General features: G+C 72.4%; 393 protein-coding genes, 3 tRNA genes, 9 pseudogenes, 2 CRISPR repeat arrays and 2 riboswitches (1 of these 409 cut by a window edge). Of the genes and pseudogenes, 204 read left to right on the top strand and 201 right to left on the bottom strand.

Features of this window, described 5'->3' with window-relative positions; translation table 11 throughout:
* Both ACFYOU_RS03345 and ACFYOU_RS03340 read right to left on the bottom strand, forming a co-directional pair.
* A protein-coding gene (locus ACFYOU_RS03345; protein WP_391303167.1) for an MFS transporter crosses the window boundary here: on the bottom strand, nt 1–753 show its 5' portion. It extends 618 nt beyond the left edge of the window; only the first 753 of its 1371 coding nucleotides appear in the window; it begins with the start codon at nt 751–753; its stop codon lies off the left edge, out of view.
* A 765-nt stretch (nt 754–1518) separates the two neighbouring features.
* On the bottom strand, nt 1519–3033 hold the full coding sequence (locus ACFYOU_RS03340; RefSeq protein WP_391303773.1) for a potassium/proton antiporter: 1515 nt from the start codon (nt 3031–3033) through the stop codon (nt 1519–1521).
* Between the two features lie 199 nt (nt 3034–3232).
* On the opposite strand from ACFYOU_RS03340, the gene ACFYOU_RS03335 reads away from it, so the two are divergent.
* The gene (locus ACFYOU_RS03335) at nt 3233–6025 is read left to right on the top strand and encodes a penicillin acylase family protein (protein WP_391303165.1); all 2793 of its coding nucleotides are present in this window, start codon (nt 3233–3235) and stop codon (nt 6023–6025) included.
* Nucleotides 6026–6132: 107 nt separating this feature from the next.
* On the opposite strand, the gene ACFYOU_RS03330 is transcribed toward ACFYOU_RS03335, so the two are convergent.
* Entirely contained in the window at nt 6133–6372 is a 240-nt protein-coding gene (locus ACFYOU_RS03330; RefSeq protein ID WP_385493908.1) for a hypothetical protein, read from the bottom strand.
* Nucleotides 6373–6556: 184 nt separating this feature from the next.
* A complete protein-coding gene (locus tag ACFYOU_RS03325) occupies nt 6557–7204 on the bottom strand; it encodes a 5-formyltetrahydrofolate cyclo-ligase (RefSeq protein WP_391303772.1) in 648 nt (215 codons plus the stop codon).
* A gap of 94 nt (nt 7205–7298) precedes the next feature.
* Between ACFYOU_RS03325 and galU the strand changes: the two genes are divergently transcribed.
* The 7 genes from galU to ACFYOU_RS03290 all read left to right on the top strand — a co-directional run bounded on the left by galU (nt 7299) and on the right by ACFYOU_RS03290 (nt 13402).
* Nucleotides 7299–8201 (top strand): UTP--glucose-1-phosphate uridylyltransferase GalU, encoded by a 903-nt coding sequence (gene galU, locus ACFYOU_RS03320; protein ID WP_389762168.1) that lies wholly within the window; start codon nt 7299–7301, stop codon nt 8199–8201.
* Between the two features lie 4 nt (nt 8202–8205).
* Nucleotides 8206–9558, top strand: coding sequence for a gephyrin-like molybdotransferase Glp (gene glp, locus ACFYOU_RS03315; protein ID WP_391303162.1), 1353 nt, complete (start codon nt 8206–8208; stop codon nt 9556–9558).
* Between the two features lie 119 nt (nt 9559–9677).
* Entirely contained in the window at nt 9678–10190 is a 513-nt protein-coding gene (gene moaC, locus ACFYOU_RS03310) for a cyclic pyranopterin monophosphate synthase MoaC (protein WP_391303160.1), read from the top strand.
* Nucleotides 10187–10816 (top strand): molybdenum cofactor synthesis domain-containing protein, encoded by a 630-nt coding sequence (locus tag ACFYOU_RS03305; protein ID WP_391303158.1) that lies wholly within the window; start codon nt 10187–10189, stop codon nt 10814–10816. The genes moaC and ACFYOU_RS03305 overlap by 4 nt, the downstream gene beginning before the upstream one ends.
* Nucleotides 10813–11493, top strand: a complete 681-nt coding sequence (locus tag ACFYOU_RS03300; protein WP_391303771.1) for a GNAT family N-acetyltransferase — start codon at nt 10813–10815, stop codon at nt 11491–11493. Before ACFYOU_RS03305 ends, ACFYOU_RS03300 begins: the two co-directional genes overlap by 4 nt.
* A gap of 183 nt (nt 11494–11676) precedes the next feature.
* The gene (gene glpR, locus ACFYOU_RS03295; RefSeq protein ID WP_391303156.1) at nt 11677–13164 is read left to right on the top strand and encodes a gephyrin-like molybdotransferase receptor GlpR; all 1488 of its coding nucleotides are present in this window, start codon (nt 11677–11679) and stop codon (nt 13162–13164) included.
* Between the two features lie 164 nt (nt 13165–13328).
* Nucleotides 13329–13402: transfer RNA gene (locus tag ACFYOU_RS03290), tRNA-Ala, on the top strand.
* Between the two features lie 235 nt (nt 13403–13637).
* Here ACFYOU_RS03290 and ACFYOU_RS03285 read toward each other — a convergent pair.
* Together ACFYOU_RS03285 and ACFYOU_RS03280 are read right to left on the bottom strand one after the other, a co-directional pair.
* Nucleotides 13638–15455, bottom strand: coding sequence for a hypothetical protein (locus ACFYOU_RS03285; RefSeq protein WP_391303154.1), 1818 nt, complete (start codon nt 15453–15455; stop codon nt 13638–13640).
* Nucleotides 15452–16378 (bottom strand): hypothetical protein, encoded by a 927-nt coding sequence (locus ACFYOU_RS03280; RefSeq protein WP_385496070.1) that lies wholly within the window; start codon nt 16376–16378, stop codon nt 15452–15454. The genes ACFYOU_RS03285 and ACFYOU_RS03280 overlap by 4 nt, the downstream gene beginning before the upstream one ends.
* A 75-nt stretch (nt 16379–16453) precedes the next feature.
* Between ACFYOU_RS03280 and ACFYOU_RS03275 the strand changes: the two genes are divergently transcribed.
* Nucleotides 16454–16765, top strand: coding sequence for a helix-turn-helix domain-containing protein (locus tag ACFYOU_RS03275; protein ID WP_391303152.1), 312 nt, complete (start codon nt 16454–16456; stop codon nt 16763–16765).
* A 213-nt stretch (nt 16766–16978) separates the two neighbouring features.
* Here the strand turns inward: ACFYOU_RS03275 and ACFYOU_RS03270 are convergent, their stop codons facing one another.
* Entirely contained in the window at nt 16979–17536 is a 558-nt protein-coding gene (locus ACFYOU_RS03270; RefSeq protein ID WP_385496072.1) for a hypothetical protein, read from the bottom strand.
* Between the two features lie 120 nt (nt 17537–17656).
* Between ACFYOU_RS03270 and ACFYOU_RS03265 the strand changes: the two genes are divergently transcribed.
* Entirely contained in the window at nt 17657–17788 is a 132-nt protein-coding gene (locus ACFYOU_RS03265; RefSeq protein WP_391303150.1) for a hypothetical protein, read from the top strand.
* A gap of 13 nt (nt 17789–17801) precedes the next feature.
* On the opposite strand, the gene ACFYOU_RS03260 is transcribed toward ACFYOU_RS03265, so the two are convergent.
* From ACFYOU_RS03260 to ACFYOU_RS03250, 3 genes are all read right to left on the bottom strand, one after another.
* Entirely contained in the window at nt 17802–18290 is a 489-nt protein-coding gene (locus ACFYOU_RS03260) for a DUF4265 domain-containing protein (RefSeq protein ID WP_385496074.1), read from the bottom strand.
* Between the two features lie 197 nt (nt 18291–18487).
* Complete coding sequence (locus ACFYOU_RS03255) at nt 18488–19321, bottom strand: methyltransferase domain-containing protein (RefSeq protein WP_391303147.1); 834 nt, start codon at nt 19319–19321, stop codon at nt 18488–18490.
* 174 nt (nt 19322–19495) lie between these two features.
* Nucleotides 19496–20287, bottom strand: coding sequence for an MBL fold metallo-hydrolase (locus tag ACFYOU_RS03250; protein WP_391303145.1), 792 nt, complete (start codon nt 20285–20287; stop codon nt 19496–19498).
* 87 nt (nt 20288–20374) lie between these two features.
* On the opposite strand from ACFYOU_RS03250, the gene ACFYOU_RS03245 reads away from it, so the two are divergent.
* Nucleotides 20375–20974, top strand: a complete 600-nt coding sequence (locus tag ACFYOU_RS03245; RefSeq protein WP_391303143.1) for an ABATE domain-containing protein — start codon at nt 20375–20377, stop codon at nt 20972–20974.
* A 97-nt stretch (nt 20975–21071) separates the two neighbouring features.
* Nucleotides 21072–21158, top strand: a riboswitch (ZMP/ZTP riboswitch).
* A gap of 58 nt (nt 21159–21216) precedes the next feature.
* The gene (locus tag ACFYOU_RS03240; RefSeq protein WP_391303141.1) at nt 21217–22047 is read left to right on the top strand and encodes a tetrahydrofolate dehydrogenase/cyclohydrolase catalytic domain-containing protein; all 831 of its coding nucleotides are present in this window, start codon (nt 21217–21219) and stop codon (nt 22045–22047) included.
* Between the two features lie 21 nt (nt 22048–22068).
* Here the strand turns inward: ACFYOU_RS03240 and ACFYOU_RS03235 are convergent, their stop codons facing one another.
* Nucleotides 22069–22578, bottom strand: coding sequence for a GNAT family N-acetyltransferase (locus tag ACFYOU_RS03235; protein WP_391303140.1), 510 nt, complete (start codon nt 22576–22578; stop codon nt 22069–22071).
* Nucleotides 22579–22664: 86 nt separating this feature from the next.
* Here ACFYOU_RS03235 and ACFYOU_RS03230 point away from each other — a divergent pair, with 86 nt between their 5' ends.
* Entirely contained in the window at nt 22665–23468 is an 804-nt protein-coding gene (locus ACFYOU_RS03230) for an exodeoxyribonuclease III (protein WP_389762149.1), read from the top strand.
* Here the strand turns inward: ACFYOU_RS03230 and ACFYOU_RS03225 are convergent.
* Complete coding sequence (locus tag ACFYOU_RS03225) at nt 23456–24994, bottom strand: NAD(P)-binding domain-containing protein (protein ID WP_391303137.1); 1539 nt, start codon at nt 24992–24994, stop codon at nt 23456–23458. The two genes, ACFYOU_RS03230 and ACFYOU_RS03225, sit on opposite strands and share 13 nt — an antisense overlap.
* A 158-nt stretch (nt 24995–25152) precedes the next feature.
* Nucleotides 25153–28443: a S41 family peptidase gene (locus tag ACFYOU_RS03220; RefSeq protein WP_391303770.1), complete on the bottom strand. Its 3291-nt coding sequence runs from the start codon at nt 28441–28443 to the stop codon at nt 25153–25155.
* A gap of 324 nt (nt 28444–28767) precedes the next feature.
* Between ACFYOU_RS03220 and ACFYOU_RS03215 the strand changes: the two genes are divergently transcribed.
* From ACFYOU_RS03215 to ACFYOU_RS03205, 3 genes are all read left to right on the top strand, one after another.
* Complete coding sequence (locus ACFYOU_RS03215; protein ID WP_389762143.1) at nt 28768–29358, top strand: TetR/AcrR family transcriptional regulator; 591 nt, start codon at nt 28768–28770, stop codon at nt 29356–29358.
* A gap of 192 nt (nt 29359–29550) precedes the next feature.
* Nucleotides 29551–31800: an MMPL family transporter gene (locus ACFYOU_RS03210; protein ID WP_391303135.1), complete on the top strand. Its 2250-nt coding sequence runs from the start codon at nt 29551–29553 to the stop codon at nt 31798–31800.
* Nucleotides 31801–32108: 308 nt separating this feature from the next.
* The gene (locus ACFYOU_RS03205) at nt 32109–32696 is read left to right on the top strand and encodes a hypothetical protein (protein WP_391303133.1); all 588 of its coding nucleotides are present in this window, start codon (nt 32109–32111) and stop codon (nt 32694–32696) included.
* A gap of 33 nt (nt 32697–32729) precedes the next feature.
* Here the strand turns inward: ACFYOU_RS03205 and ACFYOU_RS03200 are convergent, their stop codons facing one another.
* Entirely contained in the window at nt 32730–33107 is a 378-nt protein-coding gene (locus ACFYOU_RS03200) for an SsgA family sporulation/cell division regulator (protein ID WP_389762136.1), read from the bottom strand.
* A gap of 227 nt (nt 33108–33334) precedes the next feature.
* Between ACFYOU_RS03200 and ACFYOU_RS03195 the strand changes: the two genes are divergently transcribed.
* The 5 genes from ACFYOU_RS03195 to ACFYOU_RS03175 all read left to right on the top strand — a co-directional run bounded on the left by ACFYOU_RS03195 (nt 33335) and on the right by ACFYOU_RS03175 (nt 38287).
* Entirely contained in the window at nt 33335–34474 is a 1140-nt protein-coding gene (locus tag ACFYOU_RS03195; RefSeq protein WP_391303131.1) for an energy-coupling factor ABC transporter permease, read from the top strand.
* A 14-nt stretch (nt 34475–34488) separates the two neighbouring features.
* Nucleotides 34489–35337, top strand: a complete 849-nt coding sequence (gene cbiQ, locus ACFYOU_RS03190) for a cobalt ECF transporter T component CbiQ (RefSeq protein ID WP_391303769.1) — start codon at nt 34489–34491, stop codon at nt 35335–35337.
* Nucleotides 35334–36155 (top strand): ATP-binding cassette domain-containing protein, encoded by an 822-nt coding sequence (locus ACFYOU_RS03185; RefSeq protein ID WP_391303129.1) that lies wholly within the window; start codon nt 35334–35336, stop codon nt 36153–36155. Before cbiQ ends, ACFYOU_RS03185 begins: the two co-directional genes overlap by 4 nt.
* A gap of 49 nt (nt 36156–36204) precedes the next feature.
* Nucleotides 36205–37413 (top strand): serine hydrolase, encoded by a 1209-nt coding sequence (locus tag ACFYOU_RS03180; protein ID WP_391303127.1) that lies wholly within the window; start codon nt 36205–36207, stop codon nt 37411–37413.
* Nucleotides 37414–37495: 82 nt separating this feature from the next.
* Nucleotides 37496–38287, top strand: coding sequence for an SDR family NAD(P)-dependent oxidoreductase (locus tag ACFYOU_RS03175; RefSeq protein ID WP_389762128.1), 792 nt, complete (start codon nt 37496–37498; stop codon nt 38285–38287).
* A 137-nt stretch (nt 38288–38424) separates the two neighbouring features.
* Here ACFYOU_RS03175 and ACFYOU_RS03170 read toward each other — a convergent pair whose 3' ends face one another.
* The 18 genes and pseudogenes from ACFYOU_RS03170 to rsmI form a co-directional block, all read right to left on the bottom strand.
* Nucleotides 38425–39432, bottom strand: coding sequence for a transcriptional regulator (locus ACFYOU_RS03170; protein WP_391303124.1), 1008 nt, complete (start codon nt 39430–39432; stop codon nt 38425–38427).
* 32 nt (nt 39433–39464) lie between these two features.
* Nucleotides 39465–40793, bottom strand: coding sequence for a tetratricopeptide repeat protein (locus tag ACFYOU_RS03165; protein ID WP_391303122.1), 1329 nt, complete (start codon nt 40791–40793; stop codon nt 39465–39467).
* Nucleotides 40794–40936: 143 nt separating this feature from the next.
* A complete protein-coding gene (locus ACFYOU_RS03160; protein ID WP_391303120.1) occupies nt 40937–41131 on the bottom strand; it encodes a hypothetical protein in 195 nt (64 codons plus the stop codon).
* A 190-nt stretch (nt 41132–41321) separates the two neighbouring features.
* Entirely contained in the window at nt 41322–41633 is a 312-nt protein-coding gene (locus ACFYOU_RS03155) for a hypothetical protein (RefSeq protein ID WP_391303118.1), read from the bottom strand.
* Nucleotides 41634–41968: 335 nt separating this feature from the next.
* The gene (locus ACFYOU_RS03150; protein WP_391303116.1) at nt 41969–43216 is read right to left on the bottom strand and encodes a helix-turn-helix domain-containing protein; all 1248 of its coding nucleotides are present in this window, start codon (nt 43214–43216) and stop codon (nt 41969–41971) included.
* Nucleotides 43217–43226: 10 nt separating this feature from the next.
* Complete coding sequence (locus tag ACFYOU_RS03145; protein WP_391303114.1) at nt 43227–44504, bottom strand: helix-turn-helix domain-containing protein; 1278 nt, start codon at nt 44502–44504, stop codon at nt 43227–43229.
* Nucleotides 44505–44594: 90 nt separating this feature from the next.
* Complete coding sequence (locus ACFYOU_RS03140; RefSeq protein ID WP_389762122.1) at nt 44595–45434, bottom strand: EamA family transporter; 840 nt, start codon at nt 45432–45434, stop codon at nt 44595–44597.
* The gene (locus ACFYOU_RS03135; protein WP_391303112.1) at nt 45431–45928 is read right to left on the bottom strand and encodes a YbaK/EbsC family protein; all 498 of its coding nucleotides are present in this window, start codon (nt 45926–45928) and stop codon (nt 45431–45433) included. The genes ACFYOU_RS03140 and ACFYOU_RS03135 overlap by 4 nt, the downstream gene beginning before the upstream one ends.
* Nucleotides 45929–46004: 76 nt before the next feature.
* Nucleotides 46005–47732: a penicillin-binding transpeptidase domain-containing protein gene (locus ACFYOU_RS03130; RefSeq protein WP_391303110.1), complete on the bottom strand. Its 1728-nt coding sequence runs from the start codon at nt 47730–47732 to the stop codon at nt 46005–46007.
* A 207-nt stretch (nt 47733–47939) separates the two neighbouring features.
* Nucleotides 47940–49559, bottom strand: coding sequence for a penicillin-binding transpeptidase domain-containing protein (locus ACFYOU_RS03125; protein ID WP_391303108.1), 1620 nt, complete (start codon nt 49557–49559; stop codon nt 47940–47942).
* 153 nt (nt 49560–49712) lie between these two features.
* Complete coding sequence (locus ACFYOU_RS03120; protein ID WP_391303106.1) at nt 49713–51080, bottom strand: acyltransferase family protein; 1368 nt, start codon at nt 51078–51080, stop codon at nt 49713–49715.
* A 53-nt stretch (nt 51081–51133) separates the two neighbouring features.
* A pseudogene (locus ACFYOU_RS03115) lies at nt 51134–51427 on the bottom strand (GNAT family N-acetyltransferase); the annotation flags it as partial.
* A 524-nt stretch (nt 51428–51951) separates the two neighbouring features.
* Entirely contained in the window at nt 51952–52260 is a 309-nt protein-coding gene (locus tag ACFYOU_RS03110; protein WP_391303104.1) for a hypothetical protein, read from the bottom strand.
* A gap of 28 nt (nt 52261–52288) precedes the next feature.
* Nucleotides 52289–53215 carry a 4-(cytidine 5'-diphospho)-2-C-methyl-D-erythritol kinase gene (locus ACFYOU_RS03105; RefSeq protein ID WP_391303102.1) on the bottom strand — a complete coding sequence of 309 codons (927 nt, stop codon included), beginning with the start codon at nt 53213–53215 and terminating at the stop codon, nt 52289–52291.
* Entirely contained in the window at nt 53212–54102 is an 891-nt protein-coding gene (rsmA, locus tag ACFYOU_RS03100; RefSeq protein WP_391303100.1) for a 16S rRNA (adenine(1518)-N(6)/adenine(1519)-N(6))-dimethyltransferase RsmA, read from the bottom strand. The genes ACFYOU_RS03105 and rsmA overlap by 4 nt, the downstream gene beginning before the upstream one ends.
* A 66-nt stretch (nt 54103–54168) precedes the next feature.
* Nucleotides 54169–55086, bottom strand: a complete 918-nt coding sequence (locus ACFYOU_RS03095; RefSeq protein ID WP_391303098.1) for a TatD family hydrolase — start codon at nt 55084–55086, stop codon at nt 54169–54171.
* Nucleotides 55087–55178: 92 nt separating this feature from the next.
* Nucleotides 55179–55601, bottom strand: a complete 423-nt coding sequence (locus ACFYOU_RS03090; RefSeq protein ID WP_391303097.1) for a hypothetical protein — start codon at nt 55599–55601, stop codon at nt 55179–55181.
* Nucleotides 55602–55825: 224 nt separating this feature from the next.
* Nucleotides 55826–56674, bottom strand: a complete 849-nt coding sequence (rsmI, locus tag ACFYOU_RS03085; RefSeq protein ID WP_389762202.1) for a 16S rRNA (cytidine(1402)-2'-O)-methyltransferase — start codon at nt 56672–56674, stop codon at nt 55826–55828.
* Between the two features lie 145 nt (nt 56675–56819).
* Between rsmI and ACFYOU_RS03080 the strand changes: the two genes are divergently transcribed.
* Nucleotides 56820–58562: a phospholipid carrier-dependent glycosyltransferase gene (locus ACFYOU_RS03080; protein ID WP_391303095.1), complete on the top strand. Its 1743-nt coding sequence runs from the start codon at nt 56820–56822 to the stop codon at nt 58560–58562.
* A 70-nt stretch (nt 58563–58632) separates the two neighbouring features.
* Here the strand turns inward: ACFYOU_RS03080 and ACFYOU_RS03075 are convergent.
* A pseudogene (locus ACFYOU_RS03075) lies at nt 58633–59295 on the bottom strand (nucleotidyl transferase AbiEii/AbiGii toxin family protein).
* Nucleotides 59292–59660, bottom strand: coding sequence for a hypothetical protein (locus ACFYOU_RS03070; RefSeq protein WP_391303093.1), 369 nt, complete (start codon nt 59658–59660; stop codon nt 59292–59294). The pseudogene ACFYOU_RS03075 and the gene ACFYOU_RS03070 overlap by 4 nt, the downstream one beginning before the upstream one ends.
* 174 nt (nt 59661–59834) lie before the next feature.
* Here ACFYOU_RS03070 and ACFYOU_RS03065 point away from each other — a divergent pair, with 174 nt between their 5' ends.
* The 8 genes from ACFYOU_RS03065 to ACFYOU_RS03030 all read left to right on the top strand — a co-directional run bounded on the left by ACFYOU_RS03065 (nt 59835) and on the right by ACFYOU_RS03030 (nt 72136).
* Nucleotides 59835–61664, top strand: coding sequence for an ABC-F family ATP-binding cassette domain-containing protein (locus tag ACFYOU_RS03065; protein WP_389762096.1), 1830 nt, complete (start codon nt 59835–59837; stop codon nt 61662–61664).
* A gap of 260 nt (nt 61665–61924) precedes the next feature.
* Nucleotides 61925–63838 (top strand): PQQ-binding-like beta-propeller repeat protein, encoded by a 1914-nt coding sequence (locus ACFYOU_RS03060; RefSeq protein ID WP_391303090.1) that lies wholly within the window; start codon nt 61925–61927, stop codon nt 63836–63838.
* Nucleotides 63839–63945: 107 nt separating this feature from the next.
* Nucleotides 63946–65982 (top strand): PQQ-binding-like beta-propeller repeat protein, encoded by a 2037-nt coding sequence (locus ACFYOU_RS03055; protein WP_391303088.1) that lies wholly within the window; start codon nt 63946–63948, stop codon nt 65980–65982.
* 390 nt (nt 65983–66372) lie between these two features.
* A complete protein-coding gene (locus ACFYOU_RS03050; protein WP_389762089.1) occupies nt 66373–67071 on the top strand; it encodes a LuxR C-terminal-related transcriptional regulator in 699 nt (232 codons plus the stop codon).
* 475 nt (nt 67072–67546) lie between these two features.
* Nucleotides 67547–68614 carry a galactose-1-phosphate uridylyltransferase gene (gene galT, locus ACFYOU_RS03045; protein ID WP_391303086.1) on the top strand — a complete coding sequence of 356 codons (1068 nt, stop codon included), beginning with the start codon at nt 67547–67549 and terminating at the stop codon, nt 68612–68614.
* Nucleotides 68614–69663, top strand: a complete 1050-nt coding sequence (galE, locus tag ACFYOU_RS03040) for a UDP-glucose 4-epimerase GalE (RefSeq protein ID WP_391303084.1) — start codon at nt 68614–68616, stop codon at nt 69661–69663. Before galT ends, galE begins: the two co-directional genes overlap by 1 nt.
* Before the next feature lie 80 nt (nt 69664–69743).
* Complete coding sequence (gene galK / locus ACFYOU_RS03035) at nt 69744–70985, top strand: galactokinase (RefSeq protein WP_391303082.1); 1242 nt, start codon at nt 69744–69746, stop codon at nt 70983–70985.
* A 392-nt stretch (nt 70986–71377) separates the two neighbouring features.
* Nucleotides 71378–72136 (top strand): LuxR C-terminal-related transcriptional regulator, encoded by a 759-nt coding sequence (locus ACFYOU_RS03030; protein WP_389762081.1) that lies wholly within the window; start codon nt 71378–71380, stop codon nt 72134–72136.
* A 50-nt stretch (nt 72137–72186) separates the two neighbouring features.
* Here the strand turns inward: ACFYOU_RS03030 and ACFYOU_RS03025 are convergent, their stop codons facing one another.
* The gene (locus ACFYOU_RS03025; protein WP_385486633.1) at nt 72187–72684 is read right to left on the bottom strand and encodes a MarR family winged helix-turn-helix transcriptional regulator; all 498 of its coding nucleotides are present in this window, start codon (nt 72682–72684) and stop codon (nt 72187–72189) included.
* A gap of 96 nt (nt 72685–72780) precedes the next feature.
* Here ACFYOU_RS03025 and ACFYOU_RS03020 point away from each other — a divergent pair, with 96 nt between their 5' ends.
* The gene (locus ACFYOU_RS03020; RefSeq protein ID WP_391303079.1) at nt 72781–73599 is read left to right on the top strand and encodes a trans-aconitate 2-methyltransferase; all 819 of its coding nucleotides are present in this window, start codon (nt 72781–72783) and stop codon (nt 73597–73599) included.
* A 375-nt stretch (nt 73600–73974) separates the two neighbouring features.
* On the opposite strand, the gene ACFYOU_RS03015 is transcribed toward ACFYOU_RS03020, so the two are convergent.
* Nucleotides 73975–74646, bottom strand: a complete 672-nt coding sequence (locus tag ACFYOU_RS03015; protein ID WP_385486629.1) for a TetR family transcriptional regulator — start codon at nt 74644–74646, stop codon at nt 73975–73977.
* The gene (locus ACFYOU_RS03010) at nt 74643–75632 is read right to left on the bottom strand and encodes an acyl-CoA desaturase (RefSeq protein ID WP_389762076.1); all 990 of its coding nucleotides are present in this window, start codon (nt 75630–75632) and stop codon (nt 74643–74645) included. Before ACFYOU_RS03010 ends, ACFYOU_RS03015 begins: the two co-directional genes overlap by 4 nt.
* A 279-nt stretch (nt 75633–75911) precedes the next feature.
* On the opposite strand from ACFYOU_RS03010, the gene ppc reads away from it, so the two are divergent.
* Nucleotides 75912–78644 (top strand): phosphoenolpyruvate carboxylase, encoded by a 2733-nt coding sequence (gene ppc / locus ACFYOU_RS03005; protein ID WP_391303076.1) that lies wholly within the window; start codon nt 75912–75914, stop codon nt 78642–78644.
* Between the two features lie 12 nt (nt 78645–78656).
* Here ppc and ACFYOU_RS03000 read toward each other — a convergent pair whose 3' ends face one another.
* The 6 genes from ACFYOU_RS03000 to ACFYOU_RS02975 all read right to left on the bottom strand — a co-directional run bounded on the left by ACFYOU_RS03000 (nt 78657) and on the right by ACFYOU_RS02975 (nt 83613).
* A complete protein-coding gene (locus ACFYOU_RS03000) occupies nt 78657–79163 on the bottom strand; it encodes a hypothetical protein (RefSeq protein WP_385756168.1) in 507 nt (168 codons plus the stop codon).
* A 120-nt stretch (nt 79164–79283) separates the two neighbouring features.
* Nucleotides 79284–79880, bottom strand: coding sequence for an aminoacyl-tRNA hydrolase (pth, locus tag ACFYOU_RS02995; RefSeq protein WP_391303073.1), 597 nt, complete (start codon nt 79878–79880; stop codon nt 79284–79286).
* Nucleotides 79881–79997: 117 nt separating this feature from the next.
* Nucleotides 79998–80582 carry a 50S ribosomal protein L25/general stress protein Ctc gene (locus ACFYOU_RS02990; protein ID WP_389762070.1) on the bottom strand — a complete coding sequence of 195 codons (585 nt, stop codon included), beginning with the start codon at nt 80580–80582 and terminating at the stop codon, nt 79998–80000.
* 283 nt (nt 80583–80865) lie between these two features.
* The gene (locus ACFYOU_RS02985; protein ID WP_386998958.1) at nt 80866–81840 is read right to left on the bottom strand and encodes a ribose-phosphate diphosphokinase; all 975 of its coding nucleotides are present in this window, start codon (nt 81838–81840) and stop codon (nt 80866–80868) included.
* Between the two features lie 139 nt (nt 81841–81979).
* Nucleotides 81980–83428: a bifunctional UDP-N-acetylglucosamine diphosphorylase/glucosamine-1-phosphate N-acetyltransferase GlmU gene (gene glmU, locus ACFYOU_RS02980; RefSeq protein ID WP_391303070.1), complete on the bottom strand. Its 1449-nt coding sequence runs from the start codon at nt 83426–83428 to the stop codon at nt 81980–81982.
* 110 nt (nt 83429–83538) lie between these two features.
* Nucleotides 83539–83613 (bottom strand) — tRNA-Gln (locus tag ACFYOU_RS02975).
* Nucleotides 83614–83783: 170 nt separating this feature from the next.
* Here ACFYOU_RS02975 and ACFYOU_RS02970 point away from each other — a divergent pair.
* Nucleotides 83784–85133 (top strand): histidine kinase, encoded by a 1350-nt coding sequence (locus tag ACFYOU_RS02970; RefSeq protein ID WP_391303068.1) that lies wholly within the window; start codon nt 83784–83786, stop codon nt 85131–85133.
* A gap of 39 nt (nt 85134–85172) precedes the next feature.
* Here ACFYOU_RS02970 and ACFYOU_RS02965 read toward each other — a convergent pair whose 3' ends face one another.
* Both ACFYOU_RS02965 and ACFYOU_RS02960 read right to left on the bottom strand, forming a co-directional pair.
* Nucleotides 85173–85712 carry an SUKH-3 domain-containing protein gene (locus ACFYOU_RS02965; RefSeq protein ID WP_391303066.1) on the bottom strand — a complete coding sequence of 180 codons (540 nt, stop codon included), beginning with the start codon at nt 85710–85712 and terminating at the stop codon, nt 85173–85175.
* Nucleotides 85713–85832: 120 nt separating this feature from the next.
* Nucleotides 85833–86378 carry a YwqJ-related putative deaminase gene (locus tag ACFYOU_RS02960; RefSeq protein WP_389762062.1) on the bottom strand — a complete coding sequence of 182 codons (546 nt, stop codon included), beginning with the start codon at nt 86376–86378 and terminating at the stop codon, nt 85833–85835.
* A gap of 297 nt (nt 86379–86675) precedes the next feature.
* Here ACFYOU_RS02960 and ACFYOU_RS02955 point away from each other — a divergent pair, with 297 nt between their 5' ends.
* The 6 genes from ACFYOU_RS02955 (at nt 86676) to mfd (ending at nt 99907) form a co-directional block, all read left to right on the top strand.
* Entirely contained in the window at nt 86676–87683 is a 1008-nt protein-coding gene (locus ACFYOU_RS02955) for an SMI1/KNR4 family protein (protein WP_389762060.1), read from the top strand.
* Nucleotides 87684–87690: 7 nt separating this feature from the next.
* Complete coding sequence (locus ACFYOU_RS02950; RefSeq protein WP_391303063.1) at nt 87691–90300, top strand: SUKH-4 family immunity protein; 2610 nt, start codon at nt 87691–87693, stop codon at nt 90298–90300.
* 685 nt (nt 90301–90985) lie between these two features.
* Nucleotides 90986–91876 carry a cellulose-binding protein gene (locus ACFYOU_RS02945; RefSeq protein ID WP_391303061.1) on the top strand — a complete coding sequence of 297 codons (891 nt, stop codon included), beginning with the start codon at nt 90986–90988 and terminating at the stop codon, nt 91874–91876.
* Between the two features lie 646 nt (nt 91877–92522).
* Nucleotides 92523–93311, top strand: a complete 789-nt coding sequence (locus ACFYOU_RS02940) for an ATP-binding cassette domain-containing protein (protein ID WP_391303058.1) — start codon at nt 92523–92525, stop codon at nt 93309–93311.
* Entirely contained in the window at nt 93308–95884 is a 2577-nt protein-coding gene (locus ACFYOU_RS02935) for an FtsX-like permease family protein (RefSeq protein WP_391303057.1), read from the top strand. The genes ACFYOU_RS02940 and ACFYOU_RS02935 overlap by 4 nt, the downstream gene beginning before the upstream one ends.
* A gap of 459 nt (nt 95885–96343) precedes the next feature.
* Entirely contained in the window at nt 96344–99907 is a 3564-nt protein-coding gene (mfd, locus tag ACFYOU_RS02930; protein WP_391303055.1) for a transcription-repair coupling factor, read from the top strand.
* Between the two features lie 136 nt (nt 99908–100043).
* On the opposite strand, the gene ACFYOU_RS02925 is transcribed toward mfd, so the two are convergent.
* The 5 genes from ACFYOU_RS02925 to ACFYOU_RS02905 all read right to left on the bottom strand — a co-directional run bounded on the left by ACFYOU_RS02925 (nt 100044) and on the right by ACFYOU_RS02905 (nt 105055).
* Nucleotides 100044–101123: an ATP-binding protein gene (locus ACFYOU_RS02925; protein WP_391303053.1), complete on the bottom strand. Its 1080-nt coding sequence runs from the start codon at nt 101121–101123 to the stop codon at nt 100044–100046.
* On the bottom strand, nt 101116–101832 hold the full coding sequence (locus ACFYOU_RS02920; RefSeq protein WP_391303050.1) for a response regulator: 717 nt from the start codon (nt 101830–101832) through the stop codon (nt 101116–101118). The genes ACFYOU_RS02925 and ACFYOU_RS02920 overlap by 8 nt, the downstream gene beginning before the upstream one ends.
* Nucleotides 101833–101850: 18 nt before the next feature.
* A complete protein-coding gene (locus tag ACFYOU_RS02915; protein WP_391303048.1) occupies nt 101851–102597 on the bottom strand; it encodes a VanZ family protein in 747 nt (248 codons plus the stop codon).
* Between the two features lies 1 nt (nt 102598).
* Nucleotides 102599–103858 (bottom strand): serine hydrolase, encoded by a 1260-nt coding sequence (locus ACFYOU_RS02910; protein ID WP_391303046.1) that lies wholly within the window; start codon nt 103856–103858, stop codon nt 102599–102601.
* A gap of 696 nt (nt 103859–104554) precedes the next feature.
* Complete coding sequence (locus ACFYOU_RS02905) at nt 104555–105055, bottom strand: hypothetical protein (protein WP_391303044.1); 501 nt, start codon at nt 105053–105055, stop codon at nt 104555–104557.
* A 195-nt stretch (nt 105056–105250) separates the two neighbouring features.
* Between ACFYOU_RS02905 and ACFYOU_RS02900 the strand changes: the two genes are divergently transcribed.
* The 12 genes from ACFYOU_RS02900 (at nt 105251) to ACFYOU_RS02845 (ending at nt 119566) form a co-directional block, all read left to right on the top strand.
* Entirely contained in the window at nt 105251–107452 is a 2202-nt protein-coding gene (locus tag ACFYOU_RS02900) for an N-6 DNA methylase (protein ID WP_391303042.1), read from the top strand.
* Nucleotides 107453–107624: 172 nt separating this feature from the next.
* Nucleotides 107625–108446, top strand: coding sequence for a hypothetical protein (locus ACFYOU_RS02895; protein WP_391303040.1), 822 nt, complete (start codon nt 107625–107627; stop codon nt 108444–108446).
* Nucleotides 108443–110005: a protein kinase gene (locus ACFYOU_RS02890; RefSeq protein ID WP_391303038.1), complete on the top strand. Its 1563-nt coding sequence runs from the start codon at nt 108443–108445 to the stop codon at nt 110003–110005. Before ACFYOU_RS02895 ends, ACFYOU_RS02890 begins: the two co-directional genes overlap by 4 nt.
* 195 nt (nt 110006–110200) lie before the next feature.
* Nucleotides 110201–110875 (top strand): SurA N-terminal domain-containing protein, encoded by a 675-nt coding sequence (locus ACFYOU_RS02885; RefSeq protein ID WP_391303036.1) that lies wholly within the window; start codon nt 110201–110203, stop codon nt 110873–110875.
* A gap of 63 nt (nt 110876–110938) precedes the next feature.
* Nucleotides 110939–111979, top strand: a complete 1041-nt coding sequence (locus tag ACFYOU_RS02880; protein WP_391303034.1) for a nucleoside triphosphate pyrophosphohydrolase — start codon at nt 110939–110941, stop codon at nt 111977–111979.
* Nucleotides 111980–111984: 5 nt separating this feature from the next.
* On the top strand, nt 111985–113301 hold the full coding sequence (locus ACFYOU_RS02875; RefSeq protein ID WP_391303032.1) for a cytochrome P450: 1317 nt from the start codon (nt 111985–111987) through the stop codon (nt 113299–113301).
* Between the two features lie 186 nt (nt 113302–113487).
* A complete protein-coding gene (locus ACFYOU_RS02870; protein ID WP_391303030.1) occupies nt 113488–114573 on the top strand; it encodes a transglycosylase family protein in 1086 nt (361 codons plus the stop codon).
* A 174-nt stretch (nt 114574–114747) separates the two neighbouring features.
* A riboswitch (cyclic di-AMP (ydaO/yuaA leader) is annotated at nt 114748–114939 on the top strand.
* Nucleotides 114940–114943: 4 nt separating this feature from the next.
* Entirely contained in the window at nt 114944–115696 is a 753-nt protein-coding gene (locus ACFYOU_RS02865) for a transglycosylase family protein (protein ID WP_391303029.1), read from the top strand.
* Nucleotides 115697–116092: 396 nt separating this feature from the next.
* Nucleotides 116093–117373 carry a phosphopyruvate hydratase gene (gene eno, locus ACFYOU_RS02860; protein ID WP_391303027.1) on the top strand — a complete coding sequence of 427 codons (1281 nt, stop codon included), beginning with the start codon at nt 116093–116095 and terminating at the stop codon, nt 117371–117373.
* A gap of 138 nt (nt 117374–117511) precedes the next feature.
* Entirely contained in the window at nt 117512–117997 is a 486-nt protein-coding gene (locus ACFYOU_RS02855; RefSeq protein WP_391303025.1) for a septum formation initiator family protein, read from the top strand.
* A gap of 70 nt (nt 117998–118067) precedes the next feature.
* A complete protein-coding gene (locus ACFYOU_RS02850; protein WP_389762026.1) occupies nt 118068–118628 on the top strand; it encodes a DUF501 domain-containing protein in 561 nt (186 codons plus the stop codon).
* Entirely contained in the window at nt 118625–119566 is a 942-nt protein-coding gene (locus ACFYOU_RS02845; protein ID WP_391303023.1) for an exopolyphosphatase, read from the top strand. The genes ACFYOU_RS02850 and ACFYOU_RS02845 overlap by 4 nt, the downstream gene beginning before the upstream one ends.
* A gap of 78 nt (nt 119567–119644) precedes the next feature.
* Here the strand turns inward: ACFYOU_RS02845 and ACFYOU_RS02840 are convergent, their stop codons facing one another.
* The gene (locus ACFYOU_RS02840; protein ID WP_391303021.1) at nt 119645–120088 is read right to left on the bottom strand and encodes an ATP-binding protein; all 444 of its coding nucleotides are present in this window, start codon (nt 120086–120088) and stop codon (nt 119645–119647) included.
* A gap of 195 nt (nt 120089–120283) precedes the next feature.
* Between ACFYOU_RS02840 and ACFYOU_RS02835 the strand changes: the two genes are divergently transcribed.
* Together ACFYOU_RS02835 and ACFYOU_RS02830 are read left to right on the top strand one after the other, a co-directional pair.
* A complete protein-coding gene (locus ACFYOU_RS02835; protein ID WP_391303768.1) occupies nt 120284–121588 on the top strand; it encodes a transcriptional regulator in 1305 nt (434 codons plus the stop codon).
* An 89-nt stretch (nt 121589–121677) separates the two neighbouring features.
* A complete protein-coding gene (locus ACFYOU_RS02830) occupies nt 121678–122394 on the top strand; it encodes a UTRA domain-containing protein (RefSeq protein ID WP_391303019.1) in 717 nt (238 codons plus the stop codon).
* A gap of 164 nt (nt 122395–122558) precedes the next feature.
* Here ACFYOU_RS02830 and ACFYOU_RS02825 read toward each other — a convergent pair whose 3' ends face one another.
* Nucleotides 122559–123206, bottom strand: a complete 648-nt coding sequence (locus ACFYOU_RS02825; protein WP_391303018.1) for a TetR family transcriptional regulator — start codon at nt 123204–123206, stop codon at nt 122559–122561.
* 97 nt (nt 123207–123303) lie between these two features.
* Here ACFYOU_RS02825 and ACFYOU_RS02820 point away from each other — a divergent pair, with 97 nt between their 5' ends.
* Both ACFYOU_RS02820 and ACFYOU_RS02815 read left to right on the top strand, forming a co-directional pair.
* The gene (locus tag ACFYOU_RS02820) at nt 123304–124575 is read left to right on the top strand and encodes an MFS transporter (RefSeq protein ID WP_391303015.1); all 1272 of its coding nucleotides are present in this window, start codon (nt 123304–123306) and stop codon (nt 124573–124575) included.
* A gap of 10 nt (nt 124576–124585) precedes the next feature.
* Nucleotides 124586–126298 carry a family 20 glycosylhydrolase gene (locus tag ACFYOU_RS02815; RefSeq protein WP_391303013.1) on the top strand — a complete coding sequence of 571 codons (1713 nt, stop codon included), beginning with the start codon at nt 124586–124588 and terminating at the stop codon, nt 126296–126298.
* A gap of 70 nt (nt 126299–126368) precedes the next feature.
* On the opposite strand, the gene ACFYOU_RS02810 is transcribed toward ACFYOU_RS02815, so the two are convergent.
* Both ACFYOU_RS02810 and ACFYOU_RS02805 read right to left on the bottom strand, forming a co-directional pair.
* Nucleotides 126369–127301 (bottom strand): hexose kinase, encoded by a 933-nt coding sequence (locus tag ACFYOU_RS02810; RefSeq protein WP_391303011.1) that lies wholly within the window; start codon nt 127299–127301, stop codon nt 126369–126371.
* Nucleotides 127298–128278, bottom strand: coding sequence for an ROK family protein (locus tag ACFYOU_RS02805; protein WP_391303009.1), 981 nt, complete (start codon nt 128276–128278; stop codon nt 127298–127300). The genes ACFYOU_RS02810 and ACFYOU_RS02805 overlap by 4 nt, the downstream gene beginning before the upstream one ends.
* Before the next feature lie 750 nt (nt 128279–129028).
* Here ACFYOU_RS02805 and ACFYOU_RS02800 point away from each other — a divergent pair.
* The gene (locus tag ACFYOU_RS02800; RefSeq protein ID WP_391303007.1) at nt 129029–130411 is read left to right on the top strand and encodes an FAD-dependent oxidoreductase; all 1383 of its coding nucleotides are present in this window, start codon (nt 129029–129031) and stop codon (nt 130409–130411) included.
* A 359-nt stretch (nt 130412–130770) separates the two neighbouring features.
* Entirely contained in the window at nt 130771–132144 is a 1374-nt protein-coding gene (locus tag ACFYOU_RS02795) for a class I SAM-dependent methyltransferase (protein WP_391303005.1), read from the top strand.
* A 111-nt stretch (nt 132145–132255) separates the two neighbouring features.
* Here the strand turns inward: ACFYOU_RS02795 and ACFYOU_RS02790 are convergent, their stop codons facing one another.
* Nucleotides 132256–134784 (bottom strand): FtsX-like permease family protein, encoded by a 2529-nt coding sequence (locus ACFYOU_RS02790; RefSeq protein ID WP_391303003.1) that lies wholly within the window; start codon nt 134782–134784, stop codon nt 132256–132258.
* An 87-nt stretch (nt 134785–134871) separates the two neighbouring features.
* Nucleotides 134872–135642: an ABC transporter ATP-binding protein gene (locus ACFYOU_RS02785; RefSeq protein WP_385486556.1), complete on the bottom strand. Its 771-nt coding sequence runs from the start codon at nt 135640–135642 to the stop codon at nt 134872–134874.
* 337 nt (nt 135643–135979) lie between these two features.
* Here ACFYOU_RS02785 and ACFYOU_RS02780 point away from each other — a divergent pair, with 337 nt between their 5' ends.
* Complete coding sequence (locus ACFYOU_RS02780; RefSeq protein WP_385486554.1) at nt 135980–136333, top strand: DUF5713 family protein; 354 nt, start codon at nt 135980–135982, stop codon at nt 136331–136333.
* Nucleotides 136334–136770: 437 nt separating this feature from the next.
* Nucleotides 136771–136854: transfer RNA gene (locus ACFYOU_RS02775), tRNA-Leu, on the top strand.
* A 433-nt stretch (nt 136855–137287) separates the two neighbouring features.
* Here the strand turns inward: ACFYOU_RS02775 and ACFYOU_RS02770 are convergent.
* Entirely contained in the window at nt 137288–138487 is a 1200-nt protein-coding gene (locus tag ACFYOU_RS02770) for a glycosyltransferase family 39 protein (RefSeq protein WP_391303000.1), read from the bottom strand.
* A 464-nt stretch (nt 138488–138951) separates the two neighbouring features.
* Between ACFYOU_RS02770 and ACFYOU_RS02765 the strand changes: the two genes are divergently transcribed.
* Nucleotides 138952–139854, top strand: coding sequence for a Bax inhibitor-1/YccA family protein (locus ACFYOU_RS02765; protein ID WP_391302998.1), 903 nt, complete (start codon nt 138952–138954; stop codon nt 139852–139854).
* Nucleotides 139855–140314: 460 nt separating this feature from the next.
* Entirely contained in the window at nt 140315–140626 is a 312-nt protein-coding gene (locus ACFYOU_RS02760; RefSeq protein WP_391302995.1) for a hypothetical protein, read from the top strand.
* 34 nt (nt 140627–140660) lie between these two features.
* Here ACFYOU_RS02760 and ACFYOU_RS02755 read toward each other — a convergent pair whose 3' ends face one another.
* From ACFYOU_RS02755 to ACFYOU_RS02740, 4 genes are all read right to left on the bottom strand, one after another.
* The gene (locus ACFYOU_RS02755; RefSeq protein ID WP_391302993.1) at nt 140661–141545 is read right to left on the bottom strand and encodes a hypothetical protein; all 885 of its coding nucleotides are present in this window, start codon (nt 141543–141545) and stop codon (nt 140661–140663) included.
* A 255-nt stretch (nt 141546–141800) separates the two neighbouring features.
* Complete coding sequence (locus ACFYOU_RS02750; protein WP_391302991.1) at nt 141801–143021, bottom strand: acetyl-CoA C-acetyltransferase; 1221 nt, start codon at nt 143019–143021, stop codon at nt 141801–141803.
* A gap of 186 nt (nt 143022–143207) precedes the next feature.
* Entirely contained in the window at nt 143208–143594 is a 387-nt protein-coding gene (locus ACFYOU_RS02745) for a VOC family protein (protein WP_391302989.1), read from the bottom strand.
* A 90-nt stretch (nt 143595–143684) separates the two neighbouring features.
* Nucleotides 143685–144341: a WHG domain-containing protein gene (locus tag ACFYOU_RS02740; protein ID WP_391302987.1), complete on the bottom strand. Its 657-nt coding sequence runs from the start codon at nt 144339–144341 to the stop codon at nt 143685–143687.
* 218 nt (nt 144342–144559) lie between these two features.
* Here ACFYOU_RS02740 and ACFYOU_RS02735 point away from each other — a divergent pair, with 218 nt between their 5' ends.
* Nucleotides 144560–145201, top strand: a complete 642-nt coding sequence (locus ACFYOU_RS02735) for an SRPBCC family protein (RefSeq protein ID WP_391302985.1) — start codon at nt 144560–144562, stop codon at nt 145199–145201.
* A gap of 460 nt (nt 145202–145661) precedes the next feature.
* Here ACFYOU_RS02735 and ACFYOU_RS02730 read toward each other — a convergent pair whose 3' ends face one another.
* A complete protein-coding gene (locus ACFYOU_RS02730; protein ID WP_391302983.1) occupies nt 145662–146690 on the bottom strand; it encodes a GDSL-type esterase/lipase family protein in 1029 nt (342 codons plus the stop codon).
* Nucleotides 146691–146931: 241 nt separating this feature from the next.
* Between ACFYOU_RS02730 and ACFYOU_RS02725 the strand changes: the two genes are divergently transcribed.
* Complete coding sequence (locus tag ACFYOU_RS02725) at nt 146932–148317, top strand: cystathionine beta-synthase (RefSeq protein ID WP_391302981.1); 1386 nt, start codon at nt 146932–146934, stop codon at nt 148315–148317.
* 42 nt (nt 148318–148359) lie between these two features.
* Here ACFYOU_RS02725 and ACFYOU_RS02720 read toward each other — a convergent pair whose 3' ends face one another.
* Together ACFYOU_RS02720 and ACFYOU_RS02715 are read right to left on the bottom strand one after the other, a co-directional pair.
* The gene (locus tag ACFYOU_RS02720; protein ID WP_391302979.1) at nt 148360–149199 is read right to left on the bottom strand and encodes a patatin-like phospholipase family protein; all 840 of its coding nucleotides are present in this window, start codon (nt 149197–149199) and stop codon (nt 148360–148362) included.
* A 188-nt stretch (nt 149200–149387) separates the two neighbouring features.
* Nucleotides 149388–150452, bottom strand: coding sequence for a hypothetical protein (locus tag ACFYOU_RS02715; RefSeq protein WP_391302977.1), 1065 nt, complete (start codon nt 150450–150452; stop codon nt 149388–149390).
* 293 nt (nt 150453–150745) lie between these two features.
* Here ACFYOU_RS02715 and ACFYOU_RS02710 point away from each other — a divergent pair, with 293 nt between their 5' ends.
* Both ACFYOU_RS02710 and ACFYOU_RS02705 read left to right on the top strand, forming a co-directional pair.
* Nucleotides 150746–155983 (top strand): hypothetical protein, encoded by a 5238-nt coding sequence (locus ACFYOU_RS02710; protein WP_391302975.1) that lies wholly within the window; start codon nt 150746–150748, stop codon nt 155981–155983.
* Nucleotides 155980–159159 (top strand): hypothetical protein, encoded by a 3180-nt coding sequence (locus ACFYOU_RS02705; protein WP_391302973.1) that lies wholly within the window; start codon nt 155980–155982, stop codon nt 159157–159159. Before ACFYOU_RS02710 ends, ACFYOU_RS02705 begins: the two co-directional genes overlap by 4 nt.
* Nucleotides 159160–159239: 80 nt before the next feature.
* On the opposite strand, the gene ACFYOU_RS02700 is transcribed toward ACFYOU_RS02705, so the two are convergent.
* Nucleotides 159240–160433: a helix-turn-helix domain-containing protein gene (locus ACFYOU_RS02700; protein WP_391302971.1), complete on the bottom strand. Its 1194-nt coding sequence runs from the start codon at nt 160431–160433 to the stop codon at nt 159240–159242.
* Between the two features lie 124 nt (nt 160434–160557).
* On the opposite strand from ACFYOU_RS02700, the gene ACFYOU_RS02695 reads away from it, so the two are divergent.
* Genes ACFYOU_RS02695 through ACFYOU_RS02685 form a run of 3 tightly spaced genes read left to right on the top strand, consistent with a single transcriptional unit; the run spans nt 160558 to nt 161544 of the window.
* Nucleotides 160558–160929, top strand: a complete 372-nt coding sequence (locus ACFYOU_RS02695) for a hypothetical protein (protein WP_391302969.1) — start codon at nt 160558–160560, stop codon at nt 160927–160929.
* Nucleotides 160911–161141: a hypothetical protein gene (locus ACFYOU_RS02690; RefSeq protein WP_391302967.1), complete on the top strand. Its 231-nt coding sequence runs from the start codon at nt 160911–160913 to the stop codon at nt 161139–161141. Before ACFYOU_RS02695 ends, ACFYOU_RS02690 begins: the two co-directional genes overlap by 19 nt.
* On the top strand, nt 161134–161544 hold the full coding sequence (locus ACFYOU_RS02685; RefSeq protein WP_391302965.1) for a hypothetical protein: 411 nt from the start codon (nt 161134–161136) through the stop codon (nt 161542–161544). The genes ACFYOU_RS02690 and ACFYOU_RS02685 overlap by 8 nt, the downstream gene beginning before the upstream one ends.
* 373 nt (nt 161545–161917) lie before the next feature.
* Here ACFYOU_RS02685 and ACFYOU_RS02680 read toward each other — a convergent pair whose 3' ends face one another.
* The gene (locus tag ACFYOU_RS02680) at nt 161918–162352 is read right to left on the bottom strand and encodes a hypothetical protein (RefSeq protein ID WP_389761981.1); all 435 of its coding nucleotides are present in this window, start codon (nt 162350–162352) and stop codon (nt 161918–161920) included.
* 265 nt (nt 162353–162617) lie between these two features.
* Nucleotides 162618–162851, bottom strand: coding sequence for a helix-turn-helix domain-containing protein (locus ACFYOU_RS02675; RefSeq protein WP_385486516.1), 234 nt, complete (start codon nt 162849–162851; stop codon nt 162618–162620).
* 269 nt (nt 162852–163120) lie between these two features.
* Between ACFYOU_RS02675 and ACFYOU_RS02670 the strand changes: the two genes are divergently transcribed.
* Nucleotides 163121–163957: a MurR/RpiR family transcriptional regulator gene (locus ACFYOU_RS02670; RefSeq protein ID WP_391302962.1), complete on the top strand. Its 837-nt coding sequence runs from the start codon at nt 163121–163123 to the stop codon at nt 163955–163957.
* A 282-nt stretch (nt 163958–164239) separates the two neighbouring features.
* Nucleotides 164240–164797 carry a hypothetical protein gene (locus ACFYOU_RS02665; protein WP_389762198.1) on the top strand — a complete coding sequence of 186 codons (558 nt, stop codon included), beginning with the start codon at nt 164240–164242 and terminating at the stop codon, nt 164795–164797.
* Nucleotides 164798–164846: 49 nt separating this feature from the next.
* On the opposite strand, the gene ACFYOU_RS02660 is transcribed toward ACFYOU_RS02665, so the two are convergent.
* The 3 genes from ACFYOU_RS02660 to ACFYOU_RS02650 form a co-directional block, all read right to left on the bottom strand.
* The gene (locus tag ACFYOU_RS02660; protein WP_385486512.1) at nt 164847–165221 is read right to left on the bottom strand and encodes a hypothetical protein; all 375 of its coding nucleotides are present in this window, start codon (nt 165219–165221) and stop codon (nt 164847–164849) included.
* Nucleotides 165222–165291: 70 nt separating this feature from the next.
* On the bottom strand, nt 165292–165810 hold the full coding sequence (locus tag ACFYOU_RS02655; RefSeq protein ID WP_391302959.1) for a roadblock/LC7 domain-containing protein: 519 nt from the start codon (nt 165808–165810) through the stop codon (nt 165292–165294).
* Between the two features lie 148 nt (nt 165811–165958).
* Nucleotides 165959–166375, bottom strand: a complete 417-nt coding sequence (locus ACFYOU_RS02650; protein WP_389761975.1) for a hypothetical protein — start codon at nt 166373–166375, stop codon at nt 165959–165961.
* 513 nt (nt 166376–166888) lie between these two features.
* Between ACFYOU_RS02650 and ACFYOU_RS02645 the strand changes: the two genes are divergently transcribed.
* Nucleotides 166889–168001 carry a carboxylesterase family protein gene (locus ACFYOU_RS02645; protein ID WP_391302957.1) on the top strand — a complete coding sequence of 371 codons (1113 nt, stop codon included), beginning with the start codon at nt 166889–166891 and terminating at the stop codon, nt 167999–168001.
* Between the two features lie 65 nt (nt 168002–168066).
* On the opposite strand, the gene ACFYOU_RS02640 is transcribed toward ACFYOU_RS02645, so the two are convergent.
* A complete protein-coding gene (locus ACFYOU_RS02640; RefSeq protein ID WP_391302955.1) occupies nt 168067–169506 on the bottom strand; it encodes a diaminopimelate decarboxylase in 1440 nt (479 codons plus the stop codon).
* 156 nt (nt 169507–169662) lie between these two features.
* On the opposite strand from ACFYOU_RS02640, the gene hutU reads away from it, so the two are divergent.
* The 3 genes from hutU to ACFYOU_RS02625 are packed head-to-tail and all read left to right on the top strand — an operon-like array spanning nt 169663 to nt 173905.
* Entirely contained in the window at nt 169663–171330 is a 1668-nt protein-coding gene (hutU, locus tag ACFYOU_RS02635) for a urocanate hydratase (RefSeq protein ID WP_391302953.1), read from the top strand.
* Nucleotides 171327–172547 (top strand): allantoate amidohydrolase, encoded by a 1221-nt coding sequence (locus ACFYOU_RS02630; protein ID WP_391302951.1) that lies wholly within the window; start codon nt 171327–171329, stop codon nt 172545–172547. The genes hutU and ACFYOU_RS02630 overlap by 4 nt, the downstream gene beginning before the upstream one ends.
* Complete coding sequence (locus ACFYOU_RS02625; protein ID WP_391302949.1) at nt 172544–173905, top strand: formimidoylglutamate deiminase; 1362 nt, start codon at nt 172544–172546, stop codon at nt 173903–173905. Before ACFYOU_RS02630 ends, ACFYOU_RS02625 begins: the two co-directional genes overlap by 4 nt.
* A gap of 622 nt (nt 173906–174527) precedes the next feature.
* On the opposite strand, the gene ACFYOU_RS02620 is transcribed toward ACFYOU_RS02625, so the two are convergent.
* Nucleotides 174528–175091, bottom strand: coding sequence for a dihydrofolate reductase family protein (locus ACFYOU_RS02620; protein ID WP_391302947.1), 564 nt, complete (start codon nt 175089–175091; stop codon nt 174528–174530).
* 519 nt (nt 175092–175610) lie between these two features.
* Here ACFYOU_RS02620 and ACFYOU_RS02615 point away from each other — a divergent pair.
* From ACFYOU_RS02615 to ACFYOU_RS02590, 6 genes are all read left to right on the top strand, one after another.
* Entirely contained in the window at nt 175611–175790 is a 180-nt protein-coding gene (locus ACFYOU_RS02615) for a hypothetical protein (RefSeq protein ID WP_391302945.1), read from the top strand.
* 157 nt (nt 175791–175947) lie between these two features.
* Nucleotides 175948–177819 (top strand): ATP-binding protein, encoded by a 1872-nt coding sequence (locus ACFYOU_RS02610; protein ID WP_391302943.1) that lies wholly within the window; start codon nt 175948–175950, stop codon nt 177817–177819.
* Between the two features lie 125 nt (nt 177820–177944).
* On the top strand, nt 177945–178154 hold the full coding sequence (locus ACFYOU_RS02605) for a hypothetical protein (protein WP_391302941.1): 210 nt from the start codon (nt 177945–177947) through the stop codon (nt 178152–178154).
* Nucleotides 178138–178662 carry a DUF6879 family protein gene (locus ACFYOU_RS02600; protein WP_391302939.1) on the top strand — a complete coding sequence of 175 codons (525 nt, stop codon included), beginning with the start codon at nt 178138–178140 and terminating at the stop codon, nt 178660–178662. The genes ACFYOU_RS02605 and ACFYOU_RS02600 overlap by 17 nt, the downstream gene beginning before the upstream one ends.
* Complete coding sequence (locus tag ACFYOU_RS02595; RefSeq protein WP_391302936.1) at nt 178652–179608, top strand: Scr1 family TA system antitoxin-like transcriptional regulator; 957 nt, start codon at nt 178652–178654, stop codon at nt 179606–179608. The genes ACFYOU_RS02600 and ACFYOU_RS02595 overlap by 11 nt, the downstream gene beginning before the upstream one ends.
* The gene (locus tag ACFYOU_RS02590) at nt 179605–179844 is read left to right on the top strand and encodes a hypothetical protein (protein ID WP_391302934.1); all 240 of its coding nucleotides are present in this window, start codon (nt 179605–179607) and stop codon (nt 179842–179844) included. The genes ACFYOU_RS02595 and ACFYOU_RS02590 overlap by 4 nt, the downstream gene beginning before the upstream one ends.
* An 83-nt stretch (nt 179845–179927) precedes the next feature.
* Here ACFYOU_RS02590 and ACFYOU_RS02585 read toward each other — a convergent pair whose 3' ends face one another.
* On the bottom strand, nt 179928–181109 hold the full coding sequence (locus tag ACFYOU_RS02585; protein ID WP_389761951.1) for an acyl-CoA dehydrogenase family protein: 1182 nt from the start codon (nt 181107–181109) through the stop codon (nt 179928–179930).
* Nucleotides 181110–181342: 233 nt separating this feature from the next.
* On the opposite strand from ACFYOU_RS02585, the gene ACFYOU_RS02580 reads away from it, so the two are divergent.
* Entirely contained in the window at nt 181343–182689 is a 1347-nt protein-coding gene (locus tag ACFYOU_RS02580) for a nucleotide sugar dehydrogenase (RefSeq protein ID WP_391302932.1), read from the top strand.
* Nucleotides 182690–182714: 25 nt separating this feature from the next.
* On the opposite strand, the gene ACFYOU_RS02575 is transcribed toward ACFYOU_RS02580, so the two are convergent.
* From ACFYOU_RS02575 to ACFYOU_RS02555, 5 genes are all read right to left on the bottom strand, one after another.
* Complete coding sequence (locus tag ACFYOU_RS02575; protein ID WP_391302930.1) at nt 182715–183377, bottom strand: DUF7019 family protein; 663 nt, start codon at nt 183375–183377, stop codon at nt 182715–182717.
* On the bottom strand, nt 183374–184393 hold the full coding sequence (locus ACFYOU_RS02570) for a hypothetical protein (RefSeq protein WP_391302928.1): 1020 nt from the start codon (nt 184391–184393) through the stop codon (nt 183374–183376). The genes ACFYOU_RS02575 and ACFYOU_RS02570 overlap by 4 nt, the downstream gene beginning before the upstream one ends.
* Nucleotides 184394–184501: 108 nt before the next feature.
* On the bottom strand, nt 184502–185728 hold the full coding sequence (locus ACFYOU_RS02565; RefSeq protein ID WP_391302926.1) for a membrane dipeptidase: 1227 nt from the start codon (nt 185726–185728) through the stop codon (nt 184502–184504).
* Nucleotides 185725–186300 carry a 5-(carboxyamino)imidazole ribonucleotide mutase gene (gene purE / locus ACFYOU_RS02560; RefSeq protein ID WP_389761942.1) on the bottom strand — a complete coding sequence of 192 codons (576 nt, stop codon included), beginning with the start codon at nt 186298–186300 and terminating at the stop codon, nt 185725–185727. The genes ACFYOU_RS02565 and purE overlap by 4 nt, the downstream gene beginning before the upstream one ends.
* Entirely contained in the window at nt 186297–187454 is a 1158-nt protein-coding gene (locus tag ACFYOU_RS02555; protein ID WP_389761940.1) for a 5-(carboxyamino)imidazole ribonucleotide synthase, read from the bottom strand. The genes purE and ACFYOU_RS02555 overlap by 4 nt, the downstream gene beginning before the upstream one ends.
* Before the next feature lie 122 nt (nt 187455–187576).
* On the opposite strand from ACFYOU_RS02555, the gene ACFYOU_RS02550 reads away from it, so the two are divergent.
* Nucleotides 187577–188158: a GtrA family protein gene (locus ACFYOU_RS02550; RefSeq protein WP_389761938.1), complete on the top strand. Its 582-nt coding sequence runs from the start codon at nt 187577–187579 to the stop codon at nt 188156–188158.
* Nucleotide 188159: 1 nt separating this feature from the next.
* On the opposite strand, the gene ACFYOU_RS02545 is transcribed toward ACFYOU_RS02550, so the two are convergent.
* The gene (locus ACFYOU_RS02545; protein ID WP_389761936.1) at nt 188160–189431 is read right to left on the bottom strand and encodes an ATP-binding protein; all 1272 of its coding nucleotides are present in this window, start codon (nt 189429–189431) and stop codon (nt 188160–188162) included.
* Nucleotides 189432–189906: 475 nt separating this feature from the next.
* A complete protein-coding gene (locus ACFYOU_RS02540) occupies nt 189907–190584 on the bottom strand; it encodes a response regulator transcription factor (protein ID WP_385486476.1) in 678 nt (225 codons plus the stop codon).
* A 505-nt stretch (nt 190585–191089) separates the two neighbouring features.
* Here ACFYOU_RS02540 and ACFYOU_RS02535 point away from each other — a divergent pair.
* Nucleotides 191090–192577 (top strand): oligopeptide:H+ symporter, encoded by a 1488-nt coding sequence (locus ACFYOU_RS02535; protein ID WP_389761933.1) that lies wholly within the window; start codon nt 191090–191092, stop codon nt 192575–192577.
* A gap of 103 nt (nt 192578–192680) precedes the next feature.
* Here ACFYOU_RS02535 and ACFYOU_RS02530 read toward each other — a convergent pair whose 3' ends face one another.
* On the bottom strand, nt 192681–193214 hold the full coding sequence (locus tag ACFYOU_RS02530; RefSeq protein ID WP_389761931.1) for an ATP-binding protein: 534 nt from the start codon (nt 193212–193214) through the stop codon (nt 192681–192683).
* 288 nt (nt 193215–193502) lie between these two features.
* Complete coding sequence (locus tag ACFYOU_RS02525) at nt 193503–193871, bottom strand: STAS domain-containing protein (RefSeq protein ID WP_385486470.1); 369 nt, start codon at nt 193869–193871, stop codon at nt 193503–193505.
* Nucleotides 193872–194143: 272 nt separating this feature from the next.
* Between ACFYOU_RS02525 and ACFYOU_RS02520 the strand changes: the two genes are divergently transcribed.
* On the top strand, nt 194144–195118 hold the full coding sequence (locus ACFYOU_RS02520; protein WP_391302922.1) for a SigB/SigF/SigG family RNA polymerase sigma factor: 975 nt from the start codon (nt 194144–194146) through the stop codon (nt 195116–195118).
* 141 nt (nt 195119–195259) lie between these two features.
* On the opposite strand, the gene hutI is transcribed toward ACFYOU_RS02520, so the two are convergent.
* From hutI to ACFYOU_RS02505, 3 genes are all read right to left on the bottom strand, one after another.
* Nucleotides 195260–196432, bottom strand: coding sequence for an imidazolonepropionase (gene hutI, locus ACFYOU_RS02515; RefSeq protein WP_391302920.1), 1173 nt, complete (start codon nt 196430–196432; stop codon nt 195260–195262).
* A gap of 87 nt (nt 196433–196519) precedes the next feature.
* Nucleotides 196520–197278: an isocitrate lyase/phosphoenolpyruvate mutase family protein gene (locus tag ACFYOU_RS02510; RefSeq protein ID WP_391302917.1), complete on the bottom strand. Its 759-nt coding sequence runs from the start codon at nt 197276–197278 to the stop codon at nt 196520–196522.
* A gap of 1 nt (nt 197279) precedes the next feature.
* The gene (locus tag ACFYOU_RS02505) at nt 197280–197804 is read right to left on the bottom strand and encodes a carboxymuconolactone decarboxylase family protein (RefSeq protein ID WP_391302915.1); all 525 of its coding nucleotides are present in this window, start codon (nt 197802–197804) and stop codon (nt 197280–197282) included.
* Nucleotides 197805–197958: 154 nt separating this feature from the next.
* Here ACFYOU_RS02505 and ACFYOU_RS02500 point away from each other — a divergent pair, with 154 nt between their 5' ends.
* Complete coding sequence (locus tag ACFYOU_RS02500; protein WP_391302913.1) at nt 197959–199377, top strand: aminotransferase class I/II-fold pyridoxal phosphate-dependent enzyme; 1419 nt, start codon at nt 197959–197961, stop codon at nt 199375–199377.
* Between the two features lie 471 nt (nt 199378–199848).
* Here ACFYOU_RS02500 and rocD read toward each other — a convergent pair whose 3' ends face one another.
* Entirely contained in the window at nt 199849–201084 is a 1236-nt protein-coding gene (gene rocD / locus ACFYOU_RS02495) for an ornithine--oxo-acid transaminase (RefSeq protein WP_389761919.1), read from the bottom strand.
* A 277-nt stretch (nt 201085–201361) separates the two neighbouring features.
* On the opposite strand from rocD, the gene glyA reads away from it, so the two are divergent.
* Complete coding sequence (gene glyA, locus ACFYOU_RS02490; protein WP_389761918.1) at nt 201362–202636, top strand: serine hydroxymethyltransferase; 1275 nt, start codon at nt 201362–201364, stop codon at nt 202634–202636.
* A gap of 125 nt (nt 202637–202761) precedes the next feature.
* Here the strand turns inward: glyA and ACFYOU_RS02485 are convergent, their stop codons facing one another.
* The 3 genes and pseudogenes from ACFYOU_RS02485 to ACFYOU_RS02475 all read right to left on the bottom strand — a co-directional run.
* Nucleotides 202762–203544, bottom strand: a complete 783-nt coding sequence (locus ACFYOU_RS02485) for a hypothetical protein (RefSeq protein ID WP_391302912.1) — start codon at nt 203542–203544, stop codon at nt 202762–202764.
* Nucleotides 203545–203651: 107 nt separating this feature from the next.
* Nucleotides 203652–204548: a hypothetical protein gene (locus ACFYOU_RS02480; RefSeq protein ID WP_391302910.1), complete on the bottom strand. Its 897-nt coding sequence runs from the start codon at nt 204546–204548 to the stop codon at nt 203652–203654.
* Nucleotides 204549–204705: 157 nt separating this feature from the next.
* A pseudogene (locus tag ACFYOU_RS02475) lies at nt 204706–205269 on the bottom strand (RNA polymerase sigma factor); the annotation flags it as partial.
* A 247-nt stretch (nt 205270–205516) separates the two neighbouring features.
* Here ACFYOU_RS02475 and trpS point away from each other — a divergent pair.
* Together trpS and ACFYOU_RS02465 are read left to right on the top strand one after the other, a co-directional pair.
* A complete protein-coding gene (gene trpS, locus ACFYOU_RS02470; RefSeq protein ID WP_391302908.1) occupies nt 205517–206530 on the top strand; it encodes a tryptophan--tRNA ligase in 1014 nt (337 codons plus the stop codon).
* A 110-nt stretch (nt 206531–206640) separates the two neighbouring features.
* Complete coding sequence (locus ACFYOU_RS02465) at nt 206641–207222, top strand: 2'-5' RNA ligase family protein (RefSeq protein ID WP_391302906.1); 582 nt, start codon at nt 206641–206643, stop codon at nt 207220–207222.
* Nucleotides 207223–207281: 59 nt separating this feature from the next.
* Here the strand turns inward: ACFYOU_RS02465 and ACFYOU_RS02460 are convergent, their stop codons facing one another.
* Nucleotides 207282–208043: an SDR family NAD(P)-dependent oxidoreductase gene (locus ACFYOU_RS02460; RefSeq protein WP_389761907.1), complete on the bottom strand. Its 762-nt coding sequence runs from the start codon at nt 208041–208043 to the stop codon at nt 207282–207284.
* Between the two features lie 479 nt (nt 208044–208522).
* Between ACFYOU_RS02460 and ACFYOU_RS02455 the strand changes: the two are divergent.
* Together ACFYOU_RS02455 and ACFYOU_RS02450 are read left to right on the top strand one after the other, a co-directional pair.
* Nucleotides 208523–209011 (top strand): annotated as a pseudogene (locus ACFYOU_RS02455) (phosphatase PAP2 family protein); the annotation flags it as partial.
* An 802-nt stretch (nt 209012–209813) separates the two neighbouring features.
* The gene (locus tag ACFYOU_RS02450) at nt 209814–210368 is read left to right on the top strand and encodes an AAA family ATPase (RefSeq protein WP_389762194.1); all 555 of its coding nucleotides are present in this window, start codon (nt 209814–209816) and stop codon (nt 210366–210368) included.
* On the opposite strand, the gene ACFYOU_RS02445 is transcribed toward ACFYOU_RS02450, so the two are convergent.
* Nucleotides 210365–211240 carry a hypothetical protein gene (locus ACFYOU_RS02445; protein WP_391302903.1) on the bottom strand — a complete coding sequence of 292 codons (876 nt, stop codon included), beginning with the start codon at nt 211238–211240 and terminating at the stop codon, nt 210365–210367. The two genes, ACFYOU_RS02450 and ACFYOU_RS02445, sit on opposite strands and share 4 nt — an antisense overlap.
* A 516-nt stretch (nt 211241–211756) precedes the next feature.
* Here ACFYOU_RS02445 and ACFYOU_RS02440 point away from each other — a divergent pair.
* Complete coding sequence (locus ACFYOU_RS02440; protein ID WP_391302901.1) at nt 211757–212701, top strand: YhjD/YihY/BrkB family envelope integrity protein; 945 nt, start codon at nt 211757–211759, stop codon at nt 212699–212701.
* A 17-nt stretch (nt 212702–212718) separates the two neighbouring features.
* On the opposite strand, the gene ACFYOU_RS02435 is transcribed toward ACFYOU_RS02440, so the two are convergent.
* The gene (locus ACFYOU_RS02435; RefSeq protein WP_391302899.1) at nt 212719–213999 is read right to left on the bottom strand and encodes a D-alanyl-D-alanine carboxypeptidase family protein; all 1281 of its coding nucleotides are present in this window, start codon (nt 213997–213999) and stop codon (nt 212719–212721) included.
* Between the two features lie 169 nt (nt 214000–214168).
* On the opposite strand from ACFYOU_RS02435, the gene ACFYOU_RS02430 reads away from it, so the two are divergent.
* Nucleotides 214169–214411, top strand: a complete 243-nt coding sequence (locus ACFYOU_RS02430) for an SCO4848 family membrane protein (RefSeq protein WP_385486440.1) — start codon at nt 214169–214171, stop codon at nt 214409–214411.
* A gap of 201 nt (nt 214412–214612) precedes the next feature.
* Here ACFYOU_RS02430 and ACFYOU_RS02425 read toward each other — a convergent pair whose 3' ends face one another.
* On the bottom strand, nt 214613–214825 hold the full coding sequence (locus ACFYOU_RS02425; protein ID WP_391302897.1) for a hypothetical protein: 213 nt from the start codon (nt 214823–214825) through the stop codon (nt 214613–214615).
* Here ACFYOU_RS02425 and ACFYOU_RS02420 point away from each other — a divergent pair.
* The gene (locus ACFYOU_RS02420) at nt 214824–215438 is read left to right on the top strand and encodes a hypothetical protein (RefSeq protein ID WP_391302895.1); all 615 of its coding nucleotides are present in this window, start codon (nt 214824–214826) and stop codon (nt 215436–215438) included. The genes ACFYOU_RS02425 and ACFYOU_RS02420 overlap by 2 nt on opposite strands.
* Nucleotides 215439–215472: 34 nt before the next feature.
* Nucleotides 215473–215754, top strand: a complete 282-nt coding sequence (locus ACFYOU_RS02415; RefSeq protein WP_389761898.1) for a peptidylprolyl isomerase — start codon at nt 215473–215475, stop codon at nt 215752–215754.
* Between the two features lie 68 nt (nt 215755–215822).
* Here the strand turns inward: ACFYOU_RS02415 and ACFYOU_RS02410 are convergent, their stop codons facing one another.
* Nucleotides 215823–216455, bottom strand: a complete 633-nt coding sequence (locus ACFYOU_RS02410) for a hypothetical protein (protein ID WP_391302892.1) — start codon at nt 216453–216455, stop codon at nt 215823–215825.
* Nucleotides 216456–216585: 130 nt separating this feature from the next.
* Nucleotides 216586–217563 carry an NmrA family NAD(P)-binding protein gene (locus ACFYOU_RS02405; RefSeq protein WP_391302890.1) on the bottom strand — a complete coding sequence of 326 codons (978 nt, stop codon included), beginning with the start codon at nt 217561–217563 and terminating at the stop codon, nt 216586–216588.
* Between the two features lie 107 nt (nt 217564–217670).
* Between ACFYOU_RS02405 and ACFYOU_RS02400 the strand changes: the two genes are divergently transcribed.
* The 3 genes from ACFYOU_RS02400 (at nt 217671) to ACFYOU_RS02390 (ending at nt 220779) form a co-directional block, all read left to right on the top strand.
* Nucleotides 217671–218444, top strand: a complete 774-nt coding sequence (locus ACFYOU_RS02400) for a TetR family transcriptional regulator (RefSeq protein ID WP_391302888.1) — start codon at nt 217671–217673, stop codon at nt 218442–218444.
* 118 nt (nt 218445–218562) lie between these two features.
* Nucleotides 218563–219930, top strand: a complete 1368-nt coding sequence (locus ACFYOU_RS02395) for a metallophosphoesterase (RefSeq protein ID WP_391302886.1) — start codon at nt 218563–218565, stop codon at nt 219928–219930.
* 240 nt (nt 219931–220170) lie between these two features.
* Complete coding sequence (locus tag ACFYOU_RS02390) at nt 220171–220779, top strand: ATP-binding protein (RefSeq protein WP_391302884.1); 609 nt, start codon at nt 220171–220173, stop codon at nt 220777–220779.
* Here ACFYOU_RS02390 and ACFYOU_RS02385 read toward each other — a convergent pair.
* Both ACFYOU_RS02385 and ACFYOU_RS02380 read right to left on the bottom strand, forming a co-directional pair.
* Nucleotides 220671–222245, bottom strand: coding sequence for an ATP-binding protein (locus ACFYOU_RS02385; protein WP_391302882.1), 1575 nt, complete (start codon nt 222243–222245; stop codon nt 220671–220673). The genes ACFYOU_RS02390 and ACFYOU_RS02385 overlap by 109 nt on opposite strands.
* Before the next feature lie 10 nt (nt 222246–222255).
* Complete coding sequence (locus ACFYOU_RS02380; RefSeq protein WP_391302879.1) at nt 222256–222969, bottom strand: winged helix-turn-helix domain-containing protein; 714 nt, start codon at nt 222967–222969, stop codon at nt 222256–222258.
* A gap of 296 nt (nt 222970–223265) precedes the next feature.
* Between ACFYOU_RS02380 and ACFYOU_RS02375 the strand changes: the two genes are divergently transcribed.
* Nucleotides 223266–225707 carry an MMPL family transporter gene (locus ACFYOU_RS02375; protein ID WP_391303767.1) on the top strand — a complete coding sequence of 814 codons (2442 nt, stop codon included), beginning with the start codon at nt 223266–223268 and terminating at the stop codon, nt 225705–225707.
* A gap of 79 nt (nt 225708–225786) precedes the next feature.
* On the opposite strand, the gene ACFYOU_RS02370 is transcribed toward ACFYOU_RS02375, so the two are convergent.
* From ACFYOU_RS02370 to ACFYOU_RS02350, 5 genes are all read right to left on the bottom strand, one after another.
* Nucleotides 225787–226461 (bottom strand): TetR family transcriptional regulator, encoded by a 675-nt coding sequence (locus ACFYOU_RS02370; protein WP_391303766.1) that lies wholly within the window; start codon nt 226459–226461, stop codon nt 225787–225789.
* A 179-nt stretch (nt 226462–226640) separates the two neighbouring features.
* On the bottom strand, nt 226641–227258 hold the full coding sequence (locus ACFYOU_RS02365) for a DCC1-like thiol-disulfide oxidoreductase family protein (protein WP_391303765.1): 618 nt from the start codon (nt 227256–227258) through the stop codon (nt 226641–226643).
* 101 nt (nt 227259–227359) lie between these two features.
* Nucleotides 227360–227797 carry a hypothetical protein gene (locus ACFYOU_RS02360; protein WP_389761880.1) on the bottom strand — a complete coding sequence of 146 codons (438 nt, stop codon included), beginning with the start codon at nt 227795–227797 and terminating at the stop codon, nt 227360–227362.
* 290 nt (nt 227798–228087) lie between these two features.
* Nucleotides 228088–229539 carry an FG-GAP-like repeat-containing protein gene (locus ACFYOU_RS02355; protein WP_391302877.1) on the bottom strand — a complete coding sequence of 484 codons (1452 nt, stop codon included), beginning with the start codon at nt 229537–229539 and terminating at the stop codon, nt 228088–228090.
* Between the two features lie 159 nt (nt 229540–229698).
* The gene (locus ACFYOU_RS02350) at nt 229699–231021 is read right to left on the bottom strand and encodes a lipase (protein WP_391302875.1); all 1323 of its coding nucleotides are present in this window, start codon (nt 231019–231021) and stop codon (nt 229699–229701) included.
* A 301-nt stretch (nt 231022–231322) separates the two neighbouring features.
* Between ACFYOU_RS02350 and ACFYOU_RS02345 the strand changes: the two genes are divergently transcribed.
* Complete coding sequence (locus ACFYOU_RS02345) at nt 231323–231880, top strand: hypothetical protein (protein ID WP_391302873.1); 558 nt, start codon at nt 231323–231325, stop codon at nt 231878–231880.
* 123 nt (nt 231881–232003) lie between these two features.
* Here ACFYOU_RS02345 and ACFYOU_RS02340 read toward each other — a convergent pair whose 3' ends face one another.
* The 5 genes from ACFYOU_RS02340 to ACFYOU_RS02320 form a co-directional block, all read right to left on the bottom strand.
* Nucleotides 232004–232762: a succinate dehydrogenase iron-sulfur subunit gene (locus ACFYOU_RS02340; RefSeq protein ID WP_389761867.1), complete on the bottom strand. Its 759-nt coding sequence runs from the start codon at nt 232760–232762 to the stop codon at nt 232004–232006.
* Nucleotides 232762–234516 carry a succinate dehydrogenase flavoprotein subunit gene (gene sdhA / locus ACFYOU_RS02335; protein WP_389761865.1) on the bottom strand — a complete coding sequence of 585 codons (1755 nt, stop codon included), beginning with the start codon at nt 234514–234516 and terminating at the stop codon, nt 232762–232764. Before sdhA ends, ACFYOU_RS02340 begins: the two co-directional genes overlap by 1 nt.
* Before the next feature lie 22 nt (nt 234517–234538).
* A complete protein-coding gene (locus tag ACFYOU_RS02330) occupies nt 234539–235030 on the bottom strand; it encodes a succinate dehydrogenase hydrophobic membrane anchor subunit (RefSeq protein WP_391302871.1) in 492 nt (163 codons plus the stop codon).
* A 5-nt stretch (nt 235031–235035) separates the two neighbouring features.
* Entirely contained in the window at nt 235036–235416 is a 381-nt protein-coding gene (sdhC, locus tag ACFYOU_RS02325) for a succinate dehydrogenase, cytochrome b556 subunit (protein ID WP_351249482.1), read from the bottom strand.
* 329 nt (nt 235417–235745) lie between these two features.
* Entirely contained in the window at nt 235746–236219 is a 474-nt protein-coding gene (locus ACFYOU_RS02320; protein WP_389761863.1) for a 2-oxo-4-hydroxy-4-carboxy-5-ureidoimidazoline decarboxylase, read from the bottom strand.
* Nucleotides 236220–237458: 1239 nt separating this feature from the next.
* Here ACFYOU_RS02320 and ACFYOU_RS02315 point away from each other — a divergent pair.
* The 5 genes from ACFYOU_RS02315 (at nt 237459) to ACFYOU_RS02295 (ending at nt 243554) form a co-directional block, all read left to right on the top strand.
* On the top strand, nt 237459–239087 hold the full coding sequence (locus ACFYOU_RS02315) for a family 20 glycosylhydrolase (protein WP_391302868.1): 1629 nt from the start codon (nt 237459–237461) through the stop codon (nt 239085–239087).
* A 447-nt stretch (nt 239088–239534) separates the two neighbouring features.
* Entirely contained in the window at nt 239535–240041 is a 507-nt protein-coding gene (locus tag ACFYOU_RS02310) for a hypothetical protein (protein WP_391302866.1), read from the top strand.
* 80 nt (nt 240042–240121) lie between these two features.
* Nucleotides 240122–240826, top strand: a complete 705-nt coding sequence (locus ACFYOU_RS02305; protein WP_391302864.1) for a hypothetical protein — start codon at nt 240122–240124, stop codon at nt 240824–240826.
* A 575-nt stretch (nt 240827–241401) separates the two neighbouring features.
* Complete coding sequence (locus ACFYOU_RS02300) at nt 241402–242079, top strand: RNA polymerase sigma factor (RefSeq protein WP_389761857.1); 678 nt, start codon at nt 241402–241404, stop codon at nt 242077–242079.
* Complete coding sequence (locus ACFYOU_RS02295) at nt 242079–243554, top strand: hypothetical protein (protein WP_391302862.1); 1476 nt, start codon at nt 242079–242081, stop codon at nt 243552–243554. The genes ACFYOU_RS02300 and ACFYOU_RS02295 overlap by 1 nt, the downstream gene beginning before the upstream one ends.
* A gap of 329 nt (nt 243555–243883) precedes the next feature.
* On the opposite strand, the gene ACFYOU_RS02290 is transcribed toward ACFYOU_RS02295, so the two are convergent.
* Nucleotides 243884–244858, bottom strand: a complete 975-nt coding sequence (locus tag ACFYOU_RS02290) for a L,D-transpeptidase family protein (RefSeq protein ID WP_391302859.1) — start codon at nt 244856–244858, stop codon at nt 243884–243886.
* Between the two features lie 160 nt (nt 244859–245018).
* Here ACFYOU_RS02290 and ACFYOU_RS02285 point away from each other — a divergent pair, with 160 nt between their 5' ends.
* Nucleotides 245019–246602, top strand: a complete 1584-nt coding sequence (locus tag ACFYOU_RS02285) for a methylmalonyl-CoA mutase family protein (RefSeq protein WP_391302857.1) — start codon at nt 245019–245021, stop codon at nt 246600–246602.
* 49 nt (nt 246603–246651) lie between these two features.
* Here ACFYOU_RS02285 and ACFYOU_RS02280 read toward each other — a convergent pair whose 3' ends face one another.
* Complete coding sequence (locus tag ACFYOU_RS02280) at nt 246652–249831, bottom strand: COR domain-containing protein (protein WP_391302855.1); 3180 nt, start codon at nt 249829–249831, stop codon at nt 246652–246654.
* Nucleotides 249832–250085: 254 nt separating this feature from the next.
* Between ACFYOU_RS02280 and leuE the strand changes: the two genes are divergently transcribed.
* Entirely contained in the window at nt 250086–250745 is a 660-nt protein-coding gene (leuE, locus tag ACFYOU_RS02275; RefSeq protein WP_391302853.1) for a leucine efflux protein LeuE, read from the top strand.
* 4 nt (nt 250746–250749) lie between these two features.
* Here leuE and ACFYOU_RS02270 read toward each other — a convergent pair whose 3' ends face one another.
* From ACFYOU_RS02270 to ACFYOU_RS02260, 3 genes are all read right to left on the bottom strand, one after another.
* On the bottom strand, nt 250750–251208 hold the full coding sequence (locus ACFYOU_RS02270) for a MarR family winged helix-turn-helix transcriptional regulator (RefSeq protein ID WP_391302851.1): 459 nt from the start codon (nt 251206–251208) through the stop codon (nt 250750–250752).
* Nucleotides 251209–251406: 198 nt separating this feature from the next.
* Nucleotides 251407–252744: a polysialyltransferase family glycosyltransferase gene (locus ACFYOU_RS02265; RefSeq protein ID WP_389761844.1), complete on the bottom strand. Its 1338-nt coding sequence runs from the start codon at nt 252742–252744 to the stop codon at nt 251407–251409.
* The gene (locus ACFYOU_RS02260) at nt 252741–253718 is read right to left on the bottom strand and encodes a glycosyltransferase (RefSeq protein WP_391302849.1); all 978 of its coding nucleotides are present in this window, start codon (nt 253716–253718) and stop codon (nt 252741–252743) included. Before ACFYOU_RS02260 ends, ACFYOU_RS02265 begins: the two co-directional genes overlap by 4 nt.
* 198 nt (nt 253719–253916) lie before the next feature.
* Here ACFYOU_RS02260 and ACFYOU_RS02255 point away from each other — a divergent pair, with 198 nt between their 5' ends.
* The 11 genes from ACFYOU_RS02255 to ACFYOU_RS02205 all read left to right on the top strand — a co-directional run bounded on the left by ACFYOU_RS02255 (nt 253917) and on the right by ACFYOU_RS02205 (nt 267262).
* Nucleotides 253917–255224, top strand: coding sequence for a DUF6716 putative glycosyltransferase (locus ACFYOU_RS02255; protein WP_391302847.1), 1308 nt, complete (start codon nt 253917–253919; stop codon nt 255222–255224).
* A gap of 388 nt (nt 255225–255612) precedes the next feature.
* Complete coding sequence (locus ACFYOU_RS02250) at nt 255613–256866, top strand: cytidylyltransferase domain-containing protein (RefSeq protein ID WP_391302845.1); 1254 nt, start codon at nt 255613–255615, stop codon at nt 256864–256866.
* A 12-nt stretch (nt 256867–256878) separates the two neighbouring features.
* Nucleotides 256879–257823, top strand: coding sequence for an N-acetylneuraminate synthase family protein (locus ACFYOU_RS02245; RefSeq protein ID WP_391302843.1), 945 nt, complete (start codon nt 256879–256881; stop codon nt 257821–257823).
* A gap of 41 nt (nt 257824–257864) precedes the next feature.
* A complete protein-coding gene (locus ACFYOU_RS02240) occupies nt 257865–258977 on the top strand; it encodes a hypothetical protein (RefSeq protein WP_391302841.1) in 1113 nt (370 codons plus the stop codon).
* Between the two features lie 136 nt (nt 258978–259113).
* Nucleotides 259114–260361, top strand: a complete 1248-nt coding sequence (locus tag ACFYOU_RS02235; protein ID WP_391302839.1) for an amidohydrolase — start codon at nt 259114–259116, stop codon at nt 260359–260361.
* A gap of 662 nt (nt 260362–261023) precedes the next feature.
* Nucleotides 261024–262085: a BMP family protein gene (locus ACFYOU_RS02230; protein WP_389761830.1), complete on the top strand. Its 1062-nt coding sequence runs from the start codon at nt 261024–261026 to the stop codon at nt 262083–262085.
* A 235-nt stretch (nt 262086–262320) separates the two neighbouring features.
* Nucleotides 262321–263946 carry an ATP-binding cassette domain-containing protein gene (locus tag ACFYOU_RS02225; RefSeq protein WP_391303764.1) on the top strand — a complete coding sequence of 542 codons (1626 nt, stop codon included), beginning with the start codon at nt 262321–262323 and terminating at the stop codon, nt 263944–263946.
* Entirely contained in the window at nt 263943–265073 is a 1131-nt protein-coding gene (locus tag ACFYOU_RS02220) for an ABC transporter permease (protein WP_391302837.1), read from the top strand. The genes ACFYOU_RS02225 and ACFYOU_RS02220 overlap by 4 nt, the downstream gene beginning before the upstream one ends.
* Nucleotides 265070–266359, top strand: coding sequence for an ABC transporter permease (locus tag ACFYOU_RS02215; RefSeq protein ID WP_387011227.1), 1290 nt, complete (start codon nt 265070–265072; stop codon nt 266357–266359). Before ACFYOU_RS02220 ends, ACFYOU_RS02215 begins: the two co-directional genes overlap by 4 nt.
* Nucleotides 266356–266778 carry a cytidine deaminase gene (locus ACFYOU_RS02210; protein WP_391302834.1) on the top strand — a complete coding sequence of 141 codons (423 nt, stop codon included), beginning with the start codon at nt 266356–266358 and terminating at the stop codon, nt 266776–266778. Before ACFYOU_RS02215 ends, ACFYOU_RS02210 begins: the two co-directional genes overlap by 4 nt.
* Before the next feature lie 91 nt (nt 266779–266869).
* Complete coding sequence (locus tag ACFYOU_RS02205; protein WP_391302833.1) at nt 266870–267262, top strand: Rid family hydrolase; 393 nt, start codon at nt 266870–266872, stop codon at nt 267260–267262.
* Nucleotides 267263–267326: 64 nt separating this feature from the next.
* Here ACFYOU_RS02205 and ACFYOU_RS02200 read toward each other — a convergent pair whose 3' ends face one another.
* The gene (locus ACFYOU_RS02200) at nt 267327–267782 is read right to left on the bottom strand and encodes a winged helix-turn-helix transcriptional regulator (RefSeq protein ID WP_389762182.1); all 456 of its coding nucleotides are present in this window, start codon (nt 267780–267782) and stop codon (nt 267327–267329) included.
* 102 nt (nt 267783–267884) lie between these two features.
* Between ACFYOU_RS02200 and ACFYOU_RS02195 the strand changes: the two genes are divergently transcribed.
* The gene (locus ACFYOU_RS02195; RefSeq protein WP_391302830.1) at nt 267885–269171 is read left to right on the top strand and encodes an MFS transporter; all 1287 of its coding nucleotides are present in this window, start codon (nt 267885–267887) and stop codon (nt 269169–269171) included.
* A 153-nt stretch (nt 269172–269324) separates the two neighbouring features.
* The gene (locus tag ACFYOU_RS02190) at nt 269325–270602 is read left to right on the top strand and encodes a thymidine phosphorylase (protein WP_389761821.1); all 1278 of its coding nucleotides are present in this window, start codon (nt 269325–269327) and stop codon (nt 270600–270602) included.
* A 41-nt stretch (nt 270603–270643) separates the two neighbouring features.
* Here the strand turns inward: ACFYOU_RS02190 and ACFYOU_RS02185 are convergent, their stop codons facing one another.
* Together ACFYOU_RS02185 and ACFYOU_RS02180 are read right to left on the bottom strand one after the other, a co-directional pair.
* Nucleotides 270644–271291 (bottom strand): methyltransferase domain-containing protein, encoded by a 648-nt coding sequence (locus ACFYOU_RS02185; RefSeq protein WP_391302828.1) that lies wholly within the window; start codon nt 271289–271291, stop codon nt 270644–270646.
* Between the two features lie 75 nt (nt 271292–271366).
* Entirely contained in the window at nt 271367–272236 is an 870-nt protein-coding gene (locus ACFYOU_RS02180) for an NAD(P)H-binding protein (RefSeq protein ID WP_391302825.1), read from the bottom strand.
* A 139-nt stretch (nt 272237–272375) separates the two neighbouring features.
* Here ACFYOU_RS02180 and ACFYOU_RS02175 point away from each other — a divergent pair, with 139 nt between their 5' ends.
* Entirely contained in the window at nt 272376–273362 is a 987-nt protein-coding gene (locus tag ACFYOU_RS02175) for a cupin domain-containing protein (RefSeq protein WP_391302824.1), read from the top strand.
* Between the two features lie 434 nt (nt 273363–273796).
* Here the strand turns inward: ACFYOU_RS02175 and ACFYOU_RS02170 are convergent, their stop codons facing one another.
* Nucleotides 273797–274387 carry a lytic polysaccharide monooxygenase gene (locus tag ACFYOU_RS02170; protein WP_389761814.1) on the bottom strand — a complete coding sequence of 197 codons (591 nt, stop codon included), beginning with the start codon at nt 274385–274387 and terminating at the stop codon, nt 273797–273799.
* A 358-nt stretch (nt 274388–274745) separates the two neighbouring features.
* The gene (locus ACFYOU_RS02165) at nt 274746–275702 is read right to left on the bottom strand and encodes a LysR family transcriptional regulator (protein WP_389761812.1); all 957 of its coding nucleotides are present in this window, start codon (nt 275700–275702) and stop codon (nt 274746–274748) included.
* A 62-nt stretch (nt 275703–275764) separates the two neighbouring features.
* Between ACFYOU_RS02165 and ACFYOU_RS02160 the strand changes: the two genes are divergently transcribed.
* Both ACFYOU_RS02160 and ACFYOU_RS02155 read left to right on the top strand, forming a co-directional pair.
* On the top strand, nt 275765–277204 hold the full coding sequence (locus ACFYOU_RS02160; protein ID WP_391302821.1) for an MFS transporter: 1440 nt from the start codon (nt 275765–275767) through the stop codon (nt 277202–277204).
* A 202-nt stretch (nt 277205–277406) separates the two neighbouring features.
* Nucleotides 277407–278387, top strand: coding sequence for an RNA polymerase subunit sigma-70 (locus tag ACFYOU_RS02155; RefSeq protein WP_391302819.1), 981 nt, complete (start codon nt 277407–277409; stop codon nt 278385–278387).
* Here the strand turns inward: ACFYOU_RS02155 and ACFYOU_RS02150 are convergent.
* From ACFYOU_RS02150 to ACFYOU_RS02140, 3 genes are all read right to left on the bottom strand, one after another.
* Nucleotides 278298–278651 (bottom strand): STAS domain-containing protein, encoded by a 354-nt coding sequence (locus ACFYOU_RS02150; protein ID WP_391302817.1) that lies wholly within the window; start codon nt 278649–278651, stop codon nt 278298–278300. The two genes, ACFYOU_RS02155 and ACFYOU_RS02150, sit on opposite strands and share 90 nt — an antisense overlap.
* A 62-nt stretch (nt 278652–278713) precedes the next feature.
* Nucleotides 278714–279307: a hypothetical protein gene (locus tag ACFYOU_RS02145; protein ID WP_391302815.1), complete on the bottom strand. Its 594-nt coding sequence runs from the start codon at nt 279305–279307 to the stop codon at nt 278714–278716.
* 118 nt (nt 279308–279425) lie between these two features.
* Complete coding sequence (locus ACFYOU_RS02140; RefSeq protein WP_391302813.1) at nt 279426–280175, bottom strand: alpha/beta hydrolase; 750 nt, start codon at nt 280173–280175, stop codon at nt 279426–279428.
* 113 nt (nt 280176–280288) lie between these two features.
* On the opposite strand from ACFYOU_RS02140, the gene ACFYOU_RS02135 reads away from it, so the two are divergent.
* Together ACFYOU_RS02135 and ACFYOU_RS02130 are read left to right on the top strand one after the other, a co-directional pair.
* A complete protein-coding gene (locus ACFYOU_RS02135; RefSeq protein WP_389761800.1) occupies nt 280289–281452 on the top strand; it encodes an adenosine deaminase in 1164 nt (387 codons plus the stop codon).
* A 160-nt stretch (nt 281453–281612) separates the two neighbouring features.
* Nucleotides 281613–281972 (top strand): ATP-binding protein, encoded by a 360-nt coding sequence (locus tag ACFYOU_RS02130; protein WP_387011177.1) that lies wholly within the window; start codon nt 281613–281615, stop codon nt 281970–281972.
* Between the two features lie 67 nt (nt 281973–282039).
* Here ACFYOU_RS02130 and ACFYOU_RS02125 read toward each other — a convergent pair whose 3' ends face one another.
* The 5 genes from ACFYOU_RS02125 to afsQ1 all read right to left on the bottom strand — a co-directional run bounded on the left by ACFYOU_RS02125 (nt 282040) and on the right by afsQ1 (nt 286536).
* Nucleotides 282040–282246, bottom strand: coding sequence for a PspC domain-containing protein (locus ACFYOU_RS02125; RefSeq protein WP_387001327.1), 207 nt, complete (start codon nt 282244–282246; stop codon nt 282040–282042).
* An 80-nt stretch (nt 282247–282326) separates the two neighbouring features.
* The gene (locus tag ACFYOU_RS02120) at nt 282327–282905 is read right to left on the bottom strand and encodes a VanZ family protein (RefSeq protein ID WP_389762180.1); all 579 of its coding nucleotides are present in this window, start codon (nt 282903–282905) and stop codon (nt 282327–282329) included.
* 573 nt (nt 282906–283478) lie between these two features.
* Complete coding sequence (locus tag ACFYOU_RS02115; RefSeq protein WP_391302810.1) at nt 283479–284099, bottom strand: hypothetical protein; 621 nt, start codon at nt 284097–284099, stop codon at nt 283479–283481.
* Nucleotides 284096–285862: an ATP-binding protein gene (locus tag ACFYOU_RS02110; RefSeq protein ID WP_391302808.1), complete on the bottom strand. Its 1767-nt coding sequence runs from the start codon at nt 285860–285862 to the stop codon at nt 284096–284098. Before ACFYOU_RS02110 ends, ACFYOU_RS02115 begins: the two co-directional genes overlap by 4 nt.
* Nucleotides 285859–286536 (bottom strand): two-component system response regulator AfsQ1, encoded by a 678-nt coding sequence (gene afsQ1 / locus ACFYOU_RS02105; RefSeq protein ID WP_385486319.1) that lies wholly within the window; start codon nt 286534–286536, stop codon nt 285859–285861. The genes ACFYOU_RS02110 and afsQ1 overlap by 4 nt, the downstream gene beginning before the upstream one ends.
* Before the next feature lie 181 nt (nt 286537–286717).
* On the opposite strand from afsQ1, the gene ACFYOU_RS02100 reads away from it, so the two are divergent.
* Nucleotides 286718–287467, top strand: a complete 750-nt coding sequence (locus tag ACFYOU_RS02100) for a SigE family RNA polymerase sigma factor (RefSeq protein WP_389761793.1) — start codon at nt 286718–286720, stop codon at nt 287465–287467.
* A 327-nt stretch (nt 287468–287794) separates the two neighbouring features.
* Here ACFYOU_RS02100 and ACFYOU_RS02095 read toward each other — a convergent pair whose 3' ends face one another.
* The gene (locus ACFYOU_RS02095; RefSeq protein ID WP_391302805.1) at nt 287795–288433 is read right to left on the bottom strand and encodes a uridine kinase; all 639 of its coding nucleotides are present in this window, start codon (nt 288431–288433) and stop codon (nt 287795–287797) included.
* 126 nt (nt 288434–288559) lie between these two features.
* Here ACFYOU_RS02095 and ACFYOU_RS02090 point away from each other — a divergent pair, with 126 nt between their 5' ends.
* Nucleotides 288560–288964, top strand: coding sequence for a hypothetical protein (locus tag ACFYOU_RS02090; RefSeq protein ID WP_391302803.1), 405 nt, complete (start codon nt 288560–288562; stop codon nt 288962–288964).
* Nucleotides 288965–289265: 301 nt separating this feature from the next.
* Here ACFYOU_RS02090 and ACFYOU_RS02085 read toward each other — a convergent pair whose 3' ends face one another.
* The 6 genes from ACFYOU_RS02085 to ACFYOU_RS02060 form a co-directional block, all read right to left on the bottom strand.
* On the bottom strand, nt 289266–290156 hold the full coding sequence (locus tag ACFYOU_RS02085) for an aldehyde dehydrogenase family protein (RefSeq protein ID WP_391302801.1): 891 nt from the start codon (nt 290154–290156) through the stop codon (nt 289266–289268).
* The gene (locus ACFYOU_RS02080) at nt 290149–291585 is read right to left on the bottom strand and encodes an aldehyde dehydrogenase family protein (RefSeq protein WP_391302799.1); all 1437 of its coding nucleotides are present in this window, start codon (nt 291583–291585) and stop codon (nt 290149–290151) included. The genes ACFYOU_RS02085 and ACFYOU_RS02080 overlap by 8 nt, the downstream gene beginning before the upstream one ends.
* Before the next feature lie 5 nt (nt 291586–291590).
* Nucleotides 291591–292604, bottom strand: coding sequence for a deoxyribose-phosphate aldolase (gene deoC / locus ACFYOU_RS02075; protein WP_391303763.1), 1014 nt, complete (start codon nt 292602–292604; stop codon nt 291591–291593).
* A gap of 132 nt (nt 292605–292736) precedes the next feature.
* Complete coding sequence (locus tag ACFYOU_RS02070; RefSeq protein ID WP_391303762.1) at nt 292737–293375, bottom strand: beta-glucanase; 639 nt, start codon at nt 293373–293375, stop codon at nt 292737–292739.
* 254 nt (nt 293376–293629) lie between these two features.
* Nucleotides 293630–294280, bottom strand: a complete 651-nt coding sequence (locus tag ACFYOU_RS02065) for a PH domain-containing protein (RefSeq protein WP_389761784.1) — start codon at nt 294278–294280, stop codon at nt 293630–293632.
* Between the two features lie 69 nt (nt 294281–294349).
* Nucleotides 294350–294844 (bottom strand): hypothetical protein, encoded by a 495-nt coding sequence (locus ACFYOU_RS02060; RefSeq protein ID WP_391302796.1) that lies wholly within the window; start codon nt 294842–294844, stop codon nt 294350–294352.
* Between the two features lie 177 nt (nt 294845–295021).
* Between ACFYOU_RS02060 and ACFYOU_RS02055 the strand changes: the two genes are divergently transcribed.
* Nucleotides 295022–295912: an NAD(P)-binding domain-containing protein gene (locus ACFYOU_RS02055; protein WP_391302794.1), complete on the top strand. Its 891-nt coding sequence runs from the start codon at nt 295022–295024 to the stop codon at nt 295910–295912.
* A 52-nt stretch (nt 295913–295964) separates the two neighbouring features.
* Here the strand turns inward: ACFYOU_RS02055 and ACFYOU_RS02050 are convergent, their stop codons facing one another.
* From ACFYOU_RS02050 to ACFYOU_RS02040, 3 genes are all read right to left on the bottom strand, one after another.
* Nucleotides 295965–297626: a phospho-sugar mutase gene (locus ACFYOU_RS02050; RefSeq protein WP_391302792.1), complete on the bottom strand. Its 1662-nt coding sequence runs from the start codon at nt 297624–297626 to the stop codon at nt 295965–295967.
* Nucleotides 297627–297668: 42 nt separating this feature from the next.
* Nucleotides 297669–298493, bottom strand: coding sequence for a purine-nucleoside phosphorylase (locus ACFYOU_RS02045; RefSeq protein ID WP_385486299.1), 825 nt, complete (start codon nt 298491–298493; stop codon nt 297669–297671).
* A gap of 355 nt (nt 298494–298848) precedes the next feature.
* On the bottom strand, nt 298849–299286 hold the full coding sequence (locus tag ACFYOU_RS02040) for a gamma-glutamylcyclotransferase (protein WP_351240199.1): 438 nt from the start codon (nt 299284–299286) through the stop codon (nt 298849–298851).
* A 118-nt stretch (nt 299287–299404) separates the two neighbouring features.
* Between ACFYOU_RS02040 and ACFYOU_RS02035 the strand changes: the two genes are divergently transcribed.
* Both ACFYOU_RS02035 and ACFYOU_RS02030 read left to right on the top strand, forming a co-directional pair.
* Nucleotides 299405–300853, top strand: coding sequence for an NAD(P)H-quinone dehydrogenase (locus ACFYOU_RS02035; RefSeq protein ID WP_385486297.1), 1449 nt, complete (start codon nt 299405–299407; stop codon nt 300851–300853).
* A gap of 149 nt (nt 300854–301002) precedes the next feature.
* A complete protein-coding gene (locus tag ACFYOU_RS02030; protein ID WP_389761776.1) occupies nt 301003–301959 on the top strand; it encodes a DeoR/GlpR family DNA-binding transcription regulator in 957 nt (318 codons plus the stop codon).
* A 59-nt stretch (nt 301960–302018) separates the two neighbouring features.
* Here ACFYOU_RS02030 and ACFYOU_RS02025 read toward each other — a convergent pair whose 3' ends face one another.
* Together ACFYOU_RS02025 and ACFYOU_RS02020 are read right to left on the bottom strand one after the other, a co-directional pair.
* Nucleotides 302019–302564, bottom strand: a complete 546-nt coding sequence (locus ACFYOU_RS02025; protein ID WP_391303761.1) for a TetR family transcriptional regulator — start codon at nt 302562–302564, stop codon at nt 302019–302021.
* Nucleotides 302565–302787: 223 nt separating this feature from the next.
* The gene (locus tag ACFYOU_RS02020) at nt 302788–304542 is read right to left on the bottom strand and encodes a biotin carboxylase N-terminal domain-containing protein (RefSeq protein ID WP_391302788.1); all 1755 of its coding nucleotides are present in this window, start codon (nt 304540–304542) and stop codon (nt 302788–302790) included.
* Between the two features lie 520 nt (nt 304543–305062).
* Here ACFYOU_RS02020 and ACFYOU_RS02015 point away from each other — a divergent pair.
* Nucleotides 305063–305870 (top strand): annotated as a pseudogene (locus ACFYOU_RS02015) (nucleotidyltransferase).
* A 26-nt stretch (nt 305871–305896) separates the two neighbouring features.
* On the opposite strand, the gene ACFYOU_RS02010 reads toward ACFYOU_RS02015, so the two are convergent.
* The 4 genes from ACFYOU_RS02010 to ACFYOU_RS01995 all read right to left on the bottom strand — a co-directional run bounded on the left by ACFYOU_RS02010 (nt 305897) and on the right by ACFYOU_RS01995 (nt 308674).
* Nucleotides 305897–306517 (bottom strand): Maf family nucleotide pyrophosphatase, encoded by a 621-nt coding sequence (locus ACFYOU_RS02010; RefSeq protein ID WP_391302786.1) that lies wholly within the window; start codon nt 306515–306517, stop codon nt 305897–305899.
* Between the two features lie 63 nt (nt 306518–306580).
* The gene (mmpB, locus tag ACFYOU_RS02005) at nt 306581–306709 is read right to left on the bottom strand and encodes a morphogenic membrane protein MmpB (protein WP_385486289.1); all 129 of its coding nucleotides are present in this window, start codon (nt 306707–306709) and stop codon (nt 306581–306583) included.
* A gap of 81 nt (nt 306710–306790) precedes the next feature.
* Nucleotides 306791–307000, bottom strand: a complete 210-nt coding sequence (locus ACFYOU_RS02000) for an acyl-CoA carboxylase epsilon subunit (protein WP_387001365.1) — start codon at nt 306998–307000, stop codon at nt 306791–306793.
* 39 nt (nt 307001–307039) lie between these two features.
* The gene (locus tag ACFYOU_RS01995) at nt 307040–308674 is read right to left on the bottom strand and encodes a carboxyl transferase domain-containing protein (RefSeq protein WP_391302783.1); all 1635 of its coding nucleotides are present in this window, start codon (nt 308672–308674) and stop codon (nt 307040–307042) included.
* A 165-nt stretch (nt 308675–308839) separates the two neighbouring features.
* Between ACFYOU_RS01995 and ACFYOU_RS01990 the strand changes: the two genes are divergently transcribed.
* The 4 genes from ACFYOU_RS01990 (at nt 308840) to ACFYOU_RS01975 (ending at nt 313321) form a co-directional block, all read left to right on the top strand.
* The gene (locus tag ACFYOU_RS01990) at nt 308840–309733 is read left to right on the top strand and encodes a biotin--[acetyl-CoA-carboxylase] ligase (protein ID WP_391302781.1); all 894 of its coding nucleotides are present in this window, start codon (nt 308840–308842) and stop codon (nt 309731–309733) included.
* A 153-nt stretch (nt 309734–309886) separates the two neighbouring features.
* Nucleotides 309887–311104: an adenylate/guanylate cyclase domain-containing protein gene (locus ACFYOU_RS01985; protein WP_389761759.1), complete on the top strand. Its 1218-nt coding sequence runs from the start codon at nt 309887–309889 to the stop codon at nt 311102–311104.
* Nucleotides 311105–311279: 175 nt separating this feature from the next.
* Nucleotides 311280–312080, top strand: a complete 801-nt coding sequence (locus tag ACFYOU_RS01980) for an enoyl-CoA hydratase-related protein (RefSeq protein WP_391302779.1) — start codon at nt 311280–311282, stop codon at nt 312078–312080.
* Between the two features lie 77 nt (nt 312081–312157).
* Nucleotides 312158–313321, top strand: a complete 1164-nt coding sequence (locus tag ACFYOU_RS01975) for a diguanylate cyclase domain-containing protein (protein ID WP_389761755.1) — start codon at nt 312158–312160, stop codon at nt 313319–313321.
* 37 nt (nt 313322–313358) lie between these two features.
* On the opposite strand, the gene ACFYOU_RS01970 is transcribed toward ACFYOU_RS01975, so the two are convergent.
* A complete protein-coding gene (locus tag ACFYOU_RS01970) occupies nt 313359–314129 on the bottom strand; it encodes a methyltransferase domain-containing protein (protein WP_391302776.1) in 771 nt (256 codons plus the stop codon).
* 1183 nt (nt 314130–315312) lie between these two features.
* On the opposite strand from ACFYOU_RS01970, the gene hutH reads away from it, so the two are divergent.
* A complete protein-coding gene (gene hutH / locus ACFYOU_RS01965) occupies nt 315313–316851 on the top strand; it encodes a histidine ammonia-lyase (protein ID WP_391303760.1) in 1539 nt (512 codons plus the stop codon).
* Nucleotides 316852–316878: 27 nt separating this feature from the next.
* On the opposite strand, the gene ACFYOU_RS01960 is transcribed toward hutH, so the two are convergent.
* Nucleotides 316879–317550, bottom strand: coding sequence for an MBL fold metallo-hydrolase (locus tag ACFYOU_RS01960; RefSeq protein ID WP_391302774.1), 672 nt, complete (start codon nt 317548–317550; stop codon nt 316879–316881).
* 125 nt (nt 317551–317675) lie between these two features.
* Nucleotides 317676–318005: a hypothetical protein gene (locus tag ACFYOU_RS01955; protein WP_391302772.1), complete on the bottom strand. Its 330-nt coding sequence runs from the start codon at nt 318003–318005 to the stop codon at nt 317676–317678.
* Nucleotides 318006–318115: 110 nt separating this feature from the next.
* Between ACFYOU_RS01955 and ACFYOU_RS01950 the strand changes: the two genes are divergently transcribed.
* The 4 genes from ACFYOU_RS01950 (at nt 318116) to ACFYOU_RS01935 (ending at nt 321962) form a co-directional block, all read left to right on the top strand.
* Nucleotides 318116–318469, top strand: coding sequence for a hypothetical protein (locus tag ACFYOU_RS01950; protein ID WP_389761750.1), 354 nt, complete (start codon nt 318116–318118; stop codon nt 318467–318469).
* Between the two features lie 300 nt (nt 318470–318769).
* Nucleotides 318770–320032 carry an Ig-like domain-containing protein gene (locus ACFYOU_RS01945; RefSeq protein WP_391302770.1) on the top strand — a complete coding sequence of 421 codons (1263 nt, stop codon included), beginning with the start codon at nt 318770–318772 and terminating at the stop codon, nt 320030–320032.
* 376 nt (nt 320033–320408) lie between these two features.
* The gene (locus ACFYOU_RS01940) at nt 320409–321449 is read left to right on the top strand and encodes an NAD(P)-dependent alcohol dehydrogenase (RefSeq protein ID WP_389761746.1); all 1041 of its coding nucleotides are present in this window, start codon (nt 320409–320411) and stop codon (nt 321447–321449) included.
* A 150-nt stretch (nt 321450–321599) separates the two neighbouring features.
* On the top strand, nt 321600–321962 hold the full coding sequence (locus ACFYOU_RS01935) for a DUF1330 domain-containing protein (RefSeq protein WP_391302767.1): 363 nt from the start codon (nt 321600–321602) through the stop codon (nt 321960–321962).
* Nucleotides 321963–321967: 5 nt separating this feature from the next.
* Here ACFYOU_RS01935 and ACFYOU_RS01930 read toward each other — a convergent pair whose 3' ends face one another.
* On the bottom strand, nt 321968–322861 hold the full coding sequence (locus ACFYOU_RS01930) for a helix-turn-helix domain-containing protein (RefSeq protein ID WP_391302766.1): 894 nt from the start codon (nt 322859–322861) through the stop codon (nt 321968–321970).
* Nucleotides 322862–322938: 77 nt separating this feature from the next.
* On the opposite strand from ACFYOU_RS01930, the gene ACFYOU_RS01925 reads away from it, so the two are divergent.
* Nucleotides 322939–323403: a hypothetical protein gene (locus ACFYOU_RS01925; RefSeq protein WP_391302764.1), complete on the top strand. Its 465-nt coding sequence runs from the start codon at nt 322939–322941 to the stop codon at nt 323401–323403.
* Nucleotides 323404–323430: 27 nt separating this feature from the next.
* Here the strand turns inward: ACFYOU_RS01925 and ACFYOU_RS01920 are convergent, their stop codons facing one another.
* The 3 genes from ACFYOU_RS01920 to ACFYOU_RS01910 form a co-directional block, all read right to left on the bottom strand.
* A complete protein-coding gene (locus ACFYOU_RS01920; RefSeq protein ID WP_391302762.1) occupies nt 323431–323724 on the bottom strand; it encodes a hypothetical protein in 294 nt (97 codons plus the stop codon).
* 158 nt (nt 323725–323882) lie between these two features.
* Nucleotides 323883–324551 (bottom strand): peptide-methionine (S)-S-oxide reductase MsrA, encoded by a 669-nt coding sequence (gene msrA / locus ACFYOU_RS01915; protein ID WP_391302760.1) that lies wholly within the window; start codon nt 324549–324551, stop codon nt 323883–323885.
* Nucleotides 324552–325022: 471 nt separating this feature from the next.
* Nucleotides 325023–326150 carry a hypothetical protein gene (locus tag ACFYOU_RS01910; RefSeq protein WP_391302758.1) on the bottom strand — a complete coding sequence of 376 codons (1128 nt, stop codon included), beginning with the start codon at nt 326148–326150 and terminating at the stop codon, nt 325023–325025.
* A 103-nt stretch (nt 326151–326253) separates the two neighbouring features.
* Here ACFYOU_RS01910 and ACFYOU_RS01905 point away from each other — a divergent pair, with 103 nt between their 5' ends.
* The gene (locus ACFYOU_RS01905) at nt 326254–327408 is read left to right on the top strand and encodes a cystathionine gamma-synthase (RefSeq protein WP_387001401.1); all 1155 of its coding nucleotides are present in this window, start codon (nt 326254–326256) and stop codon (nt 327406–327408) included.
* 14 nt (nt 327409–327422) lie between these two features.
* Here the strand turns inward: ACFYOU_RS01905 and ACFYOU_RS01900 are convergent, their stop codons facing one another.
* The 3 genes from ACFYOU_RS01900 to ACFYOU_RS01890 all read right to left on the bottom strand — a co-directional run bounded on the left by ACFYOU_RS01900 (nt 327423) and on the right by ACFYOU_RS01890 (nt 328990).
* The gene (locus tag ACFYOU_RS01900) at nt 327423–327674 is read right to left on the bottom strand and encodes a hypothetical protein (RefSeq protein WP_391302755.1); all 252 of its coding nucleotides are present in this window, start codon (nt 327672–327674) and stop codon (nt 327423–327425) included.
* 16 nt (nt 327675–327690) lie between these two features.
* Nucleotides 327691–328206, bottom strand: a complete 516-nt coding sequence (locus tag ACFYOU_RS01895) for a sigma factor-like helix-turn-helix DNA-binding protein (RefSeq protein WP_391302753.1) — start codon at nt 328204–328206, stop codon at nt 327691–327693.
* A gap of 280 nt (nt 328207–328486) precedes the next feature.
* A complete protein-coding gene (locus ACFYOU_RS01890; protein WP_391303759.1) occupies nt 328487–328990 on the bottom strand; it encodes a MarR family transcriptional regulator in 504 nt (167 codons plus the stop codon).
* A 151-nt stretch (nt 328991–329141) separates the two neighbouring features.
* Between ACFYOU_RS01890 and ilvA the strand changes: the two genes are divergently transcribed.
* Nucleotides 329142–330383 carry a threonine ammonia-lyase gene (gene ilvA / locus ACFYOU_RS01885; RefSeq protein WP_391302751.1) on the top strand — a complete coding sequence of 414 codons (1242 nt, stop codon included), beginning with the start codon at nt 329142–329144 and terminating at the stop codon, nt 330381–330383.
* 79 nt (nt 330384–330462) lie between these two features.
* Here the strand turns inward: ilvA and ACFYOU_RS01880 are convergent, their stop codons facing one another.
* A complete protein-coding gene (locus tag ACFYOU_RS01880) occupies nt 330463–330873 on the bottom strand; it encodes a VOC family protein (protein ID WP_391302749.1) in 411 nt (136 codons plus the stop codon).
* Nucleotides 330874–331053: 180 nt separating this feature from the next.
* Between ACFYOU_RS01880 and ACFYOU_RS01875 the strand changes: the two genes are divergently transcribed.
* The 3 genes from ACFYOU_RS01875 (at nt 331054) to ACFYOU_RS01865 (ending at nt 333744) form a co-directional block, all read left to right on the top strand.
* Entirely contained in the window at nt 331054–331518 is a 465-nt protein-coding gene (locus ACFYOU_RS01875) for a DUF1801 domain-containing protein (protein WP_391302747.1), read from the top strand.
* A gap of 409 nt (nt 331519–331927) precedes the next feature.
* The gene (locus ACFYOU_RS01870; protein ID WP_391302745.1) at nt 331928–332896 is read left to right on the top strand and encodes an ATP-binding cassette domain-containing protein; all 969 of its coding nucleotides are present in this window, start codon (nt 331928–331930) and stop codon (nt 332894–332896) included.
* Nucleotides 332893–333744 carry an ABC transporter permease gene (locus ACFYOU_RS01865; protein WP_387001414.1) on the top strand — a complete coding sequence of 284 codons (852 nt, stop codon included), beginning with the start codon at nt 332893–332895 and terminating at the stop codon, nt 333742–333744. The genes ACFYOU_RS01870 and ACFYOU_RS01865 overlap by 4 nt, the downstream gene beginning before the upstream one ends.
* A 543-nt stretch (nt 333745–334287) precedes the next feature.
* Here the strand turns inward: ACFYOU_RS01865 and greA are convergent.
* Both greA and ACFYOU_RS01855 read right to left on the bottom strand, forming a co-directional pair.
* The gene (greA, locus tag ACFYOU_RS01860; protein ID WP_385486233.1) at nt 334288–334785 is read right to left on the bottom strand and encodes a transcription elongation factor GreA; all 498 of its coding nucleotides are present in this window, start codon (nt 334783–334785) and stop codon (nt 334288–334290) included.
* Nucleotides 334786–335057: 272 nt separating this feature from the next.
* On the bottom strand, nt 335058–335462 hold the full coding sequence (locus tag ACFYOU_RS01855; RefSeq protein ID WP_385486231.1) for a DUF4307 domain-containing protein: 405 nt from the start codon (nt 335460–335462) through the stop codon (nt 335058–335060).
* 124 nt (nt 335463–335586) lie between these two features.
* Between ACFYOU_RS01855 and mca the strand changes: the two genes are divergently transcribed.
* Together mca and ACFYOU_RS01845 are read left to right on the top strand one after the other, a co-directional pair.
* On the top strand, nt 335587–336468 hold the full coding sequence (gene mca, locus ACFYOU_RS01850; RefSeq protein WP_389761719.1) for a mycothiol conjugate amidase Mca: 882 nt from the start codon (nt 335587–335589) through the stop codon (nt 336466–336468).
* A complete protein-coding gene (locus tag ACFYOU_RS01845; protein WP_385486227.1) occupies nt 336461–336706 on the top strand; it encodes a hypothetical protein in 246 nt (81 codons plus the stop codon). The genes mca and ACFYOU_RS01845 overlap by 8 nt, the downstream gene beginning before the upstream one ends.
* A gap of 108 nt (nt 336707–336814) precedes the next feature.
* Here the strand turns inward: ACFYOU_RS01845 and ACFYOU_RS01840 are convergent, their stop codons facing one another.
* The 5 genes from ACFYOU_RS01840 to ACFYOU_RS01820 form a co-directional block, all read right to left on the bottom strand.
* On the bottom strand, nt 336815–337882 hold the full coding sequence (locus ACFYOU_RS01840; protein WP_391302741.1) for a protein kinase family protein: 1068 nt from the start codon (nt 337880–337882) through the stop codon (nt 336815–336817).
* Nucleotides 337869–340157, bottom strand: coding sequence for a CDP-glycerol glycerophosphotransferase family protein (locus ACFYOU_RS01835; RefSeq protein ID WP_391302739.1), 2289 nt, complete (start codon nt 340155–340157; stop codon nt 337869–337871). Before ACFYOU_RS01835 ends, ACFYOU_RS01840 begins: the two co-directional genes overlap by 14 nt.
* Before the next feature lie 319 nt (nt 340158–340476).
* A complete protein-coding gene (locus ACFYOU_RS01830; RefSeq protein WP_389761713.1) occupies nt 340477–340893 on the bottom strand; it encodes a VOC family protein in 417 nt (138 codons plus the stop codon).
* A 5-nt stretch (nt 340894–340898) separates the two neighbouring features.
* Entirely contained in the window at nt 340899–341318 is a 420-nt protein-coding gene (locus ACFYOU_RS01825) for a helix-turn-helix transcriptional regulator (protein ID WP_389761711.1), read from the bottom strand.
* A gap of 157 nt (nt 341319–341475) precedes the next feature.
* Nucleotides 341476–342873: a hypothetical protein gene (locus ACFYOU_RS01820; protein WP_391302737.1), complete on the bottom strand. Its 1398-nt coding sequence runs from the start codon at nt 342871–342873 to the stop codon at nt 341476–341478.
* A gap of 774 nt (nt 342874–343647) precedes the next feature.
* Between ACFYOU_RS01820 and ACFYOU_RS01815 the strand changes: the two genes are divergently transcribed.
* Nucleotides 343648–344724, top strand: coding sequence for a hypothetical protein (locus ACFYOU_RS01815; RefSeq protein ID WP_391302735.1), 1077 nt, complete (start codon nt 343648–343650; stop codon nt 344722–344724).
* Nucleotides 344725–344871: 147 nt separating this feature from the next.
* On the opposite strand, the gene ACFYOU_RS01810 is transcribed toward ACFYOU_RS01815, so the two are convergent.
* On the bottom strand, nt 344872–346050 hold the full coding sequence (locus ACFYOU_RS01810) for an acyl-CoA dehydrogenase (protein ID WP_391302733.1): 1179 nt from the start codon (nt 346048–346050) through the stop codon (nt 344872–344874).
* Nucleotides 346051–346159: 109 nt separating this feature from the next.
* Between ACFYOU_RS01810 and ACFYOU_RS01805 the strand changes: the two genes are divergently transcribed.
* The 8 genes and pseudogenes from ACFYOU_RS01805 to ACFYOU_RS01770 all read left to right on the top strand — a co-directional run bounded on the left by ACFYOU_RS01805 (nt 346160) and on the right by ACFYOU_RS01770 (nt 357031).
* Complete coding sequence (locus tag ACFYOU_RS01805) at nt 346160–346360, top strand: hypothetical protein (protein ID WP_391302731.1); 201 nt, start codon at nt 346160–346162, stop codon at nt 346358–346360.
* Between the two features lie 188 nt (nt 346361–346548).
* Nucleotides 346549–347172, top strand: coding sequence for a TetR/AcrR family transcriptional regulator C-terminal domain-containing protein (locus ACFYOU_RS01800; protein WP_391302729.1), 624 nt, complete (start codon nt 346549–346551; stop codon nt 347170–347172).
* 161 nt (nt 347173–347333) lie between these two features.
* A complete protein-coding gene (locus ACFYOU_RS01795; protein WP_391302727.1) occupies nt 347334–348302 on the top strand; it encodes an NAD(P)H-dependent oxidoreductase in 969 nt (322 codons plus the stop codon).
* Nucleotides 348303–348604: 302 nt separating this feature from the next.
* On the top strand, nt 348605–350722 hold the full coding sequence (locus tag ACFYOU_RS01790; protein ID WP_391302725.1) for a DUF255 domain-containing protein: 2118 nt from the start codon (nt 348605–348607) through the stop codon (nt 350720–350722).
* A gap of 238 nt (nt 350723–350960) precedes the next feature.
* Entirely contained in the window at nt 350961–352238 is a 1278-nt protein-coding gene (locus ACFYOU_RS01785; RefSeq protein ID WP_391302723.1) for a glycosyltransferase, read from the top strand.
* Nucleotides 352235–353926, top strand: a complete 1692-nt coding sequence (locus ACFYOU_RS01780; protein ID WP_391302721.1) for a phospholipid carrier-dependent glycosyltransferase — start codon at nt 352235–352237, stop codon at nt 353924–353926. Before ACFYOU_RS01785 ends, ACFYOU_RS01780 begins: the two co-directional genes overlap by 4 nt.
* 71 nt (nt 353927–353997) lie before the next feature.
* A pseudogene (locus ACFYOU_RS01775) lies at nt 353998–354486 on the top strand (GtrA family protein); the annotation flags it as partial.
* 97 nt (nt 354487–354583) lie between these two features.
* Nucleotides 354584–357031, top strand: coding sequence for a galactose oxidase-like domain-containing protein (locus tag ACFYOU_RS01770; protein ID WP_391303758.1), 2448 nt, complete (start codon nt 354584–354586; stop codon nt 357029–357031).
* 70 nt (nt 357032–357101) lie between these two features.
* On the opposite strand, the gene ACFYOU_RS01765 is transcribed toward ACFYOU_RS01770, so the two are convergent.
* Genes ACFYOU_RS01765 through ACFYOU_RS01755 form a run of 3 tightly spaced genes read right to left on the bottom strand, consistent with a single transcriptional unit; the run spans nt 357102 to nt 358957 of the window.
* Entirely contained in the window at nt 357102–357842 is a 741-nt protein-coding gene (locus ACFYOU_RS01765) for a Mut7-C RNAse domain-containing protein (RefSeq protein ID WP_391302719.1), read from the bottom strand.
* 34 nt (nt 357843–357876) lie between these two features.
* On the bottom strand, nt 357877–358098 hold the full coding sequence (locus ACFYOU_RS01760) for a DUF397 domain-containing protein (RefSeq protein WP_391302717.1): 222 nt from the start codon (nt 358096–358098) through the stop codon (nt 357877–357879).
* 7 nt (nt 358099–358105) lie between these two features.
* Nucleotides 358106–358957, bottom strand: a complete 852-nt coding sequence (locus ACFYOU_RS01755; RefSeq protein WP_391302714.1) for a Scr1 family TA system antitoxin-like transcriptional regulator — start codon at nt 358955–358957, stop codon at nt 358106–358108.
* A 210-nt stretch (nt 358958–359167) separates the two neighbouring features.
* On the opposite strand from ACFYOU_RS01755, the pseudogene ACFYOU_RS01750 reads away from it, so the two are divergent.
* The 9 genes and pseudogenes from ACFYOU_RS01750 to cas2 all read left to right on the top strand — a co-directional run.
* Nucleotides 359168–359521 (top strand): annotated as a pseudogene (locus tag ACFYOU_RS01750) (ATP-binding protein); the annotation flags it as partial.
* 82 nt (nt 359522–359603) lie between these two features.
* Nucleotides 359604–360423: direct repeats of the CRISPR family, unit length 29 nt; unit sequence GTTGCGAGCCCTCCAGGGCTGATGACGAC.
* Nucleotides 360424–360796: 373 nt separating this feature from the next.
* Nucleotides 360797–361486 carry a CRISPR-associated endoribonuclease Cas6 gene (cas6, locus tag ACFYOU_RS01745; protein WP_391302712.1) on the top strand — a complete coding sequence of 230 codons (690 nt, stop codon included), beginning with the start codon at nt 360797–360799 and terminating at the stop codon, nt 361484–361486.
* A complete protein-coding gene (locus ACFYOU_RS01740; RefSeq protein ID WP_391302710.1) occupies nt 361483–362955 on the top strand; it encodes a hypothetical protein in 1473 nt (490 codons plus the stop codon). The genes cas6 and ACFYOU_RS01740 overlap by 4 nt, the downstream gene beginning before the upstream one ends.
* The gene (gene cas7i / locus ACFYOU_RS01735; RefSeq protein WP_391302708.1) at nt 362955–364013 is read left to right on the top strand and encodes a type I-B CRISPR-associated protein Cas7/Cst2/DevR; all 1059 of its coding nucleotides are present in this window, start codon (nt 362955–362957) and stop codon (nt 364011–364013) included. Before ACFYOU_RS01740 ends, cas7i begins: the two co-directional genes overlap by 1 nt.
* Nucleotides 364010–364693: a CRISPR-associated protein Cas5 gene (gene cas5, locus ACFYOU_RS01730; RefSeq protein ID WP_391302706.1), complete on the top strand. Its 684-nt coding sequence runs from the start codon at nt 364010–364012 to the stop codon at nt 364691–364693. Before cas7i ends, cas5 begins: the two co-directional genes overlap by 4 nt.
* A complete protein-coding gene (gene cas3, locus ACFYOU_RS01725; RefSeq protein ID WP_391302704.1) occupies nt 364690–367107 on the top strand; it encodes a CRISPR-associated helicase Cas3' in 2418 nt (805 codons plus the stop codon). The genes cas5 and cas3 overlap by 4 nt, the downstream gene beginning before the upstream one ends.
* Nucleotides 367104–367613, top strand: coding sequence for a Dna2/Cas4 domain-containing protein (locus ACFYOU_RS01720; protein WP_391302702.1), 510 nt, complete (start codon nt 367104–367106; stop codon nt 367611–367613). Before cas3 ends, ACFYOU_RS01720 begins: the two co-directional genes overlap by 4 nt.
* Nucleotides 367613–368377, top strand: coding sequence for a CRISPR-associated endonuclease Cas1 (gene cas1 / locus ACFYOU_RS01715; protein WP_391302700.1), 765 nt, complete (start codon nt 367613–367615; stop codon nt 368375–368377). Before ACFYOU_RS01720 ends, cas1 begins: the two co-directional genes overlap by 1 nt.
* 42 nt (nt 368378–368419) lie before the next feature.
* Complete coding sequence (cas2, locus tag ACFYOU_RS01710) at nt 368420–368629, top strand: CRISPR-associated endonuclease Cas2 (RefSeq protein WP_387001614.1); 210 nt, start codon at nt 368420–368422, stop codon at nt 368627–368629.
* A gap of 146 nt (nt 368630–368775) precedes the next feature.
* Nucleotides 368776–369329: direct repeats of the CRISPR family, unit length 25 nt; unit sequence TCATCAGCCCTGGAGGGTTGGAAAC.
* A gap of 125 nt (nt 369330–369454) precedes the next feature.
* On the opposite strand, the gene ACFYOU_RS01705 is transcribed toward cas2, so the two are convergent.
* The 4 genes from ACFYOU_RS01705 to ACFYOU_RS01690 form a co-directional block, all read right to left on the bottom strand.
* Nucleotides 369455–370678 carry an MFS transporter gene (locus ACFYOU_RS01705; RefSeq protein ID WP_391302697.1) on the bottom strand — a complete coding sequence of 408 codons (1224 nt, stop codon included), beginning with the start codon at nt 370676–370678 and terminating at the stop codon, nt 369455–369457.
* 85 nt (nt 370679–370763) lie between these two features.
* Nucleotides 370764–371426 carry a TetR family transcriptional regulator gene (locus ACFYOU_RS01700; RefSeq protein WP_391302695.1) on the bottom strand — a complete coding sequence of 221 codons (663 nt, stop codon included), beginning with the start codon at nt 371424–371426 and terminating at the stop codon, nt 370764–370766.
* 4 nt (nt 371427–371430) lie between these two features.
* Nucleotides 371431–372999: a DHA2 family efflux MFS transporter permease subunit gene (locus tag ACFYOU_RS01695; protein WP_391302693.1), complete on the bottom strand. Its 1569-nt coding sequence runs from the start codon at nt 372997–372999 to the stop codon at nt 371431–371433.
* A gap of 150 nt (nt 373000–373149) precedes the next feature.
* Complete coding sequence (locus tag ACFYOU_RS01690) at nt 373150–373842, bottom strand: hemolysin III family protein (protein WP_391302691.1); 693 nt, start codon at nt 373840–373842, stop codon at nt 373150–373152.
* A 500-nt stretch (nt 373843–374342) separates the two neighbouring features.
* Here ACFYOU_RS01690 and ACFYOU_RS01685 point away from each other — a divergent pair, with 500 nt between their 5' ends.
* Nucleotides 374343–376196: a phosphoenolpyruvate carboxykinase (GTP) gene (locus tag ACFYOU_RS01685; RefSeq protein ID WP_391302690.1), complete on the top strand. Its 1854-nt coding sequence runs from the start codon at nt 374343–374345 to the stop codon at nt 376194–376196.
* Between the two features lie 380 nt (nt 376197–376576).
* Here ACFYOU_RS01685 and ACFYOU_RS01680 read toward each other — a convergent pair.
* The 4 genes and pseudogenes from ACFYOU_RS01680 to ACFYOU_RS01665 all read right to left on the bottom strand — a co-directional run.
* Nucleotides 376577–376987 (bottom strand): annotated as a pseudogene (locus ACFYOU_RS01680) (hypothetical protein); the annotation flags it as partial.
* Between the two features lie 162 nt (nt 376988–377149).
* Nucleotides 377150–377914, bottom strand: coding sequence for a L,D-transpeptidase family protein (locus tag ACFYOU_RS01675; protein WP_391302688.1), 765 nt, complete (start codon nt 377912–377914; stop codon nt 377150–377152).
* 152 nt (nt 377915–378066) lie between these two features.
* Entirely contained in the window at nt 378067–382899 is a 4833-nt protein-coding gene (locus ACFYOU_RS01670; RefSeq protein ID WP_391302686.1) for a SpaA isopeptide-forming pilin-related protein, read from the bottom strand.
* Nucleotides 382900–382992: 93 nt separating this feature from the next.
* Nucleotides 382993–384204 carry a pyridoxal phosphate-dependent aminotransferase gene (locus tag ACFYOU_RS01665; protein ID WP_389770541.1) on the bottom strand — a complete coding sequence of 404 codons (1212 nt, stop codon included), beginning with the start codon at nt 384202–384204 and terminating at the stop codon, nt 382993–382995.
* 239 nt (nt 384205–384443) lie between these two features.
* Here ACFYOU_RS01665 and ACFYOU_RS01660 point away from each other — a divergent pair, with 239 nt between their 5' ends.
* The 3 genes from ACFYOU_RS01660 to ACFYOU_RS01650 are packed head-to-tail and all read left to right on the top strand — an operon-like array spanning nt 384444 to nt 386865.
* Complete coding sequence (locus ACFYOU_RS01660; protein WP_391302683.1) at nt 384444–385235, top strand: histidine phosphatase family protein; 792 nt, start codon at nt 384444–384446, stop codon at nt 385233–385235.
* A complete protein-coding gene (locus ACFYOU_RS01655; RefSeq protein WP_391302681.1) occupies nt 385232–385525 on the top strand; it encodes a hypothetical protein in 294 nt (97 codons plus the stop codon). The genes ACFYOU_RS01660 and ACFYOU_RS01655 overlap by 4 nt, the downstream gene beginning before the upstream one ends.
* A complete protein-coding gene (locus ACFYOU_RS01650) occupies nt 385522–386865 on the top strand; it encodes a zeta toxin family protein (protein ID WP_391302679.1) in 1344 nt (447 codons plus the stop codon). The genes ACFYOU_RS01655 and ACFYOU_RS01650 overlap by 4 nt, the downstream gene beginning before the upstream one ends.
* Nucleotides 386866–386925: 60 nt before the next feature.
* Here ACFYOU_RS01650 and ACFYOU_RS01645 read toward each other — a convergent pair whose 3' ends face one another.
* Complete coding sequence (locus tag ACFYOU_RS01645) at nt 386926–387600, bottom strand: peptidase inhibitor family I36 protein (protein WP_391302677.1); 675 nt, start codon at nt 387598–387600, stop codon at nt 386926–386928.
* A gap of 333 nt (nt 387601–387933) precedes the next feature.
* On the opposite strand from ACFYOU_RS01645, the gene ACFYOU_RS01640 reads away from it, so the two are divergent.
* The gene (locus tag ACFYOU_RS01640; RefSeq protein WP_391302675.1) at nt 387934–388581 is read left to right on the top strand and encodes an alpha-ketoglutarate-dependent dioxygenase AlkB; all 648 of its coding nucleotides are present in this window, start codon (nt 387934–387936) and stop codon (nt 388579–388581) included.
* A 39-nt stretch (nt 388582–388620) separates the two neighbouring features.
* Here the strand turns inward: ACFYOU_RS01640 and ACFYOU_RS01635 are convergent, their stop codons facing one another.
* Nucleotides 388621–388884 (bottom strand): hypothetical protein, encoded by a 264-nt coding sequence (locus ACFYOU_RS01635; RefSeq protein WP_389770555.1) that lies wholly within the window; start codon nt 388882–388884, stop codon nt 388621–388623.
* 535 nt (nt 388885–389419) lie between these two features.
* On the bottom strand, nt 389420–390136 hold the full coding sequence (locus tag ACFYOU_RS01630; protein ID WP_391302672.1) for a DUF1524 domain-containing protein: 717 nt from the start codon (nt 390134–390136) through the stop codon (nt 389420–389422).
* Between the two features lie 301 nt (nt 390137–390437).
* On the opposite strand from ACFYOU_RS01630, the gene ACFYOU_RS01625 reads away from it, so the two are divergent.
* Nucleotides 390438–391634 (top strand): esterase/lipase family protein, encoded by a 1197-nt coding sequence (locus ACFYOU_RS01625; protein WP_391302669.1) that lies wholly within the window; start codon nt 390438–390440, stop codon nt 391632–391634.
* A gap of 50 nt (nt 391635–391684) precedes the next feature.
* Here the strand turns inward: ACFYOU_RS01625 and ACFYOU_RS01620 are convergent, their stop codons facing one another.
* The 4 genes from ACFYOU_RS01620 to ACFYOU_RS01605 all read right to left on the bottom strand — a co-directional run bounded on the left by ACFYOU_RS01620 (nt 391685) and on the right by ACFYOU_RS01605 (nt 396762).
* The gene (locus ACFYOU_RS01620; protein WP_391302667.1) at nt 391685–392488 is read right to left on the bottom strand and encodes an alpha/beta fold hydrolase; all 804 of its coding nucleotides are present in this window, start codon (nt 392486–392488) and stop codon (nt 391685–391687) included.
* Between the two features lie 96 nt (nt 392489–392584).
* Nucleotides 392585–395692, bottom strand: a complete 3108-nt coding sequence (locus ACFYOU_RS01615) for a TerD family protein (protein ID WP_391302665.1) — start codon at nt 395690–395692, stop codon at nt 392585–392587.
* A 15-nt stretch (nt 395693–395707) separates the two neighbouring features.
* The gene (locus tag ACFYOU_RS01610; protein ID WP_391302663.1) at nt 395708–395950 is read right to left on the bottom strand and encodes a DUF397 domain-containing protein; all 243 of its coding nucleotides are present in this window, start codon (nt 395948–395950) and stop codon (nt 395708–395710) included.
* Nucleotides 395947–396762, bottom strand: a complete 816-nt coding sequence (locus tag ACFYOU_RS01605) for a Scr1 family TA system antitoxin-like transcriptional regulator (protein WP_391302661.1) — start codon at nt 396760–396762, stop codon at nt 395947–395949. The genes ACFYOU_RS01610 and ACFYOU_RS01605 overlap by 4 nt, the downstream gene beginning before the upstream one ends.
* Nucleotides 396763–396857: 95 nt before the next feature.
* Here ACFYOU_RS01605 and ACFYOU_RS01600 point away from each other — a divergent pair, with 95 nt between their 5' ends.
* Nucleotides 396858–397313 carry an ATP-binding protein gene (locus ACFYOU_RS01600; RefSeq protein WP_391302659.1) on the top strand — a complete coding sequence of 152 codons (456 nt, stop codon included), beginning with the start codon at nt 396858–396860 and terminating at the stop codon, nt 397311–397313.
* 7 nt (nt 397314–397320) lie between these two features.
* On the opposite strand, the gene ACFYOU_RS01595 is transcribed toward ACFYOU_RS01600, so the two are convergent.
* From ACFYOU_RS01595 to ACFYOU_RS01585, 3 genes are all read right to left on the bottom strand, one after another.
* Nucleotides 397321–397680 (bottom strand): hypothetical protein, encoded by a 360-nt coding sequence (locus ACFYOU_RS01595; RefSeq protein ID WP_391302657.1) that lies wholly within the window; start codon nt 397678–397680, stop codon nt 397321–397323.
* A gap of 97 nt (nt 397681–397777) precedes the next feature.
* On the bottom strand, nt 397778–399415 hold the full coding sequence (locus tag ACFYOU_RS01590) for an amidohydrolase family protein (RefSeq protein WP_391302655.1): 1638 nt from the start codon (nt 399413–399415) through the stop codon (nt 397778–397780).
* A gap of 76 nt (nt 399416–399491) precedes the next feature.
* Nucleotides 399492–400796, bottom strand: a complete 1305-nt coding sequence (locus ACFYOU_RS01585) for an alanine racemase (RefSeq protein WP_391302653.1) — start codon at nt 400794–400796, stop codon at nt 399492–399494.
* Between the two features lie 216 nt (nt 400797–401012).
* On the opposite strand from ACFYOU_RS01585, the gene ACFYOU_RS01580 reads away from it, so the two are divergent.
* The 9 genes from ACFYOU_RS01580 (at nt 401013) to ACFYOU_RS01540 (ending at nt 410269) form a co-directional block, all read left to right on the top strand.
* Entirely contained in the window at nt 401013–402149 is a 1137-nt protein-coding gene (locus tag ACFYOU_RS01580) for a PfkB family carbohydrate kinase (protein WP_391302650.1), read from the top strand.
* Nucleotides 402146–402985: an IclR family transcriptional regulator gene (locus ACFYOU_RS01575; RefSeq protein WP_385486141.1), complete on the top strand. Its 840-nt coding sequence runs from the start codon at nt 402146–402148 to the stop codon at nt 402983–402985. Before ACFYOU_RS01580 ends, ACFYOU_RS01575 begins: the two co-directional genes overlap by 4 nt.
* Nucleotides 402982–403392 carry a Rid family hydrolase gene (locus tag ACFYOU_RS01570; protein WP_391302647.1) on the top strand — a complete coding sequence of 137 codons (411 nt, stop codon included), beginning with the start codon at nt 402982–402984 and terminating at the stop codon, nt 403390–403392. The genes ACFYOU_RS01575 and ACFYOU_RS01570 overlap by 4 nt, the downstream gene beginning before the upstream one ends.
* Before the next feature lie 404 nt (nt 403393–403796).
* The gene (locus ACFYOU_RS01565; protein ID WP_387011069.1) at nt 403797–405305 is read left to right on the top strand and encodes a GntP family permease; all 1509 of its coding nucleotides are present in this window, start codon (nt 403797–403799) and stop codon (nt 405303–405305) included.
* A 98-nt stretch (nt 405306–405403) separates the two neighbouring features.
* The gene (locus tag ACFYOU_RS01560) at nt 405404–406090 is read left to right on the top strand and encodes a hypothetical protein (protein ID WP_391302645.1); all 687 of its coding nucleotides are present in this window, start codon (nt 405404–405406) and stop codon (nt 406088–406090) included.
* Between the two features lie 147 nt (nt 406091–406237).
* Nucleotides 406238–406999: a Clp protease N-terminal domain-containing protein gene (locus ACFYOU_RS01555; RefSeq protein ID WP_391302643.1), complete on the top strand. Its 762-nt coding sequence runs from the start codon at nt 406238–406240 to the stop codon at nt 406997–406999.
* Nucleotides 407000–407461: 462 nt separating this feature from the next.
* The gene (locus ACFYOU_RS01550) at nt 407462–407866 is read left to right on the top strand and encodes a hypothetical protein (protein WP_391302641.1); all 405 of its coding nucleotides are present in this window, start codon (nt 407462–407464) and stop codon (nt 407864–407866) included.
* Nucleotides 407867–407920: 54 nt separating this feature from the next.
* Nucleotides 407921–408874: a hypothetical protein gene (locus tag ACFYOU_RS01545; RefSeq protein WP_391302639.1), complete on the top strand. Its 954-nt coding sequence runs from the start codon at nt 407921–407923 to the stop codon at nt 408872–408874.
* Nucleotides 408875–408949: 75 nt separating this feature from the next.
* On the top strand, nt 408950–410269 hold the full coding sequence (locus tag ACFYOU_RS01540) for an Nramp family divalent metal transporter (RefSeq protein WP_391302637.1): 1320 nt from the start codon (nt 408950–408952) through the stop codon (nt 410267–410269).
* A gap of 67 nt (nt 410270–410336) precedes the next feature.
* Here ACFYOU_RS01540 and ACFYOU_RS01535 read toward each other — a convergent pair whose 3' ends face one another.
* Nucleotides 410337–411659, bottom strand: a complete 1323-nt coding sequence (locus tag ACFYOU_RS01535; protein WP_391302635.1) for a hypothetical protein — start codon at nt 411657–411659, stop codon at nt 410337–410339.
* A 214-nt stretch (nt 411660–411873) separates the two neighbouring features.
* Nucleotides 411874–413613: a glycosyl hydrolase family 18 protein gene (locus ACFYOU_RS01530; protein ID WP_391302633.1), complete on the bottom strand. Its 1740-nt coding sequence runs from the start codon at nt 413611–413613 to the stop codon at nt 411874–411876.
* Between the two features lie 580 nt (nt 413614–414193).
* On the opposite strand from ACFYOU_RS01530, the gene ACFYOU_RS01525 reads away from it, so the two are divergent.
* The 14 genes and pseudogenes from ACFYOU_RS01525 to ACFYOU_RS01460 form a co-directional block, all read left to right on the top strand.
* A complete protein-coding gene (locus ACFYOU_RS01525) occupies nt 414194–415228 on the top strand; it encodes a hypothetical protein (RefSeq protein WP_391302631.1) in 1035 nt (344 codons plus the stop codon).
* 76 nt (nt 415229–415304) lie between these two features.
* Complete coding sequence (gene cpaB, locus ACFYOU_RS01520; protein ID WP_387009900.1) at nt 415305–416009, top strand: Flp pilus assembly protein CpaB; 705 nt, start codon at nt 415305–415307, stop codon at nt 416007–416009.
* Between the two features lie 10 nt (nt 416010–416019).
* Entirely contained in the window at nt 416020–417654 is a 1635-nt protein-coding gene (locus ACFYOU_RS01515) for an AAA family ATPase (protein WP_391302629.1), read from the top strand.
* Nucleotides 417655–418487: 833 nt separating this feature from the next.
* Nucleotides 418488–418913, top strand: coding sequence for a TadE/TadG family type IV pilus assembly protein (locus tag ACFYOU_RS01510; protein WP_389764982.1), 426 nt, complete (start codon nt 418488–418490; stop codon nt 418911–418913).
* A 76-nt stretch (nt 418914–418989) separates the two neighbouring features.
* Nucleotides 418990–420336 carry an ATPase, T2SS/T4P/T4SS family gene (locus tag ACFYOU_RS01505; protein WP_391302626.1) on the top strand — a complete coding sequence of 449 codons (1347 nt, stop codon included), beginning with the start codon at nt 418990–418992 and terminating at the stop codon, nt 420334–420336.
* A gap of 22 nt (nt 420337–420358) precedes the next feature.
* Nucleotides 420359–421297 (top strand): type II secretion system F family protein, encoded by a 939-nt coding sequence (locus ACFYOU_RS01500; protein ID WP_391302624.1) that lies wholly within the window; start codon nt 420359–420361, stop codon nt 421295–421297.
* A 19-nt stretch (nt 421298–421316) separates the two neighbouring features.
* Nucleotides 421317–422207, top strand: a complete 891-nt coding sequence (locus ACFYOU_RS01495; RefSeq protein WP_385755432.1) for a DUF5936 domain-containing protein — start codon at nt 421317–421319, stop codon at nt 422205–422207.
* A complete protein-coding gene (locus ACFYOU_RS01490) occupies nt 422207–423688 on the top strand; it encodes a histidine kinase (RefSeq protein WP_391302622.1) in 1482 nt (493 codons plus the stop codon). Before ACFYOU_RS01495 ends, ACFYOU_RS01490 begins: the two co-directional genes overlap by 1 nt.
* Entirely contained in the window at nt 423678–424469 is a 792-nt protein-coding gene (locus ACFYOU_RS01485; protein ID WP_391302620.1) for a response regulator, read from the top strand. The genes ACFYOU_RS01490 and ACFYOU_RS01485 overlap by 11 nt, the downstream gene beginning before the upstream one ends.
* A 105-nt stretch (nt 424470–424574) precedes the next feature.
* On the top strand, nt 424575–424778 hold the full coding sequence (locus ACFYOU_RS01480; protein ID WP_391302617.1) for a hypothetical protein: 204 nt from the start codon (nt 424575–424577) through the stop codon (nt 424776–424778).
* Entirely contained in the window at nt 424775–425383 is a 609-nt protein-coding gene (locus ACFYOU_RS01475) for a pilus assembly protein TadG-related protein (RefSeq protein WP_391302615.1), read from the top strand. Before ACFYOU_RS01480 ends, ACFYOU_RS01475 begins: the two co-directional genes overlap by 4 nt.
* A 315-nt stretch (nt 425384–425698) precedes the next feature.
* The gene (locus ACFYOU_RS01470) at nt 425699–426004 is read left to right on the top strand and encodes a hypothetical protein (protein ID WP_391302613.1); all 306 of its coding nucleotides are present in this window, start codon (nt 425699–425701) and stop codon (nt 426002–426004) included.
* A gap of 3 nt (nt 426005–426007) precedes the next feature.
* Nucleotides 426008–426745, top strand: coding sequence for an OmpA family protein (locus ACFYOU_RS01465; protein WP_391302611.1), 738 nt, complete (start codon nt 426008–426010; stop codon nt 426743–426745).
* Between the two features lie 115 nt (nt 426746–426860).
* Nucleotides 426861–427172: pseudogene (locus ACFYOU_RS01460) on the top strand (winged helix-turn-helix transcriptional regulator); the annotation flags it as partial.
* A gap of 1026 nt (nt 427173–428198) precedes the next feature.
* Here the strand turns inward: ACFYOU_RS01460 and mgrA are convergent.
* A complete protein-coding gene (gene mgrA, locus ACFYOU_RS01455; protein ID WP_391302609.1) occupies nt 428199–429236 on the bottom strand; it encodes an L-glyceraldehyde 3-phosphate reductase in 1038 nt (345 codons plus the stop codon).
* A 111-nt stretch (nt 429237–429347) separates the two neighbouring features.
* On the opposite strand from mgrA, the gene ACFYOU_RS01450 reads away from it, so the two are divergent.
* The 4 genes from ACFYOU_RS01450 to ACFYOU_RS01435 all read left to right on the top strand — a co-directional run bounded on the left by ACFYOU_RS01450 (nt 429348) and on the right by ACFYOU_RS01435 (nt 434682).
* Complete coding sequence (locus ACFYOU_RS01450; protein ID WP_385486104.1) at nt 429348–430109, top strand: isoprenyl transferase; 762 nt, start codon at nt 429348–429350, stop codon at nt 430107–430109.
* A 359-nt stretch (nt 430110–430468) separates the two neighbouring features.
* The gene (locus tag ACFYOU_RS01445) at nt 430469–431791 is read left to right on the top strand and encodes a PhoH family protein (protein WP_391302606.1); all 1323 of its coding nucleotides are present in this window, start codon (nt 430469–430471) and stop codon (nt 431789–431791) included.
* A 439-nt stretch (nt 431792–432230) separates the two neighbouring features.
* Nucleotides 432231–433007 (top strand): transglycosylase SLT domain-containing protein, encoded by a 777-nt coding sequence (locus tag ACFYOU_RS01440; RefSeq protein WP_389765004.1) that lies wholly within the window; start codon nt 432231–432233, stop codon nt 433005–433007.
* 199 nt (nt 433008–433206) lie between these two features.
* The gene (locus tag ACFYOU_RS01435) at nt 433207–434682 is read left to right on the top strand and encodes an AI-2E family transporter (RefSeq protein ID WP_391302604.1); all 1476 of its coding nucleotides are present in this window, start codon (nt 433207–433209) and stop codon (nt 434680–434682) included.
* A 155-nt stretch (nt 434683–434837) separates the two neighbouring features.
* On the opposite strand, the gene ACFYOU_RS01430 is transcribed toward ACFYOU_RS01435, so the two are convergent.
* Together ACFYOU_RS01430 and ACFYOU_RS01425 are read right to left on the bottom strand one after the other, a co-directional pair.
* On the bottom strand, nt 434838–435371 hold the full coding sequence (locus ACFYOU_RS01430) for a carboxymuconolactone decarboxylase family protein (protein ID WP_391302602.1): 534 nt from the start codon (nt 435369–435371) through the stop codon (nt 434838–434840).
* Nucleotides 435372–435373: 2 nt separating this feature from the next.
* Nucleotides 435374–435928 (bottom strand): peroxiredoxin, encoded by a 555-nt coding sequence (locus ACFYOU_RS01425; RefSeq protein WP_389765007.1) that lies wholly within the window; start codon nt 435926–435928, stop codon nt 435374–435376.
* Nucleotides 435929–436176: 248 nt separating this feature from the next.
* Between ACFYOU_RS01425 and ACFYOU_RS01420 the strand changes: the two genes are divergently transcribed.
* Nucleotides 436177–437157, top strand: a complete 981-nt coding sequence (locus tag ACFYOU_RS01420) for a hydrogen peroxide-inducible genes activator (RefSeq protein WP_389765009.1) — start codon at nt 436177–436179, stop codon at nt 437155–437157.
* Between the two features lie 79 nt (nt 437158–437236).
* Here ACFYOU_RS01420 and ACFYOU_RS01415 read toward each other — a convergent pair whose 3' ends face one another.
* The 5 genes from ACFYOU_RS01415 to ACFYOU_RS01395 all read right to left on the bottom strand — a co-directional run bounded on the left by ACFYOU_RS01415 (nt 437237) and on the right by ACFYOU_RS01395 (nt 442280).
* Complete coding sequence (locus ACFYOU_RS01415; protein WP_391302599.1) at nt 437237–439624, bottom strand: FtsX-like permease family protein; 2388 nt, start codon at nt 439622–439624, stop codon at nt 437237–437239.
* Nucleotides 439621–440307 (bottom strand): ABC transporter ATP-binding protein, encoded by a 687-nt coding sequence (locus tag ACFYOU_RS01410; protein WP_389765012.1) that lies wholly within the window; start codon nt 440305–440307, stop codon nt 439621–439623. Before ACFYOU_RS01410 ends, ACFYOU_RS01415 begins: the two co-directional genes overlap by 4 nt.
* Nucleotides 440304–440828, bottom strand: coding sequence for a PadR family transcriptional regulator (locus ACFYOU_RS01405; protein ID WP_387009930.1), 525 nt, complete (start codon nt 440826–440828; stop codon nt 440304–440306). Before ACFYOU_RS01405 ends, ACFYOU_RS01410 begins: the two co-directional genes overlap by 4 nt.
* A gap of 121 nt (nt 440829–440949) precedes the next feature.
* Nucleotides 440950–441297 carry a hypothetical protein gene (locus ACFYOU_RS01400; protein ID WP_391302596.1) on the bottom strand — a complete coding sequence of 116 codons (348 nt, stop codon included), beginning with the start codon at nt 441295–441297 and terminating at the stop codon, nt 440950–440952.
* Complete coding sequence (locus tag ACFYOU_RS01395; RefSeq protein ID WP_391302594.1) at nt 441294–442280, bottom strand: SPFH domain-containing protein; 987 nt, start codon at nt 442278–442280, stop codon at nt 441294–441296. The genes ACFYOU_RS01400 and ACFYOU_RS01395 overlap by 4 nt, the downstream gene beginning before the upstream one ends.
* A gap of 296 nt (nt 442281–442576) precedes the next feature.
* Between ACFYOU_RS01395 and ACFYOU_RS01390 the strand changes: the two genes are divergently transcribed.
* Nucleotides 442577–444925 carry a transglycosylase domain-containing protein gene (locus ACFYOU_RS01390; protein ID WP_391302592.1) on the top strand — a complete coding sequence of 783 codons (2349 nt, stop codon included), beginning with the start codon at nt 442577–442579 and terminating at the stop codon, nt 444923–444925.
* Between the two features lie 72 nt (nt 444926–444997).
* Here ACFYOU_RS01390 and ACFYOU_RS01385 read toward each other — a convergent pair whose 3' ends face one another.
* From ACFYOU_RS01385 to ACFYOU_RS01360, 6 genes are all read right to left on the bottom strand, one after another.
* Complete coding sequence (locus ACFYOU_RS01385) at nt 444998–446479, bottom strand: catalase (RefSeq protein WP_391302590.1); 1482 nt, start codon at nt 446477–446479, stop codon at nt 444998–445000.
* A gap of 163 nt (nt 446480–446642) precedes the next feature.
* The gene (locus ACFYOU_RS01380; RefSeq protein WP_391302588.1) at nt 446643–448829 is read right to left on the bottom strand and encodes a SpoIIE family protein phosphatase; all 2187 of its coding nucleotides are present in this window, start codon (nt 448827–448829) and stop codon (nt 446643–446645) included.
* An 89-nt stretch (nt 448830–448918) separates the two neighbouring features.
* Nucleotides 448919–449632 (bottom strand): class I SAM-dependent DNA methyltransferase, encoded by a 714-nt coding sequence (locus tag ACFYOU_RS01375; protein ID WP_389765021.1) that lies wholly within the window; start codon nt 449630–449632, stop codon nt 448919–448921.
* Between the two features lie 93 nt (nt 449633–449725).
* A complete protein-coding gene (locus tag ACFYOU_RS01370) occupies nt 449726–450394 on the bottom strand; it encodes a DUF402 domain-containing protein (protein WP_391302586.1) in 669 nt (222 codons plus the stop codon).
* 131 nt (nt 450395–450525) lie between these two features.
* A complete protein-coding gene (locus ACFYOU_RS01365; RefSeq protein ID WP_391302584.1) occupies nt 450526–451950 on the bottom strand; it encodes an aspartate ammonia-lyase in 1425 nt (474 codons plus the stop codon).
* A gap of 169 nt (nt 451951–452119) precedes the next feature.
* Nucleotides 452120–453787: a FumA C-terminus/TtdB family hydratase beta subunit gene (locus ACFYOU_RS01360; RefSeq protein WP_391302582.1), complete on the bottom strand. Its 1668-nt coding sequence runs from the start codon at nt 453785–453787 to the stop codon at nt 452120–452122.
* 176 nt (nt 453788–453963) lie between these two features.
* Here ACFYOU_RS01360 and ACFYOU_RS01355 point away from each other — a divergent pair, with 176 nt between their 5' ends.
* Nucleotides 453964–454662, top strand: a complete 699-nt coding sequence (locus ACFYOU_RS01355; protein ID WP_389765029.1) for a DUF1707 domain-containing protein — start codon at nt 453964–453966, stop codon at nt 454660–454662.
* A 178-nt stretch (nt 454663–454840) separates the two neighbouring features.
* On the top strand, nt 454841–455218 hold the full coding sequence (locus ACFYOU_RS01350) for a WhiB family transcriptional regulator (protein ID WP_387009949.1): 378 nt from the start codon (nt 454841–454843) through the stop codon (nt 455216–455218).
* Nucleotides 455219–455356: 138 nt separating this feature from the next.
* Here ACFYOU_RS01350 and glpX read toward each other — a convergent pair whose 3' ends face one another.
* Complete coding sequence (glpX, locus tag ACFYOU_RS01345; protein ID WP_389765031.1) at nt 455357–456391, bottom strand: class II fructose-bisphosphatase; 1035 nt, start codon at nt 456389–456391, stop codon at nt 455357–455359.
* A gap of 212 nt (nt 456392–456603) precedes the next feature.
* On the opposite strand from glpX, the gene ACFYOU_RS01340 reads away from it, so the two are divergent.
* Complete coding sequence (locus ACFYOU_RS01340; protein WP_391302578.1) at nt 456604–457140, top strand: DUF4245 family protein; 537 nt, start codon at nt 456604–456606, stop codon at nt 457138–457140.
* 101 nt (nt 457141–457241) lie between these two features.
* Here ACFYOU_RS01340 and ACFYOU_RS01335 read toward each other — a convergent pair whose 3' ends face one another.
* From ACFYOU_RS01335 to xseA, 3 genes are all read right to left on the bottom strand, one after another.
* Nucleotides 457242–457832 (bottom strand): malonic semialdehyde reductase, encoded by a 591-nt coding sequence (locus tag ACFYOU_RS01335; RefSeq protein ID WP_389765034.1) that lies wholly within the window; start codon nt 457830–457832, stop codon nt 457242–457244.
* A 318-nt stretch (nt 457833–458150) separates the two neighbouring features.
* Complete coding sequence (locus ACFYOU_RS01330; RefSeq protein ID WP_389765036.1) at nt 458151–458372, bottom strand: exodeoxyribonuclease VII small subunit; 222 nt, start codon at nt 458370–458372, stop codon at nt 458151–458153.
* The gene (gene xseA, locus ACFYOU_RS01325) at nt 458369–459601 is read right to left on the bottom strand and encodes an exodeoxyribonuclease VII large subunit (protein WP_391302576.1); all 1233 of its coding nucleotides are present in this window, start codon (nt 459599–459601) and stop codon (nt 458369–458371) included. Before xseA ends, ACFYOU_RS01330 begins: the two co-directional genes overlap by 4 nt.
* Nucleotides 459602–459809: the final 208 nt, after the last annotated feature.

Below are 459809 nucleotides of genomic sequence, written 5' to 3'. Positions count from 1 at the left end.
TGAGTGTTCCACGCGCGCGGGGGCACCGTTCGCGCCCCGGACGCCCGCAGCCGTGCCCGTGCCTCTACCCGTGTCCGCACCGGTGTCTGCCAGCGCGTGCGCACCTGCGTCCGCGCCGCCGCGCCGTCGCGCCGGTACGGGCTCCGTGGCCTTCTGTGCGGCGAAGAGCAGACCGCCGACCAGGGTGAGGCCCGCCTCGGTGAGCAGTCCCGCGGCCGGGTGCACCGAGGTGCACAGCGCGGTCGCGAACAGCGGACCCAGGACGAAGGTCAGCTCGTCGGTGACGGACTCGAAGGCCGCCGCGGTCGTCACGAGCGGTGAACCGTTCAGGGTCACGCCCCAGCGGGCGCGCACCATGGGGCCCACCTGCGGTACCGAGGCACCGGTCGGCACGGCCGCCACGAACAGGGCCCACAGCGGGGCGTCGGCGAGGGCGAGGGCCGTCAGGCCGACGACGGAGGCCGTGTGCAGCAGCACGCCGGGGACCAGGACCGCGCGCTGTCCGAAGCGGTCGGCGTACTTGCCGGCCAGTGGCCCGAACACCGCCATGGAGACGCCGGTGACCGCGGACACCGCGCCCGCGATGCCGTAGGAGTCCGTCGTGTGCTCGACCAGCAGCACGATCGAGATGATCAGCATGGCGAACGGAAGACGAGCGGCGAACCCGGGAAGCAGGAACGTCCAGGCGCCGGGTGTGCGCAGAAGCTGCCCGTAGCCGGGGCGGGCGGGCTTCGAGGTGACCGTGGGTGCCACGGCCCGTGCCTTTCTGCCGCCTGGTGACAGTGCCGCCGCGCGGGGCTGTCGAGAGCTGTCCTCTTGCGCTGAACTGCGGTAGATACCGGGCCGCCCACAGCGAAGGGGCATCGCGACGGCCGGCCGCCATACGGTCGCGCCAGCTCTGCATCAGGCAGAGTTGGTTCGATCAGAAGTGTTCGAGCATCGTACAGCGGGAAGCGGAGACGGGCAGGCGAACGCGGATGAGGCACGTATCACCCGGGCGCGCCGGCCCGGTGGAGGCGCGCCGGCGCGTTCCTGCCGGGCTGAGCGCACGGTCGCGCGCCGGTACGCCTCCACGGGACCACTGGTACGCCGGTACGCCGGTACGCCCAGCGCGCAGTAGGGCCCCCGCGCGCGATAGATGAGGCACCCGCGCCCACCGTGCCCCGCCGTGACGAACCCGGCCCCGCCCCGTCGGGCACGGCCGGCCACTGGCCACCGCTCCACGGCCCGCCCCGAGCCCGGGGCGGGCACCCGGCGGTGCACCCGGCCGACCCCGGTCCCGAGCGGAACCTCGTGGCGGCACACTCCCGTGGCGGCAGAGGCCCCCGCAAACGCCCACTCGCCCCACTCACCCCGAGTGCCCCGACGGCCCCGAGCGCTGACCGCTGGCCGAGCGCGGGCACCCCCGAGCCGCTCGCCCCCGAGCCGAGGGCACCAAGCCGCGGCCCCCCGAGCCGAGGGCACCCCCAAGCCGCGAGCGCCCCCAAGTCGCGAGCGCCCCCAACCGAGGGCGCCGCGTCAGCGTCCCGTCCCCAGCCAGCTGGCCAACTTGCCGCCCCGGCCCACCGCCCGCAACCGAGCCTCCGCCGAGTCCCGAACCGGATCGGTCGCGACGACGAGGAGGTCGTCGCCGCGCCGCAGCACCGTCGACGGCAGCGGCACGAAGGACTTGCCGTCCCGGACGACGAGGGTCACGGCGGACCCCGCGGGCAGCCGCAGCTCGTCCACCTCGACCCCGTGCATGCGCGACCCCTTGAGAATCCTCAGGGACAGCAGATGGCCCCGGAGCTGTTCCAGGGGCGCGGATTCGATGCCGAGGTCGGCGGCTTCGGAGTCCTCGCCCAGCCGGAGTTTTCGCGCCAGCCAGGGCAGGGTGGGCCCTTGGATGAGGGTGTAGACGACCACCAGCACGAACACGATGTTGAAGATCCGGCGGCTGTCCTCCACTCCGTTCACCATGGGGATGGTGGCCAGGATGATGGGGACGGCGCCGCGCAGGCCGGCCCAGGACATCAGGGCCTTCTCCTGCCAGGGCATGCGGAACGGCAGCAGGCTGAGGACCACCTCCAGCGGGCGGGCCACGGCCGTCAGGACGAGTCCGATGACGATGGCGGGCAGGATGTCGTCGGCGAGGTCGTGCGGGGTGACCAGCAGGCCGAGCAGGACGAACATGCCGATCTGCGCGATCCAGCCGAGCCCCTCCGCGAAGCCCCGGGTCGCGGGTGCGTGCGGCAGTTTGGCGTTGCCGAGGACCATGGCCGCGAGGTAGACGGCGAGGAAGCCGCTGCCGTGGGCGAGGGCGCCCGCCGCGTAGGCGGTGACGGCGATGGCCATGACGGCGATGGGGTAGAGGCCGGACGCGGGCAGTGCCACGTGCCGCAGGGCGTAGGCGCCGAGGACGCCGACGGCGATGCCGATGGCCGCGCCGATGGCGAGTTCCAGGGTGATCTTGCCGAGGAGGACGTACCAGCTCTCGATGGGGCCGGCGGTCGAGAAGGCGACGACGAGGATCACCACGGGGGCGTCGTTGAAGCCGGACTCGGCTTCGAGGACACCGTTCACCCGGGAGGGCAGGGGCACCTTGCGGAGCACGGAGAACACGGCCGCCGCGTCGGTGGAGGACACCACCGCGCCGATGATCAGTGCCTGTCGCCACTCCAGTCCGACCAGGTAGTGCGCTGCCGTGGCGGTGATGCCGACGCTCACGGCCACACCGACCGTGGAGAGCACCGCCGCGGCTGGCAAGGCGGGTTTGATCTCCTTCCACTTCGTGCCCAGGCCGCCTTCGGCGAGGATCACGACCAGGGCCGCGTACCCGATGACCTGGGTCAACTCGGCGTTGTTGAAGCTGACGTTGCCGATGCCGTCCTGGCCGATGGCGACGCCGATGCCCAGGTAGACGAGCAGGCTCGGCAGCCCGCTGCGTGAGGAGATCCGGACCGCAGCCACCGCGATCAGCAGGACCAGTGAGCAGACGAGCAGGAGCTGGTTGAGGTGGTGAACGGTCAGTGGCCGAATCCTTTCTGCGCACAGTCTCGGTACTTCGTTACCTTACCTAATCGTTAACGCTTCCTTGACGCCCTCGTATGTTCGTATGGTCGGGGTTCCTGACTCCGCGTCCGGTGTGGTCACGCCCTGCGCCTATGGTTGCTCCAGTGTTTCCGTGTACGGCTGCCGAGACCGCGCCGCCCGATTGACCCCCTGCCGCTCGCGAAGGACAGCAAGGACAGCGATGCCCGCCAACACCACCGCCTCCTCCGGCCAGCAGGCCGACAGGTCCGTCAGGAAGAAGGGCCGGAAAGGCCGTTTGTTCGTCATCGTGCTGGTGCTGGCCATCGTGGCCGGGGTGGGCTACGGGGCCTACTGGAGCGTCAGCACGGTGCGTGCCTCCTTCCCGCAGACCAAGGGCTCCATCAAGCTCGCCGGACTCGCCGGGCCCGTCGACGTCAAGCGTGACGGCAACGGCATCCCCCAGGTCTACGCGTCCTCCGACGAGGACCTGTTCATGGCCCAGGGTTACGTACAGGCGCAGGACCGCTTCTGGGAGATGGACGTCCGGCGTCACACGACGTCCGGTCGGCTCTCCGAGATGTTCGGCAAGAGCCAGATCGAGACGGACGAGTTCCTGCGCACCCTCGGATGGCACCGGGTCGCGCAGGAGGAGTACGACTCCAAGCTCTCGCCCGAGACCAAGAAGTACCTCCAGGCGTACGCGAAGGGCGTCAACGCCTACCTCGCCGGCAAGGACGGCAAGGACATCTCGGTGGAGTACGCCGCCCTCGGCTTCACCAACGACTACGCGCCGCAGCCCTGGACGCCCGTCGACTCGGTGGCCTGGTTGAAGGCCATGGCCTGGGACCTGCGCGGCAACATGCAGGACGAGATCGACCGTTCCCTGATGACCAGCCGGCTCGGCCCGTCGCAGATCAAGGACCTGTACCCCGGCTACCCGTACGACCGGAACAAGCCGATCGTGCAGGAGGGCGCGTACGACGCCGCGAGCAAGACGTACGAGCCGAAGGGCACCGGCCAGCAGGGCCAGACAGGCCAGCAGGGGCAGACCGGTCAGCAGGGCGTGGGGACCGGGTCGGGGACCGGATCGGGCGCGGCCGGCGGTGCGCAGGCCGCCACCGACGGCCTCCAGAGCCAGCTCGCGGGCCTGTCCGAGGTCCTCGACGGCATCCCCGCGGTGTTCGGCCCCAACGGCAACGGCATCGGCTCCAACTCGTGGGTCATCGCCGGCAAGCACACCATCACGGGCAAGCCGCTGCTCGCGAACGACCCGCACCTGTCGCCGCAGCTGCCCTCGGTCTGGTACCAGATGGGCCTGCACTGCCGGGACGTCTCCGAGAACTGCTCGTACGACGTGTCCGGGTTCACCATCGCGGGCATGCCGGGCGTGGTCATCGGCCACAACCGGGACATCTCCTGGGGCCTGACCAACCTGGGCGCCGACGTCACCGACCTGTACCTGGAGAAGTTCACCGGGGACGGCTACCAGTACGACGGCAAGGTGGTGCCCTTCAAGACGCGCAAGGAGACCATCCGGGTCGCCGGGGGCGAGTCGAAGCCGATCACCATCCGGGAGACCGAGAACGGCCCCCTGCTCTCCGACCGCAGCGACGAGCTCGGCACGGTCGGCAAGAAGGCCGCCGTCGACAGCTCGGCGCCCGACCGCGGTGACGGCTACGGCGTCTCGCTGCGCTGGACCGCCCTCACCCCCGGCAAGTCCATGGACGCGCTCTTCGCCATCAACCGCGCGAAGAACTGGAACGAGTTCCGCAAGGGCGCCGCCGACTTCGAGGTGCCCTCGCAGAACCTCGTCTACGCGGACACCGAGAACAACATCGGGTACCAGGCCCCCGGCCGGATCCCGCTGCGCGCCGAGGGCCACGACGGGTCGCTGCCCGCGCCCGGCTGGGACCCCGACTACCGCTGGACCGGATACATCGACCAGGACGCGCTGCCGTACGAGTACAACCCGGAGCGGGGGTACATCGTCACCGCGAACCAGGCGGTCGTCGACCCCGACACGTACCCCCACGCGCTGACCGCCGACTGGGGCTACGGCGCGCGCAGCCAGCGCATCACCGACCTCATCGAGTCGAAGACCAAGGCCGGTGGAAAGATCTCCACCGAGGACATGCGGCAGATGCAGACCGACAACAGCAGCGAGATCGCCAAGCTGCTGACGCCGATGCTGCTGAAGATCGACGTGTCCGACAAGCACGTGCGCGAGGCGCAGAAGCTGCTGGAGGGCTGGAACTACACCCAGTCGCCCGACTCCGCGGCGGCGGCCTACTTCAACGCCGTGTGGCGCAACGTCCTCAAGCTCGCCTTCGGCCACAAGCTGCCGAAGGAACTGCGGGTCAAGGGCGAGTGCCTGTACGTGGAGCCCGCCGAGAACACCGGTCCCGCCGACGAGGACGTCCGGGTGCAGGAGTGCGGCGAGCGGGACGGGGACTCGGCGCAGCCGGACGGCGGCGACCGCTGGTTCGAGATCGTCCGGGGGCTCGTCAAGGACGAGGACAACGGTTGGTGGAAGACCCCGTCCGACAAGGAGATCGACACCCGGGACGAGCTGTTCGCGCAGGCCCTGGAGGACGCGCGCTGGGAGCTGACCGCCGAGCTCGGCAAGGACATCGACAGCTGGAGCTGGGGCCGGTTGCACCAGCTCACGCTGGAGAACCAGACGCTGGGCACCGAGGGTCCCGGCTTCCTGAAGTTCGCCCTCAACCGGGGTCCCTGGAACCTCGGCGGCGGCGAGGCCGCGGTCAACGCCACCGGTTGGAACGCGGCGGGCGGCTACGACGTGATCTGGGTGCCGTCGATGCGCATGGTGGTCAACCTGGACGACCTCGACAAGTCCAAGTGGATCAACCTGACCGGTGCCTCGGGCCACGCCTACAACGCCCACTACACCGATCAGACGGACAAGTGGGCCAGGGGCGAGCTGCTCGACTGGGCGTTCTCCGAGAAGGCCGTGGAGGAGACCACCGCGGACACGTTGTCGCTGCGGCCCTGAGACGGCCGGCGGACGGGTGACCGTCCGAGCACAGGGAAGTGGCCCTGCACCGTCGGGTGCAGGGCCACTTGGCGTCCGCCGGGGAAGGGGGACCGGCGGCACGGGCATCAGCGGGCGAGGGAGCCGTCGGTGCAGTTCTGGACGATGCTGCTCGGGTCCGCGACGGTGGGCAACCCGCAGGTCCTGAGCACTTCCAGCCCCGTCTGCGCGGCGCCCGCGACGCCCTCCGAGGTGACGGGGCCGGCACTGACCGGGCTCTCGGCCGCCACGGCCGTGTGCGCGCCGGGCAGCAGGGCCCCGACGGCGAGGACGGCGGCGGTGGACAGGGTACGGAACGTCTTCGTCATGCCCAGTCAACAGTCCGTGACCGGTCGGGGGCACGCGCTCTCATCCGTCCGGGCGTGGCGGGTGGACCGGCGCGTCCCGCCCCCGCTCCGTCCGCGCGGGTCCGGAACCGCAGGCCCCGCCGCCGCACGACCTCCGCACGGCCGTCGCGCGGCCTCCCGAGGCGTCAACCGTGCTCCCGGAAACTCACCCTCGCCGGTGGCCCGGGGCTTCGGCGCGGCCCGGGAAGCGGCGGACCCCCGAGGGGGTGACCACCGCGTGCACCGGCCGGTCGTGCGCTTCGACGGGCACCCGTGCGACCACCTCGGTGTCGTACAGCAGCACGACCAGCCACGGATCGGCTCCGGCGCGCTCCAGCCGGGCGAGGACCCGGTCGTACGAGCCGCCGCCGCGGCCGAGGCGCATGCCGCGGTCGTCGACCGCGAGGCCGGGGAGCAGCACCGCGTCGGCCTCCAGGACCGCCTCGGGTCCGAGACGGGGGCCACCGGGTTCCCGCAGGGTCATGCGGGAGGTGCGGGGGACCTCGACGAGCGAGTCCGGGCCCTCGTAGCGCCCCCAGTCGAGGTCGTTGTCGTCCAGGAGCACCGGCAGCAGGACGCGCACCCCCCGCGCGCGGAGGTCGTCGAGGAGGGGGAGGGTGCCCGGTTCGTCACCGACGGAGACGTAGGCGGCCACCGTGCGTGCCCGGGACAGCTCCGTGAGGTCCCGTGCGCGCGCGGCCAGAACCAGCGACGTCCCCTCGACGTCATGTTGAGGCAACCCGCTCCTCATACTGAGGATCCGTCGTCGCAAACTGCGCTTGTCAGGCTCGGCCCCGCCCTCGGTCACGCTCATGATCGTCGTGCTCGCCTTTCCATGTCCTGTCATATGCGGATCACTTATGTAGAGCTACAGAATCCCTACAATGCCACCGGTTAGGGTGACCTCCATGACTGAGTCGAACTCCAGGATCACCAAGGCCGTCATCCCCGCCGCCGGCCTCGGCACCCGCTTCCTGCCCGCCACCAAGGCCACTCCCAAGGAGATGCTGCCGGTCGTGGACAAACCGGCCATCCAGTACGTGGTCGAAGAAGCGGTGTCCGCCGGGTTGGACGACGTCCTGATGATCACCGGACGCAACAAGCGTCCCCTGGAGGACCACTTCGACCGCAACTACGAGCTGGAGGAAGCCCTCACCAAGAAGGGCGACCGGGCCCGGCTCGCGAAGGTCCAGGAGTCGAGCGACCTGGCCACCATGCACTACGTCCGCCAGGGCGACCCCCGGGGCCTCGGCCATGCCGTCCTCTGCGCGGCCCCCCACGTCGGTGACGAGCCCTTCGCGGTCCTGCTCGGCGACGACCTCATCGACCCCCGTGACCCGCTGCTCGCGCGCATGGTCGACATCCAGGAACGGCACGGCGGCAGCGTCGTCGCGCTCATGGAGGTCGCCCCCGAGCAGGTGCACCTCTACGGCTGTGCGGCCGTCGAGGCCACCGCCGAGCCGGACGTCGTCAAGGTGACCGGCCTGGTCGAGAAGCCCGACCCCGCGGAGGCGCCCAGCAACTTCGCCGTCATCGGCCGCTACGTACTGGACCCGCACGTCTTCGAGATACTCCGCGGCACCGAGCCCGGCCGCGGCGGCGAGATCCAGCTCACCGACGCCCTCCAGCAGCTCGCGCTGGACGAGAAGGTCGGCGGCCCGGTGCACGGCGTCGTCTTCACCGGCCGCCGCTATGACACCGGCGACCGCGGCGACTACCTGCGTGCCATTGTCAGACTCGCGTGCGAACGTGAGGACCTGGGCCCGGAGTTCCGGACCTGGCTGCGCGGTTACGTCACCGAGGAGATGTAGCGACTTGAGCGGAACGAACACCGGCACCACCGACCAGGACCGGGTCTGGACGGTGGCGGAACACCTGGAGGACGTCCTCCGGACCGTCCGCCCCCTGGAGCCCATCGAACTCCAGCTCCTCGACGCCCAGGGCTGCGTCCTCGTCGACGACGTCGTGGTGCCGGTGTCGCTCCCGCCCTTCGACAACAGCTCCATGGACGGGTACGCCGTCCGCACCGCCGACGTCGCGGGCGCCAGCGAGGAGTACCCGGCGGTCCTCACCGTCGTCGGGGACGTCGCCGCCGGACGGGGCGGACGACTCGCGGTGGGTCCCGGACAGGCCGCCCGCATCATGACCGGCGCCCCGCTGCCCCCCGGCGCCGAGGCCGTGGTCCCCGTGGAGTGGACCGACGGCGGGCTCGGCGGTGGCCCCGTCACCGGCATGCGGGCCCACAGCGCCGCTCCCGAAGGGGCGTCCGGCCAGGTGCGCGTGCACCGGACGGCATCCGCCGGGGCGCACGTCCGCGCGCAGGGCAGCGACGTGCGCGCCGGTGATCTGGCGCTGACCGCCGGCACGGTGCTCGACGCCCCCCAGATCGCCCTGCTCGCCGCGATCGGACGCGGCACCGTGCGGGTGCGCCCGCGGCCCCGCGTGGTGGTCCTCTCCACCGGCAGCGAACTCGTGCCCCCCGGCGAACCGCTGGGCGAAGGGCAGATCTTCGACTCCAACAGCTACGCCCTGACCGCCGCGGCCCGCGCGGCGGGCGCCCTCGCCTACCGGGTCGGCGCCGTCGCCGACGACGCCGAGACGCTGCGCGCCACCATCGAGGACCAACTGATCCGCGCGGACCTCGTCGTCACCTCGGGCGGGGTCAGCGTCGGCGCCTACGACGTCGTCAAGGAAGCCCTGTCCTCGGTGCGCGACGAGGACGTCGCCGGCGGCGGGGTCGACTTCCGGGTGCTGGCCATGCAGCCCGGCAAACCGCAGGGCTTCGGTTCCATCGGCCCCGACCACACGCCCCTGCTGGCGCTGCCCGGCAACCCGGTGTCCTCGTACGTGTCCTTCGAACTGTTCGTCCGGCCCGCCATCCGCACCCTGATGGGCCTGTCCGACGTGCACCGGCCCACCGCCCGCGCGGTGCTGCGCGCCGACAAGACGCTGACCTCGCCCGCCGGCCGCACCCAGTACCTGCGCGGCCGCCATGACGTCGACACGGGCGAGGTGACGCCCGTCGGCGGGGCCGGATCGCACCTGGTCGCCGCCCTGGCGCAGGCCGACGCCCTGATCGTGGTCCCGCGCGAGGTGACCTCGGTGGAGCCGGGCGAGGACGTCGACGTCGTGCTGCTCGGCCGGTCCGCCGCACCCGGATCTGCGTAACGGCCGCGCCCCGGGTGGGTCCTGGCCCGGAACACGCGTCCCGCGCGCGGTACGGTAGCCCGCACACAGGCTCCGCGCGCCGCACCGTGAGCGGGCCCGGACCGGGAGCGTCACAGCACATGACCGCGCATTCCCGGGGGGACACCCCCGGTACCTCCGCACAGCGCCGCCTCACGCACATCGACGAGGCCGGCGCGGCCCGCATGGTCGACGTCTCCGCCAAGGAGGTCACCACGCGCACCGCCCGCGCCAGCGGCCGGGTCCTGGTGAACGACCGGGTCGTCGCCCTGCTGCGCGGGGAGGGCGTGCCCAAGGGCGACGCGCTCGCCACCGCCCGCATCGCCGGCATCATGGGCGCCAAACGGACCCCGGAGCTGATCCCCCTGTGCCATCCGCTGGCGCTGTCCGGGGTGAAGGTGGACCTGTCCGTCTCCGACGACGCCGTGGAGATCACCGCCACCGTGCGGACCACCGACCGCACGGGCGTCGAGATGGAGGCGCTCACCGCGGTCACGGTCGCCGCCCTCACGGTCGTGGACATGGTGAAGGCGGTCGACCAGGGCGCCGTCATCACGGAGGTCCGCGTCGAGGACAAGACCGGCGGAGCGTCGGGTGACTGGAGCCGGGCGTGAACGCGGGCGCACACCGGGGTGACGGCAGCGCGGACGGTACGCGCGCGCCTTACCGGGCGCTGGTGGTGACGGCGTCCGGACGCGCAGCGGCGGGGGTGTACGACGACCGCGGCGGTCCGCTGATCGTGGCGGCGCTCAGAGCGGCCGGGTTCACCGTCGACGACCCGCGCGTGGTCCCGGACGGCGACCCGGTCGAGGCCGCGCTCCGGGAGGGCGTGGCCGCCCGCTACGACGTGATCCTCACCACCGGCGGTACGGGCGTCTCACCGACCGACCGCACCCCCGAGGCGACCGCCCGGGTCATCGACTACCCGGTGCCGGGCATCCCGGAGGCCATCCGCGCGTTCGGCCGCCGCACGGTGCCCGCCGCCGCGCTGTCCCGGGGCGTCGCGGGCGTCGCGGACCGCACCCTCATCGTCAACCTGCCGGGGTCCACGGGCGGAGTGCGCGACGGACTCGCCGTACTGGAGCCCCTGTTGACGCACGCCGTCGACCAGTTGCGCGGCGGCGACCACCCCCTGCCGTCCACCGAGGACGGCGCGCCCGCCCGCGACGCACCGGGGCAGCCCGGTGCGACGGGCGAGGAGCCCGCGCCGGACGCCGGACCGATCGGGAGCCCACGCTGAACAGCTCCGCATGGCCCGTCCAGCTGGAGGACGGCGAGGTCGTCCTCCGCCCCATAAAACTGCGTGACCAGCGCGCGTGGCGTGAGGTCAACCGGCGCAACCGGGACTGGCTGCGCCCCTGGGAGGCGACGATCCCGCCGCCCACCCCGAGCGGGCCGATCACCCACCGGCCCACGTACCGACAGATGGTGCGCCATCTGCGGGCCGAGGCCAACGCGGGACGGATGCTGCCCTTCGTCATCGAGTACCAGGGGCGGCTGGTGGGGCAGCTCACCGTCGCGGGCATCACCTGGGGCTCGATGTGCTCGGGCCACGTCGGCTACTGGGTCGACGAGGGCGTGGCGGGCCGGGGGGTCATGCCGACGGCGCTGGCGCTCGCCGTCGACCACGGCTTCCGCACGGTGGGACTGCACCGCATCGAGGTCTGCATCCGTCCGGAGAACGCCCCCAGCCGCCGGGTCGTGGAGAAGCTCGGGTTCCGCGGTGAGGGACTCCGGCCGCGGTTCCTCCACATCGACGGTGCGTGGCGGGACCACCTGGTGTTCGCGCTCACCGCGGAGGAGGTGCCGGAAGGGCTGCTGTACCGGTGGCACCAGCGCGCCCGTGCGCTGCGCGGGACGTCAGGGGAGCACTCGTCGTCCGCCCCGCCCGAGCCGCCGGACTCCCCGAAGAATTGAATGCATGTTCGATATCGGTCGCGAAATTGTCATCCGAAGGCGCCAAGCGGGGCAATCGTGACCCCTGTTACCGAGCCGCTGATCGCATCAGTCGCAAAAAAAGTTCGGAATATGAGCTAGATCGTGCGACACACCGCCCCAATTGGCGGATGGCCCCGCGCAAAGACCTCTACGGTGTGAGACGTGAGCAGCAGCGGCCTCATCTACGCAGTCATCGTCGGGGCCTGGGCCGCCTACTTGGTGCCGATGTGGCTCCGTAGGCAAGACGAGCTGAACGAGGCCCGTCCGACGGAACGCTTCAGTACCGCCATCCGGCTCCTGTCCGGGCGGGCGGGCATGGAGCGCCGTTACGCCAAGGACCTGCGGGCGCGTTCGACCGAGGAGGACGAGCCGGTCGCCGGTCCCGGTCCGGCCCCGGACGGCGTCACCGACTCGGTGGACGTCCGGGCCTTCGCCATGCCTCCGGCGCCCTCGCGCCAGGAGGTGGAGGCTGCGCTGGCCCGCCAGGAAGCGGCCCGTGCGGAAGCGGCCCGCGAGGAAGCGGCCCGGCACGAGGCGGCCCGGCAGGAGGCCGTGCGCAAGGAGGCGGCCCGCCAGGAGGCCGCCCGCAAGGAAGCCGAGGTCGCCCGCCAGGAGGCGGAGCGCGATGACGCGGCACGGCTGGAGGCGGCCCGCCAGGAAGCGGTGCGTCAGGAAGCCGTCCGCCAGGACAAGGCGCGCCCCGCTCGGGCCGTGCGCCGCGGCGAGGTCCGTGCCGAGGTACGCGGGAGCGACGGCGGCAGCGGCCGCGAGAACCGCGAGAGCACGGAGCGCGGGAAGCGCAAGGCGCGTGAGGGAGCCCCCGCGCGCCCGCGCGCCACGGCCGAGGCCACCGCACGCGCCCGGCGCACGAAGGTGCTCGCGCGCCGCCGCCGCACCACGGTGGTGCTCTTCCTCGCCTTCACCGCGGGGGCGGTCGTCGCCGCCGTCGGCGGCCTGGCCTTCCTCTGGGCGCCCGCGCTGCCCGCCGTGCTGCTCAGTGGGTACATCGCCTATCTGCGCCGACAGGAACGTCACCGGTTCGCTTACGTCATGGACCGGCGAAGTGCCGAGCTGGCCGCCCAGCGCCTGCGGGAGCGCCAGCCGCGCCGCCCCCAGTCGGAGAGCGCCGCCGCCTCCGACCGGTCGGACCGCGCGGACCGTTCGGAGGGCGAACCGGTGGAGCCGGCGACCGACCCCGAGCTGTCGGCGCTGGCCGCCGACCGGCGGGCGCTGGTCGAGCAGACCGACCACGCCGAGTGGGTCGACCAGCAGCGCGAACGTCATCGGAGTCCCGGGCAGGGGGGCAGCTGGGACCCGGTCCCGGTGCCGCTGCCCACCTATGTGACCGCGCCGGTCGCCCCGCGCGCCACGGGTGGCGTGGACCTCGGCGCACCGGACGCGTGGAGCTCCGCCCGCTCCAGCGCCGCCGAACCGACGGGGCGCCGCACGGACCCGGGCGCGTCCCCGACCGCGGCGGGCTCCGTCGACGCCGGGGGCGACGGGGCTGCGGACGGTGCCGGCTTCGAGGACGGCGACGAACGGTGCGACGCGCGCCGGGCCGCATCGGCGCGCCGCTCCCGTGAGCGGGGGCGCACACCGCTCTTCGACCAGTACGAGGAGAAGGAACGGCCCCGCGCGGCCAACGAGTGACCGTCTCGCCGGGGGCTTCCGTGTCCCCGTGCGGCCGGGGGGTGTTCGGGCTCCCGTCCCGTGCCCGGTGATCGGCCCGGGGCGGCCGGTTGATCAGCGCAGACCGGTCCGGGAGCGGATTTCCGAGCACCGTTGCGGGGGTGCTAGAGTTTCACCCGTTGCAAGGGCCTGTGGCGCAGTCCGGTAGCGCACCTCGTTCGCATCGAGGGGGTCAGGGGTTCGAATCCCCTCAGGTCCACAGCAAGGCCGTTCTTGAGTTAGCTCTGGAGCGGTAACGAGATCCCGTCCGATCGTTGAGATCGGGCGGGGTTTCGTCGTTTCCGGGGCTCGTTCGATGGCTGTTCGGGGTGGTGGCTGGCGACATGTTGGGCGTGGGGGCGGTTCGGTCCGGGGCTTGTTGCTGTGCGGGCATGGCTGAGGGCCCCGGGGGGCCGGGGCTGGTGGTGGCGCTGTGTGGTTGTCCAGCGTGGTGGTCAGTGGGTTGGTGGTGGGTGCCGTCCGGCGTTGTGCCTGGGCTGGGATTCGCATGCTGGCGAGAGCGGGCCGTAGCCGGGCTCGTCGTCGATGTCGGTGAGGTGCTCACCGGTGCTTCTGAACAGCCAGCTTTCCAAGATGTCCAGGTTCCCGATGCTGATCATGATGGCGATCAGGAGTGTCTGGGCGACCTGTCCGGGGGCTCGCCGGTGTTTCGGGCTGCCGATGTCCATCTCGGCGCTTTTCAGGCGCCCGTTGATGCCCTCGTTGTGAGAGCGGATCGGTTTGTAGGTGCGGTCCCATACGGAGCTCAGGTAGCGGCTGTCCTGACGGAACTTGGCGGTCTTCAGGTCGCCGCCGGCGTCGGCGGGGACGCTGATGGCCGATGCGCCGCAAACGGAGGGAAGCTCCTCCTTCGTCTTGGGGGCGAGCCATTCGTTCTCGGGCAGCTGGATGGTGGGCCGGGCGGCGGGGTGGCTGGCACGGGTACGTGTGTCGCCCAGTTTGATCACGGCCTGGGGCGGCCCCGGGGTGCGCGGGCTGTGGGGGCGGAGGCGGTCCCGCCGTGGGCAGTTCACCGACGGGGAGGGGCCAGCCGCCGGGCATTGGAGGCGGATCGTGCCGCGGGCGTCGGCGTTCTGTTTGAGCTTGAGGAAGTACGGCTCACGTTGCGCGATGGCTTGGTTGAGTTCGTCGCTGCGCAGGCGTACGGCTTTGTCGTTTGCGCGGTGGGTCGCGTTGGCGAGGGCGGCGGGGATGTGGGGGCAGGCGAGGGATCCGTCGACGAGTACGGCTCCCTGCCAGCTTCCCTGGACTCCGCGGTCCTCGGCCTTGTAGTCCAGGGCGAGGCGGTAGCCGAGCCGGCGGGCGGGGATCTGGAAGTTGGCGGGTGCGCATCCGGTGTAGGCGCGGTCGGCCGCGCAGGTGCCGGTCGGCAGCCCGAGCTCGGTGAGGTGCCGCAGCAGGGTGATCGCGTTGGGTCCGGTGCGGACGGTGGGGGTGTCGAGTACCAGCCCAAGACACAGTTGCGGGTACTCCACCAGCCCTTGAGTCTTGCCCGCTGGCCCGGGAGGTCGGGTGTGGGCGGCGACCAGGAGTGTGGCGCTGTAGCCGAAGATGCCTTTGTCGGATCCGCCGCTGAAGTGCCAGCCTGCGGTGATCTCGACCGAGGCGGAATCGGAGTGCTCACTGTCCGGTTTGGCCATCACGGGGATAGCCGTGGCGTCGACGCCGACGTCACCGCGCCAGGCCCGCAGGTGGCCGCGCTCCTGTGCCAGTTGCACGGTGGTCAGGACGAGGTCGTTCGCCAGACGCTGGAGCCGGTCCGCGGCCGTGCGGCCGGCCTTGTCCTTCCAGGCTGCGGCGTGGGCGTTGGCGTCCGCCTGGGGCAGGCGGCGGCGCCGGTCGCAGCGTGCCGGGTCGAGGGCGCTGGTGATCCGGTCCAGCCCCCGGTAGAGGCGGCGGCTGGCCGCGATGCCTTCGCGGGCCGTTGCCGGTGCCTGTTCGGGGATGCCCAACCAGGCGCGGGCCGTGGGACGCAGACCGAAGTGCAGGACCCGCCAGGCGTCGGCGATCGTCGCCCGGCCGGTGTAGTAGACGGCGAGCATCAGACCGGCCAGCACTGTCCGAGGCCGGATTCCGGATGGCCCGGGCCGCCCGGCCAGGATGTCCTCCAACTGGCCGGGCAGGCCGGACCGGTCCAGCACGGCCAGCAGCTGGCCGACCTTCGAATCGGGGATCTCGGTCAGCCGTCCGGGGCGGACGCGGGGCCGCAGCGCCCGCGCCGCCAGCTGGTCGCTTTCGGGCCGCGCCCTCACCGGCGGCGTCCCCGCAGAAGCCGGACGACCTCCTTCTCGGGCAACGGCGGAACCCATTGGTGATAAGGCGCCAGCCCGGCGGGAGAGGCCATCCCGGCCGCGGACGCGACGATCACCGGGCTGATGCCCTCGGCCAGCCGTCCGACGATCCATGTCGACCGCAGCCTGCGGGCCGACAGCGGCGGCAGTCCGGCGTGGGGCCGATGCCGAACGGGCCACGAGGAGACAAGGTTCTTGGCCGCGGCGACCTTGCGGCTCGGCCGGTAGAGGAACCCGGACCCTGCTGCCTCGGCGAGGTCGGCGAGCACGGATTCCCATTCGGTGTGGCAGGCCACCAGCCGTCCGAGCAGGGTCCGGTCGAGCACCGCGACCCCGGTGGACGTGACGCGGACGTGATGGCCGCGGATGCGTACGACCTCGCCGGGCGCAAGACCGCACCCGGCGCCGAGCACCATGAGCGCCAGCCCGTCCAGCCGTGCCCGGCCGGGCAGGTGCCCGGCCCAGTCCCGCAGACGGGCCACCTCCCCGTGTTCGTAAGGCGGTTGGGGTGCGCGGGGCGAGGACAGCCGAACGGGGGGAGCCTCCCCGCGCTGTACCCACACCAGCGCCTCCCGCACCCGCCGCAGCCATGTCCGGTAGGTCAGCACCGTCGAGTTCTCCACCGTGGTGCAGCCGGACAGTACGAACGCGTCGATCGTCTCCGTCCGCAGCCAGGTGCCGGGATCGTGCGGGAGCCCCGACTGGTCGGCCCAGACAGCGAGCCGGCCGACGACATGCAGCAGGTGATTGGCCTCGTAGCAGGTGGCAGGTGCCGCCGCTGTCACGGTCGACCGGACCAAGTCGGCGACCGTGGCCCACTGCTGCTGTGGCAGCCGGGGACGGTACTCGCGGATCTTGCGGGAAACCTCGGGACTGAGCGTCACAGACCAATCCCACCGGCTGGACAAGCAGCCAGTGAAGGGATCGAAGCCGATCTTCACGGAAAGGAGTGCATCGACATGGTCGGAGGTTTGGCCCGCAGCAGACCGCCGCGCGAGCTTGCCCGTGATCCGGAATCCTGGCCCCATGCCGTCATCGACGACCCGGCCGCCGATGTCATCCAGGCCATCGCCCGGACCCTCACCGAGGCCCTGAAGAGCCAGGCCAAGAGTCTGCGGCGAGTCGCAGACGGATCGGGAGTCAACCGGCAGGCCATTGCTGATCTGATCGCGGGGCGCTGTTGGCCCGACATCGCCACCGTCGCCCGCTTGGAGGACTTCCTCGCCGTCCCGCTCTACCCACCCCGGAGTAAAAGGTGTCAACTGCATTGAAATCGGCCTCTCCGTTCCCGGCTCAGGACGTCCGGGAACGATGAAATAGGCCACGCACCCCCGAGGCGAGCTGAATTCCTCTAGCCTCGGGGGAAGTGCGTGAGCCACTACCAAGGGGTCCGCGTCACAGGTTCCGAAGAGGGTCCAAGCTCAACGGAACACGTCCCCTTCTCCCCGTAACGGGAGGAGGGGACATCCATGAAAGGGGAGTCGCTAGGCCGCCCCCTTCGCGTTGCCACTGCGAGCGGCAGCGATCTTGAAAACCCCCGGTTCGGGTTCAACGGCCCGGCCGTGCCTGACATGCCGCTTGCACGTTTTTCGGGTCGTCTCGATCGCAGCCGCACCCACCTTGCCGGAGATGGGCCTCCCGATAGCCTCCGTGATCTCCTTCGCCCGCAGTGGGCGCCCCGCAGTCGCCAGCACCTGCAACACCTGCCGCCCCAACTGACGATTCCGCGGCGCAGCCGCGGCTCGCTCCTGATCAGGGGCAGCCCCCGTCTCAGAGCGCTCATCCTCGGCCGACCGCGCCGCGCTCACGCCCTCAGCCTCAGGCTGGTCGGCACGAGGATCAGCGGTCTGTGTGTCGACCGTGATCTCGTCCAGCGCGGACGCCAAGTGGTCCCGACTGGCCACAGCCTTGGCTAACTCAGACTCAACCGCGGCCAGTTCCTTCTCCAGCTCGGCCCGCTGCTGACGCAGACGTGCGGCCTTGTCAGAGTAGAAGCCCACGGCTGTGCGCAACCCCTCAACCGCAGCCGTCTCACCGGACACCAACAGCCCCTCCTCGAACCGACCGCACAATGCCAGACATCGTAGGGAATGCCAGCCACGCCAGGCAGCCAAACCACCAACCTTGTCTGGTGGTTGATGCCAGTCTCCTCTCCCGCCCTCATGCCCCACAGCAGCGACCCGGACATCCAGTTCGAGGCCGTCGGCGCCGCCATGTCCGTCCTGTGGAACTGCAGCGAACAGCTCGACGCCAAAGTCCGTGAGAATCCAACACCGCCTCAGCGGCGCGAGTAACCACTGGGAACGTTCATCCCGAGGCAGTGGACTTCCAGGCAGCAGTGACACACCCTTCCTCCCAGTGCCACCACCCCTTGGCCTCTCCGTGCTCCAAGAGCTTCCGTATCCGAGGCAGGTCCGCAGCCGGGGGAACGTCGAGAGCGACCATCCGAAACTGCTCGATCCCCTCGCCGGTCGTGCCCAGTCGATGGAACGTCTCCAGCACGGTCCCCCGGGCGACGGCCGAGCCACCGTCCCTCAGGACGATCAGACGGATGGCGCAGTTCTCCGACGCCCGCACCGTCTCACCAGCCCAGCGCACCCCGTCCTCGTCGACCTCGACCCGGATGATGTCGCCACTGGCAACCCCCCGCACGAACCAGGGCGTGTTGTCCACACGCACGGTCCCGCCGCCGAGATCCACCGCCCACAGGCTCTCCACACTCGCCGGCGGCCAGCCGGCCTCGTCCACCTCCAGCCGGAAATGGACCTTCACATGGTCGTCCCTGATGTCCGTCACGGCATCATCATCCACAGCTGCGGCCAGGGTGGGGAACGATCACTCCACGAGCGGGAAAAGATCTTCAAACCCCGGCTTCGACGCTGGTCAGCGGCGCTCGTGAACAGCCCACAGCAAACGTCACGGGATCCCGTCCGATCGTTCAGATCGGACGGGATCTCGTCGTTTCCGGGACTCGGTCGATGGCCGTTGCGGGCCTAGGGGCGTCGGGCGGTGACGAGGTAGTAGTCGAGGAGCCGTCGTTCGTAGGCCCTCAGGAAGTTCCGGGGCCAGGCGTCCGGTGCGTAGTGGCGGGCCAACCATGCGTCCCAGCCCGCCCAGACCTGTGGACCCATCGACTCGACCCGCACCGCTGAGAGGCCGCGGGCGGTGAGCGCGTCCGCCAGCGCGGTCACCGGGCGGGCGATGTCCAGGCCGTTCGCGAAGGTCTCCAGCAACTGCGCGAGGTCCTCGCCCCGGCCCGGCGCGTCGCCCCCGGCGAAGAAGCTGGCGACGGCGACCCGCCCGCCCGGGCGCAGCACGCGCGCCGTCTCAACCGCGAAGGCCTCCAGGTCCGGGAAGTGTTGCACGGCCTCCACGCTGACGACCGCATCGAACTCGGCGTCTGCGAAGGGCATGCGCTCCGCCGCGCCCTGGACGAATCGCAGCCGTTCCGGCGCCTCCTTCAGCAGGCCCGCGTGCACCTCTCGGGCCCGTTTCAGTTGGGCGGGGTGGATGTCCATGCCGGTGACCTCGGCAAGGCGGCGTTCGGACAGGGCGAGCGCGCAGCCCATTCCGAGCCCGCTGCCCACTTCGAGGAGCCGTAGCTGCTGGAGTGGCCCCGCGGCGTCCAGGACTCGGCGATAGAGGTCCTGCTGGCTGCGGATGCGATCCGCCTCGCTGAGCGGGGCGTCCACGTCGATGTCACGCCAGTGCCCGAAGTTGATGAACCCGCCGGCGAAGATCGGTTCCCCGCTCAAGTCTGCGGGCCCGTACGTCTCTCGTACCGCGGGCCGCATGACGGGGAAGGATTCCTGGGCATCGAATGCCACGTGGTGACACCTCCGGGAAGGATGCGCTCACAACCGTACCGACGTGCCCAGTCTGGCACTGTTCGTGCTTTCGCCCGGGGCCCATCGACCCGATGCGGATGGAGACTCCGCGTCGGCGCTCGACGTCCGCTTCCTGCACGGTTCACCAGGAGGTGACCCGCTGCTCGCGGGCCGTCAGTCCCGGGTGCCCAGGTCCAGGCGGTCGATCAGTCCGGCCTCGGTGAACGCGGCGACCAACTCGTCGCGGCCCTCGGTGAAGTGCGCCCAACTGTCGTAGTGGACGGGGACCACCCGGCGCGCGCCGAGGATGGTGGCGGCCTCGGCGGCCCGCGCGCTGTCGAGGACGATCGGTGCGCCGCCGAAGAGGATGGGGAAGCGGGGGGCGCCGGCGAACAGGACGGCGGTGTCCACCGGGCCGAAGCGTTCGGCGATCTGACGGACCGGTTCGAGTGAGGCGTTGTCACCGCTGACGTAGAGCGTGGGCAGGCCCTCCCCGGTGAGCACGAAACCGACGACCTGGCCGGTGAGCGGTTCGATGTCCTCGCGGGCGCCGGGACCGTGGAGGGCGGGTACGCCCGTGACGGTGACCGTGCCGCCGCCGTCGGGGCGGTCGAGTTCGACCGACTCCCAGTCGGCCAGCCCCGTGGCCCGCTCGCCCAGGCGCTCCCCGCCGCCGGGGGTGGTGAGGGTGAGCGGGACGTCGGCGAGGAGTGCGCGGCCGGAGGTGTCGAGGTTGTCGGGGTGCTCGTCGTGGGAGAGCAGGACCACGTCGACGGGGCCGAGGTCGGCCGGTGCGGCGGAGGAGGGTGCCGTCTTGGTGAGCCGGCCGCCCGGTATGGGGTAGTCGCCGGGGGCGTCGAAGGTCGGATCGGTCAGGAAGCGCAGTCCGCCGTAGGAGAAGAGGGCGGTCGGGCCGCCGAAGACGCGGACGGGGATCTGCTCGGGGGACGTGCCAGTACGGGCCATGGCGAAACCTCACGGATGAGTAGCGGCTGTTCCGTGATGGACAGTAGTGATGTCTCACGGAAGAACGCAAGCTGTACCATGAGGTTCATGAGTGAGGCCCCGACCGTCGAGCCCGTGCTGCCACCCGCTCCCGGGGCGGAGGGCCATCTCGCCCTCGACTTCGTCAACAGCGCCGTCGCGCTGCCCGGCGGGCACTTCGTCGACTTCCTCGGCACCCCGGCGGGCACCAACCAGTGGCTCGCCGAACGCGGCCTCGCTCCGGTCGACGCCGGGGTGCAGGAGATGTGCGCCACGCAACTGCGCTCGCTGCGCGAGAACGTCAGGGCCCTGTTCTCCGCCCGGGTGATCGGGGTGCCCGCCCTGCCCGCGGCCCTGTCCGCCGTCAACGACGCGTTGAGCCGGGCCCCCACGGCCGCGCTGTTGCACTGGGACGAGAAGAACGGCCCCTACCGCGCGGTGCCGTGCCCCACCAACGAGGTGCTCGACCGTGCGCTGGCGACCCTGGCGGCCAACGCGGCCGACCTCCTCACCGGGCCCGACGCCGAACGTCTCACCGCCTGCGGCTCCACCCCCTGCAACCGCTACCTGCTGTCCCACGGTCGCCGCCAGTGGTGCTCCACCCGGTGCGGTGACCGCGCCCGCGCCGCCCGCGCCTACGCCCGTCGGGCCCGACCGAAGTCGGACTGAAGCGGGGGTCCGTACCCGGGGCCGATGGCGGTCGGGGCTGTGGGGGGGGAGTGGTGTACGCCACTGCGTGGGGGGGTGGGGGTGTCCACTACTGTGCCTAGTGGGCCGTGACTGGCGCTTGGGTGGGGCACCACCGGGGAGCGGCCTGACGACAGCGTCGATGCCGTGCGCCTGGGCAAGTGGTCCACCACGCCTGGGAGGCGACTGTGTCCCCTACGTCCCCGACACCGACAGCGCGACTCATGGACGGCACCGGCCTCGCCCGACGCCTCGTCGAGGAGACCGCCGCCCGAGCCGCCGCACTCACCCGCCGCACCGGAACCGTCCCGTGCCTGGCGACCGTACTGGTGGGCGACGACCCCGCCTCGGTCACGTACGTACGGATGAAGCAGAACCGCAGTGCCAAGGCCGGGGTGCTGTCCCGGCACGTCGGGCTGCCCGCCGACACCAGCACCGCGGAACTCGTCGACACGCTCACCGCGTTGTCCCACGACCCGAACGTGCACGGCATCCTGCTCCAGCACCCCGCCGGGCGGCACATCGACGAGCGGGCGGCGTTCGAGGCCATCGCTCCGGAGAAGGACGTCGACGGGGTGACGATGCACTCCTTCGCCGCGATGGGCTTCGGGCTGCCCGGCTTCGCGTCGTGCACCCCCGGCGGCATCATGCGGCTGCTCGCCGCGTACGAGGTCGAACTGGCCGGCAAACACGCGGTCGTGGTGGGGCGCAGTGCGATCCTGGGCAAGCCGGTGGGCATGTTGCTGCTCGGTCAGGACGCCACGGTGACGTACTGCCACTCCCGTACCGCGAACCTGTCCGCGCACGTCCGGGAGGCGGACGTCGTGGTGGCGGCCGTGGGGGTGCCCGAGTTGATCCGGGGTGCGGACGTCAAGCCGGGCGCGGTGGTGATCGACGCCGGGTACAACCCGGGCAACGTCGGTGACGTGGAGTTCGAGGCCGCCCGCATCCGGGCCGGTCTGATCACGCCCGTTCCCGGCGGGGTCGGGCCGATGACCATCGCGGTGCTGCTGGCCCAGACCGTGGACGCCGCGGAACGCCAGAGCGCCGGGTGACCGTACCGGTCGTGGTGCGCCTCAGACGGGGTCGCCGGCTCGGCCCCGTGCCGGGACCAGGGGCTTGGCGTAGCAGCGGCTGAGTTCGCTGTGGCGGTAGTGGCCGAACTTGGTGCAGGGCGCGTAGCCGCTGGACTCGTACAGGGTGATGGCCTCGGGCTGCTCGGTGCCGGTTTCGAGGACCATGCGGGTGCGGCCCGCCGCGCTGGCGTCGGCCTCCAGTGCGGCGAGGAGGCGGCGGGCCAGTCCGCGGCCCCGGGCCTCGGGGGTGACGTACATCCGCTTGATCTCGGCGTCGCCGTCCCCGTACCCCAAGGGGTTGGTGTCCTGGCGGCGCCAGCCGCCGGTGGCGAGGGGGGTGCCGTTCTCGTCGTACGCGATGAGGTAGAGGCCGTGCGGCGGTTCGAACATGGCGGGGTCCAGGGGGGTGGCGTCGCCTTCGTCGCCGTAGCGTTCGGCGTACTCGCGCTGGACGCGGTCGTTCAGCTTCACGGCGTCGGCGTGAGCGAACGAGACCTGACGTATATGCATGCGGATCATCGTACTTCTATGCGGTCGGTGGGAGGGGGTGCGGCGGTGGGCGCGGGCCCCGTTCAGTGTGCCGGTAATCTGCCGGAATGCTCAGTGTGACCTCTGTCAATGTGAACGGACTGCGGGCCGCTGCGAAGAAGGGCTTCGTGGAGTGGCTCGCGCAGACGGCCGCCGATGTGGTGTGCCTCCAGGAGGTCCGGGCCGAGCCGGAGCAGTTGCCGGCGGCGGTGCGTGCGCCCGAGGGGTGGCACGTGGTGCACGCGCCGGCCGCCGCCAAGGGCCGGGCGGGTGTGTCGTTGCTCACCCGTCGGGAGCCGGACGCGGTGCGGATCGGTTTCGGGACGGCGGAGTTCGAGGACAGCGGACGGTACGCGGAGGTCGACCTGCCGGGCGTCACCGTCGCCAGCCTCTATCTGCCGTCCGGTGAGGTCGGCACCGAGCGCCAGGCGGAGAAGGACCGGTTCACGGCGGCCTTCCTGCCGTACCTGGTGGACCTGCGGGCGCGGGCGGCGGCCGACGGGCGCGAGGTGCTGGTGTGCGGGGACTGGAACATCGCGCACCGTGCGGCGGACCTCAAGAACTGGCGGAGCAACGCCAAGAACTCCGGTTTCCTGCCCGAGGAGCGGGCCTGGCTGGACCGGGTGCTGGACCCCGCGGACGGCGGTTACGTGGACGTGGTCCGTGCCCTGCACCCGGACGTGGCGGGCCCGTACTCGTGGTGGTCCTACCGGGGCCGGGCCTTCGACAACGACAGCGGGTGGCGCATCGACTACCAGATGGCCACGGCCGGCCTCGCCGGTCGGGCGCTCAAGGCGACCGTGGAACGGGCCGCCAGCCATGAGCTGCGCTGGTCGGACCACGCCCCGGTCACCGTCGTCTACGGGAGCTGAGCCGCGGCACGGGGTGCTCCCGCGGGGCCGGTCGCGCGGGGCCGGGCCGGGCGGAGCACCTCGTACTCGCTGAGGTCGACGCGGCGGGTGGCGGCGCGGAACGCGGAGGTGGTGCCGGGCCAGACGGTGGTGTTGCGGCCCTGTGCGTCGAGGTACCAGCTGCGGCAGCCGCCGGTGTTCCAGACGGTGCGCGCGAGCCGCCGTTGCAGGGTGGCGTTCCAGGCGTCGACGGCGTCCGCGCGGGGGGTGAGCGCGACCCGGCCGCCGAGGGTGTGCAGTCGGCGCAGGAAGTCGGCCAGGTAGTTCAGTTGGGACTCGATGATGAGGATCATCGAGGAGTTCCCGAGGCCGGTGTTGGGGCCGATGAGGGTGAGCCAGTTGGGGAACCCGGTGGCGGTGGTGCCGCGCAGGGCGCGCATGCCGTCCTGCCAGGACCGGGCGAGGGTCCGGCCGCCGAGGCCGACGACCCGGTCGGCGATGGGGAGGTCCGTGACCCGGAAGCCGGTGCCGAAGACGAGGGTGTCGGCTTCGGTGGCGGTGCCGTCGGCGGCGATCAGGGTGGAGCCGCGGACTTCGGCGAGGGCGCCGGTGACGTGGACGTTGGGGCGGGCGAGCGCCGGGTAGTAGGCGTTCGACAGCAGGATGCGTTTGCAGCCGATGCGGTAGTCGGGGGTCAGTCGGGCGCGTAGGGCGGGGTCGGTGACGGCGCGGGCCAGGTGGCGCCGTGCGCTCCGTTCGGCAAGGGCGAGTTCGCTGGGCCACCGGGTGAAGGCGTGCGTCTGGAGTTCGCGCACCCCCCACAGGGCGCTCCGGCGCAGTCGCAGGGTGAACGGCAGCCGTCGGTGCAGTCGGCGTTCGGCTTCGCCGATCTCCCGGTCGGCGCGGGGCAACACCCAGGGCGGGGTGCGTTGGAAGAGGGTGAGCCGGGCCACCTGCGGTTGGATCTCGGGGACGAACTGGACGGCGGAGGCGCCGGTGCCGACCACGGCGACGCGTGCGCCGCGCAGGTCGTGCCCGTGGTTCCAGCGGGCGGAGTGGAACACCTCGCCGGGGAAGGTGTCGAGGCCGGGGACCTGCGGGACCTGCGGGTCGGACAGGGGGCCGGTGGCGGAGACGACGAGGTCCGCGGTGAGGGTGCCGCCGGTGGTCTCCAGGCGCCAGTGCAGACGGTCCTCGTCCCAGCGGGCGCGGGTCACCTCGTGGCGCAGCCTCAGGTGGGGGCGGAGCCGGAAGGTGTCGGTGACGTGTTCCAGGTAGCGGCGGATGTCCTCGTGGCCGGAGAAGCTGCGCGGCCAGTCGGGGTGCGGGGCGAAGGAGAAGGAGTACAGGTGGGAGGGGACGTCGCAGGCGCTGCCGGGGTAGGTGTTGTCGCGCCAGGTGCCGCCGACGGCGTCCGCGCGTTCCAGGACCACGAAGTCGGTGACGCCCTCGCGGCGCAGCCGGACGGCCGCGCCGAGTCCGCTGAACCCGCTGCCGATCACGGCGACCCGGACGTGCGGGGGCGGTTGTGGGCGGTGCTCGGTCATCCTGGTGCCTCCGTGAGCCTGCTCCGCGTCCGCGCGGGCGGCGGTCCGGTGACGGTGCGCCCCCATCATCGCGGGCGGGGCGGTGCGCGGGCCAGGTGACTCCGCTCACGAACGGGCGCTGTTCACGCTGTTCACGCCGGTTGCGCCGTTCGCGTCGTTCAGACCGGTCGCGGGGGCAGGGGCGGGCGGGAGTGGTCGGGGACGGCCGAGAGGTCGGGGGGTGCGGCGGCCGGGTGCCCGGCGAGCAGGTCCAGGGCGAGGGCCACCGCGTCGTCGAGGACCGCGTACCGTCCTTCGGCCCAGTCCAGGGGGGTGCGCAGGGTCGCCAGGTCGGGTTCGACGCCGTGGTTCTCCACGGACCACCCGTACGCGTCGAACCAGGCGGCGTTCATCGGGACGGTGATCACGGTGCCGTCGCCCAGCTGGTGACGGCCCGTCATGCCGACGACCCCGCCCCAGGTGCGTTGGCCGACCACCGGTCCGAGGCCCAGCAGTTTGAACGCGGCGGTGATCATGTCGCCGTCCGAGGAGGTGGCTTCGTCGGCGAGGGCGACGACGGGTCCGCGGGGTGCGTTGGAGGCGTACGAGACGGGTTGGGCGTTACGGGTGAGGTCCCAGCCCAGGATGGTGCGGGTCAGCTTCTCGACGACGAGTTCGCTGATGTGGCCGCCCGCGTTGCCCCGGACGTCCACGATGAGCGCGGGGCGGGACACCTCCATCCGCAGGTCGCGGTTGAACTGGGCCCAGCCGGAGCCGCCGAGGTCGGGGATGTGGAGGTAGCCGCACTTGCCGCCGCTCAGGTGCCGGACGACCTCGCGCCGTTTGGCCACCCAGTGCTGGTAGCGCAGCGGTCGGTCGTCGACGAGCGGGACCACGGCGATCCGGCGGGCCGGTCCCTCGCCGCCGGCCGGTCGGAACGTCAGCTCGACGGTCGTGCCGCCGGCGGCGTCGAGCAGCGGGAACGGGCCGGCGACCGGGTCGACCGGGCGTCCGTCGACATGGGTGAGGACGGCGCCCTCGCGCAGTCCGGTGCCGGCGAGCGGGGAGCGGGCCTTGGAGTCGGACGAGTCGCCGGGCAGGATGCGTTCGACGAGCCAGCCCTCGTCGCGGCGGACCAGGTCCGCGCCGAGCAGTCCTTGGGGGCGCTGGTAGTGCGGGGGGCCCTCGTTGCGTCGGGCGGGCGTCACGTAGGCGTGCGAGGTGCCGAGTTCGCCGAGGACTTCGCGCAGCAGGTCGGCGAACTCGTCGGGGGTGGCGACCGCGTCGACCAGGGGCCGGTACTGGTCGAGGACGGCCGGCCAGTCGATGCCGCTCATGTCCGGGTCCCAGTAGTAGGCGCTGGTGATCCGCCCGGCCTCCTGGTACGCCTGTCGCCATTCGGCGGGCGGGTCGACGTCGTGCAGGATGCGCCGCAGGTCGATCCAGACGGTGGAGTCGCCGTCGCCGGGTTCCGCGGCGGGCTGGGCGCGCAGTTCGTCCTCGTCCATGACGACCAGTCGGGTGCCGTCGCCGCTGACGGCGAACCAGTCGAGGTGGGCGACGAGTTCGGTCCGTTTCGCCTTGGTGATGTCGAAGTGTTCGAGGGTGGGGCGGCCGGAGGTGTCGGCGGGGTTGGCGAAGGTCTCGCCGAGCGCCCCGGAGATCGGCCAGCGCAGCCAGACCAGTCCGCCGCCGGCGACCGGGCACAGCGCGGAGTACTTGGAGGCGGGGGCGGGGAAGGGGGTGACCCGGTTCTCCAGCCCCTCGGCCTCGACGGTGACCGCGCCGCCGCCGTCGACCGGTTCGCCCTCCTCGGCCGGGTCCAGGCCGCCGGCCGCGGGCCGTCCGTCGGGCAGCAGGGCGAAGGGCGAGGGGGTCGCGGAGGACAGCGGCACGAGGTAGGGGCGGCAGCCGAGGGGGAACGACAGATCGCCGGTGTGGACGTCGTAGACCGGGTCGAACCCGCGCCAGGACAGGAAGGCGAGGTAGCGGCCGTCGCTGGTGAAGACGGGGTTCTCGTCCTCGAAGCGGCCCTGGGTGACGTCGATGACGGACCCCGCTCCGGGCCCCGTCACCCGGGCCAGCTTGATCGATCTGAGGCTGCGCCCGATGCCGGGGTGCGACCAGGTGAGCCAGGCGCCGTCCGGGGAGAACGCGAGGTCGGTGACCGGGCCGTTCAGCGAGCGGATCAGCTCCGTCACCCCGCCCTCCGGCTCCGCCGCGTCCTCGCCGGTGTCGAGCAGGAGCAGCCGTCCGTCGTGCGCGGCGATCGCGAGCCGGTCGCCCTCCGGGTCGGGCACGAGTTCCTGGACGTGGCCGAGCGCCCCGACGGCCAGTCGCCGGGGGGCGCGCTCCTCGGAGGCGCGCGGCAGGTACGCGATCTCGACGGCGTCGGCGCCCCCGGCGTCGGTGACGTAGGCGACGCGTCCGCCGCCGGAGCCGAGCAGGACCGGTAGGCGCACCCGGACGCCCGGGGTGTCGGCGATGGTGCGGGCGGGGCCGTCGCGGTGGGTGAGCCAGTAGAGGCTGCCGCGCACCACGACCGCGCTGGCCCGGCCGGTCTCGTCCACCGACAGGCCGTCCACGTGGCGGGCGGCCGGTACCTGGTGGGTGCGGCGGCCGGCGCGCGGGCCGCCGAGCCGGACGTCGAGCCGGCGGGGCGTCGCGTCCGGGGAGAGGTCGTCGACGAGCCACAGGGCGCCCGCGCACTGGTAGACGACGCGGTCGCCGTCGCTCGCGGCGTTGCGGGCGTAGAACGCGTCGTGGTCGGTGTGGCGCCGCAGGTCGGTGCCGTCGGGCCGGCACGAGTAGAGGTTGCCGATGCCTTCGTGGTCGGAGAGGAAGGCGATCCGGCCGGCGACGATCATCGGGGACTCCAGATGTCCGCCGAGCCCTTCGAGGAGGCGTTCGCCGTGCAGCCACAGCCGTCCGGTCGCCCCGCCCCGGTACCGCTTCCAGGAGGCCGGTTCGTGCGGGGGCTTCCCGGTGAGCAGCAGGGTCCTCGGTTCGCCGTCGAGGGGGGCGAGCGCGAGGTCACTGACCGGGCCCCAGGGCAGCCGTCCGCCCGGTGATCCGTCGGTGGGCAGCCGGTACGCCCAGCCGAAGTAGCTGAAGGGTTGGCCGTGGGAGGCCACCGCGAGGACGTCGCACTCCCCGGTCCCGTCCCCGGCGTTCGCCTCGGGGGGCGCCCATCCGCAGACCCGGGTGTCGGGCGCGCCCCAGTAGGTGAGGCGTCGGGCGGGGCCGCCCGCGACGGGGACGAGGTGGACCTCCGGGTCGAGGCTGCGCCAGGTGGTGTACGCGATCTGGGTGCCGTCCGGGGAGAAGCGGGGGTGGCCGGCCCGGGTGCGGTCGACGGTGAGCCGCCAGGCCCGGTCCGCGGGCCGGTCGTCGCGGGGCAGCGGGGACAGCCAGAGGTCGTCCTCGGCGACGAAGGTGAGCAGGTCGCCGTGGAGGTGGGGGAAGCGCAGGTAGGCGGGCGGGGCGGCGGTCGCCGCGGCGGAGGGGACGGGACGCGGTGGCTGGCCTGTGGGGTCGGTCACCCCTCCATGGTTTTCCCGGGTCACGGCACCGGCAACTCGGTGCGGTGCGGTGGGCCGTGGCGTGCCGTGCCGTGCTGTGGCGCAGGACACGTACGAAACCGTTTAGTTTCGCTAGCGGGGTCCGGTAGTCTGAAGCGCGTACGAAACGGTTTCGTACCGATCAGGCGGCCGTCGTTCCGGTTACCCACCAGTGGGTACCACCGAGGACGGTGGCCACGAGACCGCCGCGCGGTCAGGAGGGGGACGAGGATCATGGCCGAAGTGACGATGACGCGCCGCAGCCGGATCACCCCCGAACGCGAGGCGGAACTGTACGACGCCGTGCTCGACCTGCTGCGTGAGGTCGGGTACGACGGGTTGACGATGGACGCCGTGGCGGCGCGCACCCGATCCAGCAAGGCCACCCTCTACCGCCAGTGGGGGAGCAAGGCCCGACTGATCGTCGAGGCGTTGCGTCGACGGCAGAACACCCATGTCGGCGAGGTCGACACCGGCTCGCTGCGCGGCGACTTCCACGCCATGGTGCAGCGTGCCGACGACTGCGAGATGGAGGAGGACTCGGCGCTGATCCGTGGCCTGGCCATGGCCGTGCACGCCGACCCCGACCTCCTCCAGGTCTTCCGGGAACGCATCATCGAACCGGAACTCGCCGAGCTGGACGTCGTGTTGAACCGAGCCGTCGAGCGCGGCGAGGTCAGTGCGGACAACCCCGCCCTGGGGTACGTCATGCACATGATGCTGGGCGCTTTCGTCACCCGCACCCTGATCGACGAGTCACCCCCCACGCAGAACTATCTCCTCGACTACATCGACGCCGTGATCATCCCCGCTCTCGGCCTCTGAACACCCCTGGCCGCGGCCCGGGTCCCGTGCGGTCCCGGTCACGTCCACAGCACCTCCACCTCCCCACGCACCACTGGGCTCCGTCCCGCTCCGTCGGGCTGTGCCCCGCTCCACCTGACGCGACCGCTCACGTCGTCGGGCTGGTGATCCCTGCCCTGTAAGCAACACGACCTGACCGGGAGTACCACTGTCGTGGCCACGTTCCTGTACAAAGTAGGCCGGTTCGCCTTTCGGCGCCGGCACTTCGTCGCCCTCCTCTGGGTGGCGCTGCTGACCCTCGCGGGGGTCGGCGCGGCCACCGCACCGGCCCCCGGGGCCGGCTCCTTCTCCATACCCGGCACGGAGGCGCAGCGCGCCTTCGACCTGCTGGACGAGCGGTTCCCGGGTTTCGCCGCTGACGGCGCGACCGCCCGGGTCGTCTTCAAGGCCCCCGAGGGCGAGAAGATGACCGACAGCGAGCACAAGGCGGTCGTCCAGGAGACCGTCAAGGAACTCGGCGCGGACAAGCAGGTGGCGAGCGCCACCGACCCGTTCGCGACCAAGTCCTTGAGCGAGAACGGCGAGATCGCGTACGCGCAGGTCTCGTACAAGGTCAACAGCATGGAGCTCAAGGACGACTCCAGGGACGCGCTGGAGAAGGCCACCGAGGACGCCCGGGTCGGCGGACTGACCGTCGAGGTCGGCGGTGACGCCCTCCAGGTCATGCCGAGCACCGGCACCGCCGAGATCATCGGCATCGGCGTCGCCGCGGTCGTCCTGGTGATCACCCTCGGCTCGCTCGTCGCGGCCGGGCTCCCGCTGCTGACCGCCCTCATCGGCGTCGGCATCGGCGTCTCCTCCATCGCCGCCCTCGCGAAGGCGCTGGACCTCGGCACCACCACGTCCACCCTGGCGATGATGATCGGCCTCGCCGTCGGCATCGACTACGCCCTGTTCATCGTCTCCCGCTACCGCGCGGAACTGGACGAGGGACGCGAGCGCGAGGACGCGGCCGGACGCGCGGTCGGCACCGCCGGGTCCGCGGTGGTCTTCGCCGGCCTCACCGTGGTGATCGCCCTGGTCGGCCTGGCCGTCGTCAACATCCCGGTGCTCACCAAGATGGGTGTGGCCGCCGCCGGGACCGTCGCCATCGCCGTGTTCATCGCCCTCACCATGATCCCCGCCCTGCTCGGCTACGCCGGTCGGAAGATCCGCCCGGCCAGCGCCAAGGGCCGGCTGCGCGGCGGCAAGAAAGCCAAGGGCGCCGCGGACGTCCCGGCCCCGGTCGCCGACGCGGAGAAGGTCAACCTGGGCACCAAGTGGGCCCGGTTCGTCATCCGGCGCCCGATCATGGTGCTGCTCATCGGTGTGCTCGGCCTCGGTGCCGCGGCGCTGCCCGCCGGCTCGCTGGCGCTCGGACTGCCGGACGACGGCGTGCAGCCGACCGACACCACCCAGCGCAAGGCGTACGACCTGCTGTCGGACGGCTTCGGCCCCGGCTTCAACGGTCCGCTGCTGATCGTCACCGATGTGAGTGGCGTCGACGACGCGAAGGGCGTCGTCGAGGACGTCCGCACGACCATCGAGGGCGTCGACGGGGTCGTCAACGTCTCCCCGGCCACCTTCAACAAGGCCGGCGACAGCGCGATGATCACGGTCGTCCCGAACTCCAAGCCGAGCAGCACCGAGACCGAGGACATCGTCCACGCCATCCGTGACGCGGGCGCCGGCCTGGAGTCGAAGCACGACGCCGATGTCTTCGTCTCCGGTGCCACGGCGATGAACATCGACTTCTCGGAGAAGCTCAACGACGCGCTGGTGCCGTACCTGGCACTCGTCGTCGGCCTCGCCTTCCTGCTGCTGATCATCGTCTTCCGGTCGCTGCTCGTGCCGCTGAAGGCCGCCCTCGGGTTCCTGCTCTCGGTGCTCGCCGCGCTCGGCGCCGTCGTCGCCGTCTTCCAGTGGGGCTGGCTCGGCGGGCTGTTCGGGGTCGAGGAGACCGGCCCGATCATGTCGATGATGCCGATCTTCATGGTGGGCGTGGTCTTCGGTCTGGCCATGGACTACGAGGTGTTCCTCGTGACCCGGATGCGCGAGGCGTACGTGCACGGGGAGCGGCCCGGCCAGGCCATCGTGACCGGCTTCCGGCACGGGGCGCGGGTCGTGACCGCCGCCGCGGTGATCATGATCGCGGTGTTCGCCGGATTCATCGGGGCGAGCGACCAGATGATCAAGATGATCGGGTTCGGTCTCGCGATCGCCGTCTTCTTCGACGCGTTCGTGGTCCGGATGGCGATCGTCCCGGCCGTGCTCGCCCTGCTGGGCGACAAGGCGTGGTGGCTGCCGAAGTGGCTCGACCGCGCCCTGCCCAACGTGGACGTGGAGGGCGAGGGCCTCAAGGACCTCGACGCCGTCGACCGCGGTGACCGCGGGGACGACGACCGGGAGTTGGCCCGGGTCTGATCCTGATCCACCGGTGCGGGGCCCCGGGCGGCGCGAACGCGGCGCTGCCCGGGGCCCCGTCCGTGCGTCCGGTGCGCCTTCCCGGTGCGCTCTGCGCGAGGGCCGCTGCGCTCTGCACGAGGCGTGGACGGTCGGGACCTTTGGCCTAGTGCCTTCCGACCGGGCGGTGTCCGCCCGTGGACGGTGGGCCCGGTCGGCACCGTCCCGATAGCCTCTTCCGTGCCACCTGCTCCCCGGTCGGTGCCCGCCCCTTGGGGAGCCGGTGGCGCGCACACGTACGGGGACGGGCGCGGCCACGGGAGGCCCTGATGAACGTCGCCGAACCGGTGTCCGCGCTCTTTCCCGGCGCGTCCGGGCGGATCGTCACCGCACTGGCCCGCCACCGCCGGGCGGGCGGCGCACACCTGACCCTCGCCGAACTGGCCCGCTCCTCGTCCGTCGTCGCCTCCCAACTGGAAGCGGTGCTGTTCCGGCTGGGACTGCTGGGGCTGCTGGAGCCGCGGGCCCGGGGCGAGGACATCCGGATCGCCACCGGGCACCTGGTGTGGGAGGCGCTGGACGGACTCCTCGACCTCGGCCCCGCGCTGCGCGAACGGGTGCGCGCCCGGGCCCTGCGGGACCTCGATCCCGCGCCCCGGTACCTCGGGATCAGCGGTGCGGTGGCCGACGGTACGGCCACCGGGCCCTCCGACACCCTGCATCTGACGGTGACGGCCCCGGCATCCGTGCCGGACGGGTGGGTCGGCGACCTGGAGGAACTGGTCCGAGGACTCGCGTCCGACCTCGGCAACATCGTGACGTACGACGTGACCCATGACGTACCGCATGACGGGCCGGACGGACCAGACGCCGAGCGGGCACCGGGAACGGTCACCGTGCTCGACGCCGAGCGCTAGCCGGGCGGGAGCGAAAGGGGCGGGCGGCGCGGCTCAGCCCAGTCGTCGGACGCGGGCCGCGGCCACCGCGGCGTAGGTCCGGCCCAGGAAGCGGATCAGCGCCTGCGAGTCGAACTGCACCAGGGACACTCCCGTGGCCGAGTGCAGTTCCACGACCGCCTGGGCGCGACCGCACGGCCAGATGCTGACCGGGCCGTTGGCCACCGGGGCGGTCAGTCCGCGTTCCAGCAGGTCCCGGGTGAAGACCCAGTCGTCGGGGGCGGTCCCTCCGACGACGCTCGCCGGGAGGGTCATGTGCACGGCTCCGGGGTCGTTCTCGGGGTCGTAGGACAGGAACACGGGCACGGCGGAACGTTCCCCCGCGGAGTCCGTGACGACATGGGCCCGGGCGCGCTCCTTGACGGCGGTCATCGGACGACTCCTCACGCTCGCTGCTCTGCGCCCCCAATGTCGCATATCTTCATGTATGTGCACCAGGGGTGATCGAGGCGGGGTCCGGGCCGCGGTCCCGGCTCCGGTGTCGGGGCGGCACGGCAGGCGCTCTTGCGGCGCCTGGGCAACAGCGCCATCATCGGACGGCTCACCGGGCCCCCCGTCCCGTTGCAGTGCCGCGCACTCCCCGACGCCGGAGGCCGCTCATGCACGTGCCCGATGGATTCCTCGACGCACCCGTCTCGGTCGCCGCCGGCGTGTTCGCCGCGGGGGCCGTGGCCGTCGGCCTGCGGGGCGCCCGCCGCGAACTGGACGCGCCCCCGGGCGCCGGCGCCCCCGGCGCGTCCACCGGGGGCGAACGGCTGGCGCCGCTCGCCGGACTCGTCGCCGCCTTCGTGTTCGCCGCCCAGATGCTGAACTTCCCCGTCGCCGCCGGGACCAGCGGCCATCTGATGGGCGGCGCCCTCACCGCGATCCTCGTCGGCCCCTGGACCGGGGTCCTGTGCCTGTCGGTCGTGCTGCTGCTCCAGGGCGTCCTGTTCGCCGACGGCGGGCTCACCGCGCTCGGCGTCAACATCACCGTGATGGGCGTGGTCACCGTCGTCACCGGGTACGTCGTCTTCCGCGCCCTGGTGGCGGTGCTGCCCCGGGGCCGCCGCGCCGTCACCGCGTCCGCGTTCGTCGCCGCCTTCCTCTCCGTACCGGCCGCCGCCCTCGCCTTCACCGGGCTGTACGCGGTCGGCGGCACCACGGACGTACCGCTCGGCAAGGTCGCCACCGCCATGATCGGCGTCCATCTGTTCATCGGGCTCGGCGAGGCGGCCATCACCGCACTGACCGTCGGTGCGGTGCTCGCCGTCCGACCCGATCTGGTGCACGGGGCGCGGAGCGCCGTCCGGCCGCTGAAGCTCCGGGTCGACGGTCGACTCGTCGACGCACCCGTACCCATTGCGCTCACGACTCCCCGGACCTCCCGCCGGCGGCTGTGGGCGGGCGGCCTCGCCGTCAGCCTGCTGCTCGCCGGGGTGCTCAGCTTCTACGCCTCCGGGGCGCCGGACGGTCTGGAGAAGGTCGCCGCGGACCAGGGCATCGACGCGGAGGAGCGCGACCACGCCACCGCGGACTCCCCGCTCGCCGACTACGGCGTCGGCGACCTCGGCGACACCTGGCTGTCCGTCGGGCTCGCCGGGGTCATCGGGGTCGCCGTCACCGTCGCCGCCGGAACCGGGATCTTCTGGGCGGTGCGCCGGCGCGGCGGCCCGGACCCGGGCGCGGCGGACCCGTCCGGCCCCGGGGTGACCGGCGAGGCCCCCGGCCCGGGGACGACCGGCGTGCCGGAGCGGTGACGGGCATGACGGGCATGGGGACGGGTACGGGGGCCGGCCCGGGCGCGGGGCACGTGCGGGGGCTGTACCTGCCCGGGACGTCGCCGCTCCACGCCCTGCCGGCGCACACCAAGATCGCGTCGCTGCTCTGCTTCGTGCTGGTCGTCGTCTCGACGCCCCGGACCGCCGTCTGGGCGTTCCTGGGCTACGGGGTGCTGCTCGCCGCCGTCGCCCGACTGGCCCGGGTGCCGGCCGGGACGCTGCTGCGGCGGCTGCTGATCGAGGTGCCCTTCCTCGCCTTCGCGCTGCTGCTGCCCTTCGTGGCCGAGGGCGACCGGGTGCCGGTCCTCGGTCTCGCGCTCAGCGTCGACGGGCTGTGGGGTGCGTGGAACGTGCTGGCCAAGGGCACGCTCGGGGTCGCCGCATCCGTCCTGCTCGCCGCGACCACGCCCCTGCGGGAGCTGCTGTCCGGCCTGGAACGGCTGCGGCTGCCGGGGCCGCTGGTCCAGATCGCGACGTTCATGGTCCGGTACGTGGACGTCATCGCCGACGAACTGCGACGGATGCGGATCGCCCAGCTGTCCCGGGGGTTCGAGGGCAACCGGCTCCGGCACTGGGGGGTCCTGGCGCACACGGCCGGGGCCCTGTTCATCCGCGCCTACGAACGGGGGGAACGGGTGCACCTGGCGATGCTCAGCCGCGGGTACACCGGCGCGTTGCCGGCCGCCCGGGAGGTGGCCGCGGCGCGTCGGGACCGGGGGCGCGGGGGTCGGGTAGGCGGCGGGGGCTGGGCGCAGGGCGGCGGGGTGCGCGGTGATTGGGTGCGTGCCCTCGCGCTGCCCGCCGCCGCGGTGGTCCTGGGCCTGCTGGCGCGGGTCCGATGACCCCGGACCCGGACCCCGTGTCCGGCACCCCCGCCGCGCCGCCGCCCTCGCTGGACGTACGGGGGCTGGCCCACGCCTACCCGGACGGGCACCAAGCCCTGTACGGGGTGGACCTGCGGGTCGAACGGGGCGAACGGGTCGCCCTGCTCGGACCCAACGGTGCCGGGAAGACCACCCTGGTCCTGCACCTGAACGGGGTGCTCACCGCGGGCGCGGGCAGCGTGCGGGCCGCCGGCCTCACCATCGGCCCCCGCACCGTCCGGGAGGTGCGCCGCAGGGTCGGCATCGTCTTCCAGGACCCCGACGACCAGCTGTTCATGCCCACCGTGCGCGAAGACGTGGCGTTCGGCCCCGCCAACGCCGGGCTGCGCGGCGCGGAACTCGCCGACCGGGTCGCCGAGGCCCTGGACCTCGTCGGCATGGGCGCCCACGCGGACCGCGCCCCGCACCACCTCTCCCTCGGGCAGCGGCGCCGGGTCTGCGTGGCGACGGTCCTGGCCACCCGCCCCGAGGTCCTCGTCCTGGACGAACCCTCCTCCCACCTCGACCCGGCCTCCCGCCGCGAACTCGCCGACGTCCTGCGCGCCCTGGACCTCACCGTCCTGATGGTCACCCACGACCTCCCGTACGCCCTGGAACTCTGCCCCCGCTCGGTGGTCCTCAGCGAGGGCGTCATCGTTGCCGACGGCCCCACCGGCACCGTGCTGGCGGACCCGGAACTGCTGCGCCGCCACCGTCTGGAGCTGCCCTTTGGCTTCGACCCCCGGGCGGTGCCGCCGCCCGTCACCGGGCCGGGGCCGCACCGGGAATCGTCCTGACCCGGTGGGCGTTACACGCGGTGCCACCGAGTACGGGGGGAACAGCACCATGGCCGCCGAAGCGGACACACAGATAGCCGGCACGCACATCCACGGCACGGTCGCCGAGGGCTTCGAGGGCGTCCGGGACGCCTTCGAACGCAACTTCACCGAGCGCGCCGAACACGGCGCGGCGCTCGTCGTGCACCGCGACGGCCAGCAGGTCGTCAACCTGTGGGCGGGCGCCCGCGACCTGGACGGCGGCCCCGACGGCGCGCCCTGGGCCCGAGACACCGCGCAGATCGTGCGCTCCGCGACGAAGGGCGTGGCCGCCGCGGCCCTGTTGCTGCTCCACCAGCGCGGTGCGCTCGACCTGGACGCCCCCGTCGCCGCGTACTGGCCCGCGTACAAGGCCGAGGGCAAGGACGGCACCTCGGTCCGGCACGTCCTCGCGCACCGCGCCGGCATTCCCGCGCTGGACCGGCCGCTGACCCCCGCCGAGGCCGCCGACCCGGAACTGACCGCCGCCGCGGTGGCCGCGCAGCGCCCGTTCTGGACGCCCGGCACCGACCACGGCTACCACGCCCACACGTACGGCTGGCTGGCCGCCGAACTCGTCCGCCGGGTCACCGGGGTGCCGTTCGGCCCGTGGGTGGACGAACACATCGCCCGGCCCCTCGGACTCGACCTCTGGGTCGGACTGCCGCCCGGCGAGGTCCACCGGGTCGGCCGGGTGGGTGCCAGCGAGGCGCCCGCCACCGCGTCCGACGGGCCCCGGCTGCGGCCCCGGCGCAGCGTCTCCGCCGCGTACGCCGACCCCGGGTCGCTCACCCGGCGCACCTTCGGGGCGATCACCCCGGTGCCCGACGAGAACGACCCCGCGTACCGGGCGGCCGTGCTGCCCGCCTCGAACGGGATCATGACGGCCCGGGCGCTGTCCCGCTTCTACGCGGCGCTGATCGGACCGGTCGACGGCGGGCCGCGGCTGTTCACCCCCGAAACGGTGGACCTCGCCCGGACCGAGGCGTCCGCGGGGGCCGACCGGGTCCTCGTCATCAACACCCGGTTCGGCGCCGGGTACATGCTGCACGGACCCGCGTCCCCGCTGCTCGGCGCGGGATCGTTCGGGCACCCCGGACGGGGCGGTCCGCTGGGGTTCGCCGACCCGGACAGCGGCATCGCCTTCGGCTACGTGACCAACGGACTGCGCAAGTCGGTCACCTCCGACCCCCGCGCCCAGGCGCTGGTCCGCGCGGTGCGGACGGCCGTCGCCGACTGAACCGCGGCGGACACCGGGGTCCGACCGGAAGGTGCTCGCAGGGGACTCGATCCAGAGCGATCTTGGCGGGTAGGTTCCGTTCATGACAGCTTCTGCACGGAGGTTCGAGGGACACGGGGTCATGGTCACCGGCGCGGGCCGGGGGATCGGTGCGGCGACGGCCCGCCGGTTCGCTGCGGAGGGGGCGCGCGTCCTCGTCACGGACGTGGACGCGGACTCCGCCGAGCGGCTCGCGGCCGAACTGCGGGACACCGGTGCCGTCGCCGAGGGCATGCGGTGCGACGTGAGCCAACGCGCCGATGCGGAGGCGGCCGTCGAGCGGGCGGTCGGGTCGTTCGGTTCGCTGGACGTCCTGGTCAACAACGCGTTCGCCGCGGCGGACGAGCCCGGGCGGATCGAGGAACTCTCCGACGAGGAGTGGGCGCTCGGCCTGGACGTCACGCTCACCGGGGCGTTCCGATGCGCCCGGGCCGCGATGGCCGCGCTGGAGGCGTCCGGACGCGGGGCGATCGTCAACGTCGGCTCCGTGAACGGCATCCAGGACTTCGGCGGCCACGCTTACAGTGCGGCCAAGGCCGGGCTCATCTCGCTGACCAGGACCCTTGCGGGGCACGGGGCGGGGCGCGGGGTGCGGGCCAACCTCGTCGCCCCGGGGACGGTGCGGACGCCCGCCTGGTCGGAACGGGGGGACGACGTCGACCGGTTCCGCCGGCTGTACCCGCTGGGGCGGGTGGGGGAGCCCGCGGACGTCGCGGCGGCGGTGGCGTTCCTCGCGTCCGCGGACGCGGGGTGGATCACCGGCGTGACGTTGCCGGTGGACGGCGGCATCCTCGCGGTCAACATGGCGTTCCAACGGGTCGCACCCCACGGGTAGCGCGGGTGCGCGGGGTGCGCGGGGCCGGGGTTCGCTGGGGTCCGTGGTCTGCCGCGGGTGCGTGGGGGGTGCCCGCGCAGTTCCCCGCGCCCCTTCGGTGCGCTGTGGTGCGGGTTCGCGGTTCGGCGGGGTGGGCCTCAACGCGCCCTGATGGTGTGGCGGGCCCTTTCGGAGGTTTCGCGGGCAGCGCGGTGTGCGAGATGGGGACGGAGAAGACGGTGGATCTCTGCCGCGTGCCGTTCGGCGCGACCGGATCGGACCGCGTGGTATCCGTCGAGAACGGCGCCCCAGGTCGTGCAGGCTTCCTCAAGGTGACCCATCTCCAGTTGCCGCTGCGCGAGGAGAGCGTTGAATCGTAGGGCGGACCTGGGGGTGTCGCTCTCGTCCCGCAGACGGAAATGGAGATTCAGCGAGTCCACGCTGCCCTTGACGTCACCCGAGTGATAACGCACTTGTGAGGTGGCGTAGGCCAAGGTGGAGTAACTGAATCCCCCGAACCCCCCTGCACCGCTGTCCGCAATGTCCAGGGACTTCTCGGTTTCCCGGATGCCGTTCAGCGCCGTCCGCTTCTCGCCCGCGACGGCAGCGGCGTATCCCCGCTGTGCGGCGAAGAACGCCCGCATGCGGGGACCCGTCGCGGGGGCTGCTGCTGCGGCGTCTGCCAGCCGGACGGCGTCCGGGCCGTGACCCAGGTCGGCGGCTTGGACGGACATGCCCCGCAGGACATGGCAGTACGTCAGGTGGTCACCGCCCTCTCGGGCGAGTTCGAGCCCCTTCACGTAGTACCGCTGTGCCAAGCCGTGCAGTGCCTCGTCCTCCGCCATCCATCCCGTCAGGTAGCAGAGGAAGGCGGCTGCGGACAGCATCGCGCGGTGGGGTGCGTCGGGAGAGCGCGTGTGCAGTCCGGGGGCAACAGTGTTGACGAGGAACTGAGCTGCCAGTGGCCGGGTGTGCCGTCCACCGAACTCCTCGAAGACCTTCCACAGGCGGTCGGTCATCCTGGTGACGAGCTCGACGTCCGTCATTCCGATGCGCTGTGCGTCACCTGATCGGATGGCTTCGGTCCGGCCCACCGAATCCTGCCACTCGGGAATCTGGACAGCGATGCTGAAGAGGGAAGCCTCAAGGAAGGTGCGACGCTCCATGTCCTGCCTGCCTCAAATCGATCGAGCTCTCCTCAGGCGACAGCCCGGGAAACCGCTCGGGACCTCTCCACGATCTCCTTCGCCCTTCCGTTGGCGGCGTAGCGCCGGAGAAGGCGAGGAATGCTCTCCACGTGCTTGTCGACGCGCCCCGAGTGAACCCGGGGGTATGCATCCAGGACATTCCGCCAGGTGACACAAGCCGCTTCCAAGTTCCCTGATTCCAGCTGCCGTTCGGCGATGAGTGACTGGAAACGCAACCCGGAGACCTGTGTTTCGGACGTGCCCCTCAGTCGGAAGTGGAGCATGAGGGATTCGACGCTACCCGTGACGTCTCCCAGAGCGTGTCTGACCTGTGCGGTGTGGTACGCCAGGGTGGCAGGTCCGTATCCGCCGAAGGGGCCTGGTCCGCTCTCCGCGATGTTCAGGGACTTCTCCGTCGCCATGATGCTTCGCAGAGCGGCTTCGCGATCACCTGCGACCGCGAAGGAATGGGCCTGCTGCCCCAGCATGAAGGCCCGTAGCCGTGGCCCCGCGTTCGGGGAGGTGGCGGCAGCGGCGTCGGCCAGACGCACGGCGACGGACCCGTGCCCCAGGTCGGCGGCTTGGACGCTCATCCCACGGAGGACGTGGCAGTACGTCATGTGGTCCGTACTGGCACCCGCTAGCTCCAGAGCTTTGACGTAGTAGTCCTGCGCGAGTCCGTGGAGCCCTTCGTCCACGGCCATCCAACCGGTGAGGTAGGAGAGGAACGAGGCCGCCGACATCATGGCCTTGCGGGCCGCTTCCGTAGCGTCGGCGCGCAGATAGGGCGCGACGGTGTTGGCGAGGAACAGCGCGGCCAGTGGTCGGGAGTGCTGGCCGCCGAACTGGCTGTAGATTCCGGCGAACCGGTCCGTCATCTTGGTGACCATGTCCACCTCGGGCATGCCCATGCGCGGGGCCGCCCCCGACCGGGCGGACTCCATTCTCCCCACGACGTCCTCCCAGCCGGGAACCGCCAGGGCGACCGAGAACAGGCTGACCCCGAGGAACGCCCGCCGACCGGGAATCGTGTGGGTCACGCCTAGTTCCACGAGCGCGTCCACGGTGCCCTGCTCGAAGGGGTCGGTGGCCGGGAACCCCGCCGTGGCAGGGGTGATCGGGCGCCGCAGCTTGCGGGCGAGTGCTTCGAGGACGAGCGGCCTGGTCGACTCCCTGGGAAGGTGCCCCCTCAGCCACTGGTGCACGGAAGGGGGCCGGAAGTTCGTCGGGGTGCCCCGCTCGGTTCCCATCCGGTTCACCGCTTGCGAGAACTGCCGCAGAGTCCAACCCGCCTCGTGGTGCAGGAGCGTGAGACGTTCGTTCGGTTCACGGATCGCCACGGAGCCGTCAACTCCTCGTATAGCAAGCCTTAATGACTTGAACGTCGAGCGTGGACCCCACCGTACCGCCGTGAGCCCCGGGGATGTTGCGTGGAGTAGTGCGCCAGTCGCAAGGGGTTGCGGAGCCCCGCCCGGCGACCGCGCTACCGGCCGTGTCGCACGGGACCCGTGCGACACGACGGGCAGCGGCAGGACGGCCACGCCAGCGGCTGGGCCATCAGGGCCGGATGACTGGTGATCGTCACCGCGAGGTGCCGCTCACCGACCCGTTCACCGTCCGATCCCAGCTGGTACGTGGAGAGCCGCATCTTCGCGTACGTCGGCCTCGGAGAGGTCACCGGACAGCACCTCCCCGGGTGCACGGGCACGGGCATGCGCGGTCGCGGCCGAGGATCCGCACCCGCATGCGCAGGCCGTCCACGCGGATCCGGGTCACCCCGTGGCAGCCGTGCGCGTACCAGGGGTGGCCCAGGATCCGGGCCAATACGCACGCCGCGCACGGGACCGCCCGGACCGTGTCCGTCTCGCTCACCCGTCGACCGGTTCGACGGGTCGGTGCAGGCGGCCCCCGCGGCTGTGCGCCACCCGAAGCGTCTCGTCCAGCGACTCCACCAACCGCGTCGCCACGAACCGCAACTCCCGCTCGTTCGCCTTCGGATCGCCCAGCAACGCCCGTGCATGGCCGAGCAACTGGACGGCCATGTCGAGCTGTGTGGCCTCCATCCGGTCCGCGACCCTCGACAGGTACCCGTTGCCGCTGTCGGTCGCGAGGTAACACGGCTTCCCGTCCGGCGTCGACCACGGCAACAACCGCACCGCAGCTCCTCCCTCCCCGCTCACCGGCGCACCTCCACACCGGCCGCGTGGCCGGCAGAACCGTAGCGACGGTGCCCGGACGGCGGCAGTAACCACCACAACACGCACTCGAAAACCCGACCGATACACTTCGGCACGTCAACAGCTCCTCAGGCTGATGGCCACGCCCCCGGACGGTTCGCCCCGTCGCGGGGGTCTCTTGTGACAGCGAGTGCAACGACCCTAGAGAGCTCTGAGGCGGGGATCACGAGCGCACGGTGGTACTTCTCGCAGCTCTGCGGAACGCGCCTGCACGCCAGGCAGCAGGCGCATCCGCTGCGCCGTCCCGTGGGAGCGGCATCTACCGCGGAACGCGGTAATTACGCGTCGGCCGTCATCAGGTTGCTCAGGCGGCGCATGTCCCTGGTGAGCTTCCGCTTGCGCCCTTGGACGACGGTCCGCACCACGTCCTGGGCGGGCCGCTGGTGCCTCAACCAATCCGCGTTGCTGAACTCGATGCTGACCAGTCGATCCACGGCGCTGTCGTGATCCCCCACCATCACGTAGGCGGACGCGGTGGTCAGGCGATGGCGGTTCCACTCGTTGTCGGTTTCAGGCACGCCGGCGGCCCGCATGGAGAAGTCCGAGAGCGGCGCCTTGCTCGTGGACTCCTCGATGACCCGGTAGGGATCCCCGCCGTCCCTGATCAGCTCGTCTTCCAGGTCCTTCATCGCTACGACGGTCGCGTCGAACCTGCCGTAGCGCGTGATCTCGCCGGATTGACCCCCCAGCGCGGACGCGGCGGACGCTGCCATGCGTCGGACCGCCGCAGCCTCCTTCGCCCGGTTGTTCCGGACCGCGGCCGCAGCGGCATGCAGCGCCAGCCAGCCCCAGGAACTCAGCCGTGCGGGCGTCGCCTGGGAGATGCGAGGTTCGATGCGGTCCGCGGTCTCGATCGCCAGGCGTTCGGCGTCGTCGAAACGGCCCTGCCGCGTCATGAGCCAGGACATGATGCCGATGGCGGTGGCTGCCGTGTCCGTGTCGTCCACTGCGCGTGCGTCGCGAATCGCACCGGACAGCGCATGGTAGGCGAGGTCGAATTGCCGCACGGCGGTCAAGTACCGTCCGGTCAAGAGCAATGCTTCCGATCGGATCGACAAGGCCGTTGTGAACTCGGGCCCGTTGTCGAAGTGGGTCACCGCCGAGGCCGCATCCCTGACGACTTGCGGGAGATGAGCGGCCACCGGGTCGAATCTGAGTGCATCGTAGGACGACGATCCCCCACGAACGACTTGCCGCAGCGACGCCAAGTCTGGGGTTTCCGCCGCCTCTGGCCTCAGGCCGTCCGCCAGGCCAACGGGTGGTGTGAGCGCATTCCGCAACTCGACCAGCCCGACTGGTGAAGGCTCCCGACTGCCAAGGGCCTCAGGTGTACTCGATGCCATCAACGCCGAGGTCTTCAGGTGCAGGGCCCGTGCGAGCTTGTGGAGCGTCTCGATGCGCACGCTCCCACCCTGCTCCAACTTGGCGACCGTGGAGGGTGCCAAGCCGGCGGCGTGTGCCAACGTCTCCTGGGTCAGCCCAGCGGCCAAGCGCTTGTCGCGGACGTTGTCACCGAGTGCGCTCATGCTTCCCGCCTTACACGTGTGGTGGACGGTTCCCCACCACGGTACGCCTGCCGCGTTTCGCCACGGGGATGGTCGGAGAAGTGTCCGTGCCGACCCATGCGGCGAGCGAGGCGAGACCCTGTGGTGCTCGGCGTTGTCGGCGTACCAGGACGGCGATGGTCTCCCGCATCAGCGGGTGGTACCTGGCCTGCTGCGGAGCCACCTCGCGTGCGCGGTGGAGAGCCACTTCGGCAGACTCGGCTTTGCCCATCTGTGCGTAGGCCCGGGCCATTTCGATGTGGTAGCGACCGATGCGCATCTTGGGGTGGTCAGCAGGGAAGCGCAGTCGGCGGGCGGATTTCATCGCCTCCCCGAGGTTCCCCAACTCGACGGCCGTCGCGACGTCGAAGTGCGCCACGTTCGTCACGCCGAAGGACGTCCAGTAGACGCGGGGAACGTCCCGGCCGATCTGCTTGGCCGCCTGGCGAGCCAGCTCCAGTTGGCCGCTGACCGCGTCCTCGTTCTTCGCCTGAGCTGCCGCGATGGCGCCTGCCAGGTGCAGGGTTCCCGACACCGCCAACGCCGGGACGGATTCCGTCTCGTCGTGCTGGTCGATCAATTGGTGGCCGCGTTCCAGCACCTTCAGCGCCAGTTGGTTGTTCCCTCGCCGTAGCAACATGCTGCTGCGTTTGCTCAGGCGGAGGGCGAGCAGCAAGGGGTCTTGCGCTTGTTCCGCCATCCAGCCCATGCGCTCCAGCGCGATCGTCGCGAGGTGGTGGTAGCCCAGTCGGTAGGCGAACTCGTAGGCCACCCAGTAGGCCCAGCTCAGGGAGGACTCGGCGCTTCTGCGCTCCGCTCCGTGCGGGAGGAGGGCCACGGCGGTCGTCAACTCGCCGAGGAGGCCGGGAAGGCGGGTTCCGACGCCTTTGTACTCCGTCGCGCAGGCGCCGGCGCACAGCTCCTTGACGTCGGCCGCGATCTCGCCAACGGGTCGGGGACGGATCTCCGGATCCGGTCCGAGGTCGTACAGGTCCAGCGCATCGGAGAGCGGCGAGATCATGCGGTCGAGCTGGTCCTGCTGGAGTTCGGAGACGTACGGCTGGCCGTTGAGGATCGCTACGTCTACCTCAAGAGCCCGTGCCACGGCGGCAACGACGGCTGGCGTTGCCGGGGTGAGCCCGGCCTCCACCTTGGCGATCGTGCCCCGGGAGACGAAGGCGCGCTGCGCCAGGCCCGTCTGTGTGAGGTGGCGCAGCTTCCGGTAGTCGGCGATCCGTGCGCCGATGTGACCGTCGGTGGGGTGAGACATGCTGACTCCGTTCTGCCACGGTCACTCAGAACGGTACTCCCGTCGAAACGGTGACGGCGTCCGTCCCGACGGGGCGTGCGGCGCCCCCGCTCACGTCAGCATCAACCCGATGCCCACCGTCAGCAGCGCCGCCGCGACCACCCGTACCGCGCCGAACCGTTCCTTGAAGAGCACCGCGCCGATCGCCGCCCCGACGAGGATGCTGGACTCCCGCAGCGCGGCGACGGGGGCGAGGGCGGCCCGGGTCTGCGCCCACAGCACCAGGGCGTACGCGGCGACGGACAGCGCAGCGCCCAGGAGGCCGATCCACAGGCTGGGCCGCAGCCGCTCGGCGAAGCCGCCCCGCCAGCGCCACAGGGCGTACAGCGGGACGGCGAACCCTTCCAGGATCATCAGCCAGGCCAGGTACCCGGGGGTCGTACCGGACGCCCGGACGCCGAGTCCGTCCACGACGGTGTACGAGGCGATGGACACGCCGGTGGCGAGCGCGGCGAGGATCGCGGGCCAGTCCGGGCGGCTGCCGCGCAGCCCCCACAGGGCCACCCCGGACAGTCCCGCGCAGGCGACCGCGATGCCGGCGCCCTGCCAGGCGTCCGGGTACTCGTCGGCGAACACCGCCGCCAGCACCGTCACCACCAGGGGTGCGCTGCCCCGGGCGATCGGGTACGCCTGCCCGAAGTCGCCGAGTTGGAACGACCGCATCAACAGGACGTAGTACGCGACGTGGAGGACCGCCGACACCGCCAGGTACGGCCAGGCTCCGGCGGCGGGCAGCGGGACGAAGGGGGCGAGGGCGAGGCCGATCAGGGCCCCGCCGCCGGATATCACGGTGAAGCCGACGAGCTTGTCGGTGATGCGGTGCGCGATGGCGTTCCAGGACGCGTGGGTGACCGCGGCGAGCAGGACGGCCGCCGCGACCAGGGGGGTCACCGGGACTGTTCGCGCACGTCCACCACGGTGGCCCCCGCGTGTTTCACCAGCGCACCGGGGTCCAGCGGGAACACCGCGTACGGGGTGCCCGCCGCCGCCCACACCGTGTCGTGGTCGAGCAGTGCGCGGTCGGCGAGGACCCGGGTGCGGGTGCGGTGCCCGAACGGGGGGACCCCGCCGATCGCGTACCCGGTGGTCTCGCGCACCAGGTCGGCGCGGGCCCGGGTGACCGCGTCGGCGCCCAACTCGGTGCGCACCCGCTCCACGTCGACCCGGGACGCCCCGTCGACCAGCACCAGGACGGGAACCCCGTCGGCGACGAAGACCAGCGACTTGCAGATCTGCGACAGGGCGCAGCCGATCGCCGCGGCCGCCTCCTGTGCGCTGGGCGTCGCCTCCGGGAAGCGGCGGACCTCCGGCGCGAGGTGGGACAGCCCCAGCTCGTCGATCGCCTCGATGAACCGGGGGTGCGCCAGGGGCGGTTGGGTAGTCATAGCGACTCACCGTAGCAATCCGTGTACGCCGCAGACGATGGGCACCGCGCCCCGGGCGCCCCGGCGGGTCGGTGGCTCAGCCCGTGGACTTGAGCAGCTTCGCCACCAGGGGACCCGCCGAGGAGCCGCCCCGGCCGCCCTCCTGGACGACGGCCGCCCCCGCCACGTCACCGCGCCAGGCGGTGAACCAGCCGTTCGGCTTCTTCTGGCCGTCGACCTCGGCCGAGCCCGTCTTCGCCCCCACGTCCGAGCCGAGTCCGGCCATCGGCTTCGCCGCGGACCCGGACGTCGCGGTGTACCGCAGCAGTTCCCGCAACTGGCGCTGGGCGTCGCCGTCGAGCTTGCGGGGCGCCGACGCCAGCTTGCGGTCGTCCACCTCGGGCGACACCAGGTAGGGCTGCTCGAAGGTGCCCGTCTTCGCGGTGGCCACCACGCTCGCCATGTTCAACGGGTTGGCCCGCACCCCGCCCTGCCCGATGAGCGAGGCGGCCTTGGACGCGTCCTGCTGCACGGGCACCGCCCCGTCGAAGGTGGGCACCCCGATCGTCCAGTCGTTGCGGCCGAGTCCGAAGACGTCCCGGGCGTGCCGGGTGAGGTCGTCGTCCTTCAGCTTCTTGGACTGGGTGATGAAGGCGGTGTTGCACGAGGCGGCGAAGCTCGCGCGGAACGTGCCCTTCTTGATCTGGAACTTCTCCAGGTTCTGGAACTTCCAGCCGCCGTAGGACGCGTACTTGGGGCACGGGTGCTTCTTGTCCATGCCCGCGAGGTCCTTCTCCAGCAGCAGCGCCGCGGAGACGATCTTCATGGTGGAGCCGGGGGCCAGCGAACCCTGGAACGCGGTGTTGAAGCCCTCCGGACGGGAGTTGGCGACCGCGAGTATCTCGCCGGTGCTCGGCTTGAGCAGCACCACCGACGCCTGCTTGCGCTTGGCGGTCTCCCGCTCGGCGGCGGCCTGCACCGTGGCGTCGATGGTGGTGCGCAGGGTCCCCGGGGTGCCCTCCGTCAGGGTCAACAGGGTCTTGTCGGGGGCCTGGTCGGCCTTCTTGCGCCCGGTCCCGGCGTCCGTGCGCTGCGCGCCGTCCTGCTTCGCCCCGGCGCGGACCACCCGGAGTTCCACGCCCCCCTTGCCGCCGGCCTTCTTCCCGTAGCGCTCGCGCAGTGCGTCCAGGACGCCCCCCAGCGACGGGTGGTCCTTGACGGTGAGTTCCCGGCCGGAGCGGTCGACGGCCTTGATCGGCGGGGTGCCCGACTCCCCGGTCACCAACCGGTCGCCGGGGTGCAGGTCCGGGTGCACCACGGACGGCTTCCAGTCGACGAGCGGCTTGCCGTCGGAGGCGCGGCGCACCACGGTCAGCGCGGACGCGTACTCCAGGGGCTTGCTCTGCCCCGCGTGGGTGACGGTCGCCTTGACCGCGAACGGGAAGCGGGCGTCCGCGCGGGCGGCGGGCGTCTCGGTGCCGGGTGTCTGCGCGGGGGTGTCGGGCGTCAGGGTCACGGCACTGACCTTGGCGTCCTTGGTGAAACCGGTCAGGGCGGCCCGGGCGGCCGGCACGTCGTCGGTGAGGGCCGCCGCCTCCGCGGTCCGGCCGCCGCGCCAGGCCGCGAGGAACGCGTCGCCCACCCGGGACACCTCGGCCGCGGTCGGCGGCCCGGTGGGTATCTTCGGCTTCGCCGCGGCCCCGTCCCCGTCGCCGCCGGACAGCGCCCAGGCCCCCAGGCCCGCCCCGCCCACGACCACCACGAGCACCCCGCCCAGCAGGGCCGGCCGCGTCTTCGGGCGCTCGGCGCGCCTTCTCTTGCCCACACGTCCTCCGTTGTTCCCCCGCGGTGCCCGCGAACCCGCAGGGTCCCGCGGCCGTTCCGGCCTCAGCCTAGAACGCTCCGGGGGCGTGCCCGCACGCACACCCCACAGGTGAGGAGACCTGCGACGCCCGTACGGTTCCGGTTCGTGGCGTTTGCGTCGGGCCGATCGCCGGGCGGCGTCCGTCCGCGGTCGGGGCCGCCCGGGGCCTCAACTCCCGTTGCGCAGGACGTCCGCCACGATCGGTCCGGCCGAGTCGCTGCCGCGGCCGCCCTGTTGGGCCACGGCAGCGGCGGCCACGTCCCCCCGGTACCCGACGAACCAACTGTTCGCCGTCGCCTGTCGGTCCACCTCGGCGGAGCCGGTCTTCGCGCCGATGTCCCCGCTGAGCCCGCGCATCGCCCCGGCTCCGCTGCCCACCCGCGCGGTCGCCGCCATCATCTGCCGCAACTGGGCGACGGTGTCCGGCGCGAGCCCCTCGGCCCTCGCGAACTCCCGGTCGTCCAGGGACTTCGCGACGAGGTACGGCTGACGGAACGAGCCGGTCATCGCCGTCGCGGTCACCGAGGCCATCGTCAGCGGGCTCATCTGCACGCGTCCCTGCCCGATGGCGTTGGCCGCCCGCTCGGGGCCGGTGGAGACGGGCACCCGACCGTCGAAGGACGCGATGCCCGTCCGCCAGTCGTCACGGCCCAGACCGAACTTGTCCTCGGCGGTGCGGGTCAGCGACTCGTCGGTCACCGGCTCCTCGTCGATGAGCTTGATGAACGCGGTGTTGCACGAGCGCTGGAAGCTGTTGGTGAAGTCGGCGGAGGTGTTCGGCGCGAGACCCGTGATGTTCTTGAACGTCTGGCTCTGCCACACCGCGGTGTCGGGGCAGGGGGCGGCGCCGTCCGCCGTCACCACGCCGCTCTCGATCAGCATGGCGGCCGTCACGATCTTCATCGTGGACCCGGGCGCCAATTCGCCCTGGAACGCGGCGTTGAACTCGTCGCGGCGGTGGTTGGCCACGGCCAGCACCTCGCCCGTGCTGGGGCGCACCGCCACCACCGACGACTCGGGGTAGCGGAGCACCGCCTTCTCGGCCGCCGCCTGGGCCCGGGCGCTGAGGGTCGTCGGCAGTTTGCCCGGCTGGCCCTCGGAGAGGGTGACGAGCGGGGTGTCCGGTACGTCCCCGGCGTGCCGCACGGCCAGCTCCACCCCGGGCGTGCCGCCCGCCCGCTCCCCGTAGACGCCCCGCAGTTGGGTGAGGACCGGCGCCAGCGAGGGGTACTTCTTGCTGTCCAGCACCTTTCCGTCCCGGTCGACGGCCTGCACCGAGGGGGTGGACGCCTTGCCGGTGACCAGGGCGTCGTCCTTCTCCTTCAGCTTCGGGTGCACCACCGACGGCTTCCAGTCGACGAGGGGCCGTCCGGTGGTCACGCCGCGGACGACGGTCAGCGAGGACTCGTAGGCGACCGGTTCGCTCAGACCCTCGTGGGTGACGGTGGCCCGCACCGAGTACGGAACGGTGGCACCGCGCGCCGCCTCGGGCGTGATCTCCACGTCGGTGAGGCCGGCCGCGTCCTTGTAGCCGATGAACACCGGCCGGGCCTCGGCCGCGTTGTTGGTGGCCTGGGCCGCGGCGTTGGTGTCGCCCTTCTCCCAGGCGGCGAAGAACGCCTCCGTCGCCGTGCGGACCTCCGCGGCCGAGGGGGGGCCGGACTTCTTCGGCTCCGCATCGGAACCGAAGCCCAGTTCGTCGACGAGTACGTAGCCACCGTAGGCCGCGCCGCCGACCATGGCGGCGAACACCCCGCCGATGATCGCCGCCTTCGCTCCGTTGCGCATGCCGTCCTCTCCCTGGGTCGCCCGCTCTTGGAGCAGTGTGCAAACCGTGCTTCGGCCCTGTCGTGGCCCAGAGTAAAGGGCGCACGTGCACGGTGTGACAGAAGAGGCGCGGCGAGGGGCGACGCGGCGTTCGGGGGGCGCGCGCGAGGTCGCTCACCCCGGTCCGCTCCGGGCGCCGGACGTTCGCCGGAAGGGGGAGCCCGCCCGCTCCACCAACAGCCAGCCCGCGACGGCCAGGGCGACCGCCGTGGGCGCCGTCACCCGCACGGCGACCAGCACGGCGCCGTGCCCCTCCAGGAGGTCGGCGAAGCCCACCATCGACAGCCCGAGGACACCGAACAGGGCCAACGTCACCCCCGTCGCCGCGACCGCCCCGGCACCCCGTCCGCCGCCCACCGGCCCACCCGGAGCGGGACGTTCGAAGCGGCTGAACACCGCCACCAGCAGCACCGTCAGGGCGAGCGCCGCGCCCAGCCGCAGCGGCACCTGCGCCCACCAGACGCCGGACGCCGGTTCCGGCAGCGGCACGTCCCACGCGAACAGCACCCCGTACACGCCGAGCATCGCCGTCAGGTGCCACAGGAACGCGGTCATCGAGAACCCGCCGGCCACCACCACGCCCCGCCAGACCCGTGGCCGGGCCAGCAGCCGGGCCGCGGGGGACCGCAGCGACTCCACCGCGCCGACCAGCCACAGCCCGTGGCACAACAGGGCCAGGGTCGGCGGGGCCATGTTGGAGATCCGCTCGCCGGGCATCCCCACCATCGACAACGGGTACGGGCCGAGCGCCACCGACACCGCCGCGCCGAGCAGTCCCGCCCCCGCGAGCAGCGGCGGGCGGCGCAGCGCCCCGTCGGCGCGCAGGAAACCGAGTTGGTGGACGGCCAGCCAGACGAACGCGAAGTTCAGGAACTCCACGTACGGCACGCCCAGCGCCAGTCGCGCCACGTCCACCAGGGCCGCCGCACCGGCCAGCGCGAGGAACGCGCCCCAGCCCCAGCGCTCGTGGGCCCGCAGCAGCGGGGGAGTGAGGGCGGCCATGGCGAGGTAGATCCCGACGAACCACAGGGGCTGGGTCACCAGCCGCAGGGCGGCGTCCAGCCGGGCGTCGTCCGCGCCCGCGAGCGCGAGGCCGAGCGCCACCGCGCCCCAGACCAGCACGAACACCATGGTGGGGCGCAGCAGTCGACGCAGCCGCGCCCGCAGGAATCCGGCGTACGGGGGCGTGCCCGGGTGCCGGCGCACCAGCGAGCGGTACGACAGGGCGTGCGCGAAGCCGCCCACGAAGAAGAACACCGGCATCACCTGGAACACCCAGGTGAGGATCTGGGCGCGGGGGACCTCGGCGAGGAGGTTCCCGACCCGGGCCGCTCCGTCGGCGTCGACCGTGACGGCGGCCATCAGCCAGTGCCCGAGGACCACGACGCCCAGCGAGGCGACGCGCAGCAGGTCCATGTAACGGTCCCGGTGCGCCGGGGTCGCACCGGCCAGTCGTTCCGCTTCTCGAAGACGCGTTCCCATGTCCGTACGCTCGCTCGCCCCGGACCCCGAACGACAGGGTGCGGGTACTCAGTTCACTCCTGAGTACCCGCCAGGGGCCGGCCGTACCGCAGCTTGTCGAGGACGGCGCCACCGTCGTGGTCCTGGGTGGTGGTCCCGTCGAAGCGCCAGCCCGCCGCCTCGTAGAAACGGCGGGCCCGGGTGTTGTCGGCGAGGACCCACAGCGTGGCGTCCGTGTACGCGGCGCGGTGCATCGCGGTCACGGTCGCTGCGAGCAGGTTCCGGCCGATGCCGGTGCCCCACACGTCGGGGTGTGCGTACAGGGTGTTGATCTCGGCGCAGTGCGGGGCGTGTTCGGCGGGGCCGAAGCCCGCGAAGGCGCGCCCGCGCCCCTGTCGGTACGTTCATCTCGGGGTGCGCTGCTCTGCGGGGTGCGTCCCGCTTTTGCGCAGTTCCCCGCGCCCCTATCCGGGTACGTCCACCTGGGGGTGCGCTGTCCTGCGGGGGTGCGTCCCGCTTTTGCGCAGTTCCCCGCGCCCCTTGATCGGGGCGCTCCTCGACGCCGTCGTCCGCCCCACGGGAAACACCCGCCCCAGACACCAGCCACCGCACCCGCACCCGCACAGGACACCGCACCCGCGCAGGACAGCGCACTCGCAGTGGAGCGCACCGAAGGGGCGCGGGGAACGGCGCGGGCAACCACGACGCACCCGCAGTGGACGACCGGCCCGAGCAGCGGACAGCGCACCCGCGCAGGACAGCGCACCCGCAGTGGAGCGCACCGAAGGGGCGCGGGGAACGGCGCGGGCAACCACGACGCGCCCGCGCAGGGCAGCGCAGCCGCAGGGGAACGTACCGAAGGGGTCGCGGGGAACTGCGCGGGCGGTACGACTCAGCGCAAATCGCCCATCACCCAGGCCACCAGCCGAGGACGATCCGCGGACCCGTCACACGGCACGACGACCGACACGTCGACGACCTGGACCGTGGCGACGTCTTCCAACTGGCCGGCCAGCCGGGAAACGTCACCGGAGAAGTCGCCGGGCTCCCCGACCCGCGCAGGCCGGTCGGACGCGCTCGGCGGATCGGAGTCGCCGCAGCCGACGTGGGGGAGCGGCTGGCCGAGGTACCAACCGCCGACGAACACGGCGTACAGGACGGCGGTGGCGCCTAAGCGCCGCGGGGTTATCCAAGTGGGCATCCCGGGAGTATCCCAGGGGCCCGAAGGGCTAGCGAGGGAGGACCGTCGCCCCGTCCGCGGGGGAACCGGTGACCCGAACCGCGCGGCACAGCCCACTCGCCCGGAGCGCCGCAGCCACCGCACCCCCCGCGTCCTCGTCCGCGACGAGGAACGCCGTCGTGGGACCGGACCCGGACACGATCCCGGCGAGCGCCCCCGCCCCGCGGCCCACCGCGAGGGTCCGCGCCAGCGACGGGAACAGGGACAGCGCCGCGGGCTGGAGGTCATTGGTCAACGCCCCGGCGAGGGCCACCGCGTCGCCCTGCCACAGCGCGTCCAGCAACTCGGGCGCGGCCTGCGGCACGGGCACCTCCGTCCCCGCGGTGAGCCGGTCGAACTCGCGGTACACCGCGGGCGTCGACAGCCCGCCCTCGGCCGCCGCGAACACCCAGTGGAAGGTCCCGCCGACCTCCAGGGGCCGCAGCCGCTCCCCGCGCCCCGTGCCGAGCGCCGCCCCGCCGACCAGGCTGAACGGCACGTCACTGCCGAGTTCCGCGCAGAGCGCCAGCAGCTCGTCCCGGCTCGCCCCGGTGCCCCACAGCGCGTCGCAGGCGACCAGCGCGCCCGCCGCGTCGGCGCTGCCGCCGGCCATGCCGCCGGCCACCGGGATGTCCTTGTCGATGTGGATGTGGACGCCGACCTCGGGGCCGCGCCCGTACCGCGCGGCGAGGAGCTGAGCCGCCCGGGCCGCCAGGTTGGAGCGGTCCAGCGGCACCTCGCCGGCGTCCGGCCCGGAGCAGGTGATCCTCAGGCCGTCGGCGGGCGTGACGGTGACCTCGTCGTACAGGCCGACGGCGAGGAAGACGTTGGCGAGGTCGTGGAACCCGTCGGGTCGGGCCGCGCCCACCGCGAGCTGGACGTTCACCTTGGCGGGAACCCGCACGGTCACCGCCGTGCGCGTGCTGTCCACGGTCATCGGGCCGGGTCCTCCTCCGTGGCGACGGGTACGGCGTTCTCGGCGATCCGGGCGAACTCCTCGACGCTCAGCGACTCGCCCCGCGCCTGCGGGGAGACCCCGGCGGCCACCAGCGCCGCCTCGGCCGCCGCCGCGGACCCGGCCCAGCCGGCGAGCGCCGCCCGCAGGGTCTTGCGGCGCTGCGCGAACGCCGCGTCCACCACCCGGAAGACCTCCTGCCGGCTGGCGGTCGTGGCCAGCGGTTCGGTGCGCCGGACCAGGGAGACCAGTCCGCTGTCGACGTTGGGCGCGGGCCAGAACACGGTGCGGCCGATCGACCCGGCCCGCTTGACCTCCGCGTACCAGTTGGCCTTCACGGACGGCACCCCGTACACCTTCGACCCGGGCCCGGCGGCCAGTCGGTCGGCGACCTCGGCCTGCACCATCACCAGGGTCCGTTCGATGCTGGGGAACGTCTCCAGCATGTGCAGCAGCACCGGCACGGCGACGTTGTAGGGCAGGTTCGCGACCAGTGCGGTCGGCGGGGGGCCGGGGAGCTCGGTGACCCGCATGGCGTCCTGGTGGACGAGGGAGAAGCGGTCCGCCCGCTGCGGCAGCCGGGCCGCGACGGTCGCCGGCAGCGCCCCCGCCAGCGTGTCGTCGATCTCGACGGCCGTGACGTGCTCGGCGACCTCCAGCAGCGCGAGGGTGAGGGAGCCGAGTCCCGGCCCCACCTCGACCACCCGGTCCTCGGGGCGCACCTCGGCCGTGCGGACGATGCGGCGCACGGTGTTGGCGTCGATGACGAAGTTCTGGCCGCGCTGCTTGGTCGGCTTCACGCCGAGCGCCGTCGCCAGCTCACGGATGTCGGCGGGGCCCAGGAGCGGGTCGGGGTCGGTGCTGCTCACCGGTCAAGGGTACGGTCCCCGGGCCGGCGACCCCGACCACACGCACCGTTGCCGCCCCGGGCGCGGTCAGTACCCGAAGGCGCGGGCCGTGTTCGCGGCGACGGCCGTCGCCAGGGCGTCCTCGGTCATCCCCTTCACCTCGGCCATCGCCCGCAGCGTGACGGGGATCAGGTACGGGGCGCCCGGGCGTCCCCGGTACGGGGCCGGGGTGAGGAACGGCGCGTCGGTCTCCACCAGCACCAGTTCCGGCGGGGCCACTGCGAGGGCGTCCCGCAGCGGCTGCGCGTTCTTGAAGGTGACGTTGCCGGCGAAGGACAGGTAGTAACCGTGCCGGGCGCACACCTCGGCCATCTCCGCGTCGCCGGAGAAGCAGTGGAAGACGGTGCGCTCGGGGGCGCCCTCCTCCTTCAGTACGCGCAGCACGTCCTCGTGGGCGTCCCGGTCGTGGATCACCAGGGCCTTGCCGTGCCGTTTGGCGATCTCGATGTGCGCGCGGAACGAGCGTTCCTGTGCGGCCCGCCCCTCGGGGCCGGTGCGGAAGTGGTCGAGCCCCGTCTCGCCGACCCCCTTGACCTGGGGGAGCGCCGCCAGCTCGTCGATCGTGGCGAGCGCCGCGTCCAGGGCGCCGTCGCCGCCGGCCGGGCGGGCGTCCTGCCGGGACCAGCCGTCGGGGTCGCCGAGCACGATGCGGGGGGCCTCGTTCGGGTGCAGGGCCACCGTCGCGTGCACGGAGGGGTGGGCCGCCGCCGTCTCGGCCGCCCACCGGGACCCCGCCAGGTCGCAGCCCACCTGCACGACCGTGGTCACGCCCACGGAGGCCGCCTTCGCCAGCGACTCGGCGACCGAGTCCGTCTGCATGTCGAGGTGGGTGTGCGAGTCGGCGACCGGGACGGACAGCGGCGCGGGCAGCGGCGGCGCCTCCTGGTCGGCACGGTCACGGCTGGCGCGGCGGGCGCCGTCGGCGGACTTCGAGGTCGAGGACATGACTCGATCCTACGAACCCCGTCGGCCCCACCCGGAACGCCGGAAACACCGGGAGGACCGGGAACGTCCGGCGGGGCCGGCGGTCCGCGGCCTCAGCCGGCGTCCCGACGGTGGAACGGGTGCAGGAGGTGGGAGAAGCGCCAGTGGTGGTGCGGCCGGTGCGCGGCGTCGGCCTCCGGGGCCCCCTCGGCCTCCGGGCCGTCCTCGTGCTTGCGCCGGTGGACGATCGGCTGCGGGTGGCGCAGCAGGTCCTGCACGGACGACACCTGTCCGGCCCGCATGATGCGGACCAGGTGCGCCCCGCAGTTCAGGCAGGTCGGGCGGCTCAGCGGCGACGGCACCCGCTGTCCGTCCGCCAGGTAGGTCACGTACGCGTGGCCCGCCGCGTCGATGTGGTGCTCGATCTCGTACGACTGTTCCCAGCCGTGCCCGCACCGCATGCAGGCGAAGGCGTACGACTCGTGGACGACGGTGGCCGCCGCACGGGGGTGACCGGTCCCTGCGATCTCACTCATGCCAGCTCCTCTTGTCCTGCGGACAAGCGCCGTCGAGCGCGGGATGCTGCCCCGACGGCGTGGGGGGACGGGTACGTCCTCCTCACCCCAGTGGACGCCTCGGCCGGCCCGGACGCATCAGGGCTGTCGAGTGTTGGCGCCGATTTGGTCTGCTCCTGCCCCGAGGGGCCGGTGAGCGGGCCCGGCTTTGCCTTCCACGGTAGTCCTTTGCCCGGGCTTGGCGCTCACCGAGGCGCGTTCTTTGCCGCCACCACGGCGTCGAACACCTCGCGCTTGGGCACGCCGGCGTCGGCGGCGACCGCGGCGATGGCCTCCTTGCGCCGTTCGCCCGCTTCCTCCCGGTCCCGGACCCGGCGCACCAGTTCCTCGGGGCTCAGGTCCGCGGGGCCCGGCTCCGGGGCGCCCTCGACCACGACGGTGATCTCGCCGCGCACCCCGTCGGCCGCCCAGGTCGCCAGCTCGGCCAGCGGCCCGCGCTTGATCTCCTCGTACGTCTTGGTCAGCTCGCGGCAGACCGCGGCGCGCCGCTCGGCCCCGAAGACCTCCGCCATCGCGGCGAGCGTGTCGGCGAGCCGGTGCGGGGACTCGAAGTACACGAGGGTGCGCCGCTCCCGCTCGACCTCCCGCAACCGGGCCAGCCGCTCGCCCTGCTTGCGCGGCGGGAACCCCTCGAAGCAGAACCGGTCCACCGGCAGCCCCGACAGGGCCAGCGCCGTCAGCACCGCGGAGGGGCCCGGTACGGCGGTGACCCGGATGCCGTGCTCCACGGCCGCGGCGACCAGCCGGTACCCCGGGTCGGACACCGAGGGCATGCCCGCGTCGGTCACCAGCAGCACCCGCGCCCCGCCCACCAGGGCCTGGACGAGTTCCTTCGTCCGGGCGCTCTCGTTGCCCTCGAAGTACGACACGACGCGCGCCGTCACCTGGACGTCGAGGCCCTGGGCGAGCCGCCGCAGCCGGCGGGTGTCCTCGGCGGCCACCAGGTCCGCCGCCGACAGCTCCGCGGCCAGTCGCGGCGGGGCGTCCGCGAGGTCCCCGATCGGAGTTCCGGCCAGTACGAGAGTCCCACCCACATCAGTCACCCTTCCAGTCTCCCAGCACTCCCGGCTCCCCGGCCCCGGCCCGTACCGGCGCCCCGGCGCCCCCGTCGGGGAACGCGCCCCCCGACGGACGGGTGCGGGGGCGGCGGCGTACGGAGCCGTTCCCTACGATGGCGCGGTGACGAGTACCGCGTCCTCGACGGACACCCGGCAGGACCAGCCCGCCGCACCGCACCCCCCGGCCTGGCGGCACCGCCTGCGCCGCTTCGGTCACAATCCGCGCCCCCGGGGCGACCTCCGCGGCCAGCTGGTGCCCCCGTACGCCGAGCCCGGCCCCCGGCTGTGGACGGTGCTCAGGGTGCCCGTCCGGGCGGTGGGTCCACTGTTGCGCTGGTCGTCCTGGCTGGGTCCGCTGGTGGTGGCCGTCGTCGCCGGTCTGCTCCGGTTCTGGCAGCTGGGCAGCCCGAAGGACGTGATATTCGACGAGACGTACTACGCCAAGGACGCCTGGGCGATCATCCACCGCGGGTTCGAGCTGAACTGGCCGGCGAAGAACATCAACGAACAGGTGCTCGAACAGGGCTCCTCGATCACCCTGCCCGAGGGCGCCGCGTACGTCGTGCACCCGCCGCTCGGCAAGTACCTCATCGGCGTCGGCGAATGGATGTTCGGGTTCGACCCGTACGGCTGGCGGTTCATGACCGCGGTGCTCGGCACCCTCTCCGTGTTCATGCTGTGCCGCATCGGACGCCGACTGCTGCGCTCCACGTTCCTCGGTTGCCTGGCCGGTGCGCTGATGGCCGTCGACGGCCTGCACTTCGTGATGAGCCGCACCGCGCTGCTCGACCTCATCATCATGTTCTTCGCCCTGGCCGCGTTCGGCTGCCTGCTGATCGACCGGGACCGCACCCGGGCCCGGTTGGCCGCCGCGCTGCCGCTCGGCGAGGACGGACTGCCCCGGCCCGACGCCCGGATCGCGGACACCCTGCGGCTCGGCTGGCGCCCCTGGCGGATCGCCGCCGGGGTCAGCCTGGGCCTCGCCGCGGCGACCAAGTGGAACGGCCTCTACTTCCTCGCCGCGTTCGCCCTGATGTCGGTGCTGTGGGACGTCGGCGCGCGCCGGGTCGCGGGCGCCGAACGGGCCTGGCTGTCGGTGCTGAAGCGGGACGTCTGCCCCGCCTTCCTCGCCACCGTGCCCGTCGCGCTCGTCACCTACCTCAGCACCTGGATCGGGTGGATCATGTCCCCCGACAACGGCCGGGGCGGCTACTTCCGCGACTGGGCGATCACCCGGGGCCAGGACACCGCATGGGGCTGGGTGCCGGACTGGGCGCGCAGCCTGTGGCACTACGAGGCCGAGGTCCTCGCCTTCCACAAGGCCCTCGACTCGCCGCACCGCTACGAGTCGAACCCGTGGAGCTGGATCGTCACCGGGCGCCCCGTCTCGTACTACTACGAGCCGTCCGCGCCCGGTGTCGACGGCTGCCCCGTCGACACCGTCGACAAGTGCGCCAACGAGGTGCTCGCCCTGGGCACCCCCATGCTGTGGTGGACGGCCTGCTTCGCGCTGCTGTACGTGCTGTGGCGGTGGCTGCTGCGCCGCGACTGGCGGGCCGGCGCGATCCTGTGCGGGGTCGCGGCCGGGTACCTGCCCTGGTTCCTGTACCAGGAGCGGACGATCTTCTACTTCTACGCGGTCGTCTTCGTGCCGTTCCTGTGCCTCGCGGTGGCGATGCTGGTCGGCGCGCTGCTCGGCCCCAAGGGGTCGACGGAACTGCGCCGCACGGCGGGCGCGGCGGGCGCGGGCGTCATCGTCCTGCTCATCGCGTGGAACTTCATCTACTTCTGGCCCATCTACACCGGCCAGCCCATCTCCATCGACTCCTGGCGCGCCCGCATGTGGCTCGACACCTGGATCTAGCCACCGGTCAGGACATCCGGGCGACCGGCGGCGTGCAACCGTCGGCCCGCCCGGGCGGATGGGTCCGTGATCAGAGGTCTTCTTCCCGGTGGAGGCGGCCAGCGAGGTCGGTCGCCCAGGCCAGTGCCCAGGCACGGAGAGCAGCGGTCCGGTCGGGCGTGAGGCCGTAGGCGGTGAACTCCTCGTCCTCGTACCAGTCGGTCCCGGTGAGACGGTCGCGCAGGTCGTGGAGGTCGAAGGCGATGCGGGCATGGCGGCGGCCGAGGGTTTCGAGATCGGCCGTGGTGCGGTGGCGTGAGGCCGCGTGGACGTCGATGAGGTCGCGGACGGCACCCCGGTCGGCCAGTGCGCGGACCTTCGTGCCGATCACGTCGTCCAGAGACAGGACGGGACCGATCGCGGTCTAGGTCGGGGGCGCCCAGAAGGCTTCCTTGAGGATGTCGACCTCGCACTCCTCGCCGGTGACCGGGTCACCAGCGATGAGGCGACCGGAGAGCGGGTCCGCTCCGATGAGGCGCACGGACCAGCCCCGGCGGGTGAGCCCCTCGACGACGGTGTGCGTGATGTCGGCCATGGGGGCGGGGTTCTCGGTGGCGACGTCGAGATCCTGGCTGAGGCGTTCGACCAAGCCGTGGGCCTGCACCGCGTATCCGCCGGTCACCACCAGCGGGTAGGGGCTGCCGATGGCGAGCACGTCGGCGAGGAGCCGACGGTGGAGGGGGCTGAGGTTCACGCGGAGGCCGCGGCGGTGCCGGGGGTGAGGTCGGTGAAGGCGGATTCCCACACGTCGCGGACCGTACGGCTGATCAGCGTGCGCAGCACCGGCCACTGGCTGAGCAGGAGGTCGCGGTTGAGGAAGCGCACGAGGTCGTCGTGCTGGCCTTCGGCGAGGACGGCGCGGTAGAGGCTCATGCAGGACCGGGGGCGGTCGAGGTCGAACGAGCGCAGCCCTGACCAGACGACGTGGAGCGGCAGGTCGACGGGGCCGTTCGCGGGGCCGGTGAGCTCGTCCAGGCAGGTGGGAAGCCGTCCGGCGTAGCGGGCGCGCAGCACCTCGGCGGCGGGCGGCAACTGCGGGGGAGGGGAAGCCTGGGCCATGCTCCCAATTATGGCCCGTCCCGGTGACACTGCACGGCAGTGAGGCGGACCCGTCGTGACGGCCCGGGGCGGTGGCGCCGGCCGGGGGCGGGGCGGGGTCCCGGCGCCCCGGGAGGGGGAGGTGGGCGGGCCGACTAGGCTGGAGGGCCGGTCCATCCCCGCGGCAGGAGCCCCATGGCAGTCAACCTCGTCAGTGTCGAGTCCGTCGGCAAGGTGTACGGCACCCGTGCCCTGCTCGACGGGGTGTCGCTCGGCGTCAGCGAGGGCGACCGGATCGGCGTCGTCGGCCGCAACGGGGACGGCAAGACGACCCTCGTGCGGATGCTCGCCAAGCTGGAGGAGGCCGACACCGGCCGGGTCACCCACAGCGGCGGGCTGAGCCTGGGCGTGCTCACCCAGCACGACTCCCTCGACCCGACCGCCACCGTCCGGCACGAGGTCATCGGCGACCTCGCCGACCACCAGTGGGCCGGCAACGCCAAGATCCGCGACGTGCTGACCGGGCTCTTCGGCGGGCTGGACCTGCCCGGCTTCCCGCAGGGCCTGGACACCGTCATCGCGCCGCTCTCCGGCGGTGAACGCCGCCGGGTGGCGCTCGCCAAGCTGCTCATCGAGGAGCAGGACCTGATCGTCCTCGACGAGCCGACCAACCACCTCGACGTCGAGGGCATCGCCTGGCTCGCGGCCCATCTGCGGGCCCGCCGCTCCGCGCTGGTGTGCGTCACCCACGACCGGTGGTTCCTGGACCAGGTGTGCACCCGGATGTGGGACGTGCAACGGGGCAAGGTCCACGAGTACGAGGGCGGCTACTCCGACTACGTGTTCGCCCGCGCCGAGCGGGAGCGCATCGCCGCCACGGAGGAGGTCAAGCGGCAGAACCTCGTCCGCAAGGAGCTCGCCTGGCTGCGCCGGGGCGCCCCGGCCCGCACCTCCAAGCCCCGGTTCCGCGTCGAGGCGGCCAATGAGCTGATCAAGGACGTGCCGCCGCCCCGGGACACCTCCGAGCTGATGAAGTTCGCCAGCTCCCGGCTGGGCAAGACCGTCTTCGAGTTGGAGGACGTCACCGTCCAGGCCGGGCCCAAGACCCTGCTCCAGCACATCACCTGGCAGCTCGGCCCCGGCGACCGGTTCGCCCTCGTCGGCGTCAACGGCGCCGGCAAGACCTCGCTGCTGCGGGCCCTCGCCGAGGCGTCCCGCACCCAGGGCGAGGCCCAGCCGGCCGCCGGGCGGATCACCGTCGGCAAGACGGTGCGCCTCGCGTACCTCTCGCAGGAGGTCTCCGAACTCGCCCCGACGCTGCGGGTCCTGGAGGCCGTCCAGCAGGTGCGGGAGCGGGTCGACCTCGGCAAGGGCCGGGAGATGACCGCGGGCCAGCTCTGCGAGACCTTCGGCTTCGGCAAGGAGAAGCAGTGGACGCCGGTCGGGGACCTCTCCGGCGGCGAGCGGCGACGGCTCCAACTGCTGCGGCTGCTGATGGACGAGCCGAACGTCCTCTTCCTCGACGAGCCCACCAACGACCTGGACATCGAGACGCTGACCCAGCTGGAGGACCTGCTCGACGGCTGGCCCGGCTCGATGGTCGTGATCTCGCACGACCGGTTCTTCGTGGAGCGGACCACCGACCGGGTGTACGCACTGCTCGGCGACCGTGCGCTGCGGATGTTGCCCCGCGGCATCGACGAGTACCTGGAGCGGCGCGAGCGGATGGCGTCGTCCGCCGCCCAGTCGACGTCCGCCCCGGCCGCCGCCGCACCCGCCGCCGCGGCGCCGAAGGGGCGTTCGTCCGCCGAGACGAGGGCGGCGCAGAAGGAACTCCAGCGGATCGAGCGGCAGATCGACCGGATCTCCGGCAAGGAAACCGGGCTGCACGAGCGGATCGCGGAGCACGCCACCGACTTCGAGAAGGTCGCCACGCTCGACGCCGAACTGCGCGCGCTGGTCGCGGAGCGCGAGGACCTCGAAGCACGGTGGCTGGAGCTCGCCGACGAGGCCGAACCGGCGTGATCGCGCCATGGCGGCCGGGCCCTCCGGTCGCCGTCCCGCTCACCGCGCGGCCGTTGCGGTCCTCTGGATGCACGGGCTGCGCAGGGGGCGTGAAGGGGGCGTAACAGGGGGATCACAGGGCCGTCCGCCCTTGGGCACAGGACCTGTACACGCCGGGAGCGCCGGGTGGCGTGGTGATAGAAAGGGCCCCCGAGACCAGAACGCGTACGCGCGTTCACGTACCGCCAGGCGCGCAGCAAATCAGTGAAGGGGGAGCGCTGATGAGTCAGCCGCCCGACGACCGCATGCCCACCGAGGGTGCGGCACCGAACGATTCCGGCCAGCCCGCGTCGCCGCCGTCCCCGGCGGGCCCGCCCACCTCGCCGGCACCCGGGTACGGCTACCCGCAGGCCCCGCCGCCCGGTGCGGCCGCACCCCAGCCGGGCCCGTACCCGCAGCCCGGTCCGTACGGCGGGTCGTCCGCTCCTTACGGTCAGCAGCCCGGACCCTACGGCGGGCCGTCCGGTCCGTACGGCCAGCAGCCCGGTGCGCAGCCGGGGCCCTACGGGCAGCCGGGCCCGTACGGTCAGCAGCCCGGTCCGTACGGTCAACCGTCGGGGCCCTACGCCCAGCAGCCGGGGCCCTACGGACAACCGACGCACCCCCAGGGGCCGTACGGGCAGCAGCCGCCCACGGTCTCCTACCCGGCGGCGCCGCAGCCCCCGGCGCCGGGGAAGCGCAACCCGTTCCGCGGCAGGACCGGCATCGTCGTCGCCGGGGCGGTCGCCCTGGTCGTCGTGGCCGGTGGCGCCGTCATCGCCCTCAACGGCGGTGACGACCAGAAGGACGACCCCGTCAAGAAGGACCCCGTCGCGGGCCCCAGCACCGCGCCGAAGCCGAGCGCCTCGGCCTCCGTCGACCAGGGCGACGGCAGCGGCAACGGCGGCGACGGGGCCGGCGGCAGCGTGGGCGTCGAGGAGCTGAACGCCGACCGCAAGGACGGCGACTCCCGGGTGCTCTGGTACCGACCCGCCCCGAAGGTGCCCGGCTCCGGCGCGGACGCCCCGGGCATGTGGGTGCTCGGGGACCTCGTCGCCAAGGCCGCGTACAAGCAGGTCGTCGGCTACGACGCGGACGACGGCGCGTCCCGGTGGACGGTGGACCTGCCGTTCAAGGTCTGTTCGGTCACCAAGGAGGCGAGCGGCGACGGCAAGGTCGTCGTCGCCCACATGAGCGGCGTCAGCGACCGCGCCAAGTGCAACCAGCTCCAGCAGATCGACCTGAAGACCGGGGCGAAGGGCTGGACGAAGAAGGTCTCCGACGGCGACCTGTTCGACAGCGCCCTCACCTCCTCGCTCCACCTGGTCGGCGACACCCTGGTGGTCGGCCGGCAGTCGTCCGGTGTGGGGTACGACGTGGACAGCGGCAAGCAGCGGTTCACCGTGGAGAAGTACGGCACCGACTGCTACCCGGCCGCGTTCACCGGCGGCAGCAAGCTGCTCTCCGTGGCCTCCTGCGATCCGGGCGGCGACGACGAGCACGACGAGCTGCGGCAACTCGACCCGGCCACCGGCAAGGCGCAGTGGACGAAGCGGTTCCCCAAGGGCTGGCGGATCTCCCGGGTGTTCTCCCTGGACCCGGTGGTGCTCTACCTGTCCAACGACGCCAAGAAGCAGTGGAACGTCACCGCGCTCAAGAACGGTTCGGGCACGGTGCGTTCCCAGGTCTCCCTGAACGAGGCCCCCGAGCCGGACTGCGGCTGGGCCAGCCTGGACCGTGCGTTGCAGAGCTGCACCGGGGTCGCCGCGGACGCCAACACGCTCTACCTGCCGAGCAAGGTGAAGAACGGCACGAACGAACTCATCGCCGTCAACCTGAACACCGGCAAGGAGAAGTGGCGCGCCAAGTCCACCGGCGCCGGACGGTCCCTGCTCCCGCTGCGCGTCGAGGGCGGCTCGGTCCTCTCGTACGAGAAGCCGACCTACGAGGCGGGCGGCGTCGTCACCGCGACCCCGGTGGGCGGCGGCACCCCGAAGAAGCTGCTCCAGAACCCCGCGGGCGCCGCGGCCCTGGAGCGCACCTTCTACGCGAAGGCGATCGCGTACCAGGACGGTCGCTTCTACATCTCCACCACCATGCTGACGAACACGAAGAGCAATGCGGAGCAGAAGCTGATGATGGCCTTCGGGCCCTGACCGCCGGCCGACCGGCTCGCCGGCCGGCCCGTGGGTCTGCAGTCCGTACTCCGTAGTCCCGTACTCCCCGCAGTTCCGTACTCCGAGTCTCCCGAGGTAGACACGTCATGAGCCACCCGCCCCAGCCGACCGACCCGCCCGGCGGGCAGCCCGGGGACGCGCCCGGGGCCCCGCAGCCCGCGGAGCCGGGCGGCTCCCCCATGAGCTTCGGCAAGCCCCAGGATCCGCCCCCCGGCGGGTTCGGCGCCCCGCAACCGCCGCCCCCGGCCGGTGGTTTCGGTGCTCCGCAGCCGCCCCCCGCCGGTGGTTTCGGTGCTCCGCAGGAGCCGCCGCCGGGCGGCTACGGCGCCCCGCAGTCCCCGCCGCCGGGCGGCGGTTACGGTGCCCCGCCCGCCGGCGGCTACGGCTACCCCACGGCACAGCCCGGGCAGCCGGGTCAGCCGGGTCAGCCGCCGCAGGGTGCGGCGGGGTACGGGCACCCGGGGGGCCCGGGGCAGTCCGGCTACGGCTACCCGGGCCAGCAGCCGTACGGGCAGCCCGGTCAGCAGCCGTACGGGCAGCCGGGCCAACAGGGCTACGGCCAGCAGCCGTACGGTCAGTACGCGGCGCCCACGGTGCCCGTGGCCCAGCAGTCCGGTGCCCCGGCCCGCCGCACCGGGCTGCGCAACCCGGTGACGCTGATCATCGGCGCGGCGGCCTTGGTGATCGCCCTGATCGTCGGCGGTGGCGTCCTGTACGCCGGGCAGCAGGACGACGACAAGAACACCTCCGCCGGCAAGGACGAGAAGGGCGGCGCCGGCTCCGAGAAGGGCACCGGCGACAAGGGCGGTTCCGACGGCGGCGGCGCGGCGGGCGGCGGCCCGGCCGTCGCGGGTGGCGAGCCCCGGGAGAAGGCGCCCTCCAACACCAAGGCCAAGCCCCTGTTCCAGGTGGCCGCACCGGTGGTCAAGGACGACAGCACCATCCCGGTCGCCGGTTCCTGGCTCACCGACAAGGTGTACGCGAAGTCGGGCGTCGGCGAGGTCGTCGGCTACGACCCGACCAGCGGCGAGGAGCGGTGGACGGTGAAGCTGACCGGCCCGGTCTGCGCGGCCGGCCGCCACGTCACCGCGGACAACCGGACGGCGCTGGTCGCCCAGCCGTCGATGCCCACCAAGGACAAGCCGTACCAGGGCTGCACCCAGGTGTCGGTGCTCGACCTGGACACCGGCAAGCTGCTGTGGACGAAGACCGCGAAGTCCGCCGACCGGACCGTCTCCTTCGACGAGGTCACCATCGGCGCCGGTACGGTCGCCGCGGGCGGTTCGGCGGGCGGCGCCGCCTGGAGCGCCGCCGACGGCGCCGCCCTGTGGGCCCCCAAGCTGGGCGAGCCCTGCTACGACGCCGGGTACGCGGGCGGGGAGAACCTCGTCGCGGTCCGCCGCTGCGGTGACCTCGACAGCCGGCGCCTGGAGATCCAGAAGCTGGACCCGAAGACCGGCAAGCCGCTGTCCACGTACAAGATGGCGACCGGTGTCGACTACGCGAGCGTGGTGTCCACCAAGCCGCTCGTGGTCGCCGCGGACATCGGCGACTCGGCCGGGGACGGCAGCTCGATCTCCGACTTCTTCGCCATCGACGAGGAGACCGGCAAGCTGCGCTCGAAGTTCACCGCCGAGGGCGAGAAGTACGCGGCCCGCTGCGACGCGACCCGGGTGGAGCAGTGCAAGCTGCTCGCCGTCGGCAACGACCGGCTCTACCTGCCCACCGAGGAGCACGACGGCTCCGAGGAGTTCACCGACACCAACGAGATCGTCGCCTTCGACCTCGCCACCGGCAAGCTGTCCGGCGCCCGGGCCGACGCGGGCGACGGCTGGGTCCTGAGCCCGATCCGCATGGACGGCAGCAACCTCATCGCCTACAAGCGGCCCCCGTTCGACAAGGGCGGTCAGGTGGTCAGCCTGAACGGGTCCACGCTCAAGGAGACCGTCCTGATGGAGAACCCGTCGACGGAGTCCTCCCGGGAGCCCGAGCGGTCCTTCATGCCGGACTACTCCGAGTACCTCTTCGGCAGCGGGCGCTTCTTCATGAGCGCGGTCTACGCGTCGAAGCCCTACAGCAAGGACGAGGACAAGTTCCTGGCCGTGGCCTTCGGCACCAACTGACCCCGCGTCACGGGGCCGACGCCCCCTGAACGGCGCGCCTCCGCCCCCGTCTTCCCCGGTCCACCTCGGGGCAGACGGGGGCGGAGGCGCGTTCAGGGGGGCGCACGGAGGCGCGCGCCCGCGCTCGGGCACGGGCGTGCATTCGGGGCGTTCCGGGCCTGGGGGGGCGGCCCGTCCCCGCCGTCGTGGGGGGTGCGCGGCGCGGTGGGGGCCCGAAACCCAGGGGTGGGTGTCGCGAGGCGTGCCCAAGGTATTACCGTCGGCTTCTCATCCGTTACGGCAGCGATCCGTCGAACAAGCGTGTAGCTTCCGGATGACGAGGGCAGGGGGTCCGGATCTGTGGGGGACCGGGCGGGGAAAGTGGGGGGTGACACTGTGGGTGTGCGGCTCATGGTCGTCGATGATCACAGGCTGCTCGCCGAGGCGTTGGCCTCGGCGCTCAAGCTGCGCGGGCACCGCGTGCTGGCCGCGGCGGCGCCCGCGGCGGGCGCGGCGGAGTTGGTGATCTCACGGGCACCGGAAGTGTGCCTGTTGGGCACCGCCGCCCCGGCGGAACCGGGCGTGTTCGATCCCGTGGTGCGGATCAAACGGGACCGCCCCCAGGTGGCGGTGGTCGTCCTGGGGCCCGTTCCGTCGCCCCGGGGGATCGCCGCGGCCTTCGCCGCGGGGGCGTCCGGCTACGTGCGCCACGACGAACGGATCGAGGGCGTGGAGCGGGCCATCATGAAGGCCCGCGCGGGGGAGTCCGCGGTGGCCCCGCAACTCCTCCAGGGCGCGTTCAGCGAGTTGTTGAACCCGGCGGCCCAACCCGACGACGAGGGGCAGCGGCTGCTCCAGATGCTGACGCCCCGCGAGGTGGAGGTGTTGGTGCGGGTCGCCGACGGTGAGGACACCCGGTTGATCGCCGCGGGCATGGGCATCGCGCCCTCCACGGCGCGCACCCATGTGCAGCGGGTGCTGATGAAGTTGGGCGTGGGGTCGCGGTTGGAGGCGGCGGCGCTGGCGGCGCGCACCGGGTTGTTGGACCGGGCGGGGCCGTTGGTGCCTTCGTCGGGGGCGACGCTTCATCCGGGTTCCTCCGGGGGCTGAGTTCCGGTTCTGCTTCAGCGCGCTTCGTCGGTGTTTGCGGCGGGGCGCGCTCCCGTGTGTGCGCAGTTCCGTGCGCCGGGGTGCGCGGGGCGGTTCCTCCCCGGGGCCCTCGGGTGGGGCCTTCCGGCGGTGCGGTGGTCCCTCTGCGGGTGCGTGGGGGGTGCTCGCGCCGTTCCTCGCGCCCCTTGGGTGCGTCCACCTCTGGCTGCGCTGTCCTGCTCGGTGCGCTGTCGTTCTGCGCAGTTCCCCGCGCCCCTGTCGGGGCCGCTCTGGCCGTTCCTCGCGCTCCTTTGGGTCTTGCTGTGCTCGGGCCTGATCGTTGCGGTGGGGGTTTTGATCGGGGGTGGATGTTGTTTGATTCTGATGAGGTGAATTCCGTACATGCCTTGACCGAGGTCGTCGGCTCGTGATTTGTTGTGTTCGATTCTGTTGGATCTTTGGAGGTCGGTAGGGACCGCCGACGAGGAGCGCCGCAGTGAAGAAGACGTCGACCCGACTGGCCGACGGCCGGGAGCTCATCTACTACGACAGCCGCGACGACACGCTCCGCACGGCCGCCGACCCCCGGCCGCTCGCGCCCGTCACGACCACGTCCGAGGTCCGCCACGACCTACTCCTCGGTGACGACGTCGCCATCGCCTCGCACCGTCAGGGCCGCACCCACCTCCCGCCCGCGGACGAGTGCCCGCTGTGCCCCTCCACCGGCGCCCGGCCCACCGAGATCCCCGACACCTCGTACGACGTCGTCGTCTTCGAGAACCGGTTCCCCTCCCTGGCGGGGGACTCCGGCCGGTGCGAGGTCGTCTGCTTCACCCCCGACCACGGGGCGTCCTTCGCCGACCTCACCGACGAACGGGTCGCCCTCGTCCTCGACGCCTGGATCGACCGGACCGCGGAACTGTCCCACCTGCCCTTCGTGGAGCAGGTGTTCTGCTTCGAGAACCGGGGCGCCGAGATCGGCGTCACCCTCGGCCACCCGCACGGCCAGATCTACGCGTACCCCTTCACCACCCCCCGTACCGCCCGGATGCTGCGCTCCACCGCCCGGCACCGTGCGGCCACCGGGCGCAACCTCTTCGACGAGGTGCTGGCCCGCGAACTCGCCGACGGCAGCCGGATCGTGCTGGAGACCGGGGCGTGGGTCGCCTTCGTGCCCTACGCCGCGCACTGGCCCTACGAGGTGCACCTCTACCCCAAGCGCCGGGTCCCCGACCTGCTCGGCCTGGACGACACCGCCCGTGCCGAGTTCCCCGGCGTCTACCTCGACCTGTTGCGCCGCTTCGACCGGCTCTTCGGCCCCGAGGCGCCGCCGACCCCGTACATCGCGGCCTGGCACCAGGCGCCGTTCACCACGCCCGCGGCGGGCGGGGCGGGCGAGCTGGCCGACCGGGACGAGTTCGCCCTGCACCTGGAGCTCTTCACCGTTCGCCGTACCTCCGGCAAGCTGAAGTTCCTCGCTGGTTCGGAATCCGGCATGAGCGTGTTCATCAACGATGTGCCGCCGGAGGACGCGGCACGACGACTGCGGGAGGCAGCACCCTGATGAGCACCCGACCCACCCGGCACACCCCGACCACGCAGGACACACAGGCCACGCACGACAGGCCGCCGGTCAGCGGTCGTTACCTCGTCACCGGCGGCGCCGGGTACATCGGCAGTGCCGTCGCCGCGCTGCTGCTGGCCGCCGGCCACCGGGTGACCGTCCTGGACGACCTGTCCACCGGCTTCGAGGACGCGGTGCCGCCCGGGGCCGCGTTCGTCCGGGGCCGTGTGCAGGACGCCGCCCGCTGGCTGGACGGCTCCTACGACGGCGTCCTGCACTTCGCCGCGTCCTCGCAGGTCGCCGAGTCCGTCGCCCGGCCCGAAAAGTACTGGCAGAACAACGTCGGCGGCACCATGGCGCTGCTCACCGCGATGCGGGACGCCGGCGTGCGCCGCCTCGTCTTCTCGTCGACCGCCGCCACCTACGGCGAACCCGTGCGGACCCCGATCACCGAGACCGACCCGACCGTCCCCACCAGCCCCTACGGTGCGTCCAAGCTGGCCGTGGACCACATGATCGGCGGTGAGGCGGCGGCCCACGGGCTGGCCGCGGTGTCCCTGCGCTACTTCAACGTCGCGGGCGCCCACCGCGCGCCCGACGGCACCCTGTACGGCGAGCGGCACGAGCCCGAGTCGCACCTGATCCCCCTGGTGCTGCGGGTCGCGGCGGGCGAACGGGACACCGTCCACGTGCACGGCGACGACTACCCGACGCCCGACGGCACCTGCGTGCGCGACTACCTCCACGTCAGCGACCTCGCCGAAGCCCATCTGCTGGCGCTCGGCGCCGCGGCCCCCGGCGAGCACCTGATCTGCAACCTCGGCAACGGCAACGGCTTCTCCGTCCGCGAGGTCGTCGCCACGGTCCGCGCGGTCACCGGGCACCCGGTGCCCGAGACGCCCGGGCCCCGCCGCCCCGGCGACCCCGCCGTCCTGGTCGCCTCGGCCGCCACCGCCCGGGACCGGCTCGGCTGGCGCCCCGGCCGGCCGGACCTCGCGGACATCGTGGCCGACGCCTGGGCGTTCGCCCGCCGGGCCGCCGTGCGCTGAGCCCGCCCCGCCGCCCCGTGACCGCCAGCCCGACCGGCCCCGCCGCCCCGCGGACCGTCCACCACGCCGAGGGACCCGCCATGACGCCCACCGACCCCACCGCCCCGGACGCCGCCCCCGCCCCGGGGTCCGGCACCGACCCGTCCACCGCTCCCGGAGCCGTCGCGCGGGCCTTCGAAGAGCTGTACGGGAGCGCCCCCGAAGGGGTGTGGGCGGCGCCCGGCCGGGTCAACCTCATCGGTGAGTACACGGACTTCAACGAGGGCTCCGTGATGCCGCTGGCCCTGCCGCACACCGTGGTCGCGGCCGTGTCCCGCCGCACCGACGGGGTGCTGCGGCTGCACTCGGCGAACGCGCCGGACCCCGCCGCGGCCCCGGTGGAACTGCGCACCGCCGAACTGGCGCCCCGCTCCGGCGGGGGCTGGGCCGCCTACCCGGCCGGGGTCCTGTGGGCGCTCGCCCGGGCCGGGCACCGAGCGGTCCTCGACGGCGCCGACGTGCACCTCGCCTCCACCGTGCCGACCGGCGCCGGGCTCTCCTCGTCCGCCGCCCTGGAGGTGGCCACCGCGATCGCCCTGGACGAGCTGTACGCCCTCGGGCTCGACCGTCCCGGGCTCGCGCGCCTCGCCCAGCACGCCGAGAACGCGTACGTCGGCGTGCCCTGCGGCGTCATGGACCAGATGGCGTCCGCGTGCTGCGTGCCCGGGCACGTCCTGCACCTCGACTGCCGGGACCTGAGCACCCGACAGGTCCCCTTCGACCTGGCCGCGCACGGGCTGCGGCTGCTGGTGGTGGACACCCGGGTGCAACACGCCCTGGGCGACGGGGCGTACGCCGAGCGGCGCGCGGGGTGCGAACAGGGCGCGCGGGAGTTGGGCGTCTCCCATCTGCGCGACGTCCCGTACGACACGCTCCCGGACGCGCTCGCGCGCCTCGGTGACGAGCGCGTGCGCCGTTACGTGCGGCACGTGGTCACCGACGAGCAGCGGGTCGCGCAGGTCACCGCCCTGCTCGGCACGGGCACCCCCGAGGCGCTGCGGGCGATCGGCCCCGTCCTCACGGCGGGCCACCACTCGCTCCGCGACGACCTGCGGGTCTCCTGTCCCGAACTCGACCTGGTGGTGGCCGCCGCGAACGCGGCGGGGGCGCACGGGGCGCGGATGACCGGCGGCGGCTTCGGCGGTTCCGCGCTCGTCCTCGTCGAGGGAGCTGCCGCACCCGCGGTGGGGGACGCGGTGCGGGCCGCCTTCGACCGCGCCGGCCACCGGGCGCCCCGGGTCTTCGACGCGACCGCCTCGTCCGGAGCGCGCCGAATCGGCTGAACCCCGCGCACCGGCAACGACGTCGGACCCGACACCGACACCGACACCGTCTCCGATCTGCGGGCGGTGTCGGTTCACGCGGTGGATGACCCCCGCACTTTGTCGACTTCTGTCTCAATACGAAGCATCAGACCCGCCTCGAACTGCGAGGTCAAACAGTTCCCCAAATAGGCTTCCGCTTCTGCCGGGCGGCCTTACTCTGATGGGCAGCGCCGGTGGGGGCCGGCGTCGATCAGGGGGCGAGACAGTCGGGTACGACGCCCGAAGTGGGGGTAGCAGTCCAGGCACGGCGACGGTCGTGCGGCTGCGGCGACTCGTACCCGGACCGATCCGGGTCCGGGTTCCACTCGGGGCGCCGCACCCGCTCAGGTCGTCCCCCAAAGGGGGTTTCTGTGGTTCGTATTCGCGCGCTGGTCGTTGACGACCATCGTATTTTCGCCGAGTCGCTGGCGGCGGCGCTCGCCGCCGAGCCCGATGTCGAGGTGTCGGCGGCCGGCAGTGGTCCCGCGGCCCTGCGTTGTCTGGACCGCGCGGCGGCCGACGGGCGCAGATTCGACGTGTTGCTCGTCGACGCCGACCTCGGCGCGGCGGCGGTGGGCGTCCTGCCCGGGGCGCGGCCGACCGTGGCCGTCGCCGGTGGGACCGACCCGGTGCCCACCGTGGACGGGATCTCGCTGGTCGCCGCGGTGCGGCAGGCGCAGCCCGGGGTCCGCACGGTGGTGCTCGCCGAGAAGGACGATCCGCGCCGTGCGGCGCAGGCCCTCCAGGCGGGTGCAAGTGGCTGGGTCGCCAAGGACTGTTCGCTGTCGCGGTTGCTGAACGTGATCCGGGGGGTGCTGCGGGACGAGACCCATCTGCCGCCGGCACTGCTCACGGGGGTGCTGCGAGAGCTGACCGCGGCCCGCAAGCACCGCACGGAGAGCGAGCGGCTGGTCGAGTCGCTGACCCCGCGCGAGCGCGAGGTGCTGCGCTGCATGGTCGCGGGCCTCGGCCGCAAGGCGGTCGCGGAGCGGCTGTTCCTCTCCCCGCACACCGTGCGCACCCATATGCAGAACGTGCTCGGGAAGCTCGGCGTGCACAGCACGCTGGCGGCGGTGGCGCTCGCCCGGCGGGCCGGGGTGGGCCCCGTGGACCTCGAAGCGGCCTCCTAGGCCGGTACGGCCGGTGCCGGTCGGACGGCGACCGCGGGCCCCGTGCGGGGTCAACCGGGGATGTTGTCGAACGGGGCGGTGAGCTGTCTCAGCAGTGCGGCCAGCTCGCCGCGCTGGGCGCGGGACAGCTCCGAGAGGATCGCCCGTTCCTGGTCGAGCAGACCCGCCAGGGCCTGGTCGGCGCGGTCCCGCCCCTCGGGCGTGAGCCGTACGAGGACGCCCCGCCGGTCATTGGGGTCGGGGAGCCGTTCCACCAGGCCCTTCTTGGTGAGCCGGTCGATCCGGTTCGTCATGGTGCCCGAGGTGACCAGGGTCTGGGTGAGCAGTTGGCCCGGGGACAGCTGGTAGGGGGAGCCGGCCCGGCGCAGTGACGTCAACACGTCGAACTCCCAGGGCTCCAGCTGGTGTTCGGCGAAGGCCAGTCTGCGTGCGCGGTCGAGGTGTCTGGCCAGCCGGCTCACCCGGCTGAGCACCTCCAGGGGCTCCACGTCGAGATCGGGGCGCTCCCGGCGCCACGCTGCGACCAGCCGATCGACCTCGTCCTCCATGGCGATCAGTGTAATAGGTCTGTCGACGTGAAGTCTCTTGATGTCAAGATAGGTTTGCGAGTGGTGGACGGTCCACCGCTCCGCGAGGAGGACGCCGTGCCCGTCGTACCCGTCTGGGACCCGCACCAGTACCTGCGCCACGCGGACCACCGCGGCCGGGCCTTCGTCGACCTCCTCGCCCGGGTGCCCGAGCCGCCCGGCGGGCCGGCCCCGCGCATCGCGGACCTGGGGTGCGGGCCCGGCAACGTCACCACCCTGCTCGCCGAGCGCTGGCCCGCCGCGCGGATCACCGGGTACGACAACTCCCCGGACATGCTGGAACGGGCCCGGAAGCTCGCCGGCCCCACCTCCGGCGGCGGCCGGCTCGACTTCGCGCACGCCGACGCCGCCCACTGGGCGCCCGACCCGGCCGAGCCGTACGACCTGCTCATCAGCAACGCCCTGCTCCAGTGGGTGCCCGGGCACACCGACCGCTTCGCCGACTGGATCGCGGGCCTCGCGCCCGGCGGCACCTTCGCCTTCCAGGTGCCCGGCAACTTCGACGCGCCCAGCCACGCCCTGCTGCGGGAACTCACCGGCTCCCCGCGCTGGCGACAGCGGCTCGACGGGGTGCTGCGGCACGGGGACGCGGTGCGCGAGCCCGCCCAGTACCTCGCCGCGCTGGCCGCCCTCGGCTGCGAGGTGGACGCCTGGGAGACCACGTACCTGCACGTGCTGGGCGGGGACGACGCGGTGCTCGACTGGATCACAGGCACCACGCTGCGGCCCGTGCTCGCCGCGTTCGACGGCGACCCCGAGGAACGGGACGCCTTCCTGGACGAGTACCGGATCGCCCTGCGGCGCGCCTACCCGGCCGCGGCGCACGGCACGGTGCTCCCCTTCCGCCGCATCTTCGTAGTAGCCCGCCGCGGCTGACCCCCGCCGGGACAGCGCCCCCGAGCCGGACAGCGCACCCGAGGCCGGACGCACCAGCTCAGGGGCGCGGGGAACTGCGCAGATTCACCCACGCACCCGCACGGGCCAACGCACGCGCAGCGGATCGCACCCGATCAGGGGCGCGGGGAATGGCGCAAACCCCCAGCGCACCCTGCAGAACAGCGCACGCGAGGCCGGACGCACCAGCTCAGGGGCGCGGGGAACTGCGCAGATTCACCCACGCACCCGCACGGGCCACCGCACGCGCAGCGGATCGCACCTGATCAGGGGCGCGGGGAACGGCGCAAACCCCCAGCGCACCCGCACAGGACAACGCACCCGCACAGGACAGCACACCCCGAGCCGACCGCACGGTCACGTGTGCCGGTGCCCCATCAACCGCGGCTTGGGCTCCAACCCGTGGAGCCCGTGCCACGCGAGGTTCACGAGATGCGCAGCCACCTCCGCCTTCTTCGGACGGCGCACGTCCAACCACCACTGACCGGTCAGGGCGACCATCCCCACCAGCGCCTGCGCGTACAGCGGCGCCAGCTTCGGGTCGAAGCCCCGGCTCTTGAACTCGCGCCCCAGGATGTCCTCGACCTGCGTCGCGATGTCCGAGATCAAGGAGGCGAACGACCCCGTGGACTGGGCGACGGGCGAGTCCCGCACCAGGATGCGGAAGCCGTCGGTGTACTCCTCGATGTAGTCGAGGAGGGCGAACGCGGCCTGTTCGAGCAGCTCCCGCGGATGCCCGGCGGTCAGCGAGCCGGTCACGCCGTCCAACAGCCGGCGCATCTCCCGGTCCACCACCACCGCGTACAGGCCCTCCTTGCCCCCGAAGTGTTCGTACACCACCGGCTTGGACACCCCCGCCTTCGCGGCGATCTCCTCCACCGAGGTGCCCTCGAAACCCTTGGCCGCGAAGAGGGTGCGGCCGATCTCCAGCAGTTGCTGGCGGCGCTCCGCGCCGGTCATCCGGGTGCGGCGGGTGCGCCGCGGCTTCTCGCTGGAGGTGCTGGAGTCGGTCGCCACGCCGTCCATCATGCCGGTTCGGCGGCTTCCTGCTTGCGCCGGGAGTCGATCCGCTCCTGTGACGGCCAGCGCACGTCGTACGCCCAGCCCAGCTTCTCGAACCAGCGGATCAGCCGGGCCGAGGAGTCGACCTGCCCGCGCATCACCCCGTGCCGCGCCGACGTCGGGTCCGCGTGGTGCAGGTTGTGCCAGGACTCGCCGCAGGACAGCACGGCCAGCCACCACACGTTGCCCGAGCGGTCCCGGGACCGGAACGGGCGCTTGCCGACCGCGTGGCAGATGGAGTTGATCGACCAGGTCACGTGGTGCAGCAGGCCCACCCGGACCAGGGAACCCCAGAAGAACCCGGTGAACGCGCCCCACCACGACATGGTCACCAGCCCGCCGATCAGCGCCGGCAGCGTCAGCGAGAGCAGCGTCCAGTACACGAACTGGCGCGAGATGAGACGGATCGCCGGGTCCTTCACCAGGTCCGGGGCGTACTTCTCCTGCGAGGTCTGCTCCTCGTCGAACATCCAGCCGATGTGCGCCCACCACAGGCCCTTGAGGAGCGCCGGCACCGTCTCCCCGTACCGCCACGGCGAGTGCGGGTCGCCCTCCGCGTCGGAGAACTTGTGGTGCTTGCGGTGGTCGGCGACCCACCGCACCAGCGGCCCCTCCACCGCGAGCGAGCCCGCGACGGCCAGCGCGATCCGCAGCGGACGCTTCGCCTTGAAGGAGCCGTGGGTGAAGTAGCGGTGGAAGCCGATCGTGATGCCGTGACAGCCGAGGTAGTAGAAGAAGACGAGCAGCCCCAGGTCCAGCCAGCTCACCCCCCACCCCCAGGCCAGGGGGACGGCGGCGGCGATCGCGAGGAAGGGCACGGCGATGAACAGCACCAGCGTGATCTGCTCGATCGACCCCTTCTGCTCGCCCCCTAGGGTCGCGGACGGAATCGCCTGGTCGGACCCTTCTGACGCCGAGGAGGCGTCGTCGAGCACGTCGGAGCGGGTGGTCATGGGGAGTTCCCTGGGGGGTCGGGGGCATGGGGAGGGGGACGCGTGCGGCCACGGTCCCTACGGTTCCGTAACCTACGGCGACGTAAGTATGGCAGTGCGCCCCCCTCCGGCAAGAGGCCCTTGGCCGCGCGTCCGCTCGGACACCTATCCTGGGGAGCGGCCGGACAGCGTCGTCCGCTCTGTGTTCGTCCCGGGCCCCGAGCGGTGCCAGCCGCCCTCACCACGGACAACCCCGGGTTCCCCTCCAGAAGCGCCTCAACACTGCAAGGAGCCGCACCTGTGAGCAGTGCCGACGACCGGACCACCACCACCAGCCCCGAGCTGCGGGCCGACATCCGCCGACTGGGTGACCTCCTCGGCGAGACCCTGGTCCGCCAGGAGGGTCCCGAACTCCTCGACCTCGTCGAACGCGTCCGCCGCCTCACCCGTGAGGACGGGGAGGCCGCCGCCGAACTCCTCGGCGGTACGGAACTGGAGACCGCCGCCAAGCTGGTGCGCGCCTTCTCCACCTACTTCCACCTCGCGAACGTCACCGAGCAGGTGCACCGCGGGCGCGAACTGCGGGCCAAGCGCGCCGCCGAGGGCGGACTCCTCGCGCGCACCGCCGACCGCCTCAAGGACGCCGACCCCGAGCACCTGCGGGAGACGGTGGCGAACCTCAACGTCCGCCCCGTCTTCACCGCCCACCCGACCGAGGCGGCCCGGCGCAGCGTCCTCAACAAGCTCCGCCGCATCGCCGCCCTGCTGGAGACCCCCGTCGTCGAGGCCGACCGGCGCCGCTACGACACCCGCCTCGCCGAGAACATCGACCTCGTCTGGCAGACAGACGAACTGCGGGTGGTGCGCCCTGAGCCCGCCGACGAGGCCCGCAACGCGATCTACTACCTGGACGAGCTGCACGCCGGAGCCGTCGGCGACGTCCTCGAAGACCTCACCGCCGAACTCGAACGCGTGGGCGTGAAGGTCCCCGAGGGCTCCCGCCCGCTCACCTTCGGCACCTGGATCGGCGGCGACCGCGACGGCAACCCCAACGTCACCCCCCAGGTGACCTGGGACGTCCTGATCCTCCAGCACGAGCACGGCATCAACGACGCCCTGGAACTCGTCGACGAGCTGCGCGGCTTCCTCTCCAACTCCATCCGCTACACCGGGGCCACCGAGGAACTGCTCACCTCCCTCCAGGCCGACCTGGAACGCCTCCCCGAGATCAGCCCCCGGTACAAGCGGCTGAACGCCGAGGAGCCCTACCGCCTCAAGGCCACCTGCATCCGGCAGAAGCTGGAGAACACCAAGACGCGCCTGGCCAGCGGCACCCCGCACGAGTCCGGCCGCGACTACCTGGGCACCGCGGAACTGCTGCGCGACCTCACCCTCGTCCAGACCTCGCTGCGCGAGCACCGGGGCGCGCTGATCGCGGACGGCCGGATGAACCGCACCATCCGCACCCTCGCCGCCTTCGGCCTGCAACTCGCCACCATGGACGTCCGGGAACACGCGGACGCCCACCACCACGCCCTCGGTCAGCTCTTCGACCGGCTCGGCGAGGAGTCCTGGCGCTACACCGACATGCCCCGCGAGAACCGCACCAAGCTGCTCGCCAAGGAGCTGCGCTCGCGCCGTCCGCTCGCCCCGACCCCGGCCCCCCTGGACGCCGCCGGGCTCAAGACCCTCGGCGTCTTCGGCACCATCAAGCGCGCCCTGGAGGTCTTCGGACCCGAGGTCATCGAGTCGTACATCATCTCCATGTGCCAGGGCGCCGACGACGTGTTCGCCGCGACCGTGCTGGCCCGGGACGCCGGACTGATCGACCTGCACGCCGGCTGGGCCAAGATCGGCATCGTTCCGCTGCTGGAGACCACCGACGAGCTGCGCGCCGCCGACGTCATCCTCGACGGCATGCTCGCCGACCCCTCCTACCGGCGGCTGGTCGCCCTGCGCGGCGACGTCCAGGAGGTCATGCTCGGCTACTCCGACTCGTCCAAGTTCGGAGGCATCACCACCAGCCAGTGGGAGATCCACCGCGCCCAGCGCCGACTGCGGGACGTCGCCCACCGCTACGGGGTCCGGCTGCGCCTGTTCCACGGCCGCGGCGGCACCGTCGGCCGTGGCGGCGGCCCCTCGCACGACGCGATCCTCTCGCAGCCCTGGGGCACCCTGGAAGGCGAGATCAAGGTCACCGAGCAGGGCGAGGTCATCTCCGACAAGTACCTCGTGCCGTCCCTGGCCCGGGAGAACCTGGAGCTGACGGTCGCCGCGACCCTCCAGGCGTCGGCCCTGCACACCGCGCCCCGCCAGTCCGTCGAGGCCCTCGCCCGCTGGGACGCGGCCATGGACGTCGTCTCCGACGCCGCCCACGGTGCCTACCGCGAACTGGTCGAGGACCCCGACCTGCCCGCCTACTTCTTCGCCTCCACCCCGGTCGACCAGCTCGCCGACCTGCACCTGGGTTCCCGGCCCTCCCGCCGGCCCGACTCCGGCGCCGGACTCGACGGCCTGCGCGCCATCCCGTGGGTGTTCGGCTGGACCCAGTCCCGCCAGATCGTCCCCGGCTGGTTCGGGGTCGGCTCCGGGCTCAAGGCGCTGCGCGAGGCCGGGCTCGACGGCGTCCTCGACGAGATGCACGAGCACTGGCACTTCTTCCGCAACTTCGTGTCCAACGTCGAGATGACCCTCGCCAAGACCGATCTGCGGATCGCCCGCCACTACGTCGACACGCTGGTGCCCGAGGAGCTCAAGCACGTCTTCGCAGCCATCGAGGCCGAGCACGCGCTCACCTGCCGCGAGGTCATGCGGATCACCGGCGGGGAACGCCTGCTCGACACCCACCCGGTGCTCCAGCAGACCTTCGCCATCCGCGACGCCTACCTGGACCCGATCTCCTACCTCCAGGTGTCGCTGCTCGCCCGCCAGCGGGCCGCTGCCGCCCGGGGCGAGGAGCCCGACCCGTTGCTCGCCCGGGCGCTGCTGCTCACCGTCAACGGGGTCGCCGCCGGTCTGCGCAACACCGGCTGACCCGCGGGGGACCTAGACCGTCACGACGGCCGCCGTCAGCAACGCCAGCGCGGCGGCGGCCGTCGCCCACGCCGTCCGGGGCATCCGCACGCCCCCGGCGATGATCACCGCGGCCAGCAGCAGGGCACCGCCGAGCGGCACCCACGCCCGCAACAGCCCCGCCCGCCCGGTGCGCACCACCTGGTCGGTGTCCGGCTTCACCACGACGGGTATCCGGTCGCCCGGGTCCGCGCCCACCGACTGGTCGAGCACCACCCGCCCGCGCGCCTGCGAACCCGTGGACCCCGGCGCGTAGGCGCCCACGCACTCCTCGGCGTCGCACCCCTCGACCGTCATCGTGCCGCGTTCGCGCCCCTTGGCCAGCATCACGTGCTGCGCCGTGCCCCAGGACGCCCACACCCCGGCGATCAGCAGCAGCAGTGCCACCACGCCCATCAGGGTCCGGCCCGCCCAGGACACCGCGATCCGGCCGGCAGGACGGGAGTGAGCTCTGTGACCCGAGTGGGCGCGCGTCGCCATGGCCCGGATCCTTGGCCATCGCCGACGCCCGGTCAACCGCCCCCCGTGACTTGCCCCGAGATGTACACCCCCCTGTGACCCGCTGCACCCCGGGCGGTCCGCCCGCACGGGCGCCAGGGCCTAGGTGTTGTGCGTGCTCTGCGCCCGCTCCAGGCCGTCCGCGACGAGGCACTCCACCGCGTCGGCGGCCCGGTCGACGAAGTAGTCCAGCTCCTTGCGCTCCGTGGACGAGAAGTCCTTCAGCACGAAGTCGGCGACCTGCATCCGGCCCGGCGGCCGGCCGATGCCGAACCGCACGCGGTGGTAGTCGGGCCCCATCGCCTTCGTCATCGACTTCAGCCCGTTGTGCCCGTTGTCCCCGCCGCCCAGCTTCAGCCGCAGCGTCCCGTAGTCGATGTCCAGCTCGTCGTGGACCGCCACGATGCGCTCGGTGGGCACCTTGTAGAAGTCGCGCAGCGCCGTCACCGGGCCGCCCGACAGGTTCATGTACGACAGGGGCTTGGCGAGCACCACCCGACGGCTCGCCGGCCCGGGCGGACCCGTGCGCCCCTCCAGCACCTGCGCCTGCCCCTTGGTGGCCCGCTTGAACGTCCCGCGCATCCGCGCGGCGAGCAGGTCCACCACCATGAAGCCCACGTTGTGCCGGTTCATGGCGTACCCCGGCCCGGGGTTGCCCAGACCCACCACCAGCCAGGGCGCGTTGACGTCGTCCGTCATCGGTTTCGTGCCTCCTGAAGTCCCCCACGGCCACAGCCGTCGCCCGGACGGGGCGACGGCTGTGGGAAACGGCGATGTTGCGGTGGAGCGGACGTCCCGGTGACCGGGACGCACGGCTCACGCCTCGGCGGTCTCGCCCTCGGCGGCGGCGGGGGCCTCCTCGGCCTGCGCGGCCAGCACCTGGATGACGACGGCGTCGTCCTCGACACCGAGGGACACGCCGGACGGCAGCACGACGTCCTTGGCGAGCACCGAGGCACCGGCCTCCAGGCCGGCCACGGAGACGGTCACCGACTCGGGGATGTGGGTGGCCTCGGCCTCGACGGGCAGCGAGTTGAGCACGTGCTCCAGCAGGAAGTTGCCCGGCGCCAGCTCACCCTCGGTCAGGACGGGGATGTCGACGCTGACCTTCTCGCCGCGCTTCACGAGGAGCAGGTCGACGTGGTCCAGGGAGCCCCGGACGGCGTCGCGCTGGACGGCCTTCGGGATCGCGAGCTCGGTGTGGCCGTCGAGGTCCAGGGAGATCAGGACGTTCGGGGTGCGCAGCGCGAGCAGCAGCTCGTGGCCCGGCAGCGTCAGGTGGACGGGGTCCGTGCCGTGCCCGTAGAGGACGCCGGGGACCTGGTCGGCGCGGCGGATGCGGCGCGCGGCGCCCTTGCCGAACTCGGTACGGGACTGGGCGGTGAGCTTGACCTCGGACATGTGCACTCCTCGTAGATGGGGAATCGATGATGGCCGTCACCCGGCCGTACGACTGGCCTGCTACGAAGAGCGCGTCGATAACGGACCGCCGCACCCAAGAAGTGCGGCCTCCCTCGCCGAGCAACTCGACCAGCTTACTCGGCGGGCAGGCCGCACTCCAAAAGGATCATCCGGTGGCCACCCGGGACCCGTGAACCCAGGACCCGCGCTCACGGGACCGCGCCCACGGGGCCGGGCGGCGCACCGCAGGACCCGCGACGGCTCCCGGGGTCCTGCGCGCGCCCTACTGCTCGTCGAACAGGCTGGTGACCGAGCCGTCCTCGAACACCTCGCGCACCGCCCGGGCGATCGTCGGCGCGATGGACAGGACGGTGATCTTGTCCAGCTCCAGCTCGTTCGGGGTGGGCAGGGTGTTCGTCAGCACGAACTCGCTCACCTTCGAGTTCTTGAGCCGGTCGGCCGCCGGGCCGGACAGCACGCCGTGCGTGGCGGTGACGATGACGTCCTCGGCACCGTGCGCGTACAGGGCGTCCGCCGCGGCGCAGATGGTGCCGCCCGTGTCGATCATGTCGTCCACCAGGACGCAGACGCGGCCCTTCACGTCACCGACGACCTCGTGCACGGTGACCTGGTTGGCCACGTCCTTGTCGCGGCGCTTGTGCACGATCGCCAGCGGTGCGCCCAGCCGGTCGCACCAGCGGTCGGCGACCCGGACCCGGCCGGCGTCCGGCGAGACGACCGTGAGCTTCGAGCGGTCGACCTTGGCGCCCACGTAGTCCGCGAGGATCGGCAGCGCGAACAGGTGGTCCACCGGGCCGTCGAAGAAGCCCTGGATCTGGTCGGTGTGCAGGTCCACCGCGAGGATGCGGTCGGCGCCCGCGGTCTTCATCAGGTCGGCCACCAGACGCGCCGAGATCGGCTCGCGACCGCGGTGCTTCTTGTCCTGGCGGGCGTACCCGTAGAACGGCACGATCACGGTGATGCTCCGCGCCGACGCCCGCTTCAGGGCGTCGATCATGATGAGCTGCTCCATGATCCACTTGTTGATCGGCGCGGTGTGGCTCTGGATCAGATAACAGTCCGCGCCGCGCGCCGACTCCTGGTAACGGACGTAGATCTCACCATTGGCGAAATCGAACGCCTTGGTCGGCACGATGCCGACTCCCAGCTGGTGGGCGACCTCCTCGGCCAACTCGGGGTGGGCGCGGCCGGAGAAGAGCATCAGTTTCTTCTCGCCGGTCGTCTTGATCCCGGTCACAGCACAGTCTCCTCGACGTGTTCGCAGCTGCTGCACCCGTCCGCGTTCCGCACCGACGAGTCAGCCGAATCAAATGCCCCAGTCCAGCGGAATGAGTGCACCTATCACGGTACGCGCTATCGGACGCACCCGAATCCGGTCAGCTTTCGCCAGTGGCCTCCCCGGCCGCCGACTCGGCGGCCTTCGCCGCCGCGCTCCCCGGACGCTTGCGGGCCACCCAACCCTCGATGTTCCGTTGCTGGCCCCGGGCCACCGCCAGCGAACCCGCCGGAACGTCCTTGGTGATCACGGACCCGGCGGCGGTGTACGCGCCGTCCCCGATCGTGACGGGCGCCACAAGCATGTTGTCCGCGCCGGTGCGGCAGTGCGAGCCCACCGTGGTGTGGTGCTTGTCCTGGCCGTCGTAGTTCACGAACACGCTCGCGGCGCCGATGTTCGTGAAGTCGCCGATCGTCGCGTCCCCCACGTACGACAGGTGCGGCACCTTGGTGCCCTCGCCGATCGAGGCGTTCTTCATCTCCACGAACGACCCCGCCTTGGAGGCCGGACCGAGCCGCGTGCCGGGCCGCAGGTACGTGAACGGGCCCACCGACGCCCCCGCGCCCACCTCGGCCGAGTCGGCCACCGTGTTGTCGACCCGGGCGCCCGCGCCGACCACCGTGTCCCGCAGCCGGGTGTGGGGGCCCACCTCGGCGCCCTCGCCGATCCGCGTCGCACCGAGCAACTGCGTACCCGGCCACACCACGGCGTCCCGCTCGAAGGACACCGACACGTCGACCCAGGTCGAGTCCGGGTCCATCACCGTGACGCCGTCCAGCATCGCCCGCTCCACCAGCCGCGCGTTCAGCGTCCGCCGCGCCTCGGCCAGCTGCACCCGGTTGTTGATCCCGGCGATCTCCCGGTGGTCCGCCGCGACCGAGGCGCCCACCCGGTGCCCGGCCTCGCGCAGGATGCCCAGCACGTCGGTCAGGTACTCCTCGCCCTGGCTGTTGTCCGTGCGCACCCGACCCAGGGCGTCCGCCAGCAGCACCCCGTCGAAGGCGAACACCCCCGAGTTGATCTCCCGGACCGCGCGCTGCGCCGCGGAGGCGTCCTTGTGCTCCACGATCGCCGTCACCGCGCCCGACGCCGGGTCCCGGACGATCCGTCCGTACCCCGTGGCGTCCGGCACCTCGGCCGTCAGCACGGTCACCGCGTTGCCGTCCGCGGCGTGCGTGCGCGCCAGCTCCTCCAGCGTCGCGCCGGTGAGCAGCGGAGTGTCCCCGCAGACCACGATCACGGTGCCGGTGAGGGTGCCGCCCCACTCCGCGAGGCCCGTGCGGACCGCGTGCCCGGTGCCGTTCTGCTCGTGCTGCACGGCGGTGCGGGTCTGCGGGTCGATCGCCGCCAGGTGCTCCGTGACCTGTTCGCGGGCGTGCCCCACGACCACCACGAGCCGCTCCGGCTCCAGTTCGCGGGCGGCGGCCAGCACGTGGCCCACCAGGGAACGGCCGCAGATCTCGTGCAGGACCTTGGGTGTGGCCGATTTCATACGGGTGCCCTCACCCGCTGCGAGAACGACGACGGCGGCCGGGCGAATGGCGCTCACGGTATGCCCTTCGGCTTTCGGTGCTTGGTGCTGACATCCGCAGGATACCGGGGCGTACGGGGCCGGAAATGGGCGCGGGCCCCGACCTGGTGGCAGGGGCCCGAACGCCGTGGCTCCGCCGGCTGGATTCGAACCAGCACTACAAGGCTTCAAAGGCCTGCGGGCTACCGTTACCCCACGGCGGATCACTGCCCCGAACCTTACCCGAGTCGACCGTGCCCGCCGTCAAGTTCCCGGTCGAACACCGGCCGTCCGACGGCGGGGTGGCCCGGCACCGCCGGCGGGGCGCGCGGGCCGTGCGCCCACCCGTCGAAACTCCCCGGGCGGCGTGCGCCCACCCCCGTACGCTGGGGGCATGACCACGACGGGGGAAGTCCACCGCGCGGCCTTGACCGGGCCGTGGTGGTGGGCACGGCGGCGCAGTGCCGTACTGGACGTCACATTGGCCGTGGTGTCGGCCGTGGAGTGCGCACGACAGGGCATCACCTTCGCGCGGGACGTCGGCCTGCCCTTCGCGGTGGGCCTGGTGTTCGGCCTGCTCGCCGGCGCGACCCTAGTGGTGCGGCGGCGGTGGCCCGTCGCAGTGGTGCTCGTCGCCATCGCGGTCACCCCCGCGGAGATGGGCTTCCTGCTCAGCGTGGTGGGCCTCTACTCGCTGGCCGCCTCGGAGTGCCCGCGCCGGATCACCGCGGGCCTCGCCGGGATGTCCCTGGTCGCCGTGCTGATCGTCTCGTACGTGCGCACCGACCAGCAGGCGGACGCCGGGGTGGTGCCCGGCGAGGGGTGGGTCGTCACGTTCATCGCCCTGACGATGTCCCTCGGGCTGACCGCCCCGCCGGTGCTGCTCGGCCTGTACGTCGGGGCGCGGCGCCGGCTGATGGAGAGCCTGCGGGAACGGGCCGACTCGCTGGAGCGGGAGTTGCAGTTGCTCGCGGAGCGCGCGGAGGAGCGCGCGGAGTGGGCGCGCAGCGAGGAGCGCACCCGGATCGCCCGCGAGATGCACGACGTGGTGGCGCACCGGGTCTCGCTGATGGTGGTGCACGCGGCGGCGCTCCAGGCGGTGGCCCGCAAGGACCCCGAGAAGGCGGTGCGCAACGCCGCCCTGGTGGGCGACATGGGGCGGCAGGCGCTGAGCGAGCTGCGGGAGATGTTGGGGGTGCTGCGGACCGGCGACGGCTTGTCCGCGCCCGCCGCGGGCAACGAGCGCCGGGGCCGCGCGGAGCCGGTGCCGCTGGCCGCGGTGGGGGCCGCCGCCGCGGCGGCCGCCTCGCGGGCCGCCGGACCCGCCCCGGTGGGGGAGGGCCCCTGTCTGGCGGACCTGGACGAGTTGGTGGGCCAGTCGCGGGTGGCGGGCGTGGCGGTCGTGCTGTCCGTGGAGGGGGAACTGCGGGCGTACGCGGCCGAGGTGGAGCAGACGGCGTTCCGGGTGGTGCAGGAGGCGCTGACCAACGTCCACAAGCACGCGGCGGGCGCGAAGACGTACGTGCGCCTGGCGCACCGGTTGTCCGAGATCGCGATGCAGGTGGAGAACGAGGCGCCGCCGCCGGTCGCCGAGGGCGGCGCCGGTGCGCGGCTGCCCAGCGGGGGCAACGGGCTGGTGGGCATGCGGGAGCGGGTCGGCGCCCTGGGCGGCGTGTTCGTGTCGGGGCCCACCGACGCCGGCGGGTTCCGGGTGTCCGCGGTGATCCCCTGCGGCGCGGCCTGACCGGGGCCCCCGCCGCTCGGCCCCCGCACCACGGGCCCGTTACGACGCCGGTGCGGTGGTGAGGCGGGGCGGCAGGGCGCCGGTGACCAGCGTGATGAGCGCGCTGTCCAGATCGGGCCCCAAGTACCAGTCGCCGGTGTGGTCGAGCCCGTAGACGCGGCCTTCGGCGTCGATGGCGAGCAGCGCCTGGTGGTCGCCCGGGGCGGGGGAGCCCGCGACGATCTCCTCGCCGAGGGGGCTGACTTCGGTGCCGAGCGCACGGCCCAGGTCGGCGAGGGTGCGGGCGAGGTGCAGACCGTGCAGCGGGTCGAGGCGTACGGCGGTCGGCGCGACCGGCCGACCCGGCCCGGGAGGCATCGGCCCGGGGGCGAGGTGCAGGCCGCCGAACTCGGCCCACGCCTCGACGGCCGCGGGGAAGACGGCGTGTTCGTGTCCGCCGGGCGAGGTGTGGGCGCGCAGGGTGTCGGCCCAGTACTCGGCCTGCTTTATGTCCCAGCGGCCGGGCTCCCAGCCCGCTGCGCGCAGCGCGGCGTCGACGGGGACGGGGAAGCGGGTGGTGGAGCTGCGGTCGGGCTGCATCTGCTCTCGTTCGTGGGGGTGCGGGGCGGGTGCTACGCGTACTACGGCCGGCTCGGTGCTACGGGTCTACGGGTGGTGCGGGTGGGCGTCGGGCGGTCGACCTGCGGCTGCTCGGGGCGGTCATCGGGGGCCGATGACGCGGACGCCGAAGTGGCTGGCCAGGGCGGTGCAGGCCCGGCACGGGTGGGAGAAGGTGCCGTGCAGCGGGTCGTCGTCCTCGCGGATGCGGCGGGTGGTGAGCTTGGCGTGCCGCAGCGCCTTGCGGGCCTCGCCGTTCGTCATCGGCTTGCGACGGGCGCGCTTGGAGCGCTCGCCGTCCGCGGTGGTGAGGTGCCGGGAGATGAGGAGCGTCTCCGCGCAGCGCCCGGTGTAGCGGTCGCGGCGGTCGCTGGTGAGGGTGTCCAGGAAGTCCTGGACGAGGGGGTGCAGCGCGGGGGGCCGGTCGCCGCGGGCCGCCGTGCCCGTGAGGGTGGCGCCGTGCACGGAGAGCGCCGCCGCGACGGTCGGGAGGATGCCGTCACGACGGTGGGCGAGGACCGGGGCGTCCAGGGTGCGCTCGGTGCTCCAGCCCACCCGGGGGTCACCGGTCGCGGTGGCGGACCTCGTCGGCCCGGCGGGCCGCGCGGACCCCGTCCGCGGTGCCGGTTGTGCCTGTGGTGTTCTCATCGGGTGCGTGTTCCCTCCCCGCGGGAGGGTGCCTGGCTGGTCGTCGCCACCCCGCGTGCGGTGTATCAGCCTGCCAAATTCCGGCGCCGCTGTGGAAGCTGCGGCGTTGCGGGGCAGGCCGTCTCGCGTGTCGCTCGTCGTACGGTCACGTCGGTGTGACAGCAGGTCACCGAATCGGTGGCCCGATGACCGCCGTTGCGGTTCGGCATAGGCTGTCGCCGACTCACGTTCCGTCCGCATCGATGACGTACATGATCACGCATCGATCGATCCCAGCGCCGCAGGGGGGCTACCGCCATGACGACAGGTCGGCTCGGGCAGCAGGCCGCGCCGCCGAACGCGGCGTACGCCGGGCAGGTCGTGCACTTCCCGGACCCGGTCCGGGCCGCACGCCACCCCCGGGGGGTGCGGGTGGACGAGCACGGCCACCCGGACTTCGCACCGTACGCCCGGGCCGCCGCCGAGATCGCCGAGCCACCGGCCGGCTTCGGCGTGGACGAGCTGCGGTTGACGGACTACGTCTCGGCGAACGCGGTGCTCGCGGCGGAACGCCACGCGCTGTGGGAGTCGGGGTCCCCGGTGGCGACCCCGCACGGCTGGACCTGGCACCACGTGCCGGGCACCCGGCGGCTGGAGTTGGTCCCCGTCGAGGTGAAGGCGCTGTTGCGGCACCACGGCGGACTGACGACCACCCCGGTGGACCAGGACAAGCGCGGTACGCGCCCGCTCCAGGAGACCCGCCCGGTGCACTTCGGCCTGCCCCGCGGCGCGGTGGCGGTCACGGAGGCGCAGGTCCAGTCGGTGGAGGAGGAACTCGGCTACCGACTGCCCGGCGCCTACCGTTCGTTCCTGAAGGCGGCGGGCGGCTGCGCCCCCGTGGGGGCGGCGCTGGACGCGGAACTGGGCCTGCTGGTGGACCAGCCGTTCTTCACGGTGCGCGACGAGGCCGCGATCAACGACCTCGTCTACATGAACAAGTGCCTGCGCGACCACCTGACCAAGGACTACCTCGGCATCGGGTTCGTCCAGGGCGGTCTGTTGGCGGTCAAGGTGCGCGGCGAGCTGCCCGGTTCGGTGTGGTTCTGCGCCCATGACGACGCCCGGGACCGGGACGGCTTCCCGGTGGAGGAGCGGATGCGGACGTTGCTGCTGCCGTGCGGCGACGACTTCGACGTGTTCCTGTCGCGGCTCGCGGGCGGTCCGCCGGAGTTGGAGACGGTGGCGAACCTGATGGTCGACGGTGGGTTCGCGCGGTCGGTGCCGGTCGGCGGCGCCGAGTCGAACGCGCAGGTCGCGGGGGAGTGAGTACTCGATGGTGACGTTCGCACAGGCGCAGGAGCGCGGCGAGGAGTGGGTCAACGGCGACGTCCCCGCGTACCAGCACCGGGAGGTGCGGGTGCGTGAGTTCGGGCTCGGCTTCGTGGTGTGGGCGGAGGACCGCCCGGAGGGCCCGCGGTCGGACGGCGGCGCACAGCGGCTGGTCATCGCCCGGGACGGCGGTGAGGCGACGCTGTGGCCGGGGCTGCCGGTGGGCGAGGTGATCCGCCGGTACGAGGAGGAGTACGGGGCGGTGCAGGGCCCGGCGGAGGACGCCGTACCGGCGGCGCCGGAGCGGATCGACCTGCACCAGACGTCGTTCCTGCTGAGCCCTCCGGAGTGGTTGCAGGAGGCGGCGGACAAGTTGGGCATCCCGGATCAGCGTCGGGACGCCGAGCAGCGCCGTGACGGCGGGGGCGCCGGGGATGTCGGTGCGGCCGGTGCCGGTGCCGGTGCGGGTGCTCCGGGTGCCGTCTCCGCTTCGGGCGGGGCCGGGGTGCCCGGGGACGCCTTCCCCGGGGCGGCGGTTGCGCCGGCGCCGACCATGGCCGGCCCTCCCGGGTTGGCGCGGACGGTGGCCGGTCCCGGCGGGGCCGCCGACGGCCCGGTCGAGGGTCGCGGCGACGGTCGGGTCCCGGACGCCGTGCCGGTGCCCGGCGGTGGCGCGGCGTCCGGAGAGACCCCGTGGGCCGGGACCGACACCTCGGGCGGCGCGGACGAGGCGGGCTCCGTGCCGCTGCCGGACACGGTGTTCGCGGCGCCCGTCGTCCCGGAGAACGTTCCGCCGGCGGTGGCGCCGGACGCCCCCACCGCGCTGATTCCCGGGGGCAGCCAGTTGCCGCCGACCGCGCTGGCGCAGGCGCTGCCCCCGTCGGCGGGTCAGCCAGGTGTTCCGGCGGGCCCGGCGGTGCCGCCTTCGGCGCCCGCGCCCGGGGCGACCCCGCCGCCCGGTGCTCCGCAGGGCGCGCCGTACGGCGCGTCGCCGCAGGGTGCCCCGTACGGCACGCCGGCCCAGGGCTTTCCGGCCGGTGCGGCTGGTACCGGTGGTGCGACTGGTCCCGGTGGGCCGGCTGGATCCGGCGGTGCCGCGGGGCAGGGAGGCGCGGGCGGCTCGTTGCCGCCGGGCGCCCAGGACATCGCGGACGCGGCGACGAGCAAGGCCCAGCGACCGCCCCGCAAGTCCCGGGGCGGCGCCGTGCCCCCGCCTCCGCCGCCGCCGGGCGTGCCGGGCGTCCCCGGGGGGTCCGGGTCGCGTCCGGGACCGCCCCCGCCGCCTTCGGGCCCGGGAGCTCCCGGTACGCCGGCCGGGGGTTACGTCCCCACCCAGCTGATGCCGTCGGTCCCCCCGGAGCAGCCGGGCGGTCCCGGCACCCCGCCGGGCGGTACCCCGGGCGCACCCCAGTCCCCGGCTCCGCCCGGTCCGCCGGGCGGTCCCGGTGGTGGGGTGCACCACGCGGCGACGATGCTCGCGGGTCCGGCGGTGCAGGGCCCGCCGGGTCCTGGCGCGCCCCCGCCGCCCGGTGCGCCCGGTGCGCCCGGTGCTCCTGGGGCGCACGGCGTTCCCGGTGTTCCCGGTGGTCCGCCGGCCGGTGCGGCTCCCGCCTACGGGTACCCGTCCGCCCCCGTGGGACAGCCGATGGTGGGCCCCGGGTACCAGGCGGTGCTGCGGTACCGGGCGGCCGACGGTTCGGAGCAGCAGCTGATCCGGCGGTCCGCGCCGGGCACCCCCCACCCGGAGTGGCAGATCCTGCACGAACTGCGGGCGTTGAACGTGCCCCCGCAACAGGTGCTGGAACTGCACACCGAGTTGGAGTCGTGCGAACTGCCGGGCGCGTACTGCGCCCGCATGATCCGGGAGAGTTGGCCGCAGGCCCGCATCACGAGCATCGCCCCGTACGGCACGGACCACGCGTCACGCCAGCAGGGCATGCGACAGCTGTTGGAGCACCAGGGCGAGTTGCACCAGGTCGCGGACGGGCCGGCCCGTCCCGCACCGGTGCGGGCTCCGCTGCCGCCGCCGCAGCCGGTGCCGCCCGCCCCGCCGGAGGCGGTCGCCCAGGAGTTGGCGGCGGCGTTCGGGCCGGGGGTCTTCCGGTTCGACCAGCACGCGGTGTCCCGGCAGGGCGTGCCCGAGGCGGTCGCGGTGACGCTCATGTGGGCGGGGCTGCCGATCGAGGTGGGTCCGTTCTTCTGGGCGCAGGCCCAGCCGGGGCGCCCGGTGCCGACGTTGGCGGAGCTGGCGCAGGAGCGCGGGGTCCAGCCCGCTCCGGACGCGGGCTCGTACCTGGTGGTGGGCAGCGACTTCGGCAAGGCGATCTGCGTCCAGTACGGCACCGCGAACATCGTCGCCGTGCCGGTCGAGGCGGGCCCGGGCGGCACGGTGGTGGCACCGCAGTTCGTCAACTCGGGGCTGCCGGAGTTCGTACGGTGCCTGGCGCTGCTCGGTCGGATGTGGCGGTTGCGGTACGGGCTCAACCAGGAGCAGGCGGCGCGCTGGACGGTCGACTTCCAGGCCCAGTTGGTGGCGCTCGACCCGGCGGCGCTGGGTTCGCCGGAGGGCTGGTGGTCCGTGCTGCTGGAACAGATGTGGGACGGCCTGCTGTAGGCCCGGCCAAGGCGCTCGACCTGGACCAGGTCGAGCGCCTTTCGCCTGCCCCGTCCCGCCCGGTGCGCTGTCCCGTGCGGGTGCGCTGCCATTTCGCGCAGTTCCCCGCGCCCCTATCGGGTGCGTCCACCTGCGGGTGCGTGGTGGTTGCTCGCGCAGTTCCCCGCGCCCCTAACGGGGCGTCCCTCCAGGCGTGCGCTGTCCCGAGCGCAAGCGCCCCATCCAGGGGCGCGGGGAACTGCGCGAAATCCACCGCGCACCGCACGGGACAGCGCACCGGCAGGTGAACGCACGGGATCAGGGGCGCGGGGAACTGCGCGAAGCCACAGCGCACGCGCGCAGGACCCCGTACCGGATGGTGCACGCACCCGATAGAGGGGCGCGGGGAACTGCGCGAAACCACCACGTACCGAGCGGAGCCGCGCACGCGCAGCGGGACGCACCGAGGGGGCGCGGGGAACGGCGCGAGCAACCACAGCGCACCCGCCCACCCACACGGACCAGAGTGGCATGGGCGTGCTGCGTGGGTATGGGAAGGGAAGACCCCGATTCCGACTTTCAGCGGCTTTGGGAGCATCCTTGAGCGAGCGGACGGACGGAGTACGGGGTGGAATCCGTTCCCGGAGGGATCGGGACGGGCCCGGCTCCCCCGTGGGTCCCGGTCGCGCGAGGAGAGGAAACACAGGTGAGCAGTGCAGCAGCGGCGTCGCCCCACGGCTTCGGAACGCAACGCGGCCGTGGCTACCGCCCGGAACAGGTGGACCGACGGATCACGGAACTGTCCCGGCTGCGCGACGACGCATGGGAGCGGGCCGCCCGACTGACCGTCCTGGCGAAGGAGATGGACGCGGAGGCGGCGTCGCTGAGGGAGAAGGCGGCGACCCTCGCCCCGCAGACGTACGAGTCGCTGGGGGAGCGCGCGGTGCTCATCCTGACCTCGGCCGAGGCGGAGGCCGCCGCGGTCCTGGAGGCCGTCCTGGAGGAGGCCGCGCGGACGCTCGCCGAAGGGGAGGAAGCCGGGCGGCTGCTCCGGGCGGCAGCCGAACAGGACGCGCGCGCGGTGCGCGACGCGGCGACCGCCCGGGCGGAGGAACGGGTCGCGGCCGGTCAGACGGAGGCGGGCGCCCTCCGCACGTCGGCGCAGGAGGACGTGAAGGAGTGGCGCGCCCAGGCGGAGCGGGTGCTCGACGACACCCGGCAGCGGACCGCGACCGTCCTCGCCGAGCAGGAGCGGGACCTCGCGGACCGGGGCCGGACGGCCGACCGGTCCCTCGCCGAGCGGGAGAGCGAGGCCGACGCGGCGCGCGACGAACTCCTGGCCCGCGCCGAGGCCCGGCTCGCGGAGACGGAACGCGCCCATGCGGACACGGAGGAGGCCGCGCGGCGCGGCCAGCAGGACGCGGAGGCCGAGGCGGCACGGGTGCTCGCGGAGGCGGAGGCCCGCGAGGAGCGGATCGCCCGGGAGACGGAACGGGTGCTGCGGGAGCACGGGGAGCGGTGGGACGAGGTACGGGCCCACATGGCGCACGTGCGCAGCAGCCTGGCCGCGCTGACGGGCGCGGTGCCCGAGGAGTAGGCCCCGGACGCGGGGCCCTGGTGAGCCGCGGTACGGCGTCCCGGCCGAGGCCGTCGTCCTCGACGGCCTCGGCCCGGGGACGGTCGGGTGCGGCCGGTGCGGGGTGCCCGGAAAGCGTGTCGGCGGGGGCGCAGGACGGTCTTCGTCCGGCGCGGGCTTGACCTTCACGTGGTGAGAGGGAGCAGTCTGGGCTGCGAGCAACGGAGTACTCGACCCTGAGAGTTCTCCCTCCGCGGGCGGAGAACCCCTAGGGGTACCTCGGTAGGAGGGTGTGGTTCGGCTTCGTACCACCGGAGGACGTGGCGGCCCGCTCGCGTCCTTAGATTGGTCCTACACGGCGGGGGGAGCGCCGGGACCGACGGGTCCGGTGGCCCCCCTGCGGTGGACCGCAGGGCCGGGGGTGGGGTTTTCCCCAGGGAAAGACTGCGCTCTGCACCAGGGCGCCGCACCCCCTCCGCGTTCGACACTGGTTGGCATCAGGACACCACCGCACCACCGCACTACTCCGCACCACCGCACCACGCCGGACCACCGCACCGGATCACCGCACCGCCGGATCGCCCGCCGACCGGGCCCGCCGCTGCTCGACCCATCGACTGCTGGTGGAAGCCTGCGCGCTTCCATTGACCGACATAGGAGACATACCGTGACAACGGCTGTGACCACCCCCAAGCACGGGGGTACGGGAGGGCGTACGGCCGTAGCCGCCCGGGCGCGGCAGGTCGTGAAGGCGTACGGCTCGGGGGAGACCCGGGTCGTCGCGCTGGACCGCGTCGACGTCGACATAGCGCGCGGGCAGTTCACCGCGATCATGGGCCCCTCGGGCTCCGGCAAGTCCACGCTGATGCACTGCCTCGCCGGGCTGGACACGGTGACGGAGGGGCACATCTACCTGGACGAGACCGAGATCACGGGCCTCAAGGACAAGAAGCTGACCCAACTGCGCCGGGACCGGATCGGCTTCATCTTCCAGGCGTTCAACCTGCTGCCGACACTGAACGCGTTGGAAAACATCACCCTGCCGATGGACATAGCCGGCCGCAAGCCGGACCGCGCCTGGCTGAACCGCGTGGTCGAGACGGTCGGCCTCGCCGGGCGGCTCAAGCACCGGCCGACCCAGCTCTCCGGCGGTCAGCAGCAGCGGGTCGCCGTGGCGCGGGCCCTCGCCGCCCGCCCCGAGATCATCTTCGGTGACGAGCCCACCGGCAACCTCGACTCCCGTGCGGGCGCGGAGGTCCTCGGCTTCCTGCGCCGCTCGGTGGACGAGCTGGGCCAGACCATCGTGATGGTCACCCACGACCCGGTGGCCGCCTCCTACTCGGACCGCGTGCTGTACCTCGCGGACGGCCGCATCGTCGACGAGATGCTCCAGCCCACCGCCGACGCCGTCCTCGACCGCATGAAGGACTTCGACGCCCGGGGGCGCACGTCATGACGGTCATGAAGACGTCCCTGCGCAACTTCCTGGCCCACAAGGGAAGAATGGCGCTGTCGGCGGTGGCGGTACTGCTGTCCGTCGCGTTCGTCTGCGGCACCCTGGTGTTCACGGACACCATGAACACCACGTTCGACAAGCTGTTCGGCGCGACGTCCTCCGATGTCACGGTCAGCGCCAAGAGCGCCGCACTCGCCGGCGAGGCCACCCCCACCGGACGCCCCGAGACGGTGCCCGCCTCCGCGGTGTCCAAGGTGGCGAAGGTCGAGGGCGTCAAGTACGCCGAGGGTTCCATCGCCTCCACCGGTGTCACGGTCGTCAACGCGGAGAACGAGAACATCGGGTCGACGAGCGGAGCCCCGACCTTCGCGGGCAACTGGACCCGCAACGACCTGCGTTCCATGGAGATCACGTCGGGGAACGCCCCGCGCGGCCCCACCGACGTCATGGTCGACGCCGACACCGCCGAGAAGCACGACCTGAAGCTCGGTGACGAACTGCGGACGATCACGGCCAAGGGCGACTTCACGGCCAAGATATCCGGCATCGCCTCCTTCAAGGTCACCAACCCGGGCGCGGCCATCGTCTACTTCGACACCAAGACCGCGCAGCAGCAACTGCTCGACAGCACCGCCGCGTTCACCCAGATCAACGTGACCGCCGCCGACGGGGTCAGCGACACGACCCTCAAGGGCAACATCGCCGAGGCGGTCGGCTCCGGCACCTACAAGCTCCAGACCCAGGAGGAGGCCGCCGATGCCGGACGCGACGAGGTCGGCTCCTTCCTCGACGTCATGAAGTACGCCATGCTCGGCTTCGCCGGGATCGCGCTGCTCGTCGGCATCTTCCTCATCGTCAACACCTTCTCCATGCTGGTGGCCCAGCGCACCCGCGAGATCGGCCTGATGCGGGCCATCGGTTCCTCGCGCAAGCAGATCAACCGGTCCGTGCTGGTCGAGGCGATCCTGCTCGGCGTGGTCGGTTCCCTGCTCGGGGTCGGCGCCGGAGTCGGCCTCGCGGTCGGCCTGATGGAACTCATGGGTTCCATGGGCATGGAGCTCTCCACGGAGGACCTCACCGTCAAGGCGACGACCCCCATCGTCGGCCTGGTCCTCGGCGTCGTCGTCACGGTCCTCGCGGCGTACCTCCCGGCGCGTCGGGCGGGCAAGGTCTCCCCGATGGCCGCCCTGCGGGACGCGGGCACCCCCGCCGACGGCAAGGCCGGGCTGGTCCGCGGCATCATCGGCCTCACCCTCACCGGTGCCGGCGGCGCCGCGCTCTTCGCGACGGCCAACGCCGACAAGGCGAGCGAGGGCTCGATGTACCTCGGTCTCGGCGTGGTCCTCACCCTGATCGGCTTCATCGTGATCGGCCCGCTCCTCGCGGGCGCGGTGGTCCGGGCGCTCAGCGTCGTCGTCCTGCGCGCCTTCGGGCCGGTCGGTCGGATGGCCGAGCGGAACGCCCTGCGTAACCCGCGCCGCACCGGCGCCACCGGCGCGGCCCTCATGATCGGCCTCGCCCTGGTGGCGTGCCTGTCGGTAGTCGGCTCCTCCTTGGTCGCCTCGGCCACCGACGAGCTGGACAAGTCGGTCGGCGCGGACTTCATCGTCCAGTCCGACTCGGGGCAAGGCATCGTCGGCGACGCCGAGAAGGCGATGCGCGCCAACCAGGACCTCGACCACGTGAGCCGCTACAAGCTCGTCGACGCCAAGATCACCACGCCGGACGGCAAGACCGAGTCCTCCGACCTGTCCGCCGCCGACCCGACCTACGCACAGGACCTGCGTCGCGAGGTGACCGCGGGCGACCTCTCCGCCGCCTACGGCAAGGACGCGATGTCGGTGGGCAGCGACTACGCCGAAGACCACGGGGTGAAGGTCGGCGACACGCTCACCGTGGCGTTCAAGGGCGGCGAGACGGCCAAGCTGAAGGTGGCCGCGATCACCGCCGGCGACGCCACGATCGACGCCGACTCCCGCTACGTCAACATCACCACCGTCGAGCAGTACCTCCCCGCGGACCGCATGCCGCAGAGCATGATGCTCTTCGGCAAGGCCAAGGACGGCAAGGCCGACGCGGCGTACGCCTCGCTCAAGGACGGCCTGAAGGAGTACCCGCAGTACGTCGTCCGGGACCAGACCGACTACAAGGAAGAGCTGGAGAACCAGGTCGGTCAGCTCCTGAACATCGTGTACGGGCTGCTGGCCCTGGCGATCATCGTGGCCGTGCTCGGTGTGGTGAACACGCTGGCGCTGTCCGTGGTGGAGCGCACCCGGGAGATCGGCCTGATGCGGGCGATCGGCATGTCCCGCCGCCAGCTGCGCCGGATGATCCGCCTGGAGTCCGTGGTCATCGCCCTGTTCGGTGCGCTGCTCGGCCTCGGACTGGGGATGGGCTGGGGCACCACCGCGCAGAAGCTCCTGGCGCTGGAGGGGCTCGGGATCCTGGAGATCCCGTGGCCCACGATCCTCACGGTGTTCGTCGGCTCGGCCTTCGTCGGACTCTTCGCCGCGTTGGTCCCGGCGTTCCGTGCGGGACGCATGAACGTCCTCACGGCGATCGCGACGGACTAGGCCGTGTTCTAGGTCGGGTTCGCCCCGCACCCCGCGCCTTCCCACGGCGCGGGGTGCTCCCCGTTCCCCGGCGAGTACGGGTGCGCTGTGGTTGCTCGCGCAGTTCCCCGCGCCCCCTATCGGGGCGCTTCCCAGGGAGCCCGGCTCGCCGCACGGGACCCCCTACCACCAGGTGGACGCACCCGATAAGGGGCGCGGGGAACTGCGCAAACCCACAGCGCACCCGCCCAGAACCCCGCACCGGCAGGTGGACGCACCCGATAAGGGGCGCGGGGAACTGCGCAAAAGCAACAGCGCACCCGCACGAGCCAGCGCACCGAACCGGCAACGCCCCCGCACGGGGCACCACACGGAAACGAAACCCCACCCCCCACGCCGGACGGCGTACGCTGAGAAAACCCCGGTCCCCCAAGAACCGGGGCATTCGTGTTGCCCAACCACCGGGACGGAAACCCCTTCATGAGCCTGCACGGCCTGCTGGACGCCGTAGCCGAGGACCCGGCCCTCACCGAAGCCGTGACCGCCGCCCGCGACGCCCGCCGACCCCACGTCGACCTCGTGGGCCCACCAGCGGCCCGCCCCTTCGTGGTGGCCGCCCTCGCCCGGCAGGCGGACCGCCCGATCCTCGCCGTGACGGCCACCGGCCGCGAAGCCGAGGACCTGGCCGCAGCACTCCGTTCCCTGCTCCCGGCCGACGGCATCGTGGAGTACCCGTCCTGGGAGACCCTGCCCCACGAACGGCTGTCGCCCCGCTCGGACACCATGGGCCGCCGTCTCGCCGTGCTGCGCCGGTTGACGCACCCCCGCCCCGACGACCCCGAGACGGGCCCCGTCTCGGTCGTGGTCGCCCCGATCCGCTCGGTGCTCCAGCCGCAGGTGAAGGGCCTCGGCGAGCTGGAACCCGTGGCCCTGCGCACCGGCCAGCAGGCCGACCTGGGCGCGACGGTCGAGGCACTGGCCGCCGCCGCGTACGCACGGGTGGAGCTGGTGGAGAAGCGCGGCGAGTTCGCCGTGCGCGGCGGCATCCTGGACGTGTTCCCGCCGACGGAGGAACACCCGCTGCGGGTGGAGTTCTGGGGCGACGACGTCGAGGAGATCCGGTACTTCAAGGTCGCCGACCAGCGCTCCCTGGAGGTCGCGGAGCACGGCCTGTGGGCGCCCCCGTGCCGTGAGCTGCTGCTCACCGCGACCGTGCGCGCCCGGGCCGCGGCCCTCGCCGAGGCCCACCCCGAGCTGGGCGAACTCCTCGGCAAGCTCGCCGAGGGCATCGCCGTGGAGGGCATGGAGTCGCTGGCTCCGGTGCTGGTCGACGACATGGAACTGCTGCTGGACGTGCTGCCCGCGGGCAGCATGGCCGTGGTGTGCGACCCGGAGCGGGTGCGCACCCGCGCGGCGGACCTGGTGGCCACCTCGCAGGAGTTCCTCCAAGCGTCCTGGGCGGCGACCGCGGGCGGCGGCGAGGCCCCGATCGACGTCGGCGCGGCCTCCCTGAGGTCCATCGCGGAGGTCCGGGAGCGGGCCCGCGAGCTGGGCGTGATGTGGTGGTCGGTGTCCCCGTTCGCCGCCGACGAGAGCGCGTTCCCGGCGGAGGCGGACACCCTGAAGCTGGGGATGCACGCCCCGGAGACGTACCGGGGCGACACCGCGCGGGCCCTCGCCGACACCAAGGGCTGGCTGGCGGACGGCTGGCGCACGGTGTTCGTCACCGAGGGGCACGGTCCGGCGGCCCGTACCGTCGAGGTCCTGGGCGGCGAGGGCATCCCGGCCCGCCTCACCAGCCTCGACGGCACCGCCAAAAAGGGCACCGGCGGCCAGCTCGGCCCGGCCCTGGTGCACGTGGCCTGCGGATCGATCGAGTACGGCTTCGTCGACCCGCACCTCAAGCTGGCCGTCCTCACCGAGACGGACCTGTCGGGGCAGCGCACGGCGGCCAAGGACGGGCAGCGGATGCCGGCCCGCCGCCGCAAGACCATCGACCCGCTGACCCTGGAGACGGGCGACTACATCGTCCACGAGCAGCACGGCGTGGGCCGCTACATCGAGATGGTGCAGCGCACGGTGCAGGGCGCCACCCGCGAGTACCTGGTGGTGGAGTACGCACCCGCCAAGCGCGGTCAGCCCGGGGACCGGCTGTACATCCCGACCGACCAACTGGAACAGATCACCAAGTACGTCGGCGGGGAGGCGCCCACCCTGCACCGGCTCGGCGGCGCCGACTGGACGAAGACGAAGGCCCGCGCCAAGAAGGCCGTCAAGGAGATCGCCGCCGACCTGATCAAGCTGTACAGCGCCCGGATGGCGGCGCCCGGCCACGCCTTCGGCCCGGACACCCCCTGGCAGCGGGAGCTGGAGGACGCGTTCCCCTACGCGGAGACCCCCGACCAGCTGACCACGATCGCCGAGGTCAAGGAGGACATGGAGAAGACGGTCCCGATGGACCGGCTGATCTGCGGTGACGTCGGCTACGGCAAGACGGAGATCGCGGTGCGCGCCGCGTTCAAGGCGGTGCAGGACGGCAAGCAGGTGGCCGTGCTGGTGCCGACGACGCTGCTGGTGCAGCAGCACTTCGGCACGTTCAGCGAGCGGTACGGGCAGTTCCCGGTGAAGGTGCGCGCGCTGAGCCGGTTCCAGACGGACACGGAGTCGAAGGCCACCCTGGAGGGCCTGCGCGACGGTTCGGTCGACATCGTGATCGGTACGCACCGACTGTTCGCGGCGGAGACCAAGTTCAAGGACCTGGGCCTGGTCATCGTGGACGAGGAACAGCGGTTCGGCGTCGAGCACAAGGAGCAGCTGAAGAAGCTGCGGGCCAACGTGGACGTGTTGACGATGTCGGCGACGCCGATCCCGAGGACGCTGGAGATGGCGGTGACCGGCATCCGGGAGATGTCGACGATCACCACCCCGCCGGAGGAGCGGCACCCGGTGCTCACCTTCGTCGGCCCGTACGAGGAGCGGCAGATCGGTGCGGCGATCCGTCGTGAACTGCTGCGCGAGGGCCAGGTCTTCTACATCCACAACCGGGTCGAATCCATCGACCGGGCGGCGTCGCGGCTGCGGGCGATCGTCCCGGAGGCGCGGATCGCGACGGCGCACGGCCAGATGTCGGAGCAGTCGTTGGAGCAGGTCGTCGTCGACTTCTGGGAGAAGAAGTACGACGTGCTGGTGTCCACGACGATCGTGGAGTCCGGCATCGACATCTCCAACGCGAACACGTTGATCGTGGAGCGCGGTGACAACTTCGGACTGTCGCAGCTGCACCAGTTGCGCGGCCGGGTCGGTCGGGGGCGCGAGCGCGGGTACGCGTACTTCCTGTACCCGCCGGAGAAGCCGCTCACGGAGACGGCGCACGAGCGGTTGGCGACGATCGCCCAGCACACCGAGATGGGCGCGGGCATGTACGTCGCGATGAAGGACCTGGAGATCCGCGGTGCGGGCAACCTCCTGGGCGGCGAGCAGTCGGGCCATATCGCGGGCGTCGGTTTCGACCTGTACGTCCGGATGGTCGGCGAGGCCGTGGCGGACTACCGGGCGTCCCTGGAGGGAGGGGTGGAGGAGGAGCCGCCGCTGGAGGTGAAGATCGAACTTCCGGTCGACGCGCACGTTCCGCACGACTACGCGCCCGGTGAGCGGCTGCGGCTCCAGGCGTACCGGTCGATCGCCTCGGCGAACACGGAGGAGGACATCGCGGCGGTCCGCGAGGAGCTCACCGACCGCTACGGCAAGCTGCCCGAGCCGGTGGAGAACCTGCTGCTGGTGGCCGGGCTGCGGATGCTGGCCCGGGCGTGCGGGGTCGGCGAGGCGGTGCTCCAGGGCACGAACATCCGGTTCGCGCCGGTGGAGTTGCGGGAGTCGCAGGAGCTGCGGCTGAAGCGGCTGTACCCCGGTTCGGTGATCAAGACGGCGACCCGGCAGGTGCTCGTGCCCCGTCCGAAGACGGCGAAGGTCGGCGGCAAGCCGTTGACGGGTCGTCAGCTGCTGGCGTGGACGGGCGAGTTCCTGACCACGATCCTCGGCTCGTAACGGACGCGGCCGAACGGGGGAGGGCGCAGTACCGTACGCGAGCGGTGCGGGTGGTGGTGGCGGTTCCCGGCGGCGGGGCCGTCGGGGCCGGGTGCTGGTGGCGCCGGCCCGAACGGGCCCGCTCGGGGAACGCTGCCTACGGCGGGCCGGGAAGCCGGACCGTGACGAGCAGACCGCCGGCGGGGCCGGGGACGAGGTCGAGGGTCCCTTCGTGGGCACGGACGATGCTGTGCACGATGGCGAGGCCGAGGCCGACGCCGGCGTGTTCGTCGGTGCGTACGCGTTCCGTTCCGCGCCGGAAGGGTTCGATGAGGGTCGGTACCAGTTCCGGTGGGAGTCGGGGACCCGTGTTCTCGACGCGCAGCACGCTCGTGTCGCCGTGCGCCTCGGTGTGGATCGTTACGGTGCCGTCGGCGGGGAGGTTGTGGACGACGGCGTTCTGGACGAGGTTCGTCGCCGTCCGCAACAGGAGCTCCGCGGAGCCGCTGGTCCGAGCCGGTCCGCCGGTGACATCCAGTGTGATCCGGCGCTGTTCGGCGAGGGGAAGCAGCGTTTCGGCGGCTTCTTCGGCGATGAGGGACAGATCGACGCCCTCGCGGGTGACGTTTCCGCGGTCGCCGCGGCTGAGCAGCAGGAGGGCCTCGGTGAGGTCGGTCGCCCGCCGGTTGACTGCGTGCAGACGTTCGATGAGGTCGTCCCGTTCCCGCGTCGGATCCTTGCGGGCGACGTCGAGGAGCGTCCGCGAGATCGCCAGCGGGGTGCGCAGTTCGTGGGAGGCGTTCGCGGCGAATCGTTGCTGCTCGGCGACGTGGGATGCGAGCTGTTCGAACATCGAGTCGAACGCGTCGGAGAGTTCACGGAACTCGTCCTGGCGGCCCTTCATGCCGATCCGGTGGGACAGCGATCCGCTCTCGGCCGTCCGGACCGCATCCGTGATCTGGCTGAGTGGTGCGAGCATCCGGCCGGCGAGGAACCATCCCCCGACCAGCCCCAACACGAGCAGGAAGACCATCGCCGCGGCTGCGGCGGGGCCGAAGACCTGCAGGAGGACGTAGCGGTTGGGCGCGACCCCGAGAAGACCCACGTCGCCGTCCGGCACGTAGCGCAGCAGGAACCCCCACACCACGGCCAGCAGGAGGCCGCCGGCGAGCAGAACGAATCCGGCGTAGCTGAGGGTGAGTTTCAGTCGGGTGCTGAGCCCCGGGGGCCTAGGCATGCGGACTGCCGGGGGCAGCGATGTCCCGCTCCGGGGCCACGGTCTTCCTACCGGTGTCGATCCGGTAGCCGACGCCGGGCACCGTGGCGATGATCCAGGGTTCGCCGAGCCGTTTGCGCAGCGCCGAGACGGTGATGCGCACGGCGTTGGTGAAGGGATTGGCGTACTCGTCCCAGGCCCGTTCCAGTAACTCCTCGGCCCTGACGACCCCGCCCTCGGCAGAGACGAGGACTTCCAGCACCGCGAACTGCTTGCGGGTGAGCGCGACGTAGCGTTCGTCGCGGAAGACCTCCCGCCGGAACGGGTCGAGCCGTAGGCCCGCGATCTCGCGCACCGGAGGCCGGGCGTACCCGCGTCTGCGGTCGAGCGCCCTCAGCCGTAGGACGAGCTCCCGCAGCTCGAACGGTTTGGTGAGGTAGTCGTCGGCGCCGAGCTCGAAACCGGACGCCTTGTCGTCGATCCGGTCGGCAGCGGTGAGCATGAGGATCGGGATACCGCTGCCGGAAGCGACGATGCGCCGGGCGACCTCGTCGCCGGAGGGACCGGGGACGTCACGGTCGAGGACCGCGATGTCGTACGAGTTGAGGCCGAGCAGTTCCAGGGCGGCGTTGCCGTCGCCGGCGATGTCGGCGGCGATCGCCTCCAGCCGCAGACCGTCCCGGACCGCCTCGGCCAGGTAGGGCTCGTCCTCCACGATCAGTACGCGCATCCGTGAAGCCTAGGGTCGTCACGGAACCGGCGCCGACGGGCGCCCACCGGACACGCCCCGCACCCTGTCGGCGCCCGGCGCGGGACGAGGCCGGTCCGACGGCGCCTCCGCCGCGGTGCGCCACCAGCGGCGCGACGCCAGCCCGAACAGCACGGCGCCGGCGGCGTTGACCAGGACGTCGTCCACCGACGACACCCTGTCCAGCCGCAGGACGTACTGTGCCGTCTCGACCAGGACCGAGCAGCTCGCCCCGAGCACCAGGATCCGCTGCACGGACGCCAGCGCCGCGAACCGCATCGGAGCGAAGAACCCCAGCGCCGCGAGGACCAGCAGGTTGCCGCCGATCCCGACCGGCCCCATCGTGACCAGGTCCCGCAACGGGATCGGACTCACCCGGCCGGGGACGACGCCGGCCCCCGGGCCCGGTTGCAGGGTCAGCCACACCATCGGCACCGTCCCGTAGACCATGCCCACCTCGGCCAGTGCCGTCCGCCGCGCCGACGCGACACCGCCGGCGCGCCGCAGGCTCGCCCGGGCCCACACCACCAGAGCGGCGGGCGGCAGCCCGACCAGCATCATGAGCAGCACACCGTTGAACGTGTCGAAGCAGCCGTGCCACCGCCCGGCCGTGCAGGCCGGAGCGGCCATCACGAGCGGTCGCCACACGGCGAACAGCACGCCCGACAGACCGAGCACCGCCAGGCCGGCAAGCACGATCCGGCGGAGCGGTGCTGACGGGGACGGGCCGTGGTTCGTGTTCCGCACCTCAGCCGCCCGCCCCGCCGGAGGGCGCAGTGCCGGTGATGGCCTGCGTCTGCCGATTGAGGATGTCCACCAGGCTGTCGGTGTCGCGGTTGATGAGGGTGACGGCGACCCAGCCGGTGTACGGGTAGATGCTCCAGTTGGCGCCGACACCGGGGTTTCCCCCGGCACGCTGGTACTTCCACTGGCCGTTGACGATGTTGATCGCGAGCCCGTACGCACCGAACGACGTCGGCCCGTGGGGGATCTTGGCCCCGAAGAGCACGTCGGCCCAGGGCCGGTCCAGCACCGTGCCGTCGGTCAGCGCCTGCGCGAAGCGGACCAGGTCCGGCGCGGTGGCGAAGCCGCCGTCCCCGGGGGCGTCGATGAAGGCGCGGCCCGGGTTCTTGCCGAGCAGGTGCGGGCGCGGGCTGCCCCGGTCCAGGTTGCGGAGCGCGTCCACCACGCTGGTGTCGGCCAGTTCCATGTACGGGTGCGCGAGGTGCGGGTCGGTGAGCCACTGCGGCCTGGTGGAGAAGGCCGAGCCGGTCATGCCGCAGCGCCTGAAGACGTTCTGCTGGACGTAGTCCCAGTACGTCGTGCCGGCCACGGCCTCCACGATCAGCGCGGGAACGGTGGCCTCCGCCTCCGCGTGGGCGGTGTTGGGAGTGCCTGGGACTCCCACGAGTGTCGCCTGCCGGGCCCGCTGCGCGTAGTACGCGTGCACCTCGTCCCGGCTCTGGAAGACGCGTTGCACGTCCTCATCCGGGGAATCCAGCCGGGAGGTGCCGGACAGCAGGTGGTGGATGGTCACCTGCTCGGCGACGTCCTTGGCGAAGCCGGTCAGATGGGCGCCCACCGGGTCCGACAGCCGCAGCTTGCCCTGCTGCGCCAGTTGTAAGACGGCCACCGCGTTGAACGGCTTGCCCGCCGAACTGAGGCTGAACGCGGTGTCCTCGCGGTTGGGGATCCCCGTCTCCTCGTCGGCCGTGCCGTAGCTGCGGGACAGGACCGTGCGGCCCCGGTGCGACAGCAGCACCACGCCGGAGAACTTGCCCTCGGCGGCCAGCTGCGCCACGTATCGGTCGAAGGCTCCGCCGGGCAGGGTGTCCTGCGGGATCCGGTCGTTCTCGGACGGGGCGGTGGGGGCCGCGTGGGCGTGGCCGGTCCCGGCGCCCACCAGTGGAACGCCCGCCGCCACGCCGGCGGCAGCCAGTCCGCCCCATCTGAACAGCCGTCGGCGGTCGAACGGATCCGGCGTTGACGGTGATGCGCTGTGGTCCATGCCTCCACTGAAGACGCAAGGTCGTTGCGTGGGCGTATGCGCTTTTCGATACGTCCGCGATATGCGGTTCCTCTCCGCCGCGATCCGGGCGTCCACCTTCCGGTGCGGGGTCCTGTGCAGGTGCGCTGCTGTTTCGCGCAGTTCCCCGCGCCCCTATCGGGTGCGTCCACCTGCGGTGCGCTGTCCCGTGCGGGTGCGCTGCTGTTTCGCGCAGCTCCCCGCGCCCCTGATCCACTGCCCCCGGCCCCCGGCCCCCGGCCTCCCGGCGGCACGGAAAGCCGAACTCCCAGGAAAGCGCCCCCCCTCAGGGGCGCGGGGAACTGCGCAAAACAACCACGCACCGCACAGGACAGCGCACGACAACCGGACGCACCCGATAGGGGCGCGGGGAACTGCGCAAAGCCACAGCGCACCCGCACGGAACCGCACACCGCCAGGTGAACGCACCCGATCAGGGGCGCGGGGAACTGCGCGAAAGCCACAGCGCACCCGCACGGGCCATCGCACGGGGCCCACACACCACGTCCCAGGTCGGCTCATCGGAAGAGGAGTGCCGCCGCCGACCCGCACCCGGGACCCCCGGCGCCCAGAAGTCCCGCGCGAAGCGGTACGGACGACCCGGGAGCGGTACCGGTCGCCCGCCGCGCGGGGATGCGGATCCGACGGCGGCGCACGGGCGCCGGGCGGAGAGGCGGATCAGAAGTTGCCGTTCCCGAGCAGTTCCCCGTCGGTGTCGTAGATGGTGACGAGACCAGCACCGTTGTCGGTCTTCTTCCAGTCCGCGAAGGCGGAAGCCAGCAGCTTCGCGGGACCGGTTCCCTTGCCCATGATGCCGCCGGTGTAGTCGGTGTAGACGTCGGCCGTGCTGAGCAGGTCGTTCACCTCGTCGGCGCCCTGCACCTTGGTGACGTGGGAGACCGCGTCCTTCTCCTTCGGCGTGCCGTTCTTGTTCACGAACGCCTTGAACCGGTCGGCCTGTGAACCCTTGGCCGCGCTCTTGTCGGCGTCCTTCTTCTTGTCGTCGCCCTTCGCGGCGCCCCGGTCGTCCTTGCCGGAGCCCCCGCTGGACGAGGAGGACGAGGAGTTGGACTTGTCCTTCTTGGTGCCCGAGTCGTCGTCCTCGGGGGTGCAGCCGATCGCGCCGAGCGCGGTGATGCTGACGACAGCGCCGATCGCGAGCGCCTTCCTGATGCCCATGAAGGGTCCCCTCCCACAAGTGAAGGCCCCCGAACCCGAGGTGCCGTTCGTTCGATGGGTCAATAGAAGCAAAGCTTGTGAACCACGTCAACACGTGAACTGGGAGTTGATTAATTCACGGCGTGAATAGGTCGGTTGCGGTTGGCTGGGTATGCTCGATGTCACATGAGTACGGGGACGAGGGAGGTTGAGCGGGTGCACGACAACGCCACGGAGGTGACTGCCGCCGGGATCGCGCGGCTCGCGGGGGTCGGTCGGGCCGCCGTCAGTAACTGGCGCCGTCGTCATTCCGACTTCCCCCGACCGGTGGGGGGCACGGAGACCAGCCCTTCCTTCGCGCTCACCGACGTCGAGGAGTGGCTCCGCCGCCAGGGCAAGCTCGCCGAGGTCCCCCTGCGCGAACGGGTGTGGCAGCAGCTCGCCGGCCATCCGGCGGGTCCCGTCACCGCACTCGTCCAAGCGGGCTGCACCCTGCTCCTGCTCCGGGACCGCCCCACCGAATGGCTGGAACTGGCCGCCGTCTCCGATCAGCGGATGGCGGAACTCCTGCCCGACGCACTGGCGAAGGTGGTCGCCGCCCGTCTGGGCGTCCGCCCCACGGACCCCGCTGCGCGCCCGGGCTCCGGTTCACAGCCGGGCGCCACCGCGAGCGCACGGCCCGCCCTGACCGTCCCCACCCCCGCCGAACTGGCGCCGTCCGTGCCGCTGCTGCGGGGCGTCGTCGACCTCGCCGCCGAACGCGGGGCCCGCCAGACCTTCGAGTTCCTCCTCGGACGGCACCTCGACGCCAACCCCCGGCAGTACACCCTCACCCCCACGGGCCCCGCCGAACTGATGGCGGAGATCGCCGGACAGGCCCGTACCGTCCTCGATCCCGCCTCCGGCACCGGCACCCTGCTGCGCGCCGTGCGCGCGCCCGCCGTCGTGTACGCCCAGGACGCCGCCCCCGACCTCGCCGCGCTCACCGCCCTGCGGCTCGCCCTGCACGACGCCGCCGAGGTGCAGGCCCGGGCCGGCGACACCCTGCGGGCCGACGCCTTCCCCGGCCTCAAGGTGGACGCGGTCCTGTGTCACCCGCCGTTCAACGAACGCAACTGGGGCCACGACGAACTCGCCTACGACCCGCGCTGGGAGTACGGCTTCCCGGCCCGCACCGAGTCCGAACTCGCCTGGGTGCAGCACGCCGTCGCCCATCTGCGCGACGGCGGCACCGCGGTCCTGCTGATGCCGCCCGCCGCCGCCTCCCGCCGCTCCGGCCGCCGCATCCGCGCCGACCTGCTGCGCCGGGGCGCCCTGCGCGCCGTCATCGCGCTGCCCGCCGGTTCCGCGCCCCCGTACAACATCCCCCTGCACCTGTGGGTCCTGCGCCGGCCCGTCCCGGGGCAGCCCCCCGCGCAGCCCGAGGTGCTGCTGGTGGACGCGACCTCGGACACCCCCGACGGCCGCGCGCGCCCCGGTTGGCAGACGGTGCGGGAGGCCGTCCTCGACGCCTGGCGCCCCTACGAGCGCACCGGCACCGCCGAGGAACGCCCGGGCCTCAGCCGCGGGGTGCCCGTCATCGAACTCCTCGACGACGACGTGGACCTCGCGCCCGCCCGCCATCTGCCGCCCCCGGCCGCGGGCGGCGGCACCGCCGAACTCACCACGGTCCGCGATCGCCTCGGTGACACGCTCCGACTGACCGCGGACCTCACCCCGCCGCCGCCCCCCGCCGAGGCCGCCCCGCGGTCCCCGTGGCCGCTGACCACGATCGGTGAACTCGCCCGCGCCGGTGCGGTGGTCCTGCGCAGTGCGACCGTCCACGCCGTGCCGGCCGGCGCCGCGTCCGACGTGCCCGCACCGGGCGCCCGCACCCCCGTCCTCACCGACCACGACGTGCTCGCCGGCTCCGGGCCCTCCGGGGAACTCCCGGAAGCCGAACTCCCCGAGGACGCCGTGGTGACCGAACCCGGTGACGTGGTGGTGCCCGTCCTCGGCGGCGGCGCGGTGGCCCGGGTCGTCGCCGAGGACGGCGCGGGCGCCGTCCTCGGCCGCAACCTCACCCTGCTGCGGCCCGACCCCGCCGCGCTCGACCCCTGGTTCCTCGCCGGGTTCCTGCGCGGCACCGCCAACAACCGGCAGGCGAGCAGCTACGCCTCCACCGCCACCCGGCTGGACGTGCGCCGGATGCAGGTGCCGCGCATCCCGCTGGACCAGCAACGGCGGTACGGCGACCGGTTCCGCACGCTCGCCGCGTTCGAGGACGCGCTGCGGTTGGCCGGGGTGCTCGGCGAACGACTGGTGCGGGGCATGCACGACGGCCTCACCGACGGCACGCTCGCCCCCGACCCCGTACCCGACCCCGTACCGGCGGACGGCGACCGGGTGGACGGAGACCGCCCGGACCGGGCGTCCTGATAGCGCCGCCCCGCGGACGATTCCGGCAAGTCGCCTGAAAACGCCCGGAGTCCGGCGGGGCGGGCCGTGGTTCCCCCGCATCGGTCGGCCCGTTGCCGGATTCGGCCTATACGCTCGAAACCCGCACCGTCCGCAGGTCCACCGCAGGCGACCCCGGCCCGACAGGAGAGTCATGCACGGCCACGGCCACGGCCCCGGCTTCGCGCCGCAGTCGCCCCAGCCGCCCCAGCGGCCCGGCAAGGGAACCCTGCTCACCCTCCGGGTGGTCTTCGTGGTCCTGTGCATCGGCAGCCTCGGCATGCTGACCTGGGCCGCCCTGCTGCGGGCCGCGGTCCTGACCCGCAAGCAACGCGACTGGACGGTCTTCTTCGGCTCGCTCGCGCTCCTCATCGCAGCGTTCGCGCTGATCGGCACGGACAACACGGAGGGCCTACAGACCTGGCGCGGCAACGCCGGTGTCGCCGTGATGCTGGTGCTGGCCCTCGTCGGCGCCGCGTACTTCCTCTACGTCGACATCCGCCACTTCGAGGGCCCGCCCCGGTACGGCCCCGGCCCGTATCCGGTCCCCGGGGGCGGTGCGCTGCACCCGACCGTCCCGTCGGCCTCCCCGACCCCCGGCTACGGCTACCCGCCCCCGGCAGCCCCCCGGCCGGCCCCGGCGAACCCGCTCCCGAACTGGGGCGCGCACTCCGCCCAGCACCCGACGCAGCCGGCCCACCCCGTGGCCCCCCGGACCCCCGCCGCCGGCTACCCGGCGCCCGCGCCGCCCGTCGTCCCCACCCCGGGAGCGGCCCCGCACCACCACCCCACCCCGCCCCCGCAGCACCGCACCGCCCCGGCCCGCATCGACCAGGTCCGCGCCGAACTCGACGAACTGAGCGACTTCCTGCGCAAGGGGAACCACGACCCCGCCCCCGTCCGCCCCCCGGACGCCCCGGACACCCCCGACGAACGCGACCGAACCGACCGACGCAACGGGGGGAACCCCTGGTGACCGGACGTGTCGTGGCCGACCGCTACGCACTCTCCACGCTCATCGGACAGGGCGGCATGGGCCAGGTCTGGACGGCCTACGACCAGCGCCTCGACCGGCGGGTCGCCGTCAAGCTGCTGCGCCCCGACAAGGTCACCGGCCCCGGCAGCCCCGAGACCGAGGAACTGCGCCGCCGCTTCGTGCGCGAGTGCCGGGTCACCGCCCAGGTCGACCACCCGGGCCTGGTCACCGTGCACGACGCGGGCAGCGAGGACGGCGACCTCTACCTCGTCATGCAGTACGTCGACGGGGCGGACCTCGCCGACCACCTCGCCGAACACGACCCCTACCCGTGGCAGTGGTCGGTGGCCGTCGCCGCCCAACTGTGCGCGGTGCTCTCCGCCGTGCACGCCGTGCCGATCGTCCACCGCGACCTCAAGCCCCGCAACGTGATGGTCCGCCAGGACGGCACCGTCACCGTCCTCGACCTCGGCGTCGCCTCCGTGATGGACACCGACACCACCCGCCTCACCCACACCGGCTCGCCCATCGGCAGCCCCGCCTACATGGCCCCCGAACAGGCCATGGGCGGCGCCGTCGGCCCGTACACCGACCTGTACGCGCTCGGCGTGCTCCTGCACGAACTCCTCAGCGGGAACGTTCCCTTCGTCGGGGCCACCGCGCTCGGCGTCCTCCACCGCCACCTGTACGAACCGCCGCTGCCCGTGCGGCGCAGCCGCCCCGAGGTCCCCGAAGCGCTGGAGGCCCTGGTGCTCCGGCTGCTCGCCAAGGACCCCCAGCACCGCCCTGCCAGCGCCCAGGAGGTGTACGAACACCTGCTCCCGCTGCTGCCCTCGCGCGGCGCACCGACCGGCGGCCCCCTCGACCCCACCCGCCCCTTCCTGCGCCCGCACGCCCCCTGGCCCGACCGGGCGGTGATCCCCGCGCCGCGCCCCCAGGCCCCCGCCCCGCCCGCCGCCACGGCCACCACGACCACCGGGCGGCCCGACGTGGCCACGGCCGTCGACGAGGTCAAGCAACTGCTCGGCGAGGGGCGCATCACCCAGGCCGTCGACGTCCTCGGCGCGATCCTGCCCACCGCCGCCGCCCAGCACGGCGAACGCTCACCCGTGGTGCGGACCCTGCGCAAGCAGTACGCGGCCACCCTCATGGACGACGGCCAGTACCGGCGCGCCCTGCCCGAACTGCGCCGCCTCGCCGACGAGCGCACCGCCGAGACCAGCCCCGCGGACCCGCAGGCCCTGCGCTTCCGCTACGACGCCGCCCACTGCCTCGAACAACTCGGGGAACCCGCCGCCGCGCTCGCCGAGTACCGGGCGCTGCTCCCGCACTACGAGAACCCGTACGCGGGCAACGCGCACACCGCGGGCGACCCCGACCTGCCGTTCGAGATCCGCCGCCGGATCGGGCACCTGCTGCTCGCCCTCGGCGACCGGACCGCCGCCCACGACACGCTGCTGCGGCTGCTGCACGACGTGCGGGCCCACCACGGACCCGCCCACCCCCTGCCGGTGGAGGTCCAGCGCACGCTCCAGTGGCTGGGCCAGGTCGGGAGCTGACGCCGGGCGGACGTCCCGGGGCCGGGGGTGACACGCGTACCCCGGCCGCAGCCGGATCGTTGGTGCATCGGGGCCGCCGCCACTTCGGCGGAATCAGGTCTGCCGAACCAGTGGCCGAACCACCGGCCACTGCCTACCATCGATCACCGCACGACTTTGTGCACCGAAGCACAATCTCGCCGCCGGGAGGCTCCTTTGCACCGCCGCCGTCGCATCGCAGTCACTCTCTCCACCGCCGCCCTGCTCGCGGCGACCCCCCTGCTCACCGCCTGCGGCAACGACGCGCGGCCGGGCGCGGCGGCCGTCGTCGGCGAACAGCGGATCACCGTCGAGCAGCTGGAGAGCCGGGTCAACGCGGTGCGCGCCGCCCAGCGCGCGGCGATCAAGGACGACGAGGGCTACGAACGCGCCCTGTCCGGCAGCGGGCAACTGGCCCGGGCCACCCTGCACACCATGGTCCTCGACCGGGTCCTCGACCGTGCCGTCACCAACGCCGGGGTCGAGGTGTCCCGCAAGGACGTGCAGCAGCTCCGCAAGGGGCTCGCCCGGCAGGCGGGCGGCGAGCAGGGCCTGCGGGTGGCCTGGCTCCAGCAGTACAACGTGCCCCCGAGCCAGCTCGACGCGAGCCTGCGCACGGAGATCGGTGCGCAGAAGCTGTCCGAGCGGCTGGGCGCCGACATGAACACCGAAGCGGGCCAGAAGGCGTTCTGGAAGGCGCTCTCCGAGGCGTCCGACGAGTTGGACGTCCGTCTCAACCCCCGGTACGGGAAGTGGGCGGTCGCCGAGAACGGTCGGGTCGGCCGGGTGGACGGGTCCACCCCGTGGGTGCGTACGGTCACCCAGCCCAGCCCGGCGGCCACCGTCACCTGATCCGCACCCCGCGGGCGGGGGCCCCTTCCGGCACCCCGCCCCGGGGTGGGCTAGGTTCGTCGGGTGAGTGAGAACAACGTGACCGGCACCGGGTCCGCGGGCCGGATCGTCCTGGTCACCACCAGCCACCGAGTCGCCCCCGGCCTGCTGTCCTGGACCGCCTGGCACACCCTGCGCACCGCGGACCGGGTGCTGTGCGCCGACCCGGACCACCCCCAGCTCCCCTATCTGCGGGAGGCCGGGGTCGAGGTCGAGATCGCCACCCCCGACGCCCGGGAACTGGTCGGCGGAGCGGCGGGCCGCACGGTGGTCGTCCTCGCCCAGGGCGAGGGGGAGTCGCCGCTCACCGACGGCCTGGCCCGGCTCGCCGGCTCCGGTCGCACCACCATGCCGGACCTGGAACTGCTGCCGGCCTCCTACGACCTGCCGGGCGCCCGACTCCTCGACCTCGTCCAGGTCATGGACCGCATCCGCCTCGACTGCCCCTGGTCCTCGCAGCGGACCCACCGGGACCTCGCCAAGTACGGCATCGAGGAGGCGTACGAACTCGTCGAGGCCATCGAGGACGGCGACCGGGACGAACTGCGCGAAGAGCTCGGGGACGTCCTCCTCCAGGTGGTGTTCCACGCCCGCATCGCCGAGGAGGACGAGTCCGCCCCGTTCTCCGTCGACGACGTGGCGGCCGGGATCGTCGCCAAGCTGGTCCACCGCCACCCCCACGTCTTCGGGGACGCCACCGCGACGACCCCCGAGGACGTCCGCGAGCTGTGGTTGCGCACCAAGGCGGAGGAGAAGCGCCGCGATTCGGTCACCGACGGCGTGCCGCTGGGGCAGCCGGGCCTCGCGCTCGCCGCCAAGCTCGCCTCCCGGGTCCGCTCCCGCGGTCTGGACGTGCCGCTGCCCACCGGCGACGACCTCGGCTACGCCCTGTTGGCGATGGCCGTGCGCGCCGAGGCGGAGGGCACCGACCCGGAGGCCGCGTTGCGCGCCGCCGCCCGCGCCTACCGGGACGCGATCCGCGTCGCAGAGCACGCCGAGCAGGGCCGGGGCACCGAGCACGCAGTGGACGCCGAGCAGGGCCGGGGCACCGGCGCGGACGGCTGAGCGCGGTGTCCGTGCCCAGTCACCCGGCCGGGGCGCGGGACGAGCCGGCGCCGCCCCTGTTCACCTGGGAGTTCGCCGCCGACCCGTACCCGGCGTACGCCTGGCTGCGGGAGCACGCCCCGGTGCACCGCACCCGGTTGCCGAGCGGCGTCGAAGCCTGGCTCGTGACCCGCTACGCCGACGCCCGGCAAGCGCTCGCCGACGCCCGGCTCAGCAAGAACCCGGCGCACCACGAGGAGCCGGAACACGCCAAGGGCAAGACGGGCATCCCGGGCGAACGCAAGGCCGAGCTGATGACGCATCTGCTCAACATCGACCCGCCGGACCACACCCGGCTGCGGCGGCTGGTCTCCAAGGCGTTCACCCCGCGCCGGGTGGCCGCCTTCGCGCCCCGGGTGCAGGAGCTGACGGACCGCCTCATCGACGGTTTCGCCGAGCGCGGCGAAGCGGACCTCATCCACGAGTTCGCCTTCCCGCTGCCCATCTACGCCATCTGTGACCTGCTGGGCGTGCCCGCCGAGGACCAGGACGACTTCCGGGACTGGGCGGGCATGATGATCCGCCACGGCGGCGGGCCCCGGGGCGGTGTCGCCCGCTCGGTGAAGAAGATGCGCGGCTATCTGGTGGAGCTGATCCACCGCAAGCGCGAGACCCTCGGCGCGGCGGGCGACGACGACCTGATCTCGGGTCTGATCCGCGCCTCGGACCACGGCGAGCACCTCACCGAGGGCGAAGCGGCCGCGATGGCGTTCATCCTGCTGTTCGCCGGGTTCGAGACCACCGTGAACCTCATCGGCAACGGCACCTTCGCCCTGCTCACCCACCCCGAGCAGCGGGCGCTGCTCCAGCGGTCGCTGGCCGAGGAGGGGGAGGGCTCCCCGCTGCTGGACACGGCGGTCGAGGAACTGTTGCGGTTCGACGGCCCGGTGGAGATGGCCACCTGGCGGTTCGCCACCGAACCGCTGCGTCTCGGCGGCCGGGACATCGAGCGGGGGGACCCGGTGCTGGTGGTGCTCGCCGCGGCGGACCGCGACCCGGCCCGCTTCGACCGGCCCGACACCCTGGACCTGACCCGGCGGGACAATCCGCACCTCGGATACGGCCACGGGATCCACTACTGCCTCGGCGCGCCACTGGCCCGGTTGGAGGGTCGCGCCGCGCTGGTCACCCTGCTGCGCAGGCTGCCTGACCTGCAACTCGCCGCTGCTCCGGAGGAATTGCGGTGGCGCGGCGGCCTCATCATGCGGGGCCTGCGGACGTTGCCCGTGCGGTTCGCTCCGGCCGCCGTGACCAGCAGTGGTGACGTCAGATCAGTTCCGTGATGCCTGCGTGATCTGCGCTGCATTGACTTGTGACAGGCGTTCGACTCCGGCTACCTTCACGACGAATCGGCCGCCCCCAGCCGCCGTGTTCGGTCCTGCTGTCGTACGAAAGGCCACCGCATGCTCTCCGGGAACGGTCGTCATCGACGCCCCCGACAGGCCCCCCCTCTGGTCGTTGCGGCCGGGGTGACCAGCTCCGCGATCGTCCTTCCGCTGCTCGGTGCGAGCGGTGCGACCGCGGCGGAGGCAGCGACCTGGGACCGGCTCGCGGAGTGCGAGAGCGGCGGCGCGTGGAGCGCGAACGACGCCAACGGCTTCTACGGCGGTCTCCAGCTCACCCAGGAGGCGTGGGAGAAGCACGGCGGGCTCACCTACGCGGTCAGTCCCGACCAGGCCAGCCGGTCCCAGCAGATCACCGTGGGCGAGCGCATCCTGGCCGCGCAGGGACCCGCCGCCTGGCCGGGGTGCGGCGAAGCCGTGGGTCTCGTCAAGGGCGGCCCGGCGGCGGCCGTGGACCCGGGCGTTCCGTCCAAGTCGGACAAGGGGAACAAGGGCAGCGCGGTCATCGACACCGCCCCGGGCGGGGTGGCCGCCGGCAAGTCGGACGGGTCCCGTTCCACCGCGGACCGGCCCGCGTCCCAGACCCCCCGACCGGCGGAGACGACGGAACCCGGTTCCTCGACCTCGCCGAGCGCTTCGGAGGACGCCTCCGGTTCCGCCGCTCCCTCCGACGGCGCCACTTCCCCCGGCGCCACGGGTTCTTCGGGACCCTCGGACTCCGCCGACCCCTCGGACCCGTCGAGTTCCTCCCCGTCGTCCGAGGCGTCCCCGGGGGAGTCCTCGTCGAGCGGCGACCCGGGAGACGGGACGCCCGGCAAGGGCACCGGCAGCGAGTCGGCCGAGCCCGGCTCGTCGTCCCCCTCGCCCGGCGCCTCCGACGCGGCCACGGACGCCTCGGCGACGACCGGGGCGAAGGAGGGTTCGGGCCGTCACCGCGGCGCCCCGGCGGCCGAGGAGGCCGCCGCCTCCCGGGAGGGCGACAGTGCGGCGGAGCACGCTTCGCGCAGCAGTGCATCCCGTGACGAACTGGACAAGTCGTACACGGTGCAGTCCGGTGACAACCTGTCGGCGATCGCCGACTCCCAGGGCGTCGAGGGGGGTTGGTCGACCCTCTACGACAGCAACAAGGGCACCGTCGGAACCGACCCCGACCTCATCCTCCCTGGCCAGAGCCTTGACCTGGCGCCCGAAGCGCCCGAAAAGAAGCAGTAGTTCGCTCGTTAATGTCCGTTTTGAGGTGTGGGGCGGAAGTGAGACATGGGTCTCATCGACCCGGCTGAGCTTTGAGTTTCGGCCCGCCCCATGCCTACGGTCAGGGCCGTTCGCCAATGCGGGCACCGACCTCCGTCACGCCGAATCCTGCCGACGGAAGTTCGGGAAAAGTCGACGCGTGAAGCGCCGTGGGCAGGAGCGGGGGACCCAAGGTAAGCGCCGGACGGGGTCGTTCGGGGAGTCGAATGAGACTCCCCGGGAGACGACCGGACGGCTAGGGGTGGAGCCGCGCGCTGGACGCGCGGCCGGGCACTCACTCGGCCCGAACCCGACAGCTCACCTCGTATGGCGTCGGTGAGGGGATGTCTTCATGCTGCTTTCCGGCAAGGGCAAGCACCGCAAGCCCAGCAAGGCCACTCGTATCGTCACCCTCGCGGGGGTCACCGGAGCGGCCGTCGCCGCCCCGCTGCTGACGGCGACCAGTGCGTCCGCCGCCACCGCCGCCGAGTGGGACCGCGTCGCCCAGTGCGAGTCGGGCGGCAACTGGTCCATCAACACCGGCAACGGTTACTACGGCGGCGTCCAGTTCTCCGCCTCCACCTGGGCCGCCTTCGGTGGGACCAAGTACGCGCCCACTGCCAACCTGGCCACCAAGGCCCAGCAGATCGAGATAGCCGAGAAGGTCCTCGCCGGCCAGGGCAAGGGTGCCTGGCCGAGCTGTGGCGTCGGCCTCTCCAGCACCCCCTACGGTGGCGGCGCCGCCGAGCAGCCCAAGCCGCAGACCCAGCAGCCGCAGCAGAGCGCCCCGGTGCAGCAGGCCCAGCCGAAGCAGCAGCAGCCGCAGCAGACCGAGCAGCGCGCCTCCCGCGCCGAGGACCGCGCCCCGGCCGCCCCGGCGCAGCCCGCCAAGCCGGCCGCGCCGACCAAGACGGTCGAGACCCCGACCGGCAAGAAGGTCGCGAAGGGCGACGGCGAGTACAAGGTCGTCAGCGGCGACTCGCTCAGTGCCATCGCCGAGGCCGAGGGCGTCAAGGGCGGCTGGCAGAAGCTGTACGAGCTGAACGACGACATCGTCGACGACGCCGACTTCATCTACCCGGGCCAGCAGCTCCACCTCTCCTGACCCCCGCTGAACCGGTGGTCACCGCAGGGCCCCACGGGCCCCACGGGACCACTCCCGGCTCCGGCCCGCCCCGGTCGTGAGCCGCACCCCCCGGTCCCGGGCCGTGCCCCGGCCCGGCCGGGAACCCGTCCCCTCGGGTCAGTCCGCCCCGGTGTGCCGCCCCCGTGCACCGGGGCGGCGGTGCGTTCCCGGCCGGCCGGGGACGCGTTGCGCCCCGAACGCGTCGGAGCTCAGGTGTGGGACCCCGAGCACATTTGTTTGCCGACGGAACAATTTGGTTTCCGTTTGTCCACGAGCCGGGCGGCCGGGTGGCCGAAGTCCCGGGGGCCGTTAGGCTCAGGGGCGGCGGGGCCACCGGCCCCGCATCACTGCGTCACATCCCAGAAGGAGATGCTCGTGCCGTCCATCGACGTCGTCGTAGCCCGGGAAATCCTGGACTCCCGAGGCAATCCCACGGTCGAGGTCGAGGTGGGCCTCGATGACGGCAGCACCGGCCGTGCCGCCGTACCGTCCGGCGCCTCCACGGGCGCCTTCGAGGCCCTGGAGCTGCGTGACGGTGACGCCAACCGCTACGGCGGCAAGGGCGTCGAGAAGGCCGTCCTCGCGGTCATCGAGCAGATCGGCCCGGAGCTCGTCGGTTACGACGCCACCGAGCAGCGCCTGATCGACCAGGCCATGTTCGACCTGGACGCCACCCCGGACAAGTCCTCGCTCGGCGCCAACGCCATCCTCGGCGTCTCGCTCGCCGTGGCGCACGCCGCCTCCGAGGCCAGCGACCTGCCGCTGTTCCGCTACCTGGGCGGCCCCAACGCGCACCTCCTGCCGGTGCCGATGATGAACATCCTGAACGGCGGCTCGCACGCCGACTCCAACGTGGACATCCAGGAGTTCATGATCGCGCCGATCGGCGCCGAGTCCTTCTCCGAGGCCCTGCGCTGGGGCACCGAGGTCTACCACACCCTCAAGAAGGTCCTGAAGTCGAAGGGCCTCGCCACCGGCCTCGGCGACGAGGGCGGCTTCGCCCCGAACCTCGGCTCCAACCGCGAGGCCCTGGACCTGATCCTCGAAGCGATCAAGGAAGCCGGTTACGTCCCCGGCCAGCAGGTCGCCCTGGCGCTCGACGTCGCCGCCTCCGAGTTCTACAAGGACGGCGTCTACCTCTTCGAGGGCAAGGAGCGCACCGCCGCCGAGATGACGGACTACTACGCCGAGCTCGTCGACGCGTACCCCCTCGTCTCCATCGAGGACCCGCTGTTCGAGGACGACTGGGCGGGCTGGAACGGCATCACCGCGCGCCTCGGCGACAAGGTGCAGCTGGTCGGCGACGACCTGTTCGTCACCAACCCGGAGCGCCTGGCCCGCGGCATCGAGGAGAACTCCGCGAACGCCCTGCTCGTCAAGGTCAACCAGATCGGTTCGCTGACCGAGACCCTGGACGCCGTGGAGCTGGCCCAGCGCAGCGGCTTCAAGTGCATGATGAGCCACCGTTCCGGCGAGACCGAGGACGTCACCATCGCCGACCTCGCCGTCGCCACCAACTGCGGCCAGATCAAGACCGGCGCCCCGGCCCGCTCCGAGCGCGTCGCCAAGTACAACCAGCTCCTGCGCATCGAGGAGATCCTCGACGACGCCGCCGTCTACGCCGGCCGCAGCGCCTTCCCGCGGTTCAAGGGCTGATCGCACGACACGCACGACCACCCCGTCCGGCCCCCGACCCGGAGGCCGGCCGCGGTGGCTGCGGGACGTCCCCGCACCCGGTCCCGTACCGTGTGCGGGGACGTACGCACATCACGGGAGTGACGGGGAGGCCGAGAGATGGCCGTCAAGGACCGGGACCGGTTCTCGACCGCGACCAGGTTGCGGGTGCTCGGCGAGCAGACCGCCGCCCGCGTCTACCGCTCCCAGACCCGCCGCCAGGCCCGCCGCTCCCGCCTCACCGGCCGGGCCGCCCTGCTGACCCTGGTCCTGTGCTCGCTGATCGTCGCGCTGGCCTTCCCGATACGGCAGTACGTCTCGCAGCGCGCCGACATCGCCGACCAGCTCCGCGAACAGGAAGAGGCCCGGGCCCGGGTCGAACAGCTCCGGGACGACAAGGCCCGCTGGCAGGACGACGCCTACGCCGAGCAGCGCATAAGGGAGCGGCTGCACTACGTGATGCCCGGCGAGATCGGCTACACGGTGGTCGACCCGCGCACGGACGAGGAGCACCGGGCCGACCGGGGTTCCGCCGACCGCGCCTGGTACACCACCCTCTGGGGCGCGCTCGACCGGGCCGACGGGGCCCCCGCCCCGTCCCCCTGACCCCACCCGACGCCCCATGCCCCGGGAACCCCCGGGGGAGCGCCCGATACGGAAAGACACAGCCCCAGGCATGCACACCCCTCCGCCGACCACCCCGCGCACCGAGCCGACCGACCTCGACGTCGCCGCCTTCAAGGAGCAGCTCGGACGGCCCCCGCGCGGTCTGCGCGCCATCGCGCACCGCTGCCCCTGCGGCCTGCCGGACGTCGTGGAGACGGCACCGAGGCTGCCCGACGGCACGCCCTTCCCGACGCTCTACTACCTGACGTGCCCGCGCGCCAACTCGGCGATCGGCACGCTGGAGGCCAGCGGCGTGATGAAGGAGATGACGGAGCGCCTGGCCACCGACCCGGAGCTGGCCGCCGCCTACCGGGCCGCGCACGAGGACTACGTCCGGCGCCGCGACGAGATCGAGGAGCTGACGGGTTTCCCCAGCGCGGGCGGGATGCCCGACCGGGTGAAGTGCCTGCACGTCCTGGTCGCCCACTCGCTGGCGGCCGGCCCCGGAGTGAACCCGCTGGGTGACGAGGCCATCGAGATGCTGCCCGAGTGGTGGCGCAAGGGCCCCTGCGTGACGCCCGTGACGGACACCGCCGCGGCGCCCGCGCCGGTCGCCGGGGGCCAGCGGTGACCCGGGTGGCCGCGATCGACTGCGGCACCAACTCGATCCGGCTGCTGGTCGCCGACGTGGACCCGGTGACGGGCACGCTGGTCGACCTCGACCGCCGGATGACGATCGTCCGCCTCGGCCAGGGCGTGGACCGCACCGGTCGCCTCGCCCCCGAGGCACTGGAGCGGACCTTCGCCGCGTGCCGCGAGTACGCTGCGGTGATCAAGGAGCACGGCGCCGAGCGGCTGCGCTTCGTGGCGACCTCGGCGAGCCGCGACGCGGAGAACCGCGACGCGTTCGTCCGCGGCGTCGTGGACATCCTGGGCGTCGAGCCGGAGGTGATCACCGGCGACCAGGAGGCGGAGTTCTCGTTCACCGGCGCCACCCGTGAGCTGTCCGGCCGCACCGACCTGGCGAAGCCGTACCTCGTGGTCGACATCGGCGGCGGCTCCACGGAGTTCGTCGTCGGCGAGGAGCACGTACGGGCCGCCCGCTCGGTGGACGTCGGCTGCGTCCGGATGACGGAACGTCACCTCGTCCAGGACGGCACCGTCACCGACCCGCCGACCGCGGCGCAGGTGGCGGCGGTCCGCGCGGACGTCGAAGCCGCGCTCGACCTCGCGGAGCAGACGGTTCCGCTGCGCGGGGCCCGCACCCTGGTCGGTCTCGCCGGTTCGGTCACGACGGTCGCCGCCATCGCCCTGGACCTACCGGAGTACGACTCCGCCGCGATCCACCACGCCCGCGTCCCGTACGCACGGGTCCGGGAGATCACCGAGCGCCTGCTGACGTCCACGCACGCCGAGCGCGCGGCGATACCGGTGCTGCATCCCGGGCGCGTCGACGTGATCGGCGCCGGTGCGCTGGTGTTGCTCGCGCTCATGGAGCGCATCGGCGCGGACGAGGTCGTCGTCAGCGAACACGACATCCTGGACGGCATCGCGTTCTCCCTCGCGTAGCCGCCCGACCCGGCTCGTAGGACCCGCCCTGTTCCCGACCCCGGCACCGCGTGTGCCGGGGTCTTCGTGTGCGCGGGGTCAGGTGGCCTTCACCTCCGCCCACACGGACTTTCCCCCGGCGAGGTCCGTCACCCCCCACCGCCCCGGGCACAGGGCGTCCAGGATGACGAGACCACGTCCGCGGGTGCGGTGCGCGGACGCGGTGCGCAGGCGCGGACGCCGGCGCACTGGGTCGTGGACCTCCACCCGGGTGCGGATGTCGTCGGCGTCCACGACGACGCGCAGGAAGTCATCGGGCCCGGTCCCGTAGCGGACGGAGTTCGTGACCAGCTCACAGGTCACCAGGACGACCGTCTCGACGTGGTCGTCGGACGCGTCGGGCGCGTGATGCCGCACGTGGTCCCGTACGAACTCGCGGGCTGCTCTGGCCGACGCGGGCTCGCCGGCCAGTAGGAGAACGGGCGGTGGCCCGCCGGTCGGGGTGCAGCGGACGGGTACGGGGCTTCGTTCTCGATCGGTCATGTGTCCGTCCCTCACGGGTGGGCCGGCCCAGCCCGGGCCGGTGGCTTCCTGCGAGTAGGCAACACCCGTGGTGTGACGAGGGGTACCGTCGTGGAGGGTGTCGAAGCGTGTCGCTTCCGCTACCCGTCGTCACGGAAGGGGCTGAGGGTGAAGGCGCCGAACGACAGGCTCACGCACTGGTTCGACCGGTCGGGGATGAGCCGCGGCGAGTTGGCGCGCCGCGTGAAAGCCAAGGCGGTCCGGGTGAATCAGCCCCACATCTCGCCGGACGCGACGCGTGTTCGGTGTTGGCTTCAAGGGGAAACCCCGCGTGCTCCGATCCCCGCCCTCCTCGCTGACGTGCTCTCGGAGCACTTCGGATTCCGGGTCACGACGTACGATCTCGGGCTGGGCGACGGGGGAGGCGCCGATGCCGCGCTCGTGTACAACTCCTCCTACGCGGCTACGGTGGAAGCCGTCGCGGATCTGGGGAGAGCTGACGTGGACCGTCGAAAGTTCCTTGCAGCCACGCCGTTTGCAGCCGTCGCGGGGGTCGCTCCCCCGCGGGACTGGCTGTTGAGCACACTGGATCAGGAGCCCGAACAGAGGTCGCGGGTACGCCTTGAGGACGTCACCGCGGTGCGGAACATGTTCACGACCTTCCAGCGCATGGACATCTTCCAGGGGGGCGGAGCCGGGCGACTGGCCTTGGCCGACTACCTGAACGCCCGGGTGTTCCCCTTGCTGCGCCGTGCCCACAGCGAAGCCGTACGGCGGCCCCTGTGCGAAGCCGCGGCGGAGCAGACGTACCTGCTGGGGTGGATGGCGTACGACAACGGCGAACACAGCATCGCGCAGCGCTACTTGATCCAGGCCCTGCGCCTCGCGGAGGAGTCACGCGATCCGGCGCTCGGCGCCCACGTACTCGCGGGGATGGCGGACCAGATGACGTTGCTCGGCAATCCGGCCGAGGGGCGCCGGCTCGCACAGGCGGGGCGACAGGGCCTGGCGAAGGCCACGTCACCAGCGTGTCTGGCGGACCTGTGGTGCCTTGAGGCACGTGCCCTCGCGTTGCTGGGGGAGAAGCCAGCGGCAGCGCACGCCGTGGCGGAGTCGGAACGGGCGTACGCGGCGGTCGATCTCGCTGCCGAGCCCGAATGGGCCGCGTTCATCGACCCGGCGTACCTCCACGGCGAACACGCCAACACCTTTCGGGACCTGGGCGACGCGGAGTCGGCCGAGGAACACGCACGCCGATCGATCCAGGACGCCCACGTGCAGAAGCGCGCCCGGCGCGGGGCGATGTCACACGCCGCGCTCGCCGTGTCACACCTCCAGCGACGTGACCTGGAGGCGGCGTACACGGCGGGTGTACGGACGCTGAAGCTGACCGGGCAGGTGAAGTCCTCGCGGGCCGTCGAGGCGGTGCAGGATCTCCGTCGGCGCATGCGGCCCTTTGGCGGGCACCGACTGGTCGCGGACTTCGACGAGCGGGCTCGTGCGGTGATGGGCGCGGCGTAACGGCGACGTCGGATGTCTGATCTCGATGGGCGGCGAGCGTATCCGCGGGGTGCGGATCGATGCGGTACACGTGGCGAGGGGAGAGAGGCATGGCCCAGGTGGGATACGAGGGAATTGCGGCCTACTACCGTCAACAGATTCAGGACGGGGTCCTCGAACCGGGCGCCACGATGCCGTCGTTGCGGCAGGTGTGCGAGCAGTTCGGAGTGGCGAACACGACGGCCAACCGCGCGTACCGCGTGCTCAAGACGGAGGGGCTGACGCTCCCCAAGGCCGGCGTGGGCACGGTCGTCGCGGGGCCGATCAGCAACAACATCGCGGCCCGGGTGCGCCTGTACGAGTCCACGGGCAAGGCGTTGGGGGACGGCGAGACCTCCCGGATCGTCGAGGTCGGGACGGTGGGCGCGGACGAACTGGTCGCTCCGCGTCTCGATGTCGCCCCGGGCACCCCGGTCCATGTGCGTCGACGGATCGTCAGCCGCGAGAACGCCCCGGTGCACATCAGCAGTTCGTACTACCCCGCCCACGTGGTGGCCGTCACGCCCGAACTGGCGGAGCCCGTCTCCACCGGTGGGTCAAGGGAACTCGCGTCGGAGCGGCTCGGGGTGGCGCAGGACCGCGTGCTGGAAGAGGTGACGTCGAGGCTGCCCACCGCCGCGGAGAAGGACGCCCTGGGGCTGACCGCCAGCGTCGTCGTGACCCAGGTGGTGAGGACGGTGTACCTGGCCGACGGCCGTGTGGTGGAGGTGGCCGTCAAGGTCTCCGGCGGTGCCACGATCCTGCGGTGGGTCACTCCACTGCGTTAGGTCCGGCCGGCCCGACCGGTTTCGACGCGTCGTCGGTCGCGCCGAGAGCGCCGCACGGAGTGCGACGTGACCAGCGGGGAAACGGCCCGACCTGCCCTCCCGACCCCGACCCCGGCACGTGCGTGTGCCGGGGTCTTCGTGTGCGCGGGGGCGGGGCGCCGGCGTCACCCCGCGGGGGCGTCCCCCTCGGCCCCGGCCTCGGCCCCGGCCCCGGCCTCGGTTGTGGGCGGGGCCGTCGGCGGGTGGGTCCGGGCGTAGGGGGCGAACAGGTCGCGCAGGACGTCGCGGACGCCCAGCCAGTCGGTGTCGAGGTCCGTGCGGCCGGGGTCGCTGAGCACGCGCAGCCGTAGTCCGTCGATGACCAGGCGCAGGACGCGGAGCAACTCGTCGGCGTGGTGGTAGTCGCGTTCGACGAGCGGTCGCAGGCCCTCCAGGGTCCGGTCGTTGCGCTGGGCGAAGTAGTCGTGGGCCGGGTGGCCGGGGTCGAGCGCCTCGGCTTCCAGGACGGTGAAGGGGCGCGCTTCGGCGGAGCGGGCGGCGTAGTACGCGGTGATGTCGTCGATGGCGCCGAGGGCGCTCTCGTACGCGTGGGCCCGGAACTCGGCGATGTCGGCGTCGTCGCGCCGTGCGAGCAGGGCGTTCAGCAGGCTCGGCAGGTCGGCGAAGTAGTGCATGAGCCCGGGTGCCGACATGTCGCAGCGGCGCGCCAGCTCGCGCAGCGTGAGATGCCGGTACCCCTCCTCCGCGATGACCGCCTGTGCCGTGTCGAGGATGGCCGCGCGTCGGGCCTCGGGTGTCATACGCCTGGTCACGGCGACGTTTCCTCCTGTTACGCGGGGGATTGCCCGTACGTGGTAGTGCCTGTACCGTCCCCGCTATCTTACAGGTGATAGATAGAGAGGGTCTTCCATGTCTATCCAGCCTGCCGTCGATGCGGCGGCACCCGAATCCGGCTCCACGGCGCAGCCGCGGCTGTCGCCCCGGGTGAAACGTGTCTTCGGTTTCATCGCGCCGGTCAACTTCTCGATCTACCTGGTGTCGGGTGCCGTGCCCGCGGTGCTGCTGCCGCTCCAGGTGCAGGGCATCGACGAGTCGGGCAAGGCGGGGAACCTGGCGATCGTGCTGGGCGTGGGCGCCGTCGCTTCGATGGTCGTGAGTCCGCTCGTCGGCCTCTTGTCCGACCGCACCCGCAGCCGGTTCGGCCGCCGCGCCCCGTGGTTGTTCTGGGGTGCGCTCTCGACCGCCCTGTCGCTGGTGGGCATGGGATTCGCCGACGGTCTCGTCCAGTTGCTCATCGCGTGGGCGATCGTGCAGATCGCCTTCAACTGCCTGGTCTGTCCGTTGGTGGCCCTGCTGCCCGATCGGGTTCCCGAGCCGGTGCGGGGCTCGTTCGCCACCCTGTCGGGCATCGGGCTGATGTGCGGCGCCCTGGGCGGTCAGATCGTGGGCGCCTCGTTCGCCGAGGACGTCCGGCTGGGGTACCTGCTCCTCCCGATCGGCATGCTCGCGATGGTCATGCTGTTCCTGGTGTGCTGTCCGGACACCCCGTCCCGTGACCGGGAACGCGAACCGTTCTCCCTCACGACCTTCCTGAAGAGCTTCTGGGTGAGCCCGCGTCAGCACCCCGACTTCTTCTGGGGCTTCCTGAGCCGACTGGCCCTCTTCACGGGGTACTTCCTCGTCACCGGCTACCAGCTCTACATCCTTCAGGACCACATCGGTCTCGGCGACGACGCGGTCGGCAAGGTGGCGCTGCTCGGCAGCATCAGCCTCGCCGCGATCCTCGTCTCCACCGGTGTCTCGGGTCCGCTCTCCGACCGCCTCGGCCGACGCAAGGTCTTCGTCACCGTCTCGGCGGCGGTGATGGGCGTGGCGATGCTGGTGCCGCTGGTGCTGCCCACCCTCACCGGGATGATCGTCTACACCGTCGTCAGCGGTCTCGGGTTCGGTGTCTACCAAGCCGTGGACGCGGCGTTGATGTCCCAGGTCCTGCCGTCCGCGGACACCTTCGCCAAGGACCTCGGCGTGCTGAACATCGCCGTGGCCCTCCCGCAGACCGTCGGCCCGCTCCTCGGCGGTGCCCTCGCCGTCGGTTTCGGCTACTCCGCGCTGTTCCCCGTCGGGCTCGTCCTCTCGGTCATCGGCGCCCTCGCGATCCTTCCCATCAAGTCCGTCCGTTGAGGAGTTCCCCATGTCGATCCACGCCGTTCCCGCCGTTCCCGCCGTTCCCGTCATACCCGCGGTCCGCCACGTCGACGTCGACACCGGTGCCCCCGCCCCCGGCGACACCGTACGGATCCACTCCGGTACACCGGTGGTCGTCCTCGCGCACGAACTGCTCGGCGCGGCGCACCGCTTCGTCGCCGACGTCCAGCGTGACGCGGACGTCGCCCTGGCCGGGGTGAGGCAGCAGCCCGGGCACCCGACGGACATCGCCGTCACCCTCTTCCTCGGGGACGAGGGACTGGCGGACCTGCCGCGCGCCGCCGGGGTCCGTGCCGACGGGACGGACGGCGACGAACGCCACGGGGTGCAGATCACCGCGGCCGGAGTGCGGGTGTGGGGGACGACCCCGGAGGCAGTGCACCGCGGGCTGACCACGGTGCGTCAGCTCATCACGGCCGCCGCCTCGGACGGCACCGCCGTACTGGAACGGGTCAGGGTCCTCGACGCCCCCCGGTTCGCCTGGCGCGGACTGTCCCTCGACGTGGCCCGCACGTTCCACGACGTCGACACGGTGCGCCGCGTGGTCGACATGCTCTCCCTCTACAAGCTGAACGTGCTGCACCTGCACCTCACCGACGACCAGGGCTGGCGGGTCGAGGTCCCCGGTTGGCCGCTGCTCACGGAGATCGGCGGTGCGGGGGCGACGGGCGACCGGCCCGGTGGCCACTACACGCGGGCCGACGTCACCGCCCTGGTGCGGTACGCCGCGGAACGGTTCGTCACCTTGGTGCCGGAGGTGGACATGCCGGGGCACGCATCGGCGGTCTTCCACGCGTACCCCGAGCTGGCGCCCGTCGTCACGGACGGGGGCCGGGCAGCGGCGGGCGTGTCGATCGGCAACCTCGACCCGGACCACGGACCCACCCTGCGCTTCGTCGACGAGGTGGTCGCGGCGGTCGCGGCCCAGTTCTCGACCAGCGCGTTCGTCCACATCGGCGGTGACGAGACCTTCGGCATGCCGGACGAGGCGCATGCGCGGTTCGTCGACCACGCGATGGCGGCGGTCAAACGGCACGGTCGGCGCGTGGTGGGCTGGCAGGAGATCGCGCGCGCCGGGGTCGGCCCGGACGACCTCGTCCAGTACTGGATCGAGCCGGAGTCCGTACGGGGCCACCTGGCGGACGGGACGCTCGCGTCTCCCGAGGGGCCCCTCGCGGGAGGGGTGCCGGCCGATCTGCTGCCCCTGATCACACAGGCGTTGACCACCGCCCTGGACGACGTACCCCGGGCCGTCTCGAAGGGCGCCCCGATCCTGGCCTCGCCCTCCACCCGGCTCTATCTGGACCGCCCGCACGGCGAGCCCTCCACGGACGTCGCACAGGACCTGTTGCGCGGTCGGGTCGGCCTCCAGTACTACCCGGCGGTCACCTTGCGGGAGTTCGTCGAATGGGACCCGGTCGACGAGACTCCGCAGGTCGACGACGACGCGGGACTCGCCGGGGTGGAGGCGGCCGTGTGGTGCGAGACGGTCGAGGACCGCGACGAGTTGGAGTTCCTGCTGCTGCCCCGTCTCGCCGGCGTCGGTGAGAAGGCGTGGGCCGCGTCCGGGGCCACCACCTGGGACGACTACGCGGACCGCTTGGCGGCGCAGCCCGTGGCCTGGGAGCGACGGGGCTGGGTGTGGTTCCGTTCGTCCCTGGTCGCGTGGCGGACGTTCCGCGACGTTCCGGGCGCGTAGTTCCCGGCCGGTGACGGCGGTCCCCCGGGTACCGCCGTCACCGTGAAGGCCCGCGGCGGCGGGCCTCCGGTCAGGAGCCGGTGGCGGCCCCGAGGTCCTCCACGGGGACCGTGCGACGGAACCGTTCGTAGAGGGCGGCGTCGAAGTCGCCCGCCAGCGGGCAGGGAACGGCGGCCGCCGAGAGGGCCACCGCCTCGCGCAGGACGGCCGGCCACGGCTCACCGGCGAGGAGTCCGGCGGCGATCGCCGCCACGCAGGCGTCCCCGGCTCCGGTGGGGTTGCCCGCCAACTTCCGCGGGGGAGCGGCCCGCCAACTCCCCTCGGGGGTGACGGCGTGGAGACCGTCGGGGCCGAGCGATGCCACCACGCACCGGGGACCGAGGCTGCGCAGGCTCGCGGCCGCGGCCCGGGGGTCGGTCTCTCCGGTGACCTCGGCGATCTCCGCGGCATTGGGCTTGACGACGGTCGGGCGCGCCGCCAGGGCCGCGAGGAGCGGGCCTCCGCTGGTGTCCAGGATCGTTGCGGCGCCCGCCGCGTCGGACAGGCGGACGAGTCGTCCGTAAGCGTCTGCGGGCAGCCCGGGCGGGAGGCTCCCGGAGAGGACGACCACCCGGGCGTCGCGGACGAGCCGGGTGAACCGTGCGGTGAAGTGCTCCCAGGTCTCCGCGTCGACGGTGGGGCCGCTCTGGTTGAAGACGGTGGCGTCGCCGTCCTCCGCGGAGACCACGGTCACCGTGCGACGCGAGTCCCCCGGCATGGGCACGAGTTCGTCGGGCAGCCGCGCCGCGCGGAGGTCGTCCCGGATCGCCCGGCCGGTCGGGCCGCCCACGAGGCCGGTCACGACGGCGGGGACGCCCAGCCCGGACAGGACGCGGGCGACGTTGACCCCCTTGCCCCCCGCGCGGGCGAACGACGTGTCGACGCGGTGCGAGCTGTTGGGGACCAGGGCGGCGACGTTGTACGTGACGTCGAGGGCGGCGTTGAGCGTGACCGTGAGGATCATGACGCCACGCTCGACGGGGTCTCCTCGGGCTGCCGGGCCGCTACCCCGCCGTCCTTCGCGTCCCAGGCGGCGAGGCCGGCGCCCAGGCACCCCGCCATGTCGCCGAGCGCGGCGAGCACCAGTTCGGGTCGCCGCTGGAAGGTCAGCCGTCGGGCGACGGCGGAGCGCAGCGGGTCGAGCAGCAACCCGCCGGCCTCGGCGAGGCCGCCACCGATCACGACGACCTGGGGGGCGAACAGCGTCGTGACCGTCGCCAGCGCCGCGGCGAGCGCGTCGACGGCCCGGTCCCACACCACCCGGGCGTCGGGGTCGTCGCGTTCCAGCAGTGCCGCCACCGCGGCGGCGCCCTCGACCCGGCGCCCGGAGCGGGCGCCGTACGCCGCGGCGACCGCAGCGGCCGAGGAGATCGTCTCCAGGCACCCCCGGGCGCCGCACCCGCAGGGCTCCCCTCCGGGCTCGGCCAGGACGTGGCCGAGTTCCCCCAGGTAGCCACCGGCGCTCAGCGGCCGGCCGTCGCAGATGACGGCCGCGGCGATCCCGGTCCCGACGGGCACGAACCAGGCGTCCCGTGCGCCCCGGGCCGCACCGAGACGGCATTCGGCGACTCCGCCGGCCCGCACGTCGTGCCCCAGGGCCACCGGGAGGCCCAGGGCTCCTTCGAGCAGGTCCCCGAGCGGCAGGTCGCGCCAGCCGAGGTTGGCCGAGTAGACGGCGGTCCGGCTCCCCTCGTCGACGATGCCGGGGACCACCACCCCGGCGCCGCGCGGGGTGGTCCCGTGCTCGGTGGCACGGGCCTCCAGGGTCCGCAGCACGGCGGTGATCTCGGCGACCACCGCATCCCGGCCCGAGGCGCGGGGGGTGGCCCGGCGGACGGTGTCCAGCACGTGCAGGTCGCGGTCGAGCAGGGCTCCCTTCATGCTCGTCCCGCCGACGTCCAGGGCGATGACGCAGTCGTGCCGGTCGGTCCCGTCAGGCATGGCTACCCCCGGTCGTGGTGCGGGACGGCGCTGTGGTGGGCATACGGGAGCGCTCCTTAGTGAGGGCCGGCCATGCATCCGGGCGCAATGAATGCGCGAAGTTGCACGATAACCGTCACTTACAAGCAGCTTCAAGCAAAATGGGGAGTATTGTGTGACGAATGAGCAGCGAACGGCTCCCCTGCTCGCCCCTCCGGCCCCCCTGCCCGCACCTCCGGCTCCCCCGCCCGCGCCTCCGACGCCGCGGTTCGCGCAGGCCGGCGGATCGCCGGTCGGGATCACCGGTCGGGATCACCGGTCGGGATCGCCGGGCGGGGTCGGCGTTCGGGGTCGGCGTTCGGGGTCGCGGCGAGCCTCCGAGGGGCTGTGAACGCGCCGTCCCGAAGTGTTCCGGCCACCCTCTGCGGGAAAGTTCGTGAAGTTCTTCACAAGGAAAAAACCCCTGGCGGGCGCCCTGGAGGCCCCCAAGACCCCTGCTTATGGGTCCAAGGTCCCGAGTCGGGCGACTGTGGGGTGTTCCCGGCGTGTGGCACGGGTCCGGATCAAGGGGGCCGCGGTACCGGGTCGAGGGGTCGATAGTGCAGCTCAGGCGGTATTGACAGGGGTGACCCAACGTACCGAGGGGGCGCAGGGTTCCCCCCTGCGCGCATGACCTCCGTCACGCGGGTCGGGCACTATAGCAGAGGGAGTAGTGATCCTTGTGAAGGGGCGCACTAAGTACCCCTCCGTGGCGGGTGGATACTCGATGCCATGAGCACCACGGAGCGTCCCAGGATCCTCGTAGTAGGCGGTGGGTACGTAGGTCTGTACGCGGCGAGCCGCATCCTCAAGAAGATGCGGTACGGAGAGGCGACGGTCACGGTCGTCGACCCGCGCTCGTACATGACGTACCAGCCCTTCCTCCCCGAAACCGCCGCCGGCAGCATCTCCCCGCGGCACGTCGTCGTCCCGCTGCGACGCGTGCTCCCCAAGGCGGAGGTCCTCACCGGCCGGGTCACCACCATCGACCAGGACCGCAAGGTCGCCACCGTGGCGCCGCTCGTCGGTGACGCGTACGAGCTGCCCTTCGACTACCTGGTGATCGCCCTCGGTGCCGTCTCCCGGACGTTCCCGATCCCGGGTCTCGCCGAGCAGGGCATCGGGATGAAGGGCGTCGAGGAGGCCATCGGCCTGCGCAACCACATCCTGGAGCAGCTCGACAAGGCCGACTCCACGACCGACGAGGAGGTCCGCCGCAAGGCGCTCACCTTCGTCTTCGTCGGCGGCGGATTCGCCGGTGCGGAGACCATCGGCGAGGTCGAGGACATGGCCCGGGACGCGGCCAAGTACTACACCAGCGTCTCCCGCGAGGACATGCGGTTCATCCTCGTCGACGCCGCCGACAAGATCCTGCCCGAGGTGGGACCCAAGCTCGGCAAGTACGGCAAGGAGCACCTTGAGGGTCGCGGGGTGGAGATCTACCTCAGCACCTCGATGGAGTCCTGCGTCGACGGCCACGTGGTGTTGAAGAACGGCCTTGAGGTCGAGTCCAACACCATCGTGTGGACCGCCGGCGTGAAGCCCAACCCCGCGCTCGCCCACTACGGTCTGCCGCTCGGCCCGCGCGGCCACGTGGACACCCAGACCACGCTCCAGGTGCAGGGCAGCGACTACATCTGGTCCGCCGGCGACAACGCGCAGGTGCCCGACGTCGCCGCGCGCAAGGCCGGGAACCCGAACGCCTGGTGCCCGCCCAACGCCCAGCACGCGCTGCGCCAGGCCAAGCTCCTCGGCGACAACGTCATCTCCGGCATGCGGGGCTTCCCGCAGAAGGAGTACAGCCACGCCAACAAGGGCGCGGTCGCGGGCCTCGGCCTGCACAAGGGCGTGGCCATGATCGTCATGGGCAAGTTCAAGATCAAGCTGCGCGGCCGGCTCGCCTGGTACATGCACCGTGGCTACCACGGCATGGCCATGCCGACCTGGAACCGCAAGATCCGGGTCTTCGCCGACTGGACCCTCGCCATGTTCCTCAAGCGCGAGGTTGTCTCGCTCGGTGCGATCGAGACGCCGCGCGAGGAGTTCTACGAGGCCGCGAAGCCGACTCCGCCGCCCGTGGCGAAGAAGGAGGAGCAGGAGAAGCTCAGCGCCTGACCCGCTGGTCGCCCCTCGCTCGTGTACGCCTGTGGGGCCGTCCGCCATCCGTGGTGCGGACGGCCCCACAGTCGTACCCGGCCCCTGCCCACGGCCGTATCCGTCCCGGCAACCGCCCTCGGCCCCGTAACCGCACCCGGTCCGCGGCCGTCCCGGCACCGGTGGACGTCCTCGGCCCGCGGACCCGTGTCGGTGCCCGTGGGGCCGCTCCGCGGGGCCCCGTCGAACGGATTCCGCCACCCGGAGGGCGCTGGCGAAAAACCGACCCGCACGGCCCCGCGACGGGACTGTACGGCCCCCGACCCGGTGTTTACGTGGTGATGGACCATCACCAGGCCCCGCCACGTAAGGACATCGCGATGCAGCCCGCCGCCCGTCAGCTCCAGAACCTCGCGCAACGCCTGCTGGGAGCCCCGTTCCCGCTCCGCATCCGCGCCTGGGACGGCTCGGAGTCCGGCCCGCCGGCCACGGCGACCGACCAGGACGCCACCCCCGCCCCCACCCTGGTGATCCGTCACCGCAAGGCCCTGCGCCGACTGTTGTGGAAGCCGGGGGAGCTGGGACTCGCCCGGGCCTGGGTCGCCGGGGACATCGATGTCGAGGGCGACCTGTACGAGGCCCTGGACCGGCTGTCCGGCGTCCTGTGGGACCGCGACGAACGGGCGCCCGGCCTGCTGGACGCGCTGCGCGACCCGTCCGTCCGCGCGGCGGCCCGCGCCTTCGCCGTCCTGGCCCGCCCGCTCCCGCCCCCGCCGCCCCCGCACGAGGAGCGCCACCGCTCCGGCCGGCTCCACCTGCACACCCGCCGCAGCGACGAACAGGCCATCAGCCACCACTACGACGTCGGCAACGACTTCTACGAGCTGGTCCTCGGCCCGGCGATGGTCTACTCGTGCGCGTACTGGGACGCCCCGGCCCCGGGGCGCGCCCGCACGCTGGAGGACGCCCAGCGCGACAAGCTCGAACTGGTCGCGCGCAAGCTCGACCTGCGCCCCGGCACCCGACTCCTGGACGTGGGCTGCGGCTGGGGCTCCATGGCGCTGCACGCGGCGCGCGAGCACGGGGCCACGGTCGTCGGCATCACCCTGTCGCAGGAGCAGGCCGCGTACGCCCGCAAGCGGGTCGCGGAGGAGGGGCTGGCCGACCGGGTGGAGATCCGCGTCCAGGACTACCGGGACGTCCGGGACGGGCCGTTCGACGCGATCTCGTCCATCGGGATGGCGGAACACGTCGGCGCGGACCTGTACCTGGAGTACGCACGCGACCTGTACGCCCTGCTGCGGCCCGGCGGGCGGCTGCTGAACCACCAGATCGCCCGCCGTCCGCAGCGCGACGAGACGACGTACCGGGTGGACGAGTTCATCGACGCCTACGTCTTCCCGGACGGCGAGCTGGCGCCGGTGGGCACCACGGTGAGCGCCCTGGAACGGGCCGGCTTCGAGGTCCGGGACCTGGAGTCGATCCGCGAGCACTACGCCCTCACCCTGCGCCGCTGGGTGGCCAATCTGGAGTCCGGCTGGGAGCGGGCCCTGCGGCTGGTCTCCCCGGGGCGGGCCCGGGTGTGGCGGCTGTACATGGCCGCGTCCGCGCTGTCCTTCGAGCGCAACCGGATCGGCGTCAACCAGATCCTCGCGGTGCGCACCCCCCAGTCCGGTGCGTCCGGTCTGCCGCTGCGCATCCGCACCTGGACGGAGCGCTCGGCCGGTGGGGAGTTCGCCCCCGCCGTGCCCTGAATCCGGTCTCCGTACGCCCGGGGCACGGGCGTACGGGAAGGCCCCGGTACCGGGAATCCGGTACCGGGGCCCTGGAACAGCCGCCGCGGGAGGGGGGTGCCCCGGGGCGGGCTATTCCGTCTTGATGGCCGTCAGCATGTTCAGCCGGGCGGCGCTGCGCGCGGGCCACATCGCGGCCAGCACGCCGACCAGCGCGGCCAGGGCCAGGAAGAGGACGATCCGTCCGCCCGGGAGGACCAGCTCGTAGTCCGGGATGCTGCCCTTGATCGTCTCGCCGATGGCCCAGCCGAGGAACGAGCCGAGGGCGATGCCGACGGTGGCGCCGAAGAGCGAGATCACGATCGCCTCCAGCCGGATCATCCGCTTCACGCGCCGCCGGTCGAGGCCGATGGCCCGCAGCATGCCGATCTCCTGCTGACGCTCGAACACCGACATGGCCAGGGTGTTGATGACGCCGAGGACCGCGATGATCAGGGCCATGCCCAGCAGCCCGTACATGATGTTCAGCATCATGTTGATCATGCCGCCGATCTCGTCGCGGAACTCCTTCTGGTCCTGGACCTTCATGCCCGGGTTGTTGCCGAGGGCGTCCACCAGGGCCTTCTCGTTGGCCTCGGTGGTGCCGCCCTGCATCGAGACCCAGATCTCCTGGATGGCGGACTGCGTCAGGTACGGGGTGGCCAGTTCGCGGGGCAGGAGGTAGGGCGAGACGAAGTCGTTGTCCTCGAAGACCGCGGCGATCGTGAGCCGCTGCGTGTCCTTCTTGCCGTTGCCCTCGAAGGTGACGGGGATCGTGTCGCCGGCCTTCCAGCCCTGCTTCTCCGCGGTCTTCTCGGCGACGGCGATCTGCCCCTGGCCGAGCCCGTCGAACGAACCGTTCACGACCGGCAGGTGGTAGACCTCGTCGACCCCGTCCGCGGTCACCGCGGAGGCGTGGCGCTCCTTGCCCTCGACCCGCACCTGGATCGCCTCCTGGGGCGACAGGGCCTCGATGCCCTCGGCCTTCTCCAGCAGTGCGAGCGAGGAGTCGTCCAACGGGTGTCCGCTGGACATGGAGATCCGGAAGTCACCGCGCACCTGGTCGGTGGTGGTGCGGTCGATCGCCTGGCCGATCGAGGCGCCGATCACGGTCAGTCCGGTGACCAGGGTCAGACCGATGGCGAGCGCGGAGGCGGTGGCGCCGGTGCGGCGCGGGTTGCGGACGGCGTTCTGCGCGGCGAGCTTCCCGGAGACCCCGAAGGCCCTGGTCAGCAGCGGGCGGAACACCGCGATCACCGGGCGGGCGAGCTGCGGGATCAGGATGATGAAGCCGATGAGCGTCAGGAAGGCGCCCACCGCGATGAGCATGCGACCGGTGCTGCCCTGGGCCGCGCCCGCGGTGATCGCGAGGGCGCCCGCACCGGCGAGGACGGCGCCGATGACGTTCCGCACCAGCAGGGACTTGCCGGAGGCGACCGCGTGGACGCTGCTCATCGCGGCGACCGGCGGGATCTTCGCGGCGCGGCGGGCGGGCAGCCAGGCGGCGAGCACGGTGACCGCGATGCCGACGCCCAGCGCGGACAGCACCGCGGCGGCGGAGACGACCAGCGGACCGTCCGGGATCTTCATGTCCAGGGCGTTCAGGGTGGAGCGCAGCCCGGTGGCGAGCCCGAGGCCCACGCCGAAGCCGATGAGCGAGGCGATCGTGCCGACGAACAGGGCTTCCATGATGACGGAGCGCTTGACCTGCGGCCGGGAGGCGCCGACGGCGCGCATCAGGGCCAGTTCACGGGTGCGCTGGGCGACCAGCATGGTGAAGGTGTTGGCGATCAGGAAGATGCCCACGAACAGCGCGATGCCGGCGAAGGCCAGCAGCATCGTGTTCATGTTCTTCATCGAGTCCTTGATCATCTTGGCTTCGTCGGCCGCCGCCTTCTCGGCGGTCTTCGCCTTGGAGCCCTCGGGCAGCAGCGGCTTGACCTCGTCGAGGATCTGCTGCGCCGAGGCGCCGGACTTCGCGGCGACGGTGAAGCCCTCGAAGTGGCCGGGGCGCAGGTACTGCTCCTGAGCGACGGAGGTGTCGAACAGGACGAGGCTGCCGCCCGCGCTCACCTGACCGTCGTCGGTGGTGAAGATGCCGGCGAGGTCGTACTCCTGGACCGTTCCGGTCGTCGCGACCCGCACGGTGTCCCCGACCGCGTAGCCGCCCTTGTCGGCGGTGGCCTTGTCGAGGGCGATCTGTCCGTCCTGCACGGGACCCTCGCCCCGGACGAAGTCGAACGCCGCGTCCTTGCCGCTCTCGTCGGGGGCGAAGTTGCGTCCGGTGTTGGACCAGCCGACGCCGAGCAGCTTGCCGTCCTCGTCGGCGACCCCGGCGAAGCCGGAGACCCGGCCGGTGACCTCGTCGACCCCGTCCACGCCCTGCACCTTGGTGAGGGTGCCCGCGGGGATGCCGAGCCGCTGGCCGTCCTTCTCCGGGCCCTCGACGACCACGGCGATGTCGTCGTAGCTCTTGGCGGACTGGCTGCTGAAGGCTTTGCCGAGGGTGTCGGTGAAGACCAGGGTGCCGGAGACGAACGCGACGCCGAGCGTGACGGCGAGCACGGTCATCAGCAGCCTGGCCTTGTGCGCGAGCACGTTGCGCAAGGCGGTACGGAACATGAGTGAAGTCCTGGTGTGAGGGCCGCGGGATACGGCGGTACGACGGGCGGCCGGGCTGCGGGGTGGTGCGACGGGGAGCCCGGTGGGTCAGCTGACGCGGCCCTTGGCGTCGAACGCCTTCATCCGGTCGAGCACGGCATCGGCCGTGGGGGCGTGGATCTCGTCGACGATCCGTCCGTCGGCGAGGAAGATCACCCGGTCCGCGTAGGAGGCGGCGACGGCGTCATGGGTGACCATGACGACGGTCTGACCCAGCTCGCGCACCGAGTTGCGCAGGAAGCCGAGGACCTCGGCGCCGGAGCGCGAGTCGAGGTTGCCGGTCGGCTCGTCACCGAAGATGATCTCCGGCCGGGAGGCCAGGGCGCGGGCCACGGCCACGCGCTGCTGCTGACCGCCGGAGAGCTGGGTGGGACGGTGCCCGAGGCGGGCCCGCAGACCGATCATGTCGATGACCGCGTTCACCCACTGCTGGTCCGGCTTGCGGCCGGCGATGTCCATCGGGAGCGTGATGTTCTCCAGGGCGGTCAGGGTCGGCAGCAGGTTGAACGCCTGGAAGATGAAGCCGATCTTGTCCCGGCGGAGCTGGGTGAGCTGCTTGTCCTTGAGCGTGCTCAGCTCGGTCTCGCCTATCCGGACGGAGCCGCTGCTGAAGCTGTCGAGCCCGGCGACGCAGTGCATCAGCGTCGACTTCCCGGAACCGGAGGGGCCCATGATCGCCGTGAACTGGCCCTGGTGGAAGTCGACGGTGACGTGGTCGAGCGCGACCACCTTGGTCTCGTCCTGGCCGTAGACCTTGCTCAGGTTCGTGGCGCGGGCGGCCACACCCGTGGCGCGGTCTGCGATGGAGGTGGTGGTCACGGAGGGCACTCCCTGTCGGTTCGGGGCGGGACGTCTTCCATCCTGTCCGCCGATCCGGGCCGTGGAGTCAGCCGCTGTTCCGGTTCCGGGGACAACCCTTGGTCGCACCGGACCGCCCCGAGTCATACCTGGGGATGACCCCCGTCTGCGACCGGGACCCCGCCCCGGGGCGGGGTCCCCGGCATCGGCACCGGTCGGGCGGGGCGACTGTCAGTGGCCCGGTGCACAGTGGTGCCGTGCCGGGCAGCCCCGGCGGTGCGTTCCCCGGGTCGTCCGGCGCGTCCGCGCGGCCCCACCCGGTGCCCGTGCCCACCACCGAGCAGACAGGGGGACCGCCGTGCCGGTCACCAACGAGAAGGTCGCCGCACTGGTCGCCGATTCCGCGCTGCTGGGCGGGATGTACACCGACGAGTACTTCCCCGACCACCTGGTCGACCGGGGCGTCGCCGTCCTGCTGCGGCTGTGCGAGCGGATCGAGTCCGAAGGCCCCGCGGACCTGACCGCGTTGTACGCCCTCACCGCCGTCGCGACGGAGGAGTTCAACGACCTGGAGTCGGTGTTCGAGGCGGAGGGCAGCGAACTGGAGACCGTCGCGCGCGAGGAGATCTGCGAAGCGTTCTTCCTCGTGGCCGGGTGCTACGGCTTCGTGGACGCCGATCCGGAGCGGTTGGTCGAGGCGCGCGAGTGGTGACGGCTCCGGCGCGTTGACGGGGGACGGAGCGAGACGGTCACCGGCGCGCTCCTCCGCGCACTGACGGCGGTCGCCGCGCGCCGGTGTGCGACGGTGCGCGGGGGCGTGCGGCAGCGTGCGGCGGCTTGGTGAAGGCGGTGCGCACAACCCGTGTGGGTGGTGTGCGCAGGGGTTGGGTTGACGTTTCGCTGCGAGCGATGGCCGAAACCCACGCGAACGACTGAACGACCCCCTACACCGACGGTGAATTCCCGTCATTTCACGCTCGGCATGGGAGCCGACGGATGAGGGCAATCTTTGGGTGCGGACGGGAGGGCCCCGGTGTCTGATGCTCCCTCAGACCTCAATAAAATCAGACAACATCGGGCTTCGGTTCGGCTGTTCGGGCTACCCGTCCGGCTAGGCTCGGACCCCTGGTCACGGAGCCATGGCCCTGAGCCCGGATGGTGGAATGCAGACACGGCGAGCTTAAACCTCGCTGCCCCGCGCGGGGCGTACCGGTTCAAGTCCGGTTCCGGGCACCGATCTTCACACGATCGCCCCACCAGCCGAAGCGGGCTGGTGGGCACGACTCCTTCACGGGGCGGGGGAACGCCGCGGCGACACGTCGACGCTTCTCCCGCTGCACGACTCGTACAGAGCGGACAAAAGCCGTGAGGGGGATCGTCCGGATCGCCGCACGCGGGCCGCTCCACCGCGGCCGGGCCCGACCTACCCGTTCGCGAGGTCTTCACCGTGGACGTGGGCCCGGCGACCGCTCCGCCGGCAGTCGTGCCCGGGGAGCACGACCCGCAGGGCGAACTCCCCGCAAAGGCCCACCACTTCACCCCCGACGGACGGCGCCGCGGACCATCAGCCCCAAGGCGAAGCGCTCCACTCTCTTCGGCTTCTTCGGCGTCTTAGGCGACGGGGATCAGCCTGGGCGCGGCATCGGTCCGTTCCCCCGGTGACGACTCACGGGGGGCCGGGGCCGAGCAGGGTGAAGGCGCCGTACGCACCGGAGGCGAGTGCCGCCGCACCCATGACCGCCCCCGCCAGGGCCCCGCGCCGCATCCCCGCCAGGGCCACCGCCGCCGGGAGCAGCAGGGGGAAGGCCGGCATCATCAGCCGCGGCCTGGAGCCGAAGTACCCGGACCCGATCAGTGAGATCACCACGACCGCGGTGCCGTAGACGACGACCGGGAGGGGTTGTCGCTGGCGCAGGCACAGCCACCCCACCCAGAAGAGCAGACCGAAGGCCGCGCACAGTCCGAGACCGGCGAGGACGTTGCGGCCGAACTGCTCCACCACGAACGAGGCGAGCGCCACGCCCCCGTCGATCCGGTTGTTCCACCCCGCCTGCACGTCGAAGTACGCGAACGGCCGGCCCTCGTGCACCGCCACGAAGACGATGTACGCCAGCCAGCCCAGCGGGGCCAGACAGACCCCGGCGATCATCCGTGCGTGCCCGCGCAACGCCCCGCCCGCGCGGTACGCGCTCACCAGCCGCCACAGTGCCGTGACCCCGATCGCCGCGATCAGCGCCGCCGCGGTCGGCCGGGTGAGCCCGGCGGCCGCGCACAGCAGCCCGGCCGTGATCCAGCGGTCGGTCAGGACGGCGTACAGCGCCCAGGCCGCGAGCGCCGTGAACAGCGTCTCGGTGTACGCCATCGACTGCACGAACGCGGTCGGGTACGCCCCCCACAGGGCGGCCAGCAGGACGCCCGCCCGAGGCCCGTACGCCCGTGCGCCGACCGCGTAGATGCCCCAGGCGGCCACCAGCGAGGCGAGCCACGACACCAGGAGGCCGGCGCCCGCGACGTCCAGCGGGAGCACGGCGGACAGGCCCCGTTCCAGGGCGGGCAGCAGCGGGAAGAACGCCAGGTCGGAGTGGACCGAGCCGTCCGCGAGCCGGACCTCGTACCCGTAGCCGTTCTGGGCGATCCGCTGGTACCAGACGGCGTCCCAACGGCCGCTCAGCCGGTGCAGCCCGTCCCCGTCCGTGGCGGCCGAGACCACCGCGAGGAGTGCGAGGCCGGTCAGCCGCACCGCAGCGTAGGCCAGCAGCGCGGGTGCGGCCCGCCGCAGGGTCGGCCGCGGCGGGTGGAGACCGGGACCGGGCGCCGCCGTCGCCGGTGCGGGCAGGGTGAGGGAGGCGGCCTTGGCGTCGGACATGGGGGCGATTCTCCCGGACCCGAAAGCGGGGCACTCCGGCGGAGTCATTTCCGCCGGCCCGGAAATCCGGGGGAATTCACTCCGGCCAAACGGGAATGATCAGTGGACGGTGCCCGACGCCCCGGACGGGGGAGTCCGGTGGCGGGTGGGCACCCGGTCGGTGAGAGTGGCGTCGAACGGCCGCGGTCGCCCGGGACGGCGCACGGGTGCCGCGGGGCCACAGGTGTGACGAACGCGACCCCTCGGCGCGCCGACGGGACCGGGGACGCGGGTGCGGAACGGGGCCGCGCGGGAAACTGAAGAAGGAACGGTAAGCACAGGTGAGCGTGCGGGAACACACGGCTACGGCCGGGCGTTCTTCCGTAACGGAAGGGGAAAGATCCTCCCTAGGCACTAGGGGAGATGCTTTGCCCGCACATTACTCTTGAGGCCAAGGCCGCGCAGCGCGGCCATGGAGGAGTGAAATGAGGAGCAGTAACCCGGTCTTCTCGCGTCGGGGGTTCAGCCGCGACAACGGCTACGCGGGGTTCAACGCCGCGCCGCAGGCCGGGGGACCCGCCGTCCAGACCCAGGGCAACCCGTACGCGCAGGGCGCCCCCGCGCCCACCAACCCGTACGCCCAGAACCCTTACGCCCAGCCGGACGGCCTCCAGGGCACCGGCACGCCGGCCCCGGCCGGCACCGGACGCATGACGATGGACGACGTCATCATGCGCACGGGGACGACCCTCGGCATTCTCATCGTCACGGCCGCACTGGCCTGGGCGCTGCTGCCCGTGGACGACGCGAACATCGCGCGGTCCATCGGGGTCGCCGTCGTCGCGGGTCTCGCCGCGATGGTGCTGGGCCTCGTCCAGTCCTTCAAGCGCAAGGCGTCGCCCGCGCTGATCGTGACGTACGCGGCCCTGGAAGGCGTCTTCCTCGGCGTCATCTCCAGCATCGTGGACAACCGCATCGCGAGCGGTGCGGCGATGCAGGCCGTGATCGGCACGATGGCGGTCTTCGCCGCGGTGCTCGTCGCCTACAAGGCCGGCTGGATCCGCGTCAACCGTCGCTTCTACGGCTTCGTGATGGCGGCGGCGCTCGGCTTCATGCTGCTGATGGCCGTGAACCTGCTGTTCGCGGTGTTCGGCGGCGGTGACGGCCTCGGCTTCCGCAGCGGCACGCTCGGCATCATCATGGGCATCGTCGGTGTCCTGCTCGGTGCGGCGTTCCTGGCCATCGACTTCAAGCAGGTCGAGGACGGCATCGCGTACGGTGCGCCCCGCGAGGAGGCGTGGCTGGCCGCGTTCGGCATGACGCTGACGCTCGTGTGGATCTACATGGAGTTCCTGCGGCTGATCGCGATCCTCCAGAGCAGCGACTAGTCAGTTCCGGCAACGGCCCCGCGAACCCCTCCGGTTCGCGGGGCCGTTCCGCTTTCCCCCGGGCCCCTGTGCGGGTGCGCTGGGCTGTTGCGCAGTTCCCCGCGCCCCTGGATCTCGGGCGCTCCTCGCCGTTGTCGCGCGGGAAGCGGCCCCGATAAGGGGCGCGGGGAACTGCGCGAAACACCAGCGCACCCGAGCAGAACAGCGAACGCACCCGAAGGGGGCGCGGGGAACTGCGCGGGCAACCACAGCGCACCCGCACGGGACAACGCACCCGAGCCGGAGCGGCCCCGACAGGGGCGCGGGGAACTGCGCAAAGCCACAGCGCACCCCGCACGGGACAACGCACCCGAGCAGGACGGCGCAGCCAGAGGTGGACGTACCGAAGGGGACGCGGGGAACTGCGCGGACGCCCCCCTACGCACCCGCGGTGAACGACCGACCCGCTAGGGTCGTCCCCGTGCTTGATACGACGCCACTGACCGCCGCCGTGGACCGCTTCGCCGACCACCTGAGAGCGGCCCCGCAGAGCCGCCTCCAGCGGGGCGCAGCGGCCGAGGCCCTGGCCCTGGCCAGGGAACTCTCGGTACGGGCGCAGCACATCGAGGCCCCCGGCACGGAGCCCCGGGAGATGCCCGACGCGGGCATGTTCGCGGTCGCCGACCAGATCACCGTGGCGGGCCGGGACCTGGCGGTGGCGCTCAGCGAGCCCGCTCAGCTCGCGGAGGCGATCGCCTTGGTCGAGGAAGCGCAGAAGCGCGCCGGCGTCTGACCCGTCAGGCCCCGGGACGGCCGGACCGCGTGAGTCAGAGCGAGGCGATGACGCGGTCCGCGAGTATGTACACGGTTTCCGTGCCGCAGGAGAAGGTCAGCGCGTACGCCCCCGACAGCCCGGAGCCCCCGAGCAGCACGGGCGGCTCGCCGGACCGCAACGCGGAGGCGAGCCGTTCGGCGGTCTCGCGGTGGCCGGGGGTCATGCAGAGCGTGGTGCCGTCCTCGAAGACGTAGACGTCCAGGGTGCCGAGCGGGCCGGGCCGCACATCGGCGAGGGCGGCGCCGGTCGCCGCGAGTTCCTCCAGGCACAGCACCGTGCGCTCGTGGTCCCCGGTCGGCGTGAACGGTCCGGAGTGCGTGGCCTGGGCGGGGACGAAGTCCGGGTGCGAGGGGTGGCGGCGGCGGGCGGCGGCGAGTTCGGGGGAGTCGCCGGGGTGGCCCTCGACCGTGTCGGGACCGGTGAGCGTCGCGGTCTCCGTGTGACCTTCCGCAGCATCGGCGCCGGGAGGACCGTCCGACCCGTCGACGCCGTCCGGTGCGTCGAGGTCGGCGGATTCCACGAGGCCCACGAAGTCGGCGTGCCGGGGCAGGTACAGATCGTCATCGGTGAGACCGAGCAGTGAGGGGGCGTCGGCGGCGTCCCGGGCCTCCTGCGCGGCCCAGAAGGCGCGCGCCTCGGCCAGTTCGCGCTCCCGCTCCTGGGCGAGGGCGGCGACGACCGCCGCGCGTATCTCCTCGGTGTCGGCGGACCGGGCCGCGGGCACCAGCGCACGGGCGTCGGGAGCCGGGTGTCGGGCGAGTTCGGTACGCAGGGCGGTGATCTGGCGGCGCAGTCCGAGCACGACGTGCAGGGCGGCGGCGCCCACGGCCGTGGCGGCGGCCGTGGTGACCAGCAGAACGATGGGCAAGGCGCTCACGAAGTACTCCCGGTGTCAGTCGACCCCCGACTTCCTACCTCAGCTTGAAGTGCGGACCCCTGGCCTGTCAGTGCATTACGTCACGAATTGGACAGGTTTCTGAAGTGGGGGTTTGCCTCAGGATCAAGTGTGAGCTGCGCAAACGCATCTCCCCCAGGAGATACATCACATCCTGGGGGAGATTGGGTCACGATTCGCCGTGCACGCCCGGGGCGCACTCCGCGGGCCGGGGCGCCCGGTCGGCCGAGCTGCCCGTCAGCTGAGCCGCTCGATCACCATCGCCATGCCCTGGCCCCCGCCCACGCACATCGTCTCCAGCCCGAACTGCTGGTCGTGGAACTGGAGGCTGTTGATCAGCGTCCCGGTGATCCGGGCCCCGGTCATCCCGAACGGGTGCCCCACGGCGATGGCGCCGCCGTTCACGTTGAGTCGGTCGAGGTCCACGCCGAGTTCCCGGTACGAGGGGATCACCTGCGCCGCGAACGCCTCGTTGATCTCGACCAGGTCGATGTCCCCGATGCCCAGTCCCGCACGGGCCAGGGCCTGCTGCGACGCCTCGACCGGGCCGAGGCCCATGATCTCGGGGGAGAGCGCGGACAGTCCGGTGGAGACGATCCGGGCGAGCGGGGTGAGCCCGAGGTCCCGGGCCTTGGTGTCGCTCATGATGACCAGGGCGGCGGCGCCGTCGTTGAGCGGACAGCAGTTCCCGGCGGTGACCAGGCCGTCGGGGCGGAACACCGGCTTCAGGCCCTCGACGCCCTCCAGGGTGACCCCGGCGCGCGGGCCGTCGTCCTGGCTGACGACGGTGCCGTCCGGGGTGGTGACCGGGGTGATCTCGCGTTCCCAGAAGCCGTTGGCGAGGGCCTGCTCGGCGAGGTTCTGGGACCTGACCCCGAACTCGTCCATCTCCCGTCGGGTGATGCCCTTCCAGCGGGCGAGGTTCTCGGCGGTCTGCCCCATCGCGATGTACGCGTCGGGCAGCGCCCCGTCCTCGCGCGGGTCGTGCCAGCCGGCGCCCGTCGACTCCGCGACCGCCGCGGTGCGGGCCTCCGCCTCGGCGAAGAGCGGGTTGTGCGTGTCGGGCAGGCTGTCGGAGTTGCCCCGGGTGAAGCGGGACACCATTTCGACGCCGGCCGAGACGAAGACGTCGCCCTCGCCCGCCTTGATCGCGTGCAGCGCCATCCGGCTGGTCTGGAGGGACGAGGAGCAGTACCGCGTGATCGTGCAGCCCGGCAGGTGGTCCAGGCCCATCTGCACGGCAACGATCCGGCCGAGGTTGTTGCCCTGTTCGCCGCCGGGCAGGCCGCAGCCCAGCATCAGGTCGTCGATCTCCCGCGGGTCGAGTCCGGGGACCTTGGCGAGGGCGGCGCCGATGATCGTGGCGGTCAGGTCGTCGGGGCGCAGGTCCTTCAGTGAACCCTTGAACGCGCGGCCGATCGGGGACCGTGCGGTGGAGACGATCACGGCTTCGGGCATCGGGGTTCTCCTTGCCGGGGGGCTCGGGTATCGGTGTTCGGCGTCCGTGAGGGTGCGTGCCCGTGAAGTTACCGCTACGTAGCGCGTGGGTCACGGGGATGGTCATGTGACCCGGACCGCAATTTCCAAGCGCTTGCTCAGCGTACTCTCCGGCCCCGGGCGCCGACCGTCTCCCCGGTCGGCCCGCTACCCGCCCTGCATGATCTGGATCAGGTTCCCGCAGGTGTCGTCCAGGACCGCGATGGTCACCGGGCCCGCCTCCAGCGGCTCCTGGGTGAAGCGCACCCCCAGCGCGCGCAGCCGGTCGAACTCCGCACGGACGTCGTCCACGGCGAAGGCGGTGGCCGGGATGCCGTCCCTGACCAGCGCCTCCTTGTACGGCTTCACCGCGGGATGGCCGTCGGGCTCCAGCAGCAGTTGGGTGCCGTCGGGGTCTTCCGGCGAGACCACGGTCAACCACCGGTCGGCGCCCACCGGGACCTCGACCTTCTTCACGAAGCCCAGTACGTCCGTGTAGAAGCGCAGGGCCTTGTCCTGGTCGTCGACGAAGACGCTGGACAGATGGATCCTCATGGCTGCCCTCCGATGCCCCGGGCCCGGGCCGGACCCGCGGATTCCAGTATGGGGAGCCGCCCGTCGATCGCGCACCGGGGCGGCCCCGGATCAGGCGGTACGGGGGGCCAGCAGTTCGTCCAGTTCGGCGGCGAAGAGCAGGGCGGGGTCGAAGTCCATGCCGGCGAAGTGGCCGGCCACCTCCAGCGACAGGAGGCCGTGCACCCGGGTCCAGACGATCAGGGCCCGGTGCAGTGCGGCGGGCGGTGCCGGATGGTCGCCGGCCCAGTCCCGGTGCGCCGCCACATGGGCGTCGAACGGTGTCGCGGGGCCGTCCTGCACGAGTGCCGCGCACGCGTCGAGCAGGGTCGCCATGATCTCGGAGGAGATGCCGGTGATGTCCTCGGGCGCGTGGTAGCCGGGGACCGGGGTGCCGTAGACGAGCAGGTACCGCTGGGGGTCCTGGAGGGCCCAGTCGCGCAGGACGTGCACCAGCGAGGCGAGGTCGGCGCCGTCGTCGGAGGCCGCGCGCAGGGTCCCGGCGAGACTCCGGTACGCCTCGCGCACGAGTTCGGTGATCAGGTCGTCGCGGCTGGCGAAGTAGCGGTAGAGCGCGGGTCCGCTCATGCCCATCCGTTTCGCGATGGCGTTGAGCGAGAGCGCAGACGCCCCCGCCGTCGCGATCTGCTCCCGGGCGTGTTCCTTGATCTCCGCGCGCACCTGGGCGCGGTAGCGCTCCCGTGGTGTCGTCGCGTCCTGCTCCGGCATGGCCCGCGCTCCCTCCCTCGCCCGTGAGGCTATAGCTCTGAAGTTTAGTTAGAAGGTATCACGAAAGCCGTTGACCTCCCGGGTCGCATGCAGTTATAACTTCTCACTAGAGCGAGATGGCGTCATCTTCGTTCGGTGTGCGGTGCGGTGACGCGCCCACCCGACGGCGACGGCGCGCTCGCCGAGCGGTCCACTCACCCGTCGACAAGGGGAACCCCGTGCCCGGCACCCGCCACACCCGCACCCGCGTCCGTACCGCCCTGTTCGCCGCCCCGCTGCTCGCCGGCCTCCTCGGCACCGCGACCACCGTCCCGGCCGCCGCGACCACCGCCTCCGGGCCCGGTGCGTCCCTCACCTGCCGCGGGGAGGGCGTCGACCCCGACGCACGCGTCCGCCACCGCACCGAAACGGTGATCCACGCGCCGCTGCGGACCGTCTGGAAGCTCCAGACGGACGTGGAGCGCTGGCCGTCCTGGCAGCCCCACCTCACCGGTGTGGACCGCCTCGACGACGGCCCCTTCCGGACGGGCTCGGCGTTCCGGTGGACGGTGCCGGTGCCGCCCAACCCCGTCACCCCCGCCACCGAGTTGGACATCACCTCGACCGTCGAGCAGGTGCGCCGCCACGCGTGCATCCGCTGGACCGGTCCCGCGGTCGGCGAGGGGGTGCGCATCGACGGTGTGCACGTGTGGACGTTCACCGTGGTCAAGGGCGGCGTCCGGGTGCGTACCGAGGAGACCCACGCCGGGCCCCAGGTCGATGCGGATGTTCCCGTCGCGACGGGAATCCTGAGTCAGGGGCTTGAGGCGTGGCTGCGCGACCTCAAGGCCGCTGCTGAGGCTCCCGCCCGGCGCCACTGACCCCGTCGGGTACGTCCACCTGCGGTGCGCTGCTGCTTTTGCGCAGTTCCCCGCGCCCCTGATGGGGTGCGTTTGCCTTCCGGTGTGTGGTTCTGTGCGGGTGCGCTGTTGGTCTGCGCAGTTCCCCGCGCCCCTGTCGGGGCCGCTCCTGCTCGGGTGCGCTGGCCCGTGCGGGTACGGACAGCCGGACTCCCGGACGAAGCGCCCCATTCAGGGGCGCGGGGAACTGCGCAAAACAACAGCGCACCCGCACAGCACCCCGAACCGGCAGGTGGACGAACCCGATGAGGGGCGCGGGGAACTGCGCAAAAGCACCAGCGCACCCGCGCAGAACCCTGAACCGGCAGGTGGACGAACCCGATGAGGGGCGCGGGGAACTGCGCAGAACGACAGCGCACCCGTGCAGGGCCCCGTACCGGGAGATGGACGCACCGAGGGGGCGCGGGGAACTGCCGGCGGGCTACGCGGTGCGCGTGGCGCCGCCCTCGTGGACGTCCGGCCCAGGACTGTGGATACGCCGGCGCCGCCTACGCTTGAGCAGGGCCCAGGGCCCCCGGGGCCCCGTCTGCGGCGCGGCCGTCACCTCCGTACCGCCCTCCTGCGCAGCCCGCGCCGCCGCCCGCGCCACCGGCAGGAACCCCTCGTCGCGGGAGGCGTCGGGCCGCTCCTCCTCGGGCCACACGCCGAGCGCCGCGCACACCGTCGGCAGCACGGCCATCGCGGCGGTGGCGTACCCCTCGGCCGAGGGGTGGAAGTTGTCCGGCCCGAACAGTTCCCGGGGGTTCGCCGCGAACTCCGGTCCCAGCAGGTCACCGAGGGACACCGTCCGCCCGCCCTGCTCCACCGCCCCGATGGTCTGCGCGGCGGCGAGCTGCCGGGAGGTCCGCCGGGCGAGCCAGCTGAGCGGTTGGTACACCGGTTCGATGGTCCCCAGATCGGGACAGGTGCCGACGACCACCTCCGCCCCGGCGGTCCGCAACCTGCGCACCGCCGTGGACAGCCAGCGCACCGACTGCGTCGGCGGGATGCGGTGCGTGACGTCGTTCGCCCCGATCATGATCACGCAGACGTCCGGCATCCGCTGCGGCTCCGCCAGGACCAGGCCCACCTGGCGGTCCAGGTCGTCGGAGCGGGCGCCGGGCAGGGCGACCGTACGCAGTTCGACCGGCCGGTCCGCCACCGCCGCGAGCCCCGAGGCGATCAGCGCCCCCGGAACCTCCCGCGCCCGGTGGACCCCCACGCCCGCCGCCGTGGAGTCGCCGAGCATCACCAGCCGCAACGGCTCCCCGCCGCCCGCGAGCCCCGTCCCGTAGCGGCCGTCGGCGCGCGGCGGCGCGGCGCCGTCCCCGCCGTGGTTGCCGACCCGCCGCTTCGCCAACTGCACCTCGGCCAGGACCACCCCGAGCGTCGCCACGCCCAGCAGACCGATCCCGCCACCGCCGTACGCGGCACCCGCGGCGATCCGCCGTGCCACTCTCGCCCTCGACATGCGTCGCAGCCACCTCCTTCGAGCCGTACACCCACTCCTTGCCCCGCCGGGGCGGTGGGCCAATCGCGAGCGACGGGTGAACGGTCCGGGGCCGAACGGCTGCGAACACCCGGCCGAAGCCGTCGGGGCGCGTGCGCGGGGCGGGGCGGACGGGTCAGGACGGTCGACGGCCCCCGGGCACCGGTGCGGGGCCGTAGGGTGAGGGGCAAATCCTGTCCTTCTTCGCAGCCCGGAGACAACGGTGCACTTCCACGACTCGATGATCAGCCTCGTCGGCAACACCCCGCTGGTGCGGCTCAACCACGTCACCGACGGCATCCGGGCGACGGTGCTGGCGAAGGTCGAGTACTTCAACCCCGGCGGTTCCGTGAAGGACCGCATCGCCGTACGCATGATCGAGGCCGCCGAGCAGAGCGGCGCGCTCCAGCCGGGCGGCACCATCGTCGAGCCGACCAGCGGCAACACGGGCGTGGGCCTGGCGATCGTGGCCCAGCAGAAGGGCTACAAGTGCATCTTCGTCTGCCCCGACAAGGTGTCCACGGACAAGATCAACGTGCTGCGCGCGTACGGGGCCGAGGTCGTCGTCTGCCCGACCGCCGTGGACCCGGAGCACCCCGACTCCTACTACAACGTGTCCGACCGGTTGGTCCGTGAGACCCCCGGCGCCTGGAAGCCCGACCAGTACAGCAACCCGCAGAACCCGCTGTCGCACTACCACTCCACCGGTCCCGAGCTGTGGGAGCAGACCGAGGGGAAGATCACGCACTTCGTCGCGGGCGTCGGCACCGGCGGCACCATCTCCGGGACGGGCCGCTACCTGAAGGACGCCAGCGACGGCGCGGTCAAGGTCATCGGCGCGGACCCGGAGGGATCGGTGTACTCGGGCGGCTCCGGACGGCCCTACCTGGTCGAGGGCGTGGGCGAGGACTTCTGGCCGACCGCGTACGACCGGACCGTCGCCGACGAGATCGTGCCCGTGTCCGACAAGGACTCCTTCCAGATGACGCGCCGGCTCGCCAAGGAGGAGGGCCTGCTCGTGGGCGGCTCCTGCGGCATGGCGGTCGTCGCGGCGCTGCGGGTCGCCGAACGGCTCGGCCCGGACGACGTGGTCGTGGTGCTGCTGCCGGACAGCGGCCGGGGCTACCTCTCGAAGATCTTCAACGACGAGTGGATGGCGGACTACGGCTTCCTGGAGGACAGCGGCAACTCGGCCCTGGTCGGGGACGTGCTGCGGGACAAGGAGGGCGCGATGCCCTCGCTGGTGCACATGCACCCCGACGAGACGGTCGGCCAGGCCATCGAGGTGCTGCGCGAGTACGGGGTCTCGCAGATGCCGATCGTGAAGCCGGGCGCGGGGCACCCCGACGTGATGGCCGCGGAGGTCGTCGGTTCCGTGGTCGAACGCGAGCTGCTAGACGCGCTGTTCACCCAGCGGGCCTCGCTCGCCGACGCGCTGGAGAAGCACATGTCGGCGCCGCTGCCGCAGGTCGGTTCCGGGGAGCCGGTGGCCGACCTGATGTCCGTCCTCGGGGCGGCGGACGCGGCGATCGTCCTGGTCGAGGGCAAGCCCACGGGGGTGGTGAGCCGTCAGGACCTGCTCTCCTTCCTGGCGAAGGCGGCGGGTTAGCCGTCTGCGGGGCGATGCCGGACCCGGTGCGCCTCGCCGCAGTCACCCCTGCCAGACGTCGGCCACGGCAGGGGCCGACGCACGGGCCTGGGCGTGGCCCGCACGGGCGGCGGCCGACCGGCGGGTGTCGTCCACCAGGTTGCGGCCCATCACCCGGCGCGCGGCGCGGTCCGGGGACAGCAGGATGACCCGTGCTCCGTCGTCGGACAGCTCCGCGGCCTGCTGCGGGGCGCTCGGATGCGGCCCGACCGCGCGGGGAACCGGCGCGAGCGCCAGTACCCGGCGGAACCCGCGTGCGAGCTGGAGGTTGGCGGTCGAACGGCTGCCGCCGTCCATCCAGCGCCGGCCCGCCACGGTGACCGGCGGCCATACGACGGGTACGGCGCAGCTCGCGGCGACCGCTTCGAGGAGCGTGGCGGGGGAGTGCGCGTCGAACACCCCGGTCCGTCCGCTCCCTGCGTCGACCGCGGCGATGCGCAACTCCCGCTCGGGCCAGTCGCGCACCCCGCCCAGGAGTGCGCCGACCGTGTCGAAGACGTCCGACTCCGGGCCGGTCCGGGCGCGCAGTGCCGTCCGGGCGAGGCGTTCGACGGACCGCTGGGGATCGCGGGAGCCGAGCGCCGCCCAGAGGAAGCGCGCCGTCTGGCGAGCCGTCACCGGTAGGCGGACCGCGTCCGCTCCGGAGAGTTGGCGCTCGTAGAGTTCGGCGGCCGGGACGCCGGACCGGAGCCGGGAGCCGAAGACGGCACCGGCGGAGGTGCCGATCACGACGTCGGCGCTGCCGAGGTCGATCCCTGCCCCGGCGAGTCCGGCGAGCGCCCCGGTCAACCAGGCTCCCCCCACCGGTCCGCCGCCGCCGAGCACGAGTGCGGTGCCGCGCATGCCTCCCCCTTCCCCTGGACGACCGGGGACGTCGCCCCCCGCGACAAGCGAAGTGGGGGATACTCCCCGTTTATGTGGCCGACGATAGCACTCGTACCGGGGACGCGGGTCGGGGGCCGCAGCGGTCGGCGAACGGGCAGGAACCGCCCGCGACATGCGGTACCCACGTTCGCGGCTCGACGCGGCTGCTAGGCGAGGAAGGCGTCGATGGTGTTCTCGATCAACCGGGCGACGGCGGTCAGCTCGGTGGGCGAGCCGTCGCGCAGGTCCTGGTAGACCACGATGAAGTCGGCGCCGTGCGCCTGCTCGTGGACGATGATCCCCTCCGACAGCACGAACTGTCCCGTCTTCAACTTCCCCTCGCCCACCTTGGTGTGCGAGACGGTGACGTTGGAGGTGGCGGGGTCCCAGATGGGCGGTGTGGTGGCGTTGAACCAGCCGTTGTTCGCGTTGAGCGCCAGCAGGCCCAGCATCTGCGGGCTGAAGCCGCCGACGCCGGTGAGGATCTCCTCCGTCAGCAGGGCGTAGAGGTTGGCCATGTCGGAGGTGGTGGTGGCCTGCGCACTGGTGACGTCGTTCGTCACGGGGATCACGACGTCGGTCCAGCTGCTGAAGTCCCCGGCGTTCCAGATGCCGTTGAGCGGGAACGCCGTTCCGGCGCCCTCCCGGAAGAGGCCGCCGGCGGCGAGGGCGCCGTTGGTGTAGCCGAAGCGGAGGGCGTGGATGCAGGCGATGGCGGCGCCGAGCGCGTGCGCGTCCCGGAGCATGGTGTCGAGGTTCTGGGCGAAGGCGTCGGTGAAGGAGGGGGTGTGCACCCCGGTCGTCGGGTCCTTCTGGGTCTGGAAGAGGTTCTCGTAGTCGGGGAGGACGTGGTCCCGCTCGACCGTGTTGGAGATCAGGGGGACCGCGCTGAAGATGGCGTCGTTGAAGGTGTCCCGGGCGCCCTGGAAGTACTCGTCCGTCGTCACGTCACCCAGCTGGAACCCCAGGTTCACCATGTTCCTGAGCAGTTCGAAGGCGGCGTACATGATCGGCACCTTCAGCAGGCTGGCCGAGTAGTCCTCCTCCGTCTCGAACTGTCCGGAGGTCTCGTAGGAGCCGGCGCCCTGGCGGACGTGGGCGATGGTGATCGGCATCAGCCGCACGACGTCCTGGTCGGCGCCGCTCAACTGGTCCATCGCCGTGCTGAAGGCGCCGTCCATCGTGGCGTCCGGCGACAGGATGGTGGGATAGGGATCGGGGAACGGCTGCACGGCTCTCCCTCGTCTTCCTGCCCCCTGGTCGGGTGAACCACCGCGGCACCTTCCATGCTCCGCCCCCCTCACCACCCCTGCAAACGGGCGGCCGGCGGCCGATCCGCTGCGCGCGACCGGACGGGCCGCCGGTCGTGGCCCGCGCGGAACACGGGGCCGCGTGGCAGCATCGGTCGGGACCGGGGCCGTACGCCCGGTCCGCCCGCGTGCCCCGGCCGCCCCGGAGCCCGGGGGACTGCGGACCACGGCGCGGGCCCACCGGTGCACGGCTCAAGAAGGCGCGGGAACCTCCCATGGCCGGTCCCACCCTCCGTACCCTCCTCGACACCCGGCACGCCACGGACCGGATCCTGGTGCCCCCGGCCGTGGACGAGGTGCTGACCTCCCTGGCCTCCACCACCCCCGATCCGGGCCCCGGCGTCGCCCGGCTGACCCTCACCGCGGTGGCGAGCCGCGAACTGACCCTCCTCGGGTTCGCGGGCCTCTCCCTCGACCCGGGGCTCGGCCCGATCGCCGCCGACGTGACCGTGGACGGTCCGGCCGGGGCGCCGGCCGGGTTCCGGATCGACCTCGCCCCGCCGAACGGCGTCGCCCTGCCCGCGGAACTCGTCCCCGCCCGGGTGCGGGTCGACGGCGACCGCACCACCCTGGTCGCCGATCCGGCCGGCGGGCGGGTACGGCTCACGGGCGCGTTCGTGGTCCGGGTCGAGGGCCGGGCGGACGGGGTCGCGGCCCTGCGGATCGTGGCGCCCGGCAGCCCGGACGCGGTCGTCACCCTGACCGCCGAGCCCACCGCCCTGCTCATCGGGGACACCGGCTTCGGTCTGGAACTGCCCGCCGGGCTGGTGGTCGACGACTCCACGACCGCGGCACCGCCCCCGGCGCCGTCCGCGCCCGGACCACAGCCCCCTTCCGCGGACCCGTCCTGGCGGGGGGTGGCGCTGCGCGGGGCCCGCCTCCACCTGCCCGGGACCACCCCGCTGCTCGGCGGCGCCCCCCTCGACGTCTCCTTCGACCTGGGCAACCCCGTGGGGCTGTACGGCCGGGCCGCGGTCGACCTGCCCGCCACCGGCTCCCGCCCGGCGGTGCGGGTGACCACCGAGTGGGACGATCCGGCGGCCGGGTCCCTCGTCGACTCCCTGCCGACGCTGATCGAGGCCGTCGTGGACCTGCCCGTACGCGGCAAGACCGTCGCCGCCGGAGGCGACACCGTACGGATCCTCGGCGGCGACCCCCTGCGGATCACCGGGCGGTTCGCCCGCGACCCCCGCACCTCCCCGCCCCGGATGACCTTCGACCTCGCCGCCACGGCCGACGGCGAGGAGGGGTTGATCGGGGTCACGACCGACGGGAACGCGGGCGCCGCGAAGACGTTCGTCACGGCGGCGGCCCTCGCCGTCGCCTTCATGGCGGACGCCACCCCCGTGGGCGACGGCCGCGGATCGACCCTCGACGCCCTCCTGCTCGCCGTGGGCGCGCTCGGCTCCACCCTCACCCACTCGGGTGAGCTGGTCGTCCACGGCATCGAGATCGAAGGGGCCCTCGCGGGAGCCGCCGACGCCGGACGGGCCCTGCGGCTGACGGTGGACTACAGCGTCGACGTCGCCACCGAGCCGATCGGCATCGACGGCGTCCTCGGCATCGCCATCGACCCGCAGGGCCCGATGCGGGTCCGCTACCGGGGCGTGGGACTGGAGATCGCCGCCACCGGCCCGCTCCTCGACCGCTTCCACCTCTCCTACGACCGGGCGGACTTCGCGGTGGAGGACCCCGGGACGTGGCGGATCACCGGCCCCGACTCCCTCTTCGACGTCGTCGGCACCCGCTCCGGGCACGGCTCGGTCTGGTTCGAGGTCGATCTGCGGTTCGTCCTCGACCTCGGGCCGGTGAAGGTGTCCGGGGCGACCCTGCGGGCCACGTCGGACGGCGGCACGTTCGCGGTGACCCTGCGCGGCCTCGACGCCCGGGTCGACCTGCCGGGACTGTTGTCGGGCAGCGGCACGTCCGGCCTGAACGAACACGGCGTCGACGTCGCGCTCGCCGCCAGCCTCGTCCCGCTCCAGGTAGGCGCCCTCGCCTTCGCCTCCTACGAGGCGGCCGACGGCTTCCAGAAGGTCCTGCTCGGCGTCGCCGTCGACCTGCCGGGCCCGATCCCACTGGCCAACACGGGCCTGGGGATCTACGGCCTGCTCGGCGCCTTCGGCATCAACGCCGACATCGAGCGGCCCGCGGCCACCCCCGGCACCGACCCGGTCGAGGCGTTGCTCGCCTGGCAGCCGTGGGAGAAGAACGCCTTCCCCGCCCGGCGCGGTTCGACCGCGTTCGGGTTCGGCGCGGTGCTCGGCACCGTACCCGACCTGGGGTACGCCTTCAGCAGCAAGGCCGTCATCGCGCTGACCGTGCCCGATGTGGCCCTGCGCGCCGCGCTGGAGGGCGCCGTCCTCGCCGAGCGCCTCACCTTCGCGCAGCTCCGGACCGATGCGCCCGCCGCCCCCGGCATCCGGCTGCGGGGCGCGCTCGCGGCCGACGCCGGCGGGCTGACCATCGGGCTGCGGGGCTCGTACGAGATCCCCGAACTGCTCGACGTCGAGGTGCCGTTCGGTGCCTACTTCCCCACCAGCGGCAACGGCTGGTACGTCCACCTGGGCTCGGACGGGGTCGCGGGACGGGGCCCGGGGCCCGTGCAGGCCAAGGTCCTCAAGAACCTGCTCGACCTGGGCGCCTCCGCCTATCTGATGGTCCACGGCGACGGCATCCCCGACCTGGCCGGCCTCGGCAAGGACCTCGACGGGTTCGCCTTCGGCTTCGGCCTCGACTGGCACACCACCAGCGGCTTCAGCGTCATCCGCCTCGACCTGTCCGCGTCCGCCGCCGTGGGGCTCGGCAGCCACCCGCTGATGCTGATCGGCCACGGCGGGCTGAGCGGCGCGCTCCACCTGGGCCCGGTGTCCCTCGGCGTCCGCGCCGACGTCGACCTCCAGGTGGGCCCCACCGACGCCGACCGCTGGGCGCACTTCAAGGTCTGCGGGGAGGTGGACCTGTTCTTCTTCAGCATCGGCGGCTGCGTCGAACTGTCGGTCGGCAAGCTCAGCGACACCGTCCCCGACCCCGGGGTACGGCCGCTGGACCGGGTCACCCTGACGGACCGCACGTACACCCACACGGTCGAGGCGTCGACCGACCCGGCGAAGGCGCCGACCGTCTGGCCGGACTGCCTGCCCGTGCTGTCGTTCACCACGGGGCCGGCGAACGCGCTGACCGGCGGCCCGTTCCTGGGCGCGCTCGGCGGTACGGCCCCCGGGGGCTGGAACGGCACCACCGGAGGGGACGGCGGCTACGGCAGCCACGACCTGCGGTACGCCTTCGGCCTGTCCCGGCTGGAGCTGATCGAGGTCAGCGGGGCCGGGGCCGGGACGCCGGTGCCCGGCCCCCTCCTGGCCGCCTGGCAGTTCCCCCGGCACGGCTCCACGACCGGTACGACGGCGCTGCCCGGGGCCCGCGAACTGGCCCTGCTGTCCTGGAAGCCCTACCACTGGATGCAGACGCTGCCCGACGGCGGCGCGGCGCTGCCGCACGACCCGATCCCCGGGTTCGCCGACCGCTGCCACCTGGAGTGGGAGGCGTCCGCGAGCTGGGCGCCGGGCGCGCGGGCCGACCGGCACGGCTGGGGCGAGCCGTGGCGCCTGACGACGGAGCCCGCCGGCCTGCTCCGGTTCGCCTCCGTCTTCGCGGTCACCGTCACGGCGCAGTTCGGCCGGCTCCCCCTGGACGAGTTCACCGTCCACGACCAGGACCTGCCGCTCAGCTTCGATCTCGGCGGCCCGATCGGGTACGGCGCGCCCGTCCCGGCCGCCGACCGCGCCTTCGACGGCGGTCTCGCGTTGCCCCGGGTCACGGCGGCGGGGTACACCGGGCCCGGCGGGCCGTTCGAGCAGGTGCTGAACGAACAGCGGATCGTGGTCGACCTCCTCATCGACGAGGACCGGGGGCTGCACAACCCCCTCGTCGCCCTGGTCGCCGACCCCGCCGTCGACGGGCCGGTCACCGACCGCCTCACCGTCATCGGGCACACCCCCGACGGAACCGCCGTGGAATGGACCGCTCCGGCGACAGAGTGGACCGGTGACGGCCGCCAGACGCTGACCTACGGGGCGGGCCGGGAGTGGAGCCGGGTCCAGGTGGCGTACGACCCGCGGCTCCGTATCGACCTCCTCGGCGTGTACGGGCTCACCCCGACGGCGTCCGACGACGCGTTCACCGCCGGGTACGCCGCCGCTTCCGCGTCCGACGGGCTCGAAGCCCTGGCCGCCGCGCCGCTCGGCGCCCAACAGAACCTCCTCAAGCCGGGCACGCTCTACCAGCTCGTCGTCGGGCAGACCGCGAGCGGCGACCGCCCCGGCGGCGCCCACGCCGACTTCCCCGAGACCACCACCGCGTACTACTTCCGTACGACGCCCAAGCCGACCGGCGGGCCGGGCGCCGCGCAGGCGGCCCGGCTGCTCGCCCGCCGCCTCGTCCTCCAGGACCGCGACACCTTCGACCCCGCCTACCTGGAGCGCTACCTCCTCGGTTACACCCCGCTCGACAAGGCCGCGGCCTGGTTCCGCGCCGATCCGGTCGCCGTGCACTTCGCCGTCGAGTACATCGGGCAGTTCGCCCTGCTGTACGGGCGGGACGTCCGGCTGCGGTACCGGCGCACCGACCCCCCGCCCGAGCAGCCGCGCCCCTGGAAGGTGCTGACCATCGCCGAAGCGGGCGGCCCGCTCGCCGCCGTCCACCGCACCGGGGCCGTCGAACGCCGGATCATCACGGGCGGCGAGGCGCTCCCGGCGGTGACGCGCTGCCCGCTGCCGCCGATCGGCGCGAGCATCGTCGGCACCACGCCGCCGCTGGAGCCCTCCGCGACGTACGAACTGGCCGTCACCTTCCCGCTGCCGAACCTGCCGGAGAGCGGCAACCAACTCCCCGGGGTCGTCTTCACCACCTCCCGGTGGTCGACGCCCCGCGAACTCCTCGCCGAACTCGGGTTCGCCGACGTGGCGGGCGCCCCGTCCGGGGACGTACGGGTCGTGTCCGGTCACGGCCTCGCCCCCGGAGAGGTCCTCGCCGACGGCGCGGTCGACCAGGCGCTGGACGAATTGGGGCTGCTCCGCTGGCCGCTGCCGGACCGGGCGCGCACCAGCGCGCTGTGGAGCCGGGAGACCACCACCGGGCCGTGGCTGCTGACGGGCGTCCTGGTCGAGGCGGCCGAACCCGTCAGCCGGCCGGCGACCACGACCCTGGCGGGGGACGTGACCCGGCTCGCCCTCGGGGAGCTCACCACGTCCGGAGGCGCCTTCCCCGTCGTACGCCGCACCACGTCCGGCACCCGCCACCTCTACCTGTCGACCGTGCCGTTCGCGCCCACGGACGCGCTGGTGCTGCACGGATCCGAGCAGTCCGTCTCCCTCGGCGGCCCGCCGCCCGCACCCGTGCCGTTCGCCCTGCGGTGCGCGGTCGGGGCCGCCCCACGCTTCGCGGAGGACCTGTGACGACCGGCTTCGCCCACCCCCTGCTCCTGCGTGCCGCGGCGATCGACGGGCGGAAGGACCCGTGGATCGCCGAAGCCCTCCACCTACGGGTGCGCTGCCACCCCGAACTCGGCTTCCCCCTGCACCCGTTCGCGGTCTGGCGGGCCGGCCGGGGCGAGCTGGTCGACCTCGACGTCATCTGGATCACCCCGGACGGAAAGCAGGTGGAGCCGCCGTTCAACCCCGAGGACCACGGCGGCCGGGTCGACGGAACGGTGGTCGCCGGGGGCGGGAAGACCACCCCCCGGTGGTGCTGGCTGGAGGTCGACGCCGATCCGTACGACGCCACGTTCCGCGTCGAGGTCCTCGACCGCCTGTCGCTGCCGACCGGCGCACCGCGCGTCCTGGGGGCGCGCGGTGAGCCCCCGTACTCCTTCGGCGGCAGCGACCTGGCACGGATCCGGGTCCACGGCAACGGCACGCTCGGCCCGAACGGCCAGCCGGCCGTCCGGGGCATCCACCAGGACTCCTTCGCCTTCGAAACGGTCGAAGGGCCGCCGCTGACCTCCTTCGGACTGCCGCGATCCGCCCCCGAATCCTGGTACGCGCAGACCTCCGACCCCCTCGGAGAGGCGAAGCGGCGACTGGTCGACGGGGCGGACCAGCGGCTCGGGCCCCCCGACCTGCCCGAGGGCCCGTACGACGACCCCGACAACCGGCTCGACCCGGACGGCGAGGCCGCCCGCGTCCTGGACCTGTTCGCGCCGTACGTCGACGAGTGGATCGACACCGCGTACGGGAACGGGGGCGCCCCGCCGCTGCTCGCCACCCGCCCCTGCGGCGAGGTGCAGCAACCCGGCGGCGCCCTCAGCAGCGCCGACCTCGGCGCCGTCGACCTGCTCAACGCCCTGGCGGGCGACCCGGCCATCGCCCGCTACCTCGGACTCGCCACCGCGCTCCCGCCCACCCCGACCAACCCGGAGGACGGGCCGAACGTCTACCTCCTCGCCGCCCAGTGGGCGGTGCGGCCCGGGCACCTCGTCGGACACGACCGCCCCCGCCCGCTGAGCACCTGGCTCACCGGACAGGCGCCCGGGCTCACCGGCGTACTCGACGGGCTGTTCCCCGACACCCTGCGCTGCAAGAACGACATCGCCGCCTACAACGCGACCCTGCCACCGGAGGAGCCCGGTTGGACCCCCGTCACCCTGGCGACCCTCGCGGTCACCGCCGGACAGGCCCCGCCCGATCCGCCGCCACCCCCCGTGTGCGCACTGCGGGAACCCGGCCGTTGGAACCCCGGGGCCACCACCTGGACCCAGCGGATCACCCTCACCGGGCGGGCGGCCGAGGGACCGCTGGCCGCCGCGCGCCTCACCCCGGCGCCGGGGGAGTCCCTGCACCGGCCCGCCCCGGACGGCCGCGCCACCACCCTCCTCGCACCGTGGTCGTCGGCGACGGACCAGGTCGTGACGCCCACGGGCACGGTCCCCGTCGTCCGGGAGAGCACCGTCACCGACCCGCAGGCCCCCGACGACCCCTACGGCGCCGGCTGGCGGGTCCGGCTGGCGGACCAGTGGGGGCGGTGGGGCGACCCCACGGACGTCTCGGGCCCCCGCCCCGACCGCCCGGCACCCCCACCGCCCGTCCTGGAGGGCTGGTTCATCGAGGACGCCACCGCCCCGGGACCGGACGGACCGCGGTCCCCCGGCGTCCTGCGCCTCACGGTCACGCTCCCGGCACCCGAACACCTCGCCCCCGGCGCCCGTCCACTCGCCTCGTTCACCCTGAACTGCGCCGACGTCGACTCCTGGACCCCTTCCGGTGGGGGAACCACCGTCACCGGCCGGGCGATCACCCTGCCCGCGGCCGGGGTGGCCACCGGGAGCCCGGTCCTCGTCGACGCGGTCGTACGCCCCTTCGGCCCGGGCGACACGGCGACGGTGACCGTCACGGCCACGTCGACCGACGACGAGGGCCGCGCCTCACGGCCGGCCCTCGCCCCCGGCGGTGAGCCGATCGGCCCCGGTGTGCTGCGGCGGGAGATCCACGACCCGCGCGCGCTCGCGCCGGTACCGACCGGACCCCGGCTGCTGTGGTGCGGCCGCCCCGACAGCACGGGCCGCGCCGAACTGGCCCTGACCTGGCCCTCGCCGCCCGGCCCCGCGGCGTACCGGGTCTACCTCGCCCAGGAACGCCGGCTCGCCGCCGCCCTCGGCCTCCCCCCGGACGCCCCCACCACCCTGCGCGCGGTACGGGCCCGGCGGCTGTGGGCACACGAGCGCCAGCACCCGCTGGCCGGGAAGGACGCCTTCAGCCTCCTCACCGAGAAACCGGTGACGGCGGGCGGCTCCCGCGCCGAGTTCCGGATCCAACTCCCGGGCGCGACCGGCGGGGTGCAGTTCGTCCGCGTCGTCCCGCTGACCTCCGGGGGGATCGAGACCCCCTTCGACCGGTGCGGGCTCGTCCCCGTCGCCGTACCCACGACGGACCGGCCGCCCGCGCCGCTGCTGCGGGCCCGGCCGGCCGGGAACGGGACGGCGGAACTGACCGTCGAGGCCCCCGGCCTTCCCACCGCCTTCCCGGCGGGTGCGGCGCCGCGCTACCGGCTGCGCCGCACCCGGGGCACGACCACCGACCCCCTCTTCCTCCCCGTGGTGGCCGAGGGCGACCTGGTGTACGCCGGGGGCCGCTGGACCGCCACGCACACCGACGGCACCACCACCCCACTGCCCGCGTTCGTCCGCCACACCTGGACCGCCGAGATCCGCCTGCCCGACGAGCCGGACCTGGACCCCGCGGCCGCCCCGGTCCCCTCGGACGTGACCCCGCTGTGGCCCACCGCCACCGGCCCCGACCCGCTGCCGTGGAGCGCCCCGTCCGTCCCCGCCTCGACCACCCCGGTCCCGCCGTCACCCCCCGCCGCCCCGACCTCGGTCACCGCCGTCCGCAACCCCGACGGCTCGGCCACCCTCACCGTCCCCCTCCCCCCGCTGGCCCACGCCCTGGCCCCCGCCCCGTACACGGCCGCGGTCTTCCGCCAGTCCGCCACCACCCCCACGGTCGCCCTCACCCCGGCGCCCGTCACCACCACCCCCTTCACCCTCACCGACCCCACCCCCGGCACCCACTACCGCATCGCCCTGATCGACCCCCTGGGCCGCATGGGCCCCCCGTCCCCACCCGTCCCCACCTGACGGTCCCCCACGCCCGCGTTGACCGCCCACCGCTACGCCGACCGCGGTGGCGCGCCTTCCCCTGCTCCCGCCTTCCTAGTTCACGTGGTGAGGCCGGTTCGCCCGGCCATCTCCATCAGCTTCGGGCGAGCCCTCTGATGGAGGACGAAGAGCACCCGAATGACCTCGCGGACCATGGGATGCACGCCGGCCATCTGAGGCGCTGCCAGGAACGCCTTGTCGAGGGCTTCCTCCGTACCCGCGTAGTCCTTCACGTCGAGCCGAGCCCGAGCCATGTCGATGTACATGCGGCCCAGGCGGTTCGGAGTCAGTGTGGTGGGAGGTCGCTCCAGCAACGGACCGGCCATCTCGGCCGCTTTGTGCGGATTCCCCAATTCGACGTGGGCGGCCAGTTCGTACAGGGCCGTGTTTTCCTGGCCGAAGGTCAGGTTGTGCCGCAGCACGTCGTGCGGAATTCCTTCGGCGTACAACCTGGCCTTGGACAGGTGATCCGCGGTGGCTCGTTCGTCCTTCTCCCGCGAAGCCAGGACGACTCCCCTGAGGTGCAGGGAGCCGAGGCAGACCGCTCGGGTCGGTGAGCTGCTCCCGGACGCCCTCTCGTACTGGATGACGGCCCTCTCCACGATGGCCAGGCCGTCGTCGTATTGTCCGGCCGACTGGTAGGTACCGGCCTCGTTCCAGGCCGCGGCGACCTCGGCGTCCGGGTTCCACGTCTGGCGGGCGGCCCAAGCCTGGCGGGACACGATCATGTCGGCGAGGTCCGGCTGCGCCAACCGGTGGGCAGCGGCGTAGGCGCAGCCGTAGACGTCGACCACCTGCGTCCAGGCGCCCGCTTCTCCCGAGGCGGAGGACAGCGCCGTCGCGGTGACCTGGCCCAACAACGTCGGGAGCATCCCCAGGAGTTCCAGGTAGTTCGTATCCGCCCGCAGTCGCATGGCCTTCGCCACGTCCGCCGCCAGCTGCCCCGGAGCGGGCACGTCCTCCCGCGGAAGCGTGTACCTCCGCACGGTGCTCCGGAGGTCGTTGAGGAGGTCGGCCTGCTCCGACGGGCCGAGGAACGGTTGTCCGTAGATGCGTTGCGTGGGGACGCGCATGGCCCTGGCCAAGGCGGCGACGACGGGAGGCGTCACCGGCCGCGTGCCGACCTCGATCTTGCTGAGATAGGACACGGAGATTCCAGCCGTCCGAGCCAGTTTGGCCTGTGCGAGGCCACGTGCCTTGCGCAGGACGGCGATGTTCTCGCCGGGTGCGGGGGTGCTCTCCATGTACTCCATGTTCCCCGTTCCTCCGTAGGCGATCCGTCAGATTGATTGCCTTCGCGCTGCGTTGTGCTTCGTTTGTGTGAACTGATCTTGGGCTGCCGCAGTTGACTGTTTGCTGACGGCGAGAGGAGATGTGATGGCAAACGAAGTCGAATGTAACGCGGCCAGCAAGGAAATCGAGCCCATCGATGTGGCGGGGGTTTCTGAGATCACGGACAAGGCCATGGGGTTACCACTCGCCACCTCGACACGGGACGCCGTCCTGGCCCACGCGGTGACCCTCTCCCGTCATCTGGAGCGGCTGGTGCGCGAAGAACTGGGGGCCGATGCGGACACCGCTGCGCGGGATCTGATCCGGAAGGCATACGTCCTCTTGGCTTCAGGACCTCCGGAAGAGGAGACGCCGTGCTTCAGCGCCTACTCGTACACGAAGGAAGCAGCGAGCGTCACCCGGAGCCTCCTCCGGATCCGGGCGGAACGGAACGCCCGATGGGGCGTGTACCGGTGAGGGCGGTCGACGTGCGGGCCGGGACCGTCGGCGAGGACGTCCTGACCGTGCACGCCCTGGAAGTGCGGCAGGAGGACGACCGGGCACCGCACGCCCGGCCCCTGTGCGACGCCGGGCAGGACGGCGAAGAGACCTGCGAGTGGTTGCGCCGCGTCAACTGCGAGGCGTGCCTACGGGCGATCACCGCACCGGAGGGCCCGCGCCGTGCGTAAGTGCACCGTCGTCGCCGAAGTGCCGCACCGCGAGGTCCTCTTCGCGATCCTCGCCGCCCACCGTCGCGTCACCAGCGCCGACCTGGCGCGCGTTCCGAACGGGCTGCGCTGCGAACTGGTCCTTGCGCACGAGGGGGAGCACGCCGACCACGTCTGGGACTGGGACCACCGGCCGTCGCACGCGCTGTGGGCGCGCTGGACGGCGGACGAGACGCCCCGGCTGGAGTCGGTGCCCTGGTGCGAGGCGGCGCACCCCTCGGCGGACGAGGCGTGCACGTTGTACGGGGACCATGGCGGCGCGCACGCGTGGGAGCTGAGCGACCCGGAGTACGACGCGTTCGTCCGTCGGCTCTGCGCGCAGGCCCCCGAGTGGGAGGTGCTGCTCCGGGCGCGGCCGGGGTGACGGGGTGGGCCCGGTCACGGTGCCGGACCGGGAAGTCGACGGGACGGACGGCCGCCGGCGGGCGGGGTTCGCGGAATCGGTACGTGCACGACATGTTCGCGCAGCACGCGGTTAACAGCGGACCGGCACAGTGGTGGACGTCGGAGGGGCGGGCGCGGCTCCCCGCCCCACCCGGCAGCGAGCGGCGACCTCGGTCACTCCGGAGCGGCTCCCGGACTGGCCGGACGCCATGGACACGCGGACCGTCGCCCTGAACCGGCCCGTGTCCCCGCGGGGACCGTCGTCGTCCCGCCCCGGGGTCACCCGGGGGTGCGACGGTTCCCGCGCACCGCTGCCCCCGCCGCGGCCCGTGCCCCCACGGCGGCCGGCGCCCTCACTTCTGCCAGTCCGAAGCGCGCTCCTCGTCGTTGCGCCTGCGTGACCAGAGCGAACGCAGCGACCACGGGCGGGCGGAGTGCACGGCGTTGACCCCCACGATGCCCAGCCAGCTGACGACCAGGCCGAGCTTGCCGCCCTGGACGGCGCCGATGGCCGAGAGCGGGATCGCCAGGATCAGGCTGATCATGGCGAAGCCGAAGCGGTCGCCCCAGTTGTCGGGGGAGCGGGAGGGGTTGGTGCCCCGGGCGACGACCATCTGCTGTTCGGCGAGTTGCCGCCGGACCCGTCGGTCCACGGCGGTGTCGACGCGCTGTTCGATCTTTTCCAGGAACGAGTCCACGAAGGCGGACTCGTACTCCTCGCCCAGGTCCCTGCGGGCCTGGAGGGTGGCGTCGAGTTCCTTCTTGAAATCGGCATCGCGGGCTTCCATGGGGCCACCCTAGGAAACGGGTCCGGGGCTGCACACTGGGGACAGCCCCCCCTTTTCCCTTGTGGTTCGCCTCCGGCGAGGTCCGCGGCCGGCGCCCGATCCCCCGGCGCTCGATCCCCCGGCGCCCCATCCCCCGGGGCCGGACCGGGGCGTGGACCGGGGCGTGGACTGGGCCGTACCCCCTCGGCCCACTCCGACTGCGGCGCACCGGGCGCCCCGTGCCTTCAGCTGGGCCGTGTTCCCCCACGGTCCAGTCGTCGTGGTCCTACACGGCCACCTCGTGCGTGTCCGCACCTGCGTAGACGCCCAGTTCCTGGGCGCGGGCCCCCAGGGCCACCCTGCCGTTCACCTCCCAGCGTTTCATCAGGTCGTGCACCCTGCGCTGGACCGTGCGGTGCCCCACACACAGACGGCGGGCCACTGCCGCGTCGTCCAGTCCTTCGTGCAGCAGGCGCAGGATGCGGATCTCCGTTTCGGTTGCTTCCGGTATGACAGTCATGTGGTGCTCCCCGTACATGGCGATCGATGGTCAGCGATCCGCATCCACTGTAGGAAGCCCGCATGCCTCTCGGCAGGCCCATAATTTCCACCAAAGGTAAGTAAAGGGGCGGTCTAGCTGGCGCAATTGCGCCAAGTCGCTTTCGGCGGTGCACGGGGTGGGGCTCGGCTGCGTCCTGGGTGCATACCGTCATGCAGAGTCCGGTGATCCTGAATAGATTGGGGCGGGAAGGGGCGCCGAGGGAGCGTCGCGGAAGGGGGACGAGGATCATGGGCGAAGGCGCGGCGGAACGACTACGGCAACTGTTCGAGGGGCACCGGCTGACCCCCACCCAGCGGCGGATCGCGCACTGCATGGTCCGTCGGGCGGACGAGGTCCCGTTCCTGTCCAGTGTGGAGTTGGCCGAACGCGCCGGGGTCAGCCAACCCTCGGTCACCCGGTTCGCGGTCGCCCTCGGCTTCGACGGCTACCCCGCCCTGCGCCGGCACCTGCGCGAGGTGACCCCCTCGAACGGCCCGGCGGAGCACGTCGAGCGCACCGCCTACCAACAGGCGGTGGACGCCGAGATCGCCAACCTGCGCCACCTCGCCGGACTGCTCGCCGACCCGGCCCCCGTCCGGGACGCCGGGGCGCTGCTCGCCGCGTCCCGCCCGCTACCGGTCCTCGGGCTGCGGGCGGCCTCCGCCCAGGCGCGCGGCTTCGCCTACTTCGCGGCGAAGGTGCACCCCGACGTCCGGCTGCTCGACGAGGGCGGGTCCCTGCTCGCCGACCGCATCGACCGTGCCGCGCGGGCCGGGGCCACCGCCCTGCTCTGCTTCGCGCTGCCCCGCCACCCCCGGGAGACCGTCGAGGCCCTGGAGTACGCGCGCCACGCGGGGCTGCGCGTGGTCACCGTCGCGGACAGCGCCTTCGCGCCCGTCGCCGCGGCCTCGGACCTCCTGCTACCGGCACCCGTCGGCACCGGGCTGGCCTTCGACACGGCGTGCGCGCCGATGCTGCTCGGTCGGGTGCTGCTGGAGGCGATGTGCGACGCCCTGCCCGACGCGCAGGCCCGACTGGAGGACTTCGACGCCGGGGCGGCGGCCCGCGGGCTGTTCGTCGAGTGAACCGCGCCGGCCGGTGACGGGAAACCGCCGCGCGTCTTCATGACGTCCTCAGAAACCGCCGGTAACCTGCCTGCCCGCTGTGCGGTGGGAACGCCACCACGCGTTGCGGGGAACGGCACCACGAGTTGCGCGGAACAGGAGGCGGTCGTGTCGCGCGGAGGAAGTGGACGCAGCACGGGCAGGGGCGGTCGGCACGCGCGGACCGGCGGGCGGTCCGGTACGCAGGACGGCGGGGGCACCCGGGCCAAGCAGCACGACCGCGGCGGCCAGGGGAACCAGGTCCTGGCACGGGTCGCCGTCGTGGTGCGCGCGGGCGCCGCACCCCTGTGGTGGACGGGGCTCCTGGCCGCCGGGGTCGGCCTCCTCGTGCCGGGCCTGACGGGGCGCCGCATCGGCGTCCTCGCGGGCGCCGCCCTGTTCCTGATCGCCGCGGCGGCCGTGGGGTGGACGGGCTTTCGCCGGTACGCGGAGCTGGCCGGTTCCGCGACCCGCGCCGCCCGGCACGACCTGCTCCAGGACCGGGCGGTCACCCTGCGGGCCTGGCGGCGGGGCCACCTCTGGTGGCTCGGCGCCGCGCTGCTGCTCGCCGTGGGCTCCTCGTTCGTGCTGCCCTCCGCCGTGGGCATGCTGCTCGCCGGCGCGGGCGTCGGGCTGTGGTGGAAGGCCGACCGGATCGGTCGTCGGGAGAGCGCCGACGGCGTGCTGCTGTGGGTCCGCACCGACCGCTTGAACGCCCGGGGCGGACGGCCCGCGGGCGCCACCGTGCCGGAGTACCGCACCACGGGGCAGGGCGCGGGCGACGCCGCCCCCGGTGGGGCGCGCCGCCGCGCCCACGCCTGAGCCGTTCCGGGCACCTGAGCCGTTCCGGCGCCCTTCGTGGCCTTCGGGGTCAGACCTCCAACTCGGCCTCGATACGGCGCAGTTGGTGGCGGGCCATCGCCAGGTTGGCGCGGCCCTTGTCCAGGGCGAGGTACAGGAACAGCCCGGTGTGGCCGCGGCCCCTGATGAGTCGGATCAGGTGGTACTGGGTGCCCAGCGAGATCAGGATGTCCTCGATCTCGTCCTGGAGGCCCAGGAGTTCCATGGTCCGCAGTTTGGAGCGGACCACGTCGGTGTTCCCGGCGGCGGCGACCGCGAGGTCGAAGTCCTTGCCGCCGCCTATCGTCCCCAGGGCCATTCCGCTGGTGTAGTCGACGAGGGCCGCGCCGATGACCCCCTCGATCGAGGTCGTCGCGTCCTTCAGTGCGTTCTCGGTGGTGCTCATGTCCGGTGCTCCTCGTTGGCTGGCTGGCTGTTGGCTGGCTGCGCGGGTACGTGGTGTCTCGGGTGGCGGTTCAGAAGCCGTTCGGTCGACGCGGGGGGCCCACCGGGCGGGGCGGTAGGGGTGGTCGGTGGGCCGTCTGCGTCGGGGGCCCGGGTGCCGCGTGCACCGCCGGGGGTCCGCTCGGTCCGGGTCCGGGTCCGGGTGCGGTGGGCGGTCGGGTTGCCGCCGCGACGAGTTCGCCGATCCGCGCACTGCACCGGCGGCCCTCCAGATGGAGGCGGCCCACGTTCACCCGGGCCTCGGCGAGCAGCGTGAGCACGGCGGACGGGCCCGCCGCGTAGGTGGCTGTGTAACCGTCGGCGCCCCGCACCAACAGTTCGCGGAAGGGGCCCCGGCCGGTCGCCTCGGTCAGTCGGCTGCCCACGCCGAGGGCCGCGGCGGTGAGGGCGGCGACCCCGTCGGCCTCCACCCCCTCGGCGTCCTGGGCGAGGACGAGCCCGTCGGCGCTGGCGGCGAGCGCTCCGGTGATCTGGGGGACCCGGGCGCGCAGGCGCACCAGTTCGTCGAGCACGTCGGTTTCGACGGCCATCAACTGTCTCCTCTCGGCGCGCTGTCGGAGCGCGAAGAGCTTCATGAGGCCGGGCGGCGGCGCGTCTTCGGGACGGTGGTGGTGGCTGGCGCGGGGGCGGTCGGGCCGTGGCGGGCGCGGACGCCGGCCCGGGCGCCGGTGCGGGCGCTCACTCCAGGACCAGCCGTCGTACGAGGTCGCGCAGTCTGAGGCGGGCCATCGCCAGATTGCCGGTGTCCCGGTCGAGCCACAGGTACAGGAAGGCCCGGGCGTCGGACGTCGGCTCCGCGAAGTGCATCAGGTGGTAGGCGGACCCCGTGCTGACCAGCAGGTCTTCCACGACGGGAGGCCGTACGGGTGCGGGCAGGTCACCGAGCGGGGCGCGGTGACCCGGGGGTGCGAAGACGGTGTACTCGGCGGCGGCGCGGGCCATCTCCGCGGTCTCCGCGGCCGTCGCCTCGTGGTCGCCGTTCGCGGACTCCCCGATGGAGCCGAGGGCGAGTCCGCTGGTCCAGTCGACCAGGGCCGCTCCCCGGGCACCGGGCAGGGTCATCGCCTCCAGCAGGCACGCATCGATTCCGGGCACGCCGGTTCCCTCCCCTTGGCCGCCTGGGCGCGGTGGCGTGAGTCCCGGGACGCGTGAGGCGCCCCGGTCTGGGGGAGGTTACGCAACGCACATCTGTTTGGGGGGCCTCTGGTATTTTCCTCTGGAACATGCGCGAGAACGATCAGATTTGATCGTGGAAGAAGGCATTCCGGTCACATTTTGAACGAACTGCTCGCGAACTTGCCATGGAGGCGTCTGTCCACGGGGCCTCGGGTTCGGGCCGGGCCTCGCTCGCCAGAAGTCGCGGCGACCCCCGGTAAGTCGACGTCCTGCGGTGGGCAGCATCTGCGCGTAGGACGCGCCTTTCACTCAACTCGCCTGAGAATCACGGTTGTTGCCGCTATAGGGTGGGTGCACTGCCCATGGACGAGCCGTTCTCGGGCCTGAGGTGTCGACTCACGCCCGCGCGACGGGCGGTGCCCCCGGCGCTCGGCGGCTCGACGGCCGTCGATCTGGAGGAGAACCGTGAACGGCAGCCTCAGGAGAATCCTCGTGGCGACGACCCTCTGCGGACTGGCCGTGGCGGCCGGTCCGCCTGGCGCCGTGGCCGCGCCCGGGGCGGACGCGGCCGTGCCGGCCCCGACCGCCACAACGGCCCCGGCGGCGGACTGTCCCGCTCAGCCGTGGGTCGGAGGGTTCCGCCTCGCCACCTCGGTGGCACCCGACGACACCCGCACGAGCACGGTGCTCCATCCCGAAGTTGCCGGTCCGAAGATGCAGTGCGGGGCCGAGGAGACCACCCTCCGCAAGGACGTCACCTACGCGACCGTCCCGGGCGCCGGCGGGCAGCCGCGCGAACTGAAACTCGACGTCCTGGCACCGACGACGGGCGGTCCCCGTCCGCTCGTCGTGTTCCTGCCCGGCGGCGGGTTCGTCACGGCGAACAAGTCCAGTTCCCTCGGGCGACGCACGCACCTCGCCGAACAGGGCTACGTGGTGGTGTCGATCGAGTACCGCACGACCCGGGACGAGGCGACCTACGTCGACGGCGTGGCGGACGCCAAGGCCGCGATCAGGTTCCTGCGGGCGCACGCCGCCGCGTACGGCATCAACCCGAGCGAGGTCGCCGTCTTCGGCGAGTCCGCGGGCGGGTACCTGGCGTCGATGGTCGGTGTGACCGGCGGCGTGCGGAAGTTCGACGCGGGCGCGCACCTGGACCAGAGCAGCCGGGTCCGGGCGGTCGTCAACTGGTACGGGCCGTCCGACCTGGCGAAGCTCGCCGCCGACTTCGATCCCGTGACCCGTGCGACCCATGAGGACTCCACCGACAGCGCCGCGGTGAAGTACGTCCTGGGCCCGAACGACCCGACCCGGCTCCAGGACGCGCCGGCCGCCGTCGCCGCGGCCGACCCCGCCACCTACGCGGGGCCCGGCGACGCCGCGTTCGTGCTCTTCCACGGGACCGACGACCGGGTCATCTCGCCGAGCCAGACCGTGCTGCTCCACCACGCCCTGGCGGCGAGGGGGGTACCGACCGCGAGGTTCGCGGTCAAGGACGCCGGCCACGGTCCCGTCGTGCCCGAGGGGAACGCCTCCGGCCGGATGTGGGACACCCAACGCGTGATGCGCCACGTCACGGGCTTCCTCCGGTGGCAGCTGCACTGACGCGGCCCGCGCACAGCGGCGGGGCGCGGCGGCTGGGCGGGGGCGTACTGGCCGGGGGGACCGCCTCAGAACAGCAGGCCCTCCCCGTACGCCCCGCCCGACTCGGCCACCACCTCGCTGATCGTCTGCGCCGCCCGCACCCGGGCGAAGCGCACCCGTGCCCCGGCCCCCTCGATGAGGAATCCGTGCACCGCCGGCCGGGGCAGCGAGTTGTACGCGTAGGGGTGGGCGAAGGCGTAGCCGCCGGTGTCGAGCGCGGCGACGTGGTCGCCCGGCGCGAGCAGCGGCAGCGCGCGCCCCCGGGCGAGGAGGTCACCCGCGAAGCACGCCGGACCCGCCACGTCCTGGACCTCGACCGATCCGGTCGACGGCAGCCCCTGCGCGTCGTACGCGGCGATCCGCAACGGCCACTGCTCCGGGGCGTAGACGGTGCGCGCCGCGATCTGCGCCCCCGCGTGGGTGACCGCGATCCGGCGCCCGCCCGCCGACTTGGTGTACTCGACCCGGGTGAGCACCAGCCCGTGCTTGGCCACCAGCGCCCGTCCGAACTCGGTCACCAGCCCGTACCGTCCGTCGAACAGTCCCGGCACCCGGTCGGCCAACAGCCCTGCGTACGCGTCGAACCCGGGGCCCCGCTCGTCGGAGGTGAAGTCGACGGGCAGTCCGCCGCCGATGTCCACGGTGTCCACCTGCGGTCGGCCCGCCCGCGCATTGACCTCTTCGGCGAGTGCGTACGTCTGGGCGACGCCTTCGGCCATCAGTTCCAGGGGCACCCCCTGCGAACCGGTGTGGACGTGCAACCGGGTGAGCCAGGGGCGGTCCAGGAAGGCGCGCACCACCCAGTCGCGCGCCCCCGGATCGCGGAGCGCCACACCGAACTTGGCGGTCGCGGTCGCGGTGGACAGGGCGTCGATCGAGCCCGCGCCGACCTGCGGGTTCACCCGTAGCCCGAGGGGTGGCAGACCGCGGGTGCCGTGCCCGCCGACCCGGTCGACCAGCTCGTCCAGTCGGGCGAGTTCCTGTCGGCCGTCGGCGTTCACGGCGATGCCGAGGGTCAGCGCCTCGCGCAGTTCGGCGGGCGTCTTGGCGGGGGAGTCGAGGACGGTGTGCGCCGCGGCCGTTCCGGCGACCCGGGCGAGGGCGAGTTCGCCGGGGCTCGCGACCTCCGCGCCGACGCCCTCGTCCCGCAGCAGCCGCACCACCGCGACCAGCGGGCACGCCTTGACCGCGAAGGTGTGGAGCACCCGGGTGCCCGGGGCGGCGACCCGGTCGAACGCGGTGTGCAGCGCACGGGCGCCGGCGCGGATGCCCGTCACGTCCAGCAGGGCCACGAGCGGGTCCCCGGGGCCCACGAGCCCCTGGGCGACCGCGGCCCGTACGGCGGCGTTCCGTCGTGCGACGGCGGCCGGGCCGTGGGGGGCGGGACCGGGGGTAGCCGGGTCGTGGGCGGCGGGGCTGCGGGTGTCGGAGGGGGCCGGGCGCGGGTCCGATGGGCGTTCCGTCATGGGACCCAGCGAACCACCGCAACGGCGGCCCGGCCCCGCACGGCACCCTATTGACTAGCTCTATTCATGAGATCAGGATGTGAATGGAATTCGCCATGGGCAGCCGCACCCCGGCCCGCGACACCCGGCACGGCACCCCGTTCGAGGAGGCAGACCATGTCAGGACCCCGCCCCGTACGAGCAGCGCGCGGTACGGAGCTGAGCGCCCGGGGGTGGCAGCAGGAGGCCGCGCTGCGGATGCTCCAGAACAACCTCGACCCTGAGGTGGCCGAACACCCCGACCGGCTCGTCGTCTACGGTGGCACCGGCAAGGCCGCCCGCGACTGGGCCTCCTACGACGCCATGGTCCGCACCCTGCGCACCCTGAAGCAGGACGAGACGATGCTCGTCCAGTCGGGCCGCCCGGTCGGGGTGATGACCACCCACGAGTGGGCGCCCCGGGTGCTCATCGCCAACTCCCACCTGGTCGGCGACTGGGCCAACTGGGACGAGTTCCGCCGCCTCGAAGCCCTCGGGCTCACCATGTACGGGCAGATGACGGCCGGTTCCTGGATCTACATCGGCACCCAGGGCATCCTCCAGGGCACCTACGAGACCTTCGCCGCGGTCGCCGCCAAGCGGTTCGGCGGCACCCTCGCCGGGACGATCACCCTCACCGCGGGGCTCGGCGGCATGGGCGGTGCCCAACCCCTCGCCGTGACCATGAACGACGGGGTGGCGATCTGCATCGACTGCGACCCGCGGGCCATCGAGCGCCGGATCGCCCACCGCTACCTCGACGTGCGGGCGGACTCCCCCGCGCACGCCCTGCGGCTGGCCGTCGAGGCCCGCGACGCCCGCCGCCCGCTCTCCATCGGCCTCCTCGGCAACGCCGCGGACCTCCTGCCGCAGCTGCTCGCCGAGGGCGCGCCGATCGACGTCGTCACCGACCAGACCTCCGCCCACGACCCGCTCGCCTACCTCCCGGTCGGCGTGGACTTCGCGGACATGGCGACCTTCGCGGCCGAGCGGCCCGCCGAGTTCACCGCCCGGGCCCGGGAGTCCATGGCCCGGCACGTGGCAGCCATGGTCGGCTTCCTGGACGCCGGCGCCGAGGTCTTCGACTACGGGAACAGCATCCGCGGCGAGGCCCAACTCCACGGTTACGAGCGCGCGTTCGACTTCCCCGGCTTCGTGCCCGCCTACATCCGGCCGCTGTTCTGCGAGGGGCGCGGCCCCTTCCGCTGGGCGGCCCTGTCCGGCGACCCGAAGGACATCGCCGCCACCGACCGCGCGGTCCTCGACCTGTTCCCGGAGAACGAGTCGCTGCGCCGCTGGATCACCCTCGCCCAGGACCGGGTCCACTACCAGGGCCTGCCCGCCCGGATCTGCTGGCTCGGCCACGGCGAACGGGACCGGGCCGGGGAACGCTTCAACGACATGGTCGCCAGCGGTGAACTGTCCGCGCCCGTCGTCATCGGCCGGGACCACCTGGACTGCGGATCGGTCGCCTCCCCCTACCGGGAGACCGAGGCCATGCGCGACGGCTCCGACGCCATCGCCGACTGGCCGCTGCTGAACGCCATGGTCAACGTGGCCTCGGGCGCCTCCTGGGTCTCCCTCCACCACGGCGGCGGGGTGGGCATGGGCCGCTCGATCCACGCCGGACAGGTCACCGTCGCGGACGGCACCCCGCTCGCCGGCGAGAAGATCCGCCGGGTGCTCACCAACGACCCCGGGATGGGCGTGATCCGCCACGTCGACGCCGGCTACGAGGAGGCCGAACGGGTCGCCGCGGCGCAGGACGTGCGCATCCCCATGCGGGAGGGGCGGGCGGACGCATGAACTTCCACCGGATGTGGGGCGAGCTCGCCCCGCTCGGCCGGGACCGCCGCACCGGCGGCTACCGCCGCTTCGCCTGGACGGGCGCCGACGCCGAGTGCCGTGCCTGGTTCCGCGAGCAGGCCGGACGGCGCGGCCTGACCCAGGAGACCGACCGCAACGGCAACCAGTGGGCGTGGCTCGGCGATCCGACCCGGGGCGACGCCGTGGTGACCGGCTCGCACCTCGACTCGGTCCCCGACGGCGGCGCCTTCGACGGCCCCCTCGGCATCGTGTCCGCCTTCGCCGCACTGGACGAACTCCGGGGCAGGGGAGTCGAGTTCCGTCGACCCCTCGCGATCGTCAACTTCGGGGACGAGGAGGGCGCCCGCTTCGGTCTCGCCTGCGTCGGCTCCCGGCTCGCCGCCGGCCGGCTCACCCGGGCGGAGGCGTTCGCGCTCACCGACGCGGACGGCACCACCCTGCCCGCGGCGATGGAGGCCGCCGGGTACGACCCCGAGACCATCGGCCCCGACCCCGAGCGGCTGGCCCGCATCGGCGCCTTCGTGGAACTCCACGTCGAACAGGGGCGGGCGCTCGACCTGACCGGCGACCCGGTGGGCGTGGCCTCCGCGATCTGGCCGCACGGCCGCTGGCGCTTCGACTTCCGGGGCGAGGCCAACCACGCCGGCACCACCCGGATCGAGGACCGTCGCGACCCGATGCTCCCGTACGCGGAGACCGTGCTCGCGGCCCGCCGGGCGGCCCGGCTCGCGGGCGCGGTCGCCACCTTCGGCAAGGTCGCCGTCGCCCCCAACGGCGTCAACGCGGTGCCGTCCCTCGTCCAGGGCTGGCTGGACTCGCGCGCCACCGACCAGCCCACCCTCGACCGGGTCGTCACCGAGATCGAGCGGGCCGCCCACGAGCACGCCGGACGGCACGGCGTCGACCTCGCCGTGGTCCGCGAATCGTTCACCCCCGTGGTGGAGTTCGCGCACGCCCTCCGCGACGAACTGGGCCGGCTGCTCACCCGCGGCGGCGGCCGCCCGCCGGTCCCCGTCCTCGGCACGGGCGCGGGACACGACGCCGGAATCCTCTCCGGGAGCGTCCCGACCGCGATGCTGTTCGTGCGCAACCCCACCGGCGTCTCCCACTCCCCGGCCGAACGGGCGACCGAGGACGACTGCCTGGCGGGGGTGGCCGCGCTCACCGACGTACTGGAAGGACTCGCATGCCGATGACGGCGGACCTGGGCGGCGGCGTGCCGCGCACGTACTGGCTGGAGTACGCCTGGCTGGAGAAGTCCGCCGAACCGGGCGTCCTGCTGCGGACCGGCCCGGACGGCCGCATCCACACGGTCCGCACCGGGGTCGCCGCCCCGCCCCCCGGCGCCGAAGTCCTGCGGGGCCTGACGCTGCCCGGCCTCGCCAACGCCCACTCGCACGCCTTCCACCGGGCGCTGCGCGGCACCGTCCAGGCCGGGGCGGGCACCTTCTGGACCTGGCGGGAGGTCATGTACTCGGTGGCCGACCGGCTGGACCCGGACACCTACCTGGCGCTGGCCCGCGCGGTGTACGCGGAGATGGCCCTCGCCGGGATCACCGTCGTCGGGGAGTTCCACTACCTCCACCACGCCCCGGGCGGCACCCGCTACGGCGACCCCAACGCGATGGGCGAGGCCCTGATCGAGGCGGCGGCCGACGCCGGCGTCCGCATCACCCTGCTGGACACCGCGTACCTCTCCGCCGGCTTCGGCGAACCCCCCACCCACCACCAGCTCCGCTTCTCGGACGGTTCCACCGGGGCGTGGGCCGAACGCGTCGACGCCCTGCGCGAGTCACCGCACACCCGCATCGGCGCGGCGATCCACTCGGTCCGGGCCGTGCCCGTCGACCAGTTCCCCGCCGTCACGCAGTGGGCCGCCGAACGCGGGGCGCCCCTGCACGTGCACGTCTCGGAACAGCCCGCGGAGAACGAGGGCTGTCTGCGCGCGTACGGCTGCACGCCCGTCCGGCTGCTCGCCGACCATGGGGTCCTCGGCCCCCGCACCACCGGCGTCCACCACACCCACCTCACCCCCGAGGACATCGAGCTGATCGGCGCGCGGTCGACCGGCACCTGCATGTGCCCGACCACCGAACGCGACCTCGCCGACGGCATCGGCCCCGCCCGCGACCTCCAGAAGGCCGGCTCGCCGCTCTGCCTCGGCTCCGACAGCCATGCCGTGATCGACCTGCTGGAGGAGACCCGGGCGCTCGAACTGAACGAACGGCTCCGCACCCGCATCCGGGGCCACTGGACCACCGCCGCACTGCTGCGGGCCGCATCGCCCGACGGGTACGCGGCCCTCGGCTGGCCCGACGGCGGCACGCTCGCGCCGGGCGCCCTCGCCGACTTCACCACCGTCGCCCTCGACAGCGTCCGCACCGCGGGCCCGCCGCCCCGGCTGGTGGCCGAGGCGGTCGTCTTCGCCGGCACGGCCGCGGACGTGCGCCACACGGTGGTCGCCGGGCGGCACGTGGTCCGCGACGGCGTCCACACCCTCGTCCCCGAGCCGGCGCGTGCCCTGCGCGAGGCGATCGCGGCACTGAAGGAGTAGGGCCACCCCTTTCGGTGCGCTGCGGCTTCGCGCAGTTCCCCGCGCCCCTGTCGGGGCGTTCCGCCGGGCGTGCGCTGGTCCCGTGCGGGTGCATCGTGGCTGCTCGCGCAGTTCCCCGCGCCCCCTGTCGGGCGCGATCCGGTGGGCGTCCGGTGTTCCCAGCGGGCGGGCGGATCCGCTCCGGCGAGACGCGCCCCCAATAGGGGCGCGGGGAACTGCGCAAATCAACCGCGCACCCGCACAGGGACAGCGCACGCCCACCGGAACGCACCCGATGGGGGCGCGGGGAACTGCGCAAGACCACCGCGCACCCGCACAGGGACAGCCCACGCCCACCGGAACGCCCCCGATAGGGGCGCGGGGAACTGCGCAAGACCACCGCGCACCCGCACAGGGACAGCCCACGCCCACCAGATCGCACCCGACAGGGGCGCGGGGAACTGCGCGAACCACCAGCGCACCCGCACAGAACAACGCACGCCCACCGGATCGCACCCGATAGGGGCGCGGGGAACTGCGCGAAACAACCGCGCACCCGCACAGAACAACGCACCACCAGGTGGACGTACCCGAAGGGGCGCGGGGAACTGCGCGGGGCACCCCCCACGCACCCGCCACCCGCTCAGGACCGCTTCGGCTCCAACCGCAGCACGGTGATGCCGCAGGCGAACGGCCGGGCGTCGACGAGCCGGAAGTTCCGGTACGCCCCCGGCCCCCCGAAGACCGGCATCCCGCCGCCGAGCGCGACCGGGTTGACGAACACGTGCAGCTCGTCGATCAGCTGCCGCTCGATCAGCTCGGCCACCAGGGTGCCGCCCCCGTAGACGATGAGGTCCCCGCCGGGCTGCTCCTTGAGCCGGGTGACGGTCTCCGTCAGGTCGCCGCCCTCGACCACCGTGTTCTCCCACGGCGATGCGGTCAGGGTGCGGGAGATCACGACCTTGTGCGCCCGGTTGATCTGGTCGACGGCCTCCTTGGGCTCGTCCTCGGGCCCGGCCGCCCAGTGCGGGATGAAGCCCTCGGCGAGCTTGCGGCCCAGCACGATGGTGTCGACCCGCTCGGCCAGCCCGGTCGTGTACGCGCTGATGTCCTCGCCTTCGGGGTACGTCAGCCAGTCCATCTCCCCGTTCGGGCCGGACATGTAACCGTCGACGCTCATCTGCACCTGGAGCTTGAACGTGCGCATGGTGGGTTCCTCTCGGTCTCGCCGTCCTGATCTGCCCTCAGCGTGCCGGTAACCGCTTACGGATCACTTACGGTCGCCTTCCGCCGTACGCGACGGGCGTACGTACGCGACGGGTGCGCCGTGCGTGACGGGGCGCGGCGCCGGTGTCCGACGGCGGGTGCCGCCTACCGCTTCGGCGTCAGCAAGGGGTCCGTCACCCGGCGTATATGCCGCGCATCGAGGGCAACGCCCCACGGGTGCAGCGGGCCCGCGGCGCGAATCCGACTGCGTCCCCGCTGATCGTTTATGCCCGGTTGTCCAAGGGGCGCTCCGAGAATGCGCCGAACACCGTAGGCGCTACGGAAAAGGTATGGACCAGTCGGTCGGTCGACTCCGTGGAAAAGTGTTCCCACTTGCACGGGAACACCCCGTTCCCGGCCGGGAACACCTTTTCCCCGGGCGACACTGAGATGACCGCAAGACGGCTCCGGTGCTCCCGTTCGTCCGGGGGCGGAGCACCCCGTGTCCAGGAGGGTTCACGTGAATCGATCTCTGCTGACCCCGCGCTCGGCGTTGGTTCTGCTGTTGGGTGTTCTCGTCGGTGTGGGAGCAGGGATACTTGCCGTCCATTCCCGCGGCGGCGACCACGCACAGCCGGTCATGGTAGGGGTGGCAGCATTCGCCGCAGCCGTGGCGTTCTTCAACTCCATCATCGATTAGGCGCACTTCCCGGAGTCAATGATCAAAATGCGGGAACAGGCACGACCCGTCCGCGCAGCACCGCGGAACGACACAGTCGAGCAACACACGACATCGAACTGCGCGCGCGTCCGGGTCCTTCGACGAACGTCCCGGGGAGGTCGGGGAGGAGACGGTGGTGACGGAAGACGCTGATCATGAGGAACCGTGCTTCGACGAGGTGGAGGGGCGCCAGTCGCTGTCGTCGAAGCTGAGTCCGCAAGCACGGGACCTGGCGTTGGCCCTGCGCCGTCTGATGAAGGGATCGGGTCAGTCGCAACGGCAGTTCGTGGCCTATCACGACATCAGCACCGCCGCGGTCTCCCGCTATCTGAGCGGCGAACGCATTCCGCGCAAGGACTTCCTCGACTGGTTGCTCAAGTCGGCCTGCAAGGCCCGCGGCGTGGAGGTCAGCGCGCAGGCGCGGAGCAGGCTGTACCAACTGCACCTCGATGCGTTGCAGACGGAGAACCCGGCCCGGTACCAGGAGCAGTTGGCCATGGACCGACTGGAGGACGCCGTCATGCACGAGGGGGAGCTGGAACTCGAACGCGGGGAACTGCGGACGGCCGTCGCGGGGGAGCGCCGGGAACTGCGGGAACTCGCCTCTCAGCTCCGTGAGGTCGAGGCGGCGCAGCAGCGGGAACGGGGCCTGTTACGGGTGGACCTGGAACGGCACCGGGCGCGCAAGGAGGAACTGGAGGGGGCCTGCACCCGCCTGCGGGACAAGGTCACCCATCTGGAGAAGCGGCTGCGCGAGGCCGAGCAGGAACGGGACGGCGTACGGGTGCGCTGCAAGTTGCTGGAAGCGGAACTGGCCGTCGCCCAGGAGGCGGCCGAGCGGGAGGAACGGCAACGGCAGGAGCAGCAGGAGCAACGGCGTCAGGCCGAGGCCGCCGCACGGGCCGGGCGCCACCGGGAGGACCTGGAGAGCGCCGAGCGGGAGGCCCGGCTGGTGCGTCAGGCAGCCGCCCGCCAGGCCGCGGCCCAGCTGGAGGAGGCCCGGGCCCGGGCGAACGACCTGGTGCAGGAGGCGACGCTACGGGCCACGAAGGTCCGCCCCACGGTGCTCAAACGATCCACCGCGTTACGGCAACTGCGCGAAGCCGCCGAGGAGATGGCCGAGCAGCGGCTGCCCGAACTGGCCGAGAAGCTCTCCCGGGCCGAAACCGACGACGTGGACGGCTTCGTGCGTTCCGTCGGCATCCACAGCCGGGACGACGTCGGGCAGGCGGCCCGGGCGCTGGACTCGGTGCACCGCGCGTCCGTGCAGATGGCCGTCGACCAGGCCGTCCTGCGCCGGAACCTCAACACGATGCTCGCCAACCTCTCACGGCGCTGCCTGGACCTGGTCCGGCGCCAGCTCACGTTGATCTCCGCGCTGGAGTCCCGCGAGGCCGACCCCCGCCAACTCGCCGCGCTGTTCCAACTGGACCACCTCGCGACCCGCATGCGCCGCAACGGGGAGAACCTGCTGGTCCTCGCGGGTGAGGAGCCCGGCCGCTACTGGAACCGTCCGGCGCCGCTGGTCGACGTGTTGCGCGCCGCGGCCTCCGAGGTGGAACAGTACGAGCGGATCGCGATGTGGTTGGTGCCGGACACCGAGGTCGCCGCGCGCGTCGTCAACGACCTGGTGCACCTGCTCGCCGAACTCCTGGAGAACGCCACGTCGTTCTCCTCGCCGCAGACCCGGGCCAAGGTCACCGGGCACGCCCTGTCGGACGGTCGGGTGCTTATCGAGATCGACGACACCGGCATCGGTCTCTCCCCGGAAGCACTGGACGCGATCAACGAACGCCTGGCCGCCCCGCCGACCGTGGACGTCTCGGTCTCCCGCCGCATGGGCCTGTTCGTGGTCGGCCGGCTGTCCCAGCGGCACGGCATCCGCGTCCAGTTGCGCCCCTCGGTCTCCGGCGGCACCACGGCCCTGGTGATGCTCCCCGCGGGCGTCACCCGGCCCCGCGGCGGCGGTTCGACGAGTCGAACCGACCCTCCCCCGCCGGAAGCGTGAATCGGGCCCCAAGATCATCTACCCGACAACGCGCATATCGGCGACGCGCCATGGACCGGCCGTCCGAGATGGGCCTACCGTCCTCGTGGCAGCAGGGCAACGCCCTGCGTTCGAGGAGGGAAACCATGGCGCGTGAGGAACTGATCCGCCTTACCGGCAACACGGCCGGTCCCACCTGTGACGACGATGATTGCCCGAACGTCTACCGGACCAGGAGGGGGTCGTTCGTCGTCCAGGGCGACGCGTCCGACGCGTTCACCCCGCCTGCCGGGGAAGGGTTGGTCGAGATCCCCGAACACGTCCTGAGGGAGGCCGTCCGTGCTCTTGGATGGTGAGGACTGGCGTCGCTTCTTCGACGCCTTCGAGCGCGAAGCGTGGCGGTTCGAGGCGCAGCCCACGTACACCATGCCCAACGAGCAGAAGAACGTGGCCCGCTTCCTGCGAGGTGAGGACAAGCCTGCCGACCACAACGCCCGCTGGCACGAACGGGTGCGCGGATACGTCGAATCCGGCAAGCGCATCGGCCGGGTCCGCATCGTGAAGCAGCCGCTCACCGACTACCAGCGGTACCAGTTCGCCTGGGGGATCCCCGGGAACATCGCAGCCGGTGAAGACATCCGTATCCTGGATGTGACACACAGCGATTTCAGCTTGCCGATCTCCGGGCAGGATTGGTGGATGTTCGATGACGTCCGCATCGCACACCTGAACTTCCGCCCGGACGGGACCCCGATCAACCGTGAATCATACGAAGGCGATGTTGGGGCCTACCGGGCGTGGCAGCGCACGGCCCTGGAGCACGCAGTCCGTTTCGAGGAGTACGTGAAGGGTCTTGACGCTTGACCCCGGCCAGCTGGGTCGGTCAAAAGGAGACCTGGCAGAAACACTCCGCAGCATGCGCGAGCGGGCCGGCCGCACCCAGGTCTGGCTCGCTCGCCGCTGCCATTTTTCGCAGACCAAGCTCAGCAACATCGAGACCGGACGGGCCACGCCCGGACTCGTCGATGTCGAACTGATCCTCAGAGCCCTTGAGGCGCCTCCTGAGCTCGTCATGGAGACGACCGCCCTCGCGCGCCTCGCCCATACGGAGTGGCAGGGGAAGCGGGCGTCCTGGCGTAGGGGTCCGGAGAAGCGGCAAGCGGAGCTGGCCGGCCTCGAAGGCGAGGCGACGGTGCTTCGTTACTTCCTGCCCGCGATGGTGACCGGACTCCTGGCCACGCCCGACTACATCAAGGCCAGCCTCAGTCACTCCCCGGTGGACACCACCAAGACGGTCGCCAGGAAGCTGGACCGGCAAGCGGTCCTCTACGACACGACGAAGCGGTTCACGTTCCTCCTGACGGAACAAGCCGTGCGATGGGCCGTGGTTCCGCGCATGGCGATGGCCGTCCAGATGGACCACCTCGCCTCGATCTCCCACCTGCCTCAGGTGCGTATCGGGATCGTCCCCACCGGCACGGTCGTCAGCCGTGGACCGTTGAACACCTTCACCGTTGTGCGAGCACCTGGGGCGGTTCGTGCACCACTGGCCGGAGCGTCCCGATGCCGAGCGGCACGACGAGCACGCGCTCACCCGTACGGTGGCCGTCATCGAGCAGGCGGGGCACACCGTGGACGGCGAGCTGTGGACGGGACCGACCAGGCTCCTGGTCCCGGTGGCGGCGAACTGCTCCCACACGCCCAAGCCCGGTGGCTGTGGTCCGATCAATCCGGGCAAGTGCGCCTCGCACTGACCGGGCGGCGGCGGTGGCCGTGCTGGCCGCAGACGGAGGGAAAGAAGGAAGCGTGAACGCTGAACAGGCCCGACAGGTCGACACGGTGTTGCGGCGGTTGGGAATCGCCGGAGTGGTCGCACCACGGGACCCGGAGAACACGGCAGGGGACTGGAGCGTGTACGACACGGCCGATCCCGCGACGCGCCGGGAGGTGGCCGCTGACGCGTTGGCCTCCGTGGCCGCCGTGTTCCCGGAGGGTCCGCGTCCGGGGCCGACACGAGGATTCGTCGTGCCACCCACGGACGGGTGACCGCCTGCTGGTGAACCGGCGAGGGCGCGCCCCTGCCGCGAACGGCAGGGGCGTCATCGTGCGGGTCTGACCTCCGTAGCCCCTTACGGAAGGTTGCGGGCCATGACGATGCGCTGGATCTGGTTGGTGCCCTCGTAGATTTGGGTGATCTTCGCGTCCCGCATCATCCGCTCCAGCGGGTAGTCACGGGTGTAGCCGTAACCGCCGAGGAGCTGCACCGCGTCCGTGGTGATCTCCATCGCCGCGTCGGAGGCGTAGCACTTGGCCGCCGCGCCGAAGAAGGTCAGTTCGTTCTCGGTGCCGCCGAGGGCGACCCGCTCCGACTTGGCCGCCGCCGCGTAGGTGAGTTGGCGGGCGGCCTCCAGCTTCATCGCCATGTCCGCCAACATGAACTGGACGCCCTGGAAGTCACCGACCGGCTTGCCGAACTGCTTGCGCTCGCGGACGTAGTCCTTCGCGTAGTCCAGGGCGCCCTGGGCGATGCCGAGGGCCTGCGCGGCGATGGTGATGCGCGTGTGGTCCAGGGTCTTCATCGCGGTGGCGAAGCCGGTGCCCTCCGCGCCGATCAGACGGTCGGCGGGGATGCGGACGTTGTCGAGGTACACCTCGCGGGTGGGGGAGCCCTTGATGCCGAGCTTCCTCTCGGGGGCGCCGAAGGAGACGCCCTCGTCGGACTTCTCCACCACGAACGCCGAGATGCCGCGGGTCCGCTGCTCGGGGTCCGTGACCGCCATCACCGTGTAGTACTCGGACACGCCCGCGTTGGTGATCCAGCGCTTCACCCCGTTCAACACCCAGGAGTCGCCGTCCCGGACCGCCCGGGTCTTCATGCCGGCCGCGTCCGAACCGGCGTCCGGCTCGGACAGGCAGTACGAGAACATCGCGTCGCCCTTGGCCAGGGGGCCGAGGTACTTCCGCTTGAGCTCCTCGGAGCCGGCCAGGATCACCGGCAGCGAGCCGAGCTTGTTGACGGCCGGGATCAGGGAGGACGACGCGCAGGCGCGGGCGACCTCCTCGATGACGATCACCGTCGCGAGGGCGTCCGCCCCGGCGCCGCCGTATGCCTCCGGTACGTGGACCGCGTGCAGATCGGAGGCGACGAGCGCGTCCAGCGCCTCCTGGGGGAAACGGGCCTCCTCGTCCACCGCGGCGGCGAAGGGGGTGATCTTGGCCGCCGCGAGCGCGCGGACCGTCTCGCGGAGCATGTCGTGCTCTTCGGACGGCCGGTACAGGTCGAATGCCGGGTTGTCTGCCGAGCCAGCCACGGTTCACGCTCCCAGTCTGCTAACTACCGTTAAGTAACTCGTCGAGTAACCCGAATTCTAGGGGCCCGGGGGTGGGGGGACCAGGTGACCTCGGCGACACGTCGTCCCGGCGGTCCGCCGCGTGACCTCGACGCGGACGACGGCCCCGTCCGTCGCCCCACTATGCTCGGCCGGGCGTGACCGGCACCCCGGATCGCCGCAGACCACGACCTTCGCTACGTACCGGAGCACTCATGGCCCCCCTCAAGATCACCGTGATCGGCACCGGGTACCTCGGTGCCACCCATGCCGCCGCCATGGCGGAGCTGGGCTTCGAGGTCCTGGGTCTCGACGTCGTCCCCGAGAAGATCGCCCTCCTCGGCGAGGGACGCGTACCGATGTACGAGCCGGGTCTGGAGGAGCTGCTGCGCAAGCACGTCGCCGGCATCGAGGGGTCCACCGGGCGGCTGCGGTTCACCATGGACTGGGCGGAGGTCGCCGCCTTCGGCGACGTGCACTTCGTCTGCGTCAACACCCCGCAGAAGCACGGCGAGTACGCCTGCGACATGTCGTACGTCGACTCCGCCTTCGCCTCGCTCGCCCGACACCTGGAACGGCCCTGCCTGGTGGTCGGCAAGTCGACCGTTCCGGTGGGCAGCGCGGACCGGCTCGCCGCCCTGCTCGCCGAACTGGCGCCCGCCGGGGACGGCGCCGAACTGGCCTGGAACCCGGAGTTCCTGCGCGAGGGGTTCGCCGTCGGGGACACCCTGCACCCGGACCGGATCGTCGCCGGGGTGCGCAGCGCGTCCGCCGAGAAGCTGCTGCGCGAGGTGTACGCCGTCCCCATCGGGGAGGGGGCGCCCTTCGTCGTGACGGACTTCCCCACCGCCGAGTTGGTGAAGACCGCCGCGAACTCGTTCCTCGCGACGAAGATCTCCTTCATCAACGCGATGGCGGAGGTCTGCGAGGCCGCCGGCGGGGACGTCGTCAAGCTCGCCGAGGCCATCGGCTACGACGAGCGGATCGGCAACAAGTTCCTGCGGGCCGGGATCGGGTTCGGCGGCGGCTGCCTGCCCAAGGACATCCGGGCGTTCATGGCGCGCGCCGGCGAGCTGGGCGCCGACCAGGCGTTGACGTTCCTGCGCGAGATCGACTCCATCAACATGCGGCGGCGCGGCCAGATGGTGGAGATGGCCCGCGAAGCGCTGGGCGGCGGGTCGTTCCTCGGGCGCCGGGTGGCGGTGCTGGGCGCCACGTTCAAGCCCGACTCGGACGACGTACGGGACTCGCCGGCGTTGAACGTCGCCGGGCAGATCCACCTCCAGGGCGGTCAGGTGACCGTGTACGACCCGAAGGGCATGGACAACGCGCGGCGGCTGTTCCCGACGCTCGGCTACGCGCAGACCGCGGTGGACGCGGTGCGCGGGGCGGACGTGGTGCTGCACCTCACGGAGTGGCGGGAGTTCCGCGAGTTGGACCCTGCGGTGCTGGGGGCGGTCGCCCGGGAGCGGGTGGTGCTGGACGGGCGCAATGCGTTGGACCCTGCGGTGTGGCGTTCTGCGGGGTGGGTGTTCCGGGCGATGGGGCGCCCCACGGCGTAAGCCCTCGGGCTGCGGCCTTGCGGGGTCAGGTTTGTTCTATGTGCAGGGGGGTGCCGATCACCAGGCGTTGGATTCCTGGGATGCCGGCACGTCTGATCTGCTGCCGTTGCGCTTCGACCACGGCCACGGTGACCGCGATGCCCCGCACGGTGGGCAACGGGATCTTGTTCTGACCGTTGGTCCGCATGATCGCCTGCCACGCGTACGAGGACGCCCCGCCGAGGTCCGCGCCGACGCGGGCGGAGTCGCCTTCCGCCTTCTCCGTGATGGCCCGGAGCGGATCGACACTGGGGCTGAGCGCGCTGGGCGAGCTGAACGCTCCGGTGGCGTGACGGGCCGCACCCACGAGTACGAGGGCGGCCCCGCCGACGTGACCGGCCACCCAGAACCCCCGCTCCTCCACCAGCCGCGCGGCAGGCGTGTCGAAGAGGAAGAAGGGCGGCAGCTGCGCCTCCTCGGTGCTCAGGCATTCGAAGTCCAACGGGGCCGTGTCCTGCACGATCCGCTTCTCCACCCGGCGCACCTCGCTCACCAGGCCCGGGCCGGCGTTGGTGAAGCGGAGTTCGGCTTCGGCGACGGGGGTCTTGAACTTCAGGGCGAGTCCACGGAAGGAATCCAGGACGCTCTTGTCGTACTGCTCGGTAAGGAGTTCCAGCTTGGAGCGGGACACGTACCAGAAGAAACTCACGTCCGCGTCCTCTCCAGTGCGACGTACTCCTGCCTCGACCCGGCCGCGTCTTGCAGGACGAGGGGGTACTGCTCCAGTGCTGCGCGGTCGGGGGGATCGGTCCGTTCGAACTCCGAGCGGTCGGCGCGGAGGTCGAGGGGCTGGCGGGAGAGGCCGTCGAGGAGGGCCAGCAGGGTCTCCGCGTGATGGGGCCCCAGCCAGGTCGAGGGCGATTCGATCCAGTCCACCGGTTGGTAGAGCCGGTACAGCGCGAGCACGTAGACGAGGTCGTGCACGGTGATGTTCATCCGGAAGAACGGACACGACAGCGAGGCCTTGACATCGTCCGGGGTGAACGTGCCGGCCAGGACCCCGTACATGATCCGCAGGACTGCGGATTCGTCCAGTTGCGGCCCGACGGGCAACCCGTCCGTCGGGCGAAGCGCGAGCAACGACCGCACACGGGGCGGGAGTTCGCTGAGGTCGAGGGCGTCCGCGAGTGCGGGATTGCGGGGCAGCAGCGCTCCCCAGCGGTGGAGCCACCCGGTCTCGCTGAGGTGCCCGCTGCCCAGGAAGTGGCAGTCCGCCGCGAGCAGGTGCTGGACCCTCTCCCAGAACAGCGTCGTCCTCGTCAGGGCGGCGGGAACGTCCAGGACCCTTTCGAAGGAGAGGGCCCCTTTCCTCTGGTGGGTGTTGCTGGCCGGGAGGAGGTAGCGGTCCTCTCGCACTCCGTAGAGCTGAACGGTGGAGAAGGCCACCCGCTGCCCGTCCACGCTGATTTCGAGGTCGTCGTAGAGGTCGTTCGCCACGGCGGACCCGCGGGCGTTGGGGTGCTCGATCAAGGCGTTCACCGGCGGCAGCAGGGGGGTGTCCCGCTCCCACAGCGCGTCTTCCGCGGCCGGTAATCGCATGACGTAGGAGCGCCGCGTCGGAGCGTGCCGACAGAGGAAGACCTCGGCGTCGGCCCCGGAACCGAGGTGCTGCCCGATGCCGAACCACGCGAAGTCCCGGCCGACGTAGTCATCCGCAGTGATCATGGAAAACTCGCAAGGGGCGGGTGGGCGGGGGCGTTTCCCAGCGTTGCAGCGCAGGGGGGAAACGGCAAGGGAGTGCCCCCGCTCCGTACGCGCACCTGGTCCGAACGTCTACGGGCCGTCCAGGTCCTGGAGGGTCGCGGTCGACGGGGCCCGCCGCACCGCCAGGTCCCGCCCGACCGCCTCGCCGTCCGCCAGGACCCGCACGGAGTTGGACCACGTCAGCTTCGCGAGGTCCCCCCGGGACCACCCCCGCAGCCGCAGCTCCGCGATCAGGTTCGGATAGCCGGACACGTCGGAGAGGCCGTCCGGCGTGAACGCCGTGCCGTCGTAGTCGCCGCCGATGCCGAGGTGGTCGACGCCCGCGACCTCCCGCATGTGGTCGAGGTGGTCCGCGACGTCCGCGACCCGCGCCACGGGCCGGGGCCGCTCCGCCTCGAACGCGCGGTGCGCCCGCATCGCCTCCGGGGAGGTGTCCAGGTGGTGGAAGCCGTGCGCCCGCAGGTTCTCGTCGGCGGCGGCCGTCCACGCGACGGCGGCCGGGAGGACGAACTTCGGCACGAAGGTCACCATCGCCACGCCCCCGTTCGCGGGCAGCCGCTCCAGGACGTCGTCGGGGACGTTGCGGGGGTGGTCGCAGACGGCCCGCGCCGAGGAGTGGGAGAAGATCACCGGCGCGACGCTGGTGTCGAGCGCGTCGCGCATGGTCGTCGCCGCCACGTGCGAGAGGTCCACCAGCATCCCCAGGCGGTTCATCTCGCGGACCACCTCCCGCCCGAACTCCGTGAGGCCGCCCGCCGCGGGAACGTCCGTGGCCGAGTCGGCCCAGGGCACGTTGTCGTTGTGGGTGAGCGTCAGGTACCGCACGCCCAGCGCGTACAGGGCCCGCAGGGTGGCGAGCGAACTGTTGATGGAGTGGCCGCCCTCCGCCCCCATGAGGGAGGCGATCCGCCCCTCGCGGCGGGCCCGCTCCAGATCGGCCGCGGTGCTCGCCGGAGCCAGGTCCGCCGGGTGACGGTCCATCAGTTGGCGTACGCAGTCGATCTGTTCGAGCGTGGCGCTGACCGCGGAGTCGCCGGTGAGGTCGGTGCGGACGTACACGGACCAGTACTGGGCGCCGACCCCGCCGGCTCGCAGCCGGGCGAGGTCGGTGTGCAGATGGGCGCTCTGGTCGGCGGCGAGGTCCCGCGCGGCGAACTCGTAGCGGACCTGCTCGCGCAGCGCCCACGGCAGGTCGTTGTGACCGTCCACCACGGGGAAGTCCGCCAGCAGGGCCCGGGCCTCCTCCAGCGCCCGGGCCCGGTCCTCCGCGCCGCCGGTGGGGCGCGGGGCGGTCACTTGTTGCCCGCGAAGCCGAAGCCGCCGGTGGCCCCGCCCTCGACCTTGGCCCGCAGCCGCTTGCCCTTCTCGGTGGCCTGGTCGTTCAGCTGCTGCTGGAACTCCCGCATGCGGGCGAGGAGTTCCTCGTCGTGCGCGGCGAGGGTGCGGGCCGCGAGCAGCCCGGCGTTGCGGGCGCCCCCGACGGACACCGTCGCGACGGGCACCCCGGCGGGCATCTGGACGATGGAGAGCAGGCTGTCCATGCCGTCCAGGTACTTCAGCGGAACGGGCACGCCGATGACCGGCAGCGGGGTCACGGAGGCCAGCATGCCCGGCAGGTGGGCGGCGCCGCCCGCACCGGCGATGATCGCCTTCAGTCCGCGGTCCGCCGCCTGCTCGCCGTACGCGATCATCTCGTGGGGCATCCGGTGCGCGGAGACCACACCGACCTCGTAGGGGATCTCGAACTCGTCGAGGGCCTGGGCGGCGGCCTCCATGACGGGCCAGTCCGAGTCGGAGCCCATCACGATGCCCACGAGCGGGGCGGTGGACGGGCGGCTGAGCGTGGCGGCGGGCGACGACGGGGTCATTCGGTGATCGTTCCTCTGAGGTAGCCGGCTGCGTGACGGGCGCGTTCCAGTACGTCGGCCAGCTCGTCGCCGTAGGTGTTGACGTGACCGACCTTGCGGCCGGGCTTCACGTCCTTGCCGTACATGTGGATCTTCAGGCCCGGGTCGCGGGCCATGCAGTGCAGGTACGCGGAGTACATGTCCGGGTAGTCGCCGCCGAGGACGTTGCACATGACCGTCCAGGGCGCGCGCGGGCGCGGGTCGCCGAGCGGGAGGTCGAGCACGGCGCGGACGTGGTTCGCGAACTGGGAGGTGATCGCGCCGTCCTGGGTCCAGTGCCCGGAGTTGTGGGGCCGCATCGCCAGTTCGTTGACGAGGACCCGGCCGTCGGCGGTCTCGAACAGCTCCACCGCGAGGTGCCCGACCACCTCCAGCTCCTTGGCGATCCGCAGCGCCATCTCCTCGGCGTGCAGGGCGAGCTCGGGCTCCAGATCGGGCGCGGGGGCGATGACCGTGTCACAGACCCCGTCGACCTGCCGGGACTCCACCACCGGGTAGGCGACGGCCTGGCCGTGCGGGGAGCGCACCACGTTCGCGGCCAGCTCCCGGACGAAGTCGACCTTCTCCTCGGCCAGCACCGGCACCCCGGCACGGAACGGCTCCGCGGCCTCCTCGGCGCTGCGGACCACCCACACGCCCTTGCCGTCGTAGCCGCCGCGCACCGTCTTCAGCACCACGGGGAAGCCGTCGGGGGAGTCCGCCGTGGCGCCCTGCGCGGCGAAGGCCACCACGTCCGCGGGGTCCGCGACGATGCGGTGCCGGGGGCAGGGCACGCCGATCTCGGTGAGCCGGGCGCGCATGACCCCCTTGTCCTGCGCGTGCACCAGCGCGTCCGGGCCGGGGCGCACGGGGATGCCGTCCGCCTCCAGGGCCCGTAGGTGCTCGGTGGGCACGTGCTCGTGGTCGAAGGTGATCACGTCACAACCGCGTGCGAAGTCCCGCAGGGTGTCCAGGTCGCGGTAGTCGCCGATGACGACGTCGCCGACGACTTGGGCCGCGGAATCCTGCGGGGTGTCGCTGAGGAGCTTGAACCTGATGCCGAGCGGGATGCCTGCTTCGTGGGTCATGCGCGCGAGCTGGCCCCCGCCGACCATGCCGACTACCGGGAATGTCACGCCCCCAGGGTATCCGCGTGGCCGAAACGGATGCCCACGGGCGGGTCGGAAGGGAGCTGGTTAGCATGGTGGGGTTGACGAATGCGACTGCGCGACCGACTGAGCGGGGACTGGGCGGCACCATGACCAACGGTGGTACGGGGGCCCCGGCGCGGTCGGAGGGTTCGTTGTGGCGACGCGTGGAACGCCTGCGGCGCGAGTTGTTGAAGTTCGGCGCGGTCGGCGGCGCCGGCATCGTCGTCAACCTGCTCGTCTTCAACCTGGTGCGTGCGGTGTCCGACCTGCCCGTGGTGCGCGCCGGCATCATCGCGACGATCGTCGCCATCGCCTTCAACTACCTGGGGTTCCGGTACTTCACCTACCGTGACCGCGACAAGAGCGGGCGCACCCGGGAGATGAGCCTGTTCCTGCTGTTCAGCGCGATCGGGCTGGTCATCGAGAACGGCGTGCTCTACGCGGCGACCTACGGCTTCGGCTGGGACACCCCGTTGCAGAGCAACTTCTTCAAGTTCTTCGGCATCGGCGTCGCGACCCTGTTCCGCTTCTGGTCGTACCGCACCTGGGTGTTCCGCGCCCTGCCGACGGCTTCCGCGGTCACCGCGGCGGAACGTTTCCTTGAGGAGCAGCCGGTGCCGGACCCCCGAGCGGCGGGCGGCGTCCGCGGCGCCGGCGCGACCCCGCTGTCCGGCCAGCGGACGCGGTAGCTCATCTGACCTGCTTGTCGCCGCCCCGCGACGGCCGGGCGACCTGGCTCCGGGACAGGAACAGCCCGAACACCGGCGGCCTGAGCTGGAGCATCTCCAGACGTCCGCCGTCCGCCTCGGCGAGGTCGCGGGCGACCGCGAGGCCGATCCCGGTGGAGTTGTGGCCGCTGATCGTCCGCTCGAAGATGCGCGAGCCGAGGTGCGCCGGGACGCCCGGGCCCTCGTCCGTCACCTCGATGACCGCCTGGTTGCCGGTGACCCTGGTCCGCAGGGCCACCGTGCCCCCGCCGTGCACCAGGGAGTTCTCGATCAGCGCGGCGAGCACCTGGGCGACCGCGCCGGGGGTGCCCACCGCCCGCAGGTGCCGCTTGCCGGAGCTGACGACCGCCCGGCCCTCGCTCCGGTACGCGGGACGCCACTCGGCGAGCTGCTGGGTGATCACCTCGTCCAGCTCGAAGGAGACGGCGGAGCCCGTACGGGGGTCGCGGGAGTTGGTGAGCAGGCGCTCCACCACATCGGTGAGGCGTTCCACCTGGGCCAGGGCGATGGACGCCTCGTCACGGGCCGTGGTCAGGTCGTCGGTGACGGTGATCTCCTCCAACCGCATCGACAACGCGGTCAGCGGGGTCCGTAGCTGGTGGGAGGCGTCGGCCGCGAGACGGCGCTCGGCGGTCAGCATCCGGGCGATGCGTTCCGCGCTGGAGTCCAGCACGTCGGCGACCCGGTCCAGCTCGGGGACGCCGTAGCGGCGGTGCCGGGGGCGCGGGTCGCCCGAGCCCAGGCGCTCGGCGGTCTCCGCGAGGTCCGTGAACGGGGAGGTCAGACGGTTGGCCTGGCGCACGGCGAGCAGGACGGCGGCGACGATCGCGAGCAGGGCGACCCCGGCGATGATCACCAGGGTGCGGCCCACCTCGCGGGTCACCGCGGAGCGGGACTCCTTGACGGTGACCGTCTCGCCCTGTTCCCCGTGGGCGGTCTCGGTGATCACGTCGCCCGTGGGGGGCTCGCCGATCTCCACGATGCCCTGCTCCGGGATGTCGATGCGGGCGTAGCGGCCGGAGCCGACCTGGGCGCTGAGGGCGGCGCTGGTGATGCGTTGGTCGCCGAGGAGGCGGCTGTCCACGATGCTCGCGAGCTGGATCGCTTCGGCTCGGACGCGTTCCTGGGCGCTGTCGCTGATCGTTCGGGTCTCCACGATGACCAGGGAGACTCCGAATACGGCGATGACCACGAGGACGACCGCGAGGGTGGAGTGGATCAGCCTTCTGCGCATGCTCGTAACGTAGTGGTTGCCCCTTCCCGTACGTCCACCTGCGGTGCACTGTCCCGTGCGGGTGCGCGGTTGTTCTGCGCAGTTCCCCGCGCCCCTATCGAGGTGCGTTCACCTGGCGGTGCGCTGTCGGGCTCGGGTGCGTTCCGCTGCACGCGCGTTGTCCGGCTCGGGTACGCCGTGGTTTCGCGCAGTTCCCCGCGCCCCTGAAGGGGCACGGTTTGCGCGGAGGTCCGCCTTCCCCTGCGGCCACAGGGCAACGCACCCGAGGCTGAACGGGCCCAACAGCGCACCCGCACAGGACAGCGCACCCGAGGCTGAACGGGCCCGATAGGGGCGCGGGGAACTGCGCAAGACCACCGCGCACCCGCACGGGACAGCGCACCGCAGGTGGACGCACCTGGATCAGGGGCGCGGGGAACTGCGCGAAACGACAGCGCACGGCAGGTGGTCGTAAGGGCCCCGCCGCGGGTAGCGGTCAGTTCTTTTCGAAGCGGAACCCGACCCCCCGAACCGTCGCGATGTACCGCGGATTCGCCGCGTCATCGCCCAGCTTCTTGCGCAGCCAAGAGATGTGCATGTCCAACGTCTTCGTGGAGGACCACCACGTCGTGTCCCAGACCTCCCGCATCAACTGGTCCCGGGTGACGACCCGCCCCGCGTCCCGCACCAGCACCCGCAGCAGGTCGAACTCCTTCGCCGTGAGCTGGAGCTCCTCCTCCCCCATCCACGCCCGGTGCGACTCGACGTCGATCCGCACCCCGTGCGTGGACGGCGGCTGCTGGGGCTCGGCGGCGCCCCGCCGCAGCAGCGCCCGGACCCGGGCCAGCAACTCGGCGAGCCGGAACGGCTTGGTGACGTAGTCGTCCGCGCCCGCGTCGAGCCCGACCACGGTGTCCACCTCGTCGGCCCGCGCGGTCAGGATCAGGATCGGCACCGTGTGCCCCTCCGCCCGCAGCCGTCGGGCGACTTCCAGTCCGTCCATCCCGGGGAGCCCCAGGTCCAGGACGACCAGGTCGACGCTGCCCTGCATGCCGGCTTCCAGCGCGGTGGGTCCGTCCTCACGCACTTCGACCTCGTAACCCTCCCGGCGCAGGGCGCGGGCCAGCGGCTCCGAGATGGACGCGTCGTCCTCGGCGAGCAGTACACGGGTCATGACCCGATGGTAGTCCGGTGGGGGGCCGCCCAGGGAGACGCCGGGAGTCGGGGACGGCCCGGGATTTCGGCCCTGCGGGTGTGGGGTGGCACTCTGGCTCGGACCTTTGAATGCGTGTCGATAGGGCATGCGTCCCTGTGTTCCATCTCTCAGGTGTGGGCATAGGCTTCCGAATTCCCGCAAGTCGTGTCGTATGGTGTGAGAACGCCTGTAGCACGTACCGAGGACCCCGTGGCCGCTATGGCGCGCCCGGGGTCCTTCGTCGTGCGGGCCGACCGCCCGTCGGCCTCGAAAGGAATGACCTGTGGCCGGGCCCCGGTGCGAGAGCGCGCGCGGGGCGTGGCTCCCGGTGTCTCCCGCCCTTCGTTCCCGCCGGCCCGTCCGGACGCCGGAACGGATCCCCCCTTGGGCGTAAGGGTGGGCGGTGCGGCGCCGGTGCCGGCCAGCCCCCCACCGGGCGCGCTCCCGTTCCACGCCGCGCGTCCCGAACACCAAGGATCGACCCATGGCGTCCAGCCTGACGAAGGAATCACCCGGCATCCCCGGTGAGAAGACCTTCTTCGGCCACCCCCGTGGCCTGGCCACCCTGTTCATGACCGAGATGTGGGAGCGCTTCAGCTTCTACGGCATGAGGGCCCTGCTCCCGCTGTACCTGGTCGCACCCGGAGGTCTGAACCTCAGTGCGACCACCGCGACCGCGATCTACTCGATCTACCTGGCGATGGTGTACCTCCTCGCCATGCCCGGCGGCTGGTTCGGTGACCGCGTCTGGGGTCCCCGCAAGACCGTCGCCGTCGCCGCCTCGGTGATCATGGCCGGGCACATCACCCTGGCGCTGCCGGGCCAGGCCCCGTTCTTCGCCGGGCTGGCGCTCGTCGCGATCGGTTCCGGGCTGCTGAAGGCCAACATCTCCACGATGGTCGGCCATCTGTACGACGGCCCGGAAGACCCCCGTCGGGACGGCGGCTTCACGGTCTTCTACATGGGCATCAACCTGGGTGCCTTCGCCGCTCCGCTGATCATCGGCACCATCGGCGAGAGCGTGAACTGGCACCTCGGCTTCGCGCTCGCCGCGCTGGGCATGGCCATCGGCCTGATCCAGTTCCTGCTGGGCACCCGTCACCTGAGCGCGCGCTCCAGCGTGGTGCCGACGCCGCTGACGGACGTCGAGCGCCGGTCGACCCTGCGCAAGGGTCTGATCTTCCTCGCGATCGCCGTCGTCTTCTACGGCGTCGTGGGCGGTGCGGGCCTGTACACCCTGAACTGGGCGCTGGTCCCGATCACCCTCGCCGGTCTGATCATCCCGATCGTGGTCCTCACCCGGATCAAGCGGGACAAGGACCTGTCCGCGACCGAGCAGTCCCGGATGACCGGATTCATCTGGTTCTTCGCGGCCGCCGCGGTGTTCTGGATGATCTACGACCAGGGCGGCTCGACGCTGGCGCTGTTCGCGAGCGAGTCCACCAACACCACGGTCCTCGGCTTCGACTTCCCCGTCTCCTGGTTCCAGTCGATCAACCCGGTGCTGGTGATGGCGCTGGCCCCGGTCCTCGCCTGGTTGTGGCTGGCGTTGAACCGGATGGGCAAGGAGCCCAGTACGGTCGTCAAGTTCTCGTCGGCACTGCTCCTGGTCGGCGCGTCGTTCCTGGTCTTCCTGATCCCGCTGACCATGTCGGGGGACGGGACGAAGGTCGCCGTGTGGTGGATGGTCGCCATCTACTTCGCGCAGACGCTGGGCGAGCTGTGCCTGTCCCCGGTCGGCCTGTCGGTCACCACGAAGATGGCGCCGGAGAAGTACGGCTCCCAGATGATGGGCGTCTGGTTCCTCGCGGTGACCGCGGGCGACTGCACCACCGGCCTGCTGTCGATCGCCGGGGTCGACCTCAACAAGTCCGGGATCGTCGCCCTGGAGGCGACGCTCGCGATCCTCGCCGGCGTGGGCTTCTTCCTGTACCGCAGGCAGGTCAAGACCTTGCTGGGCGGCGTGCGGTAGGGCGCGCGGCGCACGACGTTCCTCCGGGGGCGTGACCGGGACCCATCGGGTCGCGGTCACGCCCCCGGAGGCGTTCTCGGAGGCGTTCTCGGGCGGCGGCGGGTCAGCCAGGTGCGCCGAGTTCCGCCCACACGGTCTTGCCGGAGACGCCGGGGGTGCGGACCACGCCCCAGTCCAGGCAGAGCCGTTGGACGATGAACATGCCGTGTCCGCCGGGCCGTCCGGCGCGGTGCGGGGTGCGCGGCGCGGGTGCCCCGCTGCCCCGGTCGACCACCTCGACCCGCAGCACCTTGCCCCGGTGACAGATCGTCATCTCTTCGGGCCCCCCGGCGTGCAGGCACGCGTTGGTGACCAACTCCGAGACGACGAGGAGCACGTCCTCGGCGGCGGCCCGCCGGTCGGCGCCCGAGGCGGGGAGCCACCCCCAGTCGTAGAGGGCCTGTCGGGCGAAGTCCCGGGCCAGCGGTACGACCCCGGGGGCGTCGCGCAGGGCGACCCGGCGCAGACCGGGGGCGCCCGCGTCCGAGGTGCTCGGTGCGGGCGCGCCGGAGGGCGCCGGGGCCGGGGCGGTACCGGACACGGAGTTCCGTGGCTCCGGGCCGCGGTCGCCCGGCGGACGGGGCCGGGTGGTGCTCATCAGCGCTTCACCTCACCGATTCACCGGTTCACCAGTTGCAGCATGTGCCAAGTTCCCAAGTTCCCACATGATCCGGCCGGGTGGCGGGCCTACCGTACGATCCCGCCCCGTCTGCGCGTGTGGCGTCCGGGGCCGAGTGGTCTCCTGCCCGGCGTATCCGTGAGAACACCCACTTTTCCCGCCCACATGGTCATGCCGGGTGTGACTCCGGCAACTTCACGTGGGAAGTGCCCGGAGCGGGGGTGGGGGAGGGGGGCACGGGACCGGGGTCGACGCAGACCCGTGCGGTCATTCGCGCAGTGCGTCGTCCACGGTCGCGTGCACCGTGAACACGGCATCGGCTCCGGTGATCTCGAACACCCTCGCCACCACGGGCAGCATGCCGGCGAGGTGCACTCCGCCGCCGGCGGCCTCGGCCCTGAGCCGGGCGCCGAGGAGGACGTTCAGCCCCGTCGAGTCGCAGAACTCCAGGCGGGAGCAGTCCACGACGAGGCGGGTGACGCCCTCGTCGACGAAGGCGTCGAGGGGTTCCTGGAGCAGTTCGGCGGTGTGGTGGTCAAGCTCACCCGCCGGGGTCACGACTGCGCTCGATCCGTGCGTGTGCACGTCCACCAGAAGGCGGTTCGTATGCGCGCTGCCGACCGTCCCGCGGTCCATGCCGTCTCTCTCTTTCGGGCCCTCCGTGCTGCGTGCGGGCCCTTGGGGATGGGGGTGGGTGTGAGGGGGTGACGCCCTTGCACAGTACGCCCTACGCGACGCACGGAACACCCGAACAACCGCAACAAAAGGGACATTTGCGAATCTAAGAAAACTTGCAAGTGATTCAACAAAGCGGGTAGGGCTAGTAGAGACCGCACTCGAAACGGCCGGCACGGAGGCAAGCCAGACCGCAGGATCGCACGGCCCCGGCAGCCTCATGCCCGGACACGATGGAGGACGACATGTCACCCCGGCTCGACGTATCGCAGCCCCTCGAAGCGGCGTCGGCATCCCGTCCCGCAGTTCCCGACGACACCGCAACACCCGATGGACCCCCCGTCGACACGCGGCAGGCGCCCGTCGCCGTCGCCGACCGGCCCACCGACGTGCGGCCCGACACCCTGGCGGACCTCCCGCCGATCCCCCCGTTCGACGAGGTCGCCCCGTCCGACGCACGGGCGCTGTCGAAGACCTTGTTCGCCCGGCTGGAGACCCTCGAAGAGGGCACCCACGAACACGCCTACGTCCGCAACACCCTGGTCGAGCTGAACCTCGCCCTGGTGAAGTTCGCCGCCTCGCGCTTCCGCACCCGCAGCGAGCCGATGGAGGACATCGTCCAGGTCGGCACGATCGGTCTGATCAAGGCGATCGACCGCTTCGAGCTGAGCCGCGGAGTGGAGTTCCCCACCTTCGCGATGCCGACCATCGTCGGCGAGATCAAGCGTTTCTTCCGGGACACCAGCTGGTCGGTCCGGGTGCCGCGCCGGCTCCAGGAGCTCCGGCTCGACCTCGCCAAGGCCGGCGACGAACTGGCGCAGCGCCTCGACCGCGCACCCACCGTCGCCGAACTCGCGGCGCACCTGGAGCTGTCCCGCGACGAGGTCGTCGAGGGCATGGCCGCGGCCAACGCCTACACGGCCAGCTCGCTGGACGCCCAGCCCGAGGAGGACGACTCGGAGAGCGCGCTCACCGACCGGATCGGCTACGAGGACCACGGACTCGAAGGCATCGAGTACATCGAGTCCCTGAAGCCGCTGATCGCCGGGCTCCCGCAGCGCGACCGGCAGATCCTCTCGCTGAGGTTCGTGGCGAACATGACCCAGTCGGAGATCGGTGAGGAACTGGGCATCTCCCAGATGCACGTCTCCCGACTGCTCTCCCGGACCCTGGGCCGCCTGCGCAAGGGGCTCACCGTCGAGGGGTAGGCCACGGCGGGGCCGGACCACGGGCCGTCGGCAGGACGGTCGTCGTCGCCCGAGCGGTGCCGTCCGGCGGGCAGCGGAGTGCGCCGCTGTCCGCCGGACGGCACCGCCCGCGCCGCTTCCCGGCCCGGGCCCGTGCCGTGTTCAGACCTCCCGGGTGCCGCGCCGCCACACCCGGGAGACCAGCGGCACCCCCGGCCGGTACGCCAGATGGACGTGGCTGGGCGCGTCGAGGAGCAGCAGATCCGCGTACGCCCCCGGCGCGATCCGTCCCACGTCCTCGCGCCGTAGCGCCCGCGCGCCCCCCGCGGTCGCCGCCCACACCGCCTCGTTTGGGGTCAGGCCCATGTCCCGCACGGCGAGGGCGATGCAGAACGGCACGGACGAGGTGAACGAGGAGCCGGGGTTGCAGTCCGTGGACAGCGCCACGGTGACCCCCGCGTCCCACAGCCGCCGGGCGTCCGGCCACTCGGCGCGGGTGGAGAACTCCGCGCCCGGCAGCAGCGTCGCCACCGTGTCGCCCGCCGCGAGCGCGGCCACGTCCGCCTCGCTGAGGTACGTGCAGTGGTCCGCGCTGGCCGCGCCGGCTTCCACCGCGAGCTGCACCCCGGGCCCGTGGCCGAGCTGGTTGGCGTGCACCCGGGGAACGAGCCCCCGGGCGGCGCCGGCCGTCAGTACGGCCCGGGCCTGGTCCGCGTCGAAGGCGCCCCGTTCGCAGAACACGTCCACCCAACGGGCGTGCGGGGCGCAGGCGTCCAGCATCGGACCGGTGACCAACGCGACGTAGGCCGCCGGGTCGTCCGCGTACTCGGGCGCCACGACATGGGCGCCGAGGTAGGTGACCTCGTCGGTGTGGCGGGCGGCGATCCGCAGGGCCCGCTCCTCGTCGGCGACGGTCAGCCCGTACCCGGACTTGGTCTCGAAGGTCGTCGTCCCCTGCCGCAGCGCCTCGCCCAGGTACCGGACGAGGTTGGCCTCCAACTCCGCGTCGGTGGCGGCCCGGGTCGCCGCGACCGTGGTGCGGATGCCGCCGGCGGCGTACGGGCGGCCCGACATCCGGGCGGCGAACTCCTCGGTGCGGTCCCCGGCGAACACCAGGTGGGAGTGGGAGTCCACGAACCCGGGGAGGCCGGCCCGGCCCTGCGCGTCGTACACCTCGTCGGCGTCCGGCGCCCGGTCGGCGGGACCCACCCAGGCGATCCGCTCGCCCTCGATCACGACGGCGGCGTCCCGGAGCAGCCCCAGCGGGGACCCGTCGCCCGCGCCGGGGTCGTTGGTGACGAGGGAGCCGATACGGGTGATGAGGGTGGTACTCATGGGGTCCTCTCCGGGCAGCAGCGGATCAGGGGCACCTCCAGACTCCCACGCCCCGCGCGCCGCAGCCCGACCCCAACCCCTCCCCGGTCAGCGCAGCTGCGTCGCCAGGTCGCCCAGCGCGGCGGTCGCCCGGTGCAGCAGCCCCGGACCGAAGGTGATCCGGGTGGCGCCGAGTCCGCCCAGCTCCCGCAGCGACCCCCGCAGGGCGTGAGCGGGGCCGCTGACCTCCGCGACCACGTTCAACGGTCCGTCAACACCCGCCCGCAGCACTGCAATCGCCGAGCGGGGGGCCAGGATCGGGTACACGCAGTCCGCGCCGGCCGCGACGTACGCCCGGGCCCGGTCCACCGCCGCCGCGGGGTCCCGGACGCCCCGGACGAAGGTGTCCACCCGGGCGTTGAGGAACAGCCGGTCGCCCGCCGCCGCCCGGACCTCGGCCAGCCAGTCGGCGTGCTGCCGGGGGTCCCTGAGGGTGCCGTCCGGGCCGGTGTCCTCCAGGTTGCAGCCCACGACCCCGGTCTCCAGGAGCCGTTCGACCAGCTCGGCGGGCGGCAGTCCGTAGCCGCCCTCGACGTCCGCCGAGACGGGCGGAGCACCCAGGGGCCGTACCGCGCGGACGATCCGGGCCACCGCCGCGAACATCTCGGCGGGCGGGGTGCTGCCGTCCTCGTAACCGAGGCTCGCCGCGATCCCGGCGCTGGGGGTGGCCAGCGCCGGGAAGCCCGCGGTGACCAGGGCCCGGGCGCTGGCCGCGTCCCAGGGGCCCGGGAGGACCAGCGGGTCGTCGGGGGAGCGGCCGTGGTGGAGGGCCCGGAAGACGTCCACCGGGCGCTGCGTCGTCGCCACCTCAGACACCCTTGTACTGGCCGGGCGTGTAGTGGCCGGGCGCCACCCGAGCGGTGACGTTGAGTCGGTTCCAGGTGTTGATCACGGCGATGGACGCGATCAGCTGGGACAGCTCGACCTCCTCGAAATGGGCCGCGGCCTTCGCGAACACCTCGTCCGGCACGCCGTCCCGGAGGTCGGTGACCGCCTCGGCCAGTTCCAGCGCCGCCAACTCCTTCTCCGTGTAGAAGTGCCGCGACTCCCGCCAGGCGCTCAGCTGGACCAGCCGCTCCGGGGTCTCCCCGGCGACCAGGGCGTCCTTGGCGTGCATGTCGAGGCAGACCGCGCACTGGTTGAGCTGGGAGGCCCTGATCTTCACCAGCTCCAGCACGACGGGGTCCACGCCCTTCGCGGAGGCCGCGGTCAGCTTGATCATCGTCTTGAAGACCTCGGGGGAGTGCGTCCCCCACCGCAGTCGGGCGGGCTCCTCGGGCGCGTACTCGGTGACGGTGGCTGCGGTCGGCGCGTCGTTCTGTGTCGTCGTCATGAGGACGAGCCTAGGGACGGAGCAGCCCAGGAGTAGGGTCCATTCGGCGTCCGGGATCTTGGGCCACTTTTCGTGCCGGCTTGGCCCGGCGCGGCGCGGCGCGACGCGACGAGGCGACCGCGACGGACCGACGGGAGGAACGGGAGGGACGGGAATGGGTACGGACCCGGGGGCGGGGAGGGCGCGCGGCGGCGGGCTCGGCATCGACCTGCACATCGACCCGGCCGGCCCCGGCGGACTGCGCAAGGGCCTCACCAGCGCCCTGCGCGAAGCCGTCCGCGGCGGTCGCCTCACCCCGGGCACCCGGCTGCCCTCCTCCCGGACCCTCGCCGCGGACCTCGGCATCGCCCGCAACACCGTCGCCGACGCGTACGCCGACCTCGTCGCCGAGGGCTGGCTCACCGCCCGCCAGGGCTCGGGCACCCGGGTCGCCGACCGGGCCGTACCCCGCCCCGAGACGCCCGCCCGGGGCCGCCGCGTCCCCGGGCGCCCCGAGTTCACCCTCCAGCCGGGCACCCCCGACCTGTCCGCCTTCCCCCGGGCCGAGTGGCTACGGGCCGCCCGCCGCGCCCTGGCCCGGGCCCCGCACGACGCCCTCGGTTACGGGGATCCGCGGGGCCGTCCCGAACTGCGGCAGGCCCTCGCCGGGTACCTCGCCCGGGTGCGGGGCGTGCGCACCCACCCCGACCACGTCGTCGTCACCGCGGGCTTCGCGCAGGCCCTGCTCGTCCTGGGGCGGCTGCTGGCGCGGCGGGGCGTGCGGGAGGTGGCCGTGGAGTCCTACGGGCTCGACTTCCACCGGGACCTGCTCACCGACGCGGGGCTGCGCACCCCCGCCCTGCCCTGGGGGCCGCGGGGCACCGACACCGGTGCGCTGGACGCCCTCGCGCCCGGCGCGGTGCTGCTCACCCCGGGCCACCAGTTCCCCATGGGGCTCCCGCTGTCGCCCGAGGGCCGGGCCGCCGCCCTCGGTTGGGCCCGGCGGACCGGCTCACTGGTCCTGGAGGACGACTTCGACGGCGAGTTCCGCTACGACCGGCAGCCCCTGGGAGCGCTCCAGGACCTCGACCCCGACCGGGTGGTCTACCTCGGCTCGGCCAGCAAGTCCCTCGCGCCCGGGCTGCGGCTCGGCTGGATGGTGCTGCCCGGGCGGCTCGTCGCCGAGGTCACCGCGGACAAGGGGCCCGGCTGGGCGTGCGGGGCGCTCGACCAGCTCACCCTCGCGGAGTTCCTCGCCTCCGGCGCCTACGACCGGCACGTGCGCGCGATGCGGTTGCGCTACCGCCGTCGGCGGGACCAGCTCGTCGCCGCGCTCGCCGAGCGGGCCCCCGACGTCAAGGTCACCGGGATCGCCGCAGGGTTGCACGCCGTGCTCGAACTGCCGCCGGGCACGGAGCGGTCCGTCCTCCAGGCCGCGGCTCGGCAGGGGCTCTCCCTCTGCGGGCTCGGCATGTTCCGGCATCCGGAGGCCGTGACCCACCGGCAGCCGGACGCCCTCGTCGTCGGTTACGGGATCCCCTCCGACAGTGCTTGGCCGGGCACGCTGGACGCTCTGTGCGCGGTGCTGCCCTGACCTCCCGGAGTCCGTTCGTCCCGTGCGGGTGCGTGGGGGTTGCTCGCGCAGTTCCCCGCGCCCCTTGGTGGTGCGACCTGGTGGGCGTGCGCTGTCCCGTGCGGGTGCGCTGGTGTCGTGCGCAGTTCCCCGCGCCCCTATCGGGGCACGCCGCGCCATCGCACCCCCCACCCACCAGCCCGCCCCGATAGGGGGCGCGGGGAACTCCGCAACACCCACGACGCACCCGCCCAGAACAGCCCCCACCCACCAGCCCGCCCCGATAAGGGGCGCGGGGAACTGCGCAAATCACCAGCGCACCCGCACAGGACAGCGCACGTTCGCCAGGCCGTCCCGATAAGGGGCGCGGGGAACTGCGCGAGCAACCCCCGCGCACCCGCACGGGACAGCGCACGCCTGCCGGGGCGCCCCGATAGGGGGCGCGGGGAACTGCGCGAAACACCAGCGCACCCGCACGGGACAGCGCGGTCCCTAGCCGACGACCTCCCGCAGCCGCTCCAAGCCCCAGTCGAGATCCTTCTCCGCGATGACCAACGGCGGGGCGATCCGAATGGTCGACCCATGAGTGTCCTTGACCAGGACACCCTTCGCCAGCAGCCGTTCGGAGATCTCCCGCCCGGTGCCCCGCGCCGGGTCGACGTCGACGCCCGCCCACAGCCCGCGCCCCCGGACCGTCCGCACCCCGCTGCCCGGCTCCCCGGCCAGCGCCGCCAGCTCCCGGTGCAGGTGCCCGCCCAACTCCGCGGCCCGCTGCTGGTACTCACCCGTCCGCAGCATCGCGATCACCTCCAGGGCCACCGCGCAGGCCAGCGGGTTCCCCCCGAACGTCGACCCGTGCTCGCCCGGCCGGAACACCCCGAGCACCGCTTCGCTGGACACGACCGCCGACACCGGCACCACCCCGCCGCCCAGCGCCTTCCCCAACAGGTAGACGTCCGGGACCACGCCCTCGTGCTCACAGGCGAAGGTCCGCCCGGTCCGCCCCAGACCCGACTGGATCTCGTCCGCGATGAGCAGCACGTTCCGCTCCCGGGTCAGCTCCCGCACCGCCGGCAGGTACCCGGCCGGCGGCACCAGCACCCCGGCCTCGCCCTGGATCGGTTCGATCAGCACCGCGACCGTGTTCTCCGTCAGCGCGTTCCGCATCGCCGTCGCGTCCCCGTACGGCACGATCTCGAAGCCCGGCGTGTACGGCCCGAAGTCCGCCCGGGCATCGGGGTCGGTGGAGAAGCTCACGATGGTCGTCGTCCGGCCGTGGAAGTTGTCCGCGGCCACCACGATCTTCGCCATGTTGTCGGGCACGCCCTTCACCCGGTAGCCCCACTTGCGGGCCGTCTTCACCGCCGTCTCCACCGCCTCGGCGCCCGTGTTCATCGGCAGCACCGTCTCCATCCCGCACAGCGCGGCCAGCTCGGCGCAGAACCGCCCGAACAGATCGTGGTGGAAGGCCCGCGAGGTGAGGGTCACCCGGTCCAGCTGGGCCTTGGCGGCGTCGATCAGCCGCCGGTTGCCGTGGCCGAAGTTCAGCGCCGAGTACCCGGCGAGCAGATCCAGGTAGCGCCGCCCCTCGACGTCGGTCATCCAGGCGCCCTCGGCGGTGGCGATCACCACGGGCAACGGGTGGTAGGTGTGGGCACTGTGCGCCTCCGCCGAGGCGAGGAACCGGGCTGTCGGACTTTCGGTGCTGGACACGGGTTCTCCGTTCATCCTGCGGCCGGCGGGCGCGGTGGCACCCCTTCCTGCCGCTTCTTCCCTGTCGACCGGGCGTTCTTCTATCGTCGCGCGGATCGCAGCCGGTCAAACCTCCCCGGTCGACACGTGTCCGCCACCCGCTACGCTGGCTCCGGGCACGGCGACTGGCGAACAGGGAACCAACCCTGGGGGAGCCGGGCCCGGTCGGGGCGCCGTGCCCCGCCGCACGAGGTGTCGTCCGCCTGGGCACCCCGGGACCACGACGGATACGACCGCTCGCCCGGAGGACGCCATGCCGCTCCCGTTGCCCCATCCCGCCCTCACCGCCACCGACCCGGAACTCGCCGGGCTCATCGCCGCCGAGGAACAGCTCCAGGCCGACACGCTGCGGCTGATCCCCAGCGAGAACTACGTCTCCGGCGCCGTCCTCGAAGCCACCGGCACCGTCCTCCAGAACAAGTACAGCGAGGGCTACCCCGGCCGCCGCTACTACGAGGGCCAGCAGGTCATCGACCAGGTGGAGCGCCTCGCCACCGACCGGGCCACCGCCCTGTTCGGCGTCGACCACGCCAACGTCCAGCCCTACTCGGGTTCCCCCGCGAACCTCGCCGTGTACCTCGCCTTCGCCGAGCCCGGTGACCCGGTCATGGGCATGGCGCTGCCGATGGGCGGTCACCTCACCCACGGCTGGGGCGTCTCGGCCACCGGCACCTGGTTCCGCGGCGTTCAGTACGGGGTCCGCCAGGACACCGGCCGCATCGACTTCGACCAGGTCCGCGACCTCGCGCTCAAGGAACGCCCCAAGCTGATCTGGTGCGGCGGCACCGCGCTGCCCCGCACCATCGACTTCGCCGCGTTCGCCGAGATCGCCGAGGAGAGCGGTGCCCTCCTCGTCGCCGACATCGCCCACATCGCCGGGCTGATCGCGGGCGGCGCCCACCCCTCGCCCGCCCCCTACGCGGACGTCATCTCGACCACCACCCACAAGACCCTCCGCGGCCCCCGGGGCGCCATGCTGATGTCCCGCGCGGAGCACGCCAAGGCCCTCGACAAGGCGGTCTTCCCCGGCCTCCAGGGCGGCCCCCACAACCACACCACCGCCGCCATCGCGGTCGCCCTGCACGAGGCGGCCCAGCCCGCGTTCCGCAGCTACGCGCACGCCGTCGTCGCGAACGCCCGGGCCCTCGCCGAAGCGCTGCTCGCCCACGGCCACGACCTGGTCTCCGGCGGCACGGACAACCATCTGATCCTGATCGACCTGACCGCGAAGGACGTCCCCGGCAAGCTCGCCGCGCGGGCCCTGGACCGGGCCGGGATCGTCGTCAACTACAACACCGTGCCCTTCGACCCCCGCAAGCCCTTCGACCCCTCCGGCATCCGCATCGGCACCCCGTCGCTCACCTCCCGCGGCCTCACCCCGGAGCACATGCCGACCGTCGCCGCCTGGATCGACCGGGCCGTCACCGCGGCCCGCACCGGCGACGAGCAGACGCTCACCACCATCCGTGCCGAGGTGGCGGAGCTGATGGCCGCCCACCCGGCCCCCGGGCTGCCCACCGGCGACTGAGCAGCCGGGCGGGCCGGTCGGCCACCCCCCGACGGCCGACCGGCCCGCCCGCGGCCCTCAGCGGACCGGCCCTTCAGCGGGCCCGGCCCTTCAGCGGGCCCAGGTCCTCGGCGGGCCGGCGCGGCTCACCGGTCCCGCAGTTCCTGCCGGGGCTCCCGCTCGCCCCGGGCCCCGGCAGCGGTGCCACCGGTCGCCGGGGAGGTGCGCAGCCGCCCGGCGAACGAGCGCAGCAGCAGCGCCAACGGCGCCCCCACGGCCACCCCCGCGCCGGCCCACCACCAGGGGCGCGCCGCCCCCGGGCCGACCGCGGCCACCGGAGCCGTCCGCGCGCCCTCCCCGGTGGCGGTCGTCGGGCCGGTCGTCGCGTCGGCGTCGGCCGTTCGCCCCAGCAGTCCCAGGGACTTCAGCACCTCCAGCAGTTCCGTCGGGTACACCGCCCGGTGCCACTGGGCGTGCGTGAGGGAGCCGTCCCAACCCGTCTCGATCCACACGTCCGGGGCGCCGCCCCGGCGGTCGGCCGGTAGGACGTGGACCCGGTCGATGCGCCAGGCGGACACCTCGTGCGCCATCCAGGTGGCGGTGATCTGCCGGGCTTCCTCCAACTCCGCCTCGGACACGGGACGTTCCCGGCCGCGGTCGATCGACTGCGGCAGCAGGCCCAGCAGTTCCCCGTACCGTTCGTCCCCCGCGAGCAGGGCCGTCGCCTGCGAAGAGCGCAGGGCGACCAGCAGCACGCTGGTGTCTCCGCCCGCTGCCGCCGGTGACACCCCCGGCCCGAACAGCAGGGCCAGCGCCGCCACGGCCGCCGCGAGGAAGGCTCCCGCCCGCGACCGCGCCGCGGAGACCCCCCGGGGCAGCCGCCCCCGACTCGGCCCCCGCCACTTCCGTGTCCCGTGCACCCCGTTCATCAGCTTCCCCGTCCGTTCCGCCGCGCGGCCGTCCGCACGGACCCGTCTGGGGTACACCGCCGGGGCGCCGGGGGTTCCCGTTCCACGCGGACGGGTCTGCGGGCCGGCTACTGCACCGACTCGGCGATGCGCAGCGCCCGGGCCCGGGAGGCGACGCCCTCCAGCCGCAGGGTCATCCCGTCCGTCGACCACAACAGGGTGGGCCCCGCGATCCGCTCGGCGCGGACCCACTGGTCCTCGGAGCCGTCGCCCAACCAGAACGTCAGCCGGTGGGGTGCCCGGAACCACAACGCGGGTTCCTGTCCCGTCGCACCGTCCGCCCGGCGCAGCCGGAGCGCCTCGGGCTGGTCGGTGACCGTCTTGAGGAAGCCCGAGTTGAGCGAGGAGGGGAACTCGTCCAGCCGGATCGTGCCCTCGTCGGTGACCCAGCAGAGGCTGATCCGGAAGCTGCCGCGGGGCGCCTTCGCGACCTGGACGCCGTCCGGGCGGCCCAGCGCCTCGGGGACGACGGGCGTGAAGCGGGCGCGTTCCGCGGCGGTGCGGAGCGACATCGCCGCGCCGCATCCGGGGACCGGCTCCGACGGCACCGCCGGAGCCGAGGGCGCGTGATCGACGGTGACCCCGCCGAAGTCGAACCAGTCGTTGACGGCCGCCCGCACCGGCGGCGTCAGCACGGCGACCGCGAGCAGTCCGCACAGCGCGGCGCAGACCGCCCGCCAGCGGGTCCGCAGCCGGTGGCCGAGCCTGCCGGGCCACCCGGGCCATCCGGCCCGCGCGGGCGCACGCTCCGGGGCGCCCGCGCCGTGCACGCCTCCTGCCAGGAGGTCGGCGAGGACGCGGGCGGCCATGTCCTCGGCGTCCGCCGCCCGCTCGGGCTCCGCCCGGTCGTACGACCGGCCCAGCTCCCGCAGCTCCCGGGCCAGGTCCGGGCGCACGTCCCCGCCGGCGTTCCCACCGGACGCGTCAGCCCCGCTGGCGCCCTCCGCCCCGTGCCGTTCACGCACGCGCCCCACCCCCCTCCGGCCCGTTCCGACGCGCCCGGTCAGCCCGCTGGTCCGTCCGTTGGTCTGCCTGCCGATCCGCCTGCCGATCCGTTCGCTGATCCTTCCGTGCGTCCGGCTGCTGATCGGCGGCGGGGCGGTCGCCCTCGGACAGGTCCGGCGGCAGCAGCCGGCCGAGTTTGCGCAGGGCGCGCGCCAGGCGGGACTTCACCGTCCCCCGCGGCCAGCCCAGCGCCTCGGCGGTCTCGGCCTCGTCCATCTCCAGCAGGTAGCGGTACGTCACGACCAGCCGGTGCGGATCGCTGAGCTGGCGCACCGCCGCCCGCAGGGCCCGGTTGCGTTCGCTCGACAGCGCGGCGGCGGCCGGGTCCGCCGACTCCGGTACCGGGGGCGCCGCCGTCGACAGCGCCGACTCGCCGTCGTGGACGAGGCGCCGACGGACCGCGCCGCGCACTGTGTTGTTCGTCTCATTGGTCACGATGCGCAGCAGCCACGGCCGGAACGCCCGCCCCGCGTCGAACCGGTCCAGGGAGTAGTACGCCTTCAGGAACGCCTGTTGCACCACGTCCTCCGCGTCGGCCCCGGCACCCAGGGCCCGGGCCGCGCGCAGGGCGATCGGCGTGTGCGCGCGCACGAGCTCGGCGTACGCCCCCGGATCCCCCGAACGCACCCGCGCGATCACTGCGCGCTCGTCCGGCGCGCGCCCGCCCTCGGCGATGCGCATCCCCTCCCGCGTCGTGCTCACGTCCTTGCTACACCGCGGGACACCGGAGGGTTCCCGCTTCGACGCGCCCCGGGCGTCCACGACCCGCAGGCCGGCCGGATACCGACCGTGCGCCGGCCGGATACCGTTGTGACACCGTCCGGACGGGCGGCACGGGGGGTGTACGGGGCACCGGAACGGAACCGGACGGCGACGCTCTACCGGATCGGTTCCCCCGCCGTCGCGGACACCTGAGAGAATGCTGAGCATGGCCTCAGATCGTCCTCGCGTGCTCTCGGGAATCCAGCCCACGTCGGGCTCGTTCCACCTCGGCAACTACCTCGGCGCCGTGCGCCAGTGGGTGGCCCTCCAGGAGTCCCACGACGCGTTCTACATGGTCGTCGACCTGCACGCGCTCACGATCCAGCCGGATCCGAAGGAACTGCGGGCCCGCACCCGGCTCGCCGCGGCGCAGCTCCTCGCCGCCGGGCTCGACCCCGAGCGGTGCACCCTCTTCGTGCAGAGCCACGTGCCGGAGCACACCCAGCTCGCCTGGATCATGAACTGCCTGACCGGCTTCGGCGAGGCGGCCCGGATGACCCAGTTCAAGGACAAGTCGGCCAAGCAGGGCACCGACCGCACCAGCGTCGGGCTCTTCGCGTACCCGATCCTCCAGGTCGCGGACATCCTGCTCTACCAGGCCAACGAGGTGCCGGTCGGCGAGGACCAGCGTCAGCACATCGAGCTGACACGTGATCTTGCCGAGCGCTTCAACGGGCGGTACGGCGACACCTTCACGGTGCCGGCCCCGTACATCCTCAAGGAGACGGCCAAGATCTACGACCTCCAGGAGCCGTCGATCAAGATGAGCAAGTCGGCGTCCGCGCCGAAGGGCCTCATCAACCTCCTCGACGAGCCCAGGGCGACCGCCAAGAAGGTCAAGAGCGCCGTCACCGACACGGACACCGTGGTCCGCTACGACCTCGTGGAAAAGCCCGGCGTGAGCAACCTCCTCACCATCTACTCGACCCTCACCGGGGCGGGCGTCGGCGAGCTGGAGCAGCGCTACGAGGGCAAGGGGTACGGTGCGCTGAAGACCGACCTCGCCGAGATCGTGGTCGACTTCGTCACCCCGTTCCGCGAGCGCACCCAGCAGTACCTGGACGACCCCGAGACGCTGGACTCGATCCTCGCCAAGGGAGCGGAGAAAGCACGGGCCGTGGCGGCGGAGACCCTGTCGCAGGCGTACGACAAGGTGGGGCTCCTCCCCGCCAAGCACTGAAGCGGTCCTCCTGCGGCACCCGGGGTCGTCCCCGGGCCGCCCGGGAGCGACCCACCGCGACGAACGCACCAGTGACCAGCCATGCCCAGCCACGACGACGGGAGACTGACGTGGGGACCGTAACGATCGGTGTGTCGATCGCGGTCCCGGAGCCCCATGGCAGCCTGCTCCAGGAGCGGCGTGCGGGCTTCGGGGACCCCGTGGCGCACTGCATTCCCACCCATGTGACGCTGCTCCCCCCGACCGAGGTCGACGGCTCCGCGTTGACCGCGATCGAGGCGTACCTGGGGCGGGTGGCGTCCGCGGCCCGGCCCTTCCCCCTGCGGTTGTCGGGGACGGGCACCTTCCGGCCGCTCTCCCCGGTGGTCTTCGTGCAGGTCGTCGAGGGCGCCTCGGCCTGTGCCTGGCTCCAGAAGCGGGTACGGGACGAGTCGGGCCCGCTGGCCCGCGAACTGCACTTCCCGTACCACCCGCACGTCACCGTCGCGCACGGCATCGACGAGGCCGCCATGGACCGGGCCCACGAGGAGCTGTCCGACTACGAGGCCCAGTGGGCGGTCACCGACTTCTCGCTCTACGAGCAGGGTGCCGACCAGGTGTGGCGCAAGCTCCGCGACTTCGCCTTCGGCGGTCCGACGGTGCCCCAGCAGCCGGCCGCCCCCCACACCCGCGGGACGCTCCCGACCCGGTGACACCACCGGGCGGGGGCGCCAGCCCCAGCCGACCCGGGGGCTCAGTGGGGTCAGTGGGGTCAGAGAGCGAGCCGGCGGAAGACGGCGCGCGGTAGGTGGCGCAGCGCCGACATCACCAGGCGCAGCGCGCCGGGCACCCAGACCGATTCCGCGCCCCGGCGCAACGCCGCCTCGATCGCGGTCGCGACGGCCTCCGGGGTGGTCGACAGCGCGGTCCGCTCCGCCCGCGTCCCCGGGGCCCCTGCGACGCGCACCCGACCGGGGCGGACCAGCACCACGTGCACGCCGGTGCCGTGGAGGGCGTCGCCGAGGCCCTGCACGAAGGTGTCGAGCCCGGCCTTGCTGGAACCGTAGATGAAGTCGGTGCGCCGGGCCCGCTCGGCGGCGACCGAGGACAGCACCACCAGCGAGCCGTGGCCCTGGTTCTGGAGCGCCTGGGCGCAGACGAGGCCCGCGGAGACCGCGCCGGTGTAGTTGGTGGCGGCGATGGTGGCGGCGGCCACCGGGTCGCTCTCGTCCCGGGCCTGGTCGCCGGTGAGGCCGAAGGCCAGCAGCACCGTGTCGACGTCCCCCTCCGCGAAGACCTTGCCGAGCGCCGACTCGTGGTCGGCGGGGTCGAGGGCGTCGAAGGCGACGGTCCGGGTGTCGGCGCCGAGCCCGCGCAAGTGCTCGGCGGCGGCCTCCAGACGGGGCGAGGGGCGGCCGGCCAGCCACACCGTGTGGGTGCGGCGGGTGATGAGCCGTCGGGCCGTGGCGAGGGCGATCTCGGAGGTGCCGCCGAGGATCAACAGGGACTGGGGGAGGCCGGGGGCGTCCTTCATGGGAACCACACTCCGATGGGCGCGGGCGGGACGGTGGGCGGTCGGGGCCGGTTCCGGGCGTGCCGGATGACCGGGACGGCTCGAACGGGCGGTCGAGTCGAGGGGGAAACGTTCCGGGGCGGTCGGCGCGGTGGGGAGGGGCGGTCGGGGCGGCGGACGGAACGTCAGGTGTGACGGCCCGTCGAGTGGGGAAGGAGACGTGGATGGGCCGGTCACGGGCCGTCAGCCAGCGGTCCTGACGCGATCGGGTCGGTGCGACGCGGTCCCGCGGGGTGGGGTGGGTGGGGGACGAAGCGGTGCGGTGGCCGGGGGAGAATAGCGGGGCGCAAATGCGACCGTATCGGTACGTAATGTGAGCTTTGGGTAACTTTCGAGCGCGGCTCACTGGAATGGGCGACTGGTGGAGTGTCCTCCAATAGGGTCGCCCTCTTTGCCTGTTGCGTAGGGGCGTCAGATGTAGGAACAAAGCTGGGGACCCTGTGCAAGAGTTGGATCAGCGGTTGTTGTCGGCACTGCGTGATTGCGGGCAGTTCCCGCCAGTGTTGACGGCCGCGCGGTTGTTGTCCTGGAGTGGCGAGCACGGCGCGTTGTGGCTCGCCGCCGGGCTGGTGGGAGCCGCGGTGGACAAGGAGCGGAAGGGAGCTTGGCTCCGCGGCACCACGGTGACGTTCGCGGCGCACGCGGTGAGCATGGGAATCAAGATCGTGGTGCGGAGGCCTCGCCCGGGCGAGGCCGCGCCGCTGGTGTGGACCTCCGGGCGGCACTCCTTTCCCAGTTCGCACGCGACGGCCGCGGCAGCCGCCGCGGTCGCCTTCGGCGCCTTCTCGCCGACCGGCGCCGTGGTGCTGCCGCCCCTCGCGGCGGCCATGTGCGTGTCGCGGATGGTGGTCGGCGTGCACTACCCGACGGACGTGGTGGCGGGCGCCGCGCTGGGCGCGGTCACCGCGAAGTTGGGCGCGCCCTGGATGTTCCGGGCGCTGGTGACGGCGGGCCCGATGTCGGCGGCGCTCACGTCCGCTCCGGTCACCGCGGCGGTCCGGGGCGCCTCGGAAGCGGGCGCGGCGGTGGCCTCGCGCGCCGGTGCGTCGGTCGTGTCGCGGGCGGCCCGCTGGATGGACGCCGCGCGGGAGGTCTCGCAGGCGGTACGGCTGTTGGACGCGGCCCGGGAGGTCTCACAGGCGGTCGCCGCGGCGCCGCAGTCGCGCAGGACGCCGACGGCACCTCCGGTACCGCGGACGGCGCCCGCGCCTTCGGTACCGCGGCCGGTCACCGTGCCGGAGGCGGTCACGGCGGTGGCGTCCGCCGCCGTGACGCGGGTGCGGACGGCGGACCTGCCGGGTCGGGCCGTACCGAGGACCCGGACGACCGGCGCGGTGCCGCGGCGCCGCCGGCCGGCCCGCAGGACCGCGCCGCGACTGCTGGCCTGTGCGGTGCTGGTGCCCGTGCTGGGCGCGCTGCTCGGCCCCGTCGCCGGTCCGGTGACGGGTGCGTGCATGGCCCGCATGCGATGAGCGCGCTCGACGCGGTGCGCCGGGCCGGCTGACGGTCCGTCGGCCCGACGCCGTGCCGGACAGGGGCCCGGGCGCTCGCCGCCCGGGCCCCGCGCGTCGCCCGACGGGCGCGCGCACTGATGCGTCGGGTCGCCGGCCGCTGGTGCTCCGGTGGTGGATCGCGATCTTGCCGATGGGCCAGGACCAGGGCCGTGGCCGCGGAGCGAAATCGGATCGCGTGACGCGGTCGGGGGCTGGCACGCTGCCTCCCATGGATCATCTGGATCATCCGGAAGTGCTGCTCATCGGTGGGCGTGCCGGGGTCGGCAAGACGACGGTGGGGTGGGAGGTTTCGGCGCGGCTGCGCGCTGCGGCGGTCCCGCACGCGATCGTGGAGGGTGACTTCATGGGCCAGGTGCATCCGGCACCGGAGGGGGACCCCCGCCGCTCGGAGATCACGGAGCGCAATCTGACGGCGGTCTGGGCGAACTTCGCCCGGCTCGGCTACCGCCGCCTGATCTACACGAACACCGTGAGCGTGCTGCCCGAGGCGGCGGGCATGTTCGCGCGCGCCATGGGGACGGGCGTGCGGACGGTACGCGTGCTGCTCACCGCCTCCGACGCCACCACCGGCGAGCGGCTGGCGGGCCGGGAACTCGGCTCGGAGTTGGAGAAGGAGCTGAAGGGCAGCGCCCGCAAGGCACGGCTCCTGGAGGAGCGGGCACCCGCGGACACGGTGCGGGTGGCGACCGACGGGCGGCCCGTCGTGGACATCGCGGGTGACGTGCTGGCCGCCACCGGCTGGATCGGGCAGCACTCCACCGGGCGGTCCTAGGGGACCGTCTTCGGCGCTGAGGGAGTGAAGGTCCACTTCCCCCATTCCGGGCGCACCACTTCGTAGCTTCCTCGCGGGCTGGCTTCGAAGAGGAGGTTCTTTCCGTCCTCGCCCTTGGAGATGGTGCGCGTCTGGGTTCTTCCGGAGTTCACGTTGTAGGAGAGGATGAGCCTGTACTCGCAGGACTTTTCGGATTTGACGCTGAACTTGATGAATCCGGGGGTCTGTTGCATGCCGATCGAGATGGCGTCGTCAAAGGGAACCATTTGAGGATCGTCTAGGTTGCCATCTGTCGTCGTGGCGGTCACCTTCACCCTCTCCTTGAGGTCGAAGTAGATGGTTTTCCACTGTTCCACTCCGCCCGCGCCGTCCGTCGCCCAGGTCTTCGCCGTCGTGGGCTCCCAGCAGCGAGTCGCTTCGGCTTCTATCTTGGTGACCACGACAGGGTTCTTCCGCTCGCTCGTCAGCTGGAGCTTGTATTCGGCGGCTTCGCCGAGGATTCTTCGCGCGCCGAACTTCCTGAACAAGCTCGATGCTTCCCTGACGGTTTCTCCGTCGAACTGGTTCAGCTCCCCCCGTTCCTCGTTGGCGAGTTTCCGGTCAAGCACCCAAGAGTTGTGGGGGGCCTTATTGCTGAGCACGGGCGTGACCTTGGCGAGGAAGGGTTCCTTCGCGGCGTCGACCTTGTCGCCCGCGGCGTCCTCCGCCTTCGCGCGGGAGTCGGCGAAGCGAAGCTCGATATCCAGTGTGATCACGGCCCCTAAAATGGCGACGAGAACAACGCCCAAGGTGATTAAGATCATCCTTTTCGTCGCCCATCGCGTCCCCTTGTCGGCCGCTTCGGGAACCGCAACGTCCATGATCTGGCTCATCCGATTCGTTGGGGCTCCCGCTGGCCCGTCAGGGCCGCTGCTGGGGGCGGGAGTTTCCGTCGGCGGTCCGCTCGAACTGCCGTCCGTGGGCGAGGAAGCCCGACGTCCCTCGTTCCGTGCTGTTTGATCTTCCGATGCACTCACCGGGACTCCTGTTATCCGCTCCGTAATCGGAACGGCAACCTACCCGCTGCCGGGCCGAATCTCCCCGTACTCGTGTCGCTTTCGCGGTGGGGGGAATCGCACGGGAAACTCCCTTTGCGGGAGTCATCAGCAGCCCCACGGGCCACCGGACGGCTCGGCGTTGGGCACGGTTGGCCGACGGGTGGCTACCGTGGCGCGTTCGCGGGGTACCCGAACGCGAGGGGTTCCGGACGATCCGGACCCGGACGGTGACGCGCGGCGGAGAGCGGTGAGTGCGGTGGGCGCGGTGAGTGCGGCAGGCGCGGGGGACGTACGGCGACGGTGGCCGGCACGGGACGGGGGGCGTCCGACGACGGGCCGGGGAGGTGCCGCGTGGACTGGCTGAAGAAGCTTCCCTGGATCGGCCCCGGTGTGGCGCGGTTGATGACCACCCACGCCTGGCGCGCCTACGAACGGTTGGAGGAGGTCGCCTGGACGCGGCTCGCGGCGGCCATGACCTTCCTGAGCTTCCTGGCCCTGTTCCCCCTGATCACCGTTGCCGCGGCGATCGCCGCGGCGACCCTGGACAGCGAGGGGCAGCGCAAGCTGGAGGAGAAGATCGCCGAGCAGGTGCCGGGCATCTCCGGTCAGCTCGACATCGCCGGACTCGTCGCCAACGCGGGGACCGTCGGACTGATCGCGGGAGCCCTGCTGCTGTTCACCGGCATCGGCTGGGTCGGCGCGATGCGGGACTGTCTGCGCGCGGTGTGGAAGGTGCCCGACGTCGAGGAGAACCCCGTCCTGCGCAAGGTGAAGGACGCGGGGGTGCTGGCCGGACTCGGTGGCGCGGGGCTGGTTTCCCTGGTGGCCTCCGCGCTCGCCTCCACGGCCGTCGGCTGGGGCGCGCGACTGGTCGGGGTCGAGGAGTCGGGGGCCGGCGGGGCGGTGCTCCAGGCGCTCGCGTTCACGGTGGCGGTGCTCGCCGACTTCCTCGTCCTGCTGTACGTCCTGACGCTGCTGCCCGGGGTGCAGCCCGCCCGCCGCGACCTGGTGATCGCGGGGCTCCTGGGGGCCGCCGGGTTCGAACTGCTGAAGATGCTGATCGGCAGTTACATGAAGGACGTCGCGGGACGCAGCATGTACGGGGCGTTCGGGGTGCCGGTGGCGCTGATGCTGTGGATCAACTTCACGGCGAAGCTGCTGCTCTACTGCGCGGCCTGGACCGCGATCCGCCGGGCGGCCGCCCCGGCTCCCGGAGCCCACGACGACCCCGGACCGCACGAGGACCCCGCGGGGCCGCCGGCGTCACGGCCCGGCGCCGGGGCGCCGGGCCGGTAGGGGCGGGAGGGTGGTCCTCAGCGGCCCCGGGCGGGCCAGCGGCGGTTGATCAGGAAGACCGCGCCGGCGAGGAGGATCAGGACGCCGCCCGCGATGCCCAGCGCGATGCCCATGCCGCCGGAGGACTGCTCGGACGCGACCTTGGTGGTGGCGCCCTTGCCGGACGGGGCGGCGGAGCCCGATTGTCCGGCCTGCCCCGCCGCGGAGTCGGCGTTCTTGCCGTCCGTCGGGTCCACGCCCTTCGGCGGGACCAGTTCACCGACCGGTGTGACCTTGCCGTGCGAGGCGAAACCCCAGTCCAGGAGGCGGGCGGTCTCCTGGTAGACGGCGTGGGGCTCCTTGGAGGAAGGGTTCATCACGGTGACCAGCAGCACCCGGCCGTCGCGTTCGGCGACCCCGGTGAAGGTGGCGCCCGCGTTGGTGGTGTTGCCGTTCTTGACCCCCGCGATGCCCCGGTACGGCTTGAGCCCGTAGGCGCCGCTGAGCAGCCGGTTGGTGTTCTGGATCTCGAACGTCGGACGCTTCTTGGCCTTCTCGCCCTTCTTGGGCTTCACGGCCTCGCCGGGGAACTTGGCCCGCAGCGTCGCGCCGTACTCGCGGAAGTCCTTCTTCTGGAGGCCCGACCGGGCGATCAGCGTGAGGTCGTAGGCGGAGGACACCTGCCCGGCCGCGTCGTACCCGTCCGGCGAGACGACCTTCGTGTCCAGCGCCTGGAGCTCCTCGGCGTGCCGCTGCATGTCGGCGACGGTCCGCGGGATGCCGCCGTTCATCGCGGCGAGGACCCGTACGGCGTCGTTGCCGGAGCGGAGGAAGACCCCGAGCCACAGGTCGTTGACGGTGTAGGTCTGGTCCTCCTTGATGCCGACCAGGCTCGACCCCGATCCGATGCCCGCGAGGTCGGACGGCACCACCTTGTGGGTGCGGTTCTTGGGGAACCGCGGCATCAGGGTGTCCGCGAACAGCATCTTCAACGTGCTCGCGGGCGCCAGCCGCCAGTGCGCGTTGTGCGCGGCCAGCACGTCACCCGACTCGGCGTCCGCGACGATCCAGGACCGGCCCGACAGGTCCTTGGGCAGGACGGGCGCGCCCGAGCCCAGGTCCACCTGCGTGCCGGGCGTGCCGAGCCGCGCGCCGCCCACCGTCGACATCGCGCTCGGCGGACGTATGTCCTTCTCCGCCCCCTTCTTGTCCTTCGGTTTCTCGTCCGCGTACGCGACGGGGGCCAGGGCGGACACGGACAGGGCGGTGGCGACCAACACGGCGGCCACTCGCCTGGTGGGGGAGAGGAAGGCGGACACGGACGAGAAGGTACCGGCCCTTCCTGGGAATCCCGTGAGCGAGGGCCCCGTACGCCCCGTACCGTCCGTACGTCCCGCACCGCCCGTACGCCCGGCCCGTCCCGCACCACCCGTGCGCTCCGCACGACCCGCGCGAGGGGACCGTCGACCCGGTCGCGATACTGAACCCATGAAGCTCAGCCGCCCCGTGTCCTGGTTCCTGCTCGCCTTCGGGGTGTGGAGTTGGATCATCTGGATCACTTTCGCCAAAAATCTGTGGAAGGACGGCAGCGGGCTCGCCTTCGACGACGCGGGTGACCCCACCGGCTACTTCTGGGTCCACCTGCTGCTCGCGATCGTCTCCTTTGTTCTGGGGACGGTCGTGGGAGTGATCGGGTTGCGTGGCGTCCGGGCCCTGCGTGCCGGCTCCTGACCGGCCCGCCCCCGCGACGGTGCGGTTCCCCGGGCGGGGACGGTACGCAGCGGGGTGCGTGTTGCACGCATCACACCGACCGGGCGGGCGCGCCCCGGTCGGCCGGGCGTTCCGCACGGGTGCCGGCGACGACGGCGGGCCCGTCGCCCCCGACGCCTGAGGGTTCGTCAGATCCCCCAACGCCCGGCACGGCAGGGGCGATCAGCCCGGGAGCCGGGAGTCCGTCCCCACCGGCGCTCCGGTGACGTGCGGAGCGGCTGCGCGCTGCGGCCCCCGGAGGGTGAAGGCGAGGAGCCCGCCCAGTGCGGAGGCGACACCGCCGACCGTCACGGCGGTGCGCAGGCCGTCGGCGAGGTCCGCGACCGCGCTTCGGCACGCACGCGGTGCACGCGCGACGACCGCCCTCAAGCTCATGGCCGCGAGCGGACCGGACGCCATCACCCTGCGGGCCGTCGCCCGCGACATGGGCGTGACGGCCGGGGCCATCCACGGCTACTACGCGACGCGCGACGACCTGATCACGACGCTGATCAGGGACGTGCAACCATCGCGCATCGACACCCTGGAGGCCGCCCGGGACACGGCGGCCCACGACGATCCGGCCGGTCGCGTACTGTCCTGGGCCCGGGCGTTCCGGGAACGGGCACTCGCCGACCCCGAAGGATTCCGGCTCATCTACGGCGATCCGGTACCCGGTTACGCGGCCCCCGAGGCGCAGCGGCGTGCCTGTTCGGGGCCGGCCTCGTCGCCGCCGCCTGGGCACGGGCCGAACCCCGGCAACCGCGGGGCGACCACCAGTGGTCCGACTTCGACCCGCACCTGGTCGCCCTGGAGGTGTACGGCCACCTGCGCCACCAGAGGCGGGAGCCCGAGTCTCGTCGCTGGGACTCACCCCGCGGGAGTGAGGACCTCGTCCACGACGCTCGCGCCCCACCGTCCCGCCGGCCCCGCCCGAAGACCCGCCCCGAGCGGTCCCGAGCAGCCCCGGAGCGGCCCGGGACCGCTCGGCGCGGACGCGTACCCTTGACGGCGTTCACAAGGAATTCGAAAGGGTGTCACACATGGCTAGGGCTACCGCGCGCCACATCTTGGTCAAGACCGAGAGCCAGGCGCTGGAGTTGAAGACCCAGATCGAGGGCGGAGCCGACTTCGCCGAGCTGGCCCGGCAGCACTCCTCCTGCCCCTCGTCGCGCGACGGCGGCAACCTCGGCTCGTTCGGCCCGGGGCAGATGGTCCCCGAGTTCGACCAGGTCGTCTTCTCCGCCCCGGTCGGCACGGTGCAGGGCCCGGTGCGGACCCAGTTCGGGCAGCACCTCATCGAGGTCACCGGCCGCCAGGACTGACCCGCAGTGACGGGCCGCGTCGTCGGGGCGGCGCCGCGCGGTCCGCGGGGGTCGACGCCCCCGCGGACTCAGCCGCTCCGACGCCGACGGCGGTAGTAGGCGACCGTGACCACGGCCAGCAGCGGGCCCCAGGCCAGTAGGGGCAGGTAGCAGGCGGTCATCACCCAGTAGTGGACGCCTTCGGGGGCTCCGGGGCCGCTCATGTTGTCCGTGTCGTTCCAGCCGAACGCCCCGGCGACCGTGATGAGGGTGACCAGCGCCGCGCCCAGCGAGGCGGGGACCACCGCCGCCAGGACGGGGATCCGCCGGCCGCCCAGGGCCGGTACCCAGCGGGGCAGTTCCTCGCCCCACCGGTGGACCAGACCCAGGGTGAGCAGCCCGATCGCCTCGGCGAACAGGCTCAGGCCGATGAGGTACCAGGATTCGAGGCCGGGGAAGTTCTCCGGCCCGAGGTACTCGTCGGTGAAGCCGGAGTCCCAGCCCAGGGCGATGGCGATGCGCCACAGCCCCGACGGCACCAGGGTCAGTGCGGCGGCGTGCGCCGCCAGCCGCACGGACCGGGGCACTCGGGGCACGGCGGCCGGGACTGCGGGAGCGGAACCGGCGGAGACCGGTGCGGCGAGGTCGGGTCGGGCGAGGTCGGGTCCGGCGCCGGTCGCCGTGGAACCGGTCGCCGTGGTGCCGATCGTGGTGCTGCGCATGACGAACTCCCGGAGTCCGGAGGGGGCGGCTGTGCTGCCGTGGTCGGTCGAACGGCTCCAGCTTCGCTCCGGGCGCCCCCGCCTTCCCATCCGCCGATCGGCACAGGGATCGCACCGCCGCCCGGTCCTCCTACGCCGGTCGGCAGAGGCCAGGCCGGTCGGCAGGGGCAGCGGCAGGGGCAGGGGCAGGGCCGGTCGGCAGGGGGTAGGACGCTTCCCGGACCCCCTCGCGGAGCAGCTCGGCGCCGGACTCTGCGAGCCAGTCCGCCAGCGTGCGCAGCCCGGGACGGATGACGCGCAGCGCCTCGATGTCGGCGTGCCAGCGCGAACCCGCCGCCCACTGCTCCCGGACCCGGGCGATCTCGGGGCCGAGCGCGGCGGCCTCGGCGCGGGTCAGCTGCTCGTAGCGCACCGGGACGCCGATCGCCCCGCTGATCGCCGCGGCGGCCTCGGTCGGGGTGGGGGCGTCCCCGGCCAGCTCCAGGCTGCGCCCCGCGAACCGGTCCGGCTGCTCGAAGGCGAGCGCGGCGAACGCGGCGACGTCCTCCACCGCGATGAGCTGGACGGGTTCGTCCGGCGGGAAGACGTGCCGGTGCACGCCCCGGACGATCCCGTCGAGACCGACGCCCGTCCCACCGAGGTAGTTCGACATGAACCGCACCGGACGCAACACGGTCACCGACCCGATCCGCCGGCGCAGGTGCTCCTCGATGCGCGTCTTGCCCTCGGAGCCCGGCAGCCGGCGACCCGACGTGGAGGCGATGCCCGTGAACACCACGTGCTCGACGCCCACCGCGGCGGCGGCGTCGATCAGCGCCCGGCCGCGGGCGAACTCCCGCTCCACGTCGGTGCCGGCCGGTCCGAACGCCACGGGCGGCACGACGAACAGCCCCGCTGCGCCCGCCAGCGCGGCGGGCAGGCCCGCCCCGTCGTCGAAGTCTCCGCGCACCAACTCCGCTCCCGCGGCTTCCAGCGCCCTGGCGGCGGGCGCGGCCGGATCCCGTACCAGTGCGCGCACCGGCCGGCCGGCCGCCAGCAGCCGTCGTGCGGTGGCGCCGCCCTGTCGACCGGTCGCACCGGTCACGACGATCAAGCGGTCCGTGCTCATGTCGTCCTCCACCCCCCGGGGTGGTCGGTGGTCACGAGGGGGTTGGGCCCGGGGGTGATGTGGAATGCTCCACCCGGTTGAGCGGCACGGACAAGGGATTACGTGACATGACCGCAGCTCCCCGGGACGCCGGTAGGGCGGATGCCCGTCGCAATCGCGGGAAGGTGCTCGCCGCCGCTGCACGGGCGTTCGACGAACACGACCTGGAGGTCTCGCTCAGTGCGATCGCCCGGCGGGCGGGGGTCGGCGCCGGCACGGTGTACCGGCACTTCCCCAGCAAGGAGATCCTGCTGGAGGCCGTGCTGGTGCAGCGGATCGACGCCCTGGTGGACAGCGCGCGGCAGCGGGCCGCCCGCGCCGAACCCGTCGCCGCGCTCCTCGGCTTCCTCCTGGAGGTCGTCGAGACGTCCCACGGCCGCCAGCCCGTGTGCGAGGCCCTGACCACCCGGACGCACTGGCCGCGCCCCGGCCTGGCCGCGGCGGCCCGACGGTTCCACCGGGCGCTCGGTGCGCTGCTCGGTGCGGCCCAGCGGGTCGGCGGGGTCCGTGCCGACCTCAGCACCGATGACGTCGCCGCGCTCGCCGTGGGGTGCGCGGCGATCCGGGCCGCCCACCCCGACCGGCACGGCGCCACCCGGATGGTGCGGCTGGCCCTGGACGGCCTGCGCAGCCCGCGGACCCCCGCATCCGTCACGCAAGGACAGACTTTTCGTGACGTGCCGGGCCTGCTCGACGCGGTGTCGTGGTGCGAGTGGTGCGGGGACCGGCTCCCGGCCCGCAGCACCGGACGGCCGGCCCGCTACTGCGGAGCGACCTGCCGGCAGCGGGCGCACCGCCGTCGCCTCGGCACGGCGACGACGCCGCCCCCGGGACCGGAGTGACGCTCCGGTGTAGCGCGGGTCACACCGATCGCCCGGAACCTCTCGGGCGTTCGGGGAACTCAGGGGCTCGGTGACGCAGTTACCCCTTCCGTAATCAGTGCAGCGAAGGGGCGGTTCGATGGTCGTCGCGATTCTGGTCGGCCTGGTCGCCCTCACGGTGATCGCCGCCCTCCAGTGGTACGTGTGGAGACGCGTGGTGCGGGACACCACCCTCCGGGGCACGGTCGCCCGCCGGGTCGGCACGACGGTGTTCCTCGTGGGGCCCGCGCTGATGGTCGCGGGCATCACCAGCGGACGGGCCGGCGCGCCCTTCTGGCTGGAGCGGGTGCTGGCCTGGCCGGGCTACCTGTGGCTGGCCCTGATGCTGTACCTGGTGCTCGCCCTGGCCGTGGGGGAACTCGTCCGCCCCCTGCTGCGACGCTTCCTCGCCCGACGTGACCAGCGTGCACGGAACGACCGGCAGGCGGTGCCCGGCGCGGACGCCGACCCCGGTGCGTCGGACCGGGTGCCCGCGGCCCCGCTGTCGGCGGCGCTCGGCCCGGTGCCGGAGGCCACCGCACCCGAGCGCCCCACGCCGGAGGCAACCGCGCCCGAGGCAACCGCGCCCGAGGGCCCCGCACCCGAGCGCCCCGCGCCGGCCGGGGCGTCCGCGCCGCTCACCCCGTCGCGACGGGTGTTCCTGTCCCGGGCGGTCGCCGGGACCGCGGTGGCCGCCGCCGCGGCGACGGTCGGAGCGGGCGCGTACAGCGTGCTGAACGGTCCCGCGGTGAAGCGGGTGACCGTGCCGCTGGCCAAGCTGCCCCGGGCGGCGCACGGCTTCCGCATCGCGGTGGTCAGCGACATCCACCTCGGCCCGATCCTCGGCAGGTCCTTCGCCCAGCGACTGGTGCGCACGATCAACTCCACGCAGCCCGACCTGATCGCCATCGTGGGCGACATGGTCGACGGCGACGTGGCCGACCTCGGCCCGGCGGCCGAGCCGCTGGCGCGCCTGCGGGCGAAACACGGGACGTACTTCGTCACGGGCAACCACGAGTACTTCTCCGGCGCCCAGCAGTGGGTCGACGAGGTGCGCGACCTGGGACTGCACCCGATGGAGAACAGCCGCGTCGAGCTGCCGTCCTTCGACCTCGCCGGGGTCAACGACCCGGCGGGCGAGGCCGAGGGGGAGGGCCCCGACTTCGTACGGGCGCTCGGCGACCGCGACCCGCGGCGGGCCTCGGTGCTCCTCGCCCACCAGCCGATCGTGATCCACGACGCCGTACGGCACGGGGTGGGCCTCCAACTGTCCGGCCACACCCACGGCGGCCAGCTGTGGCCCGTCAACTACCTCGCCGGACTCCAGAACCCGACCCTGGCCGGCCTGGAGCGCTACGGGGACACCCAGCTGTACGTCACCCGCGGGGCCGGGGCGTGGGGGCCGCCGGTGCGGGTGGGCGCCGAGTCGGACATCACCGTGGTCGAACTCGCCTCCCTCCAGGCGTGACCCCCCAGCTCCCCGACACCCCTCCCCGGCAGCGGCGTCGCCACCGTGTCGCCCGCCCGGGTCTGACGGCGCACCCGCCGCCCGGTTCGTCCCCGTTCGGTGCCCCGCTGAGCGGACGCGGCCCGATCGGCACGGATACGTGACGCCCATCGGGCTCCCGGCGGCCCCGTGAGCCTGCATCATGTGTCGGACCCGTGGGAAGCATGGGAGTTCCGTGCCGCATGGGGTGGAGGAGGGGAGATGCCGCGTCGCGACGCGTTCCGACTGCCCCGACACCCGGCGTCCGTCGCCCTGGCCCGGCACCGGGTGCGTGAGCACCTCGTCGCCTGGGGTCGGACCGCGGGAGACGGCCCGCTCGACGACACCGTGCTGCTCGTCTCCGAACTCGTCACCGAGGCGGTCCGCCACGGGCCCCTGTTGGAGCGGGAGTTCGAGGTCGCGATCACCGCGCTCGCCGACGGCGGCTGCTTCATCGAGGTCACCGACGAGAACGGGACCGTGCCCGGCGCGGCGAACCGGGTCGACGGTCCCGGCGCCGGCCCCGCGCGCGGGCGGCGGTTACTGGAAGCGCTCGCCGAAGTGTGGGGCGTCTGGCACGGGGGGCGGCGCGGAACGACGGTGTGGGCCCTGGTCCCGTCCCGTCAACTCCCCCTGCCCACGGCCCCGGACGGCGGTGACGACAGTGACGAAGGCGACGACGGTGACGACGGTGATGACGGGGGCGACCAGGGCGGCGACGGTCACGGTGTGGGTGTCGATGATGTGGGGGAGGGTGCCGGCGCGGGTCCGGCCTCCGGAGCGGGCGCGGGGCCGCTCGCCGAGGAACCCCCCGACGCCTCGTCCCGGTAACCCGTGCCGCCGGGCCCCGCGGGCAGGGCGACCACGACCGCGAGCCCGCCCCCGGACCGTCTGCGCACCGTGACCCGTCCCCCGTGCGCGTCGACCACCCCCCGGACGATCGCCAACCCCAGCCCGCTGCCCGCTCCGCCGCCCGCCCGGAAGAAACGGTCGAAGACCCGTACGGCGTCCTCCTCGGCGAGCCCCGGACCCCGGTCCTCCACCGTCACCGTCACCGTCTCCTCCGTCCGCCGGACCGACAGTTCGACGGACGCGTCCCGCGGAGTGTGCACCCGCACGTTGCCCACCAGGTTCCCCAGCACCTGGCGCAGCCCGGACTCGTCCGCGTGCACCAACAGCACCCCGTCCGCCCGTACCGTCACGGGCCGCTCCGGCTGCTGGACCCGGAGGTCGGCCGCCGCGTCCCGCACCAGGGCGCACACGTCGGTGTTCCGCATCCGCAGTTCGGCGCGTTGGTCCAGCCGGGCGAGCATCAGCAACTCGTCGACCAGCCGGTGCATGCGGTCCACCTCGGAGTTGATCCGCGACCAGGCCCGCTCCCGGTCGTCGGGCGCGTTCAACATCCCCCGGTCGAAGAGCTGGAGGTAGCCGCGGATCGCCGACAGCGGGGTGCGCAACTCGTGCGAGGCGTCCGCGACGAACTGCCGCAACTGTTCGGCGCTGCGCTCCCGGGTGGAGTAGGCCGTCTCCACCTGCTGGAGCATCGAGTTCAACGCGAGCCGCAACTGCTCCACCTCGGTGGCCGTATGACGGCTGGACGGCACCCGCCGGGTCAGGTCCCCGTCGGCTATCGCGGACGCCGTCTCGACCATGTCCTCCAGGGGCCGCAGCCGGTGGTGCACGCCGATCATCGTCAGCACCGCGAGCAGCCCCAACAGGACCGTGCTCATCCCGAGGTCGAACTTCACCGCCTTGCGGATGTTGGTGTGGATGAAGCCCGTGGACCCGGCCAGCACCACCGTCGTCCCGTCGTCCAGGGTCGCCGCCGTCGCACGGAACGGCTCGCCGTCCAAGGTGACGTCCACCGGCCCGGCGGCCCGGGCCAGCCGCACCGGGTCGTCCACGGCCGCCGCGAGATCGCGTTGACGGCCGGTCGGCTCCAGCCCGGCGACCCGGATCGCCGCGCCGGACGCGTCGACGGCGACGAACTGGAAGTCCGAGTGCGGCAGCAGCCCCCGGTCGTCGCTGTCGGGCGACAGTTCGTCGAGGGCGATGCCCAGGGTGCTCAGCGCCTCGATCTGCTGCACGGTGAGGCTGGACCCCGCGATCGAGTCGCGCGTCGAGGCCAGTTGTTTGTCGATGGTGTCGAGGAAGAAGTGACGCATCCCCATCAGGCTCACCACGCACGCCACCGCGATGGCGCACATCAGCAGCGCCACGTTGACCAGGGTCAGCTTCGCCCGCAGCGAGTGGGCTCCCCGGTGCGGGAAGCGGCGCCAGGAGGAACAGTGGGTCACCGCCGGGCCCTCAGGTGAGCCCGTAGCCGACGCCGCGCCGGGTCGTGATCAGCGGCGGCCCCAGGGTCCCGAGCTTGCGCCGCAGATAGCTGATGTACGTCTCGACGACGGTCGACTCGGCCGGGTGCTGGTACTGCCACACATGGCGCAGCAGTTCCTCCTTCGGCACGATCTGCCCGGCGTTGCGGACCAGGAAGCGCAGCAGGGCGTACTCGGTGGGGGTCAGCTGGGTGCTGTGGGCGCCCCGGCGCACCGTGTACGTCGTCTCGTCCAGTTCCAGGTCGCCGTGGCGCAGCGGCGCGCGCCGGGGCAGGACGTCCGCTGGGCGGGTGCGGCGCAGCACGGCGGTGATCCGGGCGACGACCTCGTCGATGTGGAACGGCTTGGTGATGTAGTCGTCGCCGAAGCCCAGCGCGCCGACGACCTCGGCGGGCGCGTCCCGCGCGGTGACGAAGACGATGCCCGCCTCGGGCAGCGCCGACCGCAGTTCGCGCCCCAGTTCGCGGCCGTCGCCGTCCGGCAGCATCACGTCGAGCAGGACGGCGTCCGGGCGGACGTGTTCGGCGAGGTGGCGTGCCTGGCGGACGGTCGCGGCGGTCGACACGTCGAAGCCGTGGAAGCGCAGGGCGATGGACAGGACGTCGGCGATGCTCGGCTCGTCCTCCACGACGAGGACCCGCGCCCCTCGAACGTCCGTGCGGGGCGACTGGCTTGACTCGGTCATTCCCTCAGTATCGGTCGGCGCCGTGCCGTGCGGGCGGGTCGAAGCTGGGAGTTCCTTGTGAACCCTGGCAACCACCTGGGAGTCCTGGGGATCGGCTGGGGGCCCTGGGAGTTGTCTGGGAGCCCTGGGAGTTGGCTGGGGATCGCCGTCCGGACCTCCCCGCGGGGGTGCCGCCCGCTCGATGCTGGGCCCCTGACCCGGGGGAACGGAACGACTTCCGGGTGACGGTCGGGGTCGCCGCACGGGCACCCGCGGCCGTCGCCCGGACAACAGAAGGAGCGGACGACGTGACGGCATTGGCGCGCTGGTGCTACCGGCACCGGCTGGTGGTCCTGGTGCTGTGGGTGGGGGTGTTGTTCGGCGTGGGAGCGGTCGGCACCTCGGCGGGCAGCGACTACTCCAACGACTTCGCCCTCCCCGGGACGGACTCCACCCGGGCGAACGAACTGTTGGAGAAGGCCCGTCCGGGCGGCGCCGGGGACGCCGGCACGGTGGTGTGGCGGGTCGCCGACGGCTCGGTGCGCGACGCGGACGTACGGTCCCGGATCGAGCCGGCGCTGCGCGAGATCGCCGGCATGGACGGCATCGGAGCGGTCAACGGCCCCTACGGGGACGAACCGGGTGCCGCCGCCCGGATCAGCGAGGACGGCCGCACCGCCTACGCCGAGGTGGCGTTCGCCCAGCGGGCGAACTCGGTGCCGACGGAACTGGCCGAGGCCGTCGTCGACACCGCGGGGGCGGCCGCGGGCGACGGCCTGCGGGTCGAGGTGGGCGGAGAGGCCATCGCCCGCATCCAGCAGGCCACCGGCGGGACCTCCGAACTCGTCGGCATCGCCGCCGCCGCGGTCGTCCTGTTCCTCGCCTTCGGCTCGTTCTTCGCGATGCTGCTGCCGATCGTGGTCGCCGTGTTCGGCGTCGGCATCGGGCTGTTCAGCACGATGCTCCTCAGCCACGGCACGGGCATACCCGACCTCGCCCCGCTGCTGGGCTCCCTCGTCGGGCTCGGGGTCGGCATCGACTACGCCCTGTTCATCGTGACCCGGCACCGGCGGGCGCTGCTCCAGGGCGAGGACCCGGTGACCTCGGTGGGGGTGGCCCTCAACACCGCGGGGCGCGCGGTCGTCTTCGCGGGTGCCACGGTCTGCATCGCGCTCGCGGGCATGCTCGTGATGAACCTGCGCTTCCTGGACGGGGTCGTCATCGCGACGACCCTGACCGTGGTGCTGAGCGTGCTGGCCGCCGTCACCCTGCTCCCCGCGCTGCTCGGGTTCCTCGGACCCCGGGTGCTCAGCCGCCGCCAGCGCCGCCGCCTCGCCGAACAGGGACCCGAGCGGGGGGCCGCCAACGGGCTCGCCGTGCGCTGGTCCGCCCAGGTGCAGCGGCGCCCGAGGTCGCTGATAGCCCTCGCCGTGGTGGCGCTGACCCTGCTGGCGCTGCCGGTGCTGTCCCTGCGGCTCGGCGCCACCGACCACGGCAACCACCCGGAGGACCAGACCACGCGCCAGGCGTACGACCTGCTGGCGGACGGGTTCGGTCCGGGCTTCAACGGTCCGCTCATCGTCGTCGCCGAGGACGCGCGGCCGGACGCGGTGCGACGGTTGACGGCGCGGGTCGAGGGCGACGAGGGCGTGGCGCGGGTCGTCGCCCTGCCTCCCGCGGGCGGCGTGTCCCTCGTCCAGGTCGTGCCCACCACCTCACCGCAGTCCTTGGACACGGACCGGCTGATCGACCGGCTGCGCGACGACCACCTGCCGCAGGCCGGGGTGGACGGCCACGTCGGCGGGGTGACGGCCGTGTTCAAGGACTTCGCCGAGAAGACGGGGGAGCGGCTGCCGTACTTCGTCGCCGCGATCGTCGGTCTCGGTTTCGTCCTGCTGCTGATCGCCTTCCGGTCCCTGCTCGTCCCGCTCACCGCCGCGGTGATGAACCTCGTCGCGGCCGCGGCGTCCTTCGGGGTGGTGGTCGCCGTCTTCCAGTGGGGTTGGGGCCTGGAACTCATCGGGCTCGACCGCTCGGGGCCCATCTCGGCCTTCCTGCCGGTCATCATGCTCTCGCTGCTGTTCGGCCTGTCGATGGACTACCAGGTGTTCCTGGTCAGCCGGATGCACGAGGAGTGGATGCACACCAAGGACAACGCACGGGCGGTACGGGTCGGGCTCGCGGAGACCAGCCGGGTCATCAACTCCGCCGCGCTCATCATGATCTGCGTCTTCCTCGCGTTCGTGCTGAGCGGCGACATGCAGGCGGTGGTGGCGGGCTTCGGGCTCGCGGTGGCCGTGGCCGTCGACGCGTTCATCCTGCGCACGGCGCTGGTCCCCGCGTTGATGCACCTGATGGGGCGGTCCAACTGGTGGCTGCCCGGCTGGCTGGACCGGCGGCTGCCGCACCTGGCGGTGGAAGGCTCCGAGACGCCGTCGGGCACGGGTCCGGCGGGTGCCGGTCGGTCGGGTGTCGCTCCGGCGGCCGGGGGCAGTGCGGTGCACGGTTTCGTCCGGACGGTGGAGGGCGGACCGGTGGCCGGCGCGGTGGTGACCCTGCGGTCGCTCGACGGCGACACGCTCGACCGGGTGCGGTCCCTGGCGGACGGCTCCTACCTGCTCGCCGCGCCCGCGCCCGGAGCGTACGTGCTCGGCGTGACGGAGGAGGGCGGTGCGGAGCACACCCGGCGGGTGACGACCGGTGACGGTCCGCTCGTCCAGGACGTGGAGCTGGCGGAGGACGGCGCGGACGTGCACTGACCGCACGCCACCGGGCGATCGACGGGGCGGTGGGGGGTTCCCCCGCCGCCCCGTCGGCCCGTTCGCCCGGTACGTTCGGTCAGGTGTGCGACGTCGGCTCCGGGCCCTTGCCGGCCGCGGGCCCGTCGAACGGCGGCCCGAAGTCCGTGAACAGTTCGTGGACCTCGCGGACCAGGGGTCGCAGCAGCCGGAAGCGCGCCAGCCCCACCGCCCGCGCGGTCAGTCGGGAACCCCGCGCGGCCAGCCGCCGGCTCCGCTCGCGCCCCTCGGAACGGTCGAACACCCAGTACAGGACCAACCCCATCTGGGAGAGCCACAGCAGCTCCGGCAGGACGTCGGCCAGATCCTCCGGGACCTTGGTCTTCGACCCGGCGAGCACCTGCCGGTGGGTCTCGATCGCGGCGTCCCGGGCCGCGCGGGACTCCGGGGAGAAGGGGCTGAGCGGACTCTGCGGGTCGGCCGCGTTCTTGAAGAACTGCGCGGCGAACTCGTGGTACGGCTCGGCGATGTCCACCCAGGTGGTCAGTACGCCCGCCAGCCGGGCGTGCAGGTCGGTCTCCCGGGCCAGGATCGGCTGGACGGCGGCCTTGTGCTCCGCGGAGATCCGGTCGTAGACCCCCTGGACCAGGTGTTCCTTGCCGTCGAAGTAGTAGTACGCATTGCCTACGGAGACCCCGGCCTCCTTGGCGATGGCCCGCATGGTCGTCTTGTCGTAACCGCGCTCCTCGAACAGCCGGAGCGCGGTCTGAAGGATGAGCGCGCGGGTCTGCTCGCTCTTCGCCGTCCGCTCCGCGTTCTTCTCCGACTTCTCCGGCTTCCCCGGCTTCCCCGGGTTCTTCTCCGCGTGCGGGGTTCCCCCGTCGCCCCCCGGGACGGGGGCGACGGACGGCTGCTTCGTCGGACGATCGTTGTCTGCGGACACGGTGTCAGAGCCTAGTCAGTGGAGCAGGTGCCATCGGCACAGGTGGGCGGCGCGGGGGCCGGCGGCACGGCCCCCGTTCCTGCCGGGTTCGCCCGCGGGCCGGGCGGGTCTCCCACGTGCACCCAACCCGCGTCGTTGCGGTACTCCCAGCCGGCCATGGTGGTGCGGGCGGGCCCGGCCCCGCGCACGGACCCGGTCCGCCCGGCCGCGCCACCGGCCCACGCGTACCCGGGGCGCCCGTCCCGCCCCCCGACGGGACGGACACCCCCCGCCCGCGCCCGCTGGGCGAACAGGGCCTCGCGGTACTTGGAGGCCGCGATCACCGCGCCCTTGGCGAGCTTGGCGCCCTTCGGGGTGCTGAGCCGGTGCGCCGTCGGGCGGTACTCGGCGAGCGCCCACAGGCACACCACCCAGGCGTTGGCAGCGCGGTAGACCTGGCCGCCGTCGGCGACGACCGTGATGTCCACGAGCGTCGACCCGTGGTCCAGCGCCGGGAACCTGCGCCGCGCCTGCTCAGACCCCGCCGGGACGAAGTCCAGGGGGACGAGCTGCGGCTGGCGGCTCAGCCAACCGCGGAGGAAGGTGCAGAGCGGACAGTTCGCGTCGTACAGGACGGTGAGTCCGCGCACGGCCGGCGGCCGGGGGCGCGCGGCCCGCGCGGGCGCGGTCGGTGGCGCTGCGGACACTGCCGGGGCGGTCGGCGGCGGTGCGGGGTCCTCGGTCACGGCCGTCACGCCTTGCCGGTGGGCGCGGCCCACGGGCCGCGGTCGGTGTACTCCTGCGGCGGCACCGGGGGGAGCTGCTCCCGCTCCATGACGCCCCGCCGGCGGATCTTGTTCAGCACCCACACATTGGCGAGGTGCAGCACCCCGAGCACCAGCAGGACGACGCCGAGCTTCGTCGACAGCGCCTCGAACACCTCGCGCACCTCGGTGATCTCGTCGTCCTGGGTCAGGTACAGCGCGACGAACCCGAGGTTGACCAGGTAGAACCCGACCACCAGCAGGTGGTTGACGGCGTCCGCCAGTTTCTCGTTGCCGTGCAGGACGTCCGCCAGGAAGATCCGCCCGTTGCGGCTGAGGGTGCGCGCGACCCAGACGGTCAGGCCGATGCTCACGACGATGTAGACGAGGTACGCGATCCACGTCAGGTCTTGTCCCTGATCCACGGTCCCCACCCCTCTCCGGTCATGGCCGTGTCCGGCCACAACGCTTCTTGAACGTGTTCAAAAACGCTGACAGTGGAGACTGTAGACCTGCTTTTGAACGTGTTCAAGTCCGGGGGTGGGTGGTCCGGGAACGCTGAAGACCGCCCGGACGGGAGTCGTCCGGGCGGCCTTCGGGTGTTCGGGCCTTCGGGTCTTGGTCGGGATGGCGGGCGGTGCGGCGTGGTGTCAGCATCGCCCGCGGAGTTGGCCGCCCAACGCCAGCGGCCCGCCCCCGTCCCCCCAGCCGTGCGCTACTCGCTGACGTACCTGCCGTAGGCGAGCGCACTGGCCGGCGAGGGCAGCCCCAGCTTGCGGGGCGTGAGCGCGGCGGAACCGCCGGCCCCCGCCCCCGGCAGCAGCCACACACCCCCGGAGCCCGCGTTCTCGCCGGGTGAGCCGACCGCCAGGTCCACCCGCCCGCGCCCCCCGTACGCACCGAAGGCCACCGCGGCACCGAACGCGTCACGCGCCTCCGCGACGCCCGGCACCCGCGGGGTGTTCTGCTGGAGCCCGACCGAGTGGCCCTCGCCCCGCGCGTCCACCAGCCCGGTCGGGCCACCGAGTAGGAGGGTCGCCGCGCCGGCCCCCGCCCGGGTGCCGATCGCCTCGCCGGGGGCGCCGGCCACCAGGTCGTCCCGGCCGTCGCGGTTGACGTCGCCGACGGCGAGCGCGGCGCCGAAGCGGTCACCGACCTCCGCGACGCCCGCCACGCCCACCGTGTCCTGGTTGAGGGTCTGTCGGCGGACGCCGAAGCTGCCGGGTGCGGCGTCGCCGTAGTGGACGTGGATGCCGCCGCCCTTGGCGACCGCCTCGGGCCCGCAGGGGTCGTCGATGTTCTCGTCGGCGATCTCCCGACACTCCCCGAGGGCCAGGTCGTCGCTGCCGTCCCCGTCGAAGTCGCCCGCGGCGAGGGCGGAGACCCCGGCGTTGTCGGTGTTCCAGGTGTTGGCCATGGCCTGCTCGTTCGCGTCCCAGGCCCACAGCCGCACGTGCGACTGGGTGAACGGGCTGTTCTGCGTCCAGTACCCGACGGCCAGTTCAGCCGTGCCGTCCGCGTTGAAGTCGCCGGTGGTGAGGGCAGGGGCACGGCCGCCCATCGGGGCGGTGAGGACCGTGCCGGCGAGGCCGTCGGCGGTGCGCAGGACCACTTTGTCCTTGCCGCCCACCACGAAGTCCTTGTTGCCGTCGCCGGTGAGGTCGGCCGTGGCGAACGCCAGACCGTACGCCGCGTACGGCGAGCGGCCGGTGGTGACCACGGAGCCGTGACCGGGACGACCCCGGGCGCCGCCCACCACGGTGACTGAGCCCGCGTCCGTGCCGCCCCCGTTGACGTCCTCGCCGGGGGCGCCGACGAAGAGCTCCGCGATGCCGTCGCCGTTGGTGTCCACCAGGGCCACCGACGCGCCGAAGCGGTCACCCTTCTCGGGGACGCCCGGGACCTCGCGGCTGGCCTGGGTGATGCGGATGTTGCCGTGCGCGCCGAGACCCTTCCGGCCGCCCCAGACGATGTTGACGTAACCCGCCTTCGCCTTGCCGCCGACCGTGCCGTCGGGCACGCCGACGGCGAGGTCCGCGTAACCGTCGCCGTTGAAGTCGCCGTCGGGCAGCGCAGGAGCGGCTGCCGAAGCGGGGAGGGTCAGCCCCGCGGTGGCCGTGGCGATGACGGCGATTGCTGTGACGTACGTCCGTAACCGAATGCGCACGGGGACTCCAAGTCGTCGGAGGTGGCCGATTGTTGACCCGTAGGACATCCGGGGGGCCACGACGGTTGTGGTGGGTGTGCGACCGCCGTGTGGCCCCTCCCGCGGACCCGCCGGTCGGCCGGGGCGCCGGCGCGTGCGGCCGGCGCCCCCGAGGCCCGGTCACCGCCCGTGCGACTCCCCGAACCAGCGCACGATCGCCGATGTGGCCGCGACGTTGGACCCCAGGTGCCGGGAACCGCGGTGGTCGACGGCGCCGACGTCGATGACCGGGGCGTCCACCCCGTTGCCGAGCAGCGCCGTCCGGCAGCGGTCGGTGTTGGCGGTGACGGCCTGCTCGTCCCCGGTCGCCACGTACAGGCGGACGGGGGCCCGCGGGACCCAGTCGGTGCACACGGCGTCGGTCTCGCGCAGTGCCGCGGCCAGGCCGCCGGTCGGCCGGGCCAGCAGGTCGCGGCCGTGTTCGGTCAGCAACGCGTCCAGGGTGCCCGGCGTCCCCCGCATCAGTTGCTCACCGGTGTGGGCGCCGTCGAACAGCGCCTCGACGGTGCGGTCGTAGGGCGCCCGGAACACCTCGCCCGGATCCTCGTACACGGGGTGCAGCCGGTTGAACGCCACCAGGGTGTAAGCCGCGTACACCACACTGGACTTGGGGTCCAGCTCGCCCGCCAACAGCGCGGGCAGTTCCGTGCCGCCGAAGTCGTACGCGCCGCTGACCGGGGCCAGCGCGCCCAGCCGGAACCAGCGGTCCGCACCCGCCTCCAACGCCCGGCCGAGCCCCAGCGCCGCCGACGCGCCCTGCGAGAAGCCCGTCACCAGGACCTCGCGCTCCAGCAGGTGACCCGTGCGGGGTGCGAAGGCGCGGGCCGCGCGCAGCATGTCCAGGGACGCGGTGGTCTCCGATGCGATGTCCATCCAGGGGTGCAGGCCGGGGCCGGTGCCCATCCCGAGGTAGTCGGGCCCGACGGACGCGGCACCGGCCGCCGCGTACGCGATCACCGGCGCGGACACGAACGCCGCGCGCCGCATGGACGGGGAGTCGTCCTTGTGACTGCCGGTGCCGTGCGCGAAGGACACCGCCGGCAGCCGCACCGGGCTGCGCAGCGGCACCGCGAACAGCCCGCTCGCGGTGGTGGGTCGCCCGTGCGGATCGACGGTCCGGTACTCCAGCCGGTACGCCACCACCCCGTGCCGGACGTCGACGTCCCCGAACCCGGCCGCGGTCAGCTCCGCGGTCACCTCCCGGGGGGTCGCGAGGGTGTACAGCCGCTCGGCGGAGACCAACGAGCCCCGGCCCCGCCCTTCGTGGACCGTCGACACCGGGGCGGAGGGCTGGGCGTGGGCGGTGGGGGCGACGGTGCCGGCGGCGGTCAGTCCGGTCAGTCCCGTCAGCAGGAGTCCGCAGCACAGGGCGGCCCCGCGTCTGCGGGGACGACGGGGGGACCGGGGCGCGGTCGGCGGTTTCGGGGACGTGGGAACGGGCACGGTTTCTCCCAACTACGTGATCACCAGGACCCGTTCAGCCTGGTGCGGCACGCGTTCCACCGCACTGGAGCGGTCCCCCCCGATCACCCTGGTGCCAGCCCCCGCCCCGGCACCGGCCGGATGCCCCACTTGTCGGCTTCCACGGCAATCGCGGCTCCTCCGGCGCCGCCGACGTGGGAAGTCGCACGGAACGTAGGGTTATTCTGCGTGCGCTGCACCGTCCGCGTGGCGGGCCCGCTCGCCCCGCCGTTCGGTGGCGGTGGCCCGTACGGGTACGTCCCTCACTTCAGCTAGGAGAACCGTGACCCCTCGGATAGGCAGCGCCGCCCCCGGCGGGCTGACCCCCGCGGAGCTGCTCCGTGCCGATCAGCCCCTGCCCGGCGGCGAACCCTCCGGTGCCGATCCGCTGGCCGATGACGACGCCCTGGACGGGGCGCGGGTCCTCGACGTGCGGATGGACCCGGGGGCCGCGACCGGCGCCGTCCTGTTCGACCTGCGGGAATCCGTCGCGTACCCCACGGCCAGTGCGGGGCTGCTCGTGGTGCGGGGCGTGCGGGAGTTCCCGTACGCCGTGGCCGGTCCGGATGCGGTGTCCGGCCCGGTGTCCGTCGTGTCGAGCACCCCGATCGACGGGGACGACGCGTTCGCCCTGCGGATCGGCACCGCCCCGTACGCCGCGGTGCTGCTCGGTGGTGAGAGCGCCGAGTTCCATGTGCTCGACGTGCCCACGATGCAGCCCGCCGCCGACGAGCACCTCGACGGGGAGCGCGCCGTTTCCGGGCGCCCGCTGCCCGACTGGGACACGGAGTGCACGGTGCTCAGCGTGTTCCACCGCAAGCGGTCCGCCGGCCCTGCCTGACCCCGCGCACGCACGAGGGCCGCCGCACCCCCCTTCCGGGGAGGCGCGACGGCCCTCACACGTGTCGTCGGACGAAGCAGGTCGGACGAAACGCGTCAGACGAAGCAGGTCAGACTAGGCGGCTCAGAAGCGGCGCGTGATCAACGCCCGCTTCACCTCCTGGATCGCCTTGGTGACCTCGATGCCGCGCGGGCAGGCGTCCGTGCAGTTGAACGTCGTGCGGCAGCGCCACACGCCGTCCTTGTCGTTGAGGATCTCCAACCGCTGCTCGCCGGCCTCGTCGCGCGAGTCGAAGATGAAGCGGTGGGCGTTCACGATGGCAGCCGGGCCGAAGTACTGGCCGTCGTTCCAGAACACCGGGCAGGACGAGGTGCACGCCGCGCACAGGATGCACTTCGTGGTGTCGTCGAAGCGCTCGCGGTCCTTGGCGGACTGGAGGCGCTCGCGGGTCGGCTCGTTGCCCGTGGTGATCAGGAACGGCATGACGTCGCGGTACGCCTGGAAGAACGGCTCCATGTCGACGATCAGGTCCTTGAGGACCGTCAGGCCCTTGATGGGCTCGACCGTGATCGGCTTCTCGGGGTTGATGTCCTTGATCAGCGTCTTGCACGCCAGCCGGTTGCGGCCGTTGATGCGCATCGCGTCCGAGCCGCAGATGCCGTGCGCGCAGGAGCGGCGGAACGTCAGGGTCCCGTCCAGGTCCCACTTGATCTTGTGGAGGCCGTCGAGGACCCGCTCCTTGGGGTCGATCTCGAACTGGAAGTCCTCCCAGGTGGCTTCCGCCGACACCTCCGGGTTGAAGCGCCGGATGCGGAACGTGACCGTGATGAGGTGGGAGGCGGCGGCCTCGGCCTCCACCTTGTCGAGTACGGGAGTTGCCATCAGTACTTACGCTCCATCGGCTGGTAGCGGGTCTGGACGACCGGCTTGTAGTCGAGACGGACGGTCTCGGAGCCGGCGGCGTCGACCTCGCGGTACGCCATGGTGTGGCGCATGAAGTTGACGTCGTCGCGGTTGGGGTAGTCCTCGCGGTAGTGACCGCCGCGGGACTCCTTGCGGGCCAGCGCGGAGATGGCCATGACCTCGGCCAGGTCGAGCAGGTTGCCCAGCTCGATGGCCTCCAGCAGATCCGTGTTGAACCGCTTGCCCTTGTCCTGCACGGACACGTTCTTGTACCGGGCGCGCAGTTCGGCGATCTTGTCGACGGCCGTCTTGATGGTCTGCTCGGTGCGGAACACCATCACATTGGCGTCCATCGTCTCCTGGAGCTCCTTGCGCAGCTCCGCCACCCGCTCGGTGCCGGTGGAGGCGCGCAGGTGCTCGACCTGGTCGACGACGAGTCGCGCCGGGTCCTCCGGCAGGTCGACGTAGTCGGCCTTCGCGGAGTACTCGGCGGCGGCGATGCCCGCCCGGCGACCGAAGACGTTGATGTCGAGGAGCGAGTTGGTGCCCAGCCGGTTGGCGCCGTGCACCGAGACGCAGGCGACCTCGCCGGCGGCGTAGAGGCCCGGGACGACGGTGGTGTTGTCCGACAGCACCTCGCCCTCGACGTTCGTCGGGATGCCGCCCATGGCGTAGTGCGCGGTCGGCTGGATCGGGATCGGGTCCGTGTAGGGCTCGATGCCGAGGTAGGTGCGCGCGAACTCCGTGATGTCCGGGAGCTTGGCGTCGAGCTGCTCCGGCGGGAGGTGCGTGAGGTCCAGGTACACGTGGTCGCCCTCGGGACCGCAACCGCGGCCCTCGCGGATCTCCGTGTAGATGGAGCGGGAGACGACGTCACGGGACGCCAGGTCCTTCATGACCGGCGCGTACTTCTCCATGAAGCGCTCGCCGTCCTTGTTGCGGAGGATGCCGCCCTCACCGCGGGCGCCCTCCGTCAGCAGGATGCCCATGCGCCAGATGCCGGTCGGGTGGAACTGGAAGAACTCCATGTCCTCCAGCGGCAGCCCGCGCCGGTACACGGCGGCCTGGCCGTCGCCGGTCAGGGTGTGCGCGTTGGAGGTCACCTTGAAGAACTTGCCGGTGCCGCCGGAGGCGTAGATCACGGCCTTCGCCTGGAAGACGTGGATCTCACCGGTGGCCAGCTCGTAGGCGACGACGCCCGCGGAGTGCTTGACCCCGTCGATCTCGGTGATCAGCTGGTCGAGGACGTAGAACTCGTTGAAGAACTCCACGCCCTCCTTGACGCAGTTCTGGTACAGCGTCTGGAGGATCATGTGGCCGGTGCGGTCGGCCGCGTAGCAGGAGCGGCGGACCGGGGCCTCGCCGTGGTTGCGGGAGTGCCCGCCGAACCGGCGCTGGTCGATGGTGCCGTTCGGGGTGCGGTTGAACGGCAGGCCCATCTTCTCCAGGTCGAGGACGGCGTCGATGGCCTCCTTCGCCAGGATCTCGGCGGCGTCCTGGTCGACCAGGTAGTCACCGCCCTTGACCGTGTCGAAGGTGTGCCACTCCCAGTTGTCCTCCTCCACGTTGGCGAGCGCGGCGGCCATGCCGCCCTGCGCGGCGCCCGTGTGGGAGCGGGTGGGGTACAGCTTGGTCAGCACGGCGGTGCGGCTGCGCTTCGTCGCCTCGATGGCGGCGCGCATGCCGGCGCCGCCGGCGCCGACGATGACGGTGTCGTACTTGTGGATCTTCATAGCGGTTGCCTCAGCCCCGTGCCTAGCGGATGTTCGGGTCGAAGGTGAAGATCACCAGCGTGCCCAGCAGGATCGTGAACACCGTGGCGGTGTAGAGCAGGCCCTTGAGCCACAGTCGGGTGTTCGGGCGCTCGGCGTAGTCGTTGATGACCGTGCGGAGGCCGTTGCCACCGTGCAGCATCGCCAGCCACAGCATCACCAGGTCCCAGGTCTGCCACCACGGCGAGGCCCAGCGGCCGGCCACGAAGGCGAAGCCGATCTTGGAGACGCCGCCGTCGAGGACGAGCTGGATCAGCAGGTGCCCGAGGACGAGGACGACGAGGACGATGCCGGACAGGCGCATGAACAGCCACCCGTACAGCTCGAAGTTCCCGCGCGTCGACTTCGGCGTCTTGCCGGTGCGCTTGCGGGGGGCCTCGATGACGGGGGCGGGGTTGTCGGCGCTGTAGAGCGGGGCGCCTTCGACGGCGCCGACGCCGGACGGGCCGGACTGTGCGGAGAGGTCGGTCGACATGTGCGTCAGCTCCCGAAGACTTCACGGACGGCGTGGCCGAGCACGGGGTACAGGGCCCCGATCATCAGCACGACCCAGATGCCGACCACGGTCCACAGCATCTGCTTCTGGTAGCGGGGACCCTTCGACCAGAAGTCGACGGCGATGACCCGCAGGCCGTTCAACGCGTGGAAGAGGACTGCGGCGACGAGGCCGTATTCCAGCAGCGCGACGAGGGGCGTCTTGTAGGTGGCGACGACCTTGTCGTACGCCTCGGGGGAGACACGCACGAGGGCGGTGTCCAGCACATGGACGAACAGGAAGAAGAAGATGAGGACACCGGTGACTCGATGAGCCACCCAGGACCACATGCCTTCCCGGCCGCGGTACAGCGTTCCAGCCGGCACGGAAGAACCCTCCGGGAGCGGGGATCAGGGCCTGCCGGCTTGGGGTGTCGGTCGGGCCCGGCCGGGTACGGTCCACCGGCCCCGGCCATCGTAGCGACGAGTTGTCGGAACGTTCACGCCGGGCCCGGCGGTGTGATCAAACAGGCAATCAAACTGGCACGTACGGGCTATCGAGAAGGCTTTCCGGCACCGCTCTCAGGGGGGTCAGAGCGGCAGTTTTCGGCCATTTTCGGTCAAATCCCTGCTGTGGTGTATCCGGTCAGGGGGCGCGTCCGTACGGGGGTTCGAGCTCCGGGGGCGGGGAACCGGGGCCTCGGGTTCCGTTCGCGTCACCCTCCGTCGCGCCCCGGCCGGGCGTTCAGCACCAGTCGGGCCAGCCGACCGCGGGCGATCCGGCGCAGTTCCTCGGTGGTGAGCGCCCGCTCGTCCTCGCGGTCGTTGCCGAGCCGCGACCGGATCGCGGTGAGCACCCGGTCGAGGGCCTCCTCCGGCGGGCAGGCGTCGAGGCAGAGCAGGAAGGCGTGCCCGAACCGGCTCTCGTAGGCGGCGTGCGCGGCGCTCAGCGCGGTCCGTGCCGCGAAGTGGCCGGGCCGCGCCGTGCGCTGGGGCGTCGTGGCGGTCTCCCCGGTGAGCGCTTCGGCGAGATCGGCGTCGGTGAGGTCGTAGGCCGCCTCGTCCGCGGCGGCGAGCAGCGCCTCCAGATCGGGGTAGGGGCGGTGCGCGGCGAGCCGGGTGGCCCAACGGCGACTGGCGCAGCAGCCGCGGAACGCGGCGAAGGCGAGGTGCGGGGCGCAGGCGTTCAACCAGGTGAGGGTCGCGGGCGCGGCCGGAACGGGGGTGCGCTGGGCGGGTGGTGGGGCGGCGCGGCCTGGCGGTCGGAGGGACCCGTGGGAGGGCAGCGTGGCTCCTAGCGGAGGACGGCGGGGCCGGGTGGGGCGGCGGCGCCCGGTGTCGGCGGGTGGGCCGGGTGTCGGCGGGTGTGCCGGGTGGTGCGGGCGGCACGGGTGAGGTCTGCGCGGCCACGCTAGCGACCCGGGGCCCGGGGGCGTCCGACGGGTGCGTGCATCTCACTCGAACGGAAGAGTTCGGCCCCGCCGGGATGACGCGCGGGACGCATGACCGCGAGCCGATGATAGGGACGCGGTCGGGGTGCGGTGCACCCGGGGGTGGGGGAGGGTCGTACGCATGAACGAGGCACGACCGGGGGTTCCGACGCGGCCCCGTCCACGTACGCGACCCCGCCGGACGGCGCGGGGCCGCGTACCTGTGCAGGAACGCGTACCTGTGCTGGGTCGCACGTCCAGGTGGGGCCGTGCTGCGCGGCCGGGGCGCACGTCCAGGTGGCGGCGTACCCCGCGGCCGGGTCGCGCACCCGGGTGGGAACGGACGCCCGTGCCGGGTCGCCCGCCCCGGCGAGGTCGCCCACCGGAGCGGGTGGCCGCGCCCGGGCCGGACCGCGTACCCCGGTGGGGCCGCCCACCCGGGCGGGTACGTGCACCCGGGGTGGGACCCGCACCAATGCGTGTTCACGCCCCGGGGGAGGAACGCACACCCGGGCCGTGTTCGGTTCCCGCGCCGGGTGGCACGTCTGGCCGGGGTCGGACACCGCGACCGGACCGCGTACTCGCGCCGGGCCACGTACCCGAACGGGACCACCCCACCGGGCGGGAACCCACCTTCCTGCCGGGGCGTGCCCCTGCGTCAGTCGGCGCATTCGGACGGGGTCGCCCGCTTGCCGTGCCGGTTCGCGTACTCGCGTGGAGTCGCCCACTTGCTGTGCCGGTCGGTATACCCGGGCGGGGGCGTACCCCTGTCGTGCCGGTCGGTGTGCCTGGGCGGGGGCGTACCCCTGTCGTGCCGGTTGGCATACCCGGGCAGGGGTGCACACCTGCCGTGCTGGTGGGCGTAGCCGGGCGGGGTCGCCCGCGTGCGCGGGAATCCGCACCCGAGCCGGGGCGCGTGCCCGGGCGGGGACGGGCGCCGGCCCGTGAGCGGACCGGGGCGGACACCGCGCGTACGCCCGCGGACGTACGGGGGTCGCGATGAGCGGTGCGGGTGGTGACGGCTCCCGTTCGCGCCCCCGGCGCAGAACCGTCCTCGTGCTGGTGGTCGTCCTCGCGGTGCTGGCCGCCACCGCCGGCGTGCTGCTCGCCCTGTGGCCCGGGGACGACGGCGACGGCACCCCGTCCGCCGACTCCCCCGCGGCCCCGACCGCCACGCCCACCGAGGGCGGGACGCCGAGCGCCAGCCCCACCCATCCACCGTCCCGGGCCCCGCGCACCATCCCCGCGGTCCGCGAGCACACCTCCGCCCGGGGCCCCGGCTGGCGGCCCGCCGCCGGCGCGCGGCTCGTCGTCACGGACCCCGCGCTCGACGACGAGGGCCGGCTCACCGCCGACGAGTTGGGAGTCGCGTACGCGGGGCAGGACCCGGCCGGACACGGGGACGTGGAACTGTCCCTCGGCGGCGGGGGCGGCCCCGAGTCGTACACGATGACCGTGCGGGACGAGCGGGTGCGGATCGAGGGACCCACCGAGCGGGGCGTGTTCTACGGCACCCGCACCCTCAAGCAGGCGGTCCGCGACGCGGGCACCGCCCCCGAGGGCGTGGTGCGGGACGAACCCGCCAAACCCCGGCGCGGCTTCCTGCTGGACACGGCGCGCAAACCGTACGCCGCCCGCTGGATCGAGGACCGGATACGGGAACTGGGCGACCTCAAGTTCAACGAACTGGGCCTGCACTTCTCCGACGACCAGGGCTTCCGCATCGCCTCCGACAGCCATCCGGAAGTGGTGTCCCGGGACCACCTGAGCAAGGACGAGGTCCGCCGGATCGTCGCGCTCGCCCGCAGCCGGCACATCGACGTGGTGCCGGAGATCGACTCGCCCGGACACCTCGGCGCGGTGATCGCCGCGCACCCGGACCTCCAACTGCGCGGCACGAACGGTGCCGCGCCGCCCGGCGCCGTCGACATCTCCCGGCCGGCCGCCGCCCGGATCGTGGACGAGTTGCTGCGCGAGTACGCGGAACTGTTCCCCGGTCCCTACTGGCACGTCGGCGGCGACGAGTACCCGGCCCTCTTCTCCAGCGACCCCGCCGCCCGCTTCCCCCAACTCGCCGCGGCGGCCCGCGAACGGTACGGGGCGGACGGCACCGTGGAGGACCTGGCCACGGGCTGGCTGGACGACCGGGCGGCGACCGTCCGCAAGCTGGGCCGCGAGCCGCGCGCCTGGAACGACGGCTTCTTCCGCGACGGGGTGCAGCCCGCCGACGACATCGAGGCGGCGTACTGGACCGGCAAGGAGATCGGGGCCCGGGAGCCGACCGCGTACCTGAGCACCGGGCGCGAACTGGTCAACTACAACGACGAGTACCTCTACTACGTCCTGGGCGAGCCCAACCAGTTCACCTACCCGACCGGCCGGCGGATCTACGAGGAGTGGACCCCGCTGGTGGTGCGCGGCACCCGGCCCGTCGACCGGCGCTACGACCGGCAGATCCTCGGCGGGGTCTTCGGCGTCTGGGGCGACTTCCCGAACGCGCAGACCCCCGAACGGATCGCGGCGGGCATCCGGATGCCGTTGCGGGCGACCGCACAGAAACTCTGGGACGCGGGGCGACCACCCCTGGCCTGGAACGAGTTCGTCGCCCTCGCGGACCGGGTCGACTGACCCGGCGGGACCGGCGGGGGCGCACGGGACACACCGGCCCTTCCGGCGACTTGCCGAAGAGACAGGGCTGCTCCAACGTCCAGCCGTGGATCGACAGGAGCCCGGTCCCCACCCGGCCCGCCGCCCCGGCACCGCGGACCCGGTTGACCGCCCGGCGAAGAATGGCGCGTACAGGTTCCTCCTCGGGCGGATGCCGTACGCACGGGTCGACGCATCGGTGGCGGCGGTGACGATCATCGCCGTACGCGCCGGGTCCCGCGGGGGAGCGGGGCGCGGGTGCATAGCGGGGTGAAGCGGGCAGGTCGGGCGCCCGTTCGACCGGGGAACGGTTCCGCCCGTGTCCGCGACCCACCGAAACCGCGCTTTGGGTGGCGGACGGCCCGAGCAGTGTGGTGATCTGGTCGGCGCCCGTGAGTGGCGGGAATCGAACGGGGACGGGGAGGCCGGATGGGCTACTGGGGCTACTACGTCGTGGGCCGGGGCGAGCAGCCGCTCGACGGCACGGACGCGCTCGCCGCCGTCCGGGGCGAACTGGGGCTGTTGGAGCGGCGCGCCGACGGCTGGCAGGTCTGGGAGTGCCGGGACGGTGGGGAAGGCACGTCGATCGGCAGCATGAACGCCCTTGCCGCGGAGACCGGGGCGCCGGCCCTGTTCGGATACGTCATGGACAGCGCGTGCGTCGTGGTGGAGGCGGCCGCACCGAGCGGCGGCGGCTGGACGGCCTGTCTCGACCGGGCGTCGATGGCCGACCACATCGGCGGGGACGAGCGGGCCCTGGAGGACTACTTCCTGGTGCCCGAGGACGCCGCGGACCGCGCCGTCGCCTGGGCCGCGGAAGCCGGGATGACGGTGACCGCCGCACCTCTGGTCGAGGTGCTGAGCGCCCCCGCGGAACCGTCCGCGGAGGAACTCTTCTTCCGCTTCCTGGAACGTCTCGGAGTGGTGCGACTGTGACGCCGGCGGCGCGTCACACGCAGAAGGGACACGTGCGGACGCCGAGAAGAGGGCGCCCCGCCGCTGGCACGGGAGGCACCATGAGCCTGGTCGAACTGATCGCCGGGGCGGACGCGAGAGGGCTCGCCGTGAGCGGCCTCGCCTGCCTCGACCGCTGCGTGCCGCTGCTCGGCGGTGACGACGAACTGCTCCGCCCCCTGTGGGCGAGTCTCGGCGATGCCGGCGACGGCGCGCCCGGGGCGGACGCGGCCACCTGGGGTGAACGCCTCGACCGTGTCCGGACCGCGCTGACGGAACGAGCCGCCGCTCAGGACGGGAACGGGGACGGCGACAGGGGCGAGGACGGGAGCGGGAGCGGGAACGGGGACGCGGTCGGGGATGAGGTGGTGCGGCGGGCCCTGGCGATGCTGAGCGCCGCGCCCGCCGCGCTCCCCGAGGAACTCCGGGACGGGGCGTCGACCGACACCCGACTGCGGAGGTGGGCGGACGACTGCTCGGTGGCCGCGCTCCGCATCCATCTGCTGCTCGACCCCGGTCCGGGCGCGGACCTCCCGGCCGGTGACGCCCCCGAGGGCGGGCCGGACGATCCGCTCACCGCACCCCGTGCGGACCGCGGCGGTGAACTGCCCCCGCTGGCCGACGCCGAACTGCGTCGGCAGGTCGCGGTCCTGGAACTGCTCGCCGCGCGGGGGGCCGGGGGTCTGCGCCAGGCGCACGCGGTGACGACCGAGGGGCGGCGGGTGCTGCGTGCCGTGGTCTCCCGACGGTCCCGTGGCCGGAACTGAACGGCTCGGCGCCCGGTGCTCCGGGCCGCTCGTGGGGCCGGCGGTGGCCGGTTCACGACGGTGGCCGCGGTGGTCGGCCGGGCGGTCGGCGGACCGGGCGCAAGGCCGGTCCGCTGCCTGTGGTGCGCCGGCGCACGGGGGTGGGGCACGGTGGGAGCACAGGGCGAAGAACGCCTGAAGAAGGCGGAACGACGGCGGAACGAGGGTCGGAACGCGGCCCGGCAGCAGGCACGAGCGAAGGGGAGGGAACCCCAGTGAAGGCAACGACCGGGGCCGCCACCCCCCACAGGAGAGGCCCCGGTCGCCGCACGGCACGGGCCGCGCGGCGGCCCGTAACTACTACTGCGCCGGAGGCTCGATTTGTGTCACACCCCACTCCTCCGACCAATAGTTGCGCCTTGTACAAACATGGACGTGGACGCATTTCAGGCCGTAGCGTGCTTTTCGCGCCGAGTGCGGGCCATCGACGTCCGCGGTCATTCAGGGACCGCAACCATGGACGGAAAAACCAGGACGGTGAACAGCCGACTCCGCGAGAGCGGGGCCGGTTCGGGCGCGAAGAGGGAGTGCGTTGAGTGCTGGGGGACGACGCGGAGTTGACCGCCGCGCTGCTTGCGGCTCAGCACGGGGATGACGGGGCGTTCCGAACGGTGTACCGCTCGGTGCATCCGCGGCTGCTGGGATACGTCCGGACACTGGTCGGTGACCCGGACGCCGAAGACGTGGCCTCGGAGGCGTGGCTCCAGATCGCGCGCGACCTCGACCGGTTCAGCGGCGACGCCGACCGCTTCCGGGGCTGGGCGGCGCGCATAGCCCGCAACCGTGCGCTCGACCACATACGCATGCGGGGCCGCCGCCCCGCGATAGGCGCCGACGAGACCGAGCTGACCGGGAAACCCGCCGAGTCGGACACCGCGGGCGAGGCCATGGAGGCGCTGGCCACCAGCCGGACGCTGTCCCTGATAGCCCGGCTCCCGCAGGACCAGGCCGAAGCGGTGGTGCTGCGGGTCGTCGTCGGGCTCGACGCGAAGACCGCGGCACAGGCCCTGGGCAAGCGGCCCGGCGCCGTCCGCACGGCCGCCCACCGGGGGCTGAAACGTCTTGCCGAACTGCTCGGTGACGAGCCCGAAGAGGAGGACCCTGCGCCCCCGGGACGCCTCGATGCGGTGCCCCGGCCCCGCCGCCCGCACCCACGAGCGGCCATGCCGGCGGGTGTGACGCATTCGCGAACGCGGACGCAGAAGGACATGTGATGCCCGACGAGCAGGACCCCTGGCTTGACCGAGAGGTGGCGGAACGCCTGCTGCGGGGAGAACCCCCGAAGGACGTCGACGAGCACTACCGCGAGCGGGCCGAACGCCTGGCCGGGCTGCTGGACGCGCTGACCGCGCAGGCCCGCGGGCCCGCCCCGCAGGACGCCCCCCGCGAGCGGCCGACCGGTTCGGGCCCGCCGGACGCCTCCGGCGAGGAGGTCCTGCGCATCGGGTTCCCCGACCCGGACGGCCCGACCCGTACGGGGAGCGGCCCCGCGGGCGCCGAACTGCCGGGCGCCGAGCTGCCGGGCGAGGCGGCGGCGCTGGCCGCGTACCGCTCGTCGCGCGCCTTCCGGGGCGCCGGTGCCGCCCGCCCCGAGCCCGGGGGCGCCGCACCAGGACCGGACATCACCATCGGACTGCCCACGACGGTTCGGATCGTCGCCGGTGCGCCGACGCACGGGCGGCGCCCCGCCCGCTGGGCGCGTCCGGTGCGGTTCGCGCTCGCGGCCGTGCTCGCCGCGGGCATGGTCGGCGGGGTCGCGGTCGCCACCGGGACGGGGGTGCTGCCGACACCGTTCGAGGACCAGTGGCAGGGGCCCGCAGGTGTCGCCGGCAGGACGCCCGCGGTCGAACCCTCGGCCGCTGCGTCCCGGAGCCCCGTCCCGTCCGGCCGTGACCGGTCCGGTGGCGGTTCGGCCGGTGCCGCGTCCGAGTCGCCGCCCCGTGCGTCCGGCCCGCCCCGCTCCGGTTCCCCGGACCGCACCGCTCCACGGCACCACCAGCACGACGACGTCACGGCCCGGATCATCGTCGACTGCCGACAGCGCCGGGCGGGCGAGCTCGATGCCGAGGGCGTCCGGCGGCTGGAGCGGGCCGCCCACGGCGCGGCCCGGGTCGCCCGGTTCTGCCAGCGGTTCCTCGACCTCGACCGCAAGGCCACCGGCGGGTCCGATGACGAGGAGGCCACCGGACCCGCGGCACGACCCGGTTCGCGGGACGACGACCGCGACTCCGGCACCGGCCGCCGCGGGGACGACGGCCCCGGGAACGGCAAGGACCACGACGGCGACCACGACCACGACGACCGCGACTCCGGTGGCGCCGACGGCCAGGGCGGCGACGACGGCCGGGGCGAGGGGCGCGGTGGCTGCCGGGACGCGAACGGCCGGTACGGCGGCGCCGGTGGCACGGGTGGAGCCGGCGGGGCCGGGGGCAACGGGGGCAAGGGGAAGGGCAACGGCAACGGCGAGGGCAACGCTGACGACTGTGGTGCCGCGCCCGGACCCCGCCGGGGCGGCGGGGGCGTGGTCGGCGGAGGGCTGCCCGGAGGCGGTCGCCCGCCCGGGGCCACGACCCGTCCGGCGCCCGGGACCGGTGCCGAGCCGACCGGGCCCGCGCCCACCCGCCCCGTGCCCACCGGGGCCGCGCCCACCCCGCCCGCGGCGACCCCCGCGGCCTACGTCCACCCCTGACCCGGGCGCACGAACCGCCTCGGCGTGCCGGCATCGGCTCGCCGGAGCGACGAGTACCGGCCACGATATGGGCCGTTGTTCGTCCGTTATGTCCCAACGGAACCGGTTCTGACCTGCACGGTTCTCGTCAAGGTGGAGAAACTTTCCGCCAGGTGTGACGTTTTGCCGAGCGATGGCGCAGTATCAAGTGAGCCGACTGGTCATCGGCCCTGCGCGAGCCGGGGTTCCCCCCGTACCTACGGCTCGGCGCCACCGGCGCGGGCGGGACATGTTCCCCCGGTCCCGCCCGCGCCACTGTGGATCACCCGGCCCCCGCGATCGCCCGCCGCTCACCAGTGGACGACGACCCCGTCACCGACGCGGACCTCGTCGAAGAGCGCCGCGATCCCGGCCCGGTCCCGTACGTTCACGCACCCGTGCGAGGCGCCCCCGTACCCGTTCGCCGCGAAGTCCGCCGAGTAGTGGACCGCCTGACCGCCGCTGAAGAACATCGCGTACGGCATCGCGGTGTCGTACAGCGTCGACCGGTGGTCCCGGGACTTCAGCGTCACCCGGAAGGCCCCCTCGCGGGTCGGGGTCACCGACCCGCCGAAGCGGACGTCCAGAGTGGTCCGCACCTTCCCGTCGACCATCCAGCGCAGGGTGCGTGAGGTCTTGCTGAGGCACAGCACCCGGCCCGTCAGACAGCGCGGGTCCGGTCGGTCCGGGTCGTCGGCCGGGCGGGCCCGTTCCGGGTAGAGCTCCGCGGGCCCCGGTCGGGACGTCATCGCCGTCAGCCGGGCCCAGGTGACCGTGTCCACCGCGCCGGTGCCGGGCAGTCCCCGTTTGCCCTGGAAGCCGCGGACCGCCGCGGCCGTCAACGCTCCGTACGTCCCCGTCGGCGCCGCGGCGAGCCAACCGACCGTCCGGAGCCGGGCCTGGAGCCCGCGCACCGCGACCCCGGAGTCACCCACCCGCCAGAGCACCTTCGGCGGCGGCGCGGACGTCCGGGGCACGGACGGCGCAGACGGCGCGGACGGCACGGGCCGGGCGGCCGGCGCGGACGGCGTGGGTCGGGTGGACGGCGGGTCGCCCGGTGCCGTCGGGGCGGCAGCAGCCTCCGGGACCGCCGTGCCGGAGGGGGTGCGGGAGGTCGATGCGCCGGGCCCCGCGGTCCGGGCCGCACCCGGCGTCCGCGGCGTGCACCCGCCCGCCACGCTCACCGCCACGAGGGCCGCGAGGACCGGGACCACCACCCGCCGCGCCCCCACGGGCCCCGCGCTCCGGCCGGTGCCGCCGCCCGGCCCCACCAGATGTCGTCGCATGCCCCTCCCCCTTCGGTGCCCGCGCCCACACCGGTTCCGGTTCCGGTGCCGGCCCTCAGGGGGATGCTCCCCACGGCCGGGTGGTCGTGAACGCGGGCGGATTCCGTTTCCGGCCCGCATGCTGACAGGAACACACCGGTGACCTGCGGGAGGTGCGGGAATGGCGGCGCGCGAGTCGGAGTCCGGTCTACCCATCGAACCGGTGTACGGCCCCGAGGCGCTCGCGCACTGGGACCCCGACCGACAACTCGGCCGGCCCGGCGCCTACCCCTACACCCGGGGCGTCTACCCCACGATGTACACCGGCCGCCCCTGGACCGTGCGCCAGTACGCGGGCTTCGGCACCGCCGCCGAGTCCAACGCCCGCTACCGGCGCCTCATCGAACACGGCACCACCGGGCTCTCCGTCGCCTTCGACCTGCCCACCCAGATGGGCCACGACAGCGACGCCCCGATCGCCGCCGGAGAGGTCGGCAAGGTCGGCGTCGCCGTCGACTCCATCGAGGACGTACGGGCGCTCTTCGACGGCATCCCGCTGGACCGGGTCTCCACGTCCATGACGATCAACGCCCCCGCGGCCCTGCTGCTGCTCCTGTACCAACTGGTCGCCGAGGAACAGGGCGTGCCGGGCGACCGGTTGACGGGCACGGTGCAGAACGACGTCCTCAAGGAGTACGTCGCCCGGGGCACGTACATCTTCCCGCCCGGCCCGTCGCTGCGGCTGACCGCCGACCTCTTCCGCTACTGCCGGACGGAGCTGCCCCGCTGGAACACCATCTCCGTCTCCGGCTACCACATGGCGGAGGCCGGTGCCTCACCCGCGCAGGAGGTCGCGTTCACCCTCGCGGACGGCGTCGCCTACGTCCGCACGGCCCTCGCCGCGGGGATGACCGTGGACGAACTCGCGCCCCGGCTGTCGTTCTTCTTCGTCGCGCGCACCACCCTCCTCGAAGAGGTCGCGAAGTTCCGGGCGGCCCGACGGGTGTGGGCGCGGCTGATGCGCGAGGAGTTCGGCGCCCGGGACCCCAAGTCGCTGATGCTCCGCTTCCACACCCAGACCGCCGGTGTGCAACTCACCGCACAGCAGCCCGAGGTGAACCTCGTACGGGTCGCCGTCCAGGCCCTGGCCGCCGTCCTCGGCGGCACCCAGTCCCTGCACACCAACGCGTTCGACGAGGCCATCGCCCTGCCCACCGAGAAGTCCGCCCGTCTCGCGCTGCGTACCCAACAGGTCCTCGCCCACGAGACGGACGTCACCGCGACCGTCGACCCCTTCGCCGGCTCCTATGCGGTGGAACGGATGACCGACGACCTGGAGGACGAGATCACCGACCTCATGCGCCGGGTCGAGGACCTGGGGGGCGCGGTCGCCGCCATCGAACAGGGCTTCCAGAAGGGCGAGATCGAACGCAACGCCTACCGGATCGCCCGGGAGACCGAATCCGGCGACCGGATCGTGGTCGGCGTCAACCGTTTCGCCCTGGACGCCGAGGACCCCTACGAACCGCTGCGCGTCGACCCCGAGATCGGCGCCCGCCAGGCCCGTCGGCTGGCCGCCCTGCGCGCCGAACGGGACCGCTCCGCGGTGGAGCGGGCCCTCGCCGAACTCCGCGCGGCCGCCCGGGGATCGGCCAACACCCTGTACCCGATGCGGACCGCGCTGCGCGCCCGCGCCACGATCGGTGAGGTCTGCGGGGCCCTCCGCGAGGTGTGGGGCACGTACGAACCCACCGAACGCTTCTGAGCGCGCGGGTCCGGCGGCGGCGCGCACCGAGCGGACGTCAACGGGCCGGTCACCCGGCGGTGTGCCTGGTGGTCCCCGTGGTCCTGGTGGTCCCCGTGGGCCCGGTGGACGGTCTCCCGGACTCCGGCTCCTGGGCGCCGCGGGGGAGCGGCACCGGCACGGCGGGCGCCGGGACGGCCCGGGACCCCTGCTCGTAGGTGCGCGCATGGGCCTTGCACAGCCAGTACGTGGGCCCCTCCGGGGTGGTCACCTTGTTGAGGCCGCCCCACTCCTCGGCGGGGTCGAGCTCCCTCAGCAGGGCGTGCATCCGGCGGTGCTCGGCGTGGTCCACGGCGTGCACCGTCGAGCGGGACCCCGACTCGCCCAGCCCGCGGCGCAGTTCCTCCGGCAGCCCGTCAAGAAGGGCCTTCAGCACGTCCACGTCGTCCTTCATGGCCTTGCCCAGTTCCTCGGACACCGCGCCCAACGAAGCGCCGAACACCGGCACCACGAACTTCAGCGCCTGCAAGGTCCGGTGCACGTACGGCAACACCGTCTCCGTGAACGCGCCGTGCGCCGGGAGTTCGTAAGGCTCCACGCCCTCCAGCAGGTGCCATTCGCCGGGCGCCTCGCAGCACAGGTGGAGCTGGAACACCTCGCCGGGCAGCAGTGCGTGGCCGGCCTCCCGCCGGGTCAGCCGTCGCACCCACACCAGGCTCGGGCACAACACCTCCTGACGGGACTGCTCGCGGCGCAGCGAGTGGAGGAACCCGCGCTGCTGCTCGGCGAGCATCGCGGTCAGCTCGGCGTGCTGCGTCCGGTCGGCGCGCTGGAGGGAGTCCACCCGGGCCACGAGGTCGCTCAGCATGCGGTGCGACTCGCGGTCGCCCGGCCGTTCGATGCCCTGGAGCAGGAACGGCACGTCGACGTCCCACAGGTGCTCGGGGCACTCGATGCGTTCCCGCGGCGGATTCATCGTCAGCCGGTGCACCAGTTGTTCGTGCCGGAACTCGTGAGTGCAGGGGCGCCCCGCGTCGTCGTGGTGCGGACACGGCACCAGCCGGGTGATGTCCAAGCCCGGATAGCGCAGCAGGGTCTGCTCGAACCCGTCCTTGAGCACGGCGAAGAAGTCCTGCGGGTACGGGCCGCGCACCCTCAGCTCCGCCGACTTGGCGTGCCGGTCCACCGTGATCAGCGCCGCGTGCTCCCCGTCGGCGTGTTTCAACAGCGCACCGGACCGCCAGCGCACGGGCGTCGAGAAGCGGTGCTCCCGGGCGATGAACCAGGTCGGGATGCCGGGCGGAACGGTGTGCAGCCGGTAGCGCAGCCGTAGTTCGCGCTGGCCCGGGCCGCCGCCGTAGCGGTCCCACTCCGCCGTGTACTCCGGTGGCTCCCAGGGCAGCAGCTCCACCACCAGGCTCGCCGTCTTGTCCACCGTCCGGTACGACAGGTCGAAGTTCTCCATCATGCGTACGAAGTGCCGGCGCAGCGAACGGTCCACGTCCTGCCACAGGGTGTGCCCGTACGCGTGCCGGAACAGCCCGCCCTCCCGCAGCACCTCCTCGGAGTCGAGCACCCGGCTGATGTACCCGGTGAGCCACTGGGGGCGCAGCACCACCAGGTCGCACAGCTCCTCGTCGTCGGGGTAGGAGAGGAGGTCGCCCAGGCTGTGCAGGGCGGCGGCCAAGGAGTCCTGGTGCGAGGCGTCCCGGACGCCGGCCCCGGCGAGCAGGTCGTTCAGCTGCTCCGGTGAGATGTGCTTCTCGGGGTGGGCCCGTACGGCGTCCGCCGCGCGCAGCCAGGTGCGGGGCCAGGTCGCGCCCATCAGCGGCAGCCGCGCCACCTCCTGCCGGACGCGTTCCCGGACCTCGTCCACCCCCTGGCCGCTCGCGCTGTCCGCGCTCATGCTGCCGATGATCAGCCCCGGGTACGTCTCCCGGAGTGCGCTCAGCGGGAGGTCCGGCGGGCGCGGGCCCAGGTGGGTGGCCACCAGCAGCACCGGGGCGTGCGGGGCGCGGGCCTTGATCATGTCCAGCCAGTAGTGCAGCTTGCTGGCCTCCCAACCGATCTGCGCGGCCCACAGCAACAGGAACAGGGACCGGTCGGTGAGGAAGAACTGGTGGGTGGCGTGGTAGATCTCCTGCCCGCCGAAGTCCCAGGTCGCCAGGCGCATGGTGACGGGCCGGTCCGGGTCGGGCGGGCTCGGGTGCGGCAGGGCGAGCCGGCCGACGGTCAGTCCGTGGGTGCTGTCCTCGTGTGGGTCGTGGTCCTCCCCGCGCAACGCCTTGAGCAGGGAGGTCTTCCCGACCCTGCCCTCTCCGACCACGACGACCTTGGACGACCACTGGCGGACGGCGTCCGCGTCCAGGTCCCGCAGGAAGCTGAGCACGGCGGGTGTGCCCGCGGCGACGATCTCGGGGGGAGGGGTGGTGAGGGGGTTGCCTGCGAGGCCCAGCCGTGCAGAACGGCGCAAGTGGCCCAGGGAAACGGGCAGTTCGGTCAATCGGTTCTGATCGAGGATCAAGTTGATGAGCTGTGGCAGGTGGCCGAGCCAGCCGGGAACTTCGGTGAGTCCGCAGTGGGTGAGGTCGAGGTTCGTGAGCGTGGTGAGCTCGGCGATCTGCGGGGGGACGGAACACAAGGGGTTGTCCCAGATCAAGAGGCTGTGGAGGTCGGTGAGGTGCCGGAAGCTGTGGGGAAGTCCGGTCAACCGGTTGGCGTGGACGGAGAGAAAGACGAGGTGCCCCAGCCTCCCGATGTCCTCGGGGAGGGCAGACAGACGGTTCCTTCCGAGCCTGAGCGACCGCAGTGAGGTGAGGCCGTCCAGGTCCGGCGGCAGGGTCTCCAGGGTGTTGCCGGTGGCCTTGAGCGAAGCGAGCGATGTGAGGCGGGACAGTGAGTCCGGTAACCGCTCCAGTTGGTTGAAGGCGACGTCGAGTTCCTGTAGCCGTCCCAGGTCACCGATGCTTTCGGGGAGCGCGGTCAGGAGGTTGTCGTTCAGGGCGAGGATGCGCAGCCCGGTGAGCCGGCCGATGGCCTCCGGGAGTGTGCGCAACCCGGTCCTCGCGACGGACAGCACGGCGAGGTGCGTCATGTCGAACAGCCAGTCGGGCAGCGCACGGAGCCCCACGTCCTCGACGACGAGCACTTCGAGGTGGCTCAGCTCCCTGATCGACTCGGGCAACTCGGGCAGGACCAGCCCCGAGAGCTCCAGCCTGTCGCTCCGGGACGCCCGGCACTGGCTGATCAACCGTTCCGCTTCCGCCGCACCCGCACCCGCACCCGCATCCGACGCCCGTCCCCCGCGCACCTGCCCCACGCGCCCCGCCCCCGCCCGTCGATCCGAAGCGGGAGCCCGCACGCCCCCGCACCCACGAATCTACGGGCGACCACTGACAGTCGCCGTCCGTTCACGGAAACGGGGCGGTGCCCGCCGATCCAGGCCGGGAGGTGCCGACCAGGGACCCTGTCGGGTTGTCGTACTTTCATGCGACACTCCGCCTCATGCTCGGTGTCACAGACCTCTCCGCCTACCTCGTGGGCCTCGTCCTCATCATCCTGTTGCCGGGGCCGAACTCCCTGTACGTGCTGTCGGTCGCGGCCCGTCAAGGCGTGCGGCGCGGGTACACCGCCGCCGCCGGGGTGTGGGCGGGGGACCTGGTGCTGATGACCCTGGCGGCGGCGGGCGCGGCCTCGCTGCTCCAGAGCAACGCCGTGCTGTTCGGCATCGTGAAGTTCGTGGGCGCCGGATACCTGGCCTGGCTGGCGATCGGGCTGCTGCGGACCGCCTGGGCGATGTGGCGGGGCCGGGACGACCGTACCGACGAGGTCGGCGCCGAAGGGGCCGCCCCCGTGGCGGCGGGTGAACGTCCGTTCCGTCGGGCCTTCATGATCAGTTTGCTGAACCCGAAGGCCATCCTGTTCCTGATCTCCTTCTTCGTGCAGTTCGTGGACCCCGCGTACGCCTACCCGGCCGTGACGTTCGTGGTGCTCGGCAGCTGCCTCCAGGTCGCCAGTGCGCTGTACCTGTCCGTGCTGATCTTCGGGGGCTCCCGGCTGGCCGAGCTGTTCCGCAGCCGCCGCCGGCTGTCGGCCGGGGCGACCACGGCGGCGGGTGCGCTGTTCCTCGGGTTCGCGGCGAAGCTCTCCACCGCGGGCGTCTAGTGCGTCAGTGGTGCCAGAAGCGCCCACCCACGTTGTTGATCATCCGCTGGAGCACCTTCAGTGCTGCGACGTACTCCTCGTCCGACACCCCGTCGTGGATGGTGGCCATGCGGCCGGCCTGGAACTCGGCGGCCTTCTTGCGCAGGGCCTCGCCCGCGTCGGTGATGCGGATGCGTTCGTTCTCGTCAGACCCGGCCAGTCCCCGGCTGACGAGGTCCTGCGTCTCGGCCTTGATGCCCTCCTCCCCGACGTCGAGGTAGCCGCCGAGGAACGCGGCGAGGTCCTTGAGGTCGCGGCCGTCCGGGTGTTCGGCGAGTTGGTTGAGGACCCACCACTGGGGCTGGGTCAGTCCCTGCTCGGCCAGGCCCGCCCGGATGTAGGGCACCACGGCCTCGTAAGTGGCCCAACTCCAGTAGCCGATCGGCTGGCGGGCGAGTCCCTGGTCATCGTGTGTGTATTCCATGTCCATGACCGTAAAACCTCAACCAAGATCGAGGTCAAGCGCTCCCGGGCGCGGACCTGACCAGGGGGCGGCGGACGCCCACCAGGTCGCGCTCCGACAGGGGCGCGGGGAACTGCGCAAAACCACCGCGCACCCGCACGGGAACGGCGCACCCGCAGCCGAACGCACCCCGATCGAGGAACGGAGCACCGCCGGTCGTCATCCGAGCGCGGCCCGCTTGACGGCCCGGGCCCGACGCGCGACCCGGCGGACCGTCGCATTGCGGGGGATGAAGGCGAGCTGCGGCGCCACCCCACCGGGCAGGCCGAGCGCGGTGAGCCGACGCTTCTTGAAGTACCGCAGGGCGGGACCGCCCTGGTGCTGGCGCAGATACGCCTCGGCCTCGGCGCGGCGGCCGGGGTGGACCTTCGGCTGCATCGCGAAGCCGACGGCGGTGACCAGGGCGTTCAGTTGGTCCGCGGGGACGTCCACCGGCGGGGCGGTCGGTTCGGCCAGGTCGGGCAGGAGCGCGTCGGCCAGGGTGACGGGCACGCGGTTGCTGTTCTGGTACGGGGTCAGCCGCTCCAACAGCAGCGCGGTGCCGACCCGCGCGACCGGCAGCCCGTAGAGCGCGGACGCCGTGAACAGGGCCGTCGAGAAGCAGCCGACGACGAGCGCGGGCCCCTCCCGCTGGTACAGGACCTCAGCGAGGACCGGCCGGTCCAGCACGGTCAGTTCGACGTCCAGTTCCCCCGCCGCCTCCTCCAGGCGCTGTGAGATCCGGGCGCCGGCGGTGGGGTGCGGTTTGAAGACGATCCGCCGGTGGCCCAGGGCGACGGCGCCCCGCAGCATCTCCAGGTGCAGGTCCTCCTCCTCGTCGACGGTGAGGATGTCCAGGGCCGAGAGGTACTGGCCGAGGAGCAGCGCGGTTCCGGCGCCGTCCGGTTCGGGCCCGGACGACGGCCCCGCCTCGTCGGCGAGTTCCGCGAGGACCTTGAGGAACGCGTCCGTCGGGACGATCCGGGCCGGCACCCCGAACTCGGCGAGCAGCAGCGGTCGCAACCCGGGCACCAGGTCCAGGTGCAGCAGGGCGTGCACCCGGGTGCCGATCAGCGGGTCGAGCCGGTCCCGGGTGGGACCGTAGCTCATCAGCCCGTCCGCGTACACGTGCACCGGTGCGTCCGGGAAGATCCGCATCACCGCCATCGCCGGGTTGACGTGCGGGGACTCCACGACCAGCGTGACCTCGTCCTCGCCCAGGTGCCAGGCGAGCCGCAGGTACCGTTCCCACAGCGGGACGTCATCGGTGCGCGGCGACCAGCCGCTCGGGTGGAACGGGGCGATCGTCGCGTTCCACGAGCGGACCTCGTCGAAGCGGGCCCGCAACCGTGCGAAGCCGGGCACGGCGTCCAGGGCCGGCGAGGTCTCGGGCACGGCGGCGTTGTTGCAGACCAGCAGGACCGTCCGGTCGGCCGGGGGCAGCAGGCCCGCGTCGAGCGCGGCGGCGAGGGTGGCCGCCCCGTACGCGGTGGACGCCAGCAGGACACGGGTGCTCACGCGGTGGCCCCCGCAGCGGCGGGGCGGCGGCGCAGCCTGCGCAGCCGGGTGGCACGGGTGACGTCCATCGCGTCGAGCACCCCGTCCAACACCGCGGGGGGCATACGTCGCAGCGCAGCCGCGCTCATGACCTTGAGTTTGCGCGCCACGTCCGGTTCGAACCTTTCGATCGTGCTGAGGTGATGGGAAATGATCGCGCAGTACGTGCGCACGGCTTTCGGAAGGAGTTTCTCCGCCTCGGCGTCCTCGGCGGTTTCCCGGAGGACCTGGTCGAAAGCGCGAATGAAGTCGAGTTGCCGGACATCGCCGATCTGGGTGAGCGACGACGATATTCCGCGCCGGTAGAACACCCCGAGGAGCCCGGTGATCGCCATGGACCGGGCCTCGCGGTGCAGCCGCCAGATCCACGGCCGGTCCTCCGCGGTGCGCAGCCCGTCGGTGAAGTGGAGCAGCCCCTGCTCCACCAGCCGGCGGTGGTACGCGCCGGCCCAGGCGTACGGGTAGTCCACCGAGGTCGTGCGGTCGGCGGGCAGGATCAGCGAGCGGGGGTCCAGCACCTCGCCGCGCCGCCCGTGCGGTACGCGCCGCGGCGCACGGGACCGCCCGGTGCTCTGCACATGGTCGGTGCGCACGAAGTCGCAGCCCAACCCCTCCATGACGTCGATGAGTTGGTCGTAGTAGTCGGGGGCGACCCAGTCGTCGCCGTCCAGGAACGTGAGGTACGTGCCGCGGGCCGCGTCGATGCCCGTGTTGCGGGCGGTGGCCAGTCCCCCGTTCTGTTCGTGTCGCAGGAGCACCGCGCCCGGCAGGTCCCGCGCGGCCCGTTCGAGGAGTTCCCCGGTGCCGTCCTGCGAGCAGTCGTCGACCAGGAGGAACTCCCTGTCGCCGCGGGCGTTCGCGCGCAGGCTCCGCAGGGTGTCGGGCGCATATTGCCGCACGTTGTAGAACGGCACGATAACGGAGAGCTTGACCACCCGGCCGACGTTATGCGGATGTCCGGCATTCGTCTTGACCCGGGGACGCATACCCGGTGAACGACATGTGGCAGAACGGTTAACCGAACGCGCTGCCCGGTGTTCCCGAGGCCAATTGGTGAATCCGCGGTGTGCTGTTCACCCTTTGTTGTACTCGGGTTGGGCCGCGCCTCCGCATTGCTTCCTAGCGTCCTCGGTGTGCCAGCAAGTACCTCGAAGTCCCCGCGGGTCGCCGTACTCGCCGATTCCGACACCCGGTGGAAGTGGGGCGCCCTCACCGCGCACCGACTCGTCCCCGGCGGACGGCTCGACGGCCACCTCCTGCGCGGCCGGGCCACCCCGACGCCCCGCCAACTCGGCGAGGTCGACGAGGCCGGGGTGCGCCCCGACTCCGTCACGGAGGTCACCGCCGCCGAGTTCCTCGCCACCATGGCGCGGGAGCGTTACGACGTGGTCGTCCTCGCCCTGGTCGGCGGTGGCGTCCAGGCGATGTTGCACGGCCTCACCCACGCCTGGCGGGGCCGGGAACGGCGCCCCGTCGTCGTCACCGGCTACGTCGGCGTCGTCTACGAGAAGGTGACCGACGGGCTGCTGCTGCGGCACGGCGCCGATCTGGTCCTCGCCAACTCCCGCCGGGACGCGGAACGGTTCCGGGCGGTGTACGAGGGCGTGGGCGTCGACGCCTCCGCGGTCGTCGAGGTGGCGCTGCCGTTCCTCGGCGGCGCGCCGTACCGCCCCGCCGACCCGTACACGGTGGTGTTCGCCGCCCAACCCTCCGTACCGGCCGGCCGGGCCGACCGGGCGTACCTCCTGGAGCGGCTGGTCCGGCACGCCCGCCGGCACCCGGACCGCGAGGTGCTGCTCAAGCTGCGCTCCCGGCCCGGCGAACACACCACCCACGTCGAGGAACTGCCGTACCAGAAGCTGGTCCGCGGCCTGCGGCCCCCCGCCAACTTCCGGCTCGTGTACGGGCACATGGGCGAGGTGCTGGACCGTGCGGACCTGCTCGTCACCGTCAGCTCCACCGCCGCGCTCGAAGCGCTGCACCGGGGGGTGCCCACCGCGGTCCTCACCGACCTCGGGGTGCGCGAGGCGCTCGGCAACCACCACTTCGTGGGGTCCGGCTGCCTCGTCTCCTGGGACCAAATCGACGCGGGGCGGGTGCCGGTGGCCGATCCGCGCTGGACGCAGCGGAACGGGGTGGCGCCCGGTGACGCGTACGGCACGGCGTTCGACGCGGCGCGGGGGCGGATCGCGGCGCTGCTCGGCGGGGCGGGGCCCGGGGTGATCGCGCCCTATTACGACGCCCGCACCGCGCCGGGGTACGTGCCTGGCCTCCTCGCCCGGTACCACCTCGGGGTCGACGGTGTGCCCCTGGCGGGGGCGCCGAGGGCTGATCGGCCTTCCGGGCCGGTGCGGCAGGTGGTGCGGCGGGCCGCGCGGGGGGCCTATCGGCACGGGGTGCAGCGGGTTGCGCCGGTCGTGCGGCGCTTGGGGGAGCTGTGAGCGCGGTTGCCCGCGGGTGCGTTGGGGTGGCCCGCGCAGTTCCCCGCGCCCCTTTCGGGGCGCCCTGGTGCGGGTGCGCTGCACTGCGCGGTGCGCTCCGCGGGCGTCCGGCCTGCGGACCGCGGTGCTCTGCGGGTGCGCTGTGGCCGCTCGCGCAGTTCCCCGCGCCCCTGTGGGGCGCTCCGGTGGGGCTGATCCGGGGTCCGGGGCGGATTCGGGGCGGGGCGGCGCACCAGCGCAGGGGGCGCCCCGAAGGGGGCGCGGGGAACTGCGCGAGCAACCACGACGGACCCGTCACCCGACGGACGAAGCGAAGGCGCCCCGACCAAGGGGCGCGGGGAACCGCGCGAAACCACCGCGCACCACAGCCACCTGGAAGGACGGACCGATGACCGTACGCGCCCCCCACCCGGCAAGGGTCTTGGCCGTGGTCCCCGCCCGGGGCGGCTCCAAGGGAGTCCCGGGCAAGAACCTCGCCACGGTCGGCGGAGTCCCGCTGGTCGTCCGAGCGGTACGCGCCTGCCGCGCCGCCCCGCACGTCACGGACGTCATCGTCTCCACCGACGACCCCGCGATCGCCGAGGCCGCCCGACTCGCCGACGCCGAAGTGGTGCTGCGCCCCGCCGCCCTCGCGGACGACACCGCGACCAGCGAAGCCGCCGTCCTGCACGCCCTGGACGCCCACGAGTCGCGCCACGGCCACCCCGTGGACGTCGTGCTCCTCGTCCAGTGCACCAGCCCGTTCCTGACGGGCGCCGACGTGGACGCGGTCGCCGCCGCGGTCGCCCGGGGCGCCGACACGGCCGTGACCGTCGCCCCCTTCCACGGCTTCGTCTGGCGGGACCCCGCGACCGGCGGGGGGACCGGCGTCAACCACGACAAGGCGGTCCGACCCCGCCGCCAGGACCGCCCCCAGGACCTCCTGGAGACCGGCGCCGCCTACGCCATGGCCGCCCCCGGCTTCCGGACCGCCCGGCACCGCTTCTTCGGCCGCACCGCCCTGGTGCGCACCGACGCGGCACGCGTCCTGGAGATCGACGACCCGCACGACCTCGCCCGCGCCCGGGCCCTCGCACCGCTGCTCGACGCGGAGCGGCCCGGCGCCCTGCCGCGCCGCACGGACGTGGACGCGGTCGTCCTCGACTTCGACGGCACCCAGACCGACGACCGGGTGCTCATCGACTCCGACGGACGGGAAACCGTCGCCGTGCACCGCGGCGACGGACTCGGCATCGCCGCCCTGCGCGAGGCGGGCCTGGCGCTGCTGGTCCTCTCCACGGAACGGAACCCGGTGGTCGCCGCCCGGGCCCGAAAGCTCCGCATCCCGGTCCTGCACGGCATCGACCGCAAGGACCTCGCCCTGAAGCAGTGGTGCGAGGAACGGGGCATCGCACCGGAACGCGTGCTCTACGCCGGCAACGACGTCAACGACCTGCCGTGCTTCGCCCTCGCGGGCTGGCCGGTGGCCGTCGCGAACGCCCACGACGTCGTCCGCGGCGCCGCCCGCGCCGTCACCACCGCCCGCGGCGGCGACGGCGCGATCCGGGAGATCGCCACCTGGCTCCTCGGCCCCTCGCTCGACGGGTCCGGCCCCGTCCCCGACAGCCCCACACCCGGCAACAGCTCCACACCCAACAGCTAAGGAACCACCCCCATGTCCCAGCACCCCTCCCGTCTGCGCACCCTCGGCACCAAGACCGCCGGGCCCGGCCGCCCCGTCTACGTCACCGGTGAGATCGGCATCAACCACAACGGCGACCTGGAGAAGGCGCTCGCCCTGATCGACGCCGCCGCCGAAGCGGGCTGCGACGCCGTCAAGTTCCAGAAGCGCACCCCGGAGATCTGCACCCCGCGCGACCAGTGGGCCATCGAGCGCGACACCCCCTGGGGCCGCATGACCTACATCGACTACCGCCACCGCGTCGAGTTCGGCGAGGACGAGTACCGCGCCATAGACCAGTACTGCACCGCCCGCGGCATCGACTGGTTCGCCTCCCCGTGGGACACCGAGGCCGTCGCGTTCCTGGAGAAGTTCGACGTCCCCGCCCACAAGGTCGCCTCCGCGTCCCTCACCGACGACGAACTGCTGCGCGCCCTGCGCGCCACCGGCCGCACCGTGATCCTGTCCACCGGCATGTCGACGCCCCAGCAGATCCGGCACGCCGTGGAGGTCCTCGGCTCCGACAACATCCTGCTCTGCCACGCCACGTCCACGTACCCGGCGAAGGCCGAGGAACTGAACCTGCGCGTCATCAACACCCTCCAGCAGGAGTACCCCAACGTCCCGATCGGCTACTCCGGGCACGAGACGGGCCTCCAGACCACCCTCGCGGCCGTCGCCCTCGGCGCGGTGTTCGTGGAGCGGCACATCACCCTGGACCGCGCCATGTGGGGTTCCGACCAGGCCGCGTCCGTCGAGCCGCAGGGACTGAGCCGACTGGTGCGGGACATCCGCACCGTCGAGGCGTCCCTGGGCGACGGCGTCAAGAAGGTCTACGAATCCGAGCTCGGCCCCATGCGCAAGCTGCGCCGCGTCCCCGGCGTCGTCGTGCAGGGCGAAGCCGCTGCCGCCGCCGCGGGCGAGCCCGTCACCGTCTGACGCACCCCACCCCCCGCCACCCAGCCTCCCCGGAGCGGTCGTTGAGTCCCCGAGTCGGGCCGCAGGGCCCCACCCGCCCTACCCGCCCCACCCCGACGCTCGCGTTCGTCGAGAGCCCCGTGCAACTGCTCAACGTGTTGGAGTGGGCGCACGGCAGCGGGCGCACCCCCGGCGCCCCGGCCGGTGACCGCCCGCCGGACGTCACCGTGGTGGTGCTGTCGCCCGGCGACCCGATGACCCGGGGCCAGCTCCGCCGGATGGCCGAGCTGGCCCGGGACGAGGGCCACCGGGTCCGCTGGGAGGAGGCCCGCGGTGGCGGCACGGCCCCCCTCCGCACGGTCCGGGGCCTCGCCCCGCTGCTGCGCGGGGCGGACCGGGTCGTCATCGGCGACCCGTTCTCCCGCTACGTCCAGCTCCTGCTCACCCTGACCCGGGCCCCGGAGCTGGTCGTGGTGGACGACGGCACCGCCACCATGGAGTTCACCGCCCAGCTCGCGGGCGGTGAACGCCTGGTGCGCTGGCACCGCCGCGGCGGCCGGCCGGGCCCCCGCGACCTGCTGTTCGCCCCCGTCTCCGGCGCGGCCAGACGCCGGCTGACGCCCACCGGGGACCGGGCGGTGGAGGTGTTCTCCGCGATGCCGATCGCCGCGGTGCCCGAGGGCGTCCGGATCACCGCCAACGACTTCTCCTGGACCCGGTCCCGCTTCGGCCCGCCCCGGATCGGCGCGGGCGCGGACCTCGTCGGCACCTCCCTGGTGGAGACGGGTGTGGTGGACCCCGACCGCTACCTGGACGCGGTCCGGGCGCTCGCCCGCGCCCACGGCGCCACCCGGTACTTCGCCCACCGACGCGAGAGCCCCGAGAAACTGCACCGGCTGGCCACCGCCACCGGCCTGGAGGTGTGCCGCCCCGACCTGCCGTTGGAGCTGATAGCCCGCCGCGGCCCGATCGGCCGCACGGTGCTCAGCTTCCCGTCCACCGTCGTCCACACCCTGCCGCTCGCGCTCGCCGGTACGGGAGCCAGGGTCGCCGTCTGTGACATCGACCCCGACTGGCTCACCGAACGCGCCTCCCCCCGGGCGCACGGCTTCCTCTCGGGGGTCACCGGCACCGCCCGTGACGTGCACCGACTGCGGTCCGTGTGCGCGGGATAACCAGGTGTCCTACCCGCTCCCCGGGGCGTTCATTCGCGCCGCACCACGAACCGTTACGCCAATCCGGCTGAACTTTCCTAGATCACGGCCCAGTTGACCCTCCCGGCGCTTTACCCTTCAAAGGGTGAACCAACTGATGTCCGCTGACACAGACTCCACGCCCGAAGCCGACCGCCCCGGCGGGACCCCCCTGGCCGGGACGCTCCCCGGCACCCTGCCCGAAGCGCTCCGTGCCGAGCTGATCGCGTTCCGCCGCGACATGCACATGCACCCGGAGCTGGGCAACCAGGAGTTCCGCACCACGGCCGCCATCAAGACCCGACTGGAACGGGCGGGCCTCACGCCCCGGGTCCTGGCCACCGGCACCGGCCTCATCTGTGACATCGGCACCGGGGACGGGGCCCGTCCCGTGCTGGCACTGCGCGCGGACATCGACGCCCTGCCCATCCCGGACACCAAGACCGGCTGCGCCTACCGCTCCACGGTGCCCGACCGGGCGCACGCCTGCGGCCACGACGCGCACACCACCGTCGTCCTCGGCGCCGGCCTGGTCCTCGCCGAACTGCACCGCGAGGGAACGCTCCCGCACCCCGTCCGGCTGATCTTCCAGCCCGCCGAGGAGGTGCTGCCCGGCGGGGCGCCCGACGCGATCGCCTCCGGCGCCCTCGACGGGGTCGGGCGGATCATCGGCGTCCACTGCGACCCCCGGGTCGACGCCGGCCGCATCGGGCTGCGCCACGGGCCCATCACCTCCGCCTGCGACCGCCTGGAGGTCTCCCTCGACGGTCCCGGCGGCCACACCGCGCGGCCCCACCTCACCACCGACCTGGTGGCCGCCGCGGCCCGGGTCGCCATCGACGTGCCCGCCCTGGTCGCCCGCCGGGTCGACGCCCGCTCCGGCCTCTCCGTCACCTGGGGCCGCATCGAGTCCGGCCACACCTGCAACGTCATCCCGCAGCACGCGGAACTGTCCGGCACGGTCCGCTGCCTCGACCTCGACGCGTGGCGGCGCGCACCGGACCTGGTCCACGCGGCGATCGACGAGGTCGCGAGCATGTACCGGGCGAAGACCGAGATCACCTACGTCCGGGGCGTCCCCCCGGTCGTCAACCACCCCGACGTCACCGAGCTGCTGCGGTCCGCGATGACGGCGCGGCGGGGGGCCGGGTCCGTCGAGGACACCGTGCAGAGCCTCGGGGGCGAGGACTTCTCCTGGTACCTGGAGCACGTGCCCGGGGCGATGGCTCGGTTGGGGGTGCGGGTGCCCGGGGAGCGGGCGGTGCGGGACCTTCACCAGGGGGACTTCGACGTCGACGAGGCGGCGATCACCGTCGGTGTCGAGCTGTTCACCGCGGCTGCGCTGCTGGACGCGGCGAGTCGCTGACGCGGTTCCGTGCGGGTGCGCTGTGGCTCTGCGCAGTTCCCCGCGCCCCTGTCGGGTGCGATCAGCCGGCGGTGCGCTGTCCTGTGCGGGTGCGCTGTCGTTCTGCGCAGTTCCCCGCGCCCCTGATCCGGTGCGTCCCGGCGTGGGTGCGTTGTCCTGTGCGGTGCGCTTCGGTTTCGCGCAGTTCCCCGCGCCCCTTGTCGGGCGCTCCGGCGGGATGGCAGGACGCACCCGATCAGGGGCGCGGGGAACTGCGCAGAGCCACCGCGCACCCGCACGGAACCGCACACCGGCAGCTGATCGCACCCGATGGGGGGCGCGGGGAACTGCGCGACAGCACAGCGCACCGCGCAGGACAACGCACCCACACCAGGCCGCACCGGATCAGGGGCGCGGGGAACTGCGCGAAACGACAGCGCACCGCACAGAACAGCGCACCGCCAGGTGATCGCCCCCACAGGCCCCCGCCCCGAAGGGGCAAAGGGCAACCACCACGCCCCCCACAGCCCCCCGAACCCCACCACCCGCCTGGCCCCCGCACGGGCTGTGCGTCGATCCGATAACAGCTCCGCAAGAGCCCTTTATCTGACATCTACGCGCGTTACGATCGCGGCAAAACCAGCGCCGCAAGTGGCGCTTCGGTCAGGTTGAAGGAGCCCCCCTTGCGTCGGGTAGCCAAACTCTCCGCCGTGGTCGCCGCGACCGCCGCGCTCTCACTCACCGCCACGGCCTGTGGCAGCACGTCGTCCGAGAAGAAGGAGTCCGGTTCGGACTCGTCGTCCAGCGGGGGCAAGGGCGTCAAGATCGGTCTCGCCTACGACGTCGGCGGCCGTGGTGACTATTCGTTCAACGACTCGGCCGCCCGTGGTGCGGACAAGGCGAAGAAGGAGCTCGGCGGTGAGCTCAAGGAGCTGACCGCCAAGGTCACCGACACCGAGGCGGACCGCGAGCAGCGCCTGTCCTCCCTCGCCGATGCGGGTTACAACCCGATCATCGGTGTCGGCTACGCCTACTCCGCGTCGATGACGAAGATCGCCGCGAAGTACCCGGACACCACCTTCGGCATCGTGGACTCGGTCGTCGAGGCCAAGAACGTCGCCAGCATCACGTTCACCGAGGAGCAGGGCTCCTACCTGGCCGGCGTCGCCGCCGCGCTGAAGACGAAGAAGGACCACGTCGGCTTCATCGGCGGCGCGGACATCCCGCTGATCAAGAAGTTCGAGGCGGGCTTCGTCCAGGGCGTCAAGGAGACCAACTCCAAGATCAAGGTCGACACCCAGTACCTGAGCCGCGGCTCGGACACCTCCGGTTTCGCCAGCCCCGACAAGGGCAAGGAAGCCGCCCAGGGCATGCTGGACAACGGCGCCGACGTGGTCTACACGGCGGCCGGCTCCTCCGGCACCGGCGCCATCGAGGCCGTCGCGGGCGTCAAGGGCGCCTGGGGCATCGGCGTCGACTCGGACCAGTACAACGTCCCGGGTCTGGCCAAGTACAAGAACTCGGTGCTGACCTCGGTCGTCAAGAACGTCGACCTCGGCGTCTACGACCTGGTCAAGTCGGTCAAGGACGGCAAGCCGCTGTCCGGCGTCAACTCCTACCCGCTGAAGGACGGCGGCGTCTCGCTCTCCGAGAGCGGCGGCTTCCTCAAGGACATCCAGTCCAAGCTGGACGAGGCCAAGCAGAAGATCGTCGACGGCGCGGTCAAGGTCAAGACGACCCCGTAGTCACGCGGTCCGGTCCACCGGACCTGGGCTCGGTGGGGAGGGGCGGGTCGCGCCTCCCTGCCGAGCCATAACGATGTGTCAACTCTACGCGTGTAGCGTGGGGTTGGCGCGTGACGTCCCCCGACGTCCCGGCGACAGTTGCACACGTCGCCACCCCCCGGCGGCACCGGGAACCCGCGTCGTCGACGCCCGCCCTCCCACGCCTCGCCTGCCCCTTTTCCCCGAGGAGTGCGCCATCAACGCGTCCAGCTCGTCACCGCCGCCGGCCGCTGCCGTCGAACTGCGCGGCATCACCAAGCGGTTCCCCGGCGTCGTCGCCAACCGCGACATCGACATCACCGTCCGCAAGGGCACCGTCCACGCCCTGTGCGGCGAGAACGGTGCCGGCAAGTCCACCCTGATGAAGATCCTCTACGGCATGCAGAAGCCGGACGAGGGCACCATCACGGTCGACGGCGAGCAGGTGTCGTTCTCCAGCCCCTCCGACGCGATCGCGCGCGGCATCGGCATGGTGCACCAGCACTTCATGCTCGCCGACAACCTGACCGTGCTGGAGAACGTCGTCCTCGGCGCCGAGAAGCTGCACGGCATCGGCGGGAAGGCCCGCAAGCGGATCAAGGAACTGTCCGACGCGTACAGCCTCGGCGTCCGCCCCGACGTCCTCGTGGAAGAGCTCGGCGTCGCCGACCGCCAGCGGGTGGAGATCCTCAAGGTCCTCTACCGGGGCGCGCGCACCCTCATCCTCGACGAGCCCACCGCGGTGCTCGTCCCGCAGGAGGTCGACGCCCTGTTCGACAACCTGCGGGAGCTGAAGTCCGAGGGCCTGACCGTCATCTTCATCTCGCACAAGCTCGGCGAGGTGCTGTCGGTCGCCGACGACATCACCGTCATCCGGCGCGGCACCACCGTCGGCACCGCCGACCCCCGCACCACCACCTCCAAGCAGCTCGCCGAGCTGATGGTCGGCAGCGAACTGCCCTCGCCCGAGACCTCCGGGTCCACCGTCACGGACGTCCCGACCCTCGTCGTGGACTCCGTCCGGCTCACCCAGACCGACCTCGACGGCATCGAGCGGATCATCCTCGACGACATCACCCTCACCATCCACCAGGGCGAGGTCCTCGGCATCGCCGGCGTGGAGGGCAACGGCCAGTCGGAACTGGTCGAGGCGATCATGGGGATGCGCAACCCGGACAGCGGGACCATCACCCTCGGGGACGCGAACATCACCCACGCCCCCACCCGGCACCGCCGCGAACAGGGCATCGGCTACATCCCCGAGGACCGCCACCGCCACGGCCTGCTCCTCGAAGCCCCGCTCTGGGAGAACCGGATGCTCGGCCACGTCACCGAGCGCCCCAACTCCCGCGGCGGACTCCTCGACATCAAGGCCGCCCGCGCCGACACCGAGCGCATCGTCACCGAGTACGACGTCCGCACCCCCGGCATCGACGTCACCGCGGCCTCCCTGTCCGGCGGCAACCAGCAGAAGCTGATCGTCGGCCGCGAGATGAGCCACCACCCGAAGCTGCTGATCGCCGCCCACCCCACCCGGGGCGTGGACGTCGGCGCGCAGGCCCAGATCTGGGACCAGATCCGCGAGGCCCGCCGCGAGGGCCTCGCCGTGCTGCTGATCTCCGCCGACCTGGACGAGCTGATCGGCCTCTCCGACAGCCTGCGGGTGATGTTCCGCGGCAAACTGGTCGCCGACGCCGACCCGCACTCCATCACGCCCGAGGAACTGGGCTCCGCCATGACCGGCGCGGCCACCGGCCACCTGGAACACACCGAGGACGCCCCCGGCGCCGGCCCCGCGGGCCCCGGGGCGGACGGCACGGAGTCGGAGGACGACGCCCGATGAAGAAACTGACCTCCCGCCTCGACAAGGAGCGGCTGCTCCTCGCGGTGGCGGCACCGGCCCTCGCGCTGGTCGCCGCGCTGATCATCACCGCACTGGTGCTCCTGGCCACCGGCAAGGACCCGTTCGCCGCGTTCAGCGACATGATGACCTACGGCTCCGCCAGCGACAGCCAGGTCTACATCCTGAACAAGGCGACCACGTACTACCTCGCCGGCATCGCCGTCGCCATCGGCTTCCGGATGAACCTCTTCAACATCGGCGTCGACGGCCAGTACCGGCTCGCCGCGTTCGTCGCCGCCCTGCTCGGCGGGGCGCTCACCGCGCCCGGCTGGCTGGCCATCCCGCTGATGATCCTCTGCGCGATGGCGGTGGGCGCCCTGTGGGCCTCCATCGCGGGCATCCTCAAGGTGACCCGGGGCGTCAGCGAGGTCATCTCGACCATCATGCTGAACGCCATCGCCACCGCCGTGATCGGCTACCTCATCCAGCCCGAGCAGCTCGGCCAGCTCGACAAGGCGGGCACCCTGGTGTCCACCACGCCGCTGCCGGAGAGCTCCTGGTTCTTCGCCTTCGACGCCGGCCCTGCCGGTGAGGTGTGGGGCTTCGTCCTCGTCGCCATCCTCGTCGGCGTCCTGTACTGGTTCGTCCTCGGGCGCACCCGCTTCGGCTTCGACCTGCGCACCGTCGGCCAGTCCGACTCGGCCGCGGCCGCCAGCGGCGTCAGCGTCAAGAAGATGGTCGCCACCAGCATGCTGCTGTCGGGCGCGGTCGCCGGACTCATCGGCATGCCGACCCTGCTCAACGACAGCCACCAGTTCGCCAACGACTTCCCGCTGGGCATCGGCTTCACCGGCATCGCCATCGCGCTGCTCGGCCGCAACCACCCCGTCGGCATCGCCCTGGGCGCCCTGCTGTGGGGCTTCCTGGAGCGCACCACCAGCCATCTGGAACTCCAGGGCTACGACAAGGAGATCCTCGGCGTGATCCAGGGCGTCATCGTCCTGTGCGTCGTCATCGCCTACGAAGTGGTCCGTCGCTACGGCCTCCAGCGCCAGCAGCAGCGCGTCGGTGCCGAACTCGCCGCCCAGGCCGCCGCCCGTACCGAGAAGCAGGAGGTGGCCCGATGACCGCCACGATGACCGACACGCCGCCGCCGGCGGCGCCCAAGGCGGACCGGGGCGCGACCAAGCGCAGCCGCTGGACGCTCTCGCGCATCCTGCTCGTCATCGCGGGCGCGCTCGTCCTGGTCTCCGCCGTCCGCGTCGTCACCGGCGCCGACCAGCTCACCTCCGAGGGCCAGATCAGCGCGGCCCTCAGGCTCGCCGTCCCGATCGGCCTGGCCGGCCTCGCCGGTCTGTGGTCCGAGCGGGCGGGCGTCGTCAACATCGGCCTCGAAGGCATGATGATCCTCGGCACCTTCGGCGCCGGCTGGATCGGCTGGCAGACCAGCCCCTGGCTCGGACTCGCCTGCGGCGTCGGCTTCGGCGTGATCGGCGGCCTCATCCACGCCGTCGCCACCGTCACCTTCGGCGTCGACCACATCGTCTCCGGTGTGGCGATCAACCTGCTGGCGCTGGGCGCCACCCAGTACCTCGCCAAGCTGTTCTTCGCCGGTGGCGACGCGGCCACCGCGGGCGGCAACCCCAAGCAGTCCCCGCCCGCCGAGTCGCTGCCCGAGATCACGATCCCCGGACTGTCCGACGGCCTCCAGAGCGTCCAGGACCTGCACTGGTTCCTGATCTCCGACGTCGCCGGCATCCTCGGCGGCCTGGTCACCAACGTCTCGGTGGTCACCCTCCTCGCCGTCCTGCTCTTCTTCGCGAGCTGGTGGATCCTGTGGCGCACCCCCTTCGGGCTGCGGCTGCGCTCCTGCGGCGAGAACCCGATCGCCGCCGAGTCCCTCGGCGTCAACGTCTACCAGCACAAGTACCTCGCCGTCGCCATCTCCGGCGGCCTGGCCGGCCTCGGCGGCGCCTTCCTCGCCCTGGTCACCTCGCACATCTACTTGGAGGGCCAGACCGGCGGACGCGGGTACATCGGCCTCGCCGCGATGATCTTCGGCAACTGGCGGCCCGGCGGGCTCGCCATGGGCGCCGGCCTGTTCGGCTTCTCCGACGCGCTCCAGCTGCGCAACGGCGGCGAGGTCGTCCACGCGATGCTGCTGCTCCTGGTCGTCCTGCTGGTGCTGCTCGCCGGCTGGAAGCTGTACCGCAAGGCCGTGGTGCAGGGCGTGATCAGCCTGGTCGTCGCCGCGGTGGTGCTGGTCTGGTTCCTCCTCACGGACGAGGTCCCCGGCGAGTTCGTCGGCGCCACCCCGTACGTGGTGACCCTGTTGGTCCTCTCCCTCGCGGCACAACGCCTGCGGATGCCCAAGGCTGACGGCATGAGGTACCGCAAGGGCCAAGGGAAGTGACGCCCCCCGCACCGGCGCAGCACGACCGGGCCGCCCCGGTCGACTGGGACGCCCTGCGCGAGGCGGCCCGGGACGCCATGTCCCGGGCGTACGCCCCCTACTCGCACTACCCGGTGGGCGCCGCCGCCCGCGTGGACGACGGCCGCACCGTCACCGGCTGCAACGTCGAGAACGCCTCGTACGGGATCGGGCTGTGCGCCGAGTGCGGGCTGGTGTCCGAACTGCTCAACTCGGGCGGCGGCCGGCTGACCCACTTCACCTGCGTGGACGGCCGGGGCGAGGTCCTCGTCCCGTGCGGGCGCTGTCGCCAGCTCCTGTACGAGTTCGGCGGCCCCGGGCTGCTCCTGGAGACCCCGGCGGGTCTGCTCCCCCTGTCCGAGATGCTCCCCCAGGCCTTCGGTCCGGAGCACCTCGCGTAACCGACCCGCCCGCCGTGCCGACGGCCCCCGTCCCCTGCTGACCGCGGGGGGCGGGGGCCGTCGGCACGGGCGCACATGGGAGTCTGGGGCAATGGATCACAGGAGGAAGACCGTGGGTTCCGGGTCGCCCCTCGAACCGGAGATCGGCTTCTCGCGGGCGGTCCGGGTCGGTGCGCACGTCGCGGTCGCCGGCACGGCCCCCCTCGGGGACGACGGGACCACCGTGGGGGCGGGCGACGTCTACGCCCAGACCGTCAGGTGTCTGGACATCGCCGAAGCGGCACTGGGGGACGCGGGGGCCTCGTTCGCGGACGTCGTCCGGACCCGCATCATGCTCACGGACGTGACCCGCTGGCGGGAGGCGGCACGGGCCCACGGGGAGCGCTTCGCCGCGGTGCGTCCGGCCACCACGTTCGTGGAGGTCTCGCGCTTCATCGACCCGGACTGGCTCGTCGAGGTCGAGGTCGACGCGGTCCTCGGTTAGCTCGGCGGGCCCCTCCCGCAGGGTGCCCCGCGCGGGCCCGCCGACCCGTACGGCTCCCCACCGCTCAGCTCTCCGCGGGCAGCTTGTGGACCTCCGTGTCACCGGGGCCCAACCCGCGTCCGTCCGCAGCCCGGACCTCCAGCGCGCGCAGCGGACGTCCGTGCCGACGGTCGACCAACTCCGAGTGCGGCTCCCCGGGTTCGAAGAGGCTCTGTTCGCCCCACTGGCGTAGCGCCACGATCACGGGGAACAGCGCTTCGCCCTTCGGCGTCAGGACGTACTCGCGGTAGGCGCTGCCGTCGGACGCGGGGACGGAGGCGAGGACGCCGCCGTCGACCAGGGCGCGCAGCCGCGCGGTGAGGATGTTCTTCGCGACGCCGAGGCTGCGCTGGAACTCCCCGAACCGGCGACTCCCGTCGAACGCGTCCCGCACGATCAACAGCGACCACCAGTCCCCGATCGCGTCGACCGACCGCGCGACCGGACAGTCACTGTCGTCGAGACGCTTCCTGCGCACCATGTCGTTCCCCGCTCCCATGCTGGTTGCAACATGCTACCAAGCGGGCTACCGTCCATCTGGTGGCAAGATGAAACCAGCTTGCCGGAGGGGTGGAGGGGTGCCATGACGGGGAACCGCGAGGTCGGCAGCAGGGCGACGGAGGTGCCGCGGCGCGCCGCCGAAGGCAGCGGACCCGCGCCCTCGCCCGAACGTGCCTCCCCGTCCGCGCCGCCACCCCGCGGGGTGGTCCCGCTCCTCGCCGTCGCCGGCGGAGCCGCAGTGGCCAACGTCTACTTCGCGCAACCGCTCCTGGTGACGATCGGCCACGACCTCGGGATGAGCCCGGCGCTCGTCGGCGGCATCGTGACGCTCACCCAGATCGGCTACGGGCTGGGACTCCTCCTGCTGGTGCCGTTGGGGGACGTGGTCGACCGGCGCCGCCTCATCGTCGCCCAACTGCTCCTGCTGGTCGCGGCCTTGGTCGTGGTCGCCGTCGCCCCCGCCGCGTCCGTGCTGCTCGCGGGCATGGCCGCCGTGGGCCTGCTCGCGGTGGTGACGCAGACCCTGGTCGTCCACGCCGCATCGCTGGCACCGCCCGACCGGCGCGGGCGGATCGTCGGTCAGGTGACCGGCGGCGTGGTCATCGGCATCCTGCTCGCCCGCACGGTCTCCGGCCTCCTCGCCGACGTCGCGGGCTGGCGGTCCGTCTACCTCGCCTCGGCGGCCCTCACCGCCCTGCTCGCCCTCGTCCTGCACCGGTCGCTACCGCAACCCCGCGGCGACGCCGCGCCGGGCACCCTGCGTTACGGTCAGCTCCTGCGCTCCACGGTCACCCTCTTCGCACGGGAACCGCTCCTCAGGCTCCGAGCCCTGCTCGTCCTGCTGGTCTTCGCCGCCTTCAGCACCCTGTGGAGCAGTGTCGCGCTACCGCTCAGCGAGGCCCCGCACGCCCTGTCCCACACCGCGATCGGAGCGTTCGGGCTGATCGGTGCCGTGGGCGCGCTCGCGGCCAACGCGGCGGGGCGGCTGAACGACCGCGGACTCTCCCGATGGACCACCGGTGGCGGCCTGGCCCTGCTCGCCGTCTCCTGGCTGCCACTGGCCCACGTCGACGGCTCGCTGTGGGCCCTGGTCGTCGGGGTGATCGTCCTGGACTTCGCCGTGCAGGCGGTCCACGTCACCAACCAGACCCTCATCTACGCGCTCCACCCGGAGGCGGGCGGCCGGCTGATCGGCGGCTACATGGTCTTCTACTCGATCGGCAGCGCCACGGGCGCCCTCGCCGCCACCTCCCTCTACGCGGCGTTCGGCTGGGGTGCCGTGTGCGCACTGGGCGCCGGAACCAGCACCCTCGCGTTCCTGGTGTGGGCGCTCACCGACCGCGACCGGCTCACCGACCGCGACCGCTGAACCCGTGCGGGGCGTGCGACCCACCCGCACGGTGCACCGGGGCCCGCCCGGGATGTCCCCAGACGTACCCAACCTCTCTCTATGCGCGTAGAGTCGCATACCCGTGCCCCGGGCCGGCGGCACGGGTGTTCTCAGTCGTTGGAAGGACATGCCATGGACGTCATCTCCGTCATCCGCGCCAAGCGGGACCGCAGCGAACTCAGCGATGAGCAGATCGACTGGGTCATCGACGCGTACACCCGCGGCGCGGTCGCCGACGAGCAGATGTCCGCCCTGGCCATGGCGATCCTGCTGAACGGCATGAACCGCCGCGAGATCGCCCGCTGGACCGCCGCGATGATCGCCTCCGGCGAGCGCATGGACTTCTCGTCGCTGTCCCGGCCCACCGCCGACAAGCACTCCACCGGCGGCGTCGGCGACAAGATCACCCTGCCGCTCGCCCCGCTGGTCGCCGCCTGCGGGGCCGCCGTGCCGCAGCTCTCGGGCCGTGGCCTCGGCCACACCGGCGGCACCCTGGACAAGCTGGAGTCCATCCCCGGCTGGCGTGCGCTGCTCTCCAACGAGCAGATGCTGTCCGTGCTCGACGGGGTCGGCGCCGTGATCTGCGCGGCGGGCGACGGACTGGCCCCGGCCGACAAGAAGCTGTACGCCCTGCGGGACGTCACCGGCACCGTCGAGGCCATTCCGCTGATCGCGTCCTCGATCATGTCGAAGAAGATCGCCGAGGGCACCGGTTCGCTCGTCCTGGACGTCAAGGTCGGCACCGGCGCGTTCATGAAGAACCTGGACGACGCCCGCGAGCTGGCGTCCACCATGGTCGGTCTGGGCACCGACAGCGGCGTGCGCACGGTCGCCCTGCTCACCGACATGTCCACCCCGCTCGGCCTGACCGCGGGCAACGCACTGGAGGTCCGCGAGTCGGTCGAGGTCCTCGCCGGCGGCGGCCCGGCCGACGTCGTCGAGCTCACCCTCGCGCTCGCCCGCGAGATGCTGGACGCGGCGGGGCTGCGCGACGTCGACCCGGCGAAGGCGCTCGCCGACGGTTCCGCGATGGACGCGTGGCGCCGCATGATCGCCGCCCAGGGCGGCGACCCCGACGCGCCGCTGCCGGTCGCCCGCGAGCAGCACGTCATCACGGCGCCCGCGTCCGGCGTGCTCACCCGGCTCGATGCGTACGACGTGGGCGTGGCCGCCTGGCGGCTCGGTGCGGGGCGCGCCCGCAAGGAGGACCCGGTGCAGGCCGGGGCGGGCGTCGAGCTCCACGCCAAGCCCGGTGACACGGTCACCGAGGGCCAGCCGCTGCTGACCCTGCACACCGACACCCCCGAGCGCTTCGACTACGCGCTGGAGTCCTTGACGGGCGCCTACGACGTCACCGTCGCTCCGACGGACTTCGTGCCGGGCCCGATCGTCCTGGAGCGCATCTCCTAGCCGTCCCGCGCCCGGCGGAACCCGCCCCGGTCGACCGTGCGTCAGCCGGGGCGGCGCCCCACGAACAGCACGTGGCCGCCGTCCCCCTCGGGGACGAACTGCTCCCGTTCGACGTGGAGTCCGGCCTCGGCGAGCCACCCCCGGCTGGTGTCCGCGTCGGGGTGGCTCCACCACATGGTGACCCCGCTGCCGAGCCAGTCCCCGTCGGTGCCCGTCCAGGCGCGGTGGCCCACCGTGGCGAGGAACCGCCCGCCCGGCCGCAGCCATCCGGTGAGGCGTCGCAGCAGGGGGAGCTGTTCGTCCAGCGGGACGTGGACCAGCGAGTACAGGGCGAGCACCGCGTCGAAGGACTCCGGGGCGAAGTCGACGGCGGTGGCGTCGGCCTCGAAGAACTCAGCGTCCGGTACGAGGAGTCGGGCCCGGCGCACCTGGACGCCGCTGATGTCGACGCCGGTGACCCGGTGCCCCGCCGCCGCCAGGTCCCGGGCGACGGGCACCCCGCTCCCACAGCCCAGGTCGAGCACCCGACCGCCCGGCTCCAGACGCGCGCACAGGTCGGTGAGCCACTCCCGGTACTTGGTGTCCGCGTCGAACGCCGTCTCGTACCGGAGCGACAGCGCGTCGTAGCCGCGCCGGACGACGTCCTTGGGGTCGTCCGGAACACCCTCGGCAACACCCTCAACCGGCATGCCACGCACCGTAGTCGGGGCGCGGCGACCCCGCGAGGGGTTTTCGCCCGGCGCCGCCCCGAGACCCACCGAGACTCAGCCGGCGGACTCCTGAGCGGACCCCTGAGCGAGCACCGCACCGAAGTCCGTGGCCGCCACGTACGCGGCGAGGGCCCGGGGCTCCCGCCCGAGCACCCGCTGCACCCCGTCGCCGAGCGCCTCGCTGCGGCCCTCCCGGATGTGCCGGAACAACTGCACCAGCAACTGGGCCACCTCCTCGGGCGTCCCGGCGGCCCGCTGGTCCGCCAGGTACTCCTCGTCGCTGACCGGCACGTGGCGCAGGGGGCGTCCGACGGCGGCTCCGATCTCGGCGAGGGTCTCCCCGAGGGTCAGCGCCCGCGGCCCGGACAGGACGTACGTCTCGCCGACGTGTCCGTCCTCGGTCAGTGCGACGGCGGCGACCTCGGCCAGGTCCTCCAGGTCGATGAACGCCTCCCGACCCTCACCGGTGGGGATGCGCAGCTCGCCCGTGGTGAACACGGAGGACAGGAACCACTCCTCCGTGAAGTTCTGGACGAACCACCCGGGACGCAGGATCGTCCAGTCGAGGCCCGACCCGGTCACCGCGTCCTCGGTGGCGCGAAAGGCGGGGTCGTCGACCTCGCCCCAGACCCGGGCGGACAGCAACACCAGCCGCTGCACGCCCCGTTCGGCGGCGAGCCGGGCGAAGGCACGGACCTCGGTGGCGGCGTCCGGGCCCTGGGAGTCCACGAGGTAGACGGCGCGCACCCCTTCGAGTGCGGGCCCCCAGGTGCCGGGGTCGGACCAGTCGAAGCGGGTGGTGGCCTTGCGGGAGGCGGGGCGGGCGGTGAAGCCGCGGCGGGTCAGCTCGGCGGTGACCCGGCGGCCGGTCTTGCCGGTTCCGCCGAGGACGAGCACGGGCGCGGAGTTCTGTTCGGTCGTCATGCCCACCAGTCAAACCGCAGGTGGCGGGGGGCGCGATGGCTGTCGCGCTCAGGTGGATGTCCATCCGTCCAGAGGGCGCCCCGGCGGCGGGTGCCCGAGCCGGGAGCCGTCCGGCCGGCGGCCTGCCTAGACTCACAGGATGGATGACGCGCTGTCCGTCCTGTTGCGGGACGTCCGCCCGCAGGGGGCACTGTTCGACCAGGCCGTGTTGCGCCCGCCGTGGTCCCTCCGCTTCGAGGAGCACAACCAGCTCGTCCTGCTCACCATGTTCAGCGGTGAGGCGTGGCTCAGCAGCGACGCGGTCAACGGGGTGACCCCGGCGCCCGTTCTGCTGCGCCCCGGTGACGTGGTGATCGTGGTGGGCCCCGAGCCGTACGTCATCAGCGACGATCCCGGCACGGCCCCGCTCGTCGTCGTCCAGGGCACCGCTCGCTGTACGACGCCGGGCGGCGCCCTGCTCATCGACGACTGCCCGGGGTGCCGGCACGCGACCGGCGCGCGGGACGGCCGGGGCGACGGGTGCGACGGCGAGGGGCCGCAGCCGGTGGCGCTCAAGGGCACGTACCGGGTGGAGAGCAGTGTGTCGCAGCGGGTGTTGGACGCCCTGCCGCGGTTCGTCCGGGTGCCGTCGCCGCCGGGCGGGTCCGCGACCCTGGAGATGATCGCCGAGGAGATCCACCGCAACACCCCCGGGCAGCAGGTGGTCCTGGACCGGCTGCTGGAACTGCTGCTGGTGTCGAGCCTGCGGGCCTGGTTCGAACTGCCCGAGGCGTCGGCCCCGTCCTGGTACCGGGCGTACGGGGACCCGGTCGTCAGCCGGGCCCTGAAGCTGTTGCACGACGACCCGGCCCGTCCCTGGACGGTCGCTGCGCTCGCCGCGACGGTGGGGGTCTCCCGGGCGGGGCTCGCCCGGCGGTTCACCGAGCTGATGGGGAGCCCGCCGATGGCGTACCTCACGGAGTGGCGGATCTGTCTCGCGGCGGACCTGCTGTCCCGCACGGACGACACGGTCGAGGCGGTCTCCCGGCGGGTCGGCTACGCCAATGCGTATGCGCTGAGCGTGGCCTTCAAACGGACCAAGGGCGTGCGCCCCACCGAGCACCGGGCGATGTCCCGCACATCCTGACCGGTGCGCTGCGCTTGGCCCCGGTGACCTGCGGGTGCGCTGTGGTTGCTCGCGCAGTTCCCCGCGCCCCTGTCGGGGCACCCTGGTGCAGGTGCACTCCGCCTGCCACCGGCCGCAACCCACACGGGCCCCGACAGGGGCGCGGGGAACTGCGCAAGAACGACCACGCACCCGCACGGCACAGCGAACCCGAGCCAGTATGCCCCCGATAGGGGCGCGGGGAACTACGCAAAATCGACCGCGCACCCGCACGGCACAGCGGACCCGAGCCAGGATGCCCCCGATAGGGGCGCGGGGAACTGCGCGAAAACGACCGCGCACCCGCACGGGACAGCGCACCGCCAGGTGACCGCACCCGCACAGCCCAACGCCCGCCCCCCGAAACGAGGGACGGGCGCCAGTGCCTGAGGAGGGCGAATCGTGCAGCACAGTGCCTAGAACTGAACGTCCGAGCAGGAGTAGAACGCGTTGTCCGTGTTGTCCACGGTCCACACACCGAGGATCAGGTGCTTGCCGGACTTCTGCGGCAGGACCCCGGAGTGGCTGACGGTCCAGTCCGGCATACGACCCCCGAAGGGCACCGTCAGGAACGGCTGCGCTTCGAGGTCCGCCCTGGTCAGCGGCTTCGACGGGTCGTACCCGTCCTTGGTGATGTAGTAGCGGAAGTCAGTCGTGGCGTGCCGGGCGACCATGCGCCAGGTGAAGGTGTAGTTCTGGCCGCTGTTGACCTTGGTCGCGGGCCACTTGCCGCCGCGCGGGTCGTCCAGCTCGGAGAACCGCCCGACGCCGCCCGCACAGATCTTGCCGTCGGCGGGGCCGCGCCCGGGGAAGCCCTTGTAGCCCTCGACGCTCCACGCCTCCCATTCGATCTGGCCGCAGTTCTGGACGCTCCCGTTCCCGCACAGGGTGGAGCGGCTGGCGGGCGAGTCCACGTAGCCGTGGCCCTGGGCGCTGCCGGTGGTGGCGAAGAGCGCGGCGACGGCCAGGCCCGCGCCGAGCACGGAAGTGCTGAGCTTCTTGCGCATGGTTCACTCCTGAGGTGGGGGTGCCTCGATGTCGTGGGGGAGGCGGAGTCATCAGCGTGGTCTAGACCAAGACCCAGGGTATTTAGGCCAGTTGGCCGTCTCCAATGCTGCTTTCGGTCACATGGGAACGCGGGCGAAGGCGTTCAATTCCGCCCCACGCCTCGTTGAGCGTGCAACCGCCTGGCCCCGGCGACGGGCCGCCCGCACCGGAACCCCGCAACGTCAGGGGCGCGCGGCACCCGAACGCCCGCCGTCCGGCGGGTCCGCACCGGCCCCCCGGACCCCACCGCTCCCCGATGGCTCAACTCCGCACCCGCCGCGCCTCCCGCCCCCTTCCCGCCCCCATCTCGCGGCCGGCTCAGCCCGGCAGCAGATGTCCCCGCTGCGCCAGCAGGAACCGCTTGAACGCCGCCACCGGAGGGGTGTCGGGACCGCCGCCCGCCAGCCAGGCCACCCCGATCTCGCGCACCGCGCGCGGCGCCGTCACCGTCAGCTCCACCACCCCGGGCCGGGCCACCGTGGGCGGCGGCAACAGCGCCACCCCGAGCCCCGCCTGCACCAGCCCCCGCAGGGTCTCGGCCTCCTCCCCCTCGAAGGCCACCCGCGGCCGGAAGCCCGCCGCCGCGCACAGGTCGTCGGTGATGCGGCGCAGCCCGTACCCCTCCTCCAGCGTCACGAACGTCTCGTCGGCGGCCTCCGCGAGACGGATGCGCCGCCGCCCCGCCAAGCGGTGGTCGTCGGGCACCACGAGCCGCAGCCGCTGCTCGTCCAACCGCCGGGCCGCCAGATCGGGCGCGTCCGGCACCGGTGAGGTCAGGCACAGGTCCAGCTCCCCCGCGCGCAGCCGCTCCAGCATGGCCTCGCCGTAGTTCTGCACCAGGCTGAAGCGGATCCGGGGGTGATCGGCACGGAAGGCGCGGATCAGCCCGGGGACCGTCTCCGTGCCCAGGGTGTGCAGGAAGCCGAAGGCCACCTTCCCGCTCGCCGGATCGGTGTCGGCGCGCACCTCCTCGGCGGCCCGCCCGATGCCGTCGAGCGCGCGCTCGACGGAGGTGAGGAAGGTGCGGCCCGCGGGGGTGAGCGCGAGGGTGCGGCCCCGCCGCGCGAACAGGTCGACCCCGAGGTCCTGCTCCAGCCGGACCATCGCCCGCGACAGCGTCGACTGCGGCACCTGCATCTCCTGCGCGGCCCGCGTCACGTGCTCGGTACGGGCCACCCCGGCGAAGTACGCCAACCGCGGCGCCAGCAGTGTGACGATGTCTTCTACGTCACCAGCAGGTGACAGCCGCGCCCCTGAGCTCTCCTTATGCACCATGGGAACGATTATGGACGTTCCATGCATTGGACGCATGAGAATCCCGGTCGTACGTTCAGGACATGCCTGCCGCAAGTACCGGGGCGGTCACACGGTCCACCGGGCGCGCCCCGGCCACCACCGTCGTGACCGCCGCCCCGCCCGCCGCCCCGTCCCCGATCACCCCCGCCACCTCGACCGTCGCCCCGGCCACCCGCGCCGGGGCCGGGGACGCCGCGCCGCCCGCCCCCGCGGACCGGCGCCTGGCCCCCGGCGGCCCCGGCTACCGCCGGATGAGCCTCGCCCTGTTCCTCGCGGGCCTCGCGACCTTCGCCCTGCTGTACTCGACCCAGGCCCTGCTCCCGCTGATCTCCACCGAGTTCGCCGTCGGCGCGGCCGACGCCAGCTGGACGGTGTCCGCCGCCACCGGCGCCCTCGCCCTGTTCGTCCTCCCGCTGAGCGCCCTGTCCGAACGGTTCGGCCGCCGCACCCTGATGACCGTGTCGCTGGCCGTCGCGGTCGGGGTGTCCCTGCTGATCCCGTTCGCGCCCTCGCTCGGCGCGCTGATCGCCCTGCGGGCCGTGCAGGGCGCCGCACTGGCCGGCGTGCCCGCCTCCGCCATGGCGTTCCTCGCCGAGGAGGTGCGGCCCAAGGCCCTGGTCGCCGCGATCGGACTGTTCGTCGCGGGCAACAGCATCGGCGGCATGAGCGGCCGGGTCGTCACCGGCTGGGTCGCCCAGGAGTGGGGCTGGCGGGTCGCGCTCGGCGTGCTCGGCGTGTTCGCCGTACTGACCGCGCTGGCGTTCCGCGCCCTGATCCCCGCACCCCGCCACTTCACGGCCGCGCCGCTCAGCCCGCGCCACCTCGGCCGCACGGTCCGCGAGCACCTGGCGAACCCGCTGCTGCGCCGGCTGTACGCGATCGGCGCCCTGTTCATGACGGTGTTCGGCGCGGTGTACACGGTGATCGGCTACCGCCTCACCGAGGCCCCGTTCTCGCTGCCCCAGGGCGTGGTGGGTTCGATCTTCCTCGTCTACCTGGTGGGTACGGTGTCCTCGGCCGCCGCCGGTCAACTCGTCGCCCGGCTCGGTCGGCGCGGCGCCCTCTACCTGGCGGGCACGACCACCTCGATCGGGCTGTTGCTGTCGCTCGCCGATTCGCTCGTCTGGGTGCTCGCCGGACTGGTGCTGATCACCGCCGGGTTCTTCGCGGGGCACGCCGTCGCCTCCGCGGCGGTCAGCCGCACCGCCACCCACGGACGGGCCCAGGCGTCGGCGCTGTACCAGTCGGCGTACTACCTGGGATCCAGCGCGGGCAGCACCGTCGGAGCGCTGGCGTTCCACGCCGGCGGGTGGCCGGCCGCTGTGGCCCTCGGACTGTTCGCCGTGGTCGGAGTGGTCGTGATCACGCTGGTGGGCACCCGCGCCGCCCGGGTGGCCGCCCGGACCGCTGCCCCCGCCGTCCGACCGTCCACCGGCCCGGTGGCGGGACGGTACCGAGGGGTGGCCCGCGCGGCGCGGTGAATGCCGGCCGGGGGCGGCGTCGCGGGGCGACGGCCTCGGCACGGGCAGGGGCAACGAGCAGACAGGCGTACCACGTTACGCCGACCGCGAGGGCCGTGCAGGCAGAAGACGCAGGCCAGCCCGATTGTCAGTGGCCTCCTGTACGTTTCCCGTGCTGGCGCCGCACAGGGGCGACGCCGACACCACAGGGGTGGGCTGGACCATGACTGACAGTACGGCGGCTATCGACCTCGACGTCCGGTTGGAGAAGCACCGGGTGGAGCTGACGGGCTACTGCTACCGCATGCTCGGCTCGTCCTTCGAAGCGGAGGACGCCGTCCAGGACACGATGGTCCGCGCCTGGCGCAGCTTCGACAAGTTCGAGGGCCGCTCCTCGCTGCGCTCCTGGCTGTACCGCATCGCGACCAACGTCTGCCTGGACATGCTGAACGCGGGCAACCGCCGGGCCCGCCCGATGGACCTCACCGAGCCGCAGCACCACGCGACGGCGGTCCTCAAGGAGCGCGCCGAGCCCACCTGGTTGGAGCCCGCCCCCGACGGCCGGGTCCTGCCCGACACCGCCGACCCCGAACAGGCCGTGGTGGCCCGGGAGTCGGTGCGCCTGGCGTTCATGGCCGCGCTCCAGCACCTCCCGCCCAAGCAGCGGGTGGTGCTGATCCTGCGCGAGGTACTGGCCTGGCGCGCCCAGGAGGTCGCCGACCTCCTGGGCACCTCGGTGGCCTCCGTCAACAGTGCGCTCCAGCGGGCCCGCTCGACGCTGGCCGCGGCGAACGTCCGGGAGTCCGACGCGGCCGAGCCCGCCGACGAGGAACAGCAGAAGCTCCTCAAGCGGTACGTCGAGGCGTTCGAGGGCTACGACATGAAGCTGCTCACCGCCCTCCTCCACGACGACGCGGTGCTGTCCATGCCCCCGTACGACCTCTGGCTCCAGGGCCACGACGAGATCACCGGTTGGATGCTGGGCCACGGCGCGGTCTGCCGGGGCTCGATCCTCGTCCCGACCGTCGCCAACGGCACCCCGGCGTTCGCCCAGTACCACGCCACGCAGACCCCGGGCCGCTACGAGCCGTGGGCGCTCCAGGTGGTGGAGATCTCAGACGGTCGGATCGTGGAGATCACCAACTTCCTCGACACGGCCCGGTGGTTCCCGCTGTTCGACCTCCCGCTCCACCTGGAGCGGTAGCCCGACCAGCCGGATCAGTTCCCGCAGCGCGGGGGGCGGATCGCGTACGACGATCCGCCCCCCGGCGCGGCGGGCGGTCAGCTGGAGGCGGGCCAGCAGGTCGACGGCCGCGAGACCGGGGGCGACGAGCGCCCCCGCGTCACAGACGACCCGGCCCGACCCGGTCGCCGCCAGCCGCTGCCGCACGTCCTCGCACAGCAGGATGACTTCTCCCCGCACCACCTCGGCGGGGAGGACCAGAACAGCAGGTGAATTGACGTCCACGCACGGTAGACCCCGCCCCCCGACGGAACTCATCGCCCACCGCCGGCACGGCGCCGATCAGGTCACCGGCCGCTGGGGGACAGGGGTTCGTGGTGGTGCCAGGCCAGGTAGCGGTCCTCCGTCCGCAGCTCGGCCGAGCCCCACTCGACGCGCAGGACGCCCTCGGCCATGGAGCAGGCGTACGCGACGAGCACGAGGCCGACCTCCGCCGGCAGCAGCCGCAGGTCGGGGTGCGCGTCCGGCTCCGCGGGCTCGTCGAGGCCCAGGTCGAACGCCTGTTGCCGGGGTTCCGGTCCGTGCCGGCGGATCAGGTCGGCGCGGAATCCGACGGCCCGGCGCAGCCGCGCGGCCGTCACCGGAACGTCCTTCTTCGCGTAGCGGTACGGGTAGACCACCTGATTGCGGACGATCATCAGGGTGCGCCCCTGGAGGCGTACGGGGACGGTGTCCGGGAGGTCGGCCAGGCCCACGGCCAACTCCTCGTACTGGGCGGCGTACAACCCGTGTCCGTACGCCTCCAGCGTCTGGGTGTGCACGCCCGCCTGGCCGTCACGCGCTCGGGCGTGTGCCCGGGCCAGACTGGCGGGGACCAGGGCGGTCAGCCGCTCCGCCGCGTCGCCGAAGGTCTCCCCGGCCCAAGGTGACACCGATCCCATGGCCTACCGCCCTCCCCCTCGTGGCACCCGGGTGCCGAACAGCGTCCCCCGCAACCGTGCTGCTCAGGGGGAGGGCGCCGCAAGAGGGCAGCCGGCGCGCGACGGGGCGCACGCCGCGCTACGTGCCGCCGAAGCCGGAGGCCAACGGCATCCGCAGCCCCAGCGGCGGCGGCGCGGCCAACGCATCGGCCACCGGCCGGGCGAACCGCACCCCGAACAACGTGCCGAGGACGAAGTTCACGGACAGCGCCCGCACCTCGTCCTGGTACTGGCGCAACCCGTGCCCGTCCGCGTGCACCTCGAACCGGCAGATGTCCCGGTTGGCCTTCTTGGCCCGGGCCGCCAACCGGAACGACAGCTCGGGATCGTTCCGTACGTCCTTCGTGCCGTGCACGATCATCACCCGTCGGCCGGCCAGCTGCTTGACCGGCTCCGGCGGCTCCGCCCCGCCCTCCTCGGGCAGCCAGGGCGCCAGCGCCAGCACGGAGTGCACCGCCGGATGCCCACCGGCCCGGAGCGCGGCCCGCCCGCCCATCCCGACCCCGGCGAGGCACACGGGCACATCCCCGTACCGCCGGACGGCCTCGTCGGCGGCCCACTGGGCGTCCGAGGCCAGCAGGGCCTGCGGCCCGTTCCAGCCGCGCGCCCGGTAGCGCACCACATGCGTGACGAGCCCCTTGCTCCGGCCGCGACGGGCCAGGTGCCGCCCCAGGCCCCGGGCGGAACCCACCGTCAGCCGCGAGGGCCGCCGCTCGGAGGTCTCCTCACCCCCCGGCAGCACCAGCACGACCCCGCTCACCGTCGCGCCCACGGGGCCCCACGCCTTCTCCAACCGCGCCGCCCGCACCTGAGCCGCTCCCAGTCCCATGACAGAACACTCCCAGAAGTAGTGGTGCGTGCCACACGTCCTTGGGATCACCTTTACGTATCGGCGGAACGCCACCTCTCGGTATCTACGCGCGTAGGAGGTACAGTGCGCAAATGACGAGCCAGACCAGTCAGCACCCCGAGCCCCCCAGCGCCGACCAGATCCGCCGGGCTCCCAAGGTCCTTCTGCACGACCACCTGGACGGCGGCCTGCGCCCCGGCACCGTGGTCGACCTCGCCCGCGAGAGCGGGTACGACGCCCTCCCCGAGACCGACGCCGACAAGCTCGGCGTCTGGTTCCGGGAGGCGGCCGACTCCGGTTCGCTGGAACGGTACCTGGAGACCTTCGCGCACACCTGTGCCGTCATGCAGACCAAGGAGGCCCTGTTCCGGGTCGCCGCCGAGTGCGCCGAGGACCTCGCCGAGGACGGCGTCGTCTACGCCGAGGTGCGCTACGCGCCCGAGCAGCACCTGGAGCAGGGCCTCACCCTCGAAGAGGTCGTCGAAGCCGTCAACGACGGCTTCCGCGAGGGCGAGCGCCGGGCCAGGGAGAACGGCCACCGCATCCGGGTGGGCGCCCTGCTGACCGCGATGCGCCACGCGGCCCGCGCACTGGAGATCGCCGAACTCGCCAACCGCTACCGCGACCTCGGCGTCGTCGGGTTCGACATCGCGGGCGCCGAAGCGGGGTTCCCCCCCACCCGGCACCTCGACGCCTTCGAGTACCTGAAGCGCGAGAACAACCACTTCACGATCCACGCCGGTGAGGCGTTCGGTCTGCCCTCCATCTGGCAGGCCCTCCAGTGGTGCGGCGCCGACCGGCTCGGCCACGGCGTGCGGATCATCGACGACATCGAGGTCGCCGAGGACGGTTCGGTCAAGCTCGGCCGGCTCGCCTCCTACGTCCGCGACAAGCGCATCCCGCTGGAGCTGTGCCCGACCTCCAACCTCCAGACGGCGGCCGCGGCCTCCTACGCGGAGCACCCCATCGGACTGCTGCGCCGCCTGCACTTCCGGGCGACCGTGAACACCGACAACCGACTGATGTCGGGCACCAGCATGAGCCGCGAGTTCGAGCACCTGGTCGACACGTTCGGATACTCGCTCGACGACATGCAGTGGTTCACCGTCAATGCGATGAAATCAGCGTTCATTCCTTTCGATGAACGTCTCGCCATGATCAACGACGTGATCAAGCCCGGATACGCCGAGTTGAAGTCCGCGTGGCTCTTCGAGCAGACCGCTTCGACCAGGGGTTCCCTCGTCCACGAGGGCTGAGAAGCACACCGCGCGGGCGGCCGGGTGAACCAACACTCCGGCCGCCCGCGCGTGTTTGCGGCGACCCTGCGCCCTGGCTACGTTTCTTGACCGCTCGTCTCGGAAATGTCGCTCTTTCGCGCCCGCAACAGCGCGTTCAACAGCAAGGACGCAATTCTCCATGAAGCAGTCTGCCGCCAAGACCCTTGGTGTCGCCGCGCTCGGTGCCGCCTTCGCCGCAGTCGGCGCCGGTGCCGCGAACGCCGCGCCCGCGGTACCCGACGCCACCTCCGCCGTGGGCGGTGTCGCCAGGACCCTCCCGCTCGCCGACGCCGCGAAGATCCTCCCCGTCGCGGACGCCGGCAAGCTCGTGCCCGACACCCGTTCCGTGGAGGCCACGAAGACCGCCCTCGGCACCACGGCCACCACCGCCCGGCCGACCATCACCCAGGCCCTGACCGGCGCCCTGCCGACCAAGGGCCTGCCCCTGGTCGGCGGCCTCCTCGGCGGCCTGCCGGTCAACGGGATCCCGCTGGGCTGAGCCCCCACTCACGCACGACGAGGCCCGCCGACCGGTGAGTCGGCGGGCCTTGTCGTGCGCTACGGGACTACCAGGAGGTACGGGCGGCGGCGGCCTTCTCGCTCGGCAGGAAGAACCACAGGGCCAGGTAGAGCAGGAACTGCGGTCCGGGCAGCAGGCACGAGACCACGAAGAACACGCGCATCGTCATCGCGGAGGTGCCGAAGCGCCGAGCCAGCGCCGCGCACACTCCGCCGATCATCCGTCCGTTGGTGGGGCGGGCCAGGGCGGTCATGGGGGGCTCCTTCACGAGGTGTGACGGTCAGGGCCGGCGCGCCGGGTGACTCTCCACCCTGGCGGCCGATGTCCTCCACGCTACGGACGGGAAGCGGGCAAAACATCACTCTGCGGGGCGATACCGACCCTGGTAATCGTCGGGGTCACCCCTGGGGGTCGCTCCGCCCGGCACGTCGACGGGGCGGGGTCGGGCGCCTGACGGGGCCGGCGGACCCGACGGCGACGGAGCCCGGCCCGGACGGCCGGCACCACGGCGAGGTGCGTCAGGGCGACGCCCGTCGTGTTCAACAGGAGCGAGTCGACGTCCACGACCTGGCCCGGAACCCCCGTCTGGAACATCTCGATGCCCAGGGACAGCAGCCCCGCCGCAGTCACCGTCCGCAGCAGCGACCCCCAAAGGGAAACGTTCAACCTGCCACCCACGGCAGGGAGGAGCACACCCAGCGGAGCCAACAGGGCCAGTGCCTCGCCGATCCGTCGCAGTGCTGCTCGCGGGCCCAGCGCGAGGTCCGCCTCGATGCCCGCGAGGGGGCGGAAGTTCGGTGCGCTGACCCAGGGGACGTCGAGGGGGCGCAGCGTGACCCACCCCACGAGGAGGAGGTGGGCCAGCAGGAGGGTCCCCCCTGCCGCGCGGATGTGGAAGCCTTTGCGCTGCACGCAACCAAGGACGACACCTGCCCGCTCGTCGGTTCCGTCGAGCGGGACGCCCACGCCGTGGCCCCCGTCACCCCCTTCGCCGGGTGGCGGGTGCGTCGTGGTCACCCGCGCAGTTCCCCGCGCCCCTATCGGGGCGCGTCCCGGCTCGGGTCCGCTGTCCCGCGCGGGTGCGCGGTCGCTCTCGCGCAGTTCCCCGCGCCCCTTATCGGGGCCCGAACGGGTCACGGCCGTCGGCAATCCCAGCACACCCGCACCAGAGCGCCCGTACCCGCAGGCGACCGCGGCCCAGGTACAGCACACCCGCGCCAGGGCGCCCCGATAGGGGCGCGGGGAACTGCGCGGGCAACCACCACGTACCCGCAGGTCAACGCGGCCAGCGCAGCGCACCGTACCGTGCAGCGCACCCGCAGCAGGGCGCCCCGACAAGGGGCGCGGGGAACTGCGCGGGCAACCACAGCGCACCCGCAGAGCACCGCGGTCCGCAGGCCGCACCCCCTGCACAGCGCACCGTGCAGCGCACGCGCAGAGCACCGCGGCGCAAGCGGAACGCACCCGCCCCCTCCGGACCCCCCGTCAGGGAAGTCGTGTCAGAACCGTACTGGGAGGTTCGTGCACCCCGGGCCGCGCCCGAACCTCAGGCGTGCACTCGTACGCACGCAACGGATCGACCCCGGGCCCACCCAGGATCACCCGCCCGTCCCGCGACGCAGCCGCCGAGTTCGCCAACGTGCACACGAGCTGCGCCAGCGCGAACGGCGACAGGTCCTCCGCCGGCGCACTGAGCCGCAACGCGTCGTCGGGGTCGCCACCGCGCGGCCCGGACACGGTCACCCCGTCCGGAACGGCGGTGGAGTACCCCGCCTGCCGCTCCGCCCGGGACACCTGCTGCCCCAACTCGTCGAGGAGCGCCCGCGCCACCCGCCCGCGGTCCTTCTCGGAGGTCTGCTCCGCCGGCAGCTCCACCCGCCGGTCCACCGGCACGAGTTCCGCCGTGCACACCAGGAACACCCGGACCGGGACGCCGCCCGTGGACTGCTTGCTCGTCGCGGGCTCCGACACCTCGCACGGCTCCCGCGACGGGGCGGGCCCGAAGTCCGTCGGCACCTCCGTGGGCCGGATGCCGCACGCCGAGGCCACCAGCCCCAGCAGGGACATCGCGATCCCCGCGGTCAGCCGTCGTCGCCGCGCCGTCACCGCACACCCCCCTGCCGCTCCCCGGGCACCCCGGGGGTACGCGCCGGGTCCGCCTCGGAGACGTCGCGCGGCAGCCGCAGGGTGAACACCGCACCCCCCTCGTCCGAGTTGGCGGCGGTGATCTCCCCGCCGTGGATGTGGGCGTTCTCCAGTGCGATCGACAGTCCGAGACCACTGCCCTCGGACCGCGGCCGGGACGCGCTCGCCTTGTAGAAGCGGTCGAACACGTGGGGCAGGACGTCGAGGGGGATGCCGGGCCCGTGGTCCCGCACCTCGATCAGCACGTTCCCCTCGCGCACCGCGGGGCCCTCCGACCCGTCGGGGTCGTCCGGGGCGTCGGGGTCGTGCACGTCCACCGCGTGGTGGGCCTCCACCGGGCCCGCGGCCTCCGCCGGCCTCCCCGCACCCGCGGAGCCGCCCACCGGGTCCCCGCCCTCCGTGCGCACCGCGACCCGGACCGGCGAACCCCCGTGCTTGAGGGCGTTGCCGATGAGGTTCGCGAGGATCACGTCGAGGCGCCGCGGGTCGACCCGGGCCATGATCCCGCGCTCGGCGTCCAGGTCCACCGCGTCCAGCCAGGCGCGGGCGTCGATGCAGGCGGTGATCTGGTCCGCGATGTCGACGTCGTCCAGGACGAGCCGGGCGGTGCCCGCGTCGAAGCGGGTGACCTCCATCAGGTTCTCGACCAGGTCGTTCAACCGTCGCGTCTCGCTCACCACCAGGCGCACCGCGGGCTCGATCATCGGGTCCACACTGCCGGTCTCCGCGTCCAGTTCCTCTTCCAGCACCTCGGTGACGGCCGTGATCGCGGTCAGCGGGGTGCGCAGTTCGTGGGACATGTCCGCCACGAACCGGCGGGACGACTCGTCACGGGCGCTCATCTCGGCGACCCGCTTCTCCAGGGCCTGCGCCGCCTGGTTGAACGTCCGCGACAGTTCGGCGAGTTCGTCCGTACCGGACACCCTCAGCCGGGTGTCGAGCTTGCCCTCGCCGAGTCGTTTCGCCGCGGCGCCCAGCCGGTGCACGGGTTTGAGGACCGTCGTCGCCGCGGCCTGGGCGAGCAGCGCCGCCCCGATCAGCGCCAGGCCCGTCGCGATCCCCAGCGACCAGGCCAGCGAATTGAGGTCCTTGGCCTCCGGCTCCAGGGACTTGAGCATGTAGCCCGTGGGCCCGCCGCCGATCAGCCGGGTCCCGGCGACCAGGTAGGGGGTGTCGTCGTCGGCCGTGATCCGCTGCCAGTACAGGTGGTACGGGGACCGGTTGGTGGAGGTCAGCGGCTGCTGCTTGTCCACGGCGGCCCGTAGCGAGCGCGGGACGTCGGCCAGGGTGAACGCGTCCAGGTCGGAGTTGCCGATGACGGTGGAGCCGTTCGCGCCCTCGGCCATCAGCAGCACGCTGAAGCGCTGGCTGCTCGTCGCCATCTGCCCGGCGGTGTCCTGGAGTTGGTTCTGGGTGGGACGGCCCGGCAGGATGCCCGCCCGGCTGCGCATCTCCTGCTGGAAGTCGTTGAGCGCAGCGTCCTGGGCACGGGTGAGCACCGCCTCGCGGTTCAGCCAGTACGCGATGCCGGACGCCGCCACCGCCGCGGTGAGCGCCACCAGACCGAACACCAGGACCAGTCGCAGCCGCAGACTGGTGAACCGCAGCGACGCCGACGCCGCGCGCCGGGCCTTGGCCCAGCCGCGGGCCGCCCGTCGCTCGCCGCGGGAGGGGGCGGCGTCCCGATCGACCGTGCGCTCCCGCTCGCCGGGCTCCTCGGTCACTGAGGCGTGTCCAGCCGGTAGCCCACGCCGCGCACCGTGCGGATCAGCGTCGGGGAGGACGGGACGTCCTCCACCTTCGCCCGCAGCCGCTGCACGCACGCGTCGACGAGCCGCGAGTCCCCGAGGTAGTCGTGCTCCCAGACCAGCCGCAGCAGCTGCTGCCGCGACAGCGCCTGGCCCGGCCGGCGGCTGAGCTCCAGCAGCAGCCGCAGCTCGGTCGGGGTCAGCTGGAGGTCCTCGCCGTTCTTGGTGACGGTCATCGCCGCCCGGTCGATGACCAGGCTGCCGAAGGTCGCCGAGTCCGTGGACTCCCGCTCGCCGCGCCGCAGCACGGCCCGGATGCGGGCGTCCAGCACCCGCCCCTGCACGGGTTTGACCACGTAGTCGTCGGCGCCGGACTCCAGCCCGACGACCACGTCGATGTCGTCGTTGCGCGCGGTCAGCAGGATGATCGGCAACTGGTCGGTGCGGCGGATGCGACGGCACACCTCGAAGCCGTCGATGCCCGGCAGCATCACGTCCAGCACGATCAGGTCGGGCCGCTGTTCACGCAGCAGTTGGAGGCCGTCCTCGCCGGTGGCAGCGGTGGCCACACGGTGCCCCTGGCGCGTCAGCGACAGCTCCAGGGCCGTACGGATGGCGTCGTCGTCCTCGATCAGCAACAGGGAAGGCACGGACGCCATTCTGTCCCATGGCGCCACGGGCTTTCGACGGGTGGGCCCGAGCCGGTCCCCGCCGTGCCGTCCGGACCCCTGTGACAGTGCTGTGACAGTCGGCGGACAACGTCATGAAGTGCCCCCGGCAGGATTCTCGTCATCGCAAGGAACACGGATCGGCACCGACGGGGGGCGCGAGATGAACAAGCTGCACAGCATCAACGCGAGCGCGGTCGTCACGCGTCTTCACGACGGCGGACGGGGGAACGGTTCCAGCGACAAGTCCGGTGCCGTGAGCGGGCGGGGGTGCGCTCGCGGCACCGGGCGTCATCAGCACACCGCGTACATGACGGTGGTCGACGCGCCGCACGGGGGCGGCGCGACCGCGCCGACCGCGGGGGAGCGGCAGGTCAGGCCGGAGGCGAACGCCGAAGCGGCGTTCACCGCCTACGTACAGGAACGCCGGGCCTCCCTGTACGCCACCGCCTACCACCTGACCGGGGACCGCTTCGAGGCGGAGGACCTCCTCCAGAGCGCCCTCTTCTCCACGTACCGGGCCTGGGACAGGATCAGCGACAAGGCCGCCGTCGGCGGCTACCTGCGCCGCACCATGACGAACCTGCACATCAGCGCGTGGCGGCGGCGCAAGCTCAACGAGTACCCGACCGAGGAGCTGCCGGAGACGGCCGGCGACACGGACGCGATGCGCGGCACGGAACTGCGCGCGGTCCTGTGGCAGGCGCTCGCCCGGCTGCCCGAACTCCAGCGGACGATGCTGGTCCTGCGCTACTACGAGGGCCGCACCGACCCGGAGATCGCGGAGATACTCGGCATCAGCGTCGGCACGGTGAAGTCCAGCATCTGGCGCTCGCTGCGCCGGCTGCGCGAGGACGACGTCCTCAGCTTCGGCCGTGACGAGGAGGAGTCCTTCGGGGAACTGGTCGCCTGACCGCGACCGGGGCTGCCGGAACGCGGCACCGGGCCACTGTGGGGGTGGCCCCGGCGCCGGGCGTCCGGGAGCGACGGGGGACGAGGGAGTGCCGCACGGCGGGGGATGCCGGTGGTACGGGTCCGTCGGGGGACGGACCTCCCGTGCTGGGGGGCACGGGGTGAACGGGGGGTACACGGGGGAGAGACCCACCGGGGGGTGGGACACGGGGGAACGGCCCCAACGGGAGAGCGGCAACCACCGGGGGGTGGCACCGCGGGGCCGTGAGAGCAGGACCGAAGGCCGGGGGGTCTTTTCGGTCCTGCTCTTCCGTGTGTCCGGCGGAGGTCAGCCGGTCCGTACGGAAGTGTCCGCGCCGAGCGCCCCGGCCACCCGGGCCGCGGCCTCCGAGGGCCCGCAGGCATGCGCCCCCAGGCGCACCTGGCGCCCCACGATCCCGCGTTCGGACCGCATCAGCCGCCACCCCCGCCGCAACAGGAACCCGACGGGCTTGCGGGACTCCCGCAGGTCCCGCACCAGCCGGCGTCGGAACGTGGTCGCGGGGCGCCCCCGCAGACAGATGGCGTCCGCGAGGAGCCCCCGTTCCCGACAGCGTCCGACGATCTCCGCCGCGAAGATCCCCTCGGCGATGACCAGCGGCGCCCCGGCCAGGTCCACCTCCTTGACCCCGGTACGGGAACTCGTGGAGATGTCGTACACCGGCACCCCGGTCCGTCCCGTGGTGCACAGTTCGGTCAGCGCGGCCAGCGCCGTGTCGGCGTCCCAGGAGCGGGGCGAGTCCCAGTCCACGTCGGAGGTGTCCGGGACGAGCGGCAGGGTGGGGTCGTCGATCTCCTTGTAGAAGTCGTCGAGGCACAGCACGGGCAGCCCGCAGCGCTCGGCGAACGACGACTTTCCGGAACCGGAGGGCCCGGTGAGCAGCACCACACGGGCCGGTGACGGGGGTATGTCGGGAAGAGAACTCACGAGAGTCCAGTGTGCGGCATCCGGTGGCGCCGGCCGACCCCCGCGGGTCGACTTTGCGGCCCGCCCGCCCACTCAACTACGCTTCGTGAGTCCTTGATTACGCATCTCGCACCCCAGGCGGCACTCATGGCGCGTCACCAGGTCCATCCGTCCCGTCAGACCCCCACCACCCCGCGGGCGCTGCTGCGCGCGGGCCTTCTGCTCGGCGCGGTCGCCCTGGCGGGCGGCGCGGGTGCGACGAGCGTCGCCGCGGCCCCCGGCGCCGTGCCCACTCCGGTCGGTGAGCTCGACGCACGGGCCGCCGCCGGGGCGCTCACCGACACCGTGGGCTACGTCACGGGGCCGCTCACCGCGCTCCAGGTCAACCCGCTCGCGAAGACCGGGGTCGATCCGTTGGCCAACGGGGTCGGCACCCAGGTCGCGGACTTCAAGCCGCTGTCCACGACGGCGCTCACGGCTCCGTTGTCCCGGGGCGACTCGCTGAGTGACCTGCCGGTCGTCGGTCAGGTCACCGGGCTGCTCACACGCTGACCGCGACCCTGCGGGTGCGCTGTCCCGTGCGGGTGCGTGGTGGTTCTGCGCAGTTCCCCGCGCCCCTATCGGGGCCCGTGTGGGTTACGGCCCGTGGCAGGCGGAGTGCACCTGCACCAGGGTGCCCCGACAGGGGCGCGGGGAACTGCGCGAGCAACCACAGCGCACCCGCGGGCGACCGCGGCCAACCGGAGCGCACCGCGCAGTGCAGCGCACCTGCACCAGGGCGCCCCGGTAGGGGCGCGGGGAACTGCGCGAGCAACCACCGCGCAGCCGCACGGGCCCTGCGCGGTGGGGCGGGTCAGTAGGAGGAGCCGGACGCGCCGAGGGAACCGGTCGGGTGCCACACGGTCTTGGTCTCCAGGAACGCGGTCAGCCGGCGGGTGCCGGGGTCGGCGGACCAGTCCTCGCCGCGGGGCCGCAGCACCCGCTTGAGGTTGTCGGCCGCCGCGACCTCCAACTCCGTCGCGAGCCCGCCGTCCGCACCCGTCAGGTCGATCGCGTTGACGTCGGCGTGGGCGGCGAGCGGGGCGGCGATCTCCCGCGTCCCGCCGGACAGCACGTTGACCGTGCCGCCGGGCACGTCGGAGGTGGCCAGCACCTCACCCAGGGACAGCGCGGGCAGCGGGGCCCGCTCGCTGGCGACCACCACCGCGGTGTTGCCGGTCGCGATGACCGGGGCGAGCACCGACACCAGTCCCAGGAACGACGAGTCCTGCGGTGCCAGCACGGCCACCACGCCCGTCGGTTCGGGCGAGGACAGGTTGAAGAACGGGCCCGCGACCGGGTTGCCGCCCCCCGCCACCTGGGCGATCTTGTCGGTCCAGCCCGCGTACCAGACCCAGCGGTCCACCGCGGCGTCCACCCGGGCGCCGGCCTTCGACTTGGACAGGCCCTCCGCCTCGGCGACCTCCCGGACGAACTGCTCCCGGCGGCCCTCCAGCATCTCGGCGACCCGGTAGAGGATCTGGCCCCGGTTGTACGCGGTCGCCCCCGACCACGGTCCGAACGCCTTGCGGGCGGCGACCACCGCGTCCCGGGCGTCCTTGCGTGACGCGCGCGGCGCGTTCGCGAGCCAGGCGCCCTTCGAGTCGGTCACCTCGTACACCCGTCCGCTCTCGCTGCGGGGGAACTTGCCGCCCACGAACAGCTTGTAGGTTTTGAAGACGCCCAGCCGGCCGTTGTCAGACATCGAGGTACGCCTCCAGACCATGACGGCCGCCCTCGCGGCCGTGGCCCGACTCCTTGTAACCGCCGAACGGCGACGTGGGGTCGAACTTGTTGAACGTGTTGGACCAGACGACCCCGGCCCGCAGCCGGTTCGCCACGGCGAGGATGCGCGAGCCCTTCTCGGACCAGATGCCGGCCGAGAGCCCGTACGGGGTGTTGTTGGCCTTGGCGACGGCCTCGTCCGGGGTGCGGAAGGTCAGCACCGACAGGACCGGGCCGAAGATCTCGTCCCGGGCGACGGTGTGGGCCTGGGTCACGCCCGTGAAGACGGTCGGCGCGAACCAGTAGCCGGCGGACGGCAGCTCGCAGGGCGCGGTCCAGCGCTCGGCGCCCTCCGCCTCCCCGCGCTCGGTCAGGGCGCTGATCCGGGCGAGCTGCTCGGCGGAGTTGATCGCGCCGATGTCGGTGTTCTTGTCCAGCGGGTCGCCCAGGCGCAGCGTGGTCAGCCGGCGCTTCAGCGCGTCGACCACCTCGTCGTGCACCGACTCCTGCACCAGCAGCCGGGAGCCCGCGCAGCAGACCTGGCCCTGGTTGAAGAAGATGCCGCTCACGATGCCCTCGACGGCTTGGTCGATCGGGGCGTCGTCGAAGACGATGTTGGCGCCCTTGCCGCCCAGCTCCAGGGTGAGCTTCTTGGTGGTGCCGGCGACCGTGCGGGCGATCTCCTTGCCGACGCCCGTGGAGCCGGTGAACGCGACCTTGTTCACGTCCGGGTGCGCGACCAGTGCGGCGCCCGCGTCCCCGTAGCCGGGGAGGATGTTGACGACGCCCTTGGGCAGGCCCGCCTGGCGGCAGATGTCCGCGAAGAACAGCGCCGACAGCGGGGTGGTCTCGGCGGGCTTCAGGACGACCGTGTTGCCGGTGGCGAGCGCCGGGGCGATCTTCCACGCCAGCATCAGCAGCGGGAAGTTCCACGGGATGACCTGGCCGGCGACGCCCAGCGGCTGCGGGTCGGGGCCGTAGCCCGCGTGGCCCAGCTTGTCGGCCCAGCCGGCGTAGTAGAAGAAGTGCGCGGCGACCAGCGGCAAGTCGGCGTCGCGGGTCTCGCGGATCGGCTTGCCGTTGTCGAGGGTCTCCAGCACCGCCAGCTCACGGCTGCGCTCCTGGATGATCCGGGCGATCCGGAACAGGTACTTCGCCCGTTCGGCGCCCGGCAGCGCCGACCATTTCCCGAACGCCTTGCGGGCCGCCTGCACGGCGCGTTCCACATCGGCCTCACCGGCGCGCGCGACTTCGGAGAGCACTTCCTCCGTGGACGGCGACACGCTCTTGAACACCCGGCCGTCCGCCGCGTCGACGAACTCGCCGTCGATGAACAGGCCGTACGAGGGCGCGAGGTCGACGACGGCGCGCGACTCGGGCGCGGGCGCGTACGCGAACATGCTTGTCATCGTGATCAGTCCACCGTCACGTAGTCGGGGCCGGAGTAGCGGCCGGTCGCCAGCTTCTGGCGCTGCATCAGCAGGTCGTTCAGCAGGGACGAGGCGCCGAACCGGAACCAGTCGTTGTCCAGCCAGTCCCCGCCCACCGTCTCGTTCACCAGGACCAGGAACTTGACCGCGTCCTTCGTGGTGCGGATGCCCCCGGCGGGCTTCACCCCGACCTGGACGCCGGTGCGGTCCCGGAAGTCACGGACCGCCTCCAGCATCAGCAGGGTGTTCGGCGGGGTGGCGTTCACGGCGACCTTGCCGGTCGAGGTCTTGATGAAGTCGGCGCCGGCGAGCATCCCGAGCCAGGAGGCGCGGCGGATGTTGTCGTACGTCGACAGTTCGCCCGTCTCGAAGATGACCTTGAGCCGGGCGGCTCCGCTGGCCTCCTTCACGGCGCGGATCTCCTCGTACACCTTCAGGTAGCGCCCGGCGAGGAAAGCGCCCCGGTCGATGACCATGTCGATCTCGTCGGCGCCCGCCGCGACGGCGTCGCGCACGTCGGCGAGCTTCACGTCGAGCGCGGCCCGGCCCGCCGGGAAGGCGGTGGCCACCGAGGCGACCCTGACCCCGGTCCCCGCGACGGCGGCCTTCGCGGTCTCCACCATGTCCGGGTACACGCAGACCGCGGCGACCTTCGGGGTCGCGGGGTCCGTCGGGTCCGGGTGCGCCGCCTTCGCGCCGAGGGCCCGGACCTTGCCCGGGGTGTCGGCGCCCTCCAGGGTCGTCAGGTCGATCATCGAGATCGCCAGGTCGATGGCGTACGCCTTCGCCGTCGTCTTGATCGAACGGGTGCCGAGGGCGGCGGCGCGGGCTTCGAGGCCCACGGCGTCCACGCCGGGCAGGCCGTGGAGGAAGCCGCGCAGGGCCGTGTCCGATGCGGTGACGTGCGCGAGGGGGTGGTCGTCCGGGGTGCGGGCGGCAGGACCGGCCGGGCTGAGGGGACCGGTGGCCGTCGGCGCTGGCGGCGGAATCGTGGGCATGGTCACGAGCTGAGCATATCTACGCGCGTAGTAGCTGTACAGGTCGGGAGGTAAAGGTCGTGGGGACGGGATCGGTCCGGTGCGGGACGAACCCGGATCGGGGCGGGGGCGTGCCCGATCCGGGCCGTCGGCTCAGGGGCGGTACACCCGCAGGTGGGCCACCTCGTACGACATCGCGGAGGTTCCGGGGTCCGGCGCCGGGTGGTAGCGGCCCGCACAGACGGACAGGTTCACGATGAGGTGGGCGTACCACCGCCACCCCACCCCGCGCCGGTCGGTGTACGCGCGCTCCCCGTTCACCCACCACACCACCGACCAGCTCCCGAACTCCACCACCAGGTCGACCCACCGGCCGGGCCCGATCGCGGGGTCGCGGTGGTAGCGGTAGCCGCCGCGCACCCGGTTGGAGAGCTCCAGCAGGTCCGGGTGGTCGGGGTGGTACTCGAAGACGTCGATCTCCTGGCCCCCGTCGCGCCAGGTCCAGATCGCGGGCCAGGCGCCCGTCTCGACCGGGAGGCGCACCCGGGCCTCCAGCACGTCCCCGGCCCGGACGGTGAAGCCCTCCTCGCTGCCCTCGGTGGTCAGGAGCCCCGCGTTCCACAGGCCCTCCAGCCGGCGGGTCGCCCGGAAGGTGCCGGTGCGGCTGTACGAGGGGTCGGCGACCAGGTAGTCGAGCTTGTCGTCGCCCGGGTTGGTGGGGCCGCCGTCGGGATACGCCCAGGAGCGGCCCGCCACCCACTGGGCGGTGGAGGTGAAGTCGGCGGTGAACACGGGGGTGCCGGATGTGGGGGGCTGGCGGCGGGCGCGGTCGGCCCGTGGCCGTGCGGAGGGGTCCGCGCTCGGTCGCCAGCGCGCGCGGAGCCGGGTGAGAACGTTGGTGCGCACGTCACTCCTCTCCGGAACGGGTGCTTCCGGGAGGTTCTGCCCGATGCCGGGGCGCTCATGCGCGCGAGCTCGCATTCCGCACCGGATTCATCACTTAAGGTGATGATCGGCATGGTGGGGCGTCGCTCGTGCCCCGTGGCTCAGGCGACCGCCAGCAGCACGGCCAGCAGCACCGCGCCCGCCGCCGACGGGGCCAGCACCTCGTACGCCCAGCGCACCACGGGCCGCCCCTGCGCCGACTCGGCGCCACTGCGCCGCTCCGCCAGCTCCCGCAGGTCCTCGACGATCTGGTCGGACGGGGACCGGACGGGTGACGCGCTCAACGAGGTGCGCCCCGACGGGTCGTCCATCGCCGCCCTGCTCTGCTGCCGGGCCGCCTTCTTCCGGGCCCGCAGGGACACCGGAACCGCCCACAGCTGGTACTTCACGCCCGCGTCGTCGAACACCTCGTTGGAGTAGCCGGCCCGGACGTTGCCCACGCAGCTCCACGGCAGGGTGATCGTCCGGAACGGATTGCGGATGCGGAGCCGGTCGTCGTTGACGAAGACCGCCGGCCGGATCGTGTACGCCACCACCAGCGGGACGAGGAACAACAGCGCCGCCAGTGCCGTCCAGGGGGCGCTGCCCTCCCCGTGGGTCACCGCGTCCACGCCCAGCCAGACGGCCAGCGCCAGCAGCAGCACGCCGCCCGCGATACCGGCGGAGGACCGGAAGACCCGGTCCTTGACCGGGGGCTCCGCCGGCGTCCCCGGTGAGGACGGCGCGGGCGTGGGGCGATCGGAACTCGTCATACCAACGATTCTGCCCCACCCGGCCGCCCCCGGGCCCGGGGGCCGGGCGGGCCCGGCCCCGAGCACGGTTCACCAGCCCTGGCCCACGAACGGTTCCACCCGGGACTCCAGCCACAGCAGACAGCCCCAGGACACCAGGGAGAGGGCGAGCAGGGCCGCCGTGAGCGAGGTGGCGAGGGTCGCCGCACCGGGCAGGCGCGCGGCCCGGTGCCGGAGCGCGGTGCCCACGAGCGACCAGGCGGCCAGCGTCAGCGCCGGCACGCCGAACAACATCAGCGGCAGCTCCCCGTACACCAGACTCAGGTCCCGCTCGCCTTCGAAGGCCCCGCTCACCCCCGGAGCCGCGCCGTGCAGCCAGACCGCGAACCCGACCGCCCCCGCCACGACGGCGATCACGCACCCCGCGACGGAACTCGACCGGCTGTAGGGGTGCGGATCGCCCCCGCCCCGGCCGTCCGCTTCGACCGTGCCGTCCGCCTCGTCTGCTTCCGCAGCCCCTTCCCCCTCGGGCCGGAACCCGAAGGGGAAGTGTTCTTTCTGCTCGTTCTGCCCGTGCTCCCGCATGTTCCCGATGACGCCTGAGCCGGTCCGTGAGTTCCTGAAACGCCCGTCCACACGAACCTTCCGGTGAGTTCCCCACTGCGAAGTGCGTTCTTGATCCCCCGACCGGCCGCCGCCAGGGTGGAGGCAACGGCGACCGACGAGGGAGAGGGCCGGGGGATGAGGGCGGGGACTGCGTCCGTGCGGGGAGACGTCAGCGTGCTGGGGCTGGGGGACATGGGAGCGGCGCTGGCCGGGGCGTTCCTCGGCGCCGGGCGGCGGACCGTGGTGTGGAACCGGACGGCGGCCCGGGCGGACCCACTCGTCGAACGGGGCGCCCTGCGGGCGGCGGACGTCCGGGCGGCGCTGCGGGCCGGCGGGCTGGTGGTGGTCTGCCTGCTCGACTACGCCAGCGTGCGCGAGGTGCTGGAACCCGTGGCCGACGAACTGCGCGGCCGGACGCTCGTCAACCTCACCAACGGCTCGCCCGCCGAGGCCGCCGCGTTCGCCGAGTGGATCGCGGCGACGGGGGCCGCCTACCTGGACGGCGGGATCATGGCCGTACCGCAGACCGTCGCCACGCCCGGGGCGTTCGTGCTCTACAGCGGCCCCGCGGAGGCGTTCGCCGACTGGCGGGTGGACCTGGAGGTCCTCGGCGCCGCCCATCACCTCGGCGCCGACATCGGACTCGCCCCGCTCTACGACCTGGCGCTGCTCAGCGGCATGCAGCTGATGTTCGAGGGCTTCCACCTGTCCGTCGCCATGGCGACCTCCCGCCCCGGGGGCAGTGCGGCCGCCTTCACCGACCTCCTGGTGCCCTGGCTGACCGGCATGACCGCCCTGATGCCCGCCTTCGCGCAGGAGATCGACGCGGAGGCCGCGCACGGCACCCCGCCCGCGCTCACCCAGGGCATCGACGTCCAGGTGGCCGGGGTGGGCAACATGATCGCGGCGGCCCGGGACGCCGGGGTCGACGCCACCGCCCTGGAACAGTCCCTCACCGCCCTGCGGGCGCTGTCCGCCGCCGGACACCGGCAGTGGAGCGCCCCGCTGTCCGTGCGCGGGCTGCGGACCGGGACGGCCGGGCCCTGAGCGGCCCGGTTCCGGTGCACCGACCTCCCGGGCACCGGAACCGGGTCCGCCGTCAGATGCCCGCGGCCTTCGCCAGGTCCCGCTTCAGCTCGGCCAACACGGCCGCCGCCTCGGTACGGGCCCGGGGCAGGTCCTCGTGGGAGGCGACCGGAACGACGGCCTCCAGGTAACACTTCAGCTTGGGCTCGGTGCCGCTGGGCCGCACGATCACCCGGGCGCCGTCGAGGGCGTAGCGCAGACCGTCGGTCGGCGGCAGCGCCTGGGTGCCCTCGGTCAGGTCCTCGGCCCGGAGCACCGGCCGGCCCGCCAGCACGGTGGGCGGGTGCGCGCGCAGCGCCCGCATGGCGTCGGCGATCACCGACACGTCCGCCACCCGGACGGAGAGCTGGTCGGTGGCGTGCAGACCGTGCTCCACCGCGAGGTCGGCCAGCAGGTCCAGGAGCGTGCGCCCCCGTTCCTTCAGCTCCGAGGCCAGCTCCGTGATGAGCAGCGCCGCCGTGATGCCGTCCTTGTCCCGGACGCCCTCCGGGTCGACGCAGTACCCGAGCGCCTCCTCGTAGCCGTACCGCAGACCCTCCACCCGGGCGATCCACTTGAACCCGGTCAGGGTCTCCTCGTACCCGACGCCGGCCGCCGCCGCGATGCGGCCCAGCAGCGACGAGGAGACGATCGACTCGGCGAACACGCCGGTGGCGCCCCGACGGACCAGGTGCGCCGCGAGCAGCGCCCCGACCTCGTCGCCGCGCAGCATCCGCCAGTCGCCGTCGGCGCCGTCCGGGACGGCCACCGCACAGCGGTCCGCGTCCGGGTCGTTGGCGATGACCAGGTCCGGGCGGGCGGCACGGGCCGTCGCGAAGGCGAGGTCCATCGCACCCGGTTCCTCCGGATTGGGGAACGCGACGGTCGGGAAGTCGGGGTCCGGCTCGGCCTGCTCGACGACCAGCACCGGAGCGGGGAAGCCCGCCCGGGCGAACGCGGCCAGCAGGACGTCCTTGCCCACGCCGTGCATCGCGGTGTAGACGGTGCGCGCGGTGCGTGCGGAGCCCGGGGCGAGGACCGCGTCGGTCCGGGCCAGGTACGCCGCCACGACCTCGTCGCCCAGGGTCGTCCACCCGTCGTCCGGACGCGGCACGTCCGCGAGGGCGGCCACCGCCGCGATGCGGTCGGCGATCTCCGCATCGGCCGGCGGCACGATCTGCGAGCCGTCGCCCAGGTAGACCTTGTAGCCGTTGTCCCGGGGCGGGTTGTGGCTGGCGGTCACCTCGACGCCCGCGACCGCCCCGAGGTGACGGATGGCGTACGCGAGGACCGGGGTGGGCAGCGGGTGCGGCAGCACGGCCGCGCGCAGTCCGGCACCCGTCATCACGGCGGCCGTGTCCCGGGCGAAGTCCGCCGACTTGTGGCGCGCGTCGTAGCCGATCACCACCAGGCCGCCCGCGTGCCCCTCGTCCCGCAGGTACGCGGCCAGGCCCGCCGCGGCGCGGATGACCACGGCACGGTTCATCCGCTGGGGGCCCGCGCCCAGCTCACCGCGGAGCCCCGCGGTGCCGAACTGGAGGGTGCCGCTGAAGCGGTCGGCCAGTTCGGCGAGGGCTGCCGGGGCGTCCGGGCCGTCCAGCCGGGCCAGCAGGTCGGCCAACTCGTCCCGGGTTTCCGGGTCGGGGTCCTCGGCCAGCCAGGTCCGGGCGCGGGTGATCAGCTCGTCGTGCTGCACGGTTGTGCCTCTCGGTGTCCGGGGTGGGCGGTGCCCACGCTGTCAGATGCGGTCCAGCACCTGGGCGAGCAGAGTGCCCATCCGGGAGGCGGAGTCGCGACCGGCCTGGAGGACCTCCTCGTGGTTGAGGGGTTCCCCCGTCATGCCGGCGGCGAGGTTGGTCACCAGCGAGATGCCGAGCACCTCGGCGCCCGCCTCGCGGGCCGCGATGGCCTCCAGCACGGTGGACATCCCGACCAGGTCGGCGCCGATGGTGCGGGCCATCCGGATCTCGGCGGGCGTCTCGTAGTGCGGGCCGGGGAACTGGGCGTAGACGCCCTCTTCCAGGGAGGGGTCGATCTCCTTGCACAGGGCGCGCAGCCGCGGCGAGTACAGGTCCGTGAGGTCGACGAAGTTCGCGCCGACGATCGGGGAGGTCGCCGTGAGGTTGAGGTGGTCGCTGATCAGGACCGGCTGACCGGGGCGCATGCCCTCGCGCAGACCGCCGCACCCGTTGGTGAGCACGATCGTCTTGCAGCCGGCGGCCACGGCGGTGCGCACGCCGTGCGCGACCGAGGCGACGCCGCGGCCCTCGTAGTAGTGGGTGCGGCCCAGGAAGACCAGGGCGCGCTTCTCGCCGATCCGGTACGAACGGATCCGGCCGCCGTGACCCGCCACGGCGGGGGGCGGGAAGCCCGGGAGGTCCGTCACCGGGAACTCGTGCTCGGGCTCGCCCAGGGCGTCGACCGCGGGGGCCCAGCCGGAGCCCATCACGAGGGCGACGTCGTGGGAGTCCGCGCCCGTCAGCTCGCGGAGGCGGGTTGCGGCGGTGTCCGCGGCGGTGTGCGGGTCGCCCTGGATGTCGTCCGGAAGAAGAGATGCGTTCACGCGCATGAGCGTAGCTCGATTTCACCTACGCGCGTAGACCTAATCTTCGAGCGCGCTCCGATCGTTGCCTGGTTGTTTCCGTCCCCGGTTCCGTGGGGGTGCGGTGGCTCTTGTCGTGCGCTGTGCTCCGGGTGCGCTGCTCTGTGCGGTGCGCTGCCGATTTGCGCAGTTCCCCGCGCCCCTGACGGGGCCACCCGAACGGACGGCAGCCGAAGCGCCCCGAAGGGGCGCGGGGAACGGCGCGGATGACGACAGCGCACCGCACAGCACAACGCACCCCCACCGGAGCGTCCCGATAGGGGCGCGGGGAACGGCGCGGGCGACCACGACGTACCCGCACGGCACCGCGCAGCGCTCAGCAGGGACGCTTACGGAGCTCCATGACGTAGTCGTGGGGCGCCCCCGCCGACTCAGCCGCGTCCGCGAGCTCCCCGAGGTACCGGGCGGACGGCAACCCGCCTTCGTACCCGTTCAAGACGTACACCCACGCGGGCTCCTCCGCGTCCAACGTGTGCACCCGCACCCGCATCCGGCGGTAGATGTCGAGCCCGACCCCCTCCCACCGGTCCATGGAGTCCTCGTCCATGGGCGCGATGTCGTACAGGGCGACGAAGACCTGCGACCTGGGCGCCTCGACGATCGTCGCGAGGGCGCCCTCCCAGCCCATGTGCTCACCCCCGAAGGTCAGCCGCCAGCCGTTGAGCCATCCGGTGGCGCGCAGCGGCGAGTGCGGTGCGCGGCGCGTCATGAGCCGCGCGTCGAGATTGCCGGCGTACGCGGCGTAGAGCGACATGGAGTCGAGGGTACGGCAGCCGCGCCATCTGCCCCTCCCGTAGCGGAAGTGCCCCTCTGAAGAGGGAGGCTGCGGCAGCCGGCCCCCCGGAGGCGCGGGTTTTGAAGCGTGCGGGACAATGGGGGACGTGACTCGGATCGTGATCATCGGTGGTGGGCCCGGCGGCTATGAGGCGGCGCTGGTTGCCGCCCAGCTGGGCGCGGAGGTGACCGTCGCCGACTGCGACGGTCTGGGCGGAGCGTCGGTGCTGACCGACTGCGTGCCGTCGAAGACGTTGATCGCGACCGCCGAGGTGATGACCACCTTCGACTCGTCGTACGAGGAACTGGGGATCATCGTCGCCGATGACACCCCCCACGTGGACACGCCCGCGCGTGTCGTCGGCGTGGACCTCGGCAAGGTCAACCGTCGGGTGAAGCGGCTGGCCCTGGCGCAGTCGCACGACATCACCGCGTCCGTCACCCGGGCCGGCGCCCGCGTGGTGCGCGGTCGCGGCCGGTTGGAGGGGCGGCAGGCGGCGGACGGCAGCCGTACCGTCGTGGTCACCGCCGCGGACGGCACCGAGGAGCGGTTCGTCGCCGACGCGGTGCTGATCGCCACCGGCGGGCACCCCCGGGAGGTGCCCGACGCGCAGCCGGACGGGGAGCGCATCCTCAACTGGACGCAGGTGTACGACCTGGCCGAACTGCCCGAGGAACTCATCGTCGTGGGTTCCGGCGTCACCGGAGCCGAGTTCGCGGGCGCCTACCAGGCCCTGGGCTCCCGGGTCACCCTGGTCTCCAGCCGGGACCGGGTGCTGCCCGGTGAGGACCCCGACGCGGCGGCCGTCCTGGAGGACGTGTTCCGGCGGCGCGGCATGAACGTCATGGCCCGCTCGCGCGCCGAGTCCGCGAAGCGGGTCGGCGACCGGGTGGAGGTCACCCTGTCGGACGGCCGGGTCATCTCCGGCACGCACTGCCTGATGGCGGTCGGCGCGATCCCCAACTCCCAGGGCATGGGCCTGGAGGAGGCGGGCGTCCGGGTCAAGGACTCCGGCCACATCTGGACGGACCGGGTGTCCCGGACGTCCGCGCCCGGCGTGTACGCGGCCGGCGACGTCACCGGCGTGTTCGCGCTGGCCTCGGTGGCGGCGATGCAGGGACGCATCGCGATGTACCACTTCCTGGGCGACGCGGTGACCCCGCTCAACCTGAAGACGGTCTCCTCGAACGTCTTCACGGACCCCGAGATCGCCACGGTGGGCTACACCCAGGCCGACGTGGACGCGGGCAAGATCGACGCCCGGGTCGTCAAGCTGCCGCTGCTGCGCAACGCCCGGGCGAAGATGCAGGGCATCCGGGACGGCTTCGTGAAGATCTTCTGCCGTCCGGGCACCGGCATCGTGGTCGGCGGCGTCGTGGTGGCCCCCCGGGCCTCGGAGCTGATCCACCCGATCTCCATCGCCGTGGACAACAACCTGACCGTGGAGCAGATCGCCAACGCGTTCACGGTGTACCCGTCGCTGTCCGGGTCGATCGCCGAGGTCGCGCGGCAGCTCCAGACCCGCAAGTCGGAGGGCGAGGGCTGAGTCCCGCCGGTCGGCACCGGGTGCGACCCGCCCGGTGCGATGCGGGGCGATCGGGGTTTATACCACTGTGCGTGGTCCTGTGCGAACAACTTCCGCTCTTCGCCGCAAACTGCTGAAAGCAGATGGTCGTTGGGGTTACTGTCAGTTTCGTGTTCGCTGCAGAACGTCGTCAGTTGATTCTCGAAATGGTGCGCGCCAACGGAGCCGTTTCGCTCCGTGAGCTCGCCCGCGTCGTCCAGACCTCCGAAGTGACCGTACGGCGGGACGTACGGGCGCTGGAGGCAGAAGGACTCCTCGACCGCCGCCACGGCGGTGCGGTACTGCCGGGCGGGTTCACCCGGGAATCCGGCTTCCCCCAGAAGTCCCACCTCGCGACCGCCGAGAAGACGGCGATCGCCGATCTCGCGGCGGGCCTCGTCGAGGAGGGCGAGGCCATCGTCGTGGGGGCGGGGACCACCACCCAGGAGCTGGCCCGCCGGCTCGCCCGGGTCCCGGGCCTGACGGTGGTGACCAACTCGCTGCTGGTGGCCCAGGCCCTCGCCCACGCCAACCGGGTCGAAGTGGTGATGACCGGCGGGACCCTGCGCGGTTCCAACTACGCCCTGGTGGGCAGTGGGGCCGAGCAGTCCCTCCAGGGGCTGCGGGTCTCCCGGGCCTTCCTCTCCGGGAGCGGGCTGACCGCCGAACGCGGTCTGTCCACCTCCAACATGCTGTCGGCCAGTGTCGACCGGGCCCTGGTGCAGGCCGCCGCGGAGGTCGTGGTTCTCGCCGACCGCACCAAACTCGGCACCGACACCATGTTCCAGACGGTGCCGACCGATGTGATCACCCGGCTCGTCACCGACGAACCGCCCGCGCACGACGACCGGGCCGCCACCGAACTCCAGGCGCTCGCCGACCGGGGCGTCCAGATCACCGTCACGGGCGGCGGCAGTGGTGGCGCGGCTGCCGAAACGGCTCCGGCGGGCCGCCAGCCGCGCCGGGACGTCAACCTGCCGGGGCCGCGCCGCGGCCCCCAACTGCGCAGTGCCGCCTCGGTGCTCGCAGAGGGCGGCGGACCGGGCGAACGAACCGCTTCCCGGGTCGCTGACCTGCGGCGTCGCTGAGCGTCTGGGCCGGTCGGGTCCGGGCCGGTCAGGTCGGGTCCGGGCCGAGCATCGGACCGTCAGGCGCGGATGCCGCGCAGCGTCAGGGACAGCAGTCGGTCCGCGAGGTGCGGGTCGCCGGGGGTCTCCTCGGCGGCCAGCGCGATCGCGTTGGTCAACTGCATCAGGTCCGAGACCGAGACGTCGGAGCGCACCGCTCCGGAGTGCTGGGCCCGGGTCAACAGGGCGGCGCCGGCCTCCCGCATGGGGGTGCTGCACCGGGCCAGGTCGGAGGTGTCGTCGTGGCACGCCGTCATCAGGGCCCGTGACAGGCCCCGGTACTCACCCGCGTGGGTGATGATCGCGCGCAGCCAGGCGACCAGCGCCGTACACGGTTGGGGGGCGTCCAGGAGGGCCCGGGAACGCGCCAGCAGATCGTCCCTGGCGTCCTCGAACACCGCGCTCATCAGGGCGTTGCGGTTGGGGAAGTGGCGGTACAGGGTGCCGATGCCGACCCCCGCCCGACGGGCCACGTCCTCCAGGGACGTGCCCGTGCCGTGTTCCGCGAAGGCGGTACGGGCCGCCGCGAGCAGCCGTTCGTAGTTGCGGCGGGCGTCCGACCGCATGGGCCTCGTCTCGTGCCGTCCGGCCAGGGCCACCGGCCCCGGGGCCCGTGCCGTGTGCTCCGCGGCTTCCGGGTGCCGCTCCCCACCACCGATCATCGGTCCTCCTCCCGCCTGCGCGCGTCCCCAGCATGCCACCCCCCGGCGCGAGGGCGGGGCGGCAGGGGGAACACGGCTGCGGGCCGTCCCCGTGGGGGACGGCCCGCAGTGGGTCCAGGTGCCCGGGTCAGTCCTTGATCTCGCAGATCAGGGCGCCGGAGGTGACCGCGCCGCCCACCTCGGCGGCGAGGCCCTTGACGGTTCCCGAGCGGTGCGCGTTGAGCGGCTGCTCCATCTTCATGGCCTCCAGGACGACGACGAGGTCGCCCTCCTTGACCTCCTGGCCCTCCTCGACGGCGACCTTGACGATGGTGCCCTGCATCGGGGACGCGAGGGCGTCCCCGGAGGCCGCGGGGCCGGACTTCTTGACGGCCCGTCGCTTCGGCTTGGCACCGGCGGCGAGCCCGGTGCGCGCCAGCGACATCCCGAGGGAGACCGGCAGCGACACCTCCAGGCGCTTGCCGCCGACCTCGACCACGACCGTCTCACGGCCGCTCTCGTCCTCGGCCTCGGTGTCCGCGGCGGCGGAGAACGCCGGGATGTCGTTGACGAACTCGGTCTCGATCCACCGGGTGTACACGGTGAACGGCGAGGCGGTGAACGCCGGGTCGACGACGACCTTGCGGTGGAACGGGATCGCGGTGGCCATGCCCTCGACGCGGAACTCGTCGAGTGCCCGGGCGGCCCGCTGGAGGGCCTGCTCACGGGTGGCGCCGGTGACGATCAGCTTGGCGAGCAGCGAGTCCCAGGCCGGGCCGATGACGCTGCCGGACTCGACGCCGGCGTCGAGCCGCACGCCCGGACCGGTCGGCGGGGCGAACAGGGTGACCGTGCCGGGGGCGGGCAGGAAGTTGCGCCCCGGGTCCTCGCCGTTGATGCGGAACTCGAAGGAGTGACCCCGCACCGGCGGGTCGTCGTACCCGAGGGCCTCGCCGTCGGCGATGCGGAACATCTCCCGCACCAGGTCGATGCCGGTGACCTCTTCGGTCACGGGGTGCTCGACCTGGAGCCGGGTGTTGACCTCCAGGAACGAGACGGTGCCGTCGGCGCCCACCAGGAACTCGACGGTCCCGGCACCGACGTAACCGGCCTCCTTGAGGATCGCCTTGGACGCCGAGTACAGCTGGGCGTTCTGCTCGTCGGTCAGGAAGGGCGCCGGGGCCTCCTCGACCAGCTTCTGGTGGCGCCGCTGGAGGGAACAGTCACGGGTGGAGACGACCACGACGTTGCCGTGGGTGTCGGCGAGGCACTGGGTCTCGACGTGTCGCGGCTGGTCCAGGTAACGCTCCACGAAGCACTCGCCGCGCCCGAACGCGGCGACCGCCTCCCGGACGGCCGACTCGTACAGCTCCGGCACCTCGTCCAGGTTCCGGGCGACCTTCAGCCCGCGCCCGCCGCCGCCGAACGCCGCCTTGATCGCGATGGGCAGCCCGTGTTCCTTGGCGAAGGCGACGACCTCGTCCGCCCCGGACACCGGGTCGGGGGTGCCGGCGACCAGCGGGGCGCCGGCACGCTGCGCGATGTGGCGGGCGGCGACCTTGTCGCCCAGGTCGCGGATGGCCTGCGGCGGGGGACCGATCCAGGTCAGCCCGGCGTCCAGCACGGCCTGCGCGAACTCCGCGTTCTCGGAGAGGAAGCCGTAACCCGGGTGCACGGCGTCCGCACCCGAATCCGCCGCCGCCTTCAGCACCTTGCCGATGTCGAGGTAACTGGTGGCGGGGGTGTCGCCGCCCAGCGCGAACGCCTCATCCGCCACCCGGACATGCACGGCATCACGGTCCGGCTCCGCGTAGACCGCCACACTCGCGATCCCCGCGTCCCGGCACGCCCGGGCCACTCGAACCGCGATCTCGCCCCGATTGGCGATGAGCACCTTCCGCACGATGGCTCCCTCCTAGCAGTTTCCGCCGGGGGCCGATCCCCGGACCACCGGCCCGGTACCCGGCCCGGTACCACGGCCCGGAGCGGTCTACGGGTTCCCCGTGCCGATCACTTCGCATGACTTTTCCCGGAACACACCGAGTTTAGGGACTGCCGACACGGCCGTACGACCCGTCCCCCTTGGTGAGGTTGCCCACACGGAGCGTGAGAACGGGTCTCGTTCGGTGTGAAGTTCCTAGTCACGGGCGGTGTGCGGAAATCCTCTTCCGAACCCTAGCCCGGTTGTGTGGCCAAGGTCTCTATGAGAGGGCACTGCGGAGGATCGTGAATCTTTGTGGAATCCCTACGAATGGCCCAACGCCCAAGGGGCACGCCGAACGCCCCACCCGCCGCCGCGCGGGGTACGGGGCACCCCCACCCCGCCCCCCTGGGTGACAGGGGTGGCCCGGTGCGCAGGGGCACCCCGGGGTGCCTTCGGCGTCGGGTCGCCGGGGGCGTGCTGCGCACGGCACAGTGGCCCCGTGACGGAACGAGGGCTGGAACCGGACGGAACGATCGCCCGCGAGGGCGCCCTGGACCGGGTGCCGGCAGCGTTCGTCCCCGTCGTCGACGCGGCCCGCGTCCAGCTCAGCGCCACGTTCGACGGTGCGCGCCTGCACAGCGCCTACCTCTACGGCAGCATTCCCCGCGGCACCGCCACGGTCGGGGTCTCGGACCTCGACCTCCAACTCGTCCTCCACGACGAGCCCTCCGACGTCGACCGCGCCGCCGCCCGGGCGACGGAAGCCCGGCTCGACCTCGCGTTCGGGCAGATCGACGGCGTCGGCATCCTGCTGACCAGCGCACGGGTCCTGCTCAGCGACCTCGAACGGTACGACGGGGGGGTTCTTCACCGCCTGCCTCTGCACCCCGTTGCTGGGCCCCGACCTCGCCGGGGAACTGCCCCGGTACCGCCCCACGTCCCTGCTCGCGCGGGAGACCAACGGCGACCTCGGGCGCGTGCTTCCGCGCTGGCGGGCCGCCGCGGCCGAGGTCACCTCGGACGCCGACCGCCGGGCCCTCGGCCGGCGCGTCGGCCGGCGCCTCGTCCGTACCGGATTCACCCTGGTCATGCCCCGGTGGGGCGGCTGGACCAGCGACCTCGACCGGTCCGCCGAACTCTTCGGCCGCTACTACCCCGAGCGCGCCCGGCAGATGCGTCTCGCCGCGGACACCGGCCGTGCGCCCGCACCCGATCCGGCGGTGCTCGGCATGCTCATCGACGACCTCGGCCCGTGGCTCGCCGCCGAGTACACGGCCGTGCACGGCGAGAAGGCGCCCCGCCCCTGACCGGTGACCGACCGCCGGCGCACCCGTCAGCGCGCCGGAGTCACCCACAGGTCCGTGATGCCCACGCCCAGCTCCGCCAGCAGGCGCCGCAGCAGCGGCAACGACAGCCCGATGACGTTGCCGTGGTCACCGTCGATGCCGTCGACGAACGGGGCCGACCGTCCGTCCAGCGTGAACGCGCCCGCCACGTGCAGCGGCTCCCCCGAGGCGACGTACGCGGCGATCTCCGCATCGGTCGGCTCGCCGAAGCGGACCACCGTCGACGCGACCGCCGAGGCGTACCGTCCGCTGCCGGCGTCGTACACGCAGTGGCCGGTCTGGAGGGTGCCGGCCCGCCCCCGCATCGCCTTCCAACGGGCGGTGGCCTCCTCCGCGTCGGCGGGCTTGCCGAGGGCCTGACCGTCCAGGTCGAGCACCGAGTCGCAGCCCACGACCAGTGCCGCCGCCCGGATGACGTCGGGCCGGGCGGCCACCACCGACGCCTTGGCCTCGGCGAGCGCCAGGGCCAGTTCCGCGGGGGTCGGCGCGGTCACGGCGTCCTCGTCGACCCCGCTCACCACCACCTCGGGGTCGAGCCCCGCCTGGCGCAGGAGACCGAGACGGGCGGGGGACTGGGAGGCCAGGACGAGGTGGCGGGCTGCACTCATGGGCCCAGCGTAGAGGGAGCGTCCGGGCGCGCCGCGCGGGCGGGCCGGCCCCGGTCGGACCCGTCAGCGCAGGCCGAGCGCCACCATCGCCAGGATCATGGCGAGGGCGAGCACCAGCCCGGCTCTGCGCAGCATGCCCTGCATGGCGCGCATGTCCTCGGGCGGTTCGTTCTCGGGGTCGGACCACAACATGCTCCCGATGCTCCTGCGCCCGGGGAGCCCCCGCCTGAGTACGGGTACCTAACTTGCCGCGGCGGGCGCCCCGGGTCCCGTTCACCCCGGCCAGTAGGTGCGGGTCCAGGCGGACGGGCCGGGCGCGGGCAACCGGGTGCGGGCCAGCCGGGACGGGTGGGACCAGGCGTCCGCACCGGCCGTCGGCTCCCCGGGGGCCGCCGCGGGCGCGGCGGCCCGGGCCCGGACCACCGCGAGGGCGGCGGCCAGCTCCTCCGGCGTGGGATTGCCCTTCACTACCTTGATCATCACGGTGGCTCCTCGGGGTGCGGCGGAGGACGGCGAGGGGGACTAGAGCGGGATGTTGCCGTGCTTCTTCGGCGGCAGGCTCTCCCGCTTGGTGCGCAGCTGACGCAGGGCCCGCACCACCTGGCGACGCGTCTCGGAGGGGGCCACCACCGCGTCGACGTACCCCCGCTCGGCCGCCGTGTACGGGTTCAGCAGGGTGTCCTCGTACTCCTGGATGAGCTGCTGGCGCACCTCCTCGCGCTGCTCCTCGGGCGCCCCCGCGATGGTGCGCCGGTGCAGGACGTTCACCGCGCCCTGGGCGCCCATGACGGCGATCTGCGCGGTCGGCCAGGCCAGGTTGAGGTCCGCACCGAGGTGCTTGGACCCCATCACGTCGTACGCGCCGCCGAACGCCTTGCGGGTGATCACCGTGATCAGCGGGACGGTGGCCTCCGCGTACGCGTAGATCAGTTTGGCGCCCCGGCGGATGATGCCCTCGTGCTCCTGGCCGACGCCCGGCAGGAAGCCCGGCACGTCCACGAAGGTCAGCACGGGCACGTTGAAGGCGTCACAGGTGCGGACGAAGCGGGCGGCCTTCTCGGACGCGTCGATGTCCAGACAGCCCGCGAACTGGAGCGGCTGGTTGGCGACGATCCCCACCGGGTGGCCCTCCACCCGGCCGAAGCCGGTGAGGATGTTCGGCGCGAACAGCGGCTGGGTCTCCAGGAACTCCGCGTCGTCGAGGACGTGCTCGACGACCCGGTGCATGTCGTACGGCTGGTTGGCGCTGTCCGGGATCAGCGCGTCCAACTCCCGGTCCTCGTCCGTCAGCTCCAGGTCCGCCGGTTCCGGGAACACCGGCGGCTCACTCAGGTTGTTCGACGGGAGGTACGACAGCAGCGACTTGACGTACTCGACCGCGTCCTTCTCGTCGCCGGCCATGTGGTGCGCGACCCCGGAGACCGTGTTGTGGGTGCGCGCCCCGCCCAGCTCCTCGAAGCCGACGTCCTCACCGGTCACCGTCTTGATGACGTCCGGTCCGGTGATGAACATGTGCGAGGTCCGGTCGACCATCACGGTGAAGTCGGTGATCGCCGGCGAGTACACCGCACCGCCCGCGCACGGCCCCACGACCAGCGAGATCTGCGGGATCACCCCGGAGGCGTGGGTGTTGCGGCGGAAGATCTCCCCGTACATCCCGAGCGCCATCACGCCCTCCTGGATGCGGGCGCCGCCCGAGTCGTTGATCCCGACGACCGGACAGCCCGTCTTCAGCGCGAAGTCCATCACCTTGACGATCTTCTGGCCGTAGACCTCGCCGAGGGCGCCGCCGAAGACCGTGAAGTCCTGCGAGAACACCGCCACCGGTCGGCCCTCGACGGTGCCGTACCCGGTGACCACGCCGTCCCCGTACGGGCGGTTGTCCGCCAGGCCGAAGGCGGTGGACCGGTGCCGGGCGAACTCGTCCAGCTCCACGAAGGAGCCTTCGTCCATCAGCAGGGCGATCCGTTCACGGGCCGTCAGCTTGCCCTTGGCGTGCTGCTTCTCGACCGCGCGCGCCGACCCCGCGTGGGTGGCTTCCTCGACGCGGCGCCGCAGATCGGCGATCTTGCCCGCGGTGGTGTGGACGTCGATCGCCGGGTCCGCCGCGGGGGCGGGTGCGGACACGGTCGTACGGGGCTCTTCCGGCTTGGACATCGGGTGCGGCTCCCTGCGGAGAAGGACGGCCGGCGCCCCGGGACGCCGGCGGGTCGTCGCGTCCTCGCGGGGCCGCCGGACGGGTGACCGGGGCTGATTTCTCGTAGCGTAGTGGGGTGGATACCGTTCGGCAGTGCGGCGTTTACCACACCTAGGGTGGGTTGCATGACGCCCCCGGATGCTGAAGCCAACCGCTGGTCCGACCTGGACCGGCCGCCCCTGAACGCGGCGGCCCTCCGTCGTGCGCTGGTGCGCCCCGACTCCCTGTGGACCTCCCTGGACGTGGTCCGCGAGACCGGTTCCACGAACTCCGATCTCACTGCCCTCACCGCCCGAGCGGCCCGCCCCGGTTCGCTGCCCGAGGGCGCCGTCCTGGTCGCCGAGGCCCAGCACGCGGCCCGGGGGCGTCTCGACCGCCGCTGGAGCGCACCGGCGCGCTCCGGTCTGTTCGTGTCGGTGCTGCTCACCCCGGGGGACGAGCGGCGCGGCGCGGTGCCCGTGGACCGCTGGGGGTGGATCCCGCTGCTCGCCGGGGTGGCCGTCGCCACCGCACTGTCCCGGGCCGCCGGGGTCGACACCGCGCTCAAGTGGCCCAACGACCTGCTCGTCACCGTCGACGGCGAGGAGCGCAAGGCGGGCGGCATCCTCGCCGAACGGGCCGGGGACGGTTCCGTCGTCCTCGGGATCGGACTGAACGTCAGCCTGACCGCCGACGAGCTGCCCGTGCCCGGTGCCGGTTCCCTGCTCCTCGCCGGTGCGCGGACCACCGACCGGGACCCCCTGCTCCGGGCCGTCCTGCGTTCCCTGGAGCAGTGGTACGGGGACTGGCGCGCGGCCGGCGGCGACCCGGTGGCCTCCGGCCTCCAGGAGACGTACGCGGCGGGGTGCGCGACCCTGGGGCGCCGGGTGCGGGCCCTGCTCCCCGGCGAACGGGAGGTTTCCGGCGAAGCGGTCGCCCTGGACGGGGACGGGCGGCTGGTCATCGCCACCGACGAGGGAGGGCTCCAGTCCGTCGGGGCGGGCGACATCGTCCATCTGCGTCCGGCGGAGTCCGGCTGACGGCTCGTGACTGCGGCGATGGAGGGGTTCCGGGCGGTTCGCGGGAACGGACCGTCCGGTCGGGAGTGAGCCACGGCACAGCTGTCGTACTGTGTGTGTTTGGGTGCTTCCTCGGAAGGCCCTGACCACGCGGCAGATCGGAAGGCAGCAGGCGTGACCGTCGACGACACGGGCTCGGGAGCCGGGAGGGGCAGTGCCCACGACCCGGGCCGCGACCGCCCCGCCGCCCCGCATCCCGGCTCCGGCGGTTCCGGTGGTGCTGACGGGCCCGGTGCGGCCGGCGGTTCCGGTGGCTCCGGCGGGGCCGATCCCCCCGATGCCGCGGACGGCGCCGACGGGGGTGACGATCCCCTCGCCCTCCGCCTCGAACAGCTGATCCTCGGGGCCGAGCGCCGCTACACCCCCTTCCAGGCGGCCCGCAGCGCCGGGGTCTCGATGGAACTCGCGTCCCGTTTCTGGCGGGCCATGGGCTTCGCCGACATCGGCCAGGCCAAGGCGCTGACCGAGGCCGACGTCCTGGCCCTGCGCCGACTCGCCGGTCTGGTCGAGGCGGGACTGCTCAGCGAGCCGATGGCCATCCAGGTCGCCCGGTCCACCGGTCAGACCACCGCGCGGCTGGCCGAGTGGCAGATCGACTCGTTCCTGGAGGGCCTCACCGAACCCCCCGAGCCGGGGATGACCCGTACCGAGGTCACGTATCCGCTGATAGAGCTGCTGTTGCCGGAGTTGGAGGAGTTCCTCGTCTACGTCTGGCGCCGGCAGCTCGCCGCCGCCACCGGGCGGGTCGTGCAGGCCGCCGACGACGAGGAGATGGTGGACCGCCGGCTGGCCGTGGGCTTCGCCGACCTGGTCGGTTTCACCCGGCTGACCCGGCGCATGGAGGAGGAGGAACTCGGCGAGCTGGTCGAGGCGTTCGAGACCACCGCGGCCGATCTGGTGGCCGCGCACGGCGGGCGGCTCATCAAGACCCTCGGCGACGAGGTCCTGTACGCGGCGGACGACGCGGGCATCGCCGCGGAGATCGCCCTCCGGCTCATCGAGACGATGTCCCACGACGAGACGATGCCCGAACTGCGGGTCGGCATCGCCTTCGGCACGGTCACCACACGGATGGGTGATGTGTTCGGGACCACCGTGAACCTCGCCAGCCGGCTCACCTCGATAGCGCCGCGGGACGCCGTCCTCGTGGACGGGGCGTTCGCCGAGGAGCTGACCCGTACGGGCGAGGCCCCCAAGTCCGAGACGGAGGCCGCGGCGGCCACCGCGACGGAGGGGGCGCCCTCGTACCGCTTCGCGCTCCAGCCGATGTGGCAGCGGCCGGTCCGCGGGCTGGGCGTCGTCGAACCCTGGCTGTTGACCCGCCGCGGCTGACGGTCACTCAGCGCCGTCCGTCGCCCGTGCCCCGTAGCGCTCACCGCCCGTAGCGCTTACCGGCTGTAGCGCGCACCGCCCCGATCCCGTAGCGCTCCGTCGCCCCGTGTCGCGTCCGCCGCCGAACTGGAATGATCCGTTCGAATAACGAGCGTTAACGACCAGGGAGGTCCATGTGGACGAGCGACCGCAGCGGTTCGGGGACTTCGTGGCGGTGCAACGGCACGGCGCCGTCGCGGAGCTGCGACTCGACCGGCCCGGGGCCATGAACGCCGTGTCCACGGAGCTGGCGCGGGCCCTCGCCGGCGCCTGTGAGGCGTTGGGCGCGGACCCCGGGGTCCGCGTGGTGGTCATCACCTCCACCCATCCGCGGGCGTTCTGCGTCGGGGCCGACCTCAAGGAACGCAACGCCTTCACCGACCGGGACCTGTTGCGCCAGCGCCCGGTGACCCGCGCTGCGTACACCGCGGTGCTGGACCTCCCGGTGCCCGCCCTCGCCGCCGTGCACGGGTACGCGTTGGGCGGCGGCTTCGAGATCGCCCTGTCCTGCGACCTGATCGTGGCCGACCCCTCGGCCGTCGTGGGGCTCCCGGAGGTCTCCGTGGGGGTGATCCCGGGCGGCGGCGGCACCCAACTGCTGCCGCGCCGGGTCGGTGCCGCCCGGGCCGCCGAGCTGATCTTCACCGCCCGTCGGCTCCCGGCCGTGGAGGCCCACGCCCTGGGGCTGGTGGACGTCCTGACGGAAGAGGGCGAGGACACCGCCGAGGCGCTGGCGCTGGCCGCCCGCATCGCCGAGAACTCCCCGGTGGGGCTGCGCGCCGCGAAGCGCGCACTGCGCCTCGGGCAGGGGCTGGACCTGCGGGCCGCGCTGGAGGTCGAGGACGCGGCCTGGCGCACGGTGGCGTTCTCCGGCGACCGGGTGGAAGGGGTGGCCGCGTTCAACGAGAAGCGGCCCCCGAACTGGCCCGGCGAGTAGGGCGCCCGCCCGCCACACGCCCTTTCCGTGGGTACCCCAATGCCCCAAAATATGGCAAACATCCTTAATCTAGTGTGATGGGTGGTGAGGAAGTGCGGCTACGGGGTGTGGTGGAGCTGGCGCAGGGAATGGCGGCGGCCCGCACCCCGCGGGACTCCTGGCGGGCGGCGGCCGAGGGGGCCCGCCGGGCGCTCGTCGGCGACTTCGCCGCCCTGTCGGTGTGGGAACGGGACCTGGGTCGGCTGCGGGTCCTCGTCAACGCGGGCGAGCGGACCCCGGACGAGGAGGAGTTCCCGGAGCACGAGGCGTACCCGGTGCACGAGTTCCCCGAGATCGCGGAGTTCCTGCACGGGCGCTGGGCCGGCGGCGGTGAACCCCGGGCCTGGGTGGAGACCGCCGAGGGGCCGACCTCCCGGGGCGCGCGCTACTGCCACCAGCGGGTCGCCGCCCTGCGCCGGCGGGGCCGCGGCTGCTGCGTGGTGGCTCCGCTGGTGCTGCACGGCCGGGCCTGGGGCGAGCTGTACGTGGCGCGCACGGCCGGTGCCCCGGTCTTCGACCCGGCCGACGCGGACTTCGCCACCGTGCTCGCGGCCGTCGTCTCGGCCGGCCTCGCCCAGACCGAGCGGCTGGAGGAGGCCCGCCGCCTGGCGTTCACCGACTCCCTCACGGGGCTCGCCAACCGGCGCGCCGTCGACGAGAGCCTGGACGACGCGGTGGACCGTCACCACGCCGAGGGGATCGTCGTGAGCCTGGTGGTGTGCGATCTGAACGGGCTGAAACGGGTCAACGACACCCAGGGGCACGCGGTGGGGGACCGTCTGCTGGAACGGTTCGGCTCCGTACTGTCCCTGTGCGGGGCGATGTTGCCCGGGACGCTGGCCGCACGGCTCGGCGGCGACGAGTTCTGTCTGTTGGCGGTCGGCCCCCCGGCGGACCAGGTGGTGCGGGTGGCCGAGGAGCTGTGCCGGCGCGCGGCGGGCCTCGGTGACGGAGTGGCCTGCGGGGTCGCCTCCACCGGTGACCCCATCGGCGAGGTGCGCTCCGCCCGCCGGCTGTTCCGGCTCGCGGACGCGGCGCAGTACCGGGCCAAGGCGGCCCGGTCCCCGACGCCCGTGGTCGCGGGCCGCTCCGGGCCCGACGACCCGGTCGTCCGGTTGGCCGACGACACGGCCCCGCCGGTGGGCGAACCGGCGCCCCCCGTCGGCGAACGCCGCCGCTTCCGTCGCTGGTTGGACCGCTAGCGGGCGGCGGGCGCGCCCCGGCCCCCGCTCGCCGTCGTCAGCGCAGGGCCACCAGGACGCTGTCGTCGCCGCACTGCCAGACCGTGGTGACGGTCCCGAATCCCGCCGCCCGGAGCATCCCGGTCTGCTCGCCCGTGGTCAGGTCCAGGGGCGGGGCGAACGCGCGCCGGGCGATCGGCCGTCGCTCCCGGGCCCGTGCGAGGTCGGCGAGTTCCGGAGCGGCGAGGAACGCCTTCCACCAGGAGTCCCAGTCCTCCCGGTCGGCCCTGCCGGCCCGTTCGGCGCGGGCGTCCCGCACCCGGCGGGCCAGGGCGCGGGCCGCCGGGGAGCCCTCGGGGGCCCGGTTGTTGGCGTCGACGAAGACGCCGCCCGGTCGCAGTCGGTCGGCCACCAGGCGGTACAGCGCGTCGAGGTCCGCCGGCTCCAGCCAGTGCAGGGCCGTCGAGGAGGCGACCGCGTCCCAGGGGCCGTCCGGGGCGGCCCGGTCCGCCCAGCCGGGCGAGTTGAGGTCGTCGAGGAACAGCCGGGCACCGGTGCCGGCGACTGCCTCCTCCGCCAGGCCCAACATCATCGGGTCGGCGTCGACGCCCACCACCTGCGCGTGCGGCAGGGCGCGGGCGAGGCGGCCGGTGAGCGAACCCGTGCCGCACCCCAGGTCCACGATCCGCGGGCGTTCGGGGGAGGCCCGCTCCAGGGACCACCGGGTGACGTCGAGGACCACCCGGAACCGTTCCTCGCGGTCCGGGCTGTAGCGCTCCTGCTGTTCGTCCCACCGCCGTAGCCAGGTGCGGGCCGTTTCGCCGAGCATCGTGATCCCCTCTCCTGCGTCTTCCCGCGTCCCTCGCGCCGCCAGGACACCCTTCCCCCGGCGCGGTCCGGGTAGCCGCGCGGCGCCGTGCGGAGGGGGCGCGGATCCTGTCCCTGAACGGGTGAGGGGGCGCGCCGGGACGGGCCGTCCCACGGTGGACGCCGTGCCGGGCAGTTGACCGACGACCACGCACCGTGCGCCACAAGTGGGGACCCGTCGCCCGGCTTCGGACCGAGCACGGCCTCGGTCACGGGTGCGCGGACGTGCTCGTGGCGCACGTCGGTGCGGAGTCGGGCGCCAAGTGGCCCCCGGGGCCGTTCGCCGTGCCCCCGCCCGCCGCTACCGCCGCTCCACCGGGCGGACCTTCGCCCGCCGGGCCCGCCCTGCCGCCGGCGGCCCCGGTCCACTTGGCTCCGGGTCCCCCGGGTCGCGGGGCGCGAGGTCGCCGGTCCGCGGGGCGCGGAGGCGCCGGTCCCCTGGACCCGGTGCGGGGGCGCTGGTTCCGCCGCCCGACCGGACCCCGCCCGCCGGGCCCGCCCCCGGCCCGCCGGGTTTCGGGACCGCCCCGGGTCCGCCGGGCCTGCCTCGGTCCGCCTGGCTTCGGGGTCACCAGGCCGTAGGCTCACCGGGCTTCGGGTTCACCAGGCCATGGGGCTGCCGGGCCACCGGGCCCTGCCCGGCCAGTACTCCGTCCATCGGCCCGGGCCCACCCGGTCCCGTGTCCTGGGTCCTCGTGTCACCGGTTCCGGTTTGAGGGGCTACTGGTTCGCCTGGTCGCGGGGTCCTGGTCCAGCAGGGGTCGCCGGGCTAGTTGGCCACCGGGTCCGCCGGTCCGCCGGGTCACCGGCCCGGTCTACCAGGTCCGCCAGGCGTTCAGGGTCCGGTGGACCGGGACGGGGCCGCCAGGGATTCCGGGCCGCGGGGCTGCCGGCCCCGGTTCGCCGGGACGGGGCCTCCAGGCATTCAGGCCCGCGGGCCCGCCCGCCCCGCTCGCCGGGACGGGGCCACCGGGCCTCCCGGTCCGTGGAGTCGTCGGCCGCCCCGGCCCGCCGGGCGGCCGTGGCCCCGTGCACCGGGGTACGCGTACCCCGGTGCGTCGACCCGGGCCCGCCCCGGCGGCTCCGGGGGGCCCACGGACCTCGTGACAAGCTCCAATTCACTGCGTACGCTCCTGAATATGGATATGCACACTGTGGTGCTGGGGGCCTCGGGGACCACCGCGGCCGATGTGCTCGCCGTGGCCCGGGGCGGCGCACACGTCCGGCTGTCCGAGGAGGCGGAGTCCGCCCTCGCCGCCGCGCGCGACATCGTCGAGGCCCTCGCCGCCCGACCCGAACCCGTGTACGGCGTCTCGACCGGATTCGGTGCGCTCGCGACCCGGCACATCGGCCCGCACCTGCGCGCCCGCCTCCAGCGCAACATCGTCCGCTCGCACGCCGCCGGGCTCGGCCCCCGCGTCGAACGCGAAGTCGTGCGCGCGCTGATGTTCCTCCGGCTGAAGACCCTGTGCTCCGGGCACACCGGCGTCCGCCCGGAGGTCGCCCACGCGCTGGCCGACCTCCTGAACGCCGGCATCACCCCCGTCGTCCACGAGTACGGTTCGCTCGGCTGCTCCGGCGACCTCGCCCCGCTGAGCCACTGCGCCCTGACCCTGATCGGCGAGGGCGACGCCGAGGGGCCCGACGGAACCGTCCGCCCCGCCGCCGAGCTGCTCGACGCGCACGGCCTGCACCCCGTCGAACTGCGGGAGAAGGAAGGGCTCGCCCTCCTCAACGGCACCGACGGCATGCTCGGCATGCTGCTGATGGCCCTCGCCGACCTCGACCGGCTCTACACCTCGGCCGACATCACCGCGGCCCTCACCCTGGAAGCGCTCCTCGGCAGCGACCAGGTGCTCGCCCCCGCCCTGCACGCCATCCGCCCGCACCCCGGTCAGGCCGCGGCCGCCGCCAACATGCTGGCCGTGCTGCGGGGGTCCGGACTCACCGGCCACCACCAGGACGAGGCCCCGCGGGTCCAGGACGCCTACTCGGTGCGGTGTGCGCCCCAGGTCGCGGGCGCCGGGCGGGACACCCTCGCGCACGCCCGTCTCGTGGCGGAACGGGAACTGGCCGCCGCGGTCGACAACCCGGTCGTCCTGCCGGACGGTCGGGTCGCGTCCAACGGCAACTTCCACGGAGCGCCGGTCGGTTACGTCCTCGACTTCCTCGCCGTCGCCGTCGCCGACCTCGCCTCCATCGCGGAACGCCGCACCGACCGGCTCCTCGACAAGAACCGCTCGCACGGCCTGCCCGCCTTCCTCGCCGAGGACCCGGGCGTCGACTCCGGTCTGATGATCGCCCAGTACACGCAGGCCGCGCTGGTCAGCGAACTGAAGCGGCTGGCCGTACCGGCGTCCGTCGACTCGATCCCGTCCTCCGCGATGCAGGAGGACCACGTCTCCATGGGCTGGTCCGCCGCCCGCAAGCTGCGCACCGCCGTCGCCCACCTCACCCGGGTGCTCGGCGTCGAGCTGTACGCGGCCACCCGCGCGATCGAACTGCGGGCCGGGCTGACCCCCGCCGAGGCGTCCCGGGCGGTGATCGCCGCGGCGCGCGCGGCCGGGGTCGGCGGCCCCGGCCCTGACCGGTTCCTCGCCCCCGACCTGGCCGCCGCCGACGCCTTCGTCCGCGACGGACACCTGGTCAGCGCCGCGGAGTCGGTGACCGGCCCGCTGGCCTGACGCCCCGCCACCCCACGGGACCCGGTCTCACCCGGCCGCGGCGGCCGCTCCCCGCAGGGCGTCCGCCGCGCCGCCGACGACCGGGTCACCATGGCCGAAGACCACCGTGGCGACGCCCAGCCCGGCGATCCGGTGCAGCGACTCCACGGCCCGGGCGCGGTCGGTGTTGAAGACGCCCAGCGAGGGCCGACCGACGTTGTGGACGGCGTCCCCGGTGAACAGCACGTCGGGGCCCGGCAGATGCAGCGCCATCGACCCGTCGGTGTGCCCGGGCACGGCGACCACCGCGGCTCCGCCGCCGAACGCCAGCACCTCGCCGTCCTCGACCTCCCGGTCCACCCGGCACGGCGGGGCCGGCGGCAACTGCGGCACGCCCGCCCGGATCGGTATCTCGAACTCCTCCAGCACCGGCGGCGCCCCCACCGCCTCCCCCCGGACCACCGGGGCCTCCAGCCGGTGGGCCACCACCTCCGCCCCGTGCCGACCGGCGAGTTCGGCCGCCGACCCGGTGTGGTCCTCGTGCCAGTGCGTCAACACGATCCGCTTCAGCTCGCCGTCGAGCACGTCCTCGATCTGCGCCGCGTGGCCGACCGGACCGGTGTCGATCAGGGTCAGCTCGCGGCCGTCACGCCACAGGTAGGCCGCCCCCACGGGGAAGCGCAGCATGTGCAGTCCCGGTACCACCTCGAAGATCTCCATGGCCCGAGCCTGTGCGCCCGGGGCGCCCGCGACCAGCCCTGTTCGCCCAGGGCCTGGTGCCGTTCGCCGAGGGCTTGACGCGGGGCGGTGCGCCCCGGGTGTCAGCGGTCGGTGCGCTCCGCGTCTCAGGGGGCGGTGCGGCTCCGGCGGACCGAGTAGACGACGAAGCCGGCGCCCACGCACAGGAACGCGGTGCCCCCGTAGACGTACGGGGCGGTGTCGAAGGCGCCCGTGTCGGCGAGGCGTGCGCCGTCCTGAGCGGCCCCGGCGTTCGGCGCCCGGTACGTGACGGGGGTGAGGGGGGCGCCCTCGGATCTGACGGCCGTGTCGGCGGCCGACCGGGGCGGGGTGAGGGGCTCTCCGTCGGTCGCGTTGGCGGAAGGGACGAACCACAGGGCGCCGAGGAGGGTTCCGGCGGCGGTTGCGGTCAGCAACGAGCGGCGGGCGGCGGACACGGAATATCGATCCCCTTGTGACGCTGGCGAATTGGCCGGGTGGACCGATGCTAGTGAACCCCGCGGGTCGCAGGAAAGTCGCGGGCCTCCTCGGCCTTACCCTCCGAACCATGACCAACACCGAAACATCCCACTATGTGCGCCTGCACGCCGATCTGCTGGTGGAAGTCCGCGACGGGGACGCGCTGACCGGCGGTGCTCTCCGGCTGATCGCCCGGGACGACCGCATCGACCCCACCGAGCGGGCCCGTGCCGAACTCGCTGTGAAACAGGACACAGCCGAGGCGCTCGCCTACCTCGTGGACCCGTTCGACCTGGTCAGGGAGGTACCCGGGATCGATCTGCTGCGGGCCTCCTGGAGCAGCGAGGAAGTAGCGGAGGCCGAGTACGACCCCGAAGGAACGGACTGGGACGAGGACGACGATGATGGGGGGAGCGAGGACGCGGGCGGCGACCTCCGGTAGGACCCGACGGCGTGCGCCGATTCGGGTTCGGCTCCGGCCGACCACGGACGGACGAGGCCCCGGACGGCATCCGCCGCCGGGGCCTCGCGCCCTTTCCGGGGGAGTCGCCCCGGGGTGAACGGGGCCGCTCGTGCGGCGCGCCGGAGACACGGGGAACGAGCCCCGTACGGGCCGGTGTCGGCGGACGTGGTGTGTCCCACAGCTTGATCGACGCTGGAACCGGAAGGCGTGGTCAGCGCGTTGTACCTGGACAGGGCTGCCGTGTGTGCGGGGAAATCGGTGACGATGGAAAGGCTTGTGATGACGGACAGTAGGCGGCGCAGGGGAGTCATGGCCGCGTCCGCGCTGCTCAGCGGGGTGTTGGTGCTCACCGCGTGCAGTGACGGGGGATCGGGGGACGGCGGCGGTGACGCGGGGGCGAACGCGTCGGGCAAGCCGCAGGCACAGGTCGACAAGGCAGCGGCGGAGAAGGCGTCCGAGGCGAAGATAGTCATCGTTCCGAAGGACGGCGCCGGCAACGCCAGCATCAACAACGCCGCCAAGGTCTCGGTGACCGACGGCACCCTCACCAAGGTCACGATGACCACGGGCGACGGCAAGGCCGTCGCCGGGCGGATATCGGCCGACAAGAAGTCCTGGAAGCCCGACGCCCAACTCGAACGGGCCACCCGCTACAAGGTCACCGCCACGGCCACCGACGCGGAGGGCCGCGCGTCCCACGAGAACGCGTCGTTCACCACCGTCGCACCGAAGAACAGCTTCATCGGCTCGTTCACCCCGGAGGACGGTTCGACGGTCGGCGTCGGCATGCCCGTCTCGCTGAACTTCGACAAGGCGATCACCGACCGCAAGGCCGTGCAGGAGGCGATCACGGTCTCCACCAGCAGCGGTGAGGAGGTCGTCGGGCACTGGTTCAACCCCCAGCGCCTCGACTTCCGCCCCGAGAAGTACTGGACCGAGAACGCGACGGTCACGCTGAAGCTCGCCCTCGACGGGGTGGAGGGCGCGGACGGCGTCTACGGCGTCCAGCAGAAGACCGTCACCTTCAAGGTCGGCCGCAACCAGGTCTCCATCGTCGACGCCAAGACGAAGCAGATGAAGGTGACCCAGGACGGCAAGGTCGTGCGCACCATCCCGATCTCGGCCGGTGCGCCCACCACGAAGACGTACGAGGGTCAGATGGTGATCTCCGAGAAGTTCAAGGAGACCCGGATGAACGGTGCGACGGTCGGCTTCACGGACGACGACGGCAAGGGCGAGTACGACATCAAGGACGTGCCGCACGCCATGCGCCTGTCCACCTCCGGCACCTTCATCCACGGCAACTACTGGGGCGCCAAGTCCATCTTCGGCAGCGTCAACACCAGCCACGGCTGCATAGGGCTGTCCGACACGAAGGGCGCCGGCGACCCGAACACCCCCGGCTCCTGGTTCTTCAAGAACTCGCTGCTCGGTGACGTGGTGGTCGTCAAGAACACCGGTGACTCGACCATCAAGCCCGACAACGGCCTCAACGGTTGGAACATGGGCTGGGCGCAGTGGAAGGCCGGCTCGGCCGTCTGACGCCCGCTCGGCCGGTGCGGTGCGTGCCCGGTACACCGGTGCACCGGTACGCCTGCGGCTACGGGGCCGTCGCTCCCTCGAACCAGGGGAGCGACGGCCCTTTCAGCTGCCCCCGGACCCGGACCTGGACCCGCGTCCCGCAGGGGGCGCCCACGAACCGATGTTCGGCCAGGTGTTCTATGGGGGAGGGTCATCCCTGACTCCGCACACGAACACCACGAACAACACGAACACCACGAACAACACGAACACCACGAACTTCGTGAATCACACGAACACCGCGGCCCCCGTACGCGGTGCACCTACCGAACACGCACGACAGCGCGGGTCGCGGCCGGAAGCCGACGGCCCGCGCCGGACCGAGGAGACGCCCGCCATGACCACCGTTCCCGCCTACGCCGCTCCCACGCCCAAGGCCCCGCTGGAGCGCACCACCGTCCCCTTGCGCCCCCTCGGCGAGCACGACGTCCTCATCGACATCCAGTACGCCGGCATCTGCCACTCGGACATCCACCAGGTCAACAACGGCTGGCAGGAGGGCATCTTCCCGATGGTCCCCGGCCATGAGATAGCCGGCACCGTCGCCGCCGCCGGAGCCGGGGTCACCCGCTTCGCCGTGGGCGACCGCGTGGGCGTCGGCTGCCTCGTCGACTCCTGCCGCACCTGCGACAACTGCCGCGCCGGCCTCGAACAGCACTGCGCGAACGGCCCCGTCGCCACGTACAACGACCGCGACAAGAACGGCGACCCCACCTACGGCGGCTACGCCCGACAGATCGTCGTGGACGAGAACTACACCCTCCGCATCCCCGACGCACTGCCCCTCGACACCGCGGCGCCCCTGCTCTGCGCGGGCATCACCACGTACTCCCCGCTGCGGTACTGGAACGCCGGCCCCGGCCAGCGGGTCGCCGTGATCGGCATGGGCGGCCTCGGCCACCTCGCCGTCCGCATCGCCCACGCACTCGGCGCCGAGGTCACCGTGCTCAGCCAGACCCTCGGCAAGCGCGAGGACGGCCTGCGGCTCGGCGCCAGCGACTACCACGCCACCAGCGACCCGGAGACCTTCGAGAAGCTGCGCGACCGCTTCGACCTCATCGTCTCCACGGTGTCCGCACCCCTGGACTTCGGGAAGTACCTCTCCCTGCTGCGCACCGGCGGCACCCTGGTGAACGTCGGCGCCCCCGAGGAGCCGGTCTCCCTCGACCTGTTCGCCCTGATCGGAGGCCGCAGGTCGCTCGCCGGGTCGAACATCGGCGGCATCCAGGAGACCCAGGAGATGCTGGACTTCTGCGCGGAGCACGGCATCGCCTCGGAGATCGAGGTCATCCCCGCCGACCAGGTCAACGAGGCCTACGAGCGGGTGCTGCGCAGCGACGTGCGCTACCGGTTCGTCATCGACACCACCACGATCTGACGGCCCCTCGCCGCACCGGCGACGCCCCTTACCTCCGGGGTAATCGACCGGACCGCGACCCCGTACGAGTATCGACACCGAAGCAGTCGCCCGCTCCGAGCGCCGCACGCACGCGGTCGGAGCGGGCGGCCCGAGCCGCAGGGACGGACCATGACCACGTACGCCATCTGCCACCTCCAGCCCCGTGACACCCCGCCCGACATGGCCGAGATCGCCGACTACATCGAGCGCATCCAGGCCACCATGGACCCCTTCGGCGGGCGCTTCCTGGTGCACGGCGTCGAGCCCGAGGTCATCGAGGGGCCCTGGCCCGGCGCGATCGTGATGATCGGCTTCCCCGACACCGCTGCCGCCCGCGACTGGTGGGACTCCGACGCCTATCAGGAGCTCCTGCCCCTGCGCGTACGCAACTTCGACTGCCGCACCGTGCTGGTGCCGGGCGTTCCGGACGGCTACGACGCTTCGACCACCGCCCGCAAGCTCCGCCCCGCGCCCGCCCCGTCCACCGACTGACCCGCCTACTCGGCCCGGTCACCCCGGTCACCCCGGTCGATCCGTGTCTGCACCAGCACGCTGAGCCCGCCGCCCCCCACCGCCGGGGCGACCAGGGAGAGTTCCCACTCGACCGGGTCGCCCCGGCCCCCCGCGGCGAGCCGCACCGTGCGCGGCGCGAAACTCGCCACCTCGCGGCACCGCCACCAGTGCGCGAGGTCGGGCCGCAGCGACTCCAACCGCCCCGACACCTCCCGCACCCGCCGATCGTCGGGCGCCCCGTCCGCGAACGCCCGGAAGTGCCGGTGCAGGTCCCGCCCGACCTCCTCCCAGTCGAGCAGCAGCCGTTGGTGGGCCCCGTCCGAGAGCAGGAGCAGCAACAGGTTCCGCCGGTCCTCGGGGACCGGGCCCGGGTCGGGCCAGACCCGCAGGTACGCGGAGTTCCACGCGACGATCCCCAGCACCGGATCGAGCACCAGCGCCGGCGACCCCTCCCAGGCGTCGATCATCCGCCGCAGCGCACCGGGCACCCCGCCCGCCCCGTCGAACCGCCCCGCCCCCGCAGCCCCCTCGGTGCCGTCGGCGACGTTCGGGGGTTCGGCCACCGTCAACGGTGCGTAGCCGCCGAGCCGGAGCACGTGGCCCCGCTGCTCCGCGTCCAGTCGTAGCGCCCGGCCGACCGACTCCAGGACCTCCCGCGAGGTCTCCACCCGCCCCTGTTCGAGCCAGGTGTACCAGGCGACGCCGACCCCGGACAGTGCCGCCACTTCCTCCCGCCGCAGCCCTGGCGTCCGACGGCGCGCACCGTCCGGCAGCCCGACCGCACCGGGGGCCAACCGTTCGCGATGGGCCCGGAGGAACGCGCCGAGCTGTCGGCGGCGCAGGACGGCGGGGCTGGACTGCGGACCGTTCGACGTCATGCGCCGAGCCTATGACCTGTGGTCACCGTAGGAACGGGCCACTGGCAGGCCCGCGCCGGTGCGGCGAGGCTGACGCCATGACCCAGCACACCACGACACCGCACCCGACACCGCATGCGACGCCGGACACCGTCCTGGAGCGCCGCTCCTCCGACTCCTCGCACCTCACCGAACCCCGGGTGTTCCTGCGGGTGTTCACCGGCCCCGGCACCCTGGAGGCGTTGACGTCCTCCTACGAACGACTGCTCGACACCGAGCGGGACCTGTGGTTCACCTACCCGGAGAAGCAGTTGGCGCTGTCCGCAGTCGGCGCCTTCCTCCTGATCGAGGGGACCGAGGAGGTGCTCGCGCCGTTCCGGGCGACCCACGGCACCCTGCTGGTCGCCTCGGTGTCCCCGTACCTGGCCCGGCTGGAGGCGGAGGGCGCGGAGATCCTCGTCCCCGTGCACCGGGTGCCCACGGGCTCCGGCTTCACCGCCCGGCACGCGGACGGCCTCACCGTCGAGTACGTGGAGCACCGCCCCGACGAGTACGGCCGCTGAACCGCACGGCCCCCGGGGCGATGCGGCTCACTGCCACACGTAGAGCAGGGTGACCCACGGTCCGTCGTCGCACCGGTAGTCGGTGGTCCACCCCGAGGCCACCAGTGCCTGGCCCGCCCGGATGCACTCACCGAGGTTCGGACGGTAGCCGTAGTACACCCAACCGGCCTCGGCCGCAGGCGTGTTCGTCGCGGTGGCGACGGTCCGGGCGGCCCCGGGGGCGGCCGTCGCGTCCGCCAGGGCGGTCGGGGCGGCCGTCAGCGCGGCGCCGGTCACGAGTGCGGCCACGGCCGCGGTGGAGAGCAGTTTGCGCACTGCCATGATGCGGTGTCCTCTCCCGATGAGAGCACCGGGACCCACGCCCCGGCCATCGGGCCGAGCCTCCCCGTTCCCCCGCCGGAATCAACGCGGTGCCCGCACTCCGGCGCGAACTGGTCGGCGGTCGGGGGGTGGGACGAGGACGGTGGGACGAGGACGGTTCACTCGTCGGCGGCCGGGGCCACGCCGATCGGGCAGGCCACGCCGGTGCCGCCGATGCCGCAGTACCCGTTCGGGTTCTTCGCGAGGTACTGCTGGTGGTACCCCTCGGCGGGGTACAGTTCGCGGCCCTCGGCCGGCAGGATCTCGGTGGTGATGGTGCCGTGGCCGGTCGCCGACAGGACCCGCTGGTAGGCCTCGCGGGAGCGTTCCGCAGCGGCGGCCTGCGCGGGGGAGTGCGGGTAGATCGCCGAGCGGTACTGCGTACCGACGTCGTTGCCCTGGCGGAAGCCCTGGGTGGGGTCGTGGGACTCCCAGAACAGCTTCAACAGCGACTCGTACGACACCACGGCAGGGTCGTACACCACGCGCACCGCCTCGGTGTGACCGGTCACGCCGGCGCACACCTCCTCGTACGTCGGGTGCTCGGTGTAGCCGCCCTGGTAACCGACGAGGGTCGTCCAGACACCCTCCGTCTGCCAGAACTTGCGCTCCGCCCCCCAGAAACAGCCGAGGCCGAAATCGGCGACCTCCAGGCCCTGCGGGTAGGGGCCGAGCAGGGGATTGTCGAGGACGGCGTGGCGCTCGGGCACGGCGTAGGTCGGCTCGGGGCGCCCCTTCAGGGCCTGCTCCGGCGTCGGCAGCTGCGGGGTACGGCTGTGCAGGAACATGGGTCTCCTCCGGGCTCTACCACTTCCTCCGGTCCAACGACCGGCACCACCCAACCATTCCCCTGCCGAGTACGACCACCTCCCGGTGCGCTGTCCTGCGCGGGTGCGTGGTGGTTTCGCGCAGTTCCCCCGCCCCTATGGGGTGCGTTCCGCTGGGGGTGCGCTGTCCTGTGCGGGTGCGCCGTCGTTTCGCGCAGTTCTCCGCGCCCCTGATCGGGGCGCCCTGGTGCGGGTGCGTCGTCACCTGCGGGTGCCGCGCTCAGTGACCCGCGGAACGCCCCCCACCGGAGCGCCCCTCTAGGGGCGCGGGGAACTGCGCAAAACCACCGCACACCCGCACGTGACAGCGAACCCAGGGCCGATCGCACCCGACAGGGGGCGCGGGGAACTGCGCAAAACGACAGCGCACCCGCACAGGGCAACGCACCGCAGACACCGGGCGGCCCCGACCAGGAACCGCCCGGACTGCGCTCAGCGCGGAAGCGTCGCGGGACTCCCCCCGTTCGCCTCGTACCCCGCGACCGCCAACGCCCGGTACACCGCATAGTCCGCAGCCGGATCCGCCGACACCGTCCAGGGCACGGCCCCGACGTGCCCGTCCACGTGGACCAACTGCTGCATGGCCTCGCCCCACCGCTCCGAGCGGACCAGGAAGAACACCAGCAGGTGCCGCACGTGCGGCAGCATCGGGTCGTCGGGCCGCGCCGAGTGCGCCGCGAAGAGAGCCCCCTCGATCGCGTTGCGCACGACCTCCGTGCCGTACAGGTCGTTGACCAGCGCCAGCTCGGGCAGGTGCTGGTACACCGCGAACAGCGGCAGCGCCGACAGCAGCGAACCCCGGGGCGCCCGGGCCGCCGCGGCCTCCGCGAAGGAGTACGCCAGCTCACGCGAGCCGTGCCACTTCTCACCCCAGTAGTGCAGCGCCGCGAGATGCGCCCCCATGTGCGCGGGCGCACGGTCCAGGATCTTCAGCCACAGCTGCTCGAACTCCGTGCGCGAGTAGCCGAGGCCCCGCGCGATGCTCAGCTCGATGACGTACGGGACCGGGTCGCCGGGTGCCAGCAGTGCGGCCTGACCGCAGGCCGCACGGGCCTCCTCCAGGATGATCCGGAACTCGTCGGTCCCCGGCGTCGCCGTGCGGAACGCCTGCTGCACCAGGAACTCGGCCTGCACCGCCGCGCCCCCCGCGTCCTTGGGCGCATCGGTGCGCCAGGACCGCAACCACTGCGCGCCGGCGCCCGCCCCGCCCGTGCCGCCGGGCCGCTGCTGGAGTTCCAGGGACGCGGAGCCCGCGAACGCCTGGACGCGCTGCCAGCGCCGCTCGCCCTCGGCCCCGGTGCCCGCGAGCAGCTGGGACGCGGCCCGCCAGTCCTGGGTGCCGCGCACCACGTCCAGCACGTCGACCAGATCGGCGTCCGGGCCGGGCATGCGCACGTCCAGTTGCTCCTGGAGCAGGAAGCCGTAGGACGCCGGATCCGCGGCGTCCGGCGCGTCGGGGCTGACCAGCTGGATGCCGCCGCCCCCGCGCCCGCGGCGCAGGAACGGCACCAGCACCGCCGTGAGCAGGGCCAGCGCCATCAGGAACCAGAGAATCTCCATGCGTACAAGCGAACCAGACGCGTCCGACAATTGGCGAACCTGTCACATGACGGACCCCGTCCCGGTGACCCGTCCGGTCCGTGCCGCATTACGCTCGGTGCCCATGAGCGACTCGCACTCCACGCACTCCTTCGAAACCGTCGCGATCCACGCGGGCAACACCGCCGATCCGCTGACCGGGGCGGTGGTCCCGCCGATCCACCAGGTGTCCACGTTCAAACAGGACGGGGTGGGCGGGCTGCGGGGCGGCTACGAGTACAGCCGCAGCGCCAACCCGACCCGGACCGCGCTGGAGGAGAACCTCGCGGCGCTGGAGGGCGGGGTGCGCGGTCTCGCCTTCGCCTCGGGGCTCGCGGCCGAGGACTGCCTGCTGCGCACCCTGCTCTCGCCCGGGGACCACGTGGTGATCCCGGACGACGCGTACGGCGGGACCTTCCGGCTGTTCGCGAAGGTGGCCGCGCGCTGGGGCGTGGAGTTCTCCGTCGCGCACACCTCCGACCCGGAGGCGGTCCGCGCCGCGCTCACCCCGAAGACCCGGGTGATCTGGGTGGAGACCCCCTCGAACCCGCTGCTCGGCATCACCGACGTCCCGGTCGTGGCGCAGATCGCCCGCGAGGCCGGGGCGCGGCTGGTGGTGGACAACACCTTCGCCACGCCGTACCTCCAGCAGCCGTTGGCGCTCGGGGCGGACGTGGTCGTGCACTCGCTGACCAAGTACATGGGCGGTCACTCCGACGTCGTCGGCGGCGCCCTGGTCACCGGGGACGCGGAGCTGGCGGAGGAGCTGGCGTACCACCAGAACGCGATGGGCGCGATCGCCGGTCCGTTCGACTCGTGGCTGGTCCTGCGGGGGATCAAGACGCTGCCGGTGCGGATGGACCGGCACAGCGAGAACGCCGGGCGGATCACCGAGATGCTGACCCGGCACCCGCGGGTCACCAAGGTCCTGTACCCGGGGCTGCCCGAGCACCCGGGGCACGAGGTCGCCGCGAAGCAGATGAAGCGGTTCGGCGGCATGGTGTCGTTCCAGGTGGCCGGCGGCGAGGAGGCGGCCGTCGCGGTGTGCGACCGGGCCCGGCTGTTCACCCTGGGCGAGTCGCTGGGCGGGGTGGAGTCGCTGATCGAGCACCCGGGCCGGATGACCCACGCCTCGGCCGCGGGTTCGGCGCTGGAGGTGCCGGCGGACCTGGTCCGGCTGTCGGTCGGCATCGAGAACGTGGACGACCTCCTCGCCGACCTCCAGCAGGCGCTCGGCTGAGCCGGTCGGGCCGCTCACCAGCCGGTGAGCGGCGGGGTGGTGTCCGTCGGCGGTCCGGCCGGTCCGTCGGCCACCGCCGCCCACACCGCGACCGCCGTCACGGCGGCGCACAGCAGCAGCCACAGCGCCCGCCGGACGGCCCGGTTGCGCCGTAGGAGCCGTCCGCCGCGCTCCGCCGCCTCCACGCGCAGTCGCGGGGGTACGGGGGGCGGGGGCGCGTCGAGGAGCCGTCGTACGGCGGCCTCGTCCCGTTCGGCGCGGCTCACGGCCCCGTCCGGGGGGTCACGAGGGTGCCGCCCCGGGCAGGGCGACGGGCCCGCCGCGGCGGGGGCGCAGCACTTCGGCGACGGCGCCCGCGCACAGTGCCCGTACCCGGTGTTCGGACAACCCGAGCAGCGCGGCGGCCTGTTCCTCGGCGACGCCCTCGTGCAACCGCAGCACCACGACGAGCCGTTCGTGGGTCGTCAGCCCCGCGAGCACCGTTCCGCTCCGCTGCATGCCGGCGCGGGGCAGCGGTACCTTGGCGCGCCAGACGCGCCAGGCGTCCCCGGCGAAGCGGACGACGAGTCGGTCACGGGCGTGGGCGTACGGATCGTCGCCGTGCAACTGCCGCCAGGCGGCGCAGGTGTGGGCGAGGGCGTCGACGAGCAGCCGTCGGGCGCGCGGGTTGGCGTCCGCGGGTTCGGCCGTCAACAGGGTCGCGAGGTGCAGCAGTCGTCCGCCGGCGCCCGCGGCGAACGCGTCGAACTCCGCGGCCCGGTGGGCGTCTTGGCTCCCGTGTTGGTGCCGGTGCCGCATCGCGCCTCCTGACCGGACGTTCCGACGGCGGACGCGTCGGCCGGTGCGGGGAGGGCGGTCCCCGGCCCGCCCGCCGGGCCCGTGCTCCCACTATCGGGCCGGGTGCGGGGCCGGGGTCAAGAGGGCGACGGTCGGCCCGGGTTCCTTCGTCGGACCTCCGGGTCCAGTCGGCGTCGGCTCCGGAGGGGGTGGCGAGGTGAACCCGGGTCGGGTGAACGGGAGTTGCCGCCCGTCGCACGGTGGTGCACGGCTGACCCGTCGAGACGGGCCGCGCGGTGGTTCAGGAGCGGCTGACGACCTCCGTTTCCGGCGCGGGTGCGGCCATCCTGGTGGAGAGCGCGGTGTTGAAGCGCGTGAGGAGGGCGCAGAAGACCTCACGCTCGGTGGGTTCCCAGTCCTCGGTGAGCTGGGCCATCAACTCCCGGCGCGAGGAGCGCACTTCGCTGAGGCGGGCGTGCCCACGCGGTGACAGTTGGAGGACGACCGCACGGCCGTCCTCGGGGTGGGAGGTGCGCTTGACGAGTCCGGTGTCGACGAGCGGGGCGACCTGGCGCGTCACCGTCGAGGAGTCGATGCCCATGCTCGACGCGAGTGCCTTGACGCCCATGGGTCCCTCCTTGTCCAGGCGGTTGAGCAGCAGGTACGCGGCACGGTCCATGGAGTTGCGCACTTGCCCGACGCCGCCGAGGCGGGTCTGCTCCGCCCGGCGGGCGAAGAGGGCCACTTCGTGTTGAAGCGCGTCGAGAAGACCGGTGTCGCCGGGGGTCATCATGTCCATCGACATTTCTGGTGTTGTGGGCATGGCCGAAGGCTCACTTCATGCGTACGGAAAGAATTGGTGGACACAGTACGCGGAGCGGGGGTCCCCCGTACGGGCGCTGGAGAAACCCGTCGCGCCCGCCGGCACGCCCGGCGTGAGCTGCGAGACTTGCGTCATGAGCTATGCCACCGCTGACTCCTTTCTCCCCGGCGATCCGCCCGTCACGCTGGACGATGTCCGCGGCGCCCGGAAGATGCTCCAGGGGATCGCGCGGATGACCCCCATAGAGGGCAGCCGCCATCTGTCGTCGCTGGTCGGTGCACCGGTTCACCTCAAATGCGAGAACCTCCAACGCACGGGCTCGTTCAAACTCCGCGGCGCCTACGTGCGGATCGCGGGTCTGCTGCCCCAGGAGCGCGCCGCGGGGGTCGTCGCGGCGAGTGCCGGCAACCATGCGCAGGGCGTCGCCCACGCCTCGGAGTTGCTCGGCGTCCGTGCCACCGTTTTCATGCCCGTGGGCGCGCCGCTCCCTAAGATCGCTGCGACCCGCGAGTACGGCGCGGAGGTGAGGCTGCACGGTCAGGTCGTCGACGAGACCCTGGCCGCTGCCGAGGAGCACGCCCGCCGGACGGGCGCCGTCTTCATCCATCCGTTCGACCACCGGGACGTCGTCGCGGGGCAGGGCACGGTCGGGCTGGAGATCCTGGAACAGTGCCCCGAGGTGCGGACCGTGGTCGTCGGCATGGGCGGCGGGGGGTTGGCGGCGGGCATCGCGGTCGCGGTGAAGGCGCTCCGGCCCGACGTGCGGATCGTCGGCGTCCAGGCGTCGGGTGCGGCGGCGTACCCGCCCTCGCTGGCGGCGGGCCGACCGGTGTCGATCGGGTACCAGGCGACGATGGCCGACGGCATCAAGGTCGGGCGTCCGGGCGAGGTGCCGTTCCGCATCGTCGCCGAGTTGGTGGACGAGGTGCGCACGGTCTCCGAGGACGAACTGTCCCGTGCGCTGCTGCTGTGCCTGGAGCGGGCCAAGCAGGTCGTGGAGCCGGCGGGGGCGTCGCCGGTGGCCGCGCTGCTGGGGGAGCCCGGGGCGTTCGAGGGGCCGGTGGTGGCGGTGCTGTCGGGGGGCAACGTCGATCCGGTGCTGTTGCAGCGCATCCTGCGGCACGGGATGGCTGCGGCGGGGCGCTACCTCGCCGTCCGGCTGCGGTTGACGGACCGGCCGGGGGCGTTGGCCACGCTGCTCGGGGTGCTGTCGGTGGTGGACGCGAACGTGCTGGACGTCAGCCACGTACGGACCGATCCGCGGCTCGGGCTCACGGAGGCGGAGGTCGAACTGCACCTGGAGACCAAGGGCGGTGACCACTGCGCGGAGGTCCGCGGGGCGCTGCGCACGGCCGGGTACACGATCATCGACTGAGCGCCGGTCGGACGTCGCCGCCGACGGGGCGGACGGGGCTGCGTCTCGTGAACGGCCCCGTCGCTCCCGTACGTGAACGTCAGACGAGTTGGTTGACGCGGATGATGTTGCCGGTGGGATCGCGGAAGGCGCAGTCGCGGACCCCGTAGTCCTGGTCGACGGGTTCCTGGACGACCTCGGCACCGGCGGCCCGCAGCCGCTCGAAGAGCCCGTCGAGGTCGTCGGTGGCCAGGGTGATCGGGGTGTGGGCGCCCTTGCCGACGAGGTCCAGGATGGTGCGGCGCTCCTCGTCGGTGAGACCGGGGTCGACGGCCGGCGGGTGCAGCACGATCGAGGTGCCCTGCTGGCCGGCCGGTCCGACGGTGATCCAGCGCAGGTCCTCGTAACCGACGTCGTTGCGGACCTCGAAGCCCAGGACGTCGCGGTAGAAGCCCAGGGCCGCTTCGGCGTCGGTGTGCGGGAGGAAGGCGTAGTGGATGGTGATGTTCATGCGCTTCACGCTAGGCCGGTGCACCGGGCGCGGGCTTCTCGATTCCTGACCGGTTCGACGGGGCTCCGACCGGCCCCGGTCCGTCGCCCCGAACCGGTCAGGAATCGAGAAGCGCGGCGCTCCCCCCACGGTTAGCGTCGAGGTCACATCCCACCGATCACCAGCAGGAGAGTGACAGCGATGAGCGCAGCGGGCAGCACGCACGACGAGAGGACCACGGGCGGCTTCTCCGAGCAGGAACGTGCTGCGATGAAGGCGCGCGCCGCGGAGCTGAAGCAGGAGACGAGCCGCGGCGGTCGCGGCACGAAGGCCGCGGCCGAGGAACTCGACGTGCTGTCGAAGATCGCGGAGATGGAACCGGCGGACCGCGTCCTGGCCGAACGCCTCCACCTCGTCGTCACGAGCAACGCCCCGGAGCTGTCACCGAAGCTCTGGTACGGACAGCCGGCCTACGCCCGCAAGGGGAAAGTCGTGTGCTTCTTCCGCAGCGGGCACGTCGACAAGGAGCGCTACTCGACCTTCGGCTTCACCACCGCGGCGAACCTGGACGACGACGGCCTGTGGCCCACGTCGTACGCCGTCACCGAGCTGAGCGAGAAGGCCGAGGCGGCGCTCGCCGCGCTCGTCAGGCAGGCCGTGGGCTGACACCCGGACCGGCCCCGTCCCGGTCGGCTCTCCTGTCCGAGGCGCCCCCGTCGGGGTCGCCCCCCGCCCGGGTCGGTCGCCCGGAACCCCGCCCGCTCGCGCCGGGCCCGTCACGAGGACGGGCCCGGCGCACCCGTGTGTCCACTGTCACCGCCGACGCCGATCCCCTGGAGCGTCCCCGTCTCGCCGTGGGTCGCGGAAAACCGGTTGAGCAAACGCGATACATCGCGTTATGGTGCGTGTCCTGGGTCACTCGCGGCGACTTCGCAGAGTAGGGCCGCGTGGCGCTGTGTCGCATGGGGATTTTCCATGCCCCGCGATCGTGCACACTTGGGCATCTCGGGCATTTCATGTTTTTCGTTTGACGCGTCACCCGGTCACGGGCGACCGAACCACTGGGAGTAACCACATGCCAGGCGCCATCTACGCCGAAGGTCTGGTCAAGACCTTCGGTGACGTCAGGGCGCTGGACGGTGTCGATCTCGACGTCCCCCAAGGCACCGTCCTCGGCCTGCTCGGCCCGAACGGCGCGGGGAAGACCACCACCGTCCGCTGTCTGACGACACTGCTCCGACCCGACAGCGGCCGCGCGGTCGTCGCGGGCATCGACGTCCTCAAGCACCCGAACGACGTCCGCCGCTCGATCGGCCTCTCCGGCCAGTTCGCCGCCGTGGACGAGTACCTCACCGGCCGCGAGAACCTCCAGATGGTCGGCCAGCTCTACCAGCTCAAGGCGAAGGCCGCCAAGGTCCGCGCCGGCGAACTGCTCGACCGGTTCGGCCTCGCCGAGGCCGCCGACCGCCCGGCCAAGACGTACTCCGGCGGCATGCGCCGCCGGCTCGACCTCGCCGCCGCCCTCGTCGTCTCCCCGCCCGTGATGTTCATGGACGAGCCGACGACCGGCCTCGACCCCCGCAACCGCCAGGCCCTGTGGGAGGTCATCCAGGAACTCGTCACCGGCGGGACGACCCTCCTGCTCACCACCCAGTACCTGGAGGAGGCCGACCACCTCGCGCACGACATCGCCGTGGTCGACCACGGCAAGGTCATCGCCCGGGGCACCTCCGACCAGCTCAAGGCCCGCACCGGCGGCGAGCGGGTCGAGGTCGTCGTCCACCAGCGCGAACACATAGCCGACGCCTCCGGCGTGCTCGCCGCCCTCGGCAAGGGCGAGGTCGCCACCGACCAGCACACCCGCAAGCTCACCGTGCCCGTCGTCGGCGGCGCCAAGCTGCTCGCCGAGATCATCCGGGAACTGGACGTCCGGGGCATCGAGATCGACGACATCGGGCTGCGCCGCCCCACCCTCGACGACGTGTTCCTCTCCCTGACCGGCCACGTCGCCGCCACCACGACCGCCGAGGAGGCAGACCAGTGAGCGCCGTGACCGAAGCGGTGGAGATCGCCGCACCGAAGGGCACCGGCGGGGCCCTCCAGTCCGTCCGGGACTCCCTGGTCATCGCCAAGCGGAACCTGATCCGCATGTCCCGCATCCCCGAGATGATCATCTTCGGGATCTTCCAGCCGGTCATGTTCGTGGTGCTGTTCTCGTACGTGTTCGGCGGCTCCATGAACATCGGCGGCTCCACCAGCCCCGAGGTGTACCGCGAGTTCCTGATGGCCGGCATCTTCGCCCAGACCGTCACCTTCGCCACGGCGGGGGCCGGCGCGGGCATCGCCGACGACATGCACCGCGGACTCGTCGACCGCTTCCGTTCGCTCCCCATGGCGCGCGGCGCGGTCCTCACCGGCCGGACCCTGGCCGACCTGGTGCAGACGGCACTGACGCTGCTCGTCCTCGCGATCGTGGCGCTGCTCGTCGGCTGGCGCACCCACACGAGCGTCCCCGAGGTGGTGGCCGGGTTCGCCCTGCTGCTCCTGCTCGGTTACGCGTTCACCTGGATCGGTGCGCTGATCGGCCTGTCCGTCCGCACTCCGGAGGCCGCGACCTCCGGCGGGCTGATCTGGCTCTTCCCGGTGACGTTCATCTCGACCGCCTTCGTGGACAGCAGCAAGATGACGCCGTGGCTCCAGCACGTCGCCGACTGGAACCCGTTCAGTGCGACCGTGCAGGCGTGCCGTGAGCTGTTCGGCAACCCCGGGGTGGTCGAGTCCTCGGCCTGGCCCATGCAGAACCCGGTCTGGGCGTCCCTGCTCTGGTCGGTGCTGATCATCGTGGTCTTCCGTACGCTGGCCGTCCGCAAGTACCGCAACGCGGCGGCCTGAACCGGTTCGGTTCAGCGTTCGTGTTGCCCGGGGCGGTGCGCTGTCCCGTGCGGGTGCGCGGTGCTTGCTCGCGCAGTTCCCCGCGCCCCTGAGGTGCGTCCACCTGATGGTGCGCTGTTCCGTACGGTGCGCGGTGCGTTTCGCGCAGTTCCCCGCGCCCCTCACGGGGCCCGCTCTGGCGCGGGTGCGCTGTCCCGTGCGGGTGCGCCGCGGGGCGGACGACGGCGACGAGAAACGCCCCGATCAAGGGGCGCGGGGAACTGCGCGAAGCAACCGCGTACCCGCACGGAACAGCGCACCCCCACCGGGACGCACCAGACAGGGGCGCGGGGAACTGCGCGAAGCAACCGCGTACCCGCACGGAACAGCGCACCCCCACCGGGACGCACCAGACAGGGGCGCGCGGAACTGCGCGAAACGCCCAGCGCACCCGAGCGGAACAGCGCACCCGAAGCGGAACGCACTGGAAACGGACCCGCCCCCGGGCCTACGCGGACACAGCAACGGGGCCCCGGGAAACGTCCCGGAGCCCCGTTCGTACGGTCAGCTGGAGTACGGCTTCGCAGCGAGGACCTTGACGGACGCGAGCTTGCCGTTGGGCAGCTCGTACGTCGCCTCGTCCCCCACCTTCTTGCCGTTCACACCGACGCCCAGGGGCGACTGCGGGGAGTAGGTCTCGATGTCCGAGGACGGGTACTCACGGGACGCCATGAGGAACGTGAGCGTGTCGTCCTCGTCGCCGTCGAAGGCGATCGTCACGACCATGCCGGGCTCCACGACGCCGTCGTCCGGCGGGATCTCGCCGATCTTCGCGTTCTCCAGCAGCTGGGTGAGCTGGCGGACCCGGAGCTCCTGCTTCCCCTGCTCCTCCTTGGCCGCGTGGTACCCGCCGTTCTCGCGCAGGTCTCCCTCCTCGCGCGCCGCCTCGATCTTCTTGGAGATCTCGGTGCGGGCGGGACCAGACAGGTACTCCAGCTCGGCCTTGAGCTGGTTGTACGCCTCCTGCGTAAGCCAGGTGACGCTCTCACTGGTCTGGGTCACTGGTGCTCCTCGTCGGTACTGGGAATACAAAGCATCGCCCTACCGGAAAAGGGTGTGCCTACCGGTGGGCGAAACCACGAGCCTAACAATTTCGGCGCTGTAGGGGGAGGACATATCGCATCAGACTTACATCAACGCAGGCCAGCGCCGTGCGGATCTCGTACGGCCCTCCCAGAGAGCATGCGCACCCGCACGGGCCGACAAACACGGCGTCGACGGGCGGTCACCCGCGGTTCACCGACCGGGCGGGAGGGCCCCGCAGGAGGCCGGTGCTATCCGTCGGACTCGCAGCCCACCAGCTCGGCGGAGGTCCCCCGGGCCGTCGTCCGCAGGGTGATCACCTCGTCGATGCGATCGGCCCGCTGGTCGAAACGGAAGTCCGCGCGCCCCACCTCGGCCCCGTCCTCGGACTGGGAGCGGACCGTGCAGTAGCCCCGGACCGAGGCGTCCTTGCGGACCTCCAGGTGCACCTCGACGGCGCTGTCCGAGACCACCTTGAACCGGATCAGCTCGGCGCTCACCGCCTTGCCGGTGATGTAGCCGTACCCGATCCAGGTGACCAGGGCCAGCAGCCCCACGCCCAGGACCGAACCGATGATCTTCAGCTTGCGGTCGACGTGTTCTTCCGCGGAGCGGCCGTACCGGCCCTCCGGGAGCTGCTCACGGACCGCGCTCATGATCGTCCTCCTGGTGGGGGTGACGGGACGGGGTCCCGGAATTATTCGCCCCCCGATTCGGTCACTATAGAAGCCGCCCATCGCGCCCCCTCATCGGGGCGCCGTATTCGACGAGGATCGAGTCTTGACTGAGCAGCTGCGACTCATGGCCGTGCACGCCCACCCGGACGACGAGTCGTCCAAGGGCGCGGCCACCATGGCGAAGTACGTGTCCGAGGGGGTGGACGTGCTCGTGGTGACCTGCACGGGCGGCGAGCGCGGGTCCGTACTCAACCCGAAACTCCAGGGTGACCAGTACATCGAGGACAACATCCACGAAGTGCGCAAGAAGGAGATGGACGAGGCGCGCGAGATCCTCGGCGTCCAGCAGGAGTGGCTGGGGTTCGTCGACTCGGGGCTGCCCGAGGGCGATCCGCTGCCGCCGCTGCCCGAGGGCTGCTTCGCGCTGGAGGACGAGAACGAGGCGGCGGGGCGGCTGGTGCGGAAGATCCGCGACTTCCGGCCGCAGGTGATCACCACCTACGACGAGAACGGCGGTTACCCGCACCCCGACCACATCATGACCCACAAGATCACGATGATCGCGTTCGACGGCGCGGACGACGCGGAGGCGTTCCCCGAGGACGCGTTCGGGCCGGTGTTCCAGCCGGACAAGCTGTACTACAACCAGGGCTTCAACCGGCCCCGCACCGAGGCACTGCACCAGGCGATGCTCGACCGCGGCCTGGAGTCCCCGTACGGGGACTGGCTGAAGCGCTGGGACGAGTTCGAGCGGGTCGAGCGGACCCTCACCACGCACGTGCCGTGCGCGGACTTCTTCGAGATCCGGGACAAGGCGTTGATCGCGCACGCCACGCAGATCGACCCGGAGGGCGGCTGGTTCCGCATCCCGATGGAGCTCCAGAAGGAGGTCTGGCCCACCGAGGAGTACGAGCTGGCGAAGTCGCTCGTCGATACCTCCCTCCCCGAGGACGACCTCTTCGCGGGCATCCGCGACAATGCCTGACATGAGTGTGAGCGCAAGCGCGAGCCAGGTGGTCGCCAACCTCGTCCCCCTCGCCGCCGAGGTCGACAAGAACAAGGTCACCCCCGGAGTGCTGGGGTTCATCGTCTTCGCGGCGATGGCGGTCGCCGTCTGGGGCCTGATGAAGTCGATGACCAAGCACATGGGCAAGGTCGACTTCAAGGAGGTCACGGCCACGGGAACCGCGGACGAGAAGCCCCGGGCCCCCCGCGAGCCCTGATCCATCCCGCCCGCGCCGTCGTGAGCGCGTGACGGTTCGCGGCCCGGAACGTCCGGGTCGCGGGCCTTCGGCTGCCCGCACGTCCCACCGGCCCGGTGCCGGACGGGCTCAGAAGCCGCCGATCCGACGGACCTCGTCCTGCGGGTAGGGGGTCTTCCGGCTGTGGTGCTGGAGCTCGCGGAAGAAGTCCGCCATCAGCGCGGTGAGCGGTGCGTCCCGCGCGATGATCGCCGCGGCGGCCTCGGGAAGCCCCGTCGGGCGCTCGCCCGCGGCGTACGCGCGCACCCGTGCCTCACGGACCCCACGGTCCCGCGGGTCGTCGCCGTGCAGCGCGGTGACCAGCCAGTTCACCAGGTAGGCGGTGGTGAAGCTGCGGTCGTAGGTCCGGTGCCGTTCGTAGAAGTCGGCGTGCTCCGGCGACAGCGCGAAGCGGGAGGAGGTCGCCAGGCCGTAGTCGGCGAAGTAGAGGCGCCGGCCGTCGGTCAGCACGTTCTCGAAGTGCGCGTCGAAGTGCAGCAGCCCGCGGTCGTTCATGAACGAGACGCCGGCCGCCAACTGGGACTCCACCATCGCGCAGGCCCGGTCCGTGCTCTCCTCGCCCGCCGCCACCTGCGTGCCGAGCCACTGGTGGAGGTGGTGCGGAACGTACTCCAGGAACAGTGCGACGCTCGCCGAGGAGTCGCGCAGGGCGTGGAGGCGCCGGCGCACCTGCGGGCGGTCGTCCCAGTACGCGACGACCGCCTCGACGTCGGCCAGCTCCTCGTGCAGCGGCGTCGCATCCGGCAGCACCCGCCAGTGGTGCATCAGCGGGAAGCCCTCGTGTTCGCCCGCCAGCACCCAGTTCGTCGTCATGCTGTGCACGGCCAGCTCCCGCCAGACGCCGAAGCCGGGGCCGCCGAGGCCGTACTGGCAGAAGTCCGGCAGCTCGAACAGGTTCGCCGTGGACCGGACGTGCTCCGGTCGCCGCTCCAGGTCGGTCAGGGGCACCCGCTTCACGAAGACCCGGTGTCCGGCGACCTCCAGCAGGGACGACTTCCCGCCGATGCCCCGTCCGAGCGGTACGGCCGTGTCCACGAGCGCGCCCAGGGCCTCGTCGCTGTGCAGCGCCAGGGCGGTGGAGACCTCGCCGTGGGCCGTCAGCCGCGCTCCGCGCGCCAGGTCGTCAGCTGCCGTCACCGCTGCCTACCCGGTGCCCGGCACCGGCGGCGGCCCTGCGGGGGCTCGGCGCGGTGGTCCGCTCCGCCAGCGGCAGCGGGGCCGGGGCGATCGCCTCGCCCAGCAGCGTGCGCCGCACCACCCGCTCCGCGGCGTTCCCGTCGTCCCAGGAGCAGAACCGCTCCCGGAAGGCGGCCCGCAGCGCGGTGGTCCGCTCGTCGTCCCAGCCGCCCCCGCGGAACGTCTCGATCAGCTCGTCCTCCGTGGTGGCGACGGCCCCGGGGGTCTTGCCGGGCTCGCCGGACATCAGGTCGAAGGTGACGCCCCGGGAACGGACGTACACGTCCCAGTCGTCGGCGTAGGTGATGATCGGCCGGTCCAGCACCGCGTAGTCGAACATGATCGACGAGTAGTCCGTGACCAACGCGTCGGAGGCCAGGCACAGTTCCTCGACGCTCGGGTGGCGCGAGACGTCGATCAGGGCGCCCTGCTCGGTCAGCTCCGTCAGCCGCTGGTCCTGGCCGTAGAAGTAGTGGGTGCGGACCATCAGCACGAACCCGGGGCCCAGCGCACGGCTGACCCGTTCCAGGTCCAGCCGGGGAACGTAGCCGACCTGGTAGTCGCGGGCGGTCGGGGCGTACAGCACGGCGATCCGGCCCGGTTCGATGCCCAGGCGCTCCCGGATCGCCAGCACCTCGCGGCCGTCCGTCCGGGCGTACACGTCGTTGCGCGGGTAGCCGGCGTCCACCGACTCGAAGGAGCACGGGTACACCCGGTCCCACTGCTCGCTGGAGTGCCGGTTGGAGGAGACGCTGAAGTCCCAGCGGTCGGCGCGCGCCAACAGCTTCTCCATGTTCATGCCCTTGGCGGCGGCGGGGTAGCGCTGCTGGTCGATGCCCATGCGCTTCAGGGGCGTGCCGTGGTGGGTCTGTATGTGCACCTGGCCGGGCCGCTTGACGACGTGGTCCGCGAAGTTGACGTTGTTGACGAAGTACTTGGCCCGGGCCATCACCTCCCAGTAGCGCGGCGTGTTGGCGACGACGTGGTCCACGCCCGGCGGGAGGCCCTTGACGGCGTCCGCGCGCACCACCCACACCCCGTGGACGTGCGGCGCCAGTTCCTTGGCCTTCTCGTACACCGCCAGGGGGTTGCAGGCGGGCGTCCGGTTCCAGTACGCGGAGTAGACCGCGAGGTTCTCGTCGATGGGCCGCTTCAACTGGAGCCGGTAGTAGCTGGCGTAGGCGCGCTTGCCGACCGTCCGCTTGGCCTTGCGCAGCCCGTCGGCGCCGCGCAGCCGGGTGCCGTTGACCAGCTTGAGGGCCTGGAAGCCGGAGTACGAACCCCGGGCCACCGCCTGGAACTTGGCGCCCTGCACGCCGGTCGGCGGGGTGAAGCCGGGCGGTACGTGGCGCTGGTACATCTCGGTGGCCCGACGGAAGAACTCGGGCCGGTCGGCGCGCACCACCCGGCTCTCGCGGGCGAAGGTGTGCAGGAAGTGGCTGATCATCCGCTCGAAGAGCATCGGCCGCAGCGGGTCCAGGTCGGGGCGGGTGTCCAGGAACGCGAAGAGCCGCTGGTACTGCTCGAAGATGGTGAAGTGCCGGCGTCCCGGCGTCTGCATGGAGTTCCCGTTGCGGCGCTGGCGGTACTCGACGCAGACGTGGTCGAGGCAGACGGCGCGTTCGGCGGTGAGCATCGTCGTGTAGACGACGAGGGCGTCCTCGTACAGGCCGTCGGTGAAGGCGAAGCCGTTCTCGACGAAGAAGTCCCGCCGGTAGACCCGGTTCCACACCACGGCGAACATCGACAGGAACTCGGTCCGGTCGGCCGGCCGGAACACCTCGGTGCCGGTCCGGGCCAGCAGGTCGGACGTGGCGCTGGTGCGGACCTCGTTCCACCAGTAGGTGCGCACGTGGTCGACGATCAGGATGTCCGGGTCGTCGGTGAGCGAGAGCCGGTCGTGCATCGCCCGCAGGGTGCCCGGGGTGACCGTGTCGTCGCTGTCCAGGAAGAAGAGGTAGTCGCCGCGGGCCCGCTCCACACCGGTGTTGCGGGCCCGGCCTATCCCGCCGTTGGACTCGTGCCGGACGGTCACCACCCGGGGGTCGCGGGCGGCGAACTCGGCGAGGACCTGTCCGCTCTGGTCCGGTGAGCAGTCGTCGACCGCGATGATCTCGAAGTCCGTGAAGTCCTGGGCGAGGAGGGACTCCAGGCACTCCCGCAGATATCCCTGGACCTTGAAGACCGGGACGACGACGCTGAAACGGGGGGTGGGCGTGGGGTCGCTGGAGGGCATGGCCGTACTGACTCCTCGTGATCAACCGTGTCGGGAGAACGGGTCGGCCCTCACCGCGGGACGTACAAGACTTCGACGCACGTTCCCCCCAAATGGTTGCCGCGTCAACGTGAGGCCCTGCCTCGGAGGGGCGGTCCGCCGCCCCAGGTGCCCCGGGAGTCACCTCGTGTCCCACCAGAACCCTTGGGGGATCTGGGGAAGCCGCGCCACGGACCGGCCCCGCGGCCCGCCGGACCGGTGTGAGCAACCCCTCACACGGTGCTGCGGGGGCGGTGGTTCGGACGGGACGGTGGTTCGGGCGGTGCCGCGGGGCGGGAGGTCAGGCCCGGCGGGGCTGGTTGAAGCGGAGCAAGTTGCCGGAGGGGTCGCGGAAGGCGCAGTCACGGACCCCGTACGGCTGGTCGACGGGCTCCTGGACGACCTCGCCACCGGCGGCGCGGATGCGCTCGAACGTGGCGTCGCAGTCGTCGGTGCGGAAGATGACACCGCGCAGGTGCCCCTTGGCCAGCAGTCGGGCCATGGCCTCCCGGTCGGCGGGGGAGGCGCCCGGGTCCGCGAGCGGCGGTTCGAGGACGATGTCCACGTCGGGCTGGTCCGGGGAGCCGACGGTCACCCAGCGCATGCCCTCGAAGCTGACGTCGTTGCGTACGTCGAGCCCCAGGACGTCGCGGTAGAAGACGAGCGCCTCGTCGTGGTCGTCGACGGCGATGAAGCACTGCGAGAGGTTGATGCCCATGTGTTTCATGCTAGGCGCGGGGGAGCGGTCCGGCCGTTCCGGACCGGCCGGGTGTGGATCTTGGCGATGCAGGCGGGGACGGCGGCCCCCGCGTCGTGCCGCCGGGCCCGGTAGGCGCTCGGGGTCTCGCCGACCAGTTCGGTGAAGCGCGAGCTGAACGAGCCCAGCGAGGTGCAGCCGACCGCGAAGCAGACCTCGGTCACCGACAGGTCGCCCCGCCGCAGCAGTGCCTTGGCCCGCTCGATCCGTCGTGTCATGAGGTAGCCGTACGGTGTTTCTCCGTAGGCGGCGCGGAAGCTGCGGGAGAAGTGGCCCGGGGACATCAGGGCGACGCGCGCCATCGCGGGCACGTCCAGCGGCTGCGCGTACGCGCGGTCCATCAGGTCACGTGCCCGGCGGAGCCGGACGAGGTCGTCCAGATTCACCCCTCCACCCTGCCACACGCCCGGCGCCCGCCCGCTGACGTGCCGCCCCCGCTGACGTGCCGCCCTGGTGCCGCGGGAGCCCCGACGGGCCCCCGCGGCCGACGCGGCCGACGCGGTTCAGAACAGCTCAAAACATCTCAGAACGGCTCAGAATGTCTCAGAACAGCGAGGTCACGTACAGGCAGTGGGTGTAGCTGTAGCCCGGTTCGATCTTCTGCTTGCTCGACTTGGTGTCCCCGAACGTCGAGGTGCCCGTGGCGGCCCGCTTCTGGAGGAAGTGGTAGTTGCCCGCGGGCAGCAGCAGCGTCGTCTTCGGGTACTTCGAGGACGGGCCCTTGCACGCCTTGACCTTCTGGCCGCGGGGGAGGAACAGATCCGAGTACTTGGTGCAGGTCGCGCACGACTTCAGGGTGGCCCGGCCGGTGACCGGCCCGGTGTACAGCACCTCGACCGAGCCGGGGCCGTCGTTGGTGATGACCAGCACCATGCGGGAGCCGCCGGCCGGCTTGGCCGGGGGCAGCTTCTTCCCGGCTCCGGGCGCCTCGTCGGCGATCTCGGCCGCGATGGCGATCGACCGGGCGTGCTCGGCCCGCGCGCTGTTCGGGTAGTCCTTGGCGTACTGGGTCATCGTGGTGACGGCGTCGTCGAAGTCCTTGCCCTTGAACTGCCAGGTGCCACAGGCGAACACGCCCTTCTGGACGGCCGACGACGCCTCCTTCGCGACCTTCCCGACGGCGGGGTCCGTCAACAGGGCGACGGAGGAGCGCAGGGCGCGCAGCTGGCTCGTGGCGCTGCACGGGGCGTCACCGGAGAGCGCGGTCGTGCGGGCGTCGATCGCCGTGCGCACGGCCGGCCCGACCTTGGCCGCGTGCTCGGACTCCGGGAAGGTGTCGTACAGCGCGTTCAGGCTGTCACTGGCGGACGGTGTCACCGCCTCCACGCCGAGCGCGGCGACCCCGCACTCGTAGAGGGAGTGCGCCAACGGGTCGTCGGTCTTGGCGGGCCGGGTGCCGAGGAGGTCCTCGTCGACGGTCCGGGGCAGCCCCCTCAGGTACGTGAGCGGCGCGACGGCCTCGCAGTACGCCTGCTTCCCGTACGGGGCCGAGATCTGCGCGTAGTACGTGTCCAGGCGCTCGGGGACGAGCTTGCCCGCCCGTGAGCCCCGGTGCTCCGTGCCGAGGTCCTGGTACTCGCCGAGGGCCCTGCGGTAGATCGGCTCCGCCTTGTCGAAGGCCAGGCCGTCGGCGGACTTCACGAGCGTGTCGGCGGCGGCGAGGCGGTCGAGCAGCGCCTGTTCCCTCGCCTCCTCGCGGGCCGACCCGTACGCCAGCGAACCGCCGGCGGGCACCGCGAGCAGCACCAGTGCGAGCGGGAGCGCGAGGCGCCGGAACGGTTCGCCGAGGTGGAGGGTCGCGTGCAGACCGCGGCGGGCGCCGTCGGCGGCTGCGGCGAGCAGGAAGACGCCGTACCCGACGAGGAGCCCGACGGGCACACCGTCGACGTCGGCGGGGAGGGCGACCACCAGGAGGGCTGCGGTGGCGATCCAGCAGAGCACGGCGCCGACCCAGTTGCGCAGGAGGACGTAACCGAGGCCCAGGCCGGAGAGGTTGAGGATGCCGGTCGCCGCTGCCTGCGCGGGGTTCGCCTCGCCGCGCGGGGCGGCGGGGGGTGGGGGTCCGTAGCCGGGTGGCGGGCCGCCGGGGGCGGGTGGGGCGGTGGGGGGTGGTGGTGCGGTCCAGGGGCCTGCGCCGCTCGGGCCGCCGGGTGCGGGTGGTGCGGTGGGCGCGGGGCCGGCGGGCGGCCCGGCGGCGGGTGGTCCGGCTGCGGGTGGTGGGCCCGGCGGTTGGCTGGGCGGCGGGCCCGGTTCGCCCGGGGGCGTGCTCGGTGGTGGGCCGAAGCCGGGTGCGGGTGCGGGTGTGGCGGGCGGCTGTTCTCCCGCGGTCTGCTCCTCCGTGGGGCCTGTGGAGCCCTTGTCTAATGTGCCGCCACCGGTCGACCGGTCGACCGGCTCGGGACGTGCGTCGTTCGGCTCTGCCCCCACTGGTTCCCCCTCGTGGGTCCGTGCGCGGTGGCATCCCACCAGCGCCTTCTGGCACCTACCCTTCAGGGTTCCCGCACACGCGTCTACCGATCCGACAATCGGTGACCAAGCTGCGACCGACGGCTACGGGACGGCGCCGTCCGAACGAGCCTCCGCCGGGTCCCTCCGACACGAGCAGCATCCCGTGCCGAGCAATTCCGTAGGAAGGTTCGTACGTCGTCGACGAGGTGGCCGAGGCGCTCGGCGGGGATGTTCCCTGGAACCGCTCCGTCTGTTCCGGGAGACCTCATGCCAGTCGACAACCCGCCGACACCTGACCCCTCCGAGCACCGCCCGGACGGCACGCCGCCCGAACTCGCGACAGGGCAACAGGCGGATCTGGCGCCGGTCGCGTCTGACGAGTCACCGGAGCCCGGCATCGGTCGCCGCAGCGGTTGGCAACGGTTCCTGCCCCTGAAGGACGGTGCCTTCACGTCCACCTTCATCGTCGCCCCGGTCGTCGTCCTGGTCATCGGCCTGGGGATCGTCGGCGCCTTCTCCTGGATCGGCAAGCAGTTCGAGGAGGAGAAACCGCCCCTCTACGTGTCCGGGAGCCACTCGCCGAGGAGCGTGGTCACCACACCGCCCGGTGCGTCGCCGCCGTCCCGGGCGGTCTCCCCCACACCGGGTGCACGGTCCTCAGCCGCGGACGGTGAACGGGCGGGCCAGTCCGAGGCGGGGAAGGCGGGCATCCAGTACCTCCGCGACGTCTACCACTGCCCGTGGGAGGCCTGGGTGGTGAACCGGGCCCCCGGGGACCTCGGTACGGTCCCCGCGCGGGAGGACGGCTCCCCCGACCCCGAGGTGATCAACGACGAAACGGCGGGCGACCCCGGCAGCACGCGCTTCACCCTCGACGTCCAACCCGTCGACGACAGGCCCTTGCAGATCAAGGAACTGCGCATCAAGGTCCTCGAACGGAAGGCGGCTCCGGCCGCCGACGCGGCGACGGTGGTGGGACTCCAGGTCGGCGGCTGCGGAGAGGGCCCCACGACGCTGAAGGCCCGCGCCGACCTCGACGGCGGAGCCGACTTCGCGACCGTGCGGTTCGAGGGCGGGGGGCTGCCGCAGGAACTCGTCGAAGGAAAGGCCCTCAGCGTCGGCATCACGGTGGAGACCCGCACCTGTGACTGCCGATGGGTCCCGGAGATCGTGTGGGCCAAGGACGGCGAGGTGAAGGAGACGGAGTTCCGGATCGGCGGAAAGGACTTCCGCACCATCGCGACCGACGGGCTACAGCGCCGCGCCTGGAAACAGGACCTCAAGACGAGGGCGTGGACGAAGACCGTGTTCGACGAGTCGATCCTCGGCCGGCGGGAGCCGTGAGGCACGCTCACGGCCCTCGGAGGCAACCGACGGTGAGGTGGCGCGACACGGCGCCGTTGGCCCACGGAGAGCGGGAACGCCCGACCCGGGCGACCGGGCCGGGCCGATCCGACCCGGCCAGGCCCGACCCGGCTAGGCCAGGTCAGGTCAGGTCAGGTCGAGGAAGCTCCACCGGGCGTCCGGTCGGGCGCCGCTCAGCCACTCGCCGCAGTTCTGGAGCACGACCGGGCTGGACGTGATGTGCTGCGCACCCGTGCCGAGGTCGCGTAGGAATCGGTCGAGCGGGCCGCGGCGGATCGCTGCCGAGCCGGCCCAGCGGTGCACCGTGCGGCCCACCTCGGACACGGTCGAGGTCGTGTGGTTGAGCGCGAGACGGATCAGGGTGTCCTGTTCCGTGTTCGGCAACTCGCCCTTGTCCAGGGTGTGTTCGACGTCCCGCCACACGTCGTCCGCCCAGGCCCGAGCGGCCCGCAGCTTCGCTTCGGCCGTCGCGTACTCCGCGTGGAACGGGGAGGTGTCGACCGCGGCGCCCCGTGAGCCGCGCCGCGCTGCGGCGACCCGTTTCATCTCGTCCAGGAGCCGCCGGCCGACGCCCAGGGCCCACCCCGTGTGCCCGATCGCGGCCAGGTTGACCAGGCCGAGGCGGTAGAGGGCGCCGCCGTTGACCGGGGTGTTCGTGGTCGCGACGTACGTGTACGCACGCGGGACGTGCACGTCGGTGCAGTGGTAGTCGACGCTGTGCGTCGCGCGCAGCCCGAGCACGTCCCAGTTGCCGTCCAGGGTGACCTGCGACTTCGGCATCGTGAGGACCCGCTGTTCGCCGGTGCCCTCGACCTGGATCCCGCTGTGGATGTGGGTGGCGTGCGCCATCCCGGAGGCGAACTGCCACTGACCGGTGACCCGGTAGCCGCCTTCCACGGGCACGGCCCGGCCGGGGCGCGTGCCGTGCCCGGCCACCAGCGCGTACGCCCCGTTCGGCACGTCCGGGAACAGTTCGGCCGCCGCGTCCGCGGCGAGGTACGCCGCGGTGGTCCCGGTCACCATCTGGAGCGCCATCATGGTCCAGCCGGCCGCGGCGTCGTGGTAACTCACCCGCTCCGCCGTCTCGATCAGCTGGCGCGGTGCGAACTCGTACCCACCGAGGCTCAGGGGCAGCTCCGCCCGTACGATCCCCGTGTCGAGCAGCGCCCGCGCCGTTTCCTCCGGCAGCCTTCCCAACTCCTCGGCCGCATCGGCCCGTTCGTCGAGCGTCCTGCCGAGCGCATCGATCCGCTCCAGCACCCCCGCCAGTTCCGCACTGACGTGCAGCCGGCCTTCGTCCCCCACGAAATCCCCCTCCTTGCGGTCCGTACCAGATTCTCGCACTCATGTTCCGTACCCCCTCGTGACCCACTTCCACCGCGGCCCGGGCTCACGATCGGCCCCCGCCGGTCCCATGACAGTGGGCCGTCGTGGCGTCGAACTCCTCGCCCGCGTCGGTCCCGACCCGCACCCGGCGGTGCCGGCGCCCGCACTGCTGATCGGCATCGGACACCTGCCACCGGGCATCGCCGCTGCGATCGGCGTGGTGTTCTTCGTCGGCGCCGTCGTCTCCCACCTGCGGGTCGAGGACGGGAAGGGCGCTCCGGTGCCGTAGTCCTCGCGCTCCTCGCGGCCGTGCCGGTGGCCCTCGGCCTTCGCCACGGCGTGACCGGCCGCGCGCGCCGTTCGGGCCCGCACGGGAGCCCCGTACGGGCCTGAAGCTGCCTGACCTTTGCCTACCATGCAGGTGGTCACCCGTTGTCGCGACCGCCGTGGACACAGGGCTTGAAGAAGGGGTGCTTCGTGGCAGGCAGGCTGATGGAGAAGCGGGAGGCGATCATGCGCGGGGCCCGCACGGTCTTCGGCCGCGACGGGTACACGCGCACCAGCGTCGACGCGATCGCCAAGGAGGCCGGGGTCTCCACCAGGACGATCTACAACCACTTCGAGAACGGCAAGGCCGAGCTGTTCCGGATCATCGTCGAGGAGGGCGCGGTCCAGATCCACGACGCGCAGCTCGACGTGATCGACCGCTGGCTGCGCAAGATCACGGACCTGGAGGCCGACCTGATCGACTTCGGTCGGGCCTGGGTCGAGCCGCTCAACGTCTTCCCCGACCACTTCGCCCTGGTGCGGCAGCTGCGGGCGGAGGTGGGGCACCTGCCGCCCGAGCTCCTCAAGGCGTGGGACGAGGCGGGGCCGCGCCGCGTCGAGCGCGCGCTCGCGGAGCGCTTCCAGGGCCTGGTGGACGACGGCCTGCTGGAGACCGACGACGCGCGCCGGGCCGTGATGCACTTCCTCCACCTGATCTCCGGGGAGATCATCGACCGCTCCTACTACGGAGCGCTGCCGCTGCCCCGGGACGAGGTGGACGGCCTCGTCGCCTCCGGCGTCCGGGCCTTCCTGCGCGGCTACCAGCCGCGCTGACCGGTCCGGCGGGGGACCGGCCCGGGGACATGACCTCTACCTGACGGAACCTCACCCACAGGTGCCTGGGCCTCAGGTGAGCCGCACCTCGGCAGTGGCAAGGCTTATGGGCCCCGCTTCGGATTGGTCCCTGGAGCGCCGGGGTCGGTGACGCCGCCGACGTGCTCCGGTACGCCGCGCAGGCCGACCGTGCCGGCCTCCCCCTGTTCACCCTCGCCGACCACTTCTACGCCGGCGACCGGCTCGGCCCCGCCCGGGCCGTCCGGACGTTCCCGCACCTGTGGGCGTACGCGCGCGACCTGTACCGGCTGCCCGCCTTCCGGGAGACCACCGACTTCGACGCCCACTGCATGAGCCTGCCCGCGGAGCGGGCCGACGGCGTCCGGCATCGACGTCGACCCGGCGGACCCCGACTGGAGGTGAGCAATGATGGTTGCAGTCATTGCCATGAGCGTTGTACTTTCGAAGTGCATGACGTTGCGTCAGTTGAGGCAAAGGAAGCAGGACCCATGACCCGCATCGCCGTCATCGTCGGAAGCACCCGCCCCACGCGCCGCACCGCCGTCGCGGCGCAGTGGGTCATAGAGGCCGCCGGGCGCCACCCGGCCGTCAAGAGCGGTGAGGTCGCCGTCGAGCTGGTGGACCTGGCCGACTTCGACCTCCCCCACCTCGACGAGCCTGCCCCCGCCGCCTTCGGCGTCTACACCCACGAGCACACCAAGACCTGGGCGGGCACGATCGCCGGGTTCGACGGCTTCGTTTTCGTCACCCCCGAGTACAACGCCTCCGCACCCGGCCCGCTGAAGAACGCCATCGACTACCTGCACGCCGAGTGGGCCCACAAGGCGGCCGGGTTCGTCGGCCACGGCGTCCACGGCGCCACCCGCGCGGTCGAGCACCTGCGCGGCGTCCTGGCCGAGCTGAAGGTGGCGACCGTCAGCAGCCAGGTCGCCCTCAACGTCTTCACCGACTTCGCCGTCGTCGACCCCACCCAGCCCGGCGAGATCACCCCCGGCGAGCACCAGGAGCCCACCCTCCACGAGCTCCTGGACGACCTGGTCCTGTGGTCCGAGTCCTTCAAGGGCGTCCGCGAGACGCTCGCGCGACAGGCCGCGGCGACCGAGGCCTGACACCGCAACCACCGGGCCGTGCGGCGCCGGCGTCGGCGGGGGCGGCAGCAGACGATGCGGCCCCCGCCGACGCCGGGAGCCGGCCGCGGCGCTCCCCTCGCGCGCCGTCGTGCGAGCGGGCGGACCGGGTCATCGGCGCCCGAGGACCCTTCGGCGAGCACGGAAAGCGTCTCCGCGCCCCGGACCTCGCTGCTGCACCCGGCCCGGACTTCCGGGAGGCCGAGCCGTCCGACCGGGCGGGAGGTCCTTCGAACCGTGCCGTTCTCGCAGGTCGCGTCCGGCGCTGTGAGAGGCTGGACCGCATGAACCGGCTGGCCAGCGCGACCTCGCCCTACCTGCTCCAGCACGCCGACAACCCGGTCGACTGGTGGCCCTGGGGCGAGGAGGCGTTCGAGGAAGCGCGCCGGCGCGACGTACCCGTCCTGCTGTCGGTCGGTTACTCCGCGTGCCACTGGTGCCACGTCATGGCCCACGAATCGTTCGAGGACCACGCCACCGCGGCGATCCTCAACCGCTACTTCGTGAGCGTGAAGGTCGACCGCGAGGAGCGACCGGACGTCGACGCCGTGTACATGGAGGCCGTGCAGGCCGCGACCGGCCAAGGCGGCTGGCCGATGACCGTGTTCCTGACGCCGGACGCCGAGCCGTTCTACTTCGGCACCTACTTCCCGCCCGAGCCGCGGCACGGCTCGCCGTCCTTCCAGCAGGTGCTCGACGGGGTCAACCAGGCGTGGCAGGGCCGCCGCGGCGAGGTCGCCGAGGTCGCCGCGAAGATCACCCGGGAGCTGGGGGAGCGCCACATCGGGCACGGGTCCGGCCGGGCGCCGGGCGAGCAGGAGCTGTCCCAGGCGCTGCTGGGGCTCACCCGCGAGTACGACGCCAAGCACGGCGGCTTCGGCGGGGCACCGAAGTTCCCGCCGTCCATGGTGATCGAGTTCCTGCTGCGCCACCACGCCCGCACCGGCTCCGAGGGCGCGTTGCAGATGGCCGTCGACACCGGCGAGCGGATGGCCCGGGGCGGGATCTACGACCAACTGGGCGGCGGCTTCGCACGCTACTCGGTGGACCGCGAGTGGGTCGTGCCGCACTTCGAGAAGATGCTCTACGACAACGCCCTGCTCTGTCGCGCGTACGCGCACCTGTGGCGGAGCACCGGCTCCGAGCTGGCCCGCCGGGTCGCCCTGGAGACCGCCGACTTCATGATGCGCGAACTCCGCACCGAGCAGGGCGCCTTCGCCTCCGCCCTCGACGCCGACAGCGAGGACGTCGACGGGCGCAGCAGCGAGGGCGCCTACTACGTGTGGACCCGGGAGCAACTGCGCGAGATCCTGGGCGAGGCGGACGCCGAACTCGCCGCCGCCCACTACGGGGTGACCGAAGAAGGCACCTTCCCGGAGGGCGGCGAAGGCGCATCGGTGCTGCAACTCCCCCTGAGCGACGGCATGTTCGACGCCGAACGGGTCGCGTCCGTGCGGCAGCGGCTGTTCGACGCGCGCGCAGAGCGGTCCGCGCCGGGCCGGGACGACAAGGTGGTGGCCGCCTGGAACGGCCTCGCCATCGCCGCCCTCGCGGAGACCGGCGCCTACTTCGACCGGCCCGACCTGGTCGAGGCCGCCGTCAGCGCCGCGGACCTCCTGATCCGTCTCCACCTCGACGACTCCGCCCGGCTCACCCGCACCTCCCGCGACGGCCGCGCCGGCGCGAACGCCGGCGTACTGGAGGACTACGCCGACGTCGCCGAGGGTTTCCTCGCCCTGGCGTCGGTGACCGGCGAAGGCGTGTGGCTCGACTTCGCGGGGTTCCTCCTCGACCACGTACTGGCCCGGTTCACCGACGAGGAGGACGGGGCGCTCTACGACACCGCCTCCGACGCCGAACGGCTCATCCGCCGCCCCCAGGACCCCACCGACAACGCCACCCCCTCCGGTTGGACCGCCGCCGCCGGCGCCCTGCTGTCCTACGCCGCGCAGACCGGCTCCGAGCCCCACCGCACCGCCGCGCTGCGCGCCCTCGGCGTGGTCTCGGCCCTCGGCCCCCGGGTGCCCCGGTTCATCGGCTGGGGCCTCGCCGTCGCCGAAGCCGCGCTGGACGGCCCGCGCGAGGTGGCCGTCGTCGGCGCCGAGGACGACCCGGCCCGCCGGGCGTTCCACCGGGCGGCGCTGCTCGCCACCGCCCCCGGCGCGGTCGTCGCGGTCGGTGCCCCTGCCGAGTCCGCCCCAACGACCGCTGACGGTAAGGGAAGTGGCGCGAGTGGCGTCGAACTCCCGTTGCTAGCCGACCGCTTGCTACGTGACGGACGCGCCACCGCCTACATCTGCCGTCACTTCACCTGTGACGCGCCCACCACCGACCTGGACGGCTTCCGGGCCGCACTGGGGGTCCGTGTGGATCTCAACGGCACCGATATCAGGTCAACTTGATGAGTCGAAATCGCTCCCGGACGACGGTTCCGGGGGCGATCGGTGAACGCGCTTTCCCCCCTGCCGCGAGCCGGAACGCCGCCGTCCGTACCCGAAACGTCGACTCGCTCGAACGTGCGATGCGAAACAGGCCAATCATCGACTGAGCACCCCAACTTCATATAACCCTCTTAGTCTCTCCATATCGGTGGGGGGCGCGACGAAGTGTCGTGCGCCGAGGGGGATCTCGGGGGATCTGTTGCTCACGTCTGTCTTCATCGCCACCGTGTCGCTGGCGCTCTTCTGGATGGCGGCGTTCACGCTCTGGTGGCAGATGCACGCATGGCGCACCCCCGAGACGCTGGCCGCCACCCGCTTCGCCGACCCCGAGGGCGGCGGCGCCCTGTCGTTCTCCCTGCTGCTGCCCGCCCGCCACGAACAGGCCGTGCTCGACCACACCATCCAACGCCTGCTGGAATCCGGGCACACCGACTTCGAGATCGTCGTCATCGTCGGCCACGACGACCCGGAGACCACCGAGGTCGCCCGCCACGCCGAAGCCCGCGACCCGCGCGTCAAGGTCGTCGTCGACACCCACCAGGCCAAGAACAAACCCAAGGCCCTCAACACCGCCCTCCCGCACTGCCGGGGCGACGTCGTCGGCGTCTTCGACGCGGAGGACCAGGTCCACCCCGACCTCCTCACCCACGTCGACCACGCCTTCCGCTCCACCGGCGCCGACGTCGTCCAGGGCGGCGTCCAACTCATCAACTTCCACTCCAGCTGGTACAGCCTGCGCAACTGCCTGGAGTACTTCTTCTGGTTCCGCTCCCGGCTCCACCTGCACGCCCAGAAGGGCTTCATCCCCCTCGGCGGCAACACCGTCTTCGTCCGCACCGACGTCCTGCGCGAAGCCGGCGGCTGGGACCCCCACTGCCTCGCCGAGGACTGCGACCTCGGCGTGCGCCTGTCGAGCGTCGGCAAGAAGGTCGTCGTCGCCTACGACTCCGACATGGTCACCCGCGAGGAGACCCCCGGCAGCCTGATGTCCCTGCTGAAACAGCGCACCCGCTGGAACCAGGGCTTCCTCCAGGTCTACCGCAAGAAGGACTGGAAGCAACTCCCCACCGCCGGGCAACGCCTCCTCGCCCGGTACACCCTCATGACCCCGTTCCTCCAGGCGTTCACCGGCGTGATCATCCCGCTCAACGCGGCCGTCGCCCTCCTCCTCGACGTGCCCGTCGGCATCGCCTTCCTCTCCTTCCTGCCCGCCGTCACCGCCCTGGTGACCTTCGTCTTCGAAGTCGTCGGACTCCACGACTTCGGCAAGCAGTACGGGCTACGGGTGCGCCTGCCGCACTACGCCAAGCTCATCGTCGGCGGCCCCTTCTACCAAGTGCTCCTCGCCGGCGCCGCGCTCCGCGCCGTCTGGCGCGAACAACGCGGCCGCCACGACTGGGAACTCACCAGCCACGTCGGCGCCCACCTCGCCGCCGCCCCCGCCACCGCCCCGACCCGTAAGGACGCCCCCGCGTGACCTCCACCCTCCCCGCGGTGGACGCCTCCCCCGTCCCCGCGGGCCGCCCCCGCGCGCGCCGCCGCCCCGCCCTCACCCACCGCCCCGTCGTCCGCTTCCGCAGTTCCCCCACCGACCTCGCGCTGTGCTGGACGCTCCTCGCCGCGATCGTCGCCGTACAAGGCTGGAACATCGGCGCGTACCCCACCTTCAGCGACGACGAGGGCACCTACCTCGCCCAGGCGTGGGCCGTGCAACAGGGCGACGGCCTCGCCCACTACACCTACTGGTACGACCACCCGCCCGTCGGCTGGATGCAACTCGCCGCGCTCACCTGGCTCCCCGCCCAGTTCGCGCCCGAGACGATGACCGTCGGCACCATGCGCCTCGCGATGCTCATCGTCGCCGCGATCAGCGCCGTCCTCGTCTACGTCCTCGCCCGCCGACTCTGGCTGCCCCGCTGGTCCGCCGGCCTCGCCATGGCCCTGTTCGGACTCTCCCCGCTCGCCGTCAACCTCCAGCGACAGATCTTCCTCGACAACATCGCCGTCCTGTGGATGCTCCTCGCGTTCTGCCTCGCCGCCTCACCCCACCGACACCTCTGGCACCACTTCGCCGCCGGGATCGCCGCCGCCATCGGCGTCCTCAGCAAGGAGACGATGCTCCTGGTGCTGCCCGCGCTGCTGTTCACCATGTGGCGCTTCAGCCACCGTGACACGCGCAAGTTCGCCTTCACCGGCGCCATCACCTCCTGCGCCCTGATCGGCTTCACCTACCCCCTGTACGCCCTCCTCAAGGGCGAACTCCTCCCCGGCGACGACCACGTCTCCCTCTGGGACGGCGCCGCCTACCAGATGAGCCGCCCCGGCTCCGGCTTCCTCCTCGACACCTCCTCCGCCGCCCACGTCGTCCTCCAGGACTGGCTGTACTACGACCGGGTCCTGCCCCTCGGCGGACTCGCCGCCGCCCTGCTGCTGCTCGCCACCTACCGCTGGTCGGTCACCGCCCGCGCCCTCGCCGGCCCCGCCGCCACCGTCGCCATCTTCGCCCTCGTCGCCCTGCGCCCCGACGGCTACCTGCCCGCCATGTACGTCGTCCAGGCCCTGCCGTTCCTCGCCCTCGTCCTCGCCGGCAGCGCCGCCAGCATCACCCACGCCCTGCTCAGCCGCGGGCGCCGCAGCAACGAGAAGCGCCTCCCCCGCGGACTGCGCATCGGCCTCGTCGCCGCCCTCGCCCTCGGCGCGACGGCGTACCTGGTGCCCCGCTGGTACGACGGCAACCGCACCGCCCTCACCTCCGACGAGAGCGCGCCCTACCGCCAGGCCGCCGACTGGATGGCCCAGCGGGTCCCCGACCCCGCCCGCACCCGCGTCCTCGTCGACGACGCCATCTGGCTCGACCTCGTCCACGCCGGCTACCGACCCGGCGACGGCGCCATCTGGTTCTACAAGGCCGACCTCGACCCCGCCGTCACCAAGACGCTGCCCCGCGGCTGGCGCGACGTCGACTACGTCGTCTCCTCCCGCACCGTCCGACGCGACGCCGTCGACCTCCCCACCGTCAAGGACGCCCTGCACCACTCCACCCCCGTCGCCGTCTTCGGCGAGGGCCCCGCCCGGGTCGAGATACGCAAAACCACCAGTGACGCCGGTGACGCCGGTGACGCCGGGGGCACTGGAGGCACCAAGGGCACCGGAGACAGCGGATGACCGCCGACGGCACCGTCCCCGGCGAGGTCGCCGAACCGCCCCGCCTCCCCGCGGACCCCGGCGCCCTCGCCCTCCCCGCCCTGCGCACCGCCGACCCGCTCGTCCGCATGATCGTCTTCGGGCTGATCGGCCTCACCGGTTTCCTCCCCAACCTCCTCGCCCTGCACGCCCTCACCACCGCGGGCCTGCACTACCTCACCGCCGAGGTCCTCGCCAACCAAGCCGGCGTCGCCTGGAACTTCCTCCTCATCGAACTCCTCCTCTTCCGCGACCGCCGGCACCACCGCCACTGGGCCGACCGCACCGCCCGCTTCGCGCTCCTCGCCAACGCCGACCTCGTGCTGCGCATCCCCCTCATCGCCCTGCTCGTCAAGCAGTGGGACATGGCGGTCGTCCCCGCCACCGCACTGGCCCTCGTCACCACCTTCGTCCTGCGCTTCATCGGCACGGAGACCCTGGTGTACCTGCCCCGCAGACGCCGTACGCGCCGGGGCACCGGCAGCGGTACGGAAGCACCCGACGGCCCGACGCACGCGAAGGGCACCGGCACCACGACCTAGGAGCACGCCCATGACCCTCATACCGGCGCGGGTCCGCCCCGCCCCACGCGCCCGCACCGTCCGACGCCGAAGAACCGCCCTCCTCGGCGTGGTCGCCATGGTCGCCGGACTCCTGCTCGCCACCCCGCAGACGGCCGCCGCCGCAAACCTCCTCACCAACCCCGGCTTCGAGACTCCAGGACCCGGCGGCTCCGAACTGCCGCACTGCTGGTCCAAGGCCGGCTGGGGCGACAACGACTTCACCTACGACACGGTCTCCGACGCCCGCACCGGCACCGCCGCCGTCAAGGTCGCCCTCAGCCGCCGGGTCAGCGGCGACCGCAAGGCCATGCTCACCGAGAACCCGACCTGCGCCCCGACCGTGCAACCGGGCACCCAGTACGACCTCAGCCTCTGGTACAAGTCGACCACCCCCGACACCGCGGTCACCCTCTTCCGCCGCGACACCACCGGCGGCTGGCAGTACTGGACCGACCTGCGCACCCTCCCCGTCGCCCCCGCCTACGAGCGGGTCGAGGTCCGCACCCCGCCGATCCCGCCCGGCACCGACCAGATCACCTGGGGCGTCTCCGTCTACGGCGTCGGCTCCGTCACCACCGACGACTACGCCATGCACGCCGTCGCCGTCGACCCGCCCGACCCGCTGTGCACCGGCACGCCCACCGAGTGCCGCGACGGCCGCTGGGACGTCCTCCCCACCAAGAACCCCGTACGCTCCGCCCACGCCGTCGTCCTCCACAACGGCAAGGTGCTGCTCATCGCCGGCTCCGGCAACAGCGAGGAAGCCTTCGCCGCGGGCACCTTCACCTCCGCGATCTACGACCCCGCCGACGGCTCCTACCGGATCGTCCCCACCCCCAAGGACATGTTCTGCGCCGGCCACGTCCAACTCCGCGACGGCAAGGTCCTGGTCATGGGCGGCAACCTGTCCTACCCCGCCGCCAACGGCTCACACGGCTACAAGGGCTACCGCGACTCGTACGTCTTCGACCCCGCCACCGAGACGTACACCAAGACCAACGACATGAACGACGGCCACTGGTACCCGTCCGCCACCGTCATGGGCAACGGTGACGTCCTCTCCTTCGGCGGACTGCGCGACGACTCCACCGGCTCCGTCACCGCCGACCGCTTCTCCGCCGCCCAGAACAGGTGGCTGCCCACCCACCAGGTCAAGCAGACCTGGAGCTACTGGGGCCTGTACCCGTCCATGATCCTCATGCAGGACGGCCGCCTCTTCTACTCCGGCAGCCACGTCTTCGGCAACGGCACCCCCGGCACCGGCGCCTCCGTCTACGACTACGACGCCAACACCATCACCGACGTGCCCGGCCTGCAACGCAAGGACGAACGCGACCAGTCCGCCAGCGTGCTGCTCCCGCCCGCCCAGGACCAGAAGGTCCTCACCATCGGCGGCGGCAACATCGAGACCAACCCCAAGGCCAACCGCCTCACCGACATCATCGACCTCAAGGACCCCAACCCCCGGTACACCGCCGGACCCCCGCTCCCGCAGGGCACCGTCGACCGCGGCGGCGGCCAGGTCCCGCAGACCGGCGACGAGGGCAAGATGTACGTGTCCGCGGTGCTGCTGCCCGACGGCAAGGTCATGGAGACCGGCGGCTCCCTGCACAACCGGGCCGACCCCGTCTTCTCCTCCTCGCTCTTCGACCCGGTCACCCGCACCTTCGACAAGGTCGCCACCGACCCCGAGGCCCGCGGCTACCACTCCTCGTCGTTCCTGCTCCCCGACGGACGCGTGATGTCCACCGGCGACAACCCGGGCAGCAACACCTGGAACCACAACGTCTCGATCTACACCCCGCCCTACCTGATGAAGGGCCCCCGCCCCGCGATCACCTCCGTCGCCGACAACGAGTGGACCTACGGTTCCACCCAACGCATCACCGTCGACCGCGCGATCACCAAGGCGCAACTCATCCGCCCCTCCGCGGTCACCCACTCCTCCGACCCCAACCAACGGTTCGTTGACCTGCCCCTGACCGTCAACGGCAACACCATCGACCTCAACGTCACCAGCAACCCCAACCTCGCCCCGCCCGGCTGGTACATGCTCTTCGCCACCGACGCGAACGGCGTGCCGTCCGTCGCGAAGTGGGTCCGCCTCGACGGGCCCGCGGCGATGAGCCCGGCGGCCTCCGGTTCCCCGGGATCGGGCGGCCACGGCGGTCATCACGGCGGCGCCGACCAGGGCGCTGGTGTGGCTGAGGCGCCGGCCCCGCACGTCCAGGACTTCGCGGACGACCTGTCGGCCAAGCCCCGGAAGCCGCTGAAGAAGCGGGCGTCCCAGCCCGTCAGCCCGACCGTCTCCGGCTGCGACCGCCACTACGGCGCCGCCGGCGTCTGCGTGCCGACGGACTACCCGCCGCAGGTCAAGGCCACGACCGCCGCCCGCTGCGACTGGCTCGCCCGCCACGACTACGGCCGGCTCAAGGTCAACGGCGAGACCGACCCGCAGCGACTCGACCCCGACCGGGACGGCATCGCCTGCGGCAAGGGCGACCTACGCGGCAAGCGCCGCTGACGCCCGGGGGTCGGTGTCCGTACCTGGTACGGGCACCGGCCCCCGGTCTTGGCGGGTCCGCTTCGATCGTCTAACGCGCCGGACCGAACTCGGCGAGGACATCGGCGACCATGTGTTCCAACTGGTCGTGGTGGGCACCCCGCCAATACACGTTCCCGCAACTCGTGCAACGGGCGAACACGTCGTGCGTGCGCAGCGTTCCGGCCTCGACCCGGTCGGCCACTTCGTCCTTGGACGCGCTCACCAACGTGCCGTTGCACGCCGTGCACCGCGTCCAGGGCCGCAACTCGGGCGCGAACCTGCCCAGCACGTCGCGCAGTTGTTCATCGGGCTGGTCGCTGTACATGAACGCCCCCGCCCACAGCTCCCGGCGCCGCAACAGCCCCCGGTCCCGGCTCAGCAGCACGCGTCGTTCTGCCGCGGAACGGGTCGCCAGCGCGGGGTCACCGATGTCCACCGCCTCGTACGCGACGTCGATGCCGAGTACGCGCATCCGCCGGGCCAGGGTGCCCAGGTGCACGTCCAGCAGGAACCGCAACGGCGCGCCGGGCACCTGCTGCGGCCGGACCACCGCTGTGACGCGGACGCGGTCCCCGTCCCGGGGTACGTAGCCGGTGGGCGCCGTGTCCCCGTTGACGTCCAGCGAGCCGACCTCGGTCAGCGGGACGCCCAGCGACTCGACCACGTGGCCGAGGCTGGACGTCCCGTCGATCGGTAGTTCCGTGGGGCCCTGGCGCCGCTTGTGCGGCACGAAGAGCGCCAGCTCGGGGGCCACCTCCACGGTGATCTGCTGGGCGTTGTCCTTGTTCACCGGCTCAGCATGTCATCCGTGCGGTGGGGTACGGCTACGGGTTTTGCCCCGTGGGCGCCTCGTCGATGAGGTGGTCGAACTCGCCCGCCTTGACGCCCAGCAGGAACGCGCGGAGCTTGGCGGGGGTGGTGGTCACTACGGTGCCGGGGGCGTCGCTTTCGCGGAGGAGAATTCCGTTAGCTGTACTGGCCAGTTCGACGCACTGGGTGTCTCCGTTGGAGTACGTGGACTTCTGCCAGCGAATCACTGCGCTCATGGTGTGCTCACATCTCCTGGCTGACGTGGTGGATGAAGTCTCGGGACGCGATCGGGTCCAAAGCCACGCGCGACACAGAACTGATCAGCTCGCGGCACTGATGGAGCTGTGTGTCCGCGTACAGGAAGTCAACGCTGTGAGCATTGTCGATTTCCACGGTGTCCAGCTGCGGTACTGGCCCCCCAGCGAACAGCATCGATTGCGTGTATCCGGAGAACGCCTCGATTTCAAACGGGATCACGCGCACGGTGACCGAGGGCCAGTCGCACGCGCCGAGAAGGAACTCAAGTTGAGACCCCGTCACCTTGCGGCTTCCATAACGCATGCGGAGTCCAGCCTCGTGGATGATCACGTCCAAGGGCGTCGGTGACTGTCGTTGGAGAATGCGCCGTCGAGCCATCCGCTGCCGCACACGCACATCGAGTTCGGCGTCGGGAAGTGCCGGGTTGCTCGTCTTGAAAATGGCCCGCGCGTACTCGTCCGTTTGCAGGATTCCGGGTACGGCGAGGAGTTGCACGGTCCGCAAGTACTTGGCGTGGTGCTCAAGTTCCGCGATGTCAAGGAGTGCGGGCGGGAGGAGGCCCTTGTACTCGGTCCACCATTGAGCACCCCGCTCCTCGGCCATACCGGCCAGCAGGTCCACATACTCAGGGTCGTTCACGCCCAGGAACGCGACCAGCCGGCGAAGCCGCTCGGCGCTGATCCCGTGCCGGCCAGACTCCAGATGGCTCACCGTCGCGCGCTCGCCTCCCAGAAAGGCGCCGACGTCGCGACCGGACATGCCTGCCCGTTCTCTGAGCTTGCGCAGTTCGGCACCGAGGCGCGCCTGGCGCGCTGTTGGGTGGCTGCGTGGGGGCATGGAGCTACTCCTCAACTTCCTTCGTGTGTACGAGTGTGCCGCCTTCGGTGACTGTGGGTCCACTCTCAAGGGTGGTCCTTAAGTTCCAACCTTGTGCCGTTCCAAGGGTGTGCCCTACCGTCAAGATGTGCCGGTGAGAGCTGTGGCCGGACGAAATGTGTTGACACGCACGACAGTTGGAACGATCGGGCACGCCAAAGAGGAGTACCTATGTCCATCCCAGCGGACGTCTCAAGCCGTAGCTACCGGTTCATCGCGCCCAACATCGGCACGACGCCCAAGCTCGCCAGGGATCTCGTCGCCCTGCTGCTGGCCGAGGCGGGGCACGAGGCGCTGATGGATGCGGCCCGCCTCCTGGTATCTGAAGTGGTGACCAACGTGTTCCAGCACACGCGGGCCGCGTTGGTGACCGTGGATGCCACGGTGGGAGTCGACTCCGTCACCGTCCGCGTGACGGATCGCGAACCGGGTAGCCGCCCGCCCATGCCGCGATCCTTCCCGGAGGACGCTGACGAGCATGGGCGTGGGCTGATGCTGGTGGAGGCGATGGCTGACCGCTGGGGCGTCTCAGTGCACGGCGGACTGTCCCCGCTGGACAAGTCGGTGTGGTTCGCGTTGGACGGCAAGGCGCGGCCCGCGCGGGGGTGAGGTCAACCCTCCAGGGCTGATGACGACACGGAACACCCGTTGGTGAGCATCCGCGTCGTGCCCTTGTTGCGAGCCCTCCAGGGCTGATGACGACGACCGCCCTGCGCGACCAGTACATCGGCGTCCTGCCGTTGCGAACCCTCCAGGGCTGATGGCGACCGCAACAACTCCGGCGACGACCGGCGCACCAACCAGTTGTTGCGAGCCCTTCAGGGCTGATGACGACCTGGATCATCACCCCGTGCACCGGACCCCACGGCCCCGTTGCGAACCCTCCAGGGCTGATGACGACCAGGTAGCCGCGCACCTCGCGGGTCACTGCGGTGTTGCGAGCCCTCCAGGGCTGATGACGACGTGCAGACCCATGATGCAGGACAACACGCCCCGGCCGGTTGCGAGCTCTCCAGGGCTGATGACGACACGCTTCGATCCCGCTACGGGGCGGGCTCCCACTCCAGTTGCGAGCCCTCCAGGGCTGATGACGACGGCGACCCGTTTTTGCCGGTGTCGGGGTCAATCCCAAGTTGCGAGCCCTCCAGGGCTGATGACGACTAGAGGAGCAGCTCCGTCGCCTCGGCGGCACCCACCGTTGCGAGCCCTCCAGGGCTGATGACGACCCGCGGGGCTGGTGAGCGTGGCGTTCCGGGTCGACGCGTTGCGAGCCCTCCAGGGCTGATGACGACATGGGCCCGACGCCGTCCGCGCGGTCGCCGAGGTCGAGTTGCGAGCCCTCCAGGGCTGATGACGACATGCGTCGGAGTACTCCTCCGGGGCCGGTGCTCGGCTCGGGTTGCGAGCCCTCCAGGGCTGATGACGACCCGAAGGTAAAGTCCCAGCTCGGAGCCGTCAAACAGCGGGCCCAGGCGGCGAATTCTGCAGCGATCCGCCGGTACTGCATCACCGCAGGTCAAACGCGTGCTCACGTACCGACTCCGCACGGACGAGAGCGCCCCCGCGCACACCACCCTACGGCGCCGCCCGGCCCAAAAGCAGCCGTCGCGACCGCGCGCCCCCCAGCTCCCCACTACCAAACCAGAGCACCCCGCATCGGATTTTATGAGTATTGGCGCCCCGAACGCCCAAACGTCGCTACCGTTCTCGTTGCCGGTCGGCGCGGCGGGCCCGTGAACATCACCAGGTGCCGTCAGCCGAGGTAGCAACAGCCAGCGGACCCAATCGAGTTGGGGGAGCATGCGCGTCAGAGTTGACGTGGAAGCGGACGTACCGAGCCTGTCGTGGGACGACGTGCACGGACCCGCGAGAGGTGTGGTGTACGAGCTGCTGAGCAGCCACGACGCCGACCTGGCGAGAACGCTCCACGACGAGGGCTGGAAGGGGCAGTCGCTCAAGCCGTTGGGTGCGACGAGCCCACAGTTCCGCGGCGCGCGCCGAACCAAGGGCGTGTACACGACCTCGACCGACGGCTCCCTGTGGTTCGGGTCGCCGGAACCACGGATCGCCTCCGCGCTCGTCGCCGCACTCTCGACGCGCACCGAAATCCGTTGGGGCGCCGCCAGGTTACGAGTGCGGGGCGTCGCGCTGGACGTGGCGGTCCCGCCCACCTCCGGAATGGTCGAACTGGCGACGCTCACCCCGGTGATCGTGAAGCACGACAGCCGGTACGTGCTCCCGGGCGACCCGCACTACCTGGACCGACTCCACCACAACCTCACGCACAAGGCCGACCTGCTGGGCCTGCCCGCACCCGCCGACCTGAGCGTCGTAGAAGCTGGGCCGCGGCGCAGGTTCACCGTACGGGGCGCACCCCGAATCGGGGCCCAGGTACGCGTGGCCATGGAAGCGGACGGGCGCTTCGTTGAGGCGCTGCGGTCCTGGGGCCTCGGGCTGGACACCGTGCAGGGCTTCGGGTGGATCAAGTGAACGTCGCCACCGCGGCCCCGGAACGACCCGTGATCGCCACGCGCCACCCGCTCCAACGGGGCGGGGCCTGGGCCGTGGCCGTCCTCGCGGGTCGGGCCCGACCGGACGAGGTCACCGTCACCGACCTCGACACCGTCGCCGCGGAGATCGTGGAGGACGTCGTAGCAGCCGCGACCGCGGCGAAGGACACGGCCGCGTACGACTGGTGGAAGGTCCTGTTCGCGCTGTACCCGAACTCCAAGGCCACGCACAGCAAACGTCCCAAGGAATCGACGGTCCTGCGTCCGGACATCGCCCTGCTCTTCCGCCCGGACCGCGAACCGGAGACGGAGCCCGTCCAGGCCGCGGCGACCCTCCGCCCGTGCACGTTCTGCGGGACGGGGACCACCGTCGTGTGGACGAAGTCGACCCTGCCCCTGTACGACACGGACCGTGCGCTGAACACGCTTCCGCCGGGCGTCCCCGGCTGGCCGGTCTGCCGGGGCTGCCGCGTCGCGATGTGGGCGCTGCCGTACGGCGCCTGGCTCACGGCCGGCTCGGCAACGGTGCTGACCTGCGAGAACGAGGACGCAGAGCGGGACTTCGTAGCGCAGAACGTGTTGCGGGCCCGGCGGGTGACCCACCTCGGGTTCGAGCGGATGCCCGCCGGGACACGGTCCGAACTCGTCGCCGTGCGCGCGCTCAGGGCCGTCCGGGACGGGGACTTCGCCGCGTCCACCTTGTGGTCGTTCAAGAACGACAACCAGGAACCGTGGCTGCGGGTGACCCGTACGCGCCGCGCCGTGCCCGCGTTCCTGGCGCGGGTGGACGGGAACGCCGTGCTCCGCCGCGGCTGGCGCCTGCTGGAGATCGGGCTCACCCGCGTGGACCGCACCGGCCAGCTCGTGGCGCGGGGGCCCGACGAAGCGGCGCGACTGTTGTTCGAGGCGGAGGACGGGCGTAGCCGCTCGTTCCTCGGCCAGGTCCACGAACTGTTGAGCGGGTCGGACCGTCGCTGGTGCGCGGAGGACCGCGCCGCACTGACCCGGCTCGCGTTCACCTACGCCGAGGAGATCCTGGGGATGACACCCGACCTCAAGCCCGTCGCGACGCTGATCGCGGACTGGATCGAGCACGGGAGCGGCAGCCCCAGGGGCCGGTTCGCGGAGTACCGCAATGCCGCGCTGAACGACTACCAACTCGGCGTGCTGCTCACCCAGGCGCAGTACCGGTTGATGCTGGACGGACGACCGGCGCCGTCCGGGCCCGAGGACTGGAGCCCACTGATCCAGCGGCGCCCCCGGACTTGGGAACTGCGCATGCTGCTGTCCGCGACGGTCGTCCAACTGCTCCAGGAACGCGGAGTGACGGTGAACGACACCCCCGTGGACCCGGAGGAGCGGCAGCGGACGGAAGCGCTGCTGGAGCAGTCGAACCACCAGCGCGCCGAAGAGTACGAAGACGAAGAGGAAGAGATGGGGCCCGCGTAATGGCGTATCTGGCGGGGAAGATGGTGCTCGCGGTCGAGGCGGGCGCGCCGAACAACGGCAAGGGCGAGGACACCAAGGCCCGGGTGAAGCTGGCCCGGATCAGGGGCAAGCGGTACCCGTACGTGTCGGCACAGGCGGCCCGCCGCTGGCTGCGCGACGGGATGGTGGAGCTGGGTGCCGTACCGTCGCCGGTCACCCGGGTCGGCAAGGCGCAGAACAAGGCGCAGAAGGCCAACACGGACGCGGACCCCGTCCGTTACGCCGATGACGACCTCTTCGGGTACATGCGGGCGGGCGCGAAGAAGGACGACGCGGCGACGACCTTGCGGGACAGTCCGTTCCTGCTGGGCACCCTGATGTCGGTGGAGCCGGTGTACCCGACGGAGGACTTCGGGGTGATGTCCCGCGGGGTCCCGGAGCCCGTCCTGCACGGTCACGAGTTCTACACCGCCGACCTGGCCGCACCGTTCCTGCTGGACCTGCCGCGGATCGGCACGTTCACGATGCCCGACACCAACGGCGTCGGCCGCCCGAACTACCTGACCGCCGAGCAGGCGCTCCTCGCGAGCGAGGCGATCCAGGCCGGGGCCACCGCGACCACCTTCCGGGACCAGCCCGCCGTCCGGCTGCCGATCGAGGAGCGCCGCAACCGCGCCGCCCTGCTGCTGGAGGCCCTGGCCCACCTCAGTGGCGGCGCGAAGCAGGCCCTCCACTACGGGGACCGGGTGCCCGCGCTGATCGTCATGGTCCCGTTCAACGGCGGCATCAACCCCCTCGCCCACTGCATCGACGGCGAGGAGGGCGCGGGGCTGCGCGTGCGTGGCGAGGTGCTGCGGCAGGAACTCGCGGCCTGGGCGGGGGAGTGGCAGGCCCCCGTACGGATCGGCTGGCGACCCGGCTTCCGCGACGACCTGCGCGCCGACTTCGAGAAGGCGTGCGCGGAGGAGATCGCCAACGAGACGATCACCCTGGCGCACCCCCGCACCGCTCTGCGCGAGCTGGCCAGCGACCTCCGTGGGGGCCGGCTCGACGGCTGGTTCGACGACCCGGCCCGGTGAGCCCTTTGCGCCGAGAGTCCCAGGCGGTGTGGCGGGCCGAGTTCTGGGCCCCCGTCGCCTCCTTCCGCGACCCGCTGTTCCCCGGGGTCAGCCGTTGCCTGCCGCTCCCGCCGCCCTCCACGGTGCGGGGGCTGCTGGCCGCGGCGACGGGCCGCCCCGCCGAGTCCTTGGCGTTCGGCATGGCGGCCCGGGCCGGTGGCAGCGGGGTGGACGCGGAGACGTACCACCCCATCGCCGCCGACGGTCGCAACCCGGCCGTCTCCGGTCGGGTGCGTCCCGGCAAGGGCGGCATGACGATCAGGGACCGCCCGTTCCTCACTGACGTCCACCTCACGCTGTGGCTGCCCGGCGAGGACGGTGACCGCATCGCCCGCGCCCTGCGCCGCCCCCGCTGGCCGCTGCGCCTCGGCCGCTCGCAGGACGTCGTCCACCCGCTGAAGCTCCGCCGCATCACCCTGCGCCCCGCCGAGCGCGCCGTAGTGGATCACGCCCTTGCGCCCTCCGACGCGCACCGGGTGCCGTCCGCGACCGTGCACCAGCTCGCGGCGAGTACGTCGACGGACCGGCTGACCACGCGGTGGGTCGACTACCTGTGGTGCGAGACGGCCACCGGTGTGCAACCCGTGCGGGGCGCCCACCAGGACGACACCGGGCAGGCCGTGTGGCTACTGGAGCCGTGAACGGGGCCCGGGGGCAAGGCACTTCCACGGCACGGGGCCTACGGGACGTCCGCGCCAAGTCCGCCCCGGTACGGGACCCGGAACGCCTCACCACCCACTCCCGTACCGTCCACGACACCGTCGCGCAGATCGAGGCGCGGTTCGCGAACGCCGGTGTCCTGGCCACGGAACCGGCCTTCTGGTCGCGGGTGCGCCGGGCGGCCCTCCTGCACGACACCGGGAAGGTCGCGGAAGGGTTCCAACGCCAGTTGCTGCCCGGCGCACCGTACTGGGGCGAGCGGCACGAGGTGCTGTCACTGGCGTACGTGGACCTCATGGCCGCGGCCGGCGACTGGACGGACGACGACCGGCTGATGGTCGCCACGCTGGTCGCCACCCACCACCGCGCCCTGCACTCCGCGTCCGGCGGACCCGTAGCGGGGACCGGGGCCAAACCCAGCCTGGCGCAGACGTACAACGCCGAAACCCGCTGGGAGCACGCCTTCGGCCGCACGCCCGGCCCGGACGGCGAACTGATCCAGGTCACCCGACGGCTGCACCGGGAGCTGACCGCCTGGCTGTCCGGCGCGCTGGCCGTGGATCCGCCGCACGACGACGGCACACCGCTGGCCGAACGCGCCCGCCGCCTCCTCGCCACCCTCCTCGACACCTGGCGCCGGCAGGTCCCGCCGGACCGCGGGCTGCTCGCCGTCCTCGCACAGGGTGCACTCACCCTCGCCGACCACGCCGGTTCCGCCCACGTGGACCTCCAGACCCATCTGCCGCTGCCCGGCGACTACTTCGCCCGCCTCCCGTACCCGCCCCACCCGCACCAGCGGGACGCCGCGGACGTGGACGGACACCTCGTCCTCATCGCCCCGACCGGCAGCGGCAAGACGGAAGCGGGACTGGCCTGGGCCGCCCGGCAGATCGTCGACATGCCGGGGCTGCCCCGCCTGGTGTGGGTCCTCCCGTACCGCGTCTCGCTCAACGCCGCCCGCCGCAGACTCGCCGCCGACCTCGTACCCGCGCCCGGGGACGACACCCCGGACATCGGGCTCCTGCACGGCACCGTCGCCCACACCCTCCTCCTGGAGGCCGCCGAGGACTGCGACCCGCTTGCTCCGTCCGCCCCGACCGCTGCGATGGCCCGCCAGGCGCGGGCCCGCGCCGGGGCCATGCGCCTGTTCACCCAACGGGTCCGCGTCGCCACGCCCCACCAACTCCTGCGCGGAGCCATCGCCGGCCCCACCCACTCCTCGGCCCTCCTCGAACAGGCCAACTCCGTCTTCGTCCTGGACGAACTCCACGCCTACGAACCGGAGACCTTCGGCCGGCTCTGCGCGTCCATGGGCCTGTGGGAACGGCTCGGCAGCCGGGTCGCCGTGCTCTCCGCCACCCTCGCCCCACCGCTCACCGAAGTCATCGACGAAAGCCTGACCCACCCGGTCGCCCTCCGCCGAGCACCCCGGGGCACCAGTCCCGTCCGGCACCGACTGACCCTCGACCCCGAGCCCCTCACCGCCCCGGCCGGCGTCGACCGCCTCCGCACCTGGCTGCACGAGGGCCACAGCGTCCTCGCCGTCGTCAACACGGTCGCCGCCGCCCGCTCCCTCTACCGCGAGCTGGCCCCCGACGCGCGGGCCGCGGCCAGCCCCGACGACACCCACCCGGCGCTGCTCCTCCACTCCCGCTTCAAGCACCGCGACCGTGACGCCGTCGAACGCAGCTTGCTGGCACGCCACCCGGAACGACGGCCCGGCGAACGTGGCGCCCGCGGCGGGCTCACCGTCGCCACGCAAGCGGTGGAGGTCTCCCTCCAACTCGACTTCGACCGGGGCGCGGTGGAGAACGCGCCCGTCGAGGCCGTCGCCCAGCGCGCCGGCCGCGTCAACCGCCGCGGACTCCACCCGGACGGCCCCGTCGAGTTCCGCGTCCACCGTTCCGAGGGCCACCTTCCCTACGAGAAGGGCGCCGTGAACGCGTCCTGGCTCGCCCTGACCACCCTGGTCGGCGCGGGAGCCGACACGCTCAGCGAGGAGGACGTCGAACGGCTGCTCGCCCTCGCGTACGACACGGAGTGGGGCGTCAGCTGGAAGGCGAGGGCCCGCCGTGCCCGCGACGGGTTCACGGCCGCGTTCCTCTCCTTCCCCGACCCCTTCCACGACCGCACCGAGTTCGCACGGCGGTTGGACGAACAGTTCGACGGAGTCGAAGTCCTGCACGTGGACGACGTCGAGAAGTACCGCACCCTCACCACCGGCCCCGACGGCCACGCCCTACGCGCCGCCGGCCTCCTCATCCCCCTGAGCTACGTCCAGTTGAAGCAGTACGACGTACACCTCGACCGGAGCTTGGGCGTGCGGGTGACGAAGGCCGAGTACGACCCGGAGACGGGCCTACGACCCCCCGACGACCCGGAGACCATCCTGTGACCACCCCTGACCCCGCGGCCCCGGTGGGCGGGGTCCACATCAAGTACCTGCACCACTGCCCGCGCCAGCTCTGGCTGTACGGACAGGGGTACCGCCCCGAGCAGCGCAGCGACTTGGTCGCCTTCGGTGAGGTCGTGGACGCCACCACGTTCACCCGCCGACGGGACGTGGACCTCGGCGAGGCCAAGATCGACTGGGTCACCGCCGGCGCGGTCGTCCATGAAACCAAGTCCTCCCGCTCCCCGTCCCCGGCACACGCGGCCCAGGTCCGCCACTACTGCCTCCTCCTGGAGCGGCGAGGCGTCGCGGTGCGCGGCGGAACGGTCCACTATCCGCTCATTCGCCGAACGGTCAACGTCCCCTGGGACGCGGACGCCCGCAGCGAGGCGGAGGAATCCGAGGGACGGGCCCGGGCGACTCTTGCCGCTGCCGGGCCCCCGGACCGCCTCAAACGGAGCGAGTGCCGGGGCTGCTCATACGTTGACTACTGCTGGGGAGACACCTGATGGCCGCCGTGGGCCGTACCTACTGGCTGACCGAACCCTGTCGCATCCGCCGCGAGGACAACAGCGTGCGGGTGGAACGCCCCGACAGCAGCCCCGTCCGCATCCCCATCACAGACATCCGGGACCTGGTCGCCTTCGACCGCGTTGACATCAATACTTCGGCCTTGTCGCTACTCAGTCGCAACGGTGTGGCCATCCACGTGTTGGACCACTACGGCAACCATGCGGCACTCGAAACGGACCACCTGGACCCGGCACTGGAAGTCCTACGCGCCGCCCTGCCCGACTGCACGGACAGCGACATGATCATGGGCCAGGAAGGCAACTTTCGTCGTACCGGCTGGGCGCTCCTGGACACCCAACTTCCTTCGCGGCTGCGCCTGGACGTTCGAACTCGTCGCCCGCCCACCAATGCGGGCAACGCCTTCGTCAGCTACCTGAACTCCATCGTCTACGCCAGGGTTCTCACCGCCCTGCGGAGCACACCGCTCCACCCGGCCATCGGCTTCCTCCACGCGGACACGGACCGCCGGCGCAACACCCTGGCCCTCGACCTGGCAGAACCCTTCAAGCCCCTCAGGCCGAATGACTTCGAGACCGAAGTGGGCAGGGCATCCCTCAGCAAGGACGGTCGCAAGAAGGTCGCCGCGCTGGTCAGGGACGAACTGGCGAAGACGGTGCACCACCGGACCCTCAAACGCAAGGTCAATTACGAGGAGCTGATCCACCTGGAAGCCCTCAAGCTGGTGCGCCTCTGTCTCTAAGGCAATCCCTACAAGCCCTTCCGGCCCTGGTGGTGACGGCGGGTGTTCGTGATCCTCGTCTACGACACGGCCGTCGAACGCAACCCGAAGGTCCTCAAGACCTGCCGCAAGTACCTCCACTGGACGCAGCGCAGTGTGTTCCAGGGCGAGTTGTCGGCCGCGCAGTACCGTGCTCTGATGGCTGCGCTGAGCACGGTGATCGACCCGAACTACGACAGCATCGTCTCGTACACTGCGAGGTCCCCGACATGATCGAGGCCAACACCCTGGGCGTCGTCCTCGGCGGCCCCGGAGACATCCTCTGACCTGCGGTGATGCACTACCAGCGGATCGCTGCACTTTCCCCTTCCTGCGTCGCTCACGGGGGTGCGTTGACCTGCGACTTTACCCTCGGGTCCTCATCAGCCCTGGAGGGTTGGAAACGAGGGGCTGAAGTGCCCCGCGTGGTTGCCGTAGTGGTCGTCCTCATCAGCCCTGGAGGGTTGGAAACGCGAGCTGCTCGGCCGCGGCTGCGGCGAGCCGGGCGGCCGTCATCAGCCCTGGAGGGTTGGAAACACATGAAGCGCTTCCGCGCGGACGTCGCCGCGTGCCGCCGTCATCAGCCCTGGAGGGTTGGAAACAAGGTGTCCGCGTACGAGATGGCCCAGTCCATGCCCGCCGTCATCAGCCCTGGAGGGTTGGAAACTCCTCAAGCTCAGCAATCCGTGCGGCGTACCCCGTTCCAGGTCGTCATCAGCCCTGGAGGGTTGGAAACGTGATCTCCTCGGCCTCCACCGCGACACGGCAGACGGGTCCTCGTCAGCCCTGGAGGGTTGGAAACAGCCGTGCCAGCACCCCGAGCTGGACCCCGACGACCGTTCTCATCAGCCCTGGAGGGTTGGAAACCGGGCGAGAGCCGCGCGCATGTTGAGGCGGCCGGGCGGGTCCTCATCAGCCTTGGAGGGTAGGAAACTTCTCTGACTACGTGATGGCGCAGGACGCCGCCGGCCGCCGTCAGCCCTGGAGGGCCTGCCATGCCCCGGCTGCGCCTGAGCCGGCGAGCAGCCGCGCCTAACGCAACCCACCACCGCAGCCACCTCACCCCACCACCCCCACCCGCCGCACCCCCACGCCAACGACCGCCACCGCCACAATCGCCGTAGCGCCCCCCGCCGCCATGACCGCGGACGTGGAGGCGTGGTCGACGACCGTTCCGCCGGCCAGCGCGCCCAGGGCGATCGTCGCCTGGAACGACGAGGTGAACAGGACCGAGGACGCCTCCGTCGCACCGGGAGCCGCGCGGGCGAACCAGGTCTGGGAGCAGACCGGCACCGCACCGTACGCGACGCCCCACACGATCAGCAGGGCCACCGCGCCCACCCCCCAGTGGCCGAAGACCGACAGGGCCAGCGTCGCGACCGCGATCAGGGCCGCAGCGCACCCGAAGGCGGCGCGAGGTGCACGGGACACCGCGGAGCCGGCGAGGAAGGTTCCTGCGATGCCGGCGGCGCCGTAGATCAGGAGGCAGCCGGTGACGAGGTCGGGGTCCAGGCGGGGGACCTGTTCCAGGAACGGGGTGACGTACGTGTACGCGCCGAAGTGGGCGAGGACGACGAGGAACGTCACGGCCAGGGCGTACCGGGTGGCGGGGGTGCGGAGCAGGTCACCGAGGACCGAGAGGTTGGCCGGGCGCTGCGGCGGGAGGGGCGGGAGGGCGAGGAGGAGCAGGGTCAGGACGGTGAGGGTGAGCAGGGCCATGGTGAGGAACGCGACGCGCCAACCGGCCGTGGAGCCGATGTACGTGCCGAGCGGTACGCCGAGCACGGAACCGAGCGGCACCGCGGAGAAGATCACGGCCGTGGCGCGCCCGACGGACGCGGCGGGGACCAGGCGGGCGGCGAGGCCCGCGCCGACGGACCAGAAGCCGCCGATGCTGATGCCGACCAGGACCCGGGAGACGAGGACGAGCCAGTAGGAAGGTGCGGCGGCGGCCAGGAAGTTGGCGACTGCGAGGAGTAGGACGAACGCGGCCAGGACCGGGCGGCGGTCGGTGGTGCCCAGGGCCGAGGTGACGAGCGGGGCGGAGACCGCGGCGAGGACGCCGGGGAGCGCCATCATGAGGCCGGCGGTGCCCTCGGAGACGGTGAAGTCCGTGCCGATGGTGGTGAGGAGGCCGATCGGGAGGATCTCCGTGGTGACGATGACGAAGATGCCGAGGGCCACCGACACCACGGCCAGCCAGGAGACGAACGGTGAGCGTGGTGCGTCGGTCGGGGCCGCCGGGGGTGGGGAAGGGAAACGGCTGAGCGCTGCGGTGGCCATCGGGTTCCGTCCTGCGGGGGGGGGGCGTGGGGTGCGCACACCACTTCAGCAGGGCCCGGGGAGCGTGTCCGGCAGCTTCTCGACGTCAACGTCCTGTGGGGCCGCCCTGGTTGGCGCGTGCGACGCCGGGTCCGAGCCCCTGGGCGAACACGGTCAGCGCGCGGTCGAGCAGGTCGCCGATGTCGTCGGGGTAGTCGCGTTCCGCCCAGTAGCGGGAGGTTTCGAAGAGGGTGCCGACGAGGCCCATCGCGTAGGCGCGGACCTCCAGTTCGGCGGGGTCGCGGCCGGTGCGTTCGGCGATGACCCGGCAGAGCATGCCGCCGGTCACCGACATGCTCTCCAGGCTGCGGGAACGGACCGCCGGGACCTCGGCCATCAGGCGCATGCGGAGCTTGGTGACCTCGGGTTCGTGGCGCATGGAATGTTCCATGGTCTGCCGCAGGACGTGGCGGAGGGAGTCGAGCAGGGGTTCCTCGGCGGGGCGGTTGCGGAGGGCCTCCTCCATGACCGGGTCGTGTTCGTCGGTGAGGACGATGTCCTCCTTGGTGGGGAAGTACCGGAACACCGTGCTCGCCGAGACCTCGGCCGCCTGGGCGATCTGCTCGACGGTCGTCGCCTCGTAGCCCTGCTCGGCGATGAGCCGGTACGTGGCCTCGCGGATCGCGACGCGGGTCTTCAGCTTCTTGCGTTCCCGCAGGCCGAGCTGCGACGGGTCCACGGGAGACGGTGGAGGTGCGGTGGCGGGCATGGCCTCATTGTCGGCCATCGGCGGGACGGGTGCCGTCCCCGGGCGGGGGCAGCGGGGTGCCGTCCCCGGGCGGGGGGAGCAGGGTGAGGGCCGCGAGTGCGGTGAGCAGGGCGGCGGCCGCGCACACCACCAGGACGAGTCGCATGCCGTCCAGGTACGCGGCGTCCGCGGCCCGGGCCAGTTCCGGCGCGCCGAGCCGCTCGGCCAACAGGTGGGCGGCGACGACCGATTCGCGTGCCGTGTCGGTGGCCCCGGGCGGGAGTGCGGCGGTGGCGTCGCCGGTGACGCGGGCGCCGTAGGTGCTGGAGAGTAGGGAGCCCAGTAGGGCGATGCCGAGGGCGCTGCCCATCTGCCGCACGGTCATCAGCAGGCCGGAGCCGCTGCCCGCGCGGTCGGCGGGCAGCGTGCCGAGTGCCGTTTCCATCGCGGCGACCACCGCGAAGCCGAAGCCGATTCCTGCGGTGCCCAGCCAGAGGGCGACGTACCCGTAGCCGGAGCCGGGTTCGGTGCGGCTGCCGAGGAGCGCGGCGCAGGTCAGCACCGCCAGCCCCCCGCTGATCACGGCACGTGCTCCGTACCGTGCGGCGAGCGGTGCGCACGCCTTCGCGGCGATCAGCATGCCGCCCATCAGCGGCAGCATCCGTAGCCCGGTGCCGAAGGCGTCGTTGCCGAGCACGGTCTGGAGGTACGGGGGCAGGACGAACATCAGGCCCGCGAGGACGAACATCACCAGGGTGGCGGTGAGGGTGTTGAGGAGGAAGGGGCGGCGGGTGAGGAGGTCCAGGTCGAGCAGGGGGCGGGGGGCGCCGCGTTCGCGGACGACCAGGGCGGCGACGAGGGCGGTGCCGGTGAGGAGGGGGCCGAGGGTGAGGGGGTCGGTCCAGCCGCGGTGCGGGGCTTCGATGATCGCGTAGACGAGGGTGCCGAGTCCGGCGACGGTCAGGGCGGTGGAGGTGAGGTCGAGGCGCGGGGCGGCCGGGTCGCGGCTCTCGGGCAGCAGCAGGGCGCAGGCGGTGATGCCGAGGGCGGCCATGGGGACGTTGATCAGGAAGACGGAGCCCCACCCGTGGTGGTCGAGGAGCCAGCCGCCGACGATCGGGCCGAGCGGCAGTCCCAGTGCGGAGGCGGAGGTGACCGCGGCGACGGCCTTGCCGCGTTCGTCGGGGCCGAAGAGGGTCGGGAGGACGGACAGGGCGAGCGGGGTGATCAGGGCGCCGCCGATGCCCATGGCGGCGCGGGCGGCGATCACGGTGGGGACGTCGTCGGCGAGGGTGCCGGCGAGTGAGCCGAGGAGGAAGACGGCGAGTCCGGCGATGAGCAGGCGGCGGCGTCCGTAGCGGTCGCCGAGGAGTCCGGCGGGCAGCATCAGTGCGGCGAAGACGATGACGTAGGCGTCGGCCATCCACTGTTGTTCGCCGGTGGAGGCGTCGAGTTGGCCGGCCATGGTCGGCAGCGCCACGTTGAGGATCGTGAGGTCGAAGCCGAGGACGAGGAAGCTGGCGACCAGGGCTCCCAGGGCCCACCAGCGGCGGGGGTGGGGCGGGGTGTCGGTCGTCGGGTGGAGGGTGACCATGAAGTGAGAGTAGCTGTCATTTGGGAGTTGCTGTCAATATGGTCCAGGGGTTCGGATGGGGAATGAGTCGGGGGGTGCGGGGGTCCGGGCATGAAAAAGGTGGCCGCGGCGGGGAGCCGCGGCCACCTGGGCCCGGGGGAGTGGAGGGGGTTATCCGTGCTGGTAGGCCACGAGGGAGATGCCGACGTAGTGGACGACGAACGCGGCCAGGGTGAGGGAGTGGAACACCTCGTGGAAACCGAACCAGCGCGGTGACGGGTTCGGGCGCTTGATGCCGTAGATCACGCCGCCCGCGCTGTAGAGGAGCCCGCCGACGATCACCAGGACCAGGACCGCGATGCCGCCCGTGCGCAGGAAGTCGGGGAGGAAGAAGACCGCCGCCCAGCCCATCGCGATGTAACAGGGGGTGTACAGCCAGCGCGGGGCGCCCACCCAGAACACGCGGAAGACGATCCCGGCCGCCGCGGCGGCCCACACGCCCCACATCAGCCACTGGCCCTTGGCCTCGGGCAGCAGGAGCAGGGTGAGCGGGGTGTACGTGCCGGCGATGATCAGGAAGATGTTGGCGTGGTCGAGGCGGCGCAGCAGTCCGCCCGCGCGCGGCCCCCAGTTGCCCCGGTGGTACAGGGCGCTCACGCCGAAGAGCAGGCAGGCGGTGAGGACGTAGATCCCGCAGGCGATGCGGCCCCGGGTGGAGTCGGCGAGGGCCGTCAGGAACAGTCCGGAGACCAGGACCGCCGGGAACATGCCCGCGTGCAGCCAGCCGCGCAGTTTCGGTTTGAGTTCCGGGGTTCCCGTGGACGCGGCGGTCGCGCCGGAATCCGGTGTCAGCGTCTGCGTCATGGGCTGCGGGTCCGTCTGGTGGGGGACTGAGAGGGCTGGGCGCGCGCCGCCCGGCTCCGGGGCTCGGTCGTCCTTCGGACCTGGTGAATCCGGGCGTGCGGGCACAGGCACAGTCATGTTCGGCATGGTACCTACGCCTCCGTAGGTCCATCATCTCCCCCCGTCCGGCCGCCCTCCAGTCCCCGTCGGAGCCCTGGGGCGCGTCCGGGGGTGCGCCCCCGGTGTGCGCCCGGCGTACGGGGTCGGGGGCGCCTCGTGTGCCGTGCCGGGGCGCGCGGTCCCCGTGCGCCCCGCGGTCCGCGCCGGTGGCGCACCGTGGCGAGGCTCACGCCGCTCACTTGTGAAGCCCTCTGGACATATGCGCAACAACGTCGGAGGATCAAATGAGTGCGGTCGGCACCGGATGAGCGCCGAGGCGTGAGCCCTCACTCACGTCGTGAAGCATCCGGGTCGCAGCCCCCAAGGGGCGGAAGACAACGAACCCTCATTTAGGAGCAATCGTGGCGCGCGATATCGCGGCTCCCGGCACCACCGGCGACACCCTTCTCACCCCGCCCACCACCCACCAGGGCCTCCTCAGCTGGGTGAGCGAGATCGTCGAGCTGACCCAGCCCGACGACGTGGTCTGGTGCGACGGATCGGAAGCCGAGTACGAGCGCCTGTGCGAGGAACTCGTCGCCAAGGGCACGTTCCGCAAACTCGACCCGGTCAAGCGCCCGAACTCCTACTACGCCGCCTCCGACCCGACCGACGTCGCCCGCGTCGAGGACCGCACCTTCATCTGCTCCGAGAAGGAGGAGGACGCGGGCCCGACCAACCACTGGCGCGCCCCCGCCGAGATGCGCGAGGTGTTCCGGGGCGTCGACGGCAAGGGCGGGATCTTCCGCGGCTCGATGCGCGGCCGGACCCTGTACGTCGTCCCGTTCTGCATGGGCCCGCTGGGCTCGCCGCTCTCCGCGATCGGCGTCGAGATCACGGACTCCGCGTACGTCGCCGTCGCGATGCGCACCATGACCCGCATGGGGCAGCCCGTCCTGGACGAGCTGGGCTCCGACGGCTTCTTCGTGAAGGCCGTCCACACCCTGGGGGCCCCGCTGGCCGAGGGCGAGGCGGACGTCCCGTGGCCGTGCAACAGCACCAAGTACATCTCGCACTTCCCGGAGAGCCGCGAGATCTGGTCGTACGGCTCCGGTTACGGCGGCAACGCCCTGCTCGGCAAGAAGTGCTACGCGCTGCGCATCGCCTCGGTGATGGCCCGCGACGAGGGCTGGCTCGCCGAGCACATGCTGATCCTCAAGCTGACCCCGCCGAGCGGCGAGGCGAAGTACGTGGCCGCCGCGTTCCCCTCGGCGTGCGGCAAGACGAACCTCGCCATGCTGGAGCCCACCATCAAGGGCTGGACCGTCGAGACCATCGGCGACGACATCGCCTGGATGCGCTTCGGCGCCGACGGCCAGCTCTACGCGATCAACCCGGAGGCCGGGTTCTTCGGCGTGGCCCCGGGCACCGGCGAGCACACCAACGCCAATGCGATGAAGACGCTGTGGGGCAACTCCGTCTTCACCAACGTCGCCCTGACCGACGACAACGACGTCTGGTGGGAGGGCATGACCGAGGACACCCCGGCCCACCTCACCGACTGGAAGGGCAACGACTGGACCCCCGAGTCCGGCGTGCCCGCCGCACACCCCAACGCCCGGTTCACGGTGCCCGCCGCCCAGTGCCCCACCATCGCGCCCGAGTGGGAGGACCCGAAGGGCGTGCCGATCTCGGCGATCCTCTTCGGTGGCCGCCGCGCCACCGCCGTGCCGCTGGTGACCGAGTCCCTGGGCTGGAACCACGGCGTGTTCCTCGGCGCGAACGTGGCCTCCGAGAAGACCGCCGCCGCCGAGGGCAAGGTCGGCGAACTGCGCCGCGACCCGTTCGCGATGCTGCCGTTCTGCGGCTACAACATGGGCGACTACATGGCCCACTGGGTCGACGTGGCCAAGGACAAGGACCCGGCGAAGCTGCCGCGGATCTACTACGTCAACTGGTTCCGCAAGGACGACGCGGGCCGGTTCGTGTGGCCCGGCTTCGGTGAGAACAGCCGGGTCCTGAAGTGGATCGTCGAGCGGCTGGACGGCACCGCCGAGGGCGTCGAGACCCCGATCGGCGTGCTGCCGGCGAAGGGAGCCCTGGACACCGAGGGCCTGGACCTCTCGGAGGCCGACCTCGACTTCCTGCTCACCGTCGACAAGGAGGTGTGGCGCGAGGAGGCGGCCCTGGTCCCCGAGCACCTCAACACCTTCGGTTCCCACGCGCCCAAGGAGCTGTGGGACGAGTACCGCGCTCTGGTGCAGCGCCTCGGCTGAGCCTCACGACCCCGTCACGGGCCCCCAGGGGCCCCGGACCACGATCCGCCGGTCCTTCCCCTAGCCGGCGGACGGCCGCTCCGTACGGGGCCGGGGACCGCGCCCGCCCACCCGGTGGACGCGGGCCCCGGCCCCGCGCGGAGCAAGGGGTGAGCCCCCGGAGGACAACGGCCTCCGGGGGCTCACCGCCGTGCGCACGTCGCCGCGTCGGGGGTTCAGCGGGCCGCGGCCACCTTCCGCCGCCGCTCGCCGCGCGCCGCCCGGTGCGCGGCGGGGGCCGCTTCGGCGTCCACCGCGACCTCCGCGGGCCGCTCCGCGACCACCTCCGCCGGGACCTCCGCCGGAGCTTCCGCGGGGCGCTCCGCGGGGCGCTCCGCGCCGGCGAGGGCCGCCGCGTGCGCGTCCATGCGCTCGGCGGCGAGGATCGCGGCGGCGGTGTCCGCGCGCGAGGCCGCCACCACGAGGGCGCGGCCGGCCAGGGCGTGGGCGCGCTGGTGGAGTGCGACGGAGCGGGCGCGGCCCGGTCCGGTGACGGTGGTGACCGACGTCGACCGTACGGGCGCGGCTCCGTCGCGCAGCCGGGCGATGCGTCCGGCGATGTGTTCGGCGGCCCGGTCGAGGTCGGGGCCCGGGGTCAGGGCCCGCAGTTCGTCCGTGACGGCGAGCAGCGCCGACAGGTGCCCGGCGAGCTGGATGTCCAGCTCCTCCTCGCGGGAGCGGTGCGGATAGTCGGCGGCGCGGGGGGAGTCGGCCATCGTGTGGACCGACTTCGTGCGGATCGGTTCGTACATGGGACGGGCCTCCTGTGCGGTGACGAACCCATCCTAGCTTAGATTCATTCTAAAACTGAGCGAAGTCGCGTAGAAGGTTTCGGACGGGAAACGCGTGCGCGGGGGCGCGCGGGAGTGCGCCGGACGTACCGGGCGCTCAGCCGATCGACACGGCCGACCGGCTCAGTCGACCGTCCCCGGCTTGGTCCCCCAGATGTACACCGCGTCATCCACGGCCAGCAGGTCCCACAGCACCGCCGCGTCGTCCAACCGCAGGTTCACACAGCCCGCCGAGCCGCCCCCGTCGAACAGGTCGTCGGGCCGCCCGTGCAGCGCCTGCCCCCCGTCGAAGAACTGCGCGTACGGCATCGGCGCGTTGTCGTACAGGGTCGAGACGTGGTCCTTGTTCCGCCAGTAGATGACGTGCCAGCCGGTGCGGGTCTCCTCGCCGTCGCGTCCGCTGCGCACCGGCACCGGATCGAAGAGCACCTTCCCGCCCCGCTGCACCCACAGCAGCTGCCGGTCCAGGTCGATGCAGGTCACGAGGTACGTACGGTCCGGACACAGCCCCGCCGCGTTGGGGTCGGCGCGCGCCCGGACGGCGGTCATCACCCGGTACGTGAGCAGGTTCGCGTACCCGTCGGCGGGGACGATCCGCTCGGCCTCCTGGAAGGCGCGGATCGCCGCGCAGTCCTCGGGCGACTGCACCCCGTCCACCGGCCGCTCCAGGTGCTCCTCCAACTGCCGCTGGTAGGGACCGGTGGAGGCGGTGCACTCCACCGCGGACCGGACGGCGCCCACGGCGCTCGCAGGGGGCGCGCCCAGGGCCAGTCCCGCGCCGGCCGCGAGCAGCCAGCAGCCCGCCCGGAGCAGCACCCCGACGCGGCTCCCGAGGCCGGCGGCGGCCGGCGCGTCCGTGGCGGATATGCCGTCGTCAACAGGGCTCATCGGGGCCTCCGTCCGGTCGGGGTCCCACCAGAGCTACCAGTCGGCGCCGGGGCGCGCCCCGGGGAGTGGGCCGAAACGGTGAGGCCGGGGACCGCGGTGGCGGTCCCCGGCCTCAGCCGGTCAGCGCGGGAACGGGGTTCCCCGCAGGGGTGTTACTTGCCCTTGCCGGGCTCCCCGCGCTTGTTGGCGACGTTGACCGTCACGGTCTCACCGGCGTTCTCGTCGGTGATCTCGAACGGTCCGCGGACCGGGTTGTGCGGGAGGACGTAGCCCTCGGGCACCGCCGTCTCGCGCACGTAGTACGTCCCGAGGTCCAGTTCGTCGAAGACGCACAGGCCGGCGCTGTCCGTGGAGCAGCCGGGACCCTCACGGGTGTCGGCGGGGGTGGAGCCGGAGGCGCTGGTCTGGAGACCGGGAACGCCGTTGGTCTCCTCCCACAGTTCGAAGACGGCCCCGGCGAGCGGGCGACCGTTCTTCGCGTCGGTCTTGACGACCTTGATGGTGCTCTCCTCGGCCGGCGTCTTCGTGTTGTCCGCGTCGACGCTGACGCCCTCCTCGGCGTTGGCCTCGGTGAGGACCAGCGGGCCGAAGACGGGGTTGGCGGGGAGTTCGTACCCGTCGGGCGCCTGGGTCTCGCGCCAGTAGTAGGTGCCGGTCTCGACGGTGCGGCTGCACTCGCCGTTGGCGGGCGTGGTGCAGGTGCCGCCGATCTGGGTGTCAGGGTCGGCGCCGGCGGTCTGGAGACCGGGGATGCCGTTGGTCTCCTCCCACAGCTGGAACACGGCTCCGGCCAGGGTGGCGTCGGTGTCCGCGTCGCGCTTCACGACGGTCACCTCACCGGTGATCGGCTCCGTCTCGGCGTTGTCCGCCTCGACGCTGACGCCCTGCTCCGCGTTCTCCTCGGTCAGGTGGAGCGGACCGAAGACGGGGTTGGCGGGGAGTTCGTAGCCGGGGGGCGCCTGGATCTCGCGCCAGTAGTACGTGCCCGTTTCGACGGTGCGGGTGCACTCGCCGTCGGCGCCGGTGGTGCAGGTGCCGCCGATCTGGGTGTCCGGGTCGCCGCCGGTGGTCTGGAGACCGGGAAGCCCGTTGGTCTCCTGCCACAGCTCGAACACGGCTCCGGCCAGGTTGGCGCCGGTCTCCGCGTCCTTCTTGACGACGGTGACCTCACCCGTGACGGCCGCCGTCTCGGTGTTGTTGGCCGTGACGGTGACGCCCTGCTCCGCGTTCTGCTCGGTGATCACGAGCGGACCGAAGACGGGGTTGGCGGGCAGGTCGTAGCCGGGGGGCGCCTGGGTCTCGCGCCAGTAGTATGTGCCCTCCTCGACGGTGCGGGTGCACTGGCCGTTGGCGGGCGTGGTGCAGGTGCCGCCGATCTGGGTGTCGGGGTCGGCACCCGTGGTCTGGAGACCGGGGATGCCGTTGGTCTCCTCCCACAGCTGGAACACGGCTCCGGCCAGCGTGGCGCCGGTGTCCGCGTCCTTCTTGACGACCGTGACGTCACCGGTGATCGGCTCCGTCTCGGTGTTGTTGGCCGTGACGCTGACGCCCTGCTCGACGTTGTCCTCGGTCAGGTGGAGCGGGCCGAAGACGGGGTTGGCGGGCAGGTCGTAGCCGGGCGGGGCCTGGGTCTCGCGCCAGTAGTAGGTGCCCTCCTCGACCGTGCGGGTGCACTGGCCGTTGGCGCCGGTGGTGCAGCTGGCGCCGATCTGGGTGTCCGGCACGCCGCCGGTGGTCTGGAGACCGGCCTGACCGTTGGTCTCCTCCCACAGTTCGAAGACCGCTCCGGCGAGGTTGGCGCCGGTGGTCGCGTCCTTCTTGACGACCGTGACCGCGCCGGTGACCGGGGCGGTCGCGGCGTTGTCCGCGTCGACGCTGACGCCCTGCTCCGCGTTCTCCTCGGTGAGGGTCAGCGGGCCGAAGACCGGGTCGGCCGGCAGGTCGTACCCGTTGGGCGCCTGGGTCTCGCGCCAGTAGTAGGTGCCGACCTCGACGGTGCGGGTGCAGGTGCCGTTCGCCGGCGTGGTGCAGGAACCGCCGATCTGGGTGTCGGGAGTGGCGCCGGTGGTCTGGAGACCGGGGATGCCGTTGGTCTCCTCCCACAGCTGGAACACCGCACCCGCCAAGGGGTCACCGGTCTCCGCGTCCTGCTTGACCACCGAGACCGCGCCGGTGACGGGAGCCGTCTCGCTGTTGTTCGCGGTGACGGTCACCCCCGTCTCGGCGTTCTCCGCCGTCAGGGTCAGCGGGCCGAACACCGGGTTGGAGGGGAGCTCGTACCCGGGCGGGGCCTGGGTCTCGTACCAGTAGTAGGTGCCCTCCTCGACGGTACGGGTGCACTCGCCGTTGGCGCCGGTGGTGCAGCTGCCGCCGACCTGGGTGTCCGGCATGCCGCCGGTGGTCTGGAGGCCGGGGGCGCCGTTGGTCTCCTGCCACAGCTGGAACACGGCTCCGGCGAGGTTGGCGCCGGTGCTCGCGTTCTTCTTGACGACCGTGACGTCACCGGTGACCGGCGGCTCCGTCACGTTGTTGTCGGCGTCGACCGACACCCCGGTGCCGGCGTTCTGCGCCGTCAGCACCAGCGGACCGAAGACCGGGTTGCCCGGCAGTTCGTAGCCGGGGGGCGCCTGGGTCTCGCGCCAGTAGTAGGTGCCGACCTCGACGGTGCGGGTGCACGTGCCGTTGGCGGGCGTGGTGCAGGAACCGCCGATCTGGGTGTCGGGGGTGGCGCCGGTGGTCTGGAGACCGGGGATGCCGTTGGTCTCCTCCCACAGCTGGAACACCGCACCCGCCAGGGGGGCCTGGGTGGTGGCGTCCCGCTTGACGACGCTGACCGCGCCCGTGACGGGAGCCGTCGCGTCGTTGTTCGCCGTGACGGTCACCCCGGTCCCGGCGTTCTCGTCCGTCAGCGCGAGCGGACCGAAGACCGGGTTGGAGGGGAGCTCGTACCCGGGGGGCGCCTGGGTCTCGCGCCAGTAGTACGTACCCGTCTCGACGGTACGGGTGCACTCGCCGTTGGCCGGCGTGGTGCAGGTGCCGCCGACCTGGGTGTCCGGGTCGCCGCCGGTGGTCTGGAGACCGGGGACCCCGTTGGTCTCCTGCCACAGCTCGAACACGGCTCCGGCCAGGTTGGCGCCGGTGCTCGCGTCCTTCTTCACCACCGTGACGTCACCGGTGACCGGCGCCGTCGCGGTGTTGTTCGCGGTGACGGTGACACCCGTCGGCGCGTTCTCGTCGGTGAGGACCAACGGACCGAACACCGGGTTGCCCGGCAGGTCGTACCCGGGCGGCGCCTGGGTCTCCCGCCAGTAGTAGGTGCCCGTTTCGACGGTGCGACTGCACGTGCCGTTCGCCGGCGTGGTGCAGGCGCCGCCGATCTGGGTGTCCGGGTCCGCGCCGGTGGTCTGGAGACCGGGAACCCCGTTGGTCTCCTCCCACAGCTGGAACACCGCACCCGCCAGCGGAGCCTGGGTCACCGAGTCCTGCTTGAGGACGCTGACCGCACCCGTGACCGGGGTCCGGGTGTCGGGCGCCACGATGCTCACCCCGTCCGGCAGGTCGTCCACGCCCAGCGTGAGCGGCCCGAACACCGGATTCGCCGGAAGGTCGTAGCCCGGCGGAGCCGCGGTCTCCCGCCAGTAGTACGTGCCCAGCTCGACGGTACGGGTGCACTCGCCGTTCGCGTCGGTCGTGCAGGTCGCGCCGACCTGGGTGTCGGGGTCGGCCCCGGTGGTCTGGAGGCCGGCCTGCCCGTTGGTCTCCTGCCACAGCTCGAACTGCGCGCCGGCCAACGGGGCCTGCGTCTCGGCGTCCTGCTTGACGACCTGCACCGGGCCCTCGGTGGGCACCACGGCGCAGTCGGGGAGGTTGGTCGCGTTGAACGGGTAGGAGTGGAACTCCTGCCCGCCGCCACCGCCCGCGGGGCTGGTGTGGGTGATGGAACCGGTGCTGAAGAAACGGCCGTTCGTCCCCGGCAGGGTGACCGTCGTCTCCGACGCCTGGTTGCCGATCAGGACGCTGCCCTGGAACTGGCCGGTACCGGCCAGGTTCACCGTCGTGGCGTCCGGGAAGTTCCACAGCAGCCGGGAACGCAACTGATTCAGCGGGTCCGTGTCGAACGGGCTGCCGCTGTAGGTGCTGAGGGTGCGGTTCGCCCCGAGCACGTTGACCAGCACGGTCGCGTTCGCGGGGATGTTCTGGAAGACCAGGCCCTGCTGCGCTCCGGTCCCCGTCGTCAGGTCGAAGTTGACGTTGAAGATCTGGAGCGCCGAGGTGTTGTCCCCGGTGAAGACGGTCTGACCGCCCTGGTTCACCGCCGTGCCGGTCGCCGGCCGGGTGCCCTGCGCATCGCGCGCGTAACACTGGCTCGCCGTGGTGAGCTCGTCGCGCAGCGCGGTGTAGGGGGCGGCGGCGTTCGGGTCCTGGACGACCGTCCCGGTGATGGTGCCGGTGGCCGTTCCGGCGTGGCGGACCACTCCACCGTCGGCCAGGAGCGATTCGCCGGCCGCCACGGTGACGTCGCCGCCCGTGGTCAGGAAGTCCGCTCCGTCGGGCGGCGGCACCCGCGACCCCACGCCCACGATGCCGATGTTGTAGATCGAGCTGGCGCCCGCGAGCTTGTCCTGGCTGAAGTCGCCGAGGACCACCACACGGCCCTCGGCCTCGGCGGCCCGCTCACGGACGCGGAAGTCGCCGCCCGCGAAGATGTTGATGCCGTTGTCGCGGCCCATGATCGGGCCGTTGCTGATCGGCGGGAACGGGTCGGGGCAGTCACCCGGCACACAGGGGCCGAGACCCCCGGGCAGGGGCGCCGCGACCGCGGGGGCGGCGGCCGTACCGAAGGCGATCAACGGGGCGGAAGCGGCGGCCACGGCATAGGCGGTGGCCAGGGTCCAGGCGCGTCTGCGCCGTTTGGACCGGGCGGTGCCGGGGCGCGGCGGCTCCTGCGAACCGCGCCCCGGTGACCGGGGAAGGAGTGGTCTCATGCACGCCGTTGTCGCACGCGCGCGTAGGCCGCGGACCGCGGCGACACCCCCACCGGGCCGATTGCCGTACGGCGAATCACCCGGTCGCGGGGGTCAGCGCTGGCCGTAGCCGTCCAGGAAGGTCCCGATCCGGGTGACGGCCTCGGTGAGCTGGGCGACCGTGGGCAGGGTGACCACCCGGAAGTGATCGGGTTCCGGCCAGTTGAAACCGGTGCCCTGGACCACCATGATCTTCTCCGCGCGCAGCAGGTCGAGGACCATCTGCCGGTCGTCCTTGATCTTGTAGACCTTCGGGTCCAGCCGGGGGAACAGGTACAGCGCCCCCCGCGGTTTCACACAGGTCACCCCGGGAATCCGGGTGAGCAGTTCGTACGCGGTGTCCCGCTGTTCCTTGAGCCGCCCGCCGGGCAGCACCAGGTCGTCGATGGTCTGTCGGCCGCTGAGGGCGGCGGCCACCCCGTGCTGGCCGGGCATGTTGGCGCACAGCCGCATGTTCGCGAGGATCGTCAGCCCCTCGATGTACGACTCGGCGTGCGCGCGGGGCCCGGAGATCGCCATCCAGCCCACCCGGTACCCGGCGACCCGGTACGCCTTCGACATCCCGTTGAAGGTGAGGGTCAGCAGATCGGGGGCGACGGCGGCGGTCGGGGTGTGCGTGGCGCCGTCGTAGAGGATCTTGTCGTAGATCTCGTCCGAGCAGACCAGCAGGTTGTGGCGGCGGGCGATGTCGGTGAGCCCGCGCAGCACCTCCTCGTCGTAGACGGCGCCGGTCGGGTTGTTCGGGTTGATGATGACGATCGCCTTGGTGCGGTCGCTCACCTTCCGCTCGATGTCCGCGAGGTCCGGCATCCAGTCCGACTGCTCGTCGCAGCGGTAGTGCACCGCGGTCCCGCCGGACAGGGACACGGCGGCCGTCCACAGCGGGTAGTCCGGCGCCGGTACGAGGACCTCGTCGCCGTCGTCGAGGAGGCCCTGCATCGCCATCACGATCAGCTCGGACACGCCGTTGCCGACGAACACGTGCTCGACGTCGGTCTCTATGCCGAGGGTCTGGTTGTGCATGACGACCGCGCGGCGCGCGGCGAGCAGGCCCTTGGCGTCCCCGTACCCGTGGGCGTCGCCGACGTTGCGGAGGATGTCCTCCAGGATCTCCGGGGGACAGTCGAAGCCGAAGGCCGCCGGGTTGCCGGTGTTCAGCTTGAGGATGCGGTGGCCCGCCGCCTCCAGCCGCATGGCCTCTTCGAGGACCGGTCCCCGGATCTCGTAACAGACGTTGGCCAGCTTGGTCGACTGAATCACCTGCATGCGGGTCACCCTACGGCGCGGGCGTGCGGGCGGCGCTGTGTTTTACGGCACGTGGAGGGGCGGACGGTGCGTCGGCGCCGGTGATCCGGGGGCGGGGCCCCCGGCCGGCGGGCGGGCGCGAGCGGCGCTGTGGACGGGCCCGGGGCGAGCCGGGCAAGCTACGGGCCACGCCCGGGGCGGTGCGCTTCGGCCCGTTCCGCACCGTGCCGCGCCGCTCCACAGACTCCGTGAGAGGTGCCATGAGCTTACGACCCCCTTCCCCTTCCCCTTCCCCCTCCCCTGCCGCCGACGCCCCGTCGACCGGCCTGGTGCCGCCCTGTGCGCTGGCCGACCTGTGGGCCGTCCGGCACGGGCAGAGCACCGCCAACCTCGCCTTCGCCGCGGCGGAGGCGACCGGGTCCACCGCCCCGGTGCCGGGCCGCGACCGGGACGTCCCGCTGTCGGACCTCGGCGCCGCGCAGGCGGGGGCGCTGGGCGACTGGCTGGCCGGGCGGGCTCCCGGGACCGGTCCTGACCTGGTGGTCTGCTCCCCGTTCGCCCGGGCGTGGGGGACCTGGGAGGTCATGGCGGACCGCGCCGCCGCACTCGGCGCCCCGCGGCCGGACGTCCTGGTCGACGAACGACTGCGGGACCGGGAGATGGGCGTCTTCGAACTGCACCCCCCGGCCGCGCTGCGCGCCCGGTCGCCGCAGGAGGCGCAGCGCCGGGAACTGCTGGGCGAGTGGTGCTACCGGCCGCCCGGCGGTGAGGCGTTCACCGACGTCGCCGTACGGGTCGGACAGTTCGTCACCGACCTGGGGCGGGCCGCCCCCGGTCGGCGGGTGCTGGTCGTCGCGCACGACGGTGTGGTCATCGCCCTGCGCTACGTGCTCGCGGGCATCGGGGCCACCGCACCGGAACGGCTGCCGCCGGTCCCCAACGCCTCCCTGTCGCACTGGAGCGGCGACGGCGACCGGCTCCGGCTGTCCGCCTGGGGCGACACCGCCCACCTGACCCCGCTGGACTCCCTGGAAGGCATGACCCGCACATGAGCGACGACTCCTCGTACGACCCGATCCTCCCGCACGTGAAGCCGGTCCCCGGCGGCCTGTACGGCAGCTTGCCCTATGAGGTGGCACTCGCCAACCTGCGGGACGCCGTGGCACTGATCTCCGCTGCGCTGCCCGACGCCGACCCCGCGACCGAGGAGGACTTGCTCCGCCAACAGTGGGATCTCAACCGTGCTCAGCTCCAGCTGCATCCGGGTGACACGGAGGCCATTGAACGTGCCAACGCCATGGCCCGGACGGTGCGCCGCCTGCTCGCGGGCGAGGCCACATGAGCCCGACGACCGAGGGACAGCTGCCGCCGGAGGAGAACCGGCGCATCTTCCGCGAGCGGATCGCACCCGTCTTCCTGGACGGCAGCGCCCCTCAGCGCGCTCCGGTCGCCGTGATCGTCGCTGGACAGACCGGAGCAGGGAAGACGGCCGTGACTGGCATGGTCAAGGAGGCCTTGGAACGCAACGGTCCGGTGGCCTGGATCAACATGGACTTCTACAACCCCCTCCACCCCGAGTACGCGCGCTGGCAGGCCGAGCGGCCCCAGGAGGCCGACGCGCTGGTCCGGCCGGATGGGGACGCCTGGTGGGCGCAGGCCCAGGAGTACGCACTGGAACGCGGCTACAACATCCTGTTGGAGTCCGCCATGGTCGGCCCCTCCGAGTACGAGGACATCTGCCGCCGCATCCAGTCGGCGTCCCTGCCGCCGGGCGTCGAGCCCTACCGGATCGAGACCGCCTACGTGGCCGTCCCCGGGCCCGTCAGCCGACTGGGCATCATGTCCCGGTACTTAGAGGAACTCCAGGAGAAGGGGCACGGTCGACTCGTCGACCCGGACATCCACGAGGCCGCGCGCCGGGGGGTGCTCCGCGGGGCCGCGGCCTTCGAACGCGAGGGCTTGGGCGACTTGGGGACGGTACTGCGCCGCAACGGCGACACCGTGCACACCCAGTTCGTCACCCCGGGCCTGATCGTCCCCGACGACCGGCTGACGCTCGTGGGCGCCATCGAGCGCGAACACCGCCGGGTGCTGACGCCCGCGGAGGCCGGCCAGTTCGCCGCCCGGCACGCCGCCGCGACACTGATCGCGCCCGACTTCGCGCTGCCGGAGCTGGACCACATCGCCCGCTCCGCCGTCCCGCTGCTGCCGACGCCCGGCGAACCGTGGCGGGAGGTGTCCGCCCGGGCCGCCGCGTTGCGCAGTGTCCCGCCCGCCGCGGCCGACCCCACGTTGGCGGCCCGTACCGACGCGGACGTCGTACAGCTCCTCGCGCACCACCTGGCCGACCGCCACTCCGCCCTGGCCGGGGGCGCGGTGCAGGCGGCCGGACGGCACGCGGTGGTCGGCGATCGGCTCCTGGGCGAACTCGCCCGGCGGGCGACGCTCTCCCCCGAGCAGCGGGCGCAGGAACACCAGCAGCGGCAGGCCCTGGGCGCCGCTGCCCACCGCACGGTCAGCGAACCGGGCTCCGCCCTGCCCGTCCAGTCCGTCGCCGCGGCGGCCCGAAGCCGCTCGACCACCGCGGTCCGGCCCCCGGGCGCCAAGCCGACCGTGCCCGGCCAGACCCCTCCCACCGTGCCGCGCCCGGCGGACGGCCCGGAACGACACCGCGGCAGATAGGGGGTTCCGCGGGGGCCCCGTCCCGGGCCGGCCCCCGCGGGCAGCCGCGTCAGCCGCTGATCACCAGGTCGTCCAGAAGCAGTCGGCCTTGTTGTCGACCGTGGAGTCGACCGCCCGGTCGTCGGTGTGGGCGTACTCCTTCCACAGGACGATCGGGTTGTTGTAGTCCTTGCAGCTCTCGTCGTTCCCGGTGACGGTGCGGTTGGCCACCGTGATGGTCTTGGCGCCCTTGTTCGACCAGGACGACACCTTGTTGTTGAAGTCGTACTGGGAGAAGAACACCGGATTGTGTCGGGACTTCGCCTCGTTCCACATCAGGCGCCGACCGCCGTAGTCCTTGTGCTGGTAGAAGCAGTACCAGTCATTGCCGATGGCCTCGGTGGGACAGTCGGGTTGCCTGGTGATGTCCCGTGCCGGCTCGGGGTCGATGCCGGACGGTTCGGACAGGGCGGACACCGGTAATCCGGCGGCCTCGGCCTGTATCTTGCGCGCGGCGGGGCTGTCCGCCGGGATGTTCCGCTCGCCGGGGAGCGGGAACGACATGATGGCCTCGCCGTCGCCCCAGGAGATCTCGTTGCGGCTGATCTGGACGCCCCCCTGGGTGTTGGCCAGCACCTCGTTGATCTGCTGCTGGAGCGGGTCGACCGGGGTGGACGCCAGGGACTGACCGCTCACTCCGAAGGTGAGCAGGGTGGTGATGGCGAGCCCGGTCAGTGTCGTATTTCTGCGCATCATCGACGTCCTCTCGTTTCTTTGTCTGCGTCGCTACGGGAAACGGTGCTCCGGTAGGGGAACAGGATTCCGATCCGCAATCCTGAGGGGCAGCGGGCAGCATGAATTCAAGCGATCGGCTTCCGCTTCCGTCCCCCTTTGGCGTGCGTACGAAATCCCTTCCCTTTGTGTTGCGTATGAGATTCGAACACGAACCACAGCGGCGCAGCTATATGTCGAGGCTTTCCTGTCGTAAATTCGCTGGGATTGCGTCCCGGGCATCCGCCGGGGGAATGCGGGGGCGCGAACGAGCCTCCGAATCGCACACCAGTGCGAAGAGTGTTCTAGGGTGGACGCATGTCCCACGCGCTGCAAGGTTCACTCTTCGATCAGGCCGGCCCGGGCCCCGAGGCGGGCGCGGTGCGGCCCGGGAGCCTCGACGGGGTGCGGCGCACGGTGCTGGGCGACGGGGCCTGGGTGGACGTGCTGCGCGGATGGGTGTCCGGCGCCGACGAACTGTTCGCGCGCCTCGCGACGGACGTGCCGTGGCGCGCCGAGCGGCGGGAGATGTACGAGCGGACGGTCGACGTGCCCCGCTTGCTGTGCCACTACGGCCGGGGCCGCCCGCTGCCGCACCCCGCGCTGGACGCCGCCCGGGCTGCGCTGAACGAGCGCTACGGCCCCGAACTCGGCGAGCCCTTCGTCACCGCCGGCCTCTGTTACTACCGTGACGGCCGCGACAGCGTCGCCTGGCACGGGGACCGCATCGGTCGCGGGGCCCACGAGGACACCATGGTCGCCATCGTGTCCGTCGGTGCGCCCCGCGACCTGCTGCTGCGTCCCCGGGGCGGTGGCCGCACGGCCGCCCGGTACGCCCTCGGTCACGGGGACCTGATCGTCATGGGCGGCTCCTGCCAGCGGACGTGGGAACACGCCGTGCCGAAGAGCGCACGGGCCGCCGGCCCCCGGATCAGCATCCAGTTCCGGCCCCGCGGGGTGCTCTGACGGGGTCCTGACCGGGCTCGGCGGGGCCGGCCCGTAGGGTCAGCCGACCGTGGAGGTCTCGCTGCCGAGGATCGCCGCGTGTTCCAACACGTCCTCCGCCGGGTCGTCGATCTGTCCGATGGAGATCACCGTGATCCGGTGGCCGTTGTGCGAGTCGGTGTGCGTCTCGTCCGCCGCCGCCGTCCCCGCGGACGTCACCGTCGCCATCGATGCCAGTGCCGCCGCCCCCCATGCGGTCCACGTCATCCTGGCCCTGGTGCGGGCCCCGCCGCGGGGCGTGCGGGTGTTCCTGGCTTCGCTCATGCGTCCATCGCCTGCTTTCGCTGTACGCCGGTGCAATCCGTTGCTCGTTCCGTGCACCCGGGGTATCCGGCACCCGGGGCCCGGGGACACGCGCAGCGGAAACGGTCGAGTGATATGCCCGGATGGTCCACCCGTCCGGGTGATGTCTCGCACGTGCGGCCGGCCGTCGAGCGGTGCCGTGAGTGCGCGGTCGCCGCGCCGTCCCGCGGTGACCTGTCCCGGAGCGTGAACGCCCCTTCGGTGACCGGCATGTCGGCGGCGGGAGCGATGCAACGGGTCAGCGGTGGCGCGCCCTTGGCCGTCGCGCCGGACAGTCCCACCCGGGCCGCTCCCTGTTCGGGGACGTGGAAGCTCAACCCCATGCGGGTCCGCGGGGCCAGCGCGGTCCGCCACGGGTGTCCCGGGCCGGTGCGGACCAGACGGCCGGTCACGGGTCGATCCTCGCCAACGCCCCGACTCCCGGGCGTCCGACCCCGCTCCGGCCCGGAGGCGGTCCGGGCCGGAGCGCGGCGGTGGGGTAGGGGGAAAGCGGGGGTCAGTCCGCTGCCGGAACGTAGATCACGACGGTCTCCTCGCAGGAGTTGTCCGCGAACAGCTTCAACGCCTCCACCTCGTCCTTGTCGGCGCTGAGCGACCAGCGGTGTTTGGTGGAGACCCACTCGCCGATGTACCGGCAGTACTTGTCGCCCTCCAGCGGCAGCCAGTTCGCCACGTCCCGGTCGGCCTTCTCCTGGACGGTCCGGGTGGTCGCCACGGTCAAGGTGGTGGGCGTTCCGCGGTCGTTGGCGTACGCCTCACGGCGTTCCGCGGTCCAGGCGGAGGCGCCCGAACCCCACGCCTCCGCCAACGGGACGACGTGGTCCACGGTCAACGAGCCGAGGTCGCTGACGGTCTGGTCGTCGTAGTACGAGTGCCACTTGCCGCCCAACAGCCGGCAACCGGGGCCCACGGCGGGGGACTCGACGGCCTCCGCGATCAGTACCTCGCGGAAGGTGTCGCAGCCGTCGGTGAGGTCCGCGCCCGCGTTCCAGCGGGGAAAAGCCTCACTCGTGTAACCGGAACGGTCCTCCTCGGCGGTGGGGAGCGTGGACAGGGCGTCTTCGAGTTGCATCGTCGCCGTGGCGGCGTGCGCGGGGGACGCCGGGAGCGTCGGGGTGGACAGGAGCAGCGGGGCGAGAGCCAGCGGGAGGAGCGTGCGAGCCGTGAGGAGTTTCCCCGGTCGCACGCCCGCACGGGCCGGTTGCGTCGTCATGACCCCTGGGTAGCGGATGGCGGCACCGGGCGGGCAGCCCTCCCGCGGTAACCCACCCGTACGAGCGGGAGATCTGCCGGAACGTTCAACTGTGCCCCGGCGTGGCGTGGTGTGCGCTCGCGCGCTGCCCGACCCGCGCGCCCCCCGTGCACTCCCGGACGCGGGTTTGTCTGCGGATGATCGATTTCACGCTAAGTGTCTTCCCGGCCACGTGAAGTGACGTGCAGCGGGCTAGGTTTCCTGTCGGGCGCCCACCCTTCCGCCGCGGCCCAGCCGCCTACTTCCGCTGAGGTGAGATCGCGTGACCGAGATCCCCGTCCAGTCCTGGGGCCTGTTCGCTCGTGAGGGCCAGCAGGCCCCGCCGCCCGCCCCCGAGGCCGACGAGACCTGGGCCCTGCCCGGTGGCACCGCCCGCGTCTACTACGGCGACCAGAACCGGGCTCTGGTCCGGCCGGTCATCCTCTCGGACGGTTTCAACTCCGGCCCCACCGACTTCGACGCCTTCTGGCACGGGCTGGAGAACGGCCAACTGCCCTTCGTCAGCCGGCTCCGCGAGCGCGGCCACGACCTCGTGCTGCTCGGCTACGACGAGCGGTCGGCGTCCCTCCTCGCCAACGCCCAAACGGCGATCGCCTGCATCCTGCGGACCGTCGCGGAACGACTCGGCGACACCCGGCTCACCGTCGGCGGCTTCAGCATGGGCGGACTGATCACCCGCTACGCGCTGGCCAAGCTGGAGACCCAGCGGATGGACCACCAGACCGCCGCCTACTTCAGCTTCGACAGCCCGCACCGCGGCGCCTCCATCCCGATCTCGCTCCAGGCGCTCGCCCACTTCCTCAAGCCCGTCGCGCCCGCGCTCAGCAAGCAGATCAACAGCCCCGCGGCCCGCCAACTCCTGTGGCGGCACATCGAGACCGTGCACGGTTCGCCGGCCGAGGACCCGTTGCGCGGGGAGTTCCTCGACGAGTTGAAGCGGGTGGGCGGTTGGCCGCGCATCCCGCGGCTGTTGGCGCTCGCCAACGGCCGGCTGGACGGCGTCGGCAACGGGGTGCCCGCCGGGGAGCCCGCGCTTGAGGTCACCAAGGGCGGCCTGAAGCCGACCACCCTGCTGACCCAGACCCCCGACGGCAAGGCGGTGCTCGCCCATCTGAAGGACCTGCTCCGCGAGGAGCACGTGCGCCACCGCGGGCTGCCCGAACTCGACGGTGCGCCCGGCGGCACCCTGGACTCCTTCGGGATCGCCGCGGACAACCTCACCAAGCCGTTGCTCGGCATGGCGGCCGTCGCCCACCATCCGGAGATCTGTTTCGTGCCGACCGGCAGTGCCCTCTCGGTGCGCGACATCAGCCAGGAATCCCTCTACGAGGACCTGTCCGGCCTGGACCCCGACGCCTTCGACGTGGACGACTACATCGCGTCCTCCGAGACGAACACCCGTCACTCCGCGCTGACCCCGGAGCTGGGCGAGTGGCTGTTGGACCGACTCCCCAACTGACCGCTGCACGAGGGCAACTGACCCTCAGTCGCGTCCCCGGTGGGCGCGGCTCAGCGGTCGGCCAACTCCTGGAACAGCGCCCGCAAGCTGGACTCGGCGGGCACATGGGTGGGCTCCGGCTGTTCGGTCAGCCGGGCGTCGGGCAGCAGCGCGGCCGTCGCCCGGACCGCCTCGAACGGCACCTGGTCGTCGTCGACGGCGTGCCACAGGCGGACCGGACGCCGGACGTCCGCGAGGGTGAACCCCCACGGGCGGCTCTGGAGCCGGACCTCCCGCGCCGGGCCCCGCTGGTGGTGGTCGTCGACCTCGGCGAGGGCGGCGAGCATCGTGGGCGAGGTGGCGAACGCCCCGGCGAACCGCGGGGCCGCCGCCGCGAAGCTCGCGGCGACCTCGTCGGGCGGACCCTCGCGGTAGAACGTCCAGACCGGCTCGGCGGCCCGCGGGTAGTGGCCGCGCACCGCGTCGTCACAGACGTACGGGAGCCCGCTGAGCACCCACACCCCGCGCACCCGCTCCCCGAAGCGGGCCGCGAGGGCGTACGCGTACGGGGCGCCGGCCGAGATGCCGAGCACGTCGAACGCATCGACCCCCAGCCGGTCGAGCAGCGGCTCCAACAGCGTCGCCCACTCGTCGATCCGGGACATCTCCCGGGGCGGGGTCACCCCGTACCCGGGGCGCTCCACGGCGATGAGGCGCACCCCGGCCGGGCCGGCGAGTTGGTCCCAGACATGCGGGAGCACCGCCGAGCCGATCAGTCCGTGGTGCAGGACGAGGGGGTGCCCCGCGGGGTCCCCGTACTCGGCCACTCCCCAGGTCGAGCCCCCGCCATCGCTGAGCACTGATCGACGGGGCATGGGTCCTCCACGGGAACGAACGATTGGTAAGGGTACCCTAAGTCATCTCGCATCCCGGATGGGTCGGTGTGGCCCGGGTCAACAGCTGACGCCGCCTCAACTCTTGCTCACCGTAGGGTGTACGGTCATCGTCCACACCCCCTCGACGTGTTCGAACTGGAGCAGCAAGGGCCCGCGGGGGAGCGGCCTGATCGCACTCAGCCTGCCGTGCTCGCTGATCAGGGTGTCGCCCTCGGGGAGTTCGCTCGTCCCCTCGACCTCGTAGCCGCGCAGCAGGGTGTAGGTGTCTCGCCTGGTCTTCACGTCCAGGTGCAGATCGGCCGCGGGGCCGCTGTAGCGGAGCACTTCGGGCGCCTCCCCGGTCAGGGTGCCGGTGAGTTCGCGCGCGGCGGACAGCGGGAGCACCCGCACGGTCCACGAGCCCTCCGCGTGTATCCGCATCCGCAGCGGCCGGTGCTTGGGCGACGTCACCAGTGCGGTGAGCCGCACCCGGGAGACGCTCGTACTGAAGACGTGGTCCTCCTCGCGGTTCCACATGCTGAGCGTCTTGCACTCGACGTAGCCGTCGCCCTCGTGGGCGAACTCCAGCAGCACCGGTCCCGCCGGCACGTTCCGTACGGTGACCACCCGCTCCCCGCGGCCCTCGGTCGTGAAGGGGGTGAAGACCGGACCGTGGAGCCAGCCCCGCACCCCGCCGGTCGCGGTGTCCACGGCCGTACCGGGCGCGTGGTGGCGGGTCGGGACCGGCTCCAGTACGTCCGCCGGCGCGGCGCTCGGCGGACGGACGTTCCTCAGCTCCATGGCCCAGGGACCGTCCGCCCGGGTGAGCTCGACCAGGGCGGGGCCCTCGGGCAGGGGGACGGTCTCCTCGCGCCTGCCGCTCTCGCCGATCAGGGGCCGGCTCGGCGGCAGGTCCCGCCGTCCGCGCACCTCGATCAGGTCCGCGATGAGTTCGTCCTCGCCCTGGTACCGCACGGTCAGGTCGGCCGTGCCCGCCGTGTGCCACAGCACTTCGGGCCCGTTGCCCGTCAGCGGTTCCCCGAGGTGCCGGGCCTCGGCGAGCGGCAACACCCTGAGCTTCCAGCCGTGTTCCGTTTCCAGGGCCAGTCGTAGCGGACCGTCGTCGGGCACTTCCGCGAGCACGCGGCCCCGGAAGCCGGGGTGCGTGGAGCTGACCAGTGCCTCGCGCTCGACGTTGTGGCGGTCCAGCACGTGGAGGCCGGTGCACCCGTTGCCCCGGGTGCTCAGCTCCACGATGACGGGGCCCGCAGGGACGCTCGGGGGCACCGTGATGACACTGCTGTGCTGTCCCGTCACGGCGAACGGCGCGAAGACCGGCCCGAACTCCTGCGGCGACGTGACCGGTGGCGCGACGGGTGTCGGCGGCGCGGTCGGCAGCTCCCCGACCCGGTGGGGAGCGGGGGCCGCGGCCGGCCAGACAACGTGTTCCAGTGCGGTGGACCAGTCGCCGACATCCCCTTTCAGGGCCAGGATCACCGGTCCCCGGTGGAGGGGGACGGTGTCCACCCGTTCACCCGCCTCGCCCAGCAGGAAGTGGGGATGCGGCAGTTCCGCCTCCCCGTCCACCTGGTGGGACCAGAGCGCCACACTCCCCTCGCCCCGGTGGTGGAAGGTGAGGTCGGCCGGGCCCGTGGTGTGCAACAGCACCTCCGGGCCGTGCCCCTGGCGGGCCTCGTGGAGCCGGCGGGCGTGGGAGACGGGCAGGACGCGCAGCTGCCAGTCCTCGTCCGCGCGCACCTCCACCCCCAGCGGTCGGTCTTCGGGCACGACCACGACGTACCGCCCGCGGAAGCCGTCCCCCTCCCACTGGCTCAGCAACTCATTCTCGCTGTAGCCGTGTTCGTTGAGGGTGTGCAGCGAGATCCGCTTCCCGCCCCGGACGATCAGCTCCAGGATCACCGGCCCCGGTGGGACGTCCGACGCCACGGTGACCTGGGCTTCGCCCCGCCCCGTCCACGCGAAGGGCGTGAAGTCGACGCCGAACGTCCACGGCGCCTCGGCCGGAGCGGCGTGCGCCGGCCCGTGGGGATCGGTAGTGACGCGGGGCGCGGGGAGGTTCCGGGTGGCGGCCGGGTCGTCCGGGGTCATGCTCCACGGGCCTTCCCCGCCGGCCAGTTCCACGATGAGGGGTCCGCCGGGCAACTGCACGGTGCCCCGGTACCCACTGGTTTCGTTGACCAGACACCTGGGGTTCGTCAGACCCGCCTCGTCCACCGCGTGGACGTAGAGGAACACGCTCTTCGCGCCCTCGTGCCGCAGGGTGACGTTGGTGGGGCCCGTGGTGTGCAACAGGGGTTCGGGGCCCCACCCTTCGCGCGCCTCGCCCAGTCGCCGGGCGTGGGACAGCGGCAGGACGCTCAGCCGCCACAGCCCCTGCGCCTGCACCCGCAACCGCGGGGGCCCCTCGTCCGGCAGGGTCACCAGGAACCGGCCCCGGTAGTCGGGTACGGAGCCGTGGGCGACGTACGCCAGCTTCCTGCCCCGCTCGTCGACGAGGCTCAGCCCGACGAAATCGGTTTCCTCGGCCACGAAGTCCACGAGGACCGGGCCCGGTGGAACGGAGGGGCCGACCGTGACGACGTCGTCGTCGCGGCCCACCACGACGTACGGCGCGAAGTCCGCGCCGAACGTCCACTCCACCGGGTACGCGGCCGCCGGGGTGACGGCCTCCGGCGCCGGTGCGACGCCCGGTTCGGCCACGTCGACGCCGTGGTCCCGGGCCAGCCCCGTCAGTCCGTCCGCGTAGCCCTGGCCCACCGCGCGGAACTTCCATCCGCCGGCGCGACGGTACAACTCCGCGAACACGAGCGCCGTTTCGTCCGCCGCGTCGGTCACCTCGTAGCGGACGACCGAGGTGCCGTCCGGCGCGAACGCCTCCACGGACGGTTCCGTGACGTCCCGGAGGGCGCCGACCTCCGTCGAGCCGACGAGCAGCACACGGGTGATGTCCGGCTCCACGGTCGGGAGGTCCACCTCCAGCCACTCGGTGCCGTCGTCGTCGCCGGTCAGCCGGACCGCTCCCGAAGGGTGCTCCGGCTGACCGTGGAACACGATGTCGCCGTCCTCCCGGACGGTTCCCCCGTCGTCCAGCAGCAGCGCCGTCGCGTCCAGTCCGTGCCGTACGGCTATCCGCAACGGCACGGACGGCACGAACGTGTTCCCACCCTTGACCAAACCCCCCACGGGTTCACCTGTCCCTCACGTGTGCATGGTCGCTATGAACAACCCCCAGGATGCCGCCTCGACCTGGAACGTGGGACTGTCGTCACCGAGCTTGGAGTCACGCAGGTGGACGCGGTGCGGGCAGGCCGCGACCTCGACGCAGTCGGACCCGGTGTTGTCGCTGTACGTCGACTTGAACCAGTCGAGGGCGACCTCAACGCAGTTGGAGCCCGACCCGTCGCTGTATGTCGACCTGATCCACGTCAGCTGATCGCTCATCGTTCCTCCGCCATCCTTCGGATGTAGTCCGCTGACTCCTCCATGGTGAGGGCCTGCGAGCGGATCCTGCCATAGGCTTGAGAAAGGGCGCTCACCTTGTTCTGGTCGTCGTGGATCACGTTGGTCTGAGGGCCTTCCACATAGCCGAGGCGTTCCCCTTCTGCGTCCTGCATGAGGACGATCGAGCCGTTCAGGGCAATGCCGTCGCAGCGTCCAGCGGGTAGGACCTGAATGGAGACGTTCCGAAGTCCCTGTGTCTCCCAAAGGTGATGCAATTGCTGCCGCATGATCTCGCGATCGCCCACAGTCGCCCGTAGCGCAGCCTCGTACAGGACGAAGCTGAAAGACACCGGTGGCTTCCCGTCGCGCAGAATCCGTTGGCGCAACATCCTTCCCGCCGTGCGTTCCTCGATGGTGTCCTCGTCGACGAAGGGCATGTACGCCGTGATGAGCGCCCGGGCGTACCCTTCCGTCTGCAACAGGCCAGGAATCAACAGTGGCTCGTACGAGCGGTACACGACCGCCTTGGCCTCCGCATCCATGTACTCATGTGAACGCTGAGGATACGGATCGGGCTTCAGGAATTTCTGTGCGGCGATGAGCAGTCCTTTGGCGCCGCAGAGCTGGTCGGCCACGTTGAGGAGTTGCACCGTAGGCTTTCGGCGGCCGTTCTCCATCGCCTTCACGTAGTCGATGTGATAGTTCGCCTCGTCGCTCAACGCCTCGCGGGTAACGGATGAGATCTGACGCCACATCTTGATCTGATCGCCGCAGTAGCTCCAGGAAATCGGCGGGGTCGATGCATTGGTCATGGGCATTCCTCTGGCCAGGACAGGGTGGGGTCGTCGCGCGCTGTACCTGCGCGGTCACTTCCGGACGGTAGTACGACTCGACCACGCTGATCCCCATGGATCGTGCAAATCCCCCTCACCCCAGCACTTTTGAGTGGCGCTTCCCGCGAAACCCCCGCACGGTGGGCCTCTCGCGTCACCTCCTCGGCCGGCAACTGCACGCGTGGAAGGTCATGGACGACGTCAGCGACACCACCGTGTTGCTGGTGAGCGAGCTGATGACCAACGCGGTGTGTTACGCCCGGGTGCCGTACGGGCGGGACCTGGTGCTGCGGGCGCAGGTCGTGGACGACACCCTGCGCGTGGAGGTGACCGACGGCAGCGTGGCGATGCCGATCGCGCGCAGCGCCGGGCCGGAGGAGGAATCGGGCCGCGGACTCGCACTGGTGGAGGCGCTGTCGCACAGCTGGGGCGCCTTCCCGCGCCCCTACGGCATCGGCAAGACCGTGTGGTTCGAGATGGAACTGTCCGGCGCCGGGCCCCGAGGTGGGGTGGACCCGGCGGCCGGGTGAGGGGGCGTCACTCCCAGACGACCGACCAGATGGCCGTGCCCTCGGGCACCTTCGGGACCTCGCAGTAGCAGTCGGCGAGGCCGAGGAACACGTCCGCTTCGAATCCGTCGACCCACTGGGCGCAGACTTCCTCCTCGGCGTACGTGCACACGGCTATGCCCTCGGCGGCCAGCGTGCCGCTCGCGGTCTCCGCCGTCCGCGGGTGGAGCTGGACCCGGGTCCAGACGACGTCCTCGCGTTGGTCGATCTCCCGCAGGCGGGCGGCGAGTTCGGCGATCGGAGGGCGGCCGTAGCCCCACTGGTTGGGACCGATGCACTCCTCGTCGGTGTTGCCCTCGAAGAACTCGTCCAACGTGAGCAGGGGCATCGGGCCGGTCCCGCCCGTGCGTCTTTTGACTTCGCTCGCGGTGATCATGGGACGGGATCGTCGCACGAGGGGCGGCCTCTTGGGGAGAGGTCGATGGTCACCCGTTTGTCGGACGGTAGGAGGGGCCCCGGACCGTGCGGCCCGCGATGACGTCGGTGCGGCGGCCGTCGCGCATCACGAACTTCCCGTCGATGAGGACGTGCGGGATGCCCGTGGGGTAGGCGCGCGGCACCTCGTACGTGGAGCCGGCGGCGACGGTGTCCGCGTCGAACAGGACGAGGTCGGCGCGGTAGCCCTCGCGGACCGTGCCCCGGTCGGCGAGGCGGAGCCGGGCGGCGGGGCGGGAGGTGAGGTGCGCGACGCACTCCTCCAGCGACAGGACGCCCAACTCGCGGACGTACGTGCCCAGGTACTCGGGGAAGGTCCCGTACGCCCGGGGGTGGGGCTTGGCGCCCTGGAGGATGCCGTCGGAGCCGCCGGTGTGGACCCGGTGGCGCATGATCGTCCGGACGTTCTCCTCGTGGCCGACGTGCTGGAGGATCGTCGCGCCGAGCCGGTCGTCGAGGAGCAGACGGCGGGCGGTGTCCCAGGGGGTTCGACCGGTCGCGGTGGCGGTCTGGAGGATCGTACGGCCGACGTAGTGCGTGTGCGCGGGATCGGTGACGCCGGAGATCTCGATGGTCTCCCACTCGACGGGCACCCCGTGGCAGCCGTCCGAGCCGATCTCCTCCAGGTGGTGGCGGATGCGTTCGGCGGTGGCGTCGTCCCGGAGCCGGTCGAGGGTCGCGTCGGGGCCGCCCTCGCTGGCCCAACTCGGCAGCACGGCGGCCAGGGTGGTGGAGCCGGGGGTGTACGGGTAGGTGTCGAGGGAGATGTCGGCGCCTTCGGCCAGCGCCTTGTCGAGGAGGTCCAGCAGGTCGCCGGCGCGGCCCTTGTTGACGCCGAAGTTCATGGTGGCGTGGGCCAGGTGCAGCGGACAGTCGGCCTCCCGGGTGAGGGCGACCATCTCCTCGTACGCCTGGAGGGCGCCCGCGCCGTAGCTGCGGTGGTGCGGGCAGTAGTAGCCGCCGTGTTCGGCGACCACCCGGCACAGGGCGGTCAGTTCGGCGTCCTGCGCGTACATGCCGGGCGTGTAGGTGAGGCCGGAGGACATGCCCACGGCGCCCTCGCGCATCGCCTTGGCGGTCTCGGCGCGCATGAGGTCCAGTTCGGCGGGGGTGGGCGCGCGGTCCTCCCAGCCGACGGCGAGCATCCGGAGGCTGCCCTGCGGGATCAGGTACGCGGCGTTGACGGCGATGCCGCGGTTGCCGTCGGGGTCGGTGTGGGCGCGGTCGAGGCGGTCCAGGTACTCGCCGACCGAGCGCCAGTCGAAGTCGATGTCGGAGCCGTCGCCGTTCCAGCCGGCGATGGCCCGGCGGATCGCGGCCAGGGTGATGTCGTTGACGGGTGCGTAGGACAGCCCGTCCTGGCCGATGACCTCCAGGGTGACGCCCTGGGCGGCCTTCGAGGTGTGCGCGGGGTCGCGCAGCAGGGCCAGGTCGGTGTGGGCGTGCATGTCGATGAAGCCGGGCGCCAGGGTGAGCCCCTCGGCGTCCAGGGTCTCCCCGCTGGTGGCGGGGGGCGGGCCGGTGCGGTGGATCTCCGCGATCCGGCCCGCCACGACGCTCACGTGGGCCCGGTACGCGGGGGCGCCCGTCCCGTCGGCCACACGAGCGTTCTTGATCACCAGGTCCATGCGTTTCCTCCGGGCTCGGGCTAGCGGAACGTAGGGCGGACTAAAAGGGCTGGAGGTACTGGAAGGGCTGGAAGCGCTAGAAGTACGTGCGGATGAAGTCGGTGACCGTGCCGTCCGCCTCGACCACGGGGATCAGCTGCCACTTGTCGAAGGCGGTGCACGGGTGCGACAGGGCGAGGGAGAGCCAGTCGCCGACCTCCAGGTCGGCCTCGGGCGTGGTGACGAGCCAGCCGTGCTGGTCGGACAGGGCGGTGAGCGTCACCCCGGTCGCCGGGTGCTCGACGCCGTCGCGGTGCACGGTCCGGGTGGCCGGCAGGTCCAGGTCGTAGGCGGCGTCCCGCTTGCCGGCGTTGGTGAACGCCTGCTCCGGGGACGGCCGGGACACCACCTGCGTCCACAGTCGGAACGCCGGGTGCAGGGCGCCCTCCTCGGGGACCCGGTTGAAGGGCGTGACGTGCTCGTAGTGGCCCTCGTCGTGGGAGACGTACGCACCGGAGCGCAGCAGCTTCAGCGCCGGTGCGGAGAGCGCGGGGAGTTCGGCGAAGACGTCGGCGACCGCGTCGAACCAGGCGCTGCCGCCCGCGCTGACCACGATGTCGTCCAGCCCGGCGAAGCGGCCGGCCGCGTCGAAGGCGACGGCGAGCGCGTTGAGCCGGCGCAGCCAGGCCCGCACCCGCTCGGGGTCGGCGCCCGGGACCTCGCCCTCGTAGCCGGCGACGCCGACGAGACGCAGCGTGGAGGTGGCGGCGACGGCGTCCGCGACGGCCGCGCACTCGGCCTCGGTGCGGGCGCCGGTGCGGGCGCCCTCGCCCGCGCCGAGTTCCACCACCACGTCCAGGCGGCGGGCGGAGCCGGTCAGGGCCCGGTCCATCTGCTGCACGCCGCGCACCGAGTCGACGTAACACAGGAACCGGAAGTCGGGGTCGGCCGCGAGTTCGGCGGCCAGCCAGCGCAGGGCGGCCGGGTCGACGAGTTCGTTGGCGAGGAAGATCCGCTGCACGCCGAACGCGCGGGCCACCCGGACCTGGTGGGGGAGCGCCAGGGTGACGCCCCAGGCGCCGCGCTCGATCTGCCGGGCGAAGAGCTGCGGGGCCATGGAGGTCTTGCCGTGCGGGGCGAAGGCCAGGCCGTGGCGCTCGGTGTACTGCTCCATCAGCGCGAGGTTGTGCTCCAGGCGCTTGGCGGACAGCGCCAGGACCGGGGTGGTGAACCCGCCGGTGAAGAGGTTGCGGCGCTCGGCGGCGAGGGCGCCGACGGTCAGGCCCTCGGCGTCCGGGGGCAACCCCTTGAAGCGGTGGTCGACGCGTTCGGCGGCGAGTGCGGCCAGGGCGGCGGCGCGCTGCGGGGTCGCGGTCTGCTCGTCGTCGTTGACGGCGGCCATGGGAGCCTCCCGGGGTCGGGGCGAGGGTGCCTGGGGTCTGCGACTTCCAGTGTGCGTTTTGCAACATGTGCAACACTCATTGCGTATGTCGCACGTAGCTGTCTAACATCCGAGCCGACGCCGGGTCAACGGAGCCCACCGGCCGATCGCCCGCCCCCCGACCGGTCCCACGGTCGGCCGACCACGAGCCGACGACCAGTGAGGAGCCCCACCGCCGTGACCGCATCCGGAGCCGCCACGCCCCGCGCCACCCCCGCCCCCGACGCCCCCCTGCGGTCGGACGGCGACCGGCGCGGCGACCGGCCGGACGCCGTCACCCTCGGGGAGTCGATGGTCACCTTCCTGCCCTCCGAGCCCGGCCCGCTGGAGGACGTCCCCTCCTTCGCCCGCGGCATCGGCGGCGCCGAGTCCAACGTGGCCTGCTCCCTCGCCCGCGCCGGCCACCACGTGCGCTGGATCAGCCGGGTCGGCGAGGACGGCTTCGGCGCCCACCTCGTCCGCGCCATCGGGGAACACGGCGTCGACACCAGCGGGGTCCGCCGCGACGAACACCGACCCACCGGGATCTACTTCCGCACCGCCGGGGAACGCGCCGTGCGCAAGGGCGAGACCCCCGGCGCGGACGGCGCCCCCCTCGCCGAGGTCGTCTACTACCGCGCCGGCTCCGCCGCCTCCGCGATGTCCCCCGCCACCATGGACGTGCCCGCGCTGCTCGCCGGCCGCGTGCTGCACCTGTCCGGGATCACCGCCGCACTCTCCGCAGACTGCCTCGCCCTGCTGGAAGAGCTGACCGGCCCCCGCGCGGACCGCCCGCTGCTCTCCTTCGACGTCAACTACCGCGTCAACCTGTGGCGCGACCACGCGCGCGCCGGCCGGGTGCTGCTGTCCCTGGCCCGCTCCTGTGACCTGGTGTTCGTCGGCGAGGACGAGGCCGCCGTCGCCTGGGGCGTCACCGGCGGGCCCGCCGCCATCCGGGCCGCCCTCCCCGAACCCGAGCTCGTCGTCGTCAAGCAGGGCGCCCACGGTGCCGTCGCCCTCGCCGCCGACGGCACCCGCACCTTCGTCCCCGCCCTCACCGTCGACGTGGTCGCCCCGGTCGGCGCCGGCGACGCCTTCGCCGCCGGGTTCCTCTCCGCCACCCTGCGCGGGCTCCCCGTCCGCGACCGGCTCCGCCACGGCCACCTGATGGCCGCCGCCGCCCTCACCGTCCCCGGCGACCTCGCCGTGCCCCCGACCCGGGAACGCGCCGACCACCTGGCCGCACTCGACGACGCCGGGTGGGGGAGACTGCGACTCGGCCCCGGCTGGACCGACGCCGACCCCAGGGCCCAGGAGGAGGTACCCACCAGATGAGCCAGACCGTCGACCGAGCGCTGTCGATCCTGCCGCTGCTCGCGGAAGGCCCCGCCGACCTCGGCAAGGTCGCCGAACGCCTCGGCGTCCACAAGTCCACCGCCCTGCGGCTGCTGCGCACCCTCCACGAACACGGACTCGTCTACCGGCAGTCCGACCAGCGCTACCGGCTCGGCGCCCGGCTCTTCGCCCTCGCCCAGGAAGCCGTCGAGAACCTCGACGTGCGCGAGATCGCCCACCCGCACCTCGTCGCCCTCAACGAGAAGATCGGCCACACCGTCCACCTGGCCGTGTACGAGGAGAACGAGGTCCTCTACATCGACAAGGTGGAGAGCCGCTACCCCGTCCGCATGTACTCGCGGATCGGCAAGCCCGTCGCGATCACCGTCGCCGCCGTCGCCAAGCTGCTCCTCGCCGACCTCCCCGAAGCCGAGCGGCGCGCCATCGCCGAACGGCTCGACTACCCCATGTACACGTCCCGTTCGACGCCGAGCGCCGCCGCGTTCCTCCGGGAACTGGCCGCCGTGCGCGAACAGGGCTGGGCCACCGACCTCGGTGGCCACGAGGAGTCCATCAACTGCATCGGCGCACCCGTGCGCGGCACCGACGGGCGGCTCGTCGCCGCGATGTCGGTGTCCGCGCCGAACGTCGTCGTCACCGCCGACGAACTCCTCACCCTGCTGCCCCTGGTGCGGCGCACCGCCGACGCCATCAGCCGCGAGTACTCCGGCAACCCCCACCCCTCGGGGACGGGGGCGCCCGGTGCCGCCACCCCGGGCCCCGCCACCGGTGGACCCGGGCCGTCCCGTACCACCCCGACCGAGGAACGCCCATGACCGAGAAGACCGCCCTCACCCCCTCCACCCACACCACCCCGCCCGCGAAGTTCTCGCACGGTGTCCGCAAGGGCAACCTCCTCCAGGTCGCCGGCCAGGTCGGCTTCCTGCCCGCCGTCGAGGGCCAGCCCCCGACGCCCGCCGGCCCCACCCTGCGCGAGCAGACCCTCCAGACCTTCGCCAACGTCAAGGCGATCCTGGAGGAGGGCGGCGCTGGCTGGGACGACGTGATGATGGTCCGCGTCTACCTCACGGACGTCGACCACTTCGCCGAGATGAACGAGATCTACAACGCGTACTTCGAGGAGCAGGGCCTCACCGCCCCGCCCGCCGCGCGCACCACCGTGTACGTGGGCCTGCCCAAGGGCCTCCTCATCGAGATCGACGCGCTCGCCGTCCTCGGCTGACCCCTCGATCGTCCACGTCTCGCGTCGAGGGGCCGTCCCGGGCCTGAGTCCCCCGGGGCAGTCCGCGGCCCCTCGACGCGGCGCCCGCCGTGCGCACGGCGCGCGCCGGCCGGTCCGGGTGCCCCCTCTTGCCACGGGGGCGCCCGGACCGCCACCGCACCACCGTGCCCGCCCGTACCCGGCCCGGTACGCGTTCCGCCAGGACCACCGGGCTCCCGGGCTCCCCACGACTCACTGAGGCCCCACACCACCGCACTCGTCACGGTGCGGCGCCCCCGCAGGCGCCGGGCCGCGATCCGTCCTGCCCGCAGCGCCGGTGAAGGTGTCCGACGGCCCCTCGTGCGAAGGGGCGAACGGCGTCGTACCCGACCGCCCGGCGCGCAACGGAAGTACGAGGCTCCCTCATGTACCCACTGGCCGCCCCCACCTCCATAGCCGGGCCCGCGCTCGCCGCGGGCAGCGCCCCCGCCGCCGACCCGCCCACCACCGGTCTGCTGGCCCTGATCCCCGGCACCGCCGGACTCCTCACGGTCGCCGCCCTCGGCATCGCCCTGCTGCTGTTCCTGATCATCAAGGTCAGGCTCCAGCCGTTCGTGGCGCTGCTCACCGTCTCCATCGCGGTCGGCCTGGCCGCCGGACTCTCCGTCACCCAACTCTTCGGCACCGTCCAGAAGTCGGACGCCGTCTCGCTCATCGAGTCCGGGATGGGCGGCACCCTCGGCCACGTCGCCATCATCATCGGCCTGGGCACCATGCTCGGCGCCATCCTGGAGGTGTCCGGCGGCGCCGAAGTCCTCGCCTCCCGGCTGCTCGGCCTCTTCGGTGAGAAGCGGGCGCCCCTCGCGATGGGCCTGACCGGCGTCATCTTCGGCATCCCGGTCTTCTTCGACGTCGGCATCTTCGTGCTCGCGCCGATCGTCTACGCGGCGGCCAAGCGGGGCGGCAAGTCGATCCTGCTGTACTGCATGCCGCTGCTCGCGGGCCTGTCGATGACCCACGCCTTCCTGCCGCCGCACCCCGGCCCCGTCGCCGCCGCCGGACTCCTCAAGGTCGACCTCGGGTGGGTCATCCTGATGGGCGTCGTCGTCGGCGTGCCGGCCGTGGTCGCCGCCTGGGGGTACGCCGCGTGGATCGGCAAGCGGCTGTTCGTGCCCGTTCCGCAGGACATGGTCGAGGCGGCCGAGGAGTCGCGGGCCGCGCTCGCCGAGGAACAGCGCGCCGCCGGTACGGTGCCCACCGAGGCGCCCGTCCCGCTCGGCACGGTGCTGTTCATCATCGGCACCCCGCTGGTGCTGATCCTGCTGGCCACCTTCTCGTCCATCGCCTTCGACCCGTCCACCGCCCGTTCGGTGATCGAGTTCTTCGGGCACCCCTTCGTCGCCCTGACGATCGCCCTGCTGATGGCGTACTGGCTGCTCGGCGTGCGCCGCGGCTGGTCCCGCAAGTCCCTGGAGACGGTCTCCACCTCGTCCCTGAAGCCGGTCGGCAACATCCTGCTCGTCGTCGGCGCCGGCGGGGTCTTCGGAGCCGTGCTCAAGGGCAGCGGGGTCGCCCAGGCCCTGTCGGACACGTTCAACGACCTCGGGCTGCCGGTGATCGTGCTGGCCTACCTGATCTCGCTGGTGCTGCGGGTCGCCCAGGGTTCGGCGACCGTCGCGATCGTCACCACCGCGGGGATCGTCTGGCCGCTGATCGAGGCCGGGGACCACTCCCAACCGTTCGTCGCCCTCGTCATCATGGCCATCTCGGCGGGCTCGATCTTCGCGTCCCACGTCAACGACGGCGGGTTCTGGATCGTCGCCAAGTACTTCGGCATCTCCGAGCGCGACACGCTGAAGTCCTGGACCGTCCTGGAGTCGGTGCTGTCGGTGGCCGGCTTCGCCGTCGCCGCGGTACTCAGCCTGTTCGTCTAGCGACCGGCACCGGAGGAACCGGCCTTTCCGGGCGTGTCCGTCACGATTGGGTACCCCGCTCATGCACGTCACAGGAATCTCGGCCATACTGCGGTGCCGTGGAGCCCATAGGCAAGAACCCCTCGCTCGTCGACGCCGCCGCCATCGACCCGGCGCACGTCCCCGGCCTCGCGACGCCCGTCGCGGTTCCCCAGCCGGGGGTGGTGGACCGCACGGACTCCGGCCCGGACCCGGACCCGGAGTCAGACCCGGAGCCGGAATCCGCCGCGGACTCCCGGACGGAGGCGGACGGCGACTCCTCGGACGAGGAGCCAGCCGCCGGCGCTGAGGCGTCCGACGGGCCCGTGTTCGAGGTGTCCGACCGGCGCGGGTCGATCGTGGTGGACGCGACCGGCGTCCGGTTCACGCTGGACGACCAGGCCGCGGAGTGGACCTGGGACGAGATCGGCGCCCTGGAGATCACCACCGGCCGCTTCCCGCGCCGGTTGACGCTCTACGTCCACACCCCGGACCGGCGTTGGTACCCCAACGAGATCCGGGCCTCGTCCCGCGCCGAGCTCACCCGGTGGTCCGAGGAGCTGGACGCGGCGCTGGACGCCTGGTTCGACGACGCGGACGCGGATGATGCCGCCGGGGCCGAGGACCGCCCGGAGGTGGAGTCCCCGGACGCCGCTGACACCACTGACGCCGCTGACGAGGCGGACACGGCGGACGCCAAGGAGTCCGCGAAGCCCGGCAAGCCCGGCAAGCCCGGTGCGGCCGGGAAGTCGCGCAAGGGCGACTGACGACGCACGACTGACGACGCAGCGGGGCCCGGTCCGAGATCTCCTCGGACCGGGCCCCGCTGCGTCGTGCCCGCGTGCGCGCCGCACCCGAGGAACGCGGCCGATTATCGCCTCCCTTCATAACCCCAGTGGGGTTACGTTGGGGTTATGCCAAAGATCAATGTCTATCTGCCCGATGAACTGGCCGAGGCGGTCAAGCTGGCGGGCGTACCGGTGTCCGCCGTGTGCCAGCGCGCCCTGGAACAGGCCGTGCGCCGCGTGACCGCCATCCGGGAGACGGTGCTGACCGACCTCGACGACGAACCGACCGGCGCACTGGCGCACTTCACCGCACGCACGCGCACCGTGCTCACCCTCGCGGTCGAGCGGGCGGAGAGCGCCGGAGCGGCGCGACTGGGAACCGCACACCTGCTGGCCGCCCTGCTGGACGAGGGCGACAACCTGGCCCTGCACGTCCTGGGCGCCCTGGAGATCGAGCCGAAGCAGGTCGCACGTGACCTGGCTCGCCGGCAGCCCGGAGACCACCGCCCCGTGCCGGCGGACACCGATCCGAGCCGGTTCGACGGCCCCGCGGCCAACGCCGTCGAACTGGCCGTCACCGAGGCGATCGGCCTCGGCCACAACTACGTCGGCTGTGAACACCTGCTGCTCGGTCTGGTCGGTGAACCCGACGGCGCCGCCGGCCAGGTGCTGCGGGCCCTGGGCGCCGACCCCAAGCTCGTGCGCCGCGCCGTCAGCGCCGCGCTGGCCGGCTACGTCCACCTGCGGGCCCAGACCGGGCAGGACCGACCGGCGGTGCCGGCCGACGCCCGACAGGAGCTCGCCGCGGTCCTGCGCGCGGAACTCGCACCGGTGACCCGGCGCATCGCGCGGCTGGAGGAACACCTCGGACTCGACACCGAGAGCTGACCGCGGTGGTGACGCGGTGGCAACGGTGCGTCCTCCTCGTCGCCCTCGTCCTCGTCCTGGCGGGCAGCACGTGGTGAAGCCGTGTCGAGCGGGGGCCGGGCAGCGCCGAACCGGTGCCGCCCCGGCGCGCGATGCCCCCACCGCGGAAGGACTGGACCTCCCCTGTCGAATCCGCCCCCTCCCGTGGGTCGGACAGCGCGCGCCGCGTCCGTCATCAGGGGGAATGGGACCCGCTGGTTGGGTAGCGTCCGTTTTCGGCCGCGCATTCTTCGGGAATCGAAGAACAAAGCGGTCTTTTTTGCTGTCCTCGCAGGTTGTGTGCCCTGTGCAAGTGCCGCTCGATCCGCTTACGGACGGCTCGCTGCACGCCATCTGGAAGTCCACTCGAAAATCGAGCGTTGACAAATCATCCTCCTGAGATTGAGATCTCTCCAAGGGAAACTATTCGAGAGAGGTTCACTCGTGCGTCTGGGAAAGATGGGTATCGCGTTCGGAACGGCGGCTGCCTGTGTGGCCGGATTGTTCGTCTTCTCGCCCGCCGCCGGCGCGGCAGAGGGGAGCAACGAGGGGGGTCGCCAATTTGCCCCTCACTGTAAGGTCACGCTCTACGCGACGGCGGGGTACCGAGACGGGAAGCGGGATTTCCAGGGCGAGGACAAGACCTTTGCCGGGGACCGATGGGACAACGGCAAGCTCATGAACGATGACGCGAATTCGGCCAAGAGTACCTGCGACCAGTTCGTGACCATCTTCGAGGACAGCTACGCCCGCGGCCAAATGACCTTCCTGGACTACAAGGAGAACGTCACGGATCTCTCCCGCGCCCCGCACAACATGGGCAACAAGGCCAGCTCCTTGTACATGTAGGGCGTGCCCTCCGGGGTGCGGTGTGATCGCCGCGCGGCACCCCGGAGCGGGACGGTGCGCGGCCAGTACACCCTGATCAGGCTTGATCCCGTTCGTCACAGAGAGAGGTGGGGCGTGCGTCGGCGCCACTGGTCGCACTGGGCCCTCGGCACGGTGTCCCTCGGTTCCCTGTCGCTGGTGGGCTGCTCGGACCCCGGCCCCGGGGGAACCGCCGATGAAGCCCGCCCGCCCGCAGCCACTCGGCAGGCCACTTCCCTCGTCTTCCCGATCGACTCCTATCAACTCTCCGAGCCCGACCGGAACACCGTGTCCGAGGCGGTGGACATCCTGATCCGGGACTGCATGAAGCAGAGCGGACACGAATGGAGAGTCGTGCGCGCCCCCCAGCGGGAGGTGAACTGGATGAATCGCCTTCGCTACGGCGTGATCGAAATCGAAGTGGCCAAGACCTACGGATACCGTACGTCCGCTGAGCTCCTTTTCTCCGATGAGTCACGACAGTTCCGTGCGGACATAAAGGAACGTAGATCAGAACTCACCGAGAGCGAGTGGGAAACCTCGTGGAAGTGCCGGCAGGAGGCTGACGCGCACATCGATCGGGGCGTCAACGTCCAGCAGACGAACTACCAGAAGTTCCGGAAACAGTCGTACGAGGGAGCGCAACGCGATCCCGATGTGGTGCGTGCCGTCGCTGAATGGCGTTCCTGCATGAAGGACGCCGGGTTCCCGTACGCCTCTCCCGACGCCGCAGCGGAAGATCCGCGCTGGCGACAGGAAGAGGGAGATCCGTCGGCCTATCGTGCTCCGGAGGAGATCGCCACGGCCGTGGCCGATGTGACGTGCAAGAACAAGGTGCGGCTGGTGGACCGGCGCTTCGCCGCGGAGAAGGCCCATGGACAGCGGATCATCGACGGGAACGCGGCCTACTTCTCCGAACTGCGCGTCGCCCGCGAGCGTCAGTTGACCCGTGCCCGCGACGTCATCGACGGGGACGGCACCAAGGGCTGAGCGAGGCCGTCAACGCCGACGGCGCGCTCGGCCGCGGGTCTTGTGGGACGGGGGCGTCTGCGGTTCCTTGGAGGGATGGCCGAGACAACGGACACCCCCACATCCGTGCCGGAAGCCTCCGGTACCCCTCCGCGCAAGTCGAGTTGGCGCTACATCGGACCCGGCATCGTCGTCGCGGCGACCGGCGTCGGCGCCGGCGACCTGGTGGCGACCCTGGTCGCCGGCAGCAACTTCGGATACACCCTGCTCTGGGCGGCGGTCGTCGGCTGCCTGGTCAAGATCTCCCTCGCCGAGGCCGCCGGCCGCTGGCACCTCGCCACCGGACGCACCCTGTTCGACGGGTGGCACAGCCTCGGCCGGTGGACCACCGTGTTCTTCGCCGTGTACGTGGTGGTCTGGGGCTTCGTGTACGGGGCCGCCGCGATGGCCTCCAGCGCGCTGCCGTTGCAGGCGCTCTTCCCGGACGGCTGGTCCCTGCGCACCTGGGGCGTGGTGTGCGGACTGGTGGGGCTCGCCTTCGTCTGGTTCAACCGGTACGCCGTGTTCGAGAAGGCCATGACCGTCCTGGTCGGGGTCATGTTCGTGGTGACGGTGTACCTCGCGGCACGGGTGACCCCGAACCTCGGCGACGCGTTCGCCGGACTGCTGCCCGTCCTGCCCGACGAGAAGGACGCGGTCCTCAACACGCTCGGCCTGATCGGCGGCGTCGGCGGGACGATCACCCTCGCCGCGTACGGGTACTGGGTCAACGCCAAGGGGTGGACCGGCCCCGGATGGATGAAGGTGATGCGGTTCGACAACCGGGTGGCGTACGCGACCACCGGGGTGTTCGTGATCTCCATGCTGTTCGTGGGCGCCGAACTGCTGCACTCCTCGGGCGTCGCCATCGCCAGCGGCGACCGCGGGCTGCTCGACCTCTCCGAGGTGCTGGAGGACCGCTACGGCACCGCCACCGCCAAGCTGTTCCTCATCGGGTTCTTCGCCACGTCGTTCACCTCGCTGATCGGGGTGTGGCACGGCGTCAGCCTGATGTTCGCGGACTTCGTCGGCCGACTGCGCGAGGGCCCCGCGGGCGGCACCGGCGCGTCGGTGGCCTCCGGTGAACGGCAGCGCTCCTGGGCGTTCCGCGGCTATCTGCTGTGGCTGACGTTCCCGCCGATGGTGCTGCTGTTCCAGGGCCAGCCGTTCCGTCTGGTGATCCTGTACGGGGTGCTGGGCGCCGCGTTCATGCCGTTCCTGTCGCTGACCCTGATCTGGCTGCTCAACTCGTCGCGCACCCCCCGTCAATGGCGCAACGGCCCGCTGAGCAACGCGGTGCTCGGGCTCGCCGGGCTGCTGTTCGTGGTGCTGTGCGTCAAGCAGGTGCTGGACCAGCCGTGGGGCGACTTCTTCTGACGGCACCCCCGGCTTCGGCCGCCCCGGCTTCGGCACCCCCGGCTTCGGCCGCCCGAGCGGCGGACGATCAGCGCTGCGCCCACCGCTCCGCACGGACCCGCAGCTCCGGGTCGGCGTCCGCCAGCAGCCGCTCCACCGCCCGCAGTTCCCCGCTCCCGACACGCGCCATCAGCAGGCGCAGCGCGGCGGCCCTGACGTGGCGGGGCCGCCCGGGCCCGGCCCGGTCCAGGAGCCACTCGGCGGGCAGCCCGGGCGCCCACGGCAGCAGGGCCGTCGTCGTCTCGCGCACCACCCCGGGCGCCGGATCGTCCAACAGGCGGCGCAGCCGGTCCCCGTGGGCGAGGTCCAACTCCCGCAGCCCGGCGACCGCCCGGGCCCGTACCGCCGGCGCCGGGTGGGCGAGCAACGGCCACAGCAGCTCCGCGTCCGCCTGCTGGTGGCCCTCCGCCAGCCCGATCACCGCGCCCGGCGCCAGGTCCGGATCGTCGGGTGCCGCGCACCGCGCCCGGTACCACGCCCAGGGGTCGCCGCCGGCCTGCCGCACCACGTAACGGGCGCAGGCCCGCACCACCGACGAGCGGTCGGCGAGGAAGGGCTCCGCCCGCTGCGGTCGGCCCGTGCGGCGCAGGGCGGTGACCCCGGCCGAGCGGCAGCGCGGGTTGCGCGCGGACAACAGCGGTCCGAGCACGTCCTCGTGGGCGTCGGCGGAGCGGAACACGTCCGGCAGGGCCGCGAGGGCGGCCGTCGCGCACAGGTCCTGGACCACCGGGTCCTCGCCGCGCCGGGCGGCCGTCCGGGCCAGTTCCCCGGGGTCCAACCGCCCGGTCTCCAGGGCGAGCCGGTACGCGTACCGCCGTGCCCCGCGGTCGGGGGAGTCGAACAGGACGCGGAGCCGGTCGTCGGGCGCCGCGCGCAGCACCCCGTCGAGCAGTCGGAGGCCGAAGGCGCCCCGCTCGCCCCGGCCGACGAGCAGCAGCAGCGGTGCGAGGGCGGTGGCCGAGTCGCCGTCGAGGGTCGCTGCCAGGATGTCCCGGGCGCGGGTGCGCACCGGTTCCGCCCAGTCCGCGCAGCGGATCACCACCAGGGGCAGTAGGGCGGGCCGGGTCTTCGCGGGGTGCAGGGCGGCGGCCCGGACGCGTCCGTCGCGGTGGCAGAGGGTGAGGGCGAGTCGGGAGTCGTCGAGCAGCGCGGTGCCGGCGTGGAGCAGGGCGGGGCGCTCCCACCCGGGCCGCGGTCCCCCGGACCCGTACCGGCTGCGCCACCGCACGCCCTCGTCCAGGGCCAGCCAGTCGTGCGGCTGCGGGTCGGGCAGTGCCCGTGCCAGCGGTACGCCCTGCGCCAGCCGTTCGGCGAGGGCGCTGGCGTCGCGGAGGTCCGTCTGCCCACCCATGTCCGTCCCCGTCCCGTGGTCCGGAAGCGATCGTAGTCCGGGGGCTTCGGCCGGCGCCGCGGCCGGGGTGGGGACGCACCGCAGCGCCGCCGGGGAACGGCGGCGCTGCGGGCGGGGTTCGCCGTGCAAGTGGGGGTGCACGGCGATCACCCACGGAGGCGGTGTCCCGGGCGGTCACCGGTGTGGGGCCCGGTGACCGCCGACGGTGAGCCCGCTAAGGGAGGCTGCGGACGTGGGGTCCGACCGTGTTGGACCAGGCGTTGCCCGCCGTGGCGTCCCAGTTGATCGACCAGGTCATCGCGCCCCGCAGTGCCGGGTAGGCCCGGGCGGGCTTGAAGGAACCGCAGTTGGTGAGCTTGGTCAGGCAGTCCAGGGCGTTGTTGACGACCGAGGGCGACACGTAGCCGCCGCCCGCCGCGCGGGTCGAGGACGGCAGGCCGATGGCCACCTGCGAGGGGTCGAGACCGTTCTCGACCTGGATGCAGGTCAGCGCGGTGAGGAAGTCCACCGTGCCCTGGCTGTAGACCTTGCCGTCGCAGCCCAGCATGGCGCCGCTGTTGTAGTACTGCGTGTTGACGACGGTCAGGATGTCCTTGATGTTGAGCGCCGTCTTGAAGTACTCACCCGAGGTGGACTGCATGTCGATCGTCTGCGGGGCCATCGCGATGATCAGCGAGGAGCCCACCTTCGCCGACAGGGAGCGCAGCGCCTGCGTCATGTAGGTGGCGTTGAGGCCGTTCTCCAGGTCGATGTCGACCCCGTCGAAGCCGTACGACTGCATCAGCGCGTGCACGGAGTTGGCGAAGGCCGTCGCGGAGGCGGCGTCGTTGACCCGGACGGTGCCGAGTTCGCCGCCGACCGAGATGATGACCTTCTTGCCCGCGGCCTGCTTGGCGCGGATGTCGGCCCGGAACTGGGCGTCGGTGTAGCCGCCGAGCTGGGCCGAGTTGAGGTTGAAGGTCACGGCGCCCGGCGTGCTGGTGGCGTCGGCGAAGGCCACGGCGATGATGTCGTAGTTGTCGCTGACCTGTGCCAGGGTCTGCACGGTGGCCTGGTTGTTGAAGTTCTGCCAGTAGCCCGTCACGAAGTGTTTGGGCAGCCCGGTGACCGGGCCGTCCTTCGCCGTGCGTCCCTTGACGGGCGGCGTGGACTTGCCGGACTCGCCGGCCGCGTTGGTCGCGGTGACCTGGAAGGTGTACTCGGTGTCCGCGGCGAGGCCGGTGACGACCGCCGAGGCGCCGGAGACGGACTGCACCTTGAGGCCGTCGCGGTAGACGTTGTAGCCGGTCGCGTTGGCGACGGGCTTCCACGACACGTCCAGGGAGCTCTTGGTGGCGCCGCCGACCGCGACGTCGGTCGGCGGCACCGGGATGACGGTCTCCTCGCCGCCCCCGCCGCCGTCCGGGCCGAAGACCGAGACGTCGTCGACGAAGTACGCCGCGGCGCCGTACCAGCCGTGGGTGTAGACGTTGACCGAGGTGGTGTTGGCGCCGGTGGTGAAGCTGGTCGTCAGCTGCTTCCAACCGGAGGAGTCGGGCGTCCAGGTCGACACGTCGGTGGTGCCGGTGCCGGTCGCGCCGAGGTAGGCGAGGCCGCCCTGCACCCAGGCGCTCAGGGTGTACCGGGAGTTGGGCTTCACGGCGACGGTCTGGCTACACCGGGCGTTGTCGTGGCCCGCGGGGGTCGCCTTCAGCGCGGCGGCGCCGCTGCGGGCGGGGGTGGCCACGCTGGAGCCGGTGCCGGACGAGCACGTCCAGTTGGCCAGCCCGGACTCGAAGCCCGGGTTCTTGGCGTTGTTGATGTCCGCGGCGGCGGCGTCGGTCGCCAGCCCGGTGAGCGTCAGGGCGGATGCGGCGAGTACCGCGGACAGGGCTCCGGCCCAGGTCCTGCGGGCGGTGCTGTGGGGACGTCTGACACTGCCCGCGAGCGCGGGCGCGGGGGATCGGCGGTGCACTGGCTGCCTCCGGTGGGGTGGTGGCGAAACGAGTAAGCACGGATCACTGAACGCCGGTGTGGGGGCGTGCTGGAACAGGACGAGAACGTGGGGTCCGGGCGGCTGGCTGTCCGACCGGTGTACGTGGCGCATACGAAACGGTGGCCACCGTCGTTGTCCCAAGTTGGTCCAGACCAATCAGGGTTGTCAAGACCTCTGACGACACCCCGTGCCAGGCAAGAATGTCCCAAAGGGCATGCCGTCAAGGGGTGTTATTTCTGGCTTGAGTTCCTCTTAGGGCTGGCTTAGGGGTGGGTGGGCGGTGTGACGGGTGGTCGCGGACGGGTGACCGGGCGTGTCCCGCGGGAAGCCCTGACGGTCCGTGACCCCGGGCGCCCAGGGGGTTCACGGCGCGGAACCAAGGCCTCCGCTTCACCCTGTGTCGATCGAATTCCTACGTGCCGTGAACTCATCTGATGAGATCGGGTGTTGAGCGGGCCACGCCGTGGATATGGTGCAGATGCAGACAGATGCAGGAGTGGCATCACAGTGGTGCGGTGAGGGCGGTCGTGTGACCACGCCGCCGGGAGGAAGCGGGGGTGTGCGGGTGCCGACCGCCATAGCCGTCACCAGTCCCGACCTGGTGCTGCCCGCCCTGGACCGGCACACGCCGTCCGCGGCCGTGCTGCGCTCCGCCGCGCCCGCCGAACGCGAACGCGGCCGCGGCGAGCGCGCCGCCGGCAAGTCCGCCCGGCAGGGCCGCCCACCGGACGCGTACGGCCTCGAACAGTCCCTGACGGAGATGCACACCCTGATCGAACACCACGGCTACGTGGTCGTGCTGTGCCCGGCCTCCGCACCGCCCGCCGTCGTCAGACGGCTGCACACCGTGCGCTCCCTCCTGGAGAGCGACCGCATCGCCCTGCTGCGGCCCGACCTGCCGCCGCTCGGCCTCGCCGTCCTCACCCTGCAACTGCGTCAACTCTCCATGTGCGACTTCAGCCCCGGAGTCCTCGCCTCCGCCGCGCGGTTGCTCGCCCACTACATCTACGCCGGAGCGCTCCTCGGCTCCGTCACCCGGCTCGACCGGGTGCCCGTCGACCTCAAGGCCCACACCAGGTCCTGGGTCCCCGGCTCCCAGTTCGCCGTCCTCGCCACCCCGCAGTCCGAACTCGTCCGGCTCACCGGCGCCCAGGGCGCCCCGCACGGCCCGGCCGCCGACGGCGACGCCCCCGCCCTCACCGGCCCCGCCTTCGCCACCCACCTGTTCACCGCCGCCGGGCAACTCGCCCCCGACTGGGTCACCGACACGCTCGCCCCCGCCTGGCGGGTCCAGGGCGTCACCGAGACCCGGCTGCCCGCCGAGTCCCCGCACTGGTGGGCCACCGGCAAGGTCGTCGAGTTCGCCGCCGCCATCCCCGACATCTCGGTGCTCTACCAACTCGTGTCCTCGGTCCGCCGCGAACACTGCCGCTGGTGCGGACTCGAACTGATCGGCGACCGCTGCGGATTCTGTTCCGCGCCCCTCGCGCCGGCCCCCGAAGCGACCGGGCCCCCACGGACGGCCACCACCCGGGCGGCCCCCGCACTGCGCAGGCCCACCGCGGCCCGGGCCCTCACCGGCGGCCCCGTGTGAGCCGTACCGCCCCGGCCCGGCCCCCGCACCACCACCCCGTCCACACGCCCACGTTCCCGATCGAGGTAGTCCGGCCATGAACTCACGCCAGCGCCGTGGCGTCATCCTGCTGGTCCTCTCGGTACTGTGCGCCCTCGGCGCCTTCGCCGGGGTGCTGGCGGTGATCCGCGACGTGAACTCCAAGGTCGGACCCGAAACCACCGCGTACCGCCTGAAGAGCGACGTCGCCCCCTACAAGACCCTCACCAGCAGCCAGTTCGAAAAGGTCAGCATGCCGAAGCGGTGGCTCTCCAAGACCGCCGTCACCGACCTGAACGCCATCCGCGGCAAGATCGCCGTCACCCGGCTGCGCGCCGGCTCCCTGCTCCAACACGACATGATCGTCGAACGGCCGGAACTCTCCGCCGGACAGCAGGAGATCGCCATCATGATCGACGCGGCCACCGGGGTCGCCGGGAAGATCACCCCGGGCGCCACCGTCAACATCTACGCCACCTTCGAGAGCGACGACGAGCGGGCCAAACACCAGTCCAAGGTCATCGTCGAGAACGCCAAGGTCATCGACGTCGGCAAGCTCACCGCCCTCGACCCCGACCGCCGCGACCGGGCCCGCAGCACCAACGAGGCCGTCCCCATCACCTTCGCCCTCGGCACCGCCGACGCCCAACGCATCGCCTACGCCGAGTCCTTCGCCACCCACGTCCGGCTCGCCCTGGTCGCCCCCGGCGGCGCCGACGTCCGGCCCGACGACCGCACGTTCACCCTCGACGAGGACCGCTAGGAGCGCCGCGATGAGCGTCCGTGTGCTGCCCGCCGTGGGGGATCTGGAATCCGCCCGCGCCCTGTCGTCCCTGCTCGGCCAGCTGCCCGACGCCGACCCCGCGATCCCCGTGGCCGACACCACCGCCCTCCTCGACACCCTCGCCCGGCTCGCCGTCGAATCCCTCGACGAACTGCCCGAGGTCGTCCTCGTCCACGAACGCATCGGCCCCGCACCCGTGCCCGAGCTGATCCGCGAGATCGTCCAACGGTTCCCCTCCGTCGGCGTCCTCCTCATCACCTCCGACACCTCCCACGACGTGCTCACCGCCGCCATGGACTCCGGGGTGCGCGGCATCGTCGGCCTGCCCCTCGACTACGACGCCCTCGCCGAACGCGTCCAGGCCGCCGCGACCTGGGCCACCGGCATGCGGCGCCACCTCGGCAGCGGCGACACCCCCTACGGCGGACCCGGCGGCACCGTCATCAGCGTCACCGGAGCCAAGGGCGGCGTCGGCACCACCTTCACCGCCGTGCAACTCGCCCTCGCCGCCCGCGCCGGCGGCCACACCGTCGCCCTGGTCGACCTCGACCTCCAGTCCGGGGACGTCGCCTCCTACCTCGACGTCCAGTTCCGCCGCTCCGTCGCCGACCTCGCCGCCATCCACGACATCAACGCCCGCGTCCTGCACGAAGCGCTCTTCTCCCACGAGAGCGGACTCTCCCTGCTGCTCGCCCCCGCCGAGGGCGAACGCGGGGAAGAGGTCACCGACCGGGTCGCCCGCCAGGTCGTCGCCGCCCTGCGCAGCCGCTACGAGGTCGTCGTCATCGACTGCGGCACCCAGATGAGCGCCGCGGGCGCCGCCGCCGTCGAACTCTCCGACCGGGCGCTGCTCCTCGTCACCCCCGACGTGATCGCCATCCGCGCCGCCAAACGGATGGTCCGCCTCTGGGACCGGCTCCAGATCCGCAAGGCCGAGGAGACCACCACCGTCATCAACCGCCACGCCCGCGGCACCGAGATCCAGGCGTCACTGGTGGAACGCGTCACCGGCACCCGGGTCGCCCGCACCAGCGTGCCCGCCCACTTCAAGGAACTCCACGCCGTCGTGGACGCCGGCCGCGTCCACGACCTCGACCACAAGTCCACCGTCAAACAGGCCGTGTGGACGCTCGCCGCGGAACTCGGCCTGATGGCCACCGACCCCGCCGACACCGGCCGCCGACGCCGCAGCGGCGGCGACCGTGGCGCGCTGGCCCTGCGCCGCCGCGCGGCCGGCGGCGACCGGGGCGCGGTCACCCTCGAATTCGCCGGCATGTTCCCGCTGCTGCTCGCCGTCATCGCCATCCTGTGGCAGTGCGCGCTGTACGGGTACACCTTCTCGCTCACCGGGAACGCCGCCGACGAGGGCGCCCGGGCCGCGACCGCCGCGGCGGCCTTCGGCGGGGGCGGCGAAGGCGCCTGCGTGGCCGCCGCGAAGCAGCACCTGCCCGCGGCCTGGCAGGGGGCGGACGTCTCCTGCGCCCGGGACGGACTGGTCTGGCGGGCCAGCGTCAGCGCCGAGGTGCCCGTCTTCTTCCCCGGGGTGACCACCGGGTGGACGGTCGACGCGGAGGCCGGGGCGGCCGTCGAAGGCGACGAAGTCGCCGCGGGCGGCGCCCCGTGACCCCCCGCGCCCGCGCACGCCGCCCCCTGACCGTACGCACGAGGGTCCGGCCCCCCGCGTCCGCCCGACCGGGGTTGCCGCTGCCCCGGCCCGCCCGGACGGCGGTGTCGCGCCCTGCGCCTGCTCGCCCCGCGCCGCGGCCCTCCGCACCGGCCCGTACGGGTGCACGTCGCAGCGGGTCCGTCCGTACGCGGCCGTGGCGTTCCCGGGCCCTGCGCACGGGGGTCCGGCCCCCCGCGTCCGCCCTCGCGCGGTCGCGGCGCACCGTACCCGTGCGGGAGGCCGGGACACGGCGGGCCGTGCCCGGCCGGGCAGGGACGGGGCCTTCCCGGGCCCTGCGGGCGGCGGCGCGGCGCGCGGAGACGATGTGCCGAACGCGAAACCCGGCGGGAGCGCCCTCGCCCGGCGCTCCCCGCACACGCGGGGGTGGCCCCGGGGGTTACACCGAGTCGACCGGCACCGTGAAGTGCGCCCCGCGCGAGCGGGGACGGACCGACCGGCGGCGAGCAGCACCGCGAATCCGCCTCGCGCTCCCCGCACACACGGGGATGGGACGCCCCGTACCCGTACACATGAGGGTGCGACGCGCCACCCCCGCCCACGCGGGGGTGATCCGACCGTCGACACGGTGGCCCGCAATGTCGTCGGGTGCTCCCCGCGCAATCGGGTGCGCCCCGCGCGAGCGGGGACGGTCCGACGCGCCAGGAGCGGGAGCCGCAGCGGGCGCTGTGCTCCCCGCCCACGCGGAGGTGCGGCGCCCCGTACCCGTACGCGCGGGGGTGCGCCCCGCCACTCCCGCAGGGGTACGTAGCGGCGCAACCGACCCTGCGCAGGTGGGGCGTTCCGGGCCCGTGCGTACGGGGGCGGGGCGCAGCCCGGGCGCCGGCCCCCGACCCCGCAGGACCCCGCCCCGCCGCGTCCTCAAGGACGACCGGGGCGTCAGCGTGCTGGAGTTCGCGGGGTTCCTGCCGATCCTCCTGGTGATCGGCCTCGCCGCCATCCAACTCGGGCTGATCGGCTACGCGGCCGGCCAAGCCGGCTCCGGAGCCCGCGCCGCGGCCCGCGTCACCGCCCAGGGCGGCGACGGAGCCGCCGCGGGACGCGCCGCGATGGACAGCGGCCTCGACGCCGACGTCGACACCGCGGACGACGGCGAACTCTCCCGCGCGACCGCCACCGTGACCGTCCCCGTACTCGTGCCCTTCGTCGGCTCCGGCTGGCAGGTCACCCGAACGGTCACCATGCCCACCGACGAGTGACCACCGACACCCGCGACACCCGACCACCCCCACCCGCACCACCGCACCGGAACCCGAACGGAAGGAGGAAGAGCCCATGAGCCTGCGCTCCCGACTGGCGGCCACCCCCCAGGAAGCCGGCGCACCACGCGAGGACAGCCACCTCGTCGCCGTCTACCGGGCCAAACTCCTCGAAGAGATCGACCTCGCCGAGATGTCCTCGCTCGCCGCCGCCGACCGCCGGGTCCGGCTGGAACGCGTACTGGGCCATCTGATCAGCCGCGAGGGCCCCGTCCTCTCCACCAGCGAACGCGCCCAACTCATCCGCCGCGTGGTGGACGAGGCCCTGGGCCTCGGCGTCCTCGAACCGCTCCTCGCCGACGCCTCGATCACCGAGATCATGGTCAACGGACCCGACGCCGTCTTCGTGGAACGCGCCGGCCGCGTGGAACAGCTGCCGCTGCGCTTCGCCTCCGACGAACAGCTCATGCAGACCATCGAACGCATCGTCTCCACCGTCAACCGGCGCGTGGACGAGTCCAACCCGATGGTCGACGCCCGACTGCCCACCGGCGAACGCGTCAACGTCATCATCCCCCCGCTGTCCCTCACCGGCCCCACCCTCACCATCCGCCGCTTCCCCCGCGCCTACACCCTCACCGAACTCATCGGCCTGGGCTCCCTCGACGAACAGATGCTGCTCCTGCTGTCCGCGTTCGTCCGCGCCCGCTTCAACGTCATCGTCAGCGGCGGTACCGGCTCCGGGAAGACGACCCTCCTCAACGCCCTGTCCGGACTCATCCCGGACCGCGAACGCATCATCACCATCGAGGACTCCGCGGAACTCCAACTCCAACAGGAACACGTGATCCGGCTGGAGTCCCGCCCCCCGAACGTCGAGGGCAAGGGCCACATCACCATCCGCGACCTGGTCCGCAACAGCCTGCGGATGCGCCCCGACCGCATCATCGTCGGCGAGGTCCGCGGCGGCGAGACCCTCGACATGCTCCAGGCCATGTCCACCGGCCACGACGGCTCCCTCGCCACCGTCCACGCCAACAGCGCCGAGGACGCCCTGATGCGGCTCCAGACCCTCGGCTCCATGTCCGAGGTCCGCATCCCCTTCGAAGCGCTCAAGGACCAGATCAACTCCGCCGTCGACGTCGTCGTGCAACTCGCCCGCCACGCCGACGGCTCCCGCCGCGTGGTCGAGATCGCGCTCCTCGTCTCCCACGGACGCGAACCCCTGCGCATCGCCACCGTCTCCCGCTTCGTCCCCCGGCCCCCCGGCGCCGACCGCATCGTGCACGGCCACTTCGAACACCTGCCCCTGCCCCGCGCCGTCGCGGAGAAGCTGTACGTCGCCAGCGAACCGGTCCCGCCCGCCTTCGGAGTCGCCGCCGAAGGCATCGCCCCGCCCCACACCAGGCAGGCCCTCGCATGAACCGACACCCGCGGAGCCCGGCATGAGCGAACTCGCCCTCCTCGCCCTCGGCGCCACCCTGCTGTGCTGCACCCTCGCCATCGCCGGACTGCACAGCTGGGCCACCGGCCGCGCCCAACGCCAAGCCCTCGTCGACCGCCTCTCCGGCGGCCCCGTCCACGGCCCCGCGAGCCGTACCCGACGCTTCGTCGCCGTCGACCGCCGGCTGCGCCACACCCGCCTCGGCCGCGCCATCGGCCTGCGGCTCGCCGCTACCGGACTCGACCTCACCGCCGGCGAGTTCTTCACCTACGCCCTCGCCGGAGTCATCGGCCTCTGGCTCGTCGCGGCCTCCGCCCTCGCCCCCTTCTTCGGCCCCCTCGCCGCCGCCGTCGGCGTGTGGAGCGCCGTCATCTTCCTCAACTGGCAGCGACAGAAACGCATCGAAGCGTTCATCAACCAGCTCCCCGACGTCGCCCGGCTCCTCGCCAACGCCACCGCCGCCGGACTCGCCCTGCGCACCTCCCTCACCATGGCCGCCGAAGAACTCGAAGCCCCCGCCGGCGAAGAGCTCTCCCTCGTCGCCGACCAACTCACCCTCGGCCGCTCCGTCGACGACGCCCTCGGTGAACTCGCCCGCCGACTGCCCTCCCGGGAACTCGTCGTCCTCGTCACCACCCTCGTCCTGTCCAACAAGGCCGGCGGCTCCGTCGTCAGCTCCCTGCGCAACCTCACCCAGACCCTGGAGGACCGCAAGGAGACCCGCCGCGAGGTGCGGACCATGCTGTCCGAGGTCAACGCGACCGCGTTCACCGTCCCCCTGCTCGGCCTGGGCTCCCTGCTCCTGGTCAACTCCTCCAACGAAGGCGCCCTCGCCCGGGTGACCGGCTCCCCGGTCGGCCAGGTCCTGATGCTGATCGCCCTCGGGCTCTACGCGGTCGGGTTCTTCGTCATCCGCCGCCTCGGCAAGATCGAAGTGTGAGAGGTTCCCCCCGATGACGATGACGGCCCTGCTGCTCGCCGCGCTCACGGGCGCCGCCGTGTTCGGCGCCCTCTTCGGCATCCGCCTGTACCGCACGGAGACCAAACTCCCCGGCGACCTCGCCCTGGCCCTGGAGGTCGGCGCCACCCGCGTCTCCACCACGGACTCCGCCGTCGACCGCCTCGGCATGCGCTGCGCCCCCCTCGTCCTGCGCCTGATGGGCCCCAAACGCGTGGACGCCAAACGCCGCCGCATCGACCGGGCCGGCAACCCCGGCGGCCTCACCGTCGACCGGTACGCGGCCCGCCGCGCCGTCTACGGCGTGTTCGGCGTCGTCCTCGGACTCGTCTTCCTCAACAACGCACAACCCCTGTTCGCCGCCCTCACCCTCGCCTTCGGCCTCTTCGCCGCCGACGCCCTCATCTGGCAGGCCGTCCGGGAACGCCGCGCCGTCATCGACCGCACCCTCCCCGACTTCCTCGACGTCCTCGCCGTCGTCGTCTCCGCCGGCCTAGGCTTCCGCCAGGCCCTCGACCGGGTGGCCGAACGGTACGAAGGACCCTGGGCCGACGAACTGCGCATCACCCTGCGCCAGATGGACATGGGCGTCAGCCGCCGCCAGGCCTTCGACGAACTGCGCCGCCGCAACGACTCCGAACAGGTCGCCCAGTTCGTCTCCGCCCTCCAACAGGGCGAGGAACTCGGCTCCCCGATCGCCGAGACCCTCATCCAGATCGCCGGCGACATGCGCCGCACCGACGCCCAGAACGCCCGCCGCCGCGCCGCGAAGACCATCCCCAAGGCCACCGTGGTGACTCTGGTGTTCATGCTGCCCGCCACGATGATCCTCATCGCCACCGGCATGTTCCTCGGCTCCGGCAGCGACTTCGGCTCCATCCTGGGGCGCTGATGCGACACACCCCCGACCCCGCAGCACCCCGCACGGCGTCGCCCCGGCGCTTACGGGCACGGCTCGCCCGCGCCCTCCACCGCGGACGCCGCACCGGCTCCCCGCTCGCCACCCGGCCCGGACCCTGGCCCTCCGCCATCGAGGACGACGCGCCCGCGCCCAGCGTCCGCATCCAGCTCAGCGCCCTCCAGGCCCTGTGCCGCCAGGTCTTCGGCGCCCGCCTCGCCATGATCGCGATCGGGGTGCCCTTCGCCCTGGCCGGCGCCGCCGACGGCGCCCCCAGGTACGCCGTCCTCGCCGCCAGCATCGCCGGCTTCATGAGCTCCTACGCGATGCTCCGCGACTGGGAACGCTTCGGCCCCCGCGTCCTCGCCCACCCCACCCTGATGGGGGCGGACCTCCTCGTCGGCTCGATACTCCTGCTCACCGCGTCCCCCGCGTCCCCCCTCGGCTACGTCGCCGTCTGCACCCCCCTGCTGTCGGGACTGCTGTACGGCTGGCGCGGCGCCGGCGTCTTCACCGGACTCCAGATCGTCGCGCTGCTCACCGCGTACCGCGCCTGGGAACACCGCCCCGGCACCGGGCCCAGCACCGCCCTGCTCGCCGGGTTCTGCGTCGCCGCCGGCATCATCGGCGTGACCCTGCGCAACCTCATGTTCCGGTTCGGCGCCGCCACCCGGGCCCTCGCCGAAGCCAACGCCGACCTCGCCGTCCGGGACGCCGTGGAATCCGAACGCGCCCGCCTCGCCCGCGAGATGCACGACTCCGTCGCCAAGACCCTGCACGGCCTGGCCCTGTCCGCCGAAGCCCTGGCCACCGGGGCGGACCGGGTGGACCCCCACGTCCTGCGGGCCCGCGCCGACGAGGTCGCCCGCGCCGCCCGCCGCGCCGCCACCGAGTCCCGCACCCTGCTGCACGACCTCCGCGGCACCGAGCCCCACCCCCCTCCCACCGATCTGCTCGCCGAACTGGACGCCGTCGTCACCGACTTCCGCGCCCGCACCGGCACGCCCGCCGCCCTGCGCGCCGAGCCGGCCCCCGCAACCACGTTCACCGCCCCGGCGCCGGTGGCCCACGAAACGGCCACCATCGTCGGCGAGGCCCTGGAGAACGCCCACCGACACGCTCGCGCCTCCCGGGTCGCCGTCACCGTCACCGGCGACGCCCGGAGCCTGACGGTCACCGTCACCGACGACGGCGACGGCATCCCCGGCAACGCCCTCGGCACCCTCGCCCCCGGATCGGTACGACTCGCCGCACTGCGGGCCCGGGGCCGGTTCGGCCTGCTCGGCATGGTCGAACGCGCCGCCGCCCTCGACGCGACCTTGACGATCACCCCGGCGGACCCCCGCCCGACCGCCCGGACCCCCGGCACCCGCGTCCGCCTGACCGTCCCCCAGCCCGCCCCGCCGACACGGCACCCCGCGCACCGCAACCGTCCCGTCCCCTCCCTCCTCCCGGAGGCTGACCATGCCCCCTGAGCCGCCAGCCCTGCGGGTCGTCGTCACCGACGACAACCCGGTCGTCCGGGCCGGACTCGCCGCCCTCCTCGGCACCCGCCCCGGCCTCACGGTCGTCGCCGAGGCCACGAACGGCGCGGAAGCCCTGACCACCGTCCGACGACACCGACCCGACGTGGTCCTGCTCGACGTCCGCATGCCCGGTACGGACGGTCTCACCGCGCTCCCCGCACTCGTCCGCCTGGCACCGGTCCTGATGCTCACCTACAGCGCGGAACCCGAAACCGTCCGCGCCGCGCACCGGCTCGGCGCCCGCGGATACCTGGTGCACGGGGAGTTCACCACGGACGAACTCCTCCTGGCGGTACGGAGAACGGCGGACGGACACGGCACCTGCACCCCGTCGGCACGGGACGTGTGGTCCACGACGGGGTCCCCCACGGGGCCGGACGTCTCGGATCACCCGACCCGTGCGCCCGGATCACCCCCACCTACTTCGCAGGTGCAACGGTCTGTGGGAGAGTCGTGGTGGACCCGTGAGGGTCGCCCCCGCGAGCAACGCGGCGGCGGGCGCGGTCCGTTCGCTTTCGGTCTCAGCTCCAGGGAGGTGGAGGTCATGGATCTCATCGCGTCCGGCATGAACAACCAACAGATCGCCGCCACCTGTTTCATCAGCGAGAAGACCGTCAAGAACCACATCAACCGGATCTTCGCGAAGCTACAGAGCGGGAGCCGGAGCGAAGCGATCGCCCACTGGCTCGGAACCGCCCCGTCCTCCCTGCGGGAGGGGTGGTCCCGTTGACCCCCTCACCTGCGAGTTGGGCCCCAGGGCCCACGAGCCCGACCGCCCCCGTCCCGTACCTTTCCGTAGTCGGACGTGCACGGCACCCGGACGGAAGGACCCACGATGAGGACTCGCCTGACCACCTGGCGCCACCGCACCCTCACCCACCTGAGGGGCCCCGCACACGACCGCGGCGCCGGCTTCGTGGAATACGCCGGCCTACTGATCATCATCGCGGGAATCTTCACCCTGATCGACAGCTTGGGTCTGGACGGGCTGATCTCGGGGGCGATCCTCGACGCGGTGAACAACGTCATCGGGGGTTGAGTCGTACGCAGGCCCGTGCGACGGACCGGGGCCAGACGCTGCCCATCTACATCTGGACCACGGGAATCCTGCTCTTCGTCGCCTTTGGCTTCTTCGCTTTCGCTCAGGCTGCCTCCGCGCGCAACGGGGCGCAGTCGGCGGCCGATGCGGCCGCACTGGCAGCCGCACAGGCATCCCGGGAGGAGATGCTCGACGGCTTGGCGACCGCCATCGGTGGTGAAGAGGATTGGTTGGACTGGCTGACCACAGACCTCCTCGAACAGACTGGAGCGCAGACCGCCGCGGAACGGTTGGCCAGCGAGAATGAAGCCAGCGTGACCGGATTCGGTCCGGCTGAGGTGAATGGCTATCCAGGATTTCAGGTGGAGATCGAGACCAACTACACGGTGGGCGACTCGATCATCCCCGGCACGGAGTCGATGCGGGCCCGGGCGCAGGCCACTGCCGTCCTGGAGCCGCGGTGTGAGTTCGACATGGACGCCGACCCCAGGGATGTCATCGAACTTGATTGCGACGGAGAGACTGTCGAGATCGATCCCCAGGACTTTCAGCTGGAAGACCTGCCCGATGCGTCCGCCCTGTTCTCCGTGTATCTGGCTGAGTGAAAGGAAGCAGTACCCATGAAGCTCCACCACGCGAGGACGCGCAGAACACTGACCGCGGCGGCGTTCACTACTGGGCTGATCCTTGTTGGCACGGCCTGTGGTGGGGGCGAGAGCGGTAACGACGACGGAAAACGGGAAACCCGGCCGGCCTCGCAGTCGTCACAGGACCAGGAGAACGGGCCCACGGAAGATGACCAGCCCTCAACACAGCCTACGAATGACGTTCTTGGGGAGTCCAAAGGCGAGGGTGGACTGACGATGGCCATCACGTCAGCAGTTCGTGATCAGGGCGGATACATCACGGTCCAAGGAACCGTGACCAACGGAACCGGCAAGTCATGGGTCGCTGCCGGATGGCGCAGCGACGAGAACGAGTTGGTCAAGAACGGTGCTTCCATCGCGGGAGCCAACTTGGTGGACAAGCGCGAGGGAAAGAAATACCTCGTCCTCCGCGACACGGAGGGCCGGTGCCTGTGCACCCGCTTCACGGGGGGCGTCCAGTCCGGCGACACCGCCGAGTGGTTCGCTCAGTTCCCCGCCCCCCCCGAAGGCACGACGAAGGTCGACTTTCAAGTGGGCTCCATGCCCCCCGCGTCCATCGAGATCAGCGAGGGCGAATAGCCGATGACCGACTCCGCCCCCACCCCCGGAGCCCCGCTGCACGTCCCCGACCGCACCCCGCGCCGAGCGTCCCGCCCCCGTACGACCGCCGCACCCGTGACGCTCGCCGCCCTCCTCTCCCTCCTCGTCCTGGGAGCCCCGGCCGAAGCCGCCCCGAGCGACCCCAGCACCCCCCCGGGCAGCGTCTCGGACGGGGCACCCGCGCCCGAGGTGGACCCCGAGAGCCCGGGCCTGCGCCTGGCCGACGGGGCCAGCCTCGCGCCCGCCAAGGTGCTGGACATCAAGTCGGTGGTCGAGGAGATGGGCGGCGAGGAGCGGCGCGAGGACACCAACACGGAGGTGAAGTTCGCCCTCCAGGCCGAAGTGCTGTTCCCCAAGAACAGCCCGAAGCTGAACCCGGAGGCGCTGTCCCGGATCAAGGCGATCGCGGACGAGATCAGGAAACTGAAGGCGACGAACATCCGGGTCTTCGGCTTCACCGACGACCTCGGCTCCTACGAGCACGGCAAGCTGCTCAGCAAGCGCCGCGCCGACTCCGTCCACGACGCGCTCGCCGCCGACCTGGGCCCCGAGGTCACCTACGAGGTGCGCGGATACAGCGAGGACTATCCGATCGCCGACAACTCCTCGGAGCAGGGCCGGCGGAAGAACCGACGCGTCGAGGTGTCCTTCCCCCGCGGCGGAACGGCGGCCGAGCCGAGCCGCGGCGGTGACGAGGCCGCAGGTTCGGCAGCCCCCTGAGGCAGTGGGGCCCGGGGCGCCCTTCCCGCGCCCGCGCGGGAAACGCACGTGCCGGAGGTCCGGACCGGCAGTACTGTCGCTCGGGTAAGTGTTGAGCTGTCGTGAGGAGTTGACCATGGGCAAGGGCCCGTACATCTGCGGTCTCGACGCGGCGGTCGACGTCGTCGGCGGCAAGTGGAAACCGTTGATCCTGTGGGCCCTGGACGACGCCGAGGGTCCGCTCCGGTTCGGTGAGCTGCGCCGCCAGGTGCCGGGGGTCAGCGAGAAGATGCTGATCCAGCAGCTCAGGGAGTTGGAGGCGGACGGGGTGGTGGACCGTGAGGTCTTCCCGGAGGTTCCGCCCCGGGTCGAGTACTCGCTCACGGAGATCGGGTCCCAGCTGAACTTCGCGCTGGGTCCGCTCGGCGAGTGGGGCGGCCGCAACATGTCCGCGATCGTCGCCCGCAAGCACCCCGAGTACGCGGCGTCCCTCCGCTCCGCCGCCGCCCAGTCCGCCGGCGAGGCTCCTCCCGCCGATCCCGCCCCGCGGGTCGCCGCCGCGGGGAACCCGGACGCGGACATCGACGTCGACCACCCGCGCGCACCCCGGGTCCTGCGTGCTCCCGGTACCGGCCGCACGCAGAGCGGTAGTCGCGCTGCCCGCCCGGTGCGGGGCGTCGAGGAAGCCTGACGGGGACGGCGGGCCGGTCGGGGCCTTCGGTACGAGCCGGGCGGCCCTTCCCGAACGACGTTCTCCACATCGTTATCGGGTGTGGCTCGATCCCCAGGTAAAGATGGCGTAAGTTCAGACCAAGGTAATTCGCGTGAGCAAAGCTGCGCGGGCGGCACCGTGCAGTGGAGGGGGCTGCGCGGTGCCGTGTGGCTTCCGGCACCGGGCCCGCCGCCCGAGTTCCCGTTCCGCGCCCGGGTCCTCGTTCCGCACCCGGCTTCCCGCCCCGGTTCCCGCTCCGCCACCCGCCTCCGGCGTCAACCTCGCGCCTCGGGTCCCCTCGCCCCGGAGGGGGACGGCCACAGCGGGGCGCCGTCCACCGTCGGCCGCGCCGCGCCGAGCGCCACGACACTCCGCACCAGCGGTTTTCCTCCGCCCGCCGCCCCCGTCACCCGCGGTACGGGCGCCCGGCGCGCGCCCGGGGAGACTGCGGAGAGTAGTTGTCGGCCGTCAATGCCCGCGACATCACATACGAAGGGTTATGGTGGAACCCCCCCCTCGGGCCGGTCCGTATCCCCCCCCACGGACCGGCCCGTTTTCCTTTCCCGCCCGGGACGCCCCGGGCTGAGGCCCCCGCCGCAGCCCCGCCGCAGCGCTTCCACCAGGCCCTGGCAAGGCCCCCGGCCACAGCGCTCCGGCCGAGGCGCCCGCCCCCAGGGCCCGACCCCGGCTCCCTGGCCAAGGCCCCCGACCGCAAAGCCCCGGCCAAGGTGCCCTGATCGCAGCGCCCCCCGCCGAAGGGGATCAGCCCCGTCCGGCCCAGATGTTCGTCCCGGGCGTCGACACCGCGTACTCGTCGATGTCCCGCAGTTCCTCCGCGGTCAGCGCCGGACCGCCCAACGCGGCCACGTTCTCCTCCAACTGCCGGACGCTCGACGCGCCGATCAGCGCCGAGGTCATCCGCTCGTCGCGCAGCACCCACGCCAGGGCGAGCTGGGCGAGGCTCTGCCCGCGCCGCTCGGCGATGCCGTTCAGCCCGCGCAGCCGACGCAGCACCTCCTCGCTCAGCAGGCCCGGGTCCAGGGACTTGCCCTGGGTGGCGCGGGAGCCCTCCGGGATGCCGTGCAGGTACTTGCCCGTCAGCAGGCCCTGGGCGAGCGGCACGTAGGCGATGCACCCCATGCCCGCCGCCTCCAGCGTGTCGAGCAGGCCGTCGTCCTCCGTCCAACGGTTGATCATCGAGTACGAGGGCTGGTGGATCAGCGGCCGCACACCCATCCCGCGCAGCAGCCGGGCCGCCTCGGCGGTCTGCTCGCTGGTGTAGGAGGACACCCCGACGTAGAGGGCCTTGCCCTGCTGGACCGCGGACGCGAGCGCGCCCATGGTCTCCTCCAGCGGGGTGTGCGGGTCGAAGCGGTGCGAGTAGAAGACGTCGACGTGGTCGAGGCCCATCCGGGCGAGGGAGGCGTCGAGCGAGGACAGCAGGTACTTGCGGGAGCCCCACTCGCCGTACGGGCCGGGGTGCATCAGATAGCCGGCCTTGGTGGAGATGACCAGCTCGTCGCGGTACGGGGCGAAGTCCTGGCGGAAGAGCTTGCCGAAGTTCAGCTCGGCCGAGCCGGGCGGCGGGCCGTAGTTGTTGGCGAGATCGAAGTGGGTGACGCCGAGGTCGAAGGCGCGGCGCAGGATCGCCCGCTGCGTCGTCAGCGCGCGGTCGTCGCCGAAGTTGTGCCACAGTCCGAGGGAGACCGCGGGCAGTTTCAGGCCGCTTCGGCCGGAGCGCCGGTACTCCATGGAGTCGTAACGGTCCGGTCGCGCTCGGTAGAGGATGGTGTCGTCCATGGGCTCGAAACTACTTCAGTCGGGCCTCGCCCCCGGCTCGGCGGACCTCGTGCGCACCGGTAGGGTGGCGCCCCTCGGGGACGGCTATTTCCACCAAGGGGCTGAACAGACGTGAACCTGCGCGACCTGGTGTATCGACTCTACGCGCGCCGGGTGGAGGGCCGCCTCGACCACGACCAGGTGCCCAAGCACATCGGGGTCATCCTGGACGGGAACCGGCGCTGGGCGAAGGCGTCCGGGGAGACCACCGCGCAGGGCCACCGGGCCGGGGCCGACAAGATCTCCGAGTTCCTCGGCTGGTGCGCCGAGACCGACGTCGAGGTCGTCACCCTGTGGATGCTGTCCACGGACAATCTGGACCGTCCGGAGGACGAGCTGGTGCCGCTGCTCGGGATCATCGAGGACGCGGTGCGCGGTCTGGCGCGGGACGGCCGCTGGCGGGTGCACCACGCGGGGACGATGGACCTGCTGCCCGGTCCGACGCAGACGGTCCTCAAGGAGGCGGAACAGGCCACGATCGACAACACGGGGATACTCGTGAACGTCGCCGTGGGCTACGGCGGTCGGCAGGAGATCGCCGACGCGGTCCGCTCGCTGCTCCTGGACCACGCGCAGCGGGGCACCAGCTTCGAGGAACTCGCCGAGCTGGTGGACATCGACGTGATCTCCGAGCACCTCTACACGCGCGGCCAGCCGGACCCGGACCTGGTCATCAGGACCAGCGGTGAGCAGCGGCTTTCCGGGTTCATGCTCTGGCAGTCGGCGCACTCCGAGTACTACTTCTGCGAGGTCTTCTGGCCCGCGTTCCGCAAGGTCGACTTCCTGCGGGCGCTGCGCGACTACGCCGCCCGCCACCGGCGCTACGGCGGCTGACGGCCCCCCAGGAGGGCGGTCACCGGGGGCCGTGTCACGAGGTGTTCATCCACGTGCCTCCAACGGGTCTGGCATGGCGGCGCGTTTTGAAGGGAATAAGCCACCCAGGTCGGCATCCGAGCGGTATCGGTCGGCGGTACCGGGAGGGATGCCGTATCCAGCGGACGGCAGCAGGCCGCCCGCCCGGGAGGCTCTTTGCACCAGGTGCACCGTACGTACCGTACGGACGAGGCGGAGGGCCGGCGTCCGGCCCGCGCCCCGCGGCCCGAACCCGGTTCGTTCCTTCCCCGTGGGGTGTCGCAGGGGGCGTTCCACTGCCCCGGCGCTCCCCGACCTCATCCGAGGGGGTACGTCCTTCCGTGGTGACCAGCTCAAAGCGCCGTACGCCAGACCGGCGCACCTACGTCCTCGACACCAGCGTCCTGCTGGCCGACCCGAACGCGATGAGCCGTTTCGACGAGCACGAAGTCGTCCTGCCGATCGTCGTCGTGACGGAACTGGAGGCCAAGCGCCACCATCCGGAACTGGGGTACTTCGCCCGGCAGGCCCTGCGGCTGCTGGACGACTACCGCGTCCGGTACGGCCGACTGGACGCCCCGCTCCCGGTGGGGGAGTTGGGCGGCACGCTGCGCGTCGAGTTGAACCACTCCGATCCGGGGGTCCTCCCGGCGGGGTACCGACTCGGCGACAACGACTCGCGCATCCTCGCCGTGGCCCGCAACCTCCAGGCCGAGGGGTACGACGTCACGGTCGTCTCCAAGGACCTGCCGCTGCGCATCAAGGCGTCCTCGGTGGGCCTGCTCGCCGAGGAGTACCGGGCGGAGTTGGCCATCACCGACTCCGGGTGGACCGGGATGGCCGAGCTGTCGCTCTCCGCCGAACAGGTCGACCTGCTCTTCGAGGGGGACGACCTGTTCGTGCCCGAGGCGGCGGACATGCCGGTGCACACCGGGCTGCGCATCCAGTCGGAGCGGGGCAAGGCGCTCGGCCGGGTCTCCGCGGACGGCCGGGTGCAGTTGGTGCGCGGGGACCGCGAGGCGTTCGGGATCAAGGGGCGCAGCGCGGAGCAGCGCATCGCCCTGGACCTGCTGCTCGATCCGGACGTGGGCATCGTGTCGATGGGTGGCCGGGCGGGCACCGGCAAGTCGGCACTGGCGCTGTGCGCGGGCCTGGAGGCGGTGTTGGAGCGCCGCCAGCACCAGAAGGTGATGGTCTTCCGGCCGCTGTACGCGGTGGGCGGGCAGGAGCTGGGCTATCTGCCGGGTTCCGAGGCCGAGAAGATGAGCCCGTGGGCGCAGGCGGTGTTCGACACGCTGTCGGCGGTGACGAGCCGTGAGGTGATCGAGGAGATCACCGCGCGGGGGATGCTGGAGGTGCTGCCGCTCACCCACATCCGGGGCCGTTCGCTGCACGACGCGTTCGTCATCGTGGACGAGGCCCAGTCGCTGGAGCGCAACGTCCTGCTGACGGTGTTGTCGCGGATCGGGGCGAACTCCCGGGTGGTGCTCACCCATGACGTGGCGCAGCGGGACAACCTGCGGGTCGGCCGGTACGACGGGGTGGTCGCCGTCGTGGAGAAACTGAAAGGACATCCGCTCTTCGCACATGTGACGCTCACCCGTTCGGAGCGTTCCCAGATCGCCGCGTTGGTGACCGAGATGTTGGAGGACGGACACCTGTAGGGGAGCTGGTCCTGATTGGCCCCCTTTCGAGGGGGTGTTGGGTGCCGCCCGGTGGGGACTCGTAGCCGAAAGGGCACGAGAGCCTAGCCGGGCGGCGGCCCGTGGTGGGGGAGTTCGGAACAAGGCCCGAGTCGTGCCAGGTGTGATCTATCCCACTCAACCCGGAATTGCCTTGCGGTGTGCGGCTGCGGCAGAGTCTCAGTCCTGTCAGGCCCCGCATACGACACACCGTGCCGCCTTCCGGTCGCCAGAGCACCACCGGCGCCGTGGCACACTGCCGTACACCGAACTTCATAGAGCCCGTCGTATGCCGCCCGAGTACCACCGGGCGCTCCCGTCGCGGGAGTTGTCCACCGGGCCCGTGCCTCCCGTGACCCCGCAGTATCGGAGGCCAGTGCCAAGGGCACGATCGCGTCCGTGAGGGTCACCCGTGCGGGCGATGCTGGAAGGAAAACGTGTGAGCCGGATCTCCGTCCGGGGATTCGCCGTGGCCTCCGCCACCGCGGTCACCACCGTCGGCGCCGTCGTCGGCGTCGCCTCGGGCACCCCGCAGGAGTCCTCGAACGACTTCGAGGCGACGGCGAGCGACTCGACGCTCCTCGCGGACATCCCCTCGGGCCAGCAGGCCCAGGTCATGACCTCCTCGCTGGCGCAGCAGGCGGACGCCCAGGCGATCGCCGCTGACTCCTCCGCGAAGAAGACCGCCGAGGAGACGGCCCGCGTCCAGGCGGCCAAGGACGCCGTGGCCAAGCAGAAGTCGGCCAAGGAGGCCAAGGAGCGCGCCGCGGCCGAGGCGAAGGCCGAGAAGGAAGCCAAGGAGCGCGCCGAGAAGGAGGCCAAGGAGAAGCAGGAGAAGGCGAGTCGGTCCGACACGCGCACCGCCTCCGGCACCGGCAGCCTCCCGACCACCGCCAAGGGCTCGTACACCATCGCCGAGATCCAGGCGATGGCCCGTGCGGTGGTGCCCGCCGACCAGTTCCAGTGCTTCAGCAACATCGTGGACCACGAGTCCGACTGGAACTACAAGGCCGTCAACCCCTCCTCGGGCGCGTACGGGCTCTTCCAGGCGCTGCCCGCCTCGAAGATGATCTCCGCGGGTGCGGACTGGCAGACCAACCCCGCCACCCAGATCAAGTGGGGCCTCAGCTACATGGAGGGCCGCTACGGCAGCCCCTGTGGCGCCTGGGACTTCTGGCAGGCCAACCGCTGGTACTGAAGCCCGCCCCGCGTCGATCGCGGTTCAACCTTTCCGGGCCCCTCGCCGTCCTTCGGTGAGGGGCCCGTGGCATGTACGGTTGGGCGGGCTCCGGGGACACCCGGGGGGAGCGGTGCGCAACGTACGCAACGACGGACGTGCACGCGGGGTACGTGCCGGGCGCGGGAAGCACGGCGGACGGCGGGAAAAGGTACGGGTCATGTCGCGAGTGCCAGGCTGGTTGGGCCGGTGGGGAGCCGGGCTGACCGGCCTCGGCGCGCGGTGGGAGGCCCGGCGCGACGCGGCGCAGCGGCGGGACGACCCCGACGCGCCCGACGGGTCCGGCGCACCGGGCGCCACCGGTGGCGACGCCGCGTCACCGGCCCCCGCCGCGCCGGCCGGTGACCCCGCGGCAGGTCCGTCGACCCCCGTCACCTACCTGCCCGCCGTCACCGCGCGGCCCGATCCGGCACAGGCCGTGCCCTGGGGTCTGCGGGTCGCCGCCGAGGCGGGGTGGCGGCTACTGGTCCTCGCCGGCGCGGTGTGGGTGTTGATGCGGGTCATCAGCGCCGTGCAACTCGTCATCCTCGCCTTCGTCGCCGCGCTGCTCATCACCGCCCTGCTCCAGCCGACCGTGGCGAAGTTGAAGCGCCACGGGGTGCCCCGGGGGCTCGCGACCGTGCTCACCGCGGTCCTCGGCTTCGTCCTGCTCGGGCTGGTCGGCTGGTTCGTGGTGTGGCAGGTGATGGAGAACATCGACCACCTCTCCGACCAGGTCCAGGACGGCATCGAGGAGTTGCGCAAGTGGCTCCTCAACAGCCCGTTCCATGTGACCGAGGATCAGATCAACGACATCGCGGGAACCCTGCGGGACGCGGTGGGCGCGAACACCGACTCCATCACCTCCGCGGGCCTGGAGGGCGTCACGGTCCTCGTGGAGGCGCTGACCGGCATCCTGCTGACGATGTTCTCCACGCTGTTCCTGCTGTACGACGGCCGGCGGATCTGGGAGTGGCTGCTGCGGCTGGTGCCGGGGGCCGCCCGGGAGGGCATCGCCGGTGCCGGGCCGCGCGCCTGGCGGACCCTCACCGCCTACGTACGCGGCACGGTGTTGGTGGCGCTGATCGACGCGGTCTTCATCGGCCTCGGGATCTACTTCCTCGGGGTGCCGATGGCGGTGCCGCTCGCGGTGTTCATCTTCCTGTTCGCGTTCATCCCGCTGATCGGCGCGGTGGTGTCGGGGGCGCTCGCGGTGGTCGTCGCGCTGGTCACCCAGGGGGTGTTCACCGCGGTGATGACCCTCGCGGTGGTGCTCGCGGTGCAGCAGATCGAGGGGCACGTGCTCCAGCCGTTCATCCTGGGCCGGGCCGTGCGGGTCCATCCGCTGGCCGTGGTGCTCTCGGTGGCGACGGGCGGGCTGGTCGCCGGGATCGGCGGTGCGGTCGTCGCGGTGCCGCTGGTCGCGGTCACCAACACCGTCGTCGGATATCTGCGGGCGTACTCCCGCGGGTACGCGCTGCGCGGCTCGCCCGCGCCGCACGGGGCGACGGCCCTCGGCGTGGCCCCGGTGGTTCCGGCGGCCCCCCGACCGGCCGCCGAGCCCGCCGGGGAGGGCCCGGGCGGCGAACGGGGCCCCGGCGCTGCTGCCACCGGTGCCACCGGTACGAAGGCGCCGAACGGCGACTCTGCCGAGTAACCCCCGGCCCGGCCCCGGCCCGGCCCCGTTCTGACCCGCTCTGGTTCGCGCTGGTCCGTGATGGTCCGGACCGGTTCGGGTGCCCGGGTACGCGGAAGGGGCCCGTACGGCAGGTACGGGCCCCTTCCCCGTGGTGCGGGGAGCAACGTGCTCGCTCAGCCGGCGAGCACGGCCTCCGAGTCCAGCGTGACGCCCACGGCCTGGATCACCGAGGCGATCTTGAACGCCTCCTGGATCACCCCGCGCTCGACGCCGGCCCCGCGCAGCACCTGCTCGTGCGAGTCGAGGCACTGGCCGCAGCCGTTGATCGCGGAGACCGCGAGGGACCACAGCTCGAAGTCGGTCTTCTCGACACCGGGGTTGCCGATGACGTTCATCCGCAGACCGGCGCGCAGCGTGCCGTACTCCGGGTCCGACAGCAGGTGCCGGGTGCGGTAGAAGACGTTGTTCATCGCCATGATCGCGGCGGCGGACTTGGCGGCGGTGTACGCCTCGGGGGAGAGGCTCTCCTTCGCCACCGGCTCCAGCTCGCGCAGCACGATCGGCGAGCGGGAGGCGATCGCGCAGGCCAGGACCGTGCCCCACAGCTGCTGCTGCGGGAGGTCGCTGTTGCCGATCACCGAACCGAGGTTCAGTCGCAGGTCCTTGGCGTAGTCCGGTATCGCGGACTTCAGCTCATCGAGGGCCACGGTCACTCACCGGCCAGCAGCGCGACGGGGTCCAGGGTGGTCTCGCCCTTGCTCCAGTTGCACGGGCACAGCTCGTCCGTCTGGAGCGCGTCGAGGACCCGCAGGACCTCCTTGGGGTTACGGCCGACGGAACCCGCGGTCACCATGGTGAACTGGATCTCGTTGTTCGGGTCGACGATGAACACGGCGCGCTGCGCGAAGCCGTCCTCGCCCTCGACGCCGCAGTCCCGCATCAGCTCGTGCTTGGAGTCGGCGAGCATCGGGAAGGGCAGGTCGCGCAGGTCGGCGTGGTCCTTGCGCCAGGCGTGGTGCACGAACTCGGAGTCACCGGAGGCGCCCAGGACCTGCGCGTCACGGTCGGCGAACTCGTCGTTCAGCTTGCCGAACGCGGCGATCTCGGTCGGGCAGACGAACGTGAAGTCCTTCGGCCAGAAGAACACCACGCGCCACTTGCCCTCGTAGGTCTTGTGGTCGACCTGGGCGAACTCCTTGCCGGTCTCCAGGGAGACGCAGGCGGTCAGGTCGTACGTGGGAAACTGGTCGCCGACAGTGAGCACAGTGCTACTCCATGGTGCGTGAGGGGTTGGACAAATCCACCCTGTCACACAGCGCGACCGCCGGTGAAATCGATCAGTGCGGTCAGTGTGATCCGGTTGGCCGATCAATGCGGCCGGGTGGTACATCTGGGGGAACGGCCAGGTCCGGGCAGGGTCCGGAAGTGTTCGCGCCTAGCCCGGATCGGATCGGGGCGGACCGAGCGGGACCGGTTCGGATCGCATGATGGCAGATCGGAAGGAACGTACCAGTGGCGGCGAAGACGGGGACCGGTCGGGGCACCGGCGTGGCGGGCCGGGCCAAGCAGCCGAGCATCGCCCAGCTCCGGGCGTTCGCGGCGGTCGCCGAGCACCTCCACTTCCGGGACGCCGCGGCGGCGATCGGCATGAGCCAGCCCGCACTGTCCGGAGCGGTGTCCGCACTGGAGGAGGCCCTGGGGGTGCGGCTGCTGGAGCGGACCACCCGCAAGGTGCTGCTGTCGCCCGCCGGGGAACGGCTCGCCGTCCGGGCCAAGGACGTGCTGGACGCGGTCGGCGAACTGCTGGAGGAGGCCGCGGCCGTCCGCGCCCCGTTCACCGGAACGCTGCGGCTCGGCGTCATCCCCACCGTGGCGCCCTACCTCCTGCCGGCGGTGCTCCGCCTCACCCACGACGCCTACCCGGAGCTGGACCTCCAGGTGCACGAGGAACAGACCGCGTCGCTGCTGGACGGACTCGCCGCCGGCCGACTGGACCTGCTGTTGATCGCCGTGCCGCTCGGCGTGCCCGGGGTCACCGAGCTGCCCCTCTTCGACGAGGACTTCGTGCTCGTCGCCCCGCGCGGCCACGCCCTGGGCGGACGCGAGGGCATCTCCCGCGACGTGCTGCGCGAACTGGACCTGCTGCTCCTGGACGAGGGCCACTGCCTGCGGGACCAGGCGCTCGACGTCTGCCGGGACGCCGGACGCGAGGAGGGCCCCGTCTCGATGACCGCGGCCGGACTGCCCACCCTGGTCCAGTTGGTCGCCGGGGGACTCGGCGTGACCCTGCTGCCGAGGACCGCGGTGGACGTGGAGACCGCACGGGACGGACGGCTCGTCACCGGACGTTTCGCCGCGCCCGCCCCCAGCCGTCGGGTCGCCCTCGCCATGCGCGCCGGGGCCGCCCGCTCCGCGGAGTACGCGGCGCTGGCCGCCGCCCTGCGCAGCAGCCTCACCGCCCTGCCCGTGCGCCTGCTGGACGCACCCGCGTAGCACGCACGACAGGGGGTGCCCCGACCGTTCGGCGTCGAAACGGTCGGGGCACCCCCTGTCGTGCACGGGGCCGTGCCGGCTACTCGGTGCGCAGGCCCTCCGGGCGCATCAGCTTGATCAGCGCCGGCATGGACAGTGCGGTCACCAGCAGGACGACCCCCGCCGAGACCCCGGTCATCGCACCGATGCTCGACCAGGCGATGGAGAGCGGTTGCTGGACCATGAGCAGCAGCACCATGCCCAGCACCAGTCCGAAGAACACCGCCAGGACCAGTCCCAGCGCCACCGGGACCGCCGTCTGCCACAGCACCGACCAGGCCAGGGTCCGGCGCCGGGTGCCGAAGGCGACCAGGACGGCCAGCAGCTTCTTGCGCTCCCGCAGCTGTTCGATCTGCGAGACCAGCAGGCTCGCCCCGATCAGCAGCAACACACAGGTCGCCCCGACGAACAGGCCCGTCCGGATGCTCTTGAACTGGTTGGATTCCTCGACGAGGTAGTAGGTCATGGCGCTGGCGAACGGGCTCAGCCCGGCCGCCGTCGTGCGGACGTGCTCCATCGCGTCCGGTGTGCCCTTGTCGATCTGGACGAACAACCGGCTGTGCAGCACCGGCGCGAGGCCGTCGGGGAACGCGCCGGGTGTCGCGAGGATGCCGTCCCGCTCGTAACCGAGGGGGTCGAGGGCCGGTTCGGCCTTCTTCAGCTCCGCGGGCAGGCGCCACTTCGCGTCGGCGGCCTTGACCCCGGTGGGCGGGTCGACGAACACCGTGGAGCCCGGCTTGGCGCGGGCCAGGGTGTCCTTGCCCCGCTCCGTCTCGGAGTGGATGCGGAAGGCGTCGCCGTCGCGGCACGAGGGGAGCTTCGCCACCTCGCGCAGCGCCGCACAGTCACCGACGGCCACCTCCAACAAGGTGTCGTCGCGGTTGATCGGCCGGTGCGAGGCCCAGGCGGTGCTGATCCCCACGGTGCTCCGGACCCCGGTGGTGGACTCCACGGCCTGCTGCGCCCGGTCGAAGGACACCGTGCTGGGGAAGGTCAGCTCCATCTGGGCGCGCTGGAGGTTGTGGCCGCTGTCCTGCGCGTAGTCCTCGTCGACCCCGGCGAACAGCATCTGGAGCGCGATGGCGCCGGCGACGGCCACGGCGATGCCGTTGACCATCCGGGCCGCCGTTCCGCTGCTCAGCTGGAGCCTGCGGGTGGCGAGCTGCCAGGCCACCGGTCCCCGGGCGATGCGGGCCACCACGGCCTCGACCACCCAGGGCAGCAGGGCCGTGACGCCGAAGAGCAGCAGGACCGTGCCGAAGACCACCATGTAGGTGTTGAAGTAGTCGCCGCTGCCCGTCCAGATCTGGGGGACCAGGATCAGCAGGCCGACCAGGGGCAGCAGCAGTCGCCAGAGCAGCCGTCGCGGGCGGGGGAGCGCGGCGCGCATCACGCCCAGCGGCTCGATGACCACTCCGCGCAGCGCCAGCAGGGTCACCCCGATGGCGGCGAGCGGCACGGCGACGACGACCAGTGCGGCCAGCAGCGGTGTGGGCGTGAGGTCTTCGGGGAAGACGGACATGTCCTGCACGGACATCCGGGCGGCGAGCTGACGTCCGGCGAGGAACAGTCCGGCGCCGACGACGAGCCCCAACAGGGCGCCCGCGACGGCCTCGCCGGCGGCGATCCTGCGGATCATCCGGGAGTCGGCCCCGACCAGCCGCAGCGCCGCGAGCCTGCGGTCCCGGCGCTCGCCGCCGAAGCGGACTGCGGCGGCGACGAACACCGCCACGGGCATCAGCAGCACCACGAGGATGATCAGGACCAGCAGCATCAGGACCGGGTCGAGCGGTTCCGGAGCGGGTGGCGTGCCGAACGAGTCGAGCCGCACCGCCAGGTGGCTGGCCTCGGCGTTGTCGAGGTCCTTGGAGCCGGCGTAGTAGGCGAGTTCGTGCGGGCCCATCAGGCCGGACCGGCCCACGGTGGCGGTGATCTCGTACGGGATGCGCTCGCGCAGCAGCTTGCCTTCGGGGGACTCCAGCAGTTCGCGCAGCGCGGGGGAGACGGCCATCTCGCCGGGCGCGGGGAAGGCGCTCAGCCCCGGCGGCAGCGGTGCGTTCGGGCCCTCCGGCTGGAGGAGCCGACCGCGGACGTCACCCTCGCGGAAGTCGGTGTTGGCCATCGCCAGCAGGAGCGTGTTGTCCTGGGGCCGGGTTGCGTCCGAGGTCGCGAAGTCCGAGCGGGCGGTGGAGCGGGCGTCGCGCTTGGCCATGGCGTCCGGCACCGAGCTGGCCAGCAGCAACAGGCTGACGCCGAGGCCGACGCCGACGGCGGTGAGGATGGTGCGCACCCAGGACTCGCGTCCGCCGGTGACGGCGAAGCGCACGCCCATCGCCAGGTCGCGCAGCACGCTCGTGCCGCCCGCGGCGGGCCGCGGCGGGCCGCCGGCGGCCCGGGGGCGTGCGGGCCGGGTGTCGGTGGCCGTCATATGGCCCGCTCCATGTCGCGCGACTTGCCGTCGCGCACGACGACCTCACGGTCGGAGTAGGCGGCGACGCGTGCCTCGTGGGTGACCAGGACGACGGCCGCGTTGGTGGACCGGGCCGCGTCCGTCAGCAGTTCCATCACCCGCTCGCCGTTGAGGGAGTCGAGGGCGCCGGTCGGCTCGTCCGCGAACAGCACCCGCGGTCCGGTGACGAGCGAGCGGGCCACGGCGACCCGCTGGCCCTGACCGCCGGAGACCTCGCCGGGCCGCTTGCCCGTGAGGTCGTCCACTTCGAGGCGGCGCATCCAGTCGATCGCGGCGGCCTCGGCCGGCTTGCGGGCGACCCCGCTCAGCCGCAGCGGCAGCGCCACGTTCTCCACGCAGGTCAGCTCGGGCACGAGCTGACCGAACTGGAACACGAAGCCGAACTCGGAGCGGCGCAGGGCGCTGCGCTGGGCGTCGGACATGGAGCTCAGCTCGCGGCCCTGGTACTGGATGGAGCCCGAGTCCGGGGTGACGATCCCGGCCAGGCAGTGCAGCAGCGTCGACTTGCCCGATCCGGAGGGGCCCATCACGGCCACCACCTCACCGGGGTGGATCGAGAAGTGGGCGCCGTCGAGCGCGGGGGTCGGACCGTACGTCTTCCGCAGGTCCGTCGCGGTCAGCAGGGAACCGGCGGGGGTCATGGGCGCACCTCCTGGGCGAGCTTGTCGAGGCGCGCGGCGGTCAGTTCCAGCCAGCGCAGATCGGCTTCGAGGTGGAACAGGGCGTGGTCGCAGATGAGCTGGTCCGCGAGGTCCCCCCGACGCTTGCGGTCGGTGAGGATGCGCATCATCCGCAGGTGTTCCGCACGCTGGGTGTCGAGGACGTCGCCGGCGTCGCGGCGGGTCAACAGCGCGAGGACGACCTTGGTGTACAGGGTCGACTGGAGGTACGGCTCCGGCTTCTCGGGGCTGGCGAGCCAGCGCTGGACGTCGGTGACGCCCGCCTCGGTGATCGCGTACCGCTTGCGCTCGGGACCCTCCCCCGCCTCTATCCCGTCGACTTCGACGAGGCCGTTCTTCAGGAGGCGGGACATGGTCGAGTAGACCTGGCCGTAGTGGAGCGGGCGGTCCTGCCCGAACTTCTCGTCGAAGGCCCGCTTGAGGTCGTACCCGTGGCGGGGGCCGGACTCCAGGAGTCCCAGCAATGTGTGACCGATGGACATGCCGAGAACTGTACACACCGCGTATACATGCCATGTATACGCGGTGTGTATAGCTCGGGTGTCCTCACGCTTCGAGGGGGTGTCCTCCCAGGTCAGAGCCGATTGTCACAATTCTGTGGTGCTAGTCGCCGGGGGCGTCCGAGGGGCCGGGTGGTCGCCCTCGTCGAGCGATCGGACCCGCGGCCCCGGGGAGCCTGCCGGCCTCCTTCAGCGCCTTGCGCAGCAGGAACTCGATCTGCGCGTTGGCGCTGCGCAGCTCCTCGCCGGCCCACCGGGCGAGCGCCTCGTGGACCAGGGGGTCGAGGCGCAGCAGGACCTGCTTGCGCGGGGCGGCGGCCTTCCGGCGCGGGGCGGGCGCCTGCTCCGGGGAGGAGCCGTCGGCTGCTCCCCGGGCTCCGGGCGGGCCGTCCCCCGAGGAGGGGCCCCGTGGGGCGTCGTCCTCGGCGGGGTCCCGGTCGTCGGGGGTCACTGGTAGAGCGAACCCGTGTTGAGCACCGGCTGGGCGGCCCGCTCGCCGCAGAGCACCACCAGCAGGTTGGAGACCATCACGGCCTTGCGCTCCTGGTCCAACTCCACCAGGTCCCGTTCGGTGATCCGCTCGATCGCGGCCTCGACCATGCCCACCGCCCCGTCGACGATCAGCCGGCGGGCGGCGACGACCGCGCCGGCCTGCTGGCGCTGGAGCATCGCCGAGGCGATCTCCGGGGCGTAGGCGAGGTGGGTGAACCGCGACTCGATGATCTGCACCCCGGCGGCCTCGACCCGTGCGTACAGTTCGACGCCCAGCTTCTCGGTGATCTCCTCGGCGTTGCCCCGCAGTGAGAGCCCGTTCTCGTCGTGCGCGTCGTACGGGTACTCGATGGCGATGTGCCGCACGGCCGCCTCGGTCTGGGTGGCGACGAACTCCAGGAAGTCGTCGACCTCGAAGGTGGCCTGTGCGGTGTCCTCGACCCGCCACACCACGACGGCCGCCAGTTCGATCGGGTTGCCGTAGGCGTCGTTGACCTTGAGTACGGCGGTCTCGTGGTTGCGCACCCGGGTGGAGATCTTCTGTCGGGTGGTCAGCGGGTTGACCCAGCGCAGTCCGTCGGTGCGGATCGTGCCCCGGTAGCGACCGAAGAGCTGGACGACCCGGGCCTCGCCGGGCGCGACCATGTTGAGCCCGCTCATCGCGATCCCCGAGACCGTCGCCAGGGTGATGCCGCAGACCAGCAGGGTCGCCAGCGCGGCGCCGTTCCCGCTGACCGCCCCGAGGACGATCAGGCCGGCGCCCACCAGGACCCCGGCGAGCCCGAACAGCAGCGCGCGTCCGCCGCCGATGCTGTGGGCCGGGAACTCGGTGACCCGCGGTGCCGGCATCTCGGGCAGTTCGCCCGGCTCCGTGCTCCGACGCGCGGCGGGGCCGTCGGTGACCTGATGCGTCGTACCCGGTCCGTGGTGCTCCTTGGGCATGGGTGCCCCCCGTTTCCTCGATGGGCCGAGGCTGGACGTCCCGCCCGCCCGGCACCGTTCTAGCAAAGTGATATCACTTTAACCCGAACGGCAACCTTCCGCACCCCTCGGCGGTCGGTTCCTGAGGGATGGGTGCTCATTGTCACGTCAGCAAATCGACTGATCTGCCGGAGTCTGTCCCGAGGTGCGGTGTTAGCTTGCAGAGCTGACCGCGGGTACGTGAACGGTGCACGGCGCAGCAAACAAGACGAGCAGCACGTACGAGACAGACGAGACGAATCGGAGCGAGCGGACCCATGGGGCGAGCGGAGGAACGACGGGCCCGGCAGCGCGCCGGCCGGCGTACGCGGGGCGGACGTTCGACCAACGGGGGTCGCACCGGCATACGCAGGTTCCTCACCTGGCGGAAGCTGCTCGGCACCTTCTTCGGCGTCGTCCTGCTCGGCATGCTCGGCTTCGTCATCCTGTACATGGTGGTCGACGTGCCCGCGGGCAACGCCCACGCCCAGCAGCAGAGCAACGTCTACAAGTACCGCGACGGCACGATCCTGGCCCGCACCGGCGAGGTCAACCGGGAGATAGTCGACCTCGCCAAGGTGCCGGAGGACGTCCAGCGCACCTTCGTCGCGATCGAGAACAAGTCCTTCTACTCGGACAAGGGCGTCGACCTCAAGGGCACCACCCGCGGGGTGCTCAACACCCTGGCCGGCAAGGGCAAGCAGGGCGGTTCGACGATCACCCAGCAGTACGTCAAGAACTACTACCTCACCCAGGACCAGACCGTCAGCCGCAAGCTGAAGGAACTGGTCATCTCGTTGAAGGTCGACCGCGAGAAGTCCAAGGAGGACATCCTCGCGGGATACATCAACACCAGCTACTACGGCCGCAGCGCCTACGGCATCCAGGCAGCCGCGCAGGCGTACTACCGGGTGGACGCCGAGGACCTCGACGTCGCGCAGGGCGCCTACCTCGCCGCCCTCCTCCAGGCCCCCAGCCAGTACGACTGGGCCGCCGCCTCCGACCGGGGCAAGCGACTGGTCACCGAGCGCTGGAACAAGGCCCTCGACAACATGGTCGAGAAGGGCTGGCTGGAGCAGGCCGACCGCCGGGCCCTGAAGTTCCCGGTGCCGAAGGAGCCGCGCCCCGCGCCCGGGATGAGCGGCCAGGCCGGCTACCTGGTGGAGGCCGCCAAGCGCGAGCTGGAGCAGCAGTTCGTCCGTGAGGGCATGACCCAGTCGCAGGCCGAGACCCTGGTCCAGGCCGGCGGCTGGACGTTCACCCTGAACATCGACAAGAAGAAGCAGGCCCTGCTGGAGAAGGCCGTCAAGGACGAACTCACCAGCAAGCTCGACCCGAAGGAACGCACCGTCGACGGCGACGTCCAGGCGGGCGCCGTCTCCGTCGACCCGAAGAGCGGGGCCGTCCTCGCCATGTACGGCGGGGTCGACTACGTCAAACACTTCACCAACAACGCGACCCGCCGCGACTACCAGCCCGCCTCCACCTTCAAGCCGCTGATCTACGCCGCCGCGCTGGAGAAGGACGCCGAGACCCAGGACGGCGAGGAGATCTCCGCCAAGACCGTCTACGACGGCGACAGCAGACGCCCCGTCGTGGGCAGCGACGTCGCGTTCGCCCCGCCCAACGAGGACGACGTCGACTACGGCGACGTCACCGTCCAGAAGGCCATGAACAAGTCGGTGAACTCCGTCTTCGCGCAGATGGGCGTCGACGTCGGCATGGACGACGTGATGCGCACCGCCGGCCTGCTCGGCATGGACGTCAAGGGCCTGGAGGCGGTGCCCGCACAGACCCTCGGGAGCATGGGCGCCAGCCCCCTGGAGATGGCCGGGGTGTACGCGACCCTGGACAACCACGGCAAGAAGGTGAAGCCCGCCGTCCTCAAGTCCGCCAGCCACAAGGACCGCGCGGTCGACCTCCCCGATCCGGTCGGCGGCCAGGTCGTCGAACGCTCCACCGCCGACGCCGTGACCTCGGTGCTCACCGGAGTGGTCGACGACGGCACCGGCCGCGCCGTCCGCGACCCCCGGCAGGACGTGGCCGGCAAGACCGGCACCTCCGACGAGAACCGCTCCGCCTGGTTCTCCGGCTACACCCCCGACCTGGTCACCTCCGTCGGCCTGTTCGGCGAGGCGGCCAAGGACCGCAAGGGCGAGGACGGCAAGAAGGTCGCCCGCGGCTCGCAGACCAGCCTCAAGGGCGCGGCGGGCGGGGGCAGGGTCAGCGGCGGTGGCTTCCCCGCCAGGATCTGGGCCGCGTACACCTTCGACGCGATGGGCGCGCCCAGCGAGTTCGACCTCGAAACGGACCAGGGCGCGGCCGTGTCCCCGCCCGCCGAGCCCAGCGACTCCCCGTCCTCCGAGCCGCCGTCCGCCCCCGCCTCGTCCGCCTCCACGTCCCCGGAGCCGGACCGCGAGACCGAGGAGCCGGCGAGCCCCAGCACCGAGGCGTCCACGCCCCCGACCGACCCGGAGACCAACACCCCGCCGCCGACCACCAGCCAGAGCCCCGACCCGGGCGAGGGCGAGGAGACCCCGGACCCGACCACCTCGACCAGCCCCAGCGCCTCCGCCAGCCAGTCCGCGGAACAACCCCCCGCGCTCGGCGCGCCCGACGAGGGCTGATCCGCCGTACCCCCGCGGGGTGCGGGCGCCGCACCCCGCGGGGGTACGGCGCCCGGACCGTGGCTGCGGCGGTCAGCCGCCGTTGACGTTCGCGGCGATCCGGTCCCCGAGCGCCTTGTCGATGTTGCGCCAGTACTGGACCGCCCGGTCGAGGACCGGACGGCTCACCCCGGCCGACAGGTGCCCGCTGACGTTGGAGACCAGCCGGTCCCGCGCCGCGTCGTCGAGGACCTGCCGCACCAGGGTCCCGGCCTGACCCCAGTCGTCGTCCTCCCGGTGCAGTGCGTACGCCTCGCGGACCATCTCGCCGGCCGACTCCCAACCGGCGATCTCCCCGAACCGTGCGGTGTCCGCCGCCGGACCGCCGTACGAGTTGGGCGCGTACGGGGCCGCCACGTTCGCGGGGTCGTACCGCATCGGCCCGTCCTTCGCGTACGAGCCGACCACCGAGTGCGGCCGGTTCGGCGGGAGCTGCGCGTAGTTCGGGCCGATCCGGTACCGGTGGGTGTCCGGGTACGAGAACAGCCGGCCCAGCAGCATCTTGTCCGGCGACGGGCCGATCCCCGGCACCAGGTTCGACGGTTCGAAGGCGGCCTGCTCGATGTGGACGAAGTAGTCCTCCGGATTCCGGTTCAAGGTCATCCGGCCCACCTCGACGAGCGGGTAGTCGCCGTGCGGCCACACCTTCGTCAGGTCGAACGGGTTGAAACGGTAGTCCGGCGCGTCCGCGAACGGCATGATCTGCACGTACATCGTCCAGGACGGCGGATCGCCCGCCTCGATCGACTCGTACAGGTCCCGGCGGTGCAGGTCCGCGTCGGTGCCCGCCAACGCGTCGGCGTCCGCCTGGGTGAGGAAGTCGATGCCCTGGTCGGTCTTCAGGTGGTACTTGATCCAGAACCGCTCGCCGCCCCCGTTCACCCACATGTACGTGTGCGAGCCGTAGCCGTTCATGAAGCGGTACGACTTGGGGACGCCCCGGTCGCCCATCAGCCAGGTCACCTGGTGCGCGGTCTCCGGGGACAGCGTCCAGAAGTCCCACTGCATGTCGTTGTTGCGCAGACCGGTGCGCGGATGGCGCTTCTGGGAGCGGATGAAGTCCTGGAACTTCTGCGCGTCCCGTACGAAGAACACCGGGGTGTTGTTGCCGACCAGGTCGTAGTTGCCGTGCTCGGTGTAGAACTTCAACGCGAAGCCGCGCGGGTCCCGCCAGGTGTCGGGGGAGCCCTGCTCACCGGCGACCGTCGAGAACCGCGCCAACATCTCGGTGCGCCGACCCGGCTGGAAGAGGTCCGCCTTGGTGAACTGGCTGACGTCATTGGTGACCTCGAAGAACCCGTACGCGCCGCTGCCCTTGGCGTGCACCACCCGCTCCGGGACCCGCTCCCGGTTGAACTGGGCCATCTTCTCGATCAGATAGTGGTCCTGGAGCAGGACCGGCCCGTTCGAGCCGACGGTCAGCGAGTGCTCGTCGCTCTCCACGGGGATGCCGGCGTTGTTCGTCGTGTACGGGGCGGAATCCGCTGCCTCGGTCACGAGCGTCCTCCCATGCATGAGGGGGAGCCGGGGGACACGGGGGATGTCCCCCGGGGCGTGGTCGCTTCGTCCACCACGCCAGTCAACTCCGCCGACAGGAGGTCGGCAACATTTGATCGCCCGGTACGTGCCGGTACGTGCCGGTGCGTACCGGTGCGGGGGCGCCGTCCCCGCACCGGACCTACGCCTGCGGGCCCGGGTTCCGGTTCAGCTCGAACCACACGACCTTGCCCGTACTGAGCCGGGTGGCGCCCCAGCGCCGCGCCAACTTGTTCACCAGGTACAGCCCCCGACCGCCCTCGTCGGTCGCCCGCGCCTGCCGCAGCCGCGGCAGCTGCGGCACGTCGTCACCCACCTCGCAGCGCAGCACGTCGGTCCGCAGCAGCCGCAACGTCACCGGCCGTGACGCGTACCGCACCGCATTGGTGACGACCTCGCTGACCAGCAGCTCCACCGAGTCCGACAGTTCCTCCAGACCCCACCGGGCCAGGGCCACCCGGGCCAGGCGCCGGGCCCGGCTCGGGGCCTTCTCGTCCGGTTCCAGGAACCAGTACGCCACGTCGCTCGGGGCGATCCCGTCGAAGCGGGCCGCGAGCAGGGCGATGTCGTCGTCCCGGTCGCCCGGCCCCAGCATGTCCAGGACCTCGTCGCACAGGGCTTCCAAGGGCGGCGGATGGTCCGGGCCGGTGAGCTGCGCGGTGGCCGCCAACCGGGCCCGCAACTGCTCGATCCCGGCCACCACGTCCCGCAGCCGCGACTCGACCAGACCGTCCGTGTACAGCAACAGCGTCGCCCCGGCCGGAGCGTCGAGCTCCACCGCCTCGAAGTCGACGCCGCCGACCCCGATCGGCGCGCCCGCCGGCACCCGCAGCACCTCCGCCCGGCCGCCCAGGTGCAACAGCACCGGCGGCGGATGGCCCGCGTTGGCGATGGTGATCCGGTGCGATACCGGGTCGTACACCGCGTACAGGCAGGTCGCCATCCGGTCGTGCCCGAGCCGCTGCGCCTGCTCGTCCAGGTGGTGCAGCACCTCCTGCGGCGGCAGGTCGAGACCGGCGAGGGTCTGCGCCGTGGTCCGCAGCTGCCCCATGATCGCGGCCGAGGTCATCGAATGGCCCATGACGTCGCCCACGACCAGCGCGACCCGGCTGCCGGGCAGCGGGATCGCGTCGTACCAGTCACCACCGACCCGCGCCGTCTCGGCCGCCGGCAGGTACCGCGACGCCAACCGCACCCCGGTCGGCCGGGGCAGGGTCTCCGGCAGCATCGTGCGCTGCAACTCGTCCGCGATGTACGCCTCGCGCCCGTACAGCACGGCCTTGTCGATGCCCAGCGCACTGTGCGTCGCGAGCTGTGCCGCCACCAACAGGTCCTCGCTGTCGAACGACACCCGGTCCGGACGGCGCAGGAAGATCGCCGCGCCGATCACCCGGCGGCGCCCGCGCAACGGAGCCAGGATCGTGTGCCGGCCGCCCGGCACCGTACGGGTCTCCCCGAGCAGCTCCGGCAGGGCGTCCAGGGCGTCCTCCGCGAACACCGGCCGCACCCCGCGCAACACCTCGGCGAGCGCCCCGCCGGGCCGCACCGTGCACAGCTCGGTCGTCCCGGTGGCGTCCAGGTCGAGCTGGAGCGCAGGCAGCGAGCCGCCCGTCTCGGTGTCCCGCTCCTCGGGGATCCGGTCGGTGCGCCGCAGCCGCAGCACCACCGGGCCCATCGGCCGTTCGTCACCGACGGGCAGCGGATCGCGCAGGTAGACGAGGATCGCGTCCGAGAAGGTCGGCACGGTCGCCCGGCACAGCCCCATCACGATCTCGTCCAGGTCGAGGCCGCGGGCGATCCGCCGGGTGGCGGCGCCCACGAAGCGCAGCCGGTCGCCGTCCCGCCGCATGTGGGTCACCCCGGGCTGGACGCCCGCCCCGGCCCCCGCGCCCCGCCGCTCGACCCCGTCGGGCGGTCCGGGGCTCTCCGCGGACGAGGGTCCTTCGCTCTGCCGCGTCGCGCTCTCACCGTGTTCCGTGGGGCCCTCCGGGTCGCTGCGGGTGTCACCGGGACTCTCGCCGTGGGTCTCCTGGCCGTCTGTGCGGACGCCGTCGTGCCCCGCCGGTCCCTCGTCCGGGGCCGGCCGGGCGCGGTGGGCGGCCGCACCGTCGGCTCCGGGCTGGGCGTGCTCGGTGCCGGACTCCGCGTCGGCGCCGCCGCGCGCCCCGCCGGGGCGGGGCTGGGACGGCATCGCGGACGTCGTCCCGGGAGCGCTCGCCTCCGGGGACGTCTGGGCACGCAGCAGCGCCCCGCGGGGGTCCACGGGGACAGCGGGAGGACCGGCCGTGCCGTACTGGCGGCCCTCAGGGGGGAGGGGATGCTCCGTCACGCGTGTCGAATCCGTCCGTCCGGGGCTGCGCGCCGCGCGGCCGGGCGGTCACCGGGAGGTGCCGGAGCCGTCCGCGCGGCACACGGTGATCAGGTGCGTCGGCAGTTGAGGAACAGTTGGTGCTCGGGTGGTGCGTCCGCCCGCGAGGGCGCGTACGAAAGCAGGTCCTCGTCAGTGATCTCGAACCCGGCCTCCCGTACCACCTGGGACAGCTCTTCCCGCAGGAAGCCGGACACCCGGATGAAGTGGCTCATGAACGGGATCTCCGCATCGTCCAGGTCAGCTTCCACCATGGACATCGCCAGGACTCCGCCGGGCTTCAGCAGCTGGTGGAACTGCCGCAACGCATAGGGTATTTCGGATCGGGGCAGCATCAACAGTGTGAAGAAGCACGTGATCCCGTCGAAGTGGCCCAAGCCGTCGGGCCCGGAGACGCGCAGCGTGGCCAGATCGCGCTGGTGGAACTCCGCCTCCGGCACGTTCGTGCGGGCGAGTTCCAGCATGCCCTCGGAGAGGTCGACCCCGATGACCGCGTGTCCGGCGTCCACCAGCTGGCGGGCGGTGGGGATCCCGGTGCCGCACCCCACGTCCAGCACCCGTGAACCCGGCGGCAGCTCGGCCAGCAGCCGGGACACCGCAGTGACCTGCCCCTCCTTGTGGGGGAAGGCCTCGTCGTACCGTCCACCGATGGCGTCGAACGCCTCCGCCTGACCCGAACGGTCGGGAGCACCCTCGTCCGGTCCCTCGTAGGCCGCGTACGCCTCGTCGCGCTCGCTCACGTTCTGGCCACCCCTCGATGACATCCGGTCAGACCTCGCGCAAGCCCAAGGAGTTGCTGCTGTGCGCCCTTGTGGAGGACGATCCTACGGTTGCCCCACGGGGGCGCATCAAGGGTCTCATGAGGACACATGCGCGGGCGTACGATCCCAGTCCTCGGGCAAGGCCGGAATCGGCCATACCGGATCGGGCCGCCACGCCGGCCAATGGTCACGGAACGGCGTACCCCACGCCCTGATCGCCTCGACCGCCGCGTCTCCCGCCTCCCGTACCCGGCGCGCCTGCCGCGGGGCCATCAGCCCGGCCCGCTGCGCCTGCGCGAACTCGTCCTCGTCGTGCCACCGCCAGCTGCGGTCGGGCTGCACGGAGATGTCCAGGAAGTGGTCCTCCGAGTCCACCCCGCCGTCCCAGCGGACACGTGGTTCCTCCAGGTTCACGTACCAGTTCTTGAACCGCCAGTCGGGGTGCCAGAACAGCCACACCGACCACGGTTCGCCGGGGCGGGCCAGCTTCAGCACGCCGGTGCCCGCCCAGCGGTCGCGCCGGACGGTGCGGGGCTTGGTGTAGCGGGTCGCCAGCGGCTCCTCGTGCGGCGGGGTGCCGTCGGCGAGGACCGGGCGCACGCACTCGGTGCCCGGGGCCATCCAGACGGCGAGGAGGTCGGGGGCGTCCCGGACGACGGTCACCGGACGGCAGATGTGGAACCCGCCGCCGCCGTTCGCCCGGTACCGCCACAGGATCTGGTCCCCCGCGTCCCACGATCCGCGCACCCCGTCTTCGCCCGTCATGCCCAGATAGTAGGTTCCCGGGCCGGGCGACGCGCCGAATACGTCATCCCGGTGGCCCACCGGCGGCCCCGGTCACGCGTGTGAGGGACCCGGCGCCCGGCCCGGGGCTTCGGGACCGGGCGCCGCGGACCTCACGGGCGGGTCATGCGCAGGACGTCCAGCGCGGCGTCGAGCTGCTCCAGGGTCAGGTCACCGCGGTCCACGTAGCCGGCCTCCAGGACCACCTCGCGGATCGTCCGGCGCTCGGCCAGCGCCCGCTTGGCGACCTTCGCGGCCTCCTCGTAGCCGATGTACTTGTTCAGCGGCGTCACCACCGAGGGCGAGGACTCCGCGTACTCCCGGGCCCGCTCCCGGTTCGCGGTGATCCCGTCGACCGTGCGGTCGGCCAGCAGCCGCGAGGCGTTGGACAGCAGCCGGACCGACTCCAGCACGTTCTTGCCGATCACCGGCAGCATCACGTTCAGCTCGAAGTTCCCGGCGGACCCGGCCACCGTGATCGTGGTGTCGTTGCCGATGACCTGCGCGGCGACCATCAGCACCGCCTCCGGCACCACCGGGTTCACCTTGCCCGGCATGATCGACGAACCGGGCTGGAGGTCCGGCAGCTCGATCTCCGCGAGCCCGGTGCGCGGTCCGCTCGCCATCCACCGCAGATCGTTGGCGATCTTCGTCAGCCCGACCGCGATGGTCCGCAGCTGCCCACTGGTCTCCACGATCCCGTCCCGGGCGCCCTGCGCCTCGAAGTGGTCCCGCGCCTCGGTCAGCGGCAGCCCGGTGTCCGCGGCGACCTCGGCGATCACCGCCGCCGAGAACCCGGGCGGGGTGTTGATCCCGGTGCCCACGGCGGTCCCGCCCAGCGGCAGCTCCGCCAGCCGCGGCAACGAGGACCGCAGCCGCTCCACCCCGTAACGGACCTGCGCCGCGTACCCGGCGAACTCCTGGCCGAGGGTCACCGGGGTCGCGTCCATCAGATGGGTCCGCCCGGACTTCACGACGTCCGCGAACTCCTCCGCCTTGCGCTCCAGCGCGGCGGCCAGGTGCTCCAGGGCGGGGACCAGGTTCCGGGTGACGGCCGCGGTCGCCGCGATGTGGATCGAGGACGGGAACACGTCGTTGGACGACTGCGAGGCGTTCACGTGGTCGTTGGGGTGCACCGGGCGCCCCAGCCGCTCGCCGGCCAGGGTCGCCAGCACCTCGTTGGTGTTCATGTTCGACGAGGTCCCCGAACCCGTCTGGAAGACGTCCACCGGGAAGTGCTCGTCCCAGCGGCCCTCCGCGACCTCCGAAGCCGCCGCGACGATCGCCTCGGCGATGTCCCGGTCCACCACGCCCAGCTCGGCGTTGACCTTCGCCGCGGCGCCCTTGATCCGGGCCAGGGCCTCGATGTGGGCGCGCTCCAGGCGCTGCCCGGAGATCGGGAAGTTCTCCACCGCCCGCTGGGTCTGGGCACGCCACTTCGCACGGGCCGGCACCCGCACCTCGCCCATCGAGTCGTGTTCCACCCGGTAGTCGTCTGCCGTGGTGGTGCCGGTGCGGTCGTCGTGAGCGGTCGCCATCGCGTCGTGCCTCCTGGGTGGGCCGGTCCGTGGGTCGGGCCGGTGCGTCGGATCGGTGCTCGGGGTCCCCGCCTTGGTGAGCGGACGGCTCCGCCCCACCTATTCCCCGCCGACCCGACTTTCCCGTCCGCCCCACGCCCTCCCGGGGGCCAGCGGTCCGGCGACGCGGTCAGCCCAGGCCGGGGCCCCGTACCGGGATGGAGGTGAAGGTGGGGGCGGGGGCCGGGTCCTTGAAGAAGTCGTTGCCCTTGTCGTCCACCACGATGAACGCCGGGAAGTCCTCGACCTCGATCCGCCAGACGGCCTCCATGCCCAGCTCCTCGTACTCCACCACCTCGACCTTCTTGATGCAGTCCTGGGCGAGCCGGGCGGCCGGGCCGCCGATGGAACCGAGGTAGAAGCCGCCGTGCGTCCCGCAGGCGTCCGTGACCTGCTGGGAACGGTTGCCCTTGGCCAGCATGACCTTGGAGCCGCCCGCGGCCTGGAACTGCTCCACGTAGCTGTCCATGCGGCCCGCCGTGGTGGGGCCGAAGGAGCCGGAGGCGTACCCCTCGGGGGTCTTCGCGGGACCGGCGTAGTAGACGGGGTGGTCCTTGAGGTACTGCGGCACGCCCTCGCCCGCGTCCAGCCGCTCCTTGATCTTCGCGTGGGCGATGTCCCGCGCGACGACCAGCGGCCCGGACAGCGACAGCCGGGTCTTGACCGGGTACTTGGTCAGCTCGGCGAGGATGTCGTCCATCGGCTGGTTGAGGTCGATGCGGACGACGTCGCCCGACTCCGCCAGGTGCGCGTCGGTGGTGTCGGGCAGGAACCGTGCCGGGTCGGTCTCCAACTGCTCCAGGAACACGCCCTCCGCGGTGATCTTCGCGACGGCCTGGCGGTCCGCCGAGCAGGACACGGCGATGGCGACCGGCAGCGAGGCCCCGTGCCGCGGCAGCCGCACCACGCGCACGTCGTGGCAGAAGTACTTGCCGCCGAACTGCGCGCCGATCCCGATCCGCTGGGTCAGCTCGAAGACCTTCTGCTCCAGCTCCTCGTCCCGGAAGCCGTGGCCGAGCGGGGAGCCCTCGGTGGGCAGGGCGTCCAGGTAGTGCGCGGAGGCGTACTTGGCGGTCTTCAACGCGAACTCGGCCGAGGTGCCGCCGACCACGATCGCCAGGTGGTAGGGCGGGCACGCGGCCGTGCCCAGGGAGCGGATCTTCTCCTCCAGGAACGTCATCATGGAGGTCTCGTTGAGGACGGCCTTCGTCTCCTGGTACAGGAACGACTTGTTGGCCGAACCGCCGCCCTTGGCCATGAACAGGAACTTGTACGCGCCGCCGTCGGTGGCGTACAGCTCGATCTGCGCCGGCAGGTTGGAGCCGGTGTTCTTCTCGTCCCACATGGTGAGCGGGGCCATCTGCGAGTAGCGCAGGTTCAGCTGGGTGTACGCGTCGTAGATGCCGCGCGACAGGGCCTCTTCGTCGCCGCCCTCGGTGAGGACCTGCTGCCCGCGCTTGCCCATGACGATCGCCGTGCCGGTGTCCTGGCACATCGGGAGCACCCCGGCGGCGGCGATGTTGGCGTTCTTCAGCAGGTCCAGGGCGACGAACTTGTCGTTGCCGGAGGCGTCCGGGTCGTCGATGATCCGCCGCAGCTGGGCGAGGTGCGCCGGCCGCAGGTAGTGCTGGATGTCGTGGATCGCCTCGGCGGCGAGCTTGCGCAGCGCCTCGGGCTCCACCTTCAGGAACGTGCGCCCGTCCGCCTCGAAGGTGCTGACACCCTCGGCGGTCACCAGGCGGTACGGCGTGTGGTCCGCCCCCAGCGGAAGCAGATCGGAGTACGCAAACTCTGGCATGACGCCCATTCCTTAACTCAGCGGCCCTGAGCACCGCCGGCGTCGGCGGCGCACCGTTCAGCGTAATCCGCTCCCCCCGGCAACCCGCCCCGGGGTGGACGCGTCCCTCCCTTCGCAGGTACGGCTTCCGCCGCGGCCCCTAGTCGCGATCTATCGCGTCTGGGTAATCTGGGTGCGTGGACCTCGAAAAGCGCCCAACAGCCCAGGAACCGGACCCGTCGAAGCCCGTGGGGCTCCGCGCCTCGGACGCCGACCGCGACCGGGTCGCGGACATCCTCCGGGAGGCGCTCGCGGAGGGGCGCCTCACCGCCGAGGAGCACGCGGAGCGGGTGGAGGGGGTGTACAGCGCCAAGACGGTCGCCGAGTTGGCGCCGTTCGTCCAGGACCTCCCGGCCGGTGCCCAGTTCGCCCCGCCGCGCCCCGCCCCGCAGCAGGTGCCCGCCCGGCCCCCGGTCGGCGGGGTGCCGTTCGCGCCGCCGGAGAACCTGGTGGCCGTGTTCAGCAGCAGCAGCCGCCGGGGTCGCTGGCGGGTCTCCCCGCGCACGCACGCCTACGCGATCTTCGGCAATGTGGAGATCGACCTGAGCGAGGCGGTCTTCGCCCACCCGCACATCATGATCAAGGCGTTCAGCCTCTTCGGGAGCGTCGAGATCGTCGTGCCCGAGAACGTCTCGCTGCGCGGCAACGGGGGCGGCATCCTCGGCAACTTCGAGGTGGACACCGTCGACTCGGCCGAATCCGGTGCGCCCGTGGTCCACGTGGACGGCTGGTCCGTCCTCGGCAACATCGAGGCCACCGCCCGCAAGGGCCGCCGGATCGTCGACGCGCTGAAGGACCGCCCGGGGGACCGGGTGCGCAAGCACCTCGGCCTCTGACGTCCGACGGCTCCGACGGACGCGCGACGGCTCCGACTGATGCGCGAGGGGGCTCCGGCACTGGTCCGTACCTGTCCGAGAACACCTCTGTACGGGAACGCAGTGCATAGGCGCACGCACAGCGGGTAGGGCTTGCTCCATCGCCGCTCCCTTGCGAAGCCGTCGTCAGGAGTAGATCGTGCTGCATCCGCCGCATCAGAACTTGCAGGTCGCCGCCGTTCCACCGCCGCGGCTGCCAGCACAGGATCGGGATCAGGACTCCCCGTGGCACACGGAAGCGGTCTGTCGCCGGGACGAGGCGGGGCTCTTCTTCGCGCCGTCCAAGGAACCCACCGCGGCCAGGCTCTCCCGTGAGGAGGCCGCCAAGGGGGTCTGCGCCCGCTGTCCGGTGATGATCGAGTGCCGGGAGCACGCGCTGCTCCAGCCCGAGCCCTACGGGGTGTGGGGCGGTCTGACCGCCGCCGAGCGCCGGGTGGTGCTCGCCCGCCGCCGCAGGCGGGACGTGGAGTTGAAGAAGGCGGCGCACACGACGGACCACATCGCGGCGGCCGGCTGACCGTTCCCACGCGCGGGGCGGCCACGCCGCGCGGGTGCCCCGTCGGACTGCGTACGCCGACGGGGGTGCCCTCCCGCACAGCAGGGCACCCCCGTCGCCGTACCGGGGTCCACGGCCGCAGCCGTGGTGGTACGGGGGCTACTTGGCGCGGTCGAAGTCGATGGCGCTGTACGCGCGCAGCTTCGCGAGCCGGTGCTCCGAGTCGATCTGGCGGATGGTGCCGGACTTGGAGCGCATCACCAGGGACGAGGTGGTCGCCGTCTCGGAGCGGTAGCGCACCCCGCGCAGCAGTTCGCCGTCGGTGATGCCGGTCGCCACGAAGAACACGTTGTCGCCGGAGACCAGGTCGTCGGTGTGCAGCACCCGGTCGAGGTCGTGCCCGGCGGCGATCGCCCGCTCCCGCTCCTCGTCGTCCTTCGGCCACAGCTTGCCCTGGATCGTGCCGCCCAGGCACTTCATGGCACAGGCCGAGATGATGCCCTCCGGGGTGCCCCCGATGCCGAGCAGCAGGTCGACACCGGTGCCCTCGCGGACGGCGAGCACGGAACCGGCCACGTCGCCGTCGGAGATCAGCTTGATCCGGGCGCCGGTCTCCCGGATCTCCTTGATGACGCCCTCGTGGCGGGGCCGGTCGAGGATGACGACGGTCACGTTCTCCGGCGAGGTGCGCTTGGCCTTGGCGACCCGGCGGATGTTCACGGCGACCGGGGCGTCGATGTCGACGAAGTCCGCGGCCTCGGGGCCGGTCACCAACTTGTCCATGTAGAAGACGGCGGACGGGTCGAACATGGCGCCCCGGTCGGCCGCCGCGAGGACCGCCACCGCGTTGGGCATGCCCTTGGCGGTCAGGGAGGTGCCGTCGATCGGGTCCACGGCGATGTCGCACTCGGGGCCGGTGCCGTCGCCGACGCGCTCCCCGTTGAAGAGCATCGGGGCCTCGTCCTTCTCGCCCTCCCCGATGACGACGACGCCGTTCATCGAGACGGTGGAGACGAGGGTCCGCATGGCCCGCACGGCCGCGCCGTCCGCGCCGTTCTTGTCGCCGCGCCCGACCCAACGGCCCGCGGCCATGGCGGCGGCCTCGGTCACCCGGACGAGTTCCAGGGCCAGGTTGCGGTCCGGGGCCTCGGACGGCACTTCGAGTTCGGTCGGCAACTGATGATGTTCGGTCATCGAGACGCACCTTTCTGATACGACGACGGCCGGATGAGGGTGTAATGCGACTCTATCCGCAGGTTGCAGCAATGAGCAGAGGGGGCCACGTTTGAGCGCTCCGGGGGCGGGGGCGTCACTGCGGGGTGCTCGGGGCGGGCCGTTCGCGGCGGGCCCGGGACGCCGCTGCGGACGCGGGGTCGGTGCCGGGGGCGGGAAGGGCACCTGCGACGATGGGAGGCGTGGCAGGAGCGAGCCGACTCGGCAAACAGAGCGTACGGAACATGGTGCTGTCCCTCTCGGTGGCGGTGCTCTTCGCGGGATTCATCTGGCTGTTCCTCCCGCACGACGGCGACAAGGACCCGGTGCTGAAGTCGGTCGACTACCGCGTCGAACTGGTCACCGCCCAGCGCGCGGCGCCCTACCCGGTGGCCGCCCCCAAGGGCCTGGACGACGAGTGGCGGCCGACCTCCGTCCGCTACCGGGGTCACCAGTCCCACCACTGGCACCTCGGCTTCCGCTCGCCCGACAACCGGTACGTGGCCGTGGAGCAGTCCACCGAGAAGCCGCGCACGTTCGTGGAGCGGGTCACCCGCGGCGCCCGTGACACCGGTGCCACCCAGGCCGTCGACGGGACGACCTGGCGCAAGTACGAGGGCGAGCGGTACGACGCGCTCGTCCGCACCGAGGACGGGGCGACCACCGTCGTCCTGGGCTCCGCCTCCTTCACCCGGCTCGGGATGATGGCGGGATCGCTCGGCGCTTCCTGAACCGTCCCCGCGCGGCGGGACCGACGTACGCGAGTGGGGCCCGGCACAGGTGCCGGGCCCCACTCGCATGCTCATGTGCGCCGCGCTGCGCGTCCGTCGGCTCAGACGGTGGTGACGACCTGCTCGAAGTCGAGGCGCGGGGAGCGCGCCGACCAGGCGTCGTCGCCGGGCTTGCCGATGTTGACCACCATCAGCGGGGTGTGGTCGACGTCCAGGAACTCCTTCTGGATGCCCGCGGAGTCGAAGCCCGACATCGGGCCGGCGGCGAGGCCGGCGGCCCGGACGCCGATGATGAAGTACGCGGCCTGGAGGGCGGCGTTCATCCCGGCGCTGCTCTCGCGCACCGGACGCTCCGCGAAGAACGCGTCCTTGGCCTGCGGGAAACGCGGGAACAGCTCGGGCAGCTCCTCGTGGAACTCGTTGTCCGCGGAGAGGATCGCCACCAGCGGGGCGGTGCCGGTCTTGGCCTGGTTGCCCTGCGACATGTGGGCGACCAGGCGGGCGCGGGCCTCGGGGGAGCGGACGAGCGTCACCCGGAGCGGGGACTGGTTGAACGCCGTCGGGCCGAACTTCACCAGGTCGTAGATCGCCTGCACCTGCTCCTCGGTCACCGGCTCGTCGGTGAAGGAGTTCGCGGTGCGGGCCTCACGGAAGAGGAGGTCCTGAGCGGTGGGGTCCAGTACGAGAGACATGAATACCTTCGTGTGCGGGGGTGGGGTCCGCGTGCGGCGAGCCCTCCGAACGTGCGACGAACAGCGTAACCCATATTCAATTGAAGATTCAACAAATAGGGTCGGGATCGGCCAACGAAAGCCGTCCCGCGGGCGCGGCCGGTGACGTGCGGGTGAGCCGTACGCGCGGTCAGGGGCGGGGCGTACGGGTGCCGGCGGGGCGCGCCGGTAGCGCGTGGGGGTAGGTCGGACGGAAGGGCGGAAGGCGCCCCGGGGGCGAGCCCTACCCGGGGCGGACGGCGAACCGAAGCGACCGAAACGCGACCCCCGGGGTCGGGATCAGGACGACGCGGAGGCGTCCTCGTCGGCCAACGCGGCGTCCAACCGGGCCCGCGCCCCCTCCAGCCAGCGCCGACAGACCTGGGCCAGCTCCTCGCCCCGCTCCCACAGCGCCAGGGACTCCTCCAGCGGAATGCCGCCCGTCTCCAGGCGGCGCACCACCTCGATCAGCTCGTCACGGGCCTGCTCGTACCCCGGCCCGGCCCCGTCCGTCCCGCTCATGACCCCACCTTATGCGTCGATCCGTCCGCCACCCGGACGGAGAACTCCCCCTCGGCGACCCTGGCGCGCAGCACCGAGCCCTCGGGCGCCTCCTCGGGCGCCCGCACCACGTGCCCGTCGTCCCGCTGGAGCACCGCGTACCCCCGCTGGAGCGTCGCCGCGGGGGAGAGGGCCACCACTCGCGCACGGGTGTGCGTCAGCTCGGACAGCCCGCGGTCCAGATGGTGCCCCAGGGCGCGCCGCGCCCGGTCCACCAGGGCGCCGATCTGCTCGGCCCGCTCCTCGACCATCCGGTGCGGGTCCTCCATCACCGGACGGCGCAGCGCATGGGCGAGACCCCGCTCCTCACGTTCCACGAACGCCCCGACGGCGCGGCGCGCCCGGTCCCGCAGCATCCGGACCCGTTCCAGCTCCTCGCCCACGTCGGGGACGACCTTCTTCGCCGCGTCCGTCGGCGTGGACGCCCGTAGGTCGGCGACCAGGTCGAGCAGCGGTTGGTCCGGTTCGTGTCCGATCGCCGACACCACCGGGGTGCGGCACTCGGCGACCGTCCGGACCAGTTGTTCGTCCGAGAACGGCAACAGGTCCTCCACGCTGCCGCCGCCCCGCGCCACGATGATCACGTCGACCTCGGGCAGGCCGTCCAACTCCTTGACCGCTTCCACGACCGCGGGCACCGCGTGCACGCCCTGGACGGGCACGTTGCGCACCTCGAAGCGGACGGCCGGCCAGCGGTGCCGGGCGTTCTCCAGCACGTCGCGCTCCGCGGCCGAAGCCCGTCCGCACACCAGCCCGACGAGCTGCGGCAGGAAGGGCAGCGGACGCTTGCGCCCGGCGGCGAACAGCCCCTCGGCCGTCAACGACTTCCGTAGCCGTTCGAGCCGGACGAGCAGTTCGCCCATGCCGACCGGCCGGATCTCGGTGGCCCGCAGTGACAGCTGGCCGCGGGGCGCGTACCACTCCGGCTTCGCCAGCAGCACCACGCGCGCGCCCTCGGAGACGACGTCCGCGACCGCGTCGAAGACCTGGCGGTAGCAGGTGACGCCGACCGAGATGTCGTGCGACGCGTCCCGGAGGGTCAGGAACACCACTCCGGCGCCCGGGCGGCGCGAGATCTGGGTGATCTGACCCTCGACCCAGACCGCGCCCAGGCGGTCGATCCACTCGCCGATCATGCGCGACACGTGGCCTACGGGCAACGGGTTCTCCGCGGACGTGGTGTGAGCCATGCGCCCGAGCGTAACGGCACCCACTGACAGTGGGGTGCGCGGTCTGGGGGCCTCCCGGGGGTCCGTTCTCCCCTGCGGGTGAGTGGGGGTTGCTCGCGCAGTTCCCCGCGCCCCTATCGGGGCGCCCCCTGACCGCCCGGCGCGCCCCGGCGGTCGAGGCACCCAACGGAACGCCCAGCCCACACCCACACATCACCAGCAACGCCAG

Origin of the sequence: Streptomyces sp. NPDC005955 (genome assembly GCF_042871255.1) — a bacterium.
In the GTDB taxonomy this organism is placed as follows: Bacteria; Actinomycetota; Actinomycetes; order Streptomycetales; family Streptomycetaceae; genus Streptomyces.
The sequence above is the reverse complement of the archived record's forward strand: the minus strand, read 5'-3'. Positions and strand labels throughout refer to the sequence as shown.

Coding starts and splice junctions, on each gene's coding strand:
- ACFYOU_RS02625 (WP_391302949.1), top strand. CDS start 172,544: ATGACGGCGGACCTGGGCGGCGGCGTGCCGCGCACGTACTGGCTGGAG.
- ACFYOU_RS02670 (WP_391302962.1), top strand. CDS start 163,121: ATGGGCGAAGGCGCGGCGGAACGACTACGGCAACTGTTCGAGGGGCAC.
- ACFYOU_RS01920 (WP_391302762.1), bottom strand. CDS start 323,724: ATGGCAGTGCGCAAACTGCTCTCCACCGCGGCCGTGGCCGCACTCGTG.
- ACFYOU_RS02040 (WP_351240199.1), bottom strand. CDS start 299,286: ATGTCGCTCTACGCCGCGTACGCCGGCAATCTCGACGCGCGGCTCATG.
- ACFYOU_RS02730 (WP_391302983.1), bottom strand. CDS start 146,690: ATGTCGAGGGCGAGAGTGGCACGGCGGATCGCCGCGGGTGCCGCGTAC.
- ACFYOU_RS02310 (WP_391302866.1), top strand. CDS start 239,535: ATGGGCTACTGGGGCTACTACGTCGTGGGCCGGGGCGAGCAGCCGCTC.
- ACFYOU_RS02100 (WP_389761793.1), top strand. CDS start 286,718: ATGAACAAGCTGCACAGCATCAACGCGAGCGCGGTCGTCACGCGTCTT.
- ACFYOU_RS03050 (WP_389762089.1), top strand. CDS start 66,373: ATGGTCGTCGATGATCACAGGCTGCTCGCCGAGGCGTTGGCCTCGGCG.
- mfd (WP_391303055.1), top strand. CDS start 96,344: ATGAGCCTGCACGGCCTGCTGGACGCCGTAGCCGAGGACCCGGCCCTC.
- ACFYOU_RS02010 (WP_391302786.1), bottom strand. CDS start 306,517: ATGAGTGCAGCCCGCCACCTCGTCCTGGCCTCCCAGTCCCCCGCCCGT.
- ACFYOU_RS01930 (WP_391302766.1), bottom strand. CDS start 322,861: ATGACGTCGAACGGTCCGCAGTCCAGCCCCGCCGTCCTGCGCCGCCGA.
- ACFYOU_RS02925 (WP_391303053.1), bottom strand. CDS start 101,123: ATGCCTAGGCCCCCGGGGCTCAGCACCCGACTGAAACTCACCCTCAGC.
- ACFYOU_RS03135 (WP_391303112.1), bottom strand. CDS start 45,928: ATGACTACCCAACCGCCCCTGGCGCACCCCCGGTTCATCGAGGCGATC.
- ACFYOU_RS02505 (WP_391302915.1), bottom strand. CDS start 197,804: ATGACGACGACACAGAACGACGCGCCGACCGCAGCCACCGTCACCGAG.
- ACFYOU_RS02390 (WP_391302884.1), top strand. CDS start 220,171: ATGCCGCGTCGCGACGCGTTCCGACTGCCCCGACACCCGGCGTCCGTC.
- ACFYOU_RS02855 (WP_391303025.1), top strand. CDS start 117,512: ATGGCCGTCAAGGACCGGGACCGGTTCTCGACCGCGACCAGGTTGCGG.
- ACFYOU_RS02130 (WP_387011177.1), top strand. CDS start 281,613: ATGAAGCAGTCTGCCGCCAAGACCCTTGGTGTCGCCGCGCTCGGTGCC.
- ACFYOU_RS01330 (WP_389765036.1), bottom strand. CDS start 458,372: ATGAGCGGGACGGACGGGGCCGGGCCGGGGTACGAGCAGGCCCGTGAC.
- ACFYOU_RS01675 (WP_391302688.1), bottom strand. CDS start 377,914: ATGAGCCCTGTTGACGACGGCATATCCGCCACGGACGCGCCGGCCGCC.
- ACFYOU_RS03150 (WP_391303116.1), bottom strand. CDS start 43,216: ATGAGCGCACTCGGTGACAACGTCCGCGACAAGCGCTTGGCCGCTGGG.
- xseA (WP_391302576.1), bottom strand. CDS start 459,601: ATGGCTCACACCACGTCCGCGGAGAACCCGTTGCCCGTAGGCCACGTG.
- ACFYOU_RS03180 (WP_391303127.1), top strand. CDS start 36,205: ATGGCCGCCGAAGCGGACACACAGATAGCCGGCACGCACATCCACGGC.
- ACFYOU_RS01555 (WP_391302643.1), top strand. CDS start 406,238: ATGCCAAAGATCAATGTCTATCTGCCCGATGAACTGGCCGAGGCGGTC.
- ACFYOU_RS02695 (WP_391302969.1), top strand. CDS start 160,558: ATGGCAAACGAAGTCGAATGTAACGCGGCCAGCAAGGAAATCGAGCCC.
- ACFYOU_RS01970 (WP_391302776.1), bottom strand. CDS start 314,129: ATGCTCGGCGAAACGGCCCGCACCTGGCTACGGCGGTGGGACGAACAG.
- ACFYOU_RS02415 (WP_389761898.1), top strand. CDS start 215,473: ATGGCTAGGGCTACCGCGCGCCACATCTTGGTCAAGACCGAGAGCCAG.
- ACFYOU_RS01995 (WP_391302783.1), bottom strand. CDS start 308,674: ATGTCCAAGCCGGAAGAGCCCCGTACGACCGTGTCCGCACCCGCCCCC.
- ACFYOU_RS01845 (WP_385486227.1), top strand. CDS start 336,461: ATGCCTGACATGAGTGTGAGCGCAAGCGCGAGCCAGGTGGTCGCCAAC.
- ACFYOU_RS03070 (WP_391303093.1), bottom strand. CDS start 59,660: ATGGCCCAGGCTTCCCCTCCCCCGCAGTTGCCGCCCGCCGCCGAGGTG.
- leuE (WP_391302853.1), top strand. CDS start 250,086: ATGCTCGGTGTCACAGACCTCTCCGCCTACCTCGTGGGCCTCGTCCTC.
- ACFYOU_RS01340 (WP_391302578.1), top strand. CDS start 456,604: ATGGGAGGCGTGGCAGGAGCGAGCCGACTCGGCAAACAGAGCGTACGG.
- ACFYOU_RS02805 (WP_391303009.1), bottom strand. CDS start 128,278: ATGCCTGACGGGACCGACCGGCACGACTGCGTCATCGCCCTGGACGTC.
- ACFYOU_RS03025 (WP_385486633.1), bottom strand. CDS start 72,684: ATGGAGGACGAGGTCGATCGGCTGGTCGCAGCGTGGCGCCGGGAGCGC.
- ACFYOU_RS01535 (WP_391302635.1), bottom strand. CDS start 411,659: ATGGGTGGGCAGACGGACCTCCGCGACGCCAGCGCCCTCGCCGAACGG.
- ACFYOU_RS01335 (WP_389765034.1), bottom strand. CDS start 457,832: ATGTCTCTCGTACTGGACCCCACCGCTCAGGACCTCCTCTTCCGTGAG.
- ACFYOU_RS02640 (WP_391302955.1), bottom strand. CDS start 169,506: ATGACGGAACGCCCATCGGACCCGCGCCCGGCCCCCTCCGACACCCGC.
- ACFYOU_RS03175 (WP_389762128.1), top strand. CDS start 37,496: ATGACAGCTTCTGCACGGAGGTTCGAGGGACACGGGGTCATGGTCACC.
- ACFYOU_RS02395 (WP_391302886.1), top strand. CDS start 218,563: ATGGTCGTCGCGATTCTGGTCGGCCTGGTCGCCCTCACGGTGATCGCC.
- ACFYOU_RS03205 (WP_391303133.1), top strand. CDS start 32,109: ATGAACGTCGCCGAACCGGTGTCCGCGCTCTTTCCCGGCGCGTCCGGG.
- cpaB (WP_387009900.1), top strand. CDS start 415,305: ATGAACTCACGCCAGCGCCGTGGCGTCATCCTGCTGGTCCTCTCGGTA.
- ACFYOU_RS01760 (WP_391302717.1), bottom strand. CDS start 358,098: ATGAGCGCAGTGATTCGCTGGCAGAAGTCCACGTACTCCAACGGAGAC.
- ACFYOU_RS02720 (WP_391302979.1), bottom strand. CDS start 149,199: ATGCGCGGCACCGCACTCGTGCTCGGCGGCGGCGGACCGGTGGGGGGA.
- ACFYOU_RS01605 (WP_391302661.1), bottom strand. CDS start 396,762: ATGACCAATGCATCGACCCCGCCGATTTCCTGGAGCTACTGCGGCGAT.
- ACFYOU_RS02545 (WP_389761936.1), bottom strand. CDS start 189,431: ATGCGCAGAAGGCTGATCCACTCCACCCTCGCGGTCGTCCTCGTGGTC.
- ACFYOU_RS02895 (WP_391303040.1), top strand. CDS start 107,625: ATGCACGGCCACGGCCACGGCCCCGGCTTCGCGCCGCAGTCGCCCCAG.
- ACFYOU_RS01665 (WP_389770541.1), bottom strand. CDS start 384,204: ATGCAGGTGATTCAGTCGACCAAGCTGGCCAACGTCTGTTACGAGATC.
- ACFYOU_RS01790 (WP_391302725.1), top strand. CDS start 348,605: ATGAACCGGCTGGCCAGCGCGACCTCGCCCTACCTGCTCCAGCACGCC.
- ACFYOU_RS02410 (WP_391302892.1), bottom strand. CDS start 216,455: ATGCGCAGCACCACGATCGGCACCACGGCGACCGGTTCCACGGCGACC.
- ACFYOU_RS01645 (WP_391302677.1), bottom strand. CDS start 387,600: ATGATGCGCAGAAATACGACACTGACCGGGCTCGCCATCACCACCCTG.
- ACFYOU_RS01925 (WP_391302764.1), top strand. CDS start 322,939: ATGACCCAGCACACCACGACACCGCACCCGACACCGCATGCGACGCCG.
- ACFYOU_RS03195 (WP_391303131.1), top strand. CDS start 33,335: ATGCACGTGCCCGATGGATTCCTCGACGCACCCGTCTCGGTCGCCGCC.
- ACFYOU_RS02815 (WP_391303013.1), top strand. CDS start 124,586: ATGTCGATCCACGCCGTTCCCGCCGTTCCCGCCGTTCCCGTCATACCC.
- ACFYOU_RS02655 (WP_391302959.1), bottom strand. CDS start 165,810: ATGGCCGTCGAAACCGACGTGCTCGACGAACTGGTGCGCCTGCGCGCC.
- cbiQ (WP_391303769.1), top strand. CDS start 34,489: ATGGGGACGGGTACGGGGGCCGGCCCGGGCGCGGGGCACGTGCGGGGG.
- ACFYOU_RS01410 (WP_389765012.1), bottom strand. CDS start 440,307: ATGACCCCCGCCGGTTCCCTGCTGACCGCGACGGACCTGCGGAAGACG.
- ACFYOU_RS01650 (WP_391302679.1), top strand. CDS start 385,522: ATGAGCCCGACGACCGAGGGACAGCTGCCGCCGGAGGAGAACCGGCGC.
- cas1 (WP_391302700.1), top strand. CDS start 367,613: ATGGCCGCCGTGGGCCGTACCTACTGGCTGACCGAACCCTGTCGCATC.
- ACFYOU_RS01695 (WP_391302693.1), bottom strand. CDS start 372,999: ATGGTCACCCTCCACCCGACGACCGACACCCCGCCCCACCCCCGCCGC.
- ACFYOU_RS02690 (WP_391302967.1), top strand. CDS start 160,911: ATGGGGCGTGTACCGGTGAGGGCGGTCGACGTGCGGGCCGGGACCGTC.
- ACFYOU_RS02535 (WP_389761933.1), top strand. CDS start 191,090: ATGGCGTCCAGCCTGACGAAGGAATCACCCGGCATCCCCGGTGAGAAG.
- ACFYOU_RS01630 (WP_391302672.1), bottom strand. CDS start 390,136: ATGACGACGCAACCGGCCCGTGCGGGCGTGCGACCGGGGAAACTCCTC.
- ACFYOU_RS03010 (WP_389762076.1), bottom strand. CDS start 75,632: ATGACCACCCGCTCCGACGTGCTCGACGACGCCTCCTCGGCGTCAGAA.
- ACFYOU_RS03145 (WP_391303114.1), bottom strand. CDS start 44,504: ATGTCTCACCCCACCGACGGTCACATCGGCGCACGGATCGCCGACTAC.
- ACFYOU_RS02405 (WP_391302890.1), bottom strand. CDS start 217,563: ATGAGCACGGACCGCTTGATCGTCGTGACCGGTGCGACCGGTCGACAG.
- ACFYOU_RS02220 (WP_391302837.1), top strand. CDS start 263,943: ATGAAGAAACTGACCTCCCGCCTCGACAAGGAGCGGCTGCTCCTCGCG.
- ACFYOU_RS03215 (WP_389762143.1), top strand. CDS start 28,768: ATGGCCGAAGTGACGATGACGCGCCGCAGCCGGATCACCCCCGAACGC.
- ACFYOU_RS02145 (WP_391302815.1), bottom strand. CDS start 279,307: ATGGGATCGGTGTCACCTTGGGCCGGGGAGACCTTCGGCGACGCGGCG.
- ACFYOU_RS01390 (WP_391302592.1), top strand. CDS start 442,577: ATGGGGCGAGCGGAGGAACGACGGGCCCGGCAGCGCGCCGGCCGGCGT.
- ACFYOU_RS01870 (WP_391302745.1), top strand. CDS start 331,928: ATGCCAGGCGCCATCTACGCCGAAGGTCTGGTCAAGACCTTCGGTGAC.
- ACFYOU_RS01910 (WP_391302758.1), bottom strand. CDS start 326,150: ATGGAGATTCTCTGGTTCCTGATGGCGCTGGCCCTGCTCACGGCGGTG.
- ACFYOU_RS01670 (WP_391302686.1), bottom strand. CDS start 382,899: ATGAGACCACTCCTTCCCCGGTCACCGGGGCGCGGTTCGCAGGAGCCG.
- ACFYOU_RS02270 (WP_391302851.1), bottom strand. CDS start 251,208: ATGGAATACACACACGATGACCAGGGACTCGCCCGCCAGCCGATCGGC.
- galK (WP_391303082.1), top strand. CDS start 69,744: ATGACGCCCACCGACCCCACCGCCCCGGACGCCGCCCCCGCCCCGGGG.
- deoC (WP_391303763.1), bottom strand. CDS start 292,604: ATGCCCACGATTCCGCCGCCAGCGCCGACGGCCACCGGTCCCCTCAGC.
- ACFYOU_RS02850 (WP_389762026.1), top strand. CDS start 118,068: ATGCACACCCCTCCGCCGACCACCCCGCGCACCGAGCCGACCGACCTC.
- ACFYOU_RS03125 (WP_391303108.1), bottom strand. CDS start 49,559: ATGCGCAACGGAGCGAAGGCGGCGATCATCGGCGGGGTGTTCGCCGCC.
- ACFYOU_RS03230 (WP_389762149.1), top strand. CDS start 22,665: ATGCTCAGTGTGACCTCTGTCAATGTGAACGGACTGCGGGCCGCTGCG.
- ACFYOU_RS02205 (WP_391302833.1), top strand. CDS start 266,870: ATGGATCACAGGAGGAAGACCGTGGGTTCCGGGTCGCCCCTCGAACCG.
- ACFYOU_RS02195 (WP_391302830.1), top strand. CDS start 267,885: ATGACGGGGAACCGCGAGGTCGGCAGCAGGGCGACGGAGGTGCCGCGG.
- ACFYOU_RS01945 (WP_391302770.1), top strand. CDS start 318,770: ATGACGGACAGTAGGCGGCGCAGGGGAGTCATGGCCGCGTCCGCGCTG.
- ACFYOU_RS01515 (WP_391302629.1), top strand. CDS start 416,020: ATGAGCGTCCGTGTGCTGCCCGCCGTGGGGGATCTGGAATCCGCCCGC.
- ACFYOU_RS01975 (WP_389761755.1), top strand. CDS start 312,158: ATGGGTGGTGAGGAAGTGCGGCTACGGGGTGTGGTGGAGCTGGCGCAG.
- ilvA (WP_391302751.1), top strand. CDS start 329,142: ATGAGCTATGCCACCGCTGACTCCTTTCTCCCCGGCGATCCGCCCGTC.
- ACFYOU_RS01595 (WP_391302657.1), bottom strand. CDS start 397,680: ATGCCCCTGCTCACGTTGGACGAGTTCTTCGAGGGCAACACCGACGAG.
- ACFYOU_RS02035 (WP_385486297.1), top strand. CDS start 299,405: ATGGGGGACGTGACTCGGATCGTGATCATCGGTGGTGGGCCCGGCGGC.
- ACFYOU_RS02315 (WP_391302868.1), top strand. CDS start 237,459: ATGAGCGGTGCGGGTGGTGACGGCTCCCGTTCGCGCCCCCGGCGCAGA.
- ACFYOU_RS02960 (WP_389762062.1), bottom strand. CDS start 86,378: ATGAGAACACCACAGGCACAACCGGCACCGCGGACGGGGTCCGCGCGG.
- galE (WP_391303084.1), top strand. CDS start 68,614: ATGAGCACCCGACCCACCCGGCACACCCCGACCACGCAGGACACACAG.
- ACFYOU_RS02700 (WP_391302971.1), bottom strand. CDS start 160,433: ATGGAGTACATGGAGAGCACCCCCGCACCCGGCGAGAACATCGCCGTC.
- ACFYOU_RS01950 (WP_389761750.1), top strand. CDS start 318,116: ATGACCAACACCGAAACATCCCACTATGTGCGCCTGCACGCCGATCTG.
- ACFYOU_RS01620 (WP_391302667.1), bottom strand. CDS start 392,488: ATGCCCCGTCGATCAGTGCTCAGCGATGGCGGGGGCTCGACCTGGGGA.
- ACFYOU_RS02380 (WP_391302879.1), bottom strand. CDS start 222,969: ATGACCGAGTCAAGCCAGTCGCCCCGCACGGACGTTCGAGGGGCGCGG.
- ACFYOU_RS01635 (WP_389770555.1), bottom strand. CDS start 388,884: ATGAGCGAAGCCAGGAACACCCGCACGCCCCGCGGCGGGGCCCGCACC.
- ACFYOU_RS02910 (WP_391303046.1), bottom strand. CDS start 103,858: ATGGACCACAGCGCATCACCGTCAACGCCGGATCCGTTCGACCGCCGA.
- ACFYOU_RS01575 (WP_385486141.1), top strand. CDS start 402,146: ATGAGCCAGACCGTCGACCGAGCGCTGTCGATCCTGCCGCTGCTCGCG.
- ACFYOU_RS02790 (WP_391303003.1), bottom strand. CDS start 134,784: ATGTTCCGTACCGCCTTGCGCAACGTGCTCGCGCACAAGGCCAGGCTG.
- ACFYOU_RS01830 (WP_389761713.1), bottom strand. CDS start 340,893: ATGGGCATCAACCTCTCGCAGTGCTTCATCGCCGTCGACGACCACGAC.
- ACFYOU_RS01365 (WP_391302584.1), bottom strand. CDS start 451,950: ATGGCGACCGCTCACGACGACCGCACCGGCACCACCACGGCAGACGAC.
- ACFYOU_RS01960 (WP_391302774.1), bottom strand. CDS start 317,550: ATGGAGATCTTCGAGGTGGTACCGGGACTGCACATGCTGCGCTTCCCC.
- ACFYOU_RS02295 (WP_391302862.1), top strand. CDS start 242,079: ATGCCCGACGAGCAGGACCCCTGGCTTGACCGAGAGGTGGCGGAACGC.
- ACFYOU_RS03330 (WP_385493908.1), bottom strand. CDS start 6,372: ATGACGAAGACGTTCCGTACCCTGTCCACCGCCGCCGTCCTCGCCGTC.
- ACFYOU_RS02425 (WP_391302897.1), bottom strand. CDS start 214,825: ATGAGCTTGAGGGCGGTCGTCGCGCGTGCACCGCGTGCGTGCCGAAGC.
- ACFYOU_RS02140 (WP_391302813.1), bottom strand. CDS start 280,175: ATGGGACTGGGAGCGGCTCAGGTGCGGGCGGCGCGGTTGGAGAAGGCG.
- ACFYOU_RS01585 (WP_391302653.1), bottom strand. CDS start 400,796: ATGGCCGCCGTCAACGACGACGAGCAGACCGCGACCCCGCAGCGCGCC.
- ACFYOU_RS02580 (WP_391302932.1), top strand. CDS start 181,343: ATGGCCCCCCTCAAGATCACCGTGATCGGCACCGGGTACCTCGGTGCC.
- ACFYOU_RS03235 (WP_391303140.1), bottom strand. CDS start 22,578: ATGCATATACGTCAGGTCTCGTTCGCTCACGCCGACGCCGTGAAGCTG.
- ACFYOU_RS01855 (WP_385486231.1), bottom strand. CDS start 335,462: ATGAGCGCGGTCCGTGAGCAGCTCCCGGAGGGCCGGTACGGCCGCTCC.
- ACFYOU_RS02765 (WP_391302998.1), top strand. CDS start 138,952: ATGAGGAGCAGTAACCCGGTCTTCTCGCGTCGGGGGTTCAGCCGCGAC.
- ACFYOU_RS02950 (WP_391303063.1), top strand. CDS start 87,691: ATGGTGACGTTCGCACAGGCGCAGGAGCGCGGCGAGGAGTGGGTCAAC.
- ACFYOU_RS02660 (WP_385486512.1), bottom strand. CDS start 165,221: ATGAGCACCACCGAGAACGCACTGAAGGACGCGACGACCTCGATCGAG.
- ACFYOU_RS01405 (WP_387009930.1), bottom strand. CDS start 440,828: ATGTCCATCGGTCACACATTGCTGGGACTCCTGGAGTCCGGCCCCCGC.
- ACFYOU_RS01640 (WP_391302675.1), top strand. CDS start 387,934: ATGTCCCACGCGCTGCAAGGTTCACTCTTCGATCAGGCCGGCCCGGGC.
- ACFYOU_RS03335 (WP_391303165.1), top strand. CDS start 3,233: ATGCCCGCCAACACCACCGCCTCCTCCGGCCAGCAGGCCGACAGGTCC.
- ACFYOU_RS02680 (WP_389761981.1), bottom strand. CDS start 162,352: ATGGAAGCCCGCGATGCCGATTTCAAGAAGGAACTCGACGCCACCCTC.
- ACFYOU_RS03055 (WP_391303088.1), top strand. CDS start 63,946: ATGAGCCACCCGCCCCAGCCGACCGACCCGCCCGGCGGGCAGCCCGGG.
- ACFYOU_RS02770 (WP_391303000.1), bottom strand. CDS start 138,487: ATGTCCGACGCCAAGGCCGCCTCCCTCACCCTGCCCGCACCGGCGACG.
- cas6 (WP_391302712.1), top strand. CDS start 360,797: ATGCGCGTCAGAGTTGACGTGGAAGCGGACGTACCGAGCCTGTCGTGG.
- ACFYOU_RS02865 (WP_391303029.1), top strand. CDS start 114,944: ATGCTGCTTTCCGGCAAGGGCAAGCACCGCAAGCCCAGCAAGGCCACT.
- ACFYOU_RS01600 (WP_391302659.1), top strand. CDS start 396,858: ATGGATCGTGCAAATCCCCCTCACCCCAGCACTTTTGAGTGGCGCTTC.
- ACFYOU_RS03265 (WP_391303150.1), top strand. CDS start 17,657: ATGCCCCACAGCAGCGACCCGGACATCCAGTTCGAGGCCGTCGGCGCC.
- ACFYOU_RS02500 (WP_391302913.1), top strand. CDS start 197,959: ATGGGTACGGACCCGGGGGCGGGGAGGGCGCGCGGCGGCGGGCTCGGC.
- ACFYOU_RS02675 (WP_385486516.1), bottom strand. CDS start 162,851: ATGACTGTCATACCGGAAGCAACCGAAACGGAGATCCGCATCCTGCGC.
- ACFYOU_RS01480 (WP_391302617.1), top strand. CDS start 424,575: ATGAGGACTCGCCTGACCACCTGGCGCCACCGCACCCTCACCCACCTG.
- ACFYOU_RS02305 (WP_391302864.1), top strand. CDS start 240,122: ATGAGCCTGGTCGAACTGATCGCCGGGGCGGACGCGAGAGGGCTCGCC.
- ACFYOU_RS01385 (WP_391302590.1), bottom strand. CDS start 446,479: ATGCATGGGAGGACGCTCGTGACCGAGGCAGCGGATTCCGCCCCGTAC.
- ACFYOU_RS02215 (WP_387011227.1), top strand. CDS start 265,070: ATGACCGCCACGATGACCGACACGCCGCCGCCGGCGGCGCCCAAGGCG.
- ACFYOU_RS02460 (WP_389761907.1), bottom strand. CDS start 208,043: ATGAAGGACGCCCCCGGCCTCCCCCAGTCCCTGTTGATCCTCGGCGGC.
- ACFYOU_RS01905 (WP_387001401.1), top strand. CDS start 326,254: ATGAGCGACTCGCACTCCACGCACTCCTTCGAAACCGTCGCGATCCAC.
- ACFYOU_RS02340 (WP_389761867.1), bottom strand. CDS start 232,762: ATGGCAACTCCCGTACTCGACAAGGTGGAGGCCGAGGCCGCCGCCTCC.
- hutU (WP_391302953.1), top strand. CDS start 169,663: ATGTCAGGACCCCGCCCCGTACGAGCAGCGCGCGGTACGGAGCTGAGC.
- ACFYOU_RS03245 (WP_391303143.1), top strand. CDS start 20,375: ATGAGTGAGGCCCCGACCGTCGAGCCCGTGCTGCCACCCGCTCCCGGG.
- ACFYOU_RS02630 (WP_391302951.1), top strand. CDS start 171,327: ATGAACTTCCACCGGATGTGGGGCGAGCTCGCCCCGCTCGGCCGGGAC.
- ACFYOU_RS02820 (WP_391303015.1), top strand. CDS start 123,304: ATGTCTATCCAGCCTGCCGTCGATGCGGCGGCACCCGAATCCGGCTCC.
- pth (WP_391303073.1), bottom strand. CDS start 79,880: ATGACGGACGACGTCAACGCGCCCTGGCTGGTGGTGGGTCTGGGCAAC.
- ACFYOU_RS02605 (WP_391302941.1), top strand. CDS start 177,945: ATGGCGCGTGAGGAACTGATCCGCCTTACCGGCAACACGGCCGGTCCC.
- ACFYOU_RS02190 (WP_389761821.1), top strand. CDS start 269,325: ATGGACGTCATCTCCGTCATCCGCGCCAAGCGGGACCGCAGCGAACTC.
- ACFYOU_RS02135 (WP_389761800.1), top strand. CDS start 280,289: ATGACGAGCCAGACCAGTCAGCACCCCGAGCCCCCCAGCGCCGACCAG.
- ACFYOU_RS01440 (WP_389765004.1), top strand. CDS start 432,231: ATGCTGGAAGGAAAACGTGTGAGCCGGATCTCCGTCCGGGGATTCGCC.
- ACFYOU_RS03250 (WP_391303145.1), bottom strand. CDS start 20,287: ATGGCCCGTACTGGCACGTCCCCCGAGCAGATCCCCGTCCGCGTCTTC.
- ACFYOU_RS02970 (WP_391303068.1), top strand. CDS start 83,784: ATGACCACGACGGGGGAAGTCCACCGCGCGGCCTTGACCGGGCCGTGG.
- ACFYOU_RS01805 (WP_391302731.1), top strand. CDS start 346,160: ATGACAGTGGGCCGTCGTGGCGTCGAACTCCTCGCCCGCGTCGGTCCC.
- ACFYOU_RS03110 (WP_391303104.1), bottom strand. CDS start 52,260: ATGCCCACTTGGATAACCCCGCGGCGCTTAGGCGCCACCGCCGTCCTG.
- ACFYOU_RS01880 (WP_391302749.1), bottom strand. CDS start 330,873: ATGAACATCACCATCCACTACGCCTTCCTCCCGCACACCGACGCCGAA.
- ACFYOU_RS02550 (WP_389761938.1), top strand. CDS start 187,577: ATGACCAACGGTGGTACGGGGGCCCCGGCGCGGTCGGAGGGTTCGTTG.
- ACFYOU_RS02160 (WP_391302821.1), top strand. CDS start 275,765: ATGCCTGCCGCAAGTACCGGGGCGGTCACACGGTCCACCGGGCGCGCC.
- ACFYOU_RS02835 (WP_391303768.1), top strand. CDS start 120,284: ATGAGCCGCGGCGAGTTGGCGCGCCGCGTGAAAGCCAAGGCGGTCCGG.
- ACFYOU_RS02060 (WP_391302796.1), bottom strand. CDS start 294,844: ATGCGGGAGCACGGGCAGAACGAGCAGAAAGAACACTTCCCCTTCGGG.
- glyA (WP_389761918.1), top strand. CDS start 201,362: ATGCCGCTCCCGTTGCCCCATCCCGCCCTCACCGCCACCGACCCGGAA.
- moaC (WP_391303160.1), top strand. CDS start 9,678: ATGACCGCGCATTCCCGGGGGGACACCCCCGGTACCTCCGCACAGCGC.
- ACFYOU_RS03120 (WP_391303106.1), bottom strand. CDS start 51,080: ATGGGAACGCGTCTTCGAGAAGCGGAACGACTGGCCGGTGCGACCCCG.
- ACFYOU_RS02080 (WP_391302799.1), bottom strand. CDS start 291,585: ATGACAAGCATGTTCGCGTACGCGCCCGCGCCCGAGTCGCGCGCCGTC.
- ACFYOU_RS02165 (WP_389761812.1), bottom strand. CDS start 275,702: ATGGTGCATAAGGAGAGCTCAGGGGCGCGGCTGTCACCTGCTGGTGAC.
- ACFYOU_RS02800 (WP_391303007.1), top strand. CDS start 129,029: ATGAGCACCACGGAGCGTCCCAGGATCCTCGTAGTAGGCGGTGGGTAC.
- ACFYOU_RS02025 (WP_391303761.1), bottom strand. CDS start 302,564: ATGCGGTCGGACGCCCGCCGCAACTACGAACGGCTGCTCGCGGCGGCC.
- ACFYOU_RS02065 (WP_389761784.1), bottom strand. CDS start 294,280: ATGACGAGTTCCGATCGCCCCACGCCCGCGCCGTCCTCACCGGGGACG.
- ACFYOU_RS03325 (WP_391303772.1), bottom strand. CDS start 7,204: ATGAGCGTGACCGAGGGCGGGGCCGAGCCTGACAAGCGCAGTTTGCGA.
- ACFYOU_RS01815 (WP_391302735.1), top strand. CDS start 343,648: ATGCCAGTCGACAACCCGCCGACACCTGACCCCTCCGAGCACCGCCCG.
- ACFYOU_RS02750 (WP_391302991.1), bottom strand. CDS start 143,021: ATGCCCGAAGCCGTGATCGTCTCCACCGCACGGTCCCCGATCGGCCGC.
- ACFYOU_RS02290 (WP_391302859.1), bottom strand. CDS start 244,858: ATGCGACGACATCTGGTGGGGCCGGGCGGCGGCACCGGCCGGAGCGCG.
- ACFYOU_RS02570 (WP_391302928.1), bottom strand. CDS start 184,393: ATGATCACTGCGGATGACTACGTCGGCCGGGACTTCGCGTGGTTCGGC.
- ACFYOU_RS02520 (WP_391302922.1), top strand. CDS start 194,144: ATGGAGGACGACATGTCACCCCGGCTCGACGTATCGCAGCCCCTCGAA.
- rocD (WP_389761919.1), bottom strand. CDS start 201,084: ATGAACGGAGAACCCGTGTCCAGCACCGAAAGTCCGACAGCCCGGTTC.
- ACFYOU_RS02155 (WP_391302819.1), top strand. CDS start 277,407: ATGACTGACAGTACGGCGGCTATCGACCTCGACGTCCGGTTGGAGAAG.
- ACFYOU_RS02840 (WP_391303021.1), bottom strand. CDS start 120,088: ATGACCGATCGAGAACGAAGCCCCGTACCCGTCCGCTGCACCCCGACC.
- ACFYOU_RS02235 (WP_391302839.1), top strand. CDS start 259,114: ATGTCCGCTGACACAGACTCCACGCCCGAAGCCGACCGCCCCGGCGGG.
- hutH (WP_391303760.1), top strand. CDS start 315,313: ATGCACACTGTGGTGCTGGGGGCCTCGGGGACCACCGCGGCCGATGTG.
- ACFYOU_RS01565 (WP_387011069.1), top strand. CDS start 403,797: ATGTACCCACTGGCCGCCCCCACCTCCATAGCCGGGCCCGCGCTCGCC.
- ACFYOU_RS02400 (WP_391302888.1), top strand. CDS start 217,671: ATGACCGCAGCTCCCCGGGACGCCGGTAGGGCGGATGCCCGTCGCAAT.
- ACFYOU_RS02920 (WP_391303050.1), bottom strand. CDS start 101,832: ATGCGCGTACTGATCGTGGAGGACGAGCCCTACCTGGCCGAGGCGGTC.
- sdhA (WP_389761865.1), bottom strand. CDS start 234,516: ATGAAGATCCACAAGTACGACACCGTCATCGTCGGCGCCGGCGGCGCC.
- ACFYOU_RS03105 (WP_391303102.1), bottom strand. CDS start 53,215: ATGACCGTGGACAGCACGCGCACGGCGGTGACCGTGCGGGTTCCCGCC.
- ACFYOU_RS02525 (WP_385486470.1), bottom strand. CDS start 193,871: ATGGACCGCGGGACGGTCGGCAGCGCGCATACGAACCGCCTTCTGGTG.
- ACFYOU_RS02620 (WP_391302947.1), bottom strand. CDS start 175,091: ATGCGCACGTTCAAGCTCCAGGTGCAGATGAGCGTCGACGGTTACATG.
- ACFYOU_RS01705 (WP_391302697.1), bottom strand. CDS start 370,678: ATGGCCACCGCAGCGCTCAGCCGTTTCCCTTCCCCACCCCCGGCGGCC.
- ACFYOU_RS03000 (WP_385756168.1), bottom strand. CDS start 79,163: ATGGCGACGCGCGCCCACTCGGGTCACAGAGCTCACTCCCGTCCTGCC.
- ACFYOU_RS01940 (WP_389761746.1), top strand. CDS start 320,409: ATGACCACCGTTCCCGCCTACGCCGCTCCCACGCCCAAGGCCCCGCTG.
- ACFYOU_RS03095 (WP_391303098.1), bottom strand. CDS start 55,086: ATGTCCTCGACCTCGAAGTCCGCCGACGGCGCCCGCCGCGCCAGCCGT.
- ACFYOU_RS02485 (WP_391302912.1), bottom strand. CDS start 203,544: ATGAACGGGGTGCACGGGACACGGAAGTGGCGGGGGCCGAGTCGGGGG.
- ACFYOU_RS02285 (WP_391302857.1), top strand. CDS start 245,019: ATGGCGGCGCGCGAGTCGGAGTCCGGTCTACCCATCGAACCGGTGTAC.
- ACFYOU_RS03060 (WP_391303090.1), top strand. CDS start 61,925: ATGAGTCAGCCGCCCGACGACCGCATGCCCACCGAGGGTGCGGCACCG.
- ACFYOU_RS03240 (WP_391303141.1), top strand. CDS start 21,217: ATGGACGGCACCGGCCTCGCCCGACGCCTCGTCGAGGAGACCGCCGCC.
- ACFYOU_RS01655 (WP_391302681.1), top strand. CDS start 385,232: ATGAGCGACGACTCCTCGTACGACCCGATCCTCCCGCACGTGAAGCCG.
- ACFYOU_RS01505 (WP_391302626.1), top strand. CDS start 418,990: ATGAGCCTGCGCTCCCGACTGGCGGCCACCCCCCAGGAAGCCGGCGCA.
- ACFYOU_RS01395 (WP_391302594.1), bottom strand. CDS start 442,280: ATGCCCAAGGAGCACCACGGACCGGGTACGACGCATCAGGTCACCGAC.
- cas7i (WP_391302708.1), top strand. CDS start 362,955: ATGGCGTATCTGGCGGGGAAGATGGTGCTCGCGGTCGAGGCGGGCGCG.
- msrA (WP_391302760.1), bottom strand. CDS start 324,551: ATGTTCCTGCACAGCCGTACCCCGCAGCTGCCGACGCCGGAGCAGGCC.
- ACFYOU_RS01435 (WP_391302604.1), top strand. CDS start 433,207: ATGTCGCGAGTGCCAGGCTGGTTGGGCCGGTGGGGAGCCGGGCTGACC.
- ACFYOU_RS02990 (WP_389762070.1), bottom strand. CDS start 80,582: ATGTCCGAGGTCAAGCTCACCGCCCAGTCCCGTACCGAGTTCGGCAAG.
- purE (WP_389761942.1), bottom strand. CDS start 186,300: ATGACCCCGTCGTCGCCCGCCGCCACGCTCAGCCGCCCGTCCACCGCC.
- ACFYOU_RS01540 (WP_391302637.1), top strand. CDS start 408,950: ATGGCCGAGACAACGGACACCCCCACATCCGTGCCGGAAGCCTCCGGT.
- mgrA (WP_391302609.1), bottom strand. CDS start 429,236: ATGGACGACACCATCCTCTACCGAGCGCGACCGGACCGTTACGACTCC.
- ACFYOU_RS01490 (WP_391302622.1), top strand. CDS start 422,207: ATGCGACACACCCCCGACCCCGCAGCACCCCGCACGGCGTCGCCCCGG.
- ACFYOU_RS03200 (WP_389762136.1), bottom strand. CDS start 33,107: ATGACCGCCGTCAAGGAGCGCGCCCGGGCCCATGTCGTCACGGACTCC.
- ACFYOU_RS02430 (WP_385486440.1), top strand. CDS start 214,169: ATGAAGCTCAGCCGCCCCGTGTCCTGGTTCCTGCTCGCCTTCGGGGTG.
- ACFYOU_RS02810 (WP_391303011.1), bottom strand. CDS start 127,301: ATGATCCTCACGGTCACGCTCAACGCCGCCCTCGACGTCACGTACAAC.
- ACFYOU_RS01875 (WP_391302747.1), top strand. CDS start 331,054: ATGAGCGCAGCGGGCAGCACGCACGACGAGAGGACCACGGGCGGCTTC.
- ACFYOU_RS01935 (WP_391302767.1), top strand. CDS start 321,600: ATGACCACGTACGCCATCTGCCACCTCCAGCCCCGTGACACCCCGCCC.
- ACFYOU_RS01895 (WP_391302753.1), bottom strand. CDS start 328,206: ATGCGGCACCGGCACCAACACGGGAGCCAAGACGCCCACCGGGCCGCG.
- ACFYOU_RS02740 (WP_391302987.1), bottom strand. CDS start 144,341: ATGCCGGAGCAGGACGCGACGACACCACGGGAGCGCTACCGCGCCCAG.
- ACFYOU_RS02710 (WP_391302975.1), top strand. CDS start 150,746: ATGGCCGGTCCCACCCTCCGTACCCTCCTCGACACCCGGCACGCCACG.
- ACFYOU_RS03275 (WP_391303152.1), top strand. CDS start 16,454: ATGGTCGGAGGTTTGGCCCGCAGCAGACCGCCGCGCGAGCTTGCCCGT.
- ACFYOU_RS02795 (WP_391303005.1), top strand. CDS start 130,771: ATGCAGCCCGCCGCCCGTCAGCTCCAGAACCTCGCGCAACGCCTGCTG.
- ACFYOU_RS01415 (WP_391302599.1), bottom strand. CDS start 439,624: ATGACGGCCACCGACACCCGGCCCGCACGCCCCCGGGCCGCCGGCGGC.
- ACFYOU_RS02965 (WP_391303066.1), bottom strand. CDS start 85,712: ATGCAGCCCGACCGCAGCTCCACCACCCGCTTCCCCGTCCCCGTCGAC.
- ACFYOU_RS03170 (WP_391303124.1), bottom strand. CDS start 39,432: ATGGAGCGTCGCACCTTCCTTGAGGCTTCCCTCTTCAGCATCGCTGTC.
- ACFYOU_RS03065 (WP_389762096.1), top strand. CDS start 59,835: ATGGCAGTCAACCTCGTCAGTGTCGAGTCCGTCGGCAAGGTGTACGGC.
- ACFYOU_RS02745 (WP_391302989.1), bottom strand. CDS start 143,594: ATGAGGATCCATCTGTCCAGCGTCTTCGTCGACGACCAGGACAAGGCC.
- ACFYOU_RS01465 (WP_391302611.1), top strand. CDS start 426,008: ATGACCGACTCCGCCCCCACCCCCGGAGCCCCGCTGCACGTCCCCGAC.
- ACFYOU_RS01485 (WP_391302620.1), top strand. CDS start 423,678: ATGCCCCCTGAGCCGCCAGCCCTGCGGGTCGTCGTCACCGACGACAAC.
- ACFYOU_RS01570 (WP_391302647.1), top strand. CDS start 402,982: ATGACCGAGAAGACCGCCCTCACCCCCTCCACCCACACCACCCCGCCC.
- ACFYOU_RS03185 (WP_391303129.1), top strand. CDS start 35,334: ATGACCCCGGACCCGGACCCCGTGTCCGGCACCCCCGCCGCGCCGCCG.
- mmpB (WP_385486289.1), bottom strand. CDS start 306,709: ATGTTGTGGTCCGACCCCGAGAACGAACCGCCCGAGGACATGCGCGCC.
- ACFYOU_RS01770 (WP_391303758.1), top strand. CDS start 354,584: ATGGTCGCCGGACTCCTGCTCGCCACCCCGCAGACGGCCGCCGCCGCA.
- ACFYOU_RS03090 (WP_391303097.1), bottom strand. CDS start 55,601: ATGAGTGAGATCGCAGGGACCGGTCACCCCCGTGCGGCGGCCACCGTC.
- ACFYOU_RS01610 (WP_391302663.1), bottom strand. CDS start 395,950: ATGAGCGATCAGCTGACGTGGATCAGGTCGACATACAGCGACGGGTCG.
- ACFYOU_RS02420 (WP_391302895.1), top strand. CDS start 214,824: ATGGCCGCGAGCGGACCGGACGCCATCACCCTGCGGGCCGTCGCCCGC.
- ACFYOU_RS01890 (WP_391303759.1), bottom strand. CDS start 328,990: ATGTCGATGGACATGATGACCCCCGGCGACACCGGTCTTCTCGACGCG.
- ACFYOU_RS01500 (WP_391302624.1), top strand. CDS start 420,359: ATGAGCGAACTCGCCCTCCTCGCCCTCGGCGCCACCCTGCTGTGCTGC.
- ACFYOU_RS03015 (WP_385486629.1), bottom strand. CDS start 74,646: ATGATGGACGGCGTGGCGACCGACTCCAGCACCTCCAGCGAGAAGCCG.
- ACFYOU_RS02330 (WP_391302871.1), bottom strand. CDS start 235,030: ATGTCGACCGACCTCTCCGCACAGTCCGGCCCGTCCGGCGTCGGCGCC.
- ACFYOU_RS01660 (WP_391302683.1), top strand. CDS start 384,444: ATGAGCTTACGACCCCCTTCCCCTTCCCCTTCCCCCTCCCCTGCCGCC.
- ACFYOU_RS02250 (WP_391302845.1), top strand. CDS start 255,613: ATGACCGTACGCGCCCCCCACCCGGCAAGGGTCTTGGCCGTGGTCCCC.
- glpX (WP_389765031.1), bottom strand. CDS start 456,391: ATGACCGAACATCATCAGTTGCCGACCGAACTCGAAGTGCCGTCCGAG.
- ACFYOU_RS02935 (WP_391303057.1), top strand. CDS start 93,308: ATGACGGTCATGAAGACGTCCCTGCGCAACTTCCTGGCCCACAAGGGA.
- ACFYOU_RS02175 (WP_391302824.1), top strand. CDS start 272,376: ATGGATGACGCGCTGTCCGTCCTGTTGCGGGACGTCCGCCCGCAGGGG.
- ACFYOU_RS01370 (WP_391302586.1), bottom strand. CDS start 450,394: ATGACGGGCGAAGACGGGGTGCGCGGATCGTGGGACGCGGGGGACCAG.
- ACFYOU_RS01990 (WP_391302781.1), top strand. CDS start 308,840: ATGACGCCCCCGGATGCTGAAGCCAACCGCTGGTCCGACCTGGACCGG.
- ACFYOU_RS01835 (WP_391302739.1), bottom strand. CDS start 340,157: ATGCCCTCCAGCGACCCCACGCCCACCCCCCGTTTCAGCGTCGTCGTC.
- ACFYOU_RS02530 (WP_389761931.1), bottom strand. CDS start 193,214: ATGAGCACCACCCGGCCCCGTCCGCCGGGCGACCGCGGCCCGGAGCCA.
- trpS (WP_391302908.1), top strand. CDS start 205,517: ATGGCCTCAGATCGTCCTCGCGTGCTCTCGGGAATCCAGCCCACGTCG.
- ACFYOU_RS02125 (WP_387001327.1), bottom strand. CDS start 282,246: ATGACCGCCCTGGCCCGCCCCACCAACGGACGGATGATCGGCGGAGTG.
- ACFYOU_RS01495 (WP_385755432.1), top strand. CDS start 421,317: ATGACGGCCCTGCTGCTCGCCGCGCTCACGGGCGCCGCCGTGTTCGGC.
- ACFYOU_RS02200 (WP_389762182.1), bottom strand. CDS start 267,782: ATGGTGCGCAGGAAGCGTCTCGACGACAGTGACTGTCCGGTCGCGCGG.
- ACFYOU_RS01590 (WP_391302655.1), bottom strand. CDS start 399,415: ATGGACCTGGTGATCAAGAACGCTCGTGTGGCCGACGGGACGGGCGCC.
- ACFYOU_RS02445 (WP_391302903.1), bottom strand. CDS start 211,240: ATGAGCCAGATCATGGACGTTGCGGTTCCCGAAGCGGCCGACAAGGGG.
- galU (WP_389762168.1), top strand. CDS start 7,299: ATGACTGAGTCGAACTCCAGGATCACCAAGGCCGTCATCCCCGCCGCC.
- ACFYOU_RS02245 (WP_391302843.1), top strand. CDS start 256,879: ATGTCCCAGCACCCCTCCCGTCTGCGCACCCTCGGCACCAAGACCGCC.
- ACFYOU_RS01360 (WP_391302582.1), bottom strand. CDS start 453,787: ATGCCAGAGTTTGCGTACTCCGATCTGCTTCCGCTGGGGGCGGACCAC.
- ACFYOU_RS03225 (WP_391303137.1), bottom strand. CDS start 24,994: ATGACCGAGCACCGCCCACAACCGCCCCCGCACGTCCGGGTCGCCGTG.
- ACFYOU_RS02830 (WP_391303019.1), top strand. CDS start 121,678: ATGGCCCAGGTGGGATACGAGGGAATTGCGGCCTACTACCGTCAACAG.
- ACFYOU_RS01755 (WP_391302714.1), bottom strand. CDS start 358,957: ATGCCCCCACGCAGCCACCCAACAGCGCGCCAGGCGCGCCTCGGTGCC.
- ACFYOU_RS02180 (WP_391302825.1), bottom strand. CDS start 272,236: ATGACGACCGAACAGAACTCCGCGCCCGTGCTCGTCCTCGGCGGAACC.
- ACFYOU_RS02090 (WP_391302803.1), top strand. CDS start 288,560: ATGGCGCGTCACCAGGTCCATCCGTCCCGTCAGACCCCCACCACCCCG.
- ACFYOU_RS02955 (WP_389762060.1), top strand. CDS start 86,676: ATGACGACAGGTCGGCTCGGGCAGCAGGCCGCGCCGCCGAACGCGGCG.
- ACFYOU_RS02185 (WP_391302828.1), bottom strand. CDS start 271,291: ATGCCGGTTGAGGGTGTTGCCGAGGGTGTTCCGGACGACCCCAAGGAC.
- ACFYOU_RS02085 (WP_391302801.1), bottom strand. CDS start 290,156: ATGTCTGACAACGGCCGGCTGGGCGTCTTCAAAACCTACAAGCTGTTC.
- ACFYOU_RS01690 (WP_391302691.1), bottom strand. CDS start 373,842: ATGACGCAGACGCTGACACCGGATTCCGGCGCGACCGCCGCGTCCACG.
- ACFYOU_RS01700 (WP_391302695.1), bottom strand. CDS start 371,426: ATGCCCGCCACCGCACCTCCACCGTCTCCCGTGGACCCGTCGCAGCTC.
- ACFYOU_RS02540 (WP_385486476.1), bottom strand. CDS start 190,584: ATGACCCGTGTACTGCTCGCCGAGGACGACGCGTCCATCTCGGAGCCG.
- ACFYOU_RS02905 (WP_391303044.1), bottom strand. CDS start 105,055: ATGGGCATCAGGAAGGCGCTCGCGATCGGCGCTGTCGTCAGCATCACC.
- hutI (WP_391302920.1), bottom strand. CDS start 196,432: ATGAGTACCACCCTCATCACCCGTATCGGCTCCCTCGTCACCAACGAC.
- ACFYOU_RS02170 (WP_389761814.1), bottom strand. CDS start 274,387: ATGCGCAAGAAGCTCAGCACTTCCGTGCTCGGCGCGGGCCTGGCCGTC.
- ACFYOU_RS01375 (WP_389765021.1), bottom strand. CDS start 449,632: ATGTCATCGAGGGGTGGCCAGAACGTGAGCGAGCGCGACGAGGCGTAC.